General features: G+C 45.1%; 353 protein-coding genes, 5 tRNA genes, 2 pseudogenes, 1 CRISPR repeat array and 5 riboswitches (2 of these 366 cut by a window edge). Of the genes and pseudogenes, 200 read left to right on the top strand and 160 right to left on the bottom strand.

Annotated features, from left to right (window positions below):
- Nucleotides 1-164, top strand: partial view of an RNA polymerase sigma factor gene (locus H8S64_RS02450; protein WP_186974807.1) — the 3' portion only. The gene continues 376 nt to the left of window position 1, outside the view; 164 of the gene's 540 nt are visible here — the last part of the coding sequence; the start codon falls outside the window, past its left edge; the stop codon is at nt 162-164.
- 206 nt (nt 165-370) lie between these two features.
- Here H8S64_RS02450 and lepA read toward each other — a convergent pair whose 3' ends face one another.
- From lepA to H8S64_RS02435, 3 genes are all read right to left on the bottom strand, one after another.
- A complete protein-coding gene (lepA, locus tag H8S64_RS02445) occupies nt 371-2,158 on the bottom strand; it encodes a translation elongation factor 4 (protein WP_099291853.1) in 1,788 nt (595 codons plus the stop codon).
- A gap of 114 nt (nt 2,159-2,272) precedes the next feature.
- A complete protein-coding gene (pstS, locus tag H8S64_RS02440) occupies nt 2,273-3,331 on the bottom strand; it encodes a phosphate ABC transporter substrate-binding protein PstS (protein WP_255469392.1) in 1,059 nt (352 codons plus the stop codon).
- Nucleotides 3,332-3,580: 249 nt separating this feature from the next.
- Complete coding sequence (locus tag H8S64_RS02435; RefSeq protein ID WP_186974806.1) at nt 3,581-4,771, bottom strand: uracil-xanthine permease family protein; 1,191 nt, start codon at nt 4,769-4,771, stop codon at nt 3,581-3,583.
- A 100-nt stretch (nt 4,772-4,871) separates the two neighbouring features.
- Here H8S64_RS02435 and H8S64_RS02430 point away from each other — a divergent pair, with 100 nt between their 5' ends.
- The 5 genes from H8S64_RS02430 to H8S64_RS02410 all read left to right on the top strand — a co-directional run bounded on the left by H8S64_RS02430 (nt 4,872) and on the right by H8S64_RS02410 (nt 8,877).
- Nucleotides 4,872-5,750, top strand: a complete 879-nt coding sequence (locus H8S64_RS02430) for a YicC/YloC family endoribonuclease (protein WP_099291231.1) — start codon at nt 4,872-4,874, stop codon at nt 5,748-5,750.
- A gap of 39 nt (nt 5,751-5,789) precedes the next feature.
- The gene (locus H8S64_RS02425; RefSeq protein WP_186974805.1) at nt 5,790-6,137 is read left to right on the top strand and encodes a four helix bundle protein; all 348 of its coding nucleotides are present in this window, start codon (nt 5,790-5,792) and stop codon (nt 6,135-6,137) included.
- A 59-nt stretch (nt 6,138-6,196) separates the two neighbouring features.
- The gene (gene gmk / locus H8S64_RS02420; RefSeq protein ID WP_186974804.1) at nt 6,197-6,757 is read left to right on the top strand and encodes a guanylate kinase; all 561 of its coding nucleotides are present in this window, start codon (nt 6,197-6,199) and stop codon (nt 6,755-6,757) included.
- 2 nt (nt 6,758-6,759) lie between these two features.
- Nucleotides 6,760-7,356, top strand: a complete 597-nt coding sequence (nadD, locus tag H8S64_RS02415; protein ID WP_186974803.1) for a nicotinate (nicotinamide) nucleotide adenylyltransferase — start codon at nt 6,760-6,762, stop codon at nt 7,354-7,356.
- A 174-nt stretch (nt 7,357-7,530) separates the two neighbouring features.
- Nucleotides 7,531-7,718: riboswitch (cobalamin riboswitch) on the bottom strand.
- A 244-nt stretch (nt 7,719-7,962) separates the two neighbouring features.
- Nucleotides 7,963-8,877, top strand: a complete 915-nt coding sequence (locus H8S64_RS02410; RefSeq protein ID WP_186974802.1) for a YitT family protein — start codon at nt 7,963-7,965, stop codon at nt 8,875-8,877.
- Between the two features lie 31 nt (nt 8,878-8,908).
- Here H8S64_RS02410 and H8S64_RS02405 read toward each other — a convergent pair whose 3' ends face one another.
- The 6 genes from H8S64_RS02405 to H8S64_RS02380 all read right to left on the bottom strand — a co-directional run bounded on the left by H8S64_RS02405 (nt 8,909) and on the right by H8S64_RS02380 (nt 17,056).
- Nucleotides 8,909-10,198, bottom strand: a complete 1,290-nt coding sequence (locus H8S64_RS02405) for a hypothetical protein (protein WP_186974801.1) — start codon at nt 10,196-10,198, stop codon at nt 8,909-8,911.
- Between the two features lie 156 nt (nt 10,199-10,354).
- Nucleotides 10,355-10,651 (bottom strand): PG0541 family transporter-associated protein, encoded by a 297-nt coding sequence (locus tag H8S64_RS02400; protein ID WP_186974800.1) that lies wholly within the window; start codon nt 10,649-10,651, stop codon nt 10,355-10,357.
- Between the two features lie 90 nt (nt 10,652-10,741).
- A complete protein-coding gene (locus H8S64_RS02395) occupies nt 10,742-13,897 on the bottom strand; it encodes an efflux RND transporter permease subunit (RefSeq protein ID WP_186974799.1) in 3,156 nt (1,051 codons plus the stop codon).
- A gap of 64 nt (nt 13,898-13,961) precedes the next feature.
- The gene (locus H8S64_RS02390) at nt 13,962-14,999 is read right to left on the bottom strand and encodes an efflux RND transporter periplasmic adaptor subunit (protein ID WP_099291224.1); all 1,038 of its coding nucleotides are present in this window, start codon (nt 14,997-14,999) and stop codon (nt 13,962-13,964) included.
- A gap of 35 nt (nt 15,000-15,034) precedes the next feature.
- Nucleotides 15,035-16,321: a TolC family protein gene (locus H8S64_RS02385; protein ID WP_255469391.1), complete on the bottom strand. Its 1,287-nt coding sequence runs from the start codon at nt 16,319-16,321 to the stop codon at nt 15,035-15,037.
- A gap of 99 nt (nt 16,322-16,420) precedes the next feature.
- Complete coding sequence (locus tag H8S64_RS02380) at nt 16,421-17,056, bottom strand: TetR/AcrR family transcriptional regulator (RefSeq protein WP_186974798.1); 636 nt, start codon at nt 17,054-17,056, stop codon at nt 16,421-16,423.
- Nucleotides 17,057-17,271: 215 nt separating this feature from the next.
- Here H8S64_RS02380 and dnaG point away from each other — a divergent pair, with 215 nt between their 5' ends.
- Nucleotides 17,272-19,203, top strand: coding sequence for a DNA primase (gene dnaG / locus H8S64_RS02375; protein ID WP_186974797.1), 1,932 nt, complete (start codon nt 17,272-17,274; stop codon nt 19,201-19,203).
- Nucleotides 19,204-19,666: 463 nt separating this feature from the next.
- Here dnaG and H8S64_RS02370 read toward each other — a convergent pair whose 3' ends face one another.
- Nucleotides 19,667-20,365 (bottom strand): response regulator transcription factor, encoded by a 699-nt coding sequence (locus H8S64_RS02370; RefSeq protein ID WP_186974796.1) that lies wholly within the window; start codon nt 20,363-20,365, stop codon nt 19,667-19,669.
- A 4-nt stretch (nt 20,366-20,369) separates the two neighbouring features.
- Nucleotides 20,370-21,551, bottom strand: a complete 1,182-nt coding sequence (locus tag H8S64_RS22690) for a sensor histidine kinase (protein WP_186974795.1) — start codon at nt 21,549-21,551, stop codon at nt 20,370-20,372.
- A gap of 290 nt (nt 21,552-21,841) precedes the next feature.
- Between H8S64_RS22690 and H8S64_RS02360 the strand changes: the two genes are divergently transcribed.
- The 8 genes from H8S64_RS02360 (at nt 21,842) to H8S64_RS02325 (ending at nt 28,223) form a co-directional block, all read left to right on the top strand.
- Nucleotides 21,842-22,081 (top strand): hypothetical protein, encoded by a 240-nt coding sequence (locus H8S64_RS02360; protein WP_186974794.1) that lies wholly within the window; start codon nt 21,842-21,844, stop codon nt 22,079-22,081.
- Nucleotides 22,078-23,121 (top strand): BF3164 family lipoprotein, encoded by a 1,044-nt coding sequence (locus H8S64_RS02355; RefSeq protein WP_186974793.1) that lies wholly within the window; start codon nt 22,078-22,080, stop codon nt 23,119-23,121. Before H8S64_RS02360 ends, H8S64_RS02355 begins: the two co-directional genes overlap by 4 nt.
- An 11-nt stretch (nt 23,122-23,132) precedes the next feature.
- Complete coding sequence (locus H8S64_RS02350) at nt 23,133-24,872, top strand: O-antigen ligase family protein (protein ID WP_186974792.1); 1,740 nt, start codon at nt 23,133-23,135, stop codon at nt 24,870-24,872.
- Between the two features lie 55 nt (nt 24,873-24,927).
- Nucleotides 24,928-26,226, top strand: a complete 1,299-nt coding sequence (locus H8S64_RS02345; RefSeq protein ID WP_186974791.1) for a hypothetical protein — start codon at nt 24,928-24,930, stop codon at nt 26,224-26,226.
- A gap of 414 nt (nt 26,227-26,640) precedes the next feature.
- Nucleotides 26,641-26,817, top strand: a complete 177-nt coding sequence (locus H8S64_RS02340; protein WP_186974790.1) for a hypothetical protein — start codon at nt 26,641-26,643, stop codon at nt 26,815-26,817.
- 13 nt (nt 26,818-26,830) lie between these two features.
- Nucleotides 26,831-27,286, top strand: coding sequence for a hypothetical protein (locus H8S64_RS02335; protein ID WP_186974789.1), 456 nt, complete (start codon nt 26,831-26,833; stop codon nt 27,284-27,286).
- Between the two features lie 10 nt (nt 27,287-27,296).
- Nucleotides 27,297-27,758: a hypothetical protein gene (locus tag H8S64_RS02330; RefSeq protein WP_186974788.1), complete on the top strand. Its 462-nt coding sequence runs from the start codon at nt 27,297-27,299 to the stop codon at nt 27,756-27,758.
- A 15-nt stretch (nt 27,759-27,773) separates the two neighbouring features.
- Nucleotides 27,774-28,223 (top strand): hypothetical protein, encoded by a 450-nt coding sequence (locus tag H8S64_RS02325; RefSeq protein ID WP_186974787.1) that lies wholly within the window; start codon nt 27,774-27,776, stop codon nt 28,221-28,223.
- A gap of 37 nt (nt 28,224-28,260) precedes the next feature.
- Here the strand turns inward: H8S64_RS02325 and H8S64_RS02320 are convergent, their stop codons facing one another.
- Nucleotides 28,261-30,099, bottom strand: coding sequence for a hypothetical protein (locus H8S64_RS02320; RefSeq protein WP_186974786.1), 1,839 nt, complete (start codon nt 30,097-30,099; stop codon nt 28,261-28,263).
- 429 nt (nt 30,100-30,528) lie between these two features.
- A complete protein-coding gene (locus H8S64_RS02315) occupies nt 30,529-30,948 on the bottom strand; it encodes a hypothetical protein (RefSeq protein WP_186974785.1) in 420 nt (139 codons plus the stop codon).
- A 240-nt stretch (nt 30,949-31,188) separates the two neighbouring features.
- Between H8S64_RS02315 and H8S64_RS02310 the strand changes: the two genes are divergently transcribed.
- Nucleotides 31,189-32,511, top strand: coding sequence for an ATP-binding protein (locus H8S64_RS02310; RefSeq protein WP_186974784.1), 1,323 nt, complete (start codon nt 31,189-31,191; stop codon nt 32,509-32,511).
- A 34-nt stretch (nt 32,512-32,545) separates the two neighbouring features.
- On the opposite strand, the gene H8S64_RS02305 is transcribed toward H8S64_RS02310, so the two are convergent.
- The 9 genes from H8S64_RS02305 to H8S64_RS02265 all read right to left on the bottom strand — a co-directional run bounded on the left by H8S64_RS02305 (nt 32,546) and on the right by H8S64_RS02265 (nt 49,500).
- The gene (locus H8S64_RS02305) at nt 32,546-33,247 is read right to left on the bottom strand and encodes a hypothetical protein (protein ID WP_186974783.1); all 702 of its coding nucleotides are present in this window, start codon (nt 33,245-33,247) and stop codon (nt 32,546-32,548) included.
- A 15-nt stretch (nt 33,248-33,262) separates the two neighbouring features.
- A complete protein-coding gene (locus H8S64_RS02300) occupies nt 33,263-37,993 on the bottom strand; it encodes an efflux RND transporter permease subunit (RefSeq protein WP_186974782.1) in 4,731 nt (1,576 codons plus the stop codon).
- Nucleotides 37,990-41,079: an efflux RND transporter permease subunit gene (locus H8S64_RS02295; RefSeq protein ID WP_186974781.1), complete on the bottom strand. Its 3,090-nt coding sequence runs from the start codon at nt 41,077-41,079 to the stop codon at nt 37,990-37,992. Before H8S64_RS02295 ends, H8S64_RS02300 begins: the two co-directional genes overlap by 4 nt.
- A 6-nt stretch (nt 41,080-41,085) precedes the next feature.
- The gene (locus tag H8S64_RS02290) at nt 41,086-42,150 is read right to left on the bottom strand and encodes an efflux RND transporter periplasmic adaptor subunit (protein ID WP_099291199.1); all 1,065 of its coding nucleotides are present in this window, start codon (nt 42,148-42,150) and stop codon (nt 41,086-41,088) included.
- A gap of 21 nt (nt 42,151-42,171) precedes the next feature.
- Entirely contained in the window at nt 42,172-43,647 is a 1,476-nt protein-coding gene (locus H8S64_RS02285) for a TolC family protein (protein ID WP_186974780.1), read from the bottom strand.
- 15 nt (nt 43,648-43,662) lie between these two features.
- Nucleotides 43,663-47,049, bottom strand: coding sequence for a golvesin C-terminal-like domain-containing protein (locus tag H8S64_RS02280; RefSeq protein ID WP_186974779.1), 3,387 nt, complete (start codon nt 47,047-47,049; stop codon nt 43,663-43,665).
- 19 nt (nt 47,050-47,068) lie between these two features.
- On the bottom strand, nt 47,069-47,998 hold the full coding sequence (locus H8S64_RS02275) for an ABC transporter ATP-binding protein (RefSeq protein WP_099291197.1): 930 nt from the start codon (nt 47,996-47,998) through the stop codon (nt 47,069-47,071).
- A gap of 200 nt (nt 47,999-48,198) precedes the next feature.
- Nucleotides 48,199-48,915 carry a DNA repair protein RecO gene (gene recO, locus H8S64_RS02270; protein WP_186974778.1) on the bottom strand — a complete coding sequence of 239 codons (717 nt, stop codon included), beginning with the start codon at nt 48,913-48,915 and terminating at the stop codon, nt 48,199-48,201.
- Nucleotides 48,916-48,924: 9 nt separating this feature from the next.
- Nucleotides 48,925-49,500, bottom strand: coding sequence for a non-canonical purine NTP diphosphatase (locus H8S64_RS02265; protein WP_186974777.1), 576 nt, complete (start codon nt 49,498-49,500; stop codon nt 48,925-48,927).
- Nucleotides 49,501-49,650: 150 nt separating this feature from the next.
- Here H8S64_RS02265 and rsgA point away from each other — a divergent pair, with 150 nt between their 5' ends.
- The 18 genes and pseudogenes from rsgA to kdsB all read left to right on the top strand — a co-directional run bounded on the left by rsgA (nt 49,651) and on the right by kdsB (nt 70,784).
- Nucleotides 49,651-50,571, top strand: a complete 921-nt coding sequence (gene rsgA, locus H8S64_RS02260) for a ribosome small subunit-dependent GTPase A (protein WP_099291194.1) — start codon at nt 49,651-49,653, stop codon at nt 50,569-50,571.
- A 367-nt stretch (nt 50,572-50,938) separates the two neighbouring features.
- The gene (locus H8S64_RS02255) at nt 50,939-51,484 is read left to right on the top strand and encodes an RNA polymerase sigma factor (RefSeq protein WP_186974776.1); all 546 of its coding nucleotides are present in this window, start codon (nt 50,939-50,941) and stop codon (nt 51,482-51,484) included.
- A gap of 59 nt (nt 51,485-51,543) precedes the next feature.
- The gene (locus H8S64_RS02250; protein WP_099291192.1) at nt 51,544-52,725 is read left to right on the top strand and encodes a FecR family protein; all 1,182 of its coding nucleotides are present in this window, start codon (nt 51,544-51,546) and stop codon (nt 52,723-52,725) included.
- Between the two features lie 91 nt (nt 52,726-52,816).
- Nucleotides 52,817-56,251 carry a TonB-dependent receptor gene (locus H8S64_RS02245; protein WP_099291191.1) on the top strand — a complete coding sequence of 1,145 codons (3,435 nt, stop codon included), beginning with the start codon at nt 52,817-52,819 and terminating at the stop codon, nt 56,249-56,251.
- Between the two features lie 11 nt (nt 56,252-56,262).
- Entirely contained in the window at nt 56,263-58,209 is a 1,947-nt protein-coding gene (locus tag H8S64_RS02240; RefSeq protein ID WP_099291851.1) for a RagB/SusD family nutrient uptake outer membrane protein, read from the top strand.
- Nucleotides 58,210-58,228: 19 nt separating this feature from the next.
- Nucleotides 58,229-59,611 carry a DUF4959 domain-containing protein gene (locus tag H8S64_RS02235; RefSeq protein WP_255469390.1) on the top strand — a complete coding sequence of 461 codons (1,383 nt, stop codon included), beginning with the start codon at nt 58,229-58,231 and terminating at the stop codon, nt 59,609-59,611.
- A gap of 8 nt (nt 59,612-59,619) precedes the next feature.
- Nucleotides 59,620-61,185: a DUF4998 domain-containing protein gene (locus H8S64_RS02230; RefSeq protein WP_186974775.1), complete on the top strand. Its 1,566-nt coding sequence runs from the start codon at nt 59,620-59,622 to the stop codon at nt 61,183-61,185.
- 99 nt (nt 61,186-61,284) lie between these two features.
- Nucleotides 61,285-62,022, top strand: a complete 738-nt coding sequence (locus H8S64_RS02225) for a hypothetical protein (RefSeq protein WP_099291189.1) — start codon at nt 61,285-61,287, stop codon at nt 62,020-62,022.
- A gap of 3 nt (nt 62,023-62,025) precedes the next feature.
- Nucleotides 62,026-62,871: a hypothetical protein gene (locus H8S64_RS02220; protein ID WP_099291188.1), complete on the top strand. Its 846-nt coding sequence runs from the start codon at nt 62,026-62,028 to the stop codon at nt 62,869-62,871.
- Between the two features lie 37 nt (nt 62,872-62,908).
- Entirely contained in the window at nt 62,909-64,312 is a 1,404-nt protein-coding gene (locus tag H8S64_RS02215; RefSeq protein ID WP_099291187.1) for a retropepsin-like aspartic protease, read from the top strand.
- Between the two features lie 93 nt (nt 64,313-64,405).
- A pseudogene (locus H8S64_RS22880) lies at nt 64,406-64,558 on the top strand (IS5 family transposase); the annotation flags it as partial.
- A gap of 237 nt (nt 64,559-64,795) precedes the next feature.
- Nucleotides 64,796-65,308, top strand: a complete 513-nt coding sequence (locus tag H8S64_RS02205) for a YceD family protein (RefSeq protein ID WP_227216834.1) — start codon at nt 64,796-64,798, stop codon at nt 65,306-65,308.
- Nucleotides 65,309-65,324: 16 nt separating this feature from the next.
- Nucleotides 65,325-65,510: a 50S ribosomal protein L32 gene (rpmF, locus tag H8S64_RS02200; RefSeq protein WP_099291185.1), complete on the top strand. Its 186-nt coding sequence runs from the start codon at nt 65,325-65,327 to the stop codon at nt 65,508-65,510.
- Between the two features lie 111 nt (nt 65,511-65,621).
- Nucleotides 65,622-66,626 carry a beta-ketoacyl-ACP synthase III gene (locus H8S64_RS02195; RefSeq protein WP_186974774.1) on the top strand — a complete coding sequence of 335 codons (1,005 nt, stop codon included), beginning with the start codon at nt 65,622-65,624 and terminating at the stop codon, nt 66,624-66,626.
- A gap of 152 nt (nt 66,627-66,778) precedes the next feature.
- Complete coding sequence (locus tag H8S64_RS02190) at nt 66,779-67,126, top strand: bactofilin family protein (protein ID WP_186974773.1); 348 nt, start codon at nt 66,779-66,781, stop codon at nt 67,124-67,126.
- A gap of 15 nt (nt 67,127-67,141) precedes the next feature.
- Entirely contained in the window at nt 67,142-67,495 is a 354-nt protein-coding gene (locus tag H8S64_RS02185; RefSeq protein WP_186974772.1) for a bactofilin family protein, read from the top strand.
- Nucleotides 67,496-67,503: 8 nt separating this feature from the next.
- Nucleotides 67,504-70,023, top strand: a complete 2,520-nt coding sequence (locus H8S64_RS02180) for a M1 family metallopeptidase (RefSeq protein WP_222621125.1) — start codon at nt 67,504-67,506, stop codon at nt 70,021-70,023.
- Between the two features lie 17 nt (nt 70,024-70,040).
- Nucleotides 70,041-70,784 carry a 3-deoxy-manno-octulosonate cytidylyltransferase gene (gene kdsB, locus H8S64_RS02175; RefSeq protein ID WP_186974770.1) on the top strand — a complete coding sequence of 248 codons (744 nt, stop codon included), beginning with the start codon at nt 70,041-70,043 and terminating at the stop codon, nt 70,782-70,784.
- A 69-nt stretch (nt 70,785-70,853) separates the two neighbouring features.
- On the opposite strand, the gene frr is transcribed toward kdsB, so the two are convergent.
- Both frr and H8S64_RS02165 read right to left on the bottom strand, forming a co-directional pair.
- Nucleotides 70,854-71,417, bottom strand: coding sequence for a ribosome recycling factor (frr, locus tag H8S64_RS02170; protein ID WP_099291177.1), 564 nt, complete (start codon nt 71,415-71,417; stop codon nt 70,854-70,856).
- Nucleotides 71,418-71,481: 64 nt separating this feature from the next.
- Nucleotides 71,482-72,735 (bottom strand): energy transducer TonB, encoded by a 1,254-nt coding sequence (locus H8S64_RS02165; RefSeq protein WP_186974769.1) that lies wholly within the window; start codon nt 72,733-72,735, stop codon nt 71,482-71,484.
- A gap of 161 nt (nt 72,736-72,896) precedes the next feature.
- Here H8S64_RS02165 and H8S64_RS02160 point away from each other — a divergent pair, with 161 nt between their 5' ends.
- Nucleotides 72,897-74,138, top strand: coding sequence for a peptidase U32 family protein (locus H8S64_RS02160; RefSeq protein ID WP_186974768.1), 1,242 nt, complete (start codon nt 72,897-72,899; stop codon nt 74,136-74,138).
- Nucleotides 74,139-74,181: 43 nt separating this feature from the next.
- Here the strand turns inward: H8S64_RS02160 and H8S64_RS02155 are convergent, their stop codons facing one another.
- The 3 genes from H8S64_RS02155 to H8S64_RS02145 all read right to left on the bottom strand — a co-directional run bounded on the left by H8S64_RS02155 (nt 74,182) and on the right by H8S64_RS02145 (nt 79,057).
- Nucleotides 74,182-74,997 (bottom strand): outer membrane beta-barrel protein, encoded by an 816-nt coding sequence (locus H8S64_RS02155; protein ID WP_186974767.1) that lies wholly within the window; start codon nt 74,995-74,997, stop codon nt 74,182-74,184.
- A gap of 12 nt (nt 74,998-75,009) precedes the next feature.
- On the bottom strand, nt 75,010-76,383 hold the full coding sequence (locus H8S64_RS02150; protein WP_186974766.1) for a PCMD domain-containing protein: 1,374 nt from the start codon (nt 76,381-76,383) through the stop codon (nt 75,010-75,012).
- A gap of 193 nt (nt 76,384-76,576) precedes the next feature.
- Nucleotides 76,577-79,057 carry a YfhO family protein gene (locus H8S64_RS02145; RefSeq protein ID WP_186974765.1) on the bottom strand — a complete coding sequence of 827 codons (2,481 nt, stop codon included), beginning with the start codon at nt 79,055-79,057 and terminating at the stop codon, nt 76,577-76,579.
- Between the two features lie 211 nt (nt 79,058-79,268).
- Between H8S64_RS02145 and H8S64_RS02140 the strand changes: the two genes are divergently transcribed.
- The 3 genes from H8S64_RS02140 to H8S64_RS02130 all read left to right on the top strand — a co-directional run bounded on the left by H8S64_RS02140 (nt 79,269) and on the right by H8S64_RS02130 (nt 83,350).
- On the top strand, nt 79,269-80,369 hold the full coding sequence (locus H8S64_RS02140; protein ID WP_186974764.1) for a glycosyltransferase: 1,101 nt from the start codon (nt 79,269-79,271) through the stop codon (nt 80,367-80,369).
- Nucleotides 80,370-80,432: 63 nt separating this feature from the next.
- Entirely contained in the window at nt 80,433-82,586 is a 2,154-nt protein-coding gene (locus H8S64_RS02135) for a lipopolysaccharide biosynthesis protein (RefSeq protein WP_186974763.1), read from the top strand.
- A complete protein-coding gene (locus tag H8S64_RS02130) occupies nt 82,571-83,350 on the top strand; it encodes a hypothetical protein (RefSeq protein ID WP_186974762.1) in 780 nt (259 codons plus the stop codon). The genes H8S64_RS02135 and H8S64_RS02130 overlap by 16 nt, the downstream gene beginning before the upstream one ends.
- Here the strand turns inward: H8S64_RS02130 and H8S64_RS02125 are convergent.
- The 27 genes from H8S64_RS02125 to H8S64_RS01995 all read right to left on the bottom strand — a co-directional run bounded on the left by H8S64_RS02125 (nt 83,347) and on the right by H8S64_RS01995 (nt 121,937).
- On the bottom strand, nt 83,347-84,528 hold the full coding sequence (locus H8S64_RS02125) for a glycosyltransferase family 4 protein (protein ID WP_186974761.1): 1,182 nt from the start codon (nt 84,526-84,528) through the stop codon (nt 83,347-83,349). The two genes, H8S64_RS02130 and H8S64_RS02125, sit on opposite strands and share 4 nt — an antisense overlap.
- Nucleotides 84,529-84,531: 3 nt before the next feature.
- A complete protein-coding gene (locus H8S64_RS02120) occupies nt 84,532-85,566 on the bottom strand; it encodes a glycosyltransferase family 2 protein (protein ID WP_186974760.1) in 1,035 nt (344 codons plus the stop codon).
- Nucleotides 85,567-85,577: 11 nt separating this feature from the next.
- On the bottom strand, nt 85,578-87,506 hold the full coding sequence (gene asnB, locus H8S64_RS02115) for an asparagine synthase (glutamine-hydrolyzing) (protein WP_186974759.1): 1,929 nt from the start codon (nt 87,504-87,506) through the stop codon (nt 85,578-85,580).
- A 253-nt stretch (nt 87,507-87,759) separates the two neighbouring features.
- Nucleotides 87,760-88,773 carry a D-glucuronyl C5-epimerase family protein gene (locus H8S64_RS02110; RefSeq protein ID WP_186974758.1) on the bottom strand — a complete coding sequence of 338 codons (1,014 nt, stop codon included), beginning with the start codon at nt 88,771-88,773 and terminating at the stop codon, nt 87,760-87,762.
- Between the two features lie 8 nt (nt 88,774-88,781).
- Nucleotides 88,782-90,077 (bottom strand): glycosyltransferase family 4 protein, encoded by a 1,296-nt coding sequence (locus H8S64_RS02105; protein WP_186974757.1) that lies wholly within the window; start codon nt 90,075-90,077, stop codon nt 88,782-88,784.
- Between the two features lies 1 nt (nt 90,078).
- Nucleotides 90,079-91,140, bottom strand: coding sequence for a non-hydrolyzing UDP-N-acetylglucosamine 2-epimerase (gene wecB, locus H8S64_RS02100; protein WP_186974756.1), 1,062 nt, complete (start codon nt 91,138-91,140; stop codon nt 90,079-90,081).
- 10 nt (nt 91,141-91,150) lie between these two features.
- Nucleotides 91,151-92,278, bottom strand: coding sequence for a DegT/DnrJ/EryC1/StrS family aminotransferase (locus H8S64_RS02095; RefSeq protein ID WP_186974755.1), 1,128 nt, complete (start codon nt 92,276-92,278; stop codon nt 91,151-91,153).
- A 19-nt stretch (nt 92,279-92,297) separates the two neighbouring features.
- Nucleotides 92,298-92,876, bottom strand: coding sequence for an acyltransferase (locus tag H8S64_RS02090; RefSeq protein WP_186974754.1), 579 nt, complete (start codon nt 92,874-92,876; stop codon nt 92,298-92,300).
- A 96-nt stretch (nt 92,877-92,972) separates the two neighbouring features.
- Nucleotides 92,973-95,114, bottom strand: coding sequence for a peptidylprolyl isomerase (locus H8S64_RS02085; protein WP_186974753.1), 2,142 nt, complete (start codon nt 95,112-95,114; stop codon nt 92,973-92,975).
- Nucleotides 95,115-95,225: 111 nt separating this feature from the next.
- Entirely contained in the window at nt 95,226-97,610 is a 2,385-nt protein-coding gene (gene topA / locus H8S64_RS02080; RefSeq protein ID WP_186974752.1) for a type I DNA topoisomerase, read from the bottom strand.
- A 298-nt stretch (nt 97,611-97,908) separates the two neighbouring features.
- A complete protein-coding gene (locus tag H8S64_RS02075; RefSeq protein ID WP_255469389.1) occupies nt 97,909-99,933 on the bottom strand; it encodes a thioredoxin family protein in 2,025 nt (674 codons plus the stop codon).
- Nucleotides 99,934-100,126: 193 nt separating this feature from the next.
- Complete coding sequence (locus H8S64_RS02070) at nt 100,127-101,473, bottom strand: TlpA family protein disulfide reductase (protein ID WP_186974751.1); 1,347 nt, start codon at nt 101,471-101,473, stop codon at nt 100,127-100,129.
- A 5-nt stretch (nt 101,474-101,478) separates the two neighbouring features.
- On the bottom strand, nt 101,479-102,696 hold the full coding sequence (locus H8S64_RS02065; protein ID WP_186974750.1) for a thioredoxin family protein: 1,218 nt from the start codon (nt 102,694-102,696) through the stop codon (nt 101,479-101,481).
- Nucleotides 102,697-102,730: 34 nt separating this feature from the next.
- Nucleotides 102,731-103,870: a thioredoxin family protein gene (locus H8S64_RS02060; RefSeq protein ID WP_186974749.1), complete on the bottom strand. Its 1,140-nt coding sequence runs from the start codon at nt 103,868-103,870 to the stop codon at nt 102,731-102,733.
- 9 nt (nt 103,871-103,879) lie between these two features.
- Nucleotides 103,880-104,536, bottom strand: a complete 657-nt coding sequence (locus H8S64_RS02055) for an FISUMP domain-containing protein (protein ID WP_186974748.1) — start codon at nt 104,534-104,536, stop codon at nt 103,880-103,882.
- A 17-nt stretch (nt 104,537-104,553) separates the two neighbouring features.
- Nucleotides 104,554-105,441 carry a hypothetical protein gene (locus tag H8S64_RS02050; RefSeq protein WP_186974747.1) on the bottom strand — a complete coding sequence of 296 codons (888 nt, stop codon included), beginning with the start codon at nt 105,439-105,441 and terminating at the stop codon, nt 104,554-104,556.
- Between the two features lie 7 nt (nt 105,442-105,448).
- Nucleotides 105,449-106,837: a RagB/SusD family nutrient uptake outer membrane protein gene (locus H8S64_RS02045; RefSeq protein WP_186974746.1), complete on the bottom strand. Its 1,389-nt coding sequence runs from the start codon at nt 106,835-106,837 to the stop codon at nt 105,449-105,451.
- A gap of 159 nt (nt 106,838-106,996) precedes the next feature.
- A complete protein-coding gene (locus H8S64_RS02040; protein ID WP_255469388.1) occupies nt 106,997-110,494 on the bottom strand; it encodes a SusC/RagA family TonB-linked outer membrane protein in 3,498 nt (1,165 codons plus the stop codon).
- Between the two features lie 148 nt (nt 110,495-110,642).
- On the bottom strand, nt 110,643-111,764 hold the full coding sequence (locus tag H8S64_RS02035) for a FecR family protein (RefSeq protein WP_186974744.1): 1,122 nt from the start codon (nt 111,762-111,764) through the stop codon (nt 110,643-110,645).
- Nucleotides 111,765-111,897: 133 nt separating this feature from the next.
- Nucleotides 111,898-112,479 carry an RNA polymerase sigma factor gene (locus H8S64_RS02030; protein WP_186974743.1) on the bottom strand — a complete coding sequence of 194 codons (582 nt, stop codon included), beginning with the start codon at nt 112,477-112,479 and terminating at the stop codon, nt 111,898-111,900.
- A gap of 24 nt (nt 112,480-112,503) precedes the next feature.
- Nucleotides 112,504-113,115 (bottom strand): lipoprotein signal peptidase, encoded by a 612-nt coding sequence (locus H8S64_RS02025; RefSeq protein ID WP_186974742.1) that lies wholly within the window; start codon nt 113,113-113,115, stop codon nt 112,504-112,506.
- Nucleotides 113,116-113,159: 44 nt separating this feature from the next.
- Nucleotides 113,160-113,540, bottom strand: coding sequence for a TraR/DksA family transcriptional regulator (locus H8S64_RS02020; protein ID WP_018338122.1), 381 nt, complete (start codon nt 113,538-113,540; stop codon nt 113,160-113,162).
- Between the two features lie 95 nt (nt 113,541-113,635).
- Nucleotides 113,636-117,064 (bottom strand): isoleucine--tRNA ligase, encoded by a 3,429-nt coding sequence (gene ileS, locus H8S64_RS02015; protein ID WP_186974741.1) that lies wholly within the window; start codon nt 117,062-117,064, stop codon nt 113,636-113,638.
- A 787-nt stretch (nt 117,065-117,851) separates the two neighbouring features.
- Nucleotides 117,852-118,127: a hypothetical protein gene (locus tag H8S64_RS02010; RefSeq protein WP_186974740.1), complete on the bottom strand. Its 276-nt coding sequence runs from the start codon at nt 118,125-118,127 to the stop codon at nt 117,852-117,854.
- A gap of 92 nt (nt 118,128-118,219) precedes the next feature.
- Nucleotides 118,220-119,917 (bottom strand): hypothetical protein, encoded by a 1,698-nt coding sequence (locus tag H8S64_RS02005; protein ID WP_186974739.1) that lies wholly within the window; start codon nt 119,915-119,917, stop codon nt 118,220-118,222.
- A gap of 11 nt (nt 119,918-119,928) precedes the next feature.
- A complete protein-coding gene (locus H8S64_RS02000) occupies nt 119,929-120,657 on the bottom strand; it encodes a glycosyltransferase family 2 protein (RefSeq protein ID WP_186974738.1) in 729 nt (242 codons plus the stop codon).
- The gene (locus tag H8S64_RS01995) at nt 120,654-121,937 is read right to left on the bottom strand and encodes an aspartate kinase (protein ID WP_186974737.1); all 1,284 of its coding nucleotides are present in this window, start codon (nt 121,935-121,937) and stop codon (nt 120,654-120,656) included. Before H8S64_RS01995 ends, H8S64_RS02000 begins: the two co-directional genes overlap by 4 nt.
- Before the next feature lie 217 nt (nt 121,938-122,154).
- Between H8S64_RS01995 and H8S64_RS01990 the strand changes: the two genes are divergently transcribed.
- The gene (locus tag H8S64_RS01990; protein WP_141560907.1) at nt 122,155-122,670 is read left to right on the top strand and encodes a DUF6705 family protein; all 516 of its coding nucleotides are present in this window, start codon (nt 122,155-122,157) and stop codon (nt 122,668-122,670) included.
- Between the two features lie 335 nt (nt 122,671-123,005).
- A complete protein-coding gene (locus tag H8S64_RS01985; protein WP_186974736.1) occupies nt 123,006-125,168 on the top strand; it encodes a S46 family peptidase in 2,163 nt (720 codons plus the stop codon).
- Between the two features lie 161 nt (nt 125,169-125,329).
- Here H8S64_RS01985 and H8S64_RS01980 read toward each other — a convergent pair whose 3' ends face one another.
- The 4 genes from H8S64_RS01980 to H8S64_RS01965 all read right to left on the bottom strand — a co-directional run bounded on the left by H8S64_RS01980 (nt 125,330) and on the right by H8S64_RS01965 (nt 132,382).
- Nucleotides 125,330-128,449 (bottom strand): efflux RND transporter permease subunit, encoded by a 3,120-nt coding sequence (locus H8S64_RS01980; protein ID WP_186974735.1) that lies wholly within the window; start codon nt 128,447-128,449, stop codon nt 125,330-125,332.
- Between the two features lie 106 nt (nt 128,450-128,555).
- On the bottom strand, nt 128,556-129,653 hold the full coding sequence (locus tag H8S64_RS01975) for an efflux RND transporter periplasmic adaptor subunit (RefSeq protein WP_186974734.1): 1,098 nt from the start codon (nt 129,651-129,653) through the stop codon (nt 128,556-128,558).
- A 55-nt stretch (nt 129,654-129,708) separates the two neighbouring features.
- The gene (locus H8S64_RS01970; protein WP_186974733.1) at nt 129,709-131,112 is read right to left on the bottom strand and encodes an efflux transporter outer membrane subunit; all 1,404 of its coding nucleotides are present in this window, start codon (nt 131,110-131,112) and stop codon (nt 129,709-129,711) included.
- A gap of 61 nt (nt 131,113-131,173) precedes the next feature.
- A complete protein-coding gene (locus H8S64_RS01965; RefSeq protein ID WP_186974732.1) occupies nt 131,174-132,382 on the bottom strand; it encodes a DUF4252 domain-containing protein in 1,209 nt (402 codons plus the stop codon).
- A 220-nt stretch (nt 132,383-132,602) separates the two neighbouring features.
- Between H8S64_RS01965 and H8S64_RS01960 the strand changes: the two genes are divergently transcribed.
- Nucleotides 132,603-133,826, top strand: a complete 1,224-nt coding sequence (locus H8S64_RS01960) for a 3-deoxy-D-manno-octulosonic acid transferase (protein ID WP_255469386.1) — start codon at nt 132,603-132,605, stop codon at nt 133,824-133,826.
- Here H8S64_RS01960 and H8S64_RS01955 read toward each other — a convergent pair.
- Nucleotides 133,815-135,185, bottom strand: a complete 1,371-nt coding sequence (locus H8S64_RS01955) for a S28 family serine protease (RefSeq protein WP_186974731.1) — start codon at nt 135,183-135,185, stop codon at nt 133,815-133,817. The two genes, H8S64_RS01960 and H8S64_RS01955, sit on opposite strands and share 12 nt — an antisense overlap.
- Nucleotides 135,186-135,272: 87 nt before the next feature.
- Here H8S64_RS01955 and H8S64_RS01950 point away from each other — a divergent pair, with 87 nt between their 5' ends.
- On the top strand, nt 135,273-135,737 hold the full coding sequence (locus tag H8S64_RS01950) for a DUF2059 domain-containing protein (RefSeq protein ID WP_099291140.1): 465 nt from the start codon (nt 135,273-135,275) through the stop codon (nt 135,735-135,737).
- 91 nt (nt 135,738-135,828) lie between these two features.
- Here the strand turns inward: H8S64_RS01950 and H8S64_RS01945 are convergent, their stop codons facing one another.
- From H8S64_RS01945 to H8S64_RS01910, 8 genes are all read right to left on the bottom strand, one after another.
- Nucleotides 135,829-137,394, bottom strand: a complete 1,566-nt coding sequence (locus H8S64_RS01945) for a PKD-like family lipoprotein (protein WP_186974730.1) — start codon at nt 137,392-137,394, stop codon at nt 135,829-135,831.
- Between the two features lie 14 nt (nt 137,395-137,408).
- Nucleotides 137,409-138,107 (bottom strand): DUF4843 domain-containing protein, encoded by a 699-nt coding sequence (locus tag H8S64_RS01940; protein ID WP_186974729.1) that lies wholly within the window; start codon nt 138,105-138,107, stop codon nt 137,409-137,411.
- Nucleotides 138,108-138,125: 18 nt separating this feature from the next.
- Nucleotides 138,126-139,562 carry a RagB/SusD family nutrient uptake outer membrane protein gene (locus H8S64_RS01935; protein WP_186974728.1) on the bottom strand — a complete coding sequence of 479 codons (1,437 nt, stop codon included), beginning with the start codon at nt 139,560-139,562 and terminating at the stop codon, nt 138,126-138,128.
- Nucleotides 139,563-139,581: 19 nt separating this feature from the next.
- The gene (locus tag H8S64_RS01930; protein WP_186974727.1) at nt 139,582-142,911 is read right to left on the bottom strand and encodes a SusC/RagA family TonB-linked outer membrane protein; all 3,330 of its coding nucleotides are present in this window, start codon (nt 142,909-142,911) and stop codon (nt 139,582-139,584) included.
- 77 nt (nt 142,912-142,988) lie between these two features.
- Nucleotides 142,989-145,583, bottom strand: a complete 2,595-nt coding sequence (locus tag H8S64_RS01925; RefSeq protein ID WP_255469385.1) for a zinc-dependent metalloprotease — start codon at nt 145,581-145,583, stop codon at nt 142,989-142,991.
- Nucleotides 145,584-145,619: 36 nt separating this feature from the next.
- Nucleotides 145,620-148,226, bottom strand: coding sequence for a zinc-dependent metalloprotease (locus tag H8S64_RS01920; RefSeq protein ID WP_186974725.1), 2,607 nt, complete (start codon nt 148,224-148,226; stop codon nt 145,620-145,622).
- A gap of 109 nt (nt 148,227-148,335) precedes the next feature.
- Nucleotides 148,336-149,499, bottom strand: coding sequence for a FecR family protein (locus tag H8S64_RS01915; protein ID WP_099291133.1), 1,164 nt, complete (start codon nt 149,497-149,499; stop codon nt 148,336-148,338).
- A gap of 76 nt (nt 149,500-149,575) precedes the next feature.
- Nucleotides 149,576-150,133, bottom strand: a complete 558-nt coding sequence (locus tag H8S64_RS01910) for an RNA polymerase sigma factor (protein WP_099291132.1) — start codon at nt 150,131-150,133, stop codon at nt 149,576-149,578.
- Nucleotides 150,134-150,336: 203 nt separating this feature from the next.
- On the opposite strand from H8S64_RS01910, the gene H8S64_RS01905 reads away from it, so the two are divergent.
- Nucleotides 150,337-151,707 carry an MATE family efflux transporter gene (locus tag H8S64_RS01905; RefSeq protein ID WP_186974724.1) on the top strand — a complete coding sequence of 457 codons (1,371 nt, stop codon included), beginning with the start codon at nt 150,337-150,339 and terminating at the stop codon, nt 151,705-151,707.
- Here the strand turns inward: H8S64_RS01905 and H8S64_RS01900 are convergent.
- Together H8S64_RS01900 and H8S64_RS01895 are read right to left on the bottom strand one after the other, a co-directional pair.
- Nucleotides 151,664-152,281 (bottom strand): HAD family hydrolase, encoded by a 618-nt coding sequence (locus H8S64_RS01900; RefSeq protein ID WP_186974723.1) that lies wholly within the window; start codon nt 152,279-152,281, stop codon nt 151,664-151,666. The two genes, H8S64_RS01905 and H8S64_RS01900, sit on opposite strands and share 44 nt — an antisense overlap.
- Before the next feature lie 24 nt (nt 152,282-152,305).
- A complete protein-coding gene (locus H8S64_RS01895; RefSeq protein WP_186974722.1) occupies nt 152,306-154,714 on the bottom strand; it encodes a TonB-dependent receptor in 2,409 nt (802 codons plus the stop codon).
- Between the two features lie 189 nt (nt 154,715-154,903).
- Between H8S64_RS01895 and H8S64_RS01890 the strand changes: the two genes are divergently transcribed.
- Nucleotides 154,904-154,988 (top strand) — tRNA-Leu (locus H8S64_RS01890).
- Between the two features lie 100 nt (nt 154,989-155,088).
- A complete protein-coding gene (locus H8S64_RS01885; RefSeq protein ID WP_186974721.1) occupies nt 155,089-156,459 on the top strand; it encodes an MATE family efflux transporter in 1,371 nt (456 codons plus the stop codon).
- Nucleotides 156,460-156,755: 296 nt separating this feature from the next.
- Here the strand turns inward: H8S64_RS01885 and H8S64_RS01880 are convergent, their stop codons facing one another.
- A complete protein-coding gene (locus tag H8S64_RS01880) occupies nt 156,756-157,718 on the bottom strand; it encodes a hypothetical protein (protein ID WP_186974720.1) in 963 nt (320 codons plus the stop codon).
- Nucleotides 157,715-158,038 (bottom strand): GNAT family N-acetyltransferase, encoded by a 324-nt coding sequence (locus H8S64_RS22680; protein ID WP_186974990.1) that lies wholly within the window; start codon nt 158,036-158,038, stop codon nt 157,715-157,717. Before H8S64_RS22680 ends, H8S64_RS01880 begins: the two co-directional genes overlap by 4 nt.
- A gap of 530 nt (nt 158,039-158,568) precedes the next feature.
- On the opposite strand from H8S64_RS22680, the gene H8S64_RS01870 reads away from it, so the two are divergent.
- From H8S64_RS01870 to clpB, 4 genes are all read left to right on the top strand, one after another.
- Nucleotides 158,569-158,982: a hypothetical protein gene (locus H8S64_RS01870; protein WP_186974719.1), complete on the top strand. Its 414-nt coding sequence runs from the start codon at nt 158,569-158,571 to the stop codon at nt 158,980-158,982.
- A gap of 134 nt (nt 158,983-159,116) precedes the next feature.
- On the top strand, nt 159,117-160,097 hold the full coding sequence (locus H8S64_RS01865; RefSeq protein WP_186974718.1) for a hypothetical protein: 981 nt from the start codon (nt 159,117-159,119) through the stop codon (nt 160,095-160,097).
- A gap of 24 nt (nt 160,098-160,121) precedes the next feature.
- Nucleotides 160,122-161,189 carry an S-methyl-5-thioribose-1-phosphate isomerase gene (gene mtnA, locus H8S64_RS01860; protein WP_186974717.1) on the top strand — a complete coding sequence of 356 codons (1,068 nt, stop codon included), beginning with the start codon at nt 160,122-160,124 and terminating at the stop codon, nt 161,187-161,189.
- Between the two features lie 214 nt (nt 161,190-161,403).
- Nucleotides 161,404-163,995 (top strand): ATP-dependent chaperone ClpB, encoded by a 2,592-nt coding sequence (gene clpB, locus H8S64_RS01855; RefSeq protein ID WP_186974716.1) that lies wholly within the window; start codon nt 161,404-161,406, stop codon nt 163,993-163,995.
- Between the two features lie 156 nt (nt 163,996-164,151).
- Here clpB and H8S64_RS01850 read toward each other — a convergent pair.
- Nucleotides 164,152-164,236: transfer RNA gene (locus H8S64_RS01850), tRNA-Leu, on the bottom strand.
- Between the two features lie 4 nt (nt 164,237-164,240).
- A tRNA-Gly gene (locus H8S64_RS01845) sits at nt 164,241-164,316 on the bottom strand.
- A 244-nt stretch (nt 164,317-164,560) separates the two neighbouring features.
- Between H8S64_RS01845 and H8S64_RS01840 the strand changes: the two genes are divergently transcribed.
- The 10 genes from H8S64_RS01840 to H8S64_RS01795 all read left to right on the top strand — a co-directional run bounded on the left by H8S64_RS01840 (nt 164,561) and on the right by H8S64_RS01795 (nt 175,781).
- Nucleotides 164,561-165,427, top strand: coding sequence for a cell division protein FtsX (locus H8S64_RS01840; protein WP_186974715.1), 867 nt, complete (start codon nt 164,561-164,563; stop codon nt 165,425-165,427).
- 15 nt (nt 165,428-165,442) lie between these two features.
- Nucleotides 165,443-165,700: a DUF3098 domain-containing protein gene (locus H8S64_RS01835; RefSeq protein WP_099291125.1), complete on the top strand. Its 258-nt coding sequence runs from the start codon at nt 165,443-165,445 to the stop codon at nt 165,698-165,700.
- Nucleotides 165,701-165,769: 69 nt separating this feature from the next.
- Complete coding sequence (locus tag H8S64_RS01830) at nt 165,770-166,558, top strand: undecaprenyl-diphosphate phosphatase (RefSeq protein ID WP_099291124.1); 789 nt, start codon at nt 165,770-165,772, stop codon at nt 166,556-166,558.
- Entirely contained in the window at nt 166,558-167,274 is a 717-nt protein-coding gene (gene truB, locus H8S64_RS01825; protein WP_186974714.1) for a tRNA pseudouridine(55) synthase TruB, read from the top strand. Before H8S64_RS01830 ends, truB begins: the two co-directional genes overlap by 1 nt.
- Before the next feature lie 37 nt (nt 167,275-167,311).
- Entirely contained in the window at nt 167,312-168,361 is a 1,050-nt protein-coding gene (queA, locus tag H8S64_RS01820; protein WP_186974713.1) for a tRNA preQ1(34) S-adenosylmethionine ribosyltransferase-isomerase QueA, read from the top strand.
- A 73-nt stretch (nt 168,362-168,434) separates the two neighbouring features.
- On the top strand, nt 168,435-171,737 hold the full coding sequence (gene mfd, locus H8S64_RS01815) for a transcription-repair coupling factor (protein ID WP_186974712.1): 3,303 nt from the start codon (nt 168,435-168,437) through the stop codon (nt 171,735-171,737).
- Nucleotides 171,738-171,765: 28 nt separating this feature from the next.
- Nucleotides 171,766-172,530 (top strand): type III pantothenate kinase, encoded by a 765-nt coding sequence (locus H8S64_RS01810; protein ID WP_186974711.1) that lies wholly within the window; start codon nt 171,766-171,768, stop codon nt 172,528-172,530.
- A gap of 95 nt (nt 172,531-172,625) precedes the next feature.
- Nucleotides 172,626-173,951, top strand: a complete 1,326-nt coding sequence (locus tag H8S64_RS01805) for a tetratricopeptide repeat protein (RefSeq protein WP_255469384.1) — start codon at nt 172,626-172,628, stop codon at nt 173,949-173,951.
- A gap of 3 nt (nt 173,952-173,954) precedes the next feature.
- A complete protein-coding gene (gene lptC / locus H8S64_RS01800) occupies nt 173,955-174,533 on the top strand; it encodes an LPS export ABC transporter periplasmic protein LptC (RefSeq protein ID WP_186974709.1) in 579 nt (192 codons plus the stop codon).
- Nucleotides 174,534-175,781 (top strand): hemolysin family protein, encoded by a 1,248-nt coding sequence (locus H8S64_RS01795; RefSeq protein ID WP_099291117.1) that lies wholly within the window; start codon nt 174,534-174,536, stop codon nt 175,779-175,781. It begins immediately after the preceding gene.
- A gap of 26 nt (nt 175,782-175,807) precedes the next feature.
- Here H8S64_RS01795 and H8S64_RS01790 read toward each other — a convergent pair whose 3' ends face one another.
- Entirely contained in the window at nt 175,808-176,884 is a 1,077-nt protein-coding gene (locus H8S64_RS01790; protein ID WP_186974708.1) for a mannose-1-phosphate guanylyltransferase, read from the bottom strand.
- A 175-nt stretch (nt 176,885-177,059) separates the two neighbouring features.
- Here H8S64_RS01790 and H8S64_RS01785 point away from each other — a divergent pair, with 175 nt between their 5' ends.
- Genes H8S64_RS01785 through H8S64_RS01765 form a run of 5 tightly spaced genes read left to right on the top strand, consistent with a single transcriptional unit; the run spans nt 177,060 to nt 183,084 of the window.
- The gene (locus tag H8S64_RS01785; protein WP_369859647.1) at nt 177,060-177,758 is read left to right on the top strand and encodes an MlaE family ABC transporter permease; all 699 of its coding nucleotides are present in this window, start codon (nt 177,060-177,062) and stop codon (nt 177,756-177,758) included.
- The gene (locus tag H8S64_RS01780; RefSeq protein WP_186974707.1) at nt 177,758-178,522 is read left to right on the top strand and encodes an ABC transporter ATP-binding protein; all 765 of its coding nucleotides are present in this window, start codon (nt 177,758-177,760) and stop codon (nt 178,520-178,522) included. The genes H8S64_RS01785 and H8S64_RS01780 overlap by 1 nt, the downstream gene beginning before the upstream one ends.
- A 14-nt stretch (nt 178,523-178,536) precedes the next feature.
- Entirely contained in the window at nt 178,537-179,481 is a 945-nt protein-coding gene (locus H8S64_RS01775) for a DUF4296 domain-containing protein (protein WP_186974706.1), read from the top strand.
- 4 nt (nt 179,482-179,485) lie between these two features.
- Nucleotides 179,486-179,818, top strand: a complete 333-nt coding sequence (locus tag H8S64_RS01770; RefSeq protein ID WP_186974705.1) for a hypothetical protein — start codon at nt 179,486-179,488, stop codon at nt 179,816-179,818.
- A 23-nt stretch (nt 179,819-179,841) separates the two neighbouring features.
- A complete protein-coding gene (locus tag H8S64_RS01765; protein ID WP_186974704.1) occupies nt 179,842-183,084 on the top strand; it encodes a S41 family peptidase in 3,243 nt (1,080 codons plus the stop codon).
- A gap of 41 nt (nt 183,085-183,125) precedes the next feature.
- Here the strand turns inward: H8S64_RS01765 and H8S64_RS01760 are convergent, their stop codons facing one another.
- From H8S64_RS01760 to H8S64_RS01745, 4 genes are all read right to left on the bottom strand, one after another.
- Nucleotides 183,126-183,863, bottom strand: coding sequence for a hypothetical protein (locus H8S64_RS01760; protein ID WP_186974703.1), 738 nt, complete (start codon nt 183,861-183,863; stop codon nt 183,126-183,128).
- A 15-nt stretch (nt 183,864-183,878) separates the two neighbouring features.
- On the bottom strand, nt 183,879-185,144 hold the full coding sequence (locus tag H8S64_RS01755) for a S1 family serine peptidase (RefSeq protein WP_186974702.1): 1,266 nt from the start codon (nt 185,142-185,144) through the stop codon (nt 183,879-183,881).
- Nucleotides 185,145-185,353: 209 nt separating this feature from the next.
- Nucleotides 185,354-186,820: a PspC domain-containing protein gene (locus H8S64_RS01750; protein ID WP_186974701.1), complete on the bottom strand. Its 1,467-nt coding sequence runs from the start codon at nt 186,818-186,820 to the stop codon at nt 185,354-185,356.
- A gap of 10 nt (nt 186,821-186,830) precedes the next feature.
- Entirely contained in the window at nt 186,831-187,166 is a 336-nt protein-coding gene (locus H8S64_RS01745; RefSeq protein ID WP_099291111.1) for a PadR family transcriptional regulator, read from the bottom strand.
- A 206-nt stretch (nt 187,167-187,372) separates the two neighbouring features.
- On the opposite strand from H8S64_RS01745, the gene gpmI reads away from it, so the two are divergent.
- The 3 genes from gpmI (at nt 187,373) to H8S64_RS01730 (ending at nt 190,051) form a co-directional block, all read left to right on the top strand.
- Nucleotides 187,373-188,893 (top strand): 2,3-bisphosphoglycerate-independent phosphoglycerate mutase, encoded by a 1,521-nt coding sequence (gene gpmI / locus H8S64_RS01740; RefSeq protein WP_186974700.1) that lies wholly within the window; start codon nt 187,373-187,375, stop codon nt 188,891-188,893.
- Nucleotides 188,894-189,321: 428 nt separating this feature from the next.
- The gene (locus H8S64_RS01735) at nt 189,322-189,909 is read left to right on the top strand and encodes a DUF3109 family protein (RefSeq protein WP_186974699.1); all 588 of its coding nucleotides are present in this window, start codon (nt 189,322-189,324) and stop codon (nt 189,907-189,909) included.
- Between the two features lie 66 nt (nt 189,910-189,975).
- A tRNA-His gene (locus H8S64_RS01730) sits at nt 189,976-190,051 on the top strand.
- A gap of 33 nt (nt 190,052-190,084) precedes the next feature.
- Here the strand turns inward: H8S64_RS01730 and H8S64_RS01725 are convergent.
- A complete protein-coding gene (locus H8S64_RS01725) occupies nt 190,085-191,419 on the bottom strand; it encodes an ATP-binding protein (RefSeq protein ID WP_186974698.1) in 1,335 nt (444 codons plus the stop codon).
- A gap of 256 nt (nt 191,420-191,675) precedes the next feature.
- On the opposite strand from H8S64_RS01725, the gene gcvP reads away from it, so the two are divergent.
- The 11 genes from gcvP (at nt 191,676) to H8S64_RS01670 (ending at nt 208,830) form a co-directional block, all read left to right on the top strand.
- Complete coding sequence (gcvP, locus tag H8S64_RS01720; protein ID WP_186974697.1) at nt 191,676-194,564, top strand: aminomethyl-transferring glycine dehydrogenase; 2,889 nt, start codon at nt 191,676-191,678, stop codon at nt 194,562-194,564.
- A 68-nt stretch (nt 194,565-194,632) separates the two neighbouring features.
- Nucleotides 194,633-195,208: an RNA polymerase sigma factor gene (locus H8S64_RS01715; RefSeq protein WP_186974696.1), complete on the top strand. Its 576-nt coding sequence runs from the start codon at nt 194,633-194,635 to the stop codon at nt 195,206-195,208.
- Nucleotides 195,209-195,332: 124 nt separating this feature from the next.
- Nucleotides 195,333-196,505 carry a FecR family protein gene (locus H8S64_RS01710; protein WP_186974695.1) on the top strand — a complete coding sequence of 391 codons (1,173 nt, stop codon included), beginning with the start codon at nt 195,333-195,335 and terminating at the stop codon, nt 196,503-196,505.
- 37 nt (nt 196,506-196,542) lie between these two features.
- The gene (locus tag H8S64_RS01705; protein WP_255469382.1) at nt 196,543-197,676 is read left to right on the top strand and encodes a TlpA disulfide reductase family protein; all 1,134 of its coding nucleotides are present in this window, start codon (nt 196,543-196,545) and stop codon (nt 197,674-197,676) included.
- Between the two features lie 6 nt (nt 197,677-197,682).
- Nucleotides 197,683-198,660 (top strand): hypothetical protein, encoded by a 978-nt coding sequence (locus tag H8S64_RS01700; RefSeq protein ID WP_186974694.1) that lies wholly within the window; start codon nt 197,683-197,685, stop codon nt 198,658-198,660.
- 221 nt (nt 198,661-198,881) lie between these two features.
- Nucleotides 198,882-202,121, top strand: a complete 3,240-nt coding sequence (locus H8S64_RS01695) for a SusC/RagA family TonB-linked outer membrane protein (protein WP_255469381.1) — start codon at nt 198,882-198,884, stop codon at nt 202,119-202,121.
- A gap of 18 nt (nt 202,122-202,139) precedes the next feature.
- The gene (locus H8S64_RS01690; protein WP_186974692.1) at nt 202,140-203,543 is read left to right on the top strand and encodes a RagB/SusD family nutrient uptake outer membrane protein; all 1,404 of its coding nucleotides are present in this window, start codon (nt 202,140-202,142) and stop codon (nt 203,541-203,543) included.
- Nucleotides 203,544-203,566: 23 nt separating this feature from the next.
- The gene (locus H8S64_RS01685; protein WP_186974691.1) at nt 203,567-204,544 is read left to right on the top strand and encodes a DUF4843 domain-containing protein; all 978 of its coding nucleotides are present in this window, start codon (nt 203,567-203,569) and stop codon (nt 204,542-204,544) included.
- A 40-nt stretch (nt 204,545-204,584) separates the two neighbouring features.
- Complete coding sequence (locus H8S64_RS01680) at nt 204,585-206,204, top strand: PKD-like family lipoprotein (RefSeq protein ID WP_186974690.1); 1,620 nt, start codon at nt 204,585-204,587, stop codon at nt 206,202-206,204.
- Between the two features lie 2 nt (nt 206,205-206,206).
- Nucleotides 206,207-207,295 (top strand): TlpA disulfide reductase family protein, encoded by a 1,089-nt coding sequence (locus H8S64_RS01675; protein WP_186974689.1) that lies wholly within the window; start codon nt 206,207-206,209, stop codon nt 207,293-207,295.
- Between the two features lie 149 nt (nt 207,296-207,444).
- A complete protein-coding gene (locus tag H8S64_RS01670; RefSeq protein ID WP_186974688.1) occupies nt 207,445-208,830 on the top strand; it encodes an alpha-L-fucosidase in 1,386 nt (461 codons plus the stop codon).
- Here H8S64_RS01670 and H8S64_RS01665 read toward each other — a convergent pair.
- Entirely contained in the window at nt 208,827-210,425 is a 1,599-nt protein-coding gene (locus H8S64_RS01665) for a YfcC family protein (protein ID WP_186974687.1), read from the bottom strand. The genes H8S64_RS01670 and H8S64_RS01665 overlap by 4 nt on opposite strands.
- A gap of 85 nt (nt 210,426-210,510) precedes the next feature.
- Here H8S64_RS01665 and H8S64_RS01660 point away from each other — a divergent pair, with 85 nt between their 5' ends.
- From H8S64_RS01660 to H8S64_RS01635, 6 genes are all read left to right on the top strand, one after another.
- Nucleotides 210,511-211,248, top strand: coding sequence for a tRNA lysidine(34) synthetase (locus H8S64_RS01660; protein WP_186974686.1), 738 nt, complete (start codon nt 210,511-210,513; stop codon nt 211,246-211,248).
- A gap of 224 nt (nt 211,249-211,472) precedes the next feature.
- Entirely contained in the window at nt 211,473-211,949 is a 477-nt protein-coding gene (gene greA, locus H8S64_RS01655; RefSeq protein WP_186974685.1) for a transcription elongation factor GreA, read from the top strand.
- Nucleotides 211,950-212,025: 76 nt separating this feature from the next.
- Nucleotides 212,026-212,418 (top strand): HIT family protein, encoded by a 393-nt coding sequence (locus H8S64_RS01650; RefSeq protein WP_186974684.1) that lies wholly within the window; start codon nt 212,026-212,028, stop codon nt 212,416-212,418.
- 55 nt (nt 212,419-212,473) lie between these two features.
- Nucleotides 212,474-212,956 carry a PaaI family thioesterase gene (locus H8S64_RS01645; protein ID WP_186974683.1) on the top strand — a complete coding sequence of 161 codons (483 nt, stop codon included), beginning with the start codon at nt 212,474-212,476 and terminating at the stop codon, nt 212,954-212,956.
- 17 nt (nt 212,957-212,973) lie between these two features.
- The gene (locus tag H8S64_RS01640) at nt 212,974-213,609 is read left to right on the top strand and encodes an HAD family hydrolase (protein WP_186974682.1); all 636 of its coding nucleotides are present in this window, start codon (nt 212,974-212,976) and stop codon (nt 213,607-213,609) included.
- Nucleotides 213,610-213,817: 208 nt separating this feature from the next.
- Nucleotides 213,818-214,186, top strand: a complete 369-nt coding sequence (locus H8S64_RS01635; protein ID WP_186974681.1) for a hypothetical protein — start codon at nt 213,818-213,820, stop codon at nt 214,184-214,186.
- 50 nt (nt 214,187-214,236) lie between these two features.
- Here the strand turns inward: H8S64_RS01635 and H8S64_RS01630 are convergent, their stop codons facing one another.
- From H8S64_RS01630 to rimP, 24 genes are all read right to left on the bottom strand, one after another.
- On the bottom strand, nt 214,237-216,849 hold the full coding sequence (locus tag H8S64_RS01630) for a zinc-dependent metalloprotease (protein ID WP_255469380.1): 2,613 nt from the start codon (nt 216,847-216,849) through the stop codon (nt 214,237-214,239).
- 38 nt (nt 216,850-216,887) lie between these two features.
- Nucleotides 216,888-218,132, bottom strand: a complete 1,245-nt coding sequence (locus H8S64_RS01625; RefSeq protein WP_186974680.1) for a Calx-beta domain-containing protein — start codon at nt 218,130-218,132, stop codon at nt 216,888-216,890.
- A 24-nt stretch (nt 218,133-218,156) separates the two neighbouring features.
- Complete coding sequence (locus tag H8S64_RS01620; RefSeq protein WP_186974679.1) at nt 218,157-218,351, bottom strand: hypothetical protein; 195 nt, start codon at nt 218,349-218,351, stop codon at nt 218,157-218,159.
- Between the two features lie 25 nt (nt 218,352-218,376).
- The gene (locus tag H8S64_RS01615; RefSeq protein ID WP_186974678.1) at nt 218,377-219,765 is read right to left on the bottom strand and encodes a RagB/SusD family nutrient uptake outer membrane protein; all 1,389 of its coding nucleotides are present in this window, start codon (nt 219,763-219,765) and stop codon (nt 218,377-218,379) included.
- A 33-nt stretch (nt 219,766-219,798) separates the two neighbouring features.
- Nucleotides 219,799-223,392 (bottom strand): SusC/RagA family TonB-linked outer membrane protein, encoded by a 3,594-nt coding sequence (locus tag H8S64_RS01610; RefSeq protein WP_186974677.1) that lies wholly within the window; start codon nt 223,390-223,392, stop codon nt 219,799-219,801.
- Between the two features lie 95 nt (nt 223,393-223,487).
- Nucleotides 223,488-224,630 (bottom strand): FecR family protein, encoded by a 1,143-nt coding sequence (locus tag H8S64_RS01605; RefSeq protein WP_099291087.1) that lies wholly within the window; start codon nt 224,628-224,630, stop codon nt 223,488-223,490.
- Nucleotides 224,631-225,161: 531 nt separating this feature from the next.
- Entirely contained in the window at nt 225,162-225,722 is a 561-nt protein-coding gene (locus H8S64_RS01600) for an RNA polymerase sigma-70 factor (RefSeq protein WP_099291086.1), read from the bottom strand.
- A 449-nt stretch (nt 225,723-226,171) separates the two neighbouring features.
- Nucleotides 226,172-227,452, bottom strand: a complete 1,281-nt coding sequence (locus H8S64_RS01595; RefSeq protein ID WP_099291085.1) for a thioredoxin family protein — start codon at nt 227,450-227,452, stop codon at nt 226,172-226,174.
- A 15-nt stretch (nt 227,453-227,467) separates the two neighbouring features.
- Nucleotides 227,468-227,896 (bottom strand): hypothetical protein, encoded by a 429-nt coding sequence (locus H8S64_RS01590; RefSeq protein WP_099291837.1) that lies wholly within the window; start codon nt 227,894-227,896, stop codon nt 227,468-227,470.
- A gap of 21 nt (nt 227,897-227,917) precedes the next feature.
- On the bottom strand, nt 227,918-228,547 hold the full coding sequence (locus H8S64_RS01585; protein ID WP_099291084.1) for a fasciclin domain-containing protein: 630 nt from the start codon (nt 228,545-228,547) through the stop codon (nt 227,918-227,920).
- Nucleotides 228,548-228,557: 10 nt separating this feature from the next.
- Nucleotides 228,558-230,186 (bottom strand): RagB/SusD family nutrient uptake outer membrane protein, encoded by a 1,629-nt coding sequence (locus H8S64_RS01580; RefSeq protein WP_255469378.1) that lies wholly within the window; start codon nt 230,184-230,186, stop codon nt 228,558-228,560.
- Nucleotides 230,187-230,190: 4 nt separating this feature from the next.
- Nucleotides 230,191-233,673 (bottom strand): SusC/RagA family TonB-linked outer membrane protein, encoded by a 3,483-nt coding sequence (locus H8S64_RS01575; RefSeq protein WP_186974676.1) that lies wholly within the window; start codon nt 233,671-233,673, stop codon nt 230,191-230,193.
- An 80-nt stretch (nt 233,674-233,753) separates the two neighbouring features.
- Nucleotides 233,754-234,917, bottom strand: coding sequence for a FecR family protein (locus H8S64_RS01570; RefSeq protein WP_186974675.1), 1,164 nt, complete (start codon nt 234,915-234,917; stop codon nt 233,754-233,756).
- A 91-nt stretch (nt 234,918-235,008) separates the two neighbouring features.
- A complete protein-coding gene (locus H8S64_RS01565) occupies nt 235,009-235,575 on the bottom strand; it encodes a sigma-70 family RNA polymerase sigma factor (protein ID WP_186974674.1) in 567 nt (188 codons plus the stop codon).
- A gap of 112 nt (nt 235,576-235,687) precedes the next feature.
- A complete protein-coding gene (locus H8S64_RS01560; protein WP_186974673.1) occupies nt 235,688-236,875 on the bottom strand; it encodes a TolC family protein in 1,188 nt (395 codons plus the stop codon).
- A 17-nt stretch (nt 236,876-236,892) separates the two neighbouring features.
- A complete protein-coding gene (locus H8S64_RS01555; RefSeq protein ID WP_186974672.1) occupies nt 236,893-239,997 on the bottom strand; it encodes an efflux RND transporter permease subunit in 3,105 nt (1,034 codons plus the stop codon).
- Nucleotides 239,998-240,136: 139 nt separating this feature from the next.
- Complete coding sequence (locus H8S64_RS01550) at nt 240,137-241,405, bottom strand: efflux RND transporter periplasmic adaptor subunit (protein WP_186974671.1); 1,269 nt, start codon at nt 241,403-241,405, stop codon at nt 240,137-240,139.
- Between the two features lie 102 nt (nt 241,406-241,507).
- Entirely contained in the window at nt 241,508-241,936 is a 429-nt protein-coding gene (locus tag H8S64_RS01545) for a DUF6769 family protein (RefSeq protein ID WP_186974670.1), read from the bottom strand.
- Nucleotides 241,937-242,022: 86 nt separating this feature from the next.
- Nucleotides 242,023-242,400 carry a methylglyoxal synthase gene (locus tag H8S64_RS01540; RefSeq protein WP_099291077.1) on the bottom strand — a complete coding sequence of 126 codons (378 nt, stop codon included), beginning with the start codon at nt 242,398-242,400 and terminating at the stop codon, nt 242,023-242,025.
- Nucleotides 242,401-242,605: 205 nt separating this feature from the next.
- Entirely contained in the window at nt 242,606-243,712 is a 1,107-nt protein-coding gene (locus tag H8S64_RS01535; RefSeq protein WP_186974669.1) for a CapA family protein, read from the bottom strand.
- 43 nt (nt 243,713-243,755) lie between these two features.
- Nucleotides 243,756-244,217, bottom strand: a complete 462-nt coding sequence (locus H8S64_RS01530; RefSeq protein WP_227216927.1) for a protein-disulfide reductase DsbD domain-containing protein — start codon at nt 244,215-244,217, stop codon at nt 243,756-243,758.
- A gap of 100 nt (nt 244,218-244,317) precedes the next feature.
- Nucleotides 244,318-247,206, bottom strand: a complete 2,889-nt coding sequence (gene infB, locus H8S64_RS01525) for a translation initiation factor IF-2 (protein WP_186974668.1) — start codon at nt 247,204-247,206, stop codon at nt 244,318-244,320.
- 41 nt (nt 247,207-247,247) lie between these two features.
- A complete protein-coding gene (nusA, locus tag H8S64_RS01520; RefSeq protein WP_099291075.1) occupies nt 247,248-248,486 on the bottom strand; it encodes a transcription termination factor NusA in 1,239 nt (412 codons plus the stop codon).
- Nucleotides 248,487-248,501: 15 nt separating this feature from the next.
- On the bottom strand, nt 248,502-248,966 hold the full coding sequence (gene rimP, locus H8S64_RS01515; RefSeq protein WP_099291074.1) for a ribosome assembly cofactor RimP: 465 nt from the start codon (nt 248,964-248,966) through the stop codon (nt 248,502-248,504).
- A gap of 276 nt (nt 248,967-249,242) precedes the next feature.
- Here rimP and lpxD point away from each other — a divergent pair, with 276 nt between their 5' ends.
- The 3 genes from lpxD to lpxA are packed head-to-tail and all read left to right on the top strand — an operon-like array spanning nt 249,243 to nt 252,513.
- A complete protein-coding gene (lpxD, locus tag H8S64_RS01510) occupies nt 249,243-250,274 on the top strand; it encodes a UDP-3-O-(3-hydroxymyristoyl)glucosamine N-acyltransferase (RefSeq protein ID WP_186974667.1) in 1,032 nt (343 codons plus the stop codon).
- Between the two features lie 2 nt (nt 250,275-250,276).
- Nucleotides 250,277-251,680, top strand: a complete 1,404-nt coding sequence (locus tag H8S64_RS01505; protein WP_186974666.1) for a bifunctional UDP-3-O-[3-hydroxymyristoyl] N-acetylglucosamine deacetylase/3-hydroxyacyl-ACP dehydratase — start codon at nt 250,277-250,279, stop codon at nt 251,678-251,680.
- A 53-nt stretch (nt 251,681-251,733) separates the two neighbouring features.
- Entirely contained in the window at nt 251,734-252,513 is a 780-nt protein-coding gene (gene lpxA, locus H8S64_RS01500) for an acyl-ACP--UDP-N-acetylglucosamine O-acyltransferase (protein ID WP_099291071.1), read from the top strand.
- Between the two features lie 74 nt (nt 252,514-252,587).
- On the opposite strand, the gene pckA is transcribed toward lpxA, so the two are convergent.
- Nucleotides 252,588-254,195 (bottom strand): phosphoenolpyruvate carboxykinase (ATP), encoded by a 1,608-nt coding sequence (gene pckA / locus H8S64_RS01495; RefSeq protein ID WP_186974665.1) that lies wholly within the window; start codon nt 254,193-254,195, stop codon nt 252,588-252,590.
- A gap of 133 nt (nt 254,196-254,328) precedes the next feature.
- The gene (locus tag H8S64_RS01490; RefSeq protein WP_099291069.1) at nt 254,329-254,901 is read right to left on the bottom strand and encodes a DNA alkylation repair protein; all 573 of its coding nucleotides are present in this window, start codon (nt 254,899-254,901) and stop codon (nt 254,329-254,331) included.
- 246 nt (nt 254,902-255,147) lie between these two features.
- Between H8S64_RS01490 and H8S64_RS01485 the strand changes: the two genes are divergently transcribed.
- Entirely contained in the window at nt 255,148-257,499 is a 2,352-nt protein-coding gene (locus tag H8S64_RS01485; protein ID WP_186974986.1) for a S9 family peptidase, read from the top strand.
- 21 nt (nt 257,500-257,520) lie between these two features.
- Here H8S64_RS01485 and H8S64_RS01480 read toward each other — a convergent pair whose 3' ends face one another.
- On the bottom strand, nt 257,521-258,048 hold the full coding sequence (locus tag H8S64_RS01480; RefSeq protein WP_255469377.1) for a TlpA family protein disulfide reductase: 528 nt from the start codon (nt 258,046-258,048) through the stop codon (nt 257,521-257,523).
- Between the two features lie 154 nt (nt 258,049-258,202).
- Here H8S64_RS01480 and H8S64_RS01475 point away from each other — a divergent pair, with 154 nt between their 5' ends.
- From H8S64_RS01475 to H8S64_RS01385, 19 genes are all read left to right on the top strand, one after another.
- Nucleotides 258,203-258,766 carry a cupin domain-containing protein gene (locus tag H8S64_RS01475; RefSeq protein WP_186974664.1) on the top strand — a complete coding sequence of 188 codons (564 nt, stop codon included), beginning with the start codon at nt 258,203-258,205 and terminating at the stop codon, nt 258,764-258,766.
- A 132-nt stretch (nt 258,767-258,898) separates the two neighbouring features.
- Nucleotides 258,899-260,281, top strand: a complete 1,383-nt coding sequence (locus H8S64_RS01470; RefSeq protein WP_186974984.1) for an MFS transporter — start codon at nt 258,899-258,901, stop codon at nt 260,279-260,281.
- 1,117 nt (nt 260,282-261,398) lie between these two features.
- Nucleotides 261,399-262,196 (top strand): leucine-rich repeat domain-containing protein, encoded by a 798-nt coding sequence (locus H8S64_RS01465; protein WP_186974663.1) that lies wholly within the window; start codon nt 261,399-261,401, stop codon nt 262,194-262,196.
- 223 nt (nt 262,197-262,419) lie between these two features.
- Nucleotides 262,420-262,821, top strand: a complete 402-nt coding sequence (locus H8S64_RS01460) for a VOC family protein (protein ID WP_186974662.1) — start codon at nt 262,420-262,422, stop codon at nt 262,819-262,821.
- 8 nt (nt 262,822-262,829) lie between these two features.
- Nucleotides 262,830-263,189, top strand: a complete 360-nt coding sequence (locus H8S64_RS01455; protein ID WP_186974661.1) for a hypothetical protein — start codon at nt 262,830-262,832, stop codon at nt 263,187-263,189.
- A gap of 146 nt (nt 263,190-263,335) precedes the next feature.
- Nucleotides 263,336-263,935, top strand: a complete 600-nt coding sequence (locus H8S64_RS01450) for a TetR/AcrR family transcriptional regulator (protein WP_186974660.1) — start codon at nt 263,336-263,338, stop codon at nt 263,933-263,935.
- Nucleotides 263,932-264,534, top strand: coding sequence for a TetR/AcrR family transcriptional regulator (locus H8S64_RS01445; protein ID WP_186974659.1), 603 nt, complete (start codon nt 263,932-263,934; stop codon nt 264,532-264,534). Before H8S64_RS01450 ends, H8S64_RS01445 begins: the two co-directional genes overlap by 4 nt.
- A gap of 75 nt (nt 264,535-264,609) precedes the next feature.
- A complete protein-coding gene (locus H8S64_RS01440; RefSeq protein WP_186974658.1) occupies nt 264,610-266,061 on the top strand; it encodes a TolC family protein in 1,452 nt (483 codons plus the stop codon).
- A gap of 42 nt (nt 266,062-266,103) precedes the next feature.
- Entirely contained in the window at nt 266,104-267,093 is a 990-nt protein-coding gene (locus H8S64_RS01435; RefSeq protein WP_186974657.1) for an HlyD family secretion protein, read from the top strand.
- A 9-nt stretch (nt 267,094-267,102) separates the two neighbouring features.
- Entirely contained in the window at nt 267,103-268,275 is a 1,173-nt protein-coding gene (locus H8S64_RS01430) for an ABC transporter permease (RefSeq protein ID WP_186974656.1), read from the top strand.
- A 99-nt stretch (nt 268,276-268,374) separates the two neighbouring features.
- Nucleotides 268,375-269,565: an ABC transporter permease gene (locus H8S64_RS01425; RefSeq protein ID WP_186974655.1), complete on the top strand. Its 1,191-nt coding sequence runs from the start codon at nt 268,375-268,377 to the stop codon at nt 269,563-269,565.
- A 42-nt stretch (nt 269,566-269,607) separates the two neighbouring features.
- Nucleotides 269,608-270,675 (top strand): efflux RND transporter periplasmic adaptor subunit, encoded by a 1,068-nt coding sequence (locus H8S64_RS01420; protein ID WP_186974654.1) that lies wholly within the window; start codon nt 269,608-269,610, stop codon nt 270,673-270,675.
- 141 nt (nt 270,676-270,816) lie between these two features.
- Nucleotides 270,817-273,948, top strand: a complete 3,132-nt coding sequence (locus tag H8S64_RS01415) for an efflux RND transporter permease subunit (protein ID WP_186974983.1) — start codon at nt 270,817-270,819, stop codon at nt 273,946-273,948.
- Nucleotides 273,945-275,357, top strand: a complete 1,413-nt coding sequence (locus H8S64_RS01410) for a TolC family protein (protein ID WP_099291056.1) — start codon at nt 273,945-273,947, stop codon at nt 275,355-275,357. The genes H8S64_RS01415 and H8S64_RS01410 overlap by 4 nt, the downstream gene beginning before the upstream one ends.
- 199 nt (nt 275,358-275,556) lie before the next feature.
- Complete coding sequence (locus H8S64_RS01405) at nt 275,557-279,069, top strand: ABC transporter permease (protein ID WP_186974653.1); 3,513 nt, start codon at nt 275,557-275,559, stop codon at nt 279,067-279,069.
- Nucleotides 279,070-279,129: 60 nt separating this feature from the next.
- Nucleotides 279,130-280,209: an efflux RND transporter periplasmic adaptor subunit gene (locus H8S64_RS01400; protein WP_099291054.1), complete on the top strand. Its 1,080-nt coding sequence runs from the start codon at nt 279,130-279,132 to the stop codon at nt 280,207-280,209.
- Nucleotides 280,210-280,429: 220 nt separating this feature from the next.
- Nucleotides 280,430-283,561, top strand: coding sequence for an efflux RND transporter permease subunit (locus tag H8S64_RS01395; RefSeq protein ID WP_186974652.1), 3,132 nt, complete (start codon nt 280,430-280,432; stop codon nt 283,559-283,561).
- A 12-nt stretch (nt 283,562-283,573) separates the two neighbouring features.
- On the top strand, nt 283,574-284,986 hold the full coding sequence (locus H8S64_RS01390; protein ID WP_186974651.1) for a TolC family protein: 1,413 nt from the start codon (nt 283,574-283,576) through the stop codon (nt 284,984-284,986).
- Nucleotides 284,987-285,147: 161 nt separating this feature from the next.
- On the top strand, nt 285,148-285,864 hold the full coding sequence (locus H8S64_RS01385) for a head GIN domain-containing protein (RefSeq protein WP_186974650.1): 717 nt from the start codon (nt 285,148-285,150) through the stop codon (nt 285,862-285,864).
- A gap of 101 nt (nt 285,865-285,965) precedes the next feature.
- On the opposite strand, the gene H8S64_RS01380 is transcribed toward H8S64_RS01385, so the two are convergent.
- Both H8S64_RS01380 and H8S64_RS01375 read right to left on the bottom strand, forming a co-directional pair.
- A complete protein-coding gene (locus H8S64_RS01380; protein ID WP_186974649.1) occupies nt 285,966-286,349 on the bottom strand; it encodes an endonuclease domain-containing protein in 384 nt (127 codons plus the stop codon).
- Between the two features lie 77 nt (nt 286,350-286,426).
- Nucleotides 286,427-287,773, bottom strand: coding sequence for a S41 family peptidase (locus tag H8S64_RS01375; RefSeq protein ID WP_186974648.1), 1,347 nt, complete (start codon nt 287,771-287,773; stop codon nt 286,427-286,429).
- Nucleotides 287,774-288,129: 356 nt separating this feature from the next.
- On the opposite strand from H8S64_RS01375, the gene H8S64_RS01370 reads away from it, so the two are divergent.
- The 9 genes from H8S64_RS01370 (at nt 288,130) to H8S64_RS01330 (ending at nt 297,358) form a co-directional block, all read left to right on the top strand.
- Nucleotides 288,130-288,825: a GNAT family N-acetyltransferase gene (locus tag H8S64_RS01370; protein WP_186974647.1), complete on the top strand. Its 696-nt coding sequence runs from the start codon at nt 288,130-288,132 to the stop codon at nt 288,823-288,825.
- A 7-nt stretch (nt 288,826-288,832) separates the two neighbouring features.
- The gene (locus H8S64_RS01365; RefSeq protein ID WP_186974646.1) at nt 288,833-290,017 is read left to right on the top strand and encodes an argininosuccinate synthase; all 1,185 of its coding nucleotides are present in this window, start codon (nt 288,833-288,835) and stop codon (nt 290,015-290,017) included.
- 158 nt (nt 290,018-290,175) lie between these two features.
- Nucleotides 290,176-291,138 carry an N-acetyl-gamma-glutamyl-phosphate reductase gene (gene argC / locus H8S64_RS01360; protein ID WP_186974645.1) on the top strand — a complete coding sequence of 321 codons (963 nt, stop codon included), beginning with the start codon at nt 290,176-290,178 and terminating at the stop codon, nt 291,136-291,138.
- Between the two features lie 10 nt (nt 291,139-291,148).
- Complete coding sequence (locus tag H8S64_RS01355; RefSeq protein ID WP_186974644.1) at nt 291,149-292,261, top strand: aspartate aminotransferase family protein; 1,113 nt, start codon at nt 291,149-291,151, stop codon at nt 292,259-292,261.
- Between the two features lie 34 nt (nt 292,262-292,295).
- Complete coding sequence (argB, locus tag H8S64_RS01350) at nt 292,296-293,072, top strand: acetylglutamate kinase (RefSeq protein WP_186974643.1); 777 nt, start codon at nt 292,296-292,298, stop codon at nt 293,070-293,072.
- The gene (locus H8S64_RS01345) at nt 293,072-294,127 is read left to right on the top strand and encodes a M20 family metallo-hydrolase (protein WP_186974642.1); all 1,056 of its coding nucleotides are present in this window, start codon (nt 293,072-293,074) and stop codon (nt 294,125-294,127) included. The genes argB and H8S64_RS01345 overlap by 1 nt, the downstream gene beginning before the upstream one ends.
- A gap of 16 nt (nt 294,128-294,143) precedes the next feature.
- The gene (locus H8S64_RS01340; protein WP_186974641.1) at nt 294,144-294,293 is read left to right on the top strand and encodes a hypothetical protein; all 150 of its coding nucleotides are present in this window, start codon (nt 294,144-294,146) and stop codon (nt 294,291-294,293) included.
- Between the two features lie 41 nt (nt 294,294-294,334).
- Nucleotides 294,335-295,672, top strand: a complete 1,338-nt coding sequence (argH, locus tag H8S64_RS01335; protein WP_186974640.1) for an argininosuccinate lyase — start codon at nt 294,335-294,337, stop codon at nt 295,670-295,672.
- Nucleotides 295,673-296,026: 354 nt separating this feature from the next.
- The gene (locus H8S64_RS01330) at nt 296,027-297,358 is read left to right on the top strand and encodes a sigma-54-dependent transcriptional regulator (protein ID WP_099291043.1); all 1,332 of its coding nucleotides are present in this window, start codon (nt 296,027-296,029) and stop codon (nt 297,356-297,358) included.
- A gap of 142 nt (nt 297,359-297,500) precedes the next feature.
- On the opposite strand, the gene H8S64_RS01325 is transcribed toward H8S64_RS01330, so the two are convergent.
- Nucleotides 297,501-299,972 (bottom strand): hybrid sensor histidine kinase/response regulator, encoded by a 2,472-nt coding sequence (locus H8S64_RS01325; protein WP_186974639.1) that lies wholly within the window; start codon nt 299,970-299,972, stop codon nt 297,501-297,503.
- Nucleotides 299,973-300,372: 400 nt separating this feature from the next.
- On the opposite strand from H8S64_RS01325, the gene H8S64_RS01320 reads away from it, so the two are divergent.
- On the top strand, nt 300,373-300,933 hold the full coding sequence (locus tag H8S64_RS01320) for a flavodoxin (protein ID WP_255469375.1): 561 nt from the start codon (nt 300,373-300,375) through the stop codon (nt 300,931-300,933).
- Nucleotides 300,934-300,972: 39 nt separating this feature from the next.
- On the opposite strand, the gene H8S64_RS01315 is transcribed toward H8S64_RS01320, so the two are convergent.
- The 7 genes from H8S64_RS01315 to H8S64_RS01285 form a co-directional block, all read right to left on the bottom strand.
- A tRNA-Arg gene (locus tag H8S64_RS01315) sits at nt 300,973-301,044 on the bottom strand.
- Between the two features lie 87 nt (nt 301,045-301,131).
- Nucleotides 301,132-301,596 carry an ExbD/TolR family protein gene (locus H8S64_RS01310; protein ID WP_099291041.1) on the bottom strand — a complete coding sequence of 155 codons (465 nt, stop codon included), beginning with the start codon at nt 301,594-301,596 and terminating at the stop codon, nt 301,132-301,134.
- Nucleotides 301,596-302,183, bottom strand: a complete 588-nt coding sequence (locus tag H8S64_RS01305) for an ExbD/TolR family protein (RefSeq protein ID WP_186974638.1) — start codon at nt 302,181-302,183, stop codon at nt 301,596-301,598. Before H8S64_RS01305 ends, H8S64_RS01310 begins: the two co-directional genes overlap by 1 nt.
- Nucleotides 302,184-302,188: 5 nt before the next feature.
- Nucleotides 302,189-302,635, bottom strand: coding sequence for a hypothetical protein (locus H8S64_RS01300; RefSeq protein WP_099291039.1), 447 nt, complete (start codon nt 302,633-302,635; stop codon nt 302,189-302,191).
- 3 nt (nt 302,636-302,638) lie between these two features.
- Nucleotides 302,639-303,448, bottom strand: a complete 810-nt coding sequence (locus H8S64_RS01295; RefSeq protein ID WP_099291038.1) for a MotA/TolQ/ExbB proton channel family protein — start codon at nt 303,446-303,448, stop codon at nt 302,639-302,641.
- A 127-nt stretch (nt 303,449-303,575) separates the two neighbouring features.
- Entirely contained in the window at nt 303,576-304,616 is a 1,041-nt protein-coding gene (locus tag H8S64_RS01290; RefSeq protein WP_099291037.1) for an asparaginase, read from the bottom strand.
- 3 nt (nt 304,617-304,619) lie between these two features.
- Entirely contained in the window at nt 304,620-305,516 is an 897-nt protein-coding gene (locus H8S64_RS01285) for a TatD family hydrolase (RefSeq protein ID WP_255301899.1), read from the bottom strand.
- A gap of 403 nt (nt 305,517-305,919) precedes the next feature.
- On the opposite strand from H8S64_RS01285, the gene H8S64_RS01280 reads away from it, so the two are divergent.
- The 19 genes from H8S64_RS01280 to H8S64_RS01185 all read left to right on the top strand — a co-directional run bounded on the left by H8S64_RS01280 (nt 305,920) and on the right by H8S64_RS01185 (nt 338,175).
- The gene (locus H8S64_RS01280; protein ID WP_186974637.1) at nt 305,920-306,456 is read left to right on the top strand and encodes an RNA polymerase sigma factor; all 537 of its coding nucleotides are present in this window, start codon (nt 305,920-305,922) and stop codon (nt 306,454-306,456) included.
- A gap of 160 nt (nt 306,457-306,616) precedes the next feature.
- Nucleotides 306,617-307,825, top strand: a complete 1,209-nt coding sequence (locus H8S64_RS01275; RefSeq protein ID WP_186974636.1) for a FecR family protein — start codon at nt 306,617-306,619, stop codon at nt 307,823-307,825.
- A gap of 148 nt (nt 307,826-307,973) precedes the next feature.
- The gene (locus H8S64_RS01270) at nt 307,974-311,336 is read left to right on the top strand and encodes a SusC/RagA family TonB-linked outer membrane protein (RefSeq protein WP_255469374.1); all 3,363 of its coding nucleotides are present in this window, start codon (nt 307,974-307,976) and stop codon (nt 311,334-311,336) included.
- Between the two features lie 20 nt (nt 311,337-311,356).
- Nucleotides 311,357-312,997 carry a RagB/SusD family nutrient uptake outer membrane protein gene (locus H8S64_RS01265; protein ID WP_255469373.1) on the top strand — a complete coding sequence of 547 codons (1,641 nt, stop codon included), beginning with the start codon at nt 311,357-311,359 and terminating at the stop codon, nt 312,995-312,997.
- 18 nt (nt 312,998-313,015) lie between these two features.
- Nucleotides 313,016-313,762 (top strand): DUF4843 domain-containing protein, encoded by a 747-nt coding sequence (locus tag H8S64_RS01260; protein ID WP_099291034.1) that lies wholly within the window; start codon nt 313,016-313,018, stop codon nt 313,760-313,762.
- A 20-nt stretch (nt 313,763-313,782) separates the two neighbouring features.
- Nucleotides 313,783-315,468, top strand: coding sequence for a PKD-like family lipoprotein (locus tag H8S64_RS01255; protein ID WP_186974634.1), 1,686 nt, complete (start codon nt 313,783-313,785; stop codon nt 315,466-315,468).
- A 60-nt stretch (nt 315,469-315,528) separates the two neighbouring features.
- Nucleotides 315,529-316,449, top strand: a complete 921-nt coding sequence (locus H8S64_RS01250) for an ABC transporter ATP-binding protein (protein WP_186974633.1) — start codon at nt 315,529-315,531, stop codon at nt 316,447-316,449.
- A gap of 24 nt (nt 316,450-316,473) precedes the next feature.
- Nucleotides 316,474-318,834: a Gldg family protein gene (locus H8S64_RS01245; RefSeq protein WP_186974632.1), complete on the top strand. Its 2,361-nt coding sequence runs from the start codon at nt 316,474-316,476 to the stop codon at nt 318,832-318,834.
- A 61-nt stretch (nt 318,835-318,895) separates the two neighbouring features.
- Complete coding sequence (locus H8S64_RS01240; RefSeq protein ID WP_186974631.1) at nt 318,896-319,360, top strand: immunoglobulin domain-containing protein; 465 nt, start codon at nt 318,896-318,898, stop codon at nt 319,358-319,360.
- 100 nt (nt 319,361-319,460) lie between these two features.
- Nucleotides 319,461-322,139, top strand: coding sequence for a MutS-related protein (locus tag H8S64_RS22375; RefSeq protein ID WP_222621123.1), 2,679 nt, complete (start codon nt 319,461-319,463; stop codon nt 322,137-322,139).
- 31 nt (nt 322,140-322,170) lie between these two features.
- Nucleotides 322,171-325,479, top strand: a complete 3,309-nt coding sequence (locus H8S64_RS01225; protein ID WP_186974630.1) for a golvesin C-terminal-like domain-containing protein — start codon at nt 322,171-322,173, stop codon at nt 325,477-325,479.
- A 93-nt stretch (nt 325,480-325,572) separates the two neighbouring features.
- Nucleotides 325,573-326,133: an RNA polymerase sigma-70 factor gene (locus H8S64_RS01220; RefSeq protein ID WP_099291027.1), complete on the top strand. Its 561-nt coding sequence runs from the start codon at nt 325,573-325,575 to the stop codon at nt 326,131-326,133.
- A gap of 78 nt (nt 326,134-326,211) precedes the next feature.
- Entirely contained in the window at nt 326,212-327,384 is a 1,173-nt protein-coding gene (locus H8S64_RS01215; RefSeq protein ID WP_186974629.1) for a FecR family protein, read from the top strand.
- A 96-nt stretch (nt 327,385-327,480) separates the two neighbouring features.
- Complete coding sequence (locus H8S64_RS01210; RefSeq protein WP_255469372.1) at nt 327,481-330,942, top strand: SusC/RagA family TonB-linked outer membrane protein; 3,462 nt, start codon at nt 327,481-327,483, stop codon at nt 330,940-330,942.
- A 17-nt stretch (nt 330,943-330,959) separates the two neighbouring features.
- Nucleotides 330,960-332,486, top strand: coding sequence for a RagB/SusD family nutrient uptake outer membrane protein (locus H8S64_RS01205; RefSeq protein ID WP_099291025.1), 1,527 nt, complete (start codon nt 330,960-330,962; stop codon nt 332,484-332,486).
- Nucleotides 332,487-332,501: 15 nt separating this feature from the next.
- Entirely contained in the window at nt 332,502-333,206 is a 705-nt protein-coding gene (locus H8S64_RS01200) for a DUF4843 domain-containing protein (protein WP_099291024.1), read from the top strand.
- A gap of 16 nt (nt 333,207-333,222) precedes the next feature.
- The gene (locus tag H8S64_RS01195) at nt 333,223-334,866 is read left to right on the top strand and encodes a PKD-like family lipoprotein (RefSeq protein ID WP_186974628.1); all 1,644 of its coding nucleotides are present in this window, start codon (nt 333,223-333,225) and stop codon (nt 334,864-334,866) included.
- 50 nt (nt 334,867-334,916) lie between these two features.
- A complete protein-coding gene (locus H8S64_RS01190; protein ID WP_099291022.1) occupies nt 334,917-335,843 on the top strand; it encodes an ABC transporter ATP-binding protein in 927 nt (308 codons plus the stop codon).
- Between the two features lie 10 nt (nt 335,844-335,853).
- Complete coding sequence (locus H8S64_RS01185; protein WP_186974627.1) at nt 335,854-338,175, top strand: Gldg family protein; 2,322 nt, start codon at nt 335,854-335,856, stop codon at nt 338,173-338,175.
- Nucleotides 338,176-338,250: 75 nt separating this feature from the next.
- Here the strand turns inward: H8S64_RS01185 and H8S64_RS01180 are convergent, their stop codons facing one another.
- The 5 genes from H8S64_RS01180 to H8S64_RS01160 all read right to left on the bottom strand — a co-directional run bounded on the left by H8S64_RS01180 (nt 338,251) and on the right by H8S64_RS01160 (nt 343,145).
- The gene (locus H8S64_RS01180) at nt 338,251-339,648 is read right to left on the bottom strand and encodes an MATE family efflux transporter (RefSeq protein ID WP_186974626.1); all 1,398 of its coding nucleotides are present in this window, start codon (nt 339,646-339,648) and stop codon (nt 338,251-338,253) included.
- A gap of 125 nt (nt 339,649-339,773) precedes the next feature.
- The gene (gene gdhA / locus H8S64_RS01175; RefSeq protein WP_186974625.1) at nt 339,774-341,108 is read right to left on the bottom strand and encodes an NADP-specific glutamate dehydrogenase; all 1,335 of its coding nucleotides are present in this window, start codon (nt 341,106-341,108) and stop codon (nt 339,774-339,776) included.
- A 190-nt stretch (nt 341,109-341,298) separates the two neighbouring features.
- The gene (dprA, locus tag H8S64_RS01170; RefSeq protein WP_186974624.1) at nt 341,299-342,411 is read right to left on the bottom strand and encodes a DNA-processing protein DprA; all 1,113 of its coding nucleotides are present in this window, start codon (nt 342,409-342,411) and stop codon (nt 341,299-341,301) included.
- Nucleotides 342,412-342,489: 78 nt separating this feature from the next.
- Nucleotides 342,490-342,900, bottom strand: a complete 411-nt coding sequence (locus H8S64_RS01165) for a type II toxin-antitoxin system VapC family toxin (RefSeq protein WP_186974623.1) — start codon at nt 342,898-342,900, stop codon at nt 342,490-342,492.
- Nucleotides 342,901-342,905: 5 nt separating this feature from the next.
- On the bottom strand, nt 342,906-343,145 hold the full coding sequence (locus H8S64_RS01160; RefSeq protein ID WP_186974622.1) for a hypothetical protein: 240 nt from the start codon (nt 343,143-343,145) through the stop codon (nt 342,906-342,908).
- A gap of 130 nt (nt 343,146-343,275) precedes the next feature.
- Between H8S64_RS01160 and aroB the strand changes: the two genes are divergently transcribed.
- The 20 genes from aroB (at nt 343,276) to H8S64_RS01060 (ending at nt 371,052) form a co-directional block, all read left to right on the top strand.
- Nucleotides 343,276-344,307: a 3-dehydroquinate synthase gene (gene aroB, locus H8S64_RS01155; RefSeq protein WP_186974621.1), complete on the top strand. Its 1,032-nt coding sequence runs from the start codon at nt 343,276-343,278 to the stop codon at nt 344,305-344,307.
- Between the two features lie 2 nt (nt 344,308-344,309).
- Nucleotides 344,310-345,515 carry a 3-phosphoshikimate 1-carboxyvinyltransferase gene (locus tag H8S64_RS01150; protein ID WP_186974620.1) on the top strand — a complete coding sequence of 402 codons (1,206 nt, stop codon included), beginning with the start codon at nt 344,310-344,312 and terminating at the stop codon, nt 345,513-345,515.
- Nucleotides 345,516-345,662: 147 nt separating this feature from the next.
- Nucleotides 345,663-346,244: an RNA polymerase sigma factor gene (locus tag H8S64_RS01145; protein ID WP_176554963.1), complete on the top strand. Its 582-nt coding sequence runs from the start codon at nt 345,663-345,665 to the stop codon at nt 346,242-346,244.
- A gap of 456 nt (nt 346,245-346,700) precedes the next feature.
- Nucleotides 346,701-347,852 (top strand): PDDEXK nuclease domain-containing protein, encoded by a 1,152-nt coding sequence (locus H8S64_RS01140; RefSeq protein ID WP_186974619.1) that lies wholly within the window; start codon nt 346,701-346,703, stop codon nt 347,850-347,852.
- Between the two features lie 447 nt (nt 347,853-348,299).
- Nucleotides 348,300-349,457 carry a FecR family protein gene (locus H8S64_RS01135; RefSeq protein WP_186974618.1) on the top strand — a complete coding sequence of 386 codons (1,158 nt, stop codon included), beginning with the start codon at nt 348,300-348,302 and terminating at the stop codon, nt 349,455-349,457.
- Nucleotides 349,458-349,557: 100 nt separating this feature from the next.
- Nucleotides 349,558-353,073, top strand: a complete 3,516-nt coding sequence (locus H8S64_RS01130) for a SusC/RagA family TonB-linked outer membrane protein (RefSeq protein ID WP_186974617.1) — start codon at nt 349,558-349,560, stop codon at nt 353,071-353,073.
- 2 nt (nt 353,074-353,075) lie between these two features.
- Nucleotides 353,076-354,707, top strand: a complete 1,632-nt coding sequence (locus tag H8S64_RS01125; RefSeq protein WP_186974616.1) for a RagB/SusD family nutrient uptake outer membrane protein — start codon at nt 353,076-353,078, stop codon at nt 354,705-354,707.
- Nucleotides 354,708-354,718: 11 nt separating this feature from the next.
- Nucleotides 354,719-355,372 carry a fasciclin domain-containing protein gene (locus H8S64_RS01120; protein WP_186974615.1) on the top strand — a complete coding sequence of 218 codons (654 nt, stop codon included), beginning with the start codon at nt 354,719-354,721 and terminating at the stop codon, nt 355,370-355,372.
- Nucleotides 355,373-355,394: 22 nt separating this feature from the next.
- Nucleotides 355,395-355,814 carry a hypothetical protein gene (locus tag H8S64_RS01115; RefSeq protein ID WP_186974614.1) on the top strand — a complete coding sequence of 140 codons (420 nt, stop codon included), beginning with the start codon at nt 355,395-355,397 and terminating at the stop codon, nt 355,812-355,814.
- A gap of 5 nt (nt 355,815-355,819) precedes the next feature.
- A complete protein-coding gene (locus H8S64_RS01110; RefSeq protein WP_186974613.1) occupies nt 355,820-357,118 on the top strand; it encodes a thioredoxin family protein in 1,299 nt (432 codons plus the stop codon).
- Between the two features lie 7 nt (nt 357,119-357,125).
- Nucleotides 357,126-359,930: a M16 family metallopeptidase gene (locus tag H8S64_RS01105; RefSeq protein ID WP_186974612.1), complete on the top strand. Its 2,805-nt coding sequence runs from the start codon at nt 357,126-357,128 to the stop codon at nt 359,928-359,930.
- 180 nt (nt 359,931-360,110) lie between these two features.
- Nucleotides 360,111-360,791, top strand: coding sequence for a PdaC/SigV domain-containing protein (locus H8S64_RS01100; protein WP_186974611.1), 681 nt, complete (start codon nt 360,111-360,113; stop codon nt 360,789-360,791).
- 82 nt (nt 360,792-360,873) lie between these two features.
- The gene (locus H8S64_RS01095) at nt 360,874-361,437 is read left to right on the top strand and encodes an RNA polymerase sigma factor (RefSeq protein WP_186974610.1); all 564 of its coding nucleotides are present in this window, start codon (nt 360,874-360,876) and stop codon (nt 361,435-361,437) included.
- 94 nt (nt 361,438-361,531) lie between these two features.
- On the top strand, nt 361,532-362,695 hold the full coding sequence (locus tag H8S64_RS01090) for a FecR family protein (RefSeq protein WP_099291005.1): 1,164 nt from the start codon (nt 361,532-361,534) through the stop codon (nt 362,693-362,695).
- Nucleotides 362,696-362,798: 103 nt separating this feature from the next.
- The gene (locus H8S64_RS01085) at nt 362,799-366,332 is read left to right on the top strand and encodes a TonB-dependent receptor (protein ID WP_186974609.1); all 3,534 of its coding nucleotides are present in this window, start codon (nt 362,799-362,801) and stop codon (nt 366,330-366,332) included.
- A gap of 2 nt (nt 366,333-366,334) precedes the next feature.
- Entirely contained in the window at nt 366,335-367,876 is a 1,542-nt protein-coding gene (locus tag H8S64_RS01080; protein ID WP_186974608.1) for a RagB/SusD family nutrient uptake outer membrane protein, read from the top strand.
- 12 nt (nt 367,877-367,888) lie between these two features.
- Nucleotides 367,889-368,506, top strand: coding sequence for a fasciclin domain-containing protein (locus H8S64_RS01075; RefSeq protein ID WP_186974607.1), 618 nt, complete (start codon nt 367,889-367,891; stop codon nt 368,504-368,506).
- 12 nt (nt 368,507-368,518) lie between these two features.
- Entirely contained in the window at nt 368,519-368,941 is a 423-nt protein-coding gene (locus H8S64_RS01070) for a hypothetical protein (RefSeq protein WP_255469371.1), read from the top strand.
- Nucleotides 368,942-369,002: 61 nt separating this feature from the next.
- Nucleotides 369,003-370,292, top strand: coding sequence for a thioredoxin family protein (locus H8S64_RS01065; RefSeq protein WP_186974606.1), 1,290 nt, complete (start codon nt 369,003-369,005; stop codon nt 370,290-370,292).
- Between the two features lie 70 nt (nt 370,293-370,362).
- Nucleotides 370,363-371,052: a DUF4163 domain-containing protein gene (locus H8S64_RS01060; RefSeq protein WP_186974605.1), complete on the top strand. Its 690-nt coding sequence runs from the start codon at nt 370,363-370,365 to the stop codon at nt 371,050-371,052.
- Between the two features lie 91 nt (nt 371,053-371,143).
- On the opposite strand, the gene H8S64_RS01055 is transcribed toward H8S64_RS01060, so the two are convergent.
- A complete protein-coding gene (locus H8S64_RS01055; protein WP_186974604.1) occupies nt 371,144-372,991 on the bottom strand; it encodes a vWA domain-containing protein in 1,848 nt (615 codons plus the stop codon).
- 115 nt (nt 372,992-373,106) lie between these two features.
- On the opposite strand from H8S64_RS01055, the gene H8S64_RS01050 reads away from it, so the two are divergent.
- The gene (locus tag H8S64_RS01050) at nt 373,107-373,685 is read left to right on the top strand and encodes an RNA polymerase sigma factor (protein ID WP_366482331.1); all 579 of its coding nucleotides are present in this window, start codon (nt 373,107-373,109) and stop codon (nt 373,683-373,685) included.
- Entirely contained in the window at nt 373,672-374,808 is a 1,137-nt protein-coding gene (locus H8S64_RS01045) for a carboxypeptidase-like regulatory domain-containing protein (protein ID WP_186974603.1), read from the top strand. Before H8S64_RS01050 ends, H8S64_RS01045 begins: the two co-directional genes overlap by 14 nt.
- A 9-nt stretch (nt 374,809-374,817) precedes the next feature.
- On the opposite strand, the gene H8S64_RS01040 is transcribed toward H8S64_RS01045, so the two are convergent.
- Nucleotides 374,818-375,768, bottom strand: coding sequence for a DUF4435 domain-containing protein (locus H8S64_RS01040; protein ID WP_186974602.1), 951 nt, complete (start codon nt 375,766-375,768; stop codon nt 374,818-374,820).
- Between the two features lie 103 nt (nt 375,769-375,871).
- A complete protein-coding gene (locus H8S64_RS01035; RefSeq protein ID WP_099290996.1) occupies nt 375,872-376,708 on the bottom strand; it encodes an AAA family ATPase in 837 nt (278 codons plus the stop codon).
- 109 nt (nt 376,709-376,817) lie between these two features.
- On the opposite strand from H8S64_RS01035, the gene H8S64_RS01030 reads away from it, so the two are divergent.
- Entirely contained in the window at nt 376,818-377,186 is a 369-nt protein-coding gene (locus H8S64_RS01030) for a DMT family protein (RefSeq protein ID WP_186974601.1), read from the top strand.
- On the opposite strand, the gene H8S64_RS01025 is transcribed toward H8S64_RS01030, so the two are convergent.
- Together H8S64_RS01025 and H8S64_RS01020 are read right to left on the bottom strand one after the other, a co-directional pair.
- Entirely contained in the window at nt 377,165-377,971 is an 807-nt protein-coding gene (locus H8S64_RS01025) for an ABC transporter ATP-binding protein (RefSeq protein ID WP_186974600.1), read from the bottom strand. The two genes, H8S64_RS01030 and H8S64_RS01025, sit on opposite strands and share 22 nt — an antisense overlap.
- A 1-nt stretch (nt 377,972) precedes the next feature.
- Nucleotides 377,973-378,989 carry a FecCD family ABC transporter permease gene (locus tag H8S64_RS01020; protein ID WP_186974599.1) on the bottom strand — a complete coding sequence of 339 codons (1,017 nt, stop codon included), beginning with the start codon at nt 378,987-378,989 and terminating at the stop codon, nt 377,973-377,975.
- A gap of 354 nt (nt 378,990-379,343) precedes the next feature.
- Here H8S64_RS01020 and H8S64_RS01015 point away from each other — a divergent pair, with 354 nt between their 5' ends.
- Nucleotides 379,344-380,579, top strand: coding sequence for a site-specific integrase (locus tag H8S64_RS01015; RefSeq protein ID WP_004291422.1), 1,236 nt, complete (start codon nt 379,344-379,346; stop codon nt 380,577-380,579).
- A gap of 11 nt (nt 380,580-380,590) precedes the next feature.
- On the top strand, nt 380,591-380,953 hold the full coding sequence (locus tag H8S64_RS01010; RefSeq protein WP_004291423.1) for a hypothetical protein: 363 nt from the start codon (nt 380,591-380,593) through the stop codon (nt 380,951-380,953).
- A 77-nt stretch (nt 380,954-381,030) separates the two neighbouring features.
- Here H8S64_RS01010 and H8S64_RS01005 read toward each other — a convergent pair whose 3' ends face one another.
- On the bottom strand, nt 381,031-381,336 hold the full coding sequence (locus H8S64_RS01005) for a helix-turn-helix domain-containing protein (RefSeq protein ID WP_004291424.1): 306 nt from the start codon (nt 381,334-381,336) through the stop codon (nt 381,031-381,033).
- A gap of 31 nt (nt 381,337-381,367) precedes the next feature.
- On the bottom strand, nt 381,368-381,667 hold the full coding sequence (locus H8S64_RS01000; protein ID WP_004291426.1) for a helix-turn-helix domain-containing protein: 300 nt from the start codon (nt 381,665-381,667) through the stop codon (nt 381,368-381,370).
- A gap of 138 nt (nt 381,668-381,805) precedes the next feature.
- On the opposite strand from H8S64_RS01000, the gene H8S64_RS00995 reads away from it, so the two are divergent.
- The 13 genes from H8S64_RS00995 to H8S64_RS00935 all read left to right on the top strand — a co-directional run bounded on the left by H8S64_RS00995 (nt 381,806) and on the right by H8S64_RS00935 (nt 405,211).
- Nucleotides 381,806-382,231 carry a helix-turn-helix domain-containing protein gene (locus tag H8S64_RS00995; RefSeq protein ID WP_004291432.1) on the top strand — a complete coding sequence of 142 codons (426 nt, stop codon included), beginning with the start codon at nt 381,806-381,808 and terminating at the stop codon, nt 382,229-382,231.
- A 3-nt stretch (nt 382,232-382,234) separates the two neighbouring features.
- Nucleotides 382,235-382,585 carry a helix-turn-helix domain-containing protein gene (locus tag H8S64_RS00990; protein WP_004291454.1) on the top strand — a complete coding sequence of 117 codons (351 nt, stop codon included), beginning with the start codon at nt 382,235-382,237 and terminating at the stop codon, nt 382,583-382,585.
- A gap of 20 nt (nt 382,586-382,605) precedes the next feature.
- The gene (locus H8S64_RS00985; protein WP_004291455.1) at nt 382,606-384,177 is read left to right on the top strand and encodes a DUF3945 domain-containing protein; all 1,572 of its coding nucleotides are present in this window, start codon (nt 382,606-382,608) and stop codon (nt 384,175-384,177) included.
- Between the two features lie 60 nt (nt 384,178-384,237).
- A complete protein-coding gene (locus H8S64_RS00980; protein ID WP_004291456.1) occupies nt 384,238-386,325 on the top strand; it encodes a type IA DNA topoisomerase in 2,088 nt (695 codons plus the stop codon).
- 27 nt (nt 386,326-386,352) lie between these two features.
- On the top strand, nt 386,353-386,940 hold the full coding sequence (locus tag H8S64_RS00975; protein ID WP_004291461.1) for a DUF1896 domain-containing protein: 588 nt from the start codon (nt 386,353-386,355) through the stop codon (nt 386,938-386,940).
- Nucleotides 386,930-392,746, top strand: a complete 5,817-nt coding sequence (locus H8S64_RS00970) for a helicase-like domain-containing protein (protein ID WP_004291462.1) — start codon at nt 386,930-386,932, stop codon at nt 392,744-392,746. The genes H8S64_RS00975 and H8S64_RS00970 overlap by 11 nt, the downstream gene beginning before the upstream one ends.
- 657 nt (nt 392,747-393,403) lie before the next feature.
- Nucleotides 393,404-395,329, top strand: a complete 1,926-nt coding sequence (tet(Q), locus tag H8S64_RS00965) for a tetracycline resistance ribosomal protection protein Tet(Q) (protein ID WP_004291466.1) — start codon at nt 393,404-393,406, stop codon at nt 395,327-395,329.
- Complete coding sequence (locus H8S64_RS00960) at nt 395,329-397,647, top strand: hybrid sensor histidine kinase/response regulator (RefSeq protein WP_004291467.1); 2,319 nt, start codon at nt 395,329-395,331, stop codon at nt 397,645-397,647. The genes tet(Q) and H8S64_RS00960 overlap by 1 nt, the downstream gene beginning before the upstream one ends.
- A complete protein-coding gene (locus H8S64_RS00955) occupies nt 397,640-398,962 on the top strand; it encodes a sigma-54-dependent transcriptional regulator (RefSeq protein WP_186974598.1) in 1,323 nt (440 codons plus the stop codon). Before H8S64_RS00960 ends, H8S64_RS00955 begins: the two co-directional genes overlap by 8 nt.
- A gap of 279 nt (nt 398,963-399,241) precedes the next feature.
- A complete protein-coding gene (locus tag H8S64_RS00950; protein ID WP_004291474.1) occupies nt 399,242-399,664 on the top strand; it encodes a dihydrofolate reductase family protein in 423 nt (140 codons plus the stop codon).
- Between the two features lie 238 nt (nt 399,665-399,902).
- Complete coding sequence (locus H8S64_RS00945; RefSeq protein WP_004304269.1) at nt 399,903-400,508, top strand: RteC domain-containing protein; 606 nt, start codon at nt 399,903-399,905, stop codon at nt 400,506-400,508.
- Nucleotides 400,509-400,809: 301 nt separating this feature from the next.
- Entirely contained in the window at nt 400,810-401,940 is a 1,131-nt protein-coding gene (locus H8S64_RS00940; protein ID WP_004291480.1) for an ATP-binding protein, read from the top strand.
- A 16-nt stretch (nt 401,941-401,956) separates the two neighbouring features.
- On the top strand, nt 401,957-405,211 hold the full coding sequence (locus tag H8S64_RS00935) for a P-loop NTPase fold protein (RefSeq protein ID WP_117906290.1): 3,255 nt from the start codon (nt 401,957-401,959) through the stop codon (nt 405,209-405,211).
- A 131-nt stretch (nt 405,212-405,342) separates the two neighbouring features.
- On the opposite strand, the gene mobC is transcribed toward H8S64_RS00935, so the two are convergent.
- From mobC to mobA, 3 genes are read right to left on the bottom strand one after another with little or no spacing between them, the layout of a single operon-like run.
- On the bottom strand, nt 405,343-407,361 hold the full coding sequence (gene mobC, locus H8S64_RS00930) for a conjugal transfer protein MobC (protein WP_004291482.1): 2,019 nt from the start codon (nt 407,359-407,361) through the stop codon (nt 405,343-405,345).
- A gap of 30 nt (nt 407,362-407,391) precedes the next feature.
- Nucleotides 407,392-408,639, bottom strand: a complete 1,248-nt coding sequence (gene mobB / locus H8S64_RS00925) for a conjugal transfer protein MobB (protein ID WP_004291483.1) — start codon at nt 408,637-408,639, stop codon at nt 407,392-407,394.
- The gene (gene mobA, locus H8S64_RS00920; protein ID WP_004291488.1) at nt 408,618-409,046 is read right to left on the bottom strand and encodes a conjugal transfer protein MobA; all 429 of its coding nucleotides are present in this window, start codon (nt 409,044-409,046) and stop codon (nt 408,618-408,620) included. The genes mobB and mobA overlap by 22 nt, the downstream gene beginning before the upstream one ends.
- 207 nt (nt 409,047-409,253) lie before the next feature.
- Here mobA and H8S64_RS22875 point away from each other — a divergent pair, with 207 nt between their 5' ends.
- Nucleotides 409,254-409,442 carry a hypothetical protein gene (locus tag H8S64_RS22875; RefSeq protein WP_255469409.1) on the top strand — a complete coding sequence of 63 codons (189 nt, stop codon included), beginning with the start codon at nt 409,254-409,256 and terminating at the stop codon, nt 409,440-409,442.
- Here H8S64_RS22875 and H8S64_RS22675 read toward each other — a convergent pair.
- Entirely contained in the window at nt 409,360-409,557 is a 198-nt protein-coding gene (locus tag H8S64_RS22675; RefSeq protein ID WP_431849728.1) for a hypothetical protein, read from the bottom strand. The genes H8S64_RS22875 and H8S64_RS22675 overlap by 83 nt on opposite strands.
- A 170-nt stretch (nt 409,558-409,727) precedes the next feature.
- Here H8S64_RS22675 and H8S64_RS00910 point away from each other — a divergent pair, with 170 nt between their 5' ends.
- From H8S64_RS00910 to H8S64_RS00825, 18 genes are all read left to right on the top strand, one after another.
- A complete protein-coding gene (locus tag H8S64_RS00910) occupies nt 409,728-410,483 on the top strand; it encodes a ParA family protein (protein WP_005643916.1) in 756 nt (251 codons plus the stop codon).
- 5 nt (nt 410,484-410,488) lie between these two features.
- On the top strand, nt 410,489-410,938 hold the full coding sequence (locus H8S64_RS00905) for a DUF3408 domain-containing protein (protein ID WP_004311202.1): 450 nt from the start codon (nt 410,489-410,491) through the stop codon (nt 410,936-410,938).
- Entirely contained in the window at nt 410,935-411,324 is a 390-nt protein-coding gene (locus tag H8S64_RS00900) for a DUF3408 domain-containing protein (protein WP_299338276.1), read from the top strand. Before H8S64_RS00905 ends, H8S64_RS00900 begins: the two co-directional genes overlap by 4 nt.
- The gene (locus H8S64_RS00895) at nt 411,321-412,061 is read left to right on the top strand and encodes a hypothetical protein (protein WP_032595736.1); all 741 of its coding nucleotides are present in this window, start codon (nt 411,321-411,323) and stop codon (nt 412,059-412,061) included. Before H8S64_RS00900 ends, H8S64_RS00895 begins: the two co-directional genes overlap by 4 nt.
- 201 nt (nt 412,062-412,262) lie before the next feature.
- Nucleotides 412,263-412,574: a DUF4134 domain-containing protein gene (locus tag H8S64_RS00890; protein ID WP_004311205.1), complete on the top strand. Its 312-nt coding sequence runs from the start codon at nt 412,263-412,265 to the stop codon at nt 412,572-412,574.
- Nucleotides 412,575-412,584: 10 nt separating this feature from the next.
- Nucleotides 412,585-412,917, top strand: a complete 333-nt coding sequence (locus H8S64_RS00885) for a DUF4133 domain-containing protein (RefSeq protein ID WP_004311206.1) — start codon at nt 412,585-412,587, stop codon at nt 412,915-412,917.
- A complete protein-coding gene (locus H8S64_RS00880; RefSeq protein WP_005827325.1) occupies nt 412,914-415,418 on the top strand; it encodes a TraG family conjugative transposon ATPase in 2,505 nt (834 codons plus the stop codon). The genes H8S64_RS00885 and H8S64_RS00880 overlap by 4 nt, the downstream gene beginning before the upstream one ends.
- A gap of 37 nt (nt 415,419-415,455) precedes the next feature.
- A complete protein-coding gene (locus H8S64_RS00875) occupies nt 415,456-415,839 on the top strand; it encodes a DUF3876 domain-containing protein (RefSeq protein ID WP_004308928.1) in 384 nt (127 codons plus the stop codon).
- A 30-nt stretch (nt 415,840-415,869) separates the two neighbouring features.
- Complete coding sequence (locus tag H8S64_RS00870) at nt 415,870-416,499, top strand: DUF4141 domain-containing protein (protein WP_004308927.1); 630 nt, start codon at nt 415,870-415,872, stop codon at nt 416,497-416,499.
- Between the two features lie 3 nt (nt 416,500-416,502).
- Nucleotides 416,503-417,507 carry a conjugative transposon protein TraJ gene (gene traJ / locus H8S64_RS00865; protein WP_004308926.1) on the top strand — a complete coding sequence of 335 codons (1,005 nt, stop codon included), beginning with the start codon at nt 416,503-416,505 and terminating at the stop codon, nt 417,505-417,507.
- Between the two features lie 31 nt (nt 417,508-417,538).
- Nucleotides 417,539-418,162, top strand: a complete 624-nt coding sequence (gene traK / locus H8S64_RS00860) for a conjugative transposon protein TraK (RefSeq protein ID WP_004308925.1) — start codon at nt 417,539-417,541, stop codon at nt 418,160-418,162.
- A 6-nt stretch (nt 418,163-418,168) separates the two neighbouring features.
- Nucleotides 418,169-418,477: a TraL conjugative transposon family protein gene (locus tag H8S64_RS00855; protein ID WP_004308924.1), complete on the top strand. Its 309-nt coding sequence runs from the start codon at nt 418,169-418,171 to the stop codon at nt 418,475-418,477.
- A complete protein-coding gene (gene traM / locus H8S64_RS00850) occupies nt 418,458-419,813 on the top strand; it encodes a conjugative transposon protein TraM (protein ID WP_032595739.1) in 1,356 nt (451 codons plus the stop codon). The genes H8S64_RS00855 and traM overlap by 20 nt, the downstream gene beginning before the upstream one ends.
- A 69-nt stretch (nt 419,814-419,882) precedes the next feature.
- The gene (gene traN / locus H8S64_RS00845; RefSeq protein ID WP_032588475.1) at nt 419,883-420,941 is read left to right on the top strand and encodes a conjugative transposon protein TraN; all 1,059 of its coding nucleotides are present in this window, start codon (nt 419,883-419,885) and stop codon (nt 420,939-420,941) included.
- Nucleotides 420,942-420,943: 2 nt separating this feature from the next.
- Complete coding sequence (locus H8S64_RS00840; protein WP_032588474.1) at nt 420,944-421,519, top strand: conjugal transfer protein TraO; 576 nt, start codon at nt 420,944-420,946, stop codon at nt 421,517-421,519.
- An 8-nt stretch (nt 421,520-421,527) separates the two neighbouring features.
- Nucleotides 421,528-422,427: a DUF8464 domain-containing protein gene (locus H8S64_RS00835; RefSeq protein ID WP_004310298.1), complete on the top strand. Its 900-nt coding sequence runs from the start codon at nt 421,528-421,530 to the stop codon at nt 422,425-422,427.
- A complete protein-coding gene (locus H8S64_RS00830; protein WP_032595742.1) occupies nt 422,427-422,933 on the top strand; it encodes a DUF3872 domain-containing protein in 507 nt (168 codons plus the stop codon). The genes H8S64_RS00835 and H8S64_RS00830 overlap by 1 nt, the downstream gene beginning before the upstream one ends.
- Entirely contained in the window at nt 422,930-423,457 is a 528-nt protein-coding gene (locus H8S64_RS00825; RefSeq protein ID WP_005827312.1) for a glycoside hydrolase family protein, read from the top strand. The genes H8S64_RS00830 and H8S64_RS00825 overlap by 4 nt, the downstream gene beginning before the upstream one ends.
- 62 nt (nt 423,458-423,519) lie before the next feature.
- Here H8S64_RS00825 and H8S64_RS00820 read toward each other — a convergent pair whose 3' ends face one another.
- The 11 genes from H8S64_RS00820 to H8S64_RS00770 form a co-directional block, all read right to left on the bottom strand.
- Nucleotides 423,520-423,741, bottom strand: coding sequence for a DUF7688 family protein (locus H8S64_RS00820; RefSeq protein WP_004310300.1), 222 nt, complete (start codon nt 423,739-423,741; stop codon nt 423,520-423,522).
- Nucleotides 423,742-423,857: 116 nt separating this feature from the next.
- Complete coding sequence (locus H8S64_RS00815) at nt 423,858-424,166, bottom strand: hypothetical protein (protein ID WP_004310301.1); 309 nt, start codon at nt 424,164-424,166, stop codon at nt 423,858-423,860.
- Nucleotides 424,167-424,219: 53 nt separating this feature from the next.
- Nucleotides 424,220-424,525, bottom strand: coding sequence for a DUF6956 domain-containing protein (locus tag H8S64_RS00810; protein WP_004310302.1), 306 nt, complete (start codon nt 424,523-424,525; stop codon nt 424,220-424,222).
- Nucleotides 424,465-424,683, bottom strand: a complete 219-nt coding sequence (locus tag H8S64_RS00805) for a DUF3873 domain-containing protein (RefSeq protein WP_008770680.1) — start codon at nt 424,681-424,683, stop codon at nt 424,465-424,467. The genes H8S64_RS00810 and H8S64_RS00805 overlap by 61 nt, the downstream gene beginning before the upstream one ends.
- 31 nt (nt 424,684-424,714) lie before the next feature.
- A complete protein-coding gene (locus H8S64_RS00800; protein ID WP_005827305.1) occupies nt 424,715-424,972 on the bottom strand; it encodes a DUF8466 domain-containing protein in 258 nt (85 codons plus the stop codon).
- 24 nt (nt 424,973-424,996) lie between these two features.
- A complete protein-coding gene (locus tag H8S64_RS00795; RefSeq protein ID WP_004310303.1) occupies nt 424,997-426,262 on the bottom strand; it encodes a PcfJ domain-containing protein in 1,266 nt (421 codons plus the stop codon).
- Nucleotides 426,259-426,678: a PcfK-like family protein gene (locus H8S64_RS00790; RefSeq protein WP_004310304.1), complete on the bottom strand. Its 420-nt coding sequence runs from the start codon at nt 426,676-426,678 to the stop codon at nt 426,259-426,261. Before H8S64_RS00790 ends, H8S64_RS00795 begins: the two co-directional genes overlap by 4 nt.
- A gap of 23 nt (nt 426,679-426,701) precedes the next feature.
- Entirely contained in the window at nt 426,702-426,923 is a 222-nt protein-coding gene (locus H8S64_RS00785; RefSeq protein ID WP_008019901.1) for a hypothetical protein, read from the bottom strand.
- Nucleotides 426,924-426,934: 11 nt separating this feature from the next.
- Nucleotides 426,935-427,150, bottom strand: coding sequence for a hypothetical protein (locus tag H8S64_RS00780; protein ID WP_005643957.1), 216 nt, complete (start codon nt 427,148-427,150; stop codon nt 426,935-426,937).
- A 7-nt stretch (nt 427,151-427,157) separates the two neighbouring features.
- On the bottom strand, nt 427,158-427,493 hold the full coding sequence (locus H8S64_RS00775; protein WP_004310306.1) for a hypothetical protein: 336 nt from the start codon (nt 427,491-427,493) through the stop codon (nt 427,158-427,160).
- A gap of 62 nt (nt 427,494-427,555) precedes the next feature.
- Nucleotides 427,556-427,966 carry a hypothetical protein gene (locus H8S64_RS00770; protein WP_032588465.1) on the bottom strand — a complete coding sequence of 137 codons (411 nt, stop codon included), beginning with the start codon at nt 427,964-427,966 and terminating at the stop codon, nt 427,556-427,558.
- Between the two features lie 14 nt (nt 427,967-427,980).
- Between H8S64_RS00770 and H8S64_RS00765 the strand changes: the two genes are divergently transcribed.
- From H8S64_RS00765 to H8S64_RS00755, 3 genes are all read left to right on the top strand, one after another.
- The gene (locus tag H8S64_RS00765) at nt 427,981-428,136 is read left to right on the top strand and encodes a hypothetical protein (protein ID WP_004314171.1); all 156 of its coding nucleotides are present in this window, start codon (nt 427,981-427,983) and stop codon (nt 428,134-428,136) included.
- 739 nt (nt 428,137-428,875) lie between these two features.
- Nucleotides 428,876-430,690 carry a TrkH family potassium uptake protein gene (locus H8S64_RS00760; protein WP_186974596.1) on the top strand — a complete coding sequence of 605 codons (1,815 nt, stop codon included), beginning with the start codon at nt 428,876-428,878 and terminating at the stop codon, nt 430,688-430,690.
- 170 nt (nt 430,691-430,860) lie between these two features.
- On the top strand, nt 430,861-431,529 hold the full coding sequence (locus H8S64_RS00755; RefSeq protein ID WP_186974595.1) for a potassium channel family protein: 669 nt from the start codon (nt 430,861-430,863) through the stop codon (nt 431,527-431,529).
- On the opposite strand, the gene H8S64_RS00750 is transcribed toward H8S64_RS00755, so the two are convergent.
- From H8S64_RS00750 to H8S64_RS22870, 15 genes and pseudogenes are all read right to left on the bottom strand, one after another.
- Nucleotides 431,530-432,327 (bottom strand): ABC transporter substrate-binding protein, encoded by a 798-nt coding sequence (locus H8S64_RS00750; RefSeq protein ID WP_186974594.1) that lies wholly within the window; start codon nt 432,325-432,327, stop codon nt 431,530-431,532.
- A 45-nt stretch (nt 432,328-432,372) separates the two neighbouring features.
- Entirely contained in the window at nt 432,373-432,999 is a 627-nt protein-coding gene (locus tag H8S64_RS00745; protein WP_186974593.1) for an anaerobic ribonucleoside-triphosphate reductase activating protein, read from the bottom strand.
- The gene (locus H8S64_RS00740) at nt 432,990-435,131 is read right to left on the bottom strand and encodes a ribonucleoside triphosphate reductase (protein ID WP_186974592.1); all 2,142 of its coding nucleotides are present in this window, start codon (nt 435,129-435,131) and stop codon (nt 432,990-432,992) included. The genes H8S64_RS00745 and H8S64_RS00740 overlap by 10 nt, the downstream gene beginning before the upstream one ends.
- 98 nt (nt 435,132-435,229) lie before the next feature.
- Nucleotides 435,230-435,414, bottom strand: a riboswitch (cobalamin riboswitch).
- 265 nt (nt 435,415-435,679) lie between these two features.
- Nucleotides 435,680-436,642, bottom strand: coding sequence for a PKD domain-containing protein (locus H8S64_RS00735; protein WP_186974591.1), 963 nt, complete (start codon nt 436,640-436,642; stop codon nt 435,680-435,682).
- Between the two features lie 162 nt (nt 436,643-436,804).
- Nucleotides 436,805-437,013: riboswitch (cobalamin riboswitch) on the bottom strand.
- Nucleotides 437,014-437,299: 286 nt separating this feature from the next.
- Nucleotides 437,300-438,055: a hypothetical protein gene (locus H8S64_RS00730; protein WP_186974590.1), complete on the bottom strand. Its 756-nt coding sequence runs from the start codon at nt 438,053-438,055 to the stop codon at nt 437,300-437,302.
- A gap of 12 nt (nt 438,056-438,067) precedes the next feature.
- The gene (locus H8S64_RS00725) at nt 438,068-439,546 is read right to left on the bottom strand and encodes a DUF5074 domain-containing protein (RefSeq protein WP_186974589.1); all 1,479 of its coding nucleotides are present in this window, start codon (nt 439,544-439,546) and stop codon (nt 438,068-438,070) included.
- Nucleotides 439,547-439,711: 165 nt separating this feature from the next.
- A riboswitch (cobalamin riboswitch) is annotated at nt 439,712-439,920 on the bottom strand.
- 183 nt (nt 439,921-440,103) lie between these two features.
- Nucleotides 440,104-441,123 (bottom strand): PKD domain containing protein, encoded by a 1,020-nt coding sequence (locus H8S64_RS00720; RefSeq protein WP_186974588.1) that lies wholly within the window; start codon nt 441,121-441,123, stop codon nt 440,104-440,106.
- A gap of 7 nt (nt 441,124-441,130) precedes the next feature.
- A complete protein-coding gene (locus H8S64_RS00715; RefSeq protein ID WP_186974587.1) occupies nt 441,131-442,471 on the bottom strand; it encodes a DUF5074 domain-containing protein in 1,341 nt (446 codons plus the stop codon).
- Nucleotides 442,472-442,519: 48 nt separating this feature from the next.
- Nucleotides 442,520-444,541, bottom strand: coding sequence for a TonB-dependent receptor plug domain-containing protein (locus H8S64_RS00710; RefSeq protein WP_186974586.1), 2,022 nt, complete (start codon nt 444,539-444,541; stop codon nt 442,520-442,522).
- Nucleotides 444,542-444,551: 10 nt separating this feature from the next.
- On the bottom strand, nt 444,552-445,700 hold the full coding sequence (locus H8S64_RS00705; RefSeq protein ID WP_255469369.1) for a DUF5074 domain-containing protein: 1,149 nt from the start codon (nt 445,698-445,700) through the stop codon (nt 444,552-444,554).
- A 95-nt stretch (nt 445,701-445,795) separates the two neighbouring features.
- Nucleotides 445,796-446,004, bottom strand: a riboswitch (cobalamin riboswitch).
- Nucleotides 446,005-446,135: 131 nt separating this feature from the next.
- A CRISPR array of direct repeats spans nt 446,136-448,167; the repeat unit is 47 nt; unit sequence GTTGTGATTTGCTTACAAATTAGTATCTTTGACCTATTGGAAACAAC.
- Between the two features lie 108 nt (nt 448,168-448,275).
- Nucleotides 448,276-448,608 (bottom strand): CRISPR-associated endonuclease Cas2, encoded by a 333-nt coding sequence (gene cas2, locus H8S64_RS00700; protein WP_099290946.1) that lies wholly within the window; start codon nt 448,606-448,608, stop codon nt 448,276-448,278.
- 4 nt (nt 448,609-448,612) lie between these two features.
- Nucleotides 448,613-449,545 (bottom strand): type II CRISPR-associated endonuclease Cas1, encoded by a 933-nt coding sequence (gene cas1 / locus H8S64_RS00695; protein WP_186974584.1) that lies wholly within the window; start codon nt 449,543-449,545, stop codon nt 448,613-448,615.
- Between the two features lie 26 nt (nt 449,546-449,571).
- Complete coding sequence (locus tag H8S64_RS00690; protein ID WP_186974583.1) at nt 449,572-450,570, bottom strand: virulence RhuM family protein; 999 nt, start codon at nt 450,568-450,570, stop codon at nt 449,572-449,574.
- Between the two features lie 2 nt (nt 450,571-450,572).
- Nucleotides 450,573-455,102 (bottom strand): type II CRISPR RNA-guided endonuclease Cas9, encoded by a 4,530-nt coding sequence (cas9, locus tag H8S64_RS00685; RefSeq protein ID WP_186974582.1) that lies wholly within the window; start codon nt 455,100-455,102, stop codon nt 450,573-450,575.
- A gap of 219 nt (nt 455,103-455,321) precedes the next feature.
- A pseudogene (locus H8S64_RS22870) lies at nt 455,322-455,603 on the bottom strand (PD-(D/E)XK nuclease domain-containing protein); the annotation flags it as partial.
- Between the two features lie 509 nt (nt 455,604-456,112).
- On the opposite strand from H8S64_RS22870, the gene H8S64_RS00675 reads away from it, so the two are divergent.
- Nucleotides 456,113-457,612, top strand: a complete 1,500-nt coding sequence (locus H8S64_RS00675) for an oligosaccharide flippase family protein (RefSeq protein WP_186974581.1) — start codon at nt 456,113-456,115, stop codon at nt 457,610-457,612.
- A 14-nt stretch (nt 457,613-457,626) separates the two neighbouring features.
- Entirely contained in the window at nt 457,627-458,838 is a 1,212-nt protein-coding gene (locus H8S64_RS00670; protein ID WP_186974580.1) for a glycosyltransferase, read from the top strand.
- On the opposite strand, the gene H8S64_RS00665 is transcribed toward H8S64_RS00670, so the two are convergent.
- Complete coding sequence (locus H8S64_RS00665; protein ID WP_227215748.1) at nt 458,835-459,488, bottom strand: hypothetical protein; 654 nt, start codon at nt 459,486-459,488, stop codon at nt 458,835-458,837. The genes H8S64_RS00670 and H8S64_RS00665 overlap by 4 nt on opposite strands.
- Nucleotides 459,489-459,758: 270 nt before the next feature.
- On the opposite strand from H8S64_RS00665, the gene H8S64_RS00660 reads away from it, so the two are divergent.
- Entirely contained in the window at nt 459,759-460,442 is a 684-nt protein-coding gene (locus H8S64_RS00660) for a hypothetical protein (RefSeq protein ID WP_186974579.1), read from the top strand.
- A 657-nt stretch (nt 460,443-461,099) separates the two neighbouring features.
- A protein-coding gene (locus tag H8S64_RS00655) for a PL29 family lyase N-terminal domain-containing protein (RefSeq protein WP_186974578.1) crosses the window boundary here: on the top strand, nt 461,100-461,373 show its start. The gene runs 2,585 nt beyond the window's last position; the window shows 274 of its 2,859 coding nt (coding positions 1-274); its start codon is at nt 461,100-461,102; its stop codon lies off the right edge, out of view.

Below are 461,373 nucleotides of genomic sequence, written 5' to 3'. Positions count from 1 at the left end.
AATATGTCGAGCGGATTCCTGATCCCGGGGGGAAAGTGATGAAACTTTATCTGTCGGGTTTCGAGGCGGAAGAGATAGCCGAGAAGTTACGGATGAGTATTCGTACCGTGTATAACACGAAACACCGGGCTATCGGGATGCTAAAGGGTTGGTTTAGAAAATAAAAGGAGGTCGTGTCAAAACACGCCCTTGCGTCCATAAGGTCTGAAAGTCCATAATTGTTGTAAGGTCAAATGTATTGAGAGTCCTAATTTATGATATTGTATATCATTTTGTTATTGAATTGTGGACTTTATGGACTTTAGGAGCCGGAGGCTCGACTTTATGGACATTACAGACTAGAGGTGTGTCCAAACACACCTCTTATTTTCTAATCCAGTTTCAGTACGGCAAGGAATGCTTTCTGCGGCACTTCGACGTTACCGATTTGTTTCATTCGCTTCTTTCCTTTTTTCTGTTTTTCCAATAGTTTACGTTTACGGGAGATATCACCACCGTAGCATTTTGCCGTCACGTCCTTGCGAACAGCCTTGATTGTTTCGCGAGATATGATCTTCGCTCCAATGGCAGCCTGTATGGCGATATCGAATTGCTGGCGGGGAATCAGTTCTTTCAATTTCTCGCAAATGCGCTTCCCGAAGGAGTAAGCATTGTCGAAATGGATAAGGGCGGACAGGGCGTCCACGGATTCTCCGTTAAGCAGGATATCCAGTTTCACCAGATTTGCCCGGCGATAACCGATCTGGAAATAGTCGAAAGAGGCGTATCCTTTCGTGATACTTTTCAGTTTGTCGTAGAAGTCGAAGACGATTTCAGCCAGTGGCATCTCGTAATTCAACTCGATACGGTTTCCGGTCAGGTAATGTTGCTTTATCAGTATCCCGCGTTTACCGAGACAAAGCGTCATGATTTGTCCGATATAATCCGTGGGGGTGATGATTTGTGCCTTGATATAAGGTTCCTCGATATAATCCAGTACGGTAGGTGACGGCATATCCGAGGGGTTGTGCATCTCGAAGGATTCGCCTTTCGTGGTGTGGGCGATATACATTACGTTGGGAACCGTGGTGATAACGTTCATGTCGAACTCGCGGTCGAGGCGTTCCTGCACGATTTCCATGTGCAGCATGCCCAAGAATCCGCAACGGAACCCGAAGCCCAAGGCGGCAGAAGATTCCGGCTCAAAGGTTAACGAGGCATCGTTTAATTGCAATTTCTCGATAGAAGTACGCAAGTCTTCATAATCTTCCGAATCAATGGGATAAATTCCGGCAAAAACCATAGGTTTCACCTCTTCGAATCCCTCGATCGCGGTTTCACACGGGCGACTGACATGGGTGATGGTATCACCGACTTTTACTTCGGACGAAGTTTTAATTCCCGAGATAATATATCCCACGTCCCCGGTGCATAATTCGTTACGGGGTTCCTGTTCCAGACGCAATACTCCAATCTCGTCAGCATCGTACTCTTTGGCTGTACTGACAAATTTCACTTTATCACCTTTCTTCAAGCTGCCGTTCATGATCCGGCAATAGGTAATAATCCCCCGGAATGAATTGAATTCCGAGTCGAAAACCAGAGCTTGAAGGGGAGCGTCCGGATCTCCCGTGGGAGCCGGAATCCGTTCGACCACGGCTTCCAGAATTTTGTCCACACCCAATCCCGTTTTTCCGCTAGCCTCAAGGATATCTTCCCGGTCGCAACCGAGCAATTCCTCGATCTGGTCCTTTACCTCTTCGGGCATGGCGTTCGGCATATCCATTTTATTGAGTACCGGGATAATCTCCAGGTTATTGTCGATGGCGAGATAGAGGTTCGATATCGTCTGTGCTTGAATCCCCTGAGTGGCATCCACGATCAGCAAAGCTCCTTCGCAAGCGGCTATCGAGCGTGAAACCTCGTACGAGAAGTCCACGTGTCCTGGGGTATCAATCAAGTTAAGGACGTATTTTTCGCCTTTATAATTGTAGTCCATCTGTATAGCATGGCTCTTGATGGTAATTCCCCGTTCTCGCTCCAAGTCCATATCGTCAAGCACTTGTGCTTGCAAATCTTTCCCCACGACAGTCCCTGTCGTTTCCAACAAACGGTCGGCAAGAGTACTCTTGCCATGATCAATATGCGCTATGATACAGAAATTTCTAATGTTCTTCATTCGGGTGTAAAACTCTAAATTAGGGTGCAAAGATAGTGATTTTCTTGTTATAAAAAAAGAGAGTATCTCGATGACAGAGATACTCTCTTTGTGATATGGTATCGTGTGGATTTATTATAAAATCGGTTTTCCATTATAGGTAACCGACTTCAGTAATGCTTTCGCGTTTTTCACGGCTTTGGCAGGAAGCGGGGAGTAGTTTACTTTCGTGGTCATGGATTGTGCTTCCGAATCCAACATCCAATCTAAAAGTTTTAGCGTTTCTTCTGCTTGTGCCAGACTCCTGTTGGCATAGGCTTGTTCCTTGTACAGGAGAATCCATGTAAAGCAGCTGATCGGGTAAGCATCCGGTGCGGTGGAATTGGTAATCATCGTGCGGGTGTCGGCGGGCATGTCTCCTTTGGCGGCGGCGGAGATACTTTCCGTGTTCGGGTTGATGAACTTTCCGGCTGCATTTTTCATTTGCGCGAATTGGATTTTCATGGCAAAGGCGTACTCGGAACCCACGTAACCGATAGAACCCACGGTCTGGCTGATTACCCCGGCAACACCCGGATTGCCTTTAGCTGCCATTCCTGCCGGCCATTTCAATGATTTTCCGGTACCGATTTTTTCTGCCCATTCCGGGCTGATTTTGGTCATATAGTCACTGAACACGAAAGTAGTTCCACTACCGTCTGAGCGATACACGGGACTCATGTCTTTGTCGGGTAAATTTACTCCGGGGTTGATAGTGGCAATGCGGCTGTCGTTCCATTTGGTGATTTTACCCATGTAAATGTCTGCCACTATCTCTCCGGTTAATTTCAGATTGTCTACTCCCGGAAGATTGTAGGCTAACACCACGGCTCCCATACAAGTCGGGATGTGGATCACCGCGGCGGGCATTTCGCTCATTTCTTTGTCTGAAAGGTAAGCATCCGAACCTCCGAAATCCACGATTTTATCTTTCAGGCTGCGGATACCTCCACCGCTGCCGATTCCCCCGTAAGTGACGGAATTCCCGGTTTTGTCCTGATAGGTCTTGAATGCTAGGTTGTAGAACGGAAGAGGGAAGGTAGCCCCGGCTCCCGAGATAGATACTTTTTTGTTGGGAGTGGTTTCCCCATTCGTCGCGTTGCTGTTGAAAATAACAGCTAACATTAAAATTGTTGTTAGAAATAAGTTTTTCATTTTCTATTCATTTAAGTAATCTGTTTTCTATCTTTTTACGACCGCAATTTCCGCTGATATTGTGAATCTTTTGTTACAGCACAGATACTTAATTGTTAAGAATAGATCGGTTTATAAAGTTCATAAGGTTTATAAAGTATATAGACACTGCGGGCGCTTTATCTACGGCAGCATAAGCTACCGATAAATATTGTCCGAAGGACTCCCGTAACTTTATGAACTTTACAAACCTTATGAACTTTATAAACTCTATTTCGTGGTTTCTTGTGGTAAAATCAAGTTAAGTACGACTCCGAGTAAAGCGGCAAGTCCGATTCCCGACATGGAAAAGTTGCCCCATTGGAAGGCGGCACCGCCGATACCGAAAGTCAGGATGAGGGAAACGACAATCATATTTCTGGTTTTCGAGAGATCCACTTTGTTTTGGATCAGGTTGCTCATGCCCAGTGAAGCGATAGTGCCGAAAAGGAGTAACATGATACCACCCAGCACGGGGGCGGGGATGGATTTCAAGAAAGCGCTTATTTTACCGAAAATAGAGAAAATAATACCTGTAACAGCGGCAATCCGGATGACTGCCGGGCTGGTTACTTTCGTCAAGGAAACGGCGCCTGTTACTTCCGAGTAAGTTGTTACCGGGGGACCGCCGATGAGTCCGGCAAATACACAGGCAATACCGTCACCCAGCAAGGTGCGGTGTAACCCGGGATTCTTGATAAAATCTTTGCCCGTGACGCTATTCACGGCGTAGACATCCCCGATATGCTCGATGACGGGAGCGATGGCCACGGGTATCATAAACAGAATGGCTTCCCACGAGAAATCCGGGGTTATAAATTGAGGCAAGGAAAACCACGGGGCTTCCTTTACGGGAGTCGTGTCTATGCCATAAAAGAAAAATGCCACGAGATAGCCCACGATAATCCCGCAAAAAATAGGGATTAGTTTTAAAAGTCCTCTTCCTTTCAAAGAAACAACGACAGCGGTGACGAGAGCGGTTAGGGCAAGAATCCAATTCTCGCTAGCCATTTTCACGCCGGCTCCGGCGAGAGATAACCCGATCAGAATAATGACCGGACCGATAACAATCGGGGGAAACAGTCTTTTTATAAAGTCCGTGCCTCGCCATTTGACGAGCAGACTCATGACTCCATATACCGCACCCACGGCAACCATGCCGGAGAGAGCTCCTGCCATGCCGTACAATTCCGCGGCTTTTATGATGGGAGCGATAAAAGCGAAACTACTGCCGAGGAAGATAGGTACGATACCTTTGGTCACAAGGTGGAAAAGCAATGTCCCGATTCCTGCTGTGAGAAGCGCGGTGGACGGGTCAAGCCCGACAAGTAGAGGAACGAGTACGGTAGAACCGAAAGCGACGAAAAGAAATTGTACGCCGACAACTCCTTTTTGGAAGGTAGAGAGACGATTTGTTTCCATTATGTAGTGTTTAAAACTCAACAAAGGTAAATATTCGACGTCGGTTTTCAAAAAAAGCCTTACTTTTGTGCTTAAATGTTTGTATAAAAAACAAGAACGTATGATAAAATCAATGACCGGTTTCGGTAAAGCAACAGCAGACTACGGAACGAAGAAAGTAATTGTCGAAGTAAAAAGCTTGAATTCAAAGCAATTGGATATTAATCTTAGAACCCCGAGTCTTTACAAGGAGAAAGATATCGAGATCCGGAATATGATTAAAAATGTGTTGGAACGCGGTAAGGTGGATATGTATATCTATTTTGATAACGCGGAGGAAGAAAAAGGAGTCGCGGTGAATCAGGCGGTGGTGAAACAATATTACAACCAGATGAACGAGGTGGCTTCGTCTTTGGGTATTGAGATAGATAAAGGGGAATTACTACAAACCGTGATGCGTTTCCCGGATACCATGCAGGTGAAGATGGATGAATTGGATGAGGAAGCTTGGAATGCTTTGAGAAGTGCTATCGAGAAAGCCTTGTCCGACGTGGATCAATTCCGCGTACAGGAGGGAAAGGTATTGATTGCCGATATATTGAAACGTGTAGATTTAATCAAGAGTCTATCTGCCGAAGTCCCCCGCTTCGAGAAACAACGCGTGGTGACGATTAAACAGCGTTTGCAGGACAAAATGAAAGAGTGGGGCGAAATCAAAAATATCGACGAGAACCGTTTAGAGCAGGAAATCATCTATTATCTTGAGAAACTTGATATCACGGAAGAGAAAGTTCGTCTTGCCAACCATTGTAAATACTTTATCGAAACTGTCGAGAAAGAAGTTGCTCCCGGTCGTAAACTCGGATTTATAGCCCAAGAAATCGGTCGTGAAATCAACACCATGGGTTCCAAGGCTAACGATCACGACATTCAAAAGCTCGTCGTCCGCATGAAAGATGAACTTGAAAAGATAAAAGAACAGAGCCTTAATGTGTTATAAGTCCGTAAGGTCTGTAAGGTCCATAAAGTCCATAAGGTCATGAAAATAGAGAGATTTGAAGAAATTCTTGCTTGGCAGAAAGCTAAGGAGTTAACAAAAAATATTTATAAATTGTTGGCTCCAATAAAGGACTATGGTTTTAAAGATCAGATACAACGGGCTGCTGTTTCTGTCATGAATAATGTTGCAGAAGGTTTTGAACGTCGATCAGATAAAGAATTTAAGCACTTCCTTTTTGTTGCTAAAGGATCTTGTGGAGAGGTTCGTTCAATGTTAATATTAGCCAAAGAATTGGATTATATAGAAAAGAATACTTGTGCCGATTTGATTTTGGAAACAGAAAGAATCTCCAAAATGTTATCGAATTTTATAAAAATGTTAGATTAACAAAGAAGGACCTTATAGACCTTATGGACTTTATGGACCTTATAGACTTATAATTAATAATGAAAAAAGTGATTATTTTCTCAGCTCCCAGTGGTTCCGGGAAAAGTACTATTGTGAATTATCTGCTCTCCCGGGGTTTGGGATTGGAATTTTCGATTTCAGCGACGTGCAGATCGCCGAGAGGGGAAGAGCGGCATGGGAAGGAATATTATTTCTTTTCGACGGATGAATTTAGACAGAAGATCGATAAGGATGATTTTTTGGAGTGGGAACAGGTTTATCCGGGTTGTTATTACGGGACACTGAAGAGCGAGTTGGAAAGGATTTGGGCGAAGGGGCATACGGTCGTATTCGACGTGGATGTTGTCGGGGGCGTGAATATCAAGAAGATATTCGGGGAACGGGCTCTTTCTATTTTTGTGCAAGCGCCATCCGTGGAGGTTTTACGTCAGCGATTAGAGTCCCGGGGTACCGATTCCGCGGAGAAGATCGAGGAGCGGGTGGCGAAAGCGGAATATGAAATGACCTTTGCCGATAAATTTGATATCGTCGTAGTGAACGATAAGCTGGAAAGTGCTCTGGAGCAGGCGGAAAAAGCGGTAAGAGATTTTTTGAAATAGTTATGGCGGTGCAGGATGAAAAGGGATACAGGCAGCCCGTGACGGCTCTTTTTTTCGGTTCGTTCAACCCGATCCATAACGGTCACGTGGGAATTGCCCGCTATTTATTGGATAATAAATTGTGCGACGAGGTATGGTTTGTTATCAGTCCCTGCAATCCTTTTAAAATCAATCGGTTCCTTTTGCCGGAGGCAGACCGTCTGCGAATTGTTGAGGCAGCTATTGCCGACGATCCCCGGATGCGAGCCTGTGACATTGAGTTCACCATGCCTAAACCCTCTTACACGGTGGATACACTGCATTTATTGTTCGAGAAATACCCGGGGCGGGAATTCGTTTTGGTCATTGGTGGGGATAATGTCGAGAATTTTACGAAGTGGAAAGACTATCGTTGGATCGTGCAACATTGCCCTATTTTCGTGTATCCCCGGTTAGGAATAGACGTGACTGTCGGGCAATTCCCGGGAATGCGGATGATAGATGCTCCTTTGTTTCCCTTGTCCGCGACAGAAATCCGGGAAATGATTATTCAAAAGAAAGATATTACCGGCTTGGTTCCGGATGCGATTTTGTCGCTGGTGAAAGAATTTTACGGGTAGTCTATAAAAATAAGTGAGCTTGTAAATTCAACGTAAAACAAGTTGGCAGAGATATTTTACATCCAATTACGTGCTCACTTATTCACAGAACAATGCTTGTTGGAAAATTGGGGTAGAGGAAAATCGTGGACACTCACGATAGACATCTGGCCAGCTTCAATTCCCGAAAGCCACATAAACAGTTACGTCTTGGCAGGTTTTCTGACTTACTTCCTTTTCGTCGCCTTCCCATCTATGTACAGACAGTGGCAGTAGAGACTAAAGTTATGAAGCTTACAGCTGCGGGTACAGTTCCCGACTCTCACGGGATTCCCTTCTAATGTTACGACTAACATTAACTCTCCAATACATTCACAAACGTAGGGAAAATAATTGAAAATTGAAAATGGAGAATTGAAAATTATTTCTGAAGGACTTTTTTGGTTTTTGTATAATTATGAAGCGGATTGTATAATTATGCGAGTTGTTTTATTTGTATTGTATTGATATATAGTGTAATACAATAATTTCTCAAGCCACGAAAACGTTGTAAAAAGTCGAAAACAAGTTGTACTTTTGTGCCGTTAACGAGTGCGATTAATAAGTCGAATAATAAATGAATTTAGTATGGGATTTGTAACTAAGGAGAAATTATTCTCTAAGGATTTCTTTATCACTTATGCTTGGTTGCTGGGTGGTTGTTTCGTGTTTGCCGTGGGTGCAGTGATGTTCGCGGAGCCTTATGGTTTTGCTCCGGGAGGCACCTATGGTTTGTCAATGGTATTCCATCATTTGTGGGGTTGGAGAACAGAACTTTCCGCCCTTTGTATGGACATCCCGTTGTTGTTGTTGGGAATTTATTTCCTGGGAGCGAAGTTCGGAATTAAAACAGTGATCTGTACATTTGCTATCCCCAGTTTCATGTGGTTGATCCACCAGACGTACGGTTTTGATGCTTTGTTGGAGCCCGGTATCACGGAGCGTACAATGCTTCAGGAACCCTTGTTGTCATCTATTTTCGGTGGTATCGTTTACGGTATCGGTATCGGTATGATTTTTAAGTCCCGTGCTACCTCCGGGGGATCGGATATCATCGCCATGATCTTGAACAAGTACACGCATATTTCTCTCGGTACACTGGTAATTATCGTCGACTGTACGATTACCTTAACTACCGTGGTGGCTTTCGGGGATTGGAAATTGCCGATGTACTCTTGGATTATTGTCTTCATAGAAGGTAAAGTGATCGATTTGATCGTGGAAGGTGCTTCCGTGCACAAGACCTTGATGATCGTGACGAAGGAGGTTGATACAGTCAAGAATATCATCTTGAACGACATCAACCGCGGAGCGACAATTCTTCCGGCAATCGGTGCTTATAAAGGAGAATCTCGCGAAATTGTTTACACGATTCTTACCCGTCGTGAAATGATGATCTTGCGTCATCGTATTCGTGAAATCGATCCGGATGCTTTTATCAACGTGATCGACTCCCGGGAGATACTTGGAAGGGGATTCAAGTCGTTGAAGAATGACGAATAAAAAGTGGCTTAGGCCACTTTTTTTATATCTGTTATTTTAATTTCCTGTCTTGGTAAGGAACAATCTCTTTCATCTTCCGGTAATCGAGACCGTCAAAATTAACAAGTACGTTATTGCCAAAATGTATACTGAAAACATCTCCCGTGTCTGCCCAAACTTTTACTTTAGCAGCTTCTTTATTGTATAGATTGTCTTCGAGAGGATTGCGATACAAGTTTACCTCGTAATACATCCTGTTTTTATTTTTGTCATGTTCTTTCCATGTTTTGCTACAAATCTTTGGAGGAAGATACTTTTGGTAATAATGCTTCATTTCACCTTGTCCCACGTTTACCATGGTTGTGGAATCGGTCAAGGGCCTTTGGTATTCTCGGTAATAGCCCGGCCCTATTGTTAATACTGCTTCTTTACTAAGTTGCAGGAGCAATGAATCTCGTGTATTGGCAACTAAAGAGTCTAACCGCACTTTTTTCCGTTGAGGATCTAATTCCAAACCACTTTGCATGAGTGGAAGCAGGAATTTGTTGCGTCCCCGGGTATCTGAGATTTCTTCCATAAGGGCGCCACTTAATTTTATCTCGATCCCATTGCCGAATTTGACTTGGCGTAATTCGCTGGTTTTTGCCCATATCTCTATTTGAGCCGAATAGTTTCGAGAAAAATATTCTTCTCTGCCATCGTAAAGATAGGATACAATGTAATACTTGTATCTGCCGAATTCTCTTTCCTCTTTGTCTGTTGGTCCTTCACGAGGATCTCTTGGGATGTATGCTGCTGAAATTGTTATAGAACGTCCCCCGTCATCCAAACTGATGCCTTTGGTTATTTCCGGCTTGTAATCTTCCCGGTAATATTCGGGAGCAAACTTTTCCATGAAAATACGGCACCATGAAGATAATGTGCTATCTCTGCTATCATCCGAGTAGAACGGATCGTCTAAATTGAGAGAATTACGAATAGGGCGAAGGGGAGGTAGAGGAACCTCGTGTCTTTGCTGATAAGGTATAATTGTATCTTGAAAATGTCCGGGTTCATTATAGGCGCGATAGCCATTCCCAAAAGCGATAAAAAATGGTTTTCGGGTATCGATGTTTATATATACTTCCGCGGCGTAATCACACCAAAGGTCTTCTTCACGCGGCTTGCTGGCAAAACTAACACTAAAGAAACGGAATTTCCCTTTCGAGCCTGTCCAACTTTCTCCGCTGCCGTCAATCTTTACTTCCCGGTCTGCCCGGTAATAATCCGGTCCATGTTTGAGTACCGTTTTTTTAGCGATTTCTACTAAAATACTATCCCGTTTTTCTGTGGGGAGTAGCATTAAATCAATCTTTTGAGCATAACTATTTGAAATAAAGAATAATAAAAGAAAGATCGTTATATGGAGGGGATGCTTTTTCATAAAAATGTCATTATGCATCCAAATGTAATATTTATTCGGCATAATAACAAAAAAAAGAGCCGAAAGGCTCTTTTTTTAATACATATCCGTGATATCCCAGACGAAAGCCCGGATTCCGTTTTCTTTGTTTACCTCGTCCAGATTCTTGACGTATTTCAGAATCAAGGGAACCATCTCTTCTTCAACAACGGTTAAAGTGGCAGAGTTCATTTCCGGCCATGTATGGCTACCCATTCTGGGTTCGCCATCCGTGGTCCCTGCCCCGTTGATTAGCGGCCATTGCGTGAATCCCCGCACTTGCAATTGGTCAAGGATATAAGCGACACGCTCTGTCAAGGCTTGATTATATGTGATAAATACTGCTTTTTTCATATTGACTATGTTTAATTTTTGATTTTAGATTTACGATTAGCAACCGGACAGGTCTTTTCAAAATCGTAAATCTAAAATCATAAATGTGATTTATTTTTTCTTCGGGAGATCTCTTTCCGCGTCGAAATCACTCATGAACTTGAATTGTTTTCTGAGGTTTTTCTGTTTGTCACGGCTTCCGCTCTTGTCCATGGCCGCGTATACGGCGGGTACGATCAACATGGTGATGATCGTGGAGAAAATCATACCACCGATCACGGCGATACCCATCGGGCGCCATGTTTCAGAACCTTCACCCACGCTCAATGCCATCGGCACCATACCCAGAATAGTCGTCAACGACGTCATCAATACCGGACGCAAACGAGAACGACAAGCTTGGGCGATTGCATCGTACAAGCGGATTCCGCGTTCACGCATCAAGTTGATAAAGTCGATCAGCACGATACCGTTCTTTGTCACGATACCCACCAACATAACGGCTCCCAAGGCGGCAACGATACTCAATGTCGTGTTCGTGATCAACAATGCAAGGATCACACCGGTAAATGCGAACGGGATAGCCAACATGATGATAAACGGCATCTTGAATGACTCGAACTGTGCCGCCATCACGATGTACACCAACATCAACGACAGTAACAACAACATGATCAAAGAACTGAACGATTCCTGTTGATCCTCGTAACTACCTCCGATGTACAAGCTCACGTCTTGCGGAACATCTTCCAAGTTATTGATGAGAGTTTGTGCCGCTTCCGCGATATCTCCCAATGCAACTCCCGCTGCCGGGGTAATAGATACTTTCAAGATACGCTGTTTACTCTTGCGCTCGATGTTTGGCGGAGAGAAGAACTCTTCAATCGTTCCGAGTTCTTGTAAACGAACCTTTTCTCCTTTACCGTCAACAATAATGATATTCTCGATCTCGGACAGGGTTGAACGATATTTCTCGTCGAAACGTACGATAATATCATATTCCTCTCCGTTTTCTTTGTATTTACTGTTCCGGTACCCGTAGATGCGGTTACGCAAGTACGAACCGACCTCGGAAGTTGTCAACCCGTGACGGGCCAGTTTGTTCTGATCCAATACCACGCGAAGTTCTGACTTATCCTCGTCCCGGCTGATCTTGATATCCTCTGCGCCGGGGATAGAACGGGCTTCAGTGGCAATCTGGTGTGCCAGATTGGTCGTCGTGTTGAAATCGTGTCCCATGATCTCGACGTCTACCGTGTTACCGCCCATGGAGCCACCGCTCGATGTGGTTACCGTGTATTGCAGGATGTCCGGGAATTGTTTCAAGATTCCGCGCACTTGGTCGGCAATTTCGAATACGCTACGTTTACGGTCTTTTATATCTACCGTTCTCAGACGCATGTTCAGAATATTGTTACCCGTGCTGTTCATCATGGAAGCGAAAGATGCTTCTTCCTCGCTACCGTATGAAAGGTTGATCAGCGTGATTTCCGGGATACTGTTGCGAATCACCGAGTCTATATCTAATGCCACTTTCTTCGTTACCTCCACGCGCTGACCGGATTGCATCTTGGCGTACACGTTCATGTAGTTCTGGTCATTCTGGGGCATAAAGTCCGTCTTGATCAGTTTAGCGAGGAACAGTGAAGCAAAGAATAGGGCGAACATGGACACGATTGTAACCGATTTATGGACAAGTACCCAACGAATCAAACGTTCGTATGCGTTATCCAATTTCTCCAACATCCGGGATACGAAGTTATAGAAGCTGAATTTCTTGCTGTCCGTTTTCTCTTGGATTTTCATCAATTGAGAACAAAGCATCGGGGTTAACGAGATAGCTGTTACGGTTGAAGTACATACCGTGATACAAACGATCCAACCCAATTGCTTGAACAGGATACCTGTCATACCGCTTACCAGTGTCAACGGGAAGAACACGGCTACGGTAACCAGCGTGGTCACGATTACAGACAACCAAACCTCGTTCGTACCGTATTTTGCCGCTTCACGCGGACGGCTACCGCGGTCGATATGTTTCGTGACGTTTTCCAGTACCACGATGGCGTCGTCCACCACCATACCGATTGCAATAGAGAGGGATGACAGAGAGATGATATTCAATGATTCTCCTGTTGCGAACAAGTAGATAAAGGCAACGATCAAAGAAATCGGGATTGTCAGCGCGATGATAAAAGTAGCACGCCAGCGTCCCAAGAACAGGAACACGACCAAAACCACGAAAATCAAAGCGTACATCAAAGAGTCTTGTAAGTTGTTGATGGACTTAACGATAAAGTCCGAGTTATCCGAGATAATCTGGAATTTGATATCTGTCGGCAACTCTTTCAAGGCTTGCTCGATCTCTTTTTTAGCTTGTTTTGCCACGGCCACGGCATTCGCGTCCGTTTGTTTTGTTACCATCAATACACCACCCCGACCTCTGTTGATGGATTGTTCAAGGGTAATATCTTTCAAGGTGTCACGAACGTTTGCCACGTCGCGCAAGTAAATAATCTTGTTGTTTTGGGTTCCCAGTACAATATTCTTGATCTGGTCACTTTCCTCGAATTCTCCTTCCACACGTAGGGTATAATCCATGTCACCCATCTTCACGTTACCGGAAGAAATGTCCTTGTTTTCTGCGAGAATCTTGCTACCGATCTGTTCCAGCGTCAAGTTATAAGCGTCCAGTTTGTTCGGGTCAAGGTCCACGTAAACCACGCGTTCCGGGGAACCGGCAACGATAACGGATGCTACCCCGTCCACGCGGTTCAACCGGGTGATTAACTTATCGTCCAATATCTTGTCGATACCGGGATAGGACTCTTCTGCCGTTACTGCGTAAATCAAAATAGGCATCATCGACGTGTTGAAACGCATGATCGTGGGGCGGTCGATATCATCCGGAAGGTTGTTCATCGCTTTATCCACGGCATCCCGCACGTCATTAGATGCTTCATCAAGGTTTACTTCCCATTCGAACTCCAGTGACACGACGGCCAGGTTATCGTAGGAAGTGGAAGTCATTTCTTTCAAGTCGTCCACCGAGTTCAACTGGTCCTCGAGGATTTTGGCAACGTTCTCTTCAATATCCGCGGCATTCGCACCCGGGTAGGTAGCCATTACCGTGATGTAAGGCGGGTCCATTTTTGGGTACTGGTCCACCGGCAATTGTATATAAGAGGCAATACCCAATACCATGATGGCAAGGAAAACCATTAAGGTAGAAATGGGTTTATTGACCGCTGTATTGTATATACTCATATTTCGAATTTTAAATTTTAGATTTTAAATTTTAGATCGAGGGTAAATCCGCGATCCAAATGATTTATTTCGTGATAGAAATCGGAGAACCGTCCACCAATCTACCTTGTCCGACAACAACAAGTTCGTCACCCTCGTGAATGTCGTTACTGATCAATTCTACCTGATCCTCGAAACGTCTGCCGAGTTTCACTGCCACGCGTTTTGCCTTACCGTCCTTGTTCAAGAACACGTAGCGGTCGTTAGAACCTTGTAGTTTCAACACGGCGATAGCCGGGGCAACCACGGTTTCCGTGTTACCGATGAAGAAATTGATCGTTCCGTACATACCCGGTCTTAACGCTTCGTCACTATTCGGTATTTTGACCTCAACGGTGAACGTTCTGGAAGCCGGGTCGATGCTCGGGTAAACAATGCTTACCGTACCCTCGAACACACGGTCGGGATAAATATTGCTCTTCAATTGAACTTTCGTTCCGGGTTTCACGGTCAGGTAATATTGCTCGGACAAATTCACGTATGCCTTTACCGGGTTGATTTTCTCGATAGCGATAACAGAAGGCTTCGTCGCTCCACCGAACGAACCGCCAGTGTAAAGTTCCTTGTCCTCGAAATATTTCCCGGTAACGATACCGTCAAAAGGAGCCTCCATGCGCGTGTTCTCTTTCAAGAATGCCACGTTTGATTTTGCCACCTCGTATTGGGTTACGGCTGCATCATAAGCTTGTTTGGAAATACTTCCCGTTTTATTCAACTGAACGGCACGATTGTATTCCGTTTCCAAGTTTTTCAATTGAGTTTCGGCTTGGATAAGGTTTGTTTTATCCATTTCGACCAACAGTTGTCCTTTCTTGATCCGGTCGCCTACTTCAACGTAAATCTTTTCAATTCTTCCCGTGGCTGCCGGGGCATAGAAAACCTGTTTGTCGGCTTCCAAGTTGGCGGCGTAATCCAAGGTTTTGGCTATATCCGTTCTTTCCAGTTTTTGCACCTTCACGGGAATAGCTTCGTCAACGTCTTTTTGTGACGCTTTATCTTTGTTACCGGAACAACCGGCAAGCATAGCTAACGCTATTGTCGATAGAATAAGATTCTTTACCATTGTATTTTTTGTTTGTTTTTATTATTCAAAGTTGTTTATCGCGGGAGTTGGTTATACAATTTTTCAAGGCTTACCTGTGCTTGCAACAACGTGAGAACGGCCTCCGTGTAATTTGTTTCTGCCTGTAGGTAATTGTTGTTTGCCTGTGTCAAATCCAAGCTGGAAACGGCGCCCAACTCGTATTTCCTCTGGTAGTTCTGCAATACCCGCGTGGCAACGTCGATGTTCTCTTTTTGTAAACTGTAATTCTCCATGGCATTTTTCAAGTTGAATTTCAATTGCTCGTCCTGCACGTTCAACTGGTCTTCCAACAGGCTCTTCTGCAAATAAGTTTGCTCCAGCGTGATTTTGGCTTGTTTTACTTTGGAGTCGCGTTGCATACCCGAGAAGATCGGGATATTCATGGTCAAGCCTGCCGTGTGCTTCGGGCTCATGTCCAATGCCGGTTTCAAAATCTTGTAATTGAAATTGTACGAACCGGCGATCGTGGGAGCGTAACTCCATTTCTCGATGCCTAGCAACTTCTTGTTCAACTCGGTTTGCGTGTTGATCAACTGATAGCTCACGTTGTTGTTGATGTCGAATTTTTCCAAGTACAGACGGCTGGATTTGTCGTTATCGAGGAACACTTCCAATCCGTCCGAAAGTTTAACCGGGGCTCCGGCTTCCAACCCGAGTTGCAGGCGCAACAGGTTGTAGTTCACCGCTACCGTTCTTTCCATCGACAGCATGCTGTTTTTCAGCTGTCCCACGTTGATACGGATTTGGTCTACATCGGTGATTTCAACCGTTCCGGCGTTATACATGTTTTCCGTGTGCTTGTAAATCTCGTTCATATTCTCCAGGTTCTGGCGCAGGATTTCCAACATCCGTTCCGTCACGAGTACCGTGTAATACGAATTATAGATATTCTCGACGATATCCAGTTCCGACGATTCAACTTCTTGTTCCGTCATTCTCACGGCAATCTTACTGGTCTGCATTCCCAGTATCCATTCACCACTGAACAACAATTGTTGCAGGCTGACTCCGAGATTCGACTGGTCTTTCATTTTGATAGTTTGTCCGCCAAAGTCCATCTTGTACCCGAAATTCGTGGTGTAAGTCATTGTACCGTTAATCTGTGGCAATCCCTGTGATACGGATTCCCGAACCTTTTGGCGGTACAACTCGATGTTCATCTGCGAGGCCTGTAATTCTTTGTTGTGCTTGATGGCAAACTCTACTGCTTGTTGCAGCGAGATCGTTTGCGGTGCTTCTTGTGCGTGAAGCATCCAAGGCACGATAAGCATTAGTAGGAAGAGTGTCATTCCTTTTTTCATAGATTATAGTTTTTAATTATTTATATTTTCCGGGAAATTCTCACGCGTTTTTTCTCTCAATACAAATCTCATACCAAAAAAAACTTCGGTAGGATAAATTTACTTCTCTTTCACTTGTTTTGACTCATTTTTTAATCGTTCATACTCTTTTATACCTTTTTCTGTGGATATAGCGTAAACAAAATTGATAAAAATCGTCGTGATGATTACCGAAAGAGGGTATTCGAGTTTGCCGACGATATCCGGGTCCCTCAAAAAGTGTAATTGTTTGCCCAGCAAATACAATTGCAACTCTTTGTCGATATCCTCCCTGAAATACTTCTTTTTCATTCCGTCATCCAGCAGGGAGACCAGAAATTGTTTCGTCACGTTCTCTTCCTTCTCGGCTATTCTTTGATACACGGCGGGGTGGTATTTTCTCATGTCGAAATAATTGGCGGGCAATCGGCTACCCAAGTCACTCTCCATGAAATCCCGTATCCGGCTGATCACTTCGATCGGGTTCAAGTTTTCCAACTCTTTCACCTCGACACTTTTTATTCTTTCCCGTCTTCTGTATAGCATCACTTGCTCTACCACGTCGTCTTTATTGGCAAATTGTTGATAGAGCGTCTTCTTCGAAATTTTCAAATGGTTCGCTATATCATCCATGGAGGTACTTCTCAGCCCGAATCTTAGGAAAAGATCCGAGATGGCCACTAAAAGCTCCTCTTTCTGATTCATATTCTCATCCATAGGTGATCTATTTAATTGTTGCACGCGGAAACGATGTAACCTCAAAACGTTTCCGCATGCAAAAGTATACAAATATCGTTCCACTAATACTACAAACATGTTAAAGTATTGTTAAAACGCTTGAGCGGCGTAACTTTTCAGAGATTTTAATACTAATACATCATTTTCAATTTTCAATTTTCAATTTTCAATTCCATAATACCTATCTTTGTCGTATGATTGATCAGGCTACAATACAGAAAATCTTTGACGCGGCGGATATATACGAGGTGGTTTCTGACTTCGTGAGCTTGAAAAAGCGGGGAGTCAATTACTTGGGATTATGTCCGTTCCACAACGAGAAGACGGGTTCGTTCACCGTTTCCCCGGCAAAAGGCATATATAAATGCTTCGGTTGCGGGAAGGGGGGGAATGCCGTGAATTTCATCATGGAGCACGAGCAGATGTCTTATGTCGAGGCGTTGAAATATTTGGCCGAGAAATATCATATTCCCGTCGAGGAAAAAGAGCTTACCCCCGAACAGCGGCGGGAACAGACCGAGCGCGAAAGTATGCTTATCGTGTCCGCTTACGCCAACGAGTATTTCCAGTATCAGCTTTGGAACACCGACGAGGGGCGTTCCGTCGGCTTGGGTTATCTCCGCCAGCGGGGTATCAGCGACGAGATGATCCGTAAATTCGGTTTGGGGTATAATCCCGAGGCGTGGGGTGCTTTCACCAAAGCGGCACAGGAAAAAGGATACAAGCAGGAATTTCTCGTGAAAACGGGACTCACCATCGAGAACGACCGGGGACTTTTCGACCGTTTCCGTGCCCGCGTGATGTTCCCCGTGCAGGACCTTGCCGGGAAGGTTATCGCTTTCGGCGGGCGTACCATGACCACCGACAAGAAGATATCGAAATACCTCAATTCCCCCGAATCCGAGATATACCACAAGAGTAAAACCCTCTACGGTATCTTTTTCGCGAAGAAGTCGATCGTGCAACAAGACCGTTGTATTCTGGTGGAGGGATACACTGACGTCATCTCCTTTCATGCCAAGGGTATCGAGAACGTGGTGGCTTCTTCCGGTACCTCGCTCACGATCGAGCAGATACGTCTGATTCGCCGTCTGACACCCAACGTCACGATCATTTATGACGGGGATGCTGCCGGAATCAAGGCATCTCTCCGGGGTATCGACCTCGTGCTCGAGGAAGGGTTGAACGTGCGGGTGTTGTTACTCCCGGACGGCGAAGACCCCGATTCATTTGCCCGGAGTCACACGCCGCATGACTTGGCGGACTTTATCGCTAACAACGAAACGGACTTTATTAACTTCAAAACGAAGCTGCTTTTAGGCTCTGCCGGGGACGATCCCGTGGAACGGGCACGCCTGATTACCGACATCGTGCGAAGTATTGCTAAGATACCCGATAACATCGTGCGTTCGGTCTACGTGCGGGAAACCGCCCACCAGTTGGACGTCGAGGAACGGGTGCTTTACACGGAGATCGCCAAAGTACGTTTAAAAAACGAGGAACAACCTGTTAAAAACTCCGCTTCAGCTGTCCCCGAGATACAGATTACGCCTACTCCCGTGCGGGGTGCCACTCCCTGTGATTTGGAGGAAAGTGTACTCGTGCGTTACTTGCTGTTGTTCGGCAACAACGAATTATACGAGGAGGAACACAACGGTTTCATGCGTAGTGTTTCCGTGGGAGAATTTATCGTCCGTGAGTTGGCTGAAGATGATCTGGAACTATTGAATCCCCTGTTTCGTGTCATTCAGACCGAGTACCAGCAGCAATACGAGTCGCCTTCCTTTATTCCGGCTCGCTATTTCATCGCCCACCCGGATATCAAGATTAGCACCGTCGCTGCCAACATTTTAAGCGAGCCCTACGAGTTGAGCAAAATCTGGTACAAGATGGATAATTACGTCGAAACCGAGCAAATGAAGCTTGCCGAGCTTCTCCCGAAAATTCTGGATAACTACAAGATGCGTCGAGTGGAAATGCTCTCCCGTGACATCGACAATCGTATCCTCGAATCGCAAAATAACCCCGATCCCCAACAGATTATGGAACTTCTCCGCCGCAAAAATGCCATTAACACCATCCGCCGCAAGTTGAACGAGAAACTCGGGCGCACGGGTATCCATTGATTTGCCCGTGGCGAGTTGCAAGTTACAGGTTGCATTTGCCTTCGGCAAGTTGCAGGTTGCTTTTCCGGCATCAGGGATGGTATTCCAGCTCCTCCTCTGTTTATAGAGGAGGTGGCACGAAGTGCCGGAGGAGTTTCTTTAAATTTCGAGTTAAAAATAGCATTGGCAAACGTGTGGAATCTAAAATCAAGGCATGGTGTAATACTCTTCATTACCATGGTGAATTTCGGTGCAATTCCATATGAATTCCGCTTCACTTCCGTGTAAAACGCTATTAGTTCCCTATTAAAACGCTATTAAAACCCTATACAACAATAGCGTTTTAATAGGGAATTAATAGCTTATAAATAACTTTTCAAGTACTACTGCACCGGAAGTGATGTGGTATTCCTCCTGAATTCATGTAGGTTTAGGGTAGCAATACATCTTAAACACTCATGGTGTCGGTGTATAATCGGGGATATTACTGCTCTAGGGAGAGGAGAATGTATCCTCCGTCCCGACATTCGATTTGCAACGTGGGATCTGCATTCAAGTACAATCGTACCCGGCTGGCATATTTTTTTAGTTCGGATTCTTTGTTGGCGCTTGCTTTACCCCATATCCCTTGAATAAGAAAGTCTTTATCGGCGATTTCGTGATTTTTGACGCACAGCAAGTGCAGGAAGCGACCGTCCACCCTTGGCATTTGCCTCCTCTCGCCCCGAATGGTTATCACACGAGTCGTACTGTTGTAAGTGGTGTAGCGAGAAAGTTGATATAAGTTCGGGCTGTTTAGTTTCTTCACGATCCTTTCCCGAAGGCGGTTGAGATGTTTTACTAACATTTCGGGCTCTTTATCTTTGCCGAAAAATTCGTCGGCACCGGCGTCAAGGACGGCGATCTCGTTTTTCTGTTTGGCGTGCGAGGTGTAGATGATAATGTGAGTCCCGGGGTCTTTTTCACGGATAAGCCGGGTGAGTTCCAAGCCGTCTATTTCAGGCATATCAAGGTCTAAGAGCAGGATGTCCGGCTTCTCTTTTTTATAGGCTTCCCATGCTTTCTTCCCGTCGGGGGCGATCTCAACGAAATAATCGTGCAGTTCGAGGATTGCCCGGGTTAAATCGGCTCCTTCCTTATCATTTTCCGCGTATAAGACTTTGATTTGCGCTTTGTTTTCCATCTTGTCAGTGATTTTTCTTTTTGATAGTTTTCGGCAATGTAATGATAATTGTTGTCCCTTCTCCTAAGGTGCTTTCTATATTGATTTTACCCCGGTGAGCTTTAATAATCTGCCGGACGTAGTACAGGCCTTGCCCGTGTCCCTTGATTTTTTTGTTCTCTTGATGGTCTCCCCGGTGATAACGCTCAAATATGTGTTTCAAGGCTTCGGGGCTAATTCCCAGTCCGTTGTCTTTTATTTCTATTCGCACGTGTTTATCACCCGAGTCGCTACAGGTGATAATAATTTCCGTTTGTTCCTTTGAGTATTTCAAAGAATTGTCAATGAGGTTTTGGAAAACGGCATGCAGGAAGTTTGGATCTCCGGTAATCATCTTGTCGGACACGAGGAAGCGGGAGCGGATGTGGAATCCCTTACCTTCTTCCATGCTCCATCGGTCGGGCTGGGCTAACGTTTCAAGCATCTCCTGTAAGTTGAATTCTTTCGGGTTCAATCGTAAGCCGTGTGCGTCAGTAGATTGGAGCAACATTCTGTTAATGGAACGCAACATTTCTTTTGATTCCCGTTCTCGTTGTTCGATGATTTTTGCTTGTGCTTCTCCTTGCAGATGGCGTAGGAGGTAATTCGCTTTGATCTGATTCTCCACGGGACGTTTCAAGTCGTGAACGATGTGATGGATATATTGCTCTTGGTTTTCCCGGCTTCTTTTCTCGTCGCGGAAACTGAGGTAAAGGTTGATGATGCAGAGAATGAGTATCGTGGCGATTAAAATAATGATTGTAATTTGCCAACTTGCGGCTTGCAAAAAGAGAGTGACAGGATAATGATACGTGGCAAATAGTGTATCTTTAGAGATAAAACCGAGCGGGACGCTGTATTCAAAAGAAGATGGAAGCTGTTTGACTTGTTTGGGATAGGCATCTTTTATTTTGTCTGTACTGTCTTGTATAAAAAATTGTATAACAAGGCTTTGAATAGAGGAGGAGTCTTGTTTTGCTTGTAAATATTGATAGAAATTACTTAAAGTCCATAATTCGGGATCTTTGAGGTCATAAACAGCACGTGTTCTTATTTCCGAGATATTATCTCTTGAGTCTAGTTGGTATCGAGAGATATTTCCCTCTTTGAGATAGCTTAAAATATTATTTTTTGCATCGAAACTAAGTATATTTCCTGTTTTTTCCACATTCGTAGACTTTGCATTGAATTCGTCTATAGTATTCCTAATTTGGGCGTTTTGCTCGTGTGTGTAAATACTTTTCTTTTGTTTGTACAGAGTCTGGAAATGCAGGAGTTGTTCACATAGGACAATAACTCCTGCAAAAATTGTTATATACCAAATATATTGTAGACGCAAATTCATCTAAATCATTTATTGTTTCAAATTTACAAAACTCGCAACATCCACGCAACCTTTTTGTTCGTTTTTTTATTCAAAAAGAAACATTTTTGCAATAAACCAAAATAATTTGTGTTATGAGAAAAAAATGGTTAAAAATCGGAGTTTTTGTAATACTGTTGTCGTGGATGATGATGAACTTGAATATGGGTATTAATACGCGAAAGGGAGAATCGTCCTTGAAAATGACGAATTTGGAAGCTCTTGCCGCTCCTGAATCCGGGGGTGGGAATCCATATTACCCTTGTGTTAAAGCGAAAGGCTTTTGTCTTTTGGGTGGTCTTGATATTGAGGGAATAACATTGATACTGGAATGAAACAAGTGTTATTGAATGTGCTACTCGGAAGTATCTTGCTCGGGTGCTCCGATCGTTACACGGGTGACGATAGCATAGATTCGGTAAAGAGCGAAAGGACAACCGTGGTGCGATTGGCAGATTTATCCCGAAGCGGGATAAATGATATGAATGGGTTTGTCAAGAGAGGGAATAAATTAGTAGTGGGGACAACCTATACTTCGGAAGGGGTTGGGCGTTCTCTTGATTTGGAGCATCCGGAGCGGAGGGATGTTGGTGCGAGAAGTTCTGTGGCTTCGAAGCGTGTGCGTTCGTTGAGTTCTTTCAATTCATTTGACGGTTCCAGCGTGACGGCTTTGGATTTCGAAAAAGGGGAATTGATAGAAAGTCCGGTTGCCCCGCTTTCACGAGGTGGAAGTCAAGAGGTCGTTATTCAATTGCCTAAGGGGAAACAACATCTTGTTGCGGTGAAAGCGAAGAATTTCGTGATTTCCACGGGACTTTATGAAGAGGGACGCTATTTGTTTTATTCTTTAGCGGACGGTTCGGCACGCTATTTTCTCTCTTATCCTGAAACCCCGGGGTTCTCGGATTTGCGGGAAAAAACGAAAGCAATACTTTATGCCAGTAGTGTTTTACGTGTTAGTCCCGACCAGTCCGCTTTCGTGTGTGCCGATATGTATAGCGGTGCGATTGATTTTTGCCGTATAGTGGCGGGTTCTATCGAACGGGTAAAAACGGTTCGCTTGCACTACCCGAGTGTGCAGATCACGGAAGTTCCTTCTTCCCGGGTGGCATACACTCAAGATAATCGTTTCGGGTTCATAGATATTGCCGTAACGGGGGACAGGGTGTACGCTCTCTATTCCGGGAAAACTTATCGGGTAGACCGTGGACGGGCTTTCGAGTGTCAGACATTGCTCGTGTATGATTGGGAGGGGAATTTGGTGAAATCCTGTTTGTTTGATACACCTTTGGTAAATATAAATTTTGATTTGGAGGATCAAAATATTTATGGTGTGACGGTTGATGGGACTTTGGTAAAAGTAGGATGTTTATAAAATGAGGATATATGTTTGCACTTAAAAATGTACCGTTATATTTTATTTTGATACTTGCTCCCGTGCTACTCCACGTGGACCGTTCTTTACCGGGGATTACGGCAGGGTTCGCGGGTATGTTGTTGTTGCTCGTCTGTTTGGTCGTGTTTCCCGGGAGCAGGAGGTGTCGTTTCAATTTGTTAGATTTGTTTTTCTTGTTGTTCGTGACGTGGTACACGGGGCGAACGGTTGGGATTGGCTCTTCTATATTTGCCTGGAAGTTGCTGTTAGGTGGTGCGGCGATCATGTTGTATGTTTATGTTCGAAACACGGGAGTGAGGGTGTATTATTTTGACGTGTTGTTTGTTGCCGGAATTTTTCAGGCGATGTGGTTTTGGGCTCAATCGCGAGGCTGGCTGCCATCGTATCATTATTTGTACCCGGGAACGGGAGGGTTTATGAATCCCGCTATATTGGCTGTTTTTCTTGCAATCGCTTGTTTAGCCGGTTTGGTCGGTTTTTATCGGAGGGAAAAGTTTTATTCGCGCTGTTCGAGGGGAATAGGGATCGTGTTACTATTGATTACCTTGGGATTCTTGGGTTCCCGTGCGGCGTGGGTAGGATTGGGTATTGGAATTTTATGGAGCGTGTTGACGGGGAGAGAATGGGGTGTTGCTCGGTTCTTTGGAAATATCCGTGAAAAGTATCGCATCGGGAAATATATTTTCTTGCTGCTCGCGATTGTTGTTCCCGTGAGTATGATATATGTTCTTTATCTGGTGCATCCGGCGTCGGTGCAAGGGCGTTTCTTGATTTGGCGGGTTGTCGGTACGATATTTCGTGATGCACCTTGGTTTGGTTGCGGTTCTTTTTCTGCCGCCTACATGCCTGCGCAGGGAGCGTGGTTCGAGATGCATCCCGATTCCCCGTTCGTGTCGGTGGCGGGAAACAACGAGTACGCTTTTAATGAATTTTTGCGAGTGGCTTGTGAAACGGGGAGCGTGGGGTTGTTGCTTTTCGTGGGGGTGGTCGTGATGGGGTTGTATTTCGCGGCGAAAGGGAATCGGGTTTCTCGTTTTGCCGGGGGTGTTTTGGTTGTGATCTTGGGATTCGGGCTGTTCAGTTATCCTCTCTCTGTCGAGCTCGTGAGTGCTGTTGCCATTATTTCACTGGCAATTATCGCCCGTGATGCCCGTCACGCTAGGGAATGGATTGTTGATTTGGACATGAGTTTTGCTTTTATATTGAGAATAGCGGTTGTTTTATTCTTGTTTGTCTTGTCTATCGAGTATTATCACGAGAAGAAAGCGGATATCCTTTTGACAGAAGCCCGGGAGGTTTTTTCCCGGATGAAGACGAGTGAGCTGAAGGTGTGTTACGAGCGTTTGGGGGGTAATCCCGATTTTGTTTTACGTTACGGGAGGACTTTGTACACGAGAGGGGATTTGCTTAACGCGCAGCCCGTGCTTGAAAAGGGATTGAGCTTACGTCCCACGTCTGAATTGGCGAGTGATTTGGGGAAATGTTATTTCTATCAGGGGCGATGGAAAGATGCGGAGCAAAAATACCGCCTTGCGGCGAATATGATTCCTAATTATATAGTGCCTCATCATCTCTTGTTCAAGTTGTATCGATTGAAGGGGATGCCGGAGGAAGCAGGGCGGGAAGCGAGGCAGATGTTGACGATTCCCGTGAAAGTGGTGAATTCCTCCGTGATACGGGCACGAGGAGAAGCGAGAGCATTTTTGGAGGAAAATGGAGAGCAGTCATGACGCTAAATAAAAGAGAGTTTTAACTTGTTTAGAAACCATTAAAAAAAAAGTGATTATGAGAAAAACGAAGTTTTGGATTTTGGGAATAATCTTGGCTTTGATTTATTCCTGTTCAGATGATTTCGGAGTCAAGGAGCAAGCGCCTCAAGGTATTGACGTGTCGGAAGCACGAGCTTATTTCGAGAAGAACGCCACGGATTTGGCCCCGCTTACTTTCAAGAATCCTCTCTCGAGAGCTTCTAGTTTTGTTGTGCCGGAGTTGATTCCGGAGTGGGATGAGGCAATAGAGTCCGAGAACGAGGATTATTTTATCACGGAAGTTCCTCTTAATTCCCCGTCGAAGGTGGTGTGCGTGGAAAGTATCGCTAAAGATAATGAATTTCTTGAGGAAGAGAAGGTGATATGTTGTCAACGTCGTTTGGTCATTGCTCGACAGAAAGACAAGAATGAAACAGATATGTTTATAGCGACGTTACTCCCGGACAACGAGGTCGTTGGGGGAGAGAATGCCTCCTTTACAGGGAGAGTGTTTTATTCTGAATTGAATGGTGATTTTAGAAAAGCGGTTGAGTATAAGAATGGACAAGTTTGTGATACATTGTTGATTACCAAAGGATATGGTTTTGCTATTCATACGCAGAAAGGGACACCATTAGATTATTCAATGCTTGCATTTCAAGAGGGAACCACGTCACGTTCTGCGACGTATTCAAGTAGTGAAAGCGGCGGCGGAGGTTGGTGGCCCGGCTCGGGTGGTGGTGGCGGTCCTATCGGCGGCGGCGGAACCGGAGGAGGAAACACGGGTGGTGGAAGTACTGGAGGTGGTACAGGTAGTGGCGGATATGATCAGGATTATATGCGAGGACGTGAACTTGTTGATGAAATGATGGAGAATTTAAGGACTCGTAATGTCAATGCTTATCATACAAAAGATGTGAATGTGTTAGAAGCTGCAGCGAATGTAACAAGTATTGGTCTTACAGTGCCAGGGATAATAACTTCTTGTTATAAATTTATGCAAGGAGTAGATTTGGATAAGGTTGCTCTAAGGTTTGGTAAAGCTATAAGTGGGCTTGGCTTGGCAGTTGGTCTCTATCAAACTTATGTAGCTTTTTCAGAGAAAAAGTATGATGCAGAAATGGTTATGACTGTAGTTTCAACAGTATGTAGTGCTCTTGCTCTTGTTTTTACGGGATGGCCAGTTGTAATTTTTGGTATAGCAGGTTGTGTTGTGGGATGTATTTCTTCTACGATGTCTTTAGCCCTACTTCATCCATTGTTAATTGAAGTACCCATGGATGATGGAGGACGTATTTATGTGTTCATTCCTGCAAATACTTCGTCATTAGCTTGAAATTGAATTTTAGAGAATAATCTTTCTGACTTTTATAAATCAAGGATATTAATTATTATCTTTATACTAAAAAGTCAGAAAGATTTAAATGAATAATATAGTATGAGAATATTTCGTCGTCCATTTAGCAAATCTAATACCATCTTTGAAGTTAAATTTTTTACTGTAATTTTTGTTTTATTGGGACTTGTTGTTTTGCCTAATACTGAATTTACAATACTAGGCTTTCTGTTTTTAGTTGTAGTTTGCTTTTGCGTGATGCATATTTTTATATCACAATTATACTATATTATTTTAACCGATACGACATTAATTATACAAAATAGGGTTTATTCATTCTGGAGGAAAGAAGTGCGATATATAGATATTGCAAAAGTAAGAATAAAGTGGCACGGGGATAAATCGTATCCATACATGAAAATAATCACAAGAAAGCCTTCTGGGATATCATGGCGCTACACGATAGACCTCGTTGATCCTCAAGATTACGAGGCTATAGTAAAGGATATCGAGGCAAAAGGAGTTACGGTGGAAACCCAAGGGATAGATGTCTATGCCCGTATTTTTAAAGATGAAGATAAATCTAAATGAGGAATGAATTGTTATGAAAATATTTCGTCGTTCTTTTTGGAAATCGGAAGAAATTCGAGCATCGAAATGGGGTTTTGTTTTTATTTTGTTATTAGGTTTTCCTATTTTTTATTCAATGGGTTATCCATGGGAAATGTGCATGGGTGTTATTTTCGTGTTGATATTTTTATTGTGCTTTCATCCATACTCTTTTTTTTACGTAATATTATATGATGATAGGCTAGTTGTTCAAAATGGAGTCTTCTTTTTTTGGAAAGGCGAGTATTTTTATGAAGATATTGTGAAAGTAACGCTCGTGTGGTTGGGTGGGATGTCAAATCATTACATTCAGGTTTTCACGGGAAAAGGGAAATCTAGGCGTTATTTTATCGATTTAGTAGCCCCGAGTGATTATCAAGAGATTGTAAATATAGTTCGGGGTAAGGGAATTTTGGTAGAAACAGTCCATCTTGATGAGTGGGTAAAATAGAAGTTGGGTTATGAAGATATTTCGTCGTCCCTTCAAGAAATCGGGTACAGCATTTGATATTAAATTTGCCTTGATAACATTTGTTTTGTTGTGGGGATTTGCAGCCTATACTGTTGGATTTACTATTCGAGGCATATTAGCCTCGATTGTATTCGTGTTTATATTAGTACAACTTTATATCTCAAGGCTTTACTATGTTATCTTGCGGGATGATAAGTTGATAGTGCAAAATGGAGTTTATTCATTCTGGAGGAAAGAGGTACGATATGTCGATATTGTAAAAGTGAAAATAAAGTGGTGGCAAGATCGAACGTATCCATACATGAAAATAATCATGAGAAAGTCTTCTGGAATATCATGGCGTTACACGATAGATCTCGTTGATCCTCAAGATTACAAGGCTTTAGTTGAAGCAATCGAGGCTAAAGGTGTCACGGTGGAAACGGAAGGGATTGAGAGGAATCTCTCTTGAAAAAGAATTTGTTATATGAAGGTATTTCGTCAATCATTTTGGAAAACAACAATTGGATTTCCTTTTGCTGTAGGTTCTGTTTTTTCACTTTTAGTGATAATACCTGATGGAATTGCAGAAGGTTTTTCGTGTTCGAGAATGGTGAAAATGTTGTTTATAGTTTATTCATTTCCTTTTTGCATGGCATTGTACATGGGGTTTTGTGTCGTTTTGTTTGATGATGTTTTGTTCATTAAAAATACTATTTTCCCATTTTGGAAAAAGAAAGTGTATTTCAAGGATATAACGAGAGTAAATATTGTTGATTATGGAGGGAATGCGATACCTTATATACAAATCACAACCTATGAAGCTAAACTGGCTTGGCGTTATTATTTGGATCGTGTAAATCGTAAAGATTTACCAGAGTTAGTTGCTATTTTAAGGGAAAAAGGTATAGATGTTAGGGAAAAAGGAGGTGTTTAGGGTTACCCGAAAAATATTTTCCGGGCAACCTCGTGTTTTACCAGAATCGAATCTTGCCTTTTTCGTAAGTAAATATTCTTTCCTCGATGCCCGTTGTATGGTTATGGAGCCAAAGTAATGCACCTTGGGGTACGTTGTCATACTTAAGATAATAATCTTTGGCAATTTGTCGCCCTAGTGACTGCCAATTTTTTGAATCGTGGTAAAAAAGTTCATATTCGTTTCCTAAATATATTCCGTTACCATCACTTTGCGGGATACATATGATTTTGGATATTTTGACCGGGGTTTTGAAATCAATAACGATGTTATTGTTTTTTTCGAGATAGATATTGGTCAAAGGGTCATCATCAAAAACTGCTTTATATATAGTATCGATTTCTCCTTTTAACCTTTCCCCTGAAGAATCGATGAATGATAATTCTGCAAAACTCGTTTCCTTGGGGTGTGAGATTCGCCAGTATCTGTATTTCTTGTGGGTTTTTACTTCTTCCCGGGCATGGGTTATCGCGGAAGTTTCCAATTGATGCAGGATGGTATCTTTGTCTAGAAAATCAGGAAGATTGGAAGCTTCAACGATGATTTTTTCAATTTTTAGATTGTAATAATGTAAAGTTCCATTAAACGGATATTTCCTTTTAATAAGCAATGTTTGGCGATGACAAGTGTCCGGAATAAGATATTTGATTTCTCCTTTAAGGTTTAATATGAATGGATAATTTATTGGTTGCATTTTCTTTTTGGAGTAATAAATAGGTAAATAGACGAGATTTTTCCCCATGTTTTTGAATTTGATTTTGGAGTCCTCTATATTTGCGATAGCAATGGGATTCCAAATAAGATTATTAAATACACATAAGTAGGCATGCGGAGAGAGTTTTTGTTTTTTTACTTTTGAGTCAATGGAAACATCTGTCGTATATAGGTATTGTTCGCTAATATCTTCTAGAAAGGGATCTAGGAAAAATGATGGAATGTATTCATCTTTATCAACTTTGGGAATGTTGTGGCGAGAATACGTTTTTCTGAATATCTTGGCTGCTTTACGTTCCATCGCTCCTCTCACCTCTGTATCCCTGTTTTCGGAAGAAATAATTGTATTCCAATAGTGGTAACCATTTCGGTTGGCGTAATGAGGAATAAAATCGATGGTGGCAGGGAGGCTTGAAACTCGTGACCTAAAATTGTCTTTTAAAGCAATATGATGGCAGTCAGAATAAATATTGTAATTGAATAATGTAGATATAGACTGGTATCCTATATTAGTTTGAGATTCGGAGAGTGTTAGGTTCGTTCCGATTTTTGATATACTGTACATGGTATTATCTTTAAAGGCAAGTTCTTTTAGAGCTTTAGGAGAAATATGCAGAGAATCACGCCACAAATCCAGTCGTTCGTTTTCGAAGCGATAGGGTAGAATGTATTCTAGGAACATGTCGAAAGGAATGTCTTCGAGCCACGTGTATTTGTATAAATGTTCGAAGGATAGATCGATGTGACGGATGAGAAAATCTGCTTTGATATGTTTCACGTCTTCTTCTTTGTGAGAGGCCTTACGTATCTGGTCGATTTGGCTTAACGAGATATCAAGTGTTTTTTTGGCAAAGTAGGAGCCAATGGTGTCGGCGTCTATCTTTGCCCGGTATTCGTTGATAAGGTCGCCTTCTAGCGTGTAATGCCCGGGCATGTTGGCGATGAGGAATTCGGCGGCTTGTAGTTTCAAGGAATCGGCGGGGTTAAGCGAGTAGTGGTCAAGGACTTTCTCGAGTTCGCTTCTATTTTCGCCTGCTAGTTGTAAGGCTGTTTCTAATGCCTCGTTGCGGGTTTGGCAAGAGAGAGTGGCTAGAAAAATGATGTAGATATATTTTAGTTTCATGGTATAAATCGTTTTACCGCGAAGTAAATAATTGTAGGGTAATATTTCGAGAAAAAAGGTTGCGTGAAGGTTGCGAGTTACGTTTGTTATTGTACATATTCGGGGGATACACAATTTGTAAAGATATTTGCCGCATATATTGCGGCAAATATGGTGTTTAATCTCCGCACCATGGTAATGAAGCCTCGCGAGCAACTTTAAAATTATAACACGAGTTCATAGTTCGTGCTTCGTCCCCCTTCATCCGTTTTGCGTAATACATTTTTATTTATCAAATCTTGTATATCACGCAATGTGGTATCGGGAGAACATTTAGTAATCTTTCCCCATTTGGATGAGGTTAGTTTTCCATTAAAACTATCCGTTGATTTTGTATTGAAAATTATGGGAATTTTGCAGATTTGTTGTGCAATATTTGGGAGAAATGGATTAGAACCGGGTGAAGTTTCTGTCCACGAGGTAATCGAAACCTTGGTCGGTTTCCACGGGGATATTCTTTTCTTTGAAGGTGTCGAGTAGATCGGGAAAGTCTTTTGCCGCTACGAGTTCGATGACGTAGCTCCAGGCGTGCTTGGGGTTGGTTTTCGTGAAGACTTGGATGTAGGGACCACAATAAAGACCTCGACCTCCGAAGAGTTTGACTTTGATAATGTCGTTGTAGTTGTATGTGCGCTGCCAGCGGGTGTAGATGCTGTTTCGGAGGAGGAATTGGTCGTCCGTGAAGGTGAGGTAGAAATACTGGGTGAAGATAACCGGATATATAGAGAGCCACATGAAGATCGGGATTAACACGAGGGGATTGAATTCAAAAGAATCACTGTAAGCAAGGTGTGCGATAAAACCTATCATACTTATGGATATATAAATACAAAGTTTGAGCATGGTTCTTGAAGTGTCGGATTGCCAAAAGGGTTGACGAAATTCTCGCATAACAAACGCTGTTTTGTGTTTAAGCAAATATAAAAATTTTGGACGTGTTTTCCAATTTTTGGAGAGAAGTGTTTTTTATGCTATATTCGCATTATAGAAATGGCTGTTTCCGAAATGGCTGTTTCGGAACTGAAGGTTTCGAATTAAACACGAATTGAAATGAGATTCTATAATAGAGAAAAAGAGATCGAGAGATTGCGGGATATACGGGAACGTTCAACCCGGAACGCGCGGATGACGGTAGTTATGGGGCGTAGGCGTATCGGTAAGACACAATTGTTGTTGAGGGCGACGGAAGGGCAACCGACATTGTATTTTTTCGTGGCACGTAAGGCAGAGAATTACTTGTGTCAGGATTTTCAACAGGAAATTAAGGACAAATTGGGAATTCCGCTTTTGGGGGAAATAAGTAGTTTTGGGAAGTTGTTCGGTTTTCTGATGGAGTTATCGAAGGAACGGGCGTTTAATCTTATCGTTGATGAGTTTCAAGAGTTCTATAATATTGCCCCTTCGGTTTATAGTGATATGCAACGGCATTGGGATTTGAATAAGGACGAGAGCAAGATAAATTTGTTATTGAGTGGATCGGTGTATTCCTTGATGCATAAGATATTCGAGAATTCGAAAGAGCCTCTTTTCGGGCGTTCTACCGGGATGTTGATGGTGCGTCCTTTTGAAACTTCCGTGTTGAAGGAAATTCTCGCGGAACATAATCCGGAGTACACGGCGGAGGATTTATTGGCTTTGTACGCGTTCACGGGTGGAGTGGCGAAGTATGTGCAATTGTTGATGGATGCCGGTGCGTGTACCATGGAGGCGATGCTTGATTACATCGTGAGGGAGGATTCGACTTTTATACCCGAAGGGAAAAATATGCTCGTGGAGGAGTTTGGGAAAGAGTACACGAATTATTTTACTATTCTTTCGGCTATTGCGAGAGGGGAAAACACGAGAGCGAAGATAGAAGCGGTGGTGAACCGCAAGGTGGGAGGATATTTGACGAAGTTGGAAGGGGATTACGGGTTGATATCTAAGGTTACTCCTATTTTTTCTAAAGTGGAAACCAAGAATGTGCGCTATACGCTGGAGGATAACTTTTTGACATTTTGGTTCCGGTTCGTGTATAAATACAGTTATATGATAGAAATCGGTGCTTATGGTCAGTTGAGGGAGGTGATCGAGCGGGATTATCCCGTGTTTAGCGGAAAGATTTTGGAACGTTATTTTCGGACAAAGTTGGTTGAACAGAAAAGGTTTACCCGAATAGGTGGATATTGGGACAGGAAGGGGGAAAACGAGATTGATCTGGTGGCGGTCAATGAATTGGAGAATACAGCAGAGATTATCGAGATAAAGCGTAACGCGACCAAAATTAACATGAACCAATTGAATGAAAAGAGCGTGCAGTTCCGTAGGGTTGTCGGTAAGGAATTGGAGGGTTACACGATTCAATTGAGGGGACTCTCGATGGAGGATATGTAATAATAGTAATGCCGCCCATGAGGCGGCATTACTATTATATGAATTTTTCCCGGTGGCGGGTGTTGTTCAGACCGATGATGATAAAGAGGGCAGAAGCGATCAACATGTTTATCTGGCAATGGAAAACGGCGTTGAAGAATATCTGCGGGTTTTTATCGAGGGGAACATCGTATGGATTGAGGAAGATGTTCCATTGGCTGGCACCGAGGCTTTCTTTCATCATAAAGAGGATTAACCCAATGATGATAATGACCACGGAGGTTCCGTTGCCGTTCTTGATGGTGGTGCTCAGCATGAAGGAGAGCGTACCGATAAAGAGGGCGGGAACCATAGCTTGCAGGGCGAGGTTCATCGGGGGAATGGACACGATGGCGAGATCCGTGAGCAATGCAAGGATCAACGTGATGACGAAGCAGATGACATACGAGATCAAGAGCCGGAATAACCAAACTTTGTAGCTGTAGTTAGGGATCCCGAAGATGATTTCGACGATTTTGGCATCTTGGTCATTTTGTAACCCGAAGCACATGGGGTAGAAGACGAGCAGGATGCTCGGCAGCATCAGCATCGAGTAGGCGGTTGCTTGGGTGATCTCGTCGTCGCCCAGCAGGTACACCACCACGGTGATGATAAAGAACACGAGGGCACTCAACATGAAGTACAGGAATTTGTTCCCGAAGATGATCTTGATGTTGTATTGTACCAGTTTCTGTATCGCTATCCAAAATTGAAGCATAATTGGGGGTGCGTTTTATTGGGTTATAATTTGTTCTTTGTTCTCTATTTTGACGGTTCTCAACAGCCACAAGTAGGAGTCTTCCAGTGCGGGGAGTATCCGTTCGGCGTTCTCGGCGGGCTTGCGCTCGCTGAGGCAGCGTACTTTGATCATATCGCCTTGGCGGATGTGGTGAACGACGAGCAGGTCGGACGGGAGTTTGGCAAAATCCCGTACCGGTACTTCGAATGTCCACGTGACATCCTTGGCTATGTTGGCCATATCGGAAGGAGTCCCGTGATATTTCAGTTCTCCTTTGTTGATAACGCCCACTTGATTACAGGAGCTGGCGATATCCTCGATAATGTGGGTGGAGAAAATCACGATTCGGTTACGCGACAGTTCCACGAGCAGGTTCCGGAAGCGGATTCTTTCCCGCGGGTCGAGTCCCGCCGTGGGTTCGTCTACCACGAGGATGCGCGGCAGGTTGAGCAATGTCTGGGCAATACCTATACGTTGTTTCATACCGCCGGAGAATCCCCCGATTTTCTTATCCTTGTTCTCGTACATGTGAACGGCGGAAAGCACTTCTGCGATCCGATTCTGGCGTACACGCTTGTTGTAGATGCCTTTCAACAGAGCCTGATATTCGAGAAATTCCCAAGCCGTGAGGTTCTCGTAGGTTCCGAATTCTTGCGGCAGGTAACCGATTAGACCTTGCAACTCTTCCCGTTTCTTCTGGGTGTCGATACCGTTGATAAATATCTTGCCGTAGCTTTGCTCGAAAATACCGCAGATGATACGCATCAGCGTGGTTTTACCCGCTCCGTTGGGACCGAGGAGTCCGAACATTCCGGTATGGATTTCCATGGAAACGGAACTTAACGCCTTGAACGGTTTTTTCTTCACGCCGATGAACGGAGCCTTGGAAGCCATACGGAATATGGTTTTCTTCAACATACGGAAGCGACCGTCAATCAGATCAATATTAATGTTCTCCTTGTTAATCTTGTTGGACAAGTATCTTGCCGCGATACCGATATACCAGAACATACCGAGGAAAATAGCTCCCCCGCTATTGTCGAACTTGTTGCTCGACCAGTAGAGGATAACGAAAGGTCCTGCGTAATAGATGGCGATAGCGATGATGCGCAAGAGCTTGGCAATCATTTTACCGTTCCGGTTTTCACAAAATTCCCGGAAGATATTCATGGTGCCGAGGGTCATGATCCACGTGATGAAAGCGAAGATGACCGCCCACAAGAATAATACTTGATAACTGAACGTGAAGTAATACATGAAGCCGAGGATGGGTAGCGACCATAGCAGGGGTTGCAGGTCTTTCCACTCCCGGTATTGCTCTTTCAAGCCCAGACGTTCCCTGATTTTCAGCCCGGAAGTCCATTCCCGCTCGAAACGGGAGGGGCGACCATATATCTTCACGAGATTGCATACTTTGATTTCCAGTTCCTCGTCGGCAGGGATGATGTTGCTTTGGGCACGGCGAAGACTGTCCTCAAGGAACCACGTGATGCCCGGTACCAGTATAACGGTCAGAATGACGTAAAGTATTCGGTCGAGCACTGTATATGTCCAGAAATAGACACAAGTGAGTGCCACGATGAATGCCGCGATTTGTATGATTTTCATCACCCAGCTTTGCGAGTGCAGGCGGGCAAGGGCGTCTTCCATACCGGAGTAGAGCGTGGGGATAATAACTAGAGTCAACAATGTACTCATAGTCAATCCGCCTATTACAGTGATCGCGAACGGGGCGCCTAGTCCGGACACGTATTCTCCCGTGCCGAGAGCCAGCGGAACCATAGCCACGATGGTCGTGATTGCCGTGATCAGGATAGGTCGCAGGCGGGATAGGCCGGAGGTTATGATAGCGCGTTGCTTCCGGTTGCCCGTGCGGCGTAGCAATGAGGTATAATCTATAAGGATGATACTGTTGTTTACCACGATACCGATCAGGATGATAAAGCCGATAAAGACATTGGCATTCATCAACGGGTTGCTCGTGAACAATAATGCCAATAACGAGCCGATTGCTGCCAACGGGATCGTGAACATCAGCACGATAGGGGCTGATATCGATTCGAACACGGAAGCGAGTATCATGTAAATAAGGACGAATGCGGCCAGTATAAGGAAAGTGAAATCATCCATTTCGTTTTCCTCGTGAACGACTTGTACGGCGATACCGGCAGGGACATCCAAGCCTTGCACTAGCTCGTCAATCTCTTCCCGTGCCGCTTCAAGCAGAGGTTTCGATTCGTTGATATCCGAGTTGAAAGCGTAATAGAGAGTGACTTCCTTCTCTTGGTTAATACGAATGATGCTTCCTTTGTCCCGTCCGAGGTTGATGTGGGCGAAATCACGTAATTCTACCAGTCCGTTTTTGGAGTTCGTCACCTGCATATTGCGCAGATCCTCAAGCGTACGGGTTTGTGTAGTCTTGTCTTTTTCGTCATACGTGGCGTCCCGGATAATGATATCATATTCTTCGTCACCCGCTTTGTATTTTGTGGATGCCGTGCTTTCGGGACCGAAATTATTGAGTTCATTTGCCACGTTGCCGGGAGTGATGTCGTTGACTCCCATCAAGTACTGGTCAAAGAACATTTTTGCCACAGAACTACCCGATTGACTGCTGACATTGGAATAAGAAATATTGTCAAGGTCTTCGAATTGGTATTTCAAGTATTCGGCAAAATTTGTCATAGCCTCGAAATCTTGTCCTTTGATAATGACCTTCTCGCTTTGGCTCCCGATATTCATCAGGCGAAGCAGTGAGGCGTTGCCCAACATGCCGCCGCCACCTCTCTCGGCGGTTTCTGTTGCTTGAAGGCTGATTTGGGATATGTTTACTTTATCTGCCAGTTTCAGTACTTCGTCTTTCAACTGTGGGATAGATTTATTGTTGATTTTTTCAAAATCGTCTTTCAGTCGGATGGTAATATCCACGTTATCTTCGCTGATGTCGGACGTAAATGTTTTGATCTCTTTGACCTCGAGCAATTCATCCTCGAACAGGCGAATCATATCGTCAGTCTTTTGTAACGTGTATCCGGTTGGCGGAGTAATGTACACGTTGAACGTGTTTGTTTGAATTTCTCTAAGAGTATTTAGCGTCAGGGAAGTGGATAGCACTACCGTGACGAGAAGCACCACGAGAGCGGAGATGATAACCTGTGCCGGGCGGCGGAGGGACATTTTCAGTATTGCCATGTAGATTTGCACGAGGCGGTTGTGCAGAGACAATTTGCTGAAATTAACGTCGTTCGGTTTCCTCTTCAAAATAGCATTGACTGCCATGGGGATCAACAGTAACGCCACGACCAGCGATATGGTCAGCGTGGCGACGATGGACACCCCGATATGTTCTCCGATAAGTTTAATCTCGTAACGATCGGCAAAAAGGAAAGGCAGGAATACCATAATCGTGGTAATCGTGGCAGCAAGGACTGCTTTCCATACTTCCTCGGTTCCTTGCACGCAGGCTTCATCCGTGGGCATACCTGTGGCCTTCAGGCGATAGATATTTTCCATGACCACGATAGAATTGTCCAGTAACATTCCCACCGCGAGCGCGATACCGGTGAGGGTAAGCGTGTTGATCGAGATGCCGAACAAGTAGAAGAAGTAGAAGGACGAGAACACGGATATCGGTATAGCGAAAGCGACAATAGACACGATATGTATTTTGCGCAAGAATAGGAAGAGGACGAAAATAGCTAGAAAAGCTCCCGATATGGCAAGGTTGATAATCTCGTTGATATTATCACTCATGATTTCAGCCTGATCTTCCTGAATGTCGATACTGATCCCTTTGGAGGCTATCTCTTCATTCAGTCGGTCGATTTCTGCCCGTACTTTTTCAGACAAATCAATCACGTTGGTCAAAGGGGATTTGTATAATCTACAGGTTACGACCTCCTTACCGTTTACACGGGAATAGGAGTCTTCTTCCTTCACCCCGAAGTGGATTTCCGCGATATCTTTTAGCAGAATTGGTCCTTCGGCTACAACGATACTTCCAAGGTCTTCGGTGGCAAGGTATTCTGCCGTCACGTTGACGAAATAACGTTTATTGTTCTCGTACACGGAGCCGGCAAATGTTTTTTCCGCCAGATTTGCAGATATCTTGCTACTGATGATAGATGGCGTGAGATTCAGTGCTTTGCATCGTTCCAAATCGATAATGACTTCGATACTTTTTTGTCGGCCACCCACGATTCGGACTTCCGCGATACCGTCCACGCTTTCGAGATAGGGCGTGATGTCTTTATCCACGATGTTGCGGACATAGTCGATATCGTCTTCCCCGAGGATTTGCAACTGCATGAAGTTGTCACTTGCCGAACCGGCAGAGGATTTGTTGACAGTACAAGTAAATTCTTCGGGAATGTTCTTGGATATGCTCTTTATATTTTGTTCCAGTTGCAGGAACGCGTATTTCAAGTCTACATTTTGTTTCAATGCAACTCGGATTGAAACACCTGACGAACTGATGTACGTTTCTATTTTTTCCACTCCGTCGAGCGAACTGATAGCGCCTTCTACCGGGATAGCGGCGTGATTTTCAACGTACGTGGGGTCGAGTTCCAAATTCGAAGTGGCTCTGATGTTGACACTCAATACCGGTAATTCGGCATTGGGAAATATTTCCATGGGCAGGTGCTTCTGGGAAAAGATTCCCATAAGTACCAACCCGATGAATAACATCGAGATGAGAACTCGTCTTTTTATAATGGTCTTCATGACTTCTTTTTATCAATAACGTAATACACACATGGAATGACGATCAAGGTCATGACGGTAGAGGTCAGAAGCCCCCCGATAACCGCTAATGCCATGGGAGATCGGAGCGAAGCCCCTTCCCCGAAACCGAAACACATGGGGAGCAATGCCAGAATAGTGGTGGCACTGGTCATGATGATCGGGCGTACGCGGTGTTGGGCAGCCATCTTGATAGCATCGTCCAACGGGTGACCGTCCGCTTTCAGGCGGTTGATTGCATCCACGAGTATAATAGAACTGTTCACGGCAATACCGGCAAGCATGATGATACCGATAAATGCCATCATGTTGAGTGTTTGTCCGGTAATCAGGAATGCCCACACGCAACCTACCCCGGCTAACGGGATAGTCAGCAGAATAGTGAACGGGTGGCGTAAAGATTCGAATTGAGCAGCCATAACCATATACACTAACAGTATGGACAGACCTAAGGCGAAGCCCAGTCCGCCGAAAGATTCTTGTCTTTTTTCTTCCTCTCCGGTAATCTTTGCCGTGTATTTTGCCGGGAACTCTACTTCCGATAGTTTTTCGCGTATGGAAGGAGTGATGTGGCTTAACGTGTATCCTTTGTCGATCATCGCCGTAACCGTACCCGTGCGGCTTTGGTTTACTCTGCCGATTTCCCGCGGAGCGGAAGTGATTTCGATATCCGCTATTTCAGCGAGGCGATATTTTTTGTCCCCTTGTGTGATTTCGATTTGTTCCATCTCTGAAAGAGAAACTTCGGGTACTTTGATACTGATATCGATAGTTTCGCCCTTGTTCTCGAAAGAACCCGCTTCTTTACCGTTCAGTTTTTCACTTACCTGATCACTTACTTCTTTGACATTGATTCCGTAGATACCGCTTTTCAACCGGTCGATCTTGATGTTTACCTCGGGAGCGCCCTGTTCCATAGAGGTCTTGATATCATAGAGTCCGGGGATGCCCGATATCTTTTCTTTTATGGAGGAACACAATTCGTTTAATATATCCAACTCTTCTCCCTTCACTTCGATCACGAGAGGGGCTCCTTCCGTGCCGAGAATACTTTGTAAGGCGGACTCTCCTTTTTCGTAGGAGATTTCAACACCTTCGGGGAGTTGGTAGTTCGCGTTTATATTCGTGATAAAATAATCAGCGTCCAGTTTGGAATCTTTTTTAATTTTCACGGTTACTTGCGCTTGGTTGTCTTCTTCCAGTTTGCCGCCGCTCGTGCTTTCCAGATTGGAGGGACCGACTTGCGTGTATATCCATTCGATATCATCGCCGCCCAGTGTGCGTGCGGCATCTTCAATGGTCGCCACGGCATTGTCCGTGTTTTGCAGTCGGGTACCGGGTTCCATATTGATGAGTATGGCAAGCTCTTTGGATTCCGCTTTCGGCATGAACTCCATCCCGATAAAAGGCAGCATCAAGTAAGATATTACCATCAGGACGAGAGCCGCCAGAATAACGGCATATTTTACTTTTAATACGCGTCCCACGAAGTTACCGAAACCTTTTATCGTGATGGCATGACCTTTTCTTCTGTCTTTTTTACCTAGAAATTTTGACACGAGCATGGGAATGAACAAGATAGACACGAACAGAGAGGATAGTAGCGAGAAGCTGACTGTCCATGCCTGTTCTTTAAACAGTTCACCTGCCGCACCTTGCAGGTAAACAATCGGGAGGAACACGACAATGGTGGTTAAGGTGGATGCCGTGATTGCTCCTGCCACTTCCGATGTGCCTCGCACCGCTGCTTCGGTGGGAGAGAGGTGATTCTCTTCCATGTTTCGGAAGATATTCTCCATGACCACGATAGCGTTGTCCACGAGCATACCCGCCCCTAAGGCAAGTCCCCCCAATGTCATGATATTGATGGATAGCCCGTTGAAATACATCAGGTTGAACGTGGCGATAATAGATATCGGAATGGATACACTCACGATAAGCGTCATGTTCACCCGTCGCAGGAATAAATAAAGAATGATAACCGCGAGCAGAATACCTATCAAAGCGGAGTCCTTCACTTCATTGATAGAACTTCCGATAAAATCACCTTGGTTGCTGATCACGTGGAACTCGTATCCCGGTAAACTTTTTTGGAATTCATCGAGTTTCACGAGCAGGTTATCGACGGCATTTACCGTGTTGTACTTGTTCTCCTTGTATATACTGATACCCAAGCAACGTTCACCGTTGTAACGGGCGATATTCTCGGGTTCTTGATTGCGGATACTTACCGTGGCGACATCTTTCAAGTAGATTGGGGCTTTCGGTTTACTCGATCCTGTTGACGCTTGTGATGATGCGTTGGAGGTGGAAGAGGTATTTTCCTTGAAAGCGACAATGATGTTTTCAATATCTTCAATGGTATTGATCAGATTCGCACCCTTTACCATGTACCGGATGTCATTGTCGGTAATCGTTCCCCCGGACACGTTTTGACTCATGCCGGTAATCTGGGAAGCGATGGTGTTTGCCGTCAACCCGAAAGCTTCCAGCATGTAGGCGTCCGTGGAGATTTCCACGATAGCTTGCTCCTGACCGCTTAATTGAATATCTGCTATTCCACCCACGCGGACAAGTTCGTTGCGCATATAATTCTCCGCGACCTTACGTAACTCGTTCATGTCTTTGATCTCGTTGTGCGTGAGCGCAATGGTCATAATCGGACTGGCGTTCGCGTCATAACGGGTGACGTTAATCTCGTCCACGTTGTCCTGTTGGGCATAGGTGGAAACTGCGCGTTGCAGATCTAAAAAAGCGGCATCCATATCCTGATCCCAGCCGTATTCAACCGTGATTTTGGAATATCCTACCCTGCTGATGCTGTAAACGCTTTGTACACCTTCCTGTCGTGCGGCAGTACCCTCGACTTTTTGAGTGATTTGTCTTTCGACCTCTTCCGGTGGTCTTTGTCCGCTTTTTACTTCCACGTAAAGGGCGGGATTTTTCAAGTCGGGGAAAAGGTCTGTTCCCAGTTTATTATAAGATATCGTACCCAGTAAACATACCGCCAGCGTAAGCATAAGCACGCTCACCGGGTATTTTACTGCAAATTTGGTGATACTGTTCATATCGTTTTATTTCATGATTTTTACTTTGCCTCTGTTTCTCAAGAACTCGTAACCTTTGATAACGATCTTGTCACCCTCGTTCAAGCCTTCCGTGACTTCCGTGTAGCGGTCGTCGCTGATGCCTGTTTTGATGTATTTCTCCACGGCACGATTCTGTTCCACCGTGAATACGTTACGCATTCCCCGGCGGGCATTGACGATTTCTTTCGGGATAAATAACACGGAGTCTCTTTGCAAAGTAATAATCTCGCCTTTGGCGAACATTCCGGGACGTAATTTCAATTCCGGGTTGTTAATAGCGATGTATCCGGAGAATGTACGGGTTTCCTCGTTAATTGCCGGGGATAACTGGGATACGGTTCCGGATAAAGTATCTGATTTTATATTATAGTTGGTAACTAATACTTTTTGTCCCACTTTCACTTTTTCGATGGCATTTTCCGGAAGTGCGATTTCCATATACATCTGGCTGTAGTCCATCATACCCACGATGATTTCGCCGGAAGCAACGTCTATTCCCGGAGTGAAATAGGGTAAAGTGACGATTACCCCTTTAAACGGGGCTCTGATATTTATTTTTTCCAACTCGGTATTTGCCGTTTCCAGTGCGGTTTGTGCTTGGATATAACTGCTTTCGGCGTTCAACACGTCTTTTTCGGTTGCCCCTCCTTTATCATACACGACCTTTTGCCCGTCCCATTCTTTTTTGGCGATATCAACTTGCATTTTCTTGGTTTGCAGCGATACGCTGTTCTCGTGTTCCTTGTTGTTCAGTTTCACAATGACGGCTCCCGCTTCCACGATGTCACCTAATTTATAAGGGCGTCCGGTTTTGGGATTATTCATCAGTTCGTATTTACCGGTAATCTCTGATTTTATCTCGGCGGTTTTGGAGGCTTTTGCCGTACCCGTGGTGGTGGTCAATTCACGAATATTCCGTTTGCCGACTTCCGTGAGCCAGACGGGAGTTGTTGTTTCGGAAGAAGAGCTCGAACGTTGCTCGTTACAGGCGTTCAGAGAAAATGCGAGTAGAATGAACCCGATATATTTTATTGATTTATTTGTAGCCATAGTTGTTATATTTTGTTGTTTTTATTTTAGCAAGTCCACGGGTAGATAAGAGGTGTTCGTTTGGAAATCCCACAATGTCTGGATTTTCAGATCAAGTAATTTCAGTTTATAGCTGATGATCGTGTTCGTGTATTCAGTTTTGGCACTGGTTAGCTGATCTTGTTGATTCTTTAAATCTAAACCCGATAGAGAACCGCTGCGGTATTTTTCCACGCTGATATCGTACGTGCGTTCGGCGTTTTCCACGTTTTTGCGTGCGATCTCTATTTTTTTCACGAGGCTGGGAAGTTCCCGGCATATTTGACGAATTTCGAGTACAACGCTTTTTTTGTATTCGGCTAAATCGATATCTTTATTTTCATTTGCAATCTGAGCCTTGCGTATAGCAGCTTTGCGAGTCCCCCAATCCCAAACCGGGATGGTAAGAGTGACTCCCACGGATTCGTTATCTTCCGGTTTGGTGAAAGCACCTTTTACCTTATCTCCATTACCGAATAAACCGACTTGGGCGGAAATATTTCCCTTGAATTCATTTGTTGCTTTTGCCGTGATCAAATCAAAGAGACCTTGCTCGACACTGATCTGTTTTTGCCGGATCTCCATTCTTTGTTCCAAAGCATATTTGATAGCCAAGTTTTGGTCAACCTCTACCGGTGTAATATCTGTATTCGTGAGTACACTGATGTCCATTTCCAAAGGTAAACCCAAAGTTTGCTTGAATTGGTCTTTGGTGGACTCGTAATTTGTTTCAGCACTATACAGGCTTGTTTCATTATTTGCCAGAGTTACTTCCGATTGGAATAACTCTTCTTTTGGAAGTAGGCCTTGTTCAACCTTATTCTTGGTTATTTCATAGTTTTGCTTTGCACTTTCGAATGCTTCCCGTGCGTCTGTCAGGCTTTTGAAACTTTGGTAAACATTGTAAAATCCTGAAGTTACCGTCTTTTCAATGTTTAGTTGTGCCATAGCATAACTTATCTTGGCATTTTCCAAATCGAATTCCAATTGTTTCAAATCGATTTTGGTTCGATTATAGGTAAAAATAGGTTGATTCAATCGTAATGACAGGCGATTGGAAAAAGAAGTGTTTGTTAGATTGTTGGATTGATTCTGTGCATCTTGCCAGTTGAAATCATTACTTAGCGTCAATGTACCGTCGGTCCATTTCAAAGGTTGAGTGATACTGAAATTACCTCCGGCACTCATGGTACGGTAGGTATTCCATGTTGAACTTATTTCCTCGAAACTACTGCTTCTGGAATAGTTAAAAGGGCTCAAATCGAATTGGAATAAAGATTTTAAGGATGCTTTTCGTTGAAGTAAAGACAGTTCACTCTGTTCAAGTGACATTTTACTTTGTATCAACGACGGGCTTTGTTGATAAGCGATCTCCAAAGCCTTTTCTAGCGTCAAAATCTCTTGAGCGGACGTTGTTCCCGGGGAGAATATGATCAGTAGCCCGGAAATGATCAACGATAATGACGTACGTGTTTTCATAAACTGTTATTGTTATTATTTATTATTACTCGTGTAAACCCATTTTACCGCGTCGGCAATGATGATTTGTCCCGGTTCGGAACCTCTGTCACTCAAGGTAACTTTGGCGTTACCCTCCGAGAAATAGAAACTTCCGAGGGGAACCCAACCGGTGGTATTCCTGCCTCCCGTTTCGACAGACACTTCCTCTTCGCCGTCGTCATGTTTTACTGTATAATATTGGTATCTTTTGGGTTGTTCTCCACGGCCCCACATCATCCTGTCCATGCCGGGCGAGCTGTAAACGAAAACTTCATAGAAACCGGGGATTTGGATTCGCGTGTTCCATTCCGCTTGATTGTTCCCGCTTCCTGATTTCTTGTACATGGCACTATTAATATAGTCACCGTAATAATTTATACCGACGGTTGCCGTCCATTTACTTGGGGGCATCCAGAAATTCAAGTTTTTATACTTGTCTTCTTCCTCCTTTTTGAAAAGAGATTGTAACGTATTCTTCTGGTTCGACTCGATTACACGGAAACCTTTGTCCTCGTTGTCGACCGTGATTTCTTTCGGGTTAAAGGCGAAAACGGTAGGATTACCCGCGAAGATACCGCTTACCGTGTCGGTCGAGGTTGTGGTCACTTTCGCGAAATTATGCATGATATCGCTCGGAAGATTCTGGGCAATATTCGTGTTGATCGTCAAGTTGCTGGGGCGATCGTCGCAAAGGATTCTAATCTCTTTATAACTTCTCGCGTCGATAATAAAATTTTTTGGCGGATTCTCTTCCATTTGGGCTGCTCTTCCCCGTCTGCCGGGACCACCTCGCATGAAACCGCCCTGTTCAACGCTGACAGAGATGATTCCGTCAATATTTGTCGGGTTATAAACTTGGAAGTGTACCATGTATTTCGTGTATTCACCTATGGCAACCTCGTCCGCGTCTATCCCTTTTACAATAAATAATGGCGTGGCGTTTATCGAGTACCACCCGGGAATGAAATCCATCAAGTTGAAATGGAATTTACGGATAAATTCATTATTCAAACGTGTGAAGTTGACTTCTTGGAATTTATATTTCTGAGAGAAGTCGGTCATGAATTTCTTGAAGTCTTCAGAGGGAACTCGTGAAGTGATATAATTTCGCAGGTATATCCCTTTTAATTTCATCATCTCGTAGAACACTTCCGTGGAAAGCGTGTTGTCCAGAACGGCTTGTTCAAAACTCTTGCCGTTCAAATAGGCCGAAGCCCGTTGACTGTCCCCCATGCCCGAGAACATACGGAACCACCTTCTCCCGGGATTTGATTCTTCCTGCTTCAACATGGTGTTCATCACGATGTCAATAATCGGGAAGTCCTGCGAATAGATAGATGTCGCGTAGTTAAAGTACATGGACGAGATGTCGTATTTATTTAATTTGGATGTACCGGACCAACCGCTGGTAAACATATTGACAAAAGAATTACCCTCTTCTTGATAGGTTTCTTCCGATTGGAACACGCTGCGGATAAAATCACGTATCGTGTTCATTTCAAGATCAATATCTTCCGATGAACCTCCCCGCGGATCATTTTGAGCCCACATTTTCATCCTTTTCTTGGAGGCTTTGAAATCGCTGCGCGGCAGAGTGGCTGCCAGTTCGGGCAAGAACACCATTTCCGGTTGCATCTGTTCGCTATTGCCTTTCCAGTTGCGCACGTATCCGGCATAAGAGATGGGCGTTTCCGCCAAGACCAGCTTGGGGAACGGGTATTTGCGTCCCTTGCGCATCTCGTATTCCGTTTTGACATCTGAAAGGAAACCGGCTAGGGTATCCGCCATGTTCGGAAATTCTTTCGAGAAGTAATCGTGACCTTTAAAATTGTATAGTTCGATTTCCACGGAATCTACCGTAACGCTTTTTTTCTCGTAATCCCCGATTGCCAGACTTACCCCCAGTAAGGGAGCTGCATTGGTGAATAACGTCGTGTCGCCGCTTCGGGAGGAAGTACCTTGAGATAAAACCACGCGTTCCGTCGGGTTATACACTTTTAAAGAGAACGTGGCGAAATTCTTCCTTATATTATAAGGTGCTTCCGGGTTTACAGGAGGCAACGTGGTCGGGTACCAGAGACATTCCGGGGTTAACAGGGTAAATTTGTCCTGCACGTAAGCGTAGTTCTTCCCGAATCGGAGAATGCTATTCCCGTTTTGAGTGTCATAATATTCCTCGTCCGTGATATCCAGATAGCAAATATTCTCGTCTATCGTACCTTGGTAACTGATTTGAAGTTCAGCCGTTTCATAAGGACGGAGTTTGTAATCCGCCACAACAACTTGAGCGTCCCTCTCGAAAGGGATATCCTGTCCCTTGGCGGTTAATTTCTCGACCTTCAACGACGGGTTCAAATATAGTAATACGTTATTGATCGTTTTGTGATTCCGGTTCTGTACTTGCAGGTTTGCCGTAACCGAGATTTCTTTTTTGTTTTGTGAATAAGTGATATCCTGACTCAATAAATTAACTTTATCCGCGATGTTGTATTTTTGGTATTTCTCGGAATACAGGTGGCGTTGATTATCGATGTGATGGTAGGTGGAATAGTAAGAGTACCCGCAACCTAATCCCAGAATCATGATAACGCAACCGATAAAGTTGAGTAAGATATTTTTCTTGGGATGCAAAGGAAGACGGTTTACCAGCGCGATAGTGAAAGAAAGTAATCCCATACCCAAGAACAGGAACGTGAAGCGTTGTGTCAGATAGGGAACGAGATTCGTGTGTCCCAGCACTTCGGAAAACATGTTCGGGACGGTAAGTGCGAAAAAGTCAAACGTTCCTTGCTCCACTCCGCCCAAGTACAACAATGTACCGCTTATGAATCCCAGCATGATGATAAATGTCACCGCTTGGTTGCGGACAAAGCTCATGACCACGAATGAAAGACCGAGCACGAATACCAGTGACGGGATAGACAGGGTAAGTAAATAAAAAATATAAGGGAGGAACGCGAACGGGGAATCGCTCGCGAAAACGTGTATAAAACCAGCGATGATTAATGCAATAATGTTCAACGACACGAAAGCCTTGATAATCCCCCATGTCTTGCCGACAATATAATCGGCGTTGCTCATAGGACGCACGTATATCACCTCCGCCGTGTCCAGTTTCTTATCTCTCTTCAAAAAATTGCCCGCCAGAAATATGGCTATGATAGATTGAGCGATATTGAAAAGATAAATGTTGACAAACGGGATAGACGAAGGCATGGCTACCATGCCCCAACGGTACCAGCCGAAAATATTTGATTGAAGGCTGAGCTGGAAAAAGACAATGATTAAAAGGGATAAAACGGCGAATATCCGGAATAACCAGCTCCGGCGTAATAATTTGGTTTCGTATCTTGATATTGTATTGATATTGTGAATATTCATCGCTGATTTTAGTATAGGTTTACTTGAACAATTCGTTTTCTTGAATGGCTTCCACCTGCATGTTCATTTTGTCTTTCAGCAAGTAGTCCATGTAATAAACGTAGGCATGTTCCAGATTCGGTTCAATGGCTTTATGCGAGTATTCCTCGATGTTCTCCGCCACGACTTGAATCTCGAGTCCCCCGTCTGTAGGAATTGTCGAGATAATCGGGTATTTTTCCTTGATCTCCTCGTATTCCTGATCGGTCACGAAAATCTCCCATACTTTCCCTCTTGCCAGATTGACCATTTCATCCGGAGAGCCTTCGAATTTCAATTCGCCCCGGTTCAGGAGAGCCAGCTTCTTACAGGTACTGGAAATATCTCCCACGATATGGGTGGAAAGGATGATGATGGAATCTTTGTCACTGATGTCCGACAGGATATTGCGGAACCGGATTCTTTCTTCCGGGTCGAGTCCTGTCGTCGGCTCGTCGACAATGATTACTTTAGGATTGCCGATAATGGCTTGTGCTATACCCAACCTTCTTTTCATACCACCGGATAATTTATTTGCCCAGCGGTCACGGACTTCAAATAATCCAACTTTACGCAGCATCTCGTCTACCACTTCGCCCCGGTGCTGTTTGCCCTTGATTCCGGCAAGACCTGCCCCGTAATCAAGGAATTCCCACGTTTTCAACTTCTCGAAAAAGCGGAAGTCCTGCGGCAGGTAGCCCAACATGGAGCGAATAGCCTTCCTGTCTTTCGCGATGTCATAGTCATCGAAGTAGATCGTTCCGGATGTGCAGCTCTGCAAGAGAGTCATGATTCGCATCAAGGTGGTTTTTCCTGCTCCATTCGGTCCCAACAGACCAAACATTCCCGGTTCGATTTCAAGATTCAAGTCTTTTAAGGCTTTTTTACCTCCCGGGTAAACTTTGTTTAGATTTACAATTTTGATACGCATAACATTGGTATTTTAGGTTGGTATAAATCTATGCATAATAAGTAGGAATGTATGTTAATAAAATGTGAAAACTGATTGTCCATATAAGACCTGTTTCGCTTAAAAAGGTTTATTTTTTTAACAAAACATTAACAAAAACCTCTCCTTATGCCCTGTTTGCGCTATTTCGGGTAAAAATATGTCTTGATTTTAAAACTTGCCTAAGAGAATATTTCCCGGATTACCCGGATGCTTTTCGTGTTGAAGTCCACGTTTAAATGAAAACCGAGAAAGAGCAGGGCGATATCGAGAAGGATTTTCCGGCTTTGTTGATTGAGAGGGATGTCTTTGAGCGATTCCATCGGGCAGGAACAGAGTTGGTGTATGATTCGGGCGGAACGCGGTCCCGTGCAATAATTCTCGGGAGCGCCCGCGGGATAGAAACACCCGTCGTTAATGTTAAAAACATAATCCGAGTGATAGGTGCTGTCGTCAATGCCGAATCCCATGAGCTTGCTAAGCCGGAACAGGAACAGCAAGTTGAAGTTCGCGATATCCTCCCGGCTCGTGTTGAGATATTCCACGGAGTACCTGATATACTCGTACATGTTCTCGTTCGGGTCAGAATGTCGTAGTACCAAGTCCAGAAGCTCCCCCCATAACAAGGCGATATTCATCTTGTACACGTCGAAATAAATAGATGACGTGTTCACCAGTGAAGACACGGATTTTAACTTGTGAAGCCCCCCTCGTTCATTGGGATAATATTCGAGTTCGACGATCTGCATACATTGCACGGCGTGGTTGTTCTTCCGTTTATAAAGCGTCATGGGGGTGATAAATTGCATGTACCCCCGTTCTGCCGAGTACACGTGCATGATTTGCTGCTGCTCGGAATAGGGTAGACTTTTCAATATGATGCCTTTGATCGTCTGCATGGAAGCGGGTTACCGGGCATTTAGAAACTCGTACAGTTTCCGTACGGCTCGCCCCCGGTGGCTGATCTCGTTTTTAGCGTGCAGGGGCATCTCCGCGAAACTTTCCGCGTAACCGTCGGGGCGGAATATCGGGTCGTAACCGAAACCCTCGTGCCCGTGTTTCCCCGTGAGAATCTCCCCGTTCACGATACCCTCGAAAAGATACTCCCGATCACCGAGGATAAGGGCGATCACCGTTCTGAACCGTGCTTTACGATTACTGACACCCTCCATCTCCCGAAGCACCTTTTGCATGTTCGCCTCCGAGTCGTGGGCAGTTCCGGCGTAACGGGCGGAATAGACACCCGGGGCGTTATCAAGTGCTTCTATTTCCAGTCCGGTATCATCCGCGAAACAATCGTAGCCGAACTTCTCGTGTATATACCTCGCTTTTTGCAGGGCATTCCCCTCCAGTGTATCTTGCTCCTCGGGGATATCCTCGTGGCATCCGATGTCTTTCAGGGAAACGATCTCATGCCGACCGTCCAACATTTCCTTGATTTCTCCCAACTTGTGCGTGTTGTTGGTCGCGAAAACTAATTTCATAATCTATCAAAATTCGTGTATCGCGAAATTAACGAAATAGATTGTCTTTGCAAACGCGAAACGCTATATTTGTACCCGCTTAACGTGTTTCGACAGTGTTTATTATGGAACAAGGTCGGATATGAAGCATGAATTGTAAATCAAAGAACAATGAGAGGAATTGTCGTAAAATCTACCGGTAGCTGGTACGCGGTACGGATGGAATCGGGTGAAGTCTTGGAATGCCGGATAAAGGGAAAATTCAGGATGAAAGGGATTAAGACCACGAATCCCGTGGCGGTCGGTGATGTTGTGGAAGTAGAGATAAATCCCGATGGCGCGGTGATTCACCGGATAGAGGAACGGAAAAATTATATTATTCGAAAATCGACGAATCTCTCGAAAGAAGCGCATATCATAGCCGCGAATGTCGATCAGGCGATGCTGGTCGTAACGGTGAATCATCCCGTGACCTCAACGGTTTTTATCGATCGTTTTTTAGCTTCCGTGGAGGCATACCGGATTCCCGCCATACTCGTTTTCAACAAGATCGACTTGTATGACGAGGATGATCTGATGCTGCTGGGTGCTCTGACACAAATATATATGGAGATCGGGTACGAGTGTTTGCATGTGTCTTCATTGACAGGGGAAGGGATAGAGGATGTCGTGGCGGCGTTGAAAGATAAAGTGACCGTGTTTTCCGGTTTGTCGGGCGTGGGGAAATCTTCTTTGATCAACCGGGTGGAGCCGGGTTTGCAATTGAAAGTTGCCGAAATCTCCGAGTCCCACGACACGGGCAAGCACACGACCACCTTCGCGGAGATGTTCCCGTTGAGTTTCGGGGGGTATATCGTGGATACTCCCGGCATCCGGGCGTTCGGGCTGATACACATGGAGAAAGCGGAGATATCACACTATTTCCCGGAGATATTCAAGCGGGCAAAAGATTGCCGTTTCTACAATTGTACTCATATTCATGAGCCGGGATGCGCTGTTATTCAGGCAGTGGAGGACGGGGAAATCAGCGAAAGCCGTTATTTCAGTTACACGAGCATGTTCGAGGAAGGGGAGGAGAAGTACCGTAAATAAGGTGAAAACCTACCTGAATTCAAGATGAATCCCGTATCAATTCCGGTGCAGTAGTACTTGAAACATTATTTGTACCCTTTTAGTAAGCTATTAAAACGCTATTATAGTATAGGGTTTTAATAGCGTTTTAATAGGGAACTAATAGCGTTTTACACGGAATTGAACCGGAAGTGATACGGGATTTCACATGAATTCAGGTAGGTTTTCTTATTGTTTTCCTTGGAAATGTTTTACTATTTTGAGATGGGGTACAAGTGATTCGGAAGATATTCTTTTGTATTTTTTTGTTATGCCAGTATAAAATTAGAAGCTTTTGTGTAACTTTGAGAAGTCAATAATTTATACACGCGTGTGAGCTTTTGAATTTATGCAGGTTGATGATAAGTTGATATGTCGTTTTTTGGGAGAACATGATCACCGGGGAATGGAGATCTTGTTCGAATACTATTATCGACCGTTGGTGCTGTGGGCAGACACGTTTTTGAGTGATATTCCGGCGGCGGAGGACGTGGTGCAGGATTTTCTCGTGGATTTCTGGGAGAAGCGGGCTTACGAGAGGATCACGTCGGGTAGTATCCGGGGATACCTTTTCGCGGCAGTGAGGAATCGGGCGTTGAAGTTACTGGAGAAGCGGGATGTCTTGCGGGAAGCAGGTGGAGTGTTGCCCGTGTTGGTGGACGAGAGTGATACGGATTGGCTCACGGAGGAGATTTTGCAGGCGGTAGAGGCAGAGATCGAGAAGTTACCCCCGCGCATGAGAGAGGTTTTGAGGGCGGTGTATATTGACGGGTTGAGTTACCGGGAGACGGCTGAAAAATTTGTTATTTCTATAGCAACAGTTAAAACATTGTTGGTAAATGCTTTAAAACGACTTCGAAAAGTTTTTTCTAATTTTCCCCGATTTTTTTCCTGATTTGAATCAACCGTTTTATCATTTTTCCGGTCTATGGGGCAAGAAATTGATATGATAGAATGGAAAGAAAATCTCAAATTACCGAATCCGAGTTATTGGACTTCTTTAATGGCAAACTTTCTACCGGGGAAGAAAGGGAGATTCTGGAATGGAAAGAAGCCTGTGACGAGAACCGTAAGTTGTTTGATACGGTGCGAAAGCAGAATCTCGTTATGCGGGAGGTTGTGCGTGCACGGTTGATCAAGGGGGACTATTCTTCGATACGCGGGCGTATCGGGGGGAGGAGGCGTCGGACATTCAAGTTGTGGTACGGGGTGGCGGCAGCCGCGGTGGTTGTTGCGGTTATTTCTTCGGTCGTGTTATGGCGGGATGCTTCTTCCGTTGACGAGAGTAGAACGATGGCTTATATCGGTCCGCCCGCTCGTAAGGCGATACTGGAGATGGCTGATGGCGGACAACATTACTTGGGGGGCAGTGGGATCAAGTTTGAGGAGCGGGATGGAGCACAAGTGGCGATCAGCAACGGTAAGGTCGTGTACGATAAAAAATTGGAGGAGTACGCGGAGGAAGAAAAAGAAGATGTGCTTGTTTATAACAAGATCACGATTCCCCGGGGAGCTGGGTTGTACCGGATCTCGCTTAATGACGGTAGCGTGGTGTGGCTGAATTCGGACAGCAGGCTGGAATACCCGGAAAAGTTCGCGAAGGGGGAACGGAGGGTGCGTGTCACGGGAGAGGCGTTTTTTGACGTGACACGGGATACGGTGCGACCGTTTGTCGTGGAAACCGTGCGCCAGTTGGTGACGGTGCTGGGGACGAAGTTTAACGTGTCTGCCTATCCGTCAGAGCCGGAGTTGACGACGCTTGCCTCCGGGAAGGTGAAAGTGATTCCTGTCCACGGGGCGGAGGCGGTGGTACTTTCCCCGGGGGAGCAGTCTGTCCTGGGCGTTGGTGTCGATAGCTTGCGTGTATGCCAGGTGAAAGTGAGTGACGTGGTGTCGTGGAAAGACGGAATGATCAGTATCGAGAATATGGCGTTGAGCGAAATCCTGAAAGTCGTTTCGCGTGCTTACGACGTGGATTTCGTGACGGAATCTTTGCCCGGGGAAGACATTATACTGCAGGGAAGTATTTCGAGTGACGAGACGCTGGAGGTGTTTCTTGCCGTGTTGAGTAAAGTGGCAGATGTGAAATTTAAAATAAATGCCGATGGAAAAATAGAAGTTCAAAAGTTAAAGTAAAAAAAGAGAGAGAATTCAAGGAATTCTCCCGCTTACGGTGTGTAACGTCTGTTGGTGGCAGACGATATCTTATTAATTCAAAAACAAATGTATGAAAAAAAAATCTAGTCACACCATTTTTCGGGTGGAAATTCGAAAATGGAGTAAGATCGTTTTGGTTAATTTTATTTTGACTCTGTTGTCGTGTGCCTCCGTGTATGCGCAGGATGATACTTTGCGGCAACAGAGAATAACTGTCAAGTACCGCAATAATACCATCTTGGAAGTACTTGAGGATTTGAAAGCAAAGACGGGATATACTTTTGTTTACAAGCAAAATGATATATCCAATGAGGTGAAAATCACGGAGACTTTCACGAATGCGACGCTGGACGAGGTGCTGGGAAAGGTGCTCGTGGCTCATGGTTATGATTATTCGATCGAGGGTAAAGTGATCGTTGTCAAGAAAAAACCGAAAACCAAAGAACCTGAGGTACGGAACATTATCACGGTCAAGGGACGCGTGACGGACGAGAAGGGAAATCCCATGCCGGGGGTAAGTGTCGTTATCAATCAGACCTCACGGGGAGTGGCTACTGATAAAGACGGGAAATATGATATTTTGGTACGGGCAGACGACGTGTTGAAGTTCTCGTTTATCGGGTACAAAGACCAAACGGTACCGATAGAAGGGAAAGATGAGTTGAATGTATCACTAAAGCCCACGGAAGAGGCGTTGGAAGAGGTTACAGTGGTCGCATACGGGGAACAAAAACGCGAGTCCGTGACCGGTTCTATTTCTGTGGTAAATGTCAGTTCGTTGAAATCTTCTAATAGCGACCTTACTGCCAGTTTCGTGGGACGTATTCCAGGTATGATCGGTTATTTGAAGGGTGGTAAACCGGGAGCCTTGACCGAGGCCGAAATGAACACGCAGTTCACGGTGCGCGGTATCACGTCTTTCGGTAACAACGCGAACACGGCTCCCTTGATTTTGTTGGACGGGGTAGAGGTTAGCGTGTTGGACTTGTCGCGTATTGACCCGGAGGATATTGATTCATTCAGCGTGTTGAAAGATGCTTCGGCTACCGCCATGTATGGAGCTCGTGGGGCAAACGGTGTGATTCTCGTGTCGACGAAAAAGGGAGTCGAGGGTTCGGTGTACACTTCTTTCCGCTACGAGGCAATTGCTTCACAACCGACGCGGAAAATCGACGTGGTAGATCCGATCACCTACATGAAGGCTTATAACGAGGCGTTACAGACACGCGACCCGTTGGCACAACCGAAATACACGGCAGAACGGATTGCTAACACGGGCAGCGACCGTTTTCCCTCTTGGGTATACCCTGCCAACGATTGGTATAAATTGTTGTTTAAGGATATGTCTTTCAATCATCACTTGGGATTGAGCGTGCGAGGCGGAACCAAGATTATGCAGTATTATGCCTCCGTCAGTCACAATTTCGATGAAGGTATGTTGAAAACGGATAAGTTGAATTCGTTTAATGTTAATATTCGGAATAATACTACCTCTTTGCGTATCAATTTGAATATTGATATGACTCCCACTGCGAAATTGTTATTGACCTCCACCTCTTCGTTGGACAGTTATCATGGTCCTTTGGCTAACGTGACTACCGCTTATGGTATGGCGTTTAACGCGAGTCCGGTGGATTACGCGGCGGTCTATCCGGCGGATGATACCTATAAATTTCCGCACCTTCGTTTCGGTTATGAAACGATAACTTCCCAGAACCCTTATGCTTCCATTCAACAGGGATACGTGGAACGGAGTCGTTTCGCTACCTCCAATCGGGTGGAATATATTCAGAACTTATCTGCGTTCTTAAGAGGTTTGGAAATCCGAACCAACGTGTCGCTATACAAGCAGGCTTATTACAGTACGCCGTTTCTGACGGAACTTTATAAATATCGGTTGGCTGACTATAATCACCAAACGGGTAAACATGTGTTGGAACAATTGGCAGAGGGAGATAAGACGCTGAAAGTGGATCCTAACTCTAAAGTAGCAGAGGGAGAAACGCAGTTGACCGGAGAGTTCCGGGTGTATTACAACCAGTTCTGGGGCGATCATACGGTCAGTTACACGGGACTGGTGAATATGTCGCAGGTGACCTCTTCTGCAGGACGGGATTTGTTTTCTGCCATCAAGAACCGGAATATGGGACTTTCCATGCGTCTTTCATACGGTTTCAAGGAACGTTTCTATTTGGAGGGTAGTTTCGGGTACAATGGTTCCGAACGTTTCGCGGAACATAATCGTTTCGGTTTTTTTCCCGCGGCCGGGATCTCTTACGTGATTTCGAAAGAGCCGTTTATGCAACGTTTTAACAACTGGTTAACTTTTATGAAGATTCGTGCTTCTTACGGGAAAGTGGGTAATGACGGCATCGGTACCGGGTCTTCCGCTTATGGCAATACCGGCAGATACATTTATTTGGAAAACATGGGACAGGATTCCCAGGACCATTATCTGGTTCATTCTTATGCCAACCCGACGATTCAGTGGGAGATTGCAGAAATGACCAACTTTGGTTTGGAGATGACTTTGTGGAAAGGGTTGCTCGATTTTACATTGGATGTATACGAGGAGATCCGTCATAATATTTTGGCTCAACGCACGATTGTGCCCGCCAGCATGGGATTGGGGCTATACCCGTATGATAACGTGGGCAAGGTGCGTTCTCGCGGTTTCGATTTGGCTGTTAAAGTACAACATGCATTTTCCAATGATTTGTGGTTTATCTTGAACGGGACTGCCACCTACAACAAATCGGTGTACAAATCCATCGAAGAGGCTGCCGACAAACCGTCTTGGCAAGGAAAAGTGGGGCATGATATTTCGCAAGTGGTGGGTTACGTGGCAGAAGGATTGTTTCAGAGTCAGGAGGAGATCGACCGTTCGCCGAAACAATCGGGTGACGTGATGCCGGGAGATATTCGCTATCGTGACGTGAATGGCGACGGCAAGATCAGCATTGATGACGCTGTACATATCGGATTTCCCACGGAGCCTCGTTTGGTATACGGTTTCAATGGAACGATCAGCTACAAGCGCGTGGAATTTAATTTCGCATTCCAGGGAGCAGGTCAACGTTCACTCTTTATCAACCCGAGTGCCGTTACGCCGTTCGTGGGCGACCGTGCCTTGTTGAGTGCTATTTGGAAAGACCACTGGACTCCCGAGAATATGAAAAGCAGACCCCTGTGGCCGCGTTTGTCTACCAAGAGTATCACGGCTCACAATATGGAGGAGGCTTTGTTGGGTCAAGAAACTTTGCGCGCTTCCACTTATTTTATGCGGGAGGTGAAATTTTTGCGTTGCCAGTCGTTAGAGTTGGCTTGGAATTTGCCGATCCAATGGGCAGAGAAGCTCGGTATGCAACGGATCAAACCTTATATCCGGGTGAACAATCCGTTTTTGATCAGTGATTTTGATTTATGGGATGTGGAATTGGGAAGCAACGGATTTAATTATCCGATCCAAAGGACATATTCAGTAGGTGTTAATTTTAGTTTCTAAAAATCATGTATATGAAATTTAAAAGTATATTCATTTTGATTTGTTCCGCCTGGTTATGGACGGGGTGTAACGAGTACCTCAATTTAGTTCCCGAGGATGATATTCTGACGATTCCCAAAATATTTGAGACACGCACCGGAGCGGAACAATGGATGATTGATGCAAACCAGGGATTTGTTCCTTTGCAAGTGTATACGACCACGAATCCGGCTTTTTGTGGTGCGGACGAATACATTTCCAACCGTTATGCGCGGGAGAATCGCGGAATGACCTCTTTCTTGATCGCCGATGGCTTGCAGACGGCTTTAGCACCGATTAATGATATGTGGACCTATAATGGTGTCTATTATTATATTCGGTATTGCAATACTTTCTTGAAGCATATCGGTGATGTCTATAATCTGAATGAAGGCGAGCTGGAAACTTGGACGGCAGAGATCAAAGCGTTGAAAGCTTTTTACTATTTTGAGTTGGTTAAACGCTATGGTCCAATCGTGTTGGTGCCTCAGAACATCGACGTGTATGCCCCGATGGAGGAACAACGTCAACCGAGAAGTCCGCTGGATAGTTGTTTTAAAGCGATCAATCAGTTGTTGGATGAGGCAATCCCTTATTTGCAGGTATTTGCCGAAAAAGATGCCACTCGTCGAATGTTTTTCTCGAAAGAGGGAGCGATGGGTTTGAAATGCCGCGTATTGCTCTATGCCGCTTCTCCGTTGTTTAACGGGGGCATAAGTGTGTACAAAGATCTGAAGAATAAGAATGGCGAGTTACTTTTCCCCGTGGAGGATAAAGAGAAGTGGCGCGTGGCGGCTGAATATTTGGATGAAACTATCCAGTTTTTGGAGGGACACGGTTATAAATTGATTGCCGGTACCCAAGAGAAATCCACCCCATTGTTGAATACCATGCGGGATTTGGAGTGTTCGCTGTGGGCACCGAATTTCCAAAATTCCACGGAGGCGGTGATGATGGTGAGTGGATTCTCGGATCTATTCCAGAGAATTCTGCCGCAATTGGGAACTAAAACTACGGATCCACACTATAGTTCCGTGTTAGATGGTAGTATCGGTACGAATATCCGGATGGTACGGAAATTCTACACGGCGAACGGATTGCCCATCGAGGAGGATCGGACGTGGACGTATGGAGATGGCTACGGTATGGCGCAAGAGCGGGATGTCATGTACACGAGCGTGGTGCCGATGGGAACGGATGTGTTGGCATTGCACTTGAAGCGAGAACCTCGTTTTTACGCAATGATTGCTGCTCCTGGGCTGTACTGGCAGCTTGGGAAGTCCGTGAACTATAATTTGATCGTGGATTCTTATCAAGGCGGTTTGTTCGGATTAAAGCAAGATCGGCTTTATCCCAATTACGCGCAAAATATTACCGGCTATTTCGTGAAGAAAGGTACGCGTAGTGATTTTAATTTGAAAACTTACTCGCAAGATATCATGTCTTTCGCCGTGAATGTTTCCGTGACGATGCGATTGGCAGAGCTTTATTTGGCAGTGGCAGAAGCCTGGAACGAGTATGAAGGTCCGAATGGAGCGCATCGGGATCAGATTTTCGATCGTTTGAATGCCGTGCGCGAGCGGGCAGGTATCCCGACCGTGCAGGATAGCTGGGGAAGATATGGCGTGAATGCGAATAAATTTAACGAGCAGGCGGGATTACGGAGTATTATCCAACGCGAACGGACAATCGAGTTGATGTTCGAGGGACATCGTTTCTGGGATGTACGTCGTTGGGGAACTGCAATTACTGAAGGCTGGAACGACAAACCGATGGGCTGGAATGTACTTGGAAAGAATTGGCAAGCCTTTTATAATAACGGGCAAGGTCCGATGGTGGTGTGGGATCAGGCGCAGTTTATCCCGGCACGGGATTACCTGTTCCCTATCAAGAGTGAAGAAGTGATGATTTCCGGTATCGTGCAAAATCCGGGATGGTAATGACTAAAATTGACTGAATATGAAAAAGATATTTGTATGTCTACTCCTTTTAGGGTGTTTTTGCTGGGTTGCTTGTTCCGATGATAAGGAGGGAGCATTCGGTACGACCATCAGCGAGGATATGTTTTCTTTTACCCCGGTGGAGGGTGGTGCCGTGATGCACTACAAACTGACTGACCGGCGGGTGAATAAAGTGAAAGTGGAATACACGGACGAGTACGGGTTGAAAGTGTATAAAACCGCGGATTATGCCGTGGATTCCATCGTGTTGAATGGATTCAACCAGGTACACGAGGATGTGCCGGTTCGGGTTTCATTCCTGGATAAAAATGAAAAGGAATCCGACGTGTTACACTTTGCGTTTAATACTCGGGCTTCCAATCTTTATACTTTTTTTGATGTAGTGAAGGTGAATTCTTACTGGAATGGCTTCCAGGTGATCTATGATTTAAAGGGAAGAACGGAAGGATCGGCGTCCGTATTTTTCGTGGGAATTAATCCGACGACGAAAGTGCAGGATACGCTCTTTTTGGAAAACTTCCTGTTGGAAGAGGGACGTAACGTGAAGGCTTATTCCATTGATGATTCGCAATTACAGGATGCTTATACTGTGGTGATTACTACAGAGGATGATCGGCAGCGGATTGTCCGAAAACAAGTATGGAACGGAGTGGAAGGCGTGGATCGCTTGTTGATTCCGAGTAAAGATTTCGAGTTAATCGATCCGTTCAATAAGTCGAAAGAAATGGAGTATAATTCATCAAATAACTATAATCCGGGTGCGTTGGGTAAGGCTTATCTTTTCGATGGCGATACAAAAGGAACGACGGGGGCGGAATATTATAAATCGGGGAAAGCTACTCCGCCATTTGCGTTCTTGGCAGGTCCTAATGCTTTATGGCGTCCGGACAATGATGTCTATTTCGTGTTGGATTTGCAGAAACCGATGATTGTCGGAGAGATGCGGTTTTATATGAAATATGTTGATGGGTATGCAGCAAATAAAGATTTCGATAATGATTATTATACTAAATTGCCTTGCGATATGCAGGTCTTTGCTTGGGTAGGAGAAGGTGATTATAATAAGGATACGAATCCAGGAACGGCAGAGGATTGGGAAGAGGTAGGTCGCTTCAAACAGGAACAGACGGCTGAAAATGTCGATCGGTGGTACAATGAAGCACTTTTGAATCCGTTACCATGGCAAGGAACTAAAGCAGATGTCGAGGTGCGCAAGCCGGTGTATTTGTCTATACCGTTCCCTTTTGAAGAGCGGGAGTGCCGTTTCTTCAAGATACAGTTTAACGAGACATTCTTGGATGTAAACAAGAATTATTCGTATAACCATAATAATAACAATAACGTGACTGTCCAAGAATTGGAGGTTTACGGTCAAAAATAACGAGAGGTATGAGAACAAGTTTTTTGAAATATGTATGGGTGTTTGTGGCCGTACTTGGATTGTTGCCGGCTTGCGAGGATTTGGAGGATACCTATTCAGATTATACCGGTGATGGACCGGTGCAGTACCTGACCAAGATTTATGACCTGCAAGGAGAGCCAAAATGGTTGAGCGTGTTGTTGACTTGGGAGTTGAAACTAGACCCGGGGCGGACGGCGATCTTGGTGGAATGGACGGATGATTCGACGACCTATTCCCAGGTGATCGATAAAGACGCGAGGGACTTCATGATTACGGGTTTGAAAAACTACGAGTACGCGTGTAGCGTGAAAGCTATCGAGCAAAAAGACGGTGAGGTTATCGGCAAGTCGATCGGAGATCCGGTGTACGTGCGTCCTTTCACGTATGCTTCGGAAGAATTGACGCTGTTCTCGCAAGTGGTGAGAAAGGCGTATCAAGTGGCAGGCAAGAAATTGTTTGTATTGTTTGAGCCTTGGGCGGATAATTTGATTTCTTTCCAGGTGGGGTATTTCGAGAAAGGGAATGCCACGGAAAAATTCTGGACAGTGGAAAAAGTGAATAATTTGCCGGACGGGAAGGTGTACGCAATGATCGGAGAGAATGTCGATTTCACGAAGCCGATTAACGTCTATCGTAAGGGGAGAATCGCTTCTATCGATAACATGGAGTTGGAGCTGCAACCCGTGCCGTTGTATTTCGAGACACCGATGTTTGATGCGGCTTTTGCTGCCGAGGTGAGAAGTCGTTTGGATTTGATAGGAGAGATTAAGCAAAGCGATATCAATGATGTGGAGGTGTTGGATATCGACTACGATCAATTGTCGTTGGTCGACGTGTTGCATTTCCCGAACTTGAAGGAGCTTCACTTGGGACGCAATCGTTTGCTGGCTGCCGGAACGGAAAATGTGGTGAAGTCCGTGTTGACAAATCAAGAGGAGAGTGTGGCTGCTTTGGAGGTTATTGCCGGTGAATTGGGCGTGAAGATTTATCATTACGGGAACCATTATTTCAACACGGTTCCTGATTTCTTCACCGCAAAGAATCAGGTGGCCGAGTTGCCGGAATTTTCATTATTGAACACAGTGGGATGGGATATCACGGTCAACCCGATGGATGCCATGGGATATAATTCCGGTTTGGCGAATTTGTTGCAGGAAAGTGACGCATACTGGAGTCCCCAAGCGAGTGAGATTCTCCGAAAACATATTATCGAGATTGATATGAAGGAGAGCAAGCGTATTCTTGGCTTCAAAGTCGGTCAGGCCATGACACCCCCGGCTGATGTACAAACTCCCGATGTGTTGGATATTGAGTTTGAAACAGGCTCCGGAGCTTGGGAGTCGGCGGCATTTAGCAGGAGCGTGACGGTCGGCACTGGTAAGGGTGAGACCACGATTATCTATTTGGATAAATCTCATAGCGTGAAAACGGCACAAAAGATTCGCGTAACGGTTGCCGATAAATTCCATAAGAAAGGATATAACGCCTCTTATGCTTACGTGGATTTCTATACTGTTGTATTATCTTCTTTCATGGTGATCGAAGGCAATTAAACGAACTTCATAGATCTTTGTTATACAACCCTCTTTTGGGAGGCCGGGTTAACCGCCCAGCCCCCTGGAGGGCTTTTTTACCGATTAAAAATAGATATGATGAAAAAATGGATTCTATTATTGACGTGCGCTTGTACGATTGTTCAACTTTACGGACAACGATACACGAGGAATTACCATACGGTAAGATTTAAATTTGAAAATGGTCAAAGTGATAGTGTGACTATCGTGAGGGAAGAACTTCCTTATAATTTTAATTTATCCTATTTCGGAAAGCAAGCGGGGGAGCTCAGTCCGTCAGCTTATTGGGATATGAAAGATGGAGATGATGAAAATTACTATAAAGATAGAGACCCCAAGAATAATCCTAAAACTCATACTTCTGAAGCATGGGAGGCATGGTTATGTACTCGAATTATACCTGAAGAGGTGAAACGTAAATTAGATCTTTCTTGCAAAAAAGGAGATGAAGATAGAGAGGCTAGTTACATATTTGTTAATCGTGAATTCGAAATCATGGTTTGTTTTGATAGAGGCGGGAGAATAGTTCAAGTTGATTTTGCTTTTCGTAATTTGGATTTATACGAGTCTGTAACCGAGGAGCAATTGAAAGTAATTTGCAGTGGGATTGTGAAATATTGCCGCATGATTGAAGGTATTTATCGTTTGCCGCATGAAGGTGTGGAGGCAAAAGAATTTGCGCCGGCAGCAACATACGTGTTAGTGCTATGTCCTAATTCTGATTTACGATGGGCAAAGGAATGTCAAGAGTACAATCCAAAATCGTGGGCTAAAGTGTTGAAACATTTTGATACGTTGGAGAAAAGAAGGAAATAAGATATGAAGAAATTAATATTATTTATTTCTGTTATTTTGTTTGTAATAAGTTTTTCCGGTTGTTTACAAGAAAATGAAATTGGTACTATGATGGCGAACATGGACGATGGCGATATAGTGGTTTGTGATTATATTTGGGATGCTCCAGATCGATATTGTCTTACCATGAATCAGTTACAAGATTTATTTAGAGGGACTTTAAGTTTTCGAGAGGACAAAATTCGGTTATTAGCAAAAGAACTTGAATCCTTTCTTTTAAATAATCCTTGTTATCGACGGATCATGTATGAAATATACCAAACTGTTGGAGGGAAGAGAGAAAGTAAGGCTTTTATAAAGCTTGATGAAAAAGATTCGAAATTGCAAGCTGATCCTAGGCTTTGGGCTCGTTATGATCAAGGGACGAAAACAATTATATTTAGGGATTTACAGGTTGGTGTAATAGGAGGGATACAAGGTACTGAATTGGCCACATTGATTCATGAATTGATGCACCATTGGCAGTATTTGTTGTTCGGTGAAAGTTATATGCAAGCACAATATGAAAAAAACTTTGAATTCGAAGTGACTTTTTTGTTGGATGTTGCAATGATACAGTATGCTCATCGATACGCGGATTTAGGAGCAGAACAAGTGTTATTGTATTTGAAATATGATCTGAATAATCCTGTAATTTATACTCAGGAAGAGAAAGAAAGGTATATCAATGCGATTAATAATACATTGCAGGGGAATACTGTTAGTATTAAAGCTGAACTTGACTTTTTAGCTGCTAATTTTAGAAAGTATGATTATGCCGTTTATACCCCGTGGGCAGAATATAGCCTTATAAAGCGATTATATCCATAGTTATTTCTATCATAATGACAAATTAAAAAATAGAATCATGAAATCATTATTTGTATTGTTAGTTGGTATTTTGCTTTCTGCTGGAATTCAGGCACAGCAAGAAAATGGAGGAAGTCAATCAAAAGGGATTTTGTTTGAATCTGCCCGTTCGTGGAAGAAGACCGTGGAGAAGGCGTTGGACGAAAGGAAATTGCTTTTCGTGGATTGTTATGCTGATTCCGGTGAAGTGAAGAAGGCGCAGGAGGAGATGGAAAAGTATGTCAATTTACTGAAAGAGATGGCTAGAATACAAACCCCGGCGCAAGGAGGAATGCCCGCGACGGCAGTGGCTTCCGGAAATAATATTCGGTTGGAGCGTGGCGTAACGTTGAATTACGAGTTCCGTCAAGGAGTTCCGGTGGTGAAGGTGGTGATCAACGGGCATACGTATTACTTCCTGTTTGACACGTGTGCTGGAATTACTTGCGTATCCGATAAATTGGTAAATGCAGAGAAGTTGGCTTATCAACAGACAGGTAATTCCATGCAGGGAATTGACGGGCAAGTTGTTATGGCTGAAATTCCAGAATTATTGTTAGGAGAATTGGCGGTGAAGAATAAACAGGCGGTAGTAATGAGTGTGCATAATCTTGTTTTTCAACATTTGGGTGTAGACGGAACGATTGGAGCGAATATTATCAATGATTACGTGGTGACTGTTGACTCTCGTGCGAAGATAATCACTTTTTCAGATCAGGCGGATGCTTCTGCTTCTCGTTGGGATACATTGAGGCTTTGGAATAATGTACCATTACTTTCTATCAAGGTAAGGGGGAAAGGCGGGGTTCATGATGTACCGGCATTGTTCGACACGGGAAATGGAACGGGTGCTATTGGATTACCTTCTGTAGAAGGGTTTGAACAATGGACGCAAGCTGGGATTATTGGCGACGTGGAGGAAGGGAACGGTTTTATAGGAACGATGGTGGGCGGTATGGTGAAGACCGATAAGCTTTACCGGGGACGGATGACGGGTCTTCATTTGGGAGATGCTGTTTTCGAGAAGGTGCCGATTATTACCGGGGGAATAGGGTATTTGTTGCTTTGTTTTCAGACGACGGATTTGGGCAAATTCGTTCTTGACTATCCTAACGGGCGTTATCATTTTGAACCTTACGCAGATGCTGGGGTGTGGGAAGGAGATCGTCGTCCCGTGATGACGGGGGCTGATAATGGGGAATTGAAGATTGCTGCCGTGTGGGGAAAAGAGGCAAGAAAGAAATTGGCTCCGCAATGGACGGTAGTTGCTTTGGATGGCAAACCGCTGGAGAAAGTGACATTGGATACTCCCAATATTGACGAATTGCTCCATGAGCGTGGGGTGAAGACTGTGACGGTTCGGGATGTGGAGGGGAAGGTGTATGAGGTGAAGGCGGAGGTGTTTTTATCAAAGGGATTGTAAGATTTGGGATAAAAATTAAGCTAATTAAGAGCCTGTTTAAATTTCGTTAGGGGGTGTAAATATTGGGTATCCTAGATCGTCATTAGTGCATACAAGCAACAAGGATTCAGACCTATACACAAAAGATGGATCGTGGAAAGAACATTCGTGTGGTTTGATCACGATAGAAGACTATCCCGAAATTATGAACTTACATTCGATATGGTAAAAATTGCCGATATAAAATTATTAATACAGAAAATTTAAACAGGCTCTTAGATGAGAATAAATTCAATATGCTGGATATGGGCAGGTTTACAGTAAATGATTTTATATATGACGAGCCAAGTAAATATATTCTTTTCCAGAGTCAGTTAACAGGAATATTTAAATTTTATAAACTTTTGACTCAAAAGACTAAGCGTTTTTCCCGAGAAAAAACATAGTATATGGTGTAACGTATTATTTTTTTTTGTACATTTGCGCCGTTTTACTTGAAGAATCGTGGACAGATTGAAAGAATATAAGATAGCCTACAGGGGCTTAGGGGAGGGCGTTCACTCTTTCGAGTTTGTCATGGATGACAATTTTTTCGATTGTTTTGACGTGACAAAAGGGACGAAAGGGAAAGTAAACGCGAGAGTGGAGATCGTGAAATCATCCTTGCTGATGGAGGTTCGGATGAAGATCGACGGGGTGGTGAAAGCTATTTGCGATCGCTGCTTGGAAGAGATGGATTTATCAATTAGCGGAGAACTGAACTTGTACGCGACGTACGGGGGAAGGGAAGAGGGGAATGATGATGATTTTATTATCTTGGCGCAAGATGAGGATTATCTGGATTTGAGTGAGCCGCTATACGAAATATATATGCTGAATTATCCTATTCGAGTGGTTCATCCCGAGGGCGAATGCAACGAGGAGATGGAGCGAGTGCTTGAGGATATGACAGTGGAAGAGAGTGATGAGATTGATCCCCGTTGGGATGAATTGAAGAAATTAATTAATAATAACTAAATAAAACTAGAGAGAAATGGCACATCCTAAACACCGGGTCTCCAAACAGAGAAGGAATAAGAGAAGAACTCACGATAAGGCAACTGTTCCTGCAATAGCAAAGTGTTCAAATTGTGGTGCTGCGGTACAGTATCATACTGTATGCCCTGAGTGCGGGTATTACAGGGGTAAATTAGCTATCGAGAAAGCTGTCGTTGCATAATGTTTGTGCAATGACGGGAATTGCCTTGAATAATACAGAGCCCCCTGTAAAAAGGGGGCTATGATTGTTTATAGGTGGCGGTTCTCTGTTTAATTTTGAAAAGATATTTTTATGGAAAGGCCAAGAGCGGTAATCACCGGGGTAGGAGCGTTTTATCCCGATTACATTTTAGACAACGAGGAGTTGAGCCGGATGGTGGATACCACGGACGAGTGGATCATGACACGTATCGGGATCAAAGAGCGGCGTATATTACGGGATACGGATAAAGGCAGTGCTTACCTCGGAGCCAAAGCGGTAGAGGATCTGTTTCGTAAAACAGGGTTGAAACCGGAAGAAGTCGACCTCTTGATCTGCTGCACGGTAACGGCAGATATGCATTTCCCGGCAAACGGGAATGTGATTTCCGATATGGTGGGAATCAAGAACGCGTTTAGTTTTGATTTGAATGCCGGGTGTTCCGGATTTCTATATGGTTTGACGACTGCCACGCAGTACGTGGAAAGCGGGCGTTATAAAAAAGTCGTTGTCGTGGGAGCCGAGAAGATGTCGGCAATCACGGACTACACGGATCGGGCGACTTGTCCGATTTTCGGTGATGCCGCCGCCGCGATACTGCTTGAACCGACACACGAGGACGTGGGGGTGATCGATCATATTCTTCGTTCCGACGGTATGGGGCGGGTTCACCTGCACATGAAAGCGGGTGGTTCTTTGAAGCCGCCATCCATTGAAACCGTGACGGCAAGAGAACATTATATTTATCAGGAGGGGCAACCCGTGTTCAAGCATGCCGTATCGAATATGGCGGACGTTTCTGTCGAGATCATGCAACGCAATAATCTCACGTCTGAAGATGTTGCTTGGTTGGTGCCGCATCAGGCAAATCTGCGAATTATCAAGGCTACCGGCGAGAGAATGGGATTGGATGCTTCCAAGGTGATGGTAAATATCCATAAATACGGTAACACGACATCTGCGACAATCCCGTTGTGCCTGTACGAGTGGGAAGACCAGTTGAAAAAAGGAGATAATTTAATTCTAGCCGCTTTCGGTGCCGGGTTCACGTGGGGAGCGATTTATTTGAAGTGGGGATACACGAAGGCTAAAAACTAGAAGTTGCCGGAAGGCAATAAGATAAGGTCCATAAGGTCGAGATTTTTTTCTGACTTTATGGACTTTATACTTTTTTGCCCTTGTAGACTGAAAAAAATATTTTCGATTTTAAATTACTTGTTGTATATTTGGTCGTTTATTACTCAACTAAGATGGAAAAAAGTGTGAATCCGGACTGTCAAGGGAAAAGACAAACGGTTGTTTTGGAAGATTCCGTGGTGGGGGGAGATATGAGTCTGCCCGGGGATTTATGCTTATTCGGTAAAATTTTGGGTAATATTACAGCGGGGGGACGAGTGGAAGTGAGAAAAGGAGCGCTCGTGACGGGCAACGTGCTTTGCCGGGAGTTATACGCGGAGGGAGTAGTTGAAGGAGACGTGGATACTCATTCTTTGATAATAGGAGAGAATGCGGTTTTGCGGGGGAAAGTGGAGGCTGGAAAGTTGCGGATCGAGGGGGAAATATATGATATGAAATGGTTACGTCTGGTAAGAAAATAAAGTAAATGCAAGATCATGGGAAAAGAAGTACAACAACAAGTTGCGTTAAACCTATTAAGTGAAGGGACTCAGATTACCGGAGATCTTCATGCATCGAATGATATACGTGTCGACGGTACTATCAAAGGAAAAATAAACACGACGGGACGTCTGATTATCGGGCAGACGGCGAGGGTAGAGGGCGAAGTGACTTCCCCGAGCGTGGATATTCTGGGTACGATGGAGGGGAGTATCGTGTCGGACGGTTCGGTTTCATTGAGAGCAAAATCCGTGTTCACGGGAACGATTAAAGCGGCTTATATCGCTATCGAGTCGGGTGCTGTATTTAATGGTGAATGCCATATCCAACGTGATGTAAAACAGAAATAATTAATAACGTGGTGTGTCGTGTATCCGTAGTAGTGTCTATACTGCTATCGCTGGTTGCTTGTGAAAAGGCACAGGAAAAGGTAGACAAGGGTGTTTCCCTTGAACTGGCGAAAGAACGTAAATCCAATATCGGAGGCGTATCTTACCGGTTATATTTCTCTATTCCCAAGGAGAGAGAGGAGCCTATCATGGCAGAGTCGGAAATCTTCTTCGAGTTGTCGGAATTAACCCCGATTGTTCTTGATTTCAAGGAAACGGAAGATAAAATTCTGGCTGTTACTTCCGGGGGAAAGAGGGTTCCTTACACGTTCAAGAACGAACATATCATTATTCAGCCGGAACATTTGAAAGAGGGACGGAACGAGTTGAATATCCAGTTTATAGCGGGAGAGTCTTCGCTGAATAGAAGCGAGGATTTGATGTACACCTTGCTGGTGCCGGATCGTTGCCGGACATTAATGCCTTGTTTCGACCAGCCGGATATAAAAGCGCGTTTCAAGTTGACGCTTAAAATTCCCGCCGGGTGGCAGGCAATAGCGAACGGGGAACGTATTCGGGTGGAATATTTCAATGATTATAAACTTTACGAGTTCGGGGAGACGAAACCTTTGAGTACGTATTTATTTGCATTCTCGGTAGGGCGGTTCTCGTACACGGAACGATTTATGGATAACCGTTGGATCGGGATTTATCACCGGGAAACGGATACGGCGAAAATCAATGCCAGTATCCCGGAGATTGCCCGGCAAGTGAGCCATTCGCTGGAATGGATGGAACGCTACACGGGAATCCGGTACCCGTTCGAGGTGTATAACGTGGTGGCGATTCCGGCTTTCCAGTACGGGGGTATGGAACATCCGGGAGCGACTTTTTACAAGTCATCGACTCTTTTCCTTGACCGGGACGCGGATTTGACGGCACAGATGAAACGGAGTGAATTGATCGCGCATGAGACGGCACACATGTGGTTCGGTGATTACGTCACGATGAAGTGGTTTAACGATGTGTGGCTCAAAGAGGTGTTTGCCGGATTCATGGCAGACAAGATTATCGCACAGTTGTACCCGGAGGTGAATCATCAGTTGAACTTTTTCTTGAATCATTATGAACCGGCATTACGGACAGACCGCACGAGAGGGACACATCCGATCTTGCAGGAATTGAATAACTTGAAGGATGCAGGCACATTATACGGGGATATTATTTATCACAAGGCTCCTATCGTGATGCGTATGCTGGAGCGGGAGATTTCCGAGTATCAGCTGCAAATGGGTTTACGGAAGTACTTGCGTCGCTGGTCGTATTCCAACGCGGATTGGGATGATTTGATTCATCTGTTGGCGAGTTCAACGGGACGTGATCTGGAAACGTGGAATGAAATCTGGATAAAGGAGAGCGGTGCTCCCGTGATTGAGTTTGGCAAGGATGCTATTGCCATGATAGATGAAAGTGGCAAAAAACGGGTTTGGCCGCAAGCGATTTCGATTTATTGGATGAGTGCCGGAGGGCGGCTGTATCGTCAAGCGCGGGTGTTGAAGGATACGTTGACTCCTTTCAGGAACCCGGGCGTGATATTGCCGGATTGCGACGTGTCGGGATACGGTTGTTTCCTGCCGACGGAGTACAGTGTACAATTTCTCTCTAAAGAGTTGAACCAGATAGGAAATCCGCTTTATCGTGCTGTCGCTTGGCAGTTGTTGTACGAGGGCGTGTTGAACAAGAAGGTGAAAGGAGAGTTCTTCGTGAAACTTTGTATGAAACATTTGCCTCATGAAAAGAATAATCTGGTAGTGAATCGAACCTTAAGTTTCTTGAGGACTGTTTATTCGACTTATCTGGATGAGGGGGGAAGGCAGTTGTTGCAGGAGGAATTGGAGCGTTTCTGCGTGAACATGATTGATAATGACGCGGGGAATAAAAAATCCTATTTCAATACTTTGCTGACGCTTTATTCCTCACCCAAGATCGGGGAGTTTTTTAAAGAGGTATTAAACGGTGAGAGGGAGTTGGCAGGTTTGACGGTCAGTGATGACGATAAAATCAAGATAGCGTTTAATCTCGTGTTGCGGGATTCCAATCTTTACGGGGGAATGGAGGAACATATTAACGGGGCGATAAAGAATAAGGATTTGTTGAATCATTTCGCTTACGTGTTGCCCTCGGTTTCCGGTAACAAACAAGTGCGGGACAGTGTGTTCAGTGCTTTGCTGAAGAATGAAAACCGGGTGAACGAGGTTTGGGTGGAGGAGAGTTTGCGTTGGTTGAATCATCCCCGCCGGAGAATGGAGGCAGAAGAATACATTCCGCGAATGCTGGATAAATTGAAAGAAGTTCAAGAAACAGGCGATATATTTTTCCCGTCGGCATGGTTGAGTGCGGGACTCTCCGGGCATACCAGCAAGAACGCGTATTCTATGGTGAATGCTTTCTTGGAAAAACACCCGAATTACCCGAAGAATTTGAAATTAAAGATATTATCCAATTCAGACCATTTACGACGCCTTCACGCGGAGGAACGTGAACGATAATGTTTATAGATTAGATTATGAATGTTCGAGAAAACTCATTGATATTGATTCCGGCTCGTTACGCTTCTACCCGTTTCCCGGGGAAGCCGTTGGTTGAGATTGCCGGAAAGCCCATGGTGCAGCATGTTTACGAGAAAGCGACAGCGGTATCCGACTATGTTTACGTGGCGACTGATGATGCACGGATTTATGATGCCGTGACGGCCTTCGGGGGACGTGCGGTGATGACTTCTACCGAGCATCGTAGCGGAACAGACCGGTGTTACGAGGCATACGTGAAGGTGCATGAGGCTTTGAACCGGAATTTCGGGGTTGTTGTCAACGTGCAGGGGGATGAACCGTTTATTATCCCGCGACAGATAGAGTCTTTGATTTCCCGTTTTGAAGAGCCGGCGGTGCAGATTGCTACTCTGGCGAAGCCTTTTGAACGGAATGATGATGTTTTTGACCCGAATAAAGTAAAGGTGGTGTTCTCCGTGAAGAATACGGCTCTTTATTTTAGCCGGAACCCGATTCCTTATTGCCGGGGTGTGGAACGGGACGGGTGGCTTGCCCGGACTCCTTATTACAAGCATGTCGGAATGTATGCTTATCGTCCGGAGATTTTGAAGGCGATAACTTCTATCCCCCAAGGAGTTCTTGAACAAGCGGAGTCGTTGGAACAATTACGTTGGTTGGAGAACGGGTACACGATAGCGATAAGTATTACCGATCATGAATCGGTCGGGATAGATACTCCGGAAGACTTGGAAAAAATATAAATTAAAAGCTAAAAGTTACGATTCGTATATCAAACTTTTAGCTTTTAACTTTTATCTTTGATGCCAGCATCAAATTGTCATAATGTCTTTCTCTTTCTTGGCGAGATACTCATCGATTTTTTTGCCGTATTCATCGGTCATTTTTTGAGCCATGGCTTCGGCATCTTTGGACATATCTTCGGGAAGCCCGTCTTTTACCATTTTCTTTACTTGCTCGATCACGTCCCGGCGGGCGTTACGAACGCTTACTTTGGCAGTTTCGGCTTCACCTTTGCTTTGTTTCACGAGGTCGCGTCTGCGTTCCTCGGTAAGTTGCGGGATATTGATGCGGATCATTTCTCCGTTGTTATCCGGGTTTAATCCGAGGTTAGCGGTCATAATAGCTTTTTCAATCGGGGCTATCATGCTTTTCTCCCACGGTTGAACGGCAATGGTTCTCGGGTCGGGAGCCGAAATATTGGCTACTTGTGATAACGGGGTAGGACTACCATAATAGTCAACCAGCACGTCTTGTAGGATTTTTGGGTTGGCTCTTCCCGCTCTGATTTTACTGAGTTCGGATTCAAGGTGATTCAGAGCGGATTCCATTCTCTCTTTTGCTTCGTCGAGATAAAATTGTACTTCCTCGTTCATATATTTTTTAGTTTGATTTAATATTCATAACGAACCAAGCAAAGGTATAAAAAAATCTGTATTTTTACTCTATCCTACGCCACGTTTCCTTTACCTGTACGTTTTTCAACGTTCCGTTTGCCAATTTTAATTTCGCTTCTCCCGTGAGTACGAGAATCTGGTTGTTTGCCTCGAACTGGTACGTGGCGGTATATTCTATGATATCTTTTACCTTCACGGATTGGGAAGATTCGATGAGTTGCCCTGTCGTAATCTTGTAGGTGCCTTTCGTTCCGTCGGACGTCAGGAACGAGAAATCGTCATAGAACTCCTTTTGTATCGGGTGCTTAACTTCGATTCCATTCTCGGATATTTTTTCCCATTTGCCGGCAAGCGGGTTAGCCACAATCGTTCGGAATAACTTGCCGGGGCTGAAGATACATTCTTCCACGTACTTTTTGAATTTCTTTAATCCCAAGTAATCCCGTATTTTGATTTCCCGGATGACTTTGTTTTCTTGGAAACGAGGGGTGATATTCACGTATCGTGTGATAAAATTCTCCTCGGGGAGGCTGTCTATCAGTCTGATTTGCTCGTCCCACTCTTCCTTGTAATATTTCAGAATCATGTTTTTATCTTCCGCGGGCAGCGCGAGGGAAGGCATCACGATGCTCAGCATGATTTCCGAAGATTGTTGTTGTTCCCGGGCAGAAGTAACCAATCCTTTGTAGGCGGCTTTGTCCGAACCGTAACGCTTTTTCAAGTACAGGCGGTACATTTCGGCGGAGGAGGAAGCCACCGTGTCCGTGCCTTGTTTTAATTTCGCCTCGTTTGCCTCAAGGGCTTTCAGATACCTGTCGAAAGTGCGTCTTTCCACGTTAGGAGCGGTACTTTTCAAGGCGAAATAGACGGGTACGGTATAATATACTCGGACGGGCGTGTTGTTTTGTTTGCCGGGATACCATTTCGGCATGGAAGCAATCACTTCTTTTGCCTCGTTATCCAGTTCGGTGGATACGCCCCGGATGATTTTCACGTCATTCACCGTTCCGTCTTTCTCTATAATGAAACGAACGTACACTTTGCCTTCTATACCTTTGGTTTTAGCGGCTTCCGGGTATTGCACGTGGCTATATATCCAAGCATTCAGATTACCGGGAAAAACGGGCATTTCTTCGACGAACATGTAGACTTTATTATCTTCGGTACTGTCTTTAGTCTGTTCGTGATGGTGTTGCGCGATGGTCGGAAGCGTTCCTGCCAGAAGGAACATACTCGCGAATAATACTTGTAACTTGGTGACAAGTTGTCGATTAAGGGTGTATGGCTTGAATATCATGGTTCGTGTCTTAGCGTGATAGATTACTTTCTTTTCTCACAGCTAAATATAGAGTGAATTTTTGGTATTTGCAATGAATATTAAGTGTTTTGTAAATTTTAAATCTAAAATGGGTAGATTCTCGATGAAGCGGATTACTTTTGTCTTCTTAAAGAAACGATATGAAAAGGAAAGATTTTGAGGTGATGGCACCGGTTGGTTCCTACGAATCACTGGAAGCTGCATTACAGGCGGGGGCTGATTCCGTCTATTTCGGCGTCGAGGGATTGAATATGCGTTCCCGTTCGTCGGCTAACTTCACGCTGGATGATTTGCGAAATATAGCGGAACGTTGTAGCGAGAGAGGGGTGAAGACTTATCTCACGGTGAACACGATTATATATAATAATGAACTGGATAAGATGCACCGTATTATCGATTGCGTGAAAGAGGCGGGATTAACTGCCATTATCGCGTCGGATATAGCGGCTATCATGTACGCTCGTTCTGTCGGGGTAGAGGTACATATCAGCACGCAATGTAATATCACGAATTACGAGGCGGTGAAGTTTTACGCGCAGTTCGCCGATGTTGTCGTGCTGGCTAGGGAGTTGGACATGGATCAAGTGATGACGATTCATCGTCAAATCGTGCAGAATGATTTGCGGGGTCCCAAGGGAGAATTAATCCAGATCGAGATGTTCGCTCATGGAGCCTTGTGTATGGCTGTTTCCGGGAAATGTTACTTGAGTCTTCATGAAATGAATGCCTCCGCCAACCGGGGGGCTTGCTACCAGATTTGCCGGCGTTCCTACACGGTGAAAGATACCGAAAGCGATATCGAGTTGGAGGTGGATGGCAAGTATATCATGTCCCCGAAAGATTTATGTACTATCGGGTTCGTGAATAAGATGATTGACGCGGGTGTGCGGGTGTTTAAAATTGAAGGGCGTGCCCGTTCTGCCGAGTACGTGAAGACGGTTTGCGAGTGCTATAGCGAAGCATTGGATGCCTACACGGACGGAAGTTACGATGCGAAGAAGATAGCCGCGTGGAAAGAACGGCTGGCTTCGGTGTTTAACCGCGGTTTTTGGGATGGCTATTATCTTGGACAACGTTTGGGAGAATGGAGTGAAGTATATGGTTCGAAAGCCACCAAGAAAAAAATATGTATCGGTAAAGTCACGAATTATTTCACGAAATTGCAGGTCGGAGAATTTAAACTGGAATCATACGACTTGAAAGTAGGCGATGAGGTGATGATTGTCGGTCCAAGTACGGGAGTGGTACAAATGACTGTTCCGGAACTTCGTCTTGAATTAGATCCCGTGGAGCGGGTAGAGAAAGGCGCCGTATTCTCTATGCCTTGCGAGATGAAATTAAGGCGTTCGGATAAACTGTATAAGTTGGTGGATAATTTATAAAACAAAAGGCTGCAATGATGAGTTGCGGCCTTTTATTTTATGGTTATTTGAATGGATTCAATTTGGGTGGCTTGATGTTAAATAGATTGTAACTCAAGACTAAACTTCCTCTCATGTGCAGCATTTTATAATCGAAATATTGATTGCTGGGTTTGAATATATCTTTGAATCCGCAACTAAACCGTAACCCGAGTTCGATACGGGGAAATAGTTGGCGTTCGTATCCGGCAATGAAACCCATATCCCAGCTATCCAAAATATTGCTAAAGTTAATATGCAAAGGATTGCTCGGGTCAATAGAACCGTTATAGACTTTATCATCGGTCATCATGTATCCTTTGGTCACCGTATTTCGAAATTTGGCATTAATGATCCATGCCCCGTAGAGTCCAACCAGAATACGGTCTTTTTGATTGCTAAACGTGTATTTGAAATAAAGAGGAACTTCCAGCATGGTAAAATCCATTGACATTTCGGCAGAGCCGCAAAAACGGGAAATAATATTGTTTTTATCGTCATGAAATCTCTGGTCATCAATACGGGCGTCAGCATCAATAGCCACTTTTTTGTACGTGAGTTCTGCACCTAATGTCCATTTCTTTGTTACAGGGAAAGTTAGTTTTGCTCCCAATGATGGCGAAAGTTTAGGATAGGGGTTGAACACGTCCGGAACATTACTGAACGGAAACGGGATAGCCCCGCCAATATCAGTTCCTAGCTGAACTCCAAGAGCGAATCGATATTCTACTTGATCATCAGTATCTACTGAAGTCGTGTTGGTCTTTGATTGATTGTTGTCTTGGGCAACGGTATTTAAAGTACAAAATAACGGTACAAGTAAAAGGTATATCAGTTTCATTTTCTTTTCAGGTTAAAAGTTTACAACAACGTTATCGACGGTTAAGGTACTACCTTCTGCCCCGATAAACAGATCTCCCTGCCTACTGGAGGTCATTACTATCGATATATGTGTCGGTTCCAGATTTTTATACTTACTATCATATTTGATCGGGATCGTATAATTGTCCCAGTTACGTAATGCTGTATTCGCTCCGTCGAAAATAAATTCTCCTTTTCCTAACACTTTTAGACCATTGACAGGATCTCCATGATATTCTAATTCTCCATTGCCTTCCCAACGAAGTAATTCAACCCAAATACGTCCTTGGTCGGTTCCTATCGTATCTTTTAATTTGTAAGAAGAATTTTCGTTTGCTTTTACCGAGCGTTGAAATTTTACACCAGCTTCATATTTGGCATCAACAGAAATAGATTCCGGACGCATGATAAACGGTATCCCGAAATAGGTCATTAACGGGGGATTGTTTAAATAAGAAACATTTATTTGGAAGTACCCGGTAAATATTGTCCCGGCTGTTATTAACTCGCCGATACCGATACCGCTTAATCTTTGAATGCCAGTTTTCATTTGTGCCGCGTATCCGTCCTGATTATCGACAGGGGTGGTTCCTTGTACAAAAGAATTATTGGCTGTAGCCCATCCGAGCCCTTTCCCGGGTCTTGGATTGATATTTATTTTACCAGTTCCTATATTAATCCAGTCTTCAAATTTAGAATTTTCGATGCTCGGAACGATTAGCACGTTCCAAACCCGTTCGTCTCCATTGTCGGCAATCAACGTGATTTGTTTTTTATCATTAGAATTCGTGAAGACAAAGGAGGAGGGAGCTGAGCCGTCTTTGTATTCTCCCGTTTTGGTGATGTCAGCTTTGATCGTTACCGATTCCGTTTCAGACCAGTCGATTTCTTTCTCGAAGGTGATTCGAATGTTGTTATCCCGGATTGAAACACTCACACCTTCTGATGGTTCTGTGATTCGGAAGTTAGTGATGTTAGCGTTAGGTTTGTCTTTTAATACGATTTGTCCCAAGTGAGGCAAGCCGCTCTCTGAAATGAGATAGAATGTTTGTGGTGTGTAAACGTCATTGAATGTGATTTCTTTCAAGTTTAACGGATTTTCATCCACGCTAATGACTTTGTTTGTAGTTGAAGAAAATTTGATGTTAGCCTTTATCGTGAGTGGAAATAATTTTCTCCCGTAATCTAAGGGAATAGTTACTATATTATTACTGATTGTAATATCATCTTTGTTTAATATGATCCCTTCTGTTTGCTCAGTAATTGAGAAAGAGACAATTTCTGCGTCGTCACTTAGCTTGCTTACTTTCTCACATGAACTGAATAATCCAAGTGCTAGTAAAAGAATCCCGTAATATTTTCTCATATAAATTTAATTTTCGTAATACTCAGCAATTTTTATGCCATCCGTATAAATACGGAAATGAGGTTGATAAAGTTATCTATTGGGTATTTCATTGCAAAAGGTACTGCAAGTTATGTTTCATCGTTGTCGTCAACTGGTCGTAATTTGCGACCAGTTCTTTGATGTCACAGCTTGTGATATCAAAGCAGAAACCCTATTCATCCTTCTTTTTCTTCATATACCGCATGATATAGAATATAATACCGCCCAACAAAGCTAACAAAAGAAGACTTGAACTTATAGCTGAAATTCGGGCTCCCATGTAATAAGACTCCGGTTTGTATTCGAATGTAACGGTATGTTCTCCCGCGGGGACTATGACGGCACGTAAGATATAATCAGCCCTGAGAAGATCGGTTTTGTTACCGTCGATATAAACATTCCAGCCTTTGGGATAATATATTTCACTGAATACGGCCAATTGTTCGTTTGCCGCGGAAGTCTTGTATTCCAATTTGTTCGGGGCGTACGAGGTCAATTGTATCGTGGCGTTCTCGTCAAAATTGAAACCTTTATCTTGAATGACGGATTCAAACTCTTTGCTGATGACGGCAGATTCTCTCGGGTCTATTTGTTTCAGCCCGAGTAATTCTTCATCCGGCGTGTTCACGAGTTCATAATCCTTGACAAACCATGCGTTCCCGTAAGCGTATTTATTGTTGACGGGGGCGGAATTGGCATGCACGATGACATATTTCGTGTTCAACATATTCAACACGGTTTGCTTGGAAAGACTTTCTTCCATGGCAGAGAGTGTTGGAGAACTTTCCAGCGTTTTACCGATACTTTGCATCTCGGGATAGATGAAATAATCAATAATATCTTGGTAACGCTGTAACTTGGCGGCACTGTATCCCCCGATCGTCTTGTGATGATAACTGGTATGCGAATCATTGAACGTGTTCACGGATATATCCAGTACCCGATAATTCGGGTCTTTATCTGCAAGGATGGCTTGATCCACCGGACGAGGTTGGTATTGATTGTTAAACTCCCGTTGTTTTACAAAGTGGTCGTTATTGAGGTAACGTTTATCCACGGTCCACATATCGGCAAGAATCAATAGTCCCATGACGAACACGACATGAGTGCTTTTGATTTTCTGAATCATCCATGCCCAAATAACGACGCCCGCCAATAAGATAAATACCAAAGAACGGAATGCGTCCGAGCGAAGCAGGGATTCCCGGTCTTGGGGTAAATATTGTCTGAGCCAATCCGGGTATTGACTGTCTGCCGGTGAAACGAAACTTCCGGCTAAACCGGGTAATAACGCGAACAAGGCGCAAATACCACCGGTAACTCCTACGGCTATTTTTAATCCTTTGATCAGAGTCTTTTTCTCGTATTCCCCGTTAAGAATTTTGTTCAAGGTATATATCCCCAGCAAAGGAATGGTCAACTGCAACACGATCAACATCATGGACGGCACCCGGAATTTGTTGTATAACGGGATGTAGTCATAGAAGAAACTCGACAGGAACATGAAATTCCGTCCCCAGCCCAAGAAGAGAGCCAGTAAAGAAATTCCCACTATCCACCACTTCATGGGTCCTTTGATTAACACGAGTCCCAACACGAAAAGGAAAATGGCGATAGCTCCCATGTACATAGGTCCCGCCGTGAATGCCTGTTCGCCCCAATACAAGGGTAATTGTTGAATGATTTGATCGGCATTCGACGCTCCTTGGCTATTCAGGAATTTGTATGTTTCCGAATTTTTGTCTAACGCTCCGCCGGAAGCTCCACCCTTGAAGTTCGGTATCATCAGATTGAGGGTTTCGTCAATCCCGTAACTCCATGCGGTGGCGTATTCTTTATCCAACCCGCCTTTGGTTTGGCTATTTTGGTTCAAGGTCAATTCCGACCCGCCTCGCATCGTGTACTTGCTATATTCCCACGTCGGCCACAAGTGATTTATATTTGTGGCTGCCGCGAATAGAACCGCTACCACGAGTAACGTGACAGTTTTTAAAAAGGCGGGAAGTGCCTTTGCCTTGACGGCTTTGTATAATTGTGCTATTCCGTAGAATAAAACGATAAAAGCGAGATAATACGTGATTTGCGGGTGATTCGCCATGATTTGGAAAGCAAGTGTTATCCCGAAGAATACCGCCCCCAACCACCGATTCTTTCGGAAGGCGAAAACGACAGAAGCCAAGACCATTGGCATTAATGATATTGCCACCATCTTCGCGTTATGTCCTACTTGAAGAATTTGGAAATTGTACGAGCAGAAACCAAAAGCGAGAGCACCCACGATAGATAACCACGGGTTTACCCCGAAAGCCAGTAATAACAGGTAGAAACTGACAAGCCCTAAAATCAGATAGCTGGCAGGGCGAGGTCCCACGAACAGACCGTCATACACGTTTTTCAAGTAATTGCCTTTATATTCCGTGGAGATCATTGTGGTTGGCATCCCGCTGAACATGGAGTTTGTCCACAACGGCTCTTCTCCTGTTTGTTCCCGAAACTGTATAATCTCGTTCGCCGCCCCTCGCCACGAGGAAATATCCGATTGCATTACTATTTTGCCCTCGAATAAAGCCGGAAAGTAAGCGTAGGCAATAACGATAAATAGGATAAAAGCTACAAGATAAGGATAAAACGATTTGAGCTTCGACATCTTCATGTTTTTGTGTTTTAATGTATTCGATTTCTCGCGAAAGTAAAAAATATAATTATCAAAATAGAGGAATGTATTTAAAAATTGTGAGAAGGGGATGGTCTTGGTGGGACGATGACATTCGTGTTTCTTGAAAAATGTATGCCTTGGATTAGGCGGTAGATAAATTATTTGTATTTTTAGATTTTTATTTTTTCTCTAAAAATACAAGAGAGTTATGAAAGTTTTTATGTTGGCTAATCCGGTTGCCGTGCATACCCAAAAATGGGTGAAGTCGTTATCCGATAGAGGAATAAATATATTACTATATAGTTTTAGGCCTTACAAGGAAGAGGGGTTTTATAAAAACATGGAGAATGCGGAGGTGCGTGGCTTTACCAAGGAAAGAAATGCACGGGGGATAAAATCGTTTTTCTTGTTTAAGCTATTCTGGTACTATATCCCTTTGGTTTGGGATATCAAGCGACAGATTCGTGCTTACAAACCGGATTTGGTACATTCCCATTGCATCAGTGATAACGGTTTGTTCGGGGTTTTGTCCGGATTTCATCCTCTCTTGGTGTCTGTCTGGGGAACGGATATTTTTGTCTACCCCTCGAAAAGCGGTATTCGGAAACGAATAATCCGTTTTATATTGAAACGGACGGATCACATTCTGTCAACGAGTCACGTGATGGCAGAAGAAACCCGGAAATATACATCTCGGAAGATAGAGATCACTCCTTTTGGAGTGGACGTCAGTTTATTCCGGCAGTTGGAGAAAAAGCCCGACGGGGTATTCACCGTGGGGATTGTGAAGACGTTGGAGTATGGTTACGGGATTGATGTACTTATCGATGCTTTCGCTTTGTTCCGGAAGAAATATGCTGAAACAAGCATGAAGTTGCGTGTTGTCGGGGATGGAAGTTTGAGAGGAAAACTTGAAAAACAGGCAGAAGATTCGGGAGTAGGAGATGATATCATTTTTGAGGGGCGTGTACCGAATCATGAATTGCCGATAATATTAAATGATTTTGATGTATTTGTAGCTCTTTCGAGAAGTGAGAGTTTTGGAGTCGCGATAGTGGAAGCCATGGCATGCCAATGTCCCGTGATCGTGTCCGATGCCCCGGGATTCGTGGAAATTGTGGAAGACGGAATAAACGGGTTGATTGTGCCTAGGGAGAATGTCGCCGCTGCAGCGGAAGCCATGGAACGTCTTTTTCTGGACGACAGGTTGCGACTTGCTTTAGGAACAAGCGGTCGGGAACGAGTGGAGAAAATGTATGATTGGCAGAAAAATGTTGACACCATGATTGCTTTATATCAGCAGGTATGAGTATCTTTGTTCCCGTTTGAGAAATATTTCGTGTATAGATAAGTTTATATTTTAGCGTAAAAGATGTTCGGAGATATAAAACAGACCATGAAGCATACCGTCGTGTATGGCGTTGGAAACTTTGCTTCCAAGTTGGTCGGTTTTATTCTGATTCCGTTGTACACGAACGAAAAATTCTTTTCTCCCGTCGATTACGGGATGCTGAGCCTTCTGGACGTAACGTCCCAAGTATTGGTTGCCGCCATGGGATTGGCTTTTTATGCCGGGCTCGTGCGTTGGTATTGGGATAAGGAGTATGCGGAACGTCAGAAAAGTCTGTTCTTCACGATAATGCTGATGACCACGGTGGCAGCTGTGGGGATGGGTATGATCCTGTGGGGATTCCGGGATTCTATAGAGGGGTTGTTGTTGGCAGGGGAGAAAATGGAGTCGTTTGAACAATTGCCTTACGTGTTCAATTTGCTGTTGGTGTATTCCGTTTTATCCGCGATAGTGGCACCGGTGTTGGATCTGTTGCGGTTGAAAAGCCGTTCCGTGCAGTTCTCGGTAGTCAATATTTTGAAATTGGTCGTTACCTTGGGTGTAACTGTTTATTTTATCGTGGGGCGGCAAAAGGGAATTACCGGGGTGTACGAGGCGCAAGTGATCGGGGCTATATTCCAAATATTACTCCTGTTGCCTTTTATTATAAAAAATTCAGCCTTGAAATTGGAATTTGCGGCTATTAAGCAAATTCTTTCGTATAGCTACCCGTTGATGTTCCCCGCTATCGTGGGCGGTTTATTGACCGTTTTCGATAAATATATGCTGAATTACATGAAAGGGATGGATGATGTTGCCTTTTATGCATTCGGTTATAAAATCGGTAACACGTTGAAAATATTCATCGTTGCTTCCGTTCAATTGGCACTGACGCCCTTGATGATGAAAAAAATAAACGACCCGAACAATCGACGTTTTTATTCAAAGATATTTACTTATCTCTCTTTCGGAGGAATGTATTGTGTTTTGGGGTTAAGTTTATTATCCAGAGAATTGATTGCCTTGGTGGCGTCTAATCCTGCGTATTATGCTTCCGTGTATATCGTTCCTTTTATCACTTTCGGGATATTCTTCGGTATGTTGCGGGATGCTTCCGTTATCGGTTTACAAATCACGAAACGGACAAAAATTATCAGTTCCTCGATCATCTTGATCACGTTTATAAATCTGGGATTGAATATACTTTTGATCCCCGCGATGGGAATGTACGGGGCTGCATTGGCAACCTTGGTGGCGCAAATAATTTCTTGGGGCATACCCTACTATTTCGCGCAAAAGGCTTATCCGATACCCTACGAGTTGGGTAAGTTGGGAAAAGTTCTTGCGGTTGGTACGGCAATCTATCTTCTGAGCGTTTTGACGGCTCCGTTGAATATATGGATTGCTTTCATTATCAAGATCGGGTTGTTGGTCGCGTATCCTTTTATGCTCTATGCATGGAAATTTTACGATGACGTGGAACTTCAAAGAATCACGGGGATGTGGGATAATTGGAAATTGATGTTGGGATATTATTGGTCTTCTTTGACCTCTATGCCCCGTAAAACAGTTAATCTGGGAAAGACTGTTGTTGCCGGGCGATTGAGTAGGGAATTTAGTAAACGAAAGGCTAAATTTTTATTTTTAGTGCCTCGTAAGAGAATAGCTATAGCCTTGTTGGATAAAAGTAAATATCATAACGATTTCGCCGCGTATTACGAAACGGTGAAAGGCAAGAACTCGGTCAAGTATTTTCATCAGCAGGCGCACAAGAAAGGGGCTGAATTTCGGTCTATTGAACCGGAGTTATTCGAGAATGAGATTTTTGAAGTGAACACTTCATTGGAAGTACGGCAGGGAAAAGAGATAAAACAAGAATATTTGCAGCGGGGAAATATTACCCGGGGCGAGGGGATGGACGTGTACGGGGTGTTTATGGATGATAAACTGGTCGGGTATATCCGTACATTGCATTTGGGCGAAACGATATTTATAAATAATATATTGGGGCATGGCGCTTATCTGAAAGCAGGGGTTGTGTATTTCTTGCTTTTGGAAGTCGTGCAGCGTTGCTTTGAGCGGGACGATGTAAGGTATATCATTTATGACTCTTATTGGGGAAATTCCCGAGGGTTAGCTTTATTTAAAAAACGTTTCCATTTTGAACCGACTAAAGTGACATGGATAAACCGATGAACCGCTGGAAAAGAATATATCATAAGTTATTTCGGCAGAAAGACCGGATAGGGGAGTATGAAGCTCTTTTGAAACGGGCTTTGGAGAACGGCTATCGGGTAATGTCGTTACTTGAATGGGTGCGGGAAGATTATCCGTCGGGGCATGTTCTCTTGCTTCGTCACGATGTGGATATAGATTCCCGCGGGGCGGAAAGGATGTTCGAGGTGGAAAGGCGTTTAGGAGTTCATGCCTCTTATTATTTCCGGCATTTAACCATGAAATCCTCTCTCGTGAAACGAATGCTTCGTGAAGGGTTCGATGTTGGACTGCATTACGAAACGTTGGCCTTGAAGATGAGATACTTGCAATTGAAAGACAAAAAAGAGATTTCTTCCGAAATCCTTCTCTCCTGTCAACAACAATTAGCCGGGGAAATCCAAGAATTTAGAAAGAGTTTCGGTTCCATGACCTCTCTCTGTTCCCACGGTGCGGCTTGGAACAGGAAACTGGGCGTCCCGAATCATATTCTCGTGGACGATACGTTCAAAAAAGAGCATGATATCCTTTTCGAGGCTTACGACGAAGCTTTGAGGGAAAGAATCACGACCTACATATCGGATGCCTCGGTGACCGACGCTTCTGTCTGGCGATACGGTAAATCCCCTGTCGAGGCTATCGAGCAAGGTGATTCCGTGATCCTGTTATTGACTCACCCCGAGCATTGGAATCATCATTTTCTCTCGAATGTGCGCAAACTTTGGTTGTCTTTCTTAGATCGTTAGTATATCGTATTCAACGTGTTGCCTGCCACTACCGAGTTGTATTTCTCCAACACGGCTTTCTTCCCGTTCTCTCCCATGCGTTTCCGTTCTTCCGGGTGTTGATAGAGATAGATGATTTTTTCCGTGAGGTCGCCCACGTCTTCGTTCCGGAATACCATTCCGCCTCCGGTTTCTTCGATTAATTCCAACTGGGGGGTACAATCCGACACCAGTACGGGAGTTTCAAACAGCATGTATTGGTAAACCTTGTTGGCAATACCGGAATCATGTTGCGGATTCTTGATTAAAGGGGATAACCCGATAGCGGATTGGCGGGCAAAAACGGGAAACTCGGACAGATCCTTCCATTTGTGGTAAATGATTTGCTCTTTTATTTGAGGATCATTCATATAGGTCTTGAATACTTCTTTATCCCCTTTGTCAATAGGGCCGATAAGCAATAGTTTTATATCCGGGTATTTCGGGGCAAGTTCCTTTAACGCTTTAAAACAGGTAATCAATCCGCGGCGTACACCGATAGCCCCGAAATAGAACATGATAAAATCTTGTTTGGCAACTGTTTCGGGAGCGGTATCGTGTTTTAAAAGTTCCTCCGTGTCCGGCACGTTGGGATAAATAACGAAGCGTTTTCCCGCGAGTGACGGGTATTTTTGTTTTAACTCTTCTTGAAAGCTATGACACAACACGACGATGTTGTCGGCATATTCAAGGTATCTTTTTTCCAGTTTTTCCCAGCGTTTGGGAACCACGAGCAAACTCTTCGGGAAAGTCGTTGCCCACGTGTAGGATTGTATCGCTGCCGGGAAGTTCTCGTGCAAGTCGAGAGTGATCGGGAGCCGGTATTCGCGGCTGCCCGTGTACACGGGTTTTGCCATGTACAAATCATGCGTGTGTAAGGCTTCTACCCCGGTATTTTTTATGAAACGGCGGATTTGTTTTTGCCATATCCAGTTGTATAGCGGGAAACGGTTCACGATTCCGAACAGGATTTCTCTTTGCCTGTTTGACATCTTGAAGCGTGTGATTTTAGTTTTGCCGATAGTCCCCGATAGTCCGATATTCAGCAAATCCGGACAGAGAACGTGTATCTCGTGCCCGTGATTTTCCAAAACCTTGATCTCGTTCAGTACCCGTTGATCTCTCGTGATCTCTTTATCTAATATGACACCTATTTTCATGTCTTACTTTTTATTTCCGTAATAATTCTTTGAAAATCCCCTCACCTCTTTGCCCAACAAGGCATTCCACCCTCCCCACAGAAGCCCGAATCCGTATGCGAACACTTGAATCAACAGCGTGATGATTGACAAGAAGGCAACCGCGAGACTGTGATACTTTCCCAAAGATTGAAGGAAAGCCAGCAGGCAAACCGCCAGCAGTCCGCAACCGACAATGCTCCACAGGACATGCGTCGGGAATATTAGCCCCGTGAAACAGGTCACAATGGCTAACCCGAACAGACCGAGGATAAGGATTGCGGGTAACAAATGCACCACTTTCAACGTGTGCGGGTGACGACGGGAGAGGTTGATACGTGCCACTCCCCAGTTGAATATCTGGCGGAAGAATTTCGGGATGCTTGTCCGTCGCTTGTGGTAAACGTAAGCATCAGGAATAAGTCCTACATTGAATCCGGCATTGTATATACGCATCGAGTAATCCATGTCTTGCCCGTGGCGAAGACCTCCCATCTCTCCAATCGTGTCATGGACTTCGCGGGATATGCCCATGTTAAAACTCCGGGGATAGAAACGTCCGACATGTTTTTTATTTCCTCGCGTGCCGCCCGTGCCGATAAAAGAAGTCATGGAATAATTGATCGCTTTTAACAGAGGGGAGAAAGAGGGATGACACGTGTCGGGTCCGCCGAAAGCGTCGTAATGGTGTTCGTTTTGTACTTTCTCTATTTCACGTAGCCAATGGGGGGGAAACATGCAATCCGAATCCACGAAGATAAAATAATCTCCTTTGGCTTCCCGCATCCCGTGATTTCTTGCGGCTCCCGGACCTTGATTCTTTTGGTAGACGGCACGAATCTGCAAACCGCTTGCCGAACGGTATTGCTCTATAAATTCCCGAAAACCGTCTTTCGAACCGTCATCCACGAAAAGAAATTCAAAAAGTTCCCGATCACCTTCCATTCTTTCGGCACTATCGAGAAGTTCTTTCACTTCATCCAATCGGTTGTAAACGGCTATGATAATAGAATATTTCATACATTTTCCCTTTAATAATAAGCCTCAATATTATCTTCCACCCGTTTATAGATAAATTGCTGTTCCCAAATCGCGAGTCCTAGGATAATCCAAATGAAATTATAGTGCCACCGGAGTTTCGGGTGAGCCGGGTAATCCAAGATATACCGGATATATTCGTAATTGAATATACCTTGTTTTTCGATGTATTCCTTCGTCAGAATCTTTTCGGCGGTATCCTTCAAATCCTTCTTGAACTGGAGATACGGGTTCACCGTGAATCCCCATTTCTTCTTGGTGATGATTTTGGGCGGCAGATAAGGTTTCATGGCTTCCCGGAACAGATACTTCGTCTGGTTATTCTTGATTTTCAGTTCCACGGGCAGAGAGAACCCGAAATCCACCAGCTCCCGGTCGAGGAAAGGCACCCGTTCTTCCACGGAATGAGCCATTGACATCCGGTCGTCCGTGAGCAGGTAATCATTCACCATTTTGGACTGGAACTCCGTGTATAGCACTTGATTTAGCGCGTTCTCGTTCTTCACGTCGTTGAAAATTTTATCGAACTCCTTGTGAACCGGAATAAGTTCCGCTTGGTGTTGATGCAAAAACTTCTCCGAGTAAATATTCTTGTAGAATGGCATGTCGTAATCCCACGCGTTACGGAGGATGAGATAAAAGCGCTCCACGTCCCCGATCGAGAGAAGCATTTGCACTCCCCGTCGGTACTCGTCATACCGCAAAGACTTGGAATTATTTTGTAGTTTGAAAATAAAATCCGATTTCCAACGTCCGAAGCGTTGCATCCATCGCGGCATATGGCGGTGCCATTGGTTGAACGGGTAAACGAACTTGTGAATATCGTACCCGGCAAATAGCTCGTCCCCGCCTAATCCCCCCAGTACAACTTTCACCGTGGGGTGGACGAACGCCGACATGTTGAATCCCTGCAACAAATTGATTTTCGGTTCTTCCGCGTGCCATATAACTTGTGGCATTTGTTGCATCGGGTTCATCGACAGACTCAACGTGTGATGATTCGTATGAAAGTAATCCGCTATCTGTTGCGCGTCGGGAAATTCGTCCGTGGGTTCGTTGAATCCCATGGTAAACGTGTTGATTTCCGGTACTCCCAATTCATGCATCTTTTGCACGATAGCGGAAGAATCCAACCCTCCCGAAAGATATACTCCCACGGGGACGTCACTCACCAGCTGGCGTTTCACGGCCTGTTTGATCAACGCGTTCATCCGCTCCTTTGCTTCGTCTTCCGTGATGGAGCGATCGACATCGACAGACAATTGCCAGTAACGTTTTACCGTGAACAACCCTTTCTCGAACACGGCATAATGTGCCGGCGGGATACGTTTGATTCCCTCGAACAGGGTTTCGTTGCCTTGCGTGTACCGCAAGTTCAAGTGAACGTGTAAGGCCTTCAGGTTGAGTTGTCGCTCGTACTTGGGATGAAGGATAATGGATTTTTGCTCCGAGCCGAATACCAGTACGCCGTCTTTCAAAAAATAGTGAAGCGGTTTCACCCCGAAATGATCCCGTGCGAGAATCAAGCGCTCGTTCTTCATGTCCAGCAGGGCAAAAGCGAAAATACCGTTCAGTTTATTGAAGAACCCGGTACCGTGTTCCTCGTACAAGTGAACCAGCACCTCCGTGTCGGTAGCCGTGTAAAACACGTGTCCTTTATTTTTTAATTCTTCCCGTATCTCCTCGTAATTGTATATTTCCCCGTTGAAAATAACGCAAACCGTTTTATCCTCGTTGAATATGGGTTGATTCCCGCAAGTTGTCACGTCGATAATGGACAAGCGCCGATGCCCGAGAGTAAAATCCCGGTGGACATAGACGGCTTGGTCATCCGGACCGCGGTGTTTTATGGCGGTCAGCATTTCCGACATCAATTCTTTGTTATCCTTGTCGCGTTCAAATATTCCGGCTATTCCGCACATATTCTTTGTTGATTAATTGGACATCGGTTGCATTTTTTACAAAAGTAACACAAAAATGAGAGATACGGAATATCTATACTTATTTTATGGTTGGGCAGGCTATTCTTAACCCTTGCTCTACCTCATGAACGTATCATGGACGTAGCATGAACGTAGCATAAACGTAAATCAGTGTTTATGCTGTGTATATGCTATGTTATTGCATTATTTATAAGGTAGGGCAAGGATTATGTAGTGGTAGCAAGGGATGGGGCTATAACCTGTTCAGTTTTTTCAGAGCCTTGAATTTATGGCGATACATTTTCAGGATATTCCGGATATTGTCGTATCGGCGGAATTTTTCACTGTACGCGCGTAATTCGTCTTTACCCGTGATTTGGTGGAGTACCAGCAATTGATGGCGTACCAGCCGGAGATAGCCGATAGTGCAGGGGTCGTTTTGCGGGTAACCGGGCAGGTCGCAGCGGTTGAAGCGGGACCAGTAGCCCATGTCGAATTTAGGTAGTTGGCGGATAAGTCCTTCCACACCTTCCTTGAATAGATGGAGGGCGAGGGCATGCCCGTCGGGATTCACTTCTTCCGGGACGGCACGAATGTAATCGTGTAGACCGAAGAGCGAGAATATATGCCCGTCCAACACGCGGGTAGGGCAGGCGGCCGTGTACTCTTCATAGAACGTTTCGCCGATTGCCCGGTCAACGGAAACACCGCCTTCGGATATATCTTTCGTGAAAGGGATAAGGGCAAGTGTTGCCGCGTGCAGGTATTCCGTGTTTTGTGTCATTTGCCATGCCCGCAAGAGGATAGAGATAGCCCGGCTTTGGGTGAATGCCGATTTCCACGGGGTGGTGACGCGGTATTCCGGTTTGGCGGTTTCGGTCAGCCAGTAGCAACCCAATTCGGGCGATTCCTCTCGTTGCTGCATGAACCAATCGGCAAAACGGAGGAAATAGGCTTTCTTTTCGCTATCATGTGTTTTGAGCCAGCTATGAAACACGGCTAAAGCGTATTGCCCGATGGTGATTGGGTAATAGTAATATCCTTTTCCGTCAACCACGTCGATGTAGGAGTGCACGAGGGGAATACCCGCTTCATCAAATTGGAACGGGTGGTTGCCGCCCCGCGTGTTGATTTTGTCCTCTTCAAAAAGAAAATAATAATAAGTCAGTTCTGTGCTTTTGTTGTCCGTGCAAGTAGCCAAATGCTTGTTCTCGTTGAAATCGGTCAACAATCTTTTTCCGAAGAATAGGGCATTTTTCAGTTTCATAGGCTTGTTTATTTCGAGTGCCGGGAAAGCACGTGATTCATGAAGTGAGCCAGCTCCCCGGTGGTTGCCTCGCGGGAATAACGGGAACTGTTCGAGAACGAGTAGGCGGGTGTTTGACGTTGCCATGCCTCGTGGAGCTTGCGTAATATTCTTTTGGCACCTTCCGTGTCATTGTAGTCGACCATTTCCCCGCATTGACATTCGTCGATGATGTGGCGGGCTTCACCCTCGGTATTGCCGACGGCGAGAATGGAACGTTGAGCCCCGATGTACTCGAACAATTTTCCGGTAAGGATGCCCTTGTTGTTCGGTACGTTATCAATGACAAGTAACAGGGCGTCGGACGAGTTGATATGGCGTATCGATTCGTCGTGGGGGAGATAGGATATGTATTCCGTGTCGGCTGTCAGCCCGTTTTCCTCCACGAGTTGTCGCAGTTCGGGGCAGGTGTTCCCGATGAATTTCAGCCGGAACCGTATATTTTCTTCCCGCAATTCCCGAAGGGCGGGGAGTAAGGGTGTCGGGATACGGGTGACTGAAAGTACTCCCGTGTAAGTAATCACGGGGCAGTCGTTACGCGGGAGGGGAGCCGGACGGTTGTCGTAACCGTTGAAGACCAGACAACCGTTTCGCGGTTTTTCGCGTTTGCTTTCGAGCAATTGCAGGATGTCCTTGCTGATGGACACGATGCCATCGGCGGCATTCAAGGCGTCGTGTTCCAGACTGCGGTCTTTACGCTCGGCACGGGCACTCCTTTTCAAGTTTTGGTTGTAAACGACTTCTTTCCACGGGTCGCGATAGTCGGCAATCCACGGTTTTCCTGTTTCTCGGGCAAGGGCTTGACCGATTAGTTGCAACGAATGGGGAGGAGAGGAGGTGAGAATCAAATCAATGTTTTCCGACCGGATGATTTTCTTTCCTTCCTTCACGGCGTAACGTTTCCAACCGACACGGGCATCGGGGATGAAGAGGTTGAGCCGAATCCATTTGGAGAGGCGGGTGACGAGGTTCGGGCTTTTCTCGGAGAGAATATAGGTACCGATTGCGTCGTCTTTCTTTTTGCCGGAAACCAGTTTGAAAATGGAGAACGGTTCGAAAGTTTTTGTCTTGTACACCTTTAGGTGCGACGGGATTTCTTTTTCCAACGAGGGGTCTTTAGCGGGATATTCGCCTTTTCTGACGGTCAGTATCACGGGTTCCCACCCGTACTTGGGCAGGTATTTCGCGAAGTTTAGCACCCGTTGCACTCCCGGTCCCCCGCTTGGCGGCCAATAGTAGGTAATAATTAGAACTTTCTTTTTCATTTTATGCCTCGATTAAAGTATCGACAATCACTTTCGCGGCATGTCCGTTACCGTACAGGGGGGTAGAAAAGTTAGGATGCGGTTGCTCCCGGTAGGCTTGGATAATTCTGTCGTATGAATTTCCCGCCAAGGCGTTGTAACCGTGGGCGACGAGTTCCGTCCATTCCGTTTCGTTCCGGAGCGTGATACAATATTTCCGGAAGAAGAAAGCCTCTTTTTGTAAACCCCCGCTATCCGTCATGACGAGCGAGCATTTGTCTAGCAAGTAAATCATTTCAAGGTATCCCACGGGGTCGATGAAACGAATGGGGGAGAGTCGGGTATTATAGCCCGAAGCCTCCAGTTTAGCCCGGGTACGGGGATGAAGGGGGAGAAGGACGTCTTGCTCCCGTGAAATCGTTTCCAGTGCCCGGATGATTTCCGACAAGTATTCGGGAGTATCCGTGTTTTCAGCCCGGTGCAGGGTGGCGAGTACGAAATCCCGCTTCAGTTCGATTTGTGGCGGACGGCTGTATTGCCGGTAGAAAAGGGCGGCGTCCAGCATGACATCTCCCGATAGCACGACACGGGAGTCGAAATGGTCGAAGCCTTCGTTTTTCAGGTTTCGGGTAGCCGTTTCCGTCGGGCAGAAAAGGATATCGGAAACGCGGTCTGTCAGAATCCGGTTGATTTCTTCCGGCATGGTCATGTTGAATGAACGCAACCCGGCTTCCACGTGTGCCACCCGGATATGTAATTTCTTCGCGGCAAGAGCCCCGGCGAGGGTGGAGTTCGTGTCCCCGTACACAAGCACCCAGTCCGGTTTCTTGTCCAGAAGTACTTTTTCGATTTCTTCAAGCATCTTGCCCGTCATGGCACCGTGACTCAGGCTGTTGATATTGAGGTTGTAACCGGGAGCGGGAATCCGCATTTCCTCGAAAAACAAATCACTCATATTGGGGTCGAAGTGTTGCCCCGTGTGTATGATGGTTTCGTGAATATCATCGTGAGTGCTGATTTCTCGGCTGACTACTGCCGCTTTCACGAATTGAGGTCTTGCCCCTACGATGGTGATAATGTTCATGGAACGGGTATTATTGATTAAAAAACGCGTGTATTTGTTGTATGATATATTCTTGAACCTCCGGTTTCATTTCCGTGTGGATGGGCAGGGATAGTACCTCTTCGCTCAGTTGCTCCGACACGGGGTACGAGCCTTTCCCTTGTCCTTCGCGGAGGTAGGCTTGTTGCAGGTGTAAAGGAACCGGGTAATATATCATGCTCAGGATGCCTTGGGATTGCAGGAAAGTCTTCAGTTCATCCCTGCGTTTGTCCGCCACTCGTATCGTGTACTGGTGGAACGCGTGCGTGCTGTCGGTAGCCCGGGCGGGAAGTATAATGCCTTTGACGGAAGCCAGTCCCTCGTCGTATTTGTCGGCAACCCGGTTACGGGCGGCAGTGTATTCGCGGAGATAACGTAATTTCACGTCGAGAATGGCGGCTTGTAACGTGTCCAGCCGGGAATTGCAACCCACGATATCGTGGTGGTATTTAATCTTTTGCCCGTGATTGGCAATCATGCGGGCACGTTCTGCCAGTCGGGCGTCCCGGATAAATAAGGCTCCGCCGTCCCCGTAGCATCCCAAGTTCTTGGACGGGAAAAATGAAGTGGTGCCGATATCGCCGATACACCCGGATTTCAGTTTCCGTCCGTCGCTGAAAGTGTACTCCGCCCCGATGGATTGCGCGGCATCCTCCACCACGAAGAGGTTGTGGCGTTTGGCAATTTCCATCAAAGGCTCCATGTCGGCACATTGACCGTACAGGTGAACGGGTACGATGGCTTTCGTGCGGGGGGTGATTTTTTCTTCAATCCGGGTAACGTCTATCGTGAAGCGGTCTGCCACACAATCCGCGAACACGGGTTCCAGATGTAGTAAGGCTATCACTTCCGCCGTTGCCACGTAGGTATGGACAGGTACAATTACTTCGTCACCCGGTTGTAAGCCTAAGGCCATCAAGGCAATTTGCAGGGCATCGGTTCCGTTCCCGCAAGTTATCGCGTGCTCCACTTGATTGTATTCCGCGAGGTGTTGTTCAAATTGTTTTACCTGCGGTCCGTTGATAAATGCCGCGGAGTCGAGGACTTCCTGTATGGCGTGGTTTATCTCTTCCCGAATACGTTCGTATTGCCCGTGAAGGTCTACCATGGCTATATTCATGATGGAATATTTTATATTATTATTCTGTAATCTTTTCTACAATACCGTTTTGCAAGCGATACCGTTGTTTGCTTTCGGGACATTCGGCGATGCCGTCTTTGTCGAAATGCAGCCTATGCCCGTATTCGCTCATCCATCCCATTTGGCGTGCCGGATTCCCGACCAGCAAGGCGTAGGCGGGGACGGTTTTGGTCACGACAGCCCCGGCACCGATAAAGGCGTAAGCCCCGATGTCATGCCCGCAAACGATAGTCGCGTTTGCCCCGATTGTCGCGCCTTTACCCACGTGCGTCCGTGCGTACTGGCTTTTGCGATTCACGGCACTCCGCGGGTTCGTTACATTTGTGAACACGCAGGAGGGACCCAAAAATACGTCGTCATCGCAGGTCACACCCGTGTAGACCGATACGTTGTTTTGTACCTTCACTTGATTTCCCAGAATGACGTCGGGAGAGATTACTACATTCTGTCCGATATTGCAGTTTTCCCCGATGCGGCAGTTGCTCATGATATGTGAGAAATGCCATATTTTAGTTCCTTTTCCTATGATTGCGCCTTCGTCAATGACGGCTGTTTCGTGTGCGAAATATTCTTCCATGTCGTGTTTGTTTTTCAAAACAAAAATAGCGTTTTTTTTGACAAAAGAAAACCGCCCGGTGTGTCGGACGGTTTTCTTGGTTTGTGGTTTAGGCTATTAGTAAAATTTATATCTGGCATCGGTAACTCCTGCTTTCTTAATCAAGGCGGGAAGAGTCTGATAATAAATTTTGGTCATGTTCATTTGTAGTGCCGAATTCTTTGCAGCCTCGATTTGTTCGGGGGTAGCCGTTTCAACGGTTTTGGAATTAACTACAACTACGTACACTCCTTGATTGCCGATAATCGGTTTGGAGATTTGATTTTCCTGCAAGGTCATCACTTCAGAGATTAACTTGGGTTCGATTCCGGCTCCGGGGATTTGGAATGAACTGAAGCTGACATCTGTCGCGTCCATAACTTGTGCGTTTGCCTTTTGAGCGACAGAAAGCAAACTTTCGCTACCGGAGATAGCACCGGTCAATTCTTTCGCGATGATTTCACCTTTTTTCTTTCTGATAAGTTCGGTGCGAATCATGGGGGCTACACTGTTTAACGGTGCGATGCCTTCTTCTTGAATGTTGGTTAACACGGCAACCGTGAATTTATCCCCTGTTTCGAAAATCGGAGATTTCTCCTTGTCCATAAGGATGAATCCCGGTTTATCCGTTAAGTAAGCCTGACGGATAATCTCTCTGGCACTTTCGATACCCGGGATAGTAGCGTCGTTTTTACCTAAATTCGCGATACGCTTGGTTTGATTGTTGGCAGTAACAGCCGCGTCGAAATCGGCAAGCGTGTTGATATTGTTAGCGAAAGTACGGGCATCATTGTAGATTTTGTTGACCGTCTGTTGTGACGGGGTAATCTCTTTGGCAATGATTCCAAGTAATACTTTCTCTACCGGTTTTGTCATGTCCATTACTTGAAGAACGTGGTAACCGTAAGGAGTTTTCGTGATTTTAACTTCATTTTTCTTGGCAATAAATGCAGTGTCACTGAATGAAGGAATCATCATTTCCTGTGTAAACCATCCCAAGTCACCCCCGTTGATAGCTGAATTTTGATCCGCGGAATATTTTCTGGCAAGTTCGTCGAAGTCGCCTCCTTTACGGATTAATCCAGCCAGACTGTCCGCTAATTTCTCGGCGCGGGAAGCCTCCATCGTTTGGGTTGAAATCAAGATATGGCGGGCTTTTACAGAGTCGGGCATTACTTTACGGTCGGCTACGCGTGCAATATTGTACGCGTTGTCTTGCAAGTAAGGTCCGTACACGCCGTTACCTTTTTCAGTGAAAAGAAATTCATCCAATTCTTCATTCCCGATTTCTCCTTTTTTGTAGTATTTGGGTTGGAATCTTTTTTCGGATGAAAGATTAGCGAATTCAATCACGTTACTTGCATTGGTAAATTCCGGAATGGACTCTTTTACCCATTCTTCTGTTTCTTGAATATCTTCGGCTGAAGCGGAAACGTCAAAGTTCACGTAAACGATTTGCCGCATTTCCTGTTGTTCGAACAGGTATTTGTGTGAATTGTAATAATCTTTTATTTCGTTGTTCGTCACGCTTACGGCTGAATCGCTTACCGTGTTATAACTCTTCGAGATAAAGCTGATGTCAACAGTCGTTAAAGCATTCTCGGCGTATTCTTTTGCAACCTCGTTCGGGATAAACATACCTTTCATTAACAATGAATTGTATTTCTCTTGCTTGCGGGCTGCTTCTACCTGCTCTTCCATGTTCAACCAATATTGTTTGCTCGCTTGTGCTTGCATATTATTGGCGGGAGCATTCAAAATCATTTGTATTCTTTCTCTGGCAAGATTTTTATCGAAAGCACCGGTTTGCGGATCGGTGAACAATTGTTTGATACTGGGATGCATATTTTCCCCTAAAGTGAAATCGAACAACTCATCTCCGCTGACACCTAGCCCAAGACTTTCATATTCTTTTTGCATGATGTTTTCGGACACGATTTGATTCCACGTGTTTTCGCGAATCATTCGTTGTTGCTCTTCGTTTAGAGAAGGTAAATTGTTCATTGATTTGATCGTTTCCTCGTTCTCCGCTACCTTTTGCTGATAATCCTGAATGCTGATAGCTTCTCCGGCGATCTCTCCGACTTGATTTTTAGAGCGGTTAAGAAGGCTGGCTCCAGAACTAAGCGCATCTCCAACAATGAAAGCCACAAGGGCCAAACCAATCACGATACTAACAAGTAGTCCGCCGCGATTTCTAATTTTTTGTAATGTTGCCATTTATATTAAAATTTTATGTTTTCCACACGAAATAATCTATTTTCGAGGGTACGAATATATAAAATGGATTGGTTTTATGCAAATAAATTTTATCCCCTTCTATATATTCACTTACTCACTCTTTTTACTCTTCTTTTTTGTGGTTGTTTTTTTCGTTTTTTCTGTTGTTTTTTCTGCTGTCTTCTTTGTTGTTTTTTTCGTCGTTTTCTTTTTGGTGTCGTTACCTTTCGCTATGATAGCCATGGTTTCCTCGAACGTCAATTTATCGGCCTCTTGTCCTTTCGGGATTTTATAGTTTTCTTTATTGAAAGTAATATAAGGTCCGAAACGTCCGTTAAGGATTTGAACACCATTATCAAATTCTTTGATCTTCCGGTTTCTCTCGATTTCCCGCTTTTCCTCGATACGCTCGATAGCGGTTTCCAGCGTGATTGTACCCGGCTCGTCAACTCCTTTTTTCAAAGAAACGAAGAGCTGATTATGTTTGATGTACGGTCCGAAACGACCGATACCCACGCTGACGGGTTTGTCTTCATATTCGCCTAACTGGCGAGGAAATTTAAACAAATCAAGAGCTTCTTCCAGCGTGATGGTTTCCATTAATTGCCCTTTAAGCAGCCCGGCATACCGTACATTTTCACCCTCGCCGATTTGAGCCATAGGTCCGAAACGCCCGATACGAACGCTCACCGTTTCACCCGTTTGAGGTTCCGTTCCCAGTACGCGTTCTCCCCTGTTACGCTCCGACTCTTTCAGCGTTTTCTCCACGTTCGCGTGGAAAGGACGGTAGAAAGAGCCGATCATGGATTGCCATTCGATTTCTCCTTCAGCGATATGATCGAGTGCGGTTTCTGCTTTGGCAGTGAAATTGTAATCCATGATGTTGGTAAAATACTGGGACAAGAAATCAGTAACGACCATCCCGATATCCGAGGGGAAAAGTTTCTTCTTTTCTGCCCCGAAAGTCTTCTTGATCTTGTTTATTTTGATATTTTGTCCTTTCAAATCGATTTGGTCCAGTTCCCGGTCAACCCCGTCCCGGCTTTCCCGGAGAATGTAACCTCTGTTTTGAATCGTGGTAATTGTCGGCGCGTAGGTAGAGGGACGCCCGATACCCAAGGTCTCCATTTTTTTCACGAGGCTTGCCTCCGTGTAACGGGGCGGGTGCAGCGTGTATTGTTCCTGTGCCTGCACAAGCGAGCGTTCCAGTTGGTCGCCCTTGCGAATGGCGGGTAGTAATGCTGCCTCGTCATCTTCTTTCTCGTCATCGAACGATTCCATGTAAACTTTCAAGAAACCGTCGAAGATGATGACTTCTCCCTCGGCCTCGAATTTATATTTTTGTCCCGAAATGGCAATGGTTACGGTAGTTTTTTCCAGTTCCGCGTCTGCCATTTGGGATGCCAGTGTCCGTTTACGGATCAAGGCGTAAAGTTGCTGCTCGTTACGATCCCCGCTAATGGATTCTTTGTCCATGTAAGTCGGGCGGATAGCCTCGTGGGCTTCCTGTGCCCCTTTGGTTTTGGTCGCGTAATTCCGTGGCTTGGAATATTTTTCTCCAAGGGCATTCGTGATCACTGCTTTGGCTGCACCGATAGCCAGTTGGGACAGGTTCACGGAGTCCGTTCTCATGTAAGTGATCGATCCCTGCTCGTAAAGCTTTTGTGCCACGGACATGGTTTGGGAAACGGAGAAACCGAGTTTCCGGGATGCTTCCTGTTGTAACGTGGAAGTCGTGAAAGGCGGAGCCGGTTTACGACTGGTCGGTCTTGTTACCACATCGCTGACCGAGAAGGATGCTTCTTTACAAGCTTCTAAGAACTTGAGTGTTTCTTCCTGCGTGGAGAAACGCTCGGATAATTCCGCTTTCAGGGGTGTGATATTCCCGTTAGCATCTTTCGTTTCGAATGTACCGATTACTTTATAGTACTTTTGTTCCTCGAAATGATTGATTTCCCGCTCTCTCTCCACGATGAGTTTTACCGCCACGGATTGAACCCGTCCGGCAGAAAGCGATGGTTTTACCTTCTTCCAGAGAACCGGAGAAACTTCAAATCCCACCAGTCGGTCGAGTACCCGACGGGCTTGTTGGGCGTTCACCAAGTTACCGTCAATATCCCGCGGGTTATTGATGGCATGCAGTATGGCATCTTTCGTGATCTCGTGAAAAACAATCCGTTTCGTGTTTTCCTTTTTTAAGCCGAGTACTTCAAACAAGTGCCAGGCAATGGCTTCTCCCTCGCGGTCCTCATCGGAAGCCAGCCACACGGTCTTGGCCTCTTTCGCGAGTTGCTTCAACTCTTTTACAATCGCTTTTTTATCGGGAGATATTTCGTATTGGGGTTGGAAATTATGTTCTATATCTATCCCTAAATCTTTTTTTTCAAGATCCCGGATATGTCCGAAGCTGGACTTTACAACATAATCTTTTCCTAAAAAACGTTCAATCGTCTTGGCTTTCGCCGGAGACTCGACAATTACTAAATTTTCAATCATACACGATTCTCTTTTACTTTTCGCTTCCCACGGAAGCAGAGTTATCGCTTTTTCAAGCAGTTCGTCCTAAAATTAGGGTGCAAACTTACGTAAAACAATTGAAAATGAAAAACGGTTGACAATTATAAATGAAAAAGAAATGGGATATAAGGTCTGTAAAGTCCATAAAGTCCGTAAGGTCGAAAGTCCATGAATCCTCGTGGGGCAATTTGTCTATGGCAGCTAGTGCTACCGATAAATATGTCCGAAGGACTCTAGTGACTTTATAGACCTTATGGACTTTCGACCTTATAGACTCTTATAGATATTTATCCGCGATTTTTTTCCAGCGGGCTTTTTGTGCGTCAGTGCCTCGGGTAGTAAGTTGCGACAAATAGTAATTTAATAACCGTTTGTCTGCTTTTACTTTTGGCATCTCTTTCTCGCAAGTAGCCAGAAAACGATCGACATTGCCATTCTTTACCGCTCTACCGATAGCCACAAGCCCGAGCAATGATTTCTCGTTGCTTAGTTTCAAACTTTTCACTTCTTTCGTGATCTCGTCAAATCGGGTTGCTTTGATTGCCTGTCCTTTCGTGGCAAGGATTTCCATGAGTTCCCGTTGTAAATCTTTGCTCAGTCTTGTATCAACAACTTCTTTTCCTTTTGTAGCGTTGAATTTTGCCCGGTTGGCCAACAGGAATTTCTCCGCGTCGGAACCTTTTGGGCTAAGTTCTTTTCTGTCAAAGATAAACCAATAGTCGGGAGATACTTTCTCTTCGTCACTCAAGGTTATAAACAATTCATTTGCCACGTCTTTCGCTGCCGGATCATACAGGTCGAGTAATGTTTGGGCGTAAGAAGCCAAAAATGCTTTGTCCCGGTTTCCTTCATTGTATTTGGTAATGGAAGTTCCGAGAGCTTTTTCATCATCGAAAGATTCTTCTACCCGCTTGATAAATTCTTCACCTTCACCGCCGCCTACAAGTTTGTGGCGGATACTTCCGTCCGGGTTCACGATGACAAAAGTCGGGTAGGCTCTGACACCGAATTTCTTGCCTAATTCCGGACCTTCACCTTTCTCCATGTCATATTTCACGCAAATGAAATTCTTGTTGAAGAAATCACCCACGTTCTCTTGTGTGAATACCTTGTTTGCCATGTATTGGCAGGGACCGCACCAGCTGGTATAGCAGTCGATAAAGAGCCTCTTCCGTTGTTGTTTCGCTTTCTCCAAGGCTTGTTCATAAGTCAATTCTTGGAAATATATTCCCGTGTGAGCGGCAATTTTGAAACCCTCGAAAACTGTTTCCAGATACGCTTTTTCTCTTCCGGGAGCGGCATTCTCGATGAATTTATTTCCTAAAGCCGCGATACGGCCGGCTTGCTCTTTCGTTGCTTTGGGTTTGAGCGTGGTGAGAGCTGAAACGATAGACCATACATCGTTGCCGGAATCTTCTCGTGAAGCCAACGCGATGACTTTCTCTACATCCCCGTTCACGGCGGCCTCGATCAAGTCAAGTTTTGCCGTTAATTGGTCTTTCTTTTCCAAGTCGAGGTTAGCTAATTCCTGACGGATTTGATTCAGTTGAGCGGCAGGCTCTTTTGCTCCGCGACGCATGGTATTGTCGATAGCTCTGCTATAATTATTATATAGGTATGAATCCACCTTCTCTTTGCCGATATTTTTTCTAAAAGTGACGACATTATTCACGACAAGTTTGAAATTGTCAGAACCGTAACCGTCATTTTCCATGATCGGCCAATATTCTTTTTTCATTTTGTCCTTATCTTTTAGAACGGCATTTAGTTTTTCGCTTACTTCCGTGCTTTTGGCTTTGTCATAGGCGTCAAGTAAGGCAATCTGATAAGCGATAAGTTGTTTCTTGTTCATTTTCCCCTTCTCGTACAACTTGTTCAAGTAGTCGAGAGAGGTTTTCTCGTTCAATCCTTTTTCAATTCGGGCGATAAAATCGTCAACCTCGCCACCGCCAACGACAGTATGTTGCATAGTTCCGTCGGGGCGAATAATAAAGAAAGTCGGGTAGGCTCTGACGCCGAATCTTTTTGCCAGTTCGGGACCTTCACCCTTCTCCATGTCAAATTTCACGCAGACGAATTTCGGGTTGAAATATTCTCCCGCTTTCTCTTGTGGAAAAACATTTTCAGTCATGTACTTGCATGGACCACACCACGTCGTGTAGCAATCCATGAAGATGAGTTTATTCTCCGCTTTAGCTTTCGCCAAGGCTTCGTCGAATGTAAGATGTTCGAAGTTCACCCCCTGTCCGAAAACAGTAAAGCTGAGCATCAATAAGGTAATAATCGAGATAAGGCTTTTCATAATTTGAATAATAAATATGGGTAAATTTTGACGCAAGATAGGAAAGAAAAATAAGTGTATCTTTTCTAAATTAGGTCTTAACGAATCTTTAACAATATTCAAATACTTATCAAGGGAAGATGATTAAAAAAAGGAGGGTGTGTCAAACACACCCTCTCGTTGATTCGTTTTGTCAAAATTGTGTAAGCCTAAACTAAAGCCCTTCTAAAGCATCAAGGAATTTAACGGTTTCCGGGTCAGAGGGGCGGCTCATTTTTGCATTAATAACCTTGCCTTCCCGGTCAATTAGAATGAAATGTGGGATAGCCGTTATCATATATGCATCCATAAAAGCATCAGAAGCTCCGGCAAATAATTGAATGCCTTCTAATTTATCTTCTTTCACGACCTTTTCCCAAGCGCTTTTGTCTTGGTCGCACGAAACACTAACGAAACAAATGTTTTTTCCGGCGTATCTTTCTTCCAGTTTTTTCAACATGGGTTGTTCTCGGCGGCAGGGACCGCACCAAGTTGCCCAGTTATCGATATAGACATATTTTCCGGCAAAATCCGACAAGTGGACTTCCTTCCCGTTGATGTCCTTGTAAGTGAATGAAGGTGAGGGCTGTCCCGGGGCAATTCTGCGCCATTTATCACATAATGCGTTGAAAGCCGCTATTTTTTTCGGGTCGTGAACTTTAGTTTTGTAGATAGGGGCTAATTCCTCTAACTTGCCTATTCCTTCACCTGCGACGTGGTCGGAGATGATGTAGTCTACCATGAATTCTGCGACGGCCGGATTCTTGAAATGCTGGCAAACGTAATTCAATTGCTCTTTGATATACAAGAAATCTTCGAATTCCGGCATATTGTTAATAGAGATATAGGATACCATCTTTTTCATGTATTCTTGGTAAACTCCCATTCCCAGCATATCTTCATCTTCGGTGAAAACTTCGGCCAGTTTATTGAAATAGGCATCGGGATATTGGTATTCGAAATTTTCGATAGCGTAAAGATGTGCGGAACGGTATTCCAGCAGGCTACTGAAAACGGTGTACTTTAATCTCTTTTTTTCAAGATTGTTAAAGTAGTTATCAAATCCTTGGGCATCCAGATTTTTGTAAAGTTTTTCTAGCTGTTTATCCAAAGAAGCGGCGAATTCAGTTTCGCTTAACTTGTAATCGGGGGTAAAACTAAAGTCCGTGTTATTCAAATACTGGTTCTTTTTAGCTCCCTCCCCGGAAAAAGTCGGTACTGCTTTTCTTCCCTCCATTTTCACGGAAAGCTCGAAGCTTTTTCCCGGTTCAACGTACAATAAAACGTGTTTTTGTCCGAAGAACATAGCCCCGTAAGCCGGTTCAAACTTTTTGAGTAATGTAAATGTGGTGGAATTATTCGCGGTTAAAGCCTGTGTATAAATAGAATCCTTGGTCATTAACACTGCCTCAGGATAAAGTTGCGTATCCTCGACATGAAAACCGACATGGGTTTCAGGTGTTGTGTTACAGGATACCAAAGCTATGAACATCATAGCTAAAATAGTCAGTCTACTCCTCATAACTTTTATTTAAAAATATTTAGTTTCTCCTTGTTTTGCGCGTCTATTTGTTTTGCTTTTTGAGTGTATTCCTCGGCTTTGTTCTGGTCGCCCAGTTTCGCGTAACCTTTGGCAAGTACATTGTAACAATTGGTGACAATCCAATCGTTCCCGATTTCATTGGCTTGTTGAGCTTGGTACAGGTAATCCAGACAGCGTTGAATTAATTGTTTGTCTTCCAGATGCTCGATAGTGTACTCGAACCAGTTTTTAACCCATTCCAAATAGGCTGCGAGATGATGTTCCCCCAAGTAGATTAATCGATAGGCCAACTCTTCTGAATCTTGATTTAAATAACTTTCTTCGAGTCGTACGTAAGCCAGATATTCGGGGAAATTTTTCACCGGATTGTTTAATGTTACTTCCAACTCCTTAAGTTGTTTTTTCAATTCGGCTATTGTGTCTTGATTTTGTGTCTTGAAACCGGTTTTGATAATATCGCTAATCTGATAATAAGCGTTGATTGCTAACATCCATTCCAAATCGTATCGGTCGAATCCTCGTTGAGCAAATTCATCCAGATGTTTGAGTACAAATTGATATTCTTCCGTCTTGGGGTGTTGAATGTATTCGGCTCCCAGTTCCCATATTTGCGGATTTAACAAACTGTCAACGGGAAATTGTTTCACGTACGCTCGTTTGACATCGGCATATTTTTCATTTTCACCGGATTTAAGCAACAAGTCAAGATAAGTCATGACAAAATCGTAATCCCGTTTCCCGTTCAAGTATTCTTTTTCCAAAGCCTGCCATGTTTTTCCGTCCACGCCGTTTTGAATGGCCTCCAGAATCTCTTCGGCGGGGAATGCCCCCACGATACGTTGCATCACGGAACCGTCCGGGCGGATTAATAATAGGGTAGGGAATGCAGAAATCAGTTCCCGGTATTTGCGAGCGAATTCCAACCCGTTAGGTTTTTCTACATCATACTTCACGCTGACGAATTTCTTGTTAACGTAGTCACCCACGTCTTTCTGCGTGAAAACTTCAGCGGCTAACTTTTTGCAAGGACCGCACCAGCTCGTGTAGCAATCCACAAAAATTAGTTTTCGTTGTTTTTTGGCGGTTTTCACCACTTCTTCCCAAGGTTCATTATCCAGAAATTTGATACCTTTTCCCGCTTCTTGAGCGTACACCATAATCGTGGCAACCAGCCATACGCTTAACAGTAAAATTTTTTTCATACAATTAGAACTATTTTCAATGTTGATAAAATCTTTATTTCTTGCTTTCCAATTTTTGATTGGCTAGAGTGATGACTTCGTCGAAGCCCTCTTGCACCCAGCTTGATTTCGAACTGATTTCTTTCATGTACTCGGCGATATTGATACAGCGCTTTAAACGGGCTTCGTTATTTAAATTTCGAGCCAGATATTTTAGCATATCGGAAAGGAAAAGGTCTCGATTCGCAAAACCGCATTCGACTAGTACGCACAATCTTTCGTATAATTGGTTCGTGTCATTCTTTATCTTGCTTTCGACAATAGAAAGTTCGGCAAGTGATTCGGGAAATCCTTTCACCGGCTTTTTCAATAGTGTTCGCAGGTAATCGATTTTTTCTTGTAACTTGGCAAGTGAATCCTCGCTATGTTTTTGATTGGAAACAAGAAAAATAGAATTTACGGCAAATCCCATCTCTTCGCTTAACTTGCTTTCCAACTGGTAACGATTCACGAGTCCCTTGCTATCCAAGTCGTCGATATGTTCCACCGCGAAGCGGAATTCCGGACTGAAAGGTGTTTGTATCACGAACTTTCCCACGATATCCCAGATATCTTTGTTAAGCAGACTGTCAATGGGGAAGCGGGAGGCATATTCCCGAGCCACCTTCTCGTACTCTTTTCGTTCGCTGGCTGTTTCCAATAAATGTAAGAACTTTTGGATAAAACTCCATTCCCGGTTTCCTCTGTCGTACTCTTTTCTCAGGTTGTAAATGGTGTTCCCTTGCAATCCTTCTTCGATGGCGGCGATTAATTCATCCGCGGGACGACAGCCCGATACTTTATGAATGACTTCGCCTTGTGCGGTTAGAATTAGCATTGTCGGGAAAACCTTAATCTCTTTTTCGTATTGTTTCCCTACCGCTAATCCCTCTCCTTTTTCCACGTCGTATTTGGCATTGACGAAACGTTTGTTCAAATATTCCCCCATTTTTTCTTGGGGGAATATTTCTGTGGCTAATTGTTTGCAAGGACCGCACCAGCTCGTGTAGCAATCCACGAAAATCAATTTATTTTCCCGTTGCGCCCGTTGCAGTACCTCCTGCCACGGACGGTTATCCATGAACCGGGTACCACTTTGGGCGAAAGTCACGAGTGAAAAAAATAGAATGGATACAACTGTATAAACTCTTTTCATATTCTAATCTTATTTAACATCACGAACTAAACGTACACTTAAACCTTTTGCTGTCATCATAGAGAAACGCCGGATATCGGAACGATTGTAAGAAATCATACGAGTCCATGCATATCCTGACGTGCGGGAATCTAGGGTTGATGTCCAATAAATGCCATCAACCATGAAATTGCGTACACCTGAGCCTCCGGTAGTGTAGTAATATCCGCTACAAGTCAATCCCAGACCGCTGCCCGTGTTACCCTGCATCATCAATTGTCCCTCGAAATCACCTCGCCATTCTTCTGCGTCGCAATCTTGCCGGGACATACCCAAATGGTGTTCCAATGCCTTCCAGTCCTCGTCTGTCGGTAAACGCCATTCCTCGACAGCTAATGAATTTGCACCTTCAAACGTGTACACGTAACCGTATTTTGATAAATTCTCTTCCGTTATGTATTTCTCGTCTTTGAAAAAAGTGCCGGGAGCGGTTTCCGTTCTCATGTTCTCGCATAACCAATCCTGGTTTCCGTAACGAACCCAGTGATACGTGTTCCCGTCTTGGGGATTTACCCATGTTCCTTCCGCTTCGGGGTGAATGACGGGAATTTCTTTTTCGTCATTGTCATCCGAACAGGCATACCCCAGTACGCATATGATTGATAAAACTAAAATCATGTATTTCATAATAGAATCTTTTTGAATTAATAAACCTTTACCCCGAGATTTTCAAATATCTTCACCAAAGCCTCTTTTTTCAAGTGAACTAATGGATATTTCTCCTTGTCGTATTTCTCGTTGAACTCCTCTTCCGTCAACTTGAATATCTCCATCACGTATGCTAACAGGTCGTTTTTTTTCGAGTAAAAACTGCGTCCCCAGTCATACCTGAAGGTTTCCAGAAATCCGGCTTCCAATGGCGTATCGTCGTAATCCGGAAATTTGCCGTATGTATCTTGGGAATATTGGTAGAAAGAGTCGTACTCGCTATCTGCTATTTGCGTGTGATTTTTAGCCATGATAATAGACATAATAGCTCTTTTGTAAGCATCGCGAGCGGCTTCGTCCATTTGGTAATAATTATTGTAAGCCACTAAAGTTGCGTTATATCCCGTGTAAGCGGCTCTTTCTACTTCGGGACCGTAGTCGTCACTCCACTTAGATTCCTCTCTGACAAAGAATTGGTCTACCATGAAGAACGTGTATGGATAGAGTGCAGGAATGAGTCTGGGTAGAATTTCTTCTTTTGCGAACTTTGCCGCCAACTCTTTGTCTTGAATATTTTTCAAATAAGTATGTCGTAATAAAATGTTTTCGCTGTACCCCGTTATTTGGTATTTTAAATCAAGTACCACGCATTCCGGCTCTGAACTACCGGGTGTTGTGAGTGCGCGATAATATAAGGAATCATTGAAAATCAGATAGCACGTCGTGTTTTCGTAAAAATCCCTTCGGATTTTCATCTCTTCTTTCGAGGAGAAATCCGGCATGTCAAACATATTTCGGTCCACGTTGGAAGGTGTAACATCCTCATCTTTGGAGCAACACCATAATGCGCACGTGAGAACTAAAAGTAATATAGTATGTTTCATATTTTTATTATTTTATCTGTTTATACTCGCGTTCGTTTCTTGGATTATCGGGCATTCCGTAATTCGACTCCAGCTCGGCATCGGGTATCGGTAATACCCAAGCTCCGTCATGTGGTTCCAAGGTATAGATTCTATGAAGTGAAGTTTCGTATTGCTCTGAGGAGGAGTTATATTTGAATAACGCGTACGTGTTGGTTAATGTTTTCTCTTCCGGGTACAATTCGTTTACCATGTAACGGCGTAAATCAAACCAGCGGTGTCCTTCAAAACATAATTCTCGCCGGCGTTCCAAGCGGATAGCTTCCACCAAAGCTTTGCCCGTCAGGAAATGCTCCTCCGTGTAGTTGGGGAAACGGTGTTTTCTTAGCGTGTTGTATGCGTTTTGTGCTTCTGTCGTGTACTCGTTACCCAAACAGGCTGCCGCTTCCGCCAAGTTCAAGTATGCTTCCGCCGTGCGTAAAATGAAATTGTCCGATATCTCGCGAATCCCGTATGTCGTGAAGACTTTCGTGTATTTGTATACTCCTTCTTCCACGGCTCCGAAGAAAAATTGTTTGCGTAAATCATTTTCGGAATAGCATTTCATTAAATCATCCGATGCAGAAAAATTGCCTGCTTTTTGGGTTAAATTGTACCCGATATAATTGCTTCCCATCGTGAAAATTAATTCCGGGGATGATTGATTCAAAAACATCTCTCCTTGGAAACCATTTAAATCAGTCAAGTTAGATTGTTCTTCGAGGCAGGCTTTTGCCCATTTTACAGCTTCTGCATAATTTTGCATGTACAGGTAAACCCGGCTTAACATGAGGCATGTAGCCTGATGGCTTGTTCGGGTAACCGATTTGCGTGAGATTCCTTTTAGATAATTTTCGGCTTCCAGTAAATCTTTCACCACTTGTTCATAAGTTTTCTCTACGGTAGCCCGGGTATACACCTTATCCTCGATATATTCGGTTAATTTTAAAGGGACAGCCAAGTCCGTTTGGGCAGTGGCGGTGGAATAGGGTTTGCCGTACAAATTCGCTAAAATGAAATAGTAAGCTCCGCGCAAGAAATGGGCTTCCCCTTTGATTCGATTTACATTTTGCTGGTCGTTAGTCGTTTCGACCTTTTGGTTATCGATTTGCGACAAAACGGTATTGGCAATATTGATATGTTTGTATAGATTATTCCAATCTTGGCTTTCAGTCCAAGTGGAAGTTCCTTCATGGTCTTTATTCACCTCTCGTTGCCATGTGTAGAACCCGTAGAACAGTCTTAAAGTTTCATCGCCGTACCAATCATCGAACTCGCCTGAGGTGCGTACTTCGGTTTCATCAGCCATAAAGTGAATGTACGGGTAGTAGGTATCTTTAGCCGAGCTGGTGTACTTGTTGGATTTAGTACACTTCATATATCCGGACCCTAGAAGCAGTTCGTCTAAATCCGTGTATGATTGTACATATGCCTGGTCGTGAGAATATTCTGTTAAAAAACTGTCACAAGCGAAACAAGTGCAGCATAATATTCCGATTAGAGAAGAAAATTTATATCTTTTCATGTGTGTTGTAATTTAAAATGAAACATACAATCCGAAAGAAAACGTCGGACGTTCGGACAACTGTATCGTGGTAAATCCGCCTTGTGTCGGTGTCTGTCCTTTCAATTTTGAGGAACAGAAAATGAACGGATTATTCGTTGACAGCGATAGTTCCAAGCGTTGTAATTTCCATTTCGAAATCAACTCGTTCGGGAATGAATAAGTTAAAGTCATGGTAGTACATTTCAAATAGTCTGCACTTACCACCCGGAGGTCGCTGTAATTATACATATTCCATGCAGAACCGCCGAAAGTAGGTAATAGGTCGCCATATGAGGACCAGTGCACGTCGTAGCCGGAAACTCCGCCATTCATAATCACCGGGATATCGGTGTACATTTCATCTCCCGGGCGTTGCCAACGGTCGAGGAAATCTCGATTCACGTTTTGTTCCGGACCGAAATCTTGATTGTCGAATAGCTTGAACAAGCGGGTTTTGGCACCGAGACTATAAGCCAATGTCATATTCAACCTGAAATTCTTGTAAGTGAATGTATTATTAAAGCTACCCGAAAATTTGGGTTCTCGAGAACCGGATGCTTCCAGTATGGTAGTAAATATATCGTGTTTACTTTTACCGTACAGGCGTTCGGGATTTTCTTTATAATCGTAGAACAGGGGACCTCCGTCTAGCGGGCTCAATCCTTTGAAACGATACGAGAAAAATGTATTTACCGGGTTCCCTTTGGTGATAACGGTACCGTCCAAGAAGTGGTCCACGTTAAATTCATCCGTCGAGGGTTTAGTTTCTACCCGGTTGAACGTTTTGGAAATAGAAGTAGAAAGCGACCAGCGGAAATCTTGCGTTTGAACGGGAACTCCGGTCAGTGACACATTATATCCCCGGTTTAGAACTTCCCCGCTATTAACCGTGTAAGAATCAATACCGTTTACACCGGAAATCTTTTTTGAAAGGAAAGCGTCTTTCGTTTTTTTATGATAGAAATCCGAACTAACCATCAAACGGCGGTTCAGAATGGAGAACTCAATTCCCGCGTTTAATGAACTGGTGCGTTCCCATTTCAAATTTGGGTTCGGGTAAATGGAAACTTCCGAGAGTAATTCGTGATAATACTCGTCCATCGGCAACTTCTTGATAATCATCTCCGGGGACTGTCCATCTTGCATATTTCCTTGGTACCCGTAGGAAAATTTCAAATGCAAAAAGTCGAAGAAATCAGTAACTTGGAATTGTTCCAGCGGGTTATAAGACAGGGATGCCGACCACACGGGTAATAACTTGTCGTTACTCTGTGAACCGAAACGGTTGGAACCGTCATAGCGGGCATTGGCATTCAAGGTAATCCAATTCTGATAGGAATAAGAGATGCTTGCGTAAGCCGCCACGAGGTTGGTTAAATTATCCGTCAACGTGGGACGGTTATTCAGTAGCCAAGCATCGAATTTCGGGTAATCACCTTGATTGAAAGTGGCAAACTGCATTCCTCGGTCGGGATAATAACCTCGATTGATGATATCCGTACCGACATATTTGGAAGAACTGGCTTCGAAACCGAATGACGCGTTAATATTGTGTTGCTCCTCCTGTCCGAAATATTTGTTAGCGTCGAGTTGGAAACGAATCGTGTAATTTTCATTTCGTGTTGTTTGTTGTTTTAACTCGCCACCCGCGGGCAACTCACTCTCTGCGGCGTCAAATTCTTCCCCGAGTTCGCCATGTCGCAGTTGGGCGGCGTAAAAAGTTTCGGCACCCCAGTAAGACGTGATATCTGTGTTGGAGATAGAGTAAGCGAAAATCCCGTTAAGCTTTAACCAAGAGAGAGGATTGTACAACAGATTGGCTTGAAACTGTAACGAGGAACCTTCTTGGCTGCATCCGCTATTTTCCAATTCATTTAAAATATTGAATTTGTAAAGGTTCGAGCCCGAGTATTTTTTGTAATAAAATAAAGTCCCGTCTTCATTTCGAAAAGGAATAGCCCGGCTAGTGTTATAAGCATAGTCAATGGGAGCTAAATCATTTTGGTAATATTTTCGGGTACTTTTATTACCGTCAATTCCTAGCGAGAGAGAAACGCGGTCTGAAAAATGAATATCCAGATTCAATTTTGCCGTGTAACGGTCGTTGCGGTTAAATTCAATCACGTCATTATCATCCGTGTAACCGATGGAAGCGTAGTAGCGGATTAATTCGGAACCCCCGCTTAGGCTCACGGTATGTTGCGAGGAAAAAGCATCATTCCCCAGCACGGAAAACCAGTCTGTATTCAAGGATTCCAAATCTGAAACTTGCTTGACAAACTCGTCATAGGATATTTGTTTCGCGTACAATTGGGCGTATAGATATTCGTAACCCACAAGGCTCACGCGATTAGAGAAATTGTAATTGCTATTCAATAAGTCCCGGGAAAATTGCACCCGCTCTTTGGAAGTCATCACGTCAATGTGTCGGTCGCTGTAACGGGGGCGGAATTTTAATGTTCCCGTCATGTTGTAACTCACCATCGGGGCACCGAGATGCCCTCTCTTGGTTGTGATAACAATCACTCCGTTAGCCGCTTTCGTCCCGTAGAGAGCGGTTGCCGAGGCATCTTTCAGAACATCGATACGTTCGATATCCTGCGGGTTTAACCCGGAGATAGCATTACCGATACGATTAATATAGTCGGGGTTGTTCAACTCCTCGGGAGATATATTTACCGGGTCTTGTTGCACAATCCCGTCAATCACCCAAAGCGGTTCCCGGTTTCCAATCAGGGTAGAGGTTCCTCGAATACGCAATTTCGGGGCCACCCCGATTTCTCCCGAGTTGGTCATGGAAACCAAATCCGGAATTTGACCTTCCAGCATCTGGTCGATAGAGGTAACCCCGGGGCGCATAATATCTGCCGCTTTTACCGAAGTGATGGCACTTGTGTTTTTTCGTTTGTCTACTACTTGGTAACCCGTGATAACCACTTCATCAATGGTCTGCGTATCCTCCTCGAGGGTGATAGTCATCGCTTTATTGGGAGTTGCGACAGCTTCTTTGGTTTTCATCCCCACGAAAGAAAATACAAGTGTTATTCTCTCTTGTTCCTTCACGTTCAAGGTGAACCCACCTTGCGCGTCAGTGGAAACACCGATAGCAGTTCCCTTGATTACAACGGTAACTCCCGGTAGGGGAACACCTTGCACGTCTTTTACCGTACCGGTCAACTTTACTGTTTTGTTCTCTTTTTCAGGTGCTTTGCTGATAACGAAAGTCCCGTTGACCTCTTTGTAAACGAGCGAAGTTTTAGCCAATAATTGCGAGAGTACATCTGTAAGTTCCTTTTCTACAAAATTAGTGTCCTCGCATTTAATCTGCTTCGTGTAATCGGCATCGTACAGGATACGCACCCCCGTTTGGTTCTTCAATTGTAATAGAACCGTGTAAAGGTCCATGTTCTTGACCTCTAGGGTGACTTTTTGTGAGAAGACTTCTGTATAAGAACAGAATAGCATTAAAAACAATAATGAAAACTTCATTTTTGAAAGAAAAATTTTCATCCAATGCGGCCTTTTCCGCGTATTAAATGGATTTTTTTTCATAATTTCGAAAACTAATTGGTTATACTATTAATTAGGCGAGAGAAGTTCCGTGTTCGGCGCCAACCAGAACGGGACTTTTCTTCGTTTATCTTGATTTCCTTACAATTATCGTGTGTCCATAAATGTCAAATTTTATACCTGTTCCTGTTTCAAAAACTTCTAAGAAAGACTTTATATCCGAATACTTCTCGATAGTTCCCGAGAAATGCCGTCCTTTTAAATCCTCCGAGTCAAAACGTATATTTATGTCATACCATCGTGACAGCGTGCGCATGATATTTTCCAGTGTTTCATCCTCGAAGCAGAATAAATTATCCTTCCACGCCGTGTATACGCGGGTGTCCACCGTGGTAACGGAAATACTGTCGCTTACCGTGTTATAAACCAGATGTTGGGAAGGAGTCAGCGACACGGAATCCCCGTTTTCTGCCTTGAACCGGACTGCGCCCGTCACGAGGGTGACTTCCACGACCGAATTCTCGTAATCGGACGTGCAGAACTCCGTGCCTAACACCGTGACCTCACCTTTATCCAATCTCACGATAAAAGGAGAGTCCGGGTTCCGGGTAACATCGAAATAAACCTCTCCCTTGCAATATACCGTCCGGTTGTTCGCGTTGAACCGCGTGGGGAAACGTAATTCCGATTCCGAGTTTAACCAGACTTGCGTCCCGTCCGACAGGGTTAAATTGTACTCGCCCCCTCTCGGTACGCTCAACGTGTGGTATTGTGTTTCTGTTTGGGATGGAGCAATGGCATTATTGAATATACTCAACCCGCACGAATCCACTTTAAACTCGCTATCCTTCACTTGGAACACTTTCGCCGTTTCCCGGATATCCCAGCTTGTCCCGTCGGACAGCGTTAGGGTGGCTTTCTTGTACCCCGGCTCAATCTTCTTGACGGGCTTCACTTCGGGAGATTCCTGAGTCAAGAAAATGGTGAGAGAGAACAATAGCATAATACTCGCCGCGACACTCCATCGTGTCATTAAGTGGCGGCGACGATATTTTCGGTATTGCAATTTCCGGAAAGCCTTATTCGCGTCATACTTCAATGCCTTCTTGGATTGCTTGGCAAGCGTGTCCCAATCCTTGTATTTGTCCGTCAGCCGCCCGGAATCCTCTTGTGAATCCCTGCCTTCCCCAAGCAGAATCTTCTTGAGCAATCTTCCGGATATACCATCTATTTCGTCCCAATGAGCCATAAATGTGTTATTAATTTATCAATAAAACACCTGAGGTACAAAAACGGGTAACAAAAATTTCAAGAAAAATATAAAGAGAATGCATATTACATTTTCTGTTATTACATTTTTTGTAATAACAGATTACAAATCTTTAGAATAAATTCGGGAACGACGTCACGAGCAGGATGCTCCAGCATTCCCCGAGTTCTTCCCGTATGGCCGAATAAGCCCTCTTTTTTTGCATTTTGATAGCGTTCTCCGACACGTTCAGGGTTTCGGCGATTTCTTTTACTTTCATCCCATTCATGCTCATTTTCATGATTTCCTGTTGCTGGGGAGAAAGTTGGGTAATGATGGTTCTGAATTTATGTAATATCTCTTCTTCGATAGCCGAATCGACAGCATCTTCCTCGGTCGGTTCCCCTTGCACGGAGTCCCACAAATCCTGTCGCAACTTATTCGTGCGGGCTTTATCCCGTATCGTGTTCAACGAGCGGGTATAGACCGCTTGGTAAAGCCATCCCGTGAGCCCCCTGATACTCGAAAACGTCACGGGGGTATCCCATAGTTTGATAAGACATTCCTGCACGATATCTTCCACGAGCACTTCATCTTGAATCATCCGGGAAGCGTAATTGCACAAAGCCGGGTAGTAACTTCGGTATAATTTCTTCCACGCAATTTCCTTCTTCGCGTTTATATTCGATATGAATCCGGATTCATCATCGTGCATGGAGAAATGATTTAAAGGTTTAAATTACTTCTGTGTCGCGAAAAACTTGCGGTGAAAAAGCAATAGCATTAGCACGCCTATCGTGATATACGAGTCTGCCAAGTTGAATACCGGACGGAAGAACACGAAAAACTTGTTACCCCAGAACGGAACCCACTCGGGCAGGAAGCCCTCGTAAAGCGGGAAATAAAGCATATCGACCACTTTCCCGTGCAGGAACGAGGAATAACCTCCGCCCTTCGGGAATAAAGTAGCCACTTGGGAATAGCTGTCATTGAATATCATCCCGTAGAACATACTGTCGATGATGTTTCCCACGGCACCGCAGAAAATAAGCCCGAAAGACAGAATCACTCCGGTTGGGGCTTTTTGTTTGATCAGGTGTCGCAAGTACCACGCGATGCCGACAACGGCAACCAAGCGGAATACGCTTAAAACGGTTTTACCCCATCTACCGCCCCCGAGTTCCATCCCGAAAGCCATCCCGTTATTCTCTATAAAGTGGATTTTGAACCAGTCCCCGAAGACACTGAATTCATCCCCGATCATCATGTGCGTTTTAATCCAAATCTTCACGACTTGATCGATGATCAAAAGGGCGACAATAAAAATAATTAGCTTTTTCCCCGTGCTCATTCTTGTAAAATATTAAAAAAGCGACTCTCGATCGCTTGTAACGATCAAGAGTCTTGTCCCATTTTGGCGTCCATGCTCAACGTGGCGTGGGGCACGGCGCGTAATCTTTCTTTCGAGATCAACTTCCCGGTTACCCGGCAAATTCCGTATGTCTTGTTCTCAATTCTAACCAATGCAGCTTCCAAATGCGCGATAAATTTCGCCTGCCTTTGGGCTAAACGTCCGGCTTCCTCTTTCGAGAGTACGGATGCACCCTCTTCCAATACCTTGAAAGTGGGGGATGTGTCGGCAATGTCATTCCCGTCGCTTCCGGAGATCGAGGCTTTCAAAACCTCGTAATCTCTTTTCGCCTTTTCGAGTTTCTCAAGAATCAATTCTTTGAATTCCTGCAACTCTTCATCCGAATATCTGGTCTTCTCTGACATAGTTGTAAAGTTTTTGTCTAAGTTAATAAAAAAATCCGTTCTGCAACCTTCCTGCTGCTAAAATATCCGTTTTTACTCGTTAAAGCCCACTTAGGTTACATTTTCCGAATCTTTATGAAAGTATGTATATCGTCGATTTCGATGAGCTGCACATCTTCATCGGCATAGTCTGCCAGCGTAACGTTCTCTGCCAGAACCTGACTGGCGATATACTCCTTGAAATTCTCCACGGCATCGTTAATGTCTTTATGCTTGCCGATTTGAAGATCTATTTTGTCCGTCACGTTGAAATCTTTTTCCTTTCTCAGATTCTGAATCCGGTTGATCAACTCTCTGGCGATACCTTCCTCGCGCAATTCTTTCGTGATGTTGATATCCAGAGCCACCGTCAATCGTCCCTCGTTGGCAACCAGCCAGCCCGGGATATCTTCCGACATGATTTCCACGTCGTTCAGTGTCAATTCCAGATTCTCCGTGCCTACTTGCAAAGAGTAAGTACCCTGTTTTTCAAAATTATAGATATCGTTCTGGTCCATTTCTGCCACGAGAGCGGAAATCTGCTTCATGTACTTGCCGTATTTCGGTCCTAAAGTCTTGAAGTTCGGTTTGATCTTCTTGATCAATATCCCGGCGGTATCGGTTATGTACTCGATCTCTTTCACGTTCACTTCCGACAGGATGATATTTTTCACGGCATCCAATTGCGCGGTCATCCCCTCGTCCAAAATCGGGATCAACAACTTGCAAAGCGGTTGGCGGACGCGGATTTGAACTTTCCTTCTCAACCCGAGTACCATGGAGGATATCTGTTGAGCCATATCCATCCGTTCTTCCAGTTGCTTGTCTATCATCGTGTCGTTAGTGACGGGGAAATCCGTGAGGTGAACGCTTGTCGTGTAACGTCCGGTGACACTGTTCAAATCCTTGAACAGGCGATCCATGTAGAACGGCGCGATGGGTGACGACAGGATAGCCACGGTTTCCAAGCAGGTGTACAGTGTCTGGTAAGCCGACAACTTGTCCGTGGTTTGTTCCCCTCCCCAGTAACGTTTCCGGGAAAGACGCACGTACCAGTTCGACAGGTTCTCGATCACGAAATTCTGTATAGCACGTCCGGCTCTGGTCGGTTCGTAACTCTCGTAAGCCTCGGTAACTTCCTTGATCAAGCTATTGAGCAAAGAAAGTATCCAGCGGTCGATCTCCGGTCTTTCGTTGAACGGAACTTCCGGCTCGGCATACGTGAAGTTGTCGATATTGGCGTACAAGGCAAAGAAACTGTACGTGTTGTACAACGTACCGAAAAATTTGCGCTTCACTTCTTCCACCCCGGCGATGTCGAATTTCAAGTTATCCCACGGTTGCGCGTTAGTAATCATGTACCAGCGCAAGGGATCGGAACCCTGTTTCTCGATCGTGTCGAAGGGGTCGATGGCGTTGCCCAACCGTTTCGACATCTTGTTTCCTTTGGCATCCAGTACCAGCCCGTTGGAGATGATATTCTTGAACGCCACGGAATCGAACACCATGGTGGCGATAGCGTGAAGCGTGAAGAACCACCCGCGGGTTTGATCCACTCCCTCGGCGATAAAGTCGGCAGGGAATTTGATATGATTGTCTATCAACTCTTTGTTCTCGAACGGGTAGTGCACCTGCGCGTAGGGCATGGCTCCCGAATCGAACCAAACGTCGATCAGGTCTTTCTCGCGGTACATCGGTTGTCCCGTGGGTGATACCAGTATAATGTCATCCACGTACGGGCGATGCAAATCTATTTTATCGTAATTCTCTTTCGAGTAATCTCCTGCTTTGAAATCCTTGAACGGGTTTTCCTTCATCACGCCCGCTTGTACGGCTTTCTCCATCTCTTCCATTAATTCCTGTACCGAACCGATGCATATTTTCTCGGTTCCGTCCTCGCTTACCCATATCGGGAGCGGGGTACCCCAGTAACGGGAACGGGAAAGATTCCAGTCCACGAGGTTTTCCAACCACTTGCCGAAACGCCCTTCACCCGTGCTTGCGGGTTTCCAGTTGATCGTTTTGTTCAGTTCGATCATCCGGTCGCGTACCGCCGTGGTTTTGATAAACCAAGAATCCAGCGGGTAGTAAAGCACCGGTTTATCCGTGCGCCAGCAATGCGGGTAGTTATGCTCGTGTTTTTCTACCTTGAACGCTTTGTTCTCCCGTTTCAACAGGATACTCAGGTCTATATCCAACGTGGGATCGTTGTCCGTTAATTCCGGGTCGTACGCGTTTTTCACGAAACGTCCGGCGAACTCCCCGTACAAGTCTAAGTTCACGTTATTTTTCAAGAAATCGGGGTCGATTTCACTCGGCAGGAACAAACGTCCCCGCTTGTCAACCATCGGTTGTCTATTGCCATCTTTGTCTATCAACAACATGGGAGCTATGCCTGCCATCTTGGCAACCCGGTCGTCGTCCGCGCCGAAAGTCGGGGCGATATGCACGATGCCGGTACCGTCCTCCGTGCTCACGTAATCACCCAAGATCACGCGGAACGCGTCGCCCATGGGTGTCATCCACGGTAACAATTGCTCGTAACGGATGCCCTCGAGTTCCGTGCCTTGATATTCGGCAACCACCTCGTAAGGAATAAGTTTATCTCCCTCCTTGTAATCACCTAGGGCAATATCCTCCGCTTTCTTGTTAAAGTAAGCGCTGAAGCGGTCTTTCGCCAAAATAAGGGTTACAGGGCGGAATGTATACGGGTTGTAAGTTTTCACTTCCACGTACGTGATAGCGGGACCTACAGCCAATGCCGTGTTGGACGGTAACGTCCACGGGGTAGTAGTCCACGCGGTGAAGTACACTTCGTCGCTATGCGCGAACAGCTTTTCTGATTTCTCGTCCCGTACCACTTTGAATTGTGCCACGCACGTGGTGTCCTTCACGTCCCGATAGCATCCCGGTTGGTTCAGTTCGTGCGTGCTCAACCCGGTTCCTGCCGCCGGGGAGTAAGGTTGTATGGTGTATCCCTTGTAAAGGAATCCTTTTTCGTACAGTTGTTTCAACAGGTACCACAAGGTTTCGATATATCGGTTGTCGTAGGTGATGTACGGGTCTTCCATGTTTACCCAGTATCCCATCTTGTCGGTCAAGTCTTCCCACTCGCGGGTGAATTTCATCACGTCCGCACGACATTCTTTGTTGTAGTCTGCCACCGATATGGTTTTCCCGATATTCTCTTTCGTGATACCGAGTTTCTTTTCCACGCCCAATTCAACCGGAAGCCCGTGGGTATCCCATCCCGCTTTCCGTTCAACGAGAAATCCTTGTAAAGTTTTGTACCTGCAAATAATATCTTTAATCGTCCGTGCCATTACGTGGTGAATACCCGGCATACCGTTTGCCGAAGGGGGACCTTCAAAAAAGACAAACGAGGGATGCCCCTCTCTAATCTTCAAGCTCTCCTCGAACGTGTGTTGAGCTTTCCACTCTTTCAGGACGTCTTTGTTTACCTGAGAGAGATCCAATCCTTTGTACTCTTGGAATTTTTTGTCCATCGTGACTCCTAACTTTTTAGATATTATTATTGCACGTTTAAAAAATCAAGTTGCAAATATACCATTTTATTTAGAAAGTAGAAATACTGATAGGAATTGATGTCTTTTTTTACTCGATCGCGATATCGACACGTGCAATTTTCTTTTTTCGGGTGATTCACGAGAGGTTGTTCTCTAATAGTCTGGAATACAGTAATGAATCCCGTATCAATAGTGTATCACTTCCGGTTCACTTCCGTGTAAAACGCTATTAGTTCCCTATTAAAACGCTATTAAAACCCTATACTATAATAGCGTTCTTATAGGGAATTAAAAGGACTACTAAAGTTTTATAAGTACTATTCATCCGGAAGTGATGCGGAATTGATACTGCATTTATAACTGTATTGGAGAGGTTTTCCCTGTTAATTCAGTATCTATAGCCCTAGTGTGTCATTTTATCTTCCATGGAAGATAAAATGTCATAATTCATTGTTTTTATTTTCTATAAGGATAAAATGTGCGTGAAAAGTTTTTTATGGTATCAAAATGGCGTATTTTGTAGTTTCTGGCGTTAATCAAATGTTGGGATGAAACTATTTGTAATAGCTGTTGTTTTGAGTGCTTTGTTTGATTTAACAAACGTTATGAGGGTGTCAAAAATCATTTTCCTCTAAAACTCCTCCGTCGGCTACGCCGCTACCTTCTCTATGAACAGAGGAAGTGCTGGTGAGTTTTTCTGGAAACAGAGGGAGAGTTGAGTTTAGACAAGGACTTTTGTCCCCCTCATGACGTTTCAATCTATTGGCTAATCCAATGATTCTTTGATAATGCGCAGAGTTTCTTTCTTGTATTCCTTGCGGTTATACTTTTCTCCTCTGCACATCGAACAGTTACATGGAGTTCCTGTGGTTTTGTAAACTCTTGCCCATTTTTCTTTTGCCAACTCGAACCAATGCGGATGACTATCAATACTGCTATCCTCGAGAATAATGCAATGTCTATAAGCGGCATAAAGAATCATGCGAGCTTTGAACACGCGTGCCATTTGCCGGTGTCTCCATAATTTGTTTCTTTTGTCCATCGTCTCTTTGTATTAAAGTTAGGATGAACAATGATGTTGCTTTCTTGAGACTTAATGTGTTCATAATAAGTATTCTGGTTTATTGAAGAATATTACAATTCCGCTTGCGGGAAGAATTGGAAAATAAGCGTCGGGAGCTGTTTTTTCGTGTTCTGCCCGATTTGAATCAAGGGTTTGAAATGGGTGGGGTATTTTTGTACCATCGGGTAGACGGTGACATACCCGTGGCGGAACCAACGGTCGATGATGACGTGCGAGAGGTTTTTCTCTTTGAACGTGTTGAGCAGGTCTTCCGGGGTGGCGTATTGCGGGAAACTGGTTGATTTCCGACCTCCCGAGAAGAGGTAGAATAATTCCGGTTTGCGACAGGCGATGCGGGCGTCTTCCGGTAAGTTCTTTTTGCACCAGTTGATGGCGTATATGTATTCGACGAAAGCGGCGTCGGCAATTTTTTCGTTCCAAACTTTATACGTGGCGAAATTTTGCTGTGGTTTTAGAGCTTTGGCGTAATGCGGAAAGAGGAAAAGGGACACGATGACCATTCCCCCGGTGGGGATTAGACGTGTGAATGTTGTTTCCGGCATTTTCTTTACAAGCAAGCGTAATCCTTCCACGCAGCCGTTCAGGAACAGGAAGATGAATAATGGAATGATGCCGATGAAGTAACGGTGTCCGGCATATTGTTCCGGCCAGACCATGAGTACTGCCATGGTGATGCCGATGTACAGGAAGAGCAGGAGTTTCATGTGGGGTAAGGCTATTAATCCCAGAATCATGAGAGTAACGATGCATGTGCCTTTGATGAGGTCTGTTCGGGTTACTTTTTGGTCAAACGCGGGTTCGTCGGAGATGACGGCGGTGGGTATCCATTTCCCGATGTAGCTGACGAGATTGTTTTGCACGCGTTCCGTCCAGTCGGAGAATGTTTCCATGGTTTGTCCCTTGGGCTTTTTCTTGAAGTCTTTGAGGTAATCGCTTTGAGTTACCCCGATGCTTTTGTTTCTGAAATCCCACGCGGTTTTAGCCCCGGCGAAGGTGGCAATAATGATGCACAGGATGAGTAGGTTGCTTGTTAGGGCTCGTTTGTTGAGATGAATGATTCGCATGTCGCTGTTCTCCCGTTTGCTTTTTAGCCATCCGACGGCTTTTTGCCCGCAAAGGAGTAGCATGTAGAGTATGGCGGCGATAATGATGGATGTTCCCATGGTGCGGACGAAGTAGATGTAATTCAGTCCGATAATGATTCCCGCGAAATAGAGTATTTGCCGGCGGGGACGGTCTTTGCTGAAAAGGCGGTCCGTGTCGAGAAGGCTGAAGAGGTAGAGTACTCCCATTGTCAGGAAGGTGAACAACATTTCGCTCATCACGATGGTCGAGTAGCGCAACATGGCTTGCTGCATGCAGCATAGCAGGCAGGTCAGTAATGCCAGAAGCATATTGCCTGAAATTCTTTTCGTCAGGAAGAAAAGAAGCAGGATGGATAAGCCGAAAAGAACGCCGTTCGCTATTTTCAGAGCCGTGTAGGATTTGAAAAACAGCAGGATGAGTGCCGTGAATAACGGGTAACCCGGGGGAAAGTGCGAGTGGGGGCTTTCCTCGAGGAACATGATGTTGGTGTATCCCTGCCCGGAGGCGAGGGCTTTGCCGAGGGCGTAGTAGTACACGTTGTCACCGTTTAAGTCCGGTTTGAAGTCAAATATTTGTATGTAGTTGAAGACGAATACACAGGTGATGATACCTAAACAGTAATATATTAACGTTCGGGGTTGTATGTTTTTGAATATATTCATGATTGTGGTGTTTATTCGAGTGAATGTTTGTTCGCGAACCGTATTTTTACCAGCACCCAGATGGCTATCAACCCGTCTTTCCAGTTGATTTTTTTGCCTTCCTCGATGCTACGGGGATAGTAACGGATAGGGAGTTCCGGTATTTTGTATCCCCGGCGGCAGACGATTGCCGTGACCTCGGGGCAGAACTCGAAGCCCGTGGATTTTAAGGGGATGGAACGCAATAGTCCCGAGTCGAACATCTTGTAGCAGGTCGGCTCGTCCGTGAGGTGTTGCCCGTACAGCAGGTTCGTCACTATGGAGAGGAGCCGTCCGCCAAGGTAGAAGCTCTGGTAGGAGTGTTTGTTCGTTTTGTTCAGGAAACGGGAACCGTAAATGACTTTTCCGTCGTTCTCTATCATCCATTCCAGTAGCGGGTTGTAATCTTCGGGGTTGTATTCAAGGTCAGCGTCCTGAATGATTGTCCAATTGCCCGTGATTTTTTGGATTCCCGCTCGAATTGCAGCTCCTTTTCCTTGATTGTGCGGCTGTTTGTGATAAACGAGAGTGCAGTCCGGGTAAGTTTCTGTAAAACGCAGGATTTCTTCTTCCGTGTTATCTTTGGAACAATCGTTTACAACAATAATTTCTTTACGAATATCATGGACGAGGCGGGTATGATGTACTTTTTCCAGTAACCGGAATATGGTACTCGCTTCGTTGTACGCGGGGATGATGATGGACAAGGTCTGTTGTTTCATGAACGAGAGTGAATTGGTTCCGACATATGGTTTCTCAACACGAATTGGGCGGTTGTCCGGCTTCGTTGTTCCACGAGTGACGGGCGGTCGCCTATTATTTCCCGGATGGCTTCTTCCGTGTAGTGGCGTATGGTTATCAGTTTGACATCTTGGTTGTAACGTACCTCAAATTCTTCTTGCAATTGTTGCAGGAATTCATTGAAGATGGCCGTGTTGCAGTCTATGCAGAACGAGAAGCTGATGGCGGAGTTTTGCATCAGGTTCAGCTTGAGTTTGTATCGCGCAAGTATGGCAAAGATGTGACTGAGTTTTTCTTCGGCGATGAAGGAAAAATCTCTTGGAGTGAGGGTTAGCAGGCATTGATTCCCCTTGTTGATGTATATGGGGGGGAGTTTCAGGTGCTCGTCTATTTCCTCGATGATTGTTCCGCTTGATTCCGGGTGCAAGAATGATTTTACATACAGGGGAATTTGTTTGTTCTGTATCGGTTTTATGGTTTTCGGGTGAATGACTTTTGCCCCGAAGTGGGATAGCTCGATGGCTTCTTTGTACGACATTTTGCTGATGACTTGTGCCTTGTCGTATTCTTTCGGGTCGGCATTCATTACTCCCGGTACGTCTTTCCAGATGGTGACATCCTCGGCGTTCAGCAGGTTGGCAAGTAATGCCGCCGTGTAATCGGAGCCCTCGCGTCCCAGCGTGGTGGTTTGGTTGGTACGGGTTCCGGCGATGAAGCCTTGGGTGACGTAGATGGTGGTATTTTTAAAATCGAAAGCCTCTTCGCAGAGCTGCCCGGAGAGTTCAAGGTCGATGTTGCCGTTCCGGTAGTTCTGGTCGGTTTTCAAGTATTTGCGTATGTCGATGAACAGGTTGTCGATATCTTTCAGCCTTAAATAATGGGAAATAATCGTGGTCGAGATGAGTTCCCCGAAGCTGATGATACGGTCGTACTCGTAGTCGTAGCACAGGGAAGATTCGGTATTCAAGATGTTTCCGAGGGAGGTGAATAATTCGTCCAGATTTTTGTAGACCGGAGCATTCAGGGGAAATAACGAGTTGACGATGTCGAGGTGAAAGTTTTTCAATTCTTCCATGATAGCCACTGTTTTACTATCCCGGTGGAAATAAGCATTGCATAGTGTTTCCAACAAATTAGTCGTTTTGCCCATCGCGGAAACGACCACGATGAGTTGCCCGTGTTGCCCGCGGACAATAGAGGATAGATTTTTAACTCCTTCGGCATCTTTCACGGATGCTCCCCCGAACTTGAATACCTTCATGTAATTTCGTGATTTTAAGATTGCGAAACAAAGGTATGTTTTTAAATGAAAAAATGCAATGGAAAGAAAAGTCCATTGTTATGAAATGGACTTTATGAATTGGTAGGAGTAAATGTGAATAAAATTTGACTGAGCTTTAGGATATAAATGTAAAAAATATTAATATATTTGCAAAATACGCTACGATAAAATTCAACCATATATAATGGGGAGTAATATGAAAAATTCAATTCTAATTTTGATTTTGGGTATATTTAGTGTACAAGGTATTGCTAAAAATATACAACATGAATATTCTGTTTCTAGTGATACTCTGAAACTGAAATATAACAGTATTGACTTTATTGGAACTTGGGTTTCAAAAGTAGCTACAAATGATACCGTGGAGATTACACTTGTGAAGAAAGTGATGTACGCGAAAAAGATGAACCAATATTTCGAGGCTATCGTGGGATCTGTTAAACGGATAAAAAATGGTCATATTGTTTTTTATAGAGAAATTAAAGAGAACAATATTGTAGAAGAATCCGGCATTCCGTTAGTGGGTGGAGCATATAGACCTGATGAACTGATATTCACGTATTGGGAAGGAGAACAATCTAACAACAATGGTCTTGCATATCTAACAAGAAAAGATAGCAATAATGCTACTTGGATACTAAAATCTACTCGGGAAAAACAAGGTCTTGACAAGTTCCAAATACCCGGTCTACTAAATTTTACAAGGAAATAATAGTATGTTTAAATAAGATTGACATGGAATTCTTCCGGGTACATGGAAGGTGTTTTTCTTCCATGAATAAATGAAGGCTGTGCATACTGCCTTTCGTCTCGGATTTTATTTCGAGAGTGTTGCATTAAATCCAAGGTTATTGAAGGTTGGAGATGTTGTCGAGAGAAGTGTTTGAATGTTATAATAATATTAAATCACGGGGAGTTACGTGAAGTATCAGAGAATTAAATTGTATATTCGCGAACGTTTGCCGCTGGATAGTAGGCGGTGGGACACGAGTTCGTGGTGGAGGAATGAATTAAATTCGATTATATATAAACGTGAAATTTAAACAGATGAAGAGAGTTTTAATTGTTTTAGTTGCTTTACTTTCAACGTCAATCGTGCGGGCGGATGAAGGTATGTGGCTGTTGTCCCTGCTCGGGAAAAATATTGAGCAGATGCAGGCACAAGGGTGTAAATTGACGGCGGAAGATATTTATTCCGTGAACAAGGCGTCGTTGAAAGATGCTATCGTGGGTTTGGGTAACGCCGGACGCCCGTTTTGGCATTTCTGTTCGGGTGAGATTATTTCCGACAAGGGATTGGTCTTGACGAACCACCATTGTGGTTTTGGTGTGATTCAAAAGCACTCCACGGTGGAGCATGATTACTTGTCTAACGGTTTCTGGGCATATGATATGAAAGATGAGTTGCCGAATCCCGGGATCACGGCTTCTATCTTGCAACGCATGGAAGATGTTACTGACAAGGTGAATGCCGTTTTGAAAGACGATATGACAGAGGCACAACGTGCTGAGGTTATTGGTGCGGTTTCAAAACAGATTGCGGCGGAAGCCGTGAAAGGTACTAACCTGCAGGCGCAAGTTATCGATATGTTCGAGGGAAATCAATTCTTTTTGTTGGTGTACAAGATTTATCAGGATGTTCGTTTGGTGGGAGCTCCGCCACAGAGCATGGGTAAATTCGGTGGTGACACGGACAACTGGGTATGGCCCCGTCATACTGCCGATTTCTGTATGATGCGTGTCTATACCGGACCGGACGGAGAACCTGCTCCTTATTCTCAGAATAATATTCCCTTGAAACCGAAACATCATTTACCTGTTTCCGCTAAAGGCGTACAGGACGGTGATTTCGCCATGATCATGGGATTCCCCGGAACGACGGATCGTTTCCTGACTTCTTTCGGTCTGAAAGAAACGATGGATGTAACGAACGATATCCGTTATAAAGTACGTACAGAGAAATTGCGCGTGATGAAAGAAGGAATGGATGCAGATCCGAAAACCCGTATCCAATACGCTTCTAAATATGCATCGTGCGCGAATTACTGGAAATATTCTCACGAGCAGAATATCGCTTTGAAGAACTTGAACACCATGGGTGAGAAGGAGAAGATCGAGCGTGAATTTACAACTTGGATGAATGCCGAGTCTGCTCGTAAAGCTAAATATGGTAAGGCTTTGACTTTGATTAAGGAAGGTTATGAAGCTATGCATCCTTACAACGAGGCTATGTCTTATATGCAGGAAGCCGGTCTTCAGGGAGCGGAGAGTCCGTTGTTTGCCGTTCGCGTGACGAACACGCTGAAAGCGTATTTCGACGAGAAAACTCCGGAGATGATTAAAGGACGCATGATGGACGCGATTAAGGATAACGCGACTGAGTTTTTCAAGGATTATAACAAGGATGTTGAGAAGAATTTGATCGCTACAATGCTGAAGATGTACAGCGATAACGTGACTGAAGAATGGCACCCGGAAGTGATCAAAATGATCAATAAGAAATACAAGGGTAATTACGATAAGTTTGCCAAGGAGGTATCAGAGAAATCAATATTTACCGATCAGGCTCGTTTTGACGCCTTTTTGGCAAAACCCGATATGAAGAAGTTGGAGAAGGATCCGGGATATGTTATGGGTAACTCTTTGTTTGAGACTTACCAGAAATTGGGTGGTTTGACACAAGAGATGCGGACGAATATCGCTAAAGGTGACCGTCTGTTCGTGAAAGGATTGATGGAGATGCAACCCGACAAAGTATGGGCGCCGAACGCTAATTCCACGATTCGTTTGACTTACGGTAACGTGAAGAGCTATAAACCGAAGGATGCCGTATTCTATGATTATTACACCACTTTAACGGGTGTGATGGAAAAAGAAGGCCCGAAAGGCGGAGAGTTCGAGGTTCCGCAGAAGTTGAAAGATTTGTATTATGCAAAGAATTTCGGTCGCTACGGTGCTGACAATATTTCTGTGAACTTTATCACGAATAACGATATCACGGGTGGTAACTCCGGTTCTCCGGTGATCAATGCTTACGGTGAGTTGATTGGTACCGCTTTCGACGGGAACTCTGAAGCTATGTCTGGTGATATCGATTTCGAGGAAAATTTGCAAAGATGTATCAATCTGGATACGCGATATATGTTGTTTATTGTAGACAAGATGGCTAATGCCCAGAACTTGATCAATGAAATGACGATTGTGTACTAATTGAGTTTGAAAGTTTATAAAGTTCATAAGGTTTATAAAGTAACGGGTGTCCTTCGGACTATGCTTATCGGCAACTCAAGTTGCCGTAGACAAAGCGCCCCGCAGGGGTCCAATACTTTATAAACCTTATGAACTTTATAAACTTTATAAACTATAATACTTCATGAACTTTTCTTTTTGAACCATTCTTGCAGGGATTCCATGATGTAGTAGAAGTTGGGCATAAAGAGTGTGCCGACGAGGGATGTCATTAACATACCGTAGAATACTGCGGTGCCGAGAGAGATTCGGCTGGCCGCACCTGCTCCGGTGGAAATGATCAAGGGGAATACACCGAGGATGAAGGCGAATGAGGTCATCAAAATTGGGCGTAAACGTACCCGTCCGGCCTCCAGAGCCGCTTCGCTGATCGGCTTTCCCGCGGCACGATAGTCCCGGGCGAATTCCACGATTAGGATGGCATTTTTTGCCGTGAGGGCAATCAGCAGGATGATACCGATCTGGGTGTAGACGCTGATCGGCAAATTCATTACAAGGCATCCGATGACAACGCCCAAAAGGGCAATAGGCAATCCCATGACAACGGCGAAAGGTGACGTCCAGCTCTCGTATTGAGCGGCAAGAATAAGGAATGCCACGAGGATGGCGAGAATGAATATCGCGGTGGTGGTTGAACCGGCACTTTCTTCCTGATAGGACAGGCCTGTCCACTCGTACCCGAACGTGTTGCCTAATTCTTCTTTGACGACTTGCTCCATGGCGGTAAGGGCTTGACCGGAACTGTATCCCGCTGCTGCCGAGCCGGATATGGAAGCTGCCGCATAGGTGTTGTACTTGGGTAGTAATTCTGTGCCTAGACGTTGTTCCACGGTGGTAAAGGCGGAGAATGGAACCATGTTGCCTTGTGTGTTTTTCACGTTGAGGAACAACACATCATCGATGACTTCACGGGTGGAAGGCAGGCCTTGGAGGTTGACTTGAAAAGTACGTCCGTATTTCACGAAGTTGTTGACGTAGATAGAACCGATATATGCCGACAACGCGCTGAACACGTCGCCGATGGGGATTTGCATTAATTCCACTTTGTCCCGGTCTATGTTCAGGTAATATTGCGGAACACTGGCACTGAACGTGGAGCGGAGCATGGCAAGTCCGGGGTATCGGTTGCCGGCATCGACAAGATGATCCGTGGCTTGTTGCAGGGCTGCTGAACCGTAATTATTGATGTCTTCCAGCATGAGTTGGAAGCCGCTGCTTTCTCCTAACCCGGGTATGGGTGGCGGGGATACGGCATAACTCTGTGCCTCGGGGATTTCCACGTAAGCGAGTTCGTTGAAACGGGTAGTGATGGCATCGACTCCGAGGGCTTTTGCTTTACGTTTGTCCCAGTTTTCGAGCATCACGAAAATGGATGCCGCGTTGGAACTTTGAGCGTTGTCCATCATGGAGAAGCCATTGATAGTGATATAGGTTCGCACCCCGTCGATGTCTTTTAATATGGCTCCGGCTTTGGCAGATGCCTCTTCCGTGCGGGAGAGGGAAGCCCCGTCGGGGAGTTGCATGGAGACGAGGAAATATCCCTGATCTTCGTTCGGAACGAAAGTGGTCGGTCTGTACATGAAGCCCAAGAAGGCAAGTACGGACAAAACGATAAAGATAAACATCGCCAGAGCCGATTTGCGGATAAAGCCCCGTACTACCCACATGTACCCGTTACTGGTCTTTTCGAAGAATTTATTGAATCCCTTGAAAAGGAAGAAACGGGATGGTTTTGCCGGTTTCAAGAATAGCGCACAAAGGGCGGGGCTAAGAGTCAGGGCGTTGAATCCGCTGATCACGGTAGCGGCGGCAATCGTGAGGGCAAACTGTTTGTAGAGCGAACCGGTGATTCCCCCGATAAATGCCGTGGGAATGAACACGGCGAGCAAAACGAGTATAATGCCGACAATGGCGCCTGAAACCTCTTTCATGGCTTGGGTGACGGCTGCCCGCATATCGGTGTATTTCCCGGTTTCTATCAGTCGGTAGCTATTCTCGACGATGATAATGGCGTCGTCGACTACCAGTCCGATGGCGAGTACCAGTCCGAAAAGAGTCAGCGTGTTGATCGAGAAACCGAGTATGTTCATGAAGGCAAAGGTTCCGACAAGCGAGACGGGGATTGCTATCAACGGGATCAGCATCGCCCGCCAGTTTTGCAAGAACAGTAGTATAACGATGAGCACGAGCAGGAATGCGGTACCTAAAGTTTTGTATATCTCTTTGATGGAGGCGTGAATAAATTCCGTGGTGTCGAGAGTGATGTTGAGATTTACTCCGTCGGGAAGGTAGGACGAGAGGGTGTTTACCCGTGCTTTGATTCGTTGGGAAACGTCGATGGCGTTGGCACCCGGAAGCTGATAAATGGCGATGGCGGCGACAGCACCACCTTTCAACGTGGCACTGGCACTGTATGACTGGCTGCCAAGTTCCACCGTGGCGACATCTTTTACCCGGAGGTATTTCCCGCCGGGGAGAGCTTTGATTATGATATTGCCGAATTCTTCTTCATTGACAAGTAATCCTTGTGTTTCGAGAGTATATTGGAAAGCTACCGGGCTTGCCAAAGGGGGTGCACCTACTGAGCCGGGGGCTACCTGTATGTTCTGGCTTTCGATAGCGGAAATGATTTCTTCCGGACTGACATCCCGGATAGCGAGTAAATTCGGGTCCAGCCATACGCGCATACTGTAATTGCCGGCACCGAAGGAACCGACACTTCCCACCCCTTTGATTCGGCTTAATTCGTTGACGAGGTTTAACTCCGCGTAGTTGGAGAGGTATAGGGCATCATAGCTCGGGTTGTCCGAGGTCAGGGTGAGGAACATGACCACGTTGGTAGATTCTTTCGTGGTCGTGATACCCAGTTTGGTGACTTCCTGCGGGAGTGCGCTTTGGGCTATGTTTACCCGGTTTTGCACGAGGACGGTTGCCATGTCGAGGTCGGTACCGACTTCAAACGTGACCGTGAGTTTGTATATTCCCGCGCTGGACGAGGTGGACGACATGTATAACATCCCTTCCACCCCGTTCACTTGTTGTTCAATCGGGGTTGCCACCATCTGCGCTATGGTCGTGGCGTTGGCTCCCGGGTATTGTGCCTCCACGACTACCGTCGGCGGCGTGATCGTGGGGTATTGTTCCACGGGTAATGAGCTCAAGGAGATCACTCCTGCCACCACGATAAGGATGGAAAGGACAGTGGCGAATATAGGGCGGTTGATGAAAAACTTGGACATCATAAAGATTGAATTTTAGATTTATGATTTTGGATTTATGATTTACGATTTAAGGAGTCGGCAACGTTGGGTTTCGTGTGGCTGGAATCTAAAATCGTAAATCTAAAATCTAAAATTTTAAAATGGGTTTAATTTTCATTCCCGGACGGATGTTGATGAGGGCTTTGGTCACGTAGCGGTCTTCGGTGGTGATGCCGCTGATGATTTCCCGCATGCCGTCAGGGGTTAGGGTTCCGACTTTTACTTGACGAAATTCCACGGTATCGTCGGGGGTGACGAGGTAGATGTAACGTCCTCCTTGGTTGGTACTGATGGAAGCCTCGGGAATGACGATGGCTTTCGGTACACTCTTGTAAGGTACGACAACTTTCACGTACATTCCGCTCAACAAATCCCCGTTCGGGTTTCTGGCTATTGCCCGTACGGTGATGGTTCCCGTGGAGAGGTCGACGTTGGGCGACCGGTAATCGAGAGAGGCAATCCATGTTTTTTCGGGATTGTTCACGTCTTGTATTGTGACGGGTAGTGCCGACGGACTGTTTTGGGGTAATTGCATGAAATCGGCGTATGCCATATTGAAATAAAGGTACATCTGGTTGTCCTTGTATATGGTTGCCAGTGCCGAATTGTTGGCGTCGGTTCCTACCATATTACCGGGATCGACCATGTTACGGGATATCCGTCCCGTGAAAGGAGCTTTTACCGTGCAATAGGATAGGTCTATATTGGCGGAACTCAATTGTGCCCGCGCATCCTCGTAGGCGGCAACCGCTTCCCCGTAATCCGATTGGGATTGCAGGTAGTCTATTTCGCTGATAGCCTTATTTTTCACGGCTTCTTTCATGCGTTCGTAGGATGCCTTGGCGTATGCCAGTTTGGATTTGCAACTTTCTACATTCGCTTCGGCTTGGACAACCTTGTCTTTGTAAGGTTGAGGTTCTATCACGAAAAGAGTTTGTCCTTCCCGTACCCGCTGACCGGGGGTGAAGTTGTACGAATCGAGATACCCAGATACGCGGGCAACCAGATTGACGGTCTGTTCCGCTTCCATATACCCCGGGTATTCAAACGTGTAAACCACGGTACGGAATCCCGGATGAGCGATCTCCACCGAGGGAGCCTGAGGTGTTTCTTTTTTTTGCTTGGAATCCCCACATCCCGTTAAAAAGATGATCGGAATAAAGAAGATAAAACTGGATACTTTCATAATAAATATGTATGTTAGTTCGTGTAAATGAAATCTAAAATCATTAAATCTAAAATTATTCCACAGGCCATCCTCCGCCAAGAGCCTGATAGAGTTCTATCAAGTAACGGAGTGACGCTGCCCGCGCTTCCACGAGGGAATTTTCGTAATTCAGCAGGCTCAATTGTGACGTGAGCACATTCTGGTAGCTTGTCAGACCGTTTTTATATTGTTCTATCGCCAGATCCAGTGTTAATTGTGATTGCTGGTAAGCATCGTTCAGGGCGGAGATTTGCGAGAGGGATTTGTTGTAAGTTACCAGCGCGTTGTCCACTTCCTGTAAGGCGGTGAGCAAGGTCTGGTTGTACGAGTTGATCTCTTCATCCAATTGGATTTGTGCTGATTTCTTGGATTCCACGAGGTTACGACCGCTGAATATCGTCCACTTGATAGAGGGAGCAATTTGCCATATCATGTTTTCCTTGTCCGTGAAGTGTTCGAAGTTCTCGGAAGCGTAACCGATGTAACCTGTCACGAGAAATTTCGGCCACCAGTCGGCACGGCTTGCCCCGACAGCCTCGGCCAGTCCGTCGATAGTTCTCTCTGCCGAACGTACATCCGGTCGTTGGCGGATCAGGTTTGCGGGAATCCCGACGGCTGCCGCTCTCGGGTTTTCCGGGAGCGGGTGTGTTCTGAACAGGGAATCCCGAATCTGAACGGAATGTTCCCCGATCAATACCCCGATCAGGTTTATTTGTTGCGCGATAGTTGATTCGATACCCGGAAGGGATGCTTTTGTTTGCAGGTAAAGACTTTTTGCCTGAGCCACGTCGAGCCGGGATGCGAGTCCCACGTTTAGTTTGGATTCCGTGAGTTCCATGACCTGTTTTTGGGATTCGATATTCCTTTGAGTCACTTCGAGTTGCTTCTGGGCGCAACGCAGATTGACGTATGCCGTGGACAACTGGGCGGCAAGTGATACCATAACTCCCCGGTAGTCTTCTTGGGCGGCGAGATAGAACTCTTTCTGTGAGGAACTTTCTTTACGGATTCGTCCGAAAACGTCGAGTTCCCAGTTCAAATTGACCGTGGCGCTTCCCACCCGTTCGATGATGTTTTTCTTGTCGGCGCTAAGACTGCTTTTTTCCGGCGCGTAACTACCCGAGAAGTAGATGGTCGGGTAATAAGGACTCCGGTCTACCCGTAATTTGGCTTTAGCCAGTTCTATTTTGCGGATCGCGTTACGGACGTCGTAGTTCTTGATTACCGCTTTGTCAATCAGCGTGTCGAGTATGGGATCTCTGAACAGTTTCCACCATTCGTCGTTCGAGGGAAGTGTCTGTTGCAGGTTCGGGGCATTGCTAGTCCTTTTGTAAGGTTTGTTGACTTGTGGCGGGGCAGCTTTCCCCGCCAAAGTTATAAGTGTGAAAATAATAAATGACAGGATACATCCTGTCCTCGTCATAGCAGCCAGTCTCATAGTGTATAAATTGTGTTAGTCTATTTTCTACTAACTGCTATACGAGAATAAGGAAAAAATGTTAGAACCCGAAATTCATTTCGTCTGTAACAATAACTACTTGGGCGGACGGAGCGTTAAGTATTTTTCGCTCGCTTTCCGTTGCCGGGCGTATTTGAATAATTTGCATCGGGTCGACGTTGAATGTTCTCGTGAGCCGATTGTTGACGAGTAATGACGGTTCGGACAGTTTCTCCGGATTGACCGTAAATTCCTGATTTTTGTATTTGTATTTCAAGACGCCGTTGGAATAGCTGATGAATTGTCCTGATTTTTTCAGGGTGTTGATAATCACGTGGGACTTCTTCGCGTTACCCGGTTCGGTGACCATAATCACGTTGGCGATTTCCTCTGGTATCCCGTTTTTCAAGCTGTCGGCGGCATATTCTACCCCGTCGATCAAGTACGCGAGTTCCGAATTGGTAGCGTTTACTTTGATACGGGTTTTACCGTTCTCGCGGATGACTTCCAGACCGTTGGAAATAGATTCGGACATGCCGTCCATCCCGTTGAACATACTGCCCATGTTGCGGAATGCCTCTTCTGCACGTTTCATCATATCTTCCATGCTGCCCATATTCCCGAATCGTTCCCGTAGGGTTCCGAAAGGATCTTCGCCGAAGAGCGAATCTCTCTTAACCCCGAATCTCTCTTCCATCCGTTTGAGCAGGTCCATCGGGTTGCCCATCCTCTCGGCGAAAGAACTGCCTTCGGCGGGAGTGTTGATGTATGCCAGTCTGTCAAGTCCTTTCACATTGAGAGCCGCAGCGATCTCATCCACATTATCCAAGTCGATATTTCCCTTTAATTCAATCACGGAGAGCTGTTCTCTTTCTTCGTTCCATAATACTAATGCCGTGATCTGCTCGTTGTTCTGTGTCACGTACAGACGCTCCTGACCGTATACGCCTTGATGGCTGCGTACGAGAGTGTACTTGGACTCGTTTTCCATGATCGGGATTAGTCTTTGGTTGATTTCTTCGACTACTTTAGGGGTTGCCCGTTTTTTGTCAACGTACATCACGTTGATTTCTTTCATGTTATTCAAGGCTTCTTCCGCGGCGATAGACATATCGCTTTGTTTATACAGTTTATAAAGCGATGGGGTTAGCATCGTCACGGTTATGCCTTCCTTGTTACGGAACGCTTTCATCTCTTTGCCTACCTGCGCTTGCAGGGGAAAAACGATGACAAGGCTTACTATACACGTTAATAAACATCTGATCTTCATAACCTGATAATTTTATTGTTATACTGGCACATTCTTTTTTAACCGACAGTAAATTTAATGGAATAACCCGTTCATTATTCCCGGCTTAACGTTATTTACAAAAGTTATACCATTGGGCGAGAAATTTTATACCTTTGAAGCCGAAAACAGATTGTAAATTGTAAATTGAAGATACTCTTGATATTCAATCTAAAATCTAAAATTTAAAATCTAAAATAATATGTTGGAGTATAATTTCGGGATTATCGCTTATTGCGGCGCTATTGGTATTGCTTCTCTGTTTAACGAGAAAGCGGCTTTGTGGGTGAAGGGAAGAAAGGGAATATGGAAACGGATGGAAGCGGCAGGACGGGAAAAAGGACGATTGGTGTGGTTTCATGCCTCCTCGCTCGGGGAGTTTGAGCAAGGACGTCCGGTGATCGAGAAGTTGAAAGAGAGAGAGCCTTACACGAAGATATTGTTGACTTTTTTCTCCCCCTCGGGTTACGAGATTCGGAAGAATTATCCCGGGGCGGATTATATATTCTATTTGCCGATGGATACCCCGGCAAATGCCCGTCGCTTTATGAAGATATGGCATCCCGATGCTGCCGTGTTCGTGAAATACGAGTACTGGTATAATTATCTCCGGGAGTTGCACGAACGTGAAGTGCCGACTTATTTGATATCTGCTATCTTCCGCCGGGAGCAGCCTTTTTTCAAAAAGTGGGGCGGACTGTACCGCCGGATGTTACGTTTCTTTACCCGCCTTTACGTGCAGGACGAGGAATCCGTTAAGTTGCTCGCCTCTATCGGGATTACCCACGTGCAACAGACGGGAGATACCCGTTTTGATCGCGTGAAACAGATCGCGGATGCGGCAAAACGAATCGAGAAAGTGGAAGCGTTCTGTAATGACCGCCGTGCCGTGGTTTGCGGAAGTACATGGCCGGGGGACGAGGAGATTATCATGGACTATATCAATAAGCAGGAAGGGGATTTTAAATGGATTATCGTGCCTCACGAGATCGGGGAGGGGCATATCCGTGATATTCTGAACAAGTGTCATAAACCCGTGGCACGTTACACGGATGAAAATGCCGATGTGACGAAATGTCAAGTACTTGTGGTCGATACTATCGGGGTGCTGTCGTCTATATACCGGTATGGTTCCATTTCCTATATCGGCGGCGGTTTCGGCAAGGGTATCCACAACACGTTGGAAGCTGCGATATACGGAATCCCGGTGATTTTCGGTCCCAAGTATCATAAATTCAAAGAAGCGGTAGACTTGATTGATTGCGGGGGAGCGTTCTCGATCAAGGATAAGGAACAATTCACGTCCTTGCTCGACTCGTTAATAAATAGCCCGGCTATCGCTGAGGCAGCCGGGCAAAGTGCTTTAAAGTTTGTCAATAAACAATTGGGCGCTACGGATGCGATTATTCGCCAGTTAGTAGAATAGGACTTCTTCTTCCGCTTCATTTTCCACTTCGACACCCTTGATCCATGCTTTCAAGGTCTTTAGGATGGCGTCGCGAGTAAGGTTTTCGAAGTCTTTGATACGGCATTTGTGATCCATATCCGCTTTTATGTATTTGGCACACTTGGTATTCTTTTTCAAGTCAACGGCGGTAGCACTCCACGGGTCTATTCCCCCGTAGATAAAGAGCATATTTTCCGCTTTTGTTTGTAGCCAGTTATTTATGTCATGTAATTGTTTCGTGTTGAAAGGCGTATTCTCGTATCCCTTGGGCATAGCGAAGTCAAAGGTGATTATGTTGTCCTTTTCTTCTTTGAAATATTTTTTGAAGGGCTTGATGTTGTACGCATACATGCCCGTTTCGGTCAGTGCGGCGTAATAGAAGGCCTCGATGTCTCTGATGGATTGGTCACTGAAGAAATCCGGTGACGAGATGCGGACAAGATAATTGTATATCTGTTCGAAGTCTTCCACTTCCGGTTGTGGCATATCGTTGATGTTATTGCCCCATTGCCAGAATGCAAACGGGAATTCCATGATGATTAATTTCAATGCCCGCTCCGTGCCGCCTGCTTTTTCGAATGTATAGCCTCTTGAACGTGCCGTTTCTTCCAGCATGGGTAATAATTTGTTGAGGTTCTCGAAACATTTTTTCTGGAAATCGAAGATTTGCCATTTGGTTTCTTTACCGCCACCTTCGAGCAAATGTCTGTTTTCCGGGGTATCGCCGAGTTTAGAAAGGAATTTCTCTAAACGGGGGTCCACTTTCTCTAGGTTAATCGGGGCAACATAAGGTACGCTGACTTCCACGTCCTCCGGGTAGAAGTAACGGTGGTAGACGGTGGTCTGTCCGCCTTTGCTGATACCGGTTGATATCCATCTCGTGTCGGGGTATACCTTTTGGCGCAAACTTTGGATGATCTCGTGTTGGTCGGTAGCCGCTTGTTTCAGCGTCAAGTCCGACCAAGGAGTTTCCCCGGCGGGCTTGCTGTTGTTGAAGAAACGGTGTTCTATCGTGAGTTGGTTTGTCTTGAATAATTGCGATAACTCGCTTTCGGTGGGAGAATATATCCCGTATCCTTCCAAGATTGCCACCATGGGCGCTTTGAAGTCCCGATGCCCGAGCAACACCCGTTGTTTGAATGTGCCTTTCGCGGGATTGTTATGGTCGATCGGTTGTTCGTACCAAAACTCGTAATATTCGCTATAGGGAGGAACTTTTAATTCCCGTATATCGGATATCTCTTTGATTTGCTGCAATTTCTGTAATAACGGCCCGTTCGCGAATAACGTTCCGCATGCTAATAATAGAGATACAACAAGTGTAAATACATATTTCATAGGTCAGCTCTTTATTTTTCAGTCTGCAAGGTATGAATTTTATATGAAAAAGATACCTTTGTTACACTATTTAAAAATTAAAAGAATATGAAAAGAATTTTGTTATTAATCGCGTTATCCTTGTGTTTGTGGAGTGTCGCGGAGGCAAAAGCTCCTCAGACCCAACCTTCAAAAGAATATGTAGAGACGTTGAAAAAGATGATCACCGTTTCCGGCGGTGATGCTACGTTCAAAATGGTCGTTCCGCAAATGTTTGCCATGATGAAGCAACAATTGCCGAATGTACCCGAGGAATTTTGGAAAACAGCCGAGGCGGAAATTATGAAAACCATCATGGACGATGTTGTCGGTATGTTGGCTCCGGTTTATTCGAAACACTTGACACAGGCTGATTTGGAAGGTATTATCAAATTCTATGAAACACCCGTGGGTAAGAAAATGGCTGCCGCACAACCGGGAATCATGTCCGAAAGTATGAAAGTAGGGCAACAATGGGGAATGCAGATCGCGATGAAGATACAGGGGATGTTGAAGGAGAAAGGGTATATGTGATTTACGATTTTAAATTTTAGATTTAAGATTGAGGGCTGTCCGCCGCCGGTTTTTGTTTACAAAGAAAGCCGGTGACGGACAGAGTTTTTATCTATTCTTCGCCCCACATGAATACGCTTCTTGCTCCGCTTTTAAAGATAACATGTTTTATTTTACCCATGTCGTTCTTTGTTTTATATAGAACATTGCTTTTCCAGATTCCTACATCTGTTGCGTCAATGAGGTAAAATATTCCATTGTCCAGACCGACGCCTATTCTGTCGCCGTTCATGGCAACTGCGATTGAAGTGATGCTATGCCCTTCAAAGTCAATGTCGAAAAGGTGTGCTTTTCCGGTTTTATCATTCATATCTCTCCAGTATAATTTCTCTTGATTGGCTCCTGCTGAAAAGAAGAAATAAGGAGTTTTCCGGGAAATGGCAAAAACATTATTTCCGTTCAACATATCTCCGTCCGGGAAAGGTATTTCGTAGTCGGGAGCGATGTTGATTGCTCCTGTATACCATACAGCACCTATGCCGAAATTCTGCATATAGTATTGGTTTTCAGTTCTGTCATACAAAATTGAAAATACGCTGTTTTCATAGTCAGCCCAAGGATCCGGGTTTTCATAGCTTGCCGCAAATACAATTTCCCGTGTCATATTATTAAGGTCGGAAAAATCGTCGGGATAATCTTTATGCGAGATAACGGTGGGTTCCCCGCATAATTTGGGTTCGTAATCCGTATCCATGCAGGCTAAATAGCGATGATTGAGTTCGTCAAACATGAGTATACATTTGCTATTCAAATATAAGGTCGGGATGAAATGGCTGATACGCATGCCGCCGCTTGCCCGCATTGGTTCCGCCATGAAGCGTCCCGAATGATATTCTTTTGGGACATCATTCCGACGACTGTATACATTTCCGTCTTCGGAAAGCAAGTAACCGCATATTTCGGGATAAAGGGCATCCTTAGGTACGAAATTGGCGGGATATGTTTCTCCAAGGAATTCCAGCTCCGTGTCAACAGCCTTCGTGAGGGCACTACCGTCTAATTCCACGGAACCGGATTTTTGTAACACTAGGATCTCTCCAATGGACGAATAGTTTGAGCTCCAATGTTCGAGTAATTTTATCGGTTCGGAGCCAAGATCGGTTCCGTTGACATTTTTGTAGACATCGGTTTCTTCTCCGTATACGATTTCAATAAGATTGCCATCGTCATCCTCTTTCTTTTGTTCTTTGACATAGGAGAGGTAGGATTTGTTATCTTTTTCCGATAATATAAGCCAACCGGCTTGATATGTGCCGGAAACATTTACCATGAATTCTGCCGTGTATTTCATACCCGTGCTGTTATCTTCCACGCGGAAATAACAACGCCGGTTTCCGACAAATTCTTTGAAACTTTCGATATGGAGTTCGGGAGAGGTACTATCTATAACCACACCGTTGACAATCCATTCGTAACTTAAACTTACATTGACGCTATCGAGAGAGAAAGATAATTCGGGAGTTATGTTCAAGGGATCTCCATAGTTAATACTGTTGCTCCATGCGATATTATCTATCGTGATTTTGTTCAGTTCTGAATAGCTATAATTACCTTTATCATCCATACATCCTAAAATCAGGACAGACAATGATAAAATCCAAATATATATCTTTTTCATAGTCTTATTTTTATTTATCCAATTACAGTTACAGTCATCGGTCGACCGTCTTCATCTAAAACGGGACCTATTTCAGGGTCTTCCGCGCACTTTTGCAGGTAGTATTTGAATTGTAGTGCCAATGCCCGTTTTTCGGGCGATTCAAGATTAGACCAATCAGAAACTTTCGTGACGCTCATGAGTGTTTCGTACTTGAGATCAGAATACTTGCCGAGATAAACTTTTTCAATGTCAGAATCCCACCATTCGGGACGAGAGGGAATGGCTGTAAAAATAATTACGGCTTTCCGGTATAGTTTCGGTCCCGGGGTATAAGCGTCGGATGCATCCAGATTCACGACGAGCTTAAATCTTTTGTCATCCAGTTTGGGCGTGTAATTCAAGAATAGTTGTGTGGAATCTTTCTGGTGTCCGGCGTGGAATACGGCATCTGTCGGGAGGTCGTAATCTTCTTCTGCCGCGGTTGACAAATCTTTATCCACGGAGAATTTGACAGGTACATCCTTTGTAAAGATATCCCCTCCGGATTCGAGTTTTAACCACACGGGTACTTTATCCTGCCCGGGATAGAAAAAGAATGACATTTCAATACTATCCGAGGTGTAGCTGTTGCGGAAATAGATGTAATGCCCGCCTTCATAATAGGGTGATTCTTCTTCTGTACAACTGCATATCGTGAACAGACAAATGAGTATTACAAGATATTTTTTCATAATCGGTAATTTTATGAATTAGATATTTTCACTGGCGGGAACGGGTAATACGAACTTGGCGGTGATTGCCGGGTTTGTCTTGCCATCCCAAATAGGAAGATTATAATATTTATACAGGAAGAAAAGTTGTCCTTCGCTCATTAACTCTCGTCTTGCGTCTAAAAGCATCGTTTCGATAAATTGACTTTCGGATAATTCAGGAAGAGGTTTTCCGTTACCGCGTTCTTCTCGCAATTCGGCCAGTAATGCTTTTGCTTCATCCACTTTTTTGTGTTGCAAAAAATATTCGCAAGCGATATAATACATTTCGGCTTTTCTTATGACGGGAATGAGCGGACCGTTATCTCTTTCTTTAGAAGGGTCTTCATAACCTACATATTTGGCTGAAATCCGGGTACCTTTGGCTATTTCCGTTGTCATTTTTGAATAGCGGCGGTCGGTAGTTTCGCCTTCGAATAAATCTTCTACATTCCGGATTTTCAGATAACCGTTTTCACCTGTCCATGGTTTAAATATCTCGGTAACATTTTTGTTGAAAAAAGCCAGAATGATATCTTCCCTACTTTTGGAGTTTCCGTCATAACTTGAACTATATGACGGATATTCCAATCCTTCGAAATCTAGTAAGTATTTCGCTTCTTCATACGCCTTGTCAATTTGTCCGGAGTACATGTAGACTCTTGCCAGTAACGCGGTTACGTTCATGTAATTCATGCGTGTCCCGCGATAACTCCAGAAAATACCTCTTTCTTGGAAATAATTTGCTTTCCCTACTCTATAAAAAGCGTCTTGTATAGCTTTTATATTATCCGGCAGTGTGTCGAATTTAGCCGTCAAGTCTTGGGCTTTTTCCAAATCTTCAATAACTAATTTTAAAAAGTCATCTACCGAAAGTTTAGGACTCCGAATTTCGGGGTACGAGGTGCAGTAGGGAATATATGTTCCGGAAGCTCCTGCCTTGGGCGCCGGGGCAAACAATCTGAGCAGGTCGAAGTGCATAAATCCGCGTAAGGCTAGAGCCTCTCCCAAGATCATATTCTTTTCTTCTTCTTTATACTCGAAGATAGATGGGCTTGCGTGTTCTATGTTTGTGATTACGTTGTTGCAATTCGCTATGCAGTTGTACATGGATTCCCATATTTTAGTAATAACGGGTTTGACGGCACTATGTTCAAATGCGTAATTTTGGGCTTGAACCAGTTCACCACCGTTTAATGTTATTGCTTTTGGATCGTATAGTTGTCCGAGGCAATCCATGAATCCCCACGTCATATTTTTACCGTAAAGATCTTCTGTTGAAAGATTCTGGTATATGCCTAGTAAAGCACTTCTGAAACCGTTCCCGTTTTCAAACAATTGACTCTCTTTAATCTGGTCTGAAGCCGATACATCCAGCCAGTTGTCGCAACCGGAGAATCCTATTAGGCAAAGGGCGATATATATTATTTTTTTCATGGTCATGTATTTTATTAGATTAAAGTCCGATTTTTAATGAGAATCCCATGTTATAAGCGAAAGGATAAGAAAGTCCTCTCTCCTGCTTTATTGAAGAAACATGCATCAAATCATTCATGTTGAATTCAACACGTAACGTTTTTAAACGGGCTTTTTTCATCCATGCATGCTCGCTGAAATCGTATCCTAGTGTGAGTGAAGTCAGTTCCAGCCAATTATCGTCCTGCACGAAGCGGGAAACCGGTCTTGTTGTTTCACTGTAATCTTTGATGCTTTTGTATTTTGCGATATCCCCGATTTCATGCCAACGGTCATACAATACGCGTTTATCCGCGTTATAATATTGCAGGTTGACATTCTCAACTTTTGAAACCAACGTGGAGTTGTAGCTTTGTGCCCCGAATTGGAATTTGAATGAAGTGAATAAGGTAAAACCTTTATAACGTAAATTTAAACCGAAATTACCTTCCGCATCGGGTTCCGTATCTCCCAGTACGATTTGGTTTTCTGCCGTGTAGTCGTAAGTGATGCTACCGTCTCTGTTCAATAGCATATCCTTTCCGTTTGTCGGATCGATTCCAAGAGATCGCATTCCCCAGATAGCTGTCAGTGATTGACCTTCTTCGTATTTTAACAAGGGTTTCATCAATTCTTCGTCCGGGGTAGAATAATAATCGTCATAGTGTGAGTTCACCTTGTCGTTGTATTCCTGCAATGCGTTTGATATCTTTTTCAATTTACCTTTGTTGTGCGAAAGATTTAAAAACACGGAGGCAGCCCAATCTTTCGTTCTGACAAAATCACTTCTTACATCAATTTCAAATCCTTTGTTTTCAAGCTTTCCGAGATTTTCTTTGTAAGAATTGAAACCGGCAGAAGAAGGAATAGTAACATCATTTACCATATCTACCGTCTGTTTGTTATACCACGATGCTTTCGCGTAGAAAAGTCCGTCAAATAGCTCAAATTCGATACCAAGGTCTAAAGAATTTGTTTTTTGCCACACCAGATTTTGGTTTCCTAAAGCGATGAGGGAAACTCCGTACCCGGAACTGTACCAATTGTCAAGATTGGCTAGATAACGGGTAGATGCCTCGTAAGGAGCAAAATTAGCAGTACCTAATTGCCCGTAATTACTTCGGATTTTTAATAGGGTGAGGACTTTGTTCCCTTTTAAAAAATCGTAATTATGAATGTTTATGGCTGCACCACCGGAATAGAAAGAACCCCATCTTTTCTTGTCTCCGAATTCCGAGGAACCATCCAGACGATACGTCAAGTCAAGAGCGTATATGTTATTGTAGTCATAGTTTACAGAAGCGAGGAAACCGATATTCCGGGTTGCGTTGTCCGCGAAAGTGGGCTTCTGATAGATTTCTTTTGCATAGGCCGGAGATACCAGATCGCTGGAAGGGAATCCCCTGTATTCGCTTCTTTCCGAATCTGTTTCTTGAGCTCTGGCGTTATAAGTTAATGTAGCGTTTATATTGTGTTTATGTAATTGACGGTTGTAAATTAACATGACGGATAGATCCCAACTTAAGAAATTCCCTCTGGATCTTGTTAATGAACCTCTTAATAAATTGTACGGGTCACTTGAATTTTGGGATTTTTGAGACAGGGGATCCACGAAAACGTCAGATTTTGTCCATTGTTTGGTTACGCCGAAAGTACCTTTTATTTGTAGTCCGTCAATAATATACCAGTTGATACCTACATTATCTTGTAATTCATTATAGGACGATCTGTCATAGTTGCCAAGAGTGGCCTCGTATAGAGGATTGGTTTTATCAAAATCTCCCCATTTGAGTGTTTTACTATAATTGCCGTAGGAATCTTTCATTTCGTTATAGGGTAACTGTCTCGTGTAATCTGCAAAGTTCCCGTAAGGAGATTCTTTGGATTTGTTGGATTTGTAGGCTATATAGTTTTTAATCTGTAGATCCTTATATCTATAATCCAAGGTTAGTCCGGCTCCCATATTATCCCGGAAAGATCCTTTCATAACTCCGTCATTGTTGTTGTAGGAAAGATCCAGCCCGAAACGAATACTTTCCACACCACCTTGAATGTATATGCTGTGTTTGTGGCTGAAGGAGTTACGGAGAGGTTGACCGATCCAGTAGGTGTCAACTCCCCGGGCAACGTCTTCCAGTTTCTGGTAATACGTGTTTTGTGCCGAAAGTTCGTCATAGTATCCGGCAAGCCGTTCTGCTTCCAGTTTTTCTGCCGCATTCATAAGATTATAGTCGGACAGGTCGGGAATGGCGAGGGTGCCGACCATGGAATAATCTACACGGATCTCACCCGGCTTGGGGGCTACCGTTGTGATTACAATCACTCCGTTGGCAGCGCGGGAACCGTACATGGCGGTTGCGGCAGCGTCTTTGAGGATCGTGATACTTTCAATTCTTTCCGGGTCCATGTCGTACACTTTCTCTGCCGTTACTTCGAAGCCGTCCATGATGAAAGTAGGAGTGTTCGGGTTATTTTCCAACGCTTGTTTATCCAGTGCTTTTGTCCCGATACTGGAACGTCCGCGAATGTAAAACTCGGGAACTTTGTTCGGGTTGGAACCCCATTCATTGTTTTTGATGATTCGTAATGAAGGATCGTAGGTAGACAGTGCGGCGATAACGTTTCGTTTGGACACTTTCAAGATATCTTCTTTCTTCAATTGTACGGCACTTCCCGTGAAACTTGATTTTTTGATGTTGGAATATCCCGTAACAATAACTTCGTCCAAACTTTCCTCTTTTTCTTTCAAAACAATTCTGAAGGTTGTCTTGTTACCGGCTTGGACCTCTTGAGTTTCCATGCCGACATAGGTGAAAACGAGCGTAAGATCTTTCAAGTTGGCGGGAATGGTCATTTTGAACAGACCTTTTGCATCGGTACTCGTTCCGATAGTAGTTCCTTTGATCATGACGGTAACACCCGGGATGGAGTCGCCCTTGACGTCTACAACGACACCTTTTATCTCTTTCGCTTTCTCCTCTTCTTTGGTGCGGTTGGTCAACACGAACACGTTATCCACGATCTTGTATGTCAGGCTTGTACCTTCCAGACATTTATTCAAAACCTCTTCCAGTGTTTTGTCTGTCATTTCCAAGTCAAACTTTTTATCCGACCTGACTTGTTCGTGATTGTAGAGAATCTCGCATCCGACCACGTTTGTCAGATATTCCAGCGCGTGGAGTAACGTTACGTTTTTCAAGTTGACCGTCACTACTTTGTGCTGTTGTCCGTACAGGTTTTCCCCGGAGATGGACAAGGTAACGAAAAGTTGCAGGCAAAGAATTAGCAGCCCCTTGCATAGCAACTGTTTTAGATGACACTCTTTTTCCATGTTTGCTATTGTTATGTTTGTAATTAAATTAGATAGGGACGAGAGACTGTTTTTCGGGTCCCTCGTCCTGTTATTTGTCAATCCTTTTTGAGAGCTTGGTTGATTTGATGCAGTAGTAAAGCGTAATGATTACGGGTTTCGGTATTACCCGTGTTTTTGGCTTTTTCCAATTGTTGTTTGGTCTTCATCAAAACATTGTAATACACGTGTGCGATACTTGGAAAGTCCGCTTTTACCCGTCTTTGGAATCCAACGCCTTGCACCGGTTCCGGGCTGTCGGCAGATAATTTTGCTTGTTCCGGGACATAACCGTAGAGTTGGAACATCTTTTGATCCAGCCATTGATCCAGCGTCAAGTTATTCGTGATATTCATACTGCCTCTTGCCTTGCCTTTTCCGGCATCCAGTTTGGATTCTTTGATTAGGCTCTTCACGAAAGTCAATTGTGCTTCCCGTTCCCGGCTTTTCAGCGTGACACCTTTTTGTGTGGGTTTCCAAATGTAATCGTATATATCCTGCAAGTACTCCTCTTCCGTGTATGGCTCTTCTGATTTCGAGATGCATAGCCCTAAGCCGGAAGCGTTGCTGATAAGATTGCTGATCAGTGTTTGCTGGAAAAGCACTCCGGGATTACCGATAATCGGGATATTTTTGAGCATTTCTTTGTTATCCAGCCACGACATATCTTCCTGTAATTGCAACAGAAATTGTAAAGCCCGCTTTTGTTCTGCTTTCGGTACGGACTGGTAAGTCGGTCGCGGATCGCCCTCGTATTTCTCGTTCAGGTAGATACCACCGATGATAGGAGTGACGTGTCCCATGTAGGTTCTGAATTGATTCAGAATGGCATAATACATCTGATTTCTGAAAGAGAGGTCAGTGTCCGATGCTGCAACCCATTCGTTCAAGTTTTCCATGACGTATCTTAAATTCTTCAAACCGTAGGTGGCGGACTTGATGGCATCGTCACCCAAGTCTTCTTCCAAGGCACTCGGATCATACCGGGACATGATTTGCTGTTTCCCGTACCTGTAAATAGGATCTCCGGCTTTTTCACTGATCCATCTGTCCAGCGTCGGAACTTCCTCTTCTGCGGTTTTCGCCTCGGGGATAGGCTTGTAAATCCATTTTATGGCGTAGTAATCATATTGTCCGATGATAGGCGGTGTGAGTTTTACCCCTTTTTCCAAGTCCCCCGGTTGTGCCACGTAATTGAAGCGGGCATAATCCATGATGGAAGGAGTCGTGCCGTATTTCTGCGTGAAGGTGGCGGAACGCAAAGAGTCCGTGGGGAAGGCATTAGAGGATGCCATATTGTGCATCAACCCGAAACAGTGTCCCACTTCATGACGTGCGACGTAGCGGATGGCGTCACCCATGACCTCTTCCGGCAAGGTGATCTGCCTTACGCTCGGGTCTACGGCTGCCGTTTGCAACATTCTCCACGTGTAAAGAAGACTCACGAGATTGTGATAGATGTACACGGAAGCGTTCAGAATCTCCCCGCTTCTCGGGTCTACCCAAGAGGGACCCATGGCGTTTTCCACGGGAATGGGAGCATAACGGATACAGGTGTATTTAATATTGTTCGGGTCAAATTCGGGATCGTCAACGGGGAACATTTTGGTCTGTACGACATTCTTTAATCCGATTTCTTCGAAAGCACGGTTCCAGTCTTCCACTCCCATGCGGATGTATTTCATCCACATTTGCGGGAAATTCGGGTCGATGTAGAAGATAATCGGTTGTTTTACCTCTACAAGCTCTCCTCTCTTGTAGGCTTCCATGTCCTTGGGTTCAACTCTCCAGCGGTGGGCGTAGTAAACGACGTCCGAACCATTGTCGTCATTCGTGAATTTCATTTTCCCCGTGTAGAAAACCCCGATGCGCGGGTCTAGAATCCGGGGTCGCATCGGTTTCTCCGGCAATAGGATTAAGGAGCGTTTCACGAGGGCGGAGAACGGTTTGTCCGTTTGGTACTCGAACATGCCGAGGGCTCTCATGGTTACCCCGAAGGAAAGGTGACTGCTGATTGATACGTTGTCTTCAAAAGCCATGATATCGCCGATAAACGAACGGTCTTTTTTGAAGTTCGTGATACGCTGAATCCAACCGCCGTAGGTACTCGCGCTGTACGGGTCGAAAGGATCGATCTCGTATAAATCACTTACGAGGAAGTCTGTCACGTCGAACACGACCGCCGATTTATCATTATTCCAGCATTTGACCGGGAACATTTTCGCGATAGCACCGATATTTCCTTTGTCGATGGCTTCTTGAATGTTTTTGTCCTTGGCGTTGGTGACCGAAGCGTTGTAAACATAGCGCATTTGTACGTTCGTGTCTATTTTGGTGAAGTAGATATGCAGGGGTCTGTGCGGCTTCTGTCCCACCAGTGCTTCAGTGTTGTCGCTAATCTCCTCGACGGTCGAACCGAGTAACATTTCCTTCCCGAATAACGAGAACGGAAATTCAAAATAGACCTTGCCGTCGATTTTGTGTAATGTGATCAAGCCCTTTACCGTCTTGCACGCGGGTGTATTGAACAGTTTGTCGTATTCGCTTTGCTTCTTCTGTTCTGTTTTATTCTCTTTCTTCTTTCTCGTTGCGGCTTGCGTACCGAGTGTCGGTATCAAGAAGCAAATGATGAGAAGAGTCATTATCTTGTTCATATCAATTTTTTTTATCATTACTAAAAAGGTTACAGGCTATTTCATCGCTTTGTCAATCCGACGCAACAATAATTGGTAATGATTTCTGGTTTCCAGCGAGGGATGATTTATGTTCTTTTCCAACAGGTTCTTGGTTTTTAGCAACATCCCGTAATAGATGTGTGACACGGAAGGCGAAGTCGTGTAATTAACGGCTTGCAGGAACCCGAATCCGCTGACCTCTCCGTTGTCGTTAGCTTCTTGAGGAGCGGCATATTCAAGTGCGGCGTGTCCGTAATCCTCGATGCTTTTTTGTTTGATATATTCGGGAACTTCGATCGCTTTGAAGGCGTCTGTAACCCCGATCATGATGCTGCCGCCGGAACCGGAACCGCTACTTTTGCTGATTAATGCGGAAACGAAAGCGTCTTGTAACTTACGATCTGCCACTTGGGTTTTTCCGCCTTTTAGTGTTGTAGCCCACACGAAGTTATAAATCTCGTTCAGGTATTCTTCCGGGGTATAGGGATCTTTATCTGTTTTTGCCACGCAGAGGGGGAGTTTGCTTACCCCGTCCACGATGCGGGAAACTACTTCGGATTGGATGTCCGAACTCGGGGAACCGATAAGCGTGAAATTCTTCAACAAATCTTTATTTTCGATCCAGTCGATATCTCTCACTTGTGCCATCATGAATTGTAATGCCCGTTTTTGTTTCTCTTTCGGCACGGCTTCATAGCTCGGACGAGGATCTCCCTCGTATCTTTCCGTCAGGTAAATACCGCCGATATTGGCATACACGTGATTCAAGTATCTCACGTATTGTTGTACTATCTCGTTGTACAAAGAGAATCTGTGCTTGTAGTCTTTGTCGCTGTCAGTAAACCAGTTATTCAAGTTCGACAGGATGTATTTCAAATTCTTGATACCGTATTCGGACGCGATCATGGCGTCGTCGCCTAAATCTTCGGACAGAGAGCTAGGGTCATAATGTGTCCAGATTTGTTGTTTGCCGTACCTGTACATCGGGTCATCGGCTTTTTCGCGCACCCATTGGTTTAATGTTGTCGTTTCCTCTTCGGGAGAGTTGGCGTCTAAAAGCGGAGAATAACTCCATTTGATGAGGAAATAATCGTATTCTCCCAGAATCGGCGGGGTTAATTTCACGCCTCTTTCTTTATCGCCGGGTTGTGCGACATAATTGAAACGGGCGTAGTCCATGATGGATGCCGTGGTACCGTACCTTTGTGTAAATTCGGGATCTCTCAGTTTTTCGACCGGAATGGAAGCCGAGGCTGCCATGTTGTGCATGAAACCAAGACAGTGCCCCACTTCATGACGGCTCGCGTATCGAATGGCCTCACCCATAACTTGCTCGGGGAGAATCTTGTAACGTACATCCGGATCAGCCGCGGCGGTATGGATAAAGCGCCAGTTGTACAGTAAGCTGATCAAGTTGTGATAGATATATACCGACGCATTAATGATTTCTCCTGTTCTGGGGTCTGTCCATGACGGTCCCATCGCGTTAGCCATCCATGTCGGGGCATAACGTACGCAGGAATATTTCAAGTTGTCCGGGTCAAATTCCGGATCGTCTTTCGGGAAATCCTTGGCGATGATAGCTTTTTTAAAACCGATTTTTTCAAATGCCAGATTCCAGTCCTCTACTGCCATGTGGATGTATTTTTTCCACATATCCGGGAAATTATCGTCGATGTAGAAAACAATCGGTTTTTTCGGTTCCACGAGTTGTCCTTTTTTGAAGGCGATCTCGTCCGATGGTTCCAGTCTCCAACGGTTGGCGTAAAAAACATTAACAGCCTTGTTGTCGGTGTTCGTGTATTGGATTTTAATGGTCGGGAATATTCCCACTCGCGGATCCGCGATACGGGGTCTCGCTGGGATTTCCGGCAAGAGTACGATACTCCGGGTTGCTACTACCGTAAGCGGTTTTTTGTATTCGTAATAGTTCTGTCCTCCGCGGATATCACACTCGTAAGAGAGGTGGCTCCTCACGAGAACATTATCCTCGAATGCCTTGATTTCCCCGAGGAAAGATTTGTCTTGCTGGAAGCGGCTGCTTCTGACCAGATATCCCCCGTAAGTATTGGCACCGTAATCATCGATCGGTTCGAGGTCTTTGTTATCACCCACGAACAATTTGGTGATATCGAAGACCACCGCCGTACTGTCCGGGTTGTAGGCTTCAACCTTGTAAACCCCGATAATAGCCCCGATGTTGGCTTTCTCGATGGCATTGGCAATGTTTTTATCTTCAGGGCGTGTGATCGAATAATTGAAAATTTGCCTTAATTGAATCGTGGAATCGATCATGGTAAATTGTATGTGCAACGGCTCTTTGGGTTTTTGTCCCACGATGGCATCCCCGTTATCACTGATTTCCGTTACGGTCGATCCCAGTAACATGTCTTTTCCCAAAAGTTGAAGGGGAAGTTCAAAATACAATTTATTATCGACCCGATGTAAATTGATGAGTCCTTTTGCTTGTGTGTGGTCTTTTTTAAAGAGCTTGTCGTAAGCACTTTCTTTTTTGACAGGAGTTTTTGCCGTTTCTTTCTTTTTCTTTCTGGCAGAAGCCTCTGTTTCAGTTAAGAACGCTACTGTGAAAAAACAGAGCAATAATAACAATTTGTACTTCATGGTAATTTTTTTAAGTTTTTACATACGTGTGATTTATGCACACAACACCCGAATTGATTCGTGTTTCGAATCAATAAATAATTAATAATAAGCTATTTAATTTGTATTATTATATCCTCATAATAGTCACTGTTCGATCTTTTACCTCAAATTTTACATCAGCGGTCAGTTCCAACACGCGGAATGCTTTTGTGATATCGGCATATTTGGGAATGAAACCCGTGAAGTGGTAATCTTTAATGGTTTGATTCGTGTAGAACAGGTTCACATCATACCACCTTGCCAATTTCATCATGACGACTTCCAGCCGTTCGTTGGAGAAATAAAATTTATCATTTTTCCACGATATGGCGTTTCTGGCGTTTGTTTTTTTGATGCTGATGTCGTCCCCGCTTATTTCGAGGGCTTCGTCGGGTTTCAGTTTATAGTTTTTGTTTGCTTTTTTAACTTGTACACTACCTTCCAGCAACACGACCCGCGACACGTCATCATCCTTGTAGTTGGATATATTGAAACTTGTACCGAGTACCTGTACGGCAAAATCTTTTCCTTCCACGATAAACGGGTGTCGCTCATCCCGACTGACTTCAAAATAGGCTTCTCCCTCGAGATACACCCGGCGTTCGGATCGCGTGAAAGTAACCGGATACCGGAGTTTGGAATCGGAATTTAGATGTACTTTCGTCCCGTCCGCCAGCATGACGCTGTATTCTCCCCCTCTGCCGATAACCAAGGTATGGATATTATCCGTTTGGGCGGTTGTATTCTCGGGTGTTCCGGTTTGGTAATATAACGTGGCAGAATCATTCCGGTATTTTGTCCCGGAATTATCCGTTAATTCAAGTTGGCAGTTCTTGTGCAATTGTATCTCTTCCCGGTTCGACACGATGAGGGTGGCTTTGCCCACTCCCGGTTGAATCGGTTTCATGGCAACTACATCTTTTGGCTTTATTTCCGTGCGGCTTTCTATCCGGTAAATAAAATAGGTACCGAGAAGAAGGAGAATGGTTGCCGCGTACCCGAAATAGCGGGATACGCGTCTTCGGGGAAAGGAAGTCACGTGTTTCCATGCCTTGTCCGTGTCAATCGTTTGTTTCAATCGATATTGTTCCAGTATATAGTTTTCGTTTTGTATACGAACGTATAATTCTTGGTTTTTATTCGATTGTTTCAACCAATTGGCGAGAAAGAGTTTTTCTTCTTCCGTGATTTCCTGCCTCATCTGTTTCAAGATCAGTTCGGAAATTTTCTGTATGTCGGATTCTTTTCTCATTTTATGGCGTCTTTTATCTTTAAGACAAAAGAATTGAACCCGCGGGTGACAGAGGGTATTATTTTTTCGAAGATTTTTAAAAACAAGGAAAAATAATGACTAATAAGGGGAACAAGTCTTTTAAATTTTCTTTCAAGAATTTGCGTGCTCTCAGGCGTTGGGTTTTCACCGTGTTTTCTGAGATCTGAAGGGTTTCGGCAACTTTACAAACCTCCATACCGTCGATGTAGCTTAGTTTGAAGACCTTCCGGCATTCTTCCGGAAGTTTCTCGATGGTACTGAATATTTCTTCCATAATCTCGCTTTCGATTCGCTGAAGCAGGTAACTGTTTTCTTCATAGACTTCTTGCTCGAAGTCTTTCATTTTTTCAGTGATATATGCTTGATGCTTCAAGTGATTAATACAAGCGTTATGTACCGAACTGTAAAGATAGGCTTTGAGTGAGTTTATTTTGTTTATTTTCACCTTTTTATGTAACAAGGTAATGAAAACATTTTGAACGATATCCTCGGCCTCGTCAAAATTATTCAAGATGCGGTTGGCAAAAAGACATAACGCGGGATAAAACGTGGTAAACAGTTGTTTGCTACGTTCATCTGTCGAGAATAAATGCATGTTAGTCTCTTCCTCCATCTCTTTTTGTCTTTTTAATCTTCATTGTTCACATACCATCCCTACATTTGAGACAAATAATATTCACCCGCGGGTGACAACGGTTAAATATTTTTTTCAAAATCGCCTGTCAGAGTCTTGCCTTATAAATTGAAACAATCATTCGGGGCAAAGTTAGAATATTTTGGGATATATCTCTATTTTTGTGTTTTCAAACGGACAGCATGAGCAATTGGTTACAGAAATACGGGCGGCATTACTCGGAAACGGTTAAGATAGGCGTGCCTATCGTGTTGGGACAGCTAGGGGTTGTCGTGGTCGGGTTGGTGGATAATATTATGGTGGGACATTTCAGTACGGCTGATCTGGCGGCTTCCTCGTTCGTGAATAGCGTGTTCAATATCCCGATTCTTTTCGGCTTGGGTTTCTCATACGGGTTGACTCCTTTGATCGGGCAATTTTTCGGTCGGGGGAATAAGTTCCGGGTAGGCGGTCTTTTGCGCAACAGTCTGTTGGCTAATTTGATGATCGGGGTGTTGCTCTCGTTGATCATGGGAGTAGTTTTCTTGAATGTTCATCGCATGGGACAGCCGGAAGAGTTACTGCCGCTCATTCGGTCTTATTTCCTGTTACAGTTAGCCTCGTTGGTTTTCGTGATGATGTTCAACAGCTTCAAGCAATTTGCCGACGGCATCACGGACACGAAGACTTCCATGTGGATCATGCTCTCCGCCAACGTGCTGAATATTATCGGGAACACGATTCTGATTTACGGGACTTTCGGGCTTCCGGCACTCGGCTTAACGGGAGCGGGAATATCCACGCTGGCATCCCGGGTATTCATGTTTGTCGCGTTCGCCGTCTTGTTTTTTCGGCGTTTGTCCTATCGTCGTTATTTGGTGGGGTATCGTCGGACAGCGTATAATTCGGGAGACTTGCGGGTGCTGAATCGTATGGGAATCATGGTCGGTTTGCAAATGGGGATGGAAACAGCGTTATTCAGCATCAGCGGGGTAATGATCGGTTGGCTGGGCACGGTCGCTTTGGCGGCGCATCAGGTGGTAGCCTCTATATCCACCCTTGGATTTATGGTGTATTATGGTGTCGGGTCTGCGGTTTCGATACGGGTAAGTAACTTTTACGGTAGGGGAGATATCGCGAGCGTGAAACGGGCAACCATGGCGGGAGTCCACTTGTTAGCTTTGTTGGCTTTGACCGTTTCCATATTCTTCCTGTCGGTACGGGGACATATCGGACTGGTATATACTTCATCGGGAGAGGTGGTAGACTTGGTTGCCGTGTTGATGGTGATCCTCGTTTTTTACCAATTCGGCGACAGTCTGCAAATTATCTTTGCCAATGCCCTGCGAGGCGTTTTGGACGTGACTTCTATGGCTGTCATTTCCTTTATCGGCTACTTCGTGGTCGCTTTGCCCGTTTCTTACATTTGCGGCTTCGTTCTGGATTGGGGTATTGAAGGGGTTTGGACGGGTTATCCTCTCGGGCTCACCCTGACCGGCATTATGCTCTGTTGTCGTTTTTATTACTTTATCAGGAAGAAAAATTTGAAACCTTTTTCCCCAACCTCTCCCTGATTTCCTTGTACCCTTTCTGTTTATCCGAGAAATGTACCGTGTTAATGCCGAGAGCCTGTGCGGCTTTGACATTCGCGGCAAGATCATCTATGAATAGTGATTCTTCCGGTTTCAAGTGATATCGTTTCAATATCAACTCGTAAATCTCCCTGTCCGGTTTAACCATGTGTTCTATCGCCGAGATAATCTGCCCGTCGAAATAGTTGAACACTTCCCGCGTCTTGAGATACTCGTAAAAGTCGAGCGACATATTGGATAGACAATACAGTTTGTAGCCTTGCGCGGACAATAGCCTGATTAACGCTTCTGTTTCGGGAATCGGTACCAGCGAGCGTTTCACGTGTTCCACGAAAGCATCACATTCTTTGGCGGATATTCCGGTGAGCACGGATACTTTGTTCACGAGTTCTTCTCGCCCGAGAATTCCTTTGTCGAATTGAGTCCAATAGTCTTTGAAGAATCCCTTGTTTTTGATGTTCATGATCAACGTCGGATTCCCTTTAAATGAGTCGATTACTCGTTCACCGTTCCATTCGACTACCACTCCTCCTAAATCAAAAATAATGTTTTTCATAATCGGCTTATATTTTATTTTACTTTAGAAATCAACAATAATGCCAACAGAGGGAAGTAATGTCCCCGTGTCATTTTTTATATATCGCATCAGGTAGTGCCCCGGACGATCGGGGTCTACCCGGTAGCTTCCGTTCGCGTCCTCTTCCGGGACAAGGAGATCGGGGCTTTTCGTCTTGTGGTTGTATATATTTTGTATGTCGGCATACAAGATAAGCGACCATTTCTTGAAATAGAAGCTCCGGTCAACCCGAATATCCAGTTGATGGAACGAGGATGCCCGTTCGCTATTAAAACGAGAGTAATCGAGATAAGGTTGCTTCTTGGCATCCCACGCTACGATCAGTGAACTCGTTTCTCGGTCGTAGGGAGTGAAGGGAGCCCCATTTGTGTACCTCCATTTCATGCCGACATCCCAAAGCCCCAGTTTGCGGGTGGCGGTGAGCGAAAAGATATGACGGTTGTCCCAGCTACTGGGGATATACTTGGATGTCGGGCGCAAGTTGTGATCCATCTGTTTGAATTCCGAGTAAAAATAGGTATAGGCGGCAGAAGCCACGATGCCGAAAAATTCTTGTGTGCGTATCATGAGCTCCACCCCGTATGCCCGTCCCTCGCCGAGCGACTTCACGGGTTCGTCACCCACGGCAACGTAATCCGTCCCCTTGTTGGCAAGCACGATGCTGTCGGCGAGCGACACGGGATACTTGTCGTAGGTCTTGTAGAAACCTTCCAGCGTGATCTGTGTCCGGGTGCCGGGACGGTACTCTATTCCCGCCGCGTATTGGTTCGTGGCGATATATTTCACCCCGTTCCGTTTATTGACGAACTCCCCGTTTTCGTCCGCGTACCCCATGGTCGTGTAGGAAGGCAATTGATAGTAACGCCCCGTACTCGCGTTGACGAACCATTCCGGCGTGAGCGAGTAGGACAGGGAGAGGCGGGGGGAGAACTGTTTCAACGGGTTGCTCATGCCCGACGTGTAACTGTTCCCGTCTACCCGTGCCCCGAACGACAAGGAAAGGCGTTCGAGGAAAAAACTTTTACTGGCTTGCCCGAACAGCGACCATTTGAAAAACTCGAAATTCCGGTCGTAGCGGATGTTTTGTAACTCTCCTCGCGTGTAGAGTTCCCTTTGTGTCTTGTTCTTGTAGGTGGCGTACTCGATGCCTGCCCCGAAATTCAGTTTCACGTTTTGCCTCGTCAGGCGATTGTGCTCGAAGCGGAATTTATTTTCCGTTTCTCCCGAGGTATAGTCCACCAGTTTCGGTTGACTCTTGTCGTTCCGGCTGTACTTCTCGATCTCGTTTTGCAACGTGCTCCGGCTGAGCACGAAAAGATGATTCCAATGCTTCCCGTAATACTTGTACGTGGCACCCAGCGTGTAACTCCATTGCACGCTTTCCGGCAAATAATCGAGCAGGTATTTCTGGTCATCGTCGGGATCTTTCATGTTTTTATTCAAATTATTCACGTCGTAAGCCCCGATACCCAGAATCGTCAATTCGCTTTTTGGGGAAAGATTCGTTGTCGTCTTGAACTGTACGTCATTGTACACCGGGAGAAAAGGCAACCCGATCATGTCGAACAGGAACTTGAGATAACTCCTTCGCGCAGACATGATAAAGGTCGTTTTCGGGGCGAGCGGACCGTCGAGCGATACCCCGAAATCGGTAGCCCCCAGAGTTCCCCGTACTTTTATTTTATCCGGATTCCCGGATATTTGTTTGAAGTCGAGTAACGAACTCATCAAGTTTCCCCGGTCTGCCGGAAAGGCACCGGAATAAAAGCTCACCTCTTTCACGAAATCAATATTCACGATACTGACCACGCCACCGGAAGCCCCTTGCGTGGCGAAGTGGTTCAAGTTCGGTAATTCCACGTCGTCCAAGTAGAAACGATTCTCGCTCGGACCACCGCCCCGCACGATAAAGTCATTGCGGAAAGCCGGGGATGAAAGCACGCCGGGCATGGATTGCAGCACTTTCGATATATCCCGGTTCCCGCCGGGGTTCTTCTCGATCTCGGCAATCCCGATGCGCTGCAAAGACATCGGGCTCACCGCCGTTTTGCGGAAGGGATCGGCTTTCACTGTCACTTGTTCAAGGCTCACCGAACTCTCCTCCAGCTCCACGTTCACCGTGCGCTCGGAAGCCGTGTTAACCATAAATTCTTCCGATAGCTTCGTGTTATACCCGACACTGCTCACTTCCAGTCGATTGAATCCTAACGGCACATTTTCTATCCGGAAATACCCGTTCTCGTCGGCCGCCGTCCCTATGGTCGTTTTCCAGATCACCACGTTGGCAAAAGGAACCGGTTCATTATTTTTACTGTCAAATATGCGCCCCTTCACGATTCCCTTTTGCTGCGCGTGCGCCATCACGGGGACAAGAAATAATAGGGCAAGAATAAATCGAATAACTGCTTTCATCTGTTTAAATATCGTTATCGCGAATGTAGTTAAAATACATCGACTTATACTATATCTTGCCCCGTTTTCATCGAAAAACCGAATCCTGCCGTATACCGGGCTGAAAAATATTATGACATTTTTTCGTAAAAAAAACGTCATAATATTTGGAGTTTGACAGAAAAGCACTACTTTTGTCCCCGTCTTCAAGCCCAGGTGGCGGAATTGGTAGACGCGCTGGACTCAAAATCCAGTGTCCCTTAAAGACGTGCGGGTTCGATTCCCGCCCTGGGTACAAAAAAATCGAAAGAAAACCCTCTGAATCGAATGATTGAGAGGGTTTTTCTTTTGTGGGAAACTTGAAAAAAATGTATTAACGGTATTCGGAAGGGAGTATGGCAATTGGTATAAAAAAAGAGGTTCGTGATTTGACAGCCGGCAATATATCTCTTGGATTATTATGGTTTGCCGTCCCCATGATACTGGGCAATCTATTACAACAATTATATAATATCGCGGATACCCTGATCGTGGGGCAATTCCTCGGGGCAAACGCTTTGGCGGCGGTGGGTTCCGCGTACGCCTTGATGATCTTCTTGACTTCGGTACTTTTAGGGTTGTGCATGGGAAGCGGGGTAGTCTTTTCGCTTCAGTACGGTTCGGGAAATAAGGAAGCGATGAAACGTAGTGCTTTTGTTGCCTTGGTATTGATAGGGGCTGTCACTTTGTTGTTGAATATTATCGCTTTTGTTTGGATTGATCCTATCATGAGATTGTTGCAGGTGCCGGAAGACGTGTACCCGTTGATGCGGGAATATCTGTGGATTATCTTTTTGGGGATAGGTTTCACTTTTATTTATAATTATTATGCTTGCCTGTTGCGTGCCATCGGTAACTCGGTTGTGCCGTTATGGTTCTTGGCTGTCGCTGTTGTGTTGAATATTGTTCTTGACTTGTTGTTTATTCTTTTGTTTGGCTGGGGTGTTCGCGGTGCGGCATGGGCTACCGTCGTCGCTCAAGCCGTGTCGGGAGTCGGGCTCTGTCTTTACGCGATAAAGAAATTCCCGGAATTTCGAATCCGCCGTCAGGATATGCGGATGAAATGGGCGACAGTAAAGGAGATTGCCGTTTATTCCTCGTTGACCTGCGTGCAGCAATCCGTGATGAATTTCGGTATTCTGATGGTGCAAGGTTTAATCAATAGTTTCGGGATCGCTGTCATGGCGGCATTCGCTGCGGCGGTGAAAATTGATTCGTTCGCGTATATGCCCGTTCAGGATTTTGGTAATGCTTTTTCAACTTTCATCGCTCAAAACTTTGGAGCCGGGAAGACGAAGCGTATCCGGGAGGGAATCCGTGTGGCGGTCATTTCGACAATGTTGTTTTGTCTTTTTATTTCCTTGCTCGTGTTCATTTTCGCCCGTCCTCTGATGCTTATTTTTGTCCCGGCGACAGAGTCCGAGATTATCGCGATCGGGGTTCAATACCTGCGTGTCGAGGGGGCTTTCTATTGTGGCATCGGCTGTCTGTTCTTGTTATACGGTTTCTATCGGGGGATAAGAAAGCCGGGAATGTCCGTAGTCTTAACGGTCATTTCGCTGGGAACCCGTGTCGTCTTGGCTTATGTCTTGTCTGCGATTCCGGCAATAGGAGTGGTGGGTATCTGGTGGGCGGTGCCTGTCGGCTGGTTCTTGGCTGATATTGTCGGGATGTGGTACTATCGTAAATGTTTTCACTTGAAATTTCGCGATGTTTCTTTGGAGTGAAAATAGTGAACTTGGAGAAGATTCAATGAAATAAGATATTCTGGATAGTGCTGATGTAGGTTTACTAAAGTTTACGGTAAACTTTTTCAGGACGGGATAACGTGAAGACTCGATGTAAATCAAGAGAGAACACGTGGAGATAAGGGAGTAATAAGGGAACAAAGACGTTTCACCTTCGATACAAAGACGTTTCAAAGACGTTCACGAGCGTCTTTGAACCGGCTTTGTACCGGCTTTGAAGCGGTTTTGTCCCCTATTCTTGACGGGTACACCCCGAAAAATCAGCGGGTTTTGTTTTAAAGAAGATTTTGTGCTCTTGATAAATCTCTTGCGTGTTTCTTAAATAAGTGCAATAATTGTATCCCTATCCCCATTGTGAGCATACGTTCTTTTTTATTTGCCAATAAGTTTTGAGTCCAGTTAAGTAATCCTCCATCACCTATTTCATGTTCTACCCCATTAATAATAATCTTAGCTTTAATTCTAATGCCGTAGTAATAATTATTGTGTGAATCTAATTTGGCAATACGAATATCCAAACCGCTATTTTTATTATAAAATAAGGTATCTGATACCAATTGACTTTTTTCATCATATCCTTTGCAGGGTATAATTTCAAAGAATATATTTTCAAACCCAAAGACTTCTTTGCAGACCTTCTGTGTTATGGCTAAATGTTTATGTAATTCAGTTCTTTCAAATTCAAAACTACCCGTATCCATACCGCACGAAATTAGGCACAAAAGAGGAAAATGAGGTGTAAAATTTGGGTTTGAGAAAACCTGAGTTCTTATAACTCTTGATACATTACCAAAATTATATGTTTTCTCAGACAGTTCATTACTTTTCTTTAATGAAGCATAATGCAAAGCTATTGCATTTGTTGGGTCGGACTGAACTTCCGTGTTTCTTAGTGCTGTAAGAACTTTTTTTTGATTTACTGTTGCCATTACACTACTTGTACCTAATTGAGTAACAGGAGATAACTCAATTAATTCATAGTTGTTATTCGCAATTATTTTACAGCATTCCAATTCTTCCTCTTTAAATTCCAGAAAATCTAATTGTGCAGGTTTAGCCAATTTGTTTTTACTGTATTTACTCAATAAGGAAGATGGTGTTTCTTTTGTGGTACGCCTGTCAAACACCTCTAATAGCAAAGAGTTTAACTCTGAACCACTCAATTTATCGGACAGTATATCAACTATTTCATTTAGATTACACCTGCTAATTATATGTTTTATTGCTTCATCTTTCATATATTTATAATGCTATATATGTATTCATTAAATATTCGTCCTTCTTTTATGACGGACAATTTAACAATTGCCTCTTTCTCAAATCCAATTTTCTCTAATGCCCTCATTGATGCGACATTATATTCAAAAATATTTGCATATACCCTATTGATGCCTAATTGATTAAAAGCTATTGCAACTAATTGTTTAACTGCTTCTGTTGCATATCCATTTCTCCAATATTGTTCGCCAATCCAGTATCCTATTTCTGCATTAATTCTATAAACATCATTTTGAGGGATTAAACTACAACAACCGACAAACTCATTTTCAGCATAGATACCGAAAACATCTCCTAATGCCCCCTGTTGTAGCTAATTCAATAAAAGCAACGGCATCATCATGAGTGTATGGATGAGGAAATATGTCACGTAAGTTTATAGCAATCTTATAGTTATTTGCTAATTCACATATTATATGAGGTGACACATGTTCAATTTTACGTAATTCTACCATATCAATACATTTATTTTCTCACAAAGATATGCCTATTTGTGAGATGATTAAGTGTAAAAGTGAATCAAAATTCATCGAATTGCATTTTGCACTTAAAATTTGAGCATGATAGCGTATTTTACAAAGAAAGAAATATTTTATTCAGCAACACGATTAGATTATTATTTATATCTTTGTAATAGAGTTATTTGAAGCGATGGAAAAACTCAGTAGACCAAAGTAGTTTGCTCATTTCTATATCGTTACCCATTGTTATACTCTTCTTCTTCAAAAATCTATTATTCAATAGATTACAATCACATTTCTTGTTTCTCTGAACACAACTGTAATAATTGAAAATGCAAAATTGAAAATTATGAGAGAGGTATATGTATTGATTTTTGGACTGTTGCTGTTGGTACAGGCAGGATGTCATGACGTGACGGTCGGGTACTTGGAAACGAGGGAGGCCGTGTATCAATCGGACAGTATGATCGTTAAAGCGGAACTCGACCCCGATTGGGACGCGAGGCAGATAGAGTTTCAAATACCGTGGCAAAGCACTTCCATCGAGGGGGTGCAAGGAACCGCACCAATTCACTACTCCATCAAGAGTATAAATAGCGCTCATCCCGAGGTTGCCGATCAATTCACGATGCAAGGAAAAGGCATTATCGAGTTGCCGTGGAATCACACCGTACCACCCGGGCGGTACGTGATTAATATTCGGGTGTCGAACGAAGGATACACTTACGCTCTTGATTCGGTATTCACGGTGGTCGTGAAATAATGTAGGTAAACGGGGGAGTCGAAAGGCTCCCTCTTTCCTTTTATGCTTTAAATTATCAAGATGTGAAGGAAAATTTATAACTTTACAGTTAAATTATTTATAGTGAGATGAATGATGATATGAAAAGAGGTAAAATGAAAGGTTGTTTTGTGCTGATTTTGTTACTTTGTGTGATGAAGCCGGTTTGGGGACATTCGGATCTGATAATGACAAACAAATACGGGAACGTGGAGGTGTGGTATCAATTTGGTTTTAATCGACACGAGGAAAGGTTTAAGGCTCTAATTATCGGTCAGTTGGTGGAGATGCTTTCAAGAGAAATGGATTATAAACAGCCGATTATTTTAAGTTTTAAACATAGTTACGTGGACGATATTGTTCCCCGGTATAAACTTCAGTGCAGACGAGGAAGTACGGGTGATACCCTTTTGTTTAACTTGGAGGCGAAAACGTATAACGCGACGAAAACGCTTCAGCTGATAGAATATGGAATAAAGAACAAGGAAAGTGTTTTTAGGGAACAACGAGACACTACATTTGAGACTCGTTACTGGGGACCTCATACTGAAACTTCTTTGGGCAGGGCGAAAATAGATAAGGTTCTGAATCGGAAAGTTTCTTTTTTGGTGAATAAGGTGTTAGCGAATAAGATATACAGACCGAAAGATGATCATGATAAGATATCAGAGGGATTCATGTATTATTATCAAAATAATAAATATCATATTTTTTATAAGAAATGGGATGGATGTGGGCGTGTGTTGCTGGAATTGGATAATATATACCAATTCGGGCAGCTTGTCTATCCTGCTTTTGTATTAAGCAGTAGATGTGGGGTGATTTTTGATACGGATTCGACATTTTATGTGTTGACGAGGGATAATATGTCCAAGGAGGAGGATGCTCGTTATTTTATTTCAAAACGACATACGGTAACGGGGGTGAAAGATGTGCATGAACCGTTTCATTTGGTCGAAATCGGGGAGAGGAATGTTATTATCGGTGTACGGCAATTTTTCAAGCCTGAACGAAATCTCCTTTACCGGGCAAAAGATGATTATTTGATTCAGAATTTGGATACCTTTGTTGACAAGTTTAAAGAAGTTGATAAGTAAAGAAATCCGGAAAACTATTGGGATATGGGAAATTTGTTTACGATGCTAACCGTTTGGGCGGATTACGGGCAAAACGCTTTGGTGATTTTGGATCAGACGTGCTTGCCGAACCGGGAGGTTTATCTGGCGTTGAAGACGGCGGAGGAGATTTGGGAGGCGATTTATTCGTTGAAGGTACGGGGAGCCCCGGCTATCGGGGTGGCAGCGGCTTACGGGGTTGCCGTGTTGATGCAGGGAGTAGAGGTGACGGATTTCGAGAGTTTCTATCGGGAGTTCGTGAAGGTAAAGAAGTATCTGGAGTCCTCTCGTCCCACGGCGGTGAATTTGTTTATGGCGTTAGACCGGATGGAAGCCCGGTTATTGCGACATCGGGGAGAAGGAGTGAAGGACTGGAAGCGGGTATTGCGGGAGGAGGCTGAGGCAATCCGGGAAGAAGACGCCGCAGCTTGCAAGCGAATCGGGGAGTGGGGGGTGTCGTTGCTGCGCCCGGGGATGGGGTTGCTCACGCATTGTAATGCGGGGCATTTGGCGGTGTCCGAGTACGGGACGGCTTTGGCGCCGGTTTACTTGGGACAAGAACGGGGATATGCCTTTTCCGTGTTTGCCGATGAAACTCGTCCTCTATTGCAGGGAGCCCGATTGACGGCTTACGAGTTGCAGAAGGCCGGGGTGGATGTCACTTTGATTTGTGATAATATGGCTTCAACGGTGATGAAGCAGGGACGGGTACAGGCCGTGCTGGTGGGGTGTGACCGGGTGGCTGCCAACGGGGATACGGCGAACAAGATTGGTACTTCGGGGGTAGCGGTATTGGCGAAATATTACGGTATCCCGTTTTACGTGTTAGGACCTACTTCAACGATAGACATGGGATGTCCCACGGGTGAACAGATCGAGATCGAGGAGCGTGCCCGCGAGGAGGTGACGGAGAAATGGTATGCCCGGAGAATGGCGCCCGAAGGCGTGAAGGTGTATAACCCGGCTTTTGACGTGACTTCCGCTGATTTGATCACGGCGATTATCACGGAGCGTGGGATTGCTTATCCGCCTTTCGGGGGGACGTTAAGGATGTGGAAAGAAAAGACATTTTGACATAATAATTAGTGTTTTTAAAGACAAAATGACAGGAATGAAGATTTGCGGGGAAGTGTTTCTCGAAATGGAAAAATTTCCGATGCTTCTTTTATTTCTTGGTTAGCAGTGAGATGTGGCGTTTATTGATTTCATATTTCAATCGTGAAACTTTTGGGCGTGAGTTTCGGTATATACTTTGTAATTTCTAACGCAGAAAGGAGTGATTGAGACTATGAACATGAATAATTATACAATTAAGTCGCAAGAGGCGGTGCAGGCAGCAGTGCAGCTGGCGCAGGAAAAAGGTCAACAGGCGATCGAGACGGGTCACTTGTTGAAGGGGATAATGGAGAAGGGCGAAAATATCACCACTTTTATTTTTAATAAATTGGGTATTAATAGCCGGAATGTTGTCGCGGCGTTAGATCGTATCGTGGATGCTTACCCGAAGGTGTCGGGAGGTTCCCCCTATTTGTCCGACGAGGCGAACAAGGTGCTGGAGAAAGCCGCGAAGCTGGCGGGAGAGATGGGTGACCAATATGTTTCATTGGAGCATATTCTTTTAGGCTTGTTGTCGGTGAAAGATCCTGTGTCCGGTATGTTGAAGGATGCGGGTATGACCGAGAAAGAAACCCGGGAAGCGATCAACGAGTTGCGGAAGGGGTCGAAAGTAAATTCCCAATCGGCGGAGGATAATTACGATGCCTTGGGAAGGTACGCTATCAATTTGAATGAACGTGCCCGAAACGGGAAGCTCGATCCGGTGATCGGGCGGGATGACGAGATCCGTCGGGTGTTGCAGATATTGTCGCGGAGAACGAAGAACAACCCGATTCTGATTGGTGAACCGGGTGTGGGTAAGACCGCTATTGCCGAGGGATTGGCGCAGCGTATCGTGAACGGGGATGTGCCCTCGAATCTGGCATCCAAGAATATTTATTCTTTGGATATGGGTGCCTTGATTGCCGGGGCAAAATATAAAGGGGAGTTCGAGGAACGATTGAAAGCCGTGGTTAACGAAGTGTTGTCTTCCGAGGGAGAAATTATCCTGTTTATCGACGAGATACATACTTTGGTCGGTGCGGGAAAATCCGACGGAGCCATGGATGCGGCGAATATACTGAAGCCGGCATTGGCAAGGGGTGATTTGCGGGCGATAGGTGCGACGACGCTGAACGAGTACCAGAAGTATTTCGAGCAGGACAAGGCGTTGGAGCGCCGGTTCCAGAAGGTGATGATTGACGAACCGGACGTGATGAGCGCGATCAGTATTATGCGCGGCTTGAAAGAGCGTTACGAGAATCACCATAAAGTGCGGATCACGGATGACGCGATTATTGCTTCCGTGGAGTTGTCGCACAGGTATATTTCCGATCGTTTTTTGCCCGACAAGGCGATTGACTTGGTGGACGAGGCGGCTGCCCGTCTGCGGTTGGAGATGAATTCCGTGCCGGAAGAGATTGACGAGTTGGATCGTAAGATCAAGCAGTTGGAGATCGAGAAAGAGGCGATCAAGCGGGATGGCAAAAGTAAGAAATTGGACGAGATTCAGAAGGAATTGGCGGATTTGAACCAAGAACGCACGAAATTGCGTGCTCAATGGGAGTCCGAGCGATCCTTGATTGACGAGATACAGAAGAATAAGGATGCGATAGAGCAGTACAAGTTCGAGGCTAGTCGTGCTGAACGCGAAGGCGATTACGGTAAAGTTGCCGAGTTGCGTTACGGTAAAATCAAGCAGGCGGAGGCGAGAATCGAGGAGGTAAAAGCCAAGCTGGCGGATATGAAGCACGGGGAATCGCTGATCCGGGAAGAGGTGACGGAGGATGATATTGCCGCCGTGGTTTCTAAATGGACGGGGATTCCGGTGAGCCGCATGATGCAGAGTGAAAGGCAGAAGTTATTGCATCTGGAGGATGAATTACACAAGAGGGTGGTTGGTCAGGAAATGGCGATCGTGGCATTAGCTGATGCGGTACGACGGAATCGTGCCGGGTTGCAGGATGCTAAACGACCGATCGGTTCATTTATCTTTTTGGGAACGACGGGTGTCGGAAAAACCGAGTTGGCGAAGGCATTGGCGGAGTTCCTGTTTGACGACGAGTCATTGATGACCCGTATAGATATGTCCGAGTACCAAGAACGTCATTCCGTGTCCCGGTTGATCGGAGCGCCTCCCGGATACGTGGGATATGACGAGGGCGGACAGTTGACGGAAGCTGTTCGGCGGAAACCGTATTCCGTGGTGTTGCTCGACGAGATCGAGAAGGCGCACCCGGACGTGTTCAATATCTTGTTGCAAGTGTTGGATGACGGTCGTTTGACAGATAATAAAGGTCGGGTGGTCGATTTCAAGAATACGATTATCATCATGACTTCAAATATCGGCGCGCATATTATTCAGGATAAACTGAAAGGTATTGACGAGAATAACCGGGACGAGGTGTTAGAGAAGACAAATCGCGAGGTTTACGAGATGCTGAAACAGACGATTCGTCCCGAGTTCCTGAACCGTATTGACGAGATCGTGATGTTTGCCCCGTTGAAGAAGTCCGAGATCGTGGATATCGTGCGTTTGCAGTTTAACGGAGTCAAGAAGATGCTGGGGAATAACGGTATCGCTATCGAAATTTCGGATAAAGCCGTGGAATGGCTTGCCGAAGCCGGATATGATCCGCAATTTGGTGCCCGCCCCGTGAAACGGGTGATACAGCGTACTTTGCTGAATGAGTTGTCCAAGCAAATATTGGCGGAGGAGGTGTCGCGGGACAGCCGTATCGTGGTAGACGTGAAGGATGACAAGATTGTCTTTGAGAATAAGTGAGAATACTAAAATAAGTGTATAGAAGGTGTTTGACAAGTGTTGTTGAACACCTTTCTGATTTTATTTATGATTTAGTGGTGAATTATTGAAGTTCAGCAGATAGAGATTGTATAAAAAAAGAGTTAGCAATTGATGCTAACTCTCTAAAATTCCGTGTACTCGAGGCGGGACTTGAACCCGCACAGCCGCAATGGCCACGGGATTTTAAGTCCCGCGTGTCTACCGATTCCACCACTCGAGCAACTTGGAGCGAAAAACGGGACTCGAACCCGCGACCCTAACCTTGGCAAGGTTATGCTCTACCAACTGAGCTATTTTCGCATAATTGCTTGCAAAATTTGACAGGAACGCTTTCCATTTTTGCGATTGCAAATATAGGGCAATTTTTAATACGTGCAAAAGGTTTTAGGAGAAAATGCGGCAGATTTTTTTAATTGATTTCTTAAAATCTGTTATTCATGGAGTTATTCGGGGATGAGATGAAGAGTTGTGATGATTTTTTTCTTGAATTGATTGTTCTCGGGAGTAGAATGATTATATTTGTCGAGTTTTTAAGACAAAAACAATGTCAGGTACAGGAAGCAAAAGAGGAAAAGGTTCATATTTTGTTTCCACGATCAGTATTTCTCTAGTGCTGATCGTGGTGGGTATGCTTGTGTTTATTTTGTTGAATGCCCGGTTAATATCAGATCACGTGAGGCGGAATATCGGCTTTGCCGTTATCGTGAAAGACAACACGAATGAGGCGGAGATCAAGCGGGTGCAGAAGATTTTGGATACCCGTCCTTTTGTTTATTCTTCCACTTATATCACGAAAGAACAGGCCGCGAAATCTTTTAAAAAGGAGATGGGGGAAGATTTCGAGGCTATATTGGGAGGAAATCCCTTGTTGCCGTCAATAGAGATCAGGTTGAATCCCGAATACGCGAATAATGATTCGTTGGCTGTGATCGAGAAGGGGTTAGCCCGGTTTGATATTATCCACGAGGTATATTATCAGAAATCCATGATAGAGAGTATAAACGAGAATATTCATCGCATTACTTTGCTGTTTTTGATCGTGGGTGCCGTGTTGGTGTTGATCTCGTTCACGTTGATTCGTAACACGATTCATTTGGCGGTGTATTCCCAGCGATTGTTGATCAAGACAATGCAATTGGTCGGGGCGACGCCGTTCTTTATTTGCAAGCCTTTCGTGTATGGCAGCATGTGGCGGGGATTCTTTGGTGCGTTGATTGCTAACCTGATTTTATTGGGAGCTATATTTGTCGTGCAGGAGAAAGTGAGTAAAGTGATTAATATCATGCACATGGATGTCATTGTCGTTATGGTCGGATTCGTGATGCTTTCCGGGGTGCTGTTGTCGTTCTTCTCGGCATGGTTCTCGGTGCGGCGATATTTGAACAAGGATTTGAACACGTTGTACGCGTAAATTAAAATAAAGTATATGGCAAGAATTTTAAACGAAAAAAAAGACGGATTCCCTATCCCGAAAGAAAATTACAAGATGATTCTTATCGGATTCGGTATTGTTGTAGTCGGATTCCTGTTGATGATGGGTGGGGGAGCGGATTCTCCCGAAACGTTTAATTACGATATCTTTAGTTTCAGAAGAATCACGTTAGCCCCGATCGTTGTGCTGTTCGGTTTCGGTTTCGTGTTTTGGGCAATCATGCGGAAGTCCAAGGAAAAAGAGGAGAAATAGTATTAATATAAATTGAGTATTGAGTGTGCGTGCATTTTCAATTTTCAATTTTCAATTTTCAATTAATAAATGGAGTGGTTTCAGGCATTGGTTCTTGGGGTGATCCAAGGATTGACAGAATTTTTACCGGTAAGCAGTTCCGGACATTTGCAGATATTTAGTGCCTTATTTGGTTTACAGGGAGAGGAGAATCTGACGTTTGCCGTGGCGGTGCACGCGGCAACGGTTTGCAGTACGATCGTGGTCTTGTGGAAAGAGGTTTCAATACTTTTCAAAGGATTCTTTACTTTCAAGTATAATGATGAGATGGCCTACGTGTTGAAGATTTTTCTTTCAATGATTCCGGTGGCTATCGTGGGTTTTTGTTTTAAAGATTACGTGGAAGAGCTATTCGGTTCCGGGTTATTGGTTGTCGGTTGCATGTTGTTGGTGACCGCTTTGTTGTTGGCATTTGCTTATTATGCCAAACCGCGAGTGAAGGAGAAAATATCATTTATGGATGCTTTCGTGATCGGAATCGCTCAGGCTTGTGCCGTGTTGCCGGGTTTATCCCGTTCCGGTTCGACGATTGCCACGGGTATCCTGTTGGGAAATAAAAAAGAAGCGGTGGCGAAATTCTCCTTTTTAATGGTGTTAATCCCTATTTTGGGAGAGGCATTTCTTGATTTGATGAAAGGCGGATTCAGTGCTTCTCAAAGCGGAATCTCCACGGTTTCTTTGCTGGTAGGGTTTGTTGCCGCTTTCGTGTCGGGATGCATTGCATGCCGTTGGATGATCAATATCGTGAAGAAGGGTAAATTGATCTGGTTTGCGATTTATTGCGCGATTGCCGGTATATTGACGATTGTATTGGGATAATGAAGGAGTGGGGAAATATACGTTTTAGAGAGGGAGATGATTTTCGGGCGGGGGCTGTCCTTGTGGTGGATAAACCGTTGCGTTGGACGTCTTTCGATGTGGTAAACAAGATTCGCATCTGCCTGCGTAAAGGGTACGGGAAAATCAAGGTGGGACACGCGGGGACGCTGGACCCATTGGCGACGGGAGTTGTGATTGTTTGCGTGGGGAGAGAAACAAAGAATATAGAGGAGTACATGGGGCAGGAGAAGGAGTATGTGGCGGAAATAACTTTCGGGCACACGACGCCTTCTTATGATTTGGAAACATCTTTTGATGCGGAATTTCCGTATACACATGTCGATCGGGAATGTCTAGAGCAAGCTGTTCGTCAGTTTGTCGGGGAGATAGAACAATTCCCACCTTCTTATTCGGCGGTTCGTGTCGACGGGGTCCGTGCTTACGAGATGGCTCGCAGGGGGGACGAGGTTGAAATGAAAAGCCGGAAAGTGACCGTGAGGGAGATTGAAATATTGAAAGTGGAGTTTCCAATAGTGGAGCTTCGGATTGTTTGCAGCAAGGGGACTTATATCCGTTCTTTGGCACACGATTTGGGTAAAGCTTGCGGGAGCGGCTCGCATCTTTCCGCTTTAAGAAGGACTCGTGTAGGGGACTTTCGGGTGGAAGACGGATTTAAAATGGATGAAATTATTGGAATTTTAGGAGAAAATTTGTAATTTAGCAGGATTTGGTTAATATATAAAATTGTTCAGCATGAAACTATCAAAGTTTAAATATAAGTTGCCGCCGGAGTTAATCGCTTTGCATCCGGCTAAGAATCGGGATGAGGCTCGTTTAATGGTATTGGATCGAAAAACCGGAAAGATTGAACACAAGATTTTCAAGGATGTGATTGATCATTTCGATGAAAAAGACGTGTTCGTGTTTAACGACTCCAAGGTATTCCCGGCTCGGCTATATGGAAACAAGGAAAAGACAGGTGCGGAGATTGAAGTATTCCTGTTGAGAGAGTTGAACCCGGAATTACGTATCTGGGATGTACTGGTTGATCCGGCGCGGAAGATTCGTATCGGTAATAAGCTGTACTTCGGGGAAGATGATAGTATGGTGGCAGAGGTGATTGACAATACAACTTCCCGCGGGAGAACTTTGCGTTTTTTGTATGACGGGGAGTATGACGAGTTCAAAAAGGAGTTGTACGCGTTGGGCGAAACTCCGCTTCCCCGGTTTATCAACCGGAAGGTGGAGCCGGAGGATGCCGAGAACTATCAGACTATTTTTGCCAAGAACGAGGGGGCTGTTGCCGCTCCCACTGCTGGGATGCATTTTAGCCGCGAGTTGATGAAACGTATGGAGATCAGGGGTATTGATTTCGCTTATATCACGTTGCATGTAGGTTTGGGTAATTTCCGGGAAGTGGATGTCGAGGATTTGACAAAGCATAAGATGGACTCGGAGCAAATTATCGTGGGGCCGGAAACCGTGAAGATCGTGAATGATGCGAAAGACGAGAAGCATAAAATATGTGCCGTGGGAACAACTGTCGTGCGTACTCTGGAGAGTTGCGTGACGACGAAAGGACGGTTGACGGAGTTTGACGGCTGGACGAATAAATTTATATTTCCGCCGTATGATTTCAGCGTGCCGGATGCGTTTATTTCCAATTTCCATTTGCCTTATTCTACTTTGTTGATGATGGTAGCCGCTTTCGGGGGATATGAACATGTGATGGAGGCTTACGATGTTGCTGTCAAGGAGAAGTATAGATTCGGCACGTATGGAGATGCCATGTTGATTATATGATAAGGAATATATAGACAAATAGAAAGACGGTGTGCTGAAAGGTATGCCGTTTTTTTGATAAAGAGGAAGAAATTTGGAAGCAAAGGAGTTATTGAAACTTTTTCAGGCGCATCCTGTTGTCCGGAAGATTACCCGACGTTTGAGCGAACGCCCGGGAATAAAGATAAAACTGGAAAACGGGATCGGGTCGATTGTTTCGTTTGTTGCCGCTAGTGTCGAGCAGGAGATGAAGAGTCTTCAATTGTTCGTGATGAACGATAAGGAGGAGGCAGCCTATTTTTATAATGACCTGTTGACTTTCTTTGACGAGGAGAACGTGCGTTTCTTGCCTTCTTCCTATCGTCGGGTCGGTAATTTCGAGGATAAGGATAATGATTCTATTCTGGTTCGCACGGAAGTATTGAATGCTTTAACGGCAAAGCAGGTGAGCATGGTGGTGACTTACACGGAGGCGTTGGCTGAAAAAGTGGTCAGTAAGACCGTGCTTGCGGATATGTCGATGCCGGTTGCCAAGGGGGAGAAATTATCTATTTCTTTTCTTGAATCTTTGCTTTCCGAGTACGGGTTTGAGCGGAGTGATTTCGTGTATGAACCCGGGCAGTTTTCAATCCGGGGAAGTATCGTGGATGTCTATTCGTTCGCGGAGGAACGTCCCGTGCGAATGGATTTTTTCGGGGATGAGGTAGAAAGCATTCGTTATTTTGACGTGGAAACGCAGTTGTCGGAGCAATTGATCGATCGGGTGGTGATTGTTCCCGATTTGAGCGAGGCGACGGGGAAGGACGAGAGCGTGGGTTTGATGGAATTTTTGGGGAAGGATACCACGTGGTGGATGAAAAATTCGTTGTTGGTTCATGATCGGATTAACACGTTGAGAGAGGAAGATGCCGGGGATGTGTTGATTGATGCCGGAGATTTGTTTCACTCGATCGAAAGCAACAGCGTGATCGAATGGGGGCCGGAACTCTATTTCCGGGGAGATGTACTTCGTCTGGAGGCAGAGGTGCAACCCGCGGTGAACAAGCAGTTTGATTTGCTGGCGGAACATTTGTCGGATAAGCAACAGAATGGTTATTCCATTTATCTTTGTTCAACGAATGACATGCAGTTGCAGCGATTGAGGGATATATTCTCGGATAAAGGGTATGCGGTTAATTTTGTCCCGGTGGACGGTACGGTACACGAGGGATTTAGTGATGCCGATGTCAAGATATGCGTGTACACGGAACACCAGATTTTCGACCGTTACCAGAAATATCGTTTGAAGACCACCCAGATACGCAAGGGACGGGAAGCGATCACGATCAGTGAATTGCAAAACCTGCATCCCGGTGATTACGTGGTTCATATAGATCATGGAATCGGACGGTTCGGGGGATTGACAAAAATAAATAATGACGGTAGGGAGCAGGAGGCAATACGCTTGGTGTACAAGAATAACGCCGAGTTGTACGTGAGCCTGCACTCCTTGCATAAGATTTCCAAATACAAGGGGAAGGACGGCGAGCCGCCTGCCGTGAGTAAATTAGGCGGCGAGGCATGGAATAAGCTGAAACAGCGTACGAAATCAAGGGTGAAGGATATTGCCCGGGAATTGATCGCTTTGTACGCTAAACGTCGTAGAGAGGAGGCTTATGCTTTTTCAAAAGACAGTTTTTTGCAGGATGAACTGGAGGCTTCTTTCATGTACGAGGAGACTCCCGACCAGATGAAGGCGATTCAGGCGGTGAAGGAGGATATGGAGAAACCTCACGTTATGGATCGTCTGGTGTGCGGGGATGTCGGCTTCGGGAAAACGGAAGTCGCTATCCGGGCGGCATTTAAGGCGGTCGCAGACAGTAAGCAGGTGGCGGTACTTGTGCCGACGACCGTGTTGGCTTATCAACATTACAATACTTTTAAAAAGCGTTTGGAGGGAATGCCTTGTCGGGTGGAGTATATCAGCCGGATGAAGAAGAGTGCGGATATCAAACGGATTTTGAAAGATCTGGAAGCGGGGAAAGTGGATATTATTATAGGAACTCATCGTCTTACAAGTCTGGACGTGAAGTTTAAAGACCTTGGACTGTTGGTCGTGGACGAGGAGCAGAAGTTCGGGGTGGCGGTGAAAGAGAAGTTGAAGCGTTTGAAATTGAACGTGGATACGATTACCATGACGGCAACGCCGATCCCGCGTACGTTGCAATTCTCGTTGATGGGAGCCCGGGATATGTCGATTATACGGACTCCGCCGCCTAACCGCTATCCGATTGTGACGGAATTGCACCGGTTTGACGAGAAGATTATCAAAGATGCTATAACGTACGAGGTGAGCCGTGGCGGACAGGTCTTTTTTATTCATAACCGGGTGGATAATATCCGGGATATACAATATATGATTCATCGTTTGATCCCGGGTATTAAAAGTTGCGTGGGGCACGGGCAGATGAGTGGCGAGGAGTTGGAAACCGTGATGCACGATTTTATCCGGGGGGATTACGATGTGTTGATAGCGACGACTATTATAGAGTCGGGATTAGATATCCCGAATGCAAATACGATTATTATTAATCAGGCACAAAACTATGGGTTGAGTGACTTGCATCAATTACGCGGACGGGTAGGGCGTTCTAACCGGAAGGCCTTTTGCTACTTGTTGGCCCCGCCTTTGGAGTTGGTGAATGCGGACGCCCGAAGGCGGTTGAAAGCTATCGAGGATTATAGCGGGTTGGGAAGCGGCTTCAATATTGCCATGCAGGATTTGGATATCCGCGGGGCGGGAAATATATTGGGTGGCGAACAATCGGGTTTTATAGCGGAAATCGGTTACGAGGCTTACCAGCGTATTCTGAACGAGGCATTGTTGGAGTTGAGGGATGAGGAATTTCCGGAATTGCAGAAAGAGCAGGCTGACGAGCCGACGGCTTTCACGACGGATTGCGTGATTGATACGGATTTCGCTTTATTGATACCGGATACTTACGTGGAAAACGTGAGCGAGAGGATTCGTTTATACCGGGAGTTGGATAATATCACGGACGAGAGTGCCTTACAGCGTTTCGAGATCGAGATGCGGGATCGGTTCGGGGAAATACCTTCAAAGGTTAGCGGGTTAGTCGAGGTTGTGCGGATTCGTCAGAGATGTGTCGATTTGGGTATAGAGCGTCTGATGGTGAAGAATAATAAAATGGTCGTTTATTTTATCAGTGATCAAGATTCTCCGTTCTATGCTTCGCCGGTTTTCAGTGAATTGCTTAAATTCGTGCAGAAACAGATTATTCCTTGCAAGATGAGTGAAAAGAATGATAAATTGAGTCTGATTTTCACGGATATAAAGGATATTAATAAAGTGTCGGCGATTATCCGGGAGGTTTGGGAGTACGTTTATGAAAGTTGAAAGTGATAAACTATAAAATGGGAAATTAGTGAATCTGATCGTTGATATAGGAAATACGCGTACCAAATACGCCGTTTATGATGACGGGGATTGGGTTGTTTGCGGCATGGGCGTGCCGGAAGCATACGAATTGGCGTCCGCTTATTTGCACCGGGGGCAGGAAGTGAATATGATCTTGTCGAGCACGGGAGCAATATCCGAAGAAGTACGGGAGCATTTGAAGAGCGTTTCTACTTTTTTCTGCGAGATGTCGCCGGAAATGGATTTGCCAATCAGATTGGGATACGATACGCCGAAGACTTTAGGCGTAGACCGGATAGCCGGGTGCGTGGGGGGTGTCGTGTTATTTCCGGGAAAGGAATTATTGATTATCGATTCGGGAACGGCTATCACGTATGATTTCGTGAGCGCGGATGGGGAATTTCGAGGTGGGAATATTTCCCCGGGGTTGGGGATTCGTTTCCGTGCCTTGAACGAGTTCACTGTGAGTCTGCCGTTGGTGAAATGTGATGTGAATCACGGCTATATAGGGAAAAATACACATGATGCCATCTTGAACGGCGTGATGAATGGTACACTTTTTGAAATAAGAGGTTATATAGATGAGATTTACCGTGATAATCCCGATGCTGTGGTGATTATTACTGGGGGAGGAAGTGAATATTTGAAAAAAACACTGAATAGATCCGTCTTTTTTGAGGATAAACTGGTAAACTTAGGTTTAAACAGAGTTTTAGAATATCAAAAACGGTTAATAGGCAGTGAAAAATTAAGGATAGATTTCCGTATTTGAAAAATAGTGGTAATTTTGCAAACGTGTTCAAGTTGGAACACATGCTGTGATGAAAAATACTAATTCGAACTATAACTTAAAATAAAGGGATGACCATGAAAAAAATTGCTGTACTGGCATTAGGAATGTGTTTATTCACTATCGGGACGAAGGCGCAAACGTTGGAGTCTAAATTTGGGCTGGATAGCGCGAATACCATTTTGAATGCCTCTCTTTACACAGAATATTTTAAACAGAAAAATTTCGAGGAGGCTTTAGCTCCTTGGAGATACGTGTTCTTGAATGCTCCGGCATTTCAGTTGAATACTTACGTACGCGGTGAGGTGATCATGGAGTATATGATTAGAAAGACCAAGAAGAAGGAATACGTGGATACTTTGATGATGGTTTTTGATCGCCGTAACCAATACATGAAGAATAATCCCAACAATAAGGAAGGAATTGTATTGGGGAAAAAAGGTATGGCCCAATTCAAGTATGCTAATGGCGACATAAACATGATTAAAGATGCTTTCCATAATATGATGAAGTCATACGAGTTGGAAAAGGATGTTCCTCCTATGCAAGTTCACATGACATTTCAAGTAGCGTGTGCATTAGCCAAGGAAAATCAACTGACAAAGGATGATTTTATCAACTTGTATATTGATTTTGCCGATTTCGTGGATAAGCAAGCCAGTTCGGGAGAAAAAGGCTGTGATGATTATCTGGTATGTAAGGCAAATCTGGAAGCCATGTTTATTGATTCCGGATTGGCAGACTGCATGACTTTAAACGACTTGTTGGTTAAAAAGTACGAGGCAAACAAAGATAGTCTGAGTGTATTGAAAGATATTTACAAATTGCTGAAAAAGCAAGATTGTACGGATTTACCGTTGTACGCTACTATCGCGGAAAGTATTTATCACAAGGAGCCGAGTGCTGAAGCTGCTTACGGTTTGGCTATTATGTTTTATCGTAAGAATGATATTCCCAAATTCGAACAATACTTGAAAGAAGCAATTGACAAAACAGATAACGAAACGGATCGTGCCGATTATAATTTGAATCTGGCTCAGGTGTATCTATCTACCAAAAGAGATTACCAGCAAGCAAAGAAATATGCTTTGGCAGCTTTGAAGAGTAATCCGAACTTGGGACAGGCTTATCTGACTATCGGTTTGGCTTATGCTTCTGCCAGCAACAGTTACGAGGGAGATGAATTTGAGAAACGTACTGTATTCTGGGCTGCCGTAGATAAATTTACTAAGGCAAAACAAGTTGATCCTTCAGTTGCAGAAAAGGCGAATGAGTTTATTTCCAAGTATTCTGTTTACTTCCCGTCGAAAGAAGATGCATTCTTCCGTTCTATCACGTCAGGTGCAACTGTTAAAGTCGGTGGTTGGATTAATGAAACAACGACAGCTAGATTTAAAGAATAATATATGATATTTCGATATCGTGCTTTAGGAATAATGATAAGAAGCATTACCGCCCTTGTTTTTTGGGCGGTAATGCTTTTCTCGTGCAAAACGGACATCAAGGAGGTCAACGCTATCAATACACGGGCGGGATTACCCGAAATGTCAGGGGAAAACATGGAATTGTTTTATTCCGATTCCGCACGACTGAAATATCGGGTAACGACACCGCTTTATAACAAGTATAACGAGGAAAACAAGAAATATGATGAATTCCCGAAAGGGATTCATGCCGAGTTGTACGAGAAAGACGGAACGATGATCGGTTCCATCACTTCGAAATACGCGAAGAAATTGGAAGAGGAGATGCTGTGGGAATTGCGTGATGATGTTGTCGTGATTAATGATAAGGGTGAGAAGTTGGAAACGGAGCTTCTTTATTGGGATATGAAGAAGGAGATCGTTTACTCCGATCGCTATTCCCGCTTAACGGCGGACGAGAATATTATCGAGGGAAACAACGGATTCAAGTCCGACCAATCGTTACGGAATCCGGTCTTTAATAAAGTGACCGGGGTAATTGTAGAAAAACAACAGCCTTAAATGTCAGTATTAGTAGCTATATTAATTTGTCTGGTGTTGTCTGCTTTCTTTTCTGGAATGGAGATTGCATTCATGGCATCCAATAAGTTGCTTATAGAGATTGATAAATCGAATAAGGGTATCACGCAGAAGGTGATAGACCTTTTTATATCCAATTCAGGAATGTATATTACCACGATACTGGTGGGTAATAACGTGGTAATGGTCGTGTATGGTATTTTTATGTCCGATTACCTTGATCCTCGTTTGGAAAGTTATGGTATTTCATTGGGATTGAGATTGATACTGGTAACCTTAATCTCTACTTTAATTATGTTGGTATCGGGCGAGTTTTTGCCTAAAGCGGTGTTCCGGTTGCGTCCGAATTTGTTTCTTCGTATTTTTGCAATACCTGTATTTATCTTTTATATCCTGTTTTTCCCGATTTCTTATTTCTCGGTATGGTTCGGGGGACTGTTGTTGCGGATATTCACGGGGCGTAAATTAGCGAAAGAGGAGAATCGTGCTTTCGGCAAGATAGACTTGAATAACCTGATAGAGGAGGGGGAAACTGCCGGCGTGGAGAACGAGGATGAACATGATATCAAGTTGTTCCGTAACGCCTTGGATTTCTCGGAAATCAAGTTGCGGGAATGTATCGTGCCGCGTCCGGATATCGTGGCTCTGCCCATAGACTGCAGTCTGGACGAGTTGCGGAACCGATTCGTGGAAACAGGGCTTTCCCGGATATTGATTTATCGGGATTCTATTGATAACGTGATTGGTTACGTGCATTCCTCGGCACTGTTTCATCACCCGGAGACCGTGAAGAAAGCGGTGAGTAAGATCCTGATCGTGCCCGAAACCATGTCGGCATTGAGATTGTTGAATCTTTTCACGAAGGAGCAGAAAAGTGTAGCCGTGGTCGTGGATGAATTTGGGATTACAGCCGGAATGGTGACGATAGAGGATATCATGGAAGAAATTTTCGGGGAGATAGAGGATGAACACGATCGTTTGAATTTGAAAGAAGAGCAATTAAGTCCGAATGAATTTATCTTTTCCGGTCGTTTGGAAGTGGATTACTTGAATGAAAAGTATGATTTGGAACTGCCGGAAGACGAGGAATACGAAACGTTAGCCGGATTGATCCTGTATTATAACGAGGATATTCCTGAAGAAGGAGAACAAATAGAGATCGAAAATGCCGTGTACGAGATATTGAGCGTAAAGAGTGCGCGGATTGAAGAAGTGAAAGTAACCGTATAAAGTACAGATATAAAAAAGGAGCTTTTCTAAAGCTCCTTTTTTGTATGTTTCAGCATATCATCAAAATGCCGGATATTGTCTTCATGCTCCCGATGACAAATCATGAGTACGTCTTTGTTTTCGGCAATGATAATATTCTCGATGCCTTCGATAATCACTTTCTTGTCGCGGGGGACATTAACGATACACCCTTTGGAATCCGTGAATAGCACGTGTTCACTATTGGATACGTTATCGTTTTCGTCTTTCGGGCTGATTTCGTGGAACGAATGCCATGTTCCCACGTCAGACCAACCGAATTCCCCTTTCATAACATATACTTTCGAAGATTTTTCCATGATGCCGAAGTCGATGGAAATATTCCGGCACTGGCTGTAAATATGTGATATGTTCTCTTGTGAATCCGGATTCTCCGCGTTTTTGTATTCTTGCTCGAACAGCAGGTAAATGTCTTCCAAGTAAGTTTTAAATTCCCCGATAATATCTTTTACTTTCCACACGAATATTCCGGCATTCCACAGGAAGTCCCCGGATTCCAAAAAGACTTTTGCAAGTTCGACATCCGGTTTCTCGGTGAAGGTCTTTACTTTGGAAATGAATTCGGAGAATTTGTTTTTCTTGATCTGAATGTAACCGTATCCGGTTTCCGGTCTGGTGGGTTTGATACCGATTGTAAGTAAGCCCCCGAATTGCTCGATAAAGGAGAGTCCTTTCTGGATATTATCAATATACACGAGGTCATTACTGATAAAATGGTCGGAAGGGACAACAACCATATTGGCGTTCGGGTTAATACGGGCTATCCGGTAGGCAGCGTAAGCGATACACGGGGCAGTATTTTTACCAAACGGTTCTTTGAGGATATTTTCGGTTGGAATCTCCGGGATCTGTTCTTTGGTCAGGTCTTCATAGGCTACACCCGTTACGATGAAGATGTTTTGGGTATCAAAGATCTGGTTTGCTCGTTCGAATGTTTGGCGAAGGAAGCTTTTCCCAACGTTCAGAATGTCACAAAATTGTTTCGGGCAAGCCTTGGTACTCACGGGCCAAAAGCGTTTTCCCAATCCTCCGGCCATAATAACGCAATACGAGTTCTTGTTCATTTCTAGTTATAAGTTTAAAATTAAATTTCATCTTATTGTTGTCGAAATTAGTAATAAATCCGTGAATAATTTCTATTTTTACGATAAAATTTGAAGAAGGAGGTTCAGGAGGGTCTTATATAAGGAGTTAATGCCGATGAAAGCTTTAAATAGGATAGGGGAGTACATATTATTTATGGGGCGAATTTTTACCAAGCCCGAAAAGAAGAGGGTGTACCTGAAGGAATTAGTCAACGAGTTGGAAAAACTGGGACTGAATTCAATCGTGTTGGTCGCTATTATTTCTTTTTTTATCGGGGTCGTGTTGACATTGCAGACGGCTTACAATATGTCCAGTCCTTTGCTTCCCCGTTACTTGATTGGATACTTGACGCGGGAAACTTTGTTACTGGAGTTTTCCTCCACGATCGTGAGTTTGATACTAGCGGGAAAGATCGGGAGTAATATCGCTTCCGAGATCGGGAGTATGAAGATCACGGAACAGATAGAGGCACTGGAAGTGATGGGTGTGAATACCGTGTCTTATCTCGTGGGACCTAAAATCGCGGCGGCGTTGGTGGTGAATCCGATACTTTATATATTCAGTGTTTTTATCGGGATTATCGGGGGTATCGCTTCGGGTATCGCTACCGGGGTTGTCAATTACGATGACTATATTCACGGGTTGCATTTCTCGTTTAATCCTTATTATGTGACTTATTCCATTATAAAAACGTTGTTCTTCGCCGTGATATTTACCTCTATACCGGCATTTTACGGGTATAGCGTGCAAGGCGGAGCCTTGGAAGTCGGTAAGGCAAGCACGAAAGCGGTGGTAGATAGTAGTATCGCCATTTTGCTTGTGAACGTGATATTAACCAAAATATTGTTGTAATGATACAGGCGGAAGGAGTATGTAAATCATTTGATAAGAAAGAGGTATTGTCGGATATCAATGCCGTTTTCGAGCCGGGTAAGGTAAATATGATTATCGGGAAGAGCGGTTCGGGGAAGACGGTGTTGTTGAAATCTCTGATTGGGCTGCATACTATTGATGCCGGGAGGATTTTGTATGACAATCGGGATATCACGGTAATGAATTCCAACCAGTTGAAAGAAATCCGGAAAGAGTTGGGAGTCGTGTTTCAAGGAGGGGCATTGTTTGACTCGCTAACCGTGTTGGAAAACGTGAAGTTCCCGCTGAATTTGTTCTCCGCGATGTCGGAAAAGGAAAAGATAGAACGCGCTATATTTTGTTTGAAGCGCGTGAATCTGGAGAACGTGGAAAATTTGTACCCGGCAGAGATTAGCGGTGGTATGAAGAAACGGGTTGCCATAGCTAGAGCTATCGTGTTGCAGCCGAAGTACTTGTTCTGTGACGAGCCGAATTCCGGGTTAGACCCATTGACATCGATAGTGATTGATAACCTGTTATCGGAAATCACGCACGAGTATAATATGACAACTGTAATCAACACGCATGATATGAACTCGGTATTCGAAATAGGAGAGAAAGTCTTGTTTATCCACGAGGGACATAAGGAATGGGAAGGTACAAACGAGAACATTATGTACTCTGATAACAAGGCGCTGAACGAATTTCTCTTCTCTTCGAAACTAAACAAAATGGTACGGGAAAAATTAAGACGAAAATGCTAAAAATAAAGAGAGATATGAAGCATATTGTATGGGTATTCATGATTGCCGTTTCTGTAATCGCCTGTTCGAAAGAGGTAGCGTTAAATAAAAATCAGTTTACGGCTCTGTTGATAGATATGCACATGGCAGACGGGGCGCTGGAAGTTGCTAAATTCGAACGTCGTAATGAAAAAGATAATTATTTGTACTATAACGATTTGTTCAAGAAATACGGGATTACCCGTGCGGATTTCGATTCCTGTCTGAATTATTACACGAGAAATTCCACGGAATTCAACAGGATATACGATGCAGTCATAGACACACTTAGTCGGCGGCAGACTCAGAAGATGCGCTTGTTGAGCCAGTTCACCAAAAATGACACGGTGAATTTATTCCCGGGCTACACGATGATTGTTGCCGATACTCTACGACTGGACTCCACCCGTGTCGGGGCGCCCAAGAAAGATTCAATCGTTTACGGGGAGCGGGTAGTGGAAGCGGACACAGTGCATTTCGATAAACGGAATCAATTCATATTGATTGAGGTGGATAGTATTGTCCCCGGCATGTATCATTTCTTCACGACATTAAAATGGAATAAGCGCGTGCAGGGCAGAAGTGCCAAGATAGAATCTTATTTTCTTTCTGCCGGTAACGATACGCTGAAAGTGATGGATGTCCCTGTTTCCACGTATGATACTATCCGGAGTCGGGAATATAAATGGGAACATTACGTGAAGGATTCCATGTACAATAAATTAGTTATAAAGATTGTAGATACCAAGGATGTTAAAAACGCGAAAGTAAAAACCAAGGAAATTGACGGTTGGGTGACGAAAACCCGCTTGAACCAGGTGTACGTGGGGGACAACAAAAGGAAACAATTGGAAGAGGAATACAAACAGAGAGAAGAGATGATGAAGGCGGCTTCCAAAGCCAATTTGCCCAAACGGGAAAGACCGAATGCAAGAAAATGAAAAGATGAATCTCAGAAAGATAGCAGCTAATTATATATTGTTACCCGGTTTTGAATTAATGCGTAACGGGTACGTGGTGTTGGAAGAGGGGCAGGTCACGGATGTCGTGGACACCGGGGGAGAAATAAAAGAAATACCGTGTCTTGAGTTTTACGGGGGAATGATTGTTGCCGATTTTGTCCGGGATGAAGTCGAGTGGCAGGAGGGTGATGATATACTGGTAAAGATAAAGGATTGTTATTCCCGTGAGAGCGGCAAAGGTTTAGCGATTATCCAAGGGGCGGACTTCGCTCGTTTCTCGTGGTTGAAAGACACCCGAATCAATCCATTAAGATAAGTTTAAATCAAAATAGATGAAGGATGAATAAATTCGTATTGACCATTACTTTTTTATTAGCAGGCTTCATGGTACAGGCGGGACCGCTTTGGATGCGTTACCCGAAGATTTCGCCTGACGGGAAGCAGATTGTGTTTAGTTACAAAGGGGATATTTACGTCGTGTCCTCGGATGGCGGGGAGGCTAGACAGTTGACCACTCATCCGGCACATGAATCCCATCCCGTTTGGTCGCCTGACGGGAAGCAGATAGCCTTCACGAGCGACCGTTTCGGGAATTTCGATATTTTCGTGATGCCTGCCCGCGGTGGAGAGGCTTGTCGGGTTACGACTAATTCCTCGCGCGAGATACCTTATACCTTTACCCCCGACGGGAAAGAGATTGTTTACGGGGCGCAACTTCAAGACCCGGCACAAAGTGCCCTGTTCCCCAGTGGCTCGTTGACAGAGCTATATGCCATTCCGGTTGAAGGGGGACGTCCCCGTCAAGTGTTGGCAACCCCGGCGGAAGCGGTCTGTTTCTCGAAATCCGGTGATATGTTCTTGTATCATGATTGCAAGGGCGGGGAGAATGAATGGCGGAAACACCATACCTCTTCGATTACCCGGGATATTTATCGTTATGATATAAAGAGCGGTAAACATACGCGGCTGATAGAACGTGCGGGTGAAGACCGTTCCCCCGTCTTGTCACCCGACCGGCAAACCGTCTACTTCCTGAGCGAAAGGGGTGGTTCTTTCAACGTGTATTCTTTCCCTCTGGCTAATCCTGCCGATGTGAAAGCGGTGACATCTTTTAAAACGCATCCGGTTCGTTTCCTGAGTATTGCCGACAACGGTCGTCTTTGTTTCGGGTACGACGGCGAGATATACGTGAAGGATGTTCAAGGAAATCCCAAGAAAGTGAAAGTCGATATTATCGGCGACGAGGGAAAGAATAATGTTGCTTCTTTGCGCTTTACCTCAGGTGCGACAAGCGCGGCGGTATCCCCGGACGGGAAACAGGTGGCGATGATTATCCGGGGCAACGTGTTCGTGACGTCATCCGATTACACGACCACCAAGCAGGTCACGGATACCCCGGAGCAGGAGAAATGGTTGAGTTTCGCCCCGGACAACCGGACGATAGCTTATGCCAGCGAACGGGATGGAGTCTGGAATATCTACACTGCCAAGATAGCCCGTGACGGGGAAGCTAATTTCCCCAACGCGACGTTGATAGAGGAAGAGGCCTTGTTGCCCGCTTCGACAAAAGAGCGTTTTGCCCCGCAATTCTCCCCGGACGGCAAAGAATTGGCGTTTATCGAAGACCGTACGAAACTGATGGTGATGGACATGAAGACCAAGAAGGTCAGACAAGTCGCGGACGATAAATACCAGTACCGCACGGGTGACGGTTTTACTTACACGTGGTCGCCCGATGGCAAGTGGTTTGCCGTGGAGATTATCGGTAACCGGCATGACCCGTATAGTGATATTGCTATCGTGAAAGCGGACGGGAGCGGCGAAACGATTAACTTGACGAATAGCGGTTATTTTGACAGTAATCCCCGCTGGGTGCTGGACGGGAATGCCATCCTTTTTGCCAGCGAGCGTTACGGGATGCGTAATCACGCTTCATGGGGTTCGTTGCAGGATGTGATGATTGTCTTCATGAATCAGGAGGCTTACGACAAATTCCGCTTGAACAAAGAGAGTTACGAGTTGATGAAAGAGGAGGAGAAGTTGTTAGCGGCAGCCGGGGCGAAAGAGAAGAAAGAGGATAAAAATGAGGATGCCAAAGCAGACAAAAAAGAGAAGAAAGACATTGTCGTGGAACTGAAAGGCATTGAAGACCGGGTGATGCGGCTGACACCAAATTCATCCTCTCTGGGTGATGCTATTTTGAACAAAGCGGGCGATAAATTGTATTATATGTTGTCTTTCGAGGGCGGGTATGATTTGTGGGTGAGCGACCTGCGAGCAAGAAGTACGCGTGTCATGCACAAGTTGAACAGCGGTTGGGCTTCCCTCGAAACGGATAAGGACGGCAAAGACTTGTTCTTGTTGGGTAGCCGGGGAATGCAAAAAATCAATCTGGCTTCCGAGAAGAGGACGCCTGTTTCTTACGTTGCCGAGATGAAAATGGACTTGGCGGCAGAGCGGGCGTATATGTTCAACCGGGTACGCCTTCAAGAGGCAAAGCGTTTTTACGTGAAGGATATGCACGGCGTGGATTGGGCGAAAATGACGAAGGAGTACGAGAAGTTTTTACCGTATATTAATAACAACTACGATTTCTCGGAAATGTTGAGCGAATTGTTGGGAGAGTTGAACGTGTCGCACACGGGTTCCGGTTATTTTGCCCGTTTGGAGGGTGACGCCACGGCAGAACTGGGATTGTTCCTGAGCACGGATTACAGGAAAGACGGTTTGCTGATTGACGAGGTGATAGAGAAAGGACCTTTCGATAATGCCCGTTCCAAGGTAAAAGCCGGGATGATTATCGAGAAAATAGATGGCGAGGAAGTGAAAGCGGGTGAGGATTATTATCCTTTGCTGAATAACAAGTCGGGCAAGCGTACGTTGGTGTCAGTCTATGACCCTGCAACGAAAACCCGTTGGGATGAGATTGTTATCCCGATTAATAAATCCACTCTCAACGCTTTGCTTTACAGGCGTTGGGTGAAACAGCGGGCTGCCGATGTGGATCGCCTTTCGGGCGGACGGTTGGGATACGTGCATATTTCCAGCATGGACGACCCGAGTTTCCGCGCCGTGTATTCCGATATTCTCGGTAAATACAATGACCGGGAAGGTATTGTCATAGATACGCGCTTTAACGGGGGCGGACGCCTGCACGAGGATATCGAAATCCTGTTCAGCGGTAAGAAATATTTCACGCAAGTGGTTCGCGGTCGGGAGGCTTGTGACATGCCGAGCCGTCGTTGGAACAAACCGTCAATCATGCTGACTTGCGAGGCGAATTACTCGAACGCGCACGGCACGCCTTGGGTGTACAAGCATCAAGGCTTGGGACGCGTAGTGGGAATGCCTGTTCCCGGAACGATGACCAGCGTGTCATGGGAATTTCTGCAAGACCCCACGCTGTATTTCGGTATCCCTATCGTGGGCTATCGTCTTCCTGACGGAAGTTACCTTGAAAACCAGCAATTGGAACCGGATGTGAAGATTGCCAATTCGCCCGAAAAGATTATCAAGGGTGAAGACGAGCAGTTGAAGAAAGCAGTCGAAGAATTGTTGAAAGACATTGATAGCAAGAAATAGAAAAAACAAGGCGGAGAATCAAAAAACTCCGCCTTGTTTTGTTAGTTGTTAGGAAAGTGATGGTGCGTTTCTGTCCAGACGAGTTGTCCTTCTCCGTTTTCGTCAATAACAATATCACGGGAGCCTGTAACGTATTCTAGTTCTGATTTGATTGGCTGAATTCTTGGATCTGATTTGAATCGGAATATAAGCATGGGAGAATCCAATACTTCTGTTTTGAAGCGTTGTATTTTGTGTTCATCCCGATTGCCGAGAAAATACACAAAAACTCGATTGTCTTTGACGGAATAACGAATACTGCTGACACCTAAAGTTTTAGTTAATGAATCAATATTCTCTCGTAATTGTGTAGTTACTTGCGAGAGTTCATTAAGGGAGTAGGTGCATAGTTGATAGGATATGTCATCGGATGTGATTTGACACAATTGGACGAATTTGTCAATGGTTTGTTTCGTCGTATCTGTGAGAAAAACGACCTTTTTCGTGTTGTCTTTTTTTAAACGAAGTATACCTCCATAATATTCAGGATAGATGTGTGGTGTTGGTTTTGTCTTTTCGCCCAAAGGATAAAACTGGGTGCGATAACAATGAATAATTCTACAAACTTCATTAGGAGAAGAGTATCTTTCATATCCCATTATCCACGTTCCAATCTTTTTCGTCCATGCATCTTCAGGAATCTTGAATTTATCTTTCTCGCTTATCGTGCTTTTCCCGTTTTCACATGAGGCACATAAGACAAGAATACACATCCAAATGAGCGTGAGTTTGTTTTTCATGTTTGACTGTTTTGATTACGGTTTAAGTTTTAAATCAAGGGCACCCCAAAATTTGTAAGCTTGGGCTATATAGAAACATTTAGAATTTGGCTCAATGGCAAGGGCTATTCCCACGATATTATTTTCTGTATCTGTTACAAGGGTGCCGCTGTCGCCTCGTTGTAAACTTGTTTCTGTCTGGAGATAGCAAAGTGCAACACCTTGAACTGGACAATTATCTATCCTAATTGTTGGGTGTTCTCCGCCATAAGTGCTTGCCGATAATTGTTTATCTTCAATATGTACGATAATATTTGAAAGTTCATCTCCTCTTATTTCAACAATCTTAGGATTATGGTTTGTGTATAGTGTAATACCTGGATCTAGTTTACAAAAAGCGACATCGTATCTTGGATTAAGGTAAACAGAAGTTGCAAAACGATTTTCTTCTGGCAGATCAAAACTGTGTGCTTGATAAAGGGAATAATCAAGGTTCTCAAATCTGAAAACGTGTGCAGCTGTAATAAATCCGTGTTGATGTGTTTCTGAACCTGAATATCGGAGATATCCTTTAAAACCGATTCTTCCTTCGCGGAGATCTTCTGTTAAAAAATTTTGTCCGGTTGTGACATAATCGTTTTGTAATTTATTGGCACACATTTTAGGCGTACCAGCTTTGTTTGCACTTTCTTTCCTTATATCCTGTAAAAAATTGAATTTGATCATGGGAGAATCAATGATTTCCGATTTGAACCATTGGATTTTACTTTCGTCCTTTTCTCCATCAAATACTACCAACACGCAATTTGTCGCTTGTCTTATGAAAATCGGGAAAATGTCTTTATTATTTTTTACAGTAGGCATTGCTTCTAATTTATGCCACAAGCGAAGAAGTTCGTTAAAAGAATAAGTACAAGGTTTGAAAATTACATCGTCAGGTGTAACTTGGCATAATTCCATGTACTCTTTTTTAACTTGCTCGGAGGTGTCTGTAAGTAAAACGTATGTTTTTTCTTCTGAACGGTATTGTCCGCCAAAATATTCGGGAAAAACATTTTCCTTATCGTATATGGAAAGAATTATTTCTTCTTGAACTGATTTTTCTAAATTTGAACGACTGTTTTCAACTCGAAAACAATACATGGTTCTATCATCTACGTTAACAGGTTGTGGAAGTTTAGTGTACGCCGGAATCCATTCTTCCGTGTTAATTCTATTTTTCTCGCTTGTAGTCATGTCATTTTTGCACGAGAAATTCAAGGTGATAATGCCTATCCAGATGAGCGTAAGTTTTGTTTTCATAATTGAAAGTTTAAAGTGTTTAACAAAAATCATGCGCCACAATCTATAAATCTGTAAGTGGATTTATAGATCAAATACCTCTTCTGTAGGCAAATTTATGAAAATAATAAATAGATGTATCCTTGATGATGTGTATTTTAAATAAGTGCTTATAATTTGAGAACGAGATAGAGCGGCAGACCAAAGGGATAAAGGTCTGCCGCTTCTTTTTACAGGAGAGGTCTAATCTCTCCGTCTTGCATGATGAATAATGATTTATGGTCGTTTAGTTCAGAATATAAAGGGTAAGCCGCGTGTCTACGCTTGCTTAAATGATTCACCGCTTCCGGGGTGAACCGTATTTTTGTACCCTCGGGGAGATAAACCGTGATATCCACGTTCTGTGCTCTCCATTTACTGTTCAATTGGGCGTAATTGTCGAATCGTAACGTGTCGTTGGTGTACTTGTAATCGAAAGTAATGTTTTCCTTTTGCGGGTTGTTCTCGTGCGTGGAGTACCGGATGACAATACTTGCCGTGTTGCCGTGCGAGGGGCGGATGGCAAAGTAGGGAGAGAACAAATTACCCTCGTGCAGTTGAAGCACTCCTCTGTTCCGGTAGAAGTCCTTAGGTACGATATGTCGTTTATCCACTTGAATCGTGAGCGTTTCACATTTGCCCGGCTGAATAGTTTCCTCGTAAGTGTTCGTGCGGGGAGTCCATGTCGTTCCTTCGCTGATGGCGACGATAATAAGCAATGTCAGACTGGCAAGCCATAAGCATAGGGCAGAAAAGGCGATCGCCTTGTTGTTGCTCTTGAAGGAGAACAACAATTTGATCGCCGTGAAAATGATCATGATTATAGGAATTCCAAAAAGGAAAAGTATGCCGATTTTGCCCAATATAAGACTGGCGGGCGAGAGCGCGTAAGTTATTCCCATGTAACTTTCTCCCCACGGGAACCAATGAGGTAAGAACAAGGCGGAGAGCAGGCAAAATAAGAAAAATATACCCCCGCAAAAAAGTCCTATCCCGACGATGATAGCGAGCACCTTCCCCACGATGAGCATCGCGTCCGAGAAGCCTTCGCCGACACGGTTAGCGTATTTGGCACCTTTGCCGTGTTTGACTTCTTGATATTCTTCCTTGATAGAACGCTCTATATTGGAAACATTGATGTCCTCTCCTTTCATTTCCAGTTTTTGCTTGGATGTTTTTGCCTTGGGCACGGCAATCCACAGGATAATGTACACGATAAAGAATATCCCGTAATAGAACGTCATGATGATAAAACATACCCGAAGCAGCAGGGGCGATATACCCCAGTAAGCTGCCATTCCCCCGGCAACACCCCCGAACACGCGATTGTCCGGATCCCGGTATAGTTTTTTGGTTTGCTTTGGTGTTGCGGGCTTTTGTGGTTCTTCGTCTTCATCTATGATATCATTCGGGGCGCCCATGGTGGCAATCACTTGTTCCACGTCGTCGATGGTAACCACTTCCCGGTATTGTCCTTTCAGGTATTCCGTGAACAATTCCCCGATACGGTTCTCGATATCTTCCATGATCTCGTTGCCGTCTTCTTCACGGGAGTAATGTGTCTTGAGCGTGTTGATGTATGTTTGCAATTTATCCAGGGCATCATCATCAATGTGGAAAATCTTCCCGCTTAGATTGATTGTATAAGTCTTTTTCATGATTTAAAATTTAGTTGTTAGGGTTTTCCTTGATACTGTCCACGGCGGAGGTCAATTCATTCCAAGAGTTTTCCAGTTCTTTGAGAAATTCCCGTCCTTTTTCCGTGATACTGTAATACTTGCGGGGTGGACCTTGTTGTGATTCTTCCCAGCGATATGAAAGCAAACCCGTGTTTTTTAAACGGGTCAACAAGGGATATATCGTGCCTTCGACAACGATCATCCGGGAGGATTTCAACCTGCTGATGATGTCCGGAACGTAAGCGTCCCTTTGCGAGATTATCAGCAAGATACAATACTCCAGAATCCCTTTTCTCATTTGAGCCTGCGTGTTCTCGATATTCATATCTTGATTTGTTTAGTTTTGCATGGCAAAGATATAAATAAAAAAATAGTATTATGCAATACATAGTACTATAAAAATATCGATTATTTTTTTGTCATGACAAACGTTTTCGTTGATTTTCCCTGAAAATAAGGCGATAAACTGAATATTATCATTTAACTTTGCTCTCCGTTTAGAAGTTGAAAACAAGAATAAATAAAATAGATATGAAAAAAGTATTATTGATGATATTGGATGGTTGGGGTATTGGTAAGCACGACCATTCAGACGCTATCGGGAGTACTCCCACGCCGAATATCACGGGATTGGCGAGCCGGAATCCTCGTTCGTTACTTTACACGAGCGGAGAAAATGTAGGTTTGCCGGACGGGCAAATGGGAAATTCCGAGGTGGGGCATTTGAATATCGGTGCGGGACGGGTTGTCTATCAAGACTTGGTGAAAATCAACCGGGCTTGCCGTGACCATTCGATAGCTCAAAATCCGGAGATCGTGAAAGCGTTCACTTACGCTCGCGAGAACGGGAAGCAGATGCATTTCATGGGTTTGGTATCCAATGGGGGCGTGCACAGTTCCTTAGATCACCTTTTTGCCCTTTGTGATTTGGCAAAAGAGTTTGGGGTGGAGAAGACTTTCGTTCATTGTTTTATGGACGGGCGCGACACCGATCCCAAGAGCGGGAAAGGTTTTATCGAGGAACTGGAGAATCACACGAAACAATCCGGCGGGCGGATCGCTTCTATCATCGGGCGCTATTACGCCATGGACAGGGACAAACGTTGGGAACGCGTGAAAGAGGCTTACGATTTGATCGTGAAAGGCGTGGGAACCCCGGCAACCAATCCTGCGGCAGCCATGCAGGCTTCCTATGATGCGGGCGTGACCGACGAGTTCGTGAAACCGATCGTGTGCGTTGACGAGGCGGGTAAACCGTTAGGCACGATACAAGAGGGTGATGCCGTGATCTTCTTTAACTTCCGCAACGATCGGGCAAAGGAGTTGACCATCGTGTTGACTCAGGAAGATATGCCGGAATACGGTATGAAAACCCTGCCGTTGCATTATTGCACGATGACTCCTTACGATGCTAAATTCAAGGGATTGCATATCCTTTTCGATAAAGACAACGTGGTGAACACGATCGGGGAATATATATCCGCCCAAGGGTTGAAGCAATTGCGCATCGCCGAAACGGAGAAATACGCGCACGTGACCTTCTTCCTCAATGGCGGGCGGGAGGAACCTTTCGAGGGAGAATCCCGTATTCTGGTGCCTTCTCCAAAAGTGGCGACTTATGACCTGCAACCCGAGATGTCCGCTCCTGCCGTGACGGAGAAGATCGTGGAGGTGTTAAACCAAGGAGAGGTTGATTTCATTTGTTTGAATTACGCTAACGGCGACATGGTGGGACACACGGGTGTGTACGAGGCAATACAAAAAGCTGTTGCCACGGTGGATGAGTGCGTGGGGAAAACAGTCGCCGCCGCCCGTGCCAACGGCTACGACGTGCTTATTATTGCCGACCACGGGAATGCCGACAATGCCGTGAACGAGGATGGGACGCCCAACACGGCACACTCGCTGAACCCCGTGCCTTGCATCTGGGTGACCGATTCGAAATGCGACCATTTGCGGGATGGAGTGTTGGCAGATGTTGCACCCACCGTGCTGGCTATCATGGGACTTCCCCAGCCTAAGGAAATGACGGGTAAATCCTTATTAGTTTAAGTATATCGAATTCCATTTTTGCAACTAGTGGAAGGGGAGGTAAGTTAGCGTATGTGTTGACGGCCTCCCTTGTTTATTTTCAATCGGTACGTTGACCGATAGGATGTTTTTTCTCCTTTTTTCGAGGAGAGTTTTGAGTGTGTTTCATTATTTTATTGTTTTTAAAATAGATAATACGATGTATTTTCGTCTTATTAAATTTTATTCAATTTCAATTAAAATACTATTTTTACACCTTTAAAATAGGCTTTGAATAGGAGATGAATGGGAGTTGAATAGGAGATGGTATAAGGCAAGTATAAAGAATATAAAATAATAATACATGTTATTTAACTAAACTCTGCTTAAACACGAGAGAAATAAGGGTGAGATTATTGTAACTTTGAAAAAACATTTTCAATTTTGCATTTTCAATTTTCAATTAGCACATGATACAGATAGGGGATACGATTATAAGCCTCGATATTTTCGAGAAGAAGTTTTGTTGTGATTTGACAGTATGCAAAGGAGCTTGTTGCGTGGAAGGGGATTCTGGGGCTCCATTGGAAGAGGGGGAAGCGGAGCAGATTCGGGAAAATTACGAGAAGATTCGCCCGTACATGAAGTCGGAAGGGCTTACTGCCGTGGAGGAGCAAGGTTTCTCGACGATTGATGTTGAGGGCGATTTGGTGACCCCGCTGATCGGGGGACGGGAGTGTGCCTACGCGATAGAGGAAGGGGGAAGTTGCTGGTGTGCTATCGAGAAGTCGTGGAGCCGGGGCGAGAGTAGTTTCCGGAAACCTATCTCGTGTCACTTATACCCGATTCGGGTGAAACAATACCAGAATTACGAGGCGATGAATTACGATCAATGGTCGATATGTGCCTGTGCCAGATTAAAAGGTGAGCAAGAGGGAGTTCCGGTGTACGTGTTCCTAAAAGATGCCTTGATCACGAAATACGGGGAGGAGTGGTACGAGCAGCTGTGCTACGCCGCCCGGGAGATCGAGACGGGAAAAATTAAGTTCCGACGGTAAAATTTTTGTAGCTTTTTCTTTGCGAGAAACGAAAGTTGTTCTATCTTTGCAGCGCAAAAGCAAAATGGTGGATGTAGCTCAGTTGGTTAGAGCGTCGGATTGTGGTTCCGAAGGTCGCCGGTTCGAACCCGGTCTTCCACCCGCGAGAAAGCGGAGAATAAAAGTTCTCCGCTTTTTACATATCATCTAACGTGAAGCAAGCTGTTTCTGTCTCGTAATTGAAGAATAGTTTTGTACGAATCGCTTCGACTTTTTCTTGAAATAGTTCGGGTTTGAAATTCTTGCGTTGACGTTTTACCTCGGCAACGAGTACTTTTTTTTCATGGGCGTAAATTGCCACGATATCAATTTCATGCTGTTCTTTGTCTTTTCCTTTGGATGCTTCCCACCATGAACCGATATTGCTATATAATTGTTTCTCTATGAGTTGCTCCCTGAAGTATTTTTCCAGCATGATCCCGGAATAAGTGGGGTAATCATTTTTGACGATCCCAGCGAGATCATTTAAAAGCCCGGATTGTATATAGCTTTGATATTTTACGATATAACGAAACCAAAACCGTAAGAAATTATCCGAAATCTCGTAACGAACGGTCTGCGAACCTTCCTTGGATAGAATCGGGCGTTTTTTTGCTATTACCTCGTAATCTTCTTCAAGACGTTGTAATAAACCACCCGCGCTCGTGTTGCCGATGGATTCGGATATTTCCGCCGAAGTGTTTCTGCCTGAGGCGATGGCGGAAAGAATGGCGTAATAATTTCCGTATTTTTTGCCGAACTCTTGGATTAGCAATATATTCCCCTCTTCAAGGAATATCGAGTTTTCTTGAAGAAGACAGTCGACCATATCGTTTATCGTGTAGCATCCTTTGTCAAGTAGGATTTCAATATATTTGGGAACTCCCCCGGTAAAAGTGTATAAAGCTAGCAGGTCGTCGTTAGTGTATTTCGGGTTGTAGTCTGCCAGAATCTTTTTGATGATAGAGGGAGTAAATGATTTTAATTTGACAATGTTGTCGCAGCGACCGTATAACGGTTCGCGGTATTCCATGAATATACGGTGCATTAGAGTATAAACTGAACCGCTTGCTATGAAGTTTACACGTGTTGTGTCTTTGTACCTATCCCAAACATCTTGCATTCCGCTGTAAATGGCAGGGTTGATGTAAAAAAACTCTTGAAACTCGTCTATTATAAGGTTGAAAGATAGATTTTTTCCCAAGTTCATGAGCATCTCGAACAACCCCACGAAAGAGGATATTTCAGCAGGGATGAATGTGTCTAAGGATTTACTCGTAGTTTGCGCAAATTGTTGGCACAGTGCCGCTTCATTGTTTCTGCTCACGAAAAGATAAACCGTGGGGGTGCCCTCGCAACTTTTCAATATAAGTTTTGTTTTCCCGATTCGTCTGCGTCCGGTTATTGCTGTCATCTGTGAATGATTGTTGAAAGCAATTTCCCTTGTCCGGGCAAGTAATTCCAATTCTTTTTCTCGATTGTAAAATTTCATAGGGTTCTCTGTAATGTCATTATTTTCGCCGCCGCGAATTTCGCCACGGCGGAATTTGAACCAAAGGTAATATAAAAGAGAAACAGAAACAAATTTCGCCACGGGTAATTTCGCCACGGCGGAATTGTGAGGCTGTATTATAAACTGTAACTTTTTATTCGTTTTTTGGTATTAAGCGGAATTATGTCTATTTTTACACAATCGTTGACGAAACGATGGTTTAGAGTATAAATCATTAATAATTAGGAATAAATAGATGGCAACAGACAAATTTTTGTGGAGACACATTGGGCCGCGTCCAGAGGATATCGAGGATATGCTCAAGGTGGTGGGTGTCAGTTCTCTTGACGAGTTGATAGAGCAAACCGTACCCGAATCAATCCGGTTGAAGAATCCGCTGGATTTACCGGCTCCTCTTACCGAGTTCGAGTTTTTCTCTCGTATCAAAGCGGTAGCTTCAAAAAATAAATTGTACAGGACGTTTATCGGGCAAGGATATTACGACACGATTACACCTGCCGTGATTCAACGGAATATTTTGGAAAATCCGGCGTGGTACACGTCATACACTCCCTATCAAGCGGAGGTTTCTCAAGGACGTCTCGAGGCGCTGTTGAATTTCCAGACGATGGTAGTCGAGTTGACCGGGATGGAGATTGCCAACTGTTCGTTGCTGGACGAGGCTACGGCTGCTGCCGAAGCTATGACCATGATGTATGGTTTGCGCGGTAAGGAGATGAAGAAAGTCGGGGCGAATAAATTGTTCGTGGATAACCAAGTGTTCCCGCAGACGAAGGACGTGTTGATTACCCGTGCCGAGCCGCAAGGAATAGAGTTGGTTTACGGTGACTATGATACTTTTGAATTTACACCGGATGTATTCGGTGCTATAGTGCAATACCCTGCCGCTAACGGGGAAGTACGGGATTATAAAGCTTTTGCCGATCGTGCGCACGCTAACGGGGCGTTGGTGACTGCTGTCGCCGACATGATGAGCCTCGTGTTGCTGACCGCCCCGGGAGAATGGGGTGCCGACGTGGCGGTGGGTACTACCCAGCGTTTCGGTATCCCGATGTCTTACGGTGGACCTCACGCCGCTTACATGGCGACGAAAGAGGAGTACAAGCGTAATATCGTGGGACGTATTATCGGCGTGACGATCGATGCGCAGGGAAATCATGCTTTGCGTTTGGCTTTGCAGACTCGCGAACAACATATCAAACGGGAGAAGGCTTCTTCCAATATCTGTACCGCCAAGGCGTTGAACGCCACGATGGCGGGATTCTATGCCGCTTACCACGGGCGTGAAGGATTGGAGCGTATCGCTCGTCATATTCACTCGGCAGCAGTGACTCTGGCAGAAGAAATTCAGAAGTTGGGTTACAAGCTGAAAGTGGAGAAATTCTTCGACACGCTTCGTTTCGAGTTGCCGGAAGGTGTAACTCAAGAGGCCGTGCGTGATGCCGCTTTGGAGCAGGAAATAAACTTGTTCTATTGTGATTGCGGGTGCGGAAAAGTGGTCGGTCTGTCTACTGACGAGAAAATCAACGAGGAGGAAATCAACACGTTGATCGGTATCTTTGCCAAGGCGGCAGGGAAGACAGCCGAGCGTGTCGAGTTTATTGACGACCGCACGGTGTTGGAACCGGCGATGTTGCGTGAGGATGAGATTTTGACGCAATCCGTGTTTAATATTTATCACTCGGAAACCGCGATGATGCGTTACATGAAGAATCTGGAGAGAAGAGATATCTCTTTGGCTACTTCCATGATTTCTTTGGGGTCTTGTACGATGAAGTTGAACGCGGCAGTGGAGATGTTGCCTATTACTTGGCCGGAGTTTGGCGGTTTGCACCCGTTTGTTCCGCTTTCTCAAGCAGAGGGGTATCAACAGATGATACGTGAAACGGAAGATATGTTGTGTAAGGTGACCGGTTTTGCCGGATGCAGTTTGCAGCCTAATTCCGGTGCAGCGGGCGAGTACACGGGGTTGATGGTGATTCGCCAATATCATATCGCCAGAGGGGAAGGGCATCGGAACGTGATTTTGATTCCCTCTTCCGCGCACGGAACTAATCCCGCATCAAGCACGATGGCGGGTTTCAAGATTATCGTGACGGCTACAGACCCGGAGGGTAATATTGACGTGGAGGATTTCCGCAAGAAGGCTATCGAGCATCGTGATAATTTGGTGGGTGCTATGATTACTTACCCGTCGACTCACGGTATTTTCGAGGAGTCTATCAAGGAGTTGGCGGATATTATTCACGAGAATGGCGGTTTGTTCTACATGGACGGGGCTAACATGAACGGGCAATGCGGTTTGACGAATCCCGGTACGATTGGTGCCGACGTGTGTCACTTGAATTTGCACAAGACGTTTGCTATGCCTCACGGCGGTGGCGGTCCCGGTGTAGGTCCTATCTGCGTGGCTTCTCACCTCGTGAAATTCTTGCCGTCGCACACGATGGTGAAGACCGGAGGCGAGGAAGGTATTCACGCTGTTGCTGCCGCTCCTTACGGTTCGGTGGGAATGTTGCCCGTGACTTACGGTTACTTGCTGATGTTGGGTGCCGAGGGATTGGAAATGGTAACGAAGATGGCTATCTTGAACGCCAATTATCTGGCTTCTTCTTTCGAGAAGTTGGGCTTCAAGATTCTGTATAAAGGAAAGCAAGGTCGTGTAGGGCACGAGATGATCTGGGATTGCAACATGTTCAACAAAGAGTACGGTATTTCCGAGTTGGATATCGCGAAACGTTTGATGGACTTCGGGTTCCACGCTCCTACTTTGTCGTTCCCTGTTCACGGGACGTTGATGGTTGAGCCTACCGAGAGCGAGCCGAAAGAAGAACTGGATCGCTTTATCGCGGCATTGACCACGATTCGTGAAGAGATGATCGAAGTGGGCGAGGGCAAGGCTGACAAGACGGATAACGTTTTGAAGAACGCACCTCACACGCACAAGGTGTTGACCGCCGATGAATGGTCGCACGCTTACCCGCGTAGCAAAGCGGCTTACCCGCTGGCTTGGGTGGCAGAGAACAAGTTCTGGCCGCAAGTAGGTCGTGTAGACGACGGTTACGGTGACCGTAACTTGATGTGTACTTGTGACCCGCTTGAGTCTTACACGGAAGAAAATTAATTTTCAAGTTATTATAGCGGGAAGCGTTCCATGAGGTTTTTGGGACGCTTCCTCTTTTATCTTTGTCAATGGGAGACGATGCATTGAATCAAGAGGAATTATTGGATTTGCTGGCACGGAAAGATAACCGGGCTTATCAACACTTGTATCGAATTTATTACGTGGCGTTGAAAGCTCTGGCGAATTATTACGTGAAAGATAATGATGTGGCGGAGGACTTGGTTCAAGATGTGTTTATTTCGTTGTTGGAAAGCGGGTACAAATTTAAAACGGAGAGCGAGGTTAAATATTTCCTGTACAGTTCTCTGAAAAATAAATGTATCAGCCATTTCAGGAAACAAAAGGTGCGGGATAAATATCACAAGGAAGTTTTGTCCTCGCAAACAGATGTAGAACACTTTTGGGATAAGGTGTTGGAGGAGGATGTGTATGCCCGTCTGATGGCTGCCGTCGATACATTACCACCTCAATGCAAAATGGTAATGATGTTGACTCTTGAAGGGTTGAAGATCGCGGAGATAGCTGAAAAGATGGAGATTTCGGTGGATACCGTGAAAGAATATAAAAGTAACGGGAAGAGAAAATTGATTTCTCGTTTGAAAGATGCTGATTTGATTTGTCTGGTTAGTTTGATTTGGTTGTAACGTTCGTTACGAATAAAATCGTATATTATTTTTTATTTTTCATCCCCCCTTTTGGAAAGGATGTGCGTTTTATATATGAATGGACAGGGAAATAATGTATGTGTCTATTGATAAAGTATAGATTATGGATTCAAAGAAAGAGATATTATTTGAAATATCAAGATTGATATCCAAGAGTTTGGCAGGGAAGATCACGCGGGATGAGCAAGCGAAGTTGGATTCTTGGAAGAGGGCGTCGGGGCATAACAAGATGCTGTTTGACCGAATTTATTCGGACGTGGTGGCACGGGAAAAGATTAGGCAATACCGGGAAGCTGACGTGCAGACGGCCTTTGATTTTTTCGTGCGGAGGAGGAAAGTTTTGGGCGACCGGAGGCGGAGAGTAAGACGAATGGTGCGATATGCGGCGATGTTACTGTTGCCTTTAGGGGTGGCTTTGTTCTATTTTAACCGGGAAGAGGGAGAGATGATGCCGAAGGAGAACCAACGGGTAGAAGTGGCGGTAACGGGGCGGAGAGTTCCCACGTTGACCCTTTCTAACGGGCAGGAGATGGTATTGTACGGGGAAGGTATTCTTTTGGATGAGGTGCAAGGGATACAGGTGCGGGAGAACGAAGCGGGTGGTTTGGAGTATTGTGTTCCCGATTCGGTGAAAGGGGAAACGGTGTATAATACATTGGAAACTCCGGTTTTGTGTGATTATAGTTTCACTTTGGCGGATGGAACAAAGGTGTGGTTGAATGCCGGTTCCAAGTTGCGTTACCCGGTGGCTTTCGGTGGCGACGAACGGGTGGTATATGCCTCGGGCGAGATGTATTTTGAAGTGGCTAGGGACGAGAGCCACCCTTTCTTCGTGGAAATGGACGGGGTACGTGTTAAGGTTCTTGGTACGTCTTTTAATGTCAACGCGTATAAAGGGGATAGGCTCGTGGAAGTGACTTTGGTTAGCGGGAAAGTGGAAGCTTACGCGGGGGAGCGGTGTTACGAGTTGAAGCCGGATGACCAGTTGCGTTATGATCGCGAAAGGAATTACGTGGAGATGGCGGTGGTGGATGCGGGAGATTTCATTGCTTGGAAAGACGGGCAGTACGTGTTCCGGGGAAAGAAATTGGCTGATGTAGCCCGGATATTGGAGCGTTGGTACGCGGTGGAGATTGTGCTGGAAGGGAGTGTGGGAGAGTCGATATTCACGGGCGTGGTGAATAAAGAAGAAAGTTTTGATGCTTTTGTTCAGCGATTGGGGGAGACGTCCTCTTTATCGTGTAGAATGGAGGGTAATAAATTATACGTTAGGTGATTTTTATCATGTTTAATTTGAAGTTAAAGCAATTTGTATGAAAAGGATTTTAGTATTAGGATGTTTGATAATGTCGTTTGTCGGGCTTTTCGGGCAGAGTGAAACGATAAGCGAGGATTGCGTGATTCGCGGTGTATTGGATGGAGTTTATAAGGGTAAGAAGGTGTATTTGGTGGAAGAGAAGGAGATTAATGGGGAGTCGTGGGTTGTGGATAGTTGTGATGTCGTTGATAATCAATACACGTTTGTCGTTAAAGATTGTGGCGTTCCGAGGATGTATTTCGTTAAGAGTGGTGATCCGGAGTGTTTGAGTCCGATTACTCCTGTTTGGGTGGAAAGAGGAACAGTTCGCGTGAAAGCTAATTCTCAGTTTTTTTTGAATTCTGATGTGGTTGGTACGCCGAATAATGAGATTTTTAGTGCTTATAGGGCAACGCAAAAGTTTCATATGGATAGTATTAAGCGGGCTGCTTGTATTGATATTTTATTGAACCGGAATCAATCGGATGAGGCGAGGGCCAGAGATTTTAAGGCCCGTACGGATTTTCATAATAGAAGAAATTTGGAGTTGCAGGAAGAATTGGTAAAACGTTATTCCGATCAGGCAATAGCTCCTTTTATGATTTTTTGGGAGATGCGGGCGAATGTTTCTTTGGATGAATTAAAGAAGTTGAGAGCCTTGGTCGATCCGAGTTTGAACGAGCATCCTTACACGAGACAGTTGGATGAATATATTCGATTGGCTGAGTTTAAGGTGGGAAGTGATATGCCGGATTTCAAATTGCCTGATAAGGATGGTAATTTATTTAAATTGAGTAGCTTGAGAGGGAAATACGTGTTGATTGATTTTTGGGCATCGTGGTGTGGACCATGTATGAGGGAAATGCCTAACGTGGTGAAACTTTACAAGGAGTGTAAGGGAAAGAATTTTGAAATCGTGGGGGTATCTTTGGATCAAAAGAGAGATGCTTGGCTAAATGCGGTAGAGAAAAATAAAATGAAGTGGATTCAAGTGAGTGATTTGAAATCGTGGGGAACGCCTCCCGTGAAATTGTGTAACGTGACGGCAGTGCCTTATACCGTATTGATTGATCCGCAAGGTAAAGTTATTGCGTTGGATCTTAGAGGTGAAGAGTTGATCAAGAAGGTAAAGGAAGTTTTAAATAAATAATAGGGTATGAGGTATTTGTTGTTGACGGTATTTTTATGTGGGGTGTTCTCTTGGACGTGTAATGCGAAAGGGCGTCCCACGGTAGTGAGTGCGGAAATATACGGTTATCAGGGAGATAAAGTACATTTTGATTTTCTTGAGAAGGATGGGATTAATATGGAGTTTCCGTACAAGGACGGACAGTTGATGGAATTCACGGTGGATTTGGATGATATTACTACATTGAAGCTGAATACTTTTATCGAGGTGTTTTTGCAACCGGGAGATTCTATTCATTTGAAGGTTACTTATAAAGGGCGGAGTTATGATAAAGTGGAATTCTCGGGAACTCCAGCGGCAGTGGCGGTGAACACGAAGGTATACGAGAAAGAGATGTTACAGCGTGAACGGCGTTACAAGACGAATATTCCGGCGATGCTGGTGACACAAGTTGATGCCAAGAAGTTCCACGAGGCTACCGTGCAGGAGTTGAAGGATGAAAAAGCTATTTTGGATAAGGTAAAGGGTGAGATTACGCCAGAGATGTATAATATGGTATTATCGAGTATCGAGGGTACGCTGTTGACTAATCTGATTACTTATCCTTACGCTAGTGCCGAAGTGCACAAGAAGAAATTGGAGGATTGTATGACTGCCGATTATTGGAGTGTATTGAAAGAGTATAAGTTGCGTAATGATAAAGCTTCATTGAGAAATAGGGCTTACATGTGTATGTTGTCGCCTTATAAAGATTACGTGAGAGAACGGGAAGCCCGTGCCGCAGGCAAAGAGTATAAGGCACCGACTTCTATTGAGGAGCAATACAAGGATTTGGCAGCTTTTTACGAGGGTGCGTTGAGGGATACGGCGCTTTTCGTGTTCTTGTATGATGCGGTGGCAGCAAATAAGGATTTTGATATGGTCGAGAAGTTGGTGAAAGATTATTTGAAGAAGTATAATAAGGAAAAAGAGTACAAGAAAATATTGAATCAAGTGATGCAATAGGCTTAAAATATAGAGGGAAATATATTCGCACTATATTCCCCTCTAGAATAGATTTTAATTTAAAGCCTCTAAACTAAAAACAATACAAAACTATGCAAAAAAAGAAGTGGATCTGTAGAGATTTAATTATTAAATTGGTTTGTTGTGTTTTTTTATGTGTATTGTTCTCTATACAGAATGTTTTTGGACAGGAACAAGAGTATAAAAACACGAAGATTACTATGAACGTGAAGGATATGAAGTTGAATCAGGTGTTGGACACGTTGGCTTCGGCGGCGAAGGTGAGATTCTTTTATAATCATTCACAGATTGATGTTGATAAGCGTGTTTCTTTCGATGTGAAAGATAGGACGTTGGACTACGTGTTATTGCTTGTGTTAGGCGATCAGTCGGTTGAGGTGGAATACCAGATGAACCGGGTCGTGGTTTTGAAATACAAGAAGTCCGCACAAGGGGTGGTCGTTTTTAAGATTCGAGGGACGGTAATAGATGCGGCAACGAAAGAAACGTTGCCCGGGGCGAGTATTATTCTCAAGGAAAACAAAGCAATGGGTGTTGTGACGGATATTGACGGGAAGTTTTTTATTGAGGTGCCGGAGGGGACTTCTGCCTTGTTGGTGTCTTTCGTGGGATACGAGGAGGAAATTGTTCCGGTGACGGGAAATATGGAGAACGTGGTGATTAAGTTGACCGAGAAGCAGACAGAACTGGAGGATGTTGTGGTGACGGGTATGGCTCCTCGTAAGGTGGAGAGTTTCTCGGGTGGTTACGTGACGGTAAAGGGAAGCGAGTTGAAGAAACTTAGTCCGAATAATTTGTTAAAGGCGCTTCAAGTGTTTGATCCCAGTTTCCGTATCTTGGAAAATAATCGGGCAGGGTCGAACCCGAATGCAATGCCGGAGTTCCGTTTACGGGGAGATGTGCAATTGGGTAACGGGGGAGTGGATGCGAATAGTATGGAGATGATGATGGGTGATTATTCACAACGCCCGAATATGCCGCTTTTCGTGTTGGACGGTTTTGAAACTACATTGCAGCGTATAGTGGATATTGATCCGGAGCGGGTGGAGTCGATCACAATTTTGAAAGATGCGGCAGCTACCGCTATTTATGGTTCCAAGGCTTCAAATGGTGTGGTTGTCGTGGAAACGAAGAAGCCGCTTCCGGGTGCGTTGAATATATCATATAGCATGAATATGGGTATATCCGTTCCCGATTTATCGGATTATAATTTGATGAACGCGAAAGAGAAATTGGAATACGAGCGACAGGCCGGGGTGTTCACGACCACGAGTCAATTGAATTATTATAATTATTATAAGGCAGAAATTCAGAGAGGAGTAGACACGTATTGGTTATCAGAGCCTTTGCGTACAGCTGTAACACATCGCCATACGCTATCCATGGAAGGTGGTGACGAGGCATTGAGGTATAATTTGAGCTTGAATTATTCGAGAGAGCCGGGTGTGATGAAGGAATCGGGACGAAATACTATGGGGTTAGGATTGTCACTTCAATACCGTCGGAAAAAATGGAATATTCAAAACCAATTAACATTGTCGAACGTGAGGGGTGATAATTCTCCGTACGGTTCGTTTAGCCAGTACACGAGATTGAATCCTTATTACCGGAAGACGGATGAGAACGGAAGATACACGAGTTTCTTGGATCAAAAGATATTGCCGGGAGAGGGAGGTGGAACCGTGACAGTGGTAAATCCGTTGTATAATACTTTGTTTAAATACAAGGATTTTACGGAGAATTTTAATGTGGTGGATAATTTCACGATAGAGTGTGCTATACAGGAAAATTTCCGTGTGTCGATGGGAGCTTCCATAACAAAAGGTATTTCCCGTATGGAAAAGTTTAAATCGATGAATCATACTGATTTTATCCCGCAGGAGGATCTAACTAAAAAAGGTTCGTACGAGAAGAATACGGGAGATAATGTGGCGTGGAGTGTGAATGCTTCCGTGAACTATAATTACACGAAGGATAAGCATTTGTTGAGTTTGTTTGCGCGTTGGAATGTGGATGAATCAAAGAATAACAGTGTCAATTTACAAGCATTCGGTTTCCCGAATGATAATATGACTGACTTTTTGTTCGCTTACGAGATGGATGATCGGGTAAGAGGTTCCGAATCAACTTCCCGTACAGTAGGTTTGATAGGACAAGTGAGTTATATGTATGATATGCGCTTTGCTGTTGATTTTAGTGTTCGAGGTGATCTTTCTTCCCAATTCGGAGCGAACACGGGTATGGCTCCTTTCTGGGCTGCCGGTGCTCGTTGGAATATACACCGGGAAAAATGGTTTCAGAATACATTAATATCTAATTTGGTTGTACGAGGTTCGTATGGAGTCACAGGTTCTCAAAGTTATTCCCCGTATCAGGCGAAAGAAACTTATACTTACGACGATTTGTTGTTCCCGTATCCTTCTTCGGATATTTTAGGTGCTCAATTGAAAGGAATAGGTAATCCGGATTTGGGATGGTCCACGACGAAGAACCGGAGTTTGGCTCTCGAGATCGGGTTGTGGAATAGTCGGGTGAATGCATCATTCTCGTATTATAATAATTACACGGATGAGTTGTTGTTGGATTACAATATAGCGCCTTCAACCGGTTTTGCGTCAAAGACGATGAACGTGGGTGCGGTTGAGAATGAAGGGTATGATATTCAGTTCAGCGTGATGCTTATTCAGGATTATGAGCGGCAGATTCAATGGAGTGTTTCCGCAAATGGCTCGCATAACAGAAACGTGATCAAGAAGATTTCGAATGAGATGAAGGCGATGAATCAAAAGAATCTGGAGAAGAAAGACGGTTCTCCGGAAGCTATTTATGAAGAGGGGAAGTCCACGACACAGTTGTTTGTTGTTCCTTCCTTGGGAATAGATCCGGCAACGGGGCAGGAAGTGTTTTTGACTCGTAACGGGGAAAAGACTTATATTTGGGATCCGCTCGATAAGATTGCTGTCGGGGATCAGGAACCGAAATTGAGAGGTGCTATTTCTTCCGCGTTCACGTATAAGAATTGGAGTGTTGCTTTAGCTTGTACTTACGAACTGGGAGCATGGTGGTATAATCAAACGTTGGTGGATAAAATTGAAAATTCCAGTGCGGCGTATAATGTGGATCGTAGAGCGTTATCCAGTCGTTGGAGTCCTGAAAACCGGAATGCCCGTTATAAATCAATGTCGATTGTCAGCCAGCAAACGGGGATGAGCAGTCGTTTCGTTCAAAAGCGTAATGAGTTGTCCTTTACATCTTTGTCTGTTGGTTATCGTTTTGACCCGAAGAATTTTAAGTTCTTGCAGGCTTGCCGGATAGCAAGTGTGTCATTGAATGCCACGATGGAGGATTTAGGACGAATTTCTTCGATCAAGACAGAGCGGGGGTTGGATTATCCTTTTGCCCGGATGTTTAACGTGTCCTTGTCGGTATTGTTTAATTAAAATGTGGAGGAGTACAAGATGAGAAATATATTAGTAGTTGCAATTTGTACCGTTTCATTGTTTTTATCGTCCTGTCAGGATTGGATAGATGTGAACCCCAAAACGGATATCGAGGCAGAGAAATTCTTTACTTCGGAGGATGGTTTTAAAAGTGCATTGACGGGTTTATATAGTATGATGACTCTTGAAAAATCGTATGGTAGACAAATGACATTCGATTTTGTAGAGAAATTGGTACAACGATATGATAATTATGCCCCGGGAGCTGTTACGGATGAGGAGCGTGCGGCAATATACAAGTATGGTGAGACTACAAGTTCTAAAAATGCCATAGCCGATATTTGGTTGAAATTGTATAACGAGATAGCGAATATCAATAATTTCCTGCAATATCTTGAAACGAACGGGGATGTTATTTTGACGGAAGGTTATCGAGATTTGATGAAGGGTGAGGCTCTTGGGTTACGGGCTTTCCATTATTTCGATATATTGCGTTTGTGGGGGCCGATTTATTCGTTGGATTCCACGAAGTTATGTATCCCTTACCGGGACAAGTTCGATTCGGAGAGCGCTCCTATGATGGCTGCTAATGAAGTTGTTAAGCGCATTGTTGCAGATCTTCAGGCGGCTGAAGAGTTGTTGAAAAATGATCCGATGAATTACGAGCATGTGGCTGAAGAGCCTTTTATCGGGCAACGCAAGCATCGTATGAATAAGTTTGCGGTGAAAGCGATGTTGGCACGTGTATATCTATACCGGGGAAATAAAGAGTTGGCTGCACAGTATGCTCGGGAAGTGATTGAAAAATCCGGCTTAGAACTTGTTCGGAATAATCAGCAGGATGTTTCTTTATATGGAGAGACTATTTTTGGTCTTGCCATGTATGATATGGAGGAGAAATTGAAAAATTACTGGGTGAATGGTTCCTCTTATGATGTGCAGTATTATATTTCAGGAAATAATGCAAGTGGATTGTTCGAGATTAACGAGGGAATCGGTTTGAATGATATGCGTTATCGTTCCGGGTATGGTTTTAATCATACGGCTAGTAATCTTTTGATGTGTCGTAAATATCTTGGCGAGGGGTTGTATGGAGAAAAAATACCTTTGATTCGATTAGCCGAGATGTATTATATTTTGGCTGAATCTGTGGCTTTGTCCGAGTGTGGGCAATACATTAATACGGTGAGAACTACCCGGGGTATTTCCAGAAGTAATAATTTGGGAACGGATGTGACGGAGGAACAACGTTTGGAGGTGTTGGATAAGGAGTACCGGAAGGAGTTTTTCGCGGAAGGACAGTATTTTTATTTCTTGAAAAGACATAATAGGAGTACGTTTTATCGTTGTCCCGTGGAGAACTTTTCTGCTTATGTTCTGCCGGTTCCGGATGACGAGAAAACTTATGGAGAAGCCGAGTGATTTAAAAATGTAAAGAATTGGTTATGAGAAAGTATATATTGTATATAGGTTTTTTGTTGCTCTCTTTTGCATCGTGTCAGGAGAAAGAGATTATCGGTTATTCGTTGGAGCGAGATGGGCTGCAATTTAATTATGACACGAATGCTTTAAGGGTTACGGTTGATTTCATGAAAGAGTACGTAACGGATACGATGTGGTGGGGACAGCCGGGTAATAGTCCTTATGATTTGATACCAAAGTATTCGGGGGATTCTTTGGTGAAAAAAGGCGTGAAGTTGAATTTGTATTTGATGGGACGTGCCGCAGATTATGATCGGGAGTTTCGGTTGAAAGCTAAGGTAGAGGAGGGAGAAGATCCAACGGCAGTTTCATTTTTGGAGTTTGAACCTTCATATGTGTTTCGTGCCGGACAGTTAAAGGATACGGTAGAGGTGTACGTGTTGAATCCAAAAGTGCGGAAAGAATTTACCGTGAGCATCGTGTTCGACGTGGAGAATTCGGATCCTTCTTTGGAACTGGGGGCAGCGGAAAAGGATGAATATCGTGTACGGTTGATTAATCGATACCCGCAACCGAGGGAATGGGATGATAATGTTGTAGGAGAGTATACGGAAGATAAATATGCATTTATGGTTACTATTTTGAAGACCTTGTATAATCCGTATGCTAATTGGAGTGAGGACCTTAAGACTTTGAATGAAGCGTTGGCGGAATATAAGGCTTTACACCCGGACGAAGAGGTGGATTTCTCGTTCCCGGAACCGCCGGCTCCACAGTGGTGGAATTATCCTCCTCATTTAGCTATATTGGGAGAGTATTCTATGGCTAAACATACTTTTATGCAGGAGGTGCTTAGTGCTGCAGACTATGAAAGTTTTGTCTACTGGTATGCGGAGTGGGATGCGGTTAGGTTAAATCAGTTGTTGAGAAATGCTTATGATCAATATAACACAGAGCATCCGGATAATCCGTTGCCGTTCGAGCAGTTCCCGGTATTGTGAGCAAAGAAGAATGTCTATGAATTTGTAAAATAGGAATATGATGAAGAGAATAATAGTTATATTGAGTTTTGTCACGTGGCTTCTTTGTGGATGTTATGATGATAAAGGAAACTACGATTACAAGGATATAAACACGATCGAAGGGCTTACCTTCGATCCCGTGCCAGAGGTTGTTACGAAAGGGACTTCGTACCGGTATACTTATCGGCAACCGATTCAAGAGGAGTTGTCTGTTACTTATTCTCCTGTTTTCTCTCAGAGTGAGGTCGAGGGGGAAGAGAATATGGAGTATTTGTGGGTGGTGAGTTATCGTGAAGGTAATGAGAATGTTACGGACAGTGTCTTCACGAAGGAATTAACACTTACTTATCCAGTTCGGAAATCATCCAGTTATAATGTTAAGTTCCGATTGACGGATACAAAAACCGGAATTAGTGCTTACCGGGATTTTACGATGGAAACAAGATTACCTTTTGTACATGCGTGGTTCGTGTTGAATGGAGAGGAAAACAATCGGAAATTGTCCACGGTGGAGGATCCGGATTCCACGCATGCGATTATTACTTTGGATGCTTATCGGGAAACTTGGGATGTGGAGCGGTTTCAGAAAGCGAATTCATTGATGTTTGCGGGATCAGTTTCTTATACTCGAGATATGGAACGTCTTTACGTGGTTCAGTCTGATTCAGCATCATTTATGCTTCCTTTTGCCTTGGAAGATGCTAAGGCTTCACGGAATTTATTCGCTCCGGGATTAAACCCGACTAATCTGGTGTATGGAGTTTCCCATGTATTGTGGAGGAATGCTATTGTTGTCGATGATGCCGGAAAATTTTATCATTCGGGTGCTAGTGGATTCTATTTTGCGGGTTTGGCAGAGGATAACGTACAGAACTATGTGATAGATAAGATTTATATGTCACAATCCGGTTTCGTGACGGTGTGGGATAAGGTGAATCGAAAATTTATGTCCTATCGTCTGAATGGAATGAATGGTTGTTATAATTTTGGTGTGAGTGAAGATATCTATCCTCAAGAGGCTGTCGAGTATAATCTGGAAAAATTGACTCCATTTCTTGTTGAAGGACTTCAAGAGGTAGATAAACAAGGTGCTACTCATAATATGGAGATATTGTGGTTGGGTAAAGGAATTTCGGTAAATTCCAGTGAAGAAGGTGCTACGGCAATAGGTGTGATGAATGATACTTGTTATTTGTTGAAAATAGAAGCTAGTAGTAAAGGAGGTAAATCGGCAAAGGCGGATGAGTCCCCGATAAAAGTAGTTCGTGAAAAATTAGGTAAGTTAGGTTTTAACGGAAATACATGTTTTGCCACAACGGTTGCATTCATGGACCAATTTTTATACACGGAGGAAAGTAAAGTTTATTTGTTTAATGTCGTAACAAAAGAAAAAGTGGAACTTTATGATGCGGGAAATGTGATTACCCGGTTGAAATTCAGGTCTGATTCGGAGGGGGATTTTCAGTATGAAAGTGAACCCTACAGGACGTTGGGTGTCGTGGTAAATGCAGGAGGACAGGGTGAATTGCATGAAGTTGTATTGAGTGTGGGAGGTGATTATGTTGACTCGCACGTGTTTACGGGGTTTGGAGTGATTAAAGATGTTGTTTACACGGCGATAACCAGAAGATTGAATTAATTATGTGGAAGTTATTTGTATTAGGTTGTTTATTTTTCCCCGGGATTGTTTTCGGGGAAAAGAAAAAATTCACGATTAACGGAGCAATTCCGGAGATGCCCGAGGGAAAAATGATTGTAGTTTCACAAGAGGTAGGGCGTGTGGATACCTTGGGGCAAGGTGATATCGTAAGTGGTAAATTCGTGATTGAAGGTGAGTTGGATGAGCCTCGTGTAGCTTTGATTTATGTGGCTGGTTACGGTGGTGGTTTTGTATTTATTTTGGACACGGATGCACCTTACGAGATGGAATTGTTTCAATCCGGAAAGAGTGTGATTAGGGGAGGAAAGTTGCAAAAAGAGTTGAACGTCTATCAAGAAGCCGTGACTGAGGAAAATCAAAAGATTCGGAAAGTAAAGATGGAATTGGAAGAGGCTTCTGCCGCCAAGCATTTCAGGACAGTGAACGAGTTGAAAGGAAAATTGGAACAGGTAACGGCAGACGCTCAAAAACGTTTGGGTGTTATCGTGGAAAGAAATAAAGACAATGTACTGGCGGCTTATGTGCAGACTGCGGGCATGGAACGGATGGATTTGAACGGATTGAAAATGTGTTATGCCGGATTATCGGATAAGGCAAAACACACGGGGCCGGGGAAATTGATGGCTGTGCGTATTCAGGCGTTAGAGGGCGTGGAAGTAGATGCCGTGGCTCCGAATTTTACGTTGCCTACTCCAGAAGGGAAGGAGATTGCCTTGTATGAGGTAAAGGGAAAATTGAAAATCATCGATTTTTGGGCTTCGTGGTGCGGCCCCTGCCGAATGGAGAATCCGAATATGGTGAAGTTATACAACGATTTTAAAGAGAAAGGGCTTGTCGTGGTAAGTGTTTCTTTGGACGAGAAAAAAGACAAATGGGAAGAGGCGATTAAAAAAGACGGTCTGACATGGTTGCACCTTTCGGATTTGAAAGGTTGGCAAGGTGATGTGGTAAAAATGTATAACATCGATGCCGTACCGACCATTCTGGTGCTGGACGAGAACAACCGGATTATAGCCAAGAATCTTAGAGGGGAAAAGTTAAGAGCTTTGGTATCTGATAGATTAGAATAGAATTGGTGTTCTTGTTAAAAGAAATTGTTCAAAAAAGGGAGAACTCTAAGTTTCCATCCTTTTTTGAACAATTCCTTTTTTATATGATTCTTGTTTTGTTATCTTTGTATGTGTTTGTGTAAAATATATTAATTGCTAAAAGAGAAACAATGCGAAGATTGTTGTTGTGCGTGGTATTCGTTCTGTGGTGTACCTTGTTGAAAGCCCAATACGAGGGAATGGAGTATTATTGGGAACAGGATTCGGCAGTGAAAGCAAAATTGGAACGGTGGCAGGATTTGAAGTTCGGTTTTTTCGTGCACTGGGGACCGTATAGTCAGAAAGGATATTGCGAATCGTGGACGATTTGTTCGGAAGATGTGGATTGGATTCAACGGGACACGACGATTTCTTATGACGAGTATTACCGGAATTACGTGGATTTGAAAAAGACGTTTAACCCGGTGAAGTTCGATCCGGATAAATGGGCGGAATTGGCAAAGGAAGCGGGAATGAAGTATTTTGTGTTCACGACGAAGCATCATGACGGTTTTTGTATGTGGGACACGAGGGAAACGGATTATAAAATAACTTCTAAAGAATGTCCCTATCACACGGCGGAGAAAGCGGATGTGTTGAAAGAGATATACCGGGCTTTCGGGGAGCGGGATTTCATGATCGGGGCGTATTTTTCGAAACCGGATTGGAATAGTCCCTATTATTGGTCGGAACGATGGCAGCATGGCGACCGGAACGTGAATTACAAGATCAAGGAACACCCGTGGATGTGGGAAAAGTTCTGTAATTTTACTTTTAATCAAGTGAAGGAATTGATGACCGGATACGGTCCCGTGGATATTCTTTGGCTAGACGGTGGTTGGGTTGCACCCGAGAACCGGGGACAAGATATCAGGTTGGACAAGATTGTTGATATGGCTCGGGGGTATCAGCCCGGATTGATCGTGGTAGATCGTTGGGTAGGTGGAAAATACGAGAATTATCGTACCCCGGAACAGAAGATTCCCGAGAAGCCGTGGGATTACCCGTGGGAAACCTGTATGACCATGGCGAATCAATGGTCGTATCTGCCGTGGGACAAATATAAACCCACCCGTGAGTTGGTTCATAACCTTGTGGATATTGTCAGCAAAGGGGGAAACTTCCTGTTGAACGTGGGAGTGGACGGGAACGGAGAGATTCCGCCGGAAGGAATAAAGATTATGAAAGAGCTCGGGGCTTGGATGAAAATTAACGGGGAAGCCATTTACGAAACCCGACCGATAGCCCCCTACAAAGAAGCGAAGATTTGTTACACGAGGCACAAGAGTAACGGGAAGATTTATGCCATATACTTGAATGACGAGGATGAACCGAATCCGCCTTCCCGGATTATGCTTTACAGTATAAAGCCGGAAAAAGGGACAAAGGTTTCGTTGTTGGGATACAAGGGTAATTTAAGCTACAAACGGGTAGGCAATGGAATACTCGTAACCTTGCCGGCTTCATTCGTGAAGAATCCGCCATGTGGGCATGCGTGGAGTCTTTGTATATTTTAAAACCCGTTCAATTGCATCGTGGCGGTCGGGATAAGCAAAATAAACCCGATGACGATCAAAAATAAGATAAACTTCCAGAAGAATTTTACCCAAACGTCATAAGGTATACGTGCGATACCCAAAGCCCCGATCAGAACCCCGGAAGTGGGGGTGATCATGTTGGTAAAGCCGTCACCGAATTGGAACGCCATAACGGTAGCTTGTCGGGATAACCCGATCACATCGGAGAACGGTGCCATAATCGGCATGGTTAGGGCTGCCTTTGCAGAACCGGACGGAATGATGATATTGATCATCGTCTGGATGAGATACATGATGCCTAACGAGAGTACCTTCCCCGTTTCGTTCATGAGATTTGCCAATGAATGAAGAATGGGATCAATGATATGCCCCTCCTGTAAGATGATAATAATTCCCCCCGCGAGTCCCACGACCAACGCCGCGGAGAGAATATCTTTCACTCCGGCAATAAAAAGTTTTACAATGTTATCGGCATTCTCCTTTGCGGCGAAACCGGATAAAATACCCATGGCCAGAAATAATCCGGATATTTCGGGTAAGTACCAACCGTAGCCCATGACTCCCACGATCAAGAAAAGAATCGTGAAGCCCAGAATAGTCAATATAAAAAAGTGATAGGATTTTCGTAGTGAGAAAAAACCGATCAACGCAAATAATATGGTTAGGACGGGGAGTACAAAGGTGGTCAAACTGGAGTGTTCTCCGATAGATAACGTGGTGCGGGGGAAATAGAACGAGAAAATGGCAAGTCCCGAAAGGATAAAAAGATAAACCATCCAAGAGGAGGAATAGGTTTTATATTCTATTTCTTCGGTGGTAGCTACTTTCTCTTTACGCCAGTGACTGTCGAGATTGTAGACTAATGATGCTTTTGGGTTCTTTTTCACCTTTGCCGCGTAACGCAGTACCCAAGCGATCATAATCACGTTGAGAATCGCCCAACAGAACAAGCGATATTCAAACCCGGAAAATAACGGTAAGTCGGATAGCCCTTGTGCTATGCCTATCGTGAACGGGTTGAGAATGGCCCCGGCAAAACCGACATGAGCGGCAACGTACACCATGCATACGCCCGTGAGGGAATCGTACCCCATGGATATCGCCAAAGGAACGATGATAATAACGAAAGCCAGTGTTTCCTCGCTCATGCCGAATATGGCACCGAAACTACTAAAAAGTAGCATAACCATCGTGATAATAATATTGTTTACACCTAGTTTGCGTATAATCCCGATGTGTTCCAGTTTTCGCGTGGAACGCAGGAAAGAGAAAATCCCCACGTCAATTGCCTTACTGTTGTTCATGATCCAGAAAGCTCCGCCGATGATCAATATAAACGCGATAATGCCCGCCTGCTTCTCGAACCCGTTGAAGAGTGCGGAGAATACTTGCCATGTCTGCGGGCTCTTGGCAACCTCATGAAATGAATCGTTCACGATAACCGTGCGTTCCACGCCGTTTACATCGACGGTTTCCCGCGCGTATTCACCCCCCGGAATAATCCATGTCAGGATAGCACAGATGATAATAATCGAGAATACAATAGTGTAAGTGTGCGGAACTTTCTTTAGCATAAGTGGTATTTTTGATTGAGGTTTCAAACATACAAAAAAAAGAGAAGATTTTAATTATTTTTGCGGTAGGATAATAAACAAGTAGATGATAACAGAAGAAAAGCAAGATAAAGTATTCACCCGGGATTTTTTCCGGAAGGTGGGGAAAGCGATACATGATTATCACTTGATTGGTGACGGAGATCGGGTACTCGTGGGCGTATCCGGGGGAAAAGATTCTTTGGCGTTGTTGGAGGTATTGGCGATGCGGGCAAAGGATCCGAAGCAGGATTACACGGTGATAGCCGCCCATATTGCCGTCGAGGATGTGTCATACGAGGTGGATAGCGATTACTTGCGAGCCTTTTGTGAACGCTTGGGTGTGGAATACGTGTATCGGACAATTCGGTTGGATATGACGGTAAACCCGAAGAAACCTGCTTGTTTCGTGTGTTCGTGGCATCGGCGTAAAATGCTTTTCGATATTGCCAAGGAATACGACTGTAAAAAACTGGCTCTCGGGCATCATCGGGATGATGCGGTGGAAAGCCTTATGATGAGCATGATTTTTAACGGAACGATTTGCAGTATGCCGCCCCGGTTGGAGATGTTCAAGAATACTTTCACGTTGATTCGTCCGTTGATTTATCTTTCCAATGACGAGACTTTGCGCTATGCCGAAATGCGACAGTTCAAGAAACAAAAGAAGCATTGTCCTCACGAGAAAGCGACAAATCGGGATGCGGTGAGTAAATTGATTGACCGGATGGAAGCCGTATCTCCTCATGCCCGGAGTAATCTTTTTGCCTCGATGCGGAATATACGTGAGGAATATCTTCCTTGAGCATTTGGGGTGATAGACTTTCTATCAGATATATATGACGTTTTTTTTGTTTATAAAATATTTGCGGGGAAAAATTGTTTAATTCAAAAAAAGGTCATAAATTTGTCATCAGGAGGTGAGGAATTCTGAACGAATGGAATTCTTTACTAGATAAAGGCACTTATTGGAGGATAAGTGTCATTTATTTTTTTATATACGAATTTAAGATTTTAATATTATATGCTATGACAAAGAAGGTATCTTATGTAACTAAAGAAGGGCTGAAAAAATTGCAGGAAGAGCTGGACAATCTGCAAAACGTGGAGCGCCCTAGAATCTCCAAAGCAATCGGTGAAGCCATTGAAAAGGGAGATATCTCCGAGAATGCAGAGTATGACGCGGCGAAGGATGCTCAAGGTATGCTTGAGGCAAAGATCGCGCAGCTTCAAGATACAATTGCCAGTTGCCGGATTATCGACGAATCCCAAATCGACACCTCAAAAGTGCAGATTTTGAACAAGGTGACTATCAAGAATATGAAGACAAAAGCGACAATGACTTATATGTTGGTGTCCGAGAGTGAGGCTGACTTTAAGGCAGGGAAATTGTCTATCACGACTCCTATCGCGAAGGCTCTGATCGGCAAAAAGCTGGGTGATAAAGTTGAAGTACAAGTGCCGGCAGGAATGATGGAATTCGAGATAATGGACATCTCAATTTAATTGAAAATTAAAAATGAGCGAGAGAATTTGTGTGTGTGAAATCTAAAATCATAAATCTAAAATCGTAAATTAATACATGGCTTCAATTTTTACGAAGATTATAAATGGTGAGATCCCGTCATACAAGGTGGCGGAGGACGAGAACTATTACGCGTTTTTGGATATTGCGCCGATGCAAAAAGGGCACACGTTAGTGGTGCCGAAAAGAGAAGAAGATTATATCTTCGACTTGACAGATGATGAATTAGCGGGTTTGATGGTATTTGCCAAGAAAGTGGCAAAAGCTATCGAGAAAAGTGTACCGTGCAAGCGCGTTGGTATTGGCGTGTTAGGACTGGATGTCCCACATGCTCACGTGCATCTGGTTCCATTAGTGGAGGGAAACGAATTGAATTTCAGTAACCCGAAGAAACAATTCCCGAAAGAGGAAATGGAAGCTTGTGCCAAGTTGATTCATAGTAACTTGTAACATTATTAGACAATTTATTATCGGGGACGCATTTAAACGTCCCTTTTTTTGTAATATGGAAAAGAAAAAATTATATAACGCCTACGAGCAACACGAGGGATACAATTGTTTCGGCTGTGCGTCCGCTAACGAGCATGGGTTGCGATGCGAATTCTACGAGGAGGGGGAGTATATTACTTGTTACTGGACTCCCCGTCCCGAGTTTCAAGGATTTTTTCATGTTTTGCATGGAGGAATCCAAGCTACTTTAGCGGATGAAATCGCCTGCTGGAACATTTTCGCCAAGGTACAGAGTGCGGGAGTTACTATCGCACTGGATATGAAATATCGTTCAACCGTGTACACGGATCGGGGCGAAATTTTCATGCGCTCCCGTATCGTGGAACAGAATGCCCGTGTTGCCAAAATGCATGTCGAGATATTCAATGCCGACGGCTCCTTGGGAAGTGAAGCGGAAGTTACTTATCGGATTTTTCCTGAAAACGTGGCCAAAGAGCGTCTTGGGTGGACGGGTATCGAGGCTTTTCATCAAAATTAATTTTATATAGGGAAAATATGAAGTATAAAAACGTGGTTTGGGATTGGAACGGGACATTGTTGGATGACGTGAAGATTAGTGTAAATACGATTAACCGGATGTTGAGAAAAAAACGGTTGAATGAACTGACCGTGGAGGAATATAAATCCATATTCGGTTTTCCGGTGAAGGACTACTACGAGGGAATCGGTTTCGATTTCAAACATGATGATTGGGAAACTGTTTCCCTTGATTTTGTCGACACTTACGAGGAGTTGGCAAAAGATGTCATGTTGACTCCGGGGGTAGTGTCAGTATTATCGGGATTGAAAGAAATGGGTGTACGGCAATATATATTGTCGGCTTTGCAGGAAAACTTATTGGAAGATATGCTGGAACGTTTCGGTATCCGCGATTATTTCGAGGGTGTGTGCGGGTCAGATAATATTTATGCTGACGGTAAGATTGCCAGAGGTGAAAGAATGTTGGACGTGTATCCGATAGAGCCCCGTGAAACTTTAATGGTGGGAGATACGCTACATGACGCGGAAGTTGCCGAGGCACTAGGCTTTAATATCAGGCTGTACGCCGGAGGGCACAATAGCGCCGAACGTTTGCGAGAAAAAGGAATTGTATTGGAACGGATGGATATGTTATTGTCTGAAATTCGATAATTTGGCTATTTAGTGGGATTGTCTACAACTTTAGGGGGAATAATTCTACACTCGTTCCCCAAAGTTCTACAAGTAGAAAGATAGAGTATTTATTGATATTATATTGGTTATTAATGATTTGTGTGTGCGTGCGTGTTCTCTTTATTTTTCTGGCCTCTTTATTGTTTTTTATTAAGCAAATGAATAATAACTATTAAAATTTAAGACCATGAAAAATTTAGTGAAATGTTTTATTGTAGTAGCAGTTGTAGTAACAGGAATGGCAAACACGGTGACAGCCAAAAGTAATAATTTACAAGTTTGCGATACCATTATCCCAGACACAACAAAGAAAGAGGTTGCACTTACATCTATGCTCAATATGAGTGGACTTGAGACAACGTGGACAAAAATAGATGTTGCCGACTTACCTAAAGCTGTTGTTGATGCCGTAAGTAAAAAATATGAAGGGTACACTATTGATGAAGCTTACAAAGGTGATGACGATCAATATAAATTGGTAATAAAGAAAGAAGATGCGAAGTTAGTTGTCATTTTTGACAAAGACGGGAAGTTTATAGAGGAACTCGAAGCTTAGTCTACAAGTATAAAAAGAACAGGGGTGTTTTTTACGCACCCCTGTTCTTTTTATTTCCCCTCTAATGCCCTGTTCAGAGAGAACAACAACATCCGGTAATGTTCCCGTGTTTCTCCTGTCGATGTGGGGATCTTACTTTCAAGTAGCGTTTTTACTTTATTTGCCATGGTAAACAAATACTGCTTGGAATTGTCAATCGCTTCTACATCCACCTCGTCTTGCCAGTTATAGCCATAACCAATGCCGTGCAGGCGTAGCTGTTCGGCAACGAAGCTGTCCCCGTGCTCCCGTTCCATAGACTTCAACGTTTTGTAGAATTTCCGAACCATACCCGATTCGTCCAGCCCATAGTTCTTCAACTCGTCCAGAGAGGTCAGGAAAAATTTCCCTTTCTTTTTCATGCTATTCCCGACAACATCATTGATCATCACGATAGCGTTCGTTTGCAGCAATTTATCCCCGTTCGTCAACGCTTTTCCCCGGATGGTATTTTCCCATATCCCGTTATACAAGTCGTCGAAATACGCTTTCAACGTGTAAGGATCGTCCGACACGTGGGCAGAAAGAATTACCCGTTGATAAGAGGACAGCAGACTTTGAGCAAGCACCGATCTCACGACATCCGCCTCGCTGATCCGAAGGGTCAACTTCTTGCTCAACGGTTTATTGTACAGCCAGTCGCAATCCCGGAATTGTTTCAACGCCCATTGTAAAGAAGCTTTTTGCACCTCTTTTGGCACGGAACGGTAACGGTCACCCGGGGTTCCCTCTTTCACGTCAGTCAAGTAAATACCACCCACGTTATACATCACGTTCGTGATATACCGGTAATATTGTTCCATCAACTGTTCCAACAATTGTTGCTTGTGCGAGCCGTCCGGGTCATCTGCGATCCACTCGTCCATGTGGGATAAAATATATTTCAGGTTACGGATGCCGTAATCTCCCGCCTTCATCGGGTCATCGCCCAAATCTTCCTCGATAGCACTCGGGTCATAGCGTTCCAGTAATTGTTGCCGTCCGTAACGGTAGCACGGGTCTCCGGCTTTCTCGTCGAGCCATGATTCGAGTACGGGGACTTCCTCCCGTGCCGTGCGGGCTTTCGGTATCAGTTGGTATGCCCAGCGGATTAGGAATTCGTCATAAATTCCCAAGTCGGGAGGTGTAAGTTTCACGCCTTTATCCCCCGGTTGTGCCACGTAATTGTAACGCGCGTAGTCCATGATGGAAGGAGTGGTCCCGTATTTTTGCGTGAACGTGACGGAACGCAACGAGTCCACCGGATAGGCAGCCGATGCGGCCATATTGTGCATGAACCCGAGGCAGTGTCCCACCTCGTGTGCTACCACGTAAGCGATAGACTCTTTCACGATCTCATCCGGCATCTTCTTGTCGCGTACGGACGGGTCTATTTGTGCTGTCTGGATAAAACGCCATTGGTTGATCAATTGAATCACGTTGTTGTACACTAGTACCGATGCGTTCACGATCTCTCCGGTTGTCGGGTCTATCCACGAGGGACCCATGGCATTGGCTGTGGTTGACGGTATATACCGGATACAGGAATATTTCAAGTTATCCGGATCGAAATTCGGGTCATCTTTCGGGAAGTCCAATGCCCGCACTGCGTTCTTGAACCCGATTTTCTCGAAAGCCTTATTCCAGCGTTCCGTTCCTTCCTTTATCGGTTGTTTCCACAATTCGGGAAATGCGTCATCCACGTAAAACACGATCGGTTTCACGGGTTCAACCAATTCTCCTCGTGCATACGCTTCAGCATCTTTCGGCTCCAATCGCCAGCGGTGGATCATGGAATAAATCCCCACTTCGTCTTGTTCCGTCGAGAAATGTTGTTTGTCTGTCAGGAATATCCCGATACGGGTATCGGCGATACGGGGACGCATTTTCTCTTCCGGCAACAATAGCAGGGTACGGGTAACTTGTATACTCATGGGTTCGTCCGCGCGTATCGTGAAAATACCGAATACCGTCATGGTCACCTTGTAGGCTAAGTCCGTCTTTATCGTGGCGTTATCCTCGAAAGCTTTGATTTCCCGCAAGGCTTCTCCCTCGCTGTTAGGACTGGATTTGATAGAGATAAATCCACCGTAACTCTTGGGTAAAGAGGGTAACATATCATTATGGCGGGCAAAGAAATCCGTCACGTCGAACACCACGGCGGTGCTGTCGTTATTATACGTTTCGATTTTAAATCTTTTCAATACCGGATCGGTAAGACTCCGCTCCAACGCGATCTTCATCCCCTCTTCCCGCTCATTATAGGTTGCCTTGGTATTAACCCTCCTCAGGTAGATAGAGCTGTCTGTTCGCGTAAATTTCACGTGCAGCGGGTCTTCCGGCTTGTAACCGACTTCACAAAGCAGGTTGTCGCTGGCACTGGTTAACGTGGAGGCCAGTAACATATCCCGTCCAAGGTACACCACGGGTAACTCGATATAGAGTTTTCCCCCTACCTTATGCAAGGAGATAAAATCTCCTTTTGCCGTTACGCGCCCGGCTTTCTGTACCAGTTTGTCATATTTACTGGTTTTTACTACTTCTTTTTCTTTCTTTTTCCTGTCTGCTGCGTTCATCTCTCCAAAAGAAAGTAAGAATAAACCGGAGAGTAGCGCCGAAACAATCTGTGTTGTTATTTGTTTCATATTATTCAATATAATCTAAAATATTTGTTTGTCTTGCGTTATTCTTTCACTTTTGCAAAACGGAATACTAGAGGGAACATTTCCATATCACCTTCAAACATTTCGTAGGTATCATACAAAAATTCGATAGGCTCATATTGCAGTATTCTGATCTCCAATACCTCACCGCCTTCCACGAGACGCATACCTATGGTGGTTTCTTCTTCTTTTACTTGGTTGGGTGAGAAATGAAGATTCACCTTATCACATCTGACAGAAGTAACTAAAGCTAGATCGGTAAGTGTTTCCCATAAATATTCCTCCCCTGTGGAACCGATATGGATTTCTGTGTCCCTGAAATAATTCCGTAAATCACCTGTCATGTGTACTTTTATCATATCCATTCCGTCTTCCGTGACAAATTCCAGAATATCCGTCGCAGAATTATTGGTGGGTAGGGCAGTCAGATCGTCCGGGAAATCTCCTCCAACGAGCATTTCCATATAATCTTGACACATGAAAGCGGAATAAGTCCATTTCCCGGCTAATTTATTCATGGAGAGCGGGCCTACTATGGGAATTTCCATTTCGTTATAATTCCCGAAGTAGAAACTTTCGTCCGGTAGGGTCAGAGCTAACTCGAGTCGGTCGTGCCCTTCTTCTACCAGTAGATAACGGACTTTGATCTCTGCTTTGTCTTCGCCCGGCTTTATCACGAATGCATGCACGTCACCCTCTATCTCGTAATGGACTCCTGCTTCCGCCGTGGTCCCGTTGCCAATCACGAACGGGATTGAAAGAGGTTCGGTAGAATTGTATTTACCCGTGACGGCTCCGGCCACGGTTACTTTCACGATAAGTTCGTCTTCTAATTCCCGCCAATCTCTCTCGAATGAAATAATCATTTGTTCTTTGGTTTCAATCGGGATAATGACAACTCTTTTATCGCCCAATTGAAATCCCGCCACGGGTTCCAGTTCTAAACGGATTTCCCTGTCCTCGTTGTAATTTTCTTTCGGCTGGATTTGTATTTTTGCTCTATCTTGTCCGGCTTCCAGTACAAACTCGTCTGCGCTCAGTTCGTAATCTTCCCCTCTGACAGCTGAGCCTCCAACCGTGAATTTAACCACGGTTTGTTCCTCCACGGCACCATCGGCTCTCAATTCCACTTCAAGAGCGCCGTTCGCCTGTAATATATAAATTGATCTACCGAAAGACAATGATGCATCGTCATTATTATCGTCATGACAAGAGAGCATCCCGTATGTTAGTAGAGTCAATAAAAATATCCATATATTTTTCATGATATTTTATTTTTCTGTTAAATACTATCGTATTGCGTTATTGTATTCTTCTTTTCTCTCTTTGATGATTTCTCGGTCAGCCTCTGTCAGTACCTTACCTTTCGGCAATATATACCGGGAAGTAACCAAGCCTTCTTTGGGAGGAAGATCGTCCGTGTCATTGCATCCGGTCAAACCGAAGAACAAACATATGGCCAGTATAAATAATATTTTTTTCATGATTACTTTATTTTTGATTGTACACTTAATCTTCGTACCCTTCATTTTGAATCAGGTCGGGTAGTAATTCTATATCTTTTTTCGGGAGGGGAGCCGTGTAGAGATATTTACTGGTAATATATTTTTTCCCTTCTGCGGTTCCCCAGAACTCCGGTCGTCCGTTACGTTTTAGTTCAAACCACCGGTCTCCTTCCATGAACAATTCCTTGCGGCGTTCGGAAAGGATCACTCGCATTAGTTTGGATAGCGTCTTTCCGGTAGCATTAACTTGGATAAGGTCATTGTCTCCGATTTCCGGCAAATTGTCTTTCGTGTAGGCTACATAGTTCTCTATACGTTTGGAACGCAATAAATTCAAATATTCCAAAGCGTGGGATTCATCCTCTTGGTGCAAGTAACTCTCTGCCAGCATCAGACACATCTCTGCACTTCGTACATTGGCGCACACGTTTTTTTGAGCCAGACGTTGTTTGTTAAATGACAGTTCGTAACGGATATCCTGTTTTCCGTCCGTGAATAATTCCACGAGCTCTTTGCTCACCGGGCGATATTTGCGGTCTTCTAGTGCGAAACCGTATGTCATATCGGATACTCCCATTCCTCCTACTGTATAAGAACGGATGAGAACGTTTCCTTTTTTCTCGTTTTTACTTTGAATCATATCCACGTATGCCTGTCCTGCCAGTAAGGGGTATTTTTCAAGTAATTCTTGTGCCAAGGGAATTACCTTGTCCCATTTCTGGGCCCAGAAATAAAGTTTTGCCAAGTAGGCTTTTGCCACGTCAGACGTGAAAATCCAAACTTCATCTTTAACGTTGTAATCTATAGCCGCTAAAAGATCTTTTTCTATAAATTCGAAAGTTTTTGTCCAGCTTGACCGTAACGGGCGTTCTTCCATATCAAAACTTTCGACTAGCGGTAATCCGAGTAACTCGTTTTCGCGAGATTTGTCATATGGTTCACAGAAAGTGCGCAGCAGATTGTAGTAACATACCGAACGGAGACAATATGCCGTGCCTAACACGTTTTTTTCTAATGTTTCATTTCCGTCGTTTAAATTGTCAATGACAATGTTACAATCACGAATATACCCGTACAAGTATTCATATCCGTCAGAGATGTCGTTCAGTCCGTCTCCCACGTAGGTTTTTAGGGCTCCTCCTTGCGGGTAAAAAGTCAGTTTAGCATCTAGGTTATCAGAGTACATTTCGTAATCCAGAATAGATTTAGCATCTCCTAGAATGTAGTTTTCCATGGCTCCTTCGACACGATTCAAGTGGAGCTCAAGCATTGCCCGAAATTCTTCGGCAGTCTTTGGCAATATCTTTCCCTTCGGTTTCACGTCCAAATATTCCTTGCACGAGAAACAAATGAATGTAAGGAAAGCGATGATGTATATATTATACTTTTTCATTTTTCTCGAAATTTAATTGTTCTGAAGCTTGTATTAAAATCCCAAGTTTAATCCAAAAGTGACAGATCTTGTCAAAGGATAAGTTGTCGTTGGGGTTTCCGGGTCTATTCCCGAGTAATTCGTGAACGTGAAGAAATTATTCAAGGTTAAGGCAAAACTCAATGACGAGATCCTTAATTTTCTTGTCACGTTCTCAGGTAAAGTGTATCCTAGCGTGATGTCTCGAATTCGGGCAAATGCCACGTTTTCAAGATAAACTCCCCGGGTGACTTCCGTGTCGGTTACGTTATAATAATTCAGATTTAACGGTTCACCGTGATAGTCAATAATCCGGGGGTATTTTACTCCTGTCCTGTTAGTTTTGGTCCAGCGGTTCGTGGCATCTTTTTTCACGTTAAGATGATTTCGGTATAAATCGTTGTAATATGTTTGTTGCGATTCTCCGCTGCCCGTTAATGCTTGGTAGCTTGCCGGGGATTTCAAGTCTTCCCGGATTTTGGCGTCAAGCACGAAAGTTCCACCGATACTTAATGACAGGTTTTTGTATGCACATCGCAGGTTAAATCCTCCTGTGTAAGGAGCATTTTTTGTTCCGGCGTAAAAAAGGTAATTATCCGCATCATGTAAATCGGAGCCTTTATTGATAATGGCATCCGGACGTAATTTGAAGATGTACAATCCGGTTTCAGGATCAATCTCTTCCACTTTGCCCACGAAAATAGAATTGAGCGGGAAACCTTCACACAGATTCCCGTCCACGTATCCGTTCGGGGATTTGTAGTCAAGTACCTTATTCCGGTTCCAAGCGATGTTTCCGGAGAGGCGTACTTTTACGTCTTTTGTATCCATGATTAAAAAATTCAATGTGGCTTCAAGACCTTTATTTTCGATCACGGATGTATTATATCCTTGTTGCGTGAAACCTGTTGAACTTAATACCCGCACGGCTGTCACGACATCTTTACTCTTTCGGTAATATCCTTCCACGAGACCGGTGATCCGATCATCCAGTAAACCGAAATCAAGGGCTGCTTTTATGTCCCGTGTCTTTTCCCAGCGTAGATTAGGGTTCGGGGCGTTGGCAACTCTTCCCATGCGTAACATTTCATTTCCATACTTGCGGTATTCCTTGTCATAAGACATAATCAAACGGGGACTGTAAGTTTTGCTGATATTTCCGGTATACCCCCCCGCTACACGGAGAGTCATTCGGCTCACGATAGGTCTTAAGGATTGCATGAAATTCTCTTCTCCCAAGTGCCATGCAAACCCCAGTGACCACGTGGGATTGAATTGCTGGTCGTTACCGAAATTGTTTGACCCGTCCGTGCGGAACGAGAAACTGGTCACGTACTTCTGCTTGAAATTATAGTCCAGAGAAGCGAAGAATGAGGCGAAACGATTTTCCTCCTCCGTCTGTCCGGATAAACCGTCCACGATCTGGGCGAATATTTCCATCTGGGAATAGTCAATTTTGTCGCCTGTTACCGGTTTTGATGGTAACGGGATAGAAGAATTTCCTGTTACAGGATCGTAACCGTAGCGTTTTTCAAAGATACTTTTCGCCAAATCTCCACGTATCTCTGCACCTCCGAACGCCACCAGTTGGTGGTTTATGCCCAAGCGGGCAGTGTAACTCAAGTATCCCCGGGCGGAATAATTCGTGTTATTGGCGGATGTTTGATAAATTGATCCGTATGTTTTGTCTTTCTTGCTTTGATCAAAGGACAAACGGTCGTTATAGGCAGCGTATGTATCAGGACCGTTTATGTTGTCGGTCTTGTAGTTCGCGAAACCGTATGAAAACAAACCGTTAAATTTTAATCCCTCGATAATCGTGTATTCCAAGTTGAAACGAACCGTTGTGGCAAAATTATTCGCTTCACTGGAAGTTTCATTTAATTCTCTTAAAACGTTCAACCCGTTAGGTGGTAAGTTATTCCAATCCCTGCCGTTTATTTTGGACAAATTGCCATAAGTGAAATCAGCCCGATAACTGCCGTCCTCGTTATAAGGAGATTCATAAGGATTTGCGAAGTATGCATACCGGAAAAGATCCACTGTCCCGGAATATCCTTTGTATTTTTGTTGTGATAGATCAAGTCCGATTTCCATCTTTAAACGCTCACTGGGAGTAAGTGAAAGTTTGGTGTTTAACGTGTATCGGTCATAACCGGTTTTCTTAACCAAACCGTTATCTTTCGTGTATCCGAGGGAGGCGTAATACGCGACTTTGGGTGCACCCCCGGAGAGGGAAAGGTGGTGGCTTGTAGACACAGAATTCCTGAATAGTTCGTTGAACCAGTCCGTTGAATGTTTTCCCAGTTCTGCAATGTAAGCATCTTGTTCTTCTTTTGACATGGGTTCAAAGCCTTCTTCGTCCCAATACTTGTTATTTTTGCCTAATTTGCCGGCTCTTAACATCCCCACAATCCCGACAACAGGATATCTTTGTTCACCGGAATTGAAACGCTCTGCGGCAAATTCATCCCACAATTCTTGTTCCCATGCCAGTTTCTCGGGAGCATTCATTAAGTTGGGGTCATGTTGCGGTTTCAAACCCACGGAGATATTGGCGGCGTAATTTACTTGCATTTTCCCGATTTTCCCTTTCTTGGTTGTCACCACGATAACTCCTCCGGCTGCTCTTGAACCGTAAATTGCGGTAGCGGAAGCATCTTTCAGAATCGTGATGTTTTCAATATCATTCGGGTTTACTCCTCCGATACCATTCACGAAAATATCATTAAAATCTCCCGTTTTGATTTGGCTGGTTTTGTTTGTCGGGAAATTCCATTGCATCGGAACCCCGTCAATCACCCATAAAGGTTCTGCATCACCGCTTAACGTGTTTGTTCCTCGAATCCGAATTCGTGAAGTTTCTCCCGGGCGTCCGGATATGGCCATCACGCTGACTCCGGCTACTTGACCTTGTAGTAGATTATCAATACTTGGGTTTGCTTTATTGGCAAATACTTCCATCGGGACTACTGCGACGGATCCCGTGGCCTGTCGTTTCGTTGTTACTTGAAACCCGGTTACAACAATCTCATCCAGTTCGTCGGATTTTGTTTTCATCGTGATGTTTAATTCTTGGGAATCTTTAGGAATATCCATTTCAAGAGTTTCCATCCCGATAAATGAGAATAATAACTGAGTTACTCCTCCCGGGACATTTATAGAAAACCGTCCGTCAATATCCGTGGCATTCCCCACTGTAGTACCCTTGATTAAAACGGTCACTCCCGGCAGGGGTTCCCCTTTCTCGTCTCGAACCACTCCGCTGATTTTACGGGATACTTGTTTTTGAACTGTTTTCTCGGTGATGACAATAATCTTCTCGTGAATTTCATATTGTAAATTTGTCCCTTTGAGTACACGTGTCATCACGGTATCGATCGGGGCGTCTTTCACGTCCAGCGTGATGTCGTTCACCTCGCTGATGATTTTTTCATTGTAAATGAAATTAATACCGGATTGTTTTTGTATCTCCTCCAAAACTGTGACCAGCTTCACATGCCTCACGTTTAGTGTGATTTTTTGCGCCTGAGCCGTTACCGTAGAGGGTAGAGAAGTTAATCCCAGTGTCACCGACACCAGAAAAAACAGACTTACCAATTTGTTCATTTCTTTGTCAATAAAGGTTTAGTAATGTTTGTATTCTTCTTTTTCTTCTTTTTGCGTTAGACATTTTTTCCTCACGGATTTAGTCTGCAACCGACCTATCCTTTCCTTCTTATATGTACAACTTGATCAAGCAATTCAAATTTCACGGGAATGGTCATCTCCAGTACATCCAACAAAGTTTGTAACGGTTTGTTACGATAGATATCACCCGTGTAATATTCTTCCCGGTACCCCGCGTCATAAATGACTTTCACGTTATAGTAACGTTCTACTTGTTTCAGAATTTCCGACAGGGGAGCGTTTCTGAAACAGAACATATCATCGATCCATGCGGTATAGGCTTTTAGTTCTGTATTCGTGATTCGGATTTTACCGATCGTGTCGATCATTGCCACTTGTCCCGGTACCAGTCGACAAGGCTCTCCTGTCATTCCGGAGACTTCTACCGCACCTTCCACCAAAGCTGCCGAAACATAGCCGGCATCGGCGAAGGTATTCACGTTAAACTTCGTGCCTAGTACACGCACTTTCAGTCGGTCGGTATTTACGGTGAAGGGTGCCTGCCCGTTCTTTTTCACGTCAAAAAAAGCTTCTCCCTCTAAACGCACCTCCCGCGTGTTACCGGTGAAAGCAACCGGGTACGTGATTTTACTGTCGGCATTCAGCCATACCCGTGTGCCGTCACTCAATACAAGGTGAAAAGAGGTTCCCCTGGGAACGATCAATGTATTGAACTTGACTTCACGTGACGTGTCGGATGGGGTATAAATGAGTGTATTTTGCTGTATATTGGCGATGGCTGTTCCCATCTCGACGGTGTCGGGGTGATAGGGTGTCGAGAGGTCAACTTGACGTCCGTCCGACAACACGAGGCTCACCCCCGCGGGGAGTGGTTTCATGGACGAAATCATGACCGGTTCCGTCTTGTTCATCATGTATAATGATAAACCTCCCACCAGAAGGATGGCTGCTGCCGCACTCCAACGCCAAACAATGGAACGTGTAGTACGTTTACGGCCTTTGTGAAAGCGAGATAATTGATATTCTACGTCTGTTTTAGAGTAATAATCGTTGAGTTCTGCCAGATCGATATAATTGGTTGAATGGTAAAGTTCACGATTTTCCTCGCTCTCCCGTAGCCAAGCGTCCAACTTTTCCTCTTCTTGTTTGTCGGTTTGAGTAAGTCGTCGTTTGATAGCCAAGCGGCACATTTTGATATATTTTTCCAGTTTCTCCATAGGTCTTTTTTCATGGGGAGGTTGATCTGATGCTCCCGTTTGACTATAGAACAACTAAATTTTGGAAGGGTATGAGTTTTTTTTGAAATATTTTTTCAATAGTTATTGTTTCGTGATGAATTGATTACCAGTATTGCTGTTGATGTGAAAATATAGAATTTGGTGTAATGGATTGATTTCTATCGGTTTCTGTCCTGTATCCTATGGTTGGAAAACATTGATTTGATGAGGTGAGAACCTATATTATTTCTAAATAAATTCTGTATAAATTCCATATGAATTCCGTTTCACTTCCGTATAAAACGCTATTAGAACCCTATTAAAGCGCTATTAAAACCCTATACTATAATAGCGTTTTAATAGCTTATTAAAAGGGTATAAATAACTTTTCAAGTACTACTGCACCGGAATTGATACGAGATTCATCATTGATTCATGTATTTCTTCAACATATATTCGGTATGATTATATTTTGAAAACGACTTAAAACCAGAGGGATATGTTGATTGTTCTTGGTCGGTTTGTTCGTGATTAGTGCAGGGACGTGAGGAAAAGACAGAATATGATTTTGGATAAACTTTCTCGTAGTTGTCTGTAAGCAACCATTTTGTGGGATTTTACAGTCACGATGCTAATCTCCATAAGTTCCGCTATCTCTTGGTTCTTTTTCCCTTCCAAGTGGTAACGGATCACTTCTTTGCATTGCGGGGTAAGCGTGTCTATGGCCTTGTAAAGTAAATGGCGGGTTTCTTCATCCCACACGGATTTCACGAGAAAACTTTCACTCTCCATTTCCCTGCGCATTCGTTCATTGTATTTTTCCTGTATTTTTAAATGTTTCAGGTCATTCAAAATACGGTTGCGTATCACACGATACATGTAAGCGGAAAGTGCCGGTTCCGATTCGAAAGTTAGGTCTGCCGTTTCCCACATCTGCACGAATGTATCTTGTACCACGTCTTCTCCTTGCTGAGTATCAACGAGAAAACGAGAGGTGAAAGCCACGAATTTGTTGAAATTACTTCTAAAGTATTCGTCGAATATAATACTTTCCCCGTTCGTAAAATGTATATGTTTACTTCCCCTCGGCATAAAGCATCCTTATAATTATAGTGGATTTATAAGTATCAATAGTACCGTATATGAGCGGTATAGCTTGTTGATTGAAACTTATTAATCCACGTTTATTAAATGCAAAATTAATCAAAATCTATCAAAGAGAAAATGATATTGTTGATTCTTTCATTTTCGTGGAAATCAATTGATTAACAATATTACCTTTTCAGAGGTAAAATCTTTCGATTGCCGTAAAATCCACTATCATTAAACGTTCGTTTATTGCTACCTCTCTTTGTCTATCTGGATCAGGATTATACGGGGATAATTCTGTTGCTATTCGGAATAGGTAAAGTTACGCTTAAGGTTCCTAAATAGTGGTGGTTGATAACCCGTAAATATCGGTATTAAAAATAAAACGAGCCAGCCGGAGTTTTGTCACTTGGCTGGCTCGTCGCAGGTGGTTAGTTCCGCGTGTTGCTTGTTTATTTCTCGTTTATAGCGTCTAACTTTTGTTTTACTTGGGCTTGCAGGTTGGGGTTTCCCGATTGCATGGACAGCATGTAGGCTTGTGTGTAAGCCTCTTTTGCTTTGGTGATTTCCTTTAAAGTGACGAGGCAGTCGCCGCTTGTCAGGTAGTACCAGAATAGATTTTGAGGTTGAAGCTGTTCTCCGGCTTTTTGACCGAGAGTCAAGTAAGCGTTCAGCCATTTCAGTACGGTACGGGCAGCGTCGTCGCTCAAATCCCCTTTGGTTGCCGCTAATAAATCGGATATGAAACTTTGGTATTCCTGCAACATGACGTTGTCTCCCGTTCGCGTGAGATAGTTGTCAATGAGTTGGACATAGGTTGCTTGATCCTTGTGACCGTAAAGTGCGTTGTAGGCATCGCCTAAAATTGTCAGGAATTCAACGGGGGAATACGTGCTGTGACGCAACGAATCGAAGATGACTTTCATGTCCCCGTCCGCGCGTGCGATCTCTTTCTTGTAATCGAGGTCGTTTTCCTTGGCCAGTTTGTTAATCAGGCTCATGGTATAGCTGAACATCGGGTTGGCTACACGGCGGAAGGGCATGATTTTCAAGTAGTCGTTCAGGTGACTGATGACAAATTCCACATGCTCGTTGTTTTTCTCCATTTCGGAATATCCCATGATGATGGTGAAATCGGTGGGATTCAAGAGGTCTTCCCGGGGTTTGGTTTGCATGTATTGTTCGAATATTTTCTTGACTCGGGCTTCCCAACCTTGTCCCCGGCGTTCCTGTATGATATAAGGCGCTTCATGCAGGATTTGCTGCATGACGTTCACGTCGTTTTTGTTTTTCTTGTGCATGTTCCACAATTCGTCGAAAGAGGGGAGTTCTCCCGTGGCTTCCTTGGCTTTTTGCAGCAAGCGGGTTTTGGAGGCGGCTCCCGTTACCCGGGTGACGGCTTTCCCGTTGTTGTCCATGAACACGAGGGTGGGCATGGCTTGAATCCGGTATTTGCGGGCAAGGTCTTTTTCCTTATCCACGTCGATTTGCACGCACACGAAACGGGCGTTGAAGTAGTCGCCGATTTCTTTGTCCGGGAATACTTTGGTGGCGAGTGTCTTGCACGGGCCGCACCACGTTGCCATGAAGTCCACGAACACGAGTTTATTTTCACTTTTGGCTTTTTTCAAGGCGTCTTGCAAGTTGCCGTTGAAAAAGTTGATGCCTTCTGCCCGGGAGGTTAATGTCCCGAGGCAACAAAGGATTAAGATTAAAAACTTTTTTACTAGCATGATTTTTTATTTGATTTATTCTACGATGATGACAGTTATCGCGTTTTCTACAACTTGGCTGTATCCCGGGTTTGTCAGGCGCACGGATATGGTGTAGGCTCCCGGTTGCGCGTTGTTTTCCAAGGGATATTCCAAGATTCCGCCGCCCCGGATGGATATTTCGTCACGGAATGTTTTAATGGCTTCCGTGCCGAGGGTGGAGGTGACGGATTCTATGGTGAAATAGATTTCCTCCGTTCCCTCGTATCCTTGCATGGCAATGCTTACCCACGGGGCTTTGTTCTGTATTCTCAAGGCATCGGTCACGGGATCGGGTGTTTTGTAAACGTACATGGTGTCCGGGACGTAGGCGGCGTTTTTCGTGATGAGGTATCCTTCCGTTTTCTCGTGGCAGGATAGGGCTATCGTTAATAGTATTCCGGCGAATAGTATTATTTTTTTCATAGTATTGTTTTTTGTCATGTTTTATTCTTCTTCTCCTATCGTGAATCTGTAATCCAAGGCGTGAACCAGACAGTTATCCGGTTCGATGTCCCCGGAAACAACTTGCAGCAGCCGTCCGGATTCCTCGAAGCGGATGTAGATGGGACGGGAGGCGTGTTGTACCACTCCGTTTTTTTCTTCTACCACGACGTAAGTCCAGATTTTGGTTCCGGCTAGCGTGGTGAGGGTTGTTCCTCCGGTACCGACGGTTTCATACAAGCCCGGTTCACCCGCGGGGATTTCTTTACGGTAGAGTTTACCGTCGATCAAGTGCTTCAAGAGGATGGTGCGGCACCACTCGGCATCCAGATCGCTGACTTGTTTCAGGTTGTGTTGCAGTAGATAACGGCGGATGGAATGGTTGGTCATCCCGAAGAAAGTGAATTCTTTGTGCCGCTCGTCTTTACCCTCGAATAATTTGACCATGTCGTCGCCGGCGTGGTGGATCATTACCCGCGTGGAATCCCAGTCGTAAGGGTGTGCCTGCATGTATTCCAGCATGTTTTTGCCTTCATGCCGACCGTCGCTGATTCCGGAGTAGTAGAAGTTGTCTTTCGTGCAGGAGGTTGCTCCCGCGAATATTATTAATACTATTAATATATTGAGTTTCATGCTTGTAAGATTATTGGTTATATCTGTTCCAAAATAGATTCTGTCTCATCAGGTCGTTGTTCGTGAAGAAGTTGGAGGATACTTCCGAGAATAAAGCCCCGTCCTCGATGTCTTTGTCCGTCAAGTACGAGAAGGCGGCGGGCAGTTCTTTCCGGATGTAGTCGTAACTGTCTTTATCGTGCAAGAAGCAGTAGCCGTTGCGCACGATATCGTAGAAGCGATGGTTCTCTTGGAATAGTTCTTTTTCTCTTTCCCGGAAGATGGCTAACTGAATGTTGTTTGCCAATCCTTTTTCCACGTCTTCGGCACAGGGATAGGCGTATTCGCTCTCTTTGGCCGCATCGACGATTCCTCCGGAGGCGGTCATGTTACCGTATGCCCGGCGACGGATCAGGTTGAGGTCGTCCACGGCGTCGGGTTTGTTTTGGCGGGCGCGACATTCCGCACGCAACAGGTAGATTCCTCCAAGGCGCCAGACGATTTCGTTTTGATTCAGACCGCGATATTGCGGTTCGGGGGTGTTGTCGGTGACATGGAAGTAGGGATACCTGAATTTATAGATGAAGGCTTGTTTAATCGTTTTGTTATCGTAGCTCTTCACGATGTTGTCGCCATCCTTGCGCGAGGTATCTGCCACGATGTTGCCGTTTACATTTTTCAGGTAGAGGAAGTCGGCATCCAAACCGTAGAAGTAGGCTTCACGGCGTTGGTCGTTCCGGGAATACATGTTGTTCACGGTTGTTTTGTGGATTTTACACCCGTAACTGTATCCCCCGACGGGGGCATAGCCGGAGGAGGTAATGATGGGGAAGCCGACGAAGTTGTTTGTTAAGTATCTGCTTTCCTGTGCGTTGTTTTCGAGTTCCCAGATGTTTTCGCGGTTATTGCCTTTCATGACGTCCAGCACGACTGATTCGGGGTTGATGGCCAACTGGTAGGAACCTACTTTTTGGTCGATAATCATCGTGCAGTATTCTTCCGCTTTAGCCCAGTATTCGGGTTCGTTTGCCACGCCGGCTCTCCAAGCGTACAGGTGAGCTAACAAGGCTGCCGCGGCTCCTTTGCTCCCGTAGTTTTTGATGATCGGGCCATCCAGACCTGCCAGTTCATCGTACACGGGAAGGTCCATCGCTTTCAGAGCCCATTTTTCAGCTTCGTCAAGGAGTTCTTTTTGGGAACTTTTAGCGAGAGGGGTGAAGTCCGTGGTTGAGCGGAGAATAACCATTTCCCCGTAATCCCGTGCCAGTCGCCAATACCCGACGGCGTTAGCGAAGTAGGCTTGTAACAGGTAGGGTTTCAGTTCTTCTTCCGGGATTTGGAAACGGTGAGCGTTTTCAATGATCAGGCTTGCTTGATAGATCAACCGATAGACGGAGCTTCCGTCAGCCGTGAGTCCCGTTGCCATGTTGCGCATGGATTGGTAGCGGCTATCTTCGTCGATAATCAAGCCCAGACCTAACCTGTTGGATTCTCCGTTGCGCAGGCGAAGCAGCAGTTCGGTCAACAGGGCTTCGGCGTCTTGGCGTGTCTGGAAGTAGTTGGTATATGTGGTCGCGTTTTCCGGTTGAACGTCGATTAAGTCCGTGCAACTGTTGAGCCCCAACACGATGGCTAATATAATACAGAATTGTTTCATCATCAGATTAAAAATTAAGGGTTAAACCTAATGTCCATTTTCGCGGCAGAGGGTATGATTTGCCGTCGTCCAATCCCGTGTAAACGTCGATGGTTTCCGGGTTGCCGTATGAATAGTTGCTCCAGCAGAATAGATTTTCCACGGTCATGAAGAAGCGCATACCGGAGAGTCCGGCTTTGCGTATCCAGTTGTCTTCGAAATTGTAACCCACGGTTAATTGACGCATACTTAGGGAGTGTACTTTTTCGATGTTGCTATCCAGCATGGGCTCTATTATTTTGCCGTATTTCGGGAAATCCGCCTTGTCCCCGGGAGCAGTCCAAAAGGTCACGTCCCGACTGTCGAAGAAGGCTTGCGGGATATTGGCGTAGAGTTGGTTGCCTGCGGTGCGAATGACTTTTCTGCCTAACGTGAAGCTGAATAACATGTTGATGTCGAAGTTTTTCCATTTAAGTTCGTTTACCCAGCCCCCGTAAGCGATAGGGAGGGGTGAGCCTGCGTTGTATTTGTCAGCCGAGCCGTCATGATCGAAGTCCGCTAGGTTGTAGTCCCCGACTTTGCCGCTTGTCTTGCTGCGATTGGTGACTCCGCCGATGTAGGTGGCGTCTCCGTTTATCTTGTAGTAGACGGGTACTTCATCATCCGAGTTATAGAAGCCGTTGTGTTTGTACACCATCATCCCGAATAGCGGACGACCGATGACAAACCAGTCTTGTTGGTTGTTGCGCAGGATGGAGATGTCTTTGTCGCTGTAAGAGTCTTCCAAGCGGTTCCATACTTTAGCCACGTTGAATCTCGTGCGCCATGTTACGGCTCGATCGCGCAGGATGTCTGCCAGTATTTCAAGTTCGATACCTTCGTTGGAAACGGCAATAGCATTTTCTTTGCGGGAGCTCACGGGAAGGAATCCCCCGGGTAACCCGACGTTCATGATTAATGAACTGGTATATTTGTAGTAATAGTCCAGTTTCAGGTTGACGCGGTAGTTGAACATATCGAGGTCTAATCCCAAGTCGTATTGTTCGGTTTTTTCCCAAGTCAAATCCGGTGCCACAGGTGTACCCGTGTAGACGCCCGTGCGGAACTGGAAGGAGGTCATGTTGGCTCTCATCAAGCCGTGGGCGAGGTATGCATCCGAGAATATTTGTCCGGAGGTTCCGTAACTTCCCCGAAGTTTTCCCCAGTTTAACCAATTGCCTGTCCAGCGTTTTATAAATGGTTCCTCCGAGAAGCTCCATCCCAAGGCAATGGAGGGAAAGTTTGCCCAACGATTGCCTTCACCGAATGTGGATGAGCCGTCGCGGCGGAAGGTAAATTCCATCAAGTAGCGCTGTTTGAAGTTGTAGCCGATACGCCCGAAGTAGCTGACCATTACTTTTTCTTCGAAGTCGGATTCATAACTGGTAGTTGATTCCCATCTCGGACTTTGTTCTGTCCCGTAATTGTAAATCGGGGAGTTGATCGAGGGGTCGTAGTAGTTGACGTTGTCGCTGCTGCCGCGTTTCCCGTATCCCCCGATGTAATGGTTTTGTTCTTTATTGATGTTTAAACCGAGCATGATGTCAATGTTGTGGATTTCGTTGAAGCTGCGGTTGTATTTGAACAGTTCTTCCGTGGAGATCATTAAGTTACGCATGATAGCTCCTTGAGATTTGTTTTCGTGATAGGATTCGTCCAGAGTGCTGGGCGTAAATTTGTTCATGTTGTTTTGGGAGTAGTCTATACTACCGGACGCGGAGAGGCTGAATCCTTTGAGGAATTTGTATTCAAGGAAAAGGCTGGCCATAGCCCGGTAGTCGTCAGTTCTGTCCTTGATGCCCTTGGTCGCGTCCAGCCATTCACTGACGATTTCGTCGCTGGCTCCTTCATAAGTTTTCATTTGTTCGGGGACGACGCTCATTTTCTCGTAGCGGCTGCTTCCGCTGCCCGATTTGTTCATGGTTCTGTCGACGTATGCCAGATAGATACGAGAGTCTAAACGCAGGCTTTGAGTGAGTTGAGCGGTCGTGTTGGATATGAGGTTGCCCCGGGTATAACCGCTATTGACCATGATACCTTTCTCGTCATAGATCCCGGCTCCGATCATGTACTGGAATTTGTCGGAACCGCCCGAAGCCTGAATGTTGGCATTCAGGACTTTTCCCGTGCGGAAGGCGTATTTCCACCAGTTGGTGCAATTGTTGTAGTAAGGGTCCAAGCTGTCCTGCAGGTTCATTTCTACCCGAACGTTTGACGTCTGTCCGTTTTGCCAAAAAGCGTCGTACACGCCGGCTTTATTCCAGATTTCCTCGTAGGAGGTAGGCCAGTAGAAGCCTCTGTTTACCCCGAATACCATGTAATAGTTTGTTTGGTTTCTTCGGTTTAAAAGTTGCAGGTAACGATCCATGCGTCCCCCGGTTTGCACGGGGTATTCCATGACTTTAGACCAAGTGTAGGATATGTTGGCAGCGAATTTTGCCGCCCCGGCTTTTCCTTTTTTAGTGGTTACCAGAATGACCCCGTTGCCCGCACGGGAACCGTAGATAGAGGCTGCAGCCGCGTCTTTCAATACTTCGACGGATTCGATCATGCTCGGGTCGAGGTCTGCCAGTGTATTGGTTCCTGTTACCGGAGAAACGAACGAGTGCATGGGTACTCCATCAACTACCCAAAGCGGTTGCCCGTCGCTGGCTCCGTCCACGAGCAGGGAGTTGAAGCCTCGCACGGCGATAACCGAGGCACTGCCGGGGGCTCCCGATTGCTGGATAATGTTGACTCCTGCCAGACGTCCCTGCAACATGTTCGTGATGCTTGCAGACGGAAGTTCTTTCATTTCATCCGCTTTCACGGAAGATATGGCCGAGATCATTTCCCGTTTGTTTTGGGAACCGTAGGCCCGCACGACAACTTCGTCCAGATCGGCAACGTCTTCCTCGAGTTTGACGCGTATCGTGTCTGTCTTTTCGGTAAAAGGCACGGATTGTTTCCGGTATCCCACGAACGAAAATTCCAGAGCTCCGCTTGTCATCGGCAAGGTGATCGAGAACCAACCGTTTACGTTCGTGGCGGTTCCCACGGTGGTTCCGGCGACTCTCACGGTTACTCCCGGAAGCGGAACGGCTTGGCCGTCTGTTACAAATCCTTTTATTGTCACGGATTTTTTTTCATCCGCGAGTTTTTGCTTGATGGCAATCACGTTATCTTGGAATGAAAATATTAATCCGGTTCCTTGCAGGCAATGTGCCAGCACGTCTTTTACCATCATTTGGCGAGCGTTCACGTTCACTTTGCCCGCGGCACGTATGTCTTCGCTCTTGTACACGAACATGTAGTCCGTCAACTCTTCGATTTGTTGAAATACTTCGCTCAGGGTTACGCCTGACATCTGTAAATCGATGCGTGTTTCCTGTCCGTGTGCTACCGCGCGGACGGAACACAAGCCCAAAAGTGTAAATAACGCTAATAATTTCATTTCTCTTAGCGTTTGTTGAATTTTTGGTTTTTGTTTCATAACTTTGTTCTACTATTTTAATTAACATTTCGTTAGTATCGTGGAGTTACTAACGTGTAAGGGGATGTGGGGACATCCCTTTACTTTTTATCTAACACGTAAATTGTTTTTCCGACATAAGTGAATCGTACACCGCAAGTTGCTTGAAGGTGTTTCAGTACACCCTCTATTTCTGCATAGCGATTAGAGTGCAAGTAAAAGCGAACATCTTTTAATGACGGATCCGAGTAGATTACCTCGAAATCATACCAGCGGGAGAGTTCTTTGAAAATGTCTTCCAGACGGGCATCACTGATGGCGATTCTTCCATTGTGCCAAGCGAGTACCGTGTGAACTTTCACTTTTTGAACCGACAATGAACCGCTTTCCGGGTTAAACACTGCTTGAAGGGAAGGTGTTAACACGAGGCTTGTGTCGATACCCGGATAGTGTTGTATGACCTTGCCTGTCACGAGTGTGGTAATTACGTTTTGATCGTCCTCGTAGGCACGTATATTGAAACTTGTACCTAGTACCTGTACGTTCATTTCTTTTGTCTGTACGATAAAAGGGATTTGTTCATCTCGTTCTACTTCAAAATAACCTTCTCCTTCCAGAAATACTTCCCGCATTTCGCCACTAAAAACTTCGGGATACCGTAACGAGCTTCCCGCGTTCAGCCACACTCGGCTACCGTCTGATAACATTACGTTAAATTCGCAACCATAAGGGACGGTCAATTTGTTGTAACGTATCTGTTTTTTGTCGTTATTTGTTTTGTTCGTGTACTCTAGTCGCCCGAAATCGGTCAGCCGGATATCTATTTCATCGGAACGCAGTGTTGTGGAATCACCAAGGGGAAGAATGATTTCTTCCCCGTTATTTAGGGTTAATACCGGCATTTGCCGGCTTGTCAAAGGTATTGTTACCGGACGACGGACTTCCTGTTTCGCTGTTGACCACCACCATGTGGTTATCCCGATGGCTATGAATACGATAGCTGCTGCCGCGTAGCGAACCTGTAATCTTTGTAATCTTCGGGAGCGGATTCGTTGCATGGTTCGTTTTTCCGCTTGCATGTCGTTTACCTGATCCCACCGTTCAGCCCATTCGACACGCCTGAATTTTCGGACTTCTTCCCGGAAGAGTAGTTGTGCTTCTTCGTCTTTTTTTAACCAATGATTGAATGCTTGCTGTTTTTCTTCATCCATGGTTCCGGTCAGGTAGTCATGTATTCGTGTACGTTTTTCTTCTATTGTCATCATAGCTTTGGTTTCTGTCTATAAGATAATAGTAGAAAAGTGAAAATGGGTGAATGTATTTCTTCGTTTTTTTTTTGAAAAAGTTATATCTTGCTTATAAACAGGATTGTCGGAATTGCATGAAAAGGAATATTGCCGGGTCGGGAAATTGCCGGCGAAGTTGTTGCAGTCCATGATTGAGAAGGGTTTTGACTGTATTGACGGAAACGTTTAAGGACTCCGCTGTTTCTTTGTATTTTTTCTTTTCCACGATAATGGAGAGAATAACGGCACGGGTTCTTTCAGGTAATTGGCGGATAGCTTCGCGGATAGCCTCGACGAGTTCGGGGGAGAACGTTATAGCTTCTTCCTCGGTGGCTTCGAACGAGAGAAGTTCGGCATAGGTGTATTCGCGGGTATTTCGAATTTTGTTTACACAGAGGTTGCGCACGGCCCGGAAGAGAAACGCGGCTAACGTGTCCGGGGTGACGCGGGTGTATGCATGGGTGTTGATGAAATGGTAAAAAACGTCTTGTACGATATCTTCTGAGAAAGTATCATCATTGAGTAGGGAGTTGGAAAATAGAATAAGAGGTCTATAATAACGCCGAAAGAGGAGACTTCCTCCTTTATTGACATTCTGTTTGAATGTATTGAGGATATCCGTGTCCGCGATTTGCATGTAGTTCCTTATTTTATTTTCCTCAAAGGTAGATAATAAAATTCAGAATATAAAATAAGGAAGAATTCAACCTTGCTGAATTCCTCCTTGTTTTAGTTGAGTTTCCTGTGCTCTATAGTTTGTATTGATACAATTGAGCCAAAATGTTGTGGTATTCTTTTTCCACGTCCAGATAGCTTTGTTGGCTGTCGTAGAAAGTGGTGAGTTCGACGAAATAGTCGATCACGGAGAGTTGTCCGGCGTTGAGGGCTTTGTTGAGCAGTTCCACGTTGCGCTGTTGTTCAAGGACTTTGGCGTAGTCTTCACGGGAGATCTGCAAGGCTTCTGCCTGATGGTAGAGTTGTTGCAGGCTGGTGCGAAGATTCAGCCGGTTGTCTTCGAGAGAGGCTGTGGCGAATTCTGCTTGGGCTTTGGCTTTTTTGACGGTGTTTTTGTTTTCGAAAAGGGGGATGGATACTCCCACGACGAAACCGTTGGACGCGACGTTACCTGATGAGGCGCTACGTTTGTAACCGACGTCGAATTTGGGCAAGGAGAGGGAGCGGTTGAGTTTCACTTCCCGTTTGGCAATCTCTTGCTCTTCGGCTAAGCCTTTCAAGTTCGGATCGGCGGCGATGAAATCGGCTTGCAATTGCTCGAAGTCGATTAAGCTTTCCCCTGTCGGGTATTCCGTGTTTTGGAACGGGATCGGGTTACCGCCGTTCAAGTTTTGCAGTTGTTCCAACGCGGCGTTCAGTGCGGCTTGATTCAAGCGGCTTTGGTTCTGGGCGTTGAGTAATTCCAATTGGATTTTATTTAATTCCAATTGGTTGGCGTCTCCTGATGCTAACCGTTTTTGATAGAGGGTAAACATGGACTCGGCATTACTTAATCGTTCGTCCAGCAGGACTTTTTGTTTGCGGAGATAAACGATCTCGATGCAGGTTTGTTTTGCCGTCAGAAGAAGTTGTTGACGGTAAGCCGCAAATTGAAGGTCGAATGTACCGGACTTTAACGCGGCGATTTTGTTCTTATTCGCATACGTGTTGGGAAAGTCCAACGATTGTTTTACCGTGAATGAATATTCCGAACCGGGGTTATTCCGATTGCCCCACATTTGTTCCCACTCGAATGTCGGGTTAGCCAGAAATTTGCCGGTTTGAGATTCCAGTTTTTGGGCGTCGGTCATCTTTACGTTGGCTTGCAACGATTTGTTGTTGTTCTCGACGCTTTTCAGAACCTCGTCAATGCTGCTTTGGGCCCTCGCGGAGAGGATGCCCAACAGCATGATGCTTAATATGTATAATTTATATGTATTCATATTGTTTGTTTCAAAGGTTACGCTTCCAAGTTTTCGATATTTTTTTGCTTGTGGTTAAGCAATATGTACATGATCGGAACCACGAAGCCGTTCAACAAGGTGGAGCTTAATAATCCTCCCAAGATAACTTGAGCCAGCGGGCTTTGGATTTCATTGCCCGGAAGGTCTCCCCCGACTGCAAGCGGAATCAATGCCAAGGCGGAGGTTAAGGCTGTCATCAGAATCGGGTTCAACCGATCGAGAGAGCCGTGAATAACACTCTCGTATAATGAAAAACCTTGTTCCCGCAGGTGGTTGTAGTGCGACACGAGCAGGATTCCGTTGCGGGTGGCAATACCGAATAACGAGATGAACCCGATAATAGCGGGAATGCTGATGATTCCCGAGGTGAACCAGATGCTGATGATTCCTCCGATGATAGCCAAGGGCAAGTTCAGCATGATGATTCCGGATAAGGGCATACTGTGAAATTCGTTGAACAATAACAGGAATATCAACATGATAGAGATCAATGAGGTAAGGAACAAGGTACGTGAAGCCGCTTGTTCACTCTCGAATTGACCGCCGTATTCCACGTGATAGCCTTCGGGCAGGGAGATTTGTTCGTCTACTGTTTTTTGGATATCTTTCACGACACCGTTCAAGTCACGTCCTGCCACGTTGGCGGATACGACTATTTTTCGTTGCACGTTTTCCCGGCTGATGGTGTTCGGTCCCACGGAAGGGAGTATTTCAGCCACGTAGTGGAGCGGTACTTTTTGTCCGTTGGCGTCAATCATCAAGTTACCGATTTCTTCCATGTTTACCCGGTTGTTGTCGTGTACTTTCACGGTGAGGTCGAATACCCGACCGCCCTCGTACACTTGGGATATGACTCTACCGGAGAGTGCCACGTTGATGAACTCGGAGAATTCGGGCAAGGTAATGCCGTATTTGGCGAGCATATCCCGTTTCGGTTTGATTTGTAGTTGCGGGCGCTCGATTTGTTGTTCCAGAGTCAGATCGGCGATGCCGTCGATGCCTTGAATGGCGTCTTTGATTTGCCCCCCGATGGTGTACAGTTTGTTCAAATCGTTACCGAATAGCTTAATGGCTATGTTTGCTTTCGTTCCGGACAACATGGCGTCGATACGGTGGGAGATCGGTTGCCCGATTTCAATGTTCATGCCTTGTAGTTTACCCAATTGCTCGCGCACGTCGGCAAGAAATTCTTCCCGGGAGCGTTTGTCAAGTTCGAAAGGAGCTTCGATTTCCGATACGTTGACTCCCAAGGCGTGTTCATCCAATTCGGCACGTCCGGTCTTGCGGGCAACAGTCTGTATTTCCGGGATACCCAGTAATATTTCTTCTGCCATCCGTCCCATCTTGTCGGATTCTTCCAGTGAGATACCCGGCATGGTGCTGGTATTGATGGTGAGCGACCCCTCGTTGAACGGGGGCAGGAAGCTACGTCCCAATCCGGTCATGATGATGATCGTGAAGATTAACAGGGCGGCACTGGTTCCGATAACCACTTTCTTGTGGCGGAGAGCCCATTCCAAGGCTTTTTTATACCATTTTTTCAGCGTGCGGGAAACAATGGGTTCCTTCTCGCTTTTTTTCAATGCTTTCGGGGTGGTGAGGATATAGCTGCATAATACCGGGGTTAAGGTCAAAGCTACTACCGTGGAAGCGAAAAGTGCCACGATGAAAGCGATTCCCAGCGGTATCAACATGCGTCCTTCCATGCCGGAAAGGAAGAACAGGGGCAAGAAGCAAGCCACGATGATTAGCGTGGAGTTCAGAATGGGCATACGTACTTCTTTGGATGCCTCGAACACGATTTTTAGGGAAGAAAGACGTTCGCCCATCGGTCTTTGTTGATTTTCCCGCAGTCGTTTATACACGTTTTCTACATCGACAATGGCATCATCGACCAAGGATCCGATGGCTATGGCGAGTCCTCCCAAACTCATCGTGTTGATGGTTAATCCCAAGGCGTGTAAGGTTAGAATTGCCACGAGTAATGACAAGGGCAATGCTACCAGCGATATAATGGTGGTACGTACGTTCATCAAGAAGAAGAAGAGTACGATAATCACGAAGATTGCCCCCTCGAATAGGGCTTTCTGTATGTTGGAGATTGAACTCTCGATAAAACGGGATTGACGGAAAATGTCGGAAGAGATTTGCACGTCCGAGGGCAATGTCTTTTGCAATTCCGAGATGGCGTTGTCCAGTTTGTCCGTTAATTCCAAGGTGTTGGAATTAGGTTGTTTAGTGATTGTGATTAACACGGCAGGATGTCCCTTTTCGGATGCCAGTCCCAGTTTGGGTTCTTTTTGCCCGATTTGTACCGTGGCGATGTCCGATAAAAGGACAGGTATATTGTCTACTGTTTTCACGACTCCTTTGCCGAGTTCCTCAACATTGTCAGTCGCGAGAATGCCTTGCACGATGTACTCGTTACCGTACTCGTAGAGGATACCTCCCGTGGAGTTCTGGTTCATGTTGTCCACCACGGCCAGTACTTCGTCCATGGTGATGCCGTAGTGTTTCATACGGGCAGGATCGAGAAGTATTTGGTACTCTTTGATATCGCCGCCGATAACGGTTACCTGTGCCACGCCCCCCGTGGAGAGCAGGCGGGGACGGATTGTCCAGTCGGCAATGGTACGCAAGTCCTGTAAAGAGGTCGTGTCGGAGGTCAATCCGAAAATCATCATTTCTCCCAAGATGGAGGATTGCGGACCGAGAGTGGGACTTCCCACGTTACCCGGAAGGGCATCTCCGAGGGTAGATAGTTTTTCAGAAACAATTTGCCGTGCCGTGTATATATTGGTACCCCAGTCGAATTGCACCCACACGACGGAGAATCCTGTCGTGGAGGATGATCTCACGCTGCGCACGTCGGTTGCTCCGTTTACCGCTGTTTCGATGGGGAAGGTTACCATCCGTTCTACTTCTTCGGGTGCCATACCCTGTGCCTCGGTCATGACTACCACTGTCGGGGCATTCAAGTCCGGAAATACGTCCACTTCCATTTTGTGCGCCGTGTAAGAACCCCACAAAAGCAGGACAATCGACGCGATCATTACCACCAGTCGGTTGTGTAATGAATATTGTATGATCTTATTTAACATCCGTTTATTGATTTGGGATTTATGATTTTAGATTTAAGATTCTATTAATTTTTAGATTTATGATTTTAGATTTAGATGATTCTCTTTTACTAATCAATGATTTTTAATCGTAAATCGTAATTCATAAATCGTAAATTGATTAATGTTCATGGCTATGTCCATGAGGTATTGCACCTGACGCGGAGGCCATTTTTACTTGGTAGGCTCCTTGAGTTACGACACGGTCGCCGGGGTGCAGTCCTTTCAGTACCTGTACTTCTTTGCCATTGTTGGCGCCAAGGGTAACCTCTTGTTTGCGGTAGCCTTCGTCGTCGATTTGCACGTAGACGTAGAAGAAGCCCATTTCATTTGTCAGTGCGGAAACGGGGATACTCAAGGTATTTTCTATCGGGGATGAAATAAGATATACTTCAACAAATGAGCCGGGGATGACTTCTCCCTTGTTGTCAAATTCGAATGACACGGGTACGAAGAATGAGTTGTTGTCGGAAGTCTTTCCGAAAGAGAGCAGGCGTCCGTTCAGGTCTGCCAGTTCGTACACGTGGTTGTCATACGGGGTTTTGAAGTTGGCGCTATTGATGCTCTTCAGTGCGTTGTAGTATCTTTGGGATACCTCGGCACGGAGTACTAACCGTTGGTTTTGTGAAACGGTTGCCAGTGCCTGTCCGGCTGTGATGTATTCTCCTTCTTTTACCAGTATGTTTTTGATATGCCCGTTGAGCGGGGCGTTTACACTTACACCTTTCTCTGTTTTGGCTCCCGATACGGCCTCGTATGCTGTTCTGGCGTTCTCGTATTCCAAACGGGCGGCTTCGAATTCTTTTTGAGAGATGATTTTATCTTTCACGAGCGATTCAGCCCTGTCGTAATTGGCTTTTGCCGTTTCGTAGGTGGCTTTTACTTTCGTGTAATAATCTCCTTCTGCCATGTTCTTGGACGATATTTGGAATAGGGATTGCCCTTTTTTGACGGCGGTACCTTCACTCAATTTGTTGGAGGTAAAGGATACTATACCGTTGCTGGTGGCAACGACAACTGCTTCGTCGCCGGGGGCTGCCATTATTTGTCCGGAGGTTTTTACCACTTGATTGAAACTGCCGGGCTGTATCTCTTGTACTTCGAAATTTGTTTTAGCGGCTTGCTCTTTGGAAAAGATTATCTCGTCGCTGTGTTTTGCTTCTTCTGCCTCGTGGCTGTGTGCGGCGTGTTCTTCCGCGGTTTCGTGGTCGTGACTGTGATCGTGTTTCGGATCATGATCGTGATCTTTGTCATGGTTGTGGTCATGAGCATGGTCGTGTCCTGCATGGGTTTCCGTTTCGGAATGTTTGTGTTTGTCTTGTGATGAGTTACTCTTGCATCCGACAAGTGAGATTGCTAATATTGTAATAGCATAAAAAAATGTTCTCATATGAATAAGTTATTTGTTATGAGTATATAAATCAAATAAATGTAGGTAGTGTATTTTACCGGATCGCGGTGAATACAAAGAATGAAATCCGGAACGATTTCTTTAAGCTAATACGGTAGGTGGTGCACGTCCGGCAGAAGTCATGCTCCACGTGATGGCGTGGAGTCGTTCCCGATAGAATGTGGGCGGTGTTATTCGCGTGTCTTCCGGGAATAAGGATAAATAGTTTTCTCCTGCAATGATAAATAACGGGAGAAGTAGATGCTCCGGAGTCAGTTCCGGACAACATGAACATCCATGATTGTGTTCTTTTATTATGTCTGTTTCAAAAAGCTGTTTTACTTCGCATTCTTTTTCACAAGAGTTGGAACTATGATTGTGTTGACAAGTATTTCCTTCTTGTTGTTCGATACAATGTGTTGCGGTGAAACAGATAAGAGAGCCATGATGGTGGTGAGGTAAAACCGTTGTCACCAGCATCGTGATGCAGGCAACAAGAAGCGGTATAATTGCTAACTGGCGTTTCCTCATGGCGCATATTATTAACTATCTGCAAATTTAGGGTATAGAATGCAGATATGCAAATGTTTGCGTGAGCTTTAATAAATTATTAACAATTACTTGTTCATGGTTTCGTATCCGCGAAGCATCAATTCTGCCGAGGCGGGATTGGTTGCCAATGGTACATTATGTACGTCGCAGACACGCATGAGCATTTGTACGTCCGGTTCATGTGGATGTTTGTCCAGCGGATCACGGAAGAAGAAGACCATTTGTACTTTATGTTCCGCGACCTGTGCCGCTATCTGTGCATCTCCCCCGATAGGGCCTGAAAGCAAACGTTCAACTTTTAATCCCGCGTCTTGAGCGTGTTTCCCGGTGGTTCCGGTTGCGATGATTTCAATGTTTGCCGAATGCATGAAATCATAATGCCTGTTTAGGAAAGCGACCATTTCTGCTTTTTTCCCGTCGTGTGCAATTACTGCTAGTTTCATAGTGTGATTTTTTTACGTTACAGCAAATATATAATTAAGTCGGGCAAAAATGAAATGATTCGGGGGAAAGTTTATAGGGTTTATAAGGTTTGTAAAGTTTATAAGGTTAAAAAGTGACGGGAGTTCTTCGGGTATTATTAATCAGCAACTTTGCTGCTGTAGACGAAACATTTGCGGGTGTAATAGACTTTATGAACCTTATAAACTAATTCAGTATGGAGTCGGTTTGTTTGAAAAAGCGTTTGCTTTTGATGAGGTGGTAATCTTTTATGATGCTGTCGGAGAGGGCTTCGGGGACGACGTAATAGCGGGTGCGTCCTTCCTCGAACGGGCGGTAAGTGTAGAACTTGATTGTTTCCATGGTGTAACGGGTGGTTTTTGCTTCCGGGTGGGTTAAAGTTAAGCGGATACAAATGCCTCCGTCGGTACCTTTATAAGATTGGTTTGAAATGAAATTGCCGAGTGAATAGGCGGTAACTCCAACGGTGTCTTTGCCCGATAAGATGTATTCGATAGGTTGTACCACGTGGGGGTGTGAACCGATGACAATGTCTGCTCCTTGTGCGTGTAACCATGTGGCGAGGGCTTTCTGTTCTTTATTGGGGGAGGTGTGATACTCGTATCCCCAGTGCATGAAAGCAATGATATTGGTCGCCGAATCTCGTTTGGCTTGCTGAATATCCCGTTTGATAACCGTGGTGTCGATGAGAGAAACGACAAAACCTTTCGGGATGGGAAGTCCGTTTGTACCGTACGTGTAGTTTAACAGTGCGATTTTGAAATTGTCTTTCCGAAGGTAGAGCGGATTCCTTTTTTTATAACTTAACGTATCCATGAAGATGCCCGTGTGGGCGATGCCCAGTGAATCGAGGTAATAAATTGTTTTCGTGATGCCTCGAGCCAGTTGGTCGCAACAATGGTTGTTCGCCGTGACGAACGTCGTTACTCCCAGACGTTGCAGATCTCTTGCTATTTGCCAAGGAGAACTGAAACGAGGATACCCGGAGTATTCTTTATCGGAGAGGGTAGTTTCCAAGTTCGCGATTACAAAATCCGAGTCGTGCCAATAAGGTGCGATATACCGGAAGCATTTCAGGTATTTGTAATCTTTCTCGGTCGGGTTGTGTGCGTCGTATATCTGGGGTAGATGTTGGATGATATCCCCGCAAAAGAATAAAGAAACGGTGTCGGGTGTTGCCGGTATCTGTATAGCATGATCTGCCCGTGCAGGTTTCTTCTCCTCTTTGCAGGCGAGAAGAAGGATGGTAATCCATGTGATCAGAATGAGGGTATGTCGAATCCTCGATGCCATACGAGAGAGGTATAAAAAAAGCCGTCCGAAGACGGCTTTCAATTTATTTCTTCAATTCAAATTCAAATTCTTCTTCGGCGGGAGGAATACATTGAGAGCCTGAGCAAGCCATGTATTCAACAGTACCTACCAGTTTACCGGTGTCCTTTTTCAATTTCACGCGTTGAACGAAAGTAACTGTTTCCTCGAAATATTTCAATTCCATGTTGAATGCTTCGCTTTTTTCTACTTTCGCTTCTGTGGTAGCCTTGAATTCGCCAACTAATTCAATATCGGATGATTCGTCTTCGTCCATGATGAAAACGGTTGGTTGAGGACCATTCTCCGGAAGTTTCGTATCATACAGGTGCCAGCCGCTTTCAATGGTAGCCTTGCAGATGATGTCATAAACACCTTCGCTGACTTTCTTGAAAGTAATTTGCCATTTCACCGGTTTTAAAACCTGTGAGTTTGCAGCTCCAACCATCATGGTTAATATTGCTGTAAGAATTAAAAGTCTTTTCATGAGTAAATCAATTAGTTTTTAAAATAATTCCTCTCTAATATTTAGTGACGCAAAGTACAAAATTATCGAGAGAATTTGTCTTAGCTTATAGTTAAAAAAATTATAATGTTTTTTTCACCGCTACTTGTTCAAAGCTTTCCACGAAATCTCCCGTTTGAATATCGTTGAAATTGTTGATGTTCAAACCGCACTCGAATCCTTTGCTGACTTCTTTCACGTCATCCTTGAAACGTTTCAATGAACCGAGTTCTCCGGTAAAGATCACGATACCATCGCGGATCACGCGTACTTTCGAGTTACGGGTGATTTTTCCGTCTCTCACGAGACATCCGGCAATGGTGCCCACCTTGGTAATCTTGAATGTTTCAAGTACTTCCACGGTAGAAGTGATTTCTTCCTTGAATTCGGGTGAAAGCATACCTTCCATGGCAGCCTTGATTTCCTCGATAGCCGTGTAGATGATGGAGTAGAGTCTGATGTCGATCTCTTCTTTCTCCGCCAGCTTGCGGGCACTCAAGGAAGGACGAACTTGGAATCCGACGATGATGGCGTTGGATGCTGCAGCCAGCATGACATCGCCTTCGGAAATTTGTCCTACCGCTTTGTGGATCACGTTCACCTGTATTTCTTGGGTCGATAGTTTGATCAAGGAATCGGATAATGCCTCGATAGAACCGTCCACGTCTCCTTTCACGATGATGTTCAGTTCTTGGAAGTTTCCGATAGCGATACGTCTTCCGATTTCGTCCAGCGTGATATGTTTCTGGGTACGCAGTCCTTGTTCGCGTTGTAATTGTTCGCGTTTGTTTGCCAATGCACGCGCATCTTTTTCGTTCGCCATCACGTTGAATTTGTCACCGGCTTGCGGAGCACCGTTCAACCCGAGGATTAATGCCGGGCATGAAGGTCCGCCTTCTTCCATTTTGGCGCCGCGTTCGTTGAACATGGCTTTCACGTGTCCGAAATATTGTCCGGCAAGCACAACGTCTCCGACGTGGAGAGTACCGCTTTGCACGAGTACGGTAGCCACGTATCCCCGTCCTTTATCCAAAGAGGATTCAATGATAGACCCCGTGGCTTTTTTATGCGGGTTGGCTTTCAGTTCAAGGATTTCAGCCTCGAGTAATACTTTTTCAAGAAGTTCCTCTACGTGTAAGCCTTTCTTCGCAGAGATTTCTTGACATTGGTATTTACCGCCCCATTCTTCTACCAGATAGTTCATGGCTGCCAGTTCTTCGCGAATCTTGTCGGGGTTGGCTCCCGGTTTATCAATTTTGTTGATAGCGAATACAATCGGAACACCTGCCGCGCTCGCGTGGTTGATGGCCTCAACGGTTTGAGGCATCACGTTGTCGTCGGCAGCGATGATAATGATAGCGATATCGGTTACTTGAGCTCCGCGGGCGCGCATGGCGGTAAATGCCTCGTGTCCCGGGGTATCAAGGAAAGTTACCGTTCTTCCGTCTGCCAGTTTTACGCTGTAAGCCCCGATGTGCTGGGTGATTCCTCCCGCTTCTCCGGCGATTACATTTGCTTTACGGATATAGTCGAGCAAAGATGTTTTACCGTGGTCAACGTGTCCCATGACCGTAACGATCGGGGGACGGGTTTCCAGCATGTCTTCTGTTTCTTCCTCCTCTTCATCAATGGCTTCTTGAATATCAACACTGACAAATTCAACATCGAATCCGAATTCTTCCGCCACGATATTGATGGTTTCCGCGTCCAGACGTTGGTTGATGGATACGAATAGACCGAGTGACATACAAGCCGAAATGATCTCCGCCACGGAAATATCCATCATGGTAGCTAACTCGCTAACCGTAACAAATTCCGTGAGTTTAAGAATATTCTTCTCCAGTTCGGCTTGTTCTATTTCAGCCTGCATTTTTTGATGCACGGCATCCCGTTTGTCTCTCCGGTGCTTGGAAGATTTGGTTTTTCCCTTACTTCCCAGACGCGCAAACGTGTCCTTGATTTGTTTTTGAACATCTTCTTCCGAAATCTCAGCCTTGCTGGCTTTTTTCTTCTTGATTTTTTTGAGTTTCTTCTTGTTCTCTTCCTGTTTAGCTGTTTTAGGAGCATCGATAGTGATTCTTTCATCCTTTTTCAGAATACGTTTCCGTTTTTTACGGATCTCCGTATCATCAGAATCTTCTTTTCCGTCTCCACTGACCGGAATATTCTTCTTGAGAGCAAGTTCATCCGAGCTCTTGGGTGGAACAAGTGATTTCTTTTTAAGTTCCCGTTTATCTCTTTCGCGCTCTTGTTTGCTTTTTTTCGGGGGACGGGTGCGTTGATTGATGGCATCCAAGTCAATGGAACCCACTACTTTCACGTCCTTTATAGTCGGGGTGGAAGATTTATAGTTGACTTCCTGTCTTCCGGTATAGGTATTTTCTTCCTCTATTTCCGGTGCGGCCTCTTGTTTTACTTCCTCTTTCGGTTGTTTTATAAGAGTCTTCGGGGAAGATTTGAAAGGAGCTTGATTTTCTTCACGCTCTTGCTTTTGCGCGTGAACCGGAGTTTCTTTTACCGGGACTTCAACAGGTGTTTCCTCTTTTTTTTCTTCTATTTTCTCCACTCTTTTTTCTTCTTTTTTCTCGACAGGCTTTTCCTCGACCTTTTCTTCGTTTTTGGGCTTATTCAGTTTATTCAGGTCGATGTGATCCACGACTTTTATCTTGCTTTCCAGTTTTATCTCGTCTTTCACGGAAATAAATTCCGTTTGATGAGATTCCGTATTTCCCATATTGTCGATGCTCACGGTCTCTTTTTTTAGCCGGGTATTTTTCAAGTCCACGCGATTGGATTCTTTTTTTGCCTCGCTATCCGTGGAGAACTCTTTGGCAATCAAAGAGTATTGGTCATCAGTTAATTTTGCGTTTGGATCAGATGAAATCTTAATCCCCTTCTCTTGTAGGAAATCCACTATCGTGGACAAGCCTACGTTAAATTCTCTAGCAACTTTACTTAGTCTAACTGCCATATTAAGATTTTATTTACAAGCATTCATAATCTTGAGCGTCCTTATTCAAATTCAGCTCTTAAAATTCTGAGAACATCCCTGATGGTTTCTATCTCAAGATCAGTCCTGCTCTCTAATTCCGACTCACTTAATTCCAGTACGCTCTTGGCTGTATCACAACCTACGCGATTCAGTTCTGCAATGATCCACGGTTCTATTTCATCCGAGAATTCTTCCAGCTTCACGTCTTCTTCTTCCTCTTTCTCTAATTCGCGGTACACGTCGATCTCGTATCCCGTGAGTTGGCTTGCCAGTTTGATGTTCAAACCGCCTTTACCGATTGCCAGTGATACTTCTTCCGGATTAAGGTATACGTTTGCTCTTTTATTGCTTTCGTCAAGTTCAATTTTGTTGATCTTGGCGGGGTTCAAAGAACGGGTTATATAAAGTTGTATATTATTCGTGTAATTGATCACGTCGATATTCTCGTTTCTCAATTCCCGGACGATTCCGTGGATACGTGATCCTTTCATTCCCACGCAGGCTCCAACGGGGTCGATACGGTCGTCATAAGACTCTACGGCCACTTTTGCACGTTCGCCCGGCACCCGGACCACGTTTTTAATGGTGATCAGACCGTCGAATATTTCCGGTACTTCGTTCTCGAATAATCTTTCAAGGAACACGGGTGATGTTCTGGAAAGAATGATGTAAGGAGAAGCGTTTTTCATCTCCACCCGGATTACCACGGCACGAATGGTGTCACCTTTCTTGAAGAAATCACTCGGGATTTGTTCTTGTTTGGGTAATATCAATTCGTTGCCCTCATCGTCCAGTACCAGAATCTCTTTTTTCCATACTTGATAAACTTCCCCGGTCACGATTTGTCCCACTTTCTCTTTGTATTTCGTGAAGATGTGGTCTTTCTCCAACTCGAGGATGCGGGCAGAAAGGTTTTGCCTTAATGCCAAAACCGAACGGCGTCCGAAGTCTTTGAATTTCACCTCGTCGGTTACTTCTTCTCCCACTTCGTAATCCGTGTCTATTTTTTTCGCTTCGGTCAATGATATCTGTGTGTTCGGGTTCTCGAATTCTTCGTCTTCGACCACGACGCGATTTCTCCAAATCTCCAAGTCCCCTTTGTCTATATTGATAATGATATCAAAATTTTCGTCCGTCTCATATCGCTTGATGAGCATATTTCTGAAAATGTCTTCCAACACTCTCATCAAGGTAGCTCTGTCAATATTTTTTAGCTCTTTAAATTCTGCAAATGAATCAATCAAATTAATGTTTTCCATTTTATCTCGTGTGTTTTAGAAAATAACAATGTCTTTTACCTCCTTTATGTCTTTGAACTGAATGCTCTTATCTATTTTTACAAGGCTCTTTTTCTTTTTCCCTTCAACCGCAACTTTCTCTTCACATTCAAGTACGATGCCTTCGTCTGAATAAGATTTTAATATGCCTTGTATTTTTTCACCCGTTAGCAGCTTTGCCTCAACTTCTTTGTTCAGGTTCTTCTCGTATTGCTGTGCTACTTTGAACGGGTAACCGATTCCGGCACTTGCAACGGTTATGGCGAAATCTTCGGTCTCCCGGTCGAGTTGGGCATCCAATTTTTTGCAAACCTCTCTACACTTGCCCACGTTGACACCTGTCAACGAATCGATGTAGACCTCGAGCGAATTATCCGCGGATATGGATACATCCACCAGAAACAATTCGCTTCCTTCCAGAATGGATTTGATAATTTCTTTTATTTCCTTTGTGCTTTTCATTCAATCCTTTAGTTTAAGATAACAGAAGAGGGGACGTCTCGCCCCCTCAGTGTTAATAACCGCTTGCAAAGATACAATTAATTCTTTTTATTCCAAAGGGTTCGCTGAAAAATCTAAAGAAAAATAGCTATTCGTCGCGTAAAACGAGCGGATTCCGGAAGAATGCAGTAGATTAGCGGCTTACGGAAGAAAATGGTTGAAAAAGTGAAACATATTTGTCACATTCCGTCTGTTGTTCCAAATAAAATTTGTAAGTTTGCCGAAATTTTGTGAATTATGGAGTTTAAAGCAAAGGATATAGCAGCTCTGCTTGGCGGGGTTGTGGATGGAGATCCGGAAGTTATTGTGAATAACGTTTCCAAGATAGAGGAAGGAAAACCCGGTACGCTGGCTTTTCTTGCCAATCCCAAATACGAGCACTATGTCTACACGACACAGGCTTCAGTCGTTCTGGTAAACAAGACTTTTGAACCTGCCCATGAGTACGCCTGTACATTAATTCGTGTAGAGTCTGCTTATGATGCAATCGCGACCTTGTTGCAGATGTACGAGGATATGCGCCCGAAACCACAGGGGATAGAACAACCGTCTTATGTTAGTGAAAGTGCCACGATAGGAGAAAAGCCTTATATCGGGGCATTTGCTTATATAGGAAAAGGTGCGAAAATAGGTAATAACGTTAAAATATACCCGCAGACTTATATCGGTGACGGGGTGACCGTCGGTGACGATACAATTATCTATGCCGGGGTGAAAATCTACTCCGGTTGTGTTGTCGGGAAATCATGTATCCTGCACGCGGGAGTGGTTCTGGGTGCTGATGGATTCGGTTTTGCCCCGGAAGGCGATCATTATAAAAAGGTTCCGCAAATCGGAAACGTGGTGGTCGAGGATAACGTAGAGATTGGTGCCAATACTTGTATAGATAGGGCTACGATGGGGTCTACGCTTATTCATAAAGGCGTGAAACTGGATAATCTGGTACAGATCGCGCATAATGTTGTCGTGGGAGGTAACACGGTTATTGCCGCCCAGACGGGAATTGCCGGGACAACGAAGGTCGGAGAGAATTGCGTGTTCGGCGGACAAGTGGGACTTGTCGGTCACTTGACAATCGGGGCGGGTACTCAAATCGCGGCGCAGAGCGGTATCACTTCCAATATCCCGGAGAAATCCGTGTTGCGCGGTTCGCCTGCTTTTGATTACCCGAAATATCAGAAATGCTACGTGATGTTCCGGAAATTGCCGGAAATGTACGGGCTATTGAGAGATTTAGAGAAAGAAGTTGCAAATTTAAAGTCAAAATAGAAATGTCAGTAAAGCAAAGAACTTTGAAGAGTGAATTCTCTTTGAGCGGAAAAGGCTTGCATACCGGTAAAATGGTAACGGCTACTTTTAAGCCGGCGGAAGAGAACTTTGGGTACAAAATACATCGGGTAGATTTGGAAGGAGCCCCTGAAATTCCCGCTTTGGCTGAATATATTAAATTGATGGATCGTGCCAGCTGTCTGGAAAAAGACGGGATTTGCGTGTTCACGATGGAACATGCCATGGCTGCTCTTTACGGTTGTGGTATTGATAATTGCCTGATCGAGTTGAACGGGGAGGAATTCCCGATACTGGACGGGAGTTCAAAATATTTCGTGGAAGCCATTGAAAAAACCGGAATCGAGGAACAATCGGCAGAACGGAGATATTTCGTGGTGAAGGAACAAATGGAATATTGCAGTGAAGACGGGCAAACCAAATTGACCTTGTTACCGGATACGGATTATAACGTGAATCTGGTGGTGGCTTACGATTCTCCTTATTTACAGATGCAATACGCGGCCTATTCCGACAAGACGACGGATTTTGCCAAGGAGATAGCTCCTTGCCGTACTTTCGTGTTTTTGCGGGAATTGGAGATGTTGTTAAAACATAACTTGATAAAGGGAGGAGATTTGGATAACGCTATCGTGATTGTAGACCGGGAAATCTCTCAGTCAGAGGTAGATCATTTGGCGAAATTATTCAATCATGATTCCATAGAGGTAAAACAAGGAGTGTTGAATAACTTGACCTTGTATTTCGATAACGAGCCGGCTCGTCATAAATTATTGGATGTCATCGGGGATTTGGCATTATGCGGACGTTTTATCAAAGGACGCGTTATAGCTGAAAGACCGGGACATAAGGCAAACACGACGATGGCTCGGAAAATGTATAAAGCGATAGCACAAGCGGAACGCGAGGATGTTCGTCCGGATGTGGATACGGATTCCGAGCCTATGATGGATGTGAACAAAGTACGTGCTTTGTTGCCTCACCGTCCTCCTTTCTTGTTGGTGGACAAGATTTACGAGGTAACGGATGATATCGTGATCGGTTGCAAGAACGTGACCATGAACGAACCTTTCTTCGTGGGACACTTCCCGGAAGAACCTGTTATGCCGGGCGTGCTGATCGTGGAAGCCATGGCACAATGTGGAGGTATCCTTGTATTGAATCAAGTGGAAGACCCGGAGAATTATTCCACTTATTTCGTAAAAATTGATGGAATTAAATTCCGTCGTAAAGTAGTTCCGGGAGATACTTTAGTGTTCAAATTAGTCAAGATTGCTCCCATACGGCGCGGTATCGTGACGATGAGGGGATATGCTTTCGTTGGTAAAAATTTAGTTTGTGAAGTAGGAGAATTTATGGCGCAAGTTGCAAAAACCAAGAAGGATTAGTAAACTTGCACCCGCTAAAATGAAAATAATATATACTATTAAATAAAAAACGAATGAAACAACCGTTAGCTTATGTTCATCCTGAAGCACAAATTGCTGATAACGTGGTGATTGATCCGTTCGTGACAATCGACAAAAATGTTATCATCGAGGAAGGAACAAGGATTGGCTCGAATGTTACTATTCTGGAAGGGGCACATATCGGGAAGAATTGCAAGATATTTCCGGGTGCTGTTATTTCCGCTATTCCCCAAGACTTGAAGTTTAGAGGGGAAAAATCAATTGTCGTTATTGGAGATAACACAACCATACGTGAATGTGTTACTGTAAATAGAGGTACTGCCGCGAAGGGCATTACCCAAATTGGTAATAATTGTTTGATAATGGCTTACGCGCATGTGGCGCACGATTGTCGAATTGGAAATAATTGTATTGTAACGAATGCCTGCCAGTTGGCCGGAGAGGTTGAAATGGACGATTTCGCTATTCTGGGCGGAATGAGTGCCGTGCATCAATTCGTGCATATCGGACGTCACGTGATGATTTCCGGTGGCTCATTGATCGGAAAAGATGTGCCCCCGTACGTGAAAGCCGGAAGAGTACCATTGTCTTATGCCGGTGTAAACTCTATCGGGTTACGTCGCCGCGAGTTCTCCAACGAGAAAATCAATGAGATTCAAGACATCTATCGGATTCTTTTCCAGTCCGGTCTGAATAATACAGACGCTATCGAACGGATTGAGGCAGAAATGCCGGCATCAAAAGAGCGTGATGAAATCATCATGTTCGTGCGGAATAGCAAACGGGGTATCATGAAGGGATATATGGGATAGCCTTATTTATAGATTAGAACAATAAAAAAGCACTTCTTGCGGGAAGTGCTTTTTTATTGTTCTAATCCTGATAATTATAATTTCGGACCTGCTGCAACCAATGCTTTTCCGGCTTCGTTGCCTTCGAACTTCTTGAAGTTCTTGATAAAGCGTTCAGACAAGTCTTTTGCTTTTGTTTCCCATTCGCTGGCGTTGCTATACGTGTCGCGAGGATCAAGGATTTTCGGGTCAACTCCCGGCAATGCGGTCGGAACTTGGAAGTTGAAGTACGGGATGTCCTTGGTCGGGGCTTTGTCGATAGAACCGTCGAGGATAGCGTCGATGATACCGCGGGTATCTTTGATAGAGATACGTTTTCCGGTTCCGTTCCATCCGGTGTTTACCAAATAGGCTTTCGCTCCTTCTTTTTCCATCTTCTTCACCAGCTCTTCCGCGTATTTGGTCGGGTGCAATGACAAGAATGCTGCACCGAAGCAAGCGGAGAAGGTCGGGGTCGGTTCGGTAATACCGCGTTCCGTACCTGCCAACTTAGCTGTGAATCCGGACAAGAAATAATATTTCGTTTGTTCCGGGGTTAAGATAGATACCGGGGGTAATACTCCGAACGCGTCAGCAGACAAGAAAATAACTTGTTTTGCAGCCGGGCCCTTGGATACCGGTTTCACGATATTCTTGATATGATAGATCGGGTAAGAAACACGGGTGTTTTCAGTAACCGATTTGTCGTTGAAGTCAATCTTCCCGTTAGCGTCTGCCGTTACGTTCTCCAGCAATGCGTCACGTTTGATAGCGTTGTAGATATCCGGTTCAGCCTCTTTGCTCAGGTTGATAACCTTGGCGTAGCATCCGCCTTCGTAGTTGAACACGCCTTCGTCGTCCCATCCGTGCTCGTCGTCACCGATCAAAAGACGTTTCGGGTCGGTAGACAAGGTAGTTTTACCCGTACCGGACAAACCGAAGAAGATAGCGGTATTCTTACCGTTCATATCCGTGTTGGCGGAGCAGTGCATGGAAGCGATGCCGCGCAACGGGTTCAAGTAGTTCATGATAGAGAAGATACCTTTCTTCATTTCACCACCGTACCAAGTGTTCAAGATAACTTGTTCTTTGGTCTTTAAGTTGAAAACGGTAGCGGTTTCCGAATTTAATCCTAATTCTTTGAAGTTATCCACTTTTGCTTTAGCGGCATTGAAAGAAACGAAATCGGGTTCACCGTAGTTTGCCAATTCCTCCTCTGTCGGGCGAATGAACATGTTCTTTACAAAGTGAGCCTGCCATGCAACTTCCATGATGAAACGCACTTTCAGACGAGTACCTTCGTTAGCCCCGCAGAACGTATCCACCACGTACAATTTCTTGTTGGACAATTCTTTCACGGCTTTTGCTTTCAGGTCAGCCCATGCTTCTTCCGAGCAGGGTTTGTTGTCGTTCTTGTATTCGTCAGTCGTCCACCACACGGAGTCTGCGCTGGCTTCATTCATCACAAAGAATTTATCTTTGGGAGAACGTCCGGTATAGATACCGGTCATCACGTTCACGGCTCCGAGTTCGGTTACATATCCTTTTTCGTACCCTTCCAAAGTAGGGTCTGTTTCAGCCTTGTATAATTCTTCGTACGAGGGGTTGTGTAAGATTTCTTTTACCCCTGTAATTCCATAAATGCTTAAATCTAATTTTGCCATGGCAATAAATTTATGTTTGTAAATTAATTAATTCTTTTTTTCTGTAATCAGACCACAAAAATAGGAAACATTTTTATAAAAACAATCAAGATTCCCACTCCAGCGAGTCTTTATATATAATTAACACCTCATCTTATCCGTCCCTGTGTCGTACTGTATTTATCCTGTTGTATACCATTTGTACGTGAGGGTCGATGAATTTGTTCGGGTCGATCTCCTGTATGTAACTGTCGGTAAATACGGGATTTAATTTATTGTCTATCCGGTTTCGCCCGATAGCGGTCAGTGCTGCGCTTTGCAGGAAAGGAGAGTCGGATTGCAGGTATCCGTCTACCCGGCTTTTCAAATCTTTACCTTTTGCAAGCACCAGCGTCCCGAAATATTCGGCGATCTCGAAGCTATGACAATGCTCTAACAATTGTGTAATTTTTTCAGTAATCAAATCCTCGACGGGGAACAAAAAGCACGCGACGATTTGTTCTTCCCGTCTTCCTGTACCCCACAAGAGTTGTGCCAATTTTTGTTCTTTAGGGTAACGGGTGGCCAAATTTTTTAAAGAGAGATAACTAGCCCCGATTTGTCCTCGGGTGTCAGCCCCCACGTTCTCCATACTGTCGAGGCTTCTTCCGTTTTGCAGGCGGAAAATACGGCGGCTGATTTCCTTGAAGGTTTGTTCCGTTTCTTTGCTTATCGGGTATACTTCCATTATTCCTCGGTGTATTAATGAAAAATTCGCATCACAAAAGTAGAGATAAATAAATGATTCGGGGAAAGAAATTATATATTTTACAACATATACAAACGTTTGTGTAGAAGTTGCTTATATTAAAGTTTCTAAATGTGTTAAATATTTATTAAGATTTGGACGTGCAATCGTTCTATCACGAGATATCGCTAAATTCGTGTGGTGAAGTTGTAATATGAGTATATCAATATTTTAATAATACGAATGATGATAAAGTTTTTCACGAGTGCATTGCTTTGTTTTCTTGTTTTGACCGGTGTGTGTCAGAAGGCGAATTTCAAGCAGGCAGAGAGGTTTATGAAGATGGACGCGAAGAATCTGACCGGTTCGACGGTTGTCTATCCGAATTATTTGAAAAAGAGTGACAAATTCTGGTACTCGTACCGGAAGGCGGACGGGACACGCTATTTCTTCGTGGACCCCAAGGCAAAATCACAACGGGAGATGTTCGACCGGGATTTTATGGCGGCAGAGATCAGTAAAGTGACTCATAAACCCGTGAACAAAAGCGAACTCCCGATCACGGGCATTTCTTTCAAGGAAGATCAGAAGACGATGAAATTCATGGTTGACACGTTCCGTTTCGAGTACAATATTTACACGAAGCAACTTGTCAAAATTGATTCCGCCCGGAAGAAGCCGACTCCACCCGCTAAACCGAAAAGAACAGGATTGTTCGGGGCGTATTCTCCGGATAGTACCTATATCGTGTATGCCAAGGGACATAATTTGTACATGTTGCGCGTGAAAGATTCGGTTGAAACACAATTGACTACCGACGGGGAGTTGAAGTACTCGTATGCCGTTTCGGATTCGGATACTTCTACGTCAAGAAAGTCGGCACGTGTAACTTGGTTCGAAAATTCCGAACGTTTCTACGTGCGCCGTACTGACCGCAGGAAGATTAAATCCTTGTTTATCGTCAATTCCCTGAGCCAGCGTCCCGCGCTCAACGAGTACCAATACGTGATGGCGGGTGACGAGAACGTGCAACAGGAAGAACTTTATCTTTTCGATACCCTGAACAAGAAAGAGATCAAAGTCCCCGTGGAGAAATGGAAAGATCAGACTATTCGTTTGTTCACTCCCGGGAAGAAAGTGGAGAGTCTTTATTTCTTGCGGAAGAAAAGAACGTGTGACGAGATCGACTTCTGTCGGGTAAACCCTGAAACGGGAGAGGTTAAGGTGTTGTTTAACGAGATTAGCAAGCCTTATTTCAATAATGAATTCTTCCATTTGTCATTATTGAATGACGGGAAAGATATTATCTGGTGGTCGGAGCGTACCGGGCACGGTCATTTCTATCTTTACGACGGGGAGGGTAATTTGAAGAACGCGATATCTTCCGGCGCATGGACTTCCGGGAAGATGGTTAAGATAGATACCGTCGGGCGTACCATTTATTTCGAGGGATACGGTCAGGTGAAAGGGGAATGTCCTTATTTCGCCCGGATAAACAAGGCTCGTTTGGACGGGAACGGTCAGGTGGAGATATTGACGCCGGAGCAGGCGACTCACGAGGCGGCTTTCTCCGAGTCGGGACGCTATTTCGTGGATAATTACTCCCGTGTCGATCTGGAACCCGCGAGCGTACTGAGGGATAACAAGGGAAAGAAGATTCTCGATTTGGCTTCGCCCGATTTAACGGCTCTTTACGAGACGGGATGGCGGATGCCGGAACCGTTTACAATCAAGGCGGCGGACGGGGTAACCGATCTGTACGGTTACATGTGGAAACCGGCGGATTTCGATTCCACGAAGATGTATCCTATCATTTCGTATGTTTACCCGGGTCCCCAGACGGAAGCTATTCCCTTGAAATTTAGCGTGAAATCGGCTTATAATACCGCGTTGTCGCAAGTAGGTTTTATCGTGGTGACTTTCGGGCACCGGGGTGGCAGCCCGCTACGGGACAAGTGGTATCATACCTTTGGTTATAACAATCTTCGCGATTATCCTTTGGCGGATGATAAATTCGGGATCGAGCAATTGGCGGATAGATTCTCTTTCATCGACAAAACGAAAGTGGGTATCTTCGGTCATTCCGGCGGCGGATTTATGTCCACGGCGGCAATATGTACCTATCCGGATTTTTACACGGCGGCAGTTTCTTCCGCGGGGAACCACGATAATAATATATACAACCAGTGGTGGGGGGAAACACATCACGGGATAAGGGAAATCAAATCGTTCGAGAAAAAGACCGTGAAAGATTCCGTGACGGGAAAGGATACCACGACCACGGTGGAGAAAGTGAAATTTGAAACCCGTATTCCCACGAATATCGAGTTGGCGAAAAATCTGAAAGGTTATTTGATGCTGGTAACGGGTGACGCGGATAATAACGTGCATCCGGCGAACACCCTTCGCATGGCTGATGCCCTTTTACGTGCCGGAAAAAATTTCGATTTGGTGATATTACCCGGTCAGAGTCACGGTTTCTCTGGGATGCCGCAAGAATTTTACCAACGGAAAATGTGGTTCCATTTCGCCAAGTACCTGTTGGGTGATTTTTCTTCCGATCAGTTCCGGGAGATTGACGCTTTCATGCGATTATAAAAGAATGAGAGCCATTGGCTCTCATTCTTTTATAATCGCATTGATTTTTTCGATCAATTGTTCTGTGGTTAACTCCATTTCTTCAATTGCCATCCAAGTTACGATGTTTTCCCGGTTCGACAAGTAGAGGCGGGGGATCGTGCTATTGGCGAAAAGCGAGAAAACTTCCCGCTTGGGGTCGAGGAAGAATGGCATCGTGAATTTTTCCTTTTCCCAGTATTTGTTGACCGTAGAAACGGTTTCTTCTCTGGAAACAGCGACAAGCCTGAAATCGGGGTTCTCTTTCAATTTTTTCCATACTTCCTCGATTTTCGGTAATTCCCGTTCGCAATCCGAACAAGTGGTCACGAAGAACACGAGCAAAGTCACCTGTCCTTCCAGTTCCTCGCTGTTCAATTCTTCTCCGGCAGCGTTCTTCACGGTAAAATCCGGCAGTTTGTCACCTGCCTCAATATAGTTTTCAATTTCACCCTCTTGGTCTTTATCTTTCACGCAAGAAGAAAAGAGCAACGCGAATAACGTAAGCAATATAACAGATATAATCTTCATAATCTTGTTTCTAATTTCAGCGTGAAGATAGTGAATTACATGGAATTATAAAAATATTACGTGTTTTATGCATCGAGAAGTAAGTATATATGCATAAAAACGAAAGCGGAAATTCTTGTATGTTTGCGTGTGATAAAATAAACGATTACTTATTATGGATAAAAAAGAGAATATTTTGCGAGAGGATTTTGCTGCTGCTCCTTGTCTGGTTGCCGGGTACGAGAACTTTATGGACGGATTGCTGGACATCGTGCGTTCCGGTACGATAGACGAAACAATGGGCGAACAGGTGAAAACGTACGTGTTGGATTTCGTGAGGAATAACCCGTTGGCTGCATTTGACCGATTCGCGGATGATACGTATGTTCGCGACTATATCGGACGGGATGCCCGCACGGGATGGGAAGCTATCGTGATGTCGTGGAAGAAGGGCAATCGTACCGCCATTCACTCGCACCCGCAGTTTGCCGGGTATACCTTTGCCGACGGGGAGTTCCTTGTCGAGATATTCGAACCTTGTGAAGGGGGTATCCGTTTAGTCGATGAATTGAGAATCAATGATGTTTTAGGATTATACGCCATCGGGGAAGCCGGAAAATTCGACAATCATATCCATCGTATCACCTGTCTGAGCGATACGGCACACAGCCTGCACGTCTATTCGGACGATGCTTTAAAGGGTAAAAAATTGGATGGGGTGAAAATCTTTTACAATTGAAATTAACGAATCAACCGCGCTTGTTTATCATGATTCAGTGATTCAAGTTGACATGAGTCATTTGGTAGATAACCAGAAAATATTATTTTTGCAGGCGTGTGAAAATGTTAGTAATAAATTAATTGTATGAGTGTGACAACAAAAAAGAAAGAGAGAGTAAAGTTTAGTAAAGCGTTTTGGGTTGCCAACACGGTAGAGTTGCTGGAGCGTGCCGCCTATTACGGGGTATTTGTCGTGATCACGTTGTATTTGAGCAACGTGCTGGGTTTCACGGATATTCAGGCTGCCACGATCGCGGGAGTTTTTTCCGCTTGTTTGTATTTATTGCCGACATTTTCGGGGGCTCTTGCCGACAAGATCGGCTTCCGGAAATCAATGTTGTTGGCGTTTGCCCTGTTGTCGCTGGGGTATTTGGGGCTGGGGTTGTTCCCGAGTTTCCTGTCCACGACGGGGTTGGTTGAATACGGCTACGTGACCAAGTTCACGGGGTTGCAGGAAAGCGGTTATCGTTACGGGATTATTCCGGTTATGATACTGATTATCATCGGGGGCTCGTTTATCAAGAGCGTGATCTCCGGTACGGTAGCGAAGGAAACGGACGAGAAAAACCGTGCCCGCGGGTTCGCTATTTTTTACGGGATGGTGAATATCGGGGCGTTCTCCGGTAAAGTGCTGGTGACTCCCTTGCGGGATGCCATGGGGCACGAGGGAATGATCGTGTTGAATTATTTCTCGGCGGCGATGACTTTTCTGGCTTTGATAGCGATTTATTTGTTTTACAAGAGTGATAAACACGCCGGAGAAGGGAAAACTTTCCGGCAGATATGGACGGGTTTGGTAAAAGTGTGTTCCAACGGGCGGTTGATCGTGCTGATCTTGATTATCACCGGATTCTGGATGGTGCAACACCAGTTGTACGCCACGATGCCGAAATACGTGACGCGCTTGGCGGGAGAGGCGAGTGCCATCGGTTGGTACGCTAACGTGAACCCGCTGGTGGTCGTGTTGACCGTGAATCTGGTAACTTCATTGATGCGGAAGAAATCGGCCTTGTTCTCGATGACCTGTGGTATGTTTATCATGCCCGTTTCCGCCTTGTGCATGGCGTCCGGGAATATGCTGGGAGGCGGGGAAATCCTCGGGCTGCACCCGGTGGCGTTTATGATGATAGTGGGTATCGTGTTCCAAGGATTGGCGGAAGTGTTTATTTCACCCCGTTTTCTGGAATATTTCTCGTTACAGGCACCGAAAGGGGAGGAGGGAATGTACCTCGGTTTTAGCCATCTGCATTCCTTTTTGTCATCCATTTTCGGGTTCGGGTTGTCGGGATTCCTCTTGAGCAAGTATTGTCCCGATCGAGCTTTGTTCAGCAGCGAGGCAGAATGGGCTGCCGCTGCGGCTAACGCGCATTACATATGGTATTATTTTGCCGCTATCGCTTTGGTGTCGGCTATTGCCTTGATTATTTACGGTCGGGTGGTACGGCGCATGGATGCCCAAAAGGCTGTGGCATAAGGAATTGTTCCCAATTAGATATAAGACGTCTTCCGCTTTTGCGGGAGGCGTTTTTTGTTTTCGTGGTATTCATGGTTATGGCTTGTGTCACGGACATTTAATAGTAGTGTTTCTCTCTATTAGCTGTATAAGATAGGTTAATAATTAATATAATAGATAGTTTTACTAAATACTATCAATAAATGAATCTCAATTTATTTCCTATTCAATTCCTATTTTTTTACCTTTATAATAGGAGTTGAATGGGAGTTGAATAGGAGATGAATGGGAGTTGGTATATAGAAAGTATAACTTAGATTATATGATAATACTTTTTTCAGACTTGTCATCTTCTTGTTAATTACAGTTAATTGGCAGGTCGTGTGGAGATAAACGTGCTGCTCTTTACCGTGATTCCGATAGTGGAAACAGCTTCTTTGTTTTTTGGGTATAAGGCTGTTCACGTGTGAACAGGAATATAATTTCGCGCGGAAAGTTGTAAAAGAATGAAAATTTTTTCTACCTTTGTATTATGGACTGTGCGGAGAGCCGCTGATGATGTCCTGTTTACGATGTTGAGGTTATAATTTGCGTTTCCTTGAAGTAGGATTCAAGACGATTAGTCACGGGAAACGGGATTGCAACACTCATGTCGTTGTATTCGTATATTCTTTATGGATATATAATATAGCGGCGTGGGGTTGCTTTTTCGTGGTGGCGTTCCTACTTCACACGATTAAGTCAACCCCTTTGCCGTTATACTACAGTTCCGGGTTGACTTGTTCAGTCCGGAGTTTTTTTTGAGTTCCGGCTGGAATATAAATACTGGATAACCGGATGATTTTAGCATCAGGTTGTTTTTCAACAATGTAGACAAATTAGAAAAGAAATGGGTGCGGTTTTACATTGAACTTACAATGTTTGCAACCAGCTACTTGATCCCGTGCCCGGAAAGGGGAAAGTTAGCTCCTCCCCTTTCCTTATTTTGGAAAACGAGAGAGGGGAATAACCGGTAGGTAATACCTTGACAAGCTTAGAATACAGGAACGCGGGAGCCATACGCGACTACCACCCGCGTAAAGGGAGAAGGGTATGACGTTTTGCCCTCTCCCGTTTTTACTAACTTAAATAATGAAGTATGGAACAACAGGAAGAAAAAATCGAGATAGTCGTCAACACGCGAAAAACCAAGGAAATAAGATTTTACGTGTACGCGGACGAGTGTGTCGTGGATTGGGGTGACGGGAGCAGTGAACGTTACGCCACACCCAAGCCGGGTATCGAGGATTCGGATTACTGGCGGACACCTAAAAGACCCTATTGTGAACATTCGTACCGCGGGGTTAATCGCGTGGTCACGGTGACCGTTTCCGCCAAGCAGTTATCGGAATTCATTATCGAGCATATCCCCGTGACAAGTGTCAGGCTTCGGGATTGCGTTCATTTAGGTCATTTTTTTTGTATAGATTGCGGTCTGAGGCAATTGTACCTTGGCGATAGCCCGCGTTTATATTACCTTAAATGTTCTTGTAATAATTTGCGTAAACTGGATTTGTCGGGCTGCCCCGGTTTGATGGGGTTGGAATGTGATTGCAATTACTTGACGGAATTGAATTTGTCCCGTTGTTTCAAGTTGCACACGCTCGCCTGCCGTTTCAACAGGTTGAAAAAATTGCGGGTTGTCGAAGGGGCGGAAAAGATTCATACCGTGAAGTGTTGTTACAATGATTTGTCGGCGAAAGAATTGAACCGGTTGTTCCGGGATGTCACTTGGTTTGTGGATTTCGGCTGCATAGATTACGGTTTGAATCCCGGAGCTAGTGAGGCGAACAGGTTTTGGCTTGATGAGCATTGTTGGCATATCACGAATTGTTACATGGAGAAGAAGACGGAAAGAATATTGCAGGATGCCGGTAAATGCCGTAAGGAGAATTGATGAACTTGGTTTTGTGGAAGTGTTAATCAAGTATGATGTCAGTTTTTTAATTTTGCAGGAGAGGGAAATATAAATCCCGGGTATTGTTGCAAGAAACTTATAAACGCTTATCTTTGTCAGTACATGCTCCTGAAACTTTATTATCGATGACAGAAAAGGAGTGTTCGAAATTTTAAATGTTGAATGTCAAATAGAGTAAACTAATTTCAAGAAACTACATGATATGAAATTTGCAGGGGTAAGATTGTTAGTTAAAGACTACAAGAAATGTTTCAAGTTTTACACGGAAAAACTTGGTTTTGAACCTCTTTGGGGGGACAAGGAGAGTGGTTATGCTTCGTTCAAAGTAGCCGATGGGATAGAAGGGTTTGCTATATTTGTATCTGATGATATGGCTCCGGCGGTGGGTAACGCGGATAAAGAACAGCCCGTGGGATATCGTGAAAAATCAATGGTATCTTTTGAGGTGGAAAACGTGGAGGATGCTTATCGGGCGCTTCTATTGAAAGGAATCGAATTTGTCAATCAGCCGACCGATATGCCTGAGTGGGGAATGAGTGTGGTTCATTTTCGTGACCCGGAGGAAAATTTAATAGAGCTTTATACTCCTCTTCATGCTAAATAGGGTTATTGTTGGATTATAGAGATAAGGCGATACATTGTGTCAAGGATACGGTATTGCCAATGCAAAGAAAGCAATTTGAAGAATGTGGCTGTTGTTTAGACGAACAGTATAAACGATACGGGAATACGGAATGGCTTTTCGCGGAAATAATTGAAGAAGGACACGTTTATGAAATTGGTTACCCGGCGTGTGTTTGTCTGGAAGTGGTAAGCGGAAAAATAAAAGACGTGTCACATTGCGAATGTTCACGCCAGAGTGTATTGTATATTATCGGAAATTCGTTGCCCGATAAAAATATCAGTGTGGAAATAATTGAAACCGTTTTGGGGGGTGCGGAAAAATGTCGTTTTAAGGTAACCGTGGAGTAAGACCGGATTAGATTGACACGCCCCAAAAAAGAGTTCTTCTCTTTTAAGTTGCTATATCCCGTTGGTAACACTTTTTGTACTTTTAACGTACTACAGTTATCTTTCAATTTTTATCTTTATCTTTGCAAAGAGTAACAAATAGTTTTATGGCTGAACTTCGGGATGAAATAGTGAAAAAATCGTTACTCCAGTTTTTGAACCGGGGGTATAAAGGTACGTCTTTGAAAGATTTGGAGCAGGCGACAGGGTTGACGAAGGGGGCGTTTTATTATTATTTCAAGGATAAGAAGGAGATGCTGGAGGCCGGAATCGAACGTTATTTCAGTATCACGCGGGAGGAGAGTGACGAGGATGCGGAGCGGGTGGCGACGTTGCGGGAGTATATTGATTTGGTAATCCGGAACAAGGAGGAAGGTGCCGATTTGGCGCAGAAGTTTTTCGGGTGTTTCATTCTGGAAGTGTTGTTTTTTCAGCTTGTGCTGGAGGTGGCGCCGTTGTTTCCCGCTTTCAGGGAACGGATTTACACGTTGTCGAAAACTCGTTTGACACACTGGGAGCGCGTGATTCTGAAAGCGAAGCAAAAGGGGGAGATTCGGGAAACGCTGGATACTTCGGTGTTGGCGCGTAACTTGATGTCGGTGTCGAGCAGTATGTTGAATATTGAATTTGAGGAGCCGAATTTGCAGTATGTCTTTTCCGATATGCGGATGCAGTTCGAGCAATATTATATGTTGATAAAAAAATGAACGGAACGAGGGATACCATTATCGAGACCGCTTTCCTGTTGTTCCTCAAGAAGGGATACAAGGCGGTTACTCTCACGGATTTGGAAAGAGCCGTGGGGATGACGAGAGGTACTTTTTATTATCATTTTCTGAACAAGGAGGAGGTATTGAAGGAAGGTGTCACGAGGTATTACCGGATGTTGAATTGCCGGAGGGCGGAGGAGATTGGGCGTGTGCATTCCTTGAGGGAGTTTATTGATTTGACGATACATAATTTGCTGGAGATAGAGAATTACGGGGCAAAGCGGTTTGATAGCGATATCCCGGAGATTTTGTGCCTGTCGTTGATGGTGGAGGTGATTTCGCTTTACCCGGAGTTCAAACAGATGGTGAGTAACACGAAAAGCTCGTGGATGTCGAAGTTGGAAGGGGTGATTCTGGAGGCGAAGAAAAATAAAGAGATACGGGATGACGTGGATACGTCTATTTTGGCAAAGAATTTGCTGAATATCAGCATTGGCTTGATTCATTACGTGGTCATGCATCAAGATATAGCTTACGCTTTGTCGTCCGTGCGTTACCAGTACGAGCAGCTTTATTCGCTCGTGAAAGTGGGGTGAGATTTTTATAAAAGAACATACCGAAAAGTATAAAAACAGAGAGGATTGAAAAAGGAAAATAAAAACGATAAGGTGATGAAAAAGTTTACAGTATGTAAATTAGGAATCGGTTGGAGTGTTGTTTTTCTGTGCTTTACATTGGCAGCGAACGCGCAGCAAGTGTTAAGTTTGGAGGATTGCCGACGCTTGGCGGTGGAGAATAACAAAAAACTGAAAATTGCAGACGAGGAGGTGAAAGCGAGTGAAGCACAAAAGGCCGAGGCTTTCACGAAATATTTGCCCGGCATTGATGCTATGGGGGTGTACCTGCGTAACCAGAAAGAGATTAATCTTTTGTCGGAAGACGCGCATTTGCCCGTGGGGACTATCGGGTCGGACGGGAAGTTCACGTTTCGTCCGGATCAGTTGATGGTCGGGGCGGACGGAAAACCGGTTATGGTGAACGGGCAGTACGTGCCGAAGGATTACGCCCTTCTGCCGAAGGAGGCGATGTCCGTGGATGCCCGTAACTTGGGAATCGTGCAGGTGGGGTTGACGCAGCCGGTGTACATGGGCGGAAAGATTAGGGCGTATAACCAGATAGCGGGGTTGTCCGAGCAATTGGCGAAAAGCAAGCGTGCGCAGGAGATGCAGAACGTGATTCTGGCGACCGACGAGGCGTACTGGCAGATTATATCGCTGGTTAACCGGAAAAAGTTAGCGGACAAGTACGTGCAGACGTTGCAGAAGTTCGTGAACGATGTTGAATTGATGCACACGACGGGAGTGGCGACGAAAGCGGACGTGCTTTCGGTGCGGGTGAAGTTGAACGAGGGGGAGATGGTGCAGACGAAGGTGGATAACGGGTTGAGTTTGTCCCGGATGTTGTTGAACCAGATTTGCGGTTTGCCGACGGATACCATCGTGGCGTTGCAAGAGGAAATGACCGAAACGGAAGTGGAAATGGTGCCGGAGGAATCTCTCGAACAGGTGTATAGCCGCCGTCCGGAAGTGGCGAGCCTGCAATTTGCCTCGGATATATACAAGAAAAAGGAAAAGATCGTGCTTGCAGAGTATTTGCCGACGGTGGCACTGACGGCAAATTACTTAAGTAGTACGCCTTCTTTTTATGACGGGGTGCGTAGTAAGTTCGAGGGAATGTGGAGCGTGGGAGTGGGAATAAAAGCACCGCTCTTCCATTGGGGGGCTTCCCGCAAGAGCCTGCGGAACGCGAAAGCACAGACCAATGTTATGAATTACAAGTTGGAGGAAGCGAAGGAACAGATCGAGTTGCAGGTGAATCAAGCGGAGTTTAAGATGAAGGAGGTCGCGAAGAAGTTGAAAATGGCGGAGAAGAATCTGGAACGCGCGGAGGAGAATCTGAAGTTCGCCAACCTTGGCTTCAAAGAGGGTACGATTCCCGTGTTGAACGTGCTGGAAGCACAGACGGCATGGCTGACGGCTAATTCCGAATGGATAGACACGAGGATTGAGGCAAGGTTGTGTAAGGTTTATTTGGAAAAAGCGTATGGAATTTTGGATTTATGATTTTAGATTTTTGATTGAGAGATTATAATATATAAGGAAGTTATGAAAGAGGAAAAAAAGGTTAGCGGGAAGGTATTGATGTTCACGGGGATTGTGATTATCGTATTTTTAGTGGCTATTTTTGGATTTATATTCTGGGAGCCGGTGCCGGAGGTGATACAAGGGGAAGCGGAGGCGACGGAAGTTCGGATTTCCGGTAAGGTGCCGGGGAGAATCGAGAAGTTTCTGGTGGACGAGGGCGACCGGGTGAAGAAGGGGGACACGGTGGCGATTCTGGATAGTCCGGAGGTGTTGGCGAAGTTGAGTCAGGCACAGGCGGCGGAGGATGCAGCCCAAGCGATGAGTAATAAGGCTCAGAAAGGTGCCCGGGAGGAGCAAAAAGCGATGGCTTATCAAACTTGGAAGAAAGCACAGGCGGCTCTTGAGGTTGCCCGGAAATCGTATGAACGGGTGCAAAAGTTGTACGAGGGTGAGGTGATGTCCGCCCAGAAACGGGATGAGGCGGAAGCTAATTATAAAGCTATGCTGGCAACCGAACAGGCGGCTAAAGCCCAGTACGAAATGGCTAGAAACGGGGCGGAGAAAGAAGATAAAATGGCTGCCGAGGCTCAGGTAAACCGGGCGAAAGGGGCAGTCGAGGAGGTGAGTTCCTATATCAAGGAAACTTTTTTGGTATCCCCGATTGACGGGGAGATTTCGGAACGCTACCCGAAAGTGGGTGAGTTGGTCGGAACGGGTTCTCCGGTGATGAACGTGTTGGATTTGGAGGATATGTGGGTGGTGTTTAACGTGCGGGAGGATTTGCTCGGAGATTTGAAGATGGGTGCCGAGTTCACGGGTTATATTCCGGCGTTGGGGGATAAAGAGGTTCGTTTGAAAGTGACTTATTTGAAGAATATGGGAACTTATGCCGCTTGGCGGGCGACGAAGACAACCGGACAGTATGACGCAAAGACCTTTGAGGTGAAGGCGGTGCCGATGGAGAAGGTGGAAGGGCTGAGGCCGGGGATGAGCGTTTTAAAAAAAATTTAAAATTGAACTATGCGTGAAAATATAAAGGCGGTGGGGGCGCTGATGAAGCGGGAGATTCGGATGCTGGCAGGGCATCGGATTTACTGGTTCGTGATGGTTTTTGCCCCGCTGTTTTGTTTTTTGTTTTTCATGGATTTGTTGAAGGACGGATTGCCGAAGAAGTTGCCCGTGGCGGTCGTGGATGAGGATAACACGACGACTTCACGTTCGTTGGTGCGTTCGCTGAATGCTTTTGCCCAGACGGATGTGGTGATGCGGTCGGCGAATTTCAGTGAGGCGAGGGAGGCTTTGCAACGGGGGGATGTGTACGGGATATTTTATATCCCGGCGAACTTCCGGCGGGATGCCTCGACGGGGAGCGAACCCGTGTTGTCGTTCTACACGAATGATACCTACTTTTTGGCGGGTTCGCTGCTCTACAAGGATATGCGTATGCAGGCGAATCTGGCGAACGGGGCGGTGCAACAAACTTTATTGTTGGCACGAGGGGAGAATCAACCCGTGTTGACGGCGAAGTTGATGCCGGTGGTGTTGGATACCCACCCGTTGAATAACCCGTGGTTGAGTTACGCCATTTATCTGGCGAATTTCCTGTTGCCCGCGTTCCTGTGTATGTTCGTGATGTTTACCACGGTGTATAGTATCAGCGAGGAGATTAAGCAGAGGACTTCGAGGGAGTGGTTGAGTGTCGGGAACAACTCGATTGTCGTGGCGTTGTTGGGTAAATTGCTCCCGCAGGCGATTATTTTCACGATTATGGGTATGTTGTATCTGTCTATCCTGTACGGTTACGCTCATTTCCCGTTGAATAGCGGTTACTTCCCGATGTTTCTGGCGATGGTGTTGATGATTCTTTCGGCGCAGTGTTTCGCGTTGTTCGTGACGGGGATTAGTCGGCGCAGTCGGATAGCATTGAGTGTATGTGCCTTGTGGGGAGTGTTGTCATTCTCTATTTGCGGTTTCACGTATCCGGTACGTTCGATGCCGGAATTGGCGCAGATCGGTTCTAACCTTTTCCAGATGCGTCACTATTTTTTGATTTACGTGGATCAAGCTTTGAATGGTATACCGATGATCTATTCATGGCAGAATTACGCGGCATTGGTAGTGTTCCTGTTTTTGCCCCTGTTTATCCTGCCGAAATTGAAGTTGGATTTGTTGGAGTTTAAATATATGCCGTAAGCCGCTCCGCGGCTTACGGGTTGCAGGTTACAGGTTGCATTTGCCTGCGGTAAGTTGCAGGTTGAAATCTAAAATCATAAATCATAAATCTAAAATGGAATGATGATTTTTTGGACAGATATATATTACGTTTTCAAACGGGAGTTTTACTCGATTTTTCGGGATCATGCCGTGTTGACGTTTTTTGTGGCGTTGACGTTGGGTTACCCGATCGTGTACACGTTCATTTATAGTAACGAGATCGCACGGGAGGTGCCTGTTGCCGTGGTCGATCATTCGAAGTCGGCGGCGAGTCGGGAGTTTATCCGGAACTGGGACGCGACGGCAAGCGTGGATGTCGTGGCACGTTGTGCGGATATGGAAGAGGCGAAGATTTTGATGTATAAAAAAGATATTTACGGGGTTCTGGAGATACCGGAGGATTTTAGCAAGAATATAGCTCTCGGGGAGCAGGCGCACGTGTCGCTGTTCTGTGATATGGGGGCTTTGTTGAATTACAAGGCTTTGCTTATGGCGGCAACGGATGTGGCTTTGCAAATGAGTAAGGATATCCAGATACGGGGTATGGAGTATGCCACGAAGATAACGGAAGAGATTAAAGCGTCGCCCGTGAAGATTCAGGATGTGAAGTTGTTTAATCCGCAGGGTGGTTTTACTTCTTTCCTGATTCCGGCGGTATTGATTCTGGTGATTCAACAATCTTTGTTGCTGGGAGTGGGAACGATTGCCGGGACGGAACGGGACAGGCGTCGCAAAAGAAGCCAGTTGCCCGTGGGATGTCATTTCTGTCGTCCCGCGCGGGTAGTGTTGGGTAAGGCGTTCGCTTATCTCCCAGTTTATTTTGTCATGGGGTATTGGGTATTTTTTATCGTGCCCCGTTTGTTTGGGATGACACAGATCGGGGAACGGGGGGAATTGATGTTGTTTTTGTTCCCGTTCTTGTTGGCGTGTGTCTTTTTCGCGATCGCGATGTCATTCTTGAGCCGGGAACGGGAAATGCCGTTTCTGATATTTGTATTCACGTCGGTACCGTTGATGTTTATTTCGGGGATCTCGTGGCCGAAGTCGGCTATCCCGGAGTATTGGGTATGGTTCGGCAAGTTGTTTCCCTCGTCGTTCGGGATAGACGGTTTCGTGAAAATTAATAACACGGGTGCCACCTTGTCAGAGGTATTGCCGGAGTTCTGGGGATTGTGGATTTTAGTGGCGGTTTATTTTATTGTGGCATGTTTGTTGTATAAAATAGAGTATAGAAAGCTAAAAAATAAAAAAGATTTAGTGGTTTCGTAACCGGGACAGAAAGATACTGAATCTGAATGTTTAAATGAAAAGATGATGAAAGGTGTTGTGCTTCCCCTGCTGGGGATCGTTTTATTGTTGTGTGCTTGCGGGAATAATAAGTCCGGGCAAGAGCGTACGAGAGCAACGGTGAAAGCCGATACGGTGAGAGATTACCGGGGAGAATTGTCTGTTGTTTATCCGGGGAAGGTTAAGGCTGCCTCGGAGGTGAAATTGTCATTTCGGGTAGCGGGTCCTATAAAAAACGTGTTCCCGGAGGTGGGGGCATTCGTGAAAAAAGGTCAGTTGCTTGCGCGGATAGACCCTCGGGATTACGAGATACAGTTGTCGGCGACCGAGGCGGAGTATAAGCAGGTGAAGGAGGAAGCCGGGCGGGTGATGGAACTGTACCGGCGGGGAAGTGTTCCCGTGAATGACTATGACAAGGCGGTGTCGGGAATCAACCAGATTACGGCGAAGTATAACGCGCATAAAAACGCGTTGGAGGATACGCGTCTGACGGCTCCTTTTGACGGGTATGTACAGCATAAATATTATGACGCGCATGAAACGGTAGCGGCGGGTTATCCGGTAGTGTCGATGATTAACAGTAATTATTTTGACGTGGAGATTGATATTCCGTCAAGTGATTTTGTACGGCAGGATCAGTTTAAGGAGTTTTTTTGCACGATAGATGTATTTCCGGGAAAGGAGTTTCCTCTTGAATTGATAGAAATCACGAGAAAGGCTAATTTGAATCAGCTTTACCGGATGCGGTTGCGTCTGAAGCCGGTGGAGGGGTTGGATATTGCTGCCGGAATGAGCGTGAACGTGACGATAAGTTATAATCCTAACATGGATGCACTGGTGATTATGCCGTTGTCCGCGATCTTCGAGGATAACGGACAGGCTTCCGTGTGGGTGTATAATCCGGGGAAACAGGCCGTGGAGAAACGTCCCGTGCTGTTGAAGAAGTTATTGAGGACGGGTGAAGTGATCGTTTCCGAGGGATTGGTTCCCGGTGAGATTGTCGTTTCGGCAGGTGTGCATAGTTTGAAGGAGGGGATGCAGGTGGAGTTGTTGAAGCCGGTATCGAAGACGAACGTGGGGGGACTGCTTTAATTTTAGATTTTAAATTTTAGATTTAAGATTCGGCAGCTATGCTGCCGTGAACAAAGCGTCCCGCGGTGCCCATTGACCTTATAAACTTTATGGACTTTATAAACTTTATGAACTTTAAACGTTGCGAAGCAACAAAATATGATGAATCTCGCGGAATATGCATTGAATAATAAGGCGCTGGTGAAGTTTTTTATCGCCGTGCTGGTGATTGGGGGTATTTTTGCTTTTATCTCGATGAGTAAGCTGGAAGACCCGGAAATCAAGGTGAAACAAGCTATGGTGGTGACGGTTTACCCGGGGGCTTCGGCGCATCAGGTGGAATTGGAAGTGACGGACGTGTTGGAAAAATCCATCCGTTCGATGGGGGCTATCGGTAGTATAGAGTCGAAGTCGATGGCTGATTTGTCGATGATTACGGTGGAGTTGGAGAGTACCGTGGGACCGGATGAGTTGGAACAGAAATGGGATATTTTGCGCCGCAAGGTTACTAATGCGCAGGCGCAATTGCCGGATGGGGCACGGGCTTCCGTGGTGATGGACGATTTCGGTGACGTGTACGGGATGTTTTACGCGATTACGACGGACGGTATCGGTGACGAGGAATTGTTGGACTATGCCCAACTGGTGAAACGTGAATTGCAGGAAGTGGAAGGTGTGCGTCGGGTGGAGATTTACGGGAACCGGACGGCGTGTATCAATATAGAGATTTTGCAGGATAGAATGGCAAATCTCGGAGTGCATCCGATGGAGGTGCTTGCCACGTTGAATAACCAGAACAAGACGGTGTATCCCGGTTATTTTAACAGCGGGGATCAGCGTTTGCGGGTGGCGGTCAATGATAGTTATCATTCGGTAGAGGATATAAAGAATCTGATTATACAGGGACACGAGGACGATCAGTTGCGCTTGCGGGATATTGCCAGCGTGACGGAAGGATACGAGGAACCTTCCCGCAACGAGATGCGCTATGACGGGAAACGGGCTTTCGGGCTTGCCGTGTCCATGGAGAAAGGCGGGAATATCGTGAGTCTGGGAAAGAAGGTGGATCGGGAACTGGAACAACTGAAAGAATCGAGGATTCCCACGGGTGTTGAGTTTCACAAGGTGTTTTTTCAGCCGGACAGGGTGAATGACGCGATAAGCGTGTTTATGGTTAACCTGATCGAGTCGGTGGTTATCGTGATTCTGGTGCTGATGCTGACGATGGGATTCCGGAGCGGTGTGATTATCGGTACCGGGTTGGTGATTATCGTGCTAGGTTCTTTCGTGGTGCTTTATTTGTTTGACGGGACGTTGCAACGGGTGTCGTTGGGTTCTTTGATCGTGGCGATGGGGATGCTGGTGGATAATGCAATCGTGATTGTAGACGGTATCCTTGTCGATCTGGAACGGGGGGTGAAGCGTCCGGCGGCGTTGACGAATATAGCGAAGAAGACGGCAATGCCTTTGTTGGGAGCCACGTTGATAGCGATACTGGCGTTTTTCCCGATATTTATATCCCCGGATACGACGGGGGAATACGTGCGGGATTTGTTTATCGTGCTGGCGGTGTCGTTGTTGTTGAGTTGGGTGCTGGCATTGACGCATATACCGATTCACGCGGATCATTCTTTGAAGGTAAAAGCCAAGAAGAGCGGAGAGCAGTTGTATGACAGTAAGATATATCGTTTGTTCCGGCAATTCCTTTCTTTTATGCTTTGGCACAAGTCGATGGCTATCGGGGTGGTTGTGGTGTTGCTGGCGATCACGGCTTTCCTGTACCGGTATATCCCGCAAGGATTTTTCCCGGATTTGAGTTACACGCAGTTATATATAGAATTCAAGATGCCGGAGGGCACGAGAGTGGAGCGGGTGGAATCCGATTTGGCGGAGGTCGAGGACTATTTGATGAACCGCCCCGAGGTGACACACGTGACGACGAGTATCGGGGGTACTCCTGCCCGCTACAATCTGGTACGGTCTATTGCCGAACCGTCGATGAGTTACGGGGAGTTGATCGTGGATTACACAACCCCGGAGGCGTTGAAAGAAACGATGGAGGAGATACAGGATTATCTCACGGCGAATTATCCGGACGCTTACGTGCGGATGAAGCGGTATAACCTGATGTACAAGAAATACCCGATAGAGTTGATGTTCACGGGACCTGATCCGGCGGTGTTGAAGGAGTTGACGGAGAAGGCGGAGCAGATCATGCGGGATGAACCCGCGGTGATGCTGGTGACGAATGATTGGGAGCCGATGACGCCGACTCTGATGGTGAATTATTACCAGCCTATTGCCCGAGCGATTGGTCTTTCCCGTTCGGACGTGGGACTTTCCATGCTTTCCGCCACGGATGGAATGCCTATCGGCTCGTATTACGAGGGGGTGCATGCCAAACCGATTTATCTGAAGAGTCTGGATAGTAAGGGCGAGAAGGTGGAAGCCTTGGATAATATTCCCGTGTGGAGTATGTTGCCCTCGACTGCCGCTTTGAATGAAGAAACGCTGAAAGGTTTGTTGATGGGGACGACTTCGGGAGAAGATTTGTTGTCACAGACGATCGGTTCGATTCCGTTGAATCAAGCTACGCGGGGAATCACGATGAAGTGGGAAGATCCCGTGGTGCGTCGCTATAACGGGCAGCGTGCTTTGCGGGCGCAATGTAATAATGCCCCCGGGTATACAGCCGAGAGTGCCCGGAAGCTATTGCTGTCGAAAATCGACACGATAGCGTTGCCGGAAGGTTATGCCATGCAATGGTTGGGAGAACATAAGGCGAGCGGGGATTCCATGCGTTACTTGTTTGCCAATATCCCGCTGGCGGTAATTTTGATGATCGCTATATTGATCATGTTATTCAAGGATTTCAAGAAACCCGTCATTATATTCTGTTGTTTGCCTTTGGCGGCAATCGGTATCGTTTTGGGAATGTTGATCAGTGGCAAGGAATTTGGTTTCGTGGCGATAGTCGGGGCGTTGGGGTTGATCGGTATGATGATTAAGAACGGGGTGGTGCTGTTGGATGAGATCGGGTTGCAAATTGCTTCCGGGAAGGATCAGACACAGGCATTGCTCGATTCGTCTTCTTCTCGTTTCCGTCCGGTGATGATGGCGTCGTTGACCACGATTCTGGGAATGGTACCGTTGCTGGGTGATGATATGTTCGGCTCGATGGCGGTGACGATTATGGGCGGTTTGTTGGTGGGGACGGTGATCACGCTGGTGTTTATCCCCGTGTTGTATGCCGTATTTTTCAAGGATAAAAAAGTAACAGGTAAAGAGTTATGAGATACGCGTTAGTAATATTGTTGTCGGTTGCCTGTAGTTCGGTTTTCGGACAGGTACATCTGGATTTGAAGAAATGCCGGGAAATGGCATTGGAGAGCAGCAAGAAAATGGCTATTGCCGTGAAGCAAGAGGAAAAGGCGGAAGCGGACAAGAAGTCATATCGAGCCAATTTCTTGCCTAAAATCTCGGCGACGGGCTTGTATGCTTACATGCAGAAAAAGACTTCGTTCACGATTGACGGGGGGTATTTGCCGACATTTGTGCCTCAATTGGACGGGACGTTGAAGCCGAATTATTTGTTGAACCCGTTGACGAACGAGCCGTTGATTGGACCGGACGGGAACCCGATATTTAATCAATACGCTTTTATGCCGGATATTGATTTGGAATTAGGCTTGCGGGGGGCGTATTCGGCGGGAGTGATGTTGGAACAACCCGTTTACATGGGTGGAAAGGTACGTTCTGCTTATCGTATGGCTTCTATCGGTAAAGAAATGGCAGAGATTAATAAAGAGTACAGTCGGGCGGAAGTGATTACCGAGGCGGACGAGGCGTACTGGCAATATTTGCGGGTGGTGGAGTTGGTGGCTTCCGCCGGGAAATATAAATTGGTGGTATCCGAGCTGGTGCGCAACCTGACGGATGCTTTTGAAACGGGGATGGCTTCCCGTAACGATTTGCTGAAAGCACAGGTGCGTCTGAATGAGGCGGAGTTAATGTTGCAAAAGGCGGAGAACGGGAGAGCTTTGTCGGGTATGAATCTTTGTCGGGTGATAGGCATAGATCTTCATTCCGCGTTGCTGGTGAATGATTCTTTGCAGGAGAACGTGACGCCGGGGGTATTGGACAGCAATGAAGGGGTGGAAGGACGCCCGGAATATAATTTGTTGGAAAAAGAGGTCGAGTTGAAGAGCAGGGAGGTTGCCTTGACACGTTCCGATTTCCTGCCTGAATTAGGGGTATCCGCATCATACGGGTATCACGGGGGTATCTCGTTAAACGGGAAGTCCACGGATGTTTCTTCTTTTTCCGCGATAGCGTCATTGAAGATTCCTATATACAATTGGGGTGAAGGAAGAGGTAAAATCAAGGCGATGAAGGCAGAAGAGGAGATGAGCCGATTGAAAAAAGAGGAGATGACTCAATTGATGTTGCTGGAAATAGCCCGTGCCCGTTATAATATCGAGGATGCCCGAACGAGGGTGACTCTGACTCGCAAGTCTTTGAGTCAAGCGGAAGAAAACCTGACCGTGAGCAAAAACCAGTACGAGGTGGGAATGGAAACGATTACCAATTATCTGGAAGCACAAGCCCAATGGCAGAAGGCGTGGAGCGATTGGATCGATGCCAAGGCCGAATTGAGATTGAGTGAAACGAAATATCTGAAGGCGACGGGAAGACTGAACTGATTTTGGATTGAATGATTCCGTGATTCGGTGATTGCTGACAGCCGTGTAAGGGGAAAGTAACGTGTGATCATGCAAGAAGAGTACATCGTGATTTATGAAGAAAGATGCTCATTTACTTGCAATTGTATTTTATTCTTCCTATCATTGTGAAAACGTGCGCGAAGCCCTTGACTAATAAGAACTTTTAAATGCTGTCATCATGAATCTTCACAATTTGAGAACGGTTGCCGCTTACAACTCTAGGCTATTGCTGCGGAGTTGGTTGTTTCGGATCTTCTTTTTACTGACGTTCTGTTGTATTATTTTATACCAAATATTGATTCAGTCGAATCTTTTTATGCTATCGAATAGCGGGTTAATTAGCCTGTCTTCGTTTTTCCCTTACATGAATGCTTATTTGTTCGCGGGATTGCAGGCTATTCCGTTGATATTTCTGGCGGGAATGTTTCTGACGAAGGAGAGGAAGCTGGATTCGATGGACACGATCTATTATCGTCCGGAGAGTAATGCCGAGTATGTACTGGGTATGGCTACCGGGTTCGCGGGGGTGTTTATCGTGATGGCGATTGTATCTTTGTTTTTCGGTTCTTTGCTGCATCTTTTTGCCAGTAGCTCCCCGATGAACGTGTGGATATATTTGTTTTATCTGGTTACTTTGATTATTCCGGCATTGATTTTCATGGTTGGACTCTCTTTCTTTATCCATACTTGGGTACGTAATCAGGCTTTGAGTATTTTACTCCTTTTGATGGTTGTCGGATTTACGATTTTTTATGCCGGGGGCATGGGACAAGGTGTTTTCGACCCGTTCGGACATAGCTTGCCGAATACTTTCTCGAGCGTGACGGGACATTCGGATTTGACCGGTTATCTTTTACAGCGGTTGTGTTGGTTGCTTGTCGGTTTCGGTTTTCTCGGATTCACGGTGTGTTTATTCAAGCGACTTTCCAATCGTCCGGTGAACCGGGTACGCGTGATGGGATTTTCTATTGCTTGCATGATAGCGGGTGTTATGGCGGGAGGTCTTGTTTATTCTTTTCACTCCCAAAAAATCTCCGTGAGAAAGGTTTACACGGAGACTTACAATAAATATAATAACGTGCCGAAAGGCAGCGTGACACGTCATGATATACGTTTCGAACAACAAGGTGATGAAATGAGCGCGAAAAGTACTCTATTGATACAGAACCGTACACGGGAAACATTACCGGAGATTATTCTTTATTTGAACCCGGATTTGGAGGTGCTTTCGATCAAGGGGGATTCGGATTTATCGTTCGAGCGGGAGCGACAAGTGATTCGGGTACGAAGGGAATTACAACCTGACGAGGAGATCGTGCTGACGGTAGTGTACCGGGGTGGAATAGACGAGCGGATATGTTACTTGGGAGTGCCTGATGATATCGTGTTCGAGCAGGAAAGTAATGCTTATTTGAAATGCCGTTACGGAAAGAGGTTCATGTTTTTGGATAAGAATTTCACTTTTCTGACACCGGAATGTCTGTGGTATCCGACAACGACACCGCCCGTGAATCCGGCTCACCCGTATGACGTATCCCCGGAGTTCACGTTCTATTCGTTGCAAATATCGAACCCGGGCGAACGGACGGTTATTGCACAAGGGGATGAGGAAAAAACGGATAACGGGTTACATTTCACGAATCACCTTCCATTGCCGGGAATTTCACTTTGTATCGGCGGTTACGAGAAAAGGGAGATAACCGTTGATTCCGTGCGATATGAACTTTATCTTTTCAAAGGGCATGATGATATTTTGAGGGGCTTGGAGGCGTTGTCTGATTCATTGCCCGGGTTAATCCGGGAGATGCGGGAAACTGTCGAGTATCAGATGCGTCATTCTTATCTTTATTCCGGTTTGAAGTTGATTGAAACGCCGATAACTTTAGCGAGTTTTTTCCGGCAGGAAAAAGGGACGAGTGAATATATCCAACCCGAGATGGTCTTTCTGCCGGAACGGGGAGTCGGGGTTTGGTCTGATCACAAGGCGGTAATGGAAAGGACAATGAAGGTGATAGCTTCCGTTGCAGGTTTTGATAATATGTCCGAAATGGACAGACTCCGGCAAATGGTTCATGGGAGTTTGACTAATTTATTGACAAGTGCCACGACCATGAATTATGATCGGGGGCAGATACTTATGCGGTGGTTTGGTCCTTCGGCAATCAAGAATGTGGCAGGAAACAATCTTTCGACACGCAACAGTTTGTATTATGCCGCTTCTATGTTTTACGATTATTCGCTTTGTTTCCGGTCAGGTGATTATTCGATTATTAACGCGGTATTATTGAACATATTAAAGAGTCGCTCACGAGATTATTCCGGCCAGATGGCGGAAGAACGTGCTCTGAATTACCTTTCTTCTCATAGTTTTGAAGAGGCTTTCCATGACGGAGAACTTGATCCGGTTGTTTTGTTTCGTGTATTACGGATGAAATCAAAAGAGCTGGTCAGGAGATTGGCTTTAGGAGATATGACAGAAGAGCAGGTCGTCGATTTCTTGGATGGATATATCGCGACACATCGTTTCCAAAAGATTGATTTCGACCAGTTTGATGAAACCTTTGCACGGGAATTCGGCGTCCGTTGGCGGGATGTATTGCCTTCTTGGTACACGAATAAGCGATTGCCTGAATTTTGGATAAAAGATTTTAAAGCGGCGTCCGTGGGTGCAGATAAAGAAAAGGCGGATGAGATGAATAGAATTTTATCTCTTATAGGTAATGGAAGCGTGTATATAGATGGATTGAGCGGCAGTGCCTCGAGGGTGCGTCTTACTATTTTTAATGATAGTGATGTGGACGGGGTGGTATCTATCGAAGCCCGGAAGACAGAGGGGCGTCCCTCTTCCGGCGGTTCCGCTTGGAATTTCGGAAGAAGAATGGAAGAGTCTACCATCACTCGTAATTATTTGATAAAAGCAAAGAGCGGGAAGGAGATCGTGACTAATTTTGACGAGGGTATGATTACTTTGAATACTAATCTTTCTTTGAATATTCCGACAACTCTGAGTGGAGAGAGAGGGGGTACGACAGATGATAAAACCGGCGATAACGAGAGAGAGCTCGGGCGCTCTTATTTTCTCCTCGGTGAAAACGTGACCGTGGTAGATAACGAGGAAGAGGGTTTCCGTATTGTACAGTCTTCATCCAAGAAGCGGTTACGCGATTTGTTCGCCAAGGAGCCGGAGAGTAAATATCTGCGCCAGAATAGGTCGATACAGCTCATGGATGGAGTGGAAGTACGACCGGGATACGTACAAAATGAGAGTGCCTACGGGCTTTCCAAACGTACTCATGCCTTTATGATGCAAGGCGGGGGTGCAAGTATGGAGTGGGTTACCCGGATCGAAAAGGAGGGCGAATATGATGTTTATGCTTATATTCCGCCAAAGATGAGTGCTTATAGAGTCGATAAGGAAAAGCAGGGAAAAGGTATAACCGCCGGTTTTTCCATGGTGACCGCATTTTCGACAACAGAGAGTGATGCGGGATTTAGGCAATATTATACCTTGACAAATGGCAATGAGGAAAAAGAGGTTGTCGGGGAGTGTGACGGGACATTCGGTTGGATATTATTAGGACGATACCGGCTTTCTCCGGGCGAATGTAAAGTCGTGCTGACTGACGAGGGGGAGGCGGATCAGGTGCTTTTAGGTGATGCCGTCAAGTGGGAATATATAGAGGATAAATGATTTTATAGAAACTTTAACACGGGCTTTTGAGTATATATAGTCGATTTAAATGACATATATATGAACAAGACAGTGTTTTCGGTATTGAAATGGGCTTCCGTGTCGGGACTTTTGTTGCTCGTATTTTCCTGCCGTAGGGCTACGCCCGGTTTGGAGATAGCGCAACTGGTAAAGACAGCGGAGGTGCAGAAGTATGAAGGGGAGAGTAGTACGACTTTTCCGGGGAAGATAAAAGCGGCTTCCGACGTGCAGCTGGCTTTCCGGGTAGCGGGTCCTATTTTACGTTTCAACACAGAGGTGGGAGAGTATGTGCGGAAGGGACAAGTGCTGGCAGAGATAGACCCTAGGGATTACAAGTTGCAGTATGACGCCACGAAGGCGGAGTACGAGCAGGTGACGGGAGAATCGGATCGGGTGATCGAGTTGTATCACCGGAAAAGTGTCCCTGTAAATGATTATGACAAGGCGGTTGCAGCGAAGCAACGAATTGCGGCATTGTATCATGCCCACTTGAATGCCTTGAATGATACGAAACTGAAAGCCCCGTTTGACGGGTATATTCAAAAGAAATTTTTCGATGCCCACGAGATCGTGAACACGGGGACTCCCGTGTTGTCCATGATTAATAATGATTACTACGAGGTAAATATAGATATACCTTCCAGTGATTTTATCCGTCGGGAGAGTTTCGAGGAATTTTATTGCGAGGCGGACGTGTACCCGGGGGTAAAGATTCCTTTGGAATTGCTGGATATGACACAACAGGCGAATTACAATCAATTGTTCAAGGTCCGTTTCCGGATGAAACCGGAGTCCGATCTGAGTCTGGCGGCAGGGATGAGCGTTAGCGTGACGATTCGTTTTACTCCCGGGCAAGCAGGTCTTGCTGTTGTTCCCATTTCTTCCCTTTTCCAGAAAGAGAATAAGTCGTATGTATGGGTGTATGACACCGCGAAAGAGGTCGTGGGGATGCATCCTGTTCAGATTGTGGAACTGCATAAGGACGGACAGGTAATTGTCGAATCCGATCTGTCGGACGGGACGGTGATTGTTTCGGCAGGAACCAATACTCTTAAAGACGGACAGAAAGTACGGCGATTGACTCCCGTGTCTTCTTCCAACGTGGGAGGACTGCTTTAATTTTAGATTTAAGGATTTTAGATTTTAGATTGAACTCCTCCGTCGGCATAGCCGCCTCCTCCTCTCTAAACAGAGGAGGAGCGGTGAATCTTACCGAAGACGGTGAGTATTTTAGTTCTCCCTCTGTTTATAGAGGGAGTCCCCGAAGGGGGAGGGAGTTTGAAATTAACTTGCAACTTGCAACCTGATAACTTGCAACGTTGCCTAGCAACAATATATTATGAACTTTACGGAATATGCATTAAAGAATAGAGCTTTTGTCTACTTCTTCGTTTTCGTTTTGGTAGTGGGGGGAATATACTCGTTTTTCACGATGAGTAAGTTGGAAGATCCGGCGATTACCGTGAAGCAGGCTATGGTGGTGACGGCCTATCCGGGGGCTTCTGCCTATCAAGTGGAGTTGGAAGTGACGGACGTACTGGAGAAAGCGATTCGTTCCATGGGCGATTTGGACCACGTGTCCTCTCGTTCGATGGACGACGTGTCGGAGATTATGGTGGAGTTGAGCAGTACGGTTCCGTTAGCGGAATTGCAGCAGAAGTGGGATATTTTACGAAGAAAAGTGATGGGTGTACAATCCCAACTCCCGGATGGTGCCCAACCGTCTATTGTTATGGATGATTTTGGGGACGTGTACGGTATGTTTTATGCCATGACGTCCGACGGTTTTGATTATCAGGAGATGTCCGACTACGCCGAACTCGTCCGGCGTTCCGTGCTGGATATTGACGGGGTGAGCAGTGTGGACGTGTACGGGGAACGGCAATCATGTATAAATGTCGAGTTCTTGGAAGACAAGATGGCAAACATGGGAGTTCACCCGGCAGAGATAATCATGACGCTCAACGGACAGAACAAAACCGTGTACTCCGGTTATTTCGACAGCGGGGAGAAACGGGTACGTGTAAACGTGAACGGGGCGTATAAGGCGATCGACGACATCCGGAACTTGCTTATTAAAGGGCACGAGGAGGATCAGATACGACTTTCGGACGTGGCGCAAATCACGAAAGGATACGTGGAACCCCAGCGGGAAGGCTTGATATATGATACTTTACCGGCAATAGCTATATCCATTGCCATGGAAACCGGGGGAAATATTCTCGAACTGGGTAAAAAAGTGGATGACAAGCTGGCAGAATTGAAACAAGAGATTATTCCGGCGGGGATAGATTTCCAGAAGGTTTTCTTTCAGCCTGCCAGAGTACGGAGTGCCATTAACGTGTTTATGGTCAATCTGATCGAATCGGTGATTATCGTGATTCTTGTCGTGATGCTTTTCATGGGTTTCCGGAGCGGATATATTATCGGGACAGGATTGGTGATCGTGGTTTTAGGATCGTTGCTCGTGTTATACATGATGCACGGTACGTTGCAGCGGGTTTCGCTCGCTTCTTTTATCGTGGCGATGGGAATGCTTGTCGATAACGCTATCGTGATAACGGACGGTATTCTGGTCGATTTGAAGAAGGGAATCCCGAAACCCGCCGCGCTGGTTAATATCACGAAGAAGACCGCTTGGCCGTTACTCGGGGCTACAACAATCGGTATCTTGACTTTCCTGCCGATATTCCTTTCTCCCGACACGACGGGCGAATACGTTCGGGATTTGTTTATCGTGCTGGCAGTTTCCCTGTGGTTGAGTTGGATTCTTGCCCTCGCTTTCGTGCCAATCCAAGCCGATCGGGCTTTGCGGGTGAAACCGGGCGAGGTGGAGGACGAGCAGAAGATGTACAGTACCCGGACGTACCGGGCGTTTCGTTCCACGCTGCAATTCTCGGTACGCCATCGGGTGTGGGTACTTGGCGGGGTGATTCTTGTACTTGCCGTCAGTGTATATTTGTTCCGATTCATACAACAGGGCTTTTTCCCCGATTTGAGTTACAATCAATTGTATATAGAATACAAGATGCCATACGGTACGAACCCTCAAACGGTGAAACGTGATCTGGCGTCGATACAAAGTTACCTTTCAAGTCAACCGGAGGTCACGACCGTAACCACGAGTCTTGGGGGAACCCCGTCACGTTACAATCTGGTACGTACGGTCGCCGAACCCGCGCTCAGTTACGGGGAGTTGATCGTGGACTTCACTTCCCCCGAAACCCTGAAAGCAAATCTCGATACCTTGCAGCGTTACCTTTCCGAGCATTACCCGGAGGCATACGTGCGGATGAAGCAGTACAACCTCATGTACATGGATTTTCCCGTGCAGTTTATGATTACGGGACCCGATCCCGCTGTGTTGAAAAGGCTTTGTGCCCAAGTGGAGGAGATCATGAAAGAGGATTCGACCACGGTATTGGTGACGAATAACTGGGGACCAACCACCCCTGTGCTTAACGTGGACTACTATCAGCCGATTGCCCGGGTGGCGAATCTTTCCCGCGAGGACGTGGGACTGGCTTTATTGGCAACGACCGACGGGTTGCCCGTGGGTTCGTATTACGAGGGAGAGCATGATTTGCCCATATATATCAAAAGTATCGGGAAGGATCGGCAACGTCCCGGAAAGTTGAATAACGTTCCGGTGTGGAGTCTGGTGCCCTCGACTAATATGTTGAATATTGAAACGGTGAAAGAACTGATGGCGGGGATGATATCTCCCGACGAAGTGATGACAGCCGTGGCGGGTTCTACCCCGTTGAATCAAGCTACAAACGGTATCACGGCCTCGTGGGAGGTTCCCGTGGTGCGCCGTTACAACGGGCAGCGTTCCATCTCGGCCGAATGTAACAATGCCCCGGGATACACGGCAAACGACGTGCGTAACAGTCTTTTGCCCAAGATCGAGCAATTGAATATCCCGCCGGGTTATTCCACGGAATGGCAGGGGGAATACCTTGCGAGTACGCAATCCAAGCAATACCTATTCAAGAATGTGCCTCTCGGCATCGTTCTCGTGTTGGCAATTCTTATTGCCTTGTTCAAGGACTTCCGTCGTCCGCTAATGATTATTCTTTGTTTGCCGCTTGCCATTACCGGGGTGGTGCTCGGGATGCTTCTGGCGGGTAAGGAATTTGGATTCGTGGCTATCGTGGGAGCCCTCGGATTGGTCGGTATGATGATCAAGAATGGCGTTGTACTTGTCGATGAGGTGGATATCCAGATTCGATCGGGGAAGGATAAAGTGCTCGCTTTACTCGATGCTTCGTCTTCCCGTTTGCGTCCGGTGTTTCTGGCGGCGATGACCACGATTCTCGGTATGATTCCCTTGATTAACGATGATATGTTCGGCTCGTTGGCGGTAACTATCATGGGTGGATTGTTTATCGGTACGGTGGTAACGCTCGTTATCCTGCCCGTGTTGTATTCTCTCTTTTTCAAGATAAAAATGGAGCGGAAAAATTAAAATCATAGTATCATGAAATATTGTATCATTATAATAATCTTTTTGGCTGCATTTCAGACGCCTCGTGCCCAGCAGAAACTGGATTTGAAGCAATGCCGGGCTATGGCGCTTGATTACAGTAAACAACTCTCCATCGCCGAGCGGCAGAAAGAGAAAGCGATTTGGACAAAGAAAGAGTACCGGGCGAACTATTATCCCCGTCTTTCTGCTTCGGGAACGTATTTCTACTATCAGAAAAAACAGGAGTACAAATTATCCGGGGGATACCTTCCCACTTATGTGCCGGACGAGAGTGGCAAGTTGCAGCCGAACGTGATCATGGGGGGTGACGGCAAACCGGTCATGGGTACTGACGGCAAGCCCCTTTTTCACGAGTATGCCTTTTTGCCCGATATCCCGATTACCCTTTCGATGAGAGGGGTATATATGGCGGGAGTGCAATTACAGCAACCGATCTTCATGGGGGGTAAAATACGGGCAGCACATCAGGCGGCTAAATTCGGTGAAGAGTTGGCGGATGAGAATATCCGGCTCAATCGTTCGGAAGTGCTTGTCGAACTGGAGCAGGCTTACTGGCAATATGTCCGTGTGCAGGAGCTGGTTTCTGTGGCTCGGAAATACAAAGAGGTCACGGGTGAACTGGTGAAAAACCTAGAGGATGCCCGTGACGCGGGTATGGCTCCGTTGAATGATGTATTGAAAGCGCAAGTGAAACACAACGATGCCTTGTTACAACTGCAACAAGCACAACACGGTCGGACGCTGGCAGGCATGAATCTGTGCCGTTTGATCGGGTTGGAGTTGAATACTTCTTTGGAATTGACCGATACTCTTTCGGGGACAATAACACCGGGTATTTTGTCATTACCGGATGAACTTAGTCAGCGTCCCGATTATAATATGCTTGAGAAACAGGTTGAAATGAAGCGTAAAGAGGTGAATGTTACCCGTTCCGATTTCCTTCCGCAAGTGGGTGTTATGGCAGGTTACAGTTACGGGGGCGGTTTAAAATTGAACGGTGATAATTCCAACTCTGCCTCTTTCAGTGCTATGGCTTCGGTTCAAATACCGATTTTCAACTGGGGGGAAGGACGTAACAAAGTGCGGGTAGCGAAAGCCGAGGAAGAGATTACCCGTTTGAATAAAGAGAGGATGAGCGAAATGATGCAACTGGAGATATCCGGTAATCGTTTTAAATTGAGCGACGCCCAGACTCGTGTAAACCTTACCCGGTCGGCTCTGGCACAGGCGGAGGAAAACTTGAAAGTTTCCCGCAACCAATATGACGTCGGCATGGAGAGTCTGACCAATCTTCTTGAGGCTCAAGCACAATGGCAACAAGCATGGAGTGACTGGGTGGATGCCAAAGCGGCTTTGAAGGTTTGTGAAACGGAGTATTTGAAATCGTTGGGAAAATTAGAGTAGTCCGTAAGGTCTATAAGGTCAAAAGTCCATAAGGTCATAGGTGTCCTTCGGACAAAATTGAAACGGCAGCTTATGCTGCTGTTGATATAGCGCCCCGCAGGGGTCCAAGACTTTTGACCTTATGGACTTTATAGACTTTATAGACTTATAAACTAAACACCATGAAAAACTTATTATTACTATTAGCGTTATTGATTGTCGGGACTGCCGTCGCGCAAGTCAAACGAATCAAAGGAACAGGGTATCTTTTAGTACAGGCACGGGATGCCAAACAATCTTTCACGAAAGTTTCCGTGCAGCGGGGAATCACGTTGTACCTCAAACAAGGTACGGAATTCGGGATCACGATTGAAGCGGATGATAATATCATCTCGTACGTGAAAACGGAAATAAAGAACGGTCAGCTAAACGTGTTCCTTGACCCTAATGTCATCATTCGTAGTTTTACCGCTATGAATGTATCCGTGGCGGCGCCCGATATAACTGATATTAACGTGGAATCGGCGGCAAGATTAATCGGAAGTTCCCCGTTGAAAGTGAATAAATTGGATATAAATGCTTCCGGGGCAGCAGTCGTGAAATTGGAAGTAGAAGGAAAAGAGTTAGACGTGGAAGCCTCTAATGCCGCTAAATTGGAATTGAAGGGAGCGGTCGATCACTTGGAACTGGAACTTTCTTCCGCTGCAACTTTAAAAGCGTGGGATTTACGGGTAACCGATTGCGAAGCGGGAGTCAGCGGGGCAGCCAAAGCAGAGGTATACGTGTCGGGCACGCTGGAAGTGCAATTATCATCGGCCGGATTGCTTGTGTATGACGGCAATCCCCGTATCACGAAAAAAGATGTAAGTGGACGGGGCGCTCTTGTCAAAAGGAAGTAAAATATCCTCCTTATACGGGACACGATCACTTGTTTTTATATTATAATGTTTTCTTGCGTCCCGTTTCCCCTCCTGTGTAAGGAGGGGTGGGGGTGGTAGTTCTATTTCGACCTATTCTCCAATTGCCTTTGTATTTCCTCAATTACAGCTTCCGTGTGATATAATATGTCTTCATTATCAAAATGTATAATTCGTATTTTGGCAATTTCTTTTAAATATTCCTCACGCTCCAAATCGTATTCTTGTCTAATGACATCTTCGTGTACTTTTCCGTCTAGTTCTATTCCTAATCGGGCGATAGGACAATAGAAATCTAAAATATATGAACCAATCCCGTGTTGTCTACGAAATTTAAATTTGTTTACTTGTTTCTTGCTTAAATACTGCCATAGTATTTTTTCGGCAAGAGTACTATTATTGCGTAATTCTTGTCGTAGAAATTTATGTTTTTTTGAGTTTTGATATGGTCGTGGAGTTGTTGTCACGAGTTTTTTTTTGGTGTATATGCTTGATAACTACCACCCCTGCCCCTCCTTGCACAGGAGGGGAAACCGCTTGGTTATTATTTTTTCCCGTGGTCTTCGAATATCACGACGGATGAAGCTTTTTCGGGAATGATCCGGTTGTATTTCTCCACGGACATACTTCTGGATTTTAGTGCTACCGGAGTTTTCCCGGGAATCAGAGCGAGAGTCGCGGCAAGCAACGGATCGTTTACATCGTCCAGTTCATACCGGTGCGGGAATGGTTCGGGTATGTATTCTTTCGGTTGAATACCTCCCCGTACGGATTCGCCGCGGCTATTCGTGTAGAGCAGGGATATCAACGTGATATTCCAACCTTGCAGGTCACTTTCCGTCGGGGTAAACGTGATACCTCCCATGTTTTTCCCGACAGTGGGAACACCAATGACATTAACTTCCATGTAAGGAGATAAAGCACTGATAAGCAATTCAGAAGCTGATGCGGTTTCTTTTCCTGTAATTACCCACAAGCGCGATAAGTTCAAGCGGGAATCGGCGGGAACCGTTTTGTCGAAACGTTCTTCCAGTTGTTCCGGTATATCTGCATATTTCTCTTGATACACGTCGTTCCATCTTTTGTGTATCAGAATTTCTTCACTTTCCACGACACTTTCCGGGGCTATAAGTGAACACAAGCGTTTAACAGCAAGCATATATCCGCCGGAATTATAGCGCAAGTCAAGAATTAATTCCTCGATACCTTCTTCTTTTAGTTTTTGGAAAACGTTGTTCAATTGAAGTAGTGAAGTGGTGTTACGGTACACGAAACTGGAATACGCGATATGACCGATCTTACGTTCCTCGTGGTCGATAACGCCGTATGCGAGTATAGGATTGATAGTGAAATTCTGTGCGGTCAGTTCTATCGTCTTGTAAGGTTCCGATACTTCATCCTCGGACAACCCGATAGATAAAACACTCTTGTAATAAAGATTTGTATAGTTTTCCGTGGTAATCTTCTTACCGTCCATTCGGGTAATCAGGTCGCCTCGTTTTATTCCTGCTTTTGCTGCCGGAGAATTGTCATACACGAAATTCACTTCGGCAATGATGTACCCCTTGTCTTCCCAAAAATTGAGATGATAACCGAATCCGTTCTCGTATCCGCTGGCATCGGCAATTTCACCGAATCCCTGTGATTTAGTGATACGTGACCATGGATCTTTCTCGTATTTCATGTTGGCGAAATAGGTTAACGGATCCAAATCTGCTTCTATCTTTTTATCCTTGACTTCATCTGCCCAGAAATACTGGTCTGTCATCTTGTCTTTCGTGAACGTGTTGATGCGCTCGTAGGTACGAGATGGGGGCGACGGTCGGACTGATGTGTCCTCGCAACCGATCAGAAGACCGATAAGAACCAGAAAGAAGCAAATTCTATACATATTTCATCGTTCTAATTACAAAACACAATATTACGGAATTTTGATGAATTTCCATGCACGAGAAAGTAAGAAAGTTTTATTGGTCTATATTTATGCATATTTATTCAATAGTCAAGCGAGGCTAATATTTTGTGATTCCCGAGAGATTCTCTGTAAAGTGTCCACGTGACGCTTGGTTGTTTTGGAAGCGTTTGATTTATAATGTCGTGCAAGAGAATTCTATTTTTCTTCAAAAAAATGGCATAAATACTTGTTCGTTTGGAATATTAATGCATATATTTGCAAACTCAATAAATAAATATGCATATAGAGAAAACGGAAAATGATTTGAATGATTTAGATTAAATTGTACGAAGATGAAGATTGAAGTATTGGTTGCGTCCGAGAAACACCTGTCATACGTGACGGCGATAAATGACGCGATTGACAACGCTGCAAAAGCGCGTGGAACAGGTATAGCAAGAAGAACGAACGAGTATATCGCCGGGAAAATCCGGGATGGCAAGGCGATTATTGCTTTGAACAGAGAAGAGTTCGTGGGCTTCTGTTATATCGAGTGCTGGGGACACCAGAAATTCGTGGCTAATTCCGGGTTGATCGTTGTACCGGCATACCGGGGATTGGGAGTGGCAAAACGCATCAAGAAAGCCGCTTTCGATTTGTCGCGAAGGCGATTCCCGCGGGCGAAATTGTTTGGTCTGACCACGGGCGAGCAAGTGATGCGTATCAATACTTCGTTGGGTTACGTGCCTGTTACTTTTGCCAAGTTGACCGATGACGAGGAGTTTTGGGCTGGTTGCAAATCATGCGTAAATTACGATATCTTACAACGGACAAATATGACAAAATGCCTTTGCACGGGAATGATTTATGATCCGGAGGTACATGCCCGTGTTCGGGATGCGGCGGGGGAAAAGAGCGGGAACCTACCCGGTAGAATCTTCCGAAAATTGCGTCGGGTGGTGAGTGTTATGCTTGCTGCTTTTAAGGCACCGGGAAATCATCCCGGTGGAAAGCAGGAATACGGGGAGTTGTTTGTCGTTTGTAAATAACAGAAAAATGAAAAAAGTTGTTTTAGCGTATAGTGGAGGATTGGATACCTCCTACTGTGTGAAATACTTGAGCGATGAACTGGGGCTTGAGGTTTACACGGCGATTGCCAACACGGGCGGGTTCTCGCCGGAAGAGTTGGTTGTGATCGAGGAAAAAGCGTACGCCCTTGGGGCGAAACGTCACGTGACGCTCGATGTAACGGGCGAATATTACGAACAGTGTATTCGCTATATGGTATTCGGGAACGTGTTGCGTAACAAAACTTATCCTGTTTCGGTAAGTTCCGAGCGGACATTTCAAGCGTTGGCAATCGTGCGATATGCCAAGGAAATCGGTGCCGATGCGTTAGCACACGGGAGTACCGGGGCGGGAAACGATCAAGTACGTTTTGATCTTTGTTTCTCGGTATTCGCTCCTGATATGGAAATTATCACGCCGACTCGTGATTTACGATTGAGCCGGGAGGACGAGATCGCTTATCTGAAAGCAAAGGGGGTGGAACGTGATTGGACAAAATTGGTTTATTCCATAAATAAAGGACTTTGGGGTACTTCCGTTGGTGGGCGGGAAACTCTGACGTCCGATCGGTCGTTGCCTGAAGAGGCTTATCCCTCGTCGTTGCAGCGGGTGGGGGAAGAGGAATTGACTCTCGCCTTTGAACAGGGGGAATTGTGTGCGGTGAACGGGAAAACGTATGCTGATAAAATCGAGGCTATCCGTGCGGTCGAAGCCTTGGCTACCCCTTGGGCTATCGGGCGGGATACGCACGTGGGCGACACGATTGTAGGGATTAAAGGTCGCGTGGGCTTCGAGGCTGCTGCACCGTTAATTATTATCAAGGCGCACGAATTACTGGAAAAACACACGTTGACGAAGTGGCAGTCGTACTGGAAGGAGCAATTGGGCAACTGGTACGGGATGTTTCTGCACGAGGCGATGTACGGGGAACCGGTGATGCGGGATATCGAGAAATTTCTGGAACACTCGCAGCGTAGCGTGTCGGGTGAAGTACGGGTATTGATGCGTCCCTATCACTTTGATTTGTTGGGATGCCATTCTCCGCATGATCTAATGAATGCTTCTTTTGCCAGATACGGGGAGGAAAACAACGCGTGGACAGCGGAAGACGTGAAGGGCTTTACCCGAATATTGTCAATGCCGTTGAGAATACACGAGGCGGTTAATAAATGAGTTTATAAAGTTTATAAGGTTCATAAAGTTACGGGTGTCTTTCGGACAAAATTAAAGCAGCAGCTTGTGTTGCCGTTGATATGGTATCTCGTGAGTTATTAAAACCTTGTAAACCTTATGAACTTTATAAACTTTATGAACTTTATAAACTGATTGTCATGATAAGAGTTGGAATAGCAGGTGCTGCCGGGTACACGGCGGGAGAGTTGATTCGGATTCTCGTGAATCATCCCGCCGTGGAATTGCGGTATTTGCAGAGTGAATCACACCGGGAAGAACCGATAGGACGGGTACATCGGGATTTGTTGTATTCAAAACAGGTTTTCACGGATTTGGATTTTGATGACATAGATGTACTTTTCCTGTGTATGGGGCATGGAGTTTCTGCCCGTTTTCTATCGGAGAACAAGATACCGCCATCCGTGAGGGTGATTGATTTGAGTAATGACTTCCGCTTACGGGCGTCGGCAGGTAATTTCGTGTACGGGTTACCGGAGTTAAATAAGGACAAGATCATGGAATGTCAACGTGTTGCAAATCCGGGTTGTTTCGCGACTGCGATAGAGTTGGCTTTGTTGCCTTTCGCGAAGAGTGGATTGTTGACAGATAGAATTACGGTCTTCGGCATAACCGGATCGACAGGTGCGGGGCAACGGCCAACAGAAGAAACGCATTACAGTAACCGGGCGCAGAACTTATCCGTGTACAAGGTTTTCACGCATCAGCATTTGGGCGAGATTCGGGAAACCTTGCAGGAGGCGGGAGCAAAAACAGAACCCGATATCGCTTTTGTGCCCGTGCGAGGATGTCATACACGGGGAATTATGGTGAACGTTGTGTTTCAAAGTAAAGCCACGTTAGAGGAATTGACAACTCTTTATAAAACGTATTATGAGCAACATCCGTTTGTACTCATGAGCGATGAGCCGGTGTCATTGAAACAAGTTGTGAACACGAATTATTGTTTTATTCATCCGGATAAAGAGGGGGATAACGTGCTCGTGACATCAATGATTGATAATCTGATAAAAGGAGCTTCCGGACAGGCGGTGCAAAATATGAACCTGATGTTCGGTTTAGACGAAATGACAGGATTACGATTGAAAGCAAATTATTTTTAATGATCAAGAAATGTTTGAAGTATATAATCTGATAAATATAGAGCCCGTCCGGGCAGAGGGAATGTATTTTTGGGATAAGGAAGGAAACAAATATCTTGACCTCTATGGCGGGCATGCCGTGATTTCCATCGGGCATACCCATCCCCGGTACGTGGCGGGAATCACGGAACAGTTGGAAAAGATCGGTTTCTATTCCAATTCGGTGGAGAATCATTTGCAAGGAGAGTTGGAGGAGAAATTGAAACACCTTTCGGGATGTATGGATTACAACCTGTTCCTCTGTAATAGTGGGGCTGAGGCGAACGAGAACGCTTTGAAACTTGCTTCGTTCGTGACCGGGCGGGCAAAGGTGCTTGCCATGCGCGGGGCTTTTCACGGGCGAACAAGTGGAGCCGTGGCGGTGACCGATAATTCCGAAATACGGGCTTCGTGGAATATGGGGCATCAAGTGAAGTTTATCCCGTTGAATGACGAGAAAGCTCTCGAACGGGAATTGGCAAGCGAAGAGTACGCGGCTGTTATCATCGAGGGAATCCAAGGTGTGGGAGGAATCCGGGTTGCGGAACCTGCTTTTTTACAATTGGCACGAGAATGTTGTAACAACCGCGGGACTTTGTTGGTACTTGACGAAATACAATCCGGGTACGGGCGGAGCGGACAATTTTTTGCACATCGCTATGCCGGGATAAAACCCGACATGATTACTATGGCTAAAGGCATGGGGAACGGATTCCCGGTGGCGGGAGTACTTGTTCACGAATGGATAGAGGCAAGGAAAGGAATACTGGGAACCACTTTCGGGGGAAATCACTTGGCGTGTGCTGCGGCCATTGCCGTGTTGGATGTGATGCAGCGTGAAAATCTGATGGAGAACGCCTTGCAGGTCGGAGAATACTTTGCCGAACAACTGAGAGGATTACCCGGGGTAATTGAAGTACGGGGAAAGGGATTGATGATAGGAGTGGATATTGATATTCCGCATATTATATTCCGTCGCCGCTTGTTGGCGAATTACAGGATTATCACGGGATACAGCGGGAAAAATACATTACGGTTACTTCCCCCGTTGTGCATGAGAAAGGAGGAAGTGGATTATTTCACGGAAAGCTTTAAAGGCAATTGAAAATTGAAAGTTGAAAATTGAAAATGAATGCGACATGAGATACAAAGTAATAAAAGTTGGCGGGGCATTGTTGGAAGACGAGGGGCGGTTGGAGCTGCTCTGTCGGAAACTGGCGAAAATAGAACCTCCTTTCATGATTGTGCATGGGGGAGGAATATTTGCCGGACAATTGGCAGAACGTTTGGGAATACCCTGCCGGATGATTGACGGGCGTCGGGTAACAGACGATGAGATGTTGCGTGTAACCGTGATGGCATACGCCGGGTGGGTGAACAAGATATTGGTAGCCCGGTTGCAGACACTTGGTGTAAACGCTTGCGGGTTATCCGGTTGCGACATGAATTTGGTGGGTGCGAAACAGAGAGTGCAAGAAGGAGTAGAATGGGGACATGTGGGAGATGTTGTACATGTAAATAGTACTGTATTGGAATTGTTGTTCCAAAGTGGGATTGTACCAGTCCTGTCACCGATCACGTGTGACGGGCAGGGAGGATTATTAAATTCCAATGCCGATGGAATCGTATCGGCTGTCGCGAAAGCCTTGTCTTCCCGCGTAGAAGTCGAATTAATCTATTGTTTCAATAAACGTGGGGTATTAAGAGATATGGAAGATGAAAATTCCGTGATTCCTCGTTTGACTCCCGTTATGTATGACAAACTCAGACAGGAAGGACGTATTTATGCTGGAATGATTCCAAAATTGGAATATTCGTTTGTTGCAATACACGCGGGAGTACAATCCGTGCGATTGGTTCATCCCGATGAATTGGATAATCCCGAGGCAGGCACTCGAATAACTGGAGAAGAATAATGGATACAAAGGAGGCAATAGAAGTATTAAAACGGATTATATCCATCCCCTCTTTTAGTGGGGAGGAGGGGCAAGTGGCAGATGTTATAACCGGAATACTGCAAAAATATAGGTTCGACGTGCATCGTCAAGGTAATAACGTGTGGAGTCGCTCGCCGGAGTTCGACGCGGCGAAACCCACGTTATTACTGGATGCACACTTGGACACGGTACGTCCCGGTGGGGCATGGGATACCGATCCGTTTGCCCCGACGGTAAGGGATGGAAAATTGTACGGCTTGGGAAGTAACGACACGGGCGGAAGTATCGTGTCCATGTTGGCAGCGTTCATCATGTTGAACAGAAAGCCACAAGCGTATAATCTGGTGTATTTGGGTTCTGCGGAAGAAGAAAACACGGGAGCCGGGGGAATGCAACGCGTATTCCCGGAATTGGGGAGAATTGATTTTGCCCTCGTGGGCGAGCCTACCGGAATGCGTCCCGCGATAGCCGAAAAAGGTCTTATGGTATTGGATTGCCATGTTGCGGGAGTATCAGGACATGCTGCACGGGAGGAAGGCGTGAATGCTATTTACGGGGCATTGCAAGATATAGAATGGTTTCGCACCTATCGTTTCGAACGGGTGTCGGAACTGTTGGGAGCGGTAAAGATGAGCGTTACGGGGATTGAGGCGGGAACGGTACATAACGTGGTTCCCGCGACTTGCCGTTTCATGGTGGACGTACGGGTAAATGAACTTTACACGAACTTACAAATACTTGATACAATCCGTCGCCACGTGAAATGCGAGGTATCCCCCCGCTCTATCTCCCTCGATTCATCATCGGTACCCGCGGAGCATCCGGTCGTTCGGCGTTGTCGGGAGTTGGGATTAGAACCCTACGGTTCGCCCACGACCTCGAATCAAGCTGTGATTCCATGCACCTCACTGAAGATTGGTCCGGGAGATAGTGCCCGTTCCCATACGGCGAATGAATATATTCGCTTGGATGAAATAGAGCGAGGAATAGAAACGTTTGTTCGAATATTGGACGGGATAATAATTGAAAATTGAAAATTGAAAATTGAAAATGAAAAGATTTCCGAAGCGAAAGACTATTCTGGCTCCTCCTCTGTTTATAGTCGCCTGCGGCGAGTTGCAGGTTGCATTTGCCTGCGGCAAGTTACAGGTTGTTTCTCTCGCATTCGAGATCGGCTTCCGGGCTCACTTGGCGGCGTAGCCGACGGAGGAGTTTAATCTAAAATCTAAAATCTAAAATTCATGCGGCTTTGGGATAAAGGATACGATATAGACAATTTTACCGAATCATTCACCATCGGGAAAGATCGGGAATTGGACGTGATGTTGGCGAAAGCTGACGTGACGGGGAGTTTGGCACATTTGGAAATGTTACATCACGTGAGTTTGGTAAGTGACGAAGAATACAGACAACTACGAAAGGCATTGATCGGTATTCATGCACGGGTGGAAAAGGGGGAGTTTGTGATAGGAGAAGGGGTTGAGGATGTACACTCGCAAATAGAATTGATGCTGGTGGAGGAATGTGGGGATGCGGGAAAAAAGATCCACACGGGACGTTCCCGGAACGATCAAGTATTACTTGATTTGAAATTGTTTTCGCGGGAAGCGATTTTCGAGACATTGGAAAGCGTGGAACGCTTGTTCCGTTTGTTGATACAGCGGGCGGAGGAAAGCAAGGATATACTGATACCGGGATACACGCATTTGCAGGTAGCGATGCCCTCTTCATTCGGGTTGTGGTTCGGCGCTTATGCCGAATCGTTGGCAGATGATTTGTTGCTCTTGAAAGCGGCGTACGATATGGTAAATACCAATCCGCTCGGGTCGGGTGCAGGCTACGGTTCGTCGATAGCCTTGAACCGGAAAATGACAACCGGGTTGTTGGGATTCGCCGATCTGGCGTATAACGTCGTGTACGCTCAGATGCAAAGAGGAAAGATGGAAAAGAACGTGTTGTTCGGGTTGGCTGCCGTGGCGACAACTTTGGGGCGGCTGGCTGCCGATGTCTGTCTGTTTGCCTGTGGAAATTTCGGTTTTCTGCATCTGCCGGATAAATACACGACAGGCTCAAGCATTATGCCGCACAAGAAAAATCCGGATATATTCGAACTGATTCGGGCGAAGTGTAATCGCTTACAATCATTGCCAACCCAAATGGCAATGTTGTGTGGGAATCTCACTTCCGGTTATTTCCGGGATATGCAATTAACGAAGGAATTATATTTACCCGCGTTCCGTGAATTGAACGATTGTCTTTTTATGGCTCATCTCGTGCTGAAAGACATGGCGTTAAAACGGGATATACTGAAAGATCCCCGCTACGGGTATATTTTTTCCGTGGAAGATGTAAACGAAATGGTGATGGCGGGAGTACCTTTTCGGGAAGCCTATCGAAAAATAGGAATGCAAGTCCAACAGGGGGAGTATCACGCGGGGACACGTGAGATTCATCACACGCACGAGGGGAGTATCGGGAATCTTTGTCTGAACAAAATAAAGGACAGGTTTGACGAAAGAATGGCCGCGTGGGATATTTCTGCTGTTCGGGAAGCTGAAAAACGCTTGTTGAAATTGTAGTCTTTTTCTACACTTTTTCCACACAATTCCCCATGGAATACATTCCACGGGGAATTGTAGTTTTATAGCATGTCATTGATAATTAGATATCTGTGTGATAGTATTACCCTGTTTACCGATATGGCATACAATTCTCTATTATAAGAGTAAAGGATTGAATGATAAAAAAGGAGGAATTATGGTAACGTATATATTTTTCATCGTGATGGCTATTTCGGGACTTTTACTACCGCACTTTTTAAGTGACCCCGAACATGAAGCGGAATAAAGAAAACTCCCCTTTATCCTAAATTGCGTTAAAAACTTTTTTCTTTAGTCGATTAAAACTATTTTCGTGTGTAAAATAATCGACGTATGGCAAAAATCTTAGTGGTTGATGATGATACGACTTTCTGTATCATGTTGAAGAATTGGTTAGGGAAACGGGGATTCGAGGTGGAGAATGCATTCTCGTACAAGGAAGCCGTGAAAAAATTGGACAAGGAGACGTTTGATCTTGTGCTGACGGATTTGCGTTTACCCGATAAGGACGGGATTGATTTGTTGCGGTTGATTAAAGAGAAAACACCCGAGACACAGGTGTTGCTAATGACAGGATACGCCGATATTCAGACAGCCGTGACGGCGATGAAGTTGGGGGCTTTTGATTACGTGGCAAAACCGGTTATCCCGGACGAAATTCTGAAGAAATTGCAGGAAGCGTTGAAGCTGGAAACGGAACCTGCCAAGCCGGTTCAGGCAAAAGTTAAAACAACGGCTTTCGCTTATATAAAAGGGGTAAGTGAGAGTGCTGATCAGCAGTACGAGTATATCCGTTTGGTGGGACCGACCATGATGACCGTTTTAATTAACGGCGAGAGCGGTACCGGTAAGGAATATATAGCCCGTCTGATTCACTTGACGAGTGCCCGGAAAGACGGGCCTTTCGTGGCAGTGGATTGCGGGGCTATCCCGAGAGATATTGCCACGAGCGAGCTTTTCGGACACGTGAAAGGTGCTTTTACGGGGGCAGCGTGTGATAAACAAGGATATTTTGTGACGGCATCCGGGGGAACGATTTTCCTCGATGAGATAGGTAATCTGCCTTATGACGTGCAGGTTCAATTGTTGCGTGCCCTTGAAGAACGCAAGGTACATCCCGTGGGAAGTAGTGTCGATGTGCCTTTTGACGTGCGTATTATTTCGGCTACAAACGAGAATTTGAAAGAAGCTGTTGCCGAAGGGCGTTTCCGGGAAGACTTATACCATCGTCTCAACGAGTTTTCCATCCAAGCTTTGCCGTTAAGAGAACGGAAAGAGGATATCATGGTATTTGCCAATCATTTCCTTGACAAGGCGAACGAAGAATTGGGTAAACAAGTGGCAGGATTTGATGATGAGGTGATGCGGATATTTAATACTTACGCTTGGCCCGGTAACCTTCGTGAATTGCGTAATATCGTGAAACGGGCAACCCTGCTTTGCCAAGGAAAATTAATCACCAAGATATGCTTGCCACCGGAATTATCACAAAAGCCTGTCGAACCGGAAAAGACGATGGGTACCCGCCGGGAGATGGAAATCGAATTAATAAAGGAAGCTCTGCAAAAGTGCCGGAATAACAAGAGCGAGGCTGCCCGGATGCTCCAAATCGACCGAAAAACCCTGTATAATAAGCTAAAAAACTATGGGTTGGAGGATTTATAGTTTGTAAAGTTTATAAGGTTTATAAAGTTCATAAAGTTTAAAAAAATCAACGAGATATTATATCAACGGCAGCTTGTGCTGCCGTTTTAATTTTGTCCGAAGGACACCCGTAACTTTATAAACTTTATGAACCTTATGAACTTTATAAACTCCGAAGCAACTGTATTACTTCATTCCCCGTTTGAACGACTTTTTTCACGGTTTCAGCTACCTGAGCTTCTTCCACTTGTTCGGGATCCATTCTCTCGAGGGAGAGTAATAGCGGTATAACTTGATTGATTGACAATTGTTTGAACATAGGCAGCATCTTGTGAGCGAGTTTCTTGACTTGTTCCATCTCGTGTTGCTGCACGTGTTCCTCAAGATGTTGGAAATTCTGGACACAATCCGAAACGAAGGATTGAATGATCTGGTTTGCGGCATCCTTATCATTGTCGGCGAAGACCATGATCATACTTAGGTCAAAAGGTGCGTTCGTGTCATGGTCTTCACCCGCGGGTGGAGCTATTTTGATGTCCCAGTCCAATAACTCGTTTACCTTGGTGTAAAGTTGTTCCGGGGTAAACGGTTTATTCAGGTAGGCAGAGAACCCGGCATCAAGGTACTCCTGCTCCTGCATGTCAGCTCGTGCCGACAGCGCGATGACAGGAAGGTCTTTTATCTTTTCCGATGCTGACTGTCTGATCTGTTTCACCAGTTCGAACCCGTCCATATCAGGCATCTGTATATCCGAGAGAACAAGGTCGTAATTCCCTTTTTCGAGTATGGACAGCGCTTCAAGAGGATGGGTGCACGTGTCGCTGCTAATACCTACTTTACGCAAAAATTCCGAATTGACGGTAAGCTGTAATTCATCATCATCCACGAGGAAGGCTTTTGTTCCCTCGTGCATAACGGGAGCGATTTGTCCCGGTTCTGTCGCGGCTGTTTCTTGCATGGGCGCTTTCACGAGAGGAAGTTTCACGGTGAATGTGCTTCCTTCCCTCTTTTTACTGTTGAGGGAGAGTTCTCCTCCTAACAGGTGTACGAGTTGCATCGTGATCGTGAGTCCCAATCCGGTTCCTTCCGCGCCGTTATTGTGCTGTGGTGTAAGTCGGGTAAATTCCTTGAAAATAAGTTCCTGTTCTTCTTCCGTCATGCCGGGACCGGAGTCTTTGATAACGATCATCAGTTGCTCGTTGTTGGTTCCGGGGCTAAAGGCGGAGAGCGAAATCTTACCTTTTTGAGTGTATTTGATGGCGTTGGAGAGGATGTTCACCACGATCTGCCTTACTTTCATGGGATCGCCCAAGAAATGTTCGTTCAGCGCGTTGCTGATATCACTCCTTAATTCTAATCCTTTTTCTCCGGCCAAGGGCAGAAAACTGTCTGCAATCTCTTGCAGGAGGCGACCGGGAGTGTACGGAACGGTATTAATCTCCATTTTGTTGGCTTCCAACTTGGAGAAATCCAGTAGGTTATTAGCCAGATGCAATATATGCTCGGCAGAGCCTTTCATGTTCCGGAGGAAATAATATTGGCGTTCCTCCAAGGGTGTATTGCTCAGTAATTCAATATACCCGATAATAGAACTTAGGGGTGATTTTATATCATGCGTAACGGTAAGCATCAACTTTTCCCGGTTGTGCAACAAACGTTCCGTGTAAGCGTTGGCGGCTTCCAGTTCCCGCCTGTATCGTTGGCTTTGGCTGATGTCATTGATGATAAGAATAACAAAAAACACCACCAGCAGGCAGGCTATGATTGCCACCCACGAGAGCGTTTGGGTAAGCTGTTCGGTGGTTGTTTGCTGCTGTTCCAAACGGATACGGGTATGCTCGATTTCCTCTTTTTCGAGGGCTTTTAATATGCGTTTCAAACGTTCCGTGATCTTTTGTCCGCTCTGTATGACAATCTTTTCCCGCTTGTAAATCTCTGCATCGATTTCTTCTTTCTCTTGCTGGTATTGACTCCACGAATCGCGGATCACGTTCATGAGTGAATCCGTGTTATTGGACATCCCGACCGTGTCCGCGAAGTAGTGGTAGGTCGTGTCCACTCTTAAAATGGAATCCCTTTTAGTACGGATGCCGAGCCACCCTTTCTTTTCTTTAATAATCTTACTGCTATCCACTGTCGCGACAATTCGATGTTTGATTTCAGGTTCTTTGCCGATAGAGTCTTTCAGAAATTCAATCTTTTCAACTGTCTTATTGTAAAAATCCTCCGGGATAGCGTATTTTTTGACATAGAGTAAATCTTTCAAATTCTGTATCCGGTCGCTCAAAAGCGCATGAACCGTGTCGATCCGCATGTTTTGTTCCTCGCTCATGGACAAATATTTCAAGGTATCCATATTATACCGGATATCTTGAATCAATTGCATATACCTGTTGAAATTCTTTTCCGAACCGGTTTGGGAAAAAGACAATCCGGTATTCTCTGCCTCGTATAGTTTTGTCAGCGTATTGCCGATGATGAATAATTTCTGTTGCATGACAATCTCGTCATTCCCTTTCTCCGTGAGAGCTATCGTCTGCTTGTAAATAAAAATGATGGCAATAGCACCGAGAAGGAGTATCAGAATATACCCCGTGATCAGTTTGAATTTGGTAAATTTAAACGGTCTTTGCATAACTATCAGTTTGTACAAAGGTATAAAAACTCCCGATAATCCGAATCGGTAATACAGGGCAAATGCGTTAAAAACGCTTTTCGCCCGGTTCATAAAGTTGAGCTTTTCAGCTCCTAAAGTTTATAAAGTTCATAAAGTACTGTGCGTCCTTCGGACAAGGTTTACCGGCAGCTATGCTGCCGTGGACAAAGCGCCCGCTAGGGTCCATAAACCTTATGAACTTGATGGACTTTATAAACTTTTGACTAAAAGGGCGAAAAGCGTTTTGACGCGTTTGCCCTGATCAGTAATACGGGTATATATATCTGTAATTCGTATAACGAACGGTTTATCGTTTCCCCTTATTTTTGTATTGTCGAATAAACGAGATACAATATAATAATCACAAAAATAGAATAGTATGAGCAAGAAATGTTATTTATTCATGTTAGCGGCGGTATTCACCGGCGTCGGATTGGAAGCACAGCCTTCAGCGGAAAAGAAAAAAGTACTGGTCGTGTATTTTTCCCATAGCGGGAATACCAAAGAAGTGGCGAACCAGATAAAAGAAGCCACGGGAGCCGATGTTTTTGAAATCGTGCCGGAGAAAGCCTATCCGACCAACTATCAGGCGGTAGTCGATCAGGCAAAGAAAGAGATCGCGGAAGGACATAAACCTGCAATAAAGGGAAAGATCGAAAATATCGAGCAGTACGATACCATATTCGTGGGCTCGCCTTGCTGGTGGGCGACGATTGCCCCTCCCGTGGCAACATTCTTGTCCGGGTATGATTTATCGGGGAAAACAATCATCCCGTTTATGACACACGAGGGTAGCCGCATGGGACATACGGGTGCCGATATCAAGAAACTTTGCCCGAAATCAAAGGTACTGGACGGCTTCCCGGTACGAGGCAGCCAAGTGAAGAAAGCGAAAGAGGATATATTGAAATGGTTGCGGGAGATTAAGGTAATCCGGTGAATAAAAAATGTGTGTCAGAACTGACACACATTTTTTATGTGATCCCCACGGGACTCGAACCCATATCAAAGGAACCGGAATCCTTCATTCTATCCATTGAACTAGGGGACCATTGTTTTATCCGAGTGCAAAGCTAATCAATTTTTTAAAAAAAGGGAGCGTTTGCCCCCTTTTTTTAAATTATAATTGATAAAAGTATTATACTTTCTTCCGTGTCGCGTAGCTGATACGAAGTGAATTCGCTTTACGTAGTTCTTGCTTCACGTCGGTAACAATACCCATCTTTGTAAATTGATCAACTTTCAAGTTGTTGGTAATCATGTTGCGCTCTTCCTCCTTACGAGTTTCCTGCTCGGCGATCACGAAGGCACTGATTTCATTTAAATTGGCAAGTTTATCATTTAACTGAATACGCGGTTCACTACCGTATACCCCGACAAACTGATCTTTCGGTTTCCCGATATAGATGTTACTAACCAAGGATTTCTTTTCCAATTTTGAAACTTGTCTTGCCTCGGGCATACCGTTGTTGACCATAAGAGTAACCTCGCGCATCGTTGTACTTACCATGAAGAAGAATAACAACATGAAAACGATGTCAGGTAAAGATGCCGTTGAAATTGCCGGTACATCTTTCGAGCCTTCTTTTCTGAATTTAGCCATTATTTACCTCCTCCTTTCTGTCCAACATTTTTAGGTTCAGCCTCGGAAATAGCCGTCGGGATGTATTTTCTTACCGCATCCATCTGCTCTTCCGTGAGTTCACTATACTTCTTTCCCCACTTTTCCATGGCCTTCATATCTCTTACTTCATCGTAGGCAGCCGTCAATTCATCCTGAACGGCGATATACATTTTGTAAGATGTACCGCGGTCACTTTGCAGGGAAACAATACCATTCGAGATCTCGACTTGCCCGAAGAAAGGAATCTCCTTGAGTTTCTTGCTCGGTAGGTCTGGTTTATTATCCTTGTTCAGGATAAACTCTATCGTTTTTGCCTTCAACTGGGAAACGTCCATCATCTCGGAATTTACAGCCAACATGTCATCCTTGTTTACCATCACCTGTAAAACGTTACGTTTGGCAACGGGAGGAATCTGTACTTTATCCTCGGGTGGCATGGGCGGTAACCGTCTGAACAAACCGGAATCGACGTCCATTGTTGTTGATACCAAGAAGAAGATCAACAACAAGAATGCGATGTCCGCCGTTGAAGTGGCATTAATTTCCGGTGTCTTTTTTCTTGCCATAATAATTATCTAAATCGTCTGATAATTTCAGTTACAATAATTGCTAATACGGCTCCTATTCCCAAGAAATACATGGTAAATAGCATCGTGTCGGCAAATTTCAAAGTGCCTTCCACGTTGTCCGGTCCATCGTATCCCGGAAGATTCATGATCGTTCCGTCTGACATGGAATAAGCGATTAAAACGAGTAAACATACTCCGACGAGCGCGATCAGCGTTTTAACTGCCTGTTTCGGGTTGGTCAACAGGCGACCAATCGGGAATACTAAAGCAGCAAGGGCTGTCAACCCGAACAATATATATGCCCACCATATTAATTGGTCTGTGTATACAGGCGTGCTATATTGGGCGTTCGGAAGCTCTCCCCCGAAGAAAAATAACCCAACTAACACCACTGTAATGGCAAACATTGCAATGGTTAGGATATTTAATAACTTGGTTACTTTAAGCATGGTTTAGTGTTTTTGATTGTACTTTACAAGGATATCTAACAAGGTTACGGATGCATCTTCCATATCGTTTACGATACTTTCAACTTTTGCAACACAGTAGTTGTAGAATACCTGAAGAATCATGGCAACGATCAAACCGGCAACGGTCGTGATCAATGCAACCTTGATACCTCCCGCAACCAATGACGGTTGGATATCACCTGCTGCCTGAATCTTATCGAAGGCGTCGATCATACCGATAACTGTTCCCAAGAATCCCAACATCGGGGCCAAAGCGATAAACAAAGCGATCCAAGACATTCCTTTTTCCAAAAGTCCCATTTGAACGGAACCGTAAGAAACAACGGATTTCTCTACCATTTCGATTCCTTGGTCATAACGGGATAGTCCTTGATAGAAAATACTTGCGATAGGACCTCTGGTCGTGCGGCATACTTCTTTCGCTGCTTCAACACCACCGTTTTCCAAAGCGTCTTCTACACTCGCGATTAATTTCTTGCTATTAGTAGCTGCCAAGTTCAAGTAGATAACTCTCTCGATAGCGATAGCCAAACCGAAGATCAAAGCCAAGATAACGAAGCTCATGAACATGGCACCACCCTCGATGAATTTTTGTTTTACAACGGCGTGGAAAGAAGAACTTTCGATGGCGTCTTCATCTTCCAGAACGGTCGGGTCTGTTGTAGTTTCTTCGTCTTGATAAGTTTCTGTGGTCTCTGTTTGAGTCATTTCATCCTCTTGAGCCATTAGCATAGATGATGCTCCAATAGTAAGCATTCCTAAAACTGCTATTAGTGCAAATAATTTTCTCATGATCAATTTAACTGATTTTTAGTTTATTAATAATTAAATTTTAACTCTATATTTTGTTTTAAGCTGTTATATTTTTCAATTTGCACCACCTTGAGTCCAAATCGGGCACCAAGGTATAAAAAAAACGTTAAAAGCCAATATATTTGGGTGATATTTCTCCCTTCAAGGCGTTATTTAAATATTTTTTCACTTCGTTAGGGTCTTTATATTTGCCCAGCACGTACATCATTTTACACGCTGCCGCTTCCGTCGTGATGTCATGCCCGCTGATAACTCCGGCATTAAGTAGCTCTCTACTTGTTTCATACTTACCCATTTCCACGCTTCCGCCTTGGCATTGGGTAACATTATATATAAAGATGCCTTTCGACAGGGCATCCTTTACTTTGTTAAGAAAAACTTTATTTGTCGGGGCATTCCCGGAACCGTAAGTTTCGAGTATGATTCCTTTCAGTCCCGGGATACCCGTTACGGCGTCGATCACTTCCGGACGCATACCCGGGAATATTTTCAATATGGCGATATTCGTGTCCACGTCGCAGAATGCCTCCACCGGTTCCACCCTCGGCGTGTAATCAATCGCACTGTAATCGTAATGGATATGAATACCTATGCTCGCTAAAGGGGGATAATTGAATGACTGGAACGCGTCAAAGCTCTCGGCGTTTATCTTGGTCGTTCGGTTTCCCCTGAATAATTTAGCCCCGAACAGGATACATACTTCCGGTACGATAGCTTTTTCTTGGTCATAAGCCGCCGCGATTTCGATGGCGGCGATCAGATTTTCTTTCCCGTCCGTGCGAATTTTCCCGATCGGCAATTGCGATCCGGTAAACACGACCGGTTTCGTCAGGTTGTTCAGCATGAAACTCAATGCCGCTGCCGAGTATGCCATCGTGTCCGTTCCGTGCAGGATCACGAATCCCCGGTAATCGTCGTAATTCTTCAGGATGATCTCGCATAGATCTTTCCACAGCTTCGGTTGCAGATCCGAGGAGTCGATGATTTCCGGTAATGTATAACTATCGATCGTGAAGCCGAATTCTTTGATTTCGGGAACTTCACAGGCAATCTGGTCGAAATTGAACGGGCATAACGCCCCCGTTTCGGGATCGTTCACCATCCCGATGGTTCCGCCAGTATATATAATTAACACGGGTTTTGTCATAAATCAAAATTTATTATCCACGCTTTTGCTATGCAAATTAAATAAATTCATCGCATTATTCGTTGTTATTTCCTGTATTTTTTTCGTGTCGACACCTCTAATTTCAGCAATTTTAGCGGCTATACACGGAATATAACTACTTTCATTCCGTTTTCCCCGGAAAGGGACAGGCGCGAGGTAGGGTGCGTCCGTTTCAAGAACAAGGTGTTCCGTTTCTATTTTGCCGACGACTTCGGCCATAGAAGATTTTTTGAAGGTGACGACCCCGCCGATACCTAATCGGAACCCGAGATCTATCGCCCGTCGGGCGTCTTCCTCGTTGCCGGGGAAACAATGGAGTATCCCCTTCATGTTATAATGTTGCTTTTTCAACACGGCGAAAATTTCCGGCAAGGATTCTCTTGAATGAATCACCACCGGAAGATCCATTTCACGGGCGATATGCAGTTGTCGTTCAAAAACGACAATTTGCTCCTTGTAATAAGTTTTGTCCCAGTAGAGGTCAATCCCGCACTCCCCGATACCGTATATCGTCGTTTGCCCGAGAAGTTTCTCGAAGGCTTTCATCTCTTCCTTGTACGAAGCGTTGACCGAGGTAGGGTGGACTCCCAGCAACGGGAACAGGTTATCCGGGTATTGCCCGGCAAGCGCCAACATGGATTGCCGTGTAGTTCTATCTATATCCGGTAAAATGATATACCGGACGTCAGCTTCAAAAGCCCGTCGCACGGTTTCATCCCGGTCATTGTCAAATTCTTCCGCGTAAATGTGCGAATGAGTATCTATGTACATGTTTCCTTTATCTTGCGGGACAAATATAGGGAATAATTCGGGGGAATGCAAAGGTTTCCGGTTGCAGGTTTTCTTCACGGGATTAGTATAAATACTGTATATACTCATAACCTGAAAGAATCAAACTATACTTCCATATGACTTCCGGTTTAGTAGTACATAAAAAACTTTAGATAAGCTTTTACTTCCCTTTATGAACGCTATTTATAATAGGGTTCGTATAGGGTTCATATAGGGTTCGTATAGCGTTCATGACGGAATTGAACCGGAATTGATATGGAAGTATAGTTGTATTAATATAGGTTATTGACTTGACTTGTAGATGATTTCTTCGTGTTGTGTTGAAAATTGAAAACAGCCTTGTGCGATTGAAATTTTAGATAGCCCGTTTTGTTCTGATACAACATCTAATGTTGGAATATTTATTTTGTTCTTGATTTTTTTTGTAAAACGGAATAATTTCCCGATTTTTTATAATTTTGTGTTTGATTCATTCCGTAAACAGGCTAGAATGGGATTATCTATTGAAAAAATCAGACAAGGTGACGAGTTGGCTTTTAAGGAGTTGTTCGACGAGTACTATCAGGCTTTGTGCGTGTTCGCCACGACTTACTTGAAGGATGACACTTTGGCTGCGGATATCGTGCAGGAGAGTTTCGTGAAGTTTTGGAAGCGTCGTGCGGATTTTAATGATACCTTTAATATAAAGTCTTTTCTTTACACGATCGTGCGCAATCATTGTCTGAATTCGATACGGGATAACAAATTGAAACGGGAAGATTTGTCTGTCGTGATGTCGGAGGAATTTTACACGGAGACATTGATCGAGGAAGAAGCGTACAGGATTTTCTACGAGGCGGTGAACGCGTTGCCCCCGCAAACACGTCAAGTCATACAGTTGTCCTTGGACGGTTTGAAAAATTCAGAGATCGCCGAACGTTTAGGTGTTGCCGAGAGTTCCGTGCACACGTTGAAAAAAATTGCTTACAAGAAACTGCGTGTGATGCTGAAAGATTATTATTACTTGGTATTTGTATTTCTTCTTTGATTTTTCAAGAGTGTAAGTTTTTGTAAATCTGTGTGTTTTATTCTGTTTGGAAAAATAAATGGAATAAAATGAATTTTCCGTTCCCCATAAAAATTGATTTTCGTGTTATATATTAAAACGATTGTAATAACAGACGGTTTTATAGAGGAAAAATTTATTTATGATGAAGCAAGGAAAAAATGATATGGAATACGATCCTTTTGTTATCGCTCAATGGATTGCGGCCTCGTTGACGGGGGAATTGTCGGGGGAGGAGGAACGGAAGCTGGCGGCGTGGCGGGAGAGTTCGGCTAAACACGAACGCTTGTACGAGCGGTTGTTGAACGAGGAGAACCGGAGGTGGAAAAAGCAGCAGTTCGATTCGTTTGACAAGGAGAGCGGCTGGAAGGGATACAAGGAAAAACGGAGTCGGGAGAGAAGGATTTCCCGCGGGTGGGTACGCTTCGTGCGTTACGCTGCCGTGTTGCTGGTACCCTTGTGCGTGGCGCTGTATCTGTGGAAAGGACAGACGGAAGATAAGTCCGTGTTACCGGTAATGGCGAGCCACACGATTGAACCGGGAGGGGCGAAAGCTTCATTGATTTTGTCCACCGGGGACGTTGTCGATTTGGCAGCAACTTCCGGTGCCATCCGGGTAAACGATGGAATGGTTATACAGAATCGCGGAAATATGCTTTCTTATCAAGACACGGCAGGGAAGGTTCCGACGGATAGTTTGATGTATAACGTGGTAACGGTACCGAAAGGCGGGGAATATCAACTGGTGTTGAGTGACGGGACGCAAGTGTACTTGAATTCGATGACCCGGATTCGTTATCCCGTCCGGTTTACCGGGGATACCCGTGACGTGGAACTGGAAGGGGAGGCTTATTTCGAGGTGGCACGAGACGAGGAGAAGCCGTTTGTCGTGAGGACGGCGTGTTATGATGTAACCGTGTTGGGAACGTGCTTTAATGTAGCCGCTTACCGGAATGATAACATGACGAGCACGACGTTGGTGCAGGGGGCTGTCGAGGTTTCCGGCAAGGGTATTGCCGAGGCGAGAAGGTTGCGGGTGGATGAACGTTTCGTGCTGGATAAGGTGACGGGCAAGGTGACAGTGGAAAAGGTGGATGTGAGTTATGACACAGCTTGGAAGGAGGGGAAATTTCGCTTTCGGGACGTGCGTTTGGAGGAGATCATGTGGGATGTCGAACGCTGGTATGATGTGACGGTGGAGTATGACAGTGACGAGGTGAAAGATTTCCGGTTCGGTTTTAACATGAGTCGCCACGAGACGATAGAGCCTCTGTTGCGCATTTTCGAGTTGAACGGTAAGGTAGAAATAGAGAGAAATGGAAACATGTTAAAGGTTAAACGCGGCAGATAAAAATGGCAGGAAATGCCGGTAACATTTCCTGCCGAAATTATCACCGTTGAGACAGAGATAATTATTAATGTAATTAGTGAACAAATTTATGGAAAAAAAAGCAATTTTTCTCCGGGAGAACCTCGGGAAATTTAAAAAGCTATGGCTTATGACGAAGTTTACACTATTATTTGTTCTTTTGGGATTATTGAGCACGAACGCGTCGGTGTATTCCCAAACGGGGCAACAGATTACTCTTTCGATGAAGGATTCTTATTTGAAAGATGTGCTATGGGCGATAGAGCGCCAGACTACTTTTGTTTTCATGTATAACCAGGAGGACTTGGATAAGGTCGGGAAGGTTAGCGTGAATGTCAAAGCTTCCGGTATCGAGGAGATATTGAAAGCGTGTTTGAAGGGCACGGGGTTGACTTACGTGATCGAGGAGGCGGTGATCGTGCTGAAACCCATGAAGGAGGACGAGAAGAAAAAGGAAATCCGTATTGCAGGACGGGTGACGGACGAGGCAAAACAACCTTTACCGGGGGTGACGGTTCGGATCAAGGGAACCGGGCTTGGTACTGCCACGAATGCCGAGGGGCGCTATTCGTTGGCATTGCCGGAGATGAAGGACGTGGTGCTGGTATACACGTTCGTGGGGATGGTTACCCAAGAGGTGAAGTACGCGGGTAAGGACACGATCAACGTGGTGATGAAGGAGGATAAGGTGAAGATGGACGAGGTAGTGGTGACCGGTTACATGAACGTGCGTAAGGAGAGTTTTACCGGGAATGCTACGACGGTGAATAAGGACCAGTTGTTGAAGACGAATAACAAGAACGTGATTGCCGCTTTGCAGGCGTTTGATCCTTCTTTTCGAATTAAGGAGAATAAGCTTTTCGGTTCAGACCCGAACTCGTTGCCCGAGTTCACGATTCGCGGGGAAGGGAGTATCGGTATGAACCGCGGCTTGGAGATGGAGAAGGCTAGACGTTCACAGAGAACGAGTTTGAAGGATAACCCGAATTTGCCGATTTTTATCTTGGATGGTTTCGAGGTGTCCGTGCAGAAGATTTATGACATGGATATTAACCGAATCGAGAGTATGACAATCTTGAAAGATGCTGCTGCCACGGCAATGTACGGTTCTCGTGCGGCTAACGGTGTGGTTGTGGTGACGACGGTTGCGCCTAAGCCGGGAGAGTTGCGGGTAATGTATAATTTTAATGCCGGAGCGGAGTTTCCTGATTTGTCCGATTATAATTTGTGTAATGCTTGGGAGAAGGTGGAAGTGGAACGGTTGTCCGGAAAGTATATTTCAGAGGATGGAGATCCCGGTGTACAATTGATAAAAGATATCGCGTATAATGATTTGGTGAATGAGGTACGGAGGGGCGTGGAAACCGACTGGTTGGCTCAGCCGTTGCATAACGTGTTCAATCATTCGCATAGTTTAAATGTTTCCGGTGGTGTGGAGAGTATTCGTTACAGTTTGGATTTGAATTACGGGACGCATAACGGGGCTATGATCGATTCGTACCGGGATAACATGGGTGTGGGTTTGAATTTGGATTATCGGCACAAATCGTGGTTACAGGTGATGAATTCTGTTACTTTTAATGTGACGAAGGCTTCGGATTCTCCATACGGTTCTTTTGATTTGTACGCGAAGTTGCAGCCTTACTGGGCTCCTTACTCGAATGACGGTGAGCTGTTGGAAACGTTGAAAGACGGGAAGACTGTCAACCCGCTTTATCGGGCTAAAATGTTGGGCAGTTACGCGGGAAAGATGAAATTGAATGATTTGACCGATAATTTTAGTGTGAATATTTATTTTTCAGAGGGGTTTTCGTTTAAGGGACAGCTTTCTGTAACCAAGACCGATTCGGAGACGGAGAGTTTCTCGGATCCGAAAGACCCCGCGTATAGCTCGACTTCCACGAGAGAAAGAGGTGCTTTGACAACGATTTCCGATAAATCTTTTACATGGAACACGAATGCGATGTTTTATTTCAATAAATCGGTAGGAGATCATTTTATAAATGCCACAGCAGGTTTGAATATTCAGGAGTCGCATAATAAAATGACAACATTGGAGTATCAAGGGTTCCAGTTGAGTAATTTGCATTCGCCGACATACGCCGCGGAACAAACTCGAAAGGCTGATGTTTCTTCCGATAAAAGTCGTTTGTTGGGAATTTTAGCTTCTGTTAATTACTCGTTTAATAATGTTTATTTGTTTGATGCTTCTTTCCGTATGGATGGTTCTTCTAAATTCGGGAAAGATAAGCGTTTCGCTCCTTTCTGGTCTGTCGGTGCCGGGGTGAATGTGCATAATTATTCATGGTTGAAGGATCATTGGTTGGTGAGTACCTTGCGGTTACGGGGTACGTATGGAGTGACGGGTAATGTGAATTTCCCTGCGTATGCCGCTATTTCCACGTATCAGACTTCGGATAAGTGGTATTATAATACTCCGTCGAATACGTTGATAGCGTTGGGAAATCCTAAGTTGACTTGGGAGAAAACGCATACGGTGGATGTCGGTATCAATTTGGGATTTTTTAATGACCGTTATGTCTTGGAGGGAACCTATTATAGGAAAGAGACGAAAAATCAATTGGAACAGTTGACAATTCGTTCTTCATCCGGGTTCTCCAGTTTTTACACGAATGCGGGTTCTATCCTGAATAAGGGGTTTGAGTTGAAGTTGAATGCCACAGTGTTGCAAAGCAAAGATTGGACGGTGGCACTGAATGCCACGCTGGCTTCCAACACGAATAAGATCACGAAGTTGGGGCAGGAGGCAGAGAGATACAATCAAAATATCCAAGATTTCCATAATGGAAAAAAACAAGAAAGTGACGAGAATATGAGTGCCGAGGATAGAGAGGCGTATGGCGAGTTGCTTTATATCCCATTGACTCAATATTACGTGGGGGCGTCGACGACGGCTATTTACGCGGTGCCTTCTTATGGAATTGACCCGTCTAATGGTAAGGAGTTGTTCCGGAAACGTAATGGACAGAGTACTTACGTGTGGGATGCCGCCGACGAGATTGTAGTGGGTGACAGGAGCCCGGATGCGCAGGGGTCTTTTGGTATCAATATCGCGTGGAAAGGGTTTTACGTGAACACGACGTTCTTGTATCAATGGGGGGCTCAAGATTATAATGAAACGCTCAAGAATAAGGTGGAGGAGGCTGATATCGACGGGAGTAACGTGGATAGGAGGGTGTTGACACAACGTTGGATTAAGCCGGGAGATATCGCACCTTTCTTTGATTTGGCAAGGAAGCAAAAAACACAACCGACTTCTCGTTTTGTGCAGGATAATAACTACTTGGCATTTAGCGGTATCTCTTGCGGATATGATTTTAGCCAAGAGTTGATTCGAAAATACCGTTTGACTTCGTTGGGTTTGCGGTTCAACATGAATGATGTGTGCCGTTGGTCTTCTATAAAGCAGGAACGGGGGACGAGTTATCCTTACGCTAAAAATTACAGCTTTACGTTGACACTTGGTTTTTAAAATATTTAATGATTTAGGATATGAAGATATATTTACAAATGATGCTTTTGTTGTCCTTGCTTTCGTTTGGTTCGTGTAAGGATTGGTTGGATTTGCAGCCGGAAGGACAGGCAACTAGCGAAGAGTTGTTCGCCACGGGCGACGGTTATCGTTCCGTTTTGGCCGGGATTTACGAGGCTATGGCGTCTAAGAATTTGTACGGGGTGGAATTGCAATTCGGGATTGTCGATTGTATTTCACGGCAGTACACGTGGGATTGGAAATACGGGGAGCAAGGTACCAATATGTATAAACTGGCTCGGAATTTTGATTATTATCATGCCGATTTGAGACCCACGATTAATGCTATCTGGAAGGATGGATTTAATGTGGTGGCTAACGCTAATAATTTGATTCAGAATCTGGAGGATGTGTCCCCGGATTTGTTCGCGGGGGGAGAGCCGGAGCGTAAGATGATTTTGGGAGAAGCGTACGCTTGTAGGGCTTTGATGCATTTCGATTTGTTGCGCCTTTTTGCTCCTGCTTTGATTCATGATGATGGGGAACAACGGGTGCCGTACGTGGAGGAGTATCCTAATATTCAGCCGAATGGAATTGGGGTGAAGCCTTTTATGGAGAAGGTGATCCGGGATTTGAATAAGGCTCGCGAGTTGACGATCGAGTTTGATACCACGGCTTTGGGGATGAGTATGAGTGCTTCCGGAAAAACTCGTTTCTATGGAGAGTTGGAGTATGGAATGGAAGGATACCAAAAGGAAAGTTCTATAGACGGTTTTTATTTGGGACGAGGTTATCGTTTGAGTTATTACGCGATTACAGCTCTGTTGGCAAGGGCATACCAGTATGCGGGAATGCAGGAGGAGGCGTTCCATATGGCAGAGGCGGTGATGAAATTTAAAGCAACGGGACCTTCGGGTAATTCTTATGATATGTTTTCCAGGGATGATTTTAACGGGGTTCGAGGGAGTAATTACGAGGAAAAGAATGATTTAAAGAATGTATCCGGTTTGATTTTTGCCATTTATAATGAAGAGGCATATAATGATTATGGTCTGGCAAATTTTTTCCAGAAAAAAACGAATGGGATGAATCAAGGGAATTGGTTGATGCTTGATTTGGAAAAACAAAAGATATTCCAAAGACCGGACGGGAATATGGATGAGGCACAGATGGATATTCGTTCTAAGTGTTTGCTTTATAAACCGGAAGATCATAGTATTTGGGGGGATTATAAGATTTCTGCAAAATGGTATTGCAGTGATGATGCGACGACACGTCAAAAGAATGTGCAGATTTTACCGGTAATTCGGGCAACAGAGATGCGTTATATCATGGCGGAATATTATGCCAGAAATCAACGTATGGAGGAGGCTTACAAGATATTGAATGATATTCGCCGGGATCGTTCGGATTATGCGGAAGTACCGGGTGAGGGTGGAAATATGGAGTGGAAGACGATGGAAGATTTGCCCGTGGCTCAGAATTATGAAGGGTTCCAACGGGATTTGATTCGTGATGCGCAGCGGGAGTGGATTTCCGAAGGTCAGCTATTTTATTTGTATAAGCGCTTGGGGACAAAGATTTATTTTAAAGAGGACGAGATTCGGGAATTGAACAAGTCCGAGTATATGTTGCCCGTGCCGGATGATCAGAGTATGTAATCGATAAATTGAATGAGTATGAAAAAGATATTATTGTTCGCTATTTGTGTGGTCGTATTTTGGTCTTGTTCCGAGCAGGATATTAAGCCGTTCGGGGGACGTCATGAAGTTTATTTTTATAAGTTTTTTATGGACGAGAAGGCTCCCGGTACAGCTAAAGCGGATTCGACGGATGTGACTTTCTTTTTTGCCAAGCCAACGGATGAGTACGTGATGGCAGATGTGGTTGTGGCGTTGGCTGGAAGACCTATAACGGAGGATCTACATTTCGGGTTGAAGGTGGTGGACGAGATGACAACTGCAACCCCGAATGAATACGTCTTGGAAGATGTGTACACGTTTCGGGCTCGTCCTATTTCGGAGGATGCGAAATTGATTTTGGATACGATACAGATTCGAATGAACAAGAGTTCCCGTTTGGATGAGTTGGAGGAAGGGATTCGGTTGACGGTACAAATTGTGCCAACGGACGAGGTGCAGGTCGGGCAATTCGAGCGGTCTCGGGCGGTGATTCATTTAACAAAGGATGCCGTACGTCCCGTGTGGTGGACGCGGGAGGTGGAAGCCGGATTGTTGGGTCCCTATTCCTCATTGAAGTATAAGACGTTTTTGGAGAATGTACCGGGGGCGTATGATATGGATGGTGACATGATAAAGAATTATCCGGACGAGGCAATCAAGTTGACGAAAGCGTTTAAACAATATTTGGCTGAAAATCCGATATATGACGAGGAGAATTACGAGTGGATGGCAGTGGAAGTTTAATCAATAAATGAAGATGTATTATGAAATATATAAGGTTGTATTTTGTATTATTGATGTTCGGTTTATTAGCCGGATGTTTTGAAGACGAGGGAAATTATGATTACGTGGAAATCAATCCCCCGACATGGGAACAGGAGTTCAATGATCGTACGCCTAAAAATATATACGGGTATGCCGGAAAGGGCGAGGTGATGAAGTTCACGGGAAGTAGTATGTTTAGATGGGAAGGGGATTCCGTGGCTCGTGCCGAGGAGGTGCGTTACGAGTGGAAGATTGGAGATGTGGTTATTAGTGAAGAGTTGGATTTTGAGATACCGACGGATGAGTTGGTTGAAAAAATAGATTTGAAACGCTATAGTAATAGTCAAGGGGAGTGGGGAACGTTTAATATTATTGAGAAAAAGACGGGAATTGTTTTTCCGGCTCGGCTTTACGTGTGGATTTATCCGACGTTTGCCCCGGATGACTGGTTTCTTCTGTCAGAAAATGGTAAAAACGCTAAACTTTCAGTTGTTCGCTTGCGTGTTGTAGAGGAGAAGGGGCAAAAGGTTATCAAGTACGAGTTTAGGGATGATGCCTATAAGGATATTAATGGACACGAGATTCCGGGTAGCCCGCTTGATCTGGTGATGGAGACTTCCCGGGACGTGAGTGCCAGTGGTGCGTGCGTGATACTGACCGATCAAGTTGCCTACGAGGTGAATATGCAGAATCTCGAGAAGGTGAGCGAGGTGAAGGATCAATTTTTGGACGGGACACCTGCGGATTTTAACATTATAGCCATGAAGGAAAAGGCTCCGCAGAGTCCTAGTTTCGGGGAAGGTTCGGCTTCTTTTGTTGCCACGAAAGACGGGCGTTTGTTTACTAGAATGAGGTCAGCGAATTATTTGACGGGTAAGTATTTAACGGAGCCTTATTATATTGATGCCAAAGGGTATAAGATCACGAAAATCGGTCATACTCTGTATGGTGGAATCATTCCTTGTTATGATGAAAAGAACCGGAGAGTGGTGATGGCGACGACGTGGAGGGAGGATATTCAAGGAGAAACCATGGGAGAAGGAACGTCAGTTTATAAGACAAGAGTTTTGCCTTTAGACAATAGTTACTCGGTGCCCGTTGATGGCTTTCCTGAAGGTACTGAAATGTTGCATCTTTCAACTAAGAATCATATTAGTTGGGGATATGGCGGAACAAAAGCACTTTTTTCTGTGTATTATAATGACCCGACAATGGATAAAGATCAAACTTTAGTGGGGGATTTTTCTTTTGAAAATAGAACTGGTTCGATTACGTATACATCATTTGAGCGTTGGTTTTATTTGCCAGTGAAATTGGATGCTTCTTCGATTATTCTTACCAGTGGAACATTGCGTAGTAATAGTGAAACGGCAAATGCTGCTAAATATCGGGATTTTTACACGGTAGGGGATAAATTGTATTACGTGCAGCGAGGAACAGACTGGAGCGATAAGACGGTGAGATTCCTTGAATTTAATGCCTCGTTCCCTTCTAAGGTTACGGCGTTAGCTTACGCTTTTGCTTCATTGGATCAAATATGGGTAGGATGTGAAGACGGAAGTATGTTTGCTTATGATATAAGGAATATTAATTCGCCGAAGTTAGTGTTCGAGAAAAATCTTGGAGGTAAGGTGGTTTCCATGAAGCAGATTGGATGGCATACTAGTAATGAAGATTGGTATTAATAGTGTCAAGATGAGCCGGGATTTGTAGGTTGTATAGATAAAATTGAAAAGTAAAATTGTATGGAAGAAGCAATTGTAAAAGTCGAGCATTTGTCTCATCGTTATAGTGTGCAGTGGGCGATTCGGGATATTGATTTCGAGATAACTAAAAATGGTATTTACGGATTACTCGGCTCCAATGGAGCCGGGAAATCCACAACCATGAATATCATGTGCGGGGTGTTGAAGCAGACGGAAGGGGATGTGTTTATAAAGGGGGTCAGCGTGAGCAAGAATCCGGTTGAGGCGAAGCGGCATATCGGATTCTTACCGCAGGTGCCGCCGTTGCACCCGGATTTGACAGTCGAGGAATATCTTGAGTATTGTGCAGAGTTGCGTCATATTCCGGATCGGGAGGTGAAGAAAGCGATCAAGGAGGTGATGGAACGTTGCGGTATTTCGCATTTCGCGAAACGGGTGATTCATAATTTATCGGGAGGTTATCAACAACGGGTGGGGATTGCTCAGGCAATTATCCATAAACCGGAACTGGTGATATTCGATGAACCGACGAACGGTTTGGACCCGAATCAAATCGTGGAGGTGCGTCATTTGATAAAGGAGATTGCGCAGGAGCGTACGGTGATTCTGTCGACACATATCTTGACGGAGGTGCAGGCGACTTGTGATTATATCCGGATGATTGAGCAGGGGTCCTTAGTTTTTTCCGGAACGGTGAATGAATTTGATAACTATTTGCAGCCTAACACGCTGGTGGTTTCTTTAGCGGCTGTTCCGTTGGTAGCGGATATACAGGCTCTTTCGGGAATCGTGCGGGTGGAAGAATTGGGAGGTCCCAGGTTCCGCATCCAGTTTTCGGATGCTCGGGAGGCGATGGATCGCATCGTGGAAGCCAGTTATACCCGGGGGTGGCAGTTGACAGAGTTGCAACAGGAGAAGAGTTCACTGGATACCATTTTTGCCGAGTTGTCCAGAAAGTAGTATTAAATTTTATTCGCAGTAGAGATGAAGACGATATTTAAGATAGCAAAGACGGAGTTACGGGATTTGTTTTATTCCCCAATAGCTTGGTTGATTTTGATTATATTCACGTTCCAGACCGGCATGTTGTTTGCCGGGACGATCTCGGAGATCGTGGGATACCAGAGCATGGGTAGCGTGGGAGCCAACCGGACGTTGGGGATTTTTGGCGGAGAGCGAGGTTTGTTCGTGGCGGTGCAGTCTTACTTGTATTTGTATATTCCGTTGTTGACGATGGGGTTGATGAGCCGGGAGTTGGGAAGCGGTTCGATTAAGTTGCTTTATTCTTCCCCGATCACGAATGCCCAGATTATTTTGGGTAAGTATTGCGCAATGTTGGCATACGGGTTGGTGTTGATCGGGGTGTTGTTGGTTTATGCTATTTACGGGATTTGTACGATCGAGAACGTAGATATTCCTGTTATTTTGGCGGGGCTTTTGGGATGTTACCTTTTGTTGTGTGCTTATGTGGCGGTCGGGTTGTTTATGTCGAGTTTGACTTCTTACCAGATCGTGGCGGCGGTAGGGACGTTGGCTATTCTTGCCGTGTTGACGTACGTGAAGGGGATGTGGCAGGCTGTCCCGTTTGTCCGGGAGATTACTTACTGGTTCGGTATGACGGGGCGTTCCGATAATTTTATGATCGGGATGATTTGTAGCGAGGATGTGCTTTATTTTGTCGTGGTGGTGATGTTGTTCCTGTTAATGACAATCATTCGATTGCAGGGAAGGCGGCAGAAAGTGGGTTTCGTGAGATCCTTGGGCAAATATGTCGGGGTGTGGGGTTTGGCTGTGGTGTTGGCATATGTTTCTTCCCGTCCTGTTTTCAAGTACTATTATGATGCGACTCACACGAAAATGAACACGTTGACACCCAATAGTCAGGCAATTATCAATGAATTGGATGGCGGGTTGACGATCACGACTTACGTGAATATTTTGGATAAAAATAATTGGGTGGGATTCCCGAAGAATTATAATGATGATGTACGTCGTTTTGAACAGTATACTCGTTTTAAGCCGGAGATTAAAATGAAGTACGTGCTTTATTATGACACGGTTAAGAATGATTATTTGGAACGGGCATACCCGGGAATGAGTTACGAGGAGAAGGCGAAGAAGGTGATCGAGAGGGAGGAGTTGAACCCAAGGAAGATTTTGAACCCGGAACAGATTCGTGCGCGAATTGATTTGAGAAGCACAGAGGGGAATCGTACTGTACGTCTGTTGGAGCGGGAATCCGGGGAGAGGACTTTCTTGAGGTTGTATGATGATCACATGATATATCCCTCGGAATCGGAGATTACGGCAGCTTTGAAGCGTATGGTGATGACGTTGCCCACAATCGGGTTCTTGTCCGGGCACGGGGAGCGTGAAACGGATCGTCCGGGAGATCGTAATTATTGTATGTTTACTCACTTGCCGATGATGCGGCAAGCGTTGGTGAATCAAGGATTTGATTATAAGGATGTCACTTTGGAGGAGGAGATTCCCGCTGAGATCAATATTTTGGTGATTGCAGAGATGAGGGAGGCGATGACGGAAGCGGAAAAGGAGAATTTCGATAAGTATGTTGCCCGAGGTGGTAATCTGGTGATTATCGGGGAACCCGGACGACAGGAGGTGATGAGTCCGGTGTTGGAGCCTTTCGGGGTGAAACTGGTGGATGGTTTTTTGATTCAGCCGGAGAAACCGAAGGATCCCGAGCAGGAGAAATTGGATAACGCGAATCTTGGGCCCTTTGCCGGTTTTATAGCCCCGAAACAGCCGATTGATTTGATTGTTTCACAACCGACACCGGAGGCTGAGGAGTTGTCGTTTGCTTTCCGTTACATGAGACCTAATTACGTGGTGGTTATGCCTACTGCCGCCGGGTTGGAATACACGACGGATAAAGGATTTGACGTGATACCGTTGTTTATGTCTGATTCGACTTGCTGGAATGAGTTGGAAAACACGGATATCGTGGATCAAGAGGTGGTGTGTAACCCGAAGGTGGGTGAGGTGCAGAAGTCTTACCCGTTAGCTTTGGCATTAACTCGTAAAATGGGTGCTCGAGAACAAAAAGTCATCATATTGGGTGACGCAGATTGCTTGAGTGACGGGGAGCTTACGAGTAACAGAAATCCATTGTGGGCTGCTAATTACGTGATTATTCAAGGTGGTTTCTTTTGGTTGTCGGATGGCGAGGTGCCTATTGACGTGAGGCGTCCGGGGGCAATCGATAGGAGATTATTAGTGAGTGATACGGGAGTCGAGGTACTTAATTACGCGTTGCTTGGCGGGTTCCCCGGGTTGTTGCTTTGTCTTGCTTTGTTTATCTGGTTAAGGAGGAGAGGCAGATAGTTTAGAAAGTTTTTTATTGCAATATAAAACGATAGATGTTGAATTATTAAATTGAGTTACTATGAAAAAGATTGTAATGTTTTTAATAGTTTCTGTATTTTTTCTGATAGGAGGAATGGCAGAAGGAATGGCACAAAAAGCGAGAAATAAAACTACTTTAGAGCCAGAAGTAGTACAAACTCCAAGTTCTTTAGCGGTTTTTCCTGGGGAACGTGCTACTTTTAATTTTACGATAAAAAATGTAGCATTGTGCGATGTTGATTTAATTTTAATATTTTATCAAAAGCCTGGGCAAAATCCTAGATTGCTTTTAACTATTGATAAGAATGGCAATGTGCGTCGAGAACAAGGTGTAAGTTCTAGAATTTCAGCATCTATTGATTTTAGTAATAATGGTGGACGACTCATAATCGATTCGGTACAACCTGACGATGTAGGAGATTATTATGTTGCGGTAGTAAAAAATGGTATGTATTATTTTTCTAATGGAGGGAGATTAGAAATTAGGCGGGATTATAAATTATAGAATTTATAATATAAAATCCTAAAGGAGGTTATTTATCAAGGAGGGAATTGTTTGTATTTCCCTCCTTAAAAAAGATTCTGTTTGATTTAAGCGTAATTTTATGGCATTTGTAACGGACCAACAGACGTTAGATGATCTCGGAATTTTTGGGAAAGGGGGCAGATCCTCGGTGTATGCTTTGTTTAAAGCAAGAACCCGGGGTGGGGCTTTGGTATTGAAAGATATGTTTTGTTGTCCGTTGTCGGATGCCCAGAAAATTAATAGACGCAGTGCCGTGATCCGTTATTTTCAAGAGCGGGAGATCGAGTTCCCGTTTATGCCGGAGTGGTTTAATGTTTTCGAGTATTATTTGGGTAATCAGGATAGGCGTACACGGTTGGCGGCGGAGAAGAATACTTTGGAGCGTAAGATGCGTAAGTTTTCGGGGCGGGAGAGAGAGTACGCGTTGTTACAGAAGGGGGTACTTGCCGGGATTCGTGTCGTGAAGGGAGCGGAGAAGTTGTTGCAATCGGTAGCGAAAAAACGGGTACCGGATGAGTACAGGGAAGAGTATGAACAGATGTCGGAGATATTGAGGGATCCGAATTTGGCGTGGGCTTTGTCGTTGAAAAATCCCAAAAAGTTGTCATACTCTCAGATGGTCGATTATGACTCTCGTTTTAGGTTCGATGGAAATGAGCAATGTAAGAAATTGCTTCGTTATCTGCATGAGATAGACGTTTATATTTCTGTTGCCGAGGTGGCACGGAAGCGGGGATTTGTTTTCGGGCGAGCCTTGGAACCGGAGGCGAACGAGTTGCTCGCGGAGGGTATGTATCATCCTTTGCTTGAGGGTGCCGTGGGAAACACGCTGAATGTGGATGGGAATAGCAATATGATTTTCTTGACGGGGGCAAATATGGCGGGAAAATCGACGTTGATGAAGGCTTTTTCCATTACCCTGTTTTTGGCGCATATGGGTTTTCCGTTACCGGTGTCGCGAATGGAGTTTAGTGTTCGGAACGGGATATACACGACAATTAATTTACCGGATAATTTAGATTTGGGCTATAGTCATTTTTATGCCGAAGTATCGCGGGTGAGAAAGGTGGCGGAGCAGGTCCGGCGATTGGGGAATTTGATTGTGGTTTTTGACGAGTTGTTCCGGGGAACGAATGTTAAAGATGCTCATGATGCGACGGTCGCTGTTGCTGGAGCTTTTGCCGCGAGAAGGGATTGTATGTTTTTGATCTCGACTCATATAATCGAGGCGGGAGAGGTATTGCGGGAGAGGAATGTTAACGTGAATTTCGTGTATCTCCCTACAGTGGAGAAGGACGGAAGGCTGGTTTATCCTTACACGTTGGAGCGAGGAATCTCGAATGACAGGTACGGGATGGCGATTATAGAAAAGGAGGGGATAGTGGAGATGTTGAAAGCCAAACGGGAGTGCGGGAAGGCGCAAGAAGAGTTCGTGGTAGATAAACAGACTTTGGCGGATTTGCATATCCTCGGGAAATTTAAAGACCGCTCGATATTCAACCTGTTTAATCATACTTGTACACGAGGTGGGGAGCAGGTTTTGGAACGTATGTTTCAACATCCTTTGACAGATGCGAATGCAATAAATGAACGGGGGAAGGTGTTTGAGTTTTTCAAAGAATCAGGAGTGGCGTTTCCGTTTACTAGGGAATTGGTGGATAGGGTGGAGCGCTACCTGGGGATACAGGTTTCCGCTATACGCGGAATAGCGTATTTGAAAGTTTGTTGTTTGAAGCTTTTTCGTCGTGTGGCGAAAGAGAAGGTGTATGATATGATTTATGCGGGGATTGTGGATACTGTAGAGTTGTTGCGGGTGTGTGTGGAGTTTAACGCTTTGTTGGATAAAGGTGACGGGGATTCGGTTTATAACGGGGTGATACGGGAAACGAGGGGGATTGTGGAGAATAAGTTGTTGCGTCCGTTATTCGGGAAACGGGGGAATGGAGGGTTTTCTATGTCGGAGGTTGCCCGTTACGATTATTTGTTGCGTCGTGTTTGCCGGGAAGAATTAAGGCGTTTGCTGGAGATTATTTATTACACGGACGTGTATGTTGCCGTGGCGGCTGTAGCGAAAAAGATGAGGTTTGTCAGAGCTGTGGCGTATGGTAAGGAAGAAGGGGTGAATCGAATTGACGTGAAAGGTTTTTCTCACCCGTTGATGGTGGGAGCTGTGGGCAATTCTATTCGGATAGACCACGAGCGCAACGTGTCGTTCCTGACCGGGGCGAATATGGCGGGAAAGTCGACACTTATGAAAGCATTTGGAGTGGCTGTTTACTTGGCGCATATAGGTTTTCCCGTGGCGGCGGAAGTGATGGAGTTCTCGGTACAGGACGGGTTGTACTCTTCGATAAACGTGTCGGATCATTTGAATTTGGGGTACAGTCATTTTTATGCCGAAGTGGCACGGGTGAAGCGTGTTGCGGAGGAGGTGTGTGCAGGGAAAAATCTGGTAATTATTTTTGACGAGTTGTTCAAGGGTACGAATGTGAAAGATGCTTATGATGCGACAGTGGCTGTGATAACGGCTTTTGGAAGTAGCCGAAATTGTTCTTACATGGTTTCCACGCATATCACGGAGGCGGGATTTACGTTGGCAGAAAAGAGTGAGCATTTTAGGTTTGTGTGTTTGCCGACTGTGATGAAAGGAAAGATACCCACGTACACCTATCGGTTGGAAGAGGGGATTTCGAATGACAGGCTTGGGATGATGATTGTTGAAAACGAGCGGGTGGTGGAGATTATAACGGGAAAATGAATGTGAAGTAATTGATGTAATACGGATGTTTATGGAAAGTTTGCGGGAAATGATATGTATCGTTAGGTATGAAATGAAACAACAACTTCGGAGTTGGGTTTTTCGGGTGTTTGCTTTGTTGGCGTTGGTAGGTATTGTGGTGTGTCACGTGTACTGGCAAGGGGAGGGGAATTGTGTGAACTGGAGGGCGGTGGCATTGCCTTGCTCGATGCCGTTGATGAACGCTTATCTTTTTAGCGTGGTGCAATCATTGTTTTTAATCGTGATGATGGCGGAAGCTTCCCGTAGAATGAGGCGATTGGCAGGAAGGGAGGTATTTCAAACACGGCCTTATGATAACGTAACGTATTATTGGGGAGTGCTAGTGGGGAACTTCCTGCTCTTTTTGCTGTTGAATGTCATCGTGATTCTCGTGTCGGTGTTGACCGTGAACTTGACGAGTTTCGCTCCCGTGGGGTGTAAGTATTACCTGTTTTACCTGTTGACGTTAAATATCCCGGTGTGGGTGTTCGTGGCGGGAATGACATTGTGGCTCGGGAACGTGGTGAAGTGGCATTGGGGGAGTATCGTGTTGCCCGTGTGTTGGTGGTTGGGGTGTATTCTGGTGTTGCCTTACTGGCAGCACGGGACGTTGGATTACACGGGATGCGGGGTGCCGACTCTTTTTTCCGAGATGGTGGGACATTTGAACCCGGGGCGTTATGCCTTGCACCGGTTGATTTATCTTTTGAGCGGGATGGGATTGTTGGCGTGGAGCGTGAGCGGGATGAAGCGATTACCGAACCGGCATGGCACGGGGCGAGTGTATATGTTATTCGGTATAATGTTGGTCGTTGTTGGCGTGGGGTGTGGAGTGGTTCTGGAGTGTAGTTTTTACCAGGATCGTTTGTTCCGCTCGGGGTGTCGGGAGGCTTTCGTGCGGCATTGGGATGAAACGACTTGCCGGGTAAAGAAACACGCCATCGTGCTGGAGCAAGAGGGGAAGGAGTTGAGTGTACAAAGTGATATGGTTGTGGTTAACCGGAATCGAGAGGCATTGCAACAAATTACACTCTTCTTGAACCCGGGATTGGATGTCACGGGGGTGCAAGTGGACGGGAAGAGTGCGGAGTGGCATCGGGACTGGCAAGTGTTGACAATTGCGAGCGGTTTGGAAGCGGGGGATTCGGCGAGAGTAGAGGTGGATTACGGGGGACGGGTAGATGATAGGTTCTGCGATATACACTTGACGGATGTCGTTTACGAGGATGCTTTGGGTGGGGATCATTTTTTTGCCCAAGGGCGCACGGGGGCTTTCGTGGAGGAGAGTCTATTATTGTTGACGCCAGCCGTCGTGTGGTATCCCGTGGCTTTGCCGCCGGTGAACCCGTTGATGCCGTTGGCGACGGGACGGGATTTCACCCGTTTTCGCTTGGTTGTCAAGCATCCTTTGCAGCGGGTGGTGATTTCACAAGGTAAGTCGCTGAAACAAGAGGAGAGTATTGTATTCATGTGTGAAGAAGCGGGTATGTCCGGAATTTCCATTTGTGGGGCAAATTATGTATCTCATGTGATTCCGATGGATGAGCAATTTGGACTCCAGGTGAATGCCGTGAGCGAGCAAGATGAGATAGTGAAAAGAGTCACGGGGATTGATAAAAAGCCTTGGATCGCTTTATGGAATGACACGTTGGTCGGTTATAACGAGTGGAAAAAGAACGCTACAACGAGTTGGTATTACGAGAGTGAGCCTTACTTGTACCTGTTGGAGGTGCCGGTTTCGTTTCGCTTGGACGCTCATGCGGGGAAAACGGAAAGCGGATTGGTGGAGCCCGGCATGATTTTTTGGCGGGAGAGAGGGTTTGATATGGATATCATTCATATATTGGAGGGGAAAAAAGTGGTGGGTGATGTTTGGAAACTTGACGGGAGGGTAGAGGAGCTGGTGAGATGGTATCGTGCGATATTTACTTCACGGGAAACGGGATGGGATAGTCATCCTTTCTGGGGAATTGGAGGGGAAAAGGTACACAGAGAGAATGATCATGTCGGGATAACCGTGTGGGACGAGGAACCTATTCGGGTGTATTGTAAAAAATATCCTTTCATGGGTAAGATGTTCGATAAATTGGTCCGGAGTTATTCGAGTTCTGCCCAAGGATTACCTTGGGAGGCATTGGGTGACACAAAGGAGTATTTGGATGATTTTATCGGGCGGTCGTTGTTGGAGATTGTGGCAGATGGAAAAGAATTGAATAATTTAGTTGAGAAAGAGCAAGATTTATGGATGCGGTTGATGATGAAAATCCCGATGCGAGAGTTGCGGGCAAGTTTGGATAGTTTGTATGATTACGGGGAGGGAGAGGTGGCTTATGATGATTTGATGCGAGGGTGGCAAGAGCGTTGGGGGGTAGATGTCGTTGGTATCATAGAGGATTGGATCACGACAACGCATGAGCAATATTTTAAGGTGAAAGATGCGGTGATTTATAAGGAACCGGGAACTCAATATCGCAGAGCGGAAGCAAAGATATTGAATGCAGGGAGAAGCGGAGGGTATGTCATCGTGGAGTACGGGGCTTTTAATAATGTCCAGCGTAGTATTTGTTACATAGAGGCGGGGGAAGCGAAAGTCTTCACGTTGGTGACCGATAAGGACGTGGTGAGTATCAATACCGGGTTGTCGGCAAATCGTCCTGCCATTTTTAACTTTAAAAAAGATCAGTCGGGGAAATGGGATGATGCTTGGAAGTTGGGAGAGGAGTGGCGCACGATACCCGTGTCGGAATTTATGGAAAGGGAGGACACTGGCGAGGTGGTGGACGATCAAGACAAGGGCTTTGAGTTGCGGGATGGCAATCTCACTTGGCTTCAGCGCATGAGAAAGGAGAAACCGATGCTTGTGTCCAGCACGCAGAGGGGAGGGGATGCCACGCATTGGAAACGGGTGATTAATGTCGAAGCGTATGGAGATTCGATACGCGGTTATCATTACATTGCTGGAGGCAAGGGTAAATCGTCCGCCACGTGGCGGACAAATATCCCGGAGGAGGGGCGTTACCGGGTGATGGCCAAGGTCTACAAGGCGTTCACGAGGATGTGGTCTGGCGACGAGAAAATTCCGCCACTTGATGGAATCATTTATTATTACACGCTCTCCTTTGGTGGGCAACGGCAGGAGGTGGAGGTGAATTTGGACGTGGAGTTGCCTGGAAGGTTCGATAGTTCACGCTGGGTTTCCCTCGGGGAGTATGATTTGCCGGAGGGAGAGATGAGCGTGACGCTTTCGGATAAGGAGATTCGCGGACGAGATGAAATAGCTATCGTGGCGGATGCCGTGAAATTTATAAGGTTGGAGTAGGTATTTTCGATTTTTTTAATCCGTTTATCCGAAATAAATTTTTATTTCTTCTCCGGTAGTCATATCTTTGTTGAAAATTCTGCTGGTGTGGAAATGAATGGTGTCGAATATGATTTTGTTCGTCGGATTAACGAAAAGGAGGAACGGGCGTTTCATGAGATGTTCATGAAATTCCGGTCTTATCTTGTCATGTTTGCCATGCGTCGGGTGGGACAGCAGGAGGTGGCAGAGGATATTGTGCAGGAAGTTTTTATTTCGGTGTGGGAGGGTAAGAAAACGTATAATTCTTATCATGGTTTCAAGGCTTATCTTTATGATCTGGTGCAAAACAGATGTTTCAATTATTTGAAGCACAAACAGGTGGAGGATAGATACTTGTCTTACGCTAAACAGGTAGGGGAAGAGGCAGAAGAAAGTTATAATTTGCTTCAAGAGGAAGTGTATCGTGAATTGTACATTGCCATTCGTGCGTTACCCGAGAAGTGTCGTGCGGTTTTTGAGTTACATCTGGAAGGGAAAAAGAACGAGGAGATTGCCGAAATCTTGGGTATATCTGTTCTAACAGTCAAGTCCCATAAACAAAATGCCCTTCGTTGCTTGAAAGAGTACATGGGGAATTTATTCCTTTTGTATATGTTTATGCGAGAGATTTGATTTATTCCTAAAAATTTTTGAATTTCTTTTGCTACTTTTTATACCTCTTGTTGTATATGGGGTAAATTAATAGACGTCATGTACACGAGTGAAGGAAATATTATTCAATTAATTCGGAATTGTTTATTGGGTGTGCTTTCTTCGGAAGACCGACATAAGTTGGATGTATGGTTGGAGGAGGAGCGGGAAAATCAGCTACTTTTTGAGAAAATCAAGAAGGAATTGAGTTTAGGATCGGAAGTGGCTGTGTTTAATAAGTTGAATGACGAAGAAGCATGGTTACAGTTCAAAGAATTGAGAAAACGTAAGAGTAAGTTACGGATAATAAGGCGGATGTTGTGGTATGCTGCCGTAATAATGCCTTTGACTTTGGGTGTTTTATGGTTTTGGGATGTAAATTTTCACGAAGAGAGAGAATCGGCTTCTGGCATGGAGAGCGTGATTCAGCCGGGTGTTTCCAAGGCAACTTTGGTCGCGGCTAATGGAGAGGTGTACGAGTTGAGAAAGGAGGTGCATCAGGAAGAGATAAAAATGGGAAACGGGCTTGTCGTGAAACGTGAAGAAGGGAATTTGATTTATGATTCAACGATGATAGTGGAAGAGAGGACAATGATAAACACGTTAAAAATTCCCCGGGGAGGAGAATTTAAAATTACTCTTTCTGACGGGACAAGAGTGTACTTGAATTCCGCGACCGATTTGAGGTATCCGATGGTGTTCGATCAAAAAGAACGAAAAGTTTATCTTTCAGGAGAGGCTTATTTTGAAGTAAGCAAGGACGAGAGCAGACCTTTTTATGTCGTGGCGGATGACGTGGTGATTCGGGTGTACGGGACAGAGTTTAACGTGAATACGCATTTGGAACGGGGAGTACAAGCCGTGTTGTTGAGCGGAAAGGTGGGAATCTGCGATAAACGGCATGGAGATGAAATAATCATGAAACCGGGAGAGTTAGCTTGCGGAAACAGAAAGGACGGGGAGATTACATTGAGGAAAGTTGATGTACGTCAATATGTGGCTTGGAAAGACGGGTATTTTGCTTTCGAGAACGAAACATTGGAGCAAATTATGAGTACGCTGTCTTTATGGTATAACGTGGATGTTTTTTTCCAAGCCGAATCTGTAAAAAAAATGATTTTTACCGGCTATATGAAACGATATAGCGAGATAGACGAGATTTTGAGAGCAATCACGGATGTCGTGGGAGTGCAATTTTCTATAAATGACCGAACGATTGTTGTATCGAAATAAAAACGGAAGGTGTTGAAGGCCTCCCGTTGATTCTACCCCATAGGCCCTTGTTGGAGTTGGACTTTGGGAATGTTGAACTGTTTAATTTACAAATGTATGAAAAAAAATCGATTATGCTATCGATTGAGTCGAGAGCATGTGAAAAAAAAATGGATGATTATGAGATTGTGTTTCTTGTTAATTTGCGGTTTTACCTTTTCTCTTTCCGCTAATTCCTTGGCACAACAGGAAAGAGTAACGTTAAATCTGAAGAATGTTACGGTAAAAGTATTGCTGGATGAAATTCAGAGACAAACCAAACTGTGTTTTATCTTTAATCCGCTACAGACGGATCAATTGGGGAAATTATCGTTACAAGTAAAGAATGAAACGGTAGAGGAAGTTTTAAGACGTGTTTTGAAAGATACGGATTTAACTTTCAAGTTTCGTGATGAGCTTATAATAATCACGAGGAAGGGGGAAAAAGATGACGAGAAGAAAGAGAAAACAATTGTAGCTCAGGGAATAGTGAAGGATACGAAAGGGATTCCTTTGCCGGGAGTAACGGTGATGATTAAAGGAACCTCGCTAGGTGTTGTTACTGATGTCAAGGGGGCATTTAAAATAGCATTGCCTCAAGATACTGTAACCCTCGTTTTTACTTTCGTGGGAATGAAAACCCAAAGTGTGAAGCTGAAAGCCGGCGAAGAGCGCAAAGATTTGAATATCGTGATGAAGGATGATGAGCAGAAGATCGATGAGGTGGTGGTTACCGGATACATGAATATCAAGAAGTCCAGTTTCACGGGGAGCGCTACTCACGTGAAAAAAGAGGATATCATGAAAGTGGGGGCTTCAAACGTGATTGATATTTTGCAGGTGTTCGATCCTTCTTTGCGTGTGATGAGGAATAACGATATGGGGTCGGACCCCAATACGTTGCCGGAATTTTATGTACGAGGTCGTTCAGGAATTTCTAATGTAAGAGAGTTGGATGCGTTGGAAGCGGAAGATGTGTCAAAGTATGCTTTAACCAATAATCCGAATACACCGATTTTTATATTGGATGGTTTCGAGGTTTCCGTGCAGAAGATTTATGACATGGATCTTAACCGTATTAAGGATATCACAATTCTAAAAGATGCTGCTGCCACGGCTATGTACGGTTCCCGCGCTTCTAACGGAGTGATTGTGATCGAAACGGTGGCTCCAAAACCGGGCGAATTGACAGTGAATTACAATGGTAATTTAGAGATTACGGCTCCTGATTTGAGCAGTTATAACTTGATGAATGCTAAAGATAAATTAGCGGCAGAAGTTGCTGCCGGTTTATTTGAACCGGAAAATGCAATTTCTTATGAAAGTAGTTGGGATAGTTGGTGGAGAAGTGCTTACAGTGCTTATATCAAAAAGTTGAATTACGTGTTACAAGGAAAGGATACCTATTGGTTGTCACAACCATTGCAGACGCAGTTTAATCATAAACACAGTGTGTACGTGGAGGGAGGGGCTGAGAATATTCGTTTTGGAGTGGAGTTGCGTTACGATAATCAAAACGGTGTTATGAAGGAATCTTATCGCGATCGTATTGGTGCCGGATTGACATTGGATTATCGTTGGAAGGGTTTGCAAGTGAAAAATCAAGTGAATTACAACGTGATGAAGAACGAGAATTCTCCTTATGGTTCTTTTTCCGATTATTCCCGTAAACAACCTTATGCTTATTGGTTGAATGACGATGGTTCATGGGTGGAATTGATTTCTAACGGGGCAACTTCTGTTAAGAATCCGTTATATGAAGCCAAGCAGGGAAATTTCAGCAAGAACGGATATAAGGAGTGGACTAATAATTTGTCTGTCAATTGGTTCTTTAATGATCATTGGATGGTTAAGGCCCAAGTGGCGGTTACTTTAAATGACGCTTGGACGGAAAATTTTACATCTCCAACTTCGGGTACTTATACTGAACGGGGGCAGTTATTCAGTAAGGGTGAATTGATAAAAACCGAAACGAAAACTAATAGTTGGGACGGGAATGCATTTCTTTCTTACAATCGTTCGATAGGAATACATAATATAAACTTCTCTGCTGGTACAAATATTAAATCAACGAGTACGAAGTATATTTATTCTCATTATCGTGGTTTTCCGGATGCGGACCATCATTCCGAGGCATACGCTTACGAGATCGTGAAGAAGCCCACGATGTCAGATAATGAAACGCGTTTGTTAGGAGGATTTGCGATTTTGAACTATAGTTTGAATGATATCTATTTGTTTGATGCTTCTTATCGTTTTGACGGTTCTTCCGAGTTCGGTACAGAGCGTAAATATGCTCCTTTCTGGTCATTGGGAGCGGGATTGAACATTCACAATTATCAGTATATGCAAAAGTACGGCTGGTTGAATAATCTGAAAGTTTCTGCTAGCGTAGGAGAAACCGGTAAATCAAATTTCCAGCCTTATGTAGCTCGTAATACGTTGAACGCGATGTTGGATGACTGGTATCCAACCGGAATCGGAGCTTCTTTGGTGGCGATGGGAAATGAAAACCTGACGTGGGAAAAATTGTTGACGTGGAATTTCCGTGCGGATATCGGGTTGTTCAATCGGGTGATGATAAAGTTTGATTATTATATCAAGAATACGAAAGATTTGGTGACAGAAGTTTCTTTGCCGCTTTCTTCCGGGTTCTCGGTCTACACGGATAACATTGGGGAAGTCGAGAACAAGGGATTCGAGGTAGATGTGAATTGGCGCGTGTATTCTACGAAGGATTGGGATGTTTCTCTTTTCGGAAACTTGGCGCATAACAAGAATAGATTGAAATCTATTTCCGAAACATTGAAACGATATAATGAGCGGATTGATGAATTTTATGCCGGGTACAAAGAGATCGCGGAAGGTTCGAAAATGCAAACGATCATGAGTACCATAAAGAAAAACGAACCGTATATGAAGCCTTATATGAAGTATGAGGAGGGAAATTCGCTGACGGCAATCTATGGAATGAAATCTATCGGTATAAACCCGGCGGACGGACAGGAAATCTACGTGAAACGTGATGGAACTTTGACTTATGATTGGTCTTCTGCCGAACAGCAGAAAGTGGGGGATTCGGAGCCTTGGGCTCAAGGTGCTTTCGGTGTTAATTTGCGTTGGCGAAATTTCACTATGTACACGACGTTCCTGTATGAATGGGGTGGAGATGCTTATAATAGTACTTTGATCAGTAACGTGGAGAATGTGGATTTGAACGCTTATAACGCTGATTACCGGGTGGTGTTGGATAGATGGCAGGAGCCGGGTGATGTGAGTCCGTTAAAGGCGTTGAAGGATCGGTATAATGTGACTCGTCCGACATCTCGTTTCGTGCAGAAAAATAATTTCGTGAACTTCAATTCCTTGTCTTTGAGTTATGACTTTAATCGCGAGTTAATCCGTCGTGTGGGACTGAGTACATTGAAATTGCAATTTAACATGAAGGATATCGACACGTGGTCGACCATCAAGCAAGAGATGGGGTTGTCTTATCCGTTTGCCCGGACGTTTACATTTACGTTGAATGCTAGTTTCTAACTAAAACAAAGAGAGAAATGAAAAAGTTAATATATCTGTTATTATTATTGCCTCTAGGTTTCTTCAATTCGTGTGATGAGTTCCTGGATGTATCTTCCAAGCAGGAGATGCTGCAAGATGAAACTTTTGAATCGCAAAATGGTGTTCATATGTACGTGAACGGGGTTTATCGTTTGTTGTCTGAAACTTCATTATATGGACGGGAATTAACATGGGGGGTAGCGAGTGTGTTGGGAAATAATTACAATTCTACCTCTTCAAGTAATTTGGGTACGAACTATTATAATGTTTCTAAATACACGTGGGAGTATTCGGGGGTACAAACAATTATGACTAATATTTGGGCTAAAGGATACAATGTGATTGCTAATTGTAACAATATTATTCAAGAGATTTCCAAGAAAGACACTTCCTTTTTCGAATTTGGAAGTATGGAGAAGAATATGATTTTAGGTGAGATGTATGGCATTCGTGCCATGATGCATTTTGATTTGTTACGTTTGTTTGCTCCTGCTCCGGTGACGAACCCGACAGGGTTAGCAATGCCTTACGTGACCACTTATCCGGATCATCAGCCTGAACACAAGAGTGTGAATGATGTGCTTGCAAGTATTATTGCCGATATGGAGAAAGCAAAAGGGATTTTGGCCCCGGTGGATACTATTTTTTGTTTGAGTTGGAACCAAAGTACTTCCGGACGGATCTACCAGTCGAGCACGTATTCATCCGCTCCGCCTAATGATTTTGTAAGTTATCGGGGAATGCGGATGAATTATATGGCGGCTACGGGATTGTTGGCACGTATGTATCTTTATAAAGGGGATTATGACAAGGCTTATGAACGTGCGCTGGAAGCATTGGAATTTGTTAATGCCGGGTGGTATCGTTGGACAAGCAGTAGCTATCAATATTCATCTAATGCAGCCAGCCAATATCCTAAACGTTTTGACGAGTTATTACTTTGTTTTTCCAATAACAATAGCTATGATAACTGGGAAGCTTATACGACGGGTTCTTATGCCAACTGTTTTGTGATGAATGCTAATTACTTGGCATCTTTGTTTAAGGGAGATGAGGATGATTATCGTTTGCGTGGCATGTATGGAACAAACGGTGTGACCGGTCGGTACAACAATAATAAGCGTTGGTTGGTATGGGAACGCCCGCAATCCACTTCATCTTCGGTGTCTGCCTCTGTGAGTGATCAAGGTCCGCTATTGCCGTTATTGCGTTTTTCTGAATTGTATCACATTCAATTGGAATGTATGTTGCTGCACCGTAATGAACGACGTGAAGCCATTGAATTGCTGAATACCATGCGTGCAAAGCGAGGGTGTAAGTTGAATATTGAACAAGAGACGACAAAAGAGGTATTGCTTGAAATCTTGTATAACGATATTATTCGAGAAACCTTGACAGAAGGGCAAACCTTTTTTATGTTCAAACGATTGAATCGGGATATTTATAACGGAGCTACTAATATAGAGATGAAACCTGAAAATTGGTATGCACCGCTTCCTGATGGCGAAACTTCATATTTATAATAAAATAAAAGTGTTATGAGAAAGTATTTGATTTATATTTTATTTTTATCGTTTTCGTGGAGCGTGAGCGGGTGTTCCGAAGATGATATTAAGTTATATAGCGACAAGGATTATATCCTGTTCACGAAATATATTCAAGATTCCACCAGTTTCTCTTTTCTTGCTTATCCTAACGTGGAACAAGCAGAGTATAAGTTGGAAGTGAAGTTGATAGGACTTCCCTCAGACAAGGATCGGGAATACAAGATTTCCGTGATGAAGGATTATACTGATACTCCGGATGGTACTTATATATTACCGGAAAAGTTTGTGATGGAAGCCGGTCAAGTGGTGGATACTTGTGTGATTGTTTTTAAAAAGACACCGGAACTCTCTAGCGTAGCCCGTCGTTTGACGTTGTGTCTGGAAGAAACTGAAGATTTTGCTTTAGGGCAAGCAGATCGTTTAGTGGCAATTATCAACGTGTCGAATATTATATTTAAACCGGATTGGTGGAACTCTACCGTGGTAAAAACTTGGTTGGGTGAGTATTCTGATATGAAGTACGAGTTATTTATCAAGATAAATGACGGAAAAGTAAACGTGAATGTTAATGATGCCAACGAGATTCGAACCTGTACACTGAAACTGAAAAACTACTTGAAGCAGATGGCGGAGAATGATCAGACCGTGTACGAGAAGGATGGTACCGAGATGAAGGTCGCTTATATCGGAGGTTAATTTTAAATAGGAAGATATGAAAAAGATAACGAAGTATATGCTATTATGTCTGATCGTCTTCGCGTTCGGGGCATGTTATGAAGATAAGGGTCATTATGATCATATTTATTCGAACATTGAAAAACTTAATTATTATTCGAAACAGAATGTGTCTACGGTGACGTTGGGAGATACGGTAAAAATTTTCCCCACGATTACATGGGTGAATCCGGAAGTTGATACATTAGCTTATGATTATTTTTATGTTTTTAGTGGAGATACAATTTGTAGAGAACGGAATCTGATAATTGTTCCCGATGAAGTTGGTTCTTTCACCGGTTACTTGATAGCGCAAGAACGTGCCACGAAACTGATGACAATGGTGAGCGTGAGTTATACCGTGAATTCACGTTTCAAGACCGGTTGGTTGATCTTGTCTGAAAAGGAGGGAAGGACGGCTTTGTCAATGCTTATTCAAACCCGGAATTATTATAATCTGGATGAAGGAGATGAGGGGTACGTGGATTACGAGGATGGTGATATCACGGAAAGTGGAGAGGTGTATGGCGGAGGGTATTTGTGTTCTTGGGAAGATGGTATCGATCTTTATCAAGAATTGCACCCGGATAGTCCGTTGGGTAGTAAACCGGTTTCCGTGGATATGGGTTGGGTCGGTTACAGTAATAATTACGCTGAGATCGTGGTAATCCAAGAGAATGGTGATAATTGGGTGTTGAATGCAAATGATTTTTCTAAATATTATGCTTTTAATGAAGATTTCGGTTCCGGGGTTGCCAGAGCCTTTGAACCGGTTCAGTTTATCGATGCGCTGACTTCTCACTATATGGTCGGGAAAGACGGATCTATTTATTGGAGAAAAATCAATGCATCAACAATGGATTCAAGACAATGCCGTTGGGAGAATCTGCTTTATTTCGGTAATAATGGGAAAATCACGAAAATATTTGATACATGGATCTATAAATTGGGAGCGATGCTGGTATATGATGAAACAAATAAAGCTATTATACCGGTTACTACGGTTGCACAAGCTAATGAATCTGCAGCGGCTCGTCTTTTGGATGTAACTTATGGAGAAACGATACCGGATGGCTTTGTACTACTGGGGAATACCGGCGAGTATACTCCGGTTTATGTGGCTAGTATAGGATCATCCAGTGATTACAATTCATCGACACTATTTATGCTATTGAAAAAGGGGGACAAGCTTTATTCACAACAGTGCTATGCTTACGTGGATGATTATTCCGGTGTTTTTAAGATTTCTAAAATGCAGGCACCCGTAGAATTCCCGGCTGATGGTAAAGTGAATGAAAATTCAATTTACATGAAATGTAAATACGATAGTGATTATATGTTTGTGGCAGAAGGTAGCAGGTTGTATTTCTATGAAATGAGTATTCCGGAACGAGGTTTGAGATTGTTCAAGGATTTTGGTTCTAGGATTACAAGTGTTACTGAAAATCCGGCGAGTTGGATGATAGGTGTGGCGTTGGAAAATGGAGAGTTCCACTTGTTGGGTACGTACGATCGTTTCTTTACAGGAGAAGGTTTGGGAGAGCAAGCGACTTATCACGTGACAAAAGGTTTGGGTAAAATTACGGATGTCGTTTGGAAACCTAGTAGTTATGTCGGTTGGGCTTTCGGTTACAATTACTAGTATTTGGAAAATGTATTGTGTGTGAAATTTAAATATGTGAATTAAGATTTATGGAAAAACCAATTGTAAAAATTGAAAATGTTTCTCATCGGTATAGTGTACAATGGGCAATACGGGATATTAATTTTGAAATACCTACCCGGGGAATTTATGGATTGCTGGGTTCAAACGGTGCGGGGAAGTCAACATTGATGAATATTCTTTGTGGCGTGTTGAGACAAACTGAAGGAGATATTTTTATAAAGGGAATAAATACAAAAGAAAATTCCGTTGCGGCGAAGCGTTTGATGGGTTTTTTACCCCAGAAACCTCCTTTGCATATGGACTTGACGATAGAGGAGTTCCTTTATCATTGCGCGGGAATTCGACTTATGCCTGATAGCGAGATTCCGGGAGCGGTGGAAAATGCTTTAACTGAGTGTGGGATATTGCATTTCCGGAATCGCTTGATTCGTAATCTTTCGGGTGGTTACCAACAACGGGTGGGTATCGCTCAAGCAATTATTCATAGTCCCGAGTTGGTTGTATTTGATGAACCTACAAATGGTTTGGATCCGAATCAAATTCTTGAAATCCGCAATCTGATAAAAAAGATTGCGGAGAACAGAACTGTAATTCTTTCAACCCATATGCTTACCGAAGTGCAAGCGATATGTAATCATATTCTTATGGTGGAAGAAGGTCATATGGTGTTCTCGGGTAGTGTGGATGAGTTTGACAATTACATTACCCCGAACACCGTATTCGTATCTTTACTTGATGCTCCGGCCCCGGAAGTGTTGATTGAAGTTCCCGGGGTAACAAGAGTGGAAGAGTTGGGGGGAACGAAGTTCCGGTTGATAGCCTCGGACGTGAATGATGTTATCGAACAAATGGTGGAATATAGTTATAAAAATGCTTGGCGCTTGAACGAGATACGCGTAGAGAAAAGTTCGCTTAATGCCATTTTTGCAGAATTGTCTAAAAAATCAAAGTAAAGGAAGAAATATGAAAGCTATAAAAAGAATTGCCCTGACGGAATTGCAGACTATGTTTTATTCACCTATAGCATGGTTCATCTTGATTATTTTCACGTTTCAAGCCAGCATGACGTTTGTGAATGCGTTTGAGGGGTATGTCGTTTCTCAAGAATTGGGACGTTACGTTTATAATGTGACCATGGGGACTTTTACCAGTCCTTGGCGTGGGGGATTGTTTCCCGAAATTCAAGGGTATTTATACTTGTATATACCTTTATTGACCATGGGTATCATGAGTCGGGAGTTGAGTAGTGGATCAATCAAGTTGCTTTACTCGTCACCAGTGACGAATTTTCAGATTGTTATCGGGAAATTTATTTCAATAATGATTTATGCGCTTGTGATGATTGCGGTACTTGGTCTGTTCGTTATTTATGGTGTATGTTTCGTGCATGAATTTGATTTACCTCCGGTATTGGCAGGGTTGCTAGGGCTTTACCTGTTGATTTGTGCGTATGGAGCTATCGGGCTTTTCATGTCATCCTTGACCTCTTATCAGGTGGTTGCAGCGATGGGTACCTTTGCGGTATTTGCCGTGTTGAATTACGTGGGTGGTATGTGGCAGGATATCGCTTTTGTGCGGGATATCACGTATTGGTTGTCAATTCGAGGGCGTTCAGGTGAATTTATCAACGGTTTGCTTTGTAGCGAAGATGTAATTTACTTTTTGGTTGTTGTCGTTTTGTTTCTGACTTTTACTGTAATCAGGTTGACCGTGATACGTAAGAAAAAAAGTTGGTTCGTTAGTACTTCTTGGTATTTCTCGGCGATATTGATTGCTGTGTCGATTGGGTATTTGAGTTCTCGACCTACATTCATGTGTTATTATGATGCTACGCGGACTAAAGTAAATACCTTGACTCCGAATAGTCAGGAAATCGTGTCCAAGATGAAAGGGAATTTGACAATTACCACTTATGCCAACGTGTTGGATGAAGATCGATTTTTGTGGTATGGCTTCCCGAAAAGTGAGTTGAGCGATATCAAACGTTTCAAGCAATATACTCGTTTTAAGCCGGATATCAAGATGAAATATGTCCGTTATTATGCCAAAGGAAATAACGAGAAGGAGTTGAATAAGCGTTATCCTACTTTGAATGATCGCGAGAGGATGGTGAAAATCACCCAGAATTATGGTGTAGACTCTTCTATTTATCTTGATGTGAATGAAGTGAGCAAATTGGAAGATTTGTCGGGTGAAAATTATCGTTTCGTGCGAGTATTGGAAAGAGAGAATGGGCAGAAGGCATTTTTGCGTATTTATGATGATATGTATGTGTTCCCGTTCGAGACGGAAATTACCGCGGCTTTTAAACGATTGGTGATGGATTTGCCGCAAGTGGGATTCGTGGAAGGACACGGAGAACGTGATTGTATCAAACAAGGCGATAGAGATTATAATCGTTTTGCACAAGATAAGCCTTTCCGCTATTCTTTGATTAATCAAGGTTTTGATTTCAGACAAGTTACTTTAGACGAAGAAATTCCTGAAGATATCAATATTTTGGTTATCGCGGATGTGAGGGAGGTTTTGCCGGAAGCACATCGGAAGAATTTGGATGCTTATATTGCCCGGGGAGGGAATCTTTTGATAGCGGGAGAACCTAAGCGTCAGAAGTACATGAATCCTCTTGTGGAGCAATTCGGGGTTCGTTTTATGTCGGGACGTTTGGTGAGTCCAAGTGAGAATTTTCAGTCGGATTTTATCATGTCCAAGGTAACAAAAGAGGCAGCCGAGTTTTCTTACGAACTAAAAGACATGTATAGATATGGAAACGTGGCAACGATGCCTTCTACCGTGGGCTTGGATTTATCCGGAATACCGAATAGCGGTTTCAAGGTAACAGTATTGTTAGTTACTGATTCACTGAAAACCGTTTGGAATGAGGTTGAAAGTACGGACTTTGTAGATGAAATACCTGTGATGAATCCGGATAAGGGGGAGGTCGAATTGAATCAGGTTCCAACTATGGTTGCTCTTTCTCGCGCCGTGGGGAACAGGGAACAGAAAATTATTATCTTGGGAGATGCGGATTGCTTGAGTAACGGAGAGATCAGTATTTCTCGTAATGGGGTAGGAGCATCCAATTATTCTTTAATTACTTCCTCATTCTTTTGGATGTCAGATGGAGAAGTGCCTATTGATATTCGTCGTCCGAAACTCCCGGATAATAAAGTCTATGTTACCAAAGGAGGAATGACTGTAACAAAGATTTTGTTTATGGGAGTAATTCCATTGGTATTGATCTTATTTGCGATCTTGATATGGATTAGAAGAAGAGGACGTTAATGTTTGAAAAGTGATAAAAAGGCTACCTTATTCTCTGGAGAATGGGAATAAAGGTAGCCTTTGTATCTCTGATACTCAATTATTGCCATTTAGCAAATTGTATGCTTTTTCGGGAATGAACAACTTCTTTTGAATGATATGATAAGCGATACATACGGCTGCCCCCGTGACAATCCACGAGATGGGATAGATGATCATTAGGGCTTCGAAGGTGGGAAACAGAGGACAGATTACGTATACCCAGAATAAACGCAACACGCAGGTGCCGAATACCGTGAGTATGGCGGGTAGCATGGAATACCCCAGTCCCCGGAGGGCCGCACCTGCTATCTCGTAGGAACAGGCGAGGCTTTGTGTTAGCAATACGATTTCCATGCGAAGGGTGGCAAATCGGAATACTTCGGGACTGGAGGTGAAGATTCCGATAGCGAGTTCTTTTTGCCAGACAAAGAATCCGTTCAGGATGGCGCAGGAAGTAACGCTTAGTAACATAGTCTGGCGGAATACTTTCTTGCAGCGTTCGATTTGTCCGGCCCCGTAGTTTTGACTGATGAAGGTGACGGTAGCTTGGCTGAATGCGCTGACCACGAAGTAGCAGTAATATTCATAGGTGAGGGCTGCGGCAGAGCCGGCAATGGCATTTGAACCGAAGCGGTTGATGGCGGCTTGAATGAAGATATTGGCAATGGAGAATACCATACCCTGTACCCCCGCGGGGACGCCAATCCGGAGCATTTTTCGTAATTCGGGACGGGATATTTTGATGTGTTTGCTTTCCAGACGGAAAGGCTCTTTCTCGTGTAAAAGGATGTAGATGATCATGCCGGCGCAAAACATGTTGGATACGACTGTGCCTATGGCAACCCCTGCGACACTCATTTTGAAGACGATGACTAATAATAAATTTAATGCCGTGTTGATGAGTCCGGCAATGATAAGACAATATAGAGGGCGTTTCGTGTCGCCCATACTGCGAAGAATGGCAGCGCCGAAGTTGTAGATCATGAAGAAGGGCATCCCTAGAAAGTAGATACGAAGGTATAGGACGGCTAGGTCAATAACATCATCGGGAGTGTCCATCATTTCCAGAATAGGTCGGGCGATGAGCAATCCGACCGCGAGTAATAGTACGCCACTTGCTAGCGTGACCACGGAAACGGTATGTATGGCATTTTTGATACCGCGTTGATTTTTTTGTCCGATATAGTTCGCGATAACGACACTTGCCCCAACGGATATCCCGACAAACAGGTTTATCATCAGGCTGATAACCGAGGCGTTGCTTCCCACTGCTGCAAGAGCCTGACTGCTGGCAAACTTCCCGACAACAGCTACATCCACCGAGTTGAACAATTGTTGCAGGATACTACTTGCTGCCAATGGCAGTGCAAACAATAGAATTTTGTTCAGCAAGCTGCCGTGCAACATATCCATACGAACAGTTCCTTGTGGTGATTTATCTTGAGCGCGCATGATGAAAATCTTCCTAAATTTTTTACGGCACAAAGGTACAGGAAACTATTCATATCGTTGATTTCTGGTAATAAAAAATCCGCTCCGAATTTGGAGCGGATTTTTTATATAGACTTACTGTATTATTAGCAGTGTCCTTGAGCGCACATAGCCTCGGCAACTTTGATGAAGCCACCGATGTTAGCACCCTTAACATAGTCGATCTTGTTTCCGTTCTTACCGAACTTAACGCAAGTATCGTGGATGTCTTTCATGATTTGAGACAATTTAGCGTCTACTTCTTCAGCAGTCCAGCTATATCTCATTGAGTTTTGGCTCATTTCAAGACCGGAAACAGCAACACCACCAGCGTTAGCTGCCTTACCGGGAGCGAACGTGATGTGCTCGTTAGCGTATCTAACAGCTTCCGCGGTACATCCCATGTTAGAAGTCTCAACGATCATTTGGCAACCGTTAGCAACCAATTTCTTGGCATCGTCTTCGTTCAACTCGTTTTGGATAGCGCAAGGGAATGCGAGGTCGCATTTTACTTCCCATGGTTTTGCTTTCGGGAAGAATTTAGCACCGAATTTCTCAGCGTAAGGAGCTACAACGTCGTTGTTGCTAGCACGCAATTCCAACATATAGTCTACACCCTCTTGAGTTAAACCTTTCTCGTCATAGATGTATCCGTCAGGACCAGAGATAGTCACAACTTTAGCACCTAATTGAACTAATTTTTGAGCGGCACCCCAAGCCACGTTACCGAAACCGGAAAGGGCAACTACTTTACCGGCGATCTTCTCACCTTTTTCTGCCAACATGTGTTGTGCGAAATAAACGGTACCGTAACCGGTAGCTTCCGGACGTACTCTTGAACCACCGAATTCGCGGTTCTTTCCGGTTAATACACCAACGAATTCGTTGCGGATTCTCTTGTATTGTCCGAACAAGAAACCGATTTCACGAGCGCCTACACCGATATCACCAGCAGGTACGTCAGTGTCAGGACCGATGTGTTTGCAAAGTTCAGTCATGAAGCTTTGGCAGAAACGCATAACTTCATTATCAGATTTTCCTTTCGGGTTGAAGTCAGAACCTCCTTTACCACCACCCATGGGAAGAGTAGTCAAAGAGTTTTTGAAAGTTTGCTCGAATCCTAAGAATTTCAATCCGCCAAGGGTTACTGACGGGTGGAAACGTAAACCTCCCTTGTACGGTCCGATAGCACTATTGAATTGTACTCTGTAACCGCGGTTGATTTGTACTTCACCTTTGTCATCAATCCAGGGCACTCTGAACATGATAACTCTTTCAGGTTCTACCATTTTCTCAAGGATCTTGTTAGCCTTGTATTTCGGGTTTGCCTGATAGGTATCCCAAACAGTTTCGATTACTTCTTCAACTGCTTGGTGGAATTCAGTTTCACCCACAGTTCTAGCCTTTAAGGCATCCATGAATTCTTTAATCTCTGCTTTCATTTGAATATTGTTTAAGTAAAAACTTTAAAAAAACATCTTTTAATTTGAATTGTGAAATTCGGTTCAAAGGTATGCTTTTGTTTATGATTCCAAAAATTTTTCGCACTATTTTTTGGTACCCGCAAACGTTATAATAGTTTAAAATTAAAATCATTTATCGTCCCGTGCTATGAATCTGTAACAAAACGGGTTAAATAAGTGAATAACATTTACCGGGAAGCCGGGTGACTGTACCCTCTAATTCCAGTTTCAAAAGCAAGACGGCCAGATCGTGGACGGGTATCCGGGTGAGTTGATGGAGCTGGTCGATGTTTTGTTCTCCCGCTTCGGTCAAAGTTTGTCTGATAAGATCTTCGTCGCTCGATTCGGGGAACAAATCGAGTGATGTTTGATAAGGTGCTGTCGGGAGCGGTTCCCAATTCAACGCTTTCAATATGTCGGAGACGTTTTCCACGAGGGCAGCGATATTTTGTTTGATCAGCATATTGCATCCCGTGTAGTTCGTGTCTTCCGGGCGACCGGGGAAGGCGAGGACATCCCGGCTGTACGATAATGCCTGTCGCGCGGTGGACATAGCACCCCCTTTCACGGGAGATTCCGCCACGAGTATCGCTTCGCTCATGCCTGCCACGATGCGATTCCGTTGGAGGAAATTCGTGGGATGTATCGGTGCACAGGTTGGAAATTCGGAAAGTAGTGTTCCGCCTTGTTCCAGAATTTTGTCCGCTATATTTTTGTGGGGTGCCGGGTAGATCATGTGCAGCCCGTGACCGAGCACGGCTTGTGCCCGAAGCCCGTGCCTGAGGCAGGCGGAATGCGCGGCAATGTCAATACCGTATGCCAGTCCGCTGATAACGTTGGGGCGATATCCCATGTCAGCCAATTGCTGGAGGATATTTTCCACGCGGGCTTTGCCCGAATCGGTGGCTTTGCGAGTACCCACGATAGCGATATTCTTGACTTCGTCGGGTTCCAGCGTACCTTTATAGAAAAGCACCAGTGGGGCATCGGCACAATGTTTCAGCAGGCGGGGGTAATTCGTGTCTTCTATTCCGCAGAGCTGAATACGGTGTTTCTCCATGTTCTTTAGTTCCTCTTCTGCCTGTTGCAGCCACAGGGAACGCTCCGGTTGGATGTTTGTCAGGTTGTTTTCTTTGAAAAGCAACTCTATATTATTGTCACTCTCTTGGAAGAAGCCGGTAATGCCGCCGCATTGTTGGAATAGGGGAGAATATAAAGCATTGTTTAATCTGGGAGCAATTGTGATTGCCACCCGGTTCAGGGTAGAATTGTCATTGTTCATGCGCCGATCAGTTTTAATGAATTTGACCAAAGTTATTTTTTTATGGCGAGAAAAACAATAATTAACCCGATAAATATTTTATCTTTCAATCCAGTTTTCAATTCTGATTCCGGAGAAGTTTTTAAAATCTTTTATATTTTCCGTAACCATGATCATAGAATGTACTATAGCGGAACATCCTATCAATAAGTCAAAATTATCTTCAGCCGGAGTTCCGGTAAAGCGCAGTCTTGCTTTTTCGGAGGCGAATAAATCAAGTGCACCTGTAATGGGAAGTACATGTATAGAGGATATGAATTTATCTAAATCTTGTTGTCTGTGTCTTAATCCTTGTCTATTTCCTAGTTCGGCGCCGTATTTTAATTCGGCAACAGTGATTTCTGAAATAAAACAATTTTCTAACCCCACGTTGTCAATTTTCTTGTCGATATTGTATTTCCCACGTAAAAGAAAAATACAAATGTTGGTATCAAGCAGGTATTTTTCCATAAGTCTTAGAATGCTTCAATATCATCCTTGAATTTTCGTGAAGTTTTAATGGCTTCGTTTATATCGGTATCTTCAAAGTCGTTGTCGTGCCACACGCCATAGAAACTACTGGCTGAAACTTTTTTTCCTTCTTCCTTTTGAAGTAACGAATTACTTAGTCTGGCGATCAGATCTAGTTTTACTTCTCGGCTCAAGTCTTTCAATACATTCCAATAACTATTTGCGTTTGTAATTGCTGTATCCATGGGTAATCTCCTATTTTATAGAAAACACTTGTCTTCTAATGCAAATATACCTATTTTCGTTTAATTTTCAACATAGATCTTCTGAAATTAATGCATAAATAGTGTAATTTTGTGCAGAAATATGGGACAAATGGAGCGTATTATATTTACAACGGATTCGAGTCTTGTCCTCGCCGAGTTGTTACAAGGTGTCAGGCATGATCAATTATTTGTCGTGGCGGATAAGCACACGGTCGGTTTTTGTGACAAGTTACTGGAGAAAGTGAATTGGATGCCGTTGAACGTGGCGGTAGTCGATTGCGGTGAAGAAAACAAGTCACTGGTGAGTGTTGCCCGTGTCTGGTCTATGTTGAGTAAGCGGGGAGCTCGTCGTTCTTCTATATTATTATGCGTGGGCGGGGGTATGGTGACGGATATGGGTGGTTTCGCCGCTTCGACGTTCAAGCGGGGAATGCGTTGTATCTATGTACCCACGACTTTGCTGGCACAAGTGGATGCTTCGTTAGGCGGGAAAACGGGGTTTAATCTTGACGGGTTGAAAAACGAGATCGGTACTTTCAGCGAGCCGGAACGAGTGGTTATTGATGTTTCGTTATTACAGACGTTACCTGTTCGGGAACGGGTATCCGGTTATGCCGAGATGCTGAAACACGGGCTATTGTCTGACATGGAGTATCTGGAGCGGTTACTGGTTTGTGACACGAACGTGCCCGAACGTGAAGAATTCCTTGAGTTAATTAAAAAATCCGTGTCCGTGAAGAATGATATCGTGACTCAGGATCCGAATGAGAAAGGGATACGTAAAGCCTTGAATTTCGGACACACGATTGGGCATGCCATCGAGAGTTGTTCCATGATGCGGCGGGAAAATATGTTACACGGGGAAGCTATCGCGTTGGGAATAATAGCCGAGTTGTATCTTTCCGTGCGCGAGAAAGGTTTCCCGGGCGAAGTGTATCGCCGGGTGCGGGAATTTATCAAGAGATATTATCCAACCTACCCGGTTATGGAGCACGCGGATACATTGTATGAATTGATGTTGCATGACAAGAAAAACGATCGTAAAGGTGTGAATTTTACACTTTTGGAAGATGTCGGGCAATTTTCTATCAATAATTACTGCACGAAAGAACAGATTACGGAAGCATTAAACCAGATATAAGAATGGATAACGTTATCGCTTGGGAAGGGAAAGAAATAAAAGGTACGGTAATTTTACCGGCATCCAAGAGTGTGTCCAACCGGGCTCTCGTGTTGAGTGCGTTGGCGGACGGGGTGTTGCCTGAAAATCTGTCCGATAGCGATGATACCCTTGTATTGATGGAAGCCTTGTCCCGAACGGGTGGACTCGTGGATGTCGGTCATGCGGGAACTGCCATGCGCTTTTTGGCAGCTTATTTTGCCTCGCGTGACGGGGTATGGGAATTGACCGGTTCGGGGCGAATGAAGCAGCGACCGATAAAAGTGTTGGTAGAGGCTTTGCGGGAACTGGGGGCAAGTATTGAATATTTGGGGAGAGAGGGTTTTCCGCCTTTATGGATTGGGAATGCCGTGTTGAGGGGGAAAGAGATTTGCTTGGATGCCTCGGTCAGTAGCCAGTATATTTCAGCGTTGATGATGATCGCTCCTTTGGTGGAAGGGGGACTCGTGATTGATTTGAAAGGGAAAGTCGTTTCCGCGGATTATATTCACATGACGGCGGAAATGATGCGTCGCTTCGGGGCAGAGGTGTGTATCGCGGGGAATCGGGTAGTCATTCCCGGGGGAAAATATATGCCTGCTGCTTTCCGGGTAAGTGCCGATTGGAGCGCGGCGTCTTTTTTTTACGAGTTGCTGGTTGTCGCGGGAGAGGGGGAACTCTTTCTTCCGGGGTTGGAGTACGATAACTTGCAAGGTGATGCGCGTCAAGTCGAGTTATGGCAACAGTTAGGGGTACACACGGAAAGGGTAACCGGGGGGATTCGTTTGTCTACCCATGATGCGCAAGTGTCCCGTTTCGAGGCGGATTTGTCAGGAATGCCCGATACGGCTCTTCCTCTGATTGTAGCTTGTTGTTTATCGGGTATCCCGTTCCATTTGCGGGGTGTCGAAACCTTATATATAAAGGAGTGTGACCGGGTGGATGCCGTTACGCGGGAGTTAAGTAAATTGGGATATAAATTGCAGGTGCCGATACACGGGGAATTGTGCTGGGATAAGGTGCGTAATGCGTTGATTTCATTAGATATAGACACGTATCAGGACCACCGTATGGCAATGGCATTTGCTCCTGTCGGGTTGAAGTTTCCCGGGTTAACCATTCGGGATGCCGGGGTGGTCACCAAATCGTTCCCCGGTTTTTGGGAACAGTTTAATAATTTAGTGATTTAGAGATTTCCGGTTTACACGGGACGAGGTTTGTGTGCGGTGTACTCGTGGTAGCAATGTTAATTTGATAATAAATTGCGGGAAATATTTTTATCGAATCGAAAATAGGAATATTTTTGCTGACCGTGGATACAAGAAAAACGTGATATTTTGGATGAACAGATATTGATAGAGCGATTAAGACGAAATGACCGGAGTGCCTATTCTGAATTGTTTGATGGGTATTTCGATAAGTTGTTTACATTCGCTTTGAATATGGTTTTCCGGGAAGATGTGGCTAATGATATCGTGCAGGAAGTGTTTATCACGATTTACGAGAAATCGGTTTTTTCCAATTACAGGGGATCGTTGAAAGCGTATCTCTACACGAGCGTGCGGAACCGATGCTACAATTACCTGCGGGATGCCAAGGTCGAAGACCGGAATATGGCGTTGTACGCGGAGGCGGCAGTATATTCCGATAATGTTGACACGATCGACGAGGAAGAGGTGCTGGAGAAGATCCGGCAAGTGATGGATGAATTGCCGGACAGGTGTCGGGAAGTGTGTCTTTTGCGGTTTGTGCATGGCTATAAATACAGTGATATCGCGGAGCAATTGTCTATGAATGAAAATACGGTGAAGGTACAATTGCACCGGGGAATGGAGAAAATAAAAGAAAGTTTCTCGAATTACGATTTCATCCTGCTCCTTTTCGTGATGAGTCAATCGTGCTTGCTTTTACAGGCTTAACAGCCATTTTCACGCGGGAATGACCTCGATTGTTTTACCGTTCATTTCCAACACTTGTTCTGTATCCCGTGTGATAATCAATAGTTTTTCGGCTATAACTGTTTTCAGTATATTTTTATTCTATATGCAAAATAAAAAATAGTCATTTTTGTTTTGTATATAGAATAATATTGTTCTAATTCAAAGTGGATGGGAGTAATTGACTAACATACAAAATGTTTCGATTGTTTTACTTTTGAAACGTAATTAAAAGAGGTATGGAAATCTACATGCGAGTCTGTATTTAGGAATTTTCTTAAAAATTTTAATGTATAAAATATCCCAAATCCAGAATATGATTTACTATATTTATGCGATAATTGAAAAGCCTCCGTGTAATGTTGAATTGTGTAATGTCTATTTTAGATAATAAAGAGATTTTTCGGATGTGAGCGGTAAAAACTAATCCATGAGGATATGGAAGAAAATCATAAATTAGAAACAGTTTATAATGCGGCAGTACAAATTATAAAGACAGCTATACTTCGTAGTCAATATCAGGCCGCTAAGTTGGTAAACAAAGAACAGTTGGGACTTTATTGGGGGATCGGGAAATATGTATCACTTAATTCTCGTGATAAATTTTGGGGAACAGGAGCTATTGAAGCTATTAGCCAACGATTGCAAAAGGAATTACCGGGGTTGCGTGGATTTTCTGCCCAACATATACGGAAAATGAGGCAATTTTATGAGGAATGGAGTTCTGTCTTAAAATGCTCGCCAATGGCGAGTAAATTTGCAAATCTTGAAGATAAAATATTAAATCCCATTGAAATAGATAGTAATACTCTACTGATGATAGATTGCTCGCCACTGGCGAGCAATCTAAACATGGAGGAATTCTTTAGTATCAGTTTCACGCACCACATGGAGATTATTCATAAAACGAGTACTATAGAGGAACGTGCTTTTTATATTCATCAAACAGTGGTTAACTGTTGGAATAAATATACATTACGTGTTCATCTCGAAGCGAATGATTATCGGCATCAAGGGGCGATGCCAAACAATTTTGTAAACACGATACCCGATGTTCAACAATCTGTGAAAGCGATCAGTATGTTTAAAGATGAATATTTACTTGACTTTATCAACGTGGAAAATTTGGATGAAAGGGATAAAGAAGATATTGATGAAAGAATAGTTGAAAATGCTATCGTGCAGAATATAAAAAAATTTATAATGACCTTTGGACAAGACTTTAGTTTTATTGGAAATCAATATCACATAGAAGTTTGCGGTCATGATGTATTTATTGATTTGTTATTTTTTAATAGAGAGCTCAATTCACTTGTTGCGGTGGAGTTAAAGTACTCGGAATTTCGTCCCATACATTTAGGACAATTGCATTTATATTTGCAGGCTTTAGATGACTATGTGCGAAAACCTCATGAGAATCCGTCTATTGGCATAATTCTTTGTAAGGGTGTTGATCGTAATTTTGTCGAGTATGCTGTTCGTGATTTTAACAAACCATTGGGAGTTGCAACCTACAAGACTGCTAATGATATGCCGGATGAATTAAGAAAAGCTTTGCCGGATATGGATGAATTGAAGAAGTTGTTGTAAGCATAATAAGAATAAAGATAGGACAAGGAAGGGGAAAAATAGAACTAAAGGTATCCGGTTCATAATTTGCCCCGGGAAACTCCCGGGTAAGGATTGCTTACTAGGCAACTTTTCTACCATTGAGTGGCGGTAGATAGCCTTTTGAGTGACTTTTGGGCGGGTTCGCCTACTCATCGCCTGATGTTCGCCCACAGTTCGCCCACGTTTTAACAGAAAAGTATCTTATTTAATACTGTCGAGGGTTTTGTCGATTGAATCTACAGGTACCTTTGCGCCAGATAATCGGTGTGAAATGGTTTATGATGATTTTGGCATTTGTAGTAAATTGATTTTTAGCTTATTATTCTGATGTGTCATTTTTTTTGCTTAGGGAGTAAAAAAAATCATTTTTCGTGTAAACATTTTCGGGTGTTTCGTGTTTTGGGTGTGAATTTGAGTAAGATTAAGATGAAAATAGATTGGTTATTGATAAAGCGGAGTTTGACTTCTTCATTGAATGAAGAGGAGGAGAAGGCTTTGCAGGTGTGGTTGGACGAGGCAGAAAAGCATCGTGCCGTGTACGAGGATATGAAGCGTTTCGTTGCCATTCGCAAGGGATACCGTTTGGAAAAAGATACGAGGGAGGATTTTAAAAAGGATTTTCAAGCCAGACTGAATACTGCTTATCGTAAACGAATGCGCCGGATGTGGATGAAGGTTGCGGGATACGCGGCAATGTTGGTGTTACCTTTGACGATAGTTTTGTTCTTCTTTTTGGAACAAAAGCCCGCTGTTGACGCGGAGGATTACGGGATCGGACAGATCGTGCATGGGACGAGAAAGGCGACATTGGTGTTGAATGACGGTAAGGTGGTGGCGTTGGATACTTCTCGTGTGTTGTTGGGACAGGAGGACGGAATGAGTATGCGCACGAGCGATCAGGCTTTGGTGTACGTGGATTCCTTGCAAAAAGACCGGGAAGTGGAGGTTCAGAATCGGTTGATCACACCGAAGGGAGGAGAGTACACCTTGATGTTGTCGGACGGAACAAAAGTGTGGGTGAATGCAGCTACCGAGATTCGTTATCCCGTGAAATTTATTAAGGGGGAGCGTCGGGTTCGTTTGGAGGGTGAGGCTTATTTCGAGGTGGCAAAAGATACGGGAAAGCCTTTTATCGTGGAGATTGACGGCATGGAGGTGAAAGTGTACGGTACGAAGTTCAATATCAATACCCGAAGGATGGATCGGATGCATACTACTTTGGTAGAAGGTTCAGTGTCCGTGAAGCCGAAAGGAAAACCGGAGGTGATGCTTGAACCGAGTCAACAGGCAGTGTTTAACAAGCTTTCCGGGCGGGTTGTCGTTCAGGAGGTGGATGTTATGCCTTACGTGGCGTGGCATCTTGGGAACTATTTTTTCGAAAACAAGAGTATAAGCAAAATCTTGGATGAGCTTGCCTTGTGGTATGATATAAATGTATTTTTTATGAATGACGAAGTGCGTAACGAGCGGTTTAGCGGTTATTTGCCCCGCTACGGGGAGATCGAGAAGTTGTTGGGTTTGATAGAGAAAACCTCTCATGTTCATTTCGAAATTAAAGGTAAAGTGATAGTAGTGCGTAAATAAAAGAATCCGGACAAGCGCCACTTATCCGGAGTGAAATAAATGTGGGCAAGCAAATGCGACAATGATTGCCCGAGTAGTTTTTAATTTCAAAATCAAATGTATGAAAAAAAAACAAAGTTTTTACTATTTCTATGGTAAAAAGAAAAATGGTCTATTACGAATCATGAAATTATTAGTTATTTTATTGACAATGACCTGCATGACAATTTCCGCTAACACGTTCTCGCAACAACAGAGGGTGACGCTGGAAATGAAGAATGTTGGTGCGATGGAGCTTTTTAAAGAGATTCAGAAGAAAACGAATCTGTATTTCGTGTATAATGATGCAGATCTGGTTTCTTTCAGTAACATTACCGTTTCGGCAAACGACGAGGAGTTGGATGTTTTATTGAAACGGGTATTTTCCGGGTTGAACTTCTTGTACGAGGGAAACGTGATCATCGTGAAGCCGGCTGTTGCGAAAGACGACGAGAAAAAAGAGGTAAAGAAGTTCATCGTGAAAGGTAAGGTGATTGACGAGAAAAAACAACCCCTGCCGGGAGTTACTATACGTTTGGATAGCACTACCGTGGGGTGTGCCACGGATGCAAAAGGGGAGTTCACGCTTTCTTTACCAGTGGAATCCGGACAGTTGATTTTTACTTTTGTTGGTTTTAAGCAAGAAAAGAAAAAGTTTAAGGCGGGAGATGAGTTGATTATTACCATGAAAGAGGAAGCATCGGATTTGGATGAGGTAACTGTGATCGCTTATGGAGAGCGGAATAAGAAGGAATTGATCAGTTCCGTGTCTTCAATAAAAGCTAAGGATTTGGAAGAGGTTCCTTCTTCCAGTTTGGAGAATCTGTTGCAAGGGCATATGGCGGGAGTGGAAGTGAATAACGTGTCTGGAGCCCCCGGTGGAGGAGGTACTCGTGTTGCAATTCGCGGTTATAATACATTGATGGTTGATGGAATCAGTGAGAATACTCCGTTATATGTTGTAGACGGTGTGCCTATTCAATCATTCACTTCCCCGTTAACCGGAACGAATACATTGGCTGAAATCGATCCGATGACGATAGAATCCGTTGAAGTTTTGAAAGATGCTGCTTCTGCTGCCATTTATGGTTCACGTGCAAGTAATGGAGTGATTTTGATTACGACAAAGCACGGTAAAATGGGTCAAGCAACCTTTCAGGCAAATGCTTCTTATTCATGGACTTATCTGCCGGAGACTCCCATGCAAATACAAGGAAACGGGGAACGTAAATGGTGGTTATATGCCGCACGGAATATGGCAGTAGGAATGACTGACCGTGTGACGAATAATGTTACTTGGCCGACTTCCCCGGAAGAAGCTTTTAGAACGAGCGGGCAATACGATTATTTTTGGAGAAATGGAGTGGTTAGTGATTATAATAAGATTCCTTTAGAGCGTTTGTTGCAAGATAGTTTGAATCCTTTCTATAATAACTCAACAAACTGGTGGAAATACGTGTTCCATACAGGTAAAACTTTGAATGCTAATATTCAGGCATCCGGAGGAACGGAACGTGTTAAATATATGGTTGGTGCCGGTTGGTATAACGAGGAAGGTATTAATGTCGGTTCTGAATTTTCACGCGCCAATTTGATTTCAAATTTGAATTTGACCCCTCGGAAAAATTTGAGTTTGGATATGCGTTTATCTCTATCATATTCGGATATGAGTATGGCTTCTGGGGGGTTAGGAGCGAGAAATATTTCTTATATGACAGTTAATCCCAAAGGAACGTCGACGTTATTCCCTAATAGTGGATCTGCTTACGAACAAATATTTACTACGATCAATGAAGTGTCTGAGAAGAAATATAATTTTAATATTCGAGCTAATACTCGGTTAGCGTATAAAATTATTGAAGGTTTAGATGTTTCGGCTTCACTTGCAGTGGATTATTCTCAATCACAGCTTAATCGTTTTGAACCCAGTTCTTTGGATGCAAGTTACGGGTTGAGTAAGTCATACGGTCAAATGTCCGGTTCCGTGTTAATGCAGACAGAAGAATTGTTACATTACAATTTCAGTTTAAAAGAACGGCATAATTTTGATTGGCTTTTCGGTTTTTCTTACACGAGAGAAGCATCCAATGGTTTGAATGGTTCTGGTAAAGGAGCTCCTAGTGATTATATACATTATGTTGTGGATGGTATGCCGGATTTGAAAGATCTGAATGGGACTACAACTGCAATGAAATCATTTATTTCAAGTTTCAAGGAGAAAAAAATGGTTAGCCTTTTCGGGCGTTTGGCTTATAATTTTGATAGAAAGTATTTAATGGAGTTTACGCTTCGTCGGGATGGATCTTCTGTTTTCGGTAAAGATGTGCGTTGGGCGACTTTCCCGTCTATTGCAGTAGGATGGAATTTTTCAGATGAAGTATTTATGAAGAATTTTTGGTGGTTAAGCCACGGAAAAGTGCGTGCTTCGTGGGGACAGTCAGGACAAACTTTCTTGGATCCTTATTTAGCACAGGGTGCGATTGATGTCGGCAGTAATTTTTTGGGAGTGACAGGATTGGTGCCAGCCCAAATGGAAAATAGAAATCTGACATGGGAAAAATCCGATCAATATGATTTGGGATTGGACGTAGATTTGTTTGATTATCGAGTGAAAATGAAGTTGGATTATTATTATAAATACACGAAATCATTGTTGTGGCAGATAAATCTTCCCGGGACGGTTTATTTCCATTCAAAGATGTGGGATAATGCGTTGGAAATTTCAAATGAAGGTATAGAATTGGAAGCCCAATTTGATGTTTTGAGAGAAACCGAGGTTAAATGGCGTGCACGATTTAATATTTCCCGCAATTGGAATCGTTTGGAAAAAACTTACACGGGTATGGATGTCGACAGTAAATATGTTATAGGGCGTTCTGCTAATGAGTTGCTGGTATACAAAAATTTAGGGTACGCTCAAAGTGATAGTGATATTCCTAAATATTGGGATCAACAAGGAAATTACAAGGCATTAGGTAGTGGTGGTATGGCGCAACCAACCCGTTTAGGGATGAATGTGATCGCTGATTTGAACGGAGATGGGAATATTACTGATGAGGATAGATATTTCGCCGGTTCGACTTTGCCATTGGCTCATGGTGGTATCGCGAGTGAAATTAAATGGAAAGGATTTGATTTGAATATTTTATTCAACTATTCTTTGGGACGAAAGATGATTAATATGTTCAGAAAAGCATCTTTGAACTTTAATCCTATGAATATTGGTTCGGCTGTGTTCGAGGATTATCGTAACGTGACCTTCTGGCAACAGCCGGGGGATAATTCCGATTATCCTATTATTTCTGCAATTAATTATTATCACCAAGGACAGTTTGACGGGTTGGTAGATTCTAATATTGAAAAGGTGAATTTCCTTCGGTTGAAACAATTGACTTTAGGTTATAATCTTCCTTCTGCATGGGCCAAGAAGTTGTATTTGCAAGGATTAAGAGTGTTTTTCACGGGAGAGAATCTTTTCTTGTGGACGAATTATTCAGGATTAGACCCGGAAAATGTTGATCCGATGCAAGGTTTGGATCAAATGGAGAATTATCCGTCTGCAACTAAATTAACATTGGGATTAACGCTTAAATTTTAATTATGAAGAAAATTCTTTATGTTTTATTGATAGGGCTTTTTTCAGCATGTGACAGTTTGTTGGATGTGGAACCCGAAACATTAGTCAGTTTTGATAATTATTACAAAACGGAGCAGGATCTGGAAATTTCGTTATATCAACTTCAAAGTTTTATACATGGTAGATTGTTAGAGCAGAATGTGCAAGAACGAGCTGGTTTTATCTCAGAATCGAATTGGACGCAGGAGCATTTGTGGGATCCGTCTTCAATGGTTGGAATGAGGGGGCAAGGTGAAGTATGTACGTATTGGGATCAAACTTATTGGGTAGTGTATATGGCGAATGTACTATTGGATAATATGTATAAAGCAGAAGCGAATGTATCACCCGAGCGTATGAATTATTACAGAGCCCAAGCGTATTTCGGTAAGGCTTTAGGGTATTTCTTCCTAGGACGTCGTTGGGGAGAGGTCCCTATTACACGGAATAGTTCTTCATCTGAAGTATACGGAAAAAAACCTTTGCTTGAGGTTTTGGATACAGTGATTGCCAATGCGGAGAGAGCGTATAAGATGTTGCCGGTTCAAGCTGATTTGGTTGATCGTACGGGAACGCCTATAACTTCGAAACAATTCGGTAGTAAAGGTTCTGCTTGTGCTTTGTTAGCTCATGCTTATGCTTGGAAAGGAAGTATGATTGATTTGATGGGACTTGATGGAAATTCGAATGAATGTTATAAAAAATCAGTAGAATATGCCAATTATTTGATAAAAGGAGATGCCGGAAATTATAGTTTAGTACGTGATCCTGAAGAATTGTGTAAATATTTTTCTGATTATCAGGCAAATAATCCGGAGTCGATATTTGAATTTTCATTGGATATGTCGGCGGAACATATTCTTTCGACGTATTTGATCGGTCGAGAATTTATAGGATATCCGGTTGAGCCTTCAACAAAAGCGGGGGACCAACAATATAAATCAAGTAAAATTTCTTATACGACAATCAGAACGTTGTATGATACGCTGGATTTGAGACGGGATGCTTATTTTCATAGGTATAGTTACTATAGTACCGATTCTGTTCAATTTATGTTTACTGATACGACAGAGGTTGTTATGAAGCATTTGCAGGATAGTGTTCGGAAAGAAATTACTGAACTTACCGGGGGTGTCGCTTACCCCTTTAAATGGCGCGAGGGCGTGTATAAAGCTGATCCTTATAATCCGGGTACGATGCAATTAATAGCAATCAAATCAAATTATTCTTATTGGCGTTTATCAGACATATATTTGCTACGAGCCGAGTGTTATGTCAAATTAGGAGAAGAGGGTTTGGCGCAAGCGGATTTGAACGAGATTCGAGGAATTAATAATGTGAAGCCTTATCCCAATAGCGGTGGTGATGAGAAAGGTTTGAAATATGCTATTTTCCACGAACGTGAACGCGAGTTATTAATGGAGGGGCATCGTTTTTATGATGCCGTACGCAACGGGATGGAGTATATTAACACTTATTTACCGGGAGCGTTGAAGACGTTGACATTGACTGATGTGAAAAATGGTGCATTATTTTTCCCGATTCACGAGAGTGCATTTAAAATGAACGGATTATTAAGGCAGAATGTGTATTGGGCCCCGTATATGAGAAAATAAAGGAATAAGATATGAAACAGATTATATTATTAGGATTGTTATTATCCGTTTTTATCGGATGTACAAAGTATAACCAGATTGATACGGGTATAGCCCGGAAAAAGTATCCGGGGAATATGTATGAATATTTTCATTCGGATTCTTATAACTGGGATTCATTATTGTTAATGATCGAGTATACAGGAACGAAAGAGTATTTTACAGGAGAGAAAGCCGGATATGAAGAAATTACATTTTTTGGTCCGACAAACCACTCTATCCGTCGGAAGATGTTCGAGGAAACCCAACTGAATACGGAGACTTGGGTGCAAGAACCGATTTATAAGAGTGTAAAAGCATATGTGGAGGCAAAAGGTGTCGAATATTGTAAAGAATTGATTTTGCGGCATGTCGTGAAAGGGAAATATGAAGTAAAAGATATTCCGAGAGGGACGAGTGATGATGATGCATCAGGAGTCATTTTCACTTCTGCTTTTGGTTCTACATTCCGGGTGTTTTCATTCCGGGAACCGTACGAAAAAGTTCCGGAGGCGGGAGCAGTGGTCTTGTATATAAAAGGTGGAATGAATATGTCCACAAGCATAGATGTTGCATCAACAGACATAGAACCGACCAATGGGATTGTTCATTCTTTGGCTTATGGATTCACTTGGGGACAATTATAATGAAATGTAAAAACGGAACAAGATGAAACAGACAATATTATTTCTATTTGTGATGGTTTTGGCTTTTAGTGCATGTCATGATGTGAAGATTGGGTATTTGAAAGCCGATAATGCAGAATATTATCCGGATTCATTGGTCGTTGAGACTGATTTAAGCAAGGTAAGTCAAAATAAAGTGGATAACGATGCTCCATGGGTAACGAATACGATTAGCGGAATGTTGGGAACAGAGCCGTTGTCTTATGAGTTTGTAAGTGTACGAGCGATTGATGGAGGTGATGCGGATATATTCGCAAAAGAAATTGTTGTACGTGGTAGTGGACGTATGCAATTCCCGTTAAGGACAGAGGCTCCCAAGGGACGCTATATTGTTACCTTAAAGGTAAGTAATGAAGATTATTCTGCGATTTTGCCGGATGTGTTTACGTTTATTTTGAAATGAATATAATGAGAAAATATTTTACAATGATATGCTTCACCCTGTTCATGGGGTGGAGCGTATCAGGCTATAGCCAAGGGATTAAGTTCTTCGAGGGAACCTTCGAGGAAGCATTAGTGAAAGCAAAACAAGAGAATAAACTCGTATTTGTGGATTTTTTTGCAACATGGTGCGGACCATGTAAACAAATGGCAGAGAAGGTGTTCACGGACGAAGAAGTGGAAAAATACATGAATGAAAAGTTCGTGTGTATGCAAATCAATGTCGAGGCAGCCGGATGGCAGAAAGAAACTGCCGAGAAATTTAATGTAACGGTATTACCGACATTGATATTTTTTAAAGCGGATGGAAACGTGGCATCCCGTTTGGCTGGAGCTCGGGAAAAGGATGATTTTTTGAATGCAGCCAAAGTGGCTAGCGGAGAACAATTAAGTTTCGAGAAATTGTATGACCGTGCTAAATCGAAAAAAGATTTGGCTGATATGCAGTTGGTATTGAAACAGGCTCCGGATTATGTGGGTGGTTTGCAGGGAATGGAAGCACAAAAATGGATTGTGCGTATTGATAAATTATATGCCGAGTATGTGAAGGCAAAAATGGGACCGGATTTTATTAATAAAGAGGATTTCCAAATCGCGAATAAGTTTAATAAAAAGAACGTGAAAGATGATGCGGTGATGGAGTTTATTGCCAAAAATCTGGAAACGTACATGAGTAAATTGGGAGAAGCTCCGGGTATCTTGATGGTCGAGTATAATAATGCTGTTATCGAGCAATTGGCAAAAGCGGGTAAGAATGAATACAAGAAATATTTGGAGAGAATCAATGGTGATCTGGAAGCGGCTTACGCTATTATGCCGACGGGAACGTTGACTCCTTATGAGAAATTCAAATATTATTATGATGGAATGTATTTATTGTCTTACAAGAAAGATGCGGAGTCTTATGTTCAATTAATGAATAAGTATTTGGCGGCTTTGGGTGATCAGGTGGGAGCGAATGATTATGGTGAGATTGCTCAAAATATGTATGTCATGAGTAAGGGAAAATTGAACAACGAACAATTAGGACAAGTGAAGGATTGGTTGGTGAAAGCTATGCAATACGAGGGAACCGGATTGATCGACAGGATTAATTTTGTGACGATGTTGGGGGATACGTATAAGGCATTGAAAGATTTTGATAAGGCAAAAGAAGCTTATAACCAAGGGTACATGGAGGCTTTACAGATCGAGAATAAAATGCAATCTGTTCAAGTGCAAATGATTATGAAACGTAAACTGGAAGCACTGGAATTAGCGAAATAAATAAAGTATGAGGGGATTATTAGTAACGATTGCCGTGTTTCTTTGCACGGTTGGGACTCCTTTGTCCGCGCAGGAAGGCATGGAAGGATTGCGTCACGGGAAACTGGATAACGGTCTGACGTATTACGTGAAGCATTCCAAGGCGGAGCCGGGAAGGGTGAGTTTTTACCTGTTGCAAAACGTGGGGGCGATACTGGAAGAGGATCACGAGAACGGGTTGGCGCATTTCTTGGAGCATATGGCGTTTAACGGTACTACCCATTTCCCGGGAGGGGTGATGCCTTATTTGAGGGGAAGAGGTATTTTCACGTTCAACGCGAAGACAGGGATAAACCAGACGGTGTATAATATCGAGGATGTACCCGTGGCAGAAGGCGGATTGGTGGACACGTGTATGTTTATCGTGAAAGACTGGTGTAGCGAGATATTGCTGAAAGATAAAGATATTGACGAGGAGCGGGGCGTGATTATCGAGGAATGGCGGAGTCATTATAACGTGGGGCGTCGCTTGCAGGAAGGAGCGGCTCCGGTGGTGTACAATCACACGAAATATGCCAAACGGAACGTGATCGGGACGGTGGAATTATTGCAATCGTTCCCCTCGGATGTATTACGGGAGTTTTATCGTAAATGGTACAGACCGGATTTGCAGTGCGTGATCGTGGTCGGGGATATTGACGAGGAGGAATTCGAGGAGCGGGTAAAGGAGCTGTTCGGGCAGATTCCCGCGAGGGAGAATCCGTTGGAACGGTACGAGGTGGAGATTCCTGACCGGGCGGATATGGATTACATGTTGATTCTTGACGCGGAGAACCCGTCGAAGATGATTTCTTTCCACCAACGGGCACACCGGCAGGAGGGATTGGATGAGGTCGGACGCAAGGCGTATTCTTTTAAGGCACGGATTTTTAACGCTTTGATGGGACAACGTCTGTCCCGTATCGTGAACGCGAACAAGGAGAAGTTTTTGAGCGTTTCCGGTACATTCGAGAGTTTCGTGCGTAATTATAACGGGTTCTCTTTAGACGTGATTCCGTATAAAAATCAGGATGCGGAGGCTTTCGAGCAGGTGTGGACGGCGTGGGAAGAGATTCGTCGTTACGGTTTTACCGACAAAGAGGTCGAGAGAGTGCAGGAGGCTCTTTTCCAAGAGTTGATGAAAATGGAAAGTGAGGTAGAGAAGGAGAGTAACCCGTATTATGTATCCGTATTCCAGAATCATTTCTTGGCGGGAATGCCCTTTCACGAGCAACCGGTAGAGTTGGGTTTGTTGAAAGAGGCTTTGCTGGAAATCACCGCGGAGGATATGAGTCACTGGATTCACTCGTGGGCGAACGATAGTAATCAGATTGTCGTGGTGTCCGGGAATGACAAGGATTATAAATACTTGACTAAAGATGATATTCTGAATATCATGGCTAAGGTGGCGGAAAAAGATATAGAGCCGGAGGTCGAGGAACACAAGACGCCGGAACCGTTTGACCTGCAACTTCAAGCCGGAACGATTAGGAAAGTGAAAAAGCTGGATCGTTTCAAGGCGGAAGAGTGGACATTGTCTAATGGCGCCAAGGTGTATTACAAGCACGTGGAGGAAGGACACGGGTTCTTCTCGCTGGCTTGCAGCAGTCATGGCGGTCGTTCGGTTGTCGCCACGGAGGATTTACCGACATTAACGGCTATGCAAGCATTGACTTTGAAGTCGGGATTGTACAAGTATGACTTGAGCACGTTGAAAGAATTGGTACAAGGCAAGCAGATCCGTTTGAATATGATGATCAGTGATTACACGGAAGGCTTCGGGGGAAGCACGAAAGCGGAGAATGCTGAACTTTTGTTCCAGTTGTATTATTTGTTGTTCCAGCAACCCCGTTTCGATAGGACGCAATTTGACAAATATGTCGAGCGTTCCCGCTACGCGTACGAGAACCAACGGAAGACACCGCAGAATCTCGTGCAGGACACTATCCGGATGTTGACCGTGAGAGAAGACGAACGGAATAAGGATTATGGCGTGGCGTATTTCGACATGATGAATTTCGAACGGTTGGAATCCTTGTATCGTGAACGTTTCTCGAATGCCGGGGAGTTTACTTTCTGTATCGTGGGGGATATCGATCGGGACGAGGCTGCACGCTTGGCGTGTGAATATATCGGTGCTTTGCCTTCTCGCGGGGGAAAGAAAGAGGAGTATATTATCCGTGATTATAGCGTGGATACCGATACTATTGCACGTGAATTTAAAGTGGTGATGCCGGGGGACAAGGGGATGGTGAATATCGTGCTGGAGAATGATGGCAAGTTCTCGCTGAAAGAGCAGATAGCTTTTAATATCTGGGGACAGATGTTGCGGGCTCGTTACTTCTCTATCGTGCGGGAGCAGGAGAGCGCGAGTTATGGTGTGAACGCGGATGCCGGCTACCGGGACTTTCCGGATAGGAAAGCAACCCTGATGATCGGTTTCGAGACGGAGAGCGATAAGGTGGAAAGGATGAAAGAGATTATCTACCGGGAATTGGAGAAGAGTACCAAAGAACTTTTCAAGGAGAGTGAATTGGCTCCCGTCGTTACGGTAATAAAACGAAGTAACGAGCAGGTAAACGAGAATCTCGGTATCGATTTCTGGATGAATGTGTTAAATAGTTATGCGGAATACGGAAAAGATATCACGGATCACAGTGCTTTTGACAAAGCCTTGGATAGTATTACCGTGAAAGATATTCAACGTGTGGCTCAAAAGTTTTTGAAACACGTGAAATTGCGGGACTGGGTAATAAAATCGGAGAAAGAGAATCCGTTATCGGATTGGGAATAATTTTAGTACGTGTGTGGGGGGCTGCTTTCGAGCAGCCCTTTAATTTTTGATTTCATGATTTTAGATTTATGATTCCACCCACATGTGCTTTACTCGTTCCGTGGTTAAAAGTCTTTTTGGTTGGAACCTTTATTTCAAACCTTCCGTATACAACGGAAATTGTTATTAAAGGAAGATATTATGAGGAGTTATACTTTTATTGCAGCATTGTTGGCTTTGTTTTTTGTCGGGTGTCAGAAACCGACGATTAATATAGAGGAGAATACGTTGTCTTACACGAACAATGAATGGGATGTATCAGTGAATCGTCCGGTATTTTCGGCTCAGAATGCGGCTTTGGAGAAAGGATGCAAGGAGGTGAATGAGCGGGTGACAAAATTGATTGACAGTCTGCAAAATGATTTGAAAGAACAATTGAAAGAATACCTGCAAGAAGCACAGGAGATGAAGATCAATCCCATGATACCGTTTACTCTGGATATTCAGGATAGTGTTTTTATGGCAGACGACCGTTATATCAGCTTGCGTCTGGTTGTTTACACGTTGACGGGAGGAGCGAACGGGTTGACGGAGTATTATGCTTTTAATTACAGCATGAAACAGGGTAAATTCCTTGAACCGGAAGATATATTGAATTACAACAAGAGTGCCGAGATTGACAAACAAATCAAGACGAATTTCAAGAACCCGGACAATTGTTTCACGGATGTACCGACATTGTCAAACGTGACGACCGTAAATTTTTCAACGAATGATATTTGTTTTACCTATGAGCCTTTGGTATTAGGTGCTCATTATTGTGGAGCGGCTCAGGTATCCGTTCCCCGCATGATTTTGAAGGGTGATTTATTGTTAAAATAGTAGTGGAGATTTGTAGGGAAGATAAGGGCGATCCGAAAGGGTCGCCTTTTTTGTGTTGATATTTTTGAAAAAAAGTCATAACTTGCACCCGAATTATACGGTGTGCCAGATGTTATTGTATCAGTTTAACCACGGTGACGAGAGAGCTTTTAAAAAGTTGTTTGACAACTTTTTTAATCCGTCGTGTGCTTTCGTGAAACGGTATATTCAAGAGCATGAAGCGGTGGAAGATGTGGTGCAGGATACTTTTATTCATATTTGGGAAAAGCGCGGTATCTACACGGATATGGTTTATTTTAAGGCTTATTTATTCAAGGCACTTCGTAACAATGCCTTGTATTATTTACGGCAACACCGGGAAAATGAAGATGTAAATCCGGCTATAGAAGATGATTCGGATAGTGTATTAAATGCTATTATCGAGGAAGAAGTACACCGGGAAATTATTTGCGCGATTGATAAATTACCTCCCGAAAGACGACGAATCGTGGTAATGAGTATGAATGGTTGTTCGCAGGAGGAGATCGCCGAGAAGATGAATATATCCGTGAACACGATCAAGACCCAGAAAAGAAAAGCCTATGCTTTTTTGCGGGAGGAATTGAAGAATTTGTTCGTGTTTTTTCTTGTTCTTATGAATTTGTAGAGAGATTTTTGAAATAAATTCAAAAAAAACGCATTCCCGGTCACCCCTAAATCGTGTTTCTGCATATTATATATGAATAGTCAGGAAAACATTTATGGAAAAATATAGGGAATCGATAGAATTAGCAGAACAAATCACGAAATACCTGAAGGGAAAACTTTCACCGGAGGAGGAGGTCGAGTTGAAAAAACGACTACATGCTCATCCGGAGGGAGAGCAACTTCTGGCTCGGGTTCAGGACGAACGATCTATTGCCGCCAAAAAAGAGATGTACGCATCGTTTAGCGCGGATAAGAGTTGGGAAAGGATTCGGAAAGTTACAGGCAAGAAGTCTTCGGGGATGATGTACCGGATGTTCTGGTGGGCGGCTGTTTTTGCCTTGCCTCTTGCTGTAGCCGCCTCGATTTTTCTGGTGAATAAAAGTAAACAGGAGGATCGTCCTCAATATATCGTGGATGCTTATTTTGAATCCAACAAAACGATGTTGGAACTACCCGGGGGAAAATGTATAGCTTTGGATACAGTAAAAAACGTGACGAAAGAATTGAATGATTTTGGTGTCACGCTGGCTGAAGGGCAGGGATTGGATTATTCCGGTCTGGATTCCGTTATGGATGCGAAGGTGGAATATCACAAGGTCGTGGTACCCCGGGGAGGAGAATATAATCTGAAGCTTGCCGATGGCACAAATGTCTGGATGTTTGCCGAATCGGAAATTCGTTTCCCGACCCGTTTTGAAGGAAATAAACGGGAAGTGTATTTGTCGGGAGAGGCTTATTTCGAGGTACATCATGATCCCGTTCATCCTTTCTACGTGAAAACGAAGTCGCTCGACGTGAAGGTACTGGGAACAAGTTTTAACGTGAAAGCCTATAATAATATGGATGTTGTGGAAACCTCGTTGGTTGAGGGGGTGGTAAGCGTGAAGGATAACGTGTTGCGTCCGAATATGCAAGCTGTCTTCCACAAGAACACGGGAGATTTTTCTTACCGGAAAATAAACGGGGAGAGTTATCGTTTGCGTAAAGAACGGGTGTTCGTGTTTGACGAGGAGCGGTTGGATGATATCTTGCAGGAGATGGCACGCTGGTATGATTTCGAGATTTTTTACCAGAACCCGGAGATGGCAGATAAACGGTTCGGTTTTAAATTGGAAAAATACGAGCATGTGGATACACTCTTGGATATATTGGAATTGACCGGGGAAGTGAGATTCACGATGAAGGGAAAGACGTTGACCGTGATGAGTGGAACTTAATGTTAAGCTGAATATAAATAAAAACGGGTAGCGGAAATTTTGTGGTGATTATTTCCTGCCACCCATTTGGTTAAATTCAAAATCAATTTAATTCTTCAAAGTTATGAAAAAAAATCTTTGGACGTGGCTCCTGCACGATAAAAAAAGGAGAATAAATACAATTTGTATGAAAGTCTGCCTCTGTTTGGCGTTTGTTTTTGGCGGCGGGATGCTTGGTAACGCCTTTGCCCAGACGGAGAGATTGACCTTGAAAAGGGAGAATGCTTCGATGTTGGACATCATTTTTGCTGTGGAGAAACAGAGCAAGATGACGTTCGTGTACAGCATGGATGCGGTGAATAAAATCGGGAAAATCACGATTGACGTCAAAGACGTGTTGATTGATAGCGTGATGAATGTCTGTTTAAGGAGAACCGATTACACTTATTCATTGGAGAAGAACGTGGTCGTGATCAAGAAAAAGGCGGAAGCAGAGAAGAAAGCTGCCTTGAACGAGAAGAAAAAAGTGATTACCGGAGTCGTGAAAGACAAGAGGAATGAGGTGCTGCCCGGGGTTTCTGTTTACGTGAAGGGAACGACGATTGGGGTGGTGACCGATGTAAATGGAACTTATAAATTTGAAGTTCCCGGTTCGGTGGATAGATTATTGTTCTCGTTCGTGGGTATGAAGACGAAAGAGGTGGAGTTGAAGGGGCAAACGACCGTGAACGTGGTGTTGGAGGACGAAGTTTCCGGTTTGGACGAGGTAACCGTGGTGGCTTATGGAGAGCGGAAAAAGAGAGAGTTGATCGGTGCGGTGTCTTCCGTGAAAGCGAAAGATTTGGAAGAGGTGCCTTCCGCAAGTCTGGAAAATTTGTTGCAGGGGCATATGGCGGGAGTCGAGGTGACTAGTATTTCCGGTTCTCCCGGTGGTGGCGGTACCCGTATCAATATCCGGGGCTATAATTCGTTGTTATCAGAATCCCAGACGGACGGGACTCCTTTGTATATCATTGACGGTGTACCCGTGCATTCTTTTACTTCTCCCGTGACGGGGACGAACACCTTGGCGGAGATAGATCCTTCGACAATCGAGTCCGTTGAAGTCTTGAAAGATGCCGCTTCTGCCGCATTGTACGGCTCAAGGGCGAGTAACGGCGTAATCTTAATCACCACGAAGCAGGGGAAAACGGGACGAGGAAAATTTTCGGCTAACGTGTCATACTCCTATTCCATTTTGCCCGAAACCCCGGTGCAGACGGGCGGACACTTGGAACGTATGGCTAATATCTATAAGTTTAGAAGTGTACGTGCGGCTTACGGGAGTTGGCAGACAGGTATTTATAAAATGCCAGAATCTTACCGGGAGGCATATCACCAGAATGGCGCGTATGATTTCTTTTGGAATAACGGATATGTTTTAAATGATGCGCAGAAGGATATGGTAAGACCTTTGCAGGATAGTCTGAATCCTTTTTATAATAATTCGACGAATTGGTGGAAATATTGTTTCGATGCGGGGAAGATTTTGAATGCGAATCTTCAGGCTTCCGGTGGGACGGAAACGATAAAATACATGATCGGGGCAGGCTGGTATAACGAGAGAGGGATTATGCTGGGGAGCGAGTTTAAAAGGGCTAATATTTTGACGAATATTAATGTCGTTCCTCGTACAAACTTGAACGTGGATGCACGTTTGTATCTTGCTTATACGGATCGGAGCCGGGGGGCGGCGAATACTTCTTTCTCGAGCGCGAGTAAGTACGAACGGTTGACTGTTGACCCGAAATTGAATCTTTCTATTTTGCCGGGTTCCGGGGATATTGAAAAGGAAACGTTGAAACAGATAAACGAGTCGTCCGAGAAAAACATCACTTACCGGATTCGGGCCAGTCTGGCTGTAGCGTATGAGTTTATTAAAGGGCTGAAATTGTCTTCCAGTTTGTCGATGGATTTCTCTGAAGGGAAACGAAATTCTTTTACCCCCAGTTATTTGGATCCGACAGATAAATTAAGTGTGTCAACGGGAAGTATCAGTAGCGGAACGATGTTTTCTAACGAGAATTTGCTTGTTTATAATAAGACGATTCGGAATAATCATAATATGGAGATCCTTTTGGGATTGTCTTATTCGAGAGAGGCAAAAGACCAGTTTAGTGCTTCGGGTAAAGGTTCCCCGAGTGATAAGATTCACTATGTTTTAGACGGATTCCCGACGACTTACGAAAAATATGGAAGTATCCAAGCCTTGCAGGCATACCGGTCTAATTTTGAAGAAAAAATCATGCTGAGTTATTTCGGGCGTTTGGCTTATAATTATAAAAAGAAATATCTGTTCGAGTACACGCTAAGGAGGGACGGTTCGTCCGTGTTCGGCGAAAACGTGCGTTGGGCTACTTTCCCGTCGGTTGCCGTTGGTTGGGCATTTTCGGAAGAACCGTTTTTCAAAAAATGGTGGTTGAGTTACGCGAAGATTCGCGCATCTTGGGGTACTTCGGGACAACAGTTCAGGGATGCTTATTTGGCACATGGGACGCTTGAGTTGGCGAATCACTTCTTGGGAAATTCCGGGGTATTGCCCTCTCAAATTATTAATACTAATCTGACTTGGGAGGAATCGGATCAATACGATATAGGTTTGGATATAGATCTTTTTGATTATCGTTTGAAATTCAAATTGGATTATTATTACAAGTATTCCAAATCATTGTTGTTCAACGTTTCTTTGCCGGGGAATTATTATTTTCATAAAACGGCATGGCAGAATGCGATGGAGATTTCTAACGAGGGAATTGAGATGGAGTTGAACTATGATATTCTGCGTGACACGGAGGTTAAATGGCGTGGAAAGTTTAATATTTCAAGAAACTGGAATCGTTTCGAAAAGTCGTACACGGATATGGATATGGTGAACGGAACCGGACAGTTGGTGCTCGGGCGACCTATTTACGGGCTTTATCTTTATAAAGATTTAGGAATGATTGAGTCAGAAAAAGATATTCCGGCTTATTATGACCAACAAGGGAACAAAAATCTGTTGTATTCGATGATCAAAAGTTACCCGTATGCCGCAGGAACCAGAATGATACAAGATATGAATCAAGATGGAGTCATCAATGGCGACGATAGGTATTATGCTGGATCTACTCTACCGCAGGCTTACGGAGGATGGGCTAACGAGATTATGTGGAAAGGTTTTGATTTGAATGTTTTGTTCACGTACACGTTAGGTAGAAAGATTATTAATTTGTACAAAATTACTTCTTTGCAGTACGATTTTAGACCGAGTACGGTTTTTGTGGATTATGCAAATACGACATTTTGGGAGAAACCGGGAGATAAGGCTGATTATCCGATCATAACTTCTAGTAGCCGGAGTTACACGGGACAATTTGACGGAGCCGTTTCTTCCAACATAGAACGGGTGAATTATTTGCGGTTGAAACAATTGACGTTGGGGTATAATTTCCCGAAAGAGTGGATGCGGAAAATTAATATTGACGGTTGCCGTTTGTTTTTCACGGCAGAGAATTTATTCCTGTTGACAAATTATTCCGGCGTGGACCCGGAAGTCGTAGACCCCTATACCGGGTACGATAACTTCATGTATTACCCGTTAGCCCGGAAATTGACATTAGGATTAACTGTAAAATTTTAGCCATGAGGAAAATTATATATATACTGCTTTTCCCCTTGTTGTGGGGGTGTGATAACGTGCTGGACGTGGAGCCGGAGAATGCCATCACGTTCACGAACTTCTTTAAGACAGAGGAAGATTTTAACGCGATAGTGTTTCAACTACAAGCCTTTTCCCGTTACAAAGCATTCGAGAATGAAATAATGCCTCTTCGCGGATTTATAGCTGATCTGGTAGGTAATTCAACTTATCAAGATCATCGGATGTTGAATCAGACATCATTAGTAAGTCCTTATTCCAGTTATAACAATTGGACAAATCATTATGATTTAATTTACGTGGCGAACGTGATATTGGATAATTTGCATCGGGCTGAAGGGGTTTCAAAAGATAAACTGGACTTTTATGCCGGACAAGCATATTTCGTGAAAGGTTTTGTTTATTTCGATCTTGCCAGAAAGTGGGGAGAGGCTGTAATCACGAAGAATAGCACGAGTATGGAAGTGTATAACAAGAGTTCGATGTCGGACGTGTTGGATGAGGCGATAAAGAATGCTTCGGAAGGATACAAACTATTGCCGAAATACGAGGATATGCCTCTTTTGGGAGCAAATACGTGGGTGTCGAAACAATACGGGTGCAAAGGAAGTTGTGCGGCGTTGTTGGCGCATTTGTACGCGTGGAAAGGAAGTATGATTGAGATGCACGGGTTGAACGGGGATGCGAAAGATTGTTACGGAAAGGCTATTGAATGGTGTTCGCTTCTGATAGATAAGAAAGCGGGTTACTACGAGTTGGAGCGTACGATTGGAGAGGTGTGTACGAAAGCGATGAAAGGGATGGGAGCCAGCCAAGAAAATATTCTGGAGTTCGAGTTGGATCGCTTTCAAGAGTATCCGATGGCTTATTTTCCCGGACGCCAATATATTACTTGGCCGGTGAAGGGAACGGATACTCCCGCTTCCGTGGTAACGCAGACTTTTGCGATTAAAGCTGAAACAGTGAAAAATCTTTATGAAGAGACGGATGACCGCCGGGATGAGTATTTTTATAAATTGGATTCTATGTCACATGATACGATGTATAAGGTAAACCAAGGATTTGCTTACATCTACAAATGGAGGGATGCCGTTTATCAAGATGTGTCGTGGAGTCCGACTCCTCAATTGGCATATATTGATGCGAATTATTGTTACTGGCGTCTGGCGGATATTTATTTGTTGAGAGCCGAATGTTACGCGAAGCTGGATGATGATTTGGCTATAGATGATTTGAATGCTATTCGCGGGCGAGCTCATGCGACTCTTTATCCCCGTCCGGGTGAGAATGATATCCGGTTGGCTATCTTCAAGGAGCGGGAGCGGGAATTGTTGCTTGAGGGACACCGTTATTTCGATATTATGCGGAATGGTTTGGAGTATGTTCATGCGTGTATGGAAGGCAATTACAAGACGTTGACCCAGCAAGATGTGAAGGATGGGGCTTTGTTCCTGCCGATAGGCGGTGATGCGTTTACCTATAATGATTTGATACGCCAGAATATTTATTGGTCAAAATTCGAGTAAATAAAAATGAAAATGATGAAAAATATAGGATTGCTTTTGATTTTGTTTTCGCTTTTTTCTTGTGAAACAAAATACAATTACATCGACACGGGATTGGCAAACGGTCGTTTTGACGGGACGATGTACGATTATTTACATTCCAGTTCTTACGATTGGGATAGTACTCTGCTTTTAGTGGAACGTGCCGGGTTGCAGGATTTGTTTCAAGGAAAACAGACAGGGTACGAGAAAATGACTTTTTTCGGACCGACGAATTTATCTATCCTTCGTTGGATGATAGAACAGGAATATGACGCCATTCAAGATATTCCGGTAGAAGTATGTCGGGATATGCTGTTGAAACACGTGGTTGCGGGTGTTCACAAGCGGGATGATATTCCCCGGGGAGAACAGATTCTCGGGCAGACACAAGGCGAGGGTGGCGAAGTGTTCACGAATGCTTTTGGAACAAAGTTCTGGATATATTCGTTTCGGGATACTTATCATGATATCCCGGACGTGGGACCCGTTTACCTGAAAATAATTTCTTTCGATTCGAGGGCTATGATTGATGTGGCTTCAACCGATATCGAAACGGATAACGGGTTCGTTCATTCTTTGGATTACTCTTACACCTTGGGACAATTATAAAAACAGAATATGATGATGAAACAAGTATATTTATTTCTTGTACTGGTCATGACCTGTTGGGGATGCCAGGATATGAAAATCGGGTATTTGAAGGCGGATAATGCTGGTTATTTGCCGAATGAATTGGAAGTGAAAAAAACGTTAGACCCGGTAGAAGATGCTGTTAGAATTGCTAATGAGGCTCCTTGGGTGACGCCGAAAATTCAAGGAGTGCTGGGAACGGCTCCTTTGCAGTATGAGTTCGTGAGCGTGAAGGCTTCGGACGGGGGAGATGCTGAATTATTTAAACAGGAAATCGTTGTTCGCGGAGGGGGTGTGATGGAATTACCCTTGTACACGAAACTCCCCGCGGGACGCTATGTGGTTACGTTGAGGGTTTCGAATGACGGTTATTCATCTGCATTGCCGGATGTATATACGTTTATTGTAAAATAGATTATTTATTCGGGTAAAACCCGGCAAGGATGTGCCGGGTTTACTCCTAAACAGAAAAGAAATGAAAACGATTTTAGTTATATTATTGGTATTGCTCGGGGGAGTCCGGGCATTCGGACAAGGTATTGTTTTTTTCGAGGGGGATTTTAATGCAGCTTTGGAAAAAGCGAAACAAGAGGGAAAAATGCTTTTTGTGGATTTCTACGCGGACTGGTGCGGACCTTGTAAACGTATGGCCAAGGATGTGTTTACTTTGCCCGCCGTGGGGGAGTATTTTAATGAGCGATTTATTTCTGTTCAGGTAGATACGGGAGAGCCGGCAAACAGACCCGTTGTGAAACAGTATAAGGTAAAATCTTTGCCGACATTGGCTTTTTTTAGCGCCGAGGGAAAACTTCTATCTCAGTCCGTCGGTGCATTGGCGGGGGATGCTTTTCTGAAATTGGCAAAGGTTGCCAGTGGGGACGAGATGAGTTTCGAGGAGACTTACGCGAAACTTAAATCTTCAAAAAATGATTTGCAGTTGATGCAGCAGGTGTTGGCGGGGGCTCCGGCTTACGTGGGGACATTGGAAGATATGGAACGAGCCAAATGGATTGCCCGAATCGAGAAACTCTTCAAAGAGTATATCGATTTGAAGATGGGACCGGAACTAATCAATGCGGAGGATTATCGGATTATTAATACCTTTCACCAAGCGGAAAAACCGGGGGATAAACTGATGGAGTTTATGAATAAAAATATGGAAGCGTATCTGGCGTTGGGTGAAGGACCCGCTTATTACGTGATGGAGTATAATAATAAAATGATAGAGAATCTGGCACGTGCCGGGAAAGAAGAGTATAAGAAATATCTGGAACGTATTGATGGGGATATGAAGTTGACTTATAGTGTGGTTCCTCAAAAAACGATGTCCGCCCGCCAACGGTTTACTTATCTGTATGATGCCGAGTACCAGATATTTTATAAAAAGGACGGCGAAGCGTACATGAAATCGATGGATGCTTATTTAAAAGAATTGGGAGATGAGGCTCGGGCGACGGATTATGGTATGGCTGCACAAAAAGTGTATGTCGCCACGGGAGGAAAAGTGCCTGAAGATGTTATTTTGAAAACTAAAGAATGGACTATCAAGGCGTTGCAATACATGGACGTGTCGTTATTGGATAAGATTAATTTCTTGGCGATGTTAGGAGATACGAATAAAGTGTTGAAGGAATATGAGGAATCGAAAAAGTGTTATAATCAGGCTTTTATGGAGTCGATGCAGATTACCCAAGAGATGACAAAAGCGATGATACAGATGAAAATTAAACAGAAATTGGCAGAACTGGATTTGTTAAAAAAATAATTGTGAGGAGTGAATAACCACTCGTTTAAATTCATACTTTTGTGGTACACACAAAAAAACAAAACACACTATGAAAAGTACACTAATTATGGCAATTGGATTGGCTCTCGTGTTCGTGGGATGCCAGCCTAAAGTTCAGAATCTGAACGTGAAACAGGAGCACTCGGAAGTAACTTCGGAAGATTGTGACATCCGGATCGACCGTTCGGTCTTCTCTGCCGCAGACGAGACAATCAACAAGAGTTGCATGGTTTTGAACGGCAAGATCGAAAAGTTAGTAAATGACTTGAAAGATAGCTTGCGGGCGGATGCCACGGAATTATTCCAAACATTTGCGGACAAACCGGATGAACGTCCGGACTGGAAGTACGAGTTGATGGTTGACGATAGCGTGTTTATGGCTACCGACCAATTTATCAGCGTACGTTTAAGAGTTTATTCCTTCACGGGAGGAGCGCATGGAATGACGACTTATTATTCATTCAATTATGACGTGAAAAATCAAAAGTTCCTAACGAACAAGGAAATCTTGAATTATGCCCATGCCGCACAGATAAACACGCTGTTGAAGGCTAATTTTAAGAATCCGGACGGTTGTTTTACGATGGAACCTACATTAGACTTGGCGGGGGCAATCAATTTTAATGCAACGTCAGTTTATTTTTTGTACGGACAATACGTACTCGGGGCTTATGCTTGTGGTTCTGCTGAAGTTGTTGTTCCGCGGGCAGCTTTGAAAGGGGATATTTTGATAAAATAATCACTTGTTTTTAGTACTTGAAAGGTCTACAAAATCCGTTCGGATTTTGTAGACCTTTTTTAATTTTGAGCAGGATGGCTGTAAGATTGTACTACTTCAGTAAGGCGGCACTTTCGACCAGACGGATAAACTCTTTCCGGTAGCCTTCCGGGTCGTATTGGGTGGCTTCACGGGCAAGATGGATGATGTCATCGTAAGTCAAATCATTTTTATACTTGGAGTCTTGCAACAGCATTCCGAAGCCTGCCACGGCTGCCGAGAATCGGAAGTTCTCGGAAACGTTATTCAATGAAGTATTTTTATCAATGACGGCAACTTCCATTTTGGAACTTTTGTCTGAATCCGGTTGTTTGTACCGGAGTTTCAGTGTCAGTAACTCCGGGCTATCCGTCAGTGATTTTTTCTCTTTCTTTTCGGTTTTCTGGTATTTCAACGGATCGATATCTCCCAACAAATTACTCTTGACTCCGACCGGGATAACTTCATACAAGGCGGTCACGCTATGCCCGGCTCCCATTTCTCCGGCATCCTTCGTGTCGTCGTTAAAGTCCTTGTCTTCCAATAAACGACTTTCGTACCCGATTAAACGGTATGCCTGTACTTTCGCGGGATTGAATTCGACTTGGATTTTCACGTCTTTGGCAACGGTGAATAATGTTCCCCCGAACTCACTCACCAGAACTTTTTTTGCTTCAGTCAGGTTGTCTATGTACGCGTGATTGCCGTTTCCTTTTTCAGCTAGCGTTTGTACCCGGTTGTCCTTGTAATTACCCATACCGAATCCTAATACGGTAAGGTAGATACCCGAAGAACGTTTGGTTTCGATCAGTTTCTCCAGTTCTTGGGGAGAGGATAATCCGATGTTGAAATCGCCGTCCGTGGCAAGAATAATCCGATTGTTCCCGTTCTTGATAAAGCTGGCTTCGGCAATCCGGTAAGCTCTTTGTATCCCGTCGCCTCCGGCAGTTCCGCCGCTGGCATACAGACTTTCGATAACGGATATGATCTTTTGTTTATTTTCACAGGACGTGGAAGGCAGCAACTCTTTCGTGTGGTTTGCATAGGTTACGATGGCTACCCGATCTTGCGGGCGAAGTTTTTGCACGAGCATTTTTAACGACGACTTTAACAAAGGTAATTTATTCGGGTCGCTCATGGAACCGGAAACATCAATCAGGAACACGAGGTTGGAGGCGGGTAGATTTTCCATGGCAATTTCTTTTGCCTTGATTCCGATGTGTACCAAGCGATGTTGCGGATTCCACGGGGCCGCGGATACTTCTGTCGTGATGCTCACCGGATCATTACCCCGGGGAGCGGGATAATCATACGTGAAGTAATTCAGCAATTCTTCCGTGCGAATGGCATCAGCGGGAGGTATTTGCCCGTTGTTGATAAAACGCCGCATGTTCGAGTAGGAAGCCACATCCACGTCAATGGAGAACGTGGAAAGCGGGGCATCTAGTGCTTTACGGAATTGATTTTGTGAAAAACTATTGTATTCTTCCGTGTTAGAGTAATAATCTGCTCGTCGTTGTAAGCTGTTACCCTTGACTGTAACGCAACTCCCGACAAAGGCCTCTTTCTTGACCGTGTGATACCCGCTTACGACAACTTCTTCCAGTTGATTTTGATCTCCATGTAATTTCACGAGTAATTTTGTCTTTTCCACTTTTACTAGGCGGGTTTGAAGTCCGATAAACGAGAAAACAAGAGTATCCCCAATTTGCGCTTGAATAGAAAATTCTCCGGATACATTAGATACCGTCCCGATAGAAGTGTTTTTAATAATGATGGTGACACCGGGAAGCGGTTGACCATCTTTGGCTGTAATTACTTTTCCCGTGACCAAAGATTTTTGGGCAGAAGCCAATAGGCTCAAGCTAACTAGCAAACTCACTATAAATGTGATCTTTTGGAATAAATGGTAAGTTCTCATAAGCGATATAATATTAGAGTTATTTTTTCAAGAAGATGATTTGGCAGAAGAAATTCCATAAATTTGAGAAAGAAATTTTATAAATTCGTATATTTGTAAAAATCAATGCTTGGATGTGAATCAGGTTCAGGAACATAGAACAGATGAGGAACTTTTGCGGAAGTATTGTGCAAAAGGAGAGTTGGTGTATCTGGTAGAGGTCTACAAAAGATATATGCCGCTTGTGTATGGTGTGGCATTGAAATATTTAAAACGACCGGAAGATGCACAGGATGCCGTTATGCAGTTGTTCGAGGAATTGATAGTGAAAGTAAAAGGGAGCGATATCAAAACATTCAAGCCATGGCTTTATACCTGCGTACGAAACTATTGTCTGATGGAACTTCGGAAGCGGACAAGAAATTTATCGGTTTCTTTAGACGATTCTTTTATGGAATTTTGCGATGATTTTCATCTTACAATAGCAGGAGAGAATGAAGAACGGGAAAAAGCATTGCAGGATTGTATCGAGGCTCTCCCCGAGAAGCAGCGTATCAGCGTGAATTATTTCTTCCTGCAGGAACTTTCTTACAAGGAAGTGGAAGAGCGAACAGGGTTTTCCTTGAAAAATGTAAAAAGTTTTATTCAGAACGGGAAACGAAATTTGAAATTGTGTTTGGAACATAAAGGAATAACATCGTATGAAACGGAATGATGATATAAAAGATTACCTGCGGGGCAACCGGAAAGGGGAGTCCGCCAATCGGCTGGAGCGGGAAGCTTTGTCTGACCCGTTTCTATACGAGGCATTGGAAGGACTGACCTCTACCCCGGGTGACCCGATTGATGGTCTGATTCGTTTGGAGCGTCATTTGGAGGAGCGTGTCCGGGGGAGTAAGAAGAAAAGCCGGAGCTGGTTGTATATTGCTGCCTCGTTTTTGGTTTTTGCGATGTGTGGTATTTTGTGGCTTGTCGAAAGGGAAGATACATCGAAAGTTCTGGAAAAGGAAATGGCTATGGTTGCCCCGCAAGAGATGAGGCGTGAGGCTATTGAGGTTTTTTCCGCGGATAGTAGTCATGGTGTAGAGGATTCGGCTCACGTGAGCATGTTGCGGAAGGTACAACCGGAACAAGCGGAAGTTGCGATGGAGGTGATGAAAAAAGAACGTGGGGTATCGATGAATACGGTGGAGGGTATCGTGACTGATGAAAAAGGAGAGATATTACCGGGAGTAACGATTCTTGTTTCCGGAACAAGTGTCGGGACAGTGACTGATGAACAAGGAACTTTCCGGTTGGAACTTCCGGAGGGGAAAACGCATTTGACTTTTAATTTTATCGGGATGAAAATGCAAGGCGTTGTTGTAAAAGCCGGGACACAGATACAAGTGAAGATGGAAGTAGACCAGCAGAAATTGGATGAGGTCGTCGTTACAGGTTATAATACAGTAAAGAAAACAAGTATGGTGGGAGCTGTTGCGACTGTCAGTGGGAATGAATTAAAAAAAGATACGATAGTTTCTGCGGATGATATTGTACGTTTTAATCGTTACATGGCGGATGCTCTGAAATACCCGGAAAAAGACGTGAAAAATGGAAATGAAGGTATTATTCTGGTTTCTTTTGAACTGAATAAAAAGAAAGTACCTAGCCGTATCCGTATTAAAGACGGTTTCTCCAAAGAAAGTAATAAAGAATTGATTCGCTTGTTGGCGGAAAGTCCGAAATGGGAATCCTCGCTTTCCGGTAAGAGAATATATGTTTCGGTTCGCTTCACGATTGGGAAAGCCGGAGCGAAGCATACGGCTGTCCTTGCAACAGAAAAACCTTGGAAATAAAATCCGATGTCAGAACAGCGTGTGAATATCTTCCTCTATTTTCAAGATAGCGGGATAAGCCCCGAACTGGATATTTTTCTTCAGTTGGTCATCAATACTATTCCGGTAACCGAATAAATTAACTCGCGGATGTGTTCCTGCGGAGGCGTCTTTCGCTTGTCGTAAAACTTTTTTGCACACTTCCCGGTTGAGCATATAGACCATATCGTACACGTTATGCCCCCGGATAAAAAGATAGGTCGTATCGGGCGTCAATCCTATTTCTTTATATTTATCTTCCAGAATAGAAAGGTCTGCTTTAGGATAGGCTCTACGTAATTGTGCCAGTTTGCGATCGACCTTGTTTTTTAGGATATTCAACTCTTTGCGTCCGTTCTGTCGGATGTCGGGGCGGCGTTGCCACTCGAATGATGCCAGTTCGTTGAATTCCGCTATCGAGAAGCGTTTAGGATCGGCAACAAGGAAATAAAGATGCCAAAGGAATAGTTTGTACACGATATTCGAATATTCTTTCAAGAATTGCCTGAAATCAAAAAGATGATTGGGCAACGTGGTGATCCGGCGGCATAAGTCATTTAGTCCCTCTTCGTAACAGTGATGATTCTCGAAAGAATAAGTGTAGGTTTGAAAAATGTAATGGTTGATATCTATATTCCGTTCCTGCAATAAATAACGATAGTCACTGTCAATGCAGATAAAGAATTTAGGATTCAAGTATTTGATGTATTTCAAACATTGTGTCACGCCTTTGGTTTCGTGTCCTTTCTCGTTCCGGGAGCCGGCGATAAAGTGAAATCGGTCATTAGGACGAAAATGTTTGAAAATGGTACTCCAGAATACAATATCATCCTTGTCTTCCACGTGTATGGCGGCACGACACCGTAACAACTGTGCGTCCATCATAAAGCGTTTGGCAGCGTGGTAGTAATATTTTTCTTTTGATATAGGAGGGCGAAACATAACAATTGAAAATTAATTAATTTACGATTTATGAATTACGATTTACGATTGATAGGCAGGCTCAATCTAAAATCTGAAATCATAAATCTAAAATTAGTCATAGTCACTGAATTAATAAGTCTTCGATAAACACGAGTTTGTCACCCCAACCGTCGCCGAAAAGGCTCGGGGAGTGCGTGGACGTGATGATCTGGCAATGCGGGTTTAGTTTTTGAATCTCTTCAAAAAGACGGTATTGCCACTCGATGTGCAATGAAATTTCCGGCTCGTCCATCAAAAGGATATAAGGTTGTCCGTCCATGAGAAAAACCCGGAGCAGGATGATTAACAATTGCTTCTCTCCCGAGGAGAGTTTGTACAGGTGAATAAGCTCGTTGCCGTCACGGAAAACAAGCTGGTTAGTCATCGGGTCAATTTCTATCGTTTTTCCGGTACCGGCAAACAGATGATTCACCGTGTCATAGAAATCGCGAATCCGGCGGTTGATTTTCTCTGCCTGCTCAGGAAAGTTCGTGGCACGAAGACGATAATCGGAAAAGGAGTTGTTGTTCTCTCCCACGCTGTACACGATCTCTTTTAACTCGCTCAACAGGGGACTGTCTTCCTTACCCATTTTTCGTCTATCGCGGATAGGCACATCGAATGTACTTATTTTCAGATAATTTACCCCAGCTAGTTTTTGTCTTATGGAAGACACGGAACTATCTTTTCGGAAATTGATCTCGTTACCGTCGATCATGATTTCCGCCTCGATATTGTACAATTTCAACCGTTTGACATCGGCAGATAGCAAGGCGTCGATAATATTAAAAAACGTGGTCTTACCGCTACCGTTGATACCCGTGAGTATATTCACGTCCGGATTCAAGTTTTCCCACCGGAAATTATATTTTCCCCATATATTGCGGATTTCTATTTTTTGAATTTTATTTGCTTTCATGATTCTGGTACTTGATAAAAGTTTGTCCCAATCGTTATCAACAAAGATAATAAATTTTATACTTTCGCGTCGATTTAAGAGATCATTTCATGGATTAATATTTGATACTATGCAAGGACTTTATGCGATATTATTATTGATTGTCTCAAACATTTTTATGACATTTGCTTGGTATGGACACTTGAAGTTGCAGGAAATGAAGTGGATAGATAACTGGCCGCTTTTCGGTATTATCCTCTTTTCATGGTGTATCGCTCTTTTCGAATATTGTGCGCAGGTACCGGCCAATCGTCTGGGATTCATCGGGAACGGGGGACCTTTCTCGTTAATGCAGTTGAAGGTCGTTCAAGAAGTGATCACTTTGACCATCTTTATTATTTTTTCCATGGTCTTTTTCAAAGGAGTGACGTTCCAATGGAATCATCTGGCGGCTTGTGTCTGTCTTGTACTTGCTGTTTATTTTGTATTTATGAAGTGATGTTTATCCGACACGGGGAACACGCAGGGTTTACCCGAAAGAGGATTACTTTGAGTAATAACCAGAGTGTCGTAGACGCTTTCGATATTGTCGTAAGTCAATACTTCTTCCGGGGTGCCGCTCGAGTGAATACTTCCTTCTTTGAGCATAATCAGTCGGTCGCTGAATTCGCTGGCGAGGTTCAGGTCGTGAATGATAAGCAACACGGTAAGGTTTTGTTCCTGGTTCAAGCGTTGCACGAGATTCAGTATTCGCATCTGGTGTGATATGTCCAGATGGGAAGTGGGTTCGTCAAGCAGGAGAATCTCCGTTTGTTGGGTGAGAGCCCGGGCAATGGCTGCCAGTTGTTGTTCGCCACCGCTAAGTTGGTTCATGAGTTTTGCACGTTTTTCCCATATACCTGTTAATCGCATATTCTTTTCGGCAATGGCGTAGTCCTCCTTGCTCTCGAAAAGTTGTAGCGGGGCGTGGTAGGGGAGGCGTCCCATGAGAACGTAGTCCTCGATAGAGATAAAATCCGCTTCCACGGTCTGGTTGACAATGGCAAGTTGTTTTGCCCTTGCTTTATGTGTCATGCGGAATGCGTCCGTGCCGTTTATCCGGATAGTGCCTTGTTGCACGGGTAGCATGCCGGTGATGGCTCGGAATAAAGTTGTTTTGCCCGCCCCGTTGGGACCGATAATGGAAGTCAATTTACCCCGTTCCACGTTGAACGAGATATCCCGTATCGTGAATTTATGGTTGTAGCCACATTGAAGGTTTTCTATTTCTATCGCGTTATCCATATCAGTCTATCGTTTTTTTCGTTTTGGTGTTACTCATCACGAGGATGAAAATGACACCCCCGATAATTCCGGTGATTACCCCAATCGGTAATTCGTTGGGCGAAATAATCGTTCGGGCGAAAATGTCGGATAAAATCAAGAAGATACCTCCCCCGATAAAAGAACTCGGGAGCAAAATCCGAAAATCGGAACCGATGATAAAACGCATGAGTTGAGGGATAATCAATCCCACGAACCCGATAACCCCGACAATAGAAACACATATTCCGGTAAGTAGGGAACTGAGCAAAAAAAGAACCTTGATAGCCCGGTTGGCATTAATACCTAATTGTATGGCTCTTTCCGACCCCAAACGCATGGCGTTCAACGCCGGGGTGTATAGAAAAGCAAGGCATAGCACGACGAGACTGGTCACGGAAATCAGCGCAATAAGTGTCGGGTCGGTTTCATTCAGAGAACCCATGATCCAGAACACGATGCCGTGCAAGTTCTCGCTTTTGGTGACGGACATGATCAGCAACATGAGCGAGGAAGAGATAAAGCTAATCATCACCCCTGTCAGCAGGAGGCTGTGTACGCGGACATTACCTCGTCGGACTCCGAGCGTGTAAACCAGAATGACCGTGACAAGAGCCCCGGCAAACCCGGCGAGGGGAAGCATAAAACTCCCGTGCAGGGTATGTAGTGACAGGACGATGGCAGCCGTGACTCCCACCGATGCACCCCCCGATATCCCCAAGGTATAAGGCTCAACGAGCGGGTTGCGGAAGATTCCTTGCAGGATGACTCCGGACAGGCTTAAAGCACCGCCGACGATAAATCCGAGAATGATGCGGGGAACTCTTAATTGACGCAGGATGTTCAGGCGAACATCCTCCGGGTCCCCGTTCCAGAGTTGAAATATATCTTGAATGGAAAAACGAATCTCCCCGAAGCAAAGCCCTGCCACAATACTTCCCGCGAGGAGAAGCAGTAAAAAAGCCAGAAATAGAATCCATTTATAATATTTTCCTTGCATGGGAAATTCAATAGTGATTTTCAGTGCAAAGTTACTACAAAAAAGTGAAATGCGGAAAGATATAGTGATAGAATTGAGTTACAAGGGTTTTGGTTGAAGTGGCGATAATCCGTGAAGCCATTACAATCCCTGCCGAAGCCAAATCCTGACGCCGCTACGTTACTTGTTCGTAACCATGCCCGAAAATGCGACAAACGGGTACGAATAGCGAAACAAGGCTCTAAGGAATAGTGAGTTATCCATAACTCATGCGAAAAATCAGGTTACGGAAAAAGATTGCGCCGTTCCTCCCCGTTTTGCGTACCAACACCGGACTCTTCACCAACTAATTTTGAAACCCAAAAATTAAGGACAATGAAGAGTACATTTTCAGTAATCTACTACCTCAAGCGTCAGGTAGTGAAAAAGGACGGGACAGTTCCCGTCATGGGACGCATCACGGTGGACGGCAGCCAGACACAGTTCAGCTGCAAACTGACTGTCGATCCGAAACTGTGGGACACCAAAGGTGGACGTGTCACGGGCAGAAGCACGGCGGCACTCGAAACGAACCGTATGCTTGACAAGATGCGGGTACGCATCAACAGGCATTATCAGGAAATCATGGAGCGTGACAACTTCGTCACGGCGGAGAAGGTGAAGAACGCCTTTCTCGGACTGGAACACCGCTACCACACGCTGATGCAGGTGTTCCGCCAGCACAACGAGGACTACGAGAAGCAGGTGGAGGCAGGCATGAAAGCCAAAGGCACGCTGCTGAAGTACCGCACCGTTTACAAGCACATGCAAGAGTTCCTCGACATCCGCTACCATGTGAAGGACATCGCCCTAAAAGAGCTTACCCCGGCTTTCATCTCCGACTTCGAGATGTTCCTGCGCACGGACAAGCACTGCTGCACCAATACCGTGTGGCTGTACGTCTGCCCGTTACGGACGATGGTATTCATCGCCATCAACAACGAGTGGCTGACGCGCGACCCGTTCCGCGAGTATGAAATCAAGAAGGAGGAAACAACACGCAGTTTCCTGACCAAAGATGAGATCCGCCTGCTGATGGAGGGGAAACTGAAAAACGCCAAACAGGAATTGTACCGCGACCTCTACCTGTTCTGCGCCTTCACGGGGCTGTCGTTCGCGGATATGCGCAACCTTACGGAAGAGAATATCCGCACCTACTTCGACGAACACGAGTGGATAAACATCAACCGCCAGAAAACGGGCGTGGTGTCCAACATCCGCCTGCTCGACATCGCCAACCGCATAATCGGCAAATACCGGGGACTGTGCGGGGACGGCAGGATATTTCCCGTTCCGCATTATAACACGTGCCTTGCCGGTATCCGTGCCGTCGCCAAGCGTTGCGGCATCACCAAGCATATCACGTGGCATCAGAGCCGCCACACGGCAGCCACGACGATATTCCTCTCCAACGGTGTTCCCATCGAAACGGTCAGCTCCATGCTCGGACACAAGAGCATAAAGACGACGCAGATTTACGCAAAGATAACCAAAGAGAAGCTCAATCAGGACATGGAGAACCTTGCCGCAAGATTGAACGGCGTCGAGGAATTTGCAGGTTGCACCATCTAAAAAGAAAAGCCATGAAACGTGACACAATCATCATCGAGGACAAGGCAGTCAGCGTAACCGGTAACGACGTGTGGATGACCGCCACCGAAATAGCCGGATTGTTCCATACGACCGTCCCGGCAGTGAACGCCGCCATCAGAGCCGTCCGCAAGTCGGACGTGCTGAACGACTACGAGGTGTGCCGCTACATGCAGCTTGAAAACGGGCTGCACGCGGACGTGTACGCCCTTGAAATCATCATCCCGGTCGCTTTCAGGGTGAATACCTACAACACCCACCTGTTCCGCACATGGCTGGTGGGAAAGGCACTCTCACAAGAGAAACGGCAGACATACGTGATGTTCATACAGAACGGAAAAGCCGGGTATTGCTGATTGCACATACCCCATAAGACAAGTAAACGGGTAGCACCACAAAAGGTGTCACCCGTTTACTTTTTCATGAAACCGCCTCACTCCAGCGGCTTGCGGTAGTTCGCTTCCAGTACCCCGCGCAGCCCCGTTTCCGGGTAAAGCACCTTCCCTCCCAAAAGTATGAAGGGCAACACGCGGTTGTTGCGGTATTCCTGCAAGGTGCGCCGGCTCACACGGAGCAGTTCCGACACCTCGCCGTCCGTCAGGTAACGTTCCCCGTCCAGCGGAGGACGGTAGCTTTCCAGAAATGCGGACAGCCATTTCGAGCCTTTGCGCATATCCTGCACCACAGAGGCTATCGGCTCGTCTTCCATCGTAAAAACATCGTTGTTCTCGTTCATCATAACTTCGGATTCAGTGGGTGAATAAATCAAATCATCTGCCGTGCGGATAGAGCGTGCCGACAAGCGGTATCAGCCGCTTCACCTCCTCTGGCTTGTAATAGAACCTGCGGTTTATCTGCGAGTAGCCGATAAGCCGCCTGTCACGCAGCGTCTGCAACGTGCGCGGGCTTATTCTCAACTGCCCGCAGACCTCCTCGCCCGTGAGCCATCTTTCCATGCGCCCCGTGTCGCTTTTGCGCCTCAGGGCGGCGACCTTCTCCGAGAGTGCGCCGAATGCCGCCACCATCATCTCGAAAGTCTTTTTCTCGATAGATACTATTTCCATATTCATGTCATTTAGAGTTTGCCGCAAAGGTAACGAAACGGCATACAAGACGTATCGTTTTCCGCTGAAAGGCTGCCTGTTGCGCCGTTTGACCGGGTTACGGAGCCATCTTCCGCAAAAATCTTACGTGAGTCACGTAGTGAGTTGTTAAAGCCCCTTTTGTTTATTGCCGAATTTTGTCGCAGAAACAAAAAGAAAGGACTGAACATGAAAGTGATAACAATGGAAAGTTCCGCCTACAAGGAGATGATGGCGCAGATTGCGAACATCGCAGGGTACATCCGCGAGGCAAGGGACGAGAAGAAACGGAAGCGGGAAACCGAAGACAAGCTGCTTGACACGGCACAGGCGGCGAAGATGCTCAACGTGAGCAAGCGCACCATGCAGCGTATGCGCACCGACCACCGTATCGAGTATGTGGTGGTACGCGGAAGCTGCCGCTACCGCCTTTCCGAGATACTGCGGCTATTGGAGGACAACACAGTAAGGAACGAGGAAGGGACAATAGACACCCTGTTCCACAACCACACGCTGCGCACGGGCGGCAAACCAAAAGGAAGGAGGACATAGGTCATGGAACTGCTCACACGAAACAACTTCGAGGGCTGGATGCAGAAGCTGATGGAACGGCTCGACCGTCAGGACGAACTGCTGCTGGCGATGAAGGCTGAGGGGAAACAGCCCACTATCACGGAAAGCATCCGCCTTTTCGACAATCAGGATTTGTGCATGTTGCTCCAGATAAGCAAACGCACCCTCCAACGCTACCGCAGCGTAGGCGCATTGCCCTACAAGACGCTGGGCAAGAAGACCTATTACAGCGAGGAGGACGTGCTGACATTCCTTTCCAACCATATCAAGGACTTCAAAAAGGAAGATATAGCCTTCTACAAGGCTCGTATCCATAATTTCTTTCATAAATAACCCATTAAAACATTTTTCAGATGGCAAAGAAAAAAGACGAAAAGGACGTGCTGGTAGTCCGTGACGAGAAGACAGGCGAGATCAGCGTGGTAGCCGGGCTGAACGCGGACGGCACACCCAAGCGCACCCCCGCAAAAGCGGAGAACGCGCAGAGTTTCCTGCAATTCGACCGACATGGCGACGTGCTGGACAACTTCTTCAAGAACTTCTTCCGGCAGTGCAAGGAACCCAGCCGCTTCGGTTTCTACCGCATTGCGGCAGACCAAGCTGAAAATCTCTTAGAGGTGATGAAGCAACTGCTGAAAGACCCCGAAGCGAACAAGGAGCTGCTCGCCCCTCACAAGGTGGACACCTCCGACTATGAGAAGAAGGTGCAGGAAGAGATGGCAGCACAACAGACAGAGAAACAAGAACCTCAAAAACAGGAGAACATGGAACAACGGAAAGAACAGCAACAGGACAAATCCGAACAGATGCAGGGCAAACGTGGCTACCAGCCCATCGACGAGAGTAAAATCAACTGGCAGGAGCTGGAGGACAGATGGGGCGTAAAGCGGGACAACCTTGAAAAGTCCGGCGACCTTACGAAGATGCTCAACTATGGCAAGTCCGACTTGGTAAAGGTCAAACCGACCTTCGGCGGCGAATCATTCGAGCTGGACGCCCGCCTCTCCTTCAAGAAGGACGGTGAGGGAAACATCAGCCTCGTGCCGCACTTCATCCGCAAGGAGCAGAAGCTGGATGAGTACAAGGAACACAAATTCTCCGACAATGACCGGAAGAACCTCCGCGAAACGGGCAATCTCGGTAGGGTCGTGGACATTGTGGACAGGGAAACGGGCGAGATCATCCCCTCCTACATCAGCATCGACCGCAAGACGAATGAAATCACGGACATTCCGGCAAGCAGGGTGCGCATCCCGGAGCGCATCGGCAAGACGGAAATCACCACGCAGGAGCGGGACATGCTCCGCGCCGGACTGCCCGTACGCGACAAGCTCATCGAGCGCAACGACGGCAGAAAGTTCGTCACCACCCTGCAAGTGAACGTGGAGCAGCGCGGCGTGGAGTTCGTGCCGGGAACCGGCAAGTCGCCCCGTACCGCACAGACACAGGAAACCAAAGGCGACACATCGAAAAGTCAGGCGCAGGGCGGGGAAAATGCCGCACAGACCAAGAAGGAGCAACGCCGCAACACGTGGACGAACGAGGACGGCAGCATCCGCCCCATCAGCAAATGGAGCGGCGTGAGCTTCACCGACCAGCAGAAAGCCGACTATGTGGCGGGTAAAGCCGTGAAGCTGGAGAACGTGACCGACAAGCAGGGCTTCCATGCCACGATGTATATCAAGTTCAACCCGGAGAAGGGACGCCCGTACCGCTACGACACGAACCCTGACAATGCACAGCAGGTTGCTCCGTCCAACGAGAGCCGCACGCAGGTGGCGGTGAACAACGATGGCAAGACCAACGAGGCTACAAAGAATCTGAGAGAGCCGTTGCAGAAAGGTCAGACCAACCCGAAGGACGCCCGCCAGCAACAGCAGCAGGAGAAGCCGCAGAAGAAAACGGGCAAGGGCATGAAAATGTAATCCCGTGTCCGCCACTGAATCCAAAATAAAATCCAAAGTATCAACAAAAAAGAAGAAGACATGAAGACAATCATTGCAGAAAAGCCCTCCGTGGCACGTGAAATCGCCCGCATCGTGGGCGCGACAAAGAGAGAGGAAGGATATTTCGAGGGAGGCGGTTATGCCGTGACATGGGCATTCGGACACCTCGTTCAGCTTGCCATGCCCGACGGCTACGGCGTGCGCGGATTTGTCCGTGACAACCTCCCGATTATTCCCGACACATTCACGCTCGTCCCCCGTCAGGTCAGGACGGAGAAAGGTTACAAGCCCGACAGCGGCGTGGTGTCGCAGATAAAAGTCATCAAAAGACTGTTCGACACAAGCGAACATATCATCGTGGCGACCGATGCCGGACGCGAGGGAGAGCTTATCTTCCGCTACCTCTACCACTATACGGGTTGCACCACTCCTTTCGTGCGCCTGTGGATCAGCTCTCTCACCGACAAAGCTATCCGCGAGGGACTGCGGAAACTCGAAGACGGCAGCAAATACGACAACCTCTACCTCGCCGCCAAAGCGCGGAGCGAATCCGACTGGCTCGTGGGCATCAACGGCACACAGGCGTTATCCATCGCCGCCGGACACGGCACGTATTCCGTGGGGCGGGTGCAGACACCAACGTTGGCTATGGTATGTGAACGCTACTGGGAGAACCGCCGCTTTACGTCCGAAGCATTCTGGCAGCTCCATATCGCAACGGACGGTTGCGACGGCGAAGTCGTGAAATTCTCATCCTCCGAGAAATGGAAAGAGAAAGAACCGGCGATGGAACTATATAATAAGGTAAAGGCGGCAGGTTGCGCCACTGTCACGAAAGCCGAGCGCAAGGAGAAGACGGAGGAAACTCCCTTGCTCTACGACCTGACCACGCTCCAGAAAGAAGCCAACGCCAAGCACGGCTTCACGGCGGAACAGACGCTTGAAATCGCGCAGAAACTCTACGAAAAGAAGTTGATAACCTATCCGAGAACGGGAAGCCGCTACATCCCCGAAGACGTGTTTGCCGAAATTCCCAAACTGCTCGCTTTCATCGGCACACAGCCCGAATGGAAAGACAAGGTGCGGGCAAAAGCCGCCCCGACACGCCGCAGCGTGGACGACGGCAAGGTGACAGACCACCATGCCCTGCTCGTCACGGGTGAGAAACCGCTCTTCCTCTCCAAAGAGGACAATACCATCTATCAGATGATTGCCGGGCGCATGGTCGAGGCATTCTCTGAGAAATGCGTCAAGGATGTGACCACTGTCACGGCGGAATGTGCCGGAGTGGAGTTTACCGTAAAAGGCAGCGTCGTGAAGCAAACCGGATGGCGTGCCGTCTATGGCGAGGAAAAAGAGGAAATTACCATCCCCGGCTGGCAGGAAGGCGACACGCTGACACCGAAAGGCTCGTCCATTACCGAAGGAAAGACCAAACCCAAGCCGCTGCATACCGAAGCCACCCTGCTCTCGGCAATGGAAACGGCGGGCAAGGAAATTGAGGACGACGCACTGCGGCAGGCGATGAAGGACTGTGGCATCGGTACTCCCGCCACACGCGCCTCCATCATCGAAACGCTTTTCAAGCGCGGTTACATGGAACGCTGCAAGAAGTCGCTTGTTCCCACCGAAAAAGGACTTGCCCTCAATTCCGTCGTCAAGACGATGCGCATCGCCGATGTTGCCATGACGGGCGAATGGGAAAAGGAGCTGGCGCGTATCGAGCGCGGGGAACTGTCCGACGACACCTTCCGCAAGGAGATAGAGGCGTACACACGTGAGATAACCTCCGAACTGATCTCGTGCGACAAGCTCTTCGGCAGCCGTGACTCCGGCTGCGCGTGTCCCAAGTGTGGCACGGGCAGGATGCGGTTCTACGGCAAGGTGGTACGCTGCGACAACACGGAGTGCGGACTGCCCGTGTTCCGGCTGAAAGCGGGACGCACCCTGTCCGACGATGAAATCAAAGACCTGCTCACCGAAGGGCATACCAAGCTGCTCAAAGGGTTCAAGAGCAAACAGGGCAAGAGTTTCGATGCTGTTGTCGCCTTTGACGGGGAATATAACACGACTTTTGTGTTCCCGGAGGCTAAAAAGGACAAGAAATTTTCAGGACGGAAGAAATAGTATTAACTTTGCCACTTGTTCAGAGTAATGAATTGTTCTTCGATACCGGATTACACTCATACTTTGGATTTAGTGGTGGCACTCGGAGGGATACCGAGTGCCTTTTTCTTCCTTTTTCCAACCGATTATCCCGTTAATTATCAATCCGCTAAATCCAAAGTAATGAACAACAAGAAGAAAAACGAGGGTCAGACCGACTTTTCCTATTACGGTCTGTACCTGCTGGACTATCTCCGCACGAACAAGTTTGAACAGGCTGACGACACCGCTTTCATACGGGAACGGGCCGACCGTGCCGCCGAAACGTATGAGAGGGCACGGCTTGAAGGCTATCCCGCCGATGGTGCGCAGGAACTGGCGATGGACACGCTGCTGCGCGGGCTGCATTATTCCCGTTACGCCATCCTCCGCGAAGTCGTGGAAAACGAGTTTGCCGATGAAGTGCCGGAAGAGAAGCGTGAAGCCTTTGTCCTGAAACTGCTGCCGCTTGTCGGCAACGTGTTCTCCGTCTATGACCTCTCGGATGACAATTTCGCCCTGTCTTCCGATTACGACCTGCTCTACACGGAGCTGACGGGAGCAACCGTCCTTTACTTAGACGAATATGGCGTTTAACCGCAAACAGAAACTGCGGGACAACATCGAGGCGATACGGACGGCATTCATCCTTGACAGGGAAAATAGGACAGCGACAACCGAAGAGCGTGCCATACTTCAAAGGTACTGCGGTTTCGGCGGTCTGAAATGTATCCTCAACCCTGCAAAGGAACTGACGGATGCCGTCCGGTGGGCGAAATCCGACCTCGAACTGTTCGCCCCGACGGTGGAGCTGCACAGGCTTATCCGTGAGAACAGCAAGGACGAAACAGAGTACAAGCGGTTTGTGGATTCGCTGAAAGCGTCCGTGCTGACCGCTTTCTACACCCCCAAAGAGATAACCGACACCATCGCGGACGTGCTGGCAGATTACAGCGTCCGCCCCGCCCGTATGCTCGAACCGTCGGCAGGTGTCGGCGTGTTCGTGGATTCCATGCTGCGGCACAGCCCCAATGCGGATGTGATGGCTTTCGAGAAGGATCTGCTCACGGGTACAATCTTGAGGCATCTCTATCCCGACCAGAAAATGCGCACCTGCGGTTTTGAGAAAATCGAAAGACCGTTCAACAATTATTTCGACTTGGCGGTGTCCAACATTCCGTTCGGTGACATTGCCGTGTTCGACGCGGAGTTTCAGCGGAGCGACTCTTTCGGCAGACGCTCCGCCCAGAAAACCATCCACAACTATTTCTTTCTCAAAGGACTGGATGCCGTGCGTGACGGCGGTATCGTGGCGTTCATCACCTCGCAAGGGGTATTGAATAGCACCAAGACCTCCGTGCGTAACGAGCTGTTCAGTCAGGCCAATCTGGTATCCGCGATACGCCTGCCCAACAACCTGTTCACGGACAACGCGGGCACGGAGGTGGGCAGTGACCTGATTGTCCTGCAAAAGAACCTCAGCAAGAAGGAAATGTCGCAGGACGAGCGGCTGATGACCGTGATACAGACGGACACGAAAACCGCCCTGACCGACAACGCCTATTTCATCCACCACCCGGAACGCATCGTGCATACGATGGCGAAACTTGACACAGACCCCTACGGGAAGCCCGCTATGGTTTATCTGCACGAGGGCAAGGCAGCAGGCATCGCCGGGGATTTGCGCCGTATGCTCGACGAGGATTTCCATTACAGGCTTGCCATGCGCTTGTATTCGGGTTCAATCCGGCAGGCAGGAACGGAAGAAAAAGTTGCCGTTCAAAATAAAGTAGAGCGTCCTGCCATAAAATTGGAAACAGTATCCTCGGCGCAGACGGTGGAAACTCCGACAGAAAAGCCGCAACCCGCAGATGAAAAGCCGGAGATAGAACCGCGCCCGCAATATTCCGCAGGCGTGCAGCTCACCCTGCTTGACCTCTGGGGGATGACGGAAGAGGTCAGCCAACCGAAAACCTCCAAAAAGAAAAAGACGGTGAAAAAGGCAGTTACGGCAAAGTCCACTCCGCCCAAACCGAAAGTCACGGTTACACCGACAGCTCCAACTGCAAAACCCGCAATGGAGAATAAGGAGGTGAAAGCGGAGAACACCGCCAAGCCTGCCGACCCGGACGACATCTATGCCACACTGGACTGGGATACCAATCCTCCCATCAACGGTTTCTATGAAATGATGATGGGTTTGACGCCGGAGCGTAGGAAAGAACTTCGGGAACTGGCAAGGCAGCATAACGAGAAACAAGTGGCGGAAAAGACGGAAGTGAAAGCCGTGCCGGAAACTTCCCGTGAGCAGCCACGACAGGAGGAAACACAGCCGGAGGCAGTCGCCGCACCTGCCGTTACAGATACCCCATCGGAAGCGGTGGGGACTTTCCTTTTCCCCGACATCGAAGCGGAAAAGCCGAAGGAGGAAGTCGTGGACCTTTCTCCGCGTGCCTACCACCGCACGCCGGAGATGCACCTGCGCGAAGGGTCGCTGGTGGCTGACCGGGGGCGTCATAACATCGGCTACCTGAAAGACATCACGCCATACGGGGCGACATTCCAGCCGCTCGACCTGAAAGGATACCAGAAGGAAAAGGCGTTGTTGTATGTGTCGCTGCGTGACGCCTACGAGCGTCTGTACCGTTATGAATCGCTCCGGCGCGAGGCAAATGTTCCGTGGCGAGAGCATCTGAATACCTGTTACGATGAGTTTGTCATGCGCTACGGCAACCTCAACGCCAAGCAGAACGTGAAGTTAGTGATGATGGATGCGGGCGGGCGCGACATCCTTTCGCTGGAACGGATGGAAAACGGAAAGTTCGTCAAGGCGGACATCTTCGAGCATCCTGTTTCCTTCGCGGTGGAGAGCCATGCCAACGTAGGCTCTCCCGAAGAAGCCCTGTCTGCGTCGCTCAACAAATATGGTACGGTCAATCTCGACTATATGCGGGAGATAACCGACAGCACGGCGGAGGATTTGCTCACTGCCCTGCAAGGGCGCATCTACTACAATCCGCTCGTGACCGGTTACGAAATCAAAGACCGTTTCATCGCCGGAAATGTCATAGAGAAAGCGGAACGCATAGAGGCATGGATGGGTGACAATCCCGAAAATGAGCGTATGCCGGAGGTGAAGCAGGCGTTGGAGGCTCTGAAAGATGCCGAGCCGCAGCGCATCGCCTTCGAGGATCTGGACTTCAATTTCGGGGAACGCTGGATTCCGACGGGTGTCTATGCCGCCTACATGAGCCGGCTGTTCGACACGGAGGTGAAAATCGCCTATTCCGCAAGCATGGACGAGTTTTCGGTGGTGTGCGGCTACCGCACCATGAAAATCACGGACGAGTTTCTGGTGAAGGGGTATTACCGGAACTATGACGGTATGCACCTCCTAAAACACGCCCTGCACAACACCTGCCCTGACATGATGAAGTCCATCGGCAAGGACGAGCATGGCAACGACATCAAGATGCGCGACAGCGAGGGAATACAACTCGCCAACGCCAAGATTGACGAGATACGAAACGGCTTCTCCGAATGGCTCGAAGAGCAGTCGCCGCAGTTCAAGGAGCGGCTTGTGACGATGTATAACCGCAAGTTCAACTGTTTCGTGCGCCCGCGCTACGACGGCTCCCATCAGACCTTTCCCGACCTCAACCTGAAAGGGCTGGCAAGCCGGGGTATCAAGAGCGTCTATCCCTCACAGATGGATTGCGTCTGGATGTTGAAACAGAACGGCGGCGGAATTTGCGACCACGAGGTGGGAACCGGTAAGACGCTGATAATGTGCATCGCCGCGCATGAGATGAAGCGTCTGAATTTGGCACACAAGCCGATGATTATCGGGCTGAAAGCCAACGTTGCGGAGATTGCAGCCACCTATCAGGCGGCATATCCCAACGCACGTATTCTGTACGCTTCGGAGAAGGACTTTTCGACCGCCAACCGTGTGCGCTTCTTCAATAATATAAAGAACAACGACTACGATTGCGTCATCATGTCGCACGACCAGTTCGGCAAGATACCGCAGTCGCCGGAATTGCAGCAGCGCATCCTGCAAGCAGAGCTTGACACGGTGGAGGAAAACCTCGAAGTGCTACGGCAGCAGGGAAAGAACGTGTCGCGGGCGATGCTGAAAGGATTGGAGAAGCGCAAGCACAACCTTGAAGCGAAGCTGGAGAAGGTGGAACACGCCATAAAGTCACGCACGGACGACGTGGTGGATTTCAAGCAGATGGGCATCGACCACATCTTCATAGATGAGAGCCACCAGTTCAAGAATCTGACTTTCAACACGCGCCACGACCGTGTGGCGGGATTGGGAAACAGCGAGGGAAGCCAGAAGGCACTTAACATGCTCTTTGCCATACGCACCATACAGGAGCGCACAGGAAAAGACTTGGGTGCGACCTTCCTCTCCGGCACGACTATCAGCAACTCACTGACTGAATTGTACCTGCTGTTCAAGTACCTGCGCCCGAAGGAGCTGGAACGGCAGGACATAAGGTGTTTCGACGCTTGGGCGGCGATATTTGCCAAGAAGACGACGGATTTTGAATTTAACGTGACGAACAATGTGGTCCAGAAGGAGCGTTTCCGCTACTTCATCAAAGTGCCGGAGCTTGCCGCCTTCTATAATGAAATCACGGACTACCGCACGGCGGAGGATGTGGGCGTTGACCGTCCTGCCAAGAACGAGATACTGCACCATATACCGCCCACGCCGGAACAGGAGGACTTCATACAGAAACTGATGCAGTTCGCCAAGACGGGCGATGCCACCTTGTTGGGCAGGCTGCCGCTTTCGGAAACGGAAGAAAAGGCGAAGATGCTCATCGCCACGGACTATGCCCGGAAAATGGCACTCGACATGCGCATGATAGACCCGAATTACGAAGATCATCCCGACAACAAAGCGAGTCACTGTGCCAAGATGATCGCGGAGTATTATCAAAAATACGACGCCCAGAAAGGCACGCAGTTCGTTTTCTCTGATTTGGGGACATACCAGCCGGGCGACGGGTGGAACGTCTATTCGGAAATCAAGCGCAAACTGACGGAGGACTACGGTATACCGCCAAGCGAGGTGCGCTTCATTCAGGAGTGCAAGACCGACAAGGCGCGGAAGGCGGTGATAGACGCCATGAACGCCGGGACGGTGCGTGTGCTGTTCGGCTCTACCTCTATGCTCGGAACGGGTGTGAACGCCCAGAAACGGTGTGTGGCTATCCATCATCTCGATACGCCGTGGCGACCGTCCGACTTGCAACAGCGTGACGGACGCGGAGTTAGGGCAGGTAATGAGATTGCCAAACATTTCGCCGGGAACAACGTGGATGTAATCATCTACGCGGTGGAGAAGTCACTGGACAGCTACAAGTTCAACCTCCTGCACTGCAAGCAGACTTTCATAAGCCAGCTCAAAAGCGGTGCGATGGGTGCGCGTACCATCGACGAGGGGGCAATGGACGAAAAATCGGGCATGAATTTCTCGGAATACATGGCGTTGCTCTCCGGCAATACCGACCTGTTGGACAAGGCGAAACTGGAAAAGCGGATCGCATCGCTCGAAGGGGAACGCAAGTCGTTCAACAAGGGCAAGCGTGATTCGGAGTTCAAGCTGGAGTCAAAGACCGGCGAGTTGCGCAACAACACGGCTTTCATAGATGCCATGACGGAGGACTGGAACCGCTTCCTGTCGGTGGTGCAGACCGACAAGGAGGGCAACCGCCTTAATATAATAAAGGTGGACGGAGTGGATTCCGCCGATGAGAAGGTCATCGGAAAGCGTTTGCAGGAGATAGCCAAGAATGCCACGACCGGAGGGTTGTACACGCAGGTCGGTGAACTTTACGGTTTTCCGATAAAGGTGGTGAGCGAAAGGATACTCAAAGAGGGATTGGAGTTCACCGACAACCGCTTCGTGGTCGAGGGGAACTACAAGTACACCTACAACAACGGGCATCTGGCGATGGCTGACCCGTTGGCCGCCGCCCGCAACTTCCTCAACGCGATGGAGAGGATACCCTCCATCATCGACCAGTACAAGGCGAAGAACGAGGTGCTGGAGATGGAGATACCGCAGTTACAGGAGATAGCGGGTAAGGTGTGGAAGAAGGAGGACGAGCTGAAGCAGTTGAAGTCCGAACTTGCCGCCCTTGACCGAAAAATTCAGCTGGAGCTTGCGCCACCCACGCCCGAAGTCGCAGAAAAGGAGAATGAAGGGCAACAGCTCAAGCCGGAAGCGGAAGATGTGAGGAACAGGCAGGCGCAATATCCCGAAAATGCACCGCCGCAGATACGCAGTCCGGCGGATAGTATCGTTGCCAACCATGTCATAATCGGGCGTCCGGGACTGTATGCCAAGGAGGAAACCCGGTCCAAAGGATTGAAAATATAACCTAAGGAATTTTATCTGAAGTATTAATAAGGGCTATCCCAAAAGGTCTAAAAGTAAATTTTATCCTTTCTGCAAGTATCTATAGGATGGCAACTGCATTTTTTTCTTTTTGGGCAGCCCTTATTAAAATTTATTCTTATTTTAGGTTATATACATTCATGTCCATTTATGTAAAAAATTCCTGCTGACCTTGTTTATGTCTTGTCAGTCACCATTTGCAAAACCATATTTGACCCTCAAAGAGGCTGAATTTGATAAGTAACTTGCTACATACTCATAATAAGGAGCTAAATAGAACACGAATGGGAAATACACAAATGCTAAACTAAAGAAGATATTGGCCAAAATAAACGCTATACCGAGAGAGAAACTTGATTTTTCAACTTCCTAAAACGGTGTTGTTCAAACATTTCTACTTATTTGTACTTGCCAGTTGAACCTACGCTTCCCTAATAAAATGTCTATGGTAAAAAGTTAAAAAATCCTCCCACTTTTGTTAGATATATTTTTTTGTGTAATTTTGTAATCGTTATGCGGCAGTAATAATATACATATTAATACGAGTTAGTAATCCTGTAGTTCTCATATGCTACGAGGAGGTATTAAAAGGTGCGTTTCGACAATGCATCTACTGTAGTATATTATTGCTTAATCCAAATGAATATTATAAATTTAGGAATTCTTGCTCACATTGATGCAGGAAAAACTTCCGTAACCGAGAATCTGCTGTTTGCCAGTGGAGCAACGGAAAAGTGCGGCCGTGTGGATAATGGTGACACCATAACGGACTCTATGGATATAGAGAAACGTAGAGGAATTACTGTCCGGGCTTCTACGACATCTATTATCTGGAATGGAGTGAAATGCAATATCATTGACACTCCGGGACACATGGATTTTATTGCGGAAGTGGAGCGGACATTCAAAATGCTTGATGGAGCAGTCCTCATCTTATCCGCAAAGGAAGGCATACAAGCGCAGACAAAGTTGCTGTTCAGTACTTTACAAAAGCTGCAAATCCCGACAATTATATTTATCAATAAGATTGACCGTGCCGGTGTGAATTTGGAGCGTTTGTATATGGATATAAAAACAAATCTGTCGCAAGATGTCCTGTTTATGCAAACTGTTGTCGATGGATCGGTTTATCCGGTTTGCTCCCAAACATATATAAAGGAAGAATACAAAGAATTTGTATGCAACCATGACGACGATATATTAGAACGATATTTGGCGGATAGCGAAATTTCACCGGCTGATTATTGGAATACGATAATCGCTCTTGTGGCAAAAGCCAAAGTCTATCCGGTGCTACATGGATCAGCAATGTTCAATATCGGTATCAATGAGTTGTTGGACGCCATTTCTTCTTTTATACTTCCTCCGGCATCAGTCTCAAACAGACTTTCAGCTTATCTCTATAAGATAGAGCATGACCCCAAAGGGCATAAAAGAAGTTTTCTTAAAATAATTGACGGAAGTCTGAGACTTCGAGACGTTGTAAGAATCAACGATTCGGAAAAATTCATCAAGATTAAAAATCTAAAGACTATTTATCAGGGCAGAGAGATAAATGTTGATGAAGTGGGTGCCAATGATATCGCGATTGTAGAAGATATAGAAGATTTTCGAATCGGAGATTATTTAGGTGCTAAACCTTGTTTGATTCAAGGATTATCTCATCAGCATCCCGCTCTCAAATCCTCCGTCCGGCCAAATAAGCCCGAAGAGAGAAGCAAGGTGATATCCGCTCTGAATACATTGTGGATTGAAGACCCGTCTTTGTCCTTTTCCATAAACTCATATAGTGATGAATTGGAAATCTCGTTATATGGTTTGACCCAAAAGGAAATCATACAGACATTGCTGGAAGAACGATTTTCCGTAAAGGTCCATTTTGATGAGATCAAGACTATCTACAAAGAACGACCTATAAAAAAGGTCAATAAGATTATTCAGATCGAAGTACCACCCAACCCTTACTGGGCCACAATAGGGCTGACTCTTGAACCCTTACCGTTAGGGGCAGGGTTGCAAATCGAAAGTGACATCTCCTATGGTTATCTGAACCATTCTTTTCAAAATGCCGTTTTTGAAGGGATTCGTATGTCTTGCCAATCTGGTTTACATGGATGGGAAGTGACAGATCTGAAAGTAACTTTTACTCAAGCCGAGTATTATAGCCCGGTAAGTACACCTGCTGATTTCAGACAGCTGACCCCTTATGTCTTCAGGCTGGCTTTGCAACAGTCAGGTGTGGACATTCTCGAACCGATGCTCTGTTTTGAGTTGCAGATACCCCAAGTAGCGAGTTCCAAAGCTATTACAGATTTGCAAAAACTGATGTCTGAGATTGAAGACATCAGTTGTAATAATGAGTGGTGTCATATTAAAGGGAAAGTTCCATTAAATACAAGTAAAGACTATGCCTCAGAAGTAAGTTCGTACACTAAGGGCTTAGGCATTTTTATGGTTAAGCCATGTGGGTATCAAATAACAAAAGACGGTTATTCTGATAATATCCGCATGAACGAAAAAGATAAACTTTTATTCATGTTCCAAAAATCAATGTCATTAAAATAATGGAGCGGTCAGGAAATTTCTATAAGGCAATACGGTTGGGATATATACTTATCTCCATTCTTATCGGATGTATGGCATATAATAGCCTCTATGAATGGCAGGAGATAGAAGCATTAGAACTTGGCAATAAAAAAATAGACGAGCTCCGAAAAGAAATAAACAATATCAATATTCAAATGATAAAATTTTCTCTATTGGGTGAAACAATACTGGAATGGAACGATAAAGATATCGAGCATTACCATGCACGGCGTATGGCAATGGACAGTATGCTCTGCCGTTTCAAGGCCACCTATCCAGCAGAGCGCATCGATAGTGTGCGCAGTCTTTTAGAGGATAAGGAACGACAGATGTTCCAGATAGTCCGGTTAATGGATGAACAACAATCTATTAACAAGAAGATAGCCAATCAAATTCCGGTTATTGTACAGAAAAGTGTGCAGGAACAGTCCAAAAAGCCAAAACGAAAAGGTTTCTTAGGCATATTCGGCAAAAAAAAGGAAGTAACTCCAGCAGTATCAACCACTATCCTTCATTCGGTCAATAGAAACGTAATCAGCGAACAGAAAGTGCAGGATCGCCAATTGTCGGAACAAGCCGACAGCCTTGCAGCTCGTAATGCAGAACTTAACAGACAACTGCAAGAATTGATTTGCCAAATAGAAGAAAAGGTACAAACCGAACTGCAAAGCCGGGAAAACGAAATAGTTGCCATGCGTGAAAAGTCATTTATGCAAGTAGGCGGTTTAATGGGATTCGTTCTTCTATTGTTGTTAATTTCCTACATCATCATACATCGTGATGCAAAAAGCATTAAACAATACAAGCACAAGACAACTGATTTGATAAGGCAACTGGAACAATCCGTACAACGGAACGAGGCACTGATAACGTCAAGGAAGAAGGCGGTACATACTATCACCCATGAACTGCGCACACCGCTGACAGCAATAACAGGCTATGCCGGACTGATACGGAAAGAACAGTGTGAGGATAAGTCCGGGCAGTATATCCAAAACATACTGCAATCCTCCGACCGTATGCGGGATATGCTTAACACTTTGCTTGACTTCTTCCGCCTGGACAACGGCAAGGAACAGCCCCGTCTGTCACCCTGCCGGATTTCAGCAATCACGCACACACTTGAAACGGAGTTCATGCCTGTTGCCGTGAACAAAGGGCTGTCCTTGTCCGTGAAGACTGGACACGATGCCATTGTATTGACCGACAAAGAGCGAATAATACAAATCGGGAATAACCTGCTGTCAAACGCTGTCAAGTTCACAGAAGAAGGCGGTGTTTCTTTGATTACTGAATATGATAATGGAGTTCTGACACTGGTCGTTGAAGATACAGGTACAGGCATGACAGAAGAGGAACAGAAACAAGCGTTCGGTGCGTTTGAACGTCTATCAAATGCCGCCGCAAAGGAGGGTTTCGGGCTTGGGCTTGCCATAATGCGTAATATTGTGTCGATGCTTGGCGGAACAATCCGTTTAGACAGCAAGAAAGGGAAAGGCAGTCGTTTCACAGTTGAAATTTCTATGCAGGAAGCTGAAGAACAGCTTGGATATACAAGCAATACACCTGTTTATCATAACAATAAATTCCATGATGTTGTCGCCATTGACAATGATGAGGTATTACTTCTGATGCTGAAAGAGATGTATTCCCAAGAAGGAATACACTGCGACACTTGCACCGATGCTGCGGCACTGATGGAAATGATACGCCAGAAAGAATACAGCCTGTTGCTGACAGACTTGAATATGCCCGATATAAACGGTTTCGAATTGCTGGAACTGTTGCGTTCGTCCAACGTGGGCAATTCACCAACAATCCCGGTGGTTGTGGCAACCGCTTCGGGCAGTTGTAACAAAGGGGAACTATTGGCAAAAGGCTTTGCCGGATGCCTGTTCAAACCGTTCTCCATATCGGAACTGATGGAGGTTTCCGACAGGTGTGCCATAAAAGCGACACCGGACGGGAAACCGGACTTTTCCGCCTTATTGTCCTATGGCAATGAAGCCGTCATGCTGGAAAAGTTGATAACTGAAACAGAAAAGGAAATGCAGGCGGTACGGGATGCAGCAAAAGAAAAAGACCTGCAAAAGCTGGATTCCCTGATCCACCACCTGCGCAGTTCGTGGGAGGTGCTCCGTGCCGACCAACCGCTGAATGTACTTTACGGATTGCTTCGTGGCGATGCTCTCCCGGATGGTGAAGCGTTAAGCCATGCCGTGACTGCCGTGCTGGATAAGGGAGTGGAAATAATACGGTTGGCAGAAGAGGAAAGGAGAAAATACGAAGATGAATAAGACAAAAATAATTGTGGTGGAAGACAACATCGTGTATTGCGAATATGTCTGCAATATGCTGTCACGGGAGGGCTACCGCAATATGAAGGCTTACCACCTCTCAACCGCGAAGAAACATCTGCAACAGGCAACAGATAATGATATCGTGGTTGCCGACCTGCGTCTGCCTGACGGCAGTGGCATAGACCTTTTGTGCTGGATGCGAAAGGAGGGAAAGATGCAGCCCTTCATCATTATGACCGACTACGCCGAAGTTAATACCGCCGTGGAAAGCATGAAACTCGGCTCGATAGACTATATTCCCAAACAGCTTGTGGAGGATAAACTTGTCCCCCTGATCCGTTCCATACTGAAAGAACGTCAGGCAGGACAACGCCGTATGCCTATATTCGCCTGTGAAGGTTCCGCCTTTCAGAAAATCATGCACCGCATAAGGCTGGTAGCCGCCACCGATATGAGCGTGATGATATTTGGTGAGAACGGCACGGGCAAGGAGCATATTGCCCACCTGTTGCATGACAAGAGCAAACGTGCAGGCAAGCCATTTGTGGCGGTGGACTGCGGTTCACTCTCCAAAGAGCTTGCACCGTCGGCTTTCTTCGGACACGTCAAAGGTGCATTTACAGGTGCGGACAATGCCAAGAAAGGATATTTCCATGAGGCGGAAGGCGGCACGTTGTTTCTGGACGAGGTAGGAAACCTCGCGTTGGAAACCCAACAGATGTTGCTCCGTGCCATACAGGAGAGGCGGTATCGCCCGGTCGGAGACAAGGCAGACCGGAATTTCAATGTCCGCATCATCGCTGCTACCAATGAAGATTTGGAGGTATCGGTGAATGAAAAGCGTTTTCGGCAGGATCTTCTGTACCGCCTGCACGACTTCGGGATAACCGTTCCTCCGTTGCGTGACTGTCAAGAAGACATTATGCCGCTGGCAGAGTTCTTCCGTGATATGGCAAACAGAGAGCTGGAGTGTAGCGTGAGCGGGTTCAGTTCCGAAGCACGTAAAGCGTTGCTGACACACGCATGGCCGGGCAACGTGCGGGAACTTCGGCAGAAAGTTATGGGTGCTGTATTGCAGGCGCAGGAAGGTGTTGTCATGAAAGAGCATCTGGAACTTGCCGTGACGAAACCGACCTCTACTGTCAGCTTCGCCTTGCGCAATGACGCGGAGGATAAGGAGCGGATATTGCGTGCGTTGAAACAGGCAAACGGCAACCGGAGTGTCGCCGCAGAACTGCTCGGCATAGGCAGGACAACACTATACAGCAAACTTGAAGAGTATGGACTTAAATATAAATTCAAGCAATCATAGCCCGTAATTCACTGAATTTGGCTATCTTTGCATAACATTTGAGAAAAACGGCGATTGGCAGGAGCTTTTCGCCGCCAACATATAGGATAAGACCGCAAGGCGTTTCAAGCGAAAATCTGGTAAATTGGAACTACGGAGACGATTGCGTGATGCTTATGCTATGCTTACGCATAGCGTGCATTCACGTACTCTCCGTAAAGGCTTTACCAGAGCCATCGCTTGAAGGTAGTGTGAATTGCACGCTACTTTTTTACCCTTGCCTAACGAAAGGAAACGATTATGGGTAAAGTTCAGATTCTCGCCGTACTGACGATGGACGGATGTCTTTCTTCAGAGTTATATGATAAAGCACATCAGGATTTGTGCCTTGACCGTTGCGGTCTTGATGAAATCAGGAAGAAAGCCTTTTACCGTGTGACACCGGACTATTCCATTTCAATGCTGCACGAATGGAGAAAAGACTGCACAAACATCCGTTACCTCGCGGAAGCCACACCGGACACGGCAGACTATATAAACGGACTGCTGCGGATGCACGCTGTGGATGAAATCATACTATACACCGTTCCTTTCATATCCGGAAGCGGACGACATTTTTTTAAGTCGGCTCTGCCAGAGCAACACTGGACGCTTTCCTCTTTGAAAAGCTATCCCAACGGTGTATGTCGCATTATCTATATCCTTGATAAAAAAGCAAGATAGCCAAAATGTGCGGCAAGCATACATTTCTATTTTCAGGAATAGAATAAATGTTCCGATTACAAACAATTTAAGTCGGAGATAATTTGTCCTTGTGAAAAAATACTGAATTTTATACCTCTGAAATCCAGCACTTTGTAAAATTGAGTGTTGGATTTTTTATTTTCTGCCGCGTTTTTTGCCAATTATATTCATGTGCGCACGCAGAAAACAAAGTGTAATTTTCAAAATTGACAGAACCATGAATTATTTCTTGCTGGCGGAAACCGACTTTTTCCGCCTGATAAACGAAGCCGGCGACTGCAATATGGAAACGGCATACACGGCTTTCGCCACCCAAGTGATCGAACTGTGCAACGGCGGCATGGACATGAACCTTACCGTCATCGCGCTTGCCTACATCGAAATCGAGTTGCAGCACCATCCCGTACGTAATCTGTCAGAAGAAAAAAGAGAGATTGCCGCCTACGTCAGCAAGGCTCTGTCTTTCGTAAGAAAGATGCAGAAATTCCTTGCCACGCCCCAAGTGCCACCACTAATATCCGCCAACAACGCAACAGAAACCACCGCCAGCCTTCTTCAATGGACGGGCAATGCCATCGACCTCGTGGAACTTATCTACGGCATAGACGTGATGGGCTGCATCAACAACGGCAATATGCCGCTCAAACAGCTCGCCCCACTTCTCTATAAGATATTCGGGGTTGATTCTAAAGACTGCTACCGCTTCTACACTGATATCAAACGCCGGAAGAACGAAAGCCGCACCTATTTCATTGACAGGATGCAGGAAAAACTGAACGAGAGAATGTTGCGTGATGAGGAGTTGGAGCGGATGAGAAAATAAAAAAATATCCATTACATATGAGAAGACAGGAATACTCGTATCCTGTCTTTTTATTTTCATTTAATTATATATTAATTAGCACAATATATGTGAGTTTTTCATTCCTATAAGGACAAATTTCAGAAACGTATGTCTGGTAAATTATTGAGTCATCATAGTATGAACATATATCATTACTAAAAACAATGAAACAACTTCCATAAGATTGTGGTTGTAAAAATCGCCATTTAATAGCCCGTTTTTTTTGTAAAATTCGCCAATTAAAAAAATATGATTATCTTTGCATTATATTTTATAAGGTATGGAAACAGTAAATAGAATACTTCAAGAGAAGATTACAGCACGAATCGCGCCCAATAAAGCAGTACTGATTTTTGGTGCTCGCCGTGTTGGTAAAACGGTAATGATGCGTAAAATTGTGGACAACTATTCAGGTAGGACGATGATGCTCAACGGCGAAGACTACGACACATTAGCACTATTGGAGAATCGCTCAATAGCCAATTATCGGCATTTATTGGATGGTATTGATTTGCTGGCTATTGATGAGGCACAGAACATACCACAAATCGGTAGTATTCTGAAGTTGATAGTTGATGAAATACCGGGAATAAGTGTCTTGGCAAGTGGTTCTTCGTCATTCGATTTGCTGAATAAGACTGGTGAACCGTTGGTCGGCCGCAGTACGCAATTTCTCCTTACACCATTCTCGCAACGGGAAATCGCACAGACGGAAACGGCACTTGAAACCCGCCAGAACCTCGAAGCGCGCTTGATTTACGGTTCCTATCCCGAAGTAGTAATGATGGAGAACTATGAACGTAAAACAGACTACCTACGTGATATTGTCGGTGCATACCTGCTTAAAGATATCTTAGCAATTGACGGCTTAAAAAATTCGAGCAAGATGCGCGATCTACTGCGATTGATAGCTTTTCAGTTGGGCAGCGAAGTTTCTTACGAAGAGTTAGGTAAACAACTCGGCATGAGCAAGACGACCGTTGAAAAATACCTCGACCTATTGGAAAAGGTCTTCGTTATCTATCGTCTGGGGGCTTATTCGCGTAACCTACGCAAGGAGGTTACAAAAGCTGGCAAGTGGTACTTCTACGACAACGGCATTCGCAATGCCATTATCGGGGCTTTCTCACCGCTGGCCATTCGGCAGGATGTCGGTGCGCTGTGGGAGAACTACATCATCGGAGAGCGGCGCAAAGCGAACTTCAATGAGGGACTGCACAGGGAGTTCTATTTCTGGCGCACCTACGACAAACAGGAAATCGACCTGATTGAGGAGAGTGCCGACAGTCTTACCGCCTTGGAGTTCAAGTGGGGAAATAAAATGCCGGCCGCACCGAAAGCCTTCCAAGAAGCCTATCCCTATGCCGAGTTTCATGTGGTAAATCGGGAGAATTATTTGGAGTTCGTATAATCAATAAATTACGTATATGGAAACAAAACTACAATCCAAACAGCAATATCCGCGGTTTATCCAAAATAAACCGTGTGGTATTGACAAATTCGATGGAGGTTCGCAAGAAAGGTTGGCAAAAACTATTGCTCGCCATTTTTGTCAGAATGATTCATTGGATGAGGAATGTACTTTACCTCGAATTATCGGCATCGAAGGTATTTGGGGATCTGGAAAATCCAACGTGGTTAAAATGTTGGAACGTGAATTATCAGACGACTATTACTTTTTTGAGTATGACGCATGGGGACATCAAGAGGACTTGCAACGCCGCTCTATATTGGAATTGCTTACAAGCAAACTTATTGATGATGGTATCCTATCTGGAAATGCAACAATAAAAGTCAAAGGTGGAGGTACGAAAACCGTATCATGGTCTGAAAAGCTGAAATATTTATTAGCCCGTAAAACGGAGACCGTAACCGAAAAATATCCCCTTATCAGTAATGGTATGGTTGCGGCATTTTTGGTTGCAGTTTTAACTCCGATATTTACATTTATTGCGTATGCAGTAAAACCTACACCCACAACATGGTGGTTTTCTTTATTGTCTATTATCATAGCTGCACTGCCAGTTCTTATTGCATTGTGCGTTTGGAAATGGGCATATAGCAAAGATCATAAATATGGATGGAGTTATATGTTAGCTATTTATCAAGATAAAGTCGAAAAGGACGTTTGCTATGAGACTTTGAGCGAAGACGAACCAACGGTTTACGAGTTCAAAACATGGATGCAAGACATTTCTGATTTTATCAAGGAAAAAGGACAACGTAAATTAGTCCTTGTTTTTGACAACATGGATCGTCTCCCCGCTGAAAAAGTAAAAGAATTATGGTCTTCTATCCATACGTTCTTCGCCGATAGCGGTTTTGAAAATGTTTGGGCTGTTATTCCTTTCGATGAAACACATTTAGCTTGTGCATTCGGAGATGAGACCGACGAACAAACGAAACAACTGACCAAGTATTTTATCAATAAAACTTTCCCTATTGTTTATCGTGTTGCTCCTCCTGTTATTACCGACTATCGAAGTATATTCAACAAACTGTTTGTTGAAGCATTTGGAGAAACAGAAAATGAAGCGAAAGAAACTATAAATCGGATATTCAGATTGGTAAATCCTAATGCCAATGTTAGGGAAATTATATCATATATCAATGAGATGGTCGCTCTTAAACAAGAGTGGTGTAACGAAATTTTGATGATAAACATAGCATTGTTCTGTTTGAAGAAGACGGATATTCTGGCAAATCCAGTAGAACAAATATTGTCCGGCGACTATCTGAATGGCATTCAAACAATAATTAACAATGATCTGCAAACACAACGCGAAATTGCAGCTTTGGTATATGGTGTCGATGTTGAAGATGCTCGACAAATTCCATTGAAAAAATATATTGAAGGCTGCATCAACGGAGAAGAAGACCACGACATAAATCAATATGCAGAGACTAATAAACAATTTGACACTGCATTAGAAGAAGTTATACAATGTATGGACAATGCGCTTATCGATAAGATTATACATTGTTTGCATAAATTAACTCGAAAGAGCGATGTTATTCTGCGTGTATGGCAAAGAATAGCACAATTGAAATTAAAAGAATCCATAGAGAAGCAGGTGTTCCCTGTCGAATACCAAGAACTGCTGTTGCATTTAGACACGGAAAGCCAAAACCATGTGATTGCTCAATTATATAAGAAGATAGTTCGGTTCAATGACTTCAATGGCGGCGACTATTTCAAAACGTTAGATGCAATAGACAGGTTTATTGCGCAAAATAAGTTGGCGTGCGATTTTACGTCATTGATTGAAGCAAAAACAGTCAAGCCAAATACATTTATCGATTATATTCAAGCTGCAAATGCAACAGATGCTGCCTATCGGGATAACGCGACAACTAAAGCATATAAATATTATCAAGTAGCAACAAATTCGGAGGCGCTCGATAATTATTTGGCAAACTTACTACCCGATAATTTCGACCATGCAGATATTGTAAAAACGTTAAAAGATAATTCTACCTATACGTTTCCAACGCTTTTGCAAGCGATCACGAATTGCATTGATGAACAGAATGTAAATAAAGATAATATAGGGGCTATATTTACAACCTATCGTTTATTGGCATCTGACGAAGAAAGACCTTTACCTGTAACGTTAGATTCAACCTACATAAATCAGTTGCATTCTGAATTAGAAACTGATGGCCGAAACATTAAAGAGTCTGGATATTACGATTTAGTCGCCATGCAATTGGCACATGGTCATTCCGTTTCCTTAATAGAGGGTGGAGATATAAAATATGTTGCAGAACTCATGGACTATTATGTGGATCATGGAGACTTATTAGTAAATAGTGTGGGATGGAATATACCGCTATTAAATGAAACACTACAATACATGGTAAATCATAAACTTGGCTATAAATTATTGCTCTCAGACATATTGCCCCAATTTGAAGATATTAAGAACAGAATAGGTGTAACGGATGAGGTATTTATCGAGCATTTAGCAGAGTGGAATACCGATTTGGATAAGTATATCACTAAGAACAATATTAAAGATGTAATTCCTGACGCATCTTTTTACGATTTGACCACTAAAATAAGCAATGTCCTGACCGATCATATCAATAAAATAGCGTTCGAAGCGTTGTCTGAAATAAGTGTTGATACATTATACGCCCAAAGAACAGCACATACATCATATTATTGGTTTGTCGCAATAAAACATTTACTGGCTAAAATCAAATCCTTGCCAGATAACTTGACTGAATTTGGCAAAAAGATTCTGATGGATATTGCTTCTGGAACTCAAAGTTTGAATCCTTTCCCTAATTGTTTCAAGAATATAGTTGAAAGATTGGATAAACGAAAAATTAAATCGACAGTTACCGATATAAGAAATGATTTCTGCATCGGTAAAAAGACTATCAATGCAATAAAGTTTCAATTTTTCGAAACATGGCTTAGATCGCATGGTAATTTGAAAAGTCAAGCTGGAGACGTTATTGATAAAATAGTGAAACCTGTAATTTCCGATGGGGCATGCCGTTCATTGATTCTGCAAAACAAAGATTTTTATATGGATTTAATAAATACAGCAGGGGATGATGCTTATGAATTGAAAAAGAGTCTCCGAAACCTCATACAAAAAGATTCAGATCCGCAATTGGTTAAATTTGTCAATTCGATAGATTCAGTACCTGAGGTTGAAACCGCGTAAGTATTTGTCTAACAAGTCCGAATTTTACGATTTTACCCGTCAGAACTGAAGTGCCCCCCAAAAAAATTGTATCCAACTTTTGGGGGTCACTTCAAACTTCGATAGGGATAATTTTCAATTTTGGGGACTTGTTAGACAGTCTCATTATCTGGTAGCAGTTTACACAGCACCGGATCGTTTTTGATACGCTCCAGTTCCTCCTGCACAATCTGCTTCACCTCTTCCTTGATGCGCCGGTAGTTCGCCTGCACCGTTTCCTTCATGCGGTCGTTGCCGTCCTCGTCCGTGAAGTTTGTAATGACGGGAATTTTCTTGTAGGCACTTTCTTCCCGTTTCACCTTTTCGGCATCCACCACAATCTCGCAATGAAAAATCTTCTGCTCGATACGCTCGTTGAAGTTGTCGGATACAGAACCGACAAACATTCCCTGCGTAAGCCCGGAAATCTTACTCGGTGGAATGAGCGCGTCCATCTGCGTGTTGATGGAGGTGGAAACATCCTGCCGGTTGATGGAGATGGACTGCCGTTTCTGCAACACCTTACCGAACCGCTCGGAGAGCGTCTTGGCTGTTTCCCCCACCACCTGACCGGAGAAAATATTGCCGACAGTGTTCATCACCACTTTCGCCTCTTTGTCCCCGTAGTCACGCACTAACTGGCTGAAATCCTGAAAGCCCAGACACACGGCAACCTTGTTGCTTCGGGCGGTAGCTATAAGATTGTCCAACCCTTTGAAGTATATTGTGGGCAACTCGTCGATGATGACCGATGACTTCAGCATCCCCTTCTTGTTGATGAGCTTCACGATACGGGAATTATACAGACCGAGTGCCGCACCGTAGATATTCTGACGGTCGGGATTGTTACCCACGCAGAGGATTTTCGGCTCTTCGGGATTGTTGATGTCCAGCGTAAACTCGCTGTCTGACATCACCCAGTAGAGCTGCGGTGAAATCATCCTCGAAAGCGGGATTTTTGCCGACGCTATCTGACCCATGAGCTGCTCCGCAGCCCCTCCAAGCCACGCATCCATGAACGGCGAAAGGTAGTTCTCCAGCTCCGGATAAGAGGTCAGTATCGGAAATATATCCTCGTAACGGCGGTTCAGAAACTCGATAGCATGGGGAAACGTGCAAAACTTCCCGTTCTGATAGATTTTGAGATACCAGATAATACTGGCAAACAGAATGATAGGTGACTCCACGAAGAAGTCGCCCTGCTTTTGCACCCACGTTTTATTGAGGTTGAGCATTATTGTGTAGGCACTCTCATAGGCATCCGTAATATCTTCCATAAAATCCGGGTGAATGGGATTGCACCGATGAGAGCGTCGCGGGTCGTCGAAGTTGATCACATAGAACTTCGGCTTTACCTTGTAGCCGTCCGGGTGGTTCAGCAAATGGTTGTAGGCAATAGTAGATAGGTCGGGATACTTGAAATCGTAGATGTATTGACTAAAGCCCTTTTCAATCTGTTGCTTGATAAAATTGTTTACCACGGCATAGGACTTGCCGCTGCCCGGCGTACCCAACACGATGGACGCACGGAAGGGATTAACTACATTGATCCAACCGTTGTTCCAGCGTTTCCTGTAATAGAAACGTGTCGGCAGATTGACCGAATACTCGCTTTCGATAAGCCTCGTTTCCTGCATGAAACTCTCGTTCTCGTTGTTGAAAACATCCTCCATCAAATTGTGTTTCAACAGGCGGCTCATCCACAGACCACCCATCAACAGGCAGACATAGCCCGTTCCAATGGTAAGGACATACAGTCCCGTCACCGCTTCAAGCGGCAGCGGCAGGGGCAGCAACCACCAGTTCAGGAAAAACAGCACGAACCCGACGGCAAATGCTGTCCAGATTCTCCCCCAAGTGATTTTCTCACCCTTGACACCCTTCGTACCCAGACAGGACAAGGCAAGCAAAAGGACGGAAAACAGCTTCGTGTAGAGAATGGAATGGAACAGCCCCGCCGTGCGGTCGAAGTTCAGAAGGATTTTGTCCACCACGCCGATGTTCACGCCCCACAGCCGGATGGCTTCGTAGCAGAACCAGTACACGTTCATGACCACTAAAATGATACTCACGGCACGCAGAAAATCCATGATTTTCGCCAATGCCCTCAAATCGTCTTCTTGTTGTGACATACATTGATTTTTTAATTGTTGATACTCTGATTACATACCCAAGCCCTTGCGTTTTTTCTTCTTTTTGCGCTTCATCGCCCGGATGAAAGCCTCTTCCTCGGCATCTACCGCCGGACCTTCGGGAGTGAGCAAGCCCATACCGCCCGATATATCTTCACTGTCGTAGGCGGTCTGCCCGTGTGCCTTGTCCGCAGCATCCACAGGGATGGATAGCGGTATCGGCGGTTGTCCGGCGTATGGCAGGGTGAAGTGTTCCTGCAAGGCATTCGCCGAAAGCTCCTTACCCATGCGCGAACCGTTCAGCACGCATCCCGTGCGGTGGTCGATGAAGGTAGCCCCATAGATGCGCCCTTCCTCTGTGTAGCGCAGTACGGTGTCGATGCCCTTCTCTTTGAGTTGGGATACAAATTTGTCCTTGTCATAAGTGCCTTGCAGCACGGAAAGGACGGTGCGTTTCGTCATGTCTGCCAGTTTCCTATCCTTGATTTCCGATTTGGAACGGACAAACTTCTTCTGTACGGCTTCATAGCCTGCGGACTTCCCGAAAAGCGAGGATTTGAACGGGTTGCCCACCTTGTTACCCTTGTCGTCCGTGACGGAATAGACCAGCCCGTGATACTCCCGTCCGCGCACGTTGCCCCTCGCTTCCTCCACCGTCATATTATATAAGGAAAGGAGCGCACGGTATTCGCCCATCGTCTGGAAACGGTACTGCCCATTCAGAGCCTTCACGGTGTTGCCTACCTGCTTCTTCACATCACCTGCCGATGCGGCCACCTTGCGCAACGGATTATCCAATCTCTGATTTTTACGTTCTGCCGGATGCAATCCGTACTTCTGTTCCAGTTCCCTGCGGATACGGTCGCTGCGGCGGTAGAGAAAATCCCGGTTGAGCCTTTTCCCGTTCTCGTCCACGTTGACCGTCACGATGTGCAGGTGGTGGCGGTCGATGTCCTCGTGCTTGAATACAAGATAAGGCTGGTTTCCGAAACCGAGTTTTTCCAGATACTCGCGGGCGATATTCTGCAACTCAATATCGGTCAGCACATCCTCCGGGTGCGGGTTGAGAGAGATATGCACCACCGGCTTCTCGATCTTCATCTGCGGTGGCAGGAAGGTGAGAAAACCCTCCATCGCCTTGCCTATGTCCACCGTTCCCGAACCGTCATTGTAGATGCGGTTGGTGGTGAGAAGCCGCCCCTGCGCCTCGTTAATCTTCTCCCCGTTGTAGGCAATCGCGCCGTACAACGAACTTCCTACACTGATTTTTGCGACCATTTTGCCTCCATTTCCCTTGAAAGTTCCACAATCCGGCGGCTCAGTTTCACGAGTTCGACGGTGTGTTGCTCTAATTTGTAGAGCAACGCCATCGCCTTTTTCTCTGAAAAATGCAGCCTCAGTTCCTTCACGACTTGGTTGTAATTCGTACCCACGGCACGGAATTGTGCATGAAAATCCGACAGTTTGGTGTAATAGTCCACCAACGTCTTGTCCACCTTCAGCACCTTGAACGGTTGCCCGAAGAAGTGCGCTTTGAGGAAAACAGACCGTGCATAGACACCCGATTTTCCGAACATGGCGAGGAAACGGTTGTGTTCCTCCTCGTTGAAACGGACGGTGTACCGGTACACCGCCGGATCAAGTTTGGGATTTCTCCCTGATTTGCTTTTCCTTTTCTCTTTCATATTACTTTGGATTTAGCGGATTGACGGCATAAGCCGCCGCTTCGGATTACAGCACCGCAGTTCTGAAAGGCTTCCCGACTTCGGAGGGAAAGCCCGCCCCCTGCAAGGGCAAGTGCTTTTCGTGGCTGCTCAAAATATTTTGAGCGGCTGAAAAGACATCTTGCTATGTTCAGGTGAACATAAAAATCCGTCGGGGACGGATTGGGGATGATTCCTTTCAAACTCCGGGCTGCGCTACCTGCGGCGTACCCTGCCGTTCGGGTGCAAAGTTACGCCCTTAAGGCGATGTCCGACAGAGGCTTGACCCGGACAATCAGTGCCAACCGGCGCAACGTGCTGCCACTTGCCGGAGAAGTGATACAAGTTCCAAAATATCCTTGTTTATTTGCAGTGTGATTCGGATGTGGGACTGAAAATACACTCCTTCCGCCGGATGTTCGGACAGCAATCCGGGCATCAATCCAAACGGTTGAAAACAGGTGTATGTATTCAGATAGTTTTCCAAGCACACGTCCGTGCGGACGGATAAAAGCATGGACGGTTGGACAAACCGATGAATACCCGCAGGCACAGCCGGATTAAGGAGTGAATAAATAAATGAATGGGAGTGCGTGCGTACGTACTAATGACAATACGCTACCGCCACCGGACAGATGTATAACCAAATAAATTATCAAAAAAATGAAAGAAGCAACTTATGTGGCAATCTCCACGCAGAAAGGTGGAGCGGGTAAGACAACCCTGACAGTGCTTGTAGCAAGCTATCTGCACTATGTGAAAGGCTACAACGTAGCCGTGGTGGACTGCGATTTCCCGCAGTACAGTATCCATGACATGCGCAAGCGTGACATGAAAGCCGTCATGGAGGACGGGCATTACAAGGTGCTGGCGTATGAGCAGCTCAAACGACTGAAGAAGAACCCGTACACCATCAGATGCAGCCGTGCGGAAGATGCGGTAAAGACCGCCGAAAATCTGGTGGCAGCGCAGCCCGACCTCGATTTCGTGTTCTTCGACCTGCCGGGAACAATCAACAATGCCGATGTGGTGCAGACCATTTCCCAAATGGACTATATCTTCACGCCCATCATCGCCGACCGTGTGGTGATGGAGAGTTCCATCAAGTTCGCCACTGTCATCAACGAACAGATGATAAGCACGGGCAAGTCCGGCATCAAAGGGATTTACCTCGTGTGGAACATGGTGGACGGACGCGAAAAGACTGAACTTTACAAGGCATACGACAAGGTCTGTGCCGAGTTCGCCCTGCCCATTCTGGAAACACATCTACCGGACAGTAAGCGCTTCCGCAAGGAGACGGCGGCAGAACGCAAGGCGGTATTCCGCTCCACGGCGTTTCCGGCGGACAAAATACTGGTACGCGGCAGCAACCTCGACAAACTCGTCGATGAGATTCTCGGCATCATCAAAAACTGAACGGCATGGCAAAGAAAACAAGAATCGAGGACATCGACAGCGAAGCCGTAATCAACTCATTTCGACTGGACGATACAAGCATTCCGCCGGAAGCGAGAAGCACGGACGGGAACGCTCCTGTCCCACCTCCGAAAGAAGCGATACAAGAAGCCGTTTCTCCACCCGCCTCGCACTCCAAAGAGGAGCCGGAACGCAGGCGCAGGAACAGCAAGCCGGAAAAATTGGATTATGACACAGTATTCATATGCGGTTCCAATATCACGGCAAGGCTCGGCAAGCAGGTCTATATCCGCAAGGAGTACCACGACCGCATACAGAAGATGCTTCATGTAATCGGAGGCAACGAAGTGACTATCGCGGCATTTCTTGACAACGTGCTGACACACCATTTCACGCTGTTCCAAGACGAGATAGCCGAATCGTTCAAACGGCACATGGAATCCTATAATTTATAAACACTCAAAAACAACAAAGAAGTATGAAAAGAACAAATAAGAACCGTCAGGCTGAGTATCTGCAAACAGGAAAGAGTGAAAGAACCGCTGTCCGTGCAGCAAAGTGTGTAACCGACTACGGGCATGAAAATACCGACGTTGACTTCCGCAAGGATAAAGGCAGAGACAAACCGCTCTCGACTTTCCTGCAAGCATCGGAAATCAAAACGCGGCAATGTATATACATCAGCCGAGAAATTCATGAGAAAGTCGCTATCGTTACCAGTCGGATGGGAAACGGTTTGAGCATCGGCAAGTTTGTGGATAACATCCTCCGCGACCATTTCCGACAATACGGGCAGCAGTACATGGAACAGATTGAAAACGCCCAAAAAGTAAGATTATGACAAAGGCGTTTTTAATCGTATCGGTTGCTTGCAACGTGTGGTTTCTGTTTCTGCTGTTCTATGACCGCATCATGGACATGAAGCTCATCCGTTTCTTCAGACATATTGCCGGGCTGTGGCGGTCATTGGACAGTACGGTGGCAGAGCAAGGAAAGGATAAGGAAATACCTCACGCAGACACCTCGGACATCATTGGCAAGAGCCGTTTCAAGATGGCATCGACCCGGACAACCGCTGCCATACCGACGCAAGAAGCCGCCACTTCGGAAAAAGGCATTGAGCTGTCGGAGGAAGAGGCTACTTTTGACGACGGAAACACGGAAACCGTCTCACGCCCGACACAAGTACCGGAGGACAAACTCGATGAAACCTTCACGAGCATCCCGCCCTCGGAACTGGAGTACGGAGAAGATGAACCGGAGGATGAAGAACCAGACAAAAAGCAGGCTTCGGGAAGTAGCTTCGAGGATATTGACATGGCAGTACACACCATACGGAAGGAATCACCATCCGATGAGGAAATGCGACACGCCGGAAAGGTCATGACGGAACTGGACGGGACAGAGCTTTTCACAAGAATAACGGAACGCCTGACCGATGAAGCAATGAGCGAGAGGATTGCAAAGGCGATGGCAGTTTTCGTGGACACGGTGAACATGACCGTGACACAACAAAAGGAAAAGGTGTTCGTGATTCCCGACAACATCGAGGAGTTCGACTTCCGAAACTATGTATAACAACTAAAAAAGAATGGAAATGAAAACGTAAAATGACGACACCCACGCGCACGGCGGTACAAGGTACAGCCAACCCGCAACGGACAGCCCCAAGTCCGTAGAAACAAACGGGCAACCACTAAAACCAAAGTAAAGTAATCAAGTATCAACCGCCCGAAAAAGGACTATCCACCCTTTGGACGGCACAAAAAAGAACAGTTTATGAACAAGAACATCAGACAAAAGTTAATCATCGCTGCGGCACTTATGATTGCCGCAACCGCCTCCGCTTTCGCACAGGGAAACGGTCTGGCTGGCATCAACGAAGCCACCTCTATGGTGAGTTCGTATTTCGACCCCGGCACGAAATTAATCTACGCCATCGGCGCGGTAGTCGGGCTTATCGGTGGCGTGAAAGTGTACGGAAAATTCTCGTCCGGAGACCCGGACACCTCGAAGACCGCCGCCTCGTGGTTCGGGGCTTGTATCTTCTTGATTGTCGCCGCCACTATCCTGCGCTCATTCTTCCTTTAATAAACAATGTATGGCTGAATACCCGATAAACAAGGGTATCGGCCGTCCGGTCGAGTTCAAGGGTTTGAAGGCTCAGTACCTCTTCATCTTCTGCGGAGGTCTGCTGGCTCTCTTCGTCCTGTTCGTCATCCTCTATATGGTCGGCATCGACCAGTGGATATGTATCGGCTTCGGCGCGGCATCGTCTTCCGTCCTCGTATGGCAGACCTTCGCGCTGAACGCCCGGTACGGCGAACACGGGCTGATGAAATTGGGAGCGGCAAGGAGCCATCCCCGATACCTTATCAACCGACGGCGGATCACCCGATTACTCAAACGGCAACGAAAGGAAGAAACGACATGAGAAATACATCCAAAATGACAACACTGGAAAACAAGTTCCCCCTGCTGGCGGTGGAGCATGGCTGCATCATCTCCAAAGACGCCGACATCACGGTGGCTTTTGAGGTGGAACTGCCGGAGCTTTACACCGTGACGGGCGCAGAGTACGAGGCGATACACGGCTGCTGGTGCAAGGCTATCAAGGTGCTGCCGTACTTCTGCGTCGTGCATAAGCAGGATTGGTTCATCAAGGAGAAATATATGCCGGAGTTACAGAAGGACGACATGAGTTTCTTGAGCCGTTCCTTTGAACGCCACTTCAACGAGCGTCCGTACCTGAAACACTCCTGCTATCTCTACTTGACCAAGACGACGAAAGAACGTAACCGTATGCAGAGCAACTTCAGTACGCTGTGCCGGGGACATATCATCCCGAAGGAGCTGGACAAGGAAACCGCCGGGAAGTTCATGGAGGCCGCCGAACAGTTCGAGCGCATCATGAACGACAGCGGCTTTGTGAGGCTGCGCCGCCTCTCCACCGACGAGATTGTCGGGACGGAGAAGTCCGCCGGGCTGATAGAGCGTTACTTCTCGCTCATGCCCGAAGGCGACACGACCTTGCAGGACATCGACCTCTCGGCAAAAGAAATGCGTATCGGTGACAACCGCCTGTGCCTGCACACCCTCTCCGACGCGGAGGATATGCCAGGAAAGGTGGCTACCGACATCCGCTACGAGAAACTCTCCACCGACCGCTCGGACTGTCGCCTCTCCTTCGCCTCCCCCGTGGGGCTGCTGCTTTCCTGCAACCACATCTATAACCAGTATGTGATTATCGACAACAGCGAGGAAAATTTGCAGAAGTTCGAGAAGTCCGCAAGGAATATGCAGTCGCTATCCCGATACAGCCGGAGCAACAGCATCAACCGCGAGTGGATAGACCAGTACCTGAACGAAGCCCATTCCTACGGGCTGACCTCGGTACGGGCGCACTTCAACGTCATGGCGTGGAGCGATGACGCGGAGGAACTGAAGCATATCAAGAACGATGTGGGCAGCCAGCTGGCAAGCATGGAGTGCGTGCCGCACCACAATACCATCGACTGCCCGACGCTCTACTGGGCGGCGATGCCCGGCAACGCGGCGGACTTCCCGGCGGAAGAGAGTTTCCATACATTCATCGAGCAGGCGGTGTGCCTCTTCACGGAGGAAACCAACTACCGCAGTTCGCTCTCGCCCTTCGGCATCAAGATGGTGGACAGGCTTACGGGAAAACCGTTGCACCTCGACATCAGCGACCTGCCGATGAAGCGGGGTATCACGACCAACCGCAACAAGTTCGTGTTGGGTCCTTCGGGCAGCGGCAAATCCTTTTTTATGAACCACCTCGTGAGGCAATACTACGAGCAGGGTACGCACGTGGTGCTGGTGGACACGGGAAACTCCTATCAGGGCTTGTGCGAGATGATCCGGTGCAAGACAAACGGGGCGGACGGCGTGTACTTCACCTACACGGAGGAGAAACCGATTTCGTTCAACCCGTTCTACACCGATGATTACGTGTTCGACGTGGAGAAAAAGGACAGCATCAAGACATTGCTGCTGACGCTCTGGAAGTCGGAGGACGACAAAGTGACGAAGACGGAGAGCGGCGAACTGGGCAGTGCGGTGAACGCCTATATCGAGCGTATCAGGGCTGACCGGAGCATCGTCCCCTCGTTCAACACCTTCTACGAGTATATGCGCGACGACTACCGCCGCGAACTGGCGGAACGTGAGATAAAGGTGGAGAAGTCCGACTTCAACATCGACAATATGCTCACCACCATGCGGCAGTATTACCGGGACGGACGCTACGACTTCCTGCTCAACTCCACGGAGAACATCGACCTGCTCGGCAAGCGGTTCATCGTCTTCGAGATTGACAGTATAAAGGAAAATCGCGAGCTTTTCCCTGTGGTGACCATCATCATCATGGAAGCCTTCATCAACAAGATGCGCCGATTGAAAGGCGTAAGGAAACAGTTGATAGTGGAAGAGGCTTGGAAGGCTCTATCTTCGGCGAACATGGCTGAGTACCTGCGCTATATGTACAAGACCGTGCGCAAGTATTACGGGGAGGCAATCGTGGTGACGCAGGAGGTGGACGACATCATTTCCTCGCCCGTCGTCAAGGAGAGCATCATCAACAACTCCGACTGCAAGATACTCCTTGACCAGCGGAAGTACATGAACAAGTTTGATGCCATACAGTCCCTGTTGGGTCTGACGGAGAAAGAGAAGTCGCAGATACTCTCCATCAACATGGCGAACAACCCGTCAAGGCTCTACAAGGAAGTGTGGATAGGACTGGGCGGCACGCAGTCGGCAGTCTATGCCACCGAAGTTAGTGCTGAAGAGTATCTGGCGTACACCACCGAAGAAACGGAAAAAGTAGAGGTTTACCGTCTGGCGGAACAGTTGGGCGGCGACATTGAAGCCGTCATCCGGCAGCTTGCCGAAAGGCGGAGAAAAAAGGAATAAATAGAAACAGATTCATCAACTAAAAAAGAAAATGCGTATGAGTATATCAAGAACGAAAATGCTGCAAGTCAGCAAGTGTTTAATCGGGCTGGCGGTCATGGTGCTGCAATCCTGCGACATAACGGACAACCGACGCGACCTGCTTTGCGGAAACTGGGAGAGTGTGGAGGGCAAGCCCGACGTGCTTATCTACAAGGAGGGCGAAGCCTATAAGGTGACGGTATTCAAGCGGAGCGGCATCCGCCGCAAGCTGAAGCCGGAAACCTATCTCTTGCAGGAGGAGAACGGCAATCTGTTCATGAACACCGGATTCCGCATCGACGTGTCCTACAACGAGGCGACGGACATCCTGACCTTCTCGCCGAACGGGGACTACGTGCGTGTGAACCCGAAACCGGACCATCCGATAGGCGAGCAATAAATAATGAAATCCACTAAAATCCAAAGTAACATGAGAACAAGAATAACACTTATTATCTGCCTGTGCCTGTTTGCAGTCGGCAGGGCAAGCGCACAGTGGGCGGTGATAGACCCGTCCAACATCGCGCAGAGCATCGTGAACACCTCGAAGAACGTGGTACACACTTCCACGACCGCCCAGAATATGATAAAAAATTTTCAAGAGACCGTGAAGATTTACGAACAGGGCAAGAAGTATTACGACGCACTCAAATCCGTGAACAATCTGGTAAAGGACGCCCGGAAGGTGCAGCAGACCATTCTGATGGTGGGTGACATCACCGACACCTATGTGACCAGTTTCCAGAAGATGATGCGTGACGACAACTTCACGGTGGAGGAACTGGGAGCCATCGCCTTTGGCTACACCAAGTTATTGGAGGAATCCAACGATGTGCTGACGGAACTGAAGAATGTGGTGAATATCACCACGCTCTCCATGACGGACAAGGAGCGCATGGACGTGGTGGAACGCTGCTACTCCAAAATGAAGCGTTACCGCAACCTCGTGAGCTACTACACCAACAAGAACATTAGCGTGAGTTACCTGCGTGCGAAGAAGAAAAACGACCTTGACCGCATCATGGGGCTGTACGGGAACATGAACGAAAGATATTGGTAGCCTATGAATTTCGACAACCTTCACCAAATTCTGCGCTCGCTCTACGAACAGATGATGCCGCTATGCGGGGACATGGCGGGCGTGGCGAAAGGCATCGCCGGGCTGGGCGCACTCTTTTATGTGGCCTACCGGGTATGGCAGTCGCTGGCGAGAGCCGAACCGATAGACGTGTTCCCTATGCTCCGCCCGTTCGCTATCGGTCTGTGCATCATGTTCTTTCCGACGGTGGTACTGGGTACGATAAACAGCATCATGTCGCCCGTCGTGCAGGGTACGGCAAAGATGCTGGAGGCGGAAACGCTGGACATGAACCGATACCGTGAGCAGAAGGACAAACTGGAGTACGAAGCGATGATGCGCAATCCCGAAACCGCCTACCTCGTGTCAAATGAGGAGTTTGACAAACAACTGGAAGAACTGGGCTGGTCGCCCGGCGACATGGTGACGATGGCGGGGATGTACATCGAGCGCGGGATGTACAACATGAAGAAGGGCATCCGCGACTTCTTCCGCGAGATACTGGAACTGATGTTCCAAGCCGCCGCCCTCGTGATAGACACCATCCGCACGTTCTTCCTCGTGGTGCTGGCGATACTCGGTCCGATAGCCTTCGCCATATCGGTGTGGGACGGCTTCCAAAGCACGCTTACACAGTGGATATGCCGCTACATACAGGTCTATCTGTGGCTGCCCGTGTCGGATATGTTCAGCACCATACTGGCGAAGATACAAGTGCTGATGCTGCAAAGCGACATCGAACGGATGCAGGCTGACCCGAACTTCTCGCTGGATTCGAGCGACGGGGTGTACATCGTCTTCATGATAATCGGCATCATTGGTTACTTCACCATCCCCACGGTAGCAGGCTGGATTATCCAAGCCGGAGGCATGGGAAGCTACGGTCGCAACGTGAACCAGACGGCAGGACGAGCCGGAAGTATGGCGGGCAGCGTGGCGGGCGCAGCCGCAGGAAACGTGGTCGGACGTGTCGGGAAGCTGCTGAAATAATCAACTGACAATTAAAAACGAATAAACAACAATGGAATTTAAGTCACTTAAAAACATCGAATCATCGTTCAGGCAGATACGCCTGTTCGGTATCGTCTTCCTCTCGTTGTGTGCCGTAATAACGGTATGGAGCGTGTGGAGTTCCTACCGCTTCGCGGAGCGGCAACGGGAAAAGATTTACGTGCTGGACAACGGCAAGTCGCTGATGCTGGCTCTCTCGCAAGACTTGTCGCAGAACCGTCCGGCAGAAGCGAGGGAACACGTGCGCCGTTTCCACGAGCTGTTCTTCACGCTCTCACCCGAAAAGAGCGCGATAGAGCATAACGTGAAACGCGCCCTGCTATTAGCGGACAAAAGCGTGTACAACTACTATTCGGACTTTGCCGAGAAGGGGTACTACAACCGCATCATCGCCGGGAACATCAATCAGGTGTTGAAGGTGGACAGCGTGGTGTGCGATTTCAACGGCTATCCCTACCGTGCCGTGACCTACGCCACGCAGAAGATCATCCGGCAGAGCAACGTCACCGAGCGCAGCCTCGTGACTACGTGCCGCCTCTTGAACTCGTCCCGTTCGGACGACAATCCCAACGGTTTCACCATCGAGGGATTCACCATCATCGAGAACAAGGATTTACAAACCATCAAAAGGTAAACGGACATGAAGAAAATCAAAAAATCATTTTGGCGTGCGTACTGGAAGCTCCACGACAAAAAGAAAATGCTGGTGGCAAGGCTCAAAGGCTATCTGGACGGTTTGCCCCCGAAGACACGCAGGCGCATCGTGCTGGCGATGCTCGCCGCCTTTGCGGTGCTTGCCCTCTACACCTTCGGCAAAGCCGTCTATGAAATCGGCAGGAATGACGGCAGCCGGATGGTAACAGACCATGCCGGACAGGTGGAACTGTCCATAAAGCCGGACAACAATCATAATGTAATACCTTATTTATATGGAACAGACGAAGAATGAACCTAAAAACGAGAACAAGGCGGCTCCCGACAACGGGAAACCGAAGAAGGAGCGCAAGCCGCTGACCGAAGCCCAAAGGCTGAAACGTCAGAAAATGATAGTGCTGCCCGCTATAGTGCTGGTATTCATCGGTGCTATGTGGCTGATATTCGCCCCGTCTTCCGACAAGGAGCAGCAACCGGGAACGGGTGGTTACAACATCGAAATGCCCGACGCTGACAAGGCGAACCGCCAGATCATCGGCGACAAGGCGAAAGCCTACGAACAGGGAGCAATGGAGGAACGGCAGGAGAACCGCAGCCGCGCCATGCAGGAACTGGGCGATATGTTCGACCGCGAGGTGGCGGAAACGGACGGCGGCAGGGACTTCGACCTTGCTAATCCCGGAAATGCGGAAGATGCAACAGCAAAATCATCCGCTCCGAAAACCATCCAATCCTCCGCAGCTGCCTACCGCGACCTCAATACCACGCTCGGCAACTTCTATGAGCAGCCGAAGAACGACAACGCGGAAATGGACGAACTGTTAGAGCGTATCGCCTCGCTGGAATCGGAACTGGAAACCGAGAAAGGCAAGGCATCCGCTATGGATGACCAAGTGGCACTCATGGAGAAGTCCTATGAACTGGCGGCGAAGTACATGGGCGGGCAGAACGGCACACAGCCACCTGTCGGACAGGCGGCAGAGCCTTACCCCGTGCAGAAAGCCGGAAAGAACACGGCTGCACCTGTCAGGCAGGTAACGCATCAGGTGGTATCTTCGCTCTCACAGCCGATGAGCAACGCTGAGTTTGTCGCCTCCTTCTCGCAGGAGCGCAACCGCAGTTTCAATACGGCGGTGGGTGTCACGACTGTATCGGACAGGAACACCATATCGGCGTGTGTCTATGGGGCGCAGAGTGTGACTGACGGGCAGGCGGTAAGATTACGGCTGCTGGAGCCGATGGCAGTGGCGGACAAAATCATACCCCGCAATGCAGTGGTGGTAGGCACGGCAAAGATTCAGGGCGAACGACTCGATATTGAAATTACTTCGCTGGAGTACGCAGGTACGATTATCCCGGTAGAACTGGCGGTGTATGACACGGACGGACAGCCCGGCATCTTCATTCCAAACTCGATGGAGATGAACGCCGTCAGGGAGGTTGCCGCCAACATGGGCGGCTCGCTGGGCAGCAGCATTAATATCTCCACCAACGCAGGGGCGCAGCTCGCCTCCGACTTGGGCAAGGGGCTGATACAAGGCACGAGCCAGTATATCGCCAAGAAGATGCGTACCGTCAAGGTGCATCTGAAATCCGGATACAAGGTCATGCTATATCAGGACAGAGATTGAAAACAATAACAATCAACGACTAAAAAAACAACAACCAAATTTTTATTTACCACTAAAATCCAAAGTAGAATGAAAAAAGTAATCATCATGTTTGCCCTCGCTATGGGCATCATAACTGCCAACGCGCAGGAGAACGTAACCGTTGGAGAGAACAACGGAAGTGAACCGACGAACGAAGCGAGAGCAGAGACAAGCTCGCTTGACTATGCCTCGCAAGGAGGAGGAAGGCAAAGCCAACAACCGACCTTGACAAAGGAGGTCTATCCGCAGAAGGAGGCGGACGGCGATCTGTATCACGGGCTGACAAAGAAGCTGACCTTCGACCGCATGGTTCCCCCGCACGGATTGGAAGTGACCTACGACAAGACCGTCCACGTCATTTTCCCCTCGGAGGTGCGCTACGTCGATTTAGGCTCGCCCGACCTGATTGCGGGTAAAGCCGACGGAGCGGAGAACGTCATCCGCGTGAAAGCTACCGTGCGTAACTTCCCGAACGAAACCAATATGTCGGTAATCACGGAGGACGGGAGTTTCTATACTTTTAACGTGAAGTACGCCTCCGAACCGCTGCTTCTCAACGTGGAGATGTGCGACTTCATCCATGACGGCGAGAAGGTGAACCGCCCGAACAACGCGCAGGAAATCTACCTGAAGGAACTGGGCAGCGAAAGCCCGATGCTGGTGCGCCTTATCATGAAGTCCATCCACAAGCAGAACAAGCGTGAGGTGAAGCACATCGGCTGCAAGCGATTCGGCATCCAGTACCTGCTGAAAGGTATCTACACGCATAATGGGTTACTCTATTTCCACACGGAGATAAAGAACCAGAGCAACGTGCCTTTCGATGTGGACTACATCACATGGAAAATCGTGGACAAGAAGGTGGCGAAGCGTACCGCCGTGCAGGAGCAGATTATCCTGCCGCTCCGTGCGCAGAATTACGCCACACTCGTGCCGGGCAAGAAGAGCGAGCGCACGGTATTCACGATGGCGAAGTTCACCATTCCCGACGACAAATGCCTCGTGGTGGAACTCAACGAGAAGAACGGGGGGCGTCACCAGTCTTTCGTGATTGAAAACGAGGACTTGGTACGTGCCAATACCATCAACGAACTTCAAGTGCGCTGACCATGAGAAAGTACATCGCAATAATCATCGTGTCGCTTGCCCTGTTCACGGGGCAGGCGCACGCCCAGCGATGCCTGCCGAAGATGCAGGGCATCGAATTGAGAGCTAACCTTGTGGACGGTATGCGTTTAAGTGGCAACAATGGCGGTTACAGTTTCGGGGCGGCTCTCTCCACCTACACGAAGAACGGTAACAAGTGGGTGTTCGGTGGCGAATACCTCTTGAAGAACAACCCGTACAAGGATACCGCCATACCTGTGGCGCAGTTCACGGCGGAGGGCGGTTATTATTTCAAGATACTCTCCGACGCCCGTAAAATAGTGTTCGTCTATGCGGGGGCTTCGGCTCTCGCCGGATATGAGTCGGTGAATTGGGGCGAGAAAGTGCTGCATGACGGCTCCACGCTCCATGACCGGGACGCCTTCATCTACGGCGGTGCGCTGACGCTCGATGTGGAGTTTTACGTGGCTGACCGTATCGCCCTGCTCGCCAACCTCCGGGAGCGCCTGCTGTGGGGTGGCGACACACGGAAGTTCCATACGCAGTTCGGGGCGGGCGTCAAGATAATCATCAACTGACACGTCGCATGGAACGGACGGACATTGAGAATATGAGGCAGATACCCATTGCGGACTTTCTCGCACGGCTGGGACATGAGCCTGTCCGAAGGAGCGGAAACGAGCTGTGGTATCGTGCGCCATACCGCAGTGAACGCACGCCCTCCTTCCGTGTGAACGTGGCGAAACAGCTCTGGTACGACTTCGGCTTGGGCAAGGGCGGCGACATCTTCACGCTTGTCGGGGAGTTTACCCGAAGCGGGGATTTCATGGCGCAGGCGAGATTCATAGCGGAAACCGCCCGTATGCCGCTTGCCGCAGCAGAAAAGCCGTTGTACCTGCCGGAACCGTCCGAACCTGCCTTTGAGGGAGTGGAAGCCGTCCCGCTGCTCCGCTCTCCGCTGACGGAGTATTTGAAGGAAAGAGGCATCCCTTATGCCGTTGCATCCCGCCACTGCTGCCGCCTGAACTACGGCGTGCGTGGTAAGCGGTACTTTGCCGTCGGCTTTCCGAACGTGTCGGGCGGCTATGAAACCCGAAGCCGCCGTTTCAAGGGTTGCGTACCACCAAAGGACGTGTCGCTGGTCAAGGCGGGGGACATCCCGGCGGACGTGTGCAGCGTGTTCGAGGGCTTTATGGACTTCCTGTCCGCCGTCACGCTCGGTTTGGCAACGGGTGACTGCCTTGTGCTGAACTCCGTCGCCAACGTGGAAAAGGCTTTGAAACATCTGGACGGGTACGAGCGCATCGACTGTTACCTCGACCGAGACGAAGCCGGACGCAGGGCAATGGAAGCCCTGCGGACACGCTACGGAGGAAAGGTGACAGACCGTTCCGGCATCTATCAAGGCTGCAAGGACTTGAACGAGTACCTGCAACAAGTATCAAGAAAACAACAAAAGAACAACAATCTAAAAATCAAAGAATAATGAACATACTGAACAACAAGAACAAGAGAACATCAATCTTCAAGGCGTTGGCACTCTGCCTGTTCGCCGCAGTGTCATTCACATTCGTATCGTGCGACGACGATATGGACATCCAGCAATCCTATCCCTTCACGGTGGAAACCATGCCCGTGCCGAACAAGGTCACAAAGGGGCAGACGGTGGAAATCCGCTGTGAGCTGAAGAAAACGGGCGATTTCGCCAATACCCTCTATACCATCCGGTATTTCCAGTTCGAGGGTGAGGGCACACTGAAAATGGACAACGGCATCACTTTCCTGCCCAATGACCGCTACCTGCTCGAAAACGAGAAGTTCCGGCTGTACTACACGGCGCAAGGTGACGAGGCGCACAACTTCATCGTGGTAGTGGAGGACAATTTCGGCAACTCCTATGAGTTGGAATTTGACTTCAACAACCGAAACGTGAAGGATGACGGGGTTATCACTGTTGTCCCCATCGGGAACTTCAAGCCCTTTACACGATGATGCGTGTATTCATGGCTATCCTCTGTTCGCTTCTGGCGGTCTGTTCCGTGTCCGCACGGAACAGACGCCATGAGGGAACGGACGGGCAGGCGGCTATCTACCGGCTGCCACCATTTGAGAGGGCGGTGCGATGCACGAAGTATTTTGAGGGCTGGCATTCGGAAAAACATCACCCGTATGTAGGATATGGACATCGGTTGCAGCCGGGGGAAAGGTATTCGGCACGCACCATGACGAAGCGGCAGGCGGACGCGCTTCTGCGAAAAGACCTGCGGAAGTTCTGCGCGATGTTCCAGCAGTTCGGGAAGGATTCGCTTCTGCTTGCCACGCTCGCCTACAATGTCGGTCCGTACCGTCTTTTGGGGAGTGGGAAGATACCCAAAAGCACGCTAATCCGAAAGCTGGAGGCGGGTGACAGGAACATCTACCGGGAGTATATCGCTTTCTGTAACTATAAGGGGAAACGCCACGCCATGCTGCTCAAACGAAGGAAGGCTGAGTTTGCGCTGCTGTATGTACCATAAAGAATAAGTGTCTGACGAAAGAAACTCCGATGAAGCCGCCAACTTCATCGGAGTTTCAGTTTTCATACATTCGGGATTGTCCCTTTGCCTGCAACCTCACCGTCCCTGCAATGCTCTATGATACCGGGTGAAAATCCCATGCTGCCGATTGCGATATGCCGGATATAGTCTGTATATTCCTGACCTTGAAAATTCCTGCCCGTAAGGTTCTTGAAAACCATCTTTATGCTTATGCCGTCGTTGCTGTACAAGATGGTTTTTCCGTTCTGTCTGATTGTTTCCATGATTAAAACTTGTTTTTGTGAATACTATCGTAGATTGGTACAAAGGTTTCTTTGCCTACTTTCTTATCCGCCATCATGCTCATGAAAGAAAGTAGGCGGCTTTTGCCGCCCACCCCTCAAAAGCGGGTGTAAAGTCCCGTTACCATCGTGAACATTTCCTCCAGCATATCGCAATATATCCCCTCGTGCGTTTCAATGTCCTTCGTCCTGCTCTCGAATGTCTTTTTGCTGAACGTCTTGCGGTAGAAACGCATATTGTATAGGTCTGCCCCTCCGTCATAGATGATGTCAAGGCGGTTGGCACTGGTCTTGTTCCTCGCAAGGCTCATGCGCAAGCCGTTGCCCATGTCTGTGAAGTCTTTGCTTCCCGTCATGGCGGCAAAGCGTCTGCCGCCAATCTGCTCTAAAATTGTCTTTGCTATCATATCCGTTGTCTTTTAGGTTTATGGTTCGGGCGGTGCGGACACCGCCCCAATGTTCAAAATTCTGTTTTCTCGGTTATGGGTGTGCATTTTTCCAGCCACTCTTTCAGACATTCCATGCTATACTCGCTCGTGATGACTGCCGTATGGCTGTCAATGGCAGTGAAACGGCTGCTTTCATAGCTGTCTATCCACCCCTTTAGGGTATCAACTCCCCACGCTTCGGCATCGTCAAAGATGCCGTCCAATGCCGTAATGGGTTCGCTGAATTTGACTATCAGCGTTTGGTAGCCTGCTTCGTTCATCGCTTCTCCTCCTTCCTTTCCTTTGCCGTTAGCCACTTGTCCCGTGCGGCTCGACATTCGTCTAATGTGGGTTTGACACAAGAGAAAAGTTCCCCGTCCGTGTGGCGGTAGTCGTATTGCACAAGGGTGCGTTTGCGTCTGTCGATACCCGTTTGGAATTTCTCGTAGTTCTCCGTTCCTGCCGATTGGCAGGTGCTTACTCCGTTAATTGTCATTTTGTTGCCATAGTCGTTGTTATTTAGATGATTAGAAATGTACAGACAGCACTCTGTGTTGCATCACCATTTCGGGGTCGCTCGTGTAGCGTTGGTGCAGGTAGAAATGATGAGAGCCGAAGCCGTAAAGGAAGAACTTGTCAAGTTCGTGTTTCTCGGCAAAGTCCTTGACGCTCGCCCTTAATTGCTCCTCACTCTGACAAAGAGTGAGGAGGTTCATAAATTCAAGGAACATCGTGGGGATTTTATCATCCCATAGGAAAACCATGCTTTCAAATCTTACTTCCATAATGTTAGTTGTTAGATGTCGATATTATGCCGCTTTCATCCGCTGGCGGATAAGGTTGGCGTTCTTGTTCACAAGGGCGATGATGCGGTCGTGGTATTCGGAGTTCTCGTTGCATACGCCACGACACTGCACCACCTCAAAAGTTTTTAGTGACACCTCTATCGTTTCAATTCGTTTTCCGTCAATGGTGGCGGATAGGATAAGGGAGTCTTTTCGTTTGTGGTAACCGCCCACACAATGGTGCATCGTCCTTCCTTCCTCTGCCATTTCTTCCACGCTCTCTATGACTTTGACGCAAATAAGGCTGTCGGTAAAGGCAAGTCCGAAGAATATGCCCTTAGCTTTCAGATATTGTTTCTCGTCCTCAATCGCTTTCCTGCGTTGCTGTTCAGTCCGCTCATGTTTCCTTTGCAGGTTGCGCTTTGCCACCAACTTGTCGTGTTCAACTTTGAGGTCGGCAGGGCAAACGTATTTCGGGCTGTTTGTGTCCTTGCCGAAATGACGCAGGAGGTCTATGGTGTCACGCCACATTGAGCCGTCCTCAATAGTATAGCCGTTGCGGATACATATCTTGATTGAAGCCCAATACTCTCCAATATTGAAAGAGTGGTACAGATAGTAGCGCAACATGGGATATTGCCCTGCCTTCAACAGCGTTTCCGCACGGCTGTCCGACAATAATGCCGGTATTAGTTTGGTGGGTACAATGTCGTGGAAATTGCCGTTAAAGCCGTTTCTGCGGAGCGTCGGCAACACCTTATATCTTGGATATATCGGGGAATATGAGATATGGCGGTACGCTTCATTGTCATTGCGGATAGCAAAAGGAGAAGCGAATGAGAACGTGTCGATGTAGCATCCCAATGTGCGTGGAATGGCAACAACAGCCTTACGCCCTTGTTCATTCCACCAATACTGCCCGATTTCAAGGGCATAGGACTTGGCATTAACCCCTTTCTCCATACCCACGACAAGCAAGAACATTCGTAGCACTTGGTATTCTCCGCTTGTGGTAAGGGTTGTGAAATACTGCTTTTGTCTTACCTTGCGCTGATAGGTGAGGCAGACTTTCAAACTTGCTCCACATTCGGGACACGTACAATGCTCGGTCTGCTCCGTCATTACCCAACTATGACCGCAATCCATACAAGTGGTACGACCTTTCGGCAAGCGGTGTGCATAATGCTCCACGCAATTACGGAATGCCCAATTTATCTGTATCGGGGTTATCGGGCGTAGTTTCTTGCTTTGGGCAAGAACTGCTTTTTCAAATTTGTTTCTCGGTTTCATAAGCCAAAATCAAATAATGAGGGTTGAACTTGGGTTTCTGTTTTCGCCTTTGTCGGCTTGGTGCGGTTCTGCAACTTGCGGAGTTCCTCGTCTTGGTATCTGCGGACTGCCTGCTGACGTGCTTCTGCTTTTTCCTCTGCCGTGAGTTCCACAATGTGGTTCACCGCCACTTGGCATTGGATAGGCTTGCCCACCTCAATCTCGTTCTCGTCATAGTAGTGTACTGCTTGTCCGTATATCTCTCCGTCCGTGAAGCCGTTACAACCGCTTTTCTGCACATAGTTCAGAATGTAGGTTACGCAATCGTCAATGTTCTTGGCTGGATTGCGGTAGTTCTTCGCAAAGAGCGTGTCTTCCTCCGCACGTTGTTCCAAATACATCTGTATCGTTCTCTTGAAATGGTCTGTTCCTTTCATATCGCTGTCGTTTTTATGAGTTGTCAAATAGTATGTTTCAAAATCTCCCTCCAATAAATCGGCTCAACCTCGCTCAATAGGAAGTCTATAAAGTCCTTCCGTGCGTCCTTGTTCAGTTCGTGGTAGAGTCCACGGAACACGGACATATTGCCGTTGAGGTATGTTTCCACCATGTACTCGAAGATGTTGCCCACCTCGTAGTATCTGCATTGTTGCTCCACTGTCTTGCTTCTTCTCTTTGCCATGTCGGTAGGGATTAAAGGGTGAATAACCAAAGAATGAAGCCGAAGAACAGGATAACGGAAAGAATAGCCACGATTACCCCTATTGCCACTCGGAACACTCCGTTTATTATCTCTCTGACGATGTACCAAAGGATGCCGGACACCCAAAAGGCGGTGCGCATGATTAGGGTGCATATCGCAAGCCCTATGTATTGCGCCATTTGTCTGAAATTTACCGTTGCTGTCATAGCCGTATCATTTGTTAAGTTCCACGATGCTGTCTATCCTGCCGTATAGGAAACTGCGGAGTGCGGTCTTGTCGGTAGCCTTGTATTCCGCCCAATGTCCATACTGCTTTACAATGTAGGTTCGGAGAATGTCGGAAAAGTCAAACATCCAACCTTGCAAGGGTACTGCGCTCTTGAAATAGGTGTTGCTGTTCACGTTGCGTGTAAGCCAATCCTTTTCCTCTCGGCTCAATTTCTCACCATTGTTCAGTTTGGTGCGAAGTCCGTACACCTTGCTGCCTTGCAGGTTCTCCAAACTTGGTACTTCCCATGCCACGAATTTTGTTGCTATTGCCGTTCTCATATCCGTTTTGTTTTTGATTTTTTGTTTTTTAATGCGGATTCAAGAGCTGAGGGAGTTGAGTTTCAAACTATCTTATCTGCTTCTCGTTTATCCGACATTTTTTTTAATGCGTCTTTCTGTCGCATCGGTCGTTTTCGTTTCGGGTGCTTAAAAAGGTAGGGATTAGGGAATGCAAGGTTTTTCGGAAAAATACTACCCGAAAGGCTGGAGATTTTTCCAGAAAACAGGAGGCTTGACCTTGCTTTCCCGTACAATCCCGGAGTTACCTTTGCACCCAGCACGAAAATGACTGCCTGATGCGGCTCACTGAAAGGCGCGAAAATGGAGGTAAACGGAAGTGGAGGCAGATTAGACAGGAAAACTTCAAAAGAGAAATCCGTGAAAAAGACATCCCCAACAGAAAAGAACATAGCCGGTAGCGTGAAACCGAGCAAACCATCGGCAAGGAAGTATGTTTTTATCTGTTTGGCCAAACGTGTTTGGTCGGATGGATAAAATCATTCTTCCCGGTTTGTCTGCCGTGAGTGACGGCTTGTTCCATTTATGGAATGTGCGGTCATACACGGCTTTCCGCTTCCGGCTCAAAAGGACAACGAAAAAAGAAAAATCGTCAAAACCCCGTAAAAGCACCTCTTTGGCATAAGCACAAAAGAAAGGGGCCTTGTCTCATCAGTCTAAACTATTGTTTAGGCGTGAGGCAAAGCCCTTTTCTCCGCTTATGCGGCAGTCGGCACACGTTCGTTCAAAATCTTTTTGGGCGATGGTGTGCTGACGGATAAAATCGCTTTTACGGAAAAACTTGTGTGAGAAGAAAAAATCAGGAGATTCATTTCTAAATCTCCCGTTTTATTGTTACTTTTGCATACGAAGAGTTCTTTGAAGGTTACGCAACGCACAGAAGAATAATGCAGTAGATAACTAACTAATTCGTAACCTATTACTATTATGAGCGATTACCCAATGCTCATTTCCAATAAATTACACTCTTTTCGTAACTTCCTAATGCAAAGATGCGAAATATTGGTTAAACTTGAAAGTTCTTTCTAGGTTAGTATCGGGCAAATGCGGCAAAACGCTTTCGCCCTTTTAGTCAAAGGTTTATAAAGTCCATAAGGTTCATAAAGTCCATAAGACCCTGCGGGCGCTTAGCCTACGGCAGCTTTGCTGCCAATGAACACAGTCCGAAGGACGCCTGTGACCTTATGGACTTTATGAACCTTAAGAGCCGAAGGCTCGACTTTATGGACCGGGCAAAAGCGGTTTTACGCATTTGCCCAGCAGGTTAGTATCGGGGACTTTTGACATGCTCCGGGCAAATGAGTTTTTTGCGTTTTTTGTAACCTCGTGCAGGGGGCTGTCGTTAAAAACTAAAAAAAGATGTTATGCTTTCAGTGGAGTTTCAATATAGAGCGAGGAAAATATACAAGTCTGTCAAAAAAATGGTGGAACTGGTAAGCAATGTATTGTTATTCCTTGCTTCATTTCTGGCTGTTATTTTAGTCATTTATCGGTTCGGTTTCAGGATGCCCGATACTTATTCCCACGAAATATATTACGTGTTTCGGGAAATCATGCGTCTTTTTCTGGCTCTTGGATTGTTGCGGTTCGTGTTTAATTTTAGACTGTTACGAGCGGAAAAAGGTTTTTGGGTAGAAGTGCTGGTGCTGTTCTTCTTGTTCGCTTTAACCTTGTTATCCAAACATTTCGATACACTGGGGTTTGAAACGGAACGCCCCGTGTTATTCAAGATAGAGCGTGTATTGACTTACGGGGTGGTATTGCTGCTCAGTATTATTCAGCTCTCTAAACAGATATTTGTCGTGATACGAAGCCGGGTGAAGCCGGAAGTTCTTTTTGCCGGGAGTTTCCTGTTTATTATATTGCTGGGAGCGGTATTGTTGAGGTTGCCTAACGCAACCTACGGGGGAATAAGTTTCACGGATGCGCTTTTCACTTCGACGAGTGCCGTGTGCGTGACGGGATTGACGGTGGTCGATACCGGGGGAACGTTCACGTTAATGGGGCAGGTCGTTTTGTTGTTTCTGATTCAAGTCGGTGGTATAGGGGTAATGACCTTCACGAGTTTTTTCGCCATGTCGTTTTTGAGCGGGACCTCTTTTCACGATCAATTGATGATGAAGAACTTGCTGAACGAGGCTTCCCTAAGTGATATATTCAGGACTGTCGTGTACATTGTTTTGACAACGTTTATTATAGAAGGAATAGGTGTCTATCTGGTATATTTGCAGATACAGGATGTTGCGGGAGTCGGGAATAAAATCTTTTTTTCCCTGTTCCATGGGATCTCTGCTTTCTGTAACGCGGGGTTCTCCACTTTACCGGGAAATCTCTACGATCCCTTGATTCGCCACCTGTACGGGTTGCAGATTATTCTGGCGTTTCTGATTATCTTCGGGGGTATCGGGTTCCCGATTTTGTTTAATTACGGGCGTCTTCTGCACTATGGAATCCGGAATCAGATAAAATGTATGTTGGGACTGAATTACAAGGTGGTTCATGAACCCCGTATCGTGAGTACGACAACCCGTATTGTGTTGCCGACAACCTTGGTGTTGCTGGTCGTGGGAACGGGATTGTTCTGGATATTCGAGAATCACAATGCCTTGGAGGGAATGTCCCTGACGGGTAAATTCGCGACCTCGTTCATGGGAGCGGTGACGCCCCGTACGGCGGGTTTCAATAACGTGAATATATCCATTTTGCACCCGACGACAATCTTTCTGACTATCGTGTTGATGTGGATTGGTGCGGCTCCTATGTCCACGGGCGGTGGTATAAAAGTAACTACATTCGTGATCGCGTTGAAGAATATTTGGGCGAATCTCACGGGAAACGATCGGGTAGTGGTAGCGCATCGTCAACTGACCCGGGAGAACGTGAATCGGGCACATTCCGTGATAGTGCTTTCCATCCTTTGGATTATTCTGGGTACATTCGCTATTATCATCTTGGAACCGACAGCCACGATAACTCAAGCCGTGTTCGAGATCGTTTCCGCCTTGGGTACGGTAGGATTGACCATGGATCTGACTCCGCATCTGAGTGTTGCGGGCAAACTGATCGTCAGCCTCACGATGTTCGTCGGTCGTGTCGGTTTGCTCACCCTTCTGGCTTGCTTTATCCGCAGGCAGGAAGTGAAACTGTACACTTATCCGGACGACACGGTAATACTTTAATAATTGAAAATTGAAAGTTGAAAATTGAAAATGATTAGAGTAGGACGTGAATAATAATTTGGACAGATAATATAAATGGAAAAGGTAATGATATATAATAACGAATTGAATCTCGGAAATGGAAAATATGTTTTTCATTTTCAATTTTCAATTCTCAATTTTCAATTATTATGAAGTGTATTGTATTTGGACTGGGAAATTTCGGGCTTGCTCTGTCACAACGGTTGACAAAGCGGGGGAATGAAGTATTGGGCGTCGATTCGGATATTAGTAAGATCAATTTGTACAAGGAATCGATCACGAACACTGTAGCGTTGGACGTGAAGAATGCCCAAGCGTTGCAGACCTTGCCGTTGCTGGACGTGGATGTAGTGTTCGTGGTATTCGGTAAGGATTTTGGAACCTCGTTATTCGTGATAGCGCTGTTGAAGCAGTTTGGGGTGAAGCGTATCGTAGCCCGTTCCATCTCTCCCGTGCACAAGGTGATTTTAACGTCTATGGGAATCACGGAAATCGTAAACCCCGAGTGGGAATATGCCGATTTCTTTGCCACGAAAGTGGAGTTGGGTACGACAATTGATTCTTACGTGGTGGACGACGACCATTTAATTATCGAGTGGGAAGTACATTCCACTTTCGTGGGACGAAAGTTAGAGGATGCCAATTTCGAGGAAGAGTTCGGGTTAAAGCTGGTAGCGTTAAAGCGTTACGATGCTAAGGCCGGTAAAACGCTGGTCATGGACAATCCTCCTGCCGACCTTGTGTTCACGACAAAAGACGTGTTCGTGCTTTTCGGTCAGCCGAAGAATTTCCGTAAGCTCGGGATACAAATTGCCTGATCAATACAGTAGTTTGATCAACTCTTCTACCGTCTCCACGAAAGTGATGGGCGTGGGGCTGCAAATGTAGTCGTCAAGCGGGAATAGCTTGTCATTTTTCACGGCATTGAGGCTATTGATCTCTTTCCATTTGGAAATCTCGTTTTCGCCCACGATGCCCATGCCGACGATGAAAATGATATCCGGGTTTTGGAGAAGAACAAATTCTTTGGATATCATAGCATTGTCGAGGTCTTTGGCGATATTTATCCCACCGGTTTGTTGGATATAGTCGTGCATGAACGATCCGGGCAGGGCGGTATACAACGGGTCGCATCCGATCTCCATGAATACCTTGGGATATCTGTCGGAAGGAATGTTTTTCTTGGCTTCTTCCAATCGTGTTTTGCACTCCTGCACGGTGCTTTCCGCTTTTGTCTTCTTATTTGATAATTCTCCCAGAATAATGAATTGCTCGCATATCTCCTCGAAGTTTTTGGGTTGTTCCAGTCGTAGCGTCTTTATACCCATGCGTTCGAGTCCTTCCAGAACTTTAGGCGGAGTAAGTCCTCCGGTGAGAACGATATCGGGACGGAGAGCTACGATCTTCTCCATGTTCACGTTTACGGCATCCGCTACGACGGGAATAGAATCTGCCGGTTCCGTGATGCAAAAACGGGTGCAGCCCACGATGTCCTCGTTTGCTCCTAAAAGATACAGGTTTTGCGTGATGGAGGCGGCAAGCGATACGATACGTTTTTGTGAGTATCCGGTGATTGCCGTGATAAATAATATGGATAATAAAATGAACTTCTGCATAATCTTGATATATAAAATGGGTGTGTAAAAGTAATATTATTTCGTTTATTCGTGTATATATTTATCCAGAATATCCCCGTCCCGGAACTCCTGCATGACATAGTGTGTACCTGAGAATTTTTCCTGTAAGTTTTGGATGTCCTCGGGGCTTTGCACTTGCGGGATAACCGTCGTCCGGAACTGGTATTCCAGTCCGGAGGTTTTGATAATCCGGATGGACTCTTGTATCTTTTCCAGCAACGAGGCTGTCATCGTGTAATTTACCTTTCGGTAGCAGGGGAGCGAGAGGGAGGATTTGATATCCATTGCCACGGCATCTATCCATCGTCCTGCAATCAGTTGTTGTAAAAGCTCCGGATTCGACCCGTTCGTGTCGAGTTTCACGGGTAACCCGAGAGCTTTTATTTTTTGGATAAACGGGAGCAGGTCTTCGTGCAATGTCGGTTCACCCCCGGATATCACCACCCCATCAAGCCACCCTAATCGTTTATCGAGAAAACCGAATATCTCCTCTTCCTTTAAGTCTTGTGTCTGCCGGAGTAATTCCGGCAGTACAAGAGATGGATTGTGGCAGTAACCGCAGCGAAAATTGCAACCTTTCGTGAATATCACTGCGGATACTTTGCCTTCCCAGTCGATTAGGCTTTGTTTGACAAATCCTCCTATTCGCATAGTACGCTTTCTTTTTCCCGGACGCTCTTGTCAAACAGTTTCCGGTCGTCGAACTCGGCTCGTTTCCCGTTGTTCCATTGGCTCACGGGACGCATGTACCCTACTATCCGGCTGTACACTTCCGAGGAAGCCCCGCAACGCGGACATTTGAAATGTTCTCCCGCGATGTACCCGTGCGAGGGGCATATGCTGAACGAGGGCGAGAGCGTGATATAAGGCAGGCGGAAATTTGCCGTTACCTTACGAATCATGTTTTTAGCCGCTTGTGCGGACGTGCGGTGTTCTCCGGTAAACACGTGGAAAACAGTTCCACCCGTGTACAGCGTTTGTAATTTGTCCTGTTGGTCGAGTGCCTCGTACAGGTCGTCCGTGAAGTTCACGGGCAGATGCGTGGAGTTCGTGTAATAAGGATCGGCACCCTGTTTGAATTGTTCTTGGTTGGCAACGATAATATCGGGATATTCGGCCGTGTCGAGCAAAGCGAATCGGTAAGAGGTACTTTCCGCCGGAGTGGCTTCAAGGTTATAGATATTACCGGTTTCATCTTGGAATTGTGCCAGTATATCCCGCATAAAGTGCATCACTTTTTGCGCGAATCCCATCCCGTCCGGGTGTGAAATAGGAACCCCGAGGAAGTTCATGCAACACTCGTTCATGCCGTTGATACCGATCGTCGAGAAATGGTTTTTCCAGAAACACCCGTAACGCTCTTTCACGTAACGCAGGTAATATTTGGAATAAGGATACAGCCCTTTTTCCGTGTAGCGTTCAATAATTTTGCGCTTGATTTCCAGACTTTCCTTGCTGATTTCCATCAAGTGTTGCAGGCGTTGGAAGAAATTCTCTTCCGATGCGGCTTCATATCCCAAGCGGGGCAGGTTGATCGTGACCACACCTACCGATCCGGTCAACGGGTTCGCTGCAAACAAACCGCCGCCCCGTTTCATGAGTTCCCGTTTATCCAGACGAAGGCGACAACACATACTGCGCACGTCATCCGGCTTCATGTCCGAATTCACGAAATTGGAGAAATAAGGAATACCGTATTTTGCTGTCATTTCCCAGATGCCCTCGTACTCCGGGTTATTCCAGTCAAAGTCCGGGGTAATATTGTACGTCGGGATGGGGAACGAGAACAGGCTGCCGGAAGCATCCCCTTCGCTCATCACTTCGGCGAACGCTTTGTTAAGTATCGTCATTTCGGCTTGGAAATCCCCGTACACCTCTTCTTTGATTTCACCCCCGTGCACGATATGTTCGTTTTTCAAGAAATCGGGTACGACGAGATCCATCGTGATATTGGTAAACGGTGTCTGGAATCCTACACGGGTGGGTACGTTCAAGTTGAACAGGAATTCCTGCAAGCATTGTTTCACCTGTTTGTAGTTCAACTTGTCAAAGCGTATGTAGGGGGCGAGGAACGTGTCGAAGTTAGAAAAAGCCTGTGCCCCAGCGGCCTCGCCTTGCATGGTATAGAAGAAATTCACGATTTGTCCGAGAGCCGTGCGAAGGTGCTTTGCCGGGCTGCTTTGCGCTTTCCCCTCCACTCCCCGGAATCCGACGGTAAGTAAATCCTTCAAGTCCCATCCCACGCAATAGACGCTTAGGAATCCCAAGTCGTGGATATGCAACGCCCCGCTTTTGTGCGCTTCCGATACCCGTTCCGGGTAGAGTTGGCTTAGCCAGTAATTGGAGGTGATTTGTGTGGATATATGCTGATTCAATCCTTGCAGCGAGTACGAGGAATTAGCACTCTCTTTTACTCTCCAGTCGCTCAATGACAGGTAATTATCCATTACCTCTATATTTGTCAGTAAGGTCTTCGAGTTTCGGATTTGCTCGTGTTGCTTGCGGTAAAGCAAGTACGTTTTCATCAGTTGCAGGTCGCCGTGTTGGAACAGCACCAGTTCCACGGTGTCCTGTACCTGTTCCACGTGCGGGAGTTCCTTTTCCGGTGTGCTTGCGGCAAGAATTTGCACGACTTTGTCACACAGGGCACGTGCCGTTTTACGATCGGGCTGTCCGATGGCTCTCGTTGCCTTAAAAATAGCTTGTTCAATCTTTTCCGGTTTGAAATCGCAAATTTCCCCGTTGCGTTTCACGATTCTTGAGAACGTGGTTGATGTTTCCATGATTAAAATTTTAATAATTAAAAAAATACTTCGGGGAAAACACGAGAAAAGATCGTGTATGGCAGAGAATTGTCTTTTTCGCTTTTCACCCGAAAGCTCCAATTTATTTGCAATCGGCAGGTCTTCTGACTTACTCTCGCTTTTGAATCTCCTTCCCGTCGACAGCGTGACAGTGGATCATTGATTCAAGCGTTGAATAGAGCTTACAGCTACGGGTATAGTGCGGGATTTTCACCTGCTTCCCTGTTCGTCACCGGAGTGAACCGAATGCATGGCAAATGTATGATAAAATAATTGTATTTCAATAGTGGTTTTCAAATAAAATAATTTCCTTGAAATATATGTGTTGTTAATGCTTTGAATTATAATTTATTATAATAAAAATTGGATAACTTTTTGGATAGATGTGTTTTGTTGTCTTTTTGAATTTGGAAAATTTATAGTCAAATGTGAATAACAACGTAGTACGCTAGTAAGCTTTTTTTTAAATAAAACCCGATTGCTTGAATTTGATTAGCAATCGGGTTTTTCAGAATGATAGTCTATGACTATTTTTTGTTGGGTTCTGCCGCTTGCAATAGACGGGGGATGGGTAGAGTGTTCCTCATCTCCTCATAGTCAATGGGGGACAGAGTCCATGCATCCCAAGAAAGGTCTTCCAAAGGACGATAGATCACGAAAAGGTTGGAATAGTCGAATTCTTCGGCATCCGGAACTACGTTGCCCTGTCCTAGCCAATAACTGGCATAAGCTTCGTATAGCCCTCCTAACCAATAATCTTCCGGATCAACGGGTTTCAAATTATCAAAGTCTTGGGATGAAAGTTCATAGAAGCCGTCAACAAAGTTGTCTTGAGTGATTGTCAAGTTTCCGTTACTTACTTCAATTTTTCCGTCATTATTTCCATCATAGCCAAAACCGATAATATAACTGCCCGATTTAGCAACATAAAGGCGGGGATCTTTTTTCGCGATCGCCCGCAACATATCAATACCTAGAGGTTCTGTCCCTTTTTCCCAGCGATATCCCCATGCGAGAAAGAAAACTTCGTCATCTGCGGGTTCTAGCATATTGGTACCGGTGATCCATTGAATTGCGAGAGCAGAGCGGTTTTCACCTTCCCCTGTCCAGTTTTTTATGTTGGCGAAACGGAATTGACCGTCAGATACGTTGATTGTCAATGTGTCGGCATCGGAACCCACGGAATTGGTCGCCGTGAGGATGATTCGGTATTCTCCGAAATCTTCGGGAGTGAATTTATAAACAGAGTCGGTGGAAACTTGTTCCCCTTCGAGTGTCCAAAGAAGGGCAACGTCCGTGGGATCGAGCAACCTTGCTTTCAATTCGACGGTTTCTTTCGGAAGGCAAGTAGTGATTCCGCTCACGTTAATGATGGAAACTTCCGGTAGGGTAGGAATATAAGGGGGCTCTTGCTCCTTGTCATCACTACATGCGCTAAACAATGAGATCATTAATCCCCACACGATAAATAATAAATACAACTTCTTCATAACTGTTTTTTGAATTAATTTTATATATTAAAAAAGCAATAATTAATTCATACCCAAGTATCCCACGTGGATACAAACATTTCTGTTTGTAGGAAAAAGATGGCGTCAAATATCGACTTGTAAGCGGTACTGGCGTTTATGTTCTCCTTTCCCATTGAACATGAAACATATTAGCTTGTGGCAGGTCTTCTGACTCGTTTCCTTCTCCGGGGCTTCCTTCCCGTCCCTCGTGTCGGGGACAGTGGATAAAGTATGCCCGGGAAGTACAGTGAAACTTACAGCAGGGGATTCTGTTCAGGATTTGCACCTGATTCCCTTTTCATCCCGAAACGCGATTCGCGAATAGGGACACCACTCACTTCCATTATTCTTCGCGAAGATAGAGGAATGATGTTAAAAAGTCAAGTATTTTTGTTTTTTTAAGTTTAGACCTTATTTATAAATCCGAAACTATAGAAGTAGTATAAATGTATGATAAAATAATCGGATTATACAATCGGTTTTCAAATAGAATAGTTTTCTTGGAAAGTGTATCTTGCTGTATTTGTAATTAGTGTGTTATATTTTACTTTAAGAAATTATATGTGCAAAAAAAGAAACGACCGAAAAATAAAATTTTCGGTCGTTTTACAAGTGTATTATCCTGCTATTGCTTTTTTAATTATTGGGTGCGGCTTTCATTAAATCTGGTCTAGGATCTACATTAACTTCTGCGGAGTTAATAGTGGAGAAAGTCCAAGCATCCCAAGAATTTTTTTTCAATTGGCGTTGGTCTACTAGTTCTGTTGAGTATGTATATTGGCTTGGAACGTTGATACCTTCTGCGCCTAACCAGTATGTGGCATAGGTTTCCATCCAGCCTCCCATCCAAAGATCATCCGGATCACTAGGAGTCAGTCCATCAAAACTTTGACCTTCTTCCCAATAGATGCCATTTGTGAAATTTTCTTCAGTTAAAACAACTGTTGAACCTTTACAAATTTTGATAAAGCCGTCGTTATCTCCGTCATAAGCAAATCCTTTTATAACGATACCTCCCCATTGTTCTCCGACAACCACATACAAACGCGGATCTTTTTGAGCAATAGCCATAACCATGTCCATTCCTGTTGGAGTAGGACTATCCCAGTAATATCCCCATGCTAAAAAATGGATTTCATTATCTTGAGGCTTGGTGATATCTTTTGCGTTCACCCATTGGATGGCAAGTATAGAACTATTGCTGCCTGTGCCGGTCCAGTTTTGAATATCACTGATTTTAGTAACAGGCTGAAGGTTTTCAGAAGCTCTTGAAAGAGTTGTGTTGACTTCTGTTAGCTTCTCGTTTTCCGGTAGTGTGTACATGTCTTCGCTACAAGACAAGATAAAACTTGCAAATATGCAAGCGAAAATCAAATTTAAAAGATTTTTCATTGTTTCTGAATTTTAATGTTGAAAATTGTGGGTGAAATATATATTGGCAGGATAATCTAAATAGTTTGCGTAATCTTTACAAAGTCTTGGTGTAATTGTATTTTTATATTTTTTCGTGTATTTATTATAAGTAACAACAATGGTAAAATCAAAAATTGAGATATGGTTGTTGTGCCGTAATCCTCCCCAGCCTTTAAGCGTGTTCAAGAAAACTCTGCCCGTGACAGGATCCACTGCACATGTATTGTATGCTTGAAAATTTTGGGCTTCAAAATAGTCCGGAGAGGCTGGAATATATTGGGTTGCATCAACCATTAGGGCTGTTGTGTCTTTGCTGAAGATGTGGAAGTATATGCTTGGTTTTGTGGCACTCATGTATAGTGTATCCCCCTTGGCGGTAATATGAGGAGCGGCGGCTTGACTACTTGGGGGATTGAGTTTCAATCGTTCTGCGGCTTCTCCAGTTAATTGATTCGAGGCTATGATCTCGTAGGAGTTTGGGTCTACTTTTGAAATTTTACCACTTTCGTCCGATACCCATAATTTGTCATCCGATGATTTGATAATTCCGGATACATTTCCATCGAATTCAATCGTGGTTGTAATTTCTGTTTTGCCTTTTTCAATAACGACTAAGGATTTTTGATTATAGATAGCTGCAAATAATTTTCCGTCTACGACAGCCATTGTATTTTTATGAGCTTTTTCTGTTCCGGCTATTCTTGTCATGGAAAGGTCTGAGGGATGGAAGACACTTATGCTGTTCTCATCTCGTATATATATGTTATCTTCTCCTAAAACAGCGATATGGGTAGGAGAAGTAAATCCTAATTCTGGGGGGAATGAGTAAGAGAATACCTCTTTTAAGGTTTCTGCGTTGAGAATGGTGATTGCTCCGTAATTCATGGAGGCATCATCCCCTTTTTGGGCGATAATATACATCTTGTTATTATGAATGAATAAGTCTTGAGTTAGAGACCATAATCGTTTCCCGTTTTCTCGAAAATAGACATTGTCAGTAATATTACCATCTGGGTTGATGAAAATCAAAGAACCATACGTTCCAATTAGCCCCTCGTTCAGGATGAATGTCCCATTTTTGTATTTTCCTTCAGGGGTTTCTTCTTTGGTGATTTCTTTTACGATAACTTGTACCGATTGAATTTGATTCCCGGCTTCGTTAGTGACTGTTACTTGTAACGTGTATACGCCTACGGCATCAGCCTTGAACACGTAAATAGAGTCGGTGGATACTTCTTGTCCTCCGATAGTCCAAAGGTAAGTGGCGGGTAATTCACTGGTAATATTTGCTCTGAAAACGATAGAATCTGTTAGTAGCATGGTGTATTCACTATTGGTAATTGTTACGACAGGTGCTGTCGGTACTTCCGGTTCTGGTTGGTATGGAATACAATCACAATCATCACTACATGCGCTAAACAACGAGCTCATCAATCCCCACACGATAAATAATAAATACAACTTTTTCATAATAGTTTTTTTTGAATTAATTTTATATATTAAAAAACGCAATAATTAATTCATACCCAAGTATCCCACGTGGATACAAACATTTCTGTTTGTAGGAAAAAGATGGCGTCAAATATCGACTTGTAAGCGGTACTGGCGTTTATGTTCTCCTTTCCCATTGAACATGAAACATATTAGCTTGTGGCAGGTCTTCTGACTCGTTTCCTTCTCCGGGGCTTCCTTCCCGTCCCTCGTGTCGGGGACAGTGGATAAAGTATGCCCGGGAAGTACAGTGAAACTTACAGCAGGGGATTCTGTTCAGGATTTACACCTGATTCCCTTTTCATCCCGAAACGCGATTCGCGAATCGGGACACCACTCACTTCCATTATTCTTCGCGAAGATAGAGGAATGATGTTAAATAATCAAGTATTTTTTTACATTTTACATCCAGAGCGATATCCTTTTAGCCTGTTCTTGAAATATGTTGATGATGTGGAAGTAAAAAAGCTCCCGGATCATCCGGGAGCTCAAGTATAAAATTATTTTTTAGTTAAGTATTTTGGAATATGCTATTGCTATTTGATGGCTGCTGCTTTCAACAAGCGGGGTATGGGTAGGATATTTTGTTCTGCGTCATTAATCGGGGAGAATGTCCATGCATCCCAGCACTCGTCTTCCAGTTCCCGGTTACTGGCGTAGAAATTGGAATACTCGTACTCTTCCGCTTCCAGTACGGCTTCCCCGTATCCCAACCAGTAGGATGCATAAGCCACGTACCAGCCGCCCATCCACCAGTCGCCCTCGCTGGTAACCCTGACGTCATCAATGTTATCCTCTTGTTTTTGCACGTATATGCCATTCGTGAAATCCGCTTCTGTCAAAGAAATCCCCTTGTATTCTATTTTGTTGTGCACGAAATCATCGCTTTCAATTGAGATTTTTCCGTCACCGTTGCCGTCATAGCCGAATCCTTTGATGGCAGTCCCGTGTCCGTCGACCTGAACGATGACAAACAAACGGGGATCTTCCTTGGCAATGGCAATAATCATCTCCTCTCCTGTGGGGGTATCTTCCCTTTTTTGCGGTTTATTCCACTTGTATCCCCACGCCCGGAAAAAGACATCCTCGTCTGTCGGGTGCAATAAATCCTCCACCTCCGGTTTTACCCATTGTATCGCCAGCACCGAGCGGCACTCGCCCTCGCCCGTCCAGTTTTTGACATCCGAGATTTTGAAACCGTCCTGTACCGTGATATACGTGCTGTCCGATGCCTCGCCCAAGATGTTGGATGCCGTCACCTTGATTTTATACTCTCCCTCTGTGGCGGACGAGAATTCGTATATCGTGTCTGTTGATGTTGCCTTCCCCTCCACGAACCATTGCAGGTCAGCATGCGTGGTATTGATGATATTCGCTCTTAATCTTACTGCTTTTGCGGGAAGAATAGCATTTTTCAAGCTCAAGTTCTGTACAGACACCTCCGGTGCGGTAAGAGGCATCTCCGGTTCATCTTCTCCGCCATCATTATCGCTACAGGAACTCCACATTCCCGTGATAGCCAGAATAGCTAATATATAAAGTAAATTCTTTTTCATGAACCGTTTATTCAAAATTATAAGTGAAGAATGTGCCGGCGGGGAATGCCGTGTGATTTTCGTAATTTGCACTTAATTCTGGTTCATCCCCGCTAAAGTTGAATACACTGATGTTATTAATCTTGTAGTCTTGGCCGTATCCTTTTATGGAATTTAGATAAACTTCTCCGGTAATCGGGTGAACAGCGCACGTGTTGTAAATGATACCGACGTTGTCGACCATCGTTTTGGCATCCACCATTAATTTCGTTTCTCCCGTGCTGAAAATATGACGGTAAATTGTTGATTTAAGGGCACTCATGTATAGCGTGTCCCCTTTGGCTGTAATGCTGGGGGCTGCTGCGTATGATGGGTTCAGAAGGCTTTTTGCTTCCTCTGATACAGTGCTGCTTCCTAGTTTAGCGTATGTTTTCGGGTCAACTTTAGTGATTTTCCCGGATGCATCGGAAACCCAAAGATTCCCGTCGGATGCTTTAATTACACCGGAAACATTCCCGTCAAATTCAATCGTATTGCTAATTGCATCTTTACCTGCTTCAATTACGACAACCGTGTTTTTTACTGTGGCAAAAACTTTCCCGTCAGCAACAGCCATTGTATTTTTCCGAGCACCCTTTGTGCCTTCAATAAGAATGACGGTTCCGCTTGATGGTTGAAATCTTTTTATTCCATTATTGTCACGTAGGTAAATGTCATCATCTCCTAGTACTGCCACGTGGCTAGGCATACTCACCTGTCCGTTAAGTTCTTCCTGAAATTTTCGCTCCCTTTTCAATGTTTCTGCATTGAGGATGGTTAAAAAGCCTCCGTCATCACCCCCGTTTTGTGAAAGAATATACATTTTATTGTTTTTGATGAATAGATCTTGGCTTTGCTTTCCCAAGTCACCTCCGTTTTCAAGGTAATAGGCGTTATCTGTCACCTCTCCTTTAGGATTAATGAAAATTAAACTCCCGGGACTGCCCATGGGTGATTCGTTTACGATAAAAGTACCATACTTGTATTTCCCGTGAACTTCGATTGACGTGGAAGCGTGATTGCGGCTATTTGTAGTGTATGCTATAACAGAAACGTTATAATTTCCAATGCTTTCTGCCGTGAAGGTATAAATAGAATCTGTTGCCACTTTTTCCCCGTTTACAAACCACTCCAAACTTGTTTCCGTTGGGTTGTCAACTTTGGCTTTCAGTACGATAGATTCCATCGGGAGCGTCGAAAAACTACCATTCTCGCTTTCGATGGTTACGGTCGGTGGTACGGGTGTCCAGTTATCGTCATCATCACTACAAGAACTCAAGAATCCTACAAATATTCCCAAAAACAAAAGTGCTAAATAAAACTTCTTCATAATTCTAATTTTCATCATGTAATATTATATAACTTGTTTATTCTTCCTCTAAAATTCCCACATCAGTGACACGAGGCAGTTTCGCAACGGCATCGGGTAGTACTGCGTGGATTCGTAATAAGTGTCCAGTAGATTGTCCACCCGTATCTGCGGGGTGAGGCTCATCCCGTTACGGAACTCGTGACGGTAGCCTGCCAATATATTGTGTACCGAATAGGGGTCAGTAGCGTATGCTTGGTCAGTCGTGATAAAGCGTCGCCCGATGTAAGTCACTTGCCACGAGAAAAAGGCTCCCCGGTAATCGGCGGCAACCCGCACGTTCCATTTGAAGCGTGGCACGTAAGGAATCTGCTTCATGTAAGAGCCGTCGTCCTCGTGCTGTTTCTTGCGGGTACGGGATTGCGACCAACTGTAATTACCGGATGCGTTCACCTTTAAATCCCCCATCTCGTATGTCAGTTTCCCGTACAGTTCCACGCCTTCCGAGCGCACGTTGCGGTGATTCTGCGGCGTCCACACCCATTGATTCCCGTCCTTGGGCAACCATAGTATCCAGTTGTCGATATACATCAAGTAGCCCGATACCTCTGCGTCCAGCGATAACCCCCGGTACAAGTGTTTCCGGTAAGCCACGGAAGCGTCATACGAGTACCCGTCTTCCGGCTTCACCTCCGGGTTGCCTCCCGGTCGCCAATAGAGGTCGTTCATGCTTGGGAACCGATAGTTGTAAGCCATATTTCCCTTTACCTGCAACTCTTTTTCCCACAGGTTGAATACCACGCCCGCCGACCACGTGGATACTCCCCGGCTATCGTTTTGCTCGAACATATACTGCCCGTTCAGCATCATCCATTCCACCGGGGTCCACAACGCCGATGCCTGCCACGACAGCACGTTACGGTGATGGTGGAATGGCGGTTCCACCACCGGGATATCATAATCCACGTCGCCCAGCGTGTATTTCGACGAGTCAATATCAATGTAACTGCTCACCCGTATCAAATCGTGCGAGTAAGTCAGGCTTGTCCCCAGCACGAGATTTTCCCGCGGGGTACACGTGTAGTCTGCAATGCCTTGCCACGTCTGCGATTGATTTTTAGTACCCTCGGGGTCGAACATCCCCCCGGCGTACCATTTGTCGTACTTCTGCCGGTAGTACAGCCATGCCGCTTTCACGTGCAGGGCGTGTATACCCCGGGTGAAATCCAGTCCCGTGTATGCCCGGAAATTCGTTTCCCGCTGTTTCTCGTGTGATTGGTTCACCACCCCAAGCGCGGGGGGCAACATCCGTTCGCCCTCTTGATACCATGCTACTGCCGTCAACCGGGTGTAGCGCGACAACCGGAAATAACCTTCTTGCATTGCCGCCCATTGCGTGTAATCGGCATCCTGTCGTTTCTCGCGGAAGGGGACGTTGGTCAGAATCTTGTTCAAATAAGTATAGTTGTTATCCGAGTGCTGGTAATACAGGCGGGTTTTGAAACTTGATTTCTCTCCGCCCGTGTTTACTTGTGCCCCCGTGGTGTACGTGCCGTAGGAACCGTACTCGCCCAGCACTTTCCCGCTTACTCCCTTTCGCCAATCCGGGTCGGTGAATAGGTTGATACTTCCCCCGATGGCTCCCGTCCCGTTCTTCACGTGGCTGCTCCCGTAATACAAGTTGATATTGTCCGTGAAGAAAACCGGGATTTGCGAGAAATCGAACGTTCCCGACATCGGCGGCGTGATATTGATGCCGTTCCAGTTCACCCGTGTTTGCGAGGGACTGGCTCCACGGAAGGAGGCGGTCGACAAGGCTCCCATCCCGAGGCTCTTGATATAAATAGCCGTGTAGTCCGTCAGTAATTCCGCCAACGAACGGGTTTTATTCGCTTGCATGATTTCCGGGTCTATGCGGCTAACCTTCGCCCCGGCATTTGCCTCGTTGGCGTGTTGGATACGCCGGCTCACCACCTGCACCGTGTCGAGAGTCCCGTGCATCGCCACCGAATCCCGCCGCTGTGCCTCTGCCTGTATCCCGCCGCCCAGCGTGAAACAGGCACATAATCCTATCGTTATTTTTTTGAGCATAATCACTGTTTTATTGTTGATACCCGGGGAAATACACTTGTCCGGGATAAACACCCACTTTGTGGCTTGCCCTTCTCCCGTCTTTCAGATAATGACGGATATAACCTCTTTGTGCCGTGTAATCCAAACAATCGCACAGGTAAACGTCGCCTTCGGGGCTAACCGCGAACCCGTACATCATACCCACGCCCGGCAGGTCGTAATAATGTTCAAATTCACCTGTCGTCACGTTCATCCGGTACACGCTCTGCTGTTCTTTTTCGCCCTTGGCGTTTTTTTCTGTCGCACGGGTTTTCACGTTGAAGTATATCCACGTTCCCGTCGGGTCGATATCCGTGCGGTTGTAATTGATATAGCCGATAATCTCGCCCGGTGTCTGTGAGCTCGAGTCGCCGATGGGGAGGGTGTACGATTTAACTACTTTTTCCCGTTTCGGGTCTACGCCTTTCAGCGTGACGCCTGTCACGACACCGCTCCTTTTCTGGTACATCAATCCCCAGATGATACCGTCTTTGTCTATCAGCATCCGGCACGTCTTCGTGTACTCCTCGTTGTATATATCCTTGATTACCCGGGCGTACTCTTTATTAATATTGTTGGCATCGAACACGTACAAACCTCCCTGCGTCATGCCGAACACTTTATTTTCCGCCACGACCAGATATTCCACCCATCTCGGGATTGAAATATATTCCAGCGGCTTCCCGTAAGGGGCTACCGTGCGAATACGCACCAGTTGTCGGTTCAAGTCGGACACGACGGCTTCTGTTTCCGAGATAGGCACTATCTGTCGCGGGTAACCCGCCTGCGTGTAGAGTATCGTTCCCTCGGATTTGAACGTCACGGGATTGACCACCTCGATTTTCTTCGAGTTATTCATCGCCACGAAATACTTTCCGTTAATCAGCGTGATGGATTGTGCCACGTCACCCATTGGGCGATGGTTCACGTCTTGAAAGGCATCCACTACCACGGTACTGTCTTTGTATATCACCGATATCGCCCCGGCGTTCGTGTTAATCAACCCCTCGTTCAGCACGAGAGCCTCAATATCCCCGTCGCCCAGCACCCCGTCGGGATAAGGCATCCCCGGTTTGTCGCACGACGCTAACGTCATGCTAATCCATACGATTGTCAGAAAATAAAACCACTTTTTCATGAACATAACTTCCCTTTTAGTCAGAAAAAGGCTTGACGTACACGGTCGACAATTGTTAAGCTATCGGCGTTCACGTTCTTCCTTCCCCTTGAACGTTAAACAATGTTTGCATGGCAGGTCTTCTGACTTGTTTCCTTCCCGGCGTCCTTCCCATCCTTAAAATGGACAGTGGATCGTGAGTGCCGGAGAAGTTGTTACGAAACTTACAGCAGTGGATCTGTTCAGGATTTGCACCTGATTCCCTATTAATCCCACGTAAGATTGTAGAATATCTTACACGAGAACCATAACGCCGCAAAAGTAATATGTATTTTTTAATATTGCTAATGAATGGGGAAAAGATTTATTTCTCCGGAATCACGCTCTATCTCTAGTTATTGCGAGTTTTAGCATTGAGATTTATCTTGAACTTAGATTGTAACCATATTGTTGTGTATTGTAATTTACATATAAATTAGTATCTTTGACCTATTGGAAACAACCCATACTTAGAATTTTCAATACGCGAAAATGTTGTGATTTGCTTACAAATTAGTATCTTTGACCTATTGGAAACAACGCAAGCCATGTGATGCATACGTTGGACTAAGTTGTGATTTGCTTACAAATTAGTATCTTTGACCTATTGGAAACAACCCATTCTTATCTAATCGAGGAAGAGATTTGTTGTGATTTGCTTACAAATTAGTATCTTTGACCTATTGGAAACAACAGAATCAAAGAAGCTGAACAAGAATTATTGTTGTGATTTGCTTACAAATTAGTATCTTTGACCTATTGGAAACAACATTGCTTCTATCTTTTATTGACAAGTACGGTTGTGATTTGCTTACAAATTAGTATCTTTGACCTATTGGAAACAACAAAATAATCATTATAAATCTTCACATAAGCGTTGTGATTTGCTTACAAATTAGTATCTTTGACCTATTGGAAACAACAAAAATTCCGGTCTACAAGGGGAGGAATTAGTTGTGATTTGCTTACAAATTAGTATCTTTGACCTATTGGAAACAACTTTCCGTTAGTTATTCTATTCACGATAGCCGTTGTGATTTGCTTACAAATTAGTATCTTTGACCTATTGGAAACAACAAAAGAGCCGTTCCTATAGAAGAATTACTGGTTGTGATTTGCTTACAAATTAGTATCTTTGACCTATTGGAAACAACTTGTCTAATGTGTTGTTTAGACTCTTCTCGTTGTGATTTGCTTACAAATTAGTATCTTTGACCTATTGGAAACAACCTTGTCCGGCAGCATCAGATAGTTGTGATTTGCTTACAAATTAGTATCTTTGACCTATTGGAAACAACTCCGTGAAAATAGAAATCCATATAGGTTCGTTGTGATTTGCTTACAAATTAGTATCTTTGACCTATTGGAAACAACATTATTAGAACCAGTAGCAATAAGGTTATGTTGTGATTTGCTTACAAATTAGTATCTTTGACCTATTGGAAACAACTCGCCCGAATTAATGAATTTTCCGGATTCAGTTGTGATTTGCTTACAAATTAGTATCTTTGACCTATTGGAAACAACGGAAGCAGTTATCAAGAGAGGAAGGAATCCGTTGTGATTTGCTTACAAATTAGTATCTTTGACCTATTGGAAACAACCAAAACTTTTTGATACCCTCCCAGAAGTTGTTGTGATTTGCTTACAAATTAGTATCTTTGACCTATTGGAAACAACTGTATATACTAATTTCCACCGTTCGATCACGTTGTGATTTGCTTACAAATTAGTATCTTTGACCTATTGGAAACAACAGATGAACCTCGCTTGGGATACCGGGGTACGTTGTGATTTGCTTACAAATTAGTATCTTTGACCTATTGGAAACAACAAGCAAAGATTTTGCCAGCAGGTTTTCAGTGTTGTGATTTGCTTACAAATTAGTATCTTTGACCTATTGGAAACAACAAGCAAAGATTTTGCCAGCAGGTTTTCAGTGTTGTGATTTGCTTACAAATTAGTATCTTTGACCTATTGGAAACAACAAGCAAAGATTTTGCCAGCAGGTTTTCAGTGTTGTGATTTGCTTACAAATTAGTATCTTTGACCTATTGGAAACAACGCTTATCAACTTCTGAACTTCACGCATCGCGTTGTGATTTGCTTACAAATTAGTATCTTTGACCTATTGGAAACAACCATCCGGGCGATAATCCAATGTGCTGATGTGTTGTGATTTGCTTACAAATTAGTATCTTTGACCTATTGGAAACAACAGAACCTACTGCAGTAGGTCCAGAGCTAGGTTGTGATTTGCTTACAAATTAGTATCTTTGACCTATTGGAAACAACAATCCAGTGTACTCTGGCAGGGCTGGAGAGGTTGTGATTTGCTTACAAATTAGTATCTTTGACCTATTGGAAACAACGTATTCCGGCTTTCCCAACTCCGAACATACGTTGTGATTTGCTTACAAATTAGTATCTTTGACCTATTGGAAACAACTCAATCTTTGTTATTGTTTGAATAACAAAGATTTATATCTTGAAATAGGAAAGAAAAAAGGGATAGAATCCTTACAATAAATCTCACATAAAAGTGGGATTTATTGTTTTAAAATAATTCCAATTGTTGGCCGGGAGAATCGGGTGCTTGTGGTTTATGTCCATAAAATAATTCAATACTTCCAAATTGTTTATCTGTGATGCACATAATTCCTACTTTTCCAAATTCAGGAAGAAAGGATTTCACTCTTTTAATATGGACTTCTGCATTTTCCATGCTAGCGCAATGGCGGATATAGATAGAAAATTGAAACATAGTAAAACCATCCCGTTGTAAATTTTTCCGGAAATCGAAATATGCTCTTTTATCTTTTTTAGTATCTGTTGGCAAGTCGAAGAAAACAAGTATCCACATAATACGATATTCACTGAAACGATCCATGCTACTATCGTTCGGGATAAACTATTTTACGGCTTTCCCCGCAAAAACATTTATAAAGTGAAGCTGTTGTTTGGCCTACAGCTACCATTAGAGGGCTACGTCTACCATTAATAACAACTTCTAAAGTTGGGATCGTGAGCAAAGATGCTTTTAATTCTTTTGTTAACTCAATAGGTATATCGTGTGCGTTCGTTAATTGAAATACCAGTTCGTCCACGTAAGGTCGGTAGGGTTCCATGATATCATCAGCAAGGCAATAAGCGTTATAGCGATTATGATGATGAATCCCTAGAGTCGGTAACAAGCCGCTTGTGACAAGTCCTCGTGCCACGATGGCACGTAAGATTGCATAACCGTAATTCAATAGATTGTTGGGAGGAATACCTTCACGTTCGCGAGTGAATCCTTTTATGTTGCTAAATAATAATTTCCAGTAATATGCCGCGGCTCGAGCTTCTAAATTGTCCGGGTCGCCGCTTCGTACGTTATTTGCCCAAACACGCATACATTTTATTTCCTCGTGAGTGCAAAGGCTTAATACGGTTGCTTGATTATTTATTTTGGTTTGAATGGTTTGTTGCCAAAGCTGTTTCTTTAGAGGTACAGAGGCGTCTAATTGTTCACGGAAACGTTCATTTTGTGTTGTATTACCATAAAGTGGCAACATAAGACCTACAGGCATACTTTTACTGTCGCAAGTGATAAGCGCACAATTGTTTTCCAGTAAAGCTTCAATGACCCCGGATGTAATGGTGATTTGTTTGTTGTCCAGTATTACAATGCCTATATCCTCGATAGCCCGGGTTGTTTCAGCTTGTTTTTTTAGAGTTTCGGGAAGAGATGTGCTTTTTTCAACTTCGGGCAATTTGATGACTAGTTGCCCGTTTCGTAAAGAAAGATATACGGGATTGCCAAAATAGAGAGTTTTCTTGATCATGGTGTAAATATTTCTGTGAGTGCCGTTTATTGTTTTAGATTTTTCCTCTCTCTTTCAAAGTTCTCGATAAAATGTATCTCCACGGGAGATAATTGCGAATCCGTTCGTTGCTTGAATTTGTCGTATTCGGTATCAGCTTTCAGTTTTGCTATTTCTGCCGAGATGCTTCCGGCGTGTGTCAATAGTTCCTTCCCGGAAAGTTTAAGAAAATCATCCAGTTTTTGCATCCAGTCTTTCATGTACATGGGTGTATGACTTTTAGCTTGCAATTCCGCGAAATCGAGAAAGAGGCTAACGATTCGGTTCAAGATATCCAGTTCTTCTTCGGTCAGATAATTTTTGGCGTACTCGGCGTCACTTCGTTTTGGTATCATTCCTGTCCACGTGGTCAAGCCCATGAAATCTTTCTCCGCGTCTGCTCGGTTATAAATAATTTCAGCTGCCGTGTGCCCGTGAACCGAGAAATGCATCTTGTTCTGTATCGTGGCAAAAAACAATCGGGTCATTTCCGTACGCGGGTCATAATCTATGCTGAGTGCATAAATTTCAAGAACTTTCCGGTAGAATAGTTTTTCCGATGAACGGATGTCACGAATACGTGCGAGCAATTCATCAAAATAATTGCCTCCTCCCGCTCTCTTCAACAAATCGTCATTGAGTGCAAATCCTTTTACTAAATATTCTTTCAACACTTGCGTGGCCCATATACGGAATTGTACGCCCCGGTGGGAATTTACCCGATACCCCACGCTGATAATCATATCAAGATTGTAATAAGAAACTTGATATGTTTTCAAGTCAGAGGCAGTTGTTGCATTTTTTGCAACAACTGCCTCTGTTTTTAATTCGCCACTCTCCAATACGTTTTTTATATGTCTGGATATCGTGGATTTATTGCGTTGAAATAATTCCGCCATTTGATCAATACTCAGCCAAACCGTGTCCTCGGAAAGGATCACTTCTATTTTGGCTGCTCCATCTTCTGTTTGATAAAGAAGAATTTGACTTTTATTTTCCTCTTGCATGGCTATTCCGGTTTAAAGTCTCCTATTTTTATAATATTTCCCAGACGATCTATTTTGAGGGGAAGACAGGTTTCTTTTATCATTTCCTCTTCTCGAGTGATTGCTCGTTCCATTTTATTCATAGAAGAAAATTCCATTTTATCTACAATGCTTTTTGCAACTTCCGCTTTGATAAAGAAACATCGGTTACCGGTGGCTGACACCGTTTTATACACCCGCTCCCGATCTATCGGGAAATGAATCTCTCCATCACTCACCTCCTTCGCCGTGGGTAAATATATCAAATCATTGGGCGAAAGAATATATTTCGGGCTATCCCCATTTGCGTCCTCGGGAGCGGGCGACAATCCTTTCTTTTGCCGGTCAATAACCGTATTTAACGGGATTGTTGCGTACGTTCTTTTGCGTGCAAACGTGCCGGTTTCTGGATCAACACTTTCCGTTTCATAGATCGCGAAGAATAGATTGGTACCTTTAGCGGCTTCCACGAATTTTGAACTTTTATTTCCCGATTGTCCGACGGCAAATTTATCAGCTTTCTCGTACCATCTTACTTTATAAATAGGTTGATGGTGCGTCCCGTCGTTAAGTCGCTTTATATCCCGATTCATGGCACCAATCCCGTCGGGCGAAAACGCTAAATTGGGATCATCATTATTTTCCTCTAAATGGCGGAGCAGGATTTTCTGAATACCTGTATCCGTTATTTCTTCTATTATTTTCTTTCGGGTAAATGTCGTATCCAATGGTTTGCGAGTGGCAAAATACCTGTCCTTTGTTTCTCGCGTGAAATAATAAACTTCAATCTTTGAAAGATTAATGTCTTGCCAGACATCACGATTGTCTTCAAAATACTTCTTTATCTTCCCGCTATCATAACCTAGTTCGAGCATGGCTATTAATTTCTTTTTTAAGTCTTTTTCCACGATCGTTTGTGGTTGCTTGATAGCCTCCTTCAGTGAAACCGTTTTTATTTTGCGCAGATTCACTTCTCCGAAGACGGTTTCTTTATGCATCGGTTTGCGGATAGCCCAACTTGTTCCCTTCGTCTGACTGGTAGATACTTTTTTCCCGTTTTCGTAATGCAGGTAGTGATTTGTCGTTTTATTTATGACACGCAGATTCTGCTTGAAACTGACAATGATGTTTTGCAATGCCGTCTGCATATCTCGCGTGAATGTTTCCCAAGGCTTGTTGAGAATCCATTTATAATTACCTTTATCGTCAGTTTTATATTTGGTACAGAGTAACGATTGCAAGTCATGGCGGGCAACCTTTGCTTTGTTGCTTGCCGACTGGTTATTCAGGTAATTCACGATATTACGATTCGCGCACGCGATGACGATAGCATCCATAGCGTGGTGGCGATGGTCGATACGCTTTTTATTGAAACCTTTCTGCAATTCGAGGGGGATTGAAGGAATAATATGTCCGTTCGCGCTCACGGATGTAAATCGAGAGCACCCCGTTATTTCATTCAACCGAACAAAACGGGGTAGAATAATTTTGTTCCAAACATCATTAACCCCCCAATCCTTCTTCAGCCGATCGGTAACGCCACCCGTGCACACGATGACATTTTTGGAAAGAGCCTCTTCTTCTCCTTCTTCCCGCACGATATTCGAGAGCAAAGATGTTACTACTTTACTGATATAGCGGCTGTCATTCAATTGGCGGGCAATGAATTGCTCGGGAATATCCTCCATGAGCAGTTTCTTCATTTTACCACGGTTACGCGAATAGTGTTCACGCGCGAAACGCTCGTAGGCTTCAACGGAGAAAATTTCAACCGTTTTCCCGGAACCGAGGTACACCTTTTCCCCGGGATGTTTTTTGATAAACTCGTACCCCAAGCAATTACTTTTTAATTTATTCACTTCCGCTTCACAAATCACCTTGTTGCTGAACGAATCATCAAAATAACGTGCTTGCGGGATGATATGTTCTATTTCATAAGCGGGAGTGAACAATTTGCCAAGTGGTATTACCTCACCTGTATACGGGGATACATATTTTTGTTCCAACCACAGCTTGTAACGTAAGATTTCAGAACGGGAGGGGTACCTTTTCGTGTCACCTTGTTTGAATTTGTCCAATATGGAAGAAATATCTTCCGGTAATTCGGGAGTACTATTTAACACGGTATCCTCGTAAATACGCAAAATATCTTGTTGGCTTGGAGAATAAGGACGAACATTTTCAATCTCGAATTCCGGATTTATAAATTCCGTCAACAACATTTTGACGCGTAAGTTCGTGTTTTCATTTTCCAAAATCTGTCGTGTTATGTCGGCACGCTTGCCGGACGGATTCTTCATCTCTCGTCCAAGCTCGACGTGAATTTCATCAATCCGACCTGCTTGTTTCCAAATATCTCGAACCGTGCGTAATGTCTCCGTGATCACTTGTTCCACGATCGGATTACGCAATGAATGTTGCTTGAATGATTGCAAGTAATCGTCTATATCCGCGGGAGTCTTCCACCGGGTGATATCTTTCATTTCCGAGTGACGATCGTAAACGATATAACACGCCAGCCACGTGGGCAACGAATGGAAGTCATTGATGGAGGTTAGGTTAATCGCTTTCTCCCGAACCCGGTTTCGTATATTGTCGTCGTACTCTCCGGCAATTATTTTGTCAATTCGAGTCTTGGTTTGGGCATCAATAGCAGTTTCGTTCCAGTACTTTCCGCTTCGCATCAAGGGAAGTAATTTCTTGATAGCTTTGGCTGAATAGGCTCCGTATTCTTTTTTGAAAGGAGGGAACTTTTTAAATACGTCCGCGAATTCGGCATTCAAATTATTTTTACGGGCAAACGACCGAAGAGCTTTTTCAATTTCTTGTTTATCCTCCACCGAGTATAAAATATGCCACAAGGCTTCTTCTTTTTCCCTCGTGAGGAAGGTGGGAGCTACGTGTGCTTTCCCGAGATAAGCCAAGATTTGGGCATGGGTTTCATTGCAAGGATAAGTTTTTTCTTCGACATAATTCCATCTGTAATTGGCGGCTTTGTTTTTCAAGTGAAATGCCGGATATTTCAAAAAATTCTTTTGGTCGATCTCTTTTTTGTCATTTAACCACGAGAACAATTCGGCGTAATCTTCTTCTGTGGGCAATAATTGTCGGGTGACATCTATATCAACCCCTGCATTTTCGCCTTCTTTCTGGTAAATACGGATGTTGGAGATAAATTGCCACAGGCGAAATTCTTGGAATAACGGGTGGGATTTGGCGATACATTTGATCGGGGAGGTCTTGATTTCTCCTGTTTCCGTGTCAACGAAAGTATTCTGCTCGTACGGGCAATTTTCAATGAGCGACTTTTTACTTTTCAACGGGCGTTGATAAAAGATAATGTCATTCATGAAAAGGTGAATAAAATCTCTTGCGGCAATATTATTGCGATGTGCCTCGTTGTTGGGATAAAGTTCTTGAATACAGGTAGTATATAATTCTTTGTCCTGTAATTCCGGGTGAAATTTGATTTGTGCCTTCAGTATCTGTTGAAGTTCATCCTTGTAATATTTACGCTCGATCGTGTGTATCAGTTTCCCGCGTATTTTTTGAGAAGGATTCTGTAACAAGGTATCGTAAATATATCTGCCCACGGTTTCACCACTCTTCTCGATATCAGCCTCGGTTCTTTTTTTTGAAAGCGTCCAATCCTCTTCTTTCGGTGCTCTAAAAGATCTTTTTATATTCCCTTCTTTGTCTTTTTTAGGGTTTCCCTCCGCGTCTATATCTGTTGTTACGATGAATTCTTTTATTTTGCCTTCCCACTCTAAAGGAGTGGCACTTGTCCGGCGATATATCATGCCATTCTCCAGATGAATGTTATACCACGAGTCTTTTCCTTTTTTTTCTCCGCTGTCTTCTACTTTTACGACTTTAAGCGCGTAAAATTCTTCCAGTTTAGAGGAATTTTCTTTTTCTTCTTCTCCCCGGAGTTGATAGTAGCCTCGTTTTTGGTTAAAATTTAGTAGTATCCATGCCAGTTCCTCTTTCTTGATTTTTTGTGTTAGAGCCTTTTTGCGCAAATAGTATAGCGTCCAATCATAAGGAACTTTTTTATTGCCCGCGACTAATTCAGGTGCATGGGTGGCAAAATCAAATAACATTTCATTGAAAGAATCTTTGAAAATAAATTCATGTATTCCGTTTTCATCCGGTTTCCACGGAAGTTTACATTCAATGCCTGTTGAGAATTTCCCGTGACGATCCAAATGATTCGTGTAATGTTCAGGTAAAAATCCCAGTAAATCTAAAACACGGTGTAAACGTTCACGTCTTAATAAATGCCTCTCTCGTAAACGGCGTACGCCTCTATAGCGGGTACGTTCAGCGGTTTGTGATGTTGAATTTCCTTTATTGAAGTCCCCCAATATGGCGGCATCCATCGGAATAATGCGACTGCCGGCGGCTTCTATTTCCTTTAATTGTATTTTGTCCTCGTTATCAATATTACCGTTTATTAGAGCCCAGCCGATACTGTTAGTTCCTAAATCCAGTCCTAAAATTTTTTCCCCCATGACCATACTGTTTGAATTTCTTCAAAACTATAAATATTTCTTTAAAAATCCTATGGTATTTCGTTTATTTTTTTCTATGTTTGCGATACTAATTTAAGCAAATCACAATAAGGATTATTCCGTTGTGAAAACATTTAGGGCAGGGATAAGAATAATTTTCTTGTCCTTTCTCTTTTTTATACTCCCGCGTATTTGCCCGGTGAAAAAGTGCTCCGGATACTATTTCGCCGGAATCACGATCCACTTTTCGATATTCCGGGTTTTGGCACTGAAATTCACCCCGATTTTGAACAATTTACGGCTGTCCGTTTCAAAAGGCAGGGCGTAACGTTTGTCGTCGATTTGTTGTAGTGCTTCTTCCGCCGTACCGTTCAATTTAAATTCCATCACGTAGATATAATCTGCTGCTTTTACCACTAAATCCACTCGTCCCTCGGAGGTACGGTATTCCGTTTTCGTGTAGAATCCCACCAGTTTGAAAACGATGAACAACACGTTCTCCAGATTGCATGCACGCGCGCTCCACGACTCCCTTGAAGCGCAAGGCGAGAGTACTTTCCCCAACTTCGGTACCGTAGATTATTTTCCATTTCATCAGAGCCTCGTTCAAGATTTTATCCAAGCTGTCCGGAGAATCTTATTTCCCGATATTCAGATCGAGATGTAACACCGGTCTGCGCACCCAATCCTTTTCCAACGCCTCTATCGCCAGTCCCTCGAACAACTCCTTTTCTCCTTGGAAATCCGTTTATTTTTTTGTGACAATAAGACAAAGATACCTAAAATGTCGGTACATGCGCCATGTTTTTGTATATCTCGGATAATTTGTTACGTTATATATTTATTATTCAACCATGCAACTTCATATTTTTTGCATATCTCGGATAATTTATTACGTTTGTATGTTTGTTCTTCAACCATGCAACTTTATGTTGATTGTATGTGAAGGGATATTGTAAAACATTTAGATACTGTAGTTTATAACTGTATACATGCTCGTGAATTGAAACATGATGTGTAGGAGTTTCGTGGCGGATAACAGTAGAACGGCGCAAGCGTTATGGTTGGCGCTGGCTAATGCCTTGTCATTATGCATGACATTGGTCATATCGGCTATCCTTAGCCGATATATGACTGCTGTCGAGTATGGCACGTATCGTCAGGTGGTTTATATTTACTCGACTTTGTTGATGATCTTTTCCTTCGGGCTTCCCGGTGCGTATTCTTACTTTCTTGCACGTGTCCCGGTAGAAGAAGGGCAGGCGGTGATTCGCAAACTCGGCGTGTTATTCTGGGGACTTTCTTCCGTCTTTTCAGTCACCTTGTTCACGGGGGCATCACGGATAGCCGAATTACTTGGCAACCCGTTGCTAACCGATAATTTGAAATATTTTGCCATAACTCCCTTGCTATTGATGCAGGTATTGGGCGTCGAGCGCGTATTGACCGTGTACGGGAGGGCACGTGTTGTGCTGGTGTACGTGCTGTTGAGTCGCGCTTTCAGCGTACTTTGTTCCGTGATACCCGTGATTGTTTTCAATACCGGGGTTCCCGGGGCAGTTATCGGGTTGGTGCTCGCTTCTTTTGGCTCCTTTCTCGTTGGTATGCGACTCTTGTCATTGCCCTTTAAGAATGTAACACGGGGAAGAACGGATTTGACTATCGCGGATATATTGCGCTTCTCGATGCCGGTGTTTTCTTCGAGCTTGTATGGATTTGTCATTGGTTCCGCGAGCCAATTTTTCGTGAGCCGCTACTTTGGGGTGGAAGAATTCGCTATGTTCGCGAACGGTTACAAGGAACTTCCGGTAGCGGGGATAATGATTGGTGCCGTTTCCGGTATTTTATTACCGGAATTTTCCCGGATGACAAAGGACGGTTCCGGTAGCGGGCAATATCTGGTACTTTGGAAAAACGTGGTGCTTAAGTCTGCGTCGGTAATATATCCGTTTACCGTCTATTGTTGCATTTTTGCCCCGGAAATAATGGGGGTGTTATACGGGACCGCTTATCGTGAAGTCGCCGGTTTATTCCGGATTGTCACGATAGTAAATTTGGTGCGTATCGTGCCGTACGGACCGATAATGTTCGCGTTAGGCAAAGGCAAGATATTTGCCAACGCCCACTTGGTCACGGCGGTACTATTGCTCTGGCTTGATTTCCTTTGCGTTACCTTTTTCCCGTCTTTGTCTGCGATTGCTATCATTGCAACGGCAACCACGGTCTTTTGTCTTGTGGTTTTAATGGTAAGTACGGCACGGCTCCTGAACACCGGGCTTTCGGGATTGATGCCATGGAAATCCATGTCCAAAATTCTATTCGTGTCTGTCTTCTCGTGTTTTTTAGGGAGTTGTGCGGTAAATTTAACGGGAGTTACCCGTGATTTTCCGGTTCTTCTCTCGGGATTTTTGATATCGGTTGTTGTCTATCTGCCTCTTTCATATATCGCGGGGATTAATTACGTGAGGCTGTTGAAACCGTTGGTGTCATCCCCGCGAACGAATCCATGAAAATGAAATTGACTATGAATATTCTAATTATCACAAAGCATTTTTATCCTTACAATCGAATTGCCTCTTTTCGAATTAACTCGTTCGCTAAATATTTTCATGAAGCGGGGCATTCGGTAACGGTCGTGACCGAGGGAGAATGTGATGAAACCGCCTTGTGGAATGGCTGTGAAGTTTACTATATTAAAGATCCGATGATGACTCCGGCGTATTTGTTTAAACAAATACAGTTAAATAAAAAATGGACTCCAAGACGAGTGGTTAGGGCTTTAGAAGCAAGAATATTTTTGAAGGGACCCTGTATTTGGCGTGCCAAGGCCTATAAAAAAATAGAAGAATTATTTCAAAGGAATGATTTCGATGTGGTATTGAGTTCTTTCGGACCTTTGACTCCTCACGCACTCGTGATGAAATTGTTAAAGAGAGGATACAAATTCTTTTGGGTTGCTGACATGCGTGACGAAATGTCAAAACATCCTGTCTATTCCAAAATATACGCGAAACGGCTCTCGTTTTATGAACGTAAAATACTCGAGAAGGCAGATTTGGTATTGTCCGTGTCGAAGCCCCTTATTGATGATTTTAAGACGATGTGTTCACACGAGCGGTTTTTGGAAGTGAGAAACGGATATGATTACGAGGAGTGTCATGAAGTGAATTTTCAATCCCAATTCACGATGGGCTATATAGGTAGGTTTTATGGAATGGCTATTCCGGATAATCTGTTTAACGCCTTTTCCGAATTAATCGAGGAGGGAAGACTACCCGAAAACAGTCGGATTAAAATAGTTGGAAATCACAGGCATGTTGATGTACCCGGCAGGATATCGTCGAACGTGATTCAATGTAAGGCTGTGCCTCATGAAGAAGCGATCAGGATATCCACGACCGAGGTTGATACTCTCGTGATGGTGCATAGCTCCGGGCGGAAAGGAGTGTATTCCGGTAAATTGTTCGATTATCTTGCCACGAATAAACCTATTTTAGCTTTGTACGACCCTAACGATGTGGTTGCCCCGCTACTTGCCGAAACAAAAGCCGGGTTTATCGTTGACGACGCCGATAAAGAGGGAATTAAAAATATGATCATGAAATGTTATCAGATATGGAAGAATAAGGAGGTGCTTCCGCGAGATTGGGACAAGATAAAACAATACTCGCGTCGCAACCAAGTCCAAATTCTTCTCGATTACCTGTCTGCAAATTACCGGGGCAAAAACAGCTAGATGCCCGCGTATTCGCTCGGTGAAAAGCGATCCGGGTTCTCGTTGCCGAAGAACAAATATAGATGCAGTGGCGTTCCGTCCGGTTGTCCTGCCGCGGGGATTTCCATGGTTACCTCCCCGTCACCGCGGTGCGCGTTGTGGCAGGTAATCATTTGCGGGGAACGGGGTTGCGTGTTGTAGAAGTACCCGAGGTACACTTGATCCGAGGCGCTTGCTTTCGGTCGGTCGGCGTCATTTTCCCAGCGGAGAGTAACGCTCCAGCCATCTCGTGCTACATCGGTAATCACCGGGGCTTCCAAGGTTCCCATGGAGAAACGGAATGTCGGGAACGCCCACACGCCTTTGCCCGGGCGGAGGCATCCGCCGTTCACGGAGTGGAATGCCGAGTCGCTTTTGGATATCCCCGTTGCCCTTGCCCACGTGCGCCATATTGGCAACCCCCCGGTAGCACGGCGGTATATTCGCCACATCTTCCGAACCTCGGTGAATTGGCTGGAAGATTTCTCTTCTCCTTCTGTTCTGGATTTCTTGGGGCCTCGTTTGGATTTGCATTTCCGTATGGTTCCCCCGTACAGGTAATACGTGACGCCGTCCATTTTTAGAGGTCCGTTAGCTAGTAAAGCCGCTAGTAAAGATGAGTTTCTATCCATAGCCTATATGATTTAAGTATTAATTCCGTATCAATTCCGGTACAATAGTACTTAAAATATTTTAGTTATGCAATAGTTTTCCTTTATGAACGCTATTATAAATAGGGTTCGTATAGCGTTCATATAGGGTTCGTATAGCGTTCATGACGGAATTCATACGGAATTGTTCCGGAATTAAAGCCGGATTAATATGTGTAATTGCCTAATAATAGCATGGTTTTAGAATAAAATGGTTATATTTGCAGAGAGAAATTTTAAAACAGAAAGAGTATGGCAGAATTTGTGAATCCGGTAGGAAAAATACGGGGGAAATACGGGAACGTGATTGGCTACGTGCGGAAGAACGGGAAGAACTATTGCAAGAGTGCGGGGTTGAAGCGTAAGCCGAACGGGGAGGTGCAGAAACGGCAGTCGATAGCCTTCGCCACGACGACAGAAAGAAAACGATGGTTGATGGTCGCCATTCGGTTAGGATTTCCCGGGGGAAACGGCTATCCGGAGGGGTTCAACGGGTTCGTGAGCGCGAACGTGACGAATGCCGTGGAAGTGGAGAGGGTTGACCCGGAGAAACCGATCAGTGTGCGCAAGAAAGCCGGACGGGAGTTCCGTGGCGAGATCGATTACCGGAAATTGCGGGTAGCAGCCGGGCAGTTGGTACCGCCATCGGTTAGTGCCGAGGTGGACGCGGAGAACCGGAAGGTGCATTTCACCTCCCCGGGGGAGCAACTCGAATTGATCGATTGTTTCTTGGATGATAAAATTTATGGCGTGGTGGCTGGTGTACGGAACAAGCGTTGCCGCGTGGTGGAATTGGGTACACGGGGAGAGGCTATCGGCACGAGCGTGGATTTCCCGAGAAATGTCGAGGCAGACGAGCTTGTCGTTTACGTGTTTGCGGCGGGTGCCGACGGGAAGGATGTTTCCGATTCGGTGTGCGTGTGTCACCCGGAGTAATGTTGACTAATAAAAAAGTTTTATCTGGCGAATGAAAGTTATAGGAGAACCGTTTGGGGAACTAAGCGTCTAGGGTTTTCTTAACTATTGATTGCTAAAATTAATACGCATATTTTTTAATGAAAAAATATCAATAAATGTTCGTTTATTGACTGCAAATGTACGATTATTTATTAAATATGAAAATATCAACAAAGAAAATTTCATATTTTAGCAAAATATATTTGCATTTGTGATAAAAATCGACACAATGACTTTATTTTAAAGCAATAGAAGATGTCTTTAAAATCGTGATTAATCTTTTCTTGTTTGTTTTTACAGATATATTTTACCCGGTTAATGAAATTTTCCACTGAAAGAAATTGTGGGTTATTTTCTGCCTAAACCAGGTAAAACTCTTCTATTAATGATTATTTATGATGGATAATTGTAAATCTATTTCTGCTAATATCCTTTTTATCAGGCATGTAGTGTATTTGAATGTGCCTTCTTTTGCATGTGTATCGCATTGATTGTCATTTGTTTACATGTGTTTTAAAACGAATGATTATTGATATGACAGATTTGTTAAAACACGAACAAATTCGATAATAGTAATTAAAGTATTTAGATGATATAGAAATGAGATTTTTAATTACCAATTTTAATTTTATACGTATGAATAGAAAATGGAATTATGTAAAAAAGGCACTCTTCGGAATGTTGATTTTGGGATTAGCGAGTCCTTCATTCGTTGGTTGTAAAGATTACGATGACGATATTGATGATTTGCAAAAACAAATTACTGAAAACAAGGAAGCCATCGAGGCGAACAAAAAAGCGATTGCAGATATTCAAAGTGCGGTTGATGCCGGAGCGATACTGGTCGATGTGCAAGAAACGAGTAATGGCATCGTTGTAAAATTGTCTAATGGCAAATCTTATCCTATCA

Origin of the sequence: Butyricimonas hominis, assembly GCF_014287455.1 — a bacterium.
Taxonomy (GTDB): domain Bacteria; phylum Bacteroidota; class Bacteroidia; order Bacteroidales; family Marinifilaceae; genus Butyricimonas; species Butyricimonas muris.
The sequence above is the reverse complement of the archived record's forward strand: the minus strand, read 5'-3'. Positions and strand labels throughout refer to the sequence as shown.

Bases quoted from the DNA above. Each gene is read 5' to 3' on its own strand.
- H8S64_RS01320 (WP_255469375.1), top strand. From the start codon at position 300,373: ATGAGCAAGAAATGTTATTTATTCATGTTAGCGGCGGTATTCACCGGC.
- H8S64_RS01355 (WP_186974644.1), top strand. From the start codon at position 291,149: ATGTTTGAAGTATATAATCTGATAAATATAGAGCCCGTCCGGGCAGAG.
- H8S64_RS01895 (WP_186974722.1), bottom strand. From the start codon at position 154,714: ATGAAAGCAGTTATTCGATTTATTCTTGCCCTATTATTTCTTGTCCCC.
- H8S64_RS01125 (WP_186974616.1), top strand. From the start codon at position 353,076: ATGAAGAAAATTCTTTATGTTTTATTGATAGGGCTTTTTTCAGCATGT.
- H8S64_RS00955 (WP_186974598.1), top strand. From the start codon at position 397,640: ATGAATAAGACAAAAATAATTGTGGTGGAAGACAACATCGTGTATTGC.
- gcvP (WP_186974697.1), top strand. From the start codon at position 191,676: ATGGCAACAGACAAATTTTTGTGGAGACACATTGGGCCGCGTCCAGAG.
- H8S64_RS01425 (WP_186974655.1), top strand. From the start codon at position 268,375: ATGATGATTTTTTGGACAGATATATATTACGTTTTCAAACGGGAGTTT.
- H8S64_RS00945 (WP_004304269.1), top strand. From the start codon at position 399,903: ATGAATTATTTCTTGCTGGCGGAAACCGACTTTTTCCGCCTGATAAAC.
- H8S64_RS02340 (WP_186974790.1), top strand. From the start codon at position 26,641: ATGAAAATAATCACAAGAAAGCCTTCTGGGATATCATGGCGCTACACG.
- H8S64_RS01940 (WP_186974729.1), bottom strand. From the start codon at position 138,107: ATGAAAAAATATCTTGTAATACTCATTTGTCTGTTCACGATATGCAGT.
- H8S64_RS00805 (WP_008770680.1), bottom strand. From the start codon at position 424,683: ATGACAATTAACGGAGTAAGCACCTGCCAATCGGCAGGAACGGAGAAC.
- H8S64_RS01685 (WP_186974691.1), top strand. From the start codon at position 203,567: ATGAGAAAGTATATATTGTATATAGGTTTTTTGTTGCTCTCTTTTGCA.
- aroB (WP_186974621.1), top strand. From the start codon at position 343,276: ATGGAGCGTATTATATTTACAACGGATTCGAGTCTTGTCCTCGCCGAG.
- asnB (WP_186974759.1), bottom strand. From the start codon at position 87,506: ATGTGCGGAATAGCCGGAATATTTGAACGCGACAAGGATAACAAAGAA.
- H8S64_RS01015 (WP_004291422.1), top strand. From the start codon at position 379,344: ATGAAGAGTACATTTTCAGTAATCTACTACCTCAAGCGTCAGGTAGTG.
- H8S64_RS01105 (WP_186974612.1), top strand. From the start codon at position 357,126: ATGAGGGGATTATTAGTAACGATTGCCGTGTTTCTTTGCACGGTTGGG.
- H8S64_RS00830 (WP_032595742.1), top strand. From the start codon at position 422,427: ATGAACATACTGAACAACAAGAACAAGAGAACATCAATCTTCAAGGCG.
- lpxA (WP_099291071.1), top strand. From the start codon at position 251,734: ATGAAACAACCGTTAGCTTATGTTCATCCTGAAGCACAAATTGCTGAT.
- H8S64_RS01575 (WP_186974676.1), bottom strand. From the start codon at position 233,673: ATGAAACAAAAACCAAAAATTCAACAAACGCTAAGAGAAATGAAATTA.
- H8S64_RS01760 (WP_186974703.1), bottom strand. From the start codon at position 183,863: ATGAAAAACAAACTCACGCTCATTTGGATGTGTATTCTTGTCTTATGT.
- H8S64_RS01795 (WP_099291117.1), top strand. From the start codon at position 174,534: ATGTCAGTATTAGTAGCTATATTAATTTGTCTGGTGTTGTCTGCTTTC.
- H8S64_RS01715 (WP_186974696.1), top strand. From the start codon at position 194,633: ATGGGAGACGATGCATTGAATCAAGAGGAATTATTGGATTTGCTGGCA.
- H8S64_RS01920 (WP_186974725.1), bottom strand. From the start codon at position 148,226: ATGAAGTACAAATTGTTATTATTGCTCTGTTTTTTCACAGTAGCGTTC.
- H8S64_RS00725 (WP_186974589.1), bottom strand. From the start codon at position 439,546: ATGAAAAAGTTGTATTTATTATTTATCGTGTGGGGATTGATGAGCTCG.
- H8S64_RS02285 (WP_186974780.1), bottom strand. From the start codon at position 43,647: ATGAAAACACGTACGTCATTATCGTTGATCATTTCCGGGCTACTGATC.
- H8S64_RS00740 (WP_186974592.1), bottom strand. From the start codon at position 435,131: ATGGAAACATCAACCACGTTCTCAAGAATCGTGAAACGCAACGGGGAA.
- H8S64_RS02040 (WP_255469388.1), bottom strand. From the start codon at position 110,494: ATGAAGTTTTCATTATTGTTTTTAATGCTATTCTGTTCTTATACAGAA.
- H8S64_RS00715 (WP_186974587.1), bottom strand. From the start codon at position 442,471: ATGAAGAAGTTTTATTTAGCACTTTTGTTTTTGGGAATATTTGTAGGA.
- H8S64_RS02030 (WP_186974743.1), bottom strand. From the start codon at position 112,479: ATGCACGATGATGAATCCGGATTCATATCGAATATAAACGCGAAGAAG.
- traM (WP_032595739.1), top strand. From the start codon at position 418,458: ATGGAACAGACGAAGAATGAACCTAAAAACGAGAACAAGGCGGCTCCC.
- H8S64_RS00730 (WP_186974590.1), bottom strand. From the start codon at position 438,055: ATGAAAAATCTTTTAAATTTGATTTTCGCTTGCATATTTGCAAGTTTT.
- H8S64_RS02135 (WP_186974763.1), top strand. From the start codon at position 80,433: ATGTTCGGAGATATAAAACAGACCATGAAGCATACCGTCGTGTATGGC.
- H8S64_RS00745 (WP_186974593.1), bottom strand. From the start codon at position 432,999: ATGCGAATAGGAGGATTTGTCAAACAAAGCCTAATCGACTGGGAAGGC.
- H8S64_RS02110 (WP_186974758.1), bottom strand. From the start codon at position 88,773: ATGAAACTGAAAAATGCCCTATTCTTCGGAAAAAGATTGTTGACCGAT.
- H8S64_RS01675 (WP_186974689.1), top strand. From the start codon at position 206,207: ATGTGGAAGTTATTTGTATTAGGTTGTTTATTTTTCCCCGGGATTGTT.
- H8S64_RS02225 (WP_099291189.1), top strand. From the start codon at position 61,285: ATGAAAAAATGGATTCTATTATTGACGTGCGCTTGTACGATTGTTCAA.
- H8S64_RS01265 (WP_255469373.1), top strand. From the start codon at position 311,357: ATGAAGATATATTTACAAATGATGCTTTTGTTGTCCTTGCTTTCGTTT.
- recO (WP_186974778.1), bottom strand. From the start codon at position 48,915: ATGCAGACGATCAAAGGCATCATATTGAAAAGTCTACCCTATTCCGAG.
- cas2 (WP_099290946.1), bottom strand. From the start codon at position 448,608: ATGGATCGTTTCAGTGAATATCGTATTATGTGGATACTTGTTTTCTTC.
- H8S64_RS01630 (WP_255469380.1), bottom strand. From the start codon at position 216,849: ATGAAACAAATAACAACACAGATTGTTTCGGCGCTACTCTCCGGTTTA.
- H8S64_RS01440 (WP_186974658.1), top strand. From the start codon at position 264,610: ATGAAAAAGTTTACAGTATGTAAATTAGGAATCGGTTGGAGTGTTGTT.
- H8S64_RS02245 (WP_099291191.1), top strand. From the start codon at position 52,817: ATGAAAAAAAAATCTAGTCACACCATTTTTCGGGTGGAAATTCGAAAA.
- dnaG (WP_186974797.1), top strand. From the start codon at position 17,272: ATGATTGATCAGGCTACAATACAGAAAATCTTTGACGCGGCGGATATA.
- H8S64_RS01305 (WP_186974638.1), bottom strand. From the start codon at position 302,183: ATGGCAAGAAAAAAGACACCGGAAATTAATGCCACTTCAACGGCGGAC.
- H8S64_RS02290 (WP_099291199.1), bottom strand. From the start codon at position 42,150: ATGGCTACAAATAAATCAATAAAATATATCGGGTTCATTCTACTCGCA.
- H8S64_RS01995 (WP_186974737.1), bottom strand. From the start codon at position 121,937: ATGAAGGTATTCAAGTTCGGGGGAGCATCCGTGAAAGATGCCGAAGGA.
- H8S64_RS02095 (WP_186974755.1), bottom strand. From the start codon at position 92,278: ATGAATATAGCCATGGTAGACCTTCACGGGCAATACGAACGTATTCGG.
- H8S64_RS01450 (WP_186974660.1), top strand. From the start codon at position 263,336: ATGGCTGAACTTCGGGATGAAATAGTGAAAAAATCGTTACTCCAGTTT.
- H8S64_RS01415 (WP_186974983.1), top strand. From the start codon at position 270,817: ATGAATCTCGCGGAATATGCATTGAATAATAAGGCGCTGGTGAAGTTT.
- H8S64_RS01805 (WP_255469384.1), top strand. From the start codon at position 172,626: ATGAAAAAAATTGCTGTACTGGCATTAGGAATGTGTTTATTCACTATC.
- H8S64_RS01635 (WP_186974681.1), top strand. From the start codon at position 213,818: ATGAAAAATTTAGTGAAATGTTTTATTGTAGTAGCAGTTGTAGTAACA.
- H8S64_RS01660 (WP_186974686.1), top strand. From the start codon at position 210,511: ATGATAACAGAAGAAAAGCAAGATAAAGTATTCACCCGGGATTTTTTC.
- H8S64_RS22875 (WP_255469409.1), top strand. From the start codon at position 409,254: ATGATTCCTTTCAAACTCCGGGCTGCGCTACCTGCGGCGTACCCTGCC.
- H8S64_RS02310 (WP_186974784.1), top strand. From the start codon at position 31,189: ATGAGATTCTATAATAGAGAAAAAGAGATCGAGAGATTGCGGGATATA.
- H8S64_RS01645 (WP_186974683.1), top strand. From the start codon at position 212,474: ATGGAAAAGAAAAAATTATATAACGCCTACGAGCAACACGAGGGATAC.
- H8S64_RS01835 (WP_099291125.1), top strand. From the start codon at position 165,443: ATGGCAAGAATTTTAAACGAAAAAAAAGACGGATTCCCTATCCCGAAA.
- infB (WP_186974668.1), bottom strand. From the start codon at position 247,206: ATGGCAGTTAGACTAAGTAAAGTTGCTAGAGAATTTAACGTAGGCTTG.
- H8S64_RS01945 (WP_186974730.1), bottom strand. From the start codon at position 137,394: ATGAAAAAGATATATATTTGGATTTTATCATTGTCTGTCCTGATTTTA.
- H8S64_RS01960 (WP_255469386.1), top strand. From the start codon at position 132,603: ATGTTGGAGTATAATTTCGGGATTATCGCTTATTGCGGCGCTATTGGT.
- H8S64_RS01955 (WP_186974731.1), bottom strand. From the start codon at position 135,185: ATGAAATATGTATTTACACTTGTTGTATCTCTATTATTAGCATGCGGA.
- H8S64_RS01070 (WP_255469371.1), top strand. From the start codon at position 368,519: ATGATGAAACAAGTATATTTATTTCTTGTACTGGTCATGACCTGTTGG.
- H8S64_RS01965 (WP_186974732.1), bottom strand. From the start codon at position 132,382: ATGAAGATCAGATGTTTATTAACGTGTATAGTAAGCCTTGTCATCGTT.
- H8S64_RS00765 (WP_004314171.1), top strand. From the start codon at position 427,981: ATGGATAAAATCATTCTTCCCGGTTTGTCTGCCGTGAGTGACGGCTTG.
- H8S64_RS01620 (WP_186974679.1), bottom strand. From the start codon at position 218,351: ATGAAAAAAATATTATTTATACTGGCCATATGTTTGTTCTTCGGTTTG.
- H8S64_RS01420 (WP_186974654.1), top strand. From the start codon at position 269,608: ATGATGAAAGGTGTTGTGCTTCCCCTGCTGGGGATCGTTTTATTGTTG.
- H8S64_RS01285 (WP_255301899.1), bottom strand. From the start codon at position 305,516: ATGAGTATATACAGTATTTATACTAATCCCGTGAAGAAAACCTGCAAC.
- H8S64_RS00895 (WP_032595736.1), top strand. From the start codon at position 411,321: ATGACAAAGGCGTTTTTAATCGTATCGGTTGCTTGCAACGTGTGGTTT.
- H8S64_RS01745 (WP_099291111.1), bottom strand. From the start codon at position 187,166: ATGAATATCGAGAACACGCAGGCTCAAATGAGAAAAGGGATTCTGGAG.
- mtnA (WP_186974717.1), top strand. From the start codon at position 160,122: ATGGGAAATTTGTTTACGATGCTAACCGTTTGGGCGGATTACGGGCAA.
- H8S64_RS01680 (WP_186974690.1), top strand. From the start codon at position 204,585: ATGAAGAGAATAATAGTTATATTGAGTTTTGTCACGTGGCTTCTTTGT.
- H8S64_RS00835 (WP_004310298.1), top strand. From the start codon at position 421,528: ATGGAACGGACGGACATTGAGAATATGAGGCAGATACCCATTGCGGAC.
- H8S64_RS02350 (WP_186974792.1), top strand. From the start codon at position 23,133: ATGTTTGCACTTAAAAATGTACCGTTATATTTTATTTTGATACTTGCT.
- H8S64_RS01880 (WP_186974720.1), bottom strand. From the start codon at position 157,718: ATGAAAGATGAAGCAATAAAACATATAATTAGCAGGTGTAATCTAAAT.
- H8S64_RS02345 (WP_186974791.1), top strand. From the start codon at position 24,928: ATGAGAAAAACGAAGTTTTGGATTTTGGGAATAATCTTGGCTTTGATT.
- H8S64_RS01570 (WP_186974675.1), bottom strand. From the start codon at position 234,917: ATGATGACAATAGAAGAAAAACGTACACGAATACATGACTACCTGACC.
- H8S64_RS01330 (WP_099291043.1), top strand. From the start codon at position 296,027: ATGGCAAAAATCTTAGTGGTTGATGATGATACGACTTTCTGTATCATG.
- H8S64_RS01750 (WP_186974701.1), bottom strand. From the start codon at position 186,820: ATGAAAAAGACTTATACAATCAATCTAAGCGGGAAGATTTTCCACATT.
- H8S64_RS01405 (WP_186974653.1), top strand. From the start codon at position 275,557: ATGAATCTTCACAATTTGAGAACGGTTGCCGCTTACAACTCTAGGCTA.
- mobB (WP_004291483.1), bottom strand. From the start codon at position 408,639: ATGGTCGCAAAAATCAGTGTAGGAAGTTCGTTGTACGGCGCGATTGCC.
- H8S64_RS01310 (WP_099291041.1), bottom strand. From the start codon at position 301,596: ATGGCTAAATTCAGAAAAGAAGGCTCGAAAGATGTACCGGCAATTTCA.
- H8S64_RS01865 (WP_186974718.1), top strand. From the start codon at position 159,117: ATGAAAGGTTGTTTTGTGCTGATTTTGTTACTTTGTGTGATGAAGCCG.
- rsgA (WP_099291194.1), top strand. From the start codon at position 49,651: ATGAGAGGAATTGTCGTAAAATCTACCGGTAGCTGGTACGCGGTACGG.
- H8S64_RS02385 (WP_255469391.1), bottom strand. From the start codon at position 16,321: ATGAAAAAAGGAATGACACTCTTCCTACTAATGCTTATCGTGCCTTGG.
- H8S64_RS02070 (WP_186974751.1), bottom strand. From the start codon at position 101,473: ATGAGGAGTAGACTGACTATTTTAGCTATGATGTTCATAGCTTTGGTA.
- H8S64_RS02035 (WP_186974744.1), bottom strand. From the start codon at position 111,764: ATGGCTCATTGGGACGAAATAGATGGTATATCCGGAAGATTGCTCAAG.
- H8S64_RS01700 (WP_186974694.1), top strand. From the start codon at position 197,683: ATGAGGTATTTGTTGTTGACGGTATTTTTATGTGGGGTGTTCTCTTGG.
- H8S64_RS01030 (WP_186974601.1), top strand. From the start codon at position 376,818: ATGCAAGGACTTTATGCGATATTATTATTGATTGTCTCAAACATTTTT.
- H8S64_RS01640 (WP_186974682.1), top strand. From the start codon at position 212,974: ATGAAGTATAAAAACGTGGTTTGGGATTGGAACGGGACATTGTTGGAT.
- H8S64_RS01120 (WP_186974615.1), top strand. From the start codon at position 354,719: ATGAAACAGATTATATTATTAGGATTGTTATTATCCGTTTTTATCGGA.
- H8S64_RS01445 (WP_186974659.1), top strand. From the start codon at position 263,932: ATGAACGGAACGAGGGATACCATTATCGAGACCGCTTTCCTGTTGTTC.
- H8S64_RS01270 (WP_255469374.1), top strand. From the start codon at position 307,974: ATGACGAAGTTTACACTATTATTTGTTCTTTTGGGATTATTGAGCACG.
- H8S64_RS01325 (WP_186974639.1), bottom strand. From the start codon at position 299,972: ATGCAAAGACCGTTTAAATTTACCAAATTCAAACTGATCACGGGGTAT.
- H8S64_RS01090 (WP_099291005.1), top strand. From the start codon at position 361,532: ATGGAAAAATATAGGGAATCGATAGAATTAGCAGAACAAATCACGAAA.
- H8S64_RS01580 (WP_255469378.1), bottom strand. From the start codon at position 230,186: ATGATGAAACAATTCTGTATTATATTAGCCATCGTGTTGGGGCTCAAC.
- H8S64_RS00780 (WP_005643957.1), bottom strand. From the start codon at position 427,150: ATGACAGCAACGGTAAATTTCAGACAAATGGCGCAATACATAGGGCTT.
- H8S64_RS02435 (WP_186974806.1), bottom strand. From the start codon at position 4,771: ATGGAAACAAATCGTCTCTCTACCTTCCAAAAAGGAGTTGTCGGCGTA.
- mobA (WP_004291488.1), bottom strand. From the start codon at position 409,046: ATGAAAGAGAAAAGGAAAAGCAAATCAGGGAGAAATCCCAAACTTGAT.
- H8S64_RS22375 (WP_222621123.1), top strand. From the start codon at position 319,461: ATGGCATTTGTAACGGACCAACAGACGTTAGATGATCTCGGAATTTTT.
- H8S64_RS01625 (WP_186974680.1), bottom strand. From the start codon at position 218,132: ATGAAAAATATATGGATATTTTTATTGACTCTACTAACATACGGGATG.
- H8S64_RS00890 (WP_004311205.1), top strand. From the start codon at position 412,263: ATGAACAAGAACATCAGACAAAAGTTAATCATCGCTGCGGCACTTATG.
- H8S64_RS01905 (WP_186974724.1), top strand. From the start codon at position 150,337: ATGAGCAATTGGTTACAGAAATACGGGCGGCATTACTCGGAAACGGTT.
- H8S64_RS02395 (WP_186974799.1), bottom strand. From the start codon at position 13,897: ATGAGTATATACAATACAGCGGTCAATAAACCCATTTCTACCTTAATG.
- H8S64_RS02145 (WP_186974765.1), bottom strand. From the start codon at position 79,057: ATGAAGATGTCGAAGCTCAAATCGTTTTATCCTTATCTTGTAGCTTTT.
- H8S64_RS02275 (WP_099291197.1), bottom strand. From the start codon at position 47,998: ATGCGTATCAAAATTGTAAATCTAAACAAAGTTTACCCGGGAGGTAAA.
- H8S64_RS02240 (WP_099291851.1), top strand. From the start codon at position 56,263: ATGAAATTTAAAAGTATATTCATTTTGATTTGTTCCGCCTGGTTATGG.
- H8S64_RS01300 (WP_099291039.1), bottom strand. From the start codon at position 302,635: ATGCTTAAAGTAACCAAGTTATTAAATATCCTAACCATTGCAATGTTT.
- H8S64_RS01840 (WP_186974715.1), top strand. From the start codon at position 164,561: ATGTCAGGTACAGGAAGCAAAAGAGGAAAAGGTTCATATTTTGTTTCC.
- H8S64_RS01460 (WP_186974662.1), top strand. From the start codon at position 262,420: ATGAAATTTGCAGGGGTAAGATTGTTAGTTAAAGACTACAAGAAATGT.
- H8S64_RS02220 (WP_099291188.1), top strand. From the start codon at position 62,026: ATGAAGAAATTAATATTATTTATTTCTGTTATTTTGTTTGTAATAAGT.
- gmk (WP_186974804.1), top strand. From the start codon at position 6,197: ATGAAAAAAGTGATTATTTTCTCAGCTCCCAGTGGTTCCGGGAAAAGT.
- H8S64_RS00815 (WP_004310301.1), bottom strand. From the start codon at position 424,166: ATGATAGCAAAGACAATTTTAGAGCAGATTGGCGGCAGACGCTTTGCC.
- lptC (WP_186974709.1), top strand. From the start codon at position 173,955: ATGATATTTCGATATCGTGCTTTAGGAATAATGATAAGAAGCATTACC.
- H8S64_RS01115 (WP_186974614.1), top strand. From the start codon at position 355,395: ATGAAACAGACAATATTATTTCTATTTGTGATGGTTTTGGCTTTTAGT.
- H8S64_RS01830 (WP_099291124.1), top strand. From the start codon at position 165,770: ATGGAGTGGTTTCAGGCATTGGTTCTTGGGGTGATCCAAGGATTGACA.
- cas1 (WP_186974584.1), bottom strand. From the start codon at position 449,545: ATGATCAAGAAAACTCTCTATTTTGGCAATCCCGTATATCTTTCTTTA.
- H8S64_RS02105 (WP_186974757.1), bottom strand. From the start codon at position 90,077: ATGAAAAAGAAAGTTCTAATTATTACCTACTATTGGCCGCCAAGCGGG.
- H8S64_RS01725 (WP_186974698.1), bottom strand. From the start codon at position 191,419: ATGAAATTTTACAATCGAGAAAAAGAATTGGAATTACTTGCCCGGACA.
- H8S64_RS02185 (WP_186974772.1), top strand. From the start codon at position 67,142: ATGGGAAAAGAAGTACAACAACAAGTTGCGTTAAACCTATTAAGTGAA.
- H8S64_RS01395 (WP_186974652.1), top strand. From the start codon at position 280,430: ATGAACTTTACGGAATATGCATTAAAGAATAGAGCTTTTGTCTACTTC.
- lepA (WP_099291853.1), bottom strand. From the start codon at position 2,158: ATGAAGAACATTAGAAATTTCTGTATCATAGCGCATATTGATCATGGC.
- H8S64_RS01555 (WP_186974672.1), bottom strand. From the start codon at position 239,997: ATGTTAAATAAGATCATACAATATTCATTACACAACCGACTGGTGGTA.
- H8S64_RS02125 (WP_186974761.1), bottom strand. From the start codon at position 84,528: ATGAAAATAGGTGTCATATTAGATAAAGAGATCACGAGAGATCAACGG.
- H8S64_RS01280 (WP_186974637.1), top strand. From the start codon at position 305,920: ATGGGATTATCTATTGAAAAAATCAGACAAGGTGACGAGTTGGCTTTT.
- H8S64_RS01690 (WP_186974692.1), top strand. From the start codon at position 202,140: ATGAGAAATATATTAGTAGTTGCAATTTGTACCGTTTCATTGTTTTTA.
- clpB (WP_186974716.1), top strand. From the start codon at position 161,404: ATGAACATGAATAATTATACAATTAAGTCGCAAGAGGCGGTGCAGGCA.
- H8S64_RS00750 (WP_186974594.1), bottom strand. From the start codon at position 432,327: ATGCAGAAGTTCATTTTATTATCCATATTATTTATCACGGCAATCACC.
- H8S64_RS01975 (WP_186974734.1), bottom strand. From the start codon at position 129,653: ATGAAAGTATCCAGTTTTATCTTCTTTATTCCGATCATCTTTTTAACG.
- H8S64_RS01195 (WP_186974628.1), top strand. From the start codon at position 333,223: ATGAAAAAGATAACGAAGTATATGCTATTATGTCTGATCGTCTTCGCG.
- H8S64_RS00950 (WP_004291474.1), top strand. From the start codon at position 399,242: ATGGGTAAAGTTCAGATTCTCGCCGTACTGACGATGGACGGATGTCTT.
- H8S64_RS02155 (WP_186974767.1), bottom strand. From the start codon at position 74,997: ATGAAACTGATATACCTTTTACTTGTACCGTTATTTTGTACTTTAAAT.
- truB (WP_186974714.1), top strand. From the start codon at position 166,558: ATGAAGGAGTGGGGAAATATACGTTTTAGAGAGGGAGATGATTTTCGG.
- H8S64_RS02065 (WP_186974750.1), bottom strand. From the start codon at position 102,696: ATGAAAAAAATTTTACTGTTAAGCGTATGGCTGGTTGCCACGATTATG.
- H8S64_RS01055 (WP_186974604.1), bottom strand. From the start codon at position 372,991: ATGAGAACTTACCATTTATTCCAAAAGATCACATTTATAGTGAGTTTG.
- greA (WP_186974685.1), top strand. From the start codon at position 211,473: ATGACAAAGAAGGTATCTTATGTAACTAAAGAAGGGCTGAAAAAATTG.
- H8S64_RS00960 (WP_004291467.1), top strand. From the start codon at position 395,329: ATGGAGCGGTCAGGAAATTTCTATAAGGCAATACGGTTGGGATATATA.
- H8S64_RS01340 (WP_186974641.1), top strand. From the start codon at position 294,144: ATGAAAAGATTTCCGAAGCGAAAGACTATTCTGGCTCCTCCTCTGTTT.
- H8S64_RS01475 (WP_186974664.1), top strand. From the start codon at position 258,203: ATGGATAAAAAAGAGAATATTTTGCGAGAGGATTTTGCTGCTGCTCCT.
- H8S64_RS01665 (WP_186974687.1), bottom strand. From the start codon at position 210,425: ATGCTAAAGAAAGTTCCGCACACTTACACTATTGTATTCTCGATTATT.
- wecB (WP_186974756.1), bottom strand. From the start codon at position 91,140: ATGAACATTATCACCATCGTAGGGGCAAGACCTCAATTCGTGAAAGCG.
- queA (WP_186974713.1), top strand. From the start codon at position 167,312: ATGAAACTATCAAAGTTTAAATATAAGTTGCCGCCGGAGTTAATCGCT.
- H8S64_RS01650 (WP_186974684.1), top strand. From the start codon at position 212,026: ATGGCTTCAATTTTTACGAAGATTATAAATGGTGAGATCCCGTCATAC.
- H8S64_RS00670 (WP_186974580.1), top strand. From the start codon at position 457,627: ATGAATATTCTAATTATCACAAAGCATTTTTATCCTTACAATCGAATT.
- H8S64_RS00880 (WP_005827325.1), top strand. From the start codon at position 412,914: ATGAGAAATACATCCAAAATGACAACACTGGAAAACAAGTTCCCCCTG.
- H8S64_RS00870 (WP_004308927.1), top strand. From the start codon at position 415,870: ATGAGAACAAGAATAACACTTATTATCTGCCTGTGCCTGTTTGCAGTC.
- H8S64_RS01695 (WP_255469381.1), top strand. From the start codon at position 198,882: ATGAACGTGAAGGATATGAAGTTGAATCAGGTGTTGGACACGTTGGCT.
- H8S64_RS01705 (WP_255469382.1), top strand. From the start codon at position 196,543: ATGAAAAGGATTTTAGTATTAGGATGTTTGATAATGTCGTTTGTCGGG.
- H8S64_RS00855 (WP_004308924.1), top strand. From the start codon at position 418,169: ATGAAGAAAATCAAAAAATCATTTTGGCGTGCGTACTGGAAGCTCCAC.
- H8S64_RS01535 (WP_186974669.1), bottom strand. From the start codon at position 243,712: ATGGCATCGAGGATTCGACATACCCTCATTCTGATCACATGGATTACC.
- H8S64_RS01150 (WP_186974620.1), top strand. From the start codon at position 344,310: ATGGATAACGTTATCGCTTGGGAAGGGAAAGAAATAAAAGGTACGGTA.
- H8S64_RS01900 (WP_186974723.1), bottom strand. From the start codon at position 152,281: ATGAAAAACATTATTTTTGATTTAGGAGGAGTGGTAGTCGAATGGAAC.
- H8S64_RS02400 (WP_186974800.1), bottom strand. From the start codon at position 10,651: ATGAAAAAAGCAGTATTTATCACATATAATCAAGCCTTGACAGAGCGT.
- H8S64_RS02320 (WP_186974786.1), bottom strand. From the start codon at position 30,099: ATGAAACTAAAATATATCTACATCATTTTTCTAGCCACTCTCTCTTGC.
- H8S64_RS01915 (WP_099291133.1), bottom strand. From the start codon at position 149,499: ATGAGAAAAGAATCCGACATACAGAAAATTTCCGAACTGATCTTGAAA.
- H8S64_RS01365 (WP_186974646.1), top strand. From the start codon at position 288,833: ATGAAAAAAGTTGTTTTAGCGTATAGTGGAGGATTGGATACCTCCTAC.
- H8S64_RS01790 (WP_186974708.1), bottom strand. From the start codon at position 176,884: ATGAACAAGAACTCGTATTGCGTTATTATGGCCGGAGGATTGGGAAAA.
- H8S64_RS00705 (WP_255469369.1), bottom strand. From the start codon at position 445,700: ATGAAAAAGTGGTTTTATTTTCTGACAATCGTATGGATTAGCATGACG.
- H8S64_RS00975 (WP_004291461.1), top strand. From the start codon at position 386,353: ATGAATTGTTCTTCGATACCGGATTACACTCATACTTTGGATTTAGTG.
- H8S64_RS02060 (WP_186974749.1), bottom strand. From the start codon at position 103,870: ATGAAAAGAGTTTATACAGTTGTATCCATTCTATTTTTTTCACTCGTG.
- H8S64_RS01565 (WP_186974674.1), bottom strand. From the start codon at position 235,575: ATGCAAATCGCGGACACGGATATCCTCAATACATTCAAACAGAATGTC.
- H8S64_RS02330 (WP_186974788.1), top strand. From the start codon at position 27,297: ATGAAGATATTTCGTCGTCCCTTCAAGAAATCGGGTACAGCATTTGAT.
- H8S64_RS01180 (WP_186974626.1), bottom strand. From the start codon at position 339,648: ATGCGCGCTCAAGATAAATCACCACAAGGAACTGTTCGTATGGATATG.
- H8S64_RS02315 (WP_186974785.1), bottom strand. From the start codon at position 30,948: ATGATAGGTTTTATCGCACACCTTGCTTACAGTGATTCTTTTGAATTC.
- H8S64_RS01025 (WP_186974600.1), bottom strand. From the start codon at position 377,971: ATGGATAACGCGATAGAAATAGAAAACCTTCAATGTGGCTACAACCAT.
- nadD (WP_186974803.1), top strand. From the start codon at position 6,760: ATGGCGGTGCAGGATGAAAAGGGATACAGGCAGCCCGTGACGGCTCTT.
- nusA (WP_099291075.1), bottom strand. From the start codon at position 248,486: ATGGAAAACATTAATTTGATTGATTCATTTGCAGAATTTAAAGAGCTA.
- H8S64_RS01990 (WP_141560907.1), top strand. From the start codon at position 122,155: ATGAAAAATTCAATTCTAATTTTGATTTTGGGTATATTTAGTGTACAA.
- H8S64_RS01485 (WP_186974986.1), top strand. From the start codon at position 255,148: ATGATAAAGTTTTTCACGAGTGCATTGCTTTGTTTTCTTGTTTTGACC.
- H8S64_RS01060 (WP_186974605.1), top strand. From the start codon at position 370,363: ATGAAAAGTACACTAATTATGGCAATTGGATTGGCTCTCGTGTTCGTG.
- H8S64_RS01005 (WP_004291424.1), bottom strand. From the start codon at position 381,336: ATGATGAACGAGAACAACGATGTTTTTACGATGGAAGACGAGCCGATA.
- H8S64_RS01465 (WP_186974663.1), top strand. From the start codon at position 261,399: ATGGAACAACAGGAAGAAAAAATCGAGATAGTCGTCAACACGCGAAAA.
- H8S64_RS01215 (WP_186974629.1), top strand. From the start codon at position 326,212: ATGTACACGAGTGAAGGAAATATTATTCAATTAATTCGGAATTGTTTA.
- H8S64_RS01290 (WP_099291037.1), bottom strand. From the start codon at position 304,616: ATGACAAAACCCGTGTTAATTATATATACTGGCGGAACCATCGGGATG.
- rimP (WP_099291074.1), bottom strand. From the start codon at position 248,966: ATGAAAAGCACAAAGGAAATAAAAGAAATTATCAAATCCATTCTGGAA.
- H8S64_RS01205 (WP_099291025.1), top strand. From the start codon at position 330,960: ATGAAAAAGTTAATATATCTGTTATTATTATTGCCTCTAGGTTTCTTC.
- pckA (WP_186974665.1), bottom strand. From the start codon at position 254,195: ATGGCAAAATTAGATTTAAGCATTTATGGAATTACAGGGGTAAAAGAA.
- H8S64_RS01295 (WP_099291038.1), bottom strand. From the start codon at position 303,448: ATGAGAAAATTATTTGCACTAATAGCAGTTTTAGGAATGCTTACTATT.
- H8S64_RS00825 (WP_005827312.1), top strand. From the start codon at position 422,930: ATGATGCGTGTATTCATGGCTATCCTCTGTTCGCTTCTGGCGGTCTGT.
- H8S64_RS01160 (WP_186974622.1), bottom strand. From the start codon at position 343,145: ATGGATACAGCAATTACAAACGCAAATAGTTATTGGAATGTATTGAAA.
- H8S64_RS02020 (WP_018338122.1), bottom strand. From the start codon at position 113,540: ATGTCAGAGAAGACCAGATATTCGGATGAAGAGTTGCAGGAATTCAAA.
- H8S64_RS00810 (WP_004310302.1), bottom strand. From the start codon at position 424,525: ATGTCGAGCCGCACGGGACAAGTGGCTAACGGCAAAGGAAAGGAAGGA.
- H8S64_RS02250 (WP_099291192.1), top strand. From the start codon at position 51,544: ATGGAAAGAAAATCTCAAATTACCGAATCCGAGTTATTGGACTTCTTT.
- traJ (WP_004308926.1), top strand. From the start codon at position 416,503: ATGAATTTCGACAACCTTCACCAAATTCTGCGCTCGCTCTACGAACAG.
- H8S64_RS01260 (WP_099291034.1), top strand. From the start codon at position 313,016: ATGAAAAAGATATTATTGTTCGCTATTTGTGTGGTCGTATTTTGGTCT.
- H8S64_RS00675 (WP_186974581.1), top strand. From the start codon at position 456,113: ATGATGTGTAGGAGTTTCGTGGCGGATAACAGTAGAACGGCGCAAGCG.
- H8S64_RS01490 (WP_099291069.1), bottom strand. From the start codon at position 254,901: ATGGAAGTATACCCGATAAGCAAAGAAACGGAACAAACCTTCAAGGAA.
- H8S64_RS01045 (WP_186974603.1), top strand. From the start codon at position 373,672: ATGAAACGGAATGATGATATAAAAGATTACCTGCGGGGCAACCGGAAA.
- H8S64_RS01540 (WP_099291077.1), bottom strand. From the start codon at position 242,400: ATGAAACTAGCAGTAATTGCACACGACGGGAAAAAAGCAGAAATGGTC.
- H8S64_RS02010 (WP_186974740.1), bottom strand. From the start codon at position 118,127: ATGGACAAAAGAAACAAATTATGGAGACACCGGCAAATGGCACGCGTG.
- H8S64_RS00935 (WP_117906290.1), top strand. From the start codon at position 401,957: ATGGAAACAAAACTACAATCCAAACAGCAATATCCGCGGTTTATCCAA.
- H8S64_RS02000 (WP_186974738.1), bottom strand. From the start codon at position 120,657: ATGAAACAACAGACCTTGTCCATCATCATCCCCGCGTACAACGAAGCG.
- H8S64_RS02150 (WP_186974766.1), bottom strand. From the start codon at position 76,383: ATGAGAAAATATTACGGGATTCTTTTACTAGCACTTGGATTATTCAGT.
- H8S64_RS01925 (WP_255469385.1), bottom strand. From the start codon at position 145,583: ATGAACAAGATAATGACTCTTCTCATCATTTGCTTCTTGATACCGACA.
- H8S64_RS02195 (WP_186974774.1), top strand. From the start codon at position 65,622: ATGGAAAGGCCAAGAGCGGTAATCACCGGGGTAGGAGCGTTTTATCCC.
- H8S64_RS02370 (WP_186974796.1), bottom strand. From the start codon at position 20,365: ATGGAAAACAAAGCGCAAATCAAAGTCTTATACGCGGAAAATGATAAG.
- H8S64_RS01600 (WP_099291086.1), bottom strand. From the start codon at position 225,722: ATGCCGAGGGGAAGTAAACATATACATTTTACGAACGGGGAAAGTATT.
- argH (WP_186974640.1), top strand. From the start codon at position 294,335: ATGCGGCTTTGGGATAAAGGATACGATATAGACAATTTTACCGAATCA.
- H8S64_RS01785 (WP_369859647.1), top strand. From the start codon at position 177,060: ATGGGGCGAATTTTTACCAAGCCCGAAAAGAAGAGGGTGTACCTGAAG.
- H8S64_RS01185 (WP_186974627.1), top strand. From the start codon at position 335,854: ATGAAAGCTATAAAAAGAATTGCCCTGACGGAATTGCAGACTATGTTT.
- H8S64_RS02255 (WP_186974776.1), top strand. From the start codon at position 50,939: ATGCAGGTTGATGATAAGTTGATATGTCGTTTTTTGGGAGAACATGAT.
- rpmF (WP_099291185.1), top strand. From the start codon at position 65,325: ATGGCACATCCTAAACACCGGGTCTCCAAACAGAGAAGGAATAAGAGA.
- H8S64_RS00820 (WP_004310300.1), bottom strand. From the start codon at position 423,741: ATGGAAACAATCAGACAGAACGGAAAAACCATCTTGTACAGCAACGAC.
- H8S64_RS00970 (WP_004291462.1), top strand. From the start codon at position 386,930: ATGGCGTTTAACCGCAAACAGAAACTGCGGGACAACATCGAGGCGATA.
- dprA (WP_186974624.1), bottom strand. From the start codon at position 342,411: ATGAACAATGACAATTCTACCCTGAACCGGGTGGCAATCACAATTGCT.
- H8S64_RS00840 (WP_032588474.1), top strand. From the start codon at position 420,944: ATGAGAAAGTACATCGCAATAATCATCGTGTCGCTTGCCCTGTTCACG.
- H8S64_RS00735 (WP_186974591.1), bottom strand. From the start codon at position 436,642: ATGAAGAAGTTGTATTTATTATTTATCGTGTGGGGATTAATGATCTCA.
- H8S64_RS01985 (WP_186974736.1), top strand. From the start codon at position 123,006: ATGAAGAGAGTTTTAATTGTTTTAGTTGCTTTACTTTCAACGTCAATC.
- H8S64_RS01775 (WP_186974706.1), top strand. From the start codon at position 178,537: ATGAAGCATATTGTATGGGTATTCATGATTGCCGTTTCTGTAATCGCC.
- H8S64_RS01605 (WP_099291087.1), bottom strand. From the start codon at position 224,630: ATGGAGAAACTGGAAAAATATATCAAAATGTGCCGCTTGGCTATCAAA.
- H8S64_RS01250 (WP_186974633.1), top strand. From the start codon at position 315,529: ATGGAAGAAGCAATTGTAAAAGTCGAGCATTTGTCTCATCGTTATAGT.
- topA (WP_186974752.1), bottom strand. From the start codon at position 97,610: ATGATTGAAAATTTAGTAATTGTCGAGTCTCCGGCGAAAGCCAAGACG.
- H8S64_RS02085 (WP_186974753.1), bottom strand. From the start codon at position 95,114: ATGGCAACATTACAAAAAATTAGAAATCGCGGCGGACTACTTGTTAGT.
- H8S64_RS01225 (WP_186974630.1), top strand. From the start codon at position 322,171: ATGGAAAGTTTGCGGGAAATGATATGTATCGTTAGGTATGAAATGAAA.
- H8S64_RS02360 (WP_186974794.1), top strand. From the start codon at position 21,842: ATGAGAAAAAAATGGTTAAAAATCGGAGTTTTTGTAATACTGTTGTCG.
- H8S64_RS01375 (WP_186974648.1), bottom strand. From the start codon at position 287,773: ATGTATAGAATTTGCTTCTTTCTGGTTCTTATCGGTCTTCTGATCGGT.
- H8S64_RS00910 (WP_005643916.1), top strand. From the start codon at position 409,728: ATGAAAGAAGCAACTTATGTGGCAATCTCCACGCAGAAAGGTGGAGCG.
- H8S64_RS01870 (WP_186974719.1), top strand. From the start codon at position 158,569: ATGAGAGAGGTATATGTATTGATTTTTGGACTGTTGCTGTTGGTACAG.
- argC (WP_186974645.1), top strand. From the start codon at position 290,176: ATGATAAGAGTTGGAATAGCAGGTGCTGCCGGGTACACGGCGGGAGAG.
- H8S64_RS02295 (WP_186974781.1), bottom strand. From the start codon at position 41,079: ATGAACAGTATCACCAAATTTGCAGTAAAATACCCGGTGAGCGTGCTT.
- H8S64_RS00795 (WP_004310303.1), bottom strand. From the start codon at position 426,262: ATGAAACCGAGAAACAAATTTGAAAAAGCAGTTCTTGCCCAAAGCAAG.
- H8S64_RS00720 (WP_186974588.1), bottom strand. From the start codon at position 441,123: ATGAAAAAGAATTTACTTTATATATTAGCTATTCTGGCTATCACGGGA.
- H8S64_RS01110 (WP_186974613.1), top strand. From the start codon at position 355,820: ATGAGAAAATATTTTACAATGATATGCTTCACCCTGTTCATGGGGTGG.
- H8S64_RS02280 (WP_186974779.1), bottom strand. From the start codon at position 47,049: ATGAATATTCACAATATCAATACAATATCAAGATACGAAACCAAATTA.
- traK (WP_004308925.1), top strand. From the start codon at position 417,539: ATGGAATTTAAGTCACTTAAAAACATCGAATCATCGTTCAGGCAGATA.
- H8S64_RS01220 (WP_099291027.1), top strand. From the start codon at position 325,573: ATGAATGGTGTCGAATATGATTTTGTTCGTCGGATTAACGAAAAGGAG.
- H8S64_RS00905 (WP_004311202.1), top strand. From the start codon at position 410,489: ATGGCAAAGAAAACAAGAATCGAGGACATCGACAGCGAAGCCGTAATC.
- H8S64_RS02050 (WP_186974747.1), bottom strand. From the start codon at position 105,441: ATGAAACATACTATATTACTTTTAGTTCTCACGTGCGCATTATGGTGT.
- H8S64_RS01550 (WP_186974671.1), bottom strand. From the start codon at position 241,405: ATGAGAACATTTTTTTATGCTATTACAATATTAGCAATCTCACTTGTC.
- H8S64_RS00800 (WP_005827305.1), bottom strand. From the start codon at position 424,972: ATGGAAGTAAGATTTGAAAGCATGGTTTTCCTATGGGATGATAAAATC.
- H8S64_RS01735 (WP_186974699.1), top strand. From the start codon at position 189,322: ATGATACAGATAGGGGATACGATTATAAGCCTCGATATTTTCGAGAAG.
- H8S64_RS01085 (WP_186974609.1), top strand. From the start codon at position 362,799: ATGAAAAAAAATCTTTGGACGTGGCTCCTGCACGATAAAAAAAGGAGA.
- H8S64_RS01410 (WP_099291056.1), top strand. From the start codon at position 273,945: ATGAGATACGCGTTAGTAATATTGTTGTCGGTTGCCTGTAGTTCGGTT.
- H8S64_RS01560 (WP_186974673.1), bottom strand. From the start codon at position 236,875: ATGAATACATATAAATTATACATATTAAGCATCATGCTGTTGGGCATC.
- H8S64_RS01885 (WP_186974721.1), top strand. From the start codon at position 155,089: ATGGCAATTGGTATAAAAAAAGAGGTTCGTGATTTGACAGCCGGCAAT.
- H8S64_RS02390 (WP_099291224.1), bottom strand. From the start codon at position 14,999: ATGGTAAAGAATCTTATTCTATCGACAATAGCGTTAGCTATGCTTGCC.
- H8S64_RS02355 (WP_186974793.1), top strand. From the start codon at position 22,078: ATGAAACAAGTGTTATTGAATGTGCTACTCGGAAGTATCTTGCTCGGG.
- kdsB (WP_186974770.1), top strand. From the start codon at position 70,041: ATGAATGTTCGAGAAAACTCATTGATATTGATTCCGGCTCGTTACGCT.
- H8S64_RS01530 (WP_227216927.1), bottom strand. From the start codon at position 244,217: ATGAAAAGACTTTTAATTCTTACAGCAATATTAACCATGATGGTTGGA.
- H8S64_RS01065 (WP_186974606.1), top strand. From the start codon at position 369,003: ATGAAAACGATTTTAGTTATATTATTGGTATTGCTCGGGGGAGTCCGG.
- H8S64_RS01255 (WP_186974634.1), top strand. From the start codon at position 313,783: ATGAAATATATAAGGTTGTATTTTGTATTATTGATGTTCGGTTTATTA.
- lpxD (WP_186974667.1), top strand. From the start codon at position 249,243: ATGGAGTTTAAAGCAAAGGATATAGCAGCTCTGCTTGGCGGGGTTGTG.
- H8S64_RS01595 (WP_099291085.1), bottom strand. From the start codon at position 227,452: ATGCTAGTAAAAAAGTTTTTAATCTTAATCCTTTGTTGCCTCGGGACA.
- H8S64_RS01765 (WP_186974704.1), top strand. From the start codon at position 179,842: ATGAATAAATTCGTATTGACCATTACTTTTTTATTAGCAGGCTTCATG.
- gdhA (WP_186974625.1), bottom strand. From the start codon at position 341,108: ATGAAAGCAGAGATTAAAGAATTCATGGATGCCTTAAAGGCTAGAACT.
- H8S64_RS01100 (WP_186974611.1), top strand. From the start codon at position 360,111: ATGAGGAGTTATACTTTTATTGCAGCATTGTTGGCTTTGTTTTTTGTC.
- H8S64_RS02055 (WP_186974748.1), bottom strand. From the start codon at position 104,536: ATGAAATACATGATTTTAGTTTTATCAATCATATGCGTACTGGGGTAT.
- H8S64_RS01080 (WP_186974608.1), top strand. From the start codon at position 366,335: ATGAGGAAAATTATATATATACTGCTTTTCCCCTTGTTGTGGGGGTGT.
- H8S64_RS02305 (WP_186974783.1), bottom strand. From the start codon at position 33,247: ATGCTTCAATTTTGGATAGCGATACAGAAACTGGTACAATACAACATC.
- H8S64_RS02120 (WP_186974760.1), bottom strand. From the start codon at position 85,566: ATGAAATATTCTATTATCATAGCCGTTTACAACCGATTGGATGAAGTG.
- H8S64_RS00760 (WP_186974596.1), top strand. From the start codon at position 428,876: ATGCTTTCAGTGGAGTTTCAATATAGAGCGAGGAAAATATACAAGTCT.
- H8S64_RS02325 (WP_186974787.1), top strand. From the start codon at position 27,774: ATGAAGGTATTTCGTCAATCATTTTGGAAAACAACAATTGGATTTCCT.
- H8S64_RS02335 (WP_186974789.1), top strand. From the start codon at position 26,831: ATGAAAATATTTCGTCGTTCTTTTTGGAAATCGGAAGAAATTCGAGCA.
- H8S64_RS02405 (WP_186974801.1), bottom strand. From the start codon at position 10,198: ATGCTACTCCCCACAGAAAAACGGGATAGTATTTTAGTAGAAATCGCT.
- H8S64_RS02215 (WP_099291187.1), top strand. From the start codon at position 62,909: ATGAAATCATTATTTGTATTGTTAGTTGGTATTTTGCTTTCTGCTGGA.
- H8S64_RS01140 (WP_186974619.1), top strand. From the start codon at position 346,701: ATGGAAGAAAATCATAAATTAGAAACAGTTTATAATGCGGCAGTACAA.
- H8S64_RS01935 (WP_186974728.1), bottom strand. From the start codon at position 139,562: ATGAAAAAAATAATATATATCGCCCTTTGCCTAATAGGATTCTCCGGT.
- frr (WP_099291177.1), bottom strand. From the start codon at position 71,417: ATGAACGAGGAAGTACAATTTTATCTCGACGAAGCAAAAGAGAGAATG.
- H8S64_RS02045 (WP_186974746.1), bottom strand. From the start codon at position 106,837: ATGAAGTGTACTAAATCCAACAAGTACACCAGCTCGGCTAAAGATACC.
- H8S64_RS01190 (WP_099291022.1), top strand. From the start codon at position 334,917: ATGGAAAAACCAATTGTAAAAATTGAAAATGTTTCTCATCGGTATAGT.
- H8S64_RS02160 (WP_186974768.1), top strand. From the start codon at position 72,897: ATGAAAAGGAAAGATTTTGAGGTGATGGCACCGGTTGGTTCCTACGAA.
- H8S64_RS02230 (WP_186974775.1), top strand. From the start codon at position 59,620: ATGAGAACAAGTTTTTTGAAATATGTATGGGTGTTTGTGGCCGTACTT.
- H8S64_RS00940 (WP_004291480.1), top strand. From the start codon at position 400,810: ATGGAAACAGTAAATAGAATACTTCAAGAGAAGATTACAGCACGAATC.
- H8S64_RS01710 (WP_186974695.1), top strand. From the start codon at position 195,333: ATGGATTCAAAGAAAGAGATATTATTTGAAATATCAAGATTGATATCC.
- H8S64_RS00785 (WP_008019901.1), bottom strand. From the start codon at position 426,923: ATGGCAAAGAGAAGAAGCAAGACAGTGGAGCAACAATGCAGATACTAC.
- H8S64_RS01200 (WP_099291024.1), top strand. From the start codon at position 332,502: ATGAGAAAGTATTTGATTTATATTTTATTTTTATCGTTTTCGTGGAGC.
- H8S64_RS00775 (WP_004310306.1), bottom strand. From the start codon at position 427,493: ATGAGAACGGCAATAGCAACAAAATTCGTGGCATGGGAAGTACCAAGT.
- H8S64_RS01210 (WP_255469372.1), top strand. From the start codon at position 327,481: ATGAAAAAAAATCGATTATGCTATCGATTGAGTCGAGAGCATGTGAAA.
- H8S64_RS01390 (WP_186974651.1), top strand. From the start codon at position 283,574: ATGAAATATTGTATCATTATAATAATCTTTTTGGCTGCATTTCAGACG.
- H8S64_RS01910 (WP_099291132.1), bottom strand. From the start codon at position 150,133: ATGGAGGAAGAGACTAACATGCATTTATTCTCGACAGATGAACGTAGC.
- H8S64_RS01345 (WP_186974642.1), top strand. From the start codon at position 293,072: ATGGATACAAAGGAGGCAATAGAAGTATTAAAACGGATTATATCCATC.
- H8S64_RS02380 (WP_186974798.1), bottom strand. From the start codon at position 17,056: ATGGATGAGAATATGAATCAGAAAGAGGAGCTTTTAGTGGCCATCTCG.
- pstS (WP_255469392.1), bottom strand. From the start codon at position 3,331: ATGAAAAACTTATTTCTAACAACAATTTTAATGTTAGCTGTTATTTTC.
- H8S64_RS02130 (WP_186974762.1), top strand. From the start codon at position 82,571: ATGGATAAACCGATGAACCGCTGGAAAAGAATATATCATAAGTTATTT.
- H8S64_RS01770 (WP_186974705.1), top strand. From the start codon at position 179,486: ATGAATCTCAGAAAGATAGCAGCTAATTATATATTGTTACCCGGTTTT.
- H8S64_RS01240 (WP_186974631.1), top strand. From the start codon at position 318,896: ATGAAAAAGATTGTAATGTTTTTAATAGTTTCTGTATTTTTTCTGATA.
- H8S64_RS01590 (WP_099291837.1), bottom strand. From the start codon at position 227,896: ATGAAAAAAATAATACTATTCGCCGGAATACTATTAACGATAGCCCTA.
- H8S64_RS02075 (WP_255469389.1), bottom strand. From the start codon at position 99,933: ATGAAAAGCCTTATCTCGATTATTACCTTATTGATGCTCAGCTTTACT.
- H8S64_RS00710 (WP_186974586.1), bottom strand. From the start codon at position 444,541: ATGCTCAAAAAAATAACGATAGGATTATGTGCCTGTTTCACGCTGGGC.
- H8S64_RS00990 (WP_004291454.1), top strand. From the start codon at position 382,235: ATGGAACTGCTCACACGAAACAACTTCGAGGGCTGGATGCAGAAGCTG.
- H8S64_RS01435 (WP_186974657.1), top strand. From the start codon at position 266,104: ATGAAAGAGGAAAAAAAGGTTAGCGGGAAGGTATTGATGTTCACGGGG.
- H8S64_RS01020 (WP_186974599.1), bottom strand. From the start codon at position 378,989: ATGCAAGGAAAATATTATAAATGGATTCTATTTCTGGCTTTTTTACTG.
- H8S64_RS01245 (WP_186974632.1), top strand. From the start codon at position 316,474: ATGAAGACGATATTTAAGATAGCAAAGACGGAGTTACGGGATTTGTTT.
- H8S64_RS01000 (WP_004291426.1), bottom strand. From the start codon at position 381,667: ATGAATATGGAAATAGTATCTATCGAGAAAAAGACTTTCGAGATGATG.
- H8S64_RS01035 (WP_099290996.1), bottom strand. From the start codon at position 376,708: ATGAAAGCAAATAAAATTCAAAAAATAGAAATCCGCAATATATGGGGA.
- argB (WP_186974643.1), top strand. From the start codon at position 292,296: ATGAGATACAAAGTAATAAAAGTTGGCGGGGCATTGTTGGAAGACGAG.
- H8S64_RS00665 (WP_227215748.1), bottom strand. From the start codon at position 459,488: ATGGATAGAAACTCATCTTTACTAGCGGCTTTACTAGCTAACGGACCT.
- H8S64_RS02165 (WP_186974769.1), bottom strand. From the start codon at position 72,735: ATGATATTCAAGCCATACACCCTTAATCGACAACTTGTCACCAAGTTA.
- H8S64_RS00985 (WP_004291455.1), top strand. From the start codon at position 382,606: ATGGCAAAGAAAAAAGACGAAAAGGACGTGCTGGTAGTCCGTGACGAG.
- H8S64_RS01585 (WP_099291084.1), bottom strand. From the start codon at position 228,547: ATGAAACTCAATATATTAATAGTATTAATAATATTCGCGGGAGCAACC.
- H8S64_RS01970 (WP_186974733.1), bottom strand. From the start codon at position 131,112: ATGAGACTGGCTGCTATGACGAGGACAGGATGTATCCTGTCATTTATT.
- cas9 (WP_186974582.1), bottom strand. From the start codon at position 455,102: ATGGGGGAAAAAATTTTAGGACTGGATTTAGGAACTAACAGTATCGGC.
- H8S64_RS01950 (WP_099291140.1), top strand. From the start codon at position 135,273: ATGAAAAGAATTTTGTTATTAATCGCGTTATCCTTGTGTTTGTGGAGT.
- H8S64_RS01505 (WP_186974666.1), top strand. From the start codon at position 250,277: ATGTCAGTAAAGCAAAGAACTTTGAAGAGTGAATTCTCTTTGAGCGGA.
- H8S64_RS01130 (WP_186974617.1), top strand. From the start codon at position 349,558: ATGAAAAAAAAACAAAGTTTTTACTATTTCTATGGTAAAAAGAAAAAT.
- H8S64_RS01400 (WP_099291054.1), top strand. From the start codon at position 279,130: ATGAACAAGACAGTGTTTTCGGTATTGAAATGGGCTTCCGTGTCGGGA.
- H8S64_RS00885 (WP_004311206.1), top strand. From the start codon at position 412,585: ATGGCTGAATACCCGATAAACAAGGGTATCGGCCGTCCGGTCGAGTTC.
- H8S64_RS01780 (WP_186974707.1), top strand. From the start codon at position 177,758: ATGATACAGGCGGAAGGAGTATGTAAATCATTTGATAAGAAAGAGGTA.
- H8S64_RS01275 (WP_186974636.1), top strand. From the start codon at position 306,617: ATGATGAAGCAAGGAAAAAATGATATGGAATACGATCCTTTTGTTATC.
- H8S64_RS02005 (WP_186974739.1), bottom strand. From the start codon at position 119,917: ATGAATATATTCAAAAACATACAACCCCGAACGTTAATATATTACTGT.
- H8S64_RS02300 (WP_186974782.1), bottom strand. From the start codon at position 37,993: ATGAAGACCATTATAAAAAGACGAGTTCTCATCTCGATGTTATTCATC.
- H8S64_RS01075 (WP_186974607.1), top strand. From the start codon at position 367,889: ATGATGAAAAATATAGGATTGCTTTTGATTTTGTTTTCGCTTTTTTCT.
- H8S64_RS02140 (WP_186974764.1), top strand. From the start codon at position 79,269: ATGAAAGTTTTTATGTTGGCTAATCCGGTTGCCGTGCATACCCAAAAA.
- H8S64_RS02410 (WP_186974802.1), top strand. From the start codon at position 7,963: ATGGGATTTGTAACTAAGGAGAAATTATTCTCTAAGGATTTCTTTATC.
- H8S64_RS02025 (WP_186974742.1), bottom strand. From the start codon at position 113,115: ATGAGCACGGGGAAAAAGCTAATTATTTTTATTGTCGCCCTTTTGATC.
- H8S64_RS02265 (WP_186974777.1), bottom strand. From the start codon at position 49,500: ATGAAATTAGTTTTCGCGACCAACAACACGCACAAGTTGGGAGAAATC.
- H8S64_RS01930 (WP_186974727.1), bottom strand. From the start codon at position 142,911: ATGGAAAAAGAGTGTCATCTAAAACAGTTGCTATGCAAGGGGCTGCTA.
- H8S64_RS01670 (WP_186974688.1), top strand. From the start codon at position 207,445: ATGCGAAGATTGTTGTTGTGCGTGGTATTCGTTCTGTGGTGTACCTTG.
- H8S64_RS01755 (WP_186974702.1), bottom strand. From the start codon at position 185,144: ATGAAAACAAAACTTACGCTCATCTGGATAGGCATTATCACCTTGAAT.
- H8S64_RS00690 (WP_186974583.1), bottom strand. From the start codon at position 450,570: ATGCAAGAGGAAAATAAAAGTCAAATTCTTCTTTATCAAACAGAAGAT.
- H8S64_RS01545 (WP_186974670.1), bottom strand. From the start codon at position 241,936: ATGAGGAAACGCCAGTTAGCAATTATACCGCTTCTTGTTGCCTGCATC.
- H8S64_RS01010 (WP_004291423.1), top strand. From the start codon at position 380,591: ATGAAACGTGACACAATCATCATCGAGGACAAGGCAGTCAGCGTAACC.
- H8S64_RS00755 (WP_186974595.1), top strand. From the start codon at position 430,861: ATGAAGTGTATTGTATTTGGACTGGGAAATTTCGGGCTTGCTCTGTCA.
- H8S64_RS01430 (WP_186974656.1), top strand. From the start codon at position 267,103: ATGCGTGAAAATATAAAGGCGGTGGGGGCGCTGATGAAGCGGGAGATT.
- H8S64_RS01610 (WP_186974677.1), bottom strand. From the start codon at position 223,392: ATGAACAAATTGGTAAGTCTGTTTTTTCTGGTGTCGGTGACACTGGGA.
- gpmI (WP_186974700.1), top strand. From the start codon at position 187,373: ATGAAAAAAGTATTATTGATGATATTGGATGGTTGGGGTATTGGTAAG.
- H8S64_RS02425 (WP_186974805.1), top strand. From the start codon at position 5,790: ATGAAAATAGAGAGATTTGAAGAAATTCTTGCTTGGCAGAAAGCTAAG.
- H8S64_RS01980 (WP_186974735.1), bottom strand. From the start codon at position 128,449: ATGATGTCCAAGTTTTTCATCAACCGCCCTATATTCGCCACTGTCCTT.
- H8S64_RS01370 (WP_186974647.1), top strand. From the start codon at position 288,130: ATGAAGATTGAAGTATTGGTTGCGTCCGAGAAACACCTGTCATACGTG.
- H8S64_RS01040 (WP_186974602.1), bottom strand. From the start codon at position 375,768: ATGTTTCGCCCTCCTATATCAAAAGAAAAATATTACTACCACGCTGCC.
- H8S64_RS01135 (WP_186974618.1), top strand. From the start codon at position 348,300: ATGAAAATAGATTGGTTATTGATAAAGCGGAGTTTGACTTCTTCATTG.
- H8S64_RS01385 (WP_186974650.1), top strand. From the start codon at position 285,148: ATGAAAAACTTATTATTACTATTAGCGTTATTGATTGTCGGGACTGCC.
- H8S64_RS02190 (WP_186974773.1), top strand. From the start codon at position 66,779: ATGGAAAAAAGTGTGAATCCGGACTGTCAAGGGAAAAGACAAACGGTT.
- H8S64_RS01615 (WP_186974678.1), bottom strand. From the start codon at position 219,765: ATGAAAAAGTATAATATATACATCATCGCTTTCCTTACATTCATTTGT.
- traN (WP_032588475.1), top strand. From the start codon at position 419,883: ATGAAAAAAGTAATCATCATGTTTGCCCTCGCTATGGGCATCATAACT.
- ileS (WP_186974741.1), bottom strand. From the start codon at position 117,064: ATGGACAAAAAATTCCAAGAGTACAAAGGATTGGATCTCTCTCAGGTA.
- H8S64_RS00660 (WP_186974579.1), top strand. From the start codon at position 459,759: ATGGCAGAATTTGTGAATCCGGTAGGAAAAATACGGGGGAAATACGGG.
- H8S64_RS00875 (WP_004308928.1), top strand. From the start codon at position 415,456: ATGAGTATATCAAGAACGAAAATGCTGCAAGTCAGCAAGTGTTTAATC.
- H8S64_RS00980 (WP_004291456.1), top strand. From the start codon at position 384,238: ATGAAGACAATCATTGCAGAAAAGCCCTCCGTGGCACGTGAAATCGCC.
- H8S64_RS00790 (WP_004310304.1), bottom strand. From the start codon at position 426,678: ATGAAAGGAACAGACCATTTCAAGAGAACGATACAGATGTATTTGGAA.
- H8S64_RS02235 (WP_255469390.1), top strand. From the start codon at position 58,229: ATGAAAAAGATATTTGTATGTCTACTCCTTTTAGGGTGTTTTTGCTGG.
- H8S64_RS02090 (WP_186974754.1), bottom strand. From the start codon at position 92,876: ATGGAAGAATATTTCGCACACGAAACAGCCGTCATTGACGAAGGCGCA.
- mobC (WP_004291482.1), bottom strand. From the start codon at position 407,361: ATGTCACAACAAGAAGACGATTTGAGGGCATTGGCGAAAATCATGGAT.
- H8S64_RS02430 (WP_099291231.1), top strand. From the start codon at position 4,872: ATGATAAAATCAATGACCGGTTTCGGTAAAGCAACAGCAGACTACGGA.
- H8S64_RS01165 (WP_186974623.1), bottom strand. From the start codon at position 342,900: ATGGAAAAATACCTGCTTGATACCAACATTTGTATTTTTCTTTTACGT.
- H8S64_RS01480 (WP_255469377.1), bottom strand. From the start codon at position 258,048: ATGAAGATTATATCTGTTATATTGCTTACGTTATTCGCGTTGCTCTTT.